The organism is Streptomyces deccanensis, assembly GCF_022385335.1.
Taxonomy (GTDB): Bacteria; Actinomycetota; Actinomycetes; order Streptomycetales; family Streptomycetaceae; genus Streptomyces; species Streptomyces deccanensis.
The window spans coordinates 9564386-10024259 of sequence record NZ_CP092431.1 but is presented as its reverse complement, the minus strand read 5'-3'; the positions used below and the strand labels follow the sequence as shown (position 1 = coordinate 10024259).

Genomic DNA, 459874 nt, shown 5'->3' with positions numbered 1-459874 from the left:
CAACCACAGAGCCCGTCGCCCGCGTGGACCCGCAAGTCGTTCCTCCGGGGAATGGCGGCCGTCGGTGTGGCCCCGCTACTTCCCGGGGTGCTGCCCTCGACGGCCCGGGCCGCCTCGTCGGACGGTGCCGGAGGCTTCCCGCTGCTGCGGGACGGAGTGGTCGTCGACCTGTTCGTCGATCCGGCCGACGATCCCGCCGTCGCCCGCGCGGCCGGGGATCTCCAGACGGACCTGGAGCGGGTCGGCGGGGTGCGTCCGCGGCTGCTGCGCGCCCTGCCGGAGCAGGCCCGGCTCCTCGTCCTGGTGGGCACCATCGGCGCGAGCCCGGCCATCGACCGGCTCGTCGCGGACCGGCGGCTGGACGTCTCCCGGGTGAAGGGCCGCTGGGAGGCGTCCGTGACGCAGGTCGTGGAACGCCCACTGCCCGGCGTGGAACGCGCCCTCGTGATCGCCGGCAGCGACAGGCGCGGCACCGTCTACGGCGTCTACGACACCTCGGAGCGTATCGGGGTGTCGCCGTGGCACTGGTGGGCCGACGTTCCGGTCGAACGCCGCGACACGGTGACTGTCCCGTCGGGCACGCGGAAGCGGTACGAGCCTTCCGTGCGCTACCGGGGCATCTTCATCAACGACGAACAGAACCTCACCACCTGGTCCCTCCGGACGCAGGAACCGGACAAGAACATCGGCCCGGAGACCTACCGACGCGTCTTCGAGCTGCTGCTCCGCCTCAAGGCCAACTACCTGTGGCCCGCCATGCATCCGTACTCCGACTTCTTCAACGAACACCGCGCCAACCCCGAACTGGCCGACCACTACGGCATCGTCGTCGGATCCAGCCACCCCGAGGCCATGCTGCGCAACGGCGTCCACGAGTGGGACCCCTGGGCCAAGGAGCACCCGGCCGCCGACGGCAGCCTGCCGGTGTACGACTACACGGTGAACCCCGCCGTCATCTCCGAGTACTGGCGGGCGAGGGCGCGGCAGAACGCCGGCTACGAGAGCAGTTGGACCCTGGGGATGCGCGGTCTGCACGACAGCGCGCTGGAGACGAAGCACGCCACCACCCTCGCGGAGAAGGTCGTGGTGATGAACGACATCATCGCGGACCAGCGTCGCCTGCTGGCCGAGGAGGTGGGCTCCGCGGCCGAGCCTCAGATCTTCATCCCGTACAAGGAGGTCCTGGACCTGTACAACGCCGGTGTCCAGGTGCCCGACGACGTCACACTGATCTGGCCGGACGACAACCACGGCAACATGCGCCAACTGCCCGACGAGGCGGAGCGGCGGCGGCCGGGCGGCAACGGCATCTACTACCACCTCTCCTACTGGGGCCGACCCAAGAGCTATCTGTGGCTGGACACCACCCAACTCGCCAAAATCTGGCAGGAGTTGCGGCGGGTGTACGAGCACGGCGCCGACCGTATGTGGATCTTCAACGTGGGAGACATCAAGTCCATCGAGACCGGACTGTCCTTCTGCATGGACATGGCCTGGGACGTGGACCGGTGGGGCGCCGGCGATGTGGAGGCGTTCCTCGTCGAATGGGCCGGGCGGCAGTTCGGACGCCGCCACGGCGCGGAGATCGCCGCGATCCGCACCGAGTACTACCGTCTCGCGGCCGAGCTGCGCCCGGAGTTCGTCGCCCGCGGTCTGCTCTCCGTGGTCCATCACGGTGACGAGGCGGGTCGCCGGATGGCCGCGTACGACCGTCTCCTGCAGCGGGTCCGGGCGCTCGGCGCCAAGCTGCCGGAGGCCTACCGGGACGCCTTCTACGAACTCGTCGAATACCCGGTCCACGGCGCCTACTTGATGAATCTGAAGTTCTACTGGGCGGAGCGCAGCGCACTCGCGGTCCGCCAGGGGCGCGGGGCCGGCGCGAACCGTTTCGCGGACCTGTCCGACGCCGCCCACGCCGAGGAGGCGGCGCTCACCAAGCGCTACAACACCGAGGTGGCCGGCGGCAAATGGAACGGGATCGTCAACCCGTACCCCACGGAGATCCCCAAGGCGCCGGGCCGTCCGAGCGTCACCAGGGTCGCCCGGAAAGAGACCTCGGGTCTGGGCGTGGCGGCCGAGGGCAACGAGACCGGCACCGCGCGGCCGCTCTCCTTCTCCTCCTACACCCGTGACCGGCGCTTCGTCGACGTGTTCAACACCGGCTTCCTCCCCTTGGACTGGGCCGCCGAGACGAGCCACCCCTGGGTGCGGCTGAGCACCTCGGGCGGCACGATGACCGAGCAGACCCGGGTGTCGGTCGAGATCGACTGGGAGCGGGTGCCCCAGGGCGCACACGACGCCACGGTGACCGTCACCGGTGCGGGGAACAGCTTCGACGTGCCCCTGCGGGTGCACAACGACGGAAGGCGGGCGCGCGAGCGGGCGCGCGGCTTCGTCGAGGCCCACGGGTACGTCTCGATCGACGCCGCGCACCACGAGCATCGCGTGGCGCGCGGCGGGGCGCGTTGGCGGACGGTACGCGGGCTCGGCCGCCGTACGGCCGCCATGGAGACGACGCCTTCGACGGCGGCGCCGATCACCGAGGACATCACCACGCGGGCACCGGAGTTGCGCTACCGGGTCCGTTTCGCGGGCAGCGGAAACTTCCGGGTCACCGTGTTCCGGCTCCCCTCCCTCGACGAGCGGGGCCGACGCCGGGTCGCGCTCGCCCTCGACGACCAGCCCGTCACCGTCCTGACGGGACAGGCCGTCGCCACCGGCAACCGTGGCGACGCCTGGGCCCGCAACGTCGAGGACGGCATCGAGAAACTGACCACCACCGTGACCGTCACGGAACCCGGCGAGCACGTCCTGAGGCTCTTCATGGTCGACCCCGCGATCGCCGTGGATCAGATCGTCATCGACACCGGCGGGCTGCCCATCACCTACCTCGCACCTCCGGAGAGTTACCACCGCTCCTTCAACCCCGATCCCGCGCCGGAGGACGCGCTGGGGCTGCCGGGCACGGCGGGGCGGTAAGCGGCGCCGGTCGGTGGCGCCCGGTGGTAGGTGTGAGAGGCATTGCCGTCCTCACGGTTGAGGCCGCGACGACCCACGGCCGGCCGCGGCGTGGATGCCGCCCACGCTGCCGTCCAAGCGGTTGCACCAGGTGGTGCGCGCCGGCGTCGTGGGGAAGCAGACTGAGGGCAAGGACGTGCAATATCAGCTGCCTGCCTGCTGCGAGCGGACCGGCGGGCCGGGAGGGCCAAGCACCAGCGGGGTCCTCGCCCCTTGCCCACCTCTTTCGGCGATGCGACGGTCTTTCTTGCGTGCCCATGGCAAGAATGTGATCGAAACGAGTGGCCGTGCTGGGAACAGCCGGTCCGGTCAGCACGGTTACGCAAGGAGACCCCGACGCATTTCCGCAGGAGGACTTGTTCATGGCTGACCGGCCGCTGACGCTCATGGCAGTGCACGCCCACCCCGACGACGAGGCCACCGGAACCGGAGGGGTCCTCGCGCGGTACGCGGCGGAGGGCATCCGGACGGTTCTCGTGACGTGTACCGACGGCGGTTGCGGCGACGGACCGGGAGGCGTCAAGCCGGGCGACCCCGGGCACGATCCCTCGGCCGTCGCCGCGATGCGCCGTCAAGAACTCCGGGCGAGCTGTGACGTCCTGAAGGTCAGCGATCTGGTGACGCTGGACTACGCCGACTCCGGAATGGCGGGCTGGCCCAGCAACGACGCCCCCGACTCCTTCTGGCAGACACCCGTGCGGGAAGGCGCGGCCCGACTCGCGGAACTCATGCGGCACTACCAGCCTGACGTGGTCGTCACCTATGACGAGAACGGCTTCTACGGCCACCCCGACCACATCCAGGCCCACCGCATCACGATGGCGGCGGTGGAGATGACCGAGCTGACGCCCAAGGTGTACTGGACCACGGCGCCCCGCTCGATGATGCGGCGGTTCGGTGAGGTCATGCGCGAGTTCCACGAGGACATGCCGGAGCCGGACCCTGCCGAGGCCGCCGCGCTGGCCGAGATCGGCCTCCCCGACGACGAGATCACCACGTGGGTGGACACCACCGCGTTCAGCGGTCAGAAGTTCGACGCGTTGGCGGCGCACGCCAGTCAGGGCGAGAACATCTTCTTCCTCAGGATGGGCAAGGAGAGGTTCGGCGAGCTGATGGGCATGGAGACCTTCGTACGCGTCCAGGACCCCACCGGCGCGGCCGTACCCGAGAACGACCTCTTCGCCGGTCTGCGCTGATCACCGGGAGACTTCTCGGCGCGGGTACCACTCCGGCAGCCCGCTTCCTGGCCTGCGGCAGTGGTGTCGGCGGGCGAACCGATGCCGGCCGACGCCGCGGACGCGACCCAGGGTGATCTCGCGTCGTCCCCCAGCTGTAGCCTGCGAGCATGACGCCGGGGACAGGGGCTGGGACCGGGACGCCACACGGCTTCTGGGCGCGGAAGTTGCTCGCGGACGCGGGTGTGGATCCGGACGATCTGCGGCTGGACGTTCCCGCACACGTGGACCGCGGCGTCGCGCTCGCCATGGTCGGGTTCGAGTCCAAGCGCCCCGAACTGGTCGAGGGCGCGGTCTCCATCGCCTCGGACATTCTGCGGCGATGGCGTACGCCCCGGCCGGAGTTGGTGGCCGGCCTGGTGCGTTGCCTGGAGTTCGATCATCTTTATGCCCGAAGCGACGCCGCGATGGTGCTGGCGCGGCTCGTGTCGGCGGACTCCACGCAGGACATCACGTCGGCCGTTCCCGCACTGATCGTGGCCGCCAACAACTCCCACGACCAGGTTGCCGGACCGGCGGCGCTGGCTCTCGCCCGTCTCGACCGTCCGGAAGCTCTGGACGCGGTGCACCGATGGCTGGCGTCAAGCAGCCGACCCCCGTACTTCCACGTGACCTCACTGGGGCAGGTCCTACAACAGCTGGTCGGGCATGCCGACGAGTTGCTCCCCGGAATCCGTCGCATGCTCGTCGACTCGGCCGACGACGAAGGGCTGCGTTCGGTCCTCGCCGCACTGTCCGCATGGGGTCCCGTCGCGAGTGCGACGGTTCCGGAGCTGGTGTCGGCACTCACCACCCGCAACGCACGATGGGCCTGCGATGCGCTCGGCGGTATCGGCGCGGCGGCGGCGCCCGCGGCGGACATCCTCAGCAGCTTCGTCCGCGGCGTCAGGCAGCCCCCGCGTCATGACGGCAGCGCCCTGGTGTCGAACGGCAGACGACGATGGCACGGTGCCCAGAACGCCGCGTGGGCCCATTGGCGCATCACCGGTGACGCAAGCGTCTTCCTGACTTTCCTGGAGGACGCGGCATCGCGGGGCTTGGTGAACGCCGACCTCGGCCGGTTGGCGGAACTGGGGCCGCAGGCGACGAGGTACGCCGCCGCTGTTCGGCCGTTGCTGCGGTCCCCCGGGCCGTGGACCCGTGTCCAGGCCGCCTATGCCTGGTGGCGGATCACCGGCGACACGGACGCCGCCGTCCCGGTCCTGCTGGCGGCCCTGGAACCTCTGAAGTGGGGTGATGCCGACGAGCCCTGCCGCGCGGCACTCCGGTACGTCGCCCAGATCGGCACCCCCGCCTCCACCGCGGCGCCTCTGCTCGAAGCGACCCTGTTGTCCGATCGGTGCTTCCCGGCAGACGTCTACCCTGCGGCTCGCACGGCGCTGGCCGCCTTCGGCACCGTCCTCAGCTCTCAGGTCGGGCGCAGCGCGGTGCCGTCCGGCCGAACGACTCAGGTCTGAGGCAGACAGGCGTAGCTGGTGGCGTTGCTGTAGCAGTGCCGAGCAGGCGCCGGTTCGGATCACCGGGCCCGGGTGTCCGTTGCCGTGCAGTCTCAGGTGGTAGTGGGCCAGGTCCGCAGCAGAGCGGCGATCCTCCCGGCCGTGCAGGCGGGGTCGAGGAGCAGGTCCTTGAGGGCGACGGCGTCCTCGCGGCCGGGTTTGACGGTGATTCCGGCGGCCTCCAAGTACATGACACCGGACGCGGCGGCGACAGCCATGTTGGAGCGCTCTAGCCAGCGGCACCGGCCTAGCGTGTGCACCAGGGCGGCGGCCTTGGCGTAGGGACTGTCGTAGACAGGCTGCTCGAACAGCTCGGCCCGGTGGCGGGCCACCGCGGAGACGGGCACGCCATAGTCGTCGGGGGCGGGGTCGTCGGCCCCCGCGGCCTCGGCGACCTGCAGGATCCAGGGGACGTCGATGTGCAGGTCCATCAGGCCGCGTGAGCTCCGCGCACCGGCTGCTGGTTGTCCTCGGCTTCGTCGAAGACCGCCTGGTGCTCGGCAAGGAAACGAGCGGCCGCGTCCACCGCGCGGGCGCGCAGCCCGCTGGTGTCGTCCTGCACCAGCCTGGCGAGGTAGTCCCCGATACTCAGCCCCAGATCGGCGGCACGCTTCCTCGCGAGTTCCGCGACGTCCTCGTCCACACGGGCACCCAGCTGTGTCTTCGCCATACCAACATGGTAACAGCCGTTACCATGTTGGGGAGCCGGGCGAGGACGACAGGAAGGGCCATCACTGACGGCCCTCGGCTGCCTCCCGCCGCCCGCCCCCGCCTCCCGGCGTAAGGCGCTGGCCGCGCTGCGCCCGTTCGTCGAGCACCGGCTCGCCGGTTGCGGGCCGCTGGAGGACGCGATGCCGGCGCGGGACCCGGTGATGAGCCACCGCCTGCGCTGTCTTCGTCCCTCGACCTCGGCCTGTTGGACCCAGCCGAGCGCGGTGGGACGCGCGGCGGGCGGGTCGCGCGCCGACCAGCGGCCACGCCACGCGACGACCCCAGTCCAGGTGCCAGCCCACAGCAACGACGTCGTGGCGAGGGCGGCAGGCACGGCGGTCGGCGGCCTTCGGTCCCGGGCCGCCGTCCGCGGTCGCCCGCCGTCGGCCATCGGCCAACGGCCATCAGCCATCAAGCGGCCGTACCGGCACGCCCCTGCCCGCCCGGCACCGCCCTTGATCACTCCCACCCGGCAGCCCTCTACGGTGGGCACCGTGGAACTCCTGCATCTGCGTTACTTCGTCGCTGTCGCCCAGGAACTGAACTTCTCCACCGCGGCCCGCAAGCTGCACATGGCGGCCTCCCCCCTCAGCAGACGGATCAAGGATCTCGAAAACGAACTCGGGCACCGCCTCTTCGACCGCAGCACCCACCACGTGGCCCTCACGCCGGCCGGTGACGCGCTGCTGCCGATCGCGCGCGGTGTGCTGGAGCAGGTGGACTCCATCCGTTGGAGGCTGGACGAGACAGCACGGCCGCAGCGGACCACCCTGCTGGTCGGGGTGCCCACCGGCATCCATCCGGATCTGCGGGAGCGGATGGACACCCTGGCCGAGCGCCTCGGCGACCGGTACGAGATCAAGCGCTGGCCCGGCGGCAACGACCGTCTCGTCGACGCGGTCTGCGACGGCAGGCTCGCGTTGACCCTGGCACGCCTCCCGGCCGGCGGCGACCCGGCGCTGGAGCTGCTGCCGGTGATGTCCGAGCGGCTCGGAGCGGTCGTCCCCCGGAGCCGGTTCGCCGGGCGGGAGTCCATCGCCCTGACAGAGCTGGCCGACCTCTCCTACGTGGTCTCCCCCGCGGGAGCGACTACGGCGTACTTTCGCGGACTCGACCAGCAACTGTCCGAGCTCGGCATCAAAAAGCGTATCGAAATCAGCAGCACCACATTCGACGGAATCTCCGAGATAGTGTCCAGTGGGCTCGCTTTCTCCATTTCCATGCTGGACGACAGGAGCCCGGTCAGGAATTTCCATCTGGATAATGTGACGATCCTGCCGATCACCGATTTTCATCCGCGCCTGGAGACCGGGCTGCTCTGGCGCAAGGATCGAGGCGAGGGCGGCGACCTGCAAGAAGTCGTGCGCGCGGTCCGCGAGGTGTTCACCGAGCCGCTCCGTTCATAACCACCACGCATTCCCCGGAAAAGGCGGTATGACCGCTGCGGTCATACCGCCTTTCGTCGATCGGTCATTCCCTCAGCTTCATCTCCGACGCCTTCCGAAGTAACTTAGTTGGCAGATACACGGACATCTTGATGAGGCAAGGAGTGAGAGAAGTCATGACGGACCTCTCAGACACCGTCACCGCCACCGTCACCGGCCCCTTGGCGGGCACCCGCGTGATCGACCTGTCAACCGTGGTGATGGGCCCGTACGCCGCCCAGATCCTCGGGGACCTCGGCGCCGAGGTGATCAAGATCGAGTCGCCTGCCGACACCGTCCGCGTCGGCGACTACCGCACCACGCCGGGCATGACCCCGCTGAACCTCAACGTCAACCGCAACAAGCGCAGCGTCTCCCTCAACCTCAAGGACGACACCGACCGCGAGCGGGCGCTCGGGCTGATCGACACGGCGGATGTGCTGATCACCAACATGCGCCCCGGCGCGCTGCACCGCCTCGGCCTGTCCTACGACGACATCGCCGCCCGCAATCCCGCACTCGTCTACGCGCACGCCCAGGGCTTCCGCAGCGACTCGGACCGAGCCGGCAACGCCGCCTACGACGAGAGCGTGCAGGCCGCGTCCGGCCTGGTCGACATCGCCGACCGGGCGTTGGGCGAGCCCGTCTACCTGCCGACGATCATCGGCGACAAGGTCTCCTCGCTCACCATCGCCTACAGCGTGCTCGCCGCTCTGCTGCACCGCGACAGGACCGGCCAGGGGCAGCTCGTCGAGATCCCGATGACCGACACGATGATCGCGTTCAACATGGTCGAGCACCTCGCGGGCCACACCCATGTGCCCGAGACGGGCCCCACCGGCTTCCGTCTGTCGATGCTCAAGGGGCACAGGGCGGTGCGCACCAAGGACGGCCTCGCCTGCGTCATCCCCTACAACCCTCCCAACTACCGGGACTTCTTCACCGCCGCCGGACGCCCGGACCTCGCCGAGGACCCGCGCGTGGGCGGAGAGACCATCGACGGCGCCGACCAGGAGGATCTGGCCCAGCTGGTCGCCCTGTGCGCCCCGGAGCTCACCACTGAGGAGTGGGCCGAGGTGTGCGCCAAGCACAGCATCCCCATGGCTCCGGTGCTGGAACTGGACCGTGCGCACGAGGACCCGTACGTCCAGGACGGCCATCTCCTCGACACCGTCGAGCACCCCACCGAGGGCACGGTCCGCACGATCGGCATCCCGGTGCGGTTCTCCGCCACCCCCGGCTCGATCCGCCGCCTGGCCCCGGTCGCGGGCCAGGACACCGAGGACGTCCTCGCCGAACTCGCCGCCACCACCCGCTGACCGGACAGGAGACCCCCCATGAACACCCTCATGAACAGTTCTGTCTCTCCCGTCGTCCGCACCGAGCGCATCGGCTCCGCTCTGCTCATCACCCTCGACCGCCCCGAGGCCCGCAACGCCGTCAACGCGGCCGTCGCCGCCGAACTGACTTCTGTCCTCGAGGAGTTGGAGGCCGCCCCGGAGCTGCGGGCCGGCGTCCTGACCGGCGAGGGCGGCACCTTCAGCGCCGGCATGGACCTCAAGGCCGCGCTGCGCGGCGAATCACCCGAGGTGAAGGGCCGCGGCTTCGGCGGCCTGACGGAAGCCGAGCCGACCAAGCCCCTCATCGCCGCCGTCGAGGGCTTCGCCATGGGCGGCGGCTTCGAACTCGCCCTGGCCTGCGATCTGATCGTCGCCGCCGAGGACGCCCGGTTCGGACTGCCCGAGGTCAAGCGCGGCCTGATCGCGGCGGGCGGCGGAGTGATCCGGCTGCCCAAGCGGATCCCGCACCACCTGGCGATGGAGCTGCTCCTGACCGGGGAGCCCGTCGATGGGCGCCGCGCAGGGGAGCTGGGCCTGGTCAACCGGGTCGTCGGCAAGGGACAGGCCGTCGCCGAGGCCCTGCGGCTGGCCGAACAGCTGGCCACGAACGCCCCGTTGGCGCTGGCCGCCGTCAAGCGCGTCGTCCGCGCCGCTGACGGTGTCCCGGACGCCGAGGCCTTCGCTTTCCAACGCGGCGAGATGAAGACCCTGATGGCCTCGGACGACGTACGCGAGGGCATGACGGCCTTCGCCGAGCGCCGCTCGCCGCGCTGGACGGGACGGTGAGGCCGGCATGAGGACCGAGGACGTACGACAGCACCTCACCACCCCGCTCACTCGCCCGGCGTACGCGCCGACGGTCCCGCGGTTCACCGACCGCGAGTACCTCAACATCGTCTACCGCACCGACCCCGAAGCCCTGCGGGCCGTAGTCCCCGAACCGCTGCGGATCGACGAGCCGCTCGTCCGGTTCGAGGTGATGAAGATGGGCGACGTCAGCGGCTTCGGCCCCTACACGGAGGCCGGCCAGGCGATCCCGGTCAGCTTCGAGGGCGAGCGGGGCGAGTACCTGCACGCCATGTATCTCGACAACTTCCCGGCCACCGCCTCCGGCCGCGAGGTCTCCGCCTACCCGAAGGTCATCGGCTCCCCGGCGCTCTTCGTCGACTCCGGCGCGCTCGTCGGCACCCTCGATCACGGCTCGCTGCGGGTCGCCACGGCCACCATGGGCTACAAGCACCATGAACTGGACCTGCGCGAGGCCGAGGCGCAGATCTCCGTACCGACCTTCATGCTCAAGACCGTCCCCGGTTACGACGGTCTGCCGCGCGTGCAGGAACTCGTCCGGACCCGCATCACCGAACTCACGGTCAAGGGGGCCTGGACCGGCCCCGCCCGGCTCCAGCTGTTCCAGCATGTGCTCGCGCCGCTTGCGGACCTGCCGGTGCTGGAGGTCGTCTCCGCCAGCCACATCCTCACCGACCTGACGCTCAACCGCGTGGAGCCGGTCCACGACTACCTGAAGGGAGTCGTCGCGTCATGAACCGCACCCCTGCCCTCCGCACCCCCGCCCTCCGCTCCCCCGCCCTTCGCACTCCGGCCTTCCGCACTCCTGTCTTCCGGACGGCCGCCGTCATCGGCGCCGGAACCATCGGACTGTCGTGGACGACCCTGTTCGCCGCACACGGCCTGACCGTGCGGGTGAGCGACCCGCGCGAGGACCTCGCCGAAGCCGTCGCGGACGCCCTGGCGCGGTACGCCCCGCATCTGGCCGCCCGTGGCCTGGACGTGCGCGGTCTCGCCGACCGGGTACACCTGGCGGCCGACGTGACGGAGGCGGTCCGGGACGCGGACGTCGTCCAGGAGAACGGGCCCGAACGCGTTGGGTTCAAGCAGGACTTGTTCGCCGCCGTCGTACGTGAGGCGCCCGCGCACGCGCTGCTGCTCAGCTCCTCGTCGGCGATCCCCTCCACGGCGTTCACAGGTGAGCTGGCCGACGAGGACGCCGCCCGCGTCCTGATCGGCCACCCCTTCAACCCGCCGCACCTGCTCCCCCTGGTCGAGGTCGTCCCCGGCGAACGCACCCGCGAGGACGCCGTACAGGCCGCGCTGGACTTCTACACCTTCCTCGGCCGCACCCCGGTCGTCGAGCGCAAGGAGATCCCTGGCTTCGTCGGCAACCGTCTGCAGAACGCGCTCAGCCGCGAGGCGGTTCACCTCGTCGAGCAGGGCGTGGTGACCCCCGAGGACCTGGACCGCGTCATGACCAACTCGCTGGGCCCGCGCTGGGCCACGGTCGGCCCGTTCCTCGGCGCCCACCTCGGCGGAGGACCCGGCGGCTACCGGCACCTCGTCGCACACATCGGCGCGTCGATGGGGGCCCTGGAAGACACCCCCGGCCGCCACCCCGCGCAGACCCCCGACCAACAGGAACGGCTCATCCAAGCCGTGGAGAAGGCTTACGGCTCCTCCACGTCCTCGGAACTCGCCGAGACGCGCGACCGCAAGCAACTGGCGGTCCTGGACGCGCTGGACGGCGCGACCCGGACGACCACCCCGAAGGAGGAGAACTGAGATGACCACCACCACACAGCCCACGGCCCCCGGTCCGATCGCCGACGAACTGACCGCCGATTTCTACCACTTCGAGTCGCTGCTCCCGGACGACGAGCGCAAGATCCTCCTCAAGGCCCGGGCCCTCATGCGCGACGAGGTCAAGCCGCTGGTGAACGACAGTTGGGCCAAGGGCGAGTTCCCCATGCAGCTCATCGGCCTCTTCCGCGACAGCGGCCTGGCCGGCCTGCCCTACGAGGGCTACGGCGCGCACCAGCCCGCCACGAGCAACCTCCTGTCGGGCATGCTCGCCCTGGAGTTGGCCCGTACCGACGCCTCGGTGTCGACCTTCTTCGGCGTCCACAACGGCCTGGCCATGTACTCCATCCACTCCGGCGGCGACCAGAAGCAGCGCGACCGCTGGCTGCCGGCGATGGCCGCGATGGACAAGATCGGCGCCTTCGCGATGACCGAGCCCCTCGGCGGCTCCGACGTCGCCGGCGGTATGCGCACCACCGCCCGGCGCGAGGGCGACAGCTGGGTCCTGAACGGCGCAAAGAAGTGGATCGGCAACGCCACGTTCGCCGACTACGTCGTCGTGTGGGCGCGGGACGTCGACGACAACCACGTCAAGGGCTTCGTCGTCGAGAAGGGCACCCCCGGCTTCGCCCCGGCGAAGATCGAGCACAAGGTCGCCTTCCGCATCGTCGAGAACGCCGAGATCACCCTGACCGACGTCCGCGTCCCGGAGGGCAACCGCCTCCAGCGCATCGACTCCTTCCGCGACGTCGCCGAGATCCTGCGCGCGACCCGCGCCGGGGTGGCCTGGCAGGCGCTCGGCGTCATGATCGGCGCCTATGAACTGGCCCTGGACTACGCCCGGGAGCGCGAGCAGTTCGGCCGACCCATCGGTGGCTTCCAGCTCGTGCAGGACCTCCTGGTCAAGAGCCTCGGCAACGTCACCGCCTCCTGGGCGATGCTCACGCAGCTCGCCCGCCTCCAGGACGCCGGTATCTACCGCGACGAACACTCCTCCCTGGCCAAGGCGTTCGTCACCTCGCGCATGCGCGAGGTCGTGGGCTGGAGCCGTGAGATCTTCGGCGGCAACGGCATCCTCCTGGACCACGACATCTTCCGGTTCTTCGCCGACGCCGAGGCGATCTGCTCCTTCGAGGGCACCCGCGAGATGAACACCCTGATCGTGGGCAAGTCGATCACCGGGCAGAGCGCCTTCGTGTGAGAGCGCCTTCGTGTGAGGAAGGGCCCCCACCGGCGGGGGAACGACCGCGCCGAGACGCGGCGCCCGGCGGTGGACCGCGCCCGTCAATGCCCCGGGGCCACGAGCCCCGGGGCCTTCTTCGCGTCGGAGCCGGATCCACGCGCGGCTGCTGCGAGGCAGGGTCACATGGGCGAGCTGTGCCGGGCGGAGACAACTTGGCCGGGAGCGGTTTTCTCGGAGGATGTCCTGGCAGGTGGCAGCACGTAACTCGTGGACCAGGCCACGCGCGGCCTCCTTGCGCTGGTCCCCCGGCCATCAAGGTCCGGTCCGCCGCGCACCGAGTCATCGGGCGACGCCCCAACGTCGCTTCGCATTGGCGCTGTTGGTCCGTTCAGGCATTCGCGGTGGGCCGTGCACAGATTTCCACGGCTCGGTCGACGCCCTGCCACAGGTGGAACCGGTCGGCGACCTGGATCGCGGCGGGAGCGTCGCCTCACGGGGTTCCGCCCCTCACCGGCGCGTGCGGCGCCGGTAGTAGTGCACGGTCACCGCGCCCAGCAGCGGCCCCCAGGCGGCCACAGGCAGATAGCAGACGGTCAGGAGCCAGTTGCCCCACGGCGTGATGTCCATCTGAGCGTGCAGGGTCGTCCAGACAAGCAATACTCCATAGATGCTGCACGCGAGCGCGCCAAACGCCGCCGGGACAACCGCAGCAAGTACCGGGACCGGACGGCCTCCGAGATACGGCATCCAGCGCGGCCACACTTCTCCCCACGGCCGCACCAACCCGAGGGTCAGCCAGGCCAGACCTTCTTGGGCCAGCGACAGCAAAGGCAGCACCAGCAGGCCCCAGCCGGGCAGGAGCATCGCATCATACTCGGACTGTCCGAGTCCGAGCGGAACACCCAGCACGACAGCGAGGCGCCACAAAGCCGATGGCAGAGACACCCAGACGACCGCGACCGCCGCACGTCGCGCCCAAACCGGGACGCCCGGGACCGTCCGATCTGATGCGCGGCCGGATAAGTGCTTTCGTTCGGTCGGCGCGTTGTCGGATAAGGCAACGGTCGTGGGCATACGGCACACTCCTCGATCAGCACGGGCCCTGCGTTCGATGCCCTTGATGCTTTCGCAGGCCCCCCGCCGCCCGCGTCCGGCCACGGCATGAACACCATCCACCACACGGCGTAACCGCGTCGCGGCCGTGTCAGCCCCGAGGCGTAGGCACCGCCACGGCCACGCAACGCCGCGGACCAGCGAGCGCTTCCGAAGATATGGAGTGCCGCCAACAGACACGGCTGCGCGCGGTGCGTCTCGACCAGCTGCGGATCTCGGTGCAGCAACCCCTGCACCTGCCCACCCCGAGCAATCCGCTGCTGCGAAAGGTCTGCGACCTGCTGCGCACCGACCCGTCGGACAACCGGACGCTCGTCGAACTGGGCCGGGAGGTCGGAGCCGGCTCCGGCTGCTCAGCTACTCGTTGGGCGGTCACCGCAGCGTCGTCAAACAGAAGGCGGTCCCGCACCCGCACCCATGGCGCTCGCCAAGGCGTAGACCTCCCCAGCTCGCCGGTGCCTCCCTGGCAGATGCTCAGCTCCGGTGTTCGGCCTGTCCTTCGCCCAGGACGACGGCGGTGGTGCGGTTGGTGTTGGCGTCCTGGAGGCAGCCGCGCAGGCGCAGCACGTCGTGCGACGGCAGGGCGGGGCGGATGACGCCGGTGTACACGCCGTCGTTCATCCGGTTCAGCGTGGCGTCGTCGTTCGTGGCCGCGGTGGAGCGGCGGCAGGTCTCCCACAGATCCCGCGCGGCGAGTTGAACGGCCCCCTCGCTCCGGTCGCCGTACGTCTCGACGCGGAAGACCATGGTCGTGCTCGCCGCGTCCGGCCGTTGCTCGGCCCGGGTCTGGGTCGCGTCGGCCAGGGCGGACCACAGCACGGGCACCAGGAGCAGGCCGCCGACAGCCGCCGCGACGGCGAGGGCTTTTCGACCGGTGTGATTCGGCGGTACCGCCGGGCGGCTTTCCAAAGGAGCGGTCGCGGTGAGCGGCGGGGCGGTCAGTGCCGCCAGGCGTCCGGCCAGGCGGCGCTCGGCGCCTGGCCGAGCGGTGGCTCCCGCCACCTTCTGGATGACCAAGGCGATCCCGGACAGGGCCGCGCCGGCCACCATGAGGACGGGGACGAAGACGAACGTCCGATGCGTGCCGTTCAGCTCCGTCCTGTCCACGGCGGCAAGCCAGTTGAAGCGGTTCGGCACCGGATCGCGGCTCTGTTCGAGCCGCTTGCGAACCTCCTCGACACGGGCGTCGGACCGCTCCAGCCGGTCCTCCAGACGGCTCAGGCGGGTGAGCAGCAGGACGGTGGCGAGGAAGACCTCGACGACGATCAGCAGGGCGGCGGAGATGAGGGCTCGCTGCCATTCCCAACGGGTCAGGTAGAGCACGGTGTAGTAGCCGGCGTAGGCGGCGGACAGCCCGCCGAAGGTGTAGCCGACCAGTCTGATGGACTTCATGCCGCCGACTCCTCACGTGTCGAAGCAGGTCCCGATGCCGCGCCGACGGTGTCGCGCACGGCCAACCCTCCTGTCCCGCCGTCCACGGTGTCGCGCACAGCGACTTCTCCCGCCCCGCCGTCCACGGTGAGCGGCGTTCCGGAGAGGAAGCGGTCGACGGCTGCCGGTACGCCGACCGCGGTGGGGACGCGGTATTCGCGTGCCAGCACCGCGAGGTGCGACAGGGCGCTGCCCGTCTCCGCCACGAGACCGGCAAGGCCCGGGAGCAGCGGGGCCAGGGCGGGGTCGAGGGAGCGGACCACGAGCACGGGACGGTCGGGGCGCTCGCCGTGGCCGTCCCAGGCCGTGCCGGTGCCGAAGCCGCCGCCGGCCCCCTGCCCCTCGCCCGAGGCCCGGTGTCCGGGCGGGAGTTGGGCCACGGGACGGCCGTCGGCCAGGCGGAAGACGGCGGGCAGCGGACCGGTGTCCTCCCGGGGCAGCCGCGCGCCGAGATCGGCCGGCAGCCCCTTGCCGTCCGCAGCCTCGACCAGTTCCTCCCATCGCAGCAGCATCAGACGGGAGGCCCCGAACCCGCACTCACCGGCGTCGATCCGCTCGGCGAGTTCCCGCACCAGCTGGGCCTGCATCTCCTGCACCCAGCGGATCCGCAGCCGCAGCCCTTCCCGTACGGGCAGCGCGCCCACGCCCCGGGGCGCCGTGGTCCACCCGGTCTGTGCGGGCAGCGGGGGGCGATCGCCGAGCGTCGGGGGCAGCAGGGCCAGCAGGACGGGGTGGCGTTCCAGGAGTTGCTCGTCGCTCAGGCCCCGCCTGCGGCCTTCTGTCAGTTCCGCGAGCGCTTCGCCGGCCGCGGTGGCGCCGCTGCCCGCGCCGAGCAGCGCGCCCGCCAGGGACTCCTGGGCGTGGAGGGACGACAGGACGTGCCGACCCCAGGCGACGGCGTCCAACAACTGGCCGCTGAGCATCTCCCGGGGCGGGGGAAAGTCGGACAGCTGCCGGTCCACGTCGGCCATCAGGTCGACGGCCAGCAGCGGCAGCGCCGAACGCAGCCGCCCGATCCGCCAGGCAGCCCCCGCCCGGCGAGCCCCCGGCGCCGGGTTGACGAAGTCCAGGACCGGATGGGCCGACGGGATGGCGCCCAGCAGCCGCAGATCGGCGGCGGCCCGTCCCTCCACTGTGGTCACCACCGGCAGTCTGCGCAGGTGTCGCCGGGGCGCGGCGCCTGCGATGTCGAGGGCGAGGGTGAGGCCGTGGGACATCGGCGCCACCCACAGGTCCTCCTCCAGCGGTTGGAGCACCCCGGGCAGGGTCTCGGCGATCGGACCGGGGCCCAGCAGGCGCGCTCCGGGCAGCGGTCGGGCCGCCATCGCGGTGATGGGCCGGGCCTGGAACAGCCAAAGCTTTCCGTCGGCGTCGAAGCCGAACTCCATGTCCTGGGGCCCGCCGAACGCCCGCTCGGTCTTCTTGGCCAGGTCCACCAGCCTCACCTGCCGCCGGTGGGACAGCAGCCGGCGGCCACGTGCTTCGGCCGGGTCGGTGCGCACCAGGCGGGCGAGACGGGTCAGTTGATAGCGCACGCCTTGAGTGCTGCCGTCGACGAGCTGATGCGGTCCGCCGGGCACCGCGCTGACGAGGATCCGGTCGGTGCGGCCCTCGACCGGATCGGCGCCGAACATCACGCCGCCGATGGTGGATTGGAGCATCGGCTGCACCAGCACCGCCATCCCGTCGCGGTCGGGGGTCTCCTCCGGTGGGCGCAGCGGCCTGACCACTCCGGCCGAGTCGAGGACGATCCGCACCGCGAGGGTGAACTCCTCCCAGCCTCGTACATCCAGCACCGACTCGAACCGCCCCGCCATCGAGGAGTCCTCGGTGTCCTCGTGCGCGGAGGAGGAGCGCACGACCAACGCCCGTTCCTGGGGGCCGGCAAGTGCCTGCCAGGCGGAGCGCACCGCGTCCTCCCCTGCGGCCGCCCCTGGTGCCCGGTCGGCGGGTACCAACACGAACCCGGGCAGCACGGGCAGCCCCGCCATGGCGGCTCGGGCCAGGTTGGCGGCCTTGGCACCGGTGACGGTCGCGTCATCGGCCTGTACTGCGTCCAGCGGTACGACCGCCAGTTCCGCACCCTCGAATCCCATGGGTCACTACTCCTTCGATGAGGTGATGAGGTGGCTCGGCTCCTGTTCAGGGCGCCGAAAGGCCGCACCGGCAGCCACCACGGCGGACGGCGTCCGCGCGTCGCCTCGGCGACGCCTGAGCAACCACACGAGACCGAACAGCGCCACCGTCACGGCGGCGAGCACGGCCGCGCCGATCAGTCCGGCCGCGTGCAAGAAGTCGATGGCGGCGGCACCGGCGAAGTAGCCCAGGAGCACGTTCCCGATCCCCCAGATCAGCGAGGCGAGCGTGCTGAAGAGGAAGAAGCGGCGGTACGGCATGCCGGACGCCCCGGCGGCGAACGGCAGGAACGTCCGTACGATGCCGATGAACCGGCCCCCGACCACCGCCGTCCCGCCATGACGCGTCAGGAAGTCATGAGCCCTGCCGATCCGGCTGTTGCCCCGTACCCAGCGGCTCAGTCGGGAGTTCGGGCGTCGCCCGTACCAATGCCCCAGGGCGTAACCGAGACTGTCGCCGGTCATCCCACCGGTCACGACGAGGGTGGCGAGGAGCACGGGGTCGAGGTCGCCTCGGCCCGCGATCGCCGACGCGAGGAGGATGACGGTCTCGCCGGGCAGCAGCACACCGACGAAGGCGCTGGTCTCACCGGCCGTCAGGGCGAACACGATGACGTACGACCACCATCCGGCCGCCTCGACGAGAGCACCGAAGTCCATGGCCGTCAGCCAGCTTCTCGCAGCGGGGCGGGTCCTGGGGTGCCCGTCGACTCAGGCGCGCGGGCACGCGCAAGGGAACGGGGCCAGGCTTGGGGCAGGGGCCAGGGCCGGGGCTGGAACGACAGCACCCGTCCCCGGGACTCCCCGGCAGGTGAAGCGTCCGCGTCCCCGCGAGCATGCTCACCCTTCTCGTCCGGCAGGTGTCCTGCGACGTACCACGCCAGAAGGGGTACGACCACGGCCGGCAGCGCCGCGAGCCACAGGTCTCCCCCTCCCCCGTTCGACGCCCCCGACACTGCCGCGAGCACCGCGAGCAGCAGTACGGCCGCCCGCGGCCAGGTCTTCGAGGTGGTGGCGACCACCGCCAGTGCCATCAGCACGTACCAGCCGACACGGACACCAGGCAGCGCCAGGTAGTCACCGAACAGGGACGCCTCACGCACGCCCCGCACCTCGGCGAAGACACCGAGCCCGGCCGTGCCGGACAACAACAGCGCGACGGCGAGGCGCAGGTAGACCCTCTCATCCCGCCGGGCCAGCCAGAGCAGGCTCAGCACCGCCAGGGGCAGCGGGGCGAAGGCAAGGATCGAGGTCAGTAGCTGTGCCGCATCGTGGACGAACGCCGTTCCTGTCTCCGCTGCGACGGTCCCGTAGGGGCGGAGGCGTTCGGCGGCGGATGATGTCCAGCCGGCCTCGACCACGGGCTCCTCGCCACGGACGGCCGTGGCGAGGAGCCCGGCGTACACGAGCAGAACCACGGCCAGGCCTGCCACCGCGCGCCGCAGGTTTCGCCGGATGGGGGTCTCGATGACGGGGGCCTCCATGACGGGGGCCTGCATGACGGGGGCCTGCATCGGCTGGATCCGGCTGAGAAGCGGTGCCCGCCGAGTAGCGCGGGCGCGTCGGCCGCAGGCGGCCACGCAACTCACCGGGTCCGTCCGGCATCGTGCGCCGCGCTGCTCGGACGCAGCGTCCTCGCCGCTTCCCACAGCGGCATGACCCGTGCGGTCTTCTGCTTCGTCGTGTTCGGCGACGGGGATGCGCCATTCCGCGCCGATACGGGCTGGATCACGGCAGCCTCCTGATCGGTCACGGGCGCGTCATCCGGAGGCGCGCCGACTGGCTCTTCTTGCTGATCTACATAAGTGGATCGACCAGTCCACTTATTTCCCGCATCGAATATGGCGCGCGTCACATATGGTGGCGAGCGGAGGGCTGGACTCGATGCCGTCGATGATCAACCTGTCGCCGCCGACGTCCGAGGGGCTCTCGGCCACCCTGAACTGGGCTCGCCGAGCACTCCGTTGTGCGCGGGTTCACGTCGGAGCAAGACTCGACCGGCGCGAACTCGCCGCGCCATGCGCGCGGACCCAGCCAGGAGGGGAGAAGGCCGGCTCCCCCGACACGGGCAGGCTTGTCCGTATCGGCGAAGCGACGGACGAGGGCGGCGGCGAATCGCAGGAGCGGCGCGCCGAGGAGGTCGCGGTGGAGCGCGATCAGACCGTTGCGAAGCCAAGCACCGCAGGCACCACGGAGATGAGCATGATGACGGCCGGGGTGCCCATTCCCTTCTTGTCGCCCGCTCGGATGTGCGTGATCACGGCGCCCAGGAAGTACAGGACGACCCCGATCGCCGCGGCGATGCCGAGGGGGCGGTAGGCGATGCCGACGAGCAGCCCCACAGCGCCCGCGATCTTGACCAGGCCGAGCGGCACGAACCAGTTGTCGGGGACTCCGAGCGCCTTGAGCCCGTCCGTGATCTTCGGGTCGCGGACGATGTCGCCGCGGGCAGAGACGAGCAGCAGCAGGGACAGCAGGACAGCGAGGACGACATAGGCGATGAACACGGAGAACTCCGGAGAGAGAAGGGGGACCGTCGATCGGTCCGGGGGCACAAAGCAGCAAACGGTGAGCTGCGGCAAATAATGTAAGTACCTCAATGATTAATTGCAACCGACTATTTCGTTGCTTGCTACGGTCAGACCATGGCCAGCGAACGACCCGGCGGCACCGCACCCGCCACCAGCGCTCACGAAACCTCCCCCACCTGCGACGACGGCCCCGGATCCGCCGGACCCGACTCCCGCCTCGCCCTGCTCCTGGCGCGGCACGGAGGTGTCACCGACGCCTGGATCCGTGAGGCACTCACCTCATCCGGGGTGACGCCCCGCCACGCGGTCGTGCTGATGCACCTCGACGGCGGTCAGCTCGGGCAGCGCGACCTCGGTGCCCGGCTGCGCGTCGACCCCAGCGTCCTGGTCACTCTCCTCAACGCCTTGGAGGACAGCGACCTCGTAAAACGGCGCCGTGATCCCGCCGACCGCCGCCGTCACATCGTCGAGATCACCGAAGCGGGCAAGGCCGCCGCCGCCAAGCTCGACGCCGCCATCGGCCAGGTCGAGGACGAGCTCTTCGCCGAGCTCACCCCGCAGGAGCGCGACACCCTGCGCTCACTCCTGGCCCGTATCCGCACCACCCACGACGGCAACTGCGACGTCCCGCCGACCGCGGGCTGCTGAATACGCGCACGGGCCCTGAGCGTTGCACGCTTGGAGCCCGTGGTCGCAGGTGATGTGGCGGAGCGCCGAGCGAACACGAGTCGGCGCCCTTCCGTGGAAGTTGGAACGCCGACTCCATATTGGTCAGGCCCAACCGTTGTCGGGCGTTTCCCGGCCTCGTCGCACCGTGGATGCTGTGGCCCGTCTCAGCTCACGCGGTGCACTCCGCCACCGGCAGCGGCACCACTGAGGGGATGGGCGGGCACCCGGTGCGGCCGACGGCGCGAGAGCGCGGTGCGCACCGTCCCCGGCTGCTTGTGGGCGGGCGCCCAGGGGGAAGATCATCCGTCAGCAGGGCTGATGCTGCGCATGCCCTTTGACTCCAGCACCTTCGACGGAGAGCAGAACCGGCTTGTCGTCCACGGGCCGGCCTGACGGGGGCGGCACTAACGCAAAGAACAGCTGGCCAAACAGCTTGTGGAAGCGCAGGCCAAGCGGGACGAACTCGCCCTCGCCGAACGGGCCTTGAACGCATGACCGGTCAGCTCGCCGAGGAACGTCTCTCACTCATGCGGTGCCCGGGGCAGGTTGGCGGCCGGCCAGTACTGCTGATCCCGCTCCCCCCGGCCGCACCCACGACAACACCGCCGCCCGCCACTTGGCGGGCGAGCCTTGCGGGCGGCGAACTGGTTCCGTGTGGCACGGGCCGTGCAGAGATCACGGGCAGGAGACTTCGGCTCACCGCCGTCGTCGACGGCGGTCACGTGCCATCTGATTCCGTCTCATGATCTTGGTCGGCTGAGCAGCCGTTGTCAGCCGCGTGATCGTGGTGCCCGCCGCACAGCACGGCGGCGATCGTCCGACGCCAACCACCCCTCCGCGTCGCGCCGGATCCGTGCCGCGTCGAAACTCTCGTACTCGCGGATCACCGACCTGATCGTGCCTCGATCGCGGTACTCGTCCATGATCGCAACATGTTCCGGCAGCCGTACGAACTCCCCCAGGGCTCGCCGCCCGGTCCATACCGAGATCGATCCGCAGCGCCGGACCAAGGGCGCACCCCATAACCACATGCCGACCGCTCCGTCGAGCTGCGGCCAGCTGCGCCGCAGCGCGAAGCCGCGACGCGCGATGCCGGGCAAGTCTCGGTACGCGTGGCTGGTGAAGTCGGTGATGCTGACGATCAGCGAGCCGCTCCGGCGACCGCTCGTACGGCGGTCGACTCCGTTCGCTGCGGCGCGGTCGACCAGGGAATCCCCGGCGGGGCCCGGGCACCAGCGGCTCCTCAGCATGGCCCCGGCCTCCAGGACGGGTCGCGGCCGAGCAGGGCGAGCAAACGGTCGCCCTGCGGAGCGTCGTCGGGGACATTGATCCGCCGGCGGAACGCGGCGCCGGCTCCGCGGCCCTCGTCCGGGATCAGGGTGGCGACGCGCAGCGCGGCGGTGGTGAGTTCGGCGGTCGGCACCCAGGGGGCGCCGATCGTCACCGCGACATCCCAGGCGTGCACCACGTAGTCGAGCAGGTGGAAGCCGATCGCCGTCCGCCCGGAGACAGAGAAGCCCTCGCCCACCTCCGGCAGCGCGAAGCGCCGTTCCAGCACGTCGTCTTCCGCGAACGCCTCGGTGACCTCGCCCACCGACGCCTCATACGCTCCCGCCGGATCGTCGCCGAGGTCGCCGTCGCGCCATACGGCCCACGGCTCACCCGCGCCGCGGGCGGAGGCGGCGAACCCCTCGTTCTGGCTGACCAGATGGCGAAGCAGGCCGTACAGGGTCCAGTCCGCGCACGGTGTCGCCAACCTCAAGTGGTCGGGCTTCACATGGGAGACCAGCTCCCCGGTCAGCAACAGTGCCTGGCGGTCCAGTCGTCGTATGTCCATGGCCCGAGCGTAGGATCCCCCAGCGGTTCGGTCCCAGGGCCAATAGGCTGCCAAATGATTGAGCCAATCACCGGACTGAAAGCCGACAGCAGCCGAGCCGGGAGCGGGAAGCCGAAGATGGACGTGCACGTCAGGCTTGACGGGCAGCGTGACCTGTCCGGCCAGATCTATCGCCAACTGCGCACCGCGATCCACGACGGGTTGCTGCGGCCCGGTGATCGGCTGCCCCCGACCCGGGAGTTGGGGCGCCGCCTCGAGGTGGCCCGCAACACGGTCGGCGTCGCCTACGAACGGCTCGTCGCCGAGGGCTACGCGGACAGCAGGGTCGGCTCCGGGACCTACGTACGTACGACGGGCCTGCCCGCGGGCGGGACGGCGACCGACACCGACACCGACACCCCAACCCCCTCGGGGCTTCGCCCACGTGCCCTCTGGGCGGACTTGTCCCCATGGGCGGCTCCGGAGACCTCGGGACCGACTACGGCGGCCCACGACTTCCGGGTCGGCCTGCCGGACGCCCGGCTCTTCCCGTACGACGCCTGGCGTCCCCTGATCGCCCGGGAACTGCGCTTTTCGGCCGCCGGAACGGTCGGATACGGTGATCCGGCCGGCCACGCCGGGCTACGCGCCGCGCTCGCCCGGCACATCGGACTCTCCCGCGGTGTGCGGACCGGTCCGGACGACGTGCTGGTGACCACCGGCACGCAGCAGGCTCTGGACCTCATCGGGCGGGTGCTGCTGGACCCGGGTGATCGGGTGGCCGTCGAGGAACCCGGCTACCCACCCGCCCGGTTGCCGTTCCTGGCGCAGGGCGCCGAGGTAACGGGCGTACCGGTGGACGCCGAGGGTCTGCTGGTGGACGCCATCCCGCCGGACACCCGCGCCGTGTACGTCACCCCTGCCCACCAGTTCCCGCTCGGCATGGCGATGTCCCTGCGGCGCAGAGCGGCGCTGCTGCAGTGGGCGCGGCGGCACGGCGCGGCGGTGATCGAGGACGACTACGACAGCGAGTTCCGGTTCGGCGGGCGGCCGGTCGAAACGCTGCAGAGTCTGGACCGGGACGGACACGTCATCTATGTGGGTTCGTTCTCCAAGGTGATGCTGCCCTCCCTGCGCGTCGGCTTCCTGGTGGCGCCCGCCCCGCTGCGCACAGCGCTGCGCACCGCCAAGTACACCGTCGACTGGCACACAGCGGTCCCCACGCAGGCGGCGCTCGCCCGGTTCGTCGACGACGGGTTGCTCGCCCGGCACGTCCGCCGGATGCAGCACACGTACGCGAGCCGGCACCGAGCCATCACCGAGGCGCTCACCGACCACTTCGCGGACCTGACCACGTTGGTGCCGTCAGCCGCGGGCCTCCACGTGACCGCGTTCACCCGGGGCCACCTCACCGAGCCGGACGCCCTCGCGGACCTGGCCGTCCGGGCCCGGGCATCCGGAGTGGCGGTCTACACCCTGGCGGAGGTCGCCGCGAACCGGTCCGCCTGCCCGGGCTTCGTCTTCGGCTACGGCTCGATCAGCGCCCCGGACATCGAGCCGGGCCTGCACCGCGTACTCGGCCAGCCTCGAGAAAGCTGAACGCGGAAGGAGGCATACTGCCATGTCGACCACGCCACACAGCTCTGATCTGCGAGACAAGACCGATCAGCGGTACGCCCCTCTCGGCGGGAGCACCGGCCGAACTTCCTTCCTCAGGCGCCCGCAAGCGGCACGCGACCTCCAGCACCTCACCCCCACCCAGCGTCGACGCTTCCGCCGCGTCGTCTTGGATGCCTTCGTGCTTGATCTGGGCACCGGACCGGTCGCGCGAGGTGGCAGTACGGCCCGGCGACAGTGCTCGGCGCTGGCCACATCGTGTGGCACCGGACGGCGGCCACGGCGTCCTCAGCGACCCTGGCAAAGGCCATCTTGTCGGCCGGGAGCGTCACTTGGCGTCGATTACGCGAGCGCTGGGGCCGATACGGGCTACGAGCTGAGACGTATCTCCCCCTGGGTCACTTCTCCCGGGTGAAGCGGACGTCGAGGCTGCAGGGGTCGTCGGGGTCGTAGGTCGCGCAGAGGGTCTTGCCGCCGTCCACGACCGCGAAGCCGAGCGCGCAGTTCCAGTCCCAGTATGTGCGGGCCAGCCCGAGGCCGATCCAGGAACCCGAGCTCGCCGTCTTGTCTGTGTGGCTTCCGTTGGCGTCGTCGACGAAGAAGCCCCAACTGCCGCCGGATTTCCCGCCGGGGCAGTCGGCCGTGGCGAGCTTCTTGGAATCGAGGCCCGTGGCGGTGAACTCCCGATCGGCGGAGAAGGAGATCCTTTCGCCGTCCGGTCCCTTCCAATTCCCGACGATGCGCTCTGCCGGGACCTTCGCCGTATCCCCGGTGCCGTCGCACGCCGCCGCCAGCAAAAGGGGAAGCAAGACGATGGCAGCAATGGGGCCGGCCCTCAGGTGGTTCTTGAACACGCTGTCATCCTAGGGGCGGCAGGCCACCGGGCGGCCGCCTGGTAGACGCCGTCCTTGCCAGTGCTGTGACCAGGAACGTTCGCCAGATCGAGTTCTCTGAGCGCCGACAGGAAGGCCCGGGACCGAACGAGGGTAGGGGCCTTCTTCGCGGGCTGTCCCAGCTGCTCTGGGCTTGTTCTTTCACGTCTGCGCCTGTGCAGGGCCTGCGGCCGATGATTGTCAGTCTCCCGTACTACAGTGCCGGCTCGTGACCGATGCTGCCCACCGCACTGCTGCGGATGACGACGCGCTTCTCGAGCGGCTGCACGCCCTTGCTTGGGGTGCAGCAGAAGTGCCTCCGTCGCCTGGCTGTCTCCCGGACCAGCCTTTCCCACCGCTCACGATGCTCGACGTCGAGCGCGCAGAGGGGAAACTCGGGTACCGGCTGCCGACGTTGCTGCGGCGCATCTACACCGAGATCGGTGACGGAGGATTCGGGCCCGAAGGCGGCCTGGCGTCACTGGCACCGCGCCGTATCCCTCACTGGCATGTGCCGGACTGGTCTTGCGCCACAACCATCCATGACCAGCGCCCGGGGTGGGCACCGCCCGCGTCGTGGTTCTTCCTGACGGGCGGGGGTTGCACCATGGAGTGGTACGTCTCGCTGATAGCGGTTGATCACCCAGTGCTGCTCTGGGATGCCGACGGCTGGGAACCGGACTGGGGCCAGGACCCTCACGACGGCTTGCGATACGCGGCACCGTCGCTGCGCCAGTGGCTGTGGACGTGGGCAGACGGAGGCAACGTATGGGGTGACGTTCTGGCACAGCCCGAGGAGGTGCTGAGCACCGGGTTCGCTCAACAGAATCCGGGCTCGGATGGTGAGTCGTACGCCGTCACTCACCTGAGCATGGGCCGGACAGGCTGATAACCGGGGCCTCCCCCTGAGTGGTGGACACGCTGATACTGGATCTGCTTGATCCGGAGGAAGCGAGAACACCGCCGATGGCGATGAAGGACTACTCGGACGAGTTCAAGGCCGATGCCGTGGCCCTGTACGAGTCCACGCCCGGGGCGACCTACAAGAGCATCGCCGCTGACCTGGGCATCAACAGGGCGACGCTGCGTGAGTGGGTGCTGCGGGACCGGGAGCGTCGCGGCGTCGCCCCCGCGGCCGCTCGGTCAGGTGGGGCAGCGCCGGCCCGGGCAGGACAGCCGGCACCGTCCGCCGACCCGGACGAGCGGATCCGGCAGCTGGAGGCCCGGGTGGCCGAGCTTGAGGCGAGCGAACGGAAGCTGGCCACCGAGCGGGACATCCTGCGCAAGGCGGCCAAGTATTTCGCTCAGCGAGACGAACTGGTGAACCGCTTCCAGTTCGTCCACGACCACCGGGACGCCTTCGGCGTGAAGCGGTTGTGCCAGGTGCTGGGCGTGAACCGTTCCAGCTACTACAAGTGGCGGGACGCGGCCGACGCGCGGACCGCGCGGCAGGCCGCCGACCGGGCCCTGGCCGAACAGATCCGCGCCGTCCACGCCGACTCCGACGGTGCCTACGGCTCCCCGCGGATCACCGCCGAGCTCCGTGCCGAGGGCCGCAAGATCAATGAGAAACGGGTGGCCCGCGTGATGCGCAAGTTCTCCATAGCGGGCATACGCCTGCGAAGACGGGTCCGCACCACGATCCCGGAGCCGTCGGTGACACCGGTCCCGGACCTGTTCCAGCGGGACTTCACCGCCCCCGCGCCCGGGATCAAGTACATGGGCGACATCACCTACCTTCCCACCGGGGACGGCGACTTCCTCTATCTGGCCACTGTCCTGGACTGCTTCAGCCGCCGGGTGGTCGGCTGGTCCATCGCCGCCCACATGCGCACCGAACTCGTCGCCGACGCCCTGCACATGGCAGCCGCCACCCGCGGCGGTCTGAGCGGCGCGATCTTCCACTCCGATCACGGCGCCCAGTACACATCGCGTGAATTCGCCGACTTGTGCGGCGAGTTGGGGGTCACCCAGTCCATGGGCTCGGTCGGCACCTCCGCCGACAACGCCGCCTGCGAGAGCTTCCACGCCACCCTCAAGCGCGAGACCCTGCGCGGCGCCCACCACTACCCGGGAGCGGAACTGTGCCGACGGACCGTCTTCCGGTGGCTCACCCGCTACAACACCCGCCGCAGGCACTCCGCCAACGGACACCTCAGCCCCATGGCCTACGAAAATCAGCACCGGCAGGAGTCCGATAAGCTCACGCTGGCCGCATAACCACCCCGACGCGTGTCCACCTCCGCGGGGGAAGGCCCACCCTCGCATGATCACGCGGTCGCCCTGCTGAACCAAGGCTGGTCAGGAGGCAGGTGCGTTTTCTCCGGAAGGCGCGATGCTTTGTTGCTCCACGCCTATGCGCGGGGTCGCCTTGAGCAGGACGGTGCCAATGATCAGGGCGGTCAGCGTGGATCCGGCCGCGGCGAGGAAGGCCGCGTGGTAGCCGCTGGCCAGCGATCCCGCCTCGGTCTTCCCCGCGGCGGTGAGGCTGTTCGTACGCGCGCTGACGAAAGCGCTCAGTACGGTCAGGCCAATGGCGCCCCCCCCCCCCGCTGCTGAGTGGTGGTGAACAGCCCCGAGGCGATGCCTGGCTCGGCGAGCGTAACGGCAGACATACCGAGCCCCATGATGGCGGGCGCGGCCAGGCCGAAGCCCAGCCCCATCCCGACAGCATGACGAACGCCCCGCCAATGAGGGCGAGTCCCAGCAGGAGCATCGCGCGCCGGCCGATCCTGGTGATGAGACGGGTTGAAAGGCCGAGGGACGCCACCGCGATCACCACAGCGACGGGCACGAACCCATACCGGCCTGGAGCGAGCCAGCGGCAGGAGCGGCTTGACAGCTGTGGCCTGGCGGGCGACGAACCCGATCAGCAACAGGGAAGACACCGGTCCGAGCAGCAAGGTCTGGAGCGCTCCCCAGCCGACACGCCCAGCGTCCACGACGGTGTACACCAAGAGCATCATGCCGGCCATGACCAACAAGGCTCCCAGGAAGTCAGTGCCCTTGCCCATCCCCTCGCCGCGTTCCCGAGGGAGCACTCGCACACCGACCAGAACGAGGACGGCACCGATCGGTGCGTTGATGAAGAAGATCCAGTGCCAGCTGAGCAGATCGGTGAGAGCGCCGCCGAGCGATCACGTGGCGGGCCCGTGGAGCATCAGCATCCTGGTCGCTGCCGCGCATGGCCCCGTCAGGTTCACCGAGCTGGAACGCTCCATCGAAGGCATCAGCCGACGAATGCTCAACTTGAATCTGCGCAGACTTGAACGCGACGGCCTGTTGACGAGGACCGTTCATCCCGCCGTGCCGCCGAAGGTCGAGTACAACCTCACTTCCATGGCACGAGAGTTGCACTCATACCTCACACCGGCCTCGTGGAACGGGCGGAGCAACATCGTGGTTCCATCGCCCAGGCCCGAACTGCCTACGACTCCACAGCCGCGGCCGCGCAAGCCGGTCAGTCTCACCCGTAGCCGAGCGGTGCGATAGGGCAGTGATGCGCAGGGTGTACACGCATCTACCCCTGAACGTCACAGATCATGTTTTCGAGAACGTCCCGCACCCAGCCGACCTGACGCTAGCGTGATCGATATGACGGCTGAGGGGGAAGCGACAGAGGACGAGGCACTGGTCGGCGGCATGGTGAACGCGGGCGCCGTCTTCCGGCGGGGCTCCCTGGTGGAACGCCCAGCCCCGCGCACCGCGCGGGCCCTCCACGCTCACTTCCTCGCGCTGAAAGAGCACGGCTTCCACGCGGTTCCGACGCCGGTCGGTCTCACCGCGGACGGCCGCGAACGGCTGACCTTCATCCCGGGCGATGTCGCTCTGCCACCGTTTCCGCGCTGGGTGATGACCGAGACCGCGCTGAGATCGGTGGGAAGCATGCTGCGACGCCTACACGATGCCAGCGCGGTCATCGCGGTCGACACAGGTGTCGAGTGGCCCAGGGACCTCGCCGACCCGGAGGGAGGGACGATGCTGTGCCACAACGATGTGTGTCCGGACAACGTCGTGTTCCGCGACGGTCGTGCGGCTGCTCTGATCGATTTCGACCTGGCGGCCCCCGGCCGGCCGCTGTGGGACGTCGCCATGACCGCCCGCTACTGGATTCCGATGCTCGACCCCGCGTCCGCGGCGGCTCTCTACCCCGCGGGACTGGATGCCCCGGCACGACTGCGGATCCTCGCCGACAGTTACGGCCTCTCCCCGCAGCAGCGCGCCGAACTGCCCGGCGTCATCGAACAGGCCACCGCATCCTGCCGGGCCTTCGTCGCTGACCGAGTGGCGGACGGTGACCCCACCTATACGCGGGTACTGGCCGAGCGTGGTGGCTGGCAGCGCTGGGACCGCATCGAGGGGTGGCTGGCAGCACACTGCGAGTTGTTCACCGCTGTCCTGCTGAAGTGAGGGCTCAGACCACAAGGCGCAAGGTGAGCTTGCGCTTTGACCTTGTTGGTCACGTTCGGTGGCGGTCGCGAGGCGCTTGACGGTCTATCAGCGTCGCCCCCCGGACCGACCGCCCAGGCGAGGACGGCTCCGGCCACGACTCGGGCCAGGCTGAACTCCCCGGACTGGGTTTCAGTGCACGCGCCGGGGAGGGCGCCTCCACGTGCGGGTTGGGGATCCCCGGCGGTCCGGGCCGACCGGGGCGAGCCTGCCGGACTCTGTCTTGCCTGCAGCGGCTGGGACTGCTGCACATCCGTCACGACGTGGTCGTGCTGCACATGAGGATGTGGCCCGATGAGGTCCGCCGTTCACCCACCGCTATACGAGGCTGTGGGGCAGCCATCGAGGCCATGCGGGCGGGCAGTGACATGCTGGCCGTCCCGGAGACGGAGACTGCGGGGAAGACGGCGTCGAAGCGGCCTCGTCGCAGTGTCTGCGGTTGGTCCGTCGAGGATGCCAAGGTGCTGTTCGGGGCGGCAGTGGGTGCAGGCGAGCAGCGCGGCGGCGAGCACTCGGCGGAGCCTCGTCCGGTCGGCGGGAAGGCTGCGCTCTCCGTTGGCGTAGCAGTCGCCGGCGTGGACCGTGACGGGCGGGCGTCCGGTACCGATGCCGAGTTCGACGATCCAGTCCGGCCGGGGCGGTCGGGGGCGCTGTCATCGCTCCTGCTCGGCTTCCCGCTGCCGCAGACCGGCGATCTTGCGGTCGACGCGCTCCAACCACATCACATGCCACACCAGCACCCTGTGCTTTCAACTCGCCAAACCCTACTGCTGGATGTGTGCGTGGCGGACTGCCGACCCGGGCGGGCATGAGGGCACGGCTGAGTGGCGTCACGTGTGCGTGTCGAGTCTGTCGGCAGGTACTCGTTCGATGCGGGTCCAGCCGCTCCAGCCGCGCTCCTTCAGAATCGCCAGCACCAGTTCGGCGCCCGGTGCGGACTCGAGCATGGTTGAGTCCATCAGGGCGACGAACTGATCGTCGAAGCCGTCGGCACCCGCCTCGCCGGCCTCCACGGCGCGAATCATCAGGCGCTCCAGGATGTCGGCGACCTCGACGATCCGTGGATCGCCTGCCGGCCAGTCGGGCTCTCCGGTGAAGTAGCTGTAGAGCCTCACCATGTCGGGGTCGTCCAACTCCTCATGCTTCTTGGCGATCACGGAGTCGATCAGGTCCGGCACCTGTGCGGAAATCATGATCCAGGCATCCCGCTCAAGCTCGATGTACCGCTCCCCGACGCCGAGACCGCGCAACCGGTCGAGGTAGCCCACGACGCACTGCGGAAGCGCCAGGTGCTCTCCGGCGGCGAGTCGGGCGAGCCGGCGGCGGGTGCTCTGCAGCCGCCGGATCTCGGCGCGCAGATCCTTGTCGATCTCCTGGACACCGCCGGCGAACTCCTCTGGGTCTGCGTCGAGGAGTTCCTGCACCCTGGCCAGCGGCACGCCTGCATCGGCCAGGGTGCGGATCCTGATCAGTCGCACGACCGCGGCGGCGCCGTAGATCCGGTACCCGGACCGGTCGCGCTCGGGCTCGGGCAGCAGCCCGACCTTGTGGTAGTGGCGTACCGCCCGTACCGTCACCCCGGCGTACGCCGCAAGCTGGCTGATGGTGAGCATGGTTCTCAGACTGCCTCAGGCGATCTTCCGGCGATAGGCGGCCAACGCGAAGACGTACGCCACGACGAGGATGCCGACGCACCAGGCGAGGGCGGTCCAGATGTCGTCGCCGACCGGTCGGCCGGTGAAAAGGGCACGGATGGTGTTGACGATCGAAGTCACCGGCTGATGCTCGGCGAACCAGCGCACGGGGCCCGGCATCGTCCTTGTGGGCACGAACGCCGAGCTCACGAACGGCAGGAAGATGAGCGGGTAGGCGAACGCGCCCGCTCCCTCGACCGACGACGCGGAGAGCCCGGGAATCACGGCGAGCCAGGTCAGCGCCAGAGTGAACAGGAGCAGGATGCCGGCAACCGCGAGCCATGCCCACACTCCCGCCCCTGAGCGGAAGCCCATGAGCAGGGCGACGCCCACGACGAGGACGAGCGCGATCAGGTTGGCGACCAGGGAGGTGACGACATGCGCCCACAGCACACCTGAGCGTGCGATCGGCATGGACTGGAATCGCTCGAAGATCCCGCTCTTCACATCGGTGAACAGCCGGTACGCGGTGTAGGAGATGCCCGATGCGATGGTCATGAGCAGGATGCCGGGCAGCATGTAGTTCACGTACGGAACCGGCCCGGTGCTAATCGCGCCTCCGAACACGTAGACGAACATCAGCATCATGGCGACCGGCGTGATGACGGTCGTGATGATGGTGTCCATGCTGCGTGTGACATGGCGCAGGGTCCGCCCCGTGAGCGCGGCCGTGTCGCTGAAGAAGTACGCGGTCATCCTTGTCCCCCATTGGTCGCGCCAGTGACGCCGCTCTTGTCGCCACCGCCGATGACGGCGAGGAAGACCTCCTCCAGAGTCGGCTGCCTCTCGACGTACTCGACCCTGGCGGGCGGGAAGAGCTGCTTGAGCTCGGCAAGGGTGCCGTTCACGATGATCCGACCCTGGTGGAGGATCGCGATCCGGTCGGCGAGCTGCTCGGCCTCGTCGAGGTACTGCGTGGTGAGCAGCACCGTCGTGCCGTACTCGGCGAGCTCCTTGACGGCGTGCCACACCTCGATGCGCGCCTCGGGGTCGAGCCCGGCCGTCGGCTCGTCCAGGAAGATCACCGACGGATCTCCGATGAGGCTCATCGCAATGTCCAGCCGACGGCGCATCCCGCCCGAATACGTGGACACCTTCCGCGGGCCGGCGTCGGTCAGCGAGAAACGCCGCAACAGGTCATCCGCGACCGCCCCCGGGTTCTTGAGGTGGCGCAGTCTGGCGACGAGGGCGAGGTTCTCCCGACCGCTGAGGATCTCGTCGACGGCCGCGAACTGCCCGGTGAGGCTGATGGACTCCCGCACGTTCGCCGGTCGCACGGCGATGTCGAAGCCATGGACGCTTGCTGTCCCCGCGTCGGCCTTCAGGAGCGTGGCGAGGATCCTCATGGTCGTGGTCTTGCCCGCCCCGTTGGACCCGAGCAAGGCGAAGATGCTGCCCCGCGCCACTTCGAAGTCCACACCACGCAGCACTTCGAGCTTCCCGTACGACTTCTCCAGACCCTGCACGCGAATCGCCGGGCCGGCGCTTGATTGGGCCGTCATGGTCATCTGCCTCCTTCGTGGAGCTGCTCCAGGCGACTGCGTGGAAGCTCCCTGCCGGAAGCATGAAGGGTTGCCCCAGCGTCAAGGTCAAGCCGCTCTCCGAGTTCGGCGTCGACGGCCTCGTCAATGGTTAGCCCGGGGTGGCGTTGATGGCGTGAGGACATCCGCGAGACATTCCGAAGCCGGCGAGGGCGGTGACCGTCAAGCAGCGCGAGCACCTGCGTGAAGCCACGCAGGCACTGGGCCGCTCCCGTCGGCTGCCGCGTCGTTTCGTCGCCGCCGCCCGCCCCTTACGAGTTGGTGCGTGATAGCGGGTGAGGCGTGTTTGGCCTGGGCGTGACCTGTACTCAGACGTTGATGGTGCGGTCGGAGACGAGGCTGGCAATGGCGCGGTAGGTGTCGGGCAGGCAGTCGCGGCGGTGGGTCCAGCGCGTCAGTTGTTTCCAGCGTTTGTGGTCGGCGAGGGCATGTTCGACGGTGATGCGGTCGGAGGAGTGTTCGTGGCGGTCGCGTTCCCACTGCTGGACTCTGCCGGGCAGTGCTCCGGGCCGGGGTTTTCTGGGTGGGGTGATGGCTTGTCCGCGGTGGTCGCGGCTCAGGCCGAGGTAGCCGTCGTCCAAGAGGACCTCGACGTCGGGGAAGTGCTGGAAGCAGACGGCGATGCCCTCGTTGCGGGCGGCCGTGGCATCGTGCATACGACCAGGCCGCAGGGTGTCGGTCCATAACGTGCGGCCCCGCCAGTCGGCGATGACGGTGGCCTTCATGGTGTTCTGCTTCTTCTTCCCGGAGACGAATGCGCGCCGTCCGCCGCGGCTAGGCCGGTGGTCGGCGGACCTGGATCTCAGTGGCATCCAGGCGCAGCTCGATGCCCTCGGCCTGGGCGTAGGCGAAGACGTCCGCCAATGTCCGAAGTCGCAGGCTGGGGCGGTCGGGGACCGCGCACCCCGCGTGGCCAGGAGCGTACGTATCTCTGCGATCGCACGGGTGATGGTCGAACGGTCGACACCGAACAGCAGCCCCAGGACTGAGTGCGGCAGGTCGTGCCGTAGATGGATCAGTGTGGCCACCAGCCGGTCGACGAAGACCAGCTGGTGGCGGGCGCCGGCTCCCGCTGCCCGCTTCCTGGCCCCACCTCGTGCAGCATGGCGACGACCCTCGACTCCGGCTTGCCACGGCACCGCCAACTCCTCGATCAGGCAGGCGAGGTGACGCCGAGAGATCCCTGTGAACAGCCGGTGGGCCAGCACCGCCCGATTGACCATGATCGTCACAGACGGATCATGCCACCGGCCAGGCACGACGCCTCACCCGCTATCACGCACCAACTCGTTACTGATCTCGGCTCGTTAGGGTGATGTTTGCTGAACTTGCCGATGTGGGTGCGGTGTTGTCGGTAGTCCATGGCGTGTGAGATAGGGGCCTCCCCCTGAGTGGTGGACACGCTGATACTGGATCTGCTTGATCCGGAGGAAGCGAGAACACCGCCGATGGCGATGAAGGACTACTCGGACGAGTTCAAGGCCGATGCCGTGGCCCTGTACGAGTCCACGCCCGGGGCGACCTACAAGAGCATCGCCGCTGACCTGGGCATCAACAGGGCGACGCTGCGTGAGTGGGTGCTGCGGGACCGGGAGCGTCGCGGCGTCGCCCCCGCGGCCGCTCGGTCAGGTGGGGCAGCGCCGGCCCGGGCAGGACAGCCGGCACCGTCCGCCGACCCGGACGAGCGGATCCGGCAGCTGGAGGCCCGGGTGGCCGAGCTTGAGGCGAGCGAACGGAAGCTGGCCACCGAGCGGGACATCCTGCGCAAGGCGGCCAAGTATTTCGCCGGCGAGACGAACTGGTGAACCGCTTCCAGTTCGTCCACGACCACCGGGACGCCTTCGGCGTGAAGCGGTTGTGCCAGGTGCTGGGCGTGAACCGTTCCAGCTACTACAAGTGGCGGGACGCGGCCGACGCGCGGACCGCGCGGCAGGCCGCCGACCGGGCCCTGGCCGAACAGATCCGCGCCGTCCACGCCGACTCCGACGGTGCCTACGGCTCCCCGCGGATCACCGCCGAGCTCCGTGCCGAGGGCCGCAAGATCAATGAGAAACGGGTGGCCCGCGTGATGCGCAAGTTCTCCATAGCGGGCATACGCCTGCGAAGACGGGTCCGCACCACGATCCCGGAGCCGTCGGTGACACCGGTCCCGGACCTGTTCCAGCGGGACTTCACCGCCCCCGCGCCCGGGATCAAGTACATGGGCGACATCACCTACCTTCCCACCGGGGACGGCGACTTCCTCTATCTGGCCACTGTCCTGGACTGCTTCAGCCGCCGGGTGGTCGGCTGGTCCATCGCCGCCCACATGCGCACCGAACTCGTCGCCGACGCCCTGCACATGGCAGCCGCCACCCGCGGCGGTCTGAGCGGCGCGATCTTCCACTCCGATCACGGCGCCCAGTACACATCGCGTGAATTCGCCGACTTGTGCGGCGAGTTGGGGGTCACCCAGTCCATGGGCTCGGTCGGCACCTCCGCCGACAACGCCGCCTGCGAGAGCTTCCACGCCACCCTCAAGCGCGAGACCCTGCGCGGCGCCCACCACTACCCGGGAGCGGAACTGTGCCGACGGACCGTCTTCCGGTGGCTCACCCGCTACAACACCCGCCGCAGGCACTCCGCCAACGGACACCTCAGCCCCATGGCCTACGAAAATCAGCACCGGCAGGAGTCCGATAAGCTCACGCTGGCCGCATAACCACCCCGACGCGTGTCCACCTCCGCGGGGGAAGGCCCGCGACCTGGGCGGAGGTAAAAGAGTCCGGGCGGCCTGTGGGGGCTACATCTGCTTCGAGGACGAGGCAGGCTTCACCCGCCGACCGCCCAGGGGGCGCACCTGGGGCCGGCGCGGCCACACCCCGCAGGTGACGGTGAGCGGACGACGCTCGGGCCGACTGTCCGTGGCCGGGATGATTGCCATGCGGCCCGGCTCCCGGACCCGGCTGTGCCACCGCCTGCGCACCCACCGAGCGGGCAAAGGCAAACGTCGCAGCATGGGCGAGCGGGACTTCATCGCGCTGATCGACGGCGTCCACCAGCTCGTCAAGGCGCCCCTCGTGCTGGTGTGGGACCGCCTGAACACCCACGTCTCCCGCGCCATGGGCGAGCTGATCGCCGAGCGTGAGTGGCTGACGGTATTCCTGCTGCCCGCTTACTCACCCGACCTCAACCCGGTCGAGTGGGTATGGGCGCACGTCAAGCACAGCCTGGCCAACCTCGCAGTCGTTGCCCTCGACCGGCTCGAAGCACTCGTACGCAACCGGCTCAAGCGCCTTCAGTACCGGTCCGGCATCCTCGACGGCTTCATAGCGGGCACCGGCCTGGCCCTCGACGAACCAGCGTCACCCTGACGAGCCGAAGTCAGTAACCGTCCTCGTCACCCTCGGCGGCCTGTGGCACGGGGCGTGGTGTACGCGCTGGCCGCCCATGCCATGGCCCCGGACTCGGCGGGGTGCCGTACGTCCTGCTGTCCGCGGTCAGGGGTTCGTGGTCGCCTACAGCGCCGACAGGACCCGGCTGGCGATCGGTGGGCGCGACGCCACCGCCGAACGGGTACGCCGGATCTGGGGCTCGTCTCCAGGCGCGACCAGCGAGCGTCGGTCATCGGCGTCAGCGCCAGCCCGCGACGAAGACGCGCGCTTCGAGTGGGAGGAATTGCGCCGTCACTGCCGCGAGTAGCCCCTGCCCGCAGCCACTGCCTTGAGGTCGTGGCTCCATTCGTCGCCTCGTGCGATGGATCTGCGCCCCTCATCCACCCGATCGCTGCAGGAATGCGCCTCTGGGCTTAACTGTCTCCTTGATCGCGAGCCCGACCGTGGTGGTCCTGGTCACCGTGCGAGTACATGGCACACCTCGGAGGCCAGCCTGTCGGCCTCGTCGAGGGCGGCAGTGAGCGTGTCCGGAGTGGTGCCGAGCGTGGAGAACAGCGCGTGAGCCCGTCCGGCGAAGTCCGCAGGGGCGACAGCGAGTTCTCCTGCGGACCGAACCGCTCCCTTCTCGTTGAGCACCCAACTCCTGGCATGGGCGTGGAGGGCATGCACGAGGAGTCCGACCGCGCGGAAGAGACAGCCAGCGACATGAAAGACGTCACCACGAGCTGCCCCTTTGCGGGCGCCGGCCAGGATGAACGGCGCCTCCCATTGCGCGTTGTCGATAAGCGCTTGGCGCAGCGGCTCGGGATAGAGGCGGGTCTGCTTCTGCAGGGTTTGAAGCTCGCCACTGGGGTCGGCGAGGACACGGCCCAGGGCCACTTCACCGGCATAGGCGTGTGAGTACACCCCCAGGGGATGGCCGGGCTGGGCACCGATCTCGAACTGCCCAGCGCTGCACTCTTGCCAGATGCGGTGCACTCGGTCCAGGTCGCGATAGATCCAGTCGACGCGGTGACCGTCGATAATCAGCCAGCCGCCACCGTCCACCCACGGTCCCCAGCCGCCCGGCTCGGTCACCTCCACCGGGTCACCGGTCAGCTCGGCCGCGAGCACACGCAGGGCAGCGGTATCCAGTGGTAGGCGGTAGTACAGGCCCAGGTCGTAGTCGGAATCGGGGCTGTGCATACCGGTTGCCCGGCTCCCTCCCAGACACACAGCGACGACGCCGCTGACACCGACCAGCCGATTCGCGATCTCCACCAAGCGCTCCACGAGCCACAGTCTGCAGAGGCAGATCACCGGCCGCGACCCCTTTACCCGGCGCCCGCACCCGGGGCGTTCACTTTGCGAGTGAAGTGCAGACAAGCACCGAGATGCGACATCGGGCTCGCCAGTTCGTACTTACCGGCGTCATCGACTGGAGGCTCTACGTCGACATCCTCCGTCCACGTCCCGACCACACCTCATGGCTCCACGAGCCATAGAGACAACACCGCGAGCGCGAGCAGGACAGCGCCCCGTACGGGGAATGCGCAGCCTCATGACCTGTACACCACTCCTGCCGCAGGGAGACGCATTCGCATCCATCGCGAAGCTCGACGGGTGCGGTTCTCCTCCCAGGGGCAGCCAAGATGGCGATAGACGGTCCGGTGGGAGGAGCACTGGGAGCCAGCCTCACCGCCACCGACGGCGACGCGGTACGCATCCGCCCGCTCGCCGACGGGGACTCGACCGTTGACTGCCCGCCCCGGCGACTCCGCCACCTGGGCATGGAGCGTGTCGGTCGCCGAACCCGGCGACCATGACCTGGCTTTGACCCTCACCACCTACCAGGGCGACACGATCCGCGCCCCTGACGATCCATCCTCCGCGTCGACGACACATGGCCACACCGCATCGACGCACTGCTCGCCTGGGGCTGGGTCGCGTTCGCACTCACGGCGGTCATCGCGTTCCGGGCACCGGTGGCGAGTAGGGGCTTCGCTCCATGCCGCTCATCGCAAGAGGGAAGGGAGGTAACGCCCTTTCAGGGGCTGGCTGTTGCGGCGCGGAAGGCGCTGGGGCTCACGCCCCGATGGCGTTTGAAGGCGGCGCTGAAGCCGAAGGCATCGGCGTAGCCGACAGACTTGGCGATCAGAGCGATGGAGGAGTCGGTGTCGGACAGGAGTGCCTCGGCCTCGTCCATACGGCATTCGGTGAGGTAGGTCAGCGGCGGGCGACCCATCACCTCGGTGAAGCGCTTGGCGAAGAGCGCTCGGGAGACACCGCATTCGGTGGCGAGCGCCTCTACCGTCCATCCCTTGGAGGGCCGGGCGTGGAAGGCTTCGAGGGCGGGGGCGAGGATCGGGTCGCCCAGGCCGCGGTACCAGTCGGGGGCTTCCGAGCCCGCCCGGTCGAACCAGGTACGCAGCGTACACACCAGGGCCCAGTCCAGCAGTCGGTCCATCAGAGCCTGGGAGCCGGCCGAGCGCAGGGCGGCGTCGGCGGCGGCCGTCTCCAGCCAGGCGCAGACCTCTGTGCCCTCGTTGATCACGAGTACGGGCGGCAACGCGCGAAGCAGTCGTTCGTGGCGATGGCCCGACGCGCGGTAGGCGCCCACGATCAGTGCGGTTGCTCCGTACGGTTCGTTGCCCCAGCGGATGCCGCCGAGGTCTTGGGCAGTGCATTCGGCATCCGCTGCGAAGCACGCGATTTCGTACTCGATGTGTGGGCGGTCGAGGGTGGCCGGCTGGTCCACGAGGTGAAATGTGTCGGAGCCGCGCACGATGGCCGTGTCGCCGACGCCGACCGCTTGTTCGGCGCCGTCGGGCAGCAGCAGGATGCCCCCTCCCCGCAACACGCTGACCATCGTGAGCGGGGCGCCGTCGGCGAAGCGGATGCTCCAGGGCGCTTCCAGCACGGCGTGGCTGACGACCGAGCGCTCGGCCCGGATGCCACTGAGCAGCGCACTCAACGGATCCATGGATGCCATCGTAGACGAACTCCTATGCGGCGAAGCGTTTCTCCCATGGATCATCTAATTGATCACGGGTGTACTGGACTGGTCGAACTGACCGAGACCAGCCAGGAGAAACCGTGTCGCACCGCAGCAGCGCTGCCAGGACCGCCCTTGTGGTCATCGCACACCATCGGGCCGATTCCCTCACCGCGCACACCGCCCGCCGTACCGCCGCGCGACTCGAGACCGCCGGATACCGCGTCGACCTGCTCGACCTGCACGCCGAAGGGTTCGACCCGCGGATGAACGAGGCGGACCAGCCGGACTGGGGCAACCGGGAGAAGCCGTACTCGGACGAAGTCCAGGCCCATATGCAGCGTGTTCTCGACGCCGATGTCGTCGTCGCTGTGTTCCCCGTGTACTGGCAGAGCGTGCCCGCCCTCCTCAAGGGCTGGATCGATCGCGTGTGGAACTACGGATTCGCCTACGGCCGCAGCAAGCCCCGCCTCGCGGGCAAGCGCATGCTGTGGCTGGGCCTGGCCGGCGCCACCTCTGACGACCCCATCACAGAGGGAATGCGGGCCGTGCTGGAGACCAACCTGAGCGAGGGCATCGCCTATTACTGCGGATTCTCCTACTCCTCCGTCGCCCTGCTCCCCGACGCCGAGGAACGCCCGCAGCGCATCGATGCCGAGGGCAATCTGCTGGTTGGCGACGCGGTTGCGGGAGCCGAGCGCGAGGCGCAGTATGCCGAGTTCGACCGCCGCGCGCGAAAGGCCGTGGAAGGGTTCCTTACGGCGGAACTGGTGACGGCCTGAGCACGGGCGAGGGCTCCCGCGCTGTCCGGTGCTACTCAGAGACGGGGCTCTCTACCAGAAACGGACTCAACGACCTCTGAGACCAGCCATGTCCGTACCGACTTCGGCGTTTTCGGACCCGGCGACACCGTGAGGTGAAATGTCGAAGGAACGGCGGCGGTGCTGCACGAGCGATGGCCGGACCCGGGCCTGTGAACGGGCTGAGCAGGCGAGCGGGCCGTACTGCTTCGTGGGCTTCCACCGACCCTGCTGCTCTCCCGTCGGAAGCAACCGGGTCGGCGGAGCCGGTCGGGTTACGTGTCGGAGATGTCGAGCTTGCTCACCAGGATGGCCGAGGTGTCGTGCTCCCAGACGATGAAGTACTTGCCGGGCGCGTACTCGTCGCCCATCGGGTAGGTGTCCCAGCCGGCGCCGGTGCCGGCCGGTGTCGGGTCGGTGGGGCCGGCGGGGTTGGCGAACAGCTTGCTGCTCGACCAGGCGCTACCGGGGTTCTTGGTCCGGTAGTTCAGGACCTGCCGGATCGGGTCCGAGTCGGTGTTGTAGATGGTCAGATACCGGCCGGTGCTGTCCTTGGTGAAGTAGCTCTTGGAGTCGTTGTTGGGCACGTTGGTGTCCAACGCGAGGTTGCTCCAGGACTCGCCGCCGTTCGTGCTGGTGGCCGTCAGAGCGAACGTCGGTGATGTGCCGTCAGGGGGACTGCTGCGGGCGACCATGAGCAGTTTGTTCGGGTCGTCCTGCGAGATGACCAACTGCGGTTCGCCGGGCAGGTGGTCGGTCGGGTTCGGGGCGGCGGTGCCGGCCGTCCAGTCGCGGAGGTTGTCGGAGTACAGCGCCCCGACCTGCCTGCCTGTCCACCAGGCCGGCATGACGTATCTTCCGTCGGCCATCTGGACCGGACGTCCGGCGAGGGCGAGGTTCCCGTGGTCGGCGAGCGGCAGATTGACGGTGAAGTCGTGCCAGGTGTGCCCCCCGTCGGTGCTCTCCTTGGCGACGATGGCGTCGATCGGCAGGCCTCTGCGGTTGGCGGGCGAGGTTCTGCCCATGTACGCGAGGATGCGGTCGCCCGTCTTGTAGAGCTCGACGTAGTGCCAGGAGTGTTCGCTGGTCTCCTGCGCCAGCGTCTGCGGACGGCTCCAGCTCGCGCCGCCGTCGGTGGTGTACGAGTACCGGATGTACCCGTGGTCCACGACGGGTCCCGAGGTGTCGGTGATCACGGTGGCGGTGGTGCCCTCCCGCCACACCACGACCGCGTCGTTCGCGCTCGTGCTGATGATGTCGGGGGTGCGGGGCCCGTCGCCCTCGGTCGCCGTGTTCTGGTAGGCGACCTTCGGGGCGGAGATACTCGCGGCGGACGCGCGGTCCGGGGCGATGAGCAGGGTCACGAGCAGCGCGGCGACGAGACCGAGGAGACCTGCCAGGAGGGCCGGCCGGGGCTGTCGCGAGGCACGTTGTTCCGTTACCAGAGCCATTGCTGATCCTTGTTCGTGCCGCAGGTCCACTGAGCGGGCTTGACTCCGTTGGCCGTTTCGGTGCTGAGGACGGCCAGGCAGAACTTGCTGTTGGCGTTCGTCAGCCGGTCGATGGAGTCGTGTGCCCAGACCTGCACGCCGCCGCCACCGCCGTCACAGGTCGACTGGACGGAGATGGCGCCCTGGACCTTGCTGTTGCTCGCCACGGCGAGACATCTTCCGCTCGCCAGGTTCTTCACCTGGTAGCCACCCGTCACGGGAATGAGCGCCCAGTACTGGGTCTCGCTGGTGCTGCACGTCCACTGGATCAGCTCGGCGCCTTCGACGTCCGTGTTGGGGCCCGGCACGGCGAGGCACTTTCCGGTGCCCTGGTTGTAGAGCCGGGCGTAGACGGGGTCCGCCGCGGCCTCGGCGGTGACCGCCGCGGTCGTGGTGGTGTTGGTGGTTCTGGTGGTGGTCGTGGTGGTGTTGGTGGTCGCCGCCGCCGTCGCCGTGCCGGTGAGTGACGATCCGGTCAGGACAGGCGCGGCCAGCAGGGCGACGGCCGCCATGGCGAGGGGAATCCGGAAGGGTCTACCCATGGAGGAGTTCTCTCGATTCGGGTGCAACGTACGTGCTCATCACGCCACCAGAATGCGGAGCGGGTCCTGACACTGTCGTTATCACTGGATCTACAACGTTTTGACGCTGCGTCTACTCGCCCTCGAACAGTGCCTGGAATTCCCTTGTCACCAACCAGCCGTACTCTGCGCTGACCGCCACCACCACGCCGAAAGCGGCACGGACCTTACGATCGAGACGTGACGATCAAGTACGAGTGGCGGGGCGACTTCGACGACGCTGCCCTCAACGCCCTGCACGCGGACGGCTTCGGCCACCCTGTTACTCGGACCGACTGGCGAGAACGACTTGAGCGCCACAGTCTCGGCTGGGTCTGCGCCTGGGAAGACGGCTCACTGATCGGGTTCGTCAATGTGGCCTGGGACGGCGGAGTCCACGCCTTCATCCTGGACACGGTGGTCGCCCGGCATCGCCAAAAGAGAGGTGTCGGCGCCGCCTTGGTCGCAGCTGCGGCTCACGAAGCGCGTGCCGCGAAGTGTGAATGGCTCCACGTCGACTTCGAGGAGCACCTGCGCTCGTTCTATTTCGACACCTGCGGCTTCAAGGAGACGACGGCCGGTCTGATTGCCTTGTGACCGCCGCGGGCCGAGCTCTGAGCCAGGCTGCACAGGACCGAGACGTAAGCGGGGAAATCGCTACCGCCGGCGGGGCCTCCCCCTGAGTGGTGGACACGCTGATACTGGATCTGCTTGATCCGGAGGAAGCGAGAACACCGCCGATGGCGATGAAGGACTACTCGGACGAGTTCAAGGCCGATGCCGTGGCCCTGTACGAGTCCACGCCCGGGGCGACCTACAAGAGCATCGCCGCTGACCTGGGCATCAACAGGGCGACGCTGCGTGAGTGGGTGCTGCGGGACCGGGAGCGTCGCGGCGTCGCCCCCGCGGCCGCTCGGTCAGGTGGGGCAGCGCCGGCCCGGGCAGGACAGCCGGCACCGTCCGCCGACCCGGACGAGCGGATCCGGCAGCTGGAGGCCCGGGTGGCCGAGCTTGAGGCGAGCGAACGGAAGCTGGCCACCGAGCGGGACATCCTGCGCAAGGCGGCCAAGTATTTCGCCGACGAGACGAACTGGTGAACCGCTTCCAGTTCGTCCACGACCACCGGGACGCCTTCGGCGTGAAGCGGTTGTGCCAGGTGCTGGGCGTGAACCGTTCCAGCTACTACAAGTGGCGGGACGCGGCCGACGCGCGGACCGCGCGGCAGGCCGCCGACCGGGCCCTGGCCGAACAGATCCGCGCCGTCCACGCCGACTCCGACGGTGCCTACGGCTCCCCGCGGATCACCGCCGAGCTCCGTGCCGAGGGCCGCAAGATCAATGAGAAACGGGTGGCCCGCGTGATGCGCAAGTTCTCCATAGCGGGCATACGCCTGCGAAGACGGGTCCGCACCACGATCCCGGAGCCGTCGGTGACACCGGTCCCGGACCTGTTCCAGCGGGACTTCACCGCCCCCGCGCCCGGGATCAAGTACATGGGCGACATCACCTACCTTCCCACCGGGGACGGCGACTTCCTCTATCTGGCCACTGTCCTGGACTGCTTCAGCCGCCGGGTGGTCGGCTGGTCCATCGCCGCCCACATGCGCACCGAACTCGTCGCCGACGCCCTGCACATGGCAGCCGCCACCCGCGGCGGTCTGAGCGGCGCGATCTTCCACTCCGATCACGGCGCCCAGTACACATCGCGTGAATTCGCCGACTTGTGCGGCGAGTTGGGGGTCACCCAGTCCATGGGCTCGGTCGGCACCTCCGCCGACAACGCCGCCTGCGAGAGCTTCCACGCCACCCTCAAGCGCGAGACCCTGCGCGGCGCCCACCACTACCCGGGAGCGGAACTGTGCCGACGGACCGTCTTCCGGTGGCTCACCCGCTACAACACCCGCCGCAGGCACTCCGCCAACGGACACCTCAGCCCCATGGCCTACGAAAATCAGCACCGGCAGGAGTCCGATAAGCTCACGCTGGCCGCATAACCACCCCGACGCGTGTCCACCTCCGCGGGGGAAGGCCCGGCTTCGGCCAGCCATTCGACCTCGTCGAGGAAATCGTCGATGGTCGTCGAGATCGTCGATGGTCGGGGTGGGGTCCCGGTGGGCAGCGCATTGATGTGCCGGAAGTGCCTCATACCGCCATAGAGTCGGGGCTCTCCGCCGCGCGCACGTGTTTGGCCGTCACACTCTTGGCCGTGCGTACGAATGCGTCTCGTGTCGCGGCCGGGATGCCCGGACCCCATGTCAGCACCAGTTGCGTCGATGGCACATCCGTCACCGGAACCGCCACGACGGCGGATCCGATCCGGTCGGTCGCGCTCGCCCCCACCAGCACGATCAATTCGCCCATCGCGACCTGGTCGATGATGTCGTCGAGCGTGCTCTCCGGCCATTCCGGCCGGAAAAGCCCGGGCAGCAGGGGCCCCGACGCGTTCGGTGGCTGTGTGGTAGACGCGTGGGTCGGGTTTGGCGACGCCGATGCGGGCGGTGTTCACCACCGCGTGAGCCAGGGTGTCCAGGCCTTGGCGGGCGAGGCCCTGTTCCAGCCGGGTCGGTCGGCGGCCACCGCGGCCCGCCCTTGCTCGTCGGTGACCTTCTCGGTGACGGCCGGGTGGACGCGGGCTCGTCGTGAGCGGGCCAGTGCCGTAGCCCGCCGTCGATGTCGCAGAGCACAGCGGCGTACGGCTCGAGAGAGCCGGCCGGACAGTTCTCAGTCATGCCCGCAGTCTGCTCTGCCACGCTGACGGGGACACTCATCCGGACACTCGACGGGGCGCACGGGTGGACCGTGTTACCTCTCGCGGCATCGGGCCTCTCACGGCGCGTCGCCGCGCACATCGGCCCGCCCGCGTGGACTTCGTCCGGAGCGGACGCCTACCCGGAGCGGAGGATCGGTTCACTCGGCAAGGGTGAACCGCTGCCCGACAGCAGGCCGTGGGCCAGCGGTGTCGCCGCGTGCTCGACCCGTTTGCCGGCACGGCGGCTGACGATCAGGCCGGCCCCGCGCAGGACCCCGATCTGATAGCTCGCACTGGCCGGTGCCAGGTGGAGGGCCTGGGCCACCTCGGTCGTCGTGCGCGTACGGTGACCGGCCACCTCGACAAGGACCGCGGTTCTCGTCCGACCCAGCAGCCGTTCCAGCCCTGCCTCGCCGGTGAGCGCGTTGTCGAACGGCTGCTTCGCGACCGGGTAGACGAGGACCGGATCGAGGCCGGGGTCGGCGAGCGCCGTGGGTCTTCGCCAGCAGAAGTACGACGGCACGAGCGTCAGTCCGCGTCCTTCCAGGCGCAGTTCGCGCTCGACGGGATAGTCGACGTCCAGATACGGAGGGTTCCATCGGGCGAACGGGCGCAGCCCGGCGAGGAGAGCCCCGGTGCCTCCGCCGAGCGCCGTCCGCGCGCGGACGGCGACGTCGTCGCCCACCGCCGAGCGCACCTGGCGCCAGTACGGTTCCAGTAGCACCCGGAAGGAGTCCCGCAGGGCGTCCGCGATCAACAGCAGTGTGGGGGTGGGCCGTTCGTGCGGGCCCCGCACCCATCCCGGCAGCGGCCGCGAGGCCGCGAGCAGGGTGAGTTCCGCCGCCAGCCGGTCCCGGGGGGTGGCGCGGACCATTTCGAGCGCCGCGTCCAGGTACTCACCCGTGACCGGCGGCGTCAGGAAGTCGGGGATGTACCCGGTGGCCGGAATGAAGGTGCGCAGCGTGCGCAGGGCGGCGTCGGCGCGGCTGTCCCGCGACAGGAGGTGGGTGGACCGCCGGCGCCAGTGACCGAACTCCAACGGCCCCTGATCCGTCTGTAGACGACAGACGGCACACATCAACTCCCATAGGGGGTCAGGTTGTTGAGTCAGGCGTACGTTCTCCAGATCGCGCCAGCCGAAGTGGATGCGAAGCACGTGGCTCCTCGCCGCTCATGTACCGGTAACAACTCCTTTGATCGTGACGCAGATGATCGGTACGGAGAAGTCGAGATCGAGAAGAGGATCGCATTCGTGTCGATAGCCTTTTCTCCATGAGCCCTGGTCGCGGCACCGGCGGAGTGCGAGAGCCGAGCCTGCACCAGCTCCGGCTCTTCCTCGTTCTCGCCGAGGAACTCCACTTCGGACGGGCCGCAGCACGCGTCTACGTCACCCAGCCCGCGTTCAGCCAGCAGATCAGGTCGCTGGAACAGCGACTCGGTGTCACGCTCGTCGCGCGCGGCGGGCGTGGAACACGGCTGACCCCGGCCGGCCAGGCCCTCGCCGAGGAGGCGAGGGCGGTGGTCGACGCCATGACCCGATTACGGCAGACCGCCGACCGCCACGCCGCAACGGCGCGGGGGCGTCTGCTGATCGGCAGCCTCGGCGCCGAAGCGGCCATGCCCCACGCGCATGCCGTCCTCACCCACCTCCGCGAGCGGCATCCCGACCTGGAGATCGAGGTCCGCAACCTGACCTTCGTCGACATGTTCGGCGCCCTGCTCGCCGGGGAGGTCGACGCCGCGTTCCTGCGTGGCCCTCTGCCCGGCGGGATCCAGTCCCTGCGTCTGGCCACCGAGGCCCGGGTGGTCTGCCTGCCCGCCGACGACCCCCTCGCAGGCCGGGAGACCGTCACTCTGGCCGACCTCGCCGACCGCACGGTGGTCGACATGCCTCCGGAAGTCCCTCGCGCGTGGTGGGACCACCTCACCGTCAACCCGCGCCCCGACGGCACGCCCGTCCGCTACGGTCCCGTCATCAGGGACACCGAGGCCATGGTCTTCGCCGTCACCCAGAAGCAGGCGATCGCCTTCCTGCCCTCCGCAGCCCGCCACCTCTATCCGCGCACCGGCGTCACCTACGTCCACTGCCCCGAGCTGGGCGTGTCGACGGCCGAACTCGCCTGGCTCCCCGACCATCGCGACGGACCGACCGTGACCGCCCTGCGCGAGGCGGCCCACCACGTCCTTCGGCAGGCGCAGCGCAGCCAGGGGCCCTCCTGATGGATCTCCGCCGACGCGGAGGTGTGGCCTCGGCCGCCGTGCAGCCCCGGCACCGGCCCGCTCGGCGGGTTCCGCAGCCACATGGCCGGAAGGCGCCCCATGTTTTCGACGAGCATCGAAAACATGGCGGTGGACATGGCTCCCCCGCACGATGTGCTGAGCAGCGGCTCGACCGGCCGCTGCGGTGTTCGGAGGGGGAACCGGCTGTCATGGCCGTACACAACGGGATGAGACCGGTGTGATCATCGCTGATCATCGCTGATGATCTCCGTCGCGACGGGGCTTCTCCTTCACTCCTCGTGAAGGGCGGCATCGGCATGAGGAGCGGTCGCTACCGCGTCGTCGGCACGGCCCGCGACGTGGGTGGCCGCACCGCGATCGGCGGCGGCATCGAGGCCGTCTTCGACTGAGTGCCGGCGCACCCTGGCACGGCCGGCCCGAGCCCGGCTGTATCGCTCCATCCCTCATCCCTCCCTCTTCCGATCACCACTCGTCGAACCAGGAGGATCACCATGACCTACGCCACGACCCCCGACGCCCAGACCAGTATCGACGCGGGGACGGCCGCCGAGGAGGAGCTCGACCTCGTCATCGGCGAACTGGAGCAGGACATCCCCCACCGCACGCAGGCGGCCGTCAGCACCTGTCGCGCCTGGTACTGCCTCTGAGAGACCCCGGCCGAACCGCACCACCGGACATCGCACAGGTGCCGCCCAGCGACCAGCGGGGCGGCACCGTTCAGGGGGAGGCACAACGTTGTGATCGACGTGCTGTGGGACGCGGTACCGGCCGCCGGTTCGCGGCCTGGGGGCCCGCACGGCTCAGCCACCGGTTCGCGGCCTGGGGGCCCGCACGGCTCAGCCACCGGTTCGCGGCCTGCGGGCCCGCACGGCTCAGCCACCGGTCCGCGGCCCGCGGGTCCGCACGGCCCGGCCGCCGCCCGGAAGGTGGTGGAGGCGGTACGGGCGGGCACGGCGGGCCGGCTGTTCCCTCCGGTGCTGCGGGTCGCCGAGGACGGCCTGCTCGTACACGACCGCTTCCTGGCCGGCGACAGCGACGCGGACGTCCTCGCGGCGGCCCTCGCCACTCCCCGATTCGCCCCCGTCGTCGGCGTGTTGGACGCCCTGGACGCCTGGTGTCGGGACGCCGCCGCTCGGTACTGCGCCCTGCTCGCCCCCGGTCTGCTCGACGTGACCGACGGCGCCCTCTTCGGACCGCTCGTGGCCGAGGCGTTCACCGCCTGTGCCGCCGGTGTCCCCTACGCGGCCGACGAGCAGCGCGCCCATTGGACGACGTTCCTGGACCGGTTCCTGGAGCGTGCGAGCCGGGACGTCACCGGGCCCTGGTTCGACCGGCCCGCGCTGCGCCCGCCCTTGACGGGCATCGAGGCCCAGGGCGGAGAGACGCACAACGGCCGGGGCAGGATCCTGCGCGTGAGCCTGAGCGGCGGTGGCGTCGTCGCCTACAAGCCCCGCCCGGCCGACGGCGAACTGCTCTTCCTCGCCCCCGAGGACTCCGTGTTCGCCCTCCTCAACTCCCTGCCCCCTGTGACGGGACCGGTCGTCCTGCCCGTCCTGCGCTGCACGGCGGGCACCGGCCCCGACCGACGGGACTACACCTGGCAGGAGTGGATCGAGCCGCCCGCGCAATGGGGCCCGATCCGCTCGGCACCCGGAAGACGACTCGACGGGACCAGACTGGGCCGGCGCCAGGCGGAACGCCTCTGGCACCGGGCGGGATCCCTCGCCGCCGCGGCGTTCCGCTTCGGCATCACCGACCTGGCAGAGGGCAACATCCTCTCCGGGACGCGTGCCGACCTGCCGGAACCCCTCCTCTACCCGGTCGACCTGGAGATCTTCCTCGCGCCGCTGCCACGCCTCTACGACACCGGGCTCGTCGCCGACACCGCAGCCGGGGACCATCACCACCCAGGGCTGGAGGACCAGCCGCGTTGGTGCACCCTCGACGGTCCGGTCGCCCACTTCGCCGAACACCCCGACGGCGGCCTGCGGTTGGTGCGAAGGAGTCAACCCTGCGCGCGCACCCAGACCCGTACGGTCGTCGCGGACACCCTGGGGCGTACCGGATACGGGCCCTACCTTCCGGCCTTCCTGCGCGGGATGTTCGACGCCTGGACCCTGATGTGCCGTCACCACGACGTCATCCGGTCCTTCCTGCTCCGCGCCGGACGGGAGCGGCACGTCCGTGTCCTGCTCAAGCCGACGGCCGCCTACACCGAGGTGCTCGCCGACCGCCTCACCACAACGGCACCCGGCTCCGCGGAGACGCTTTTCGGCCCGGAGGAGACGGCTCAGCTCGACGTGCTGGACGCCCCCTATTTCTTCCGCTCCGTGGCGGGCGGACCGCTGCTGCGCGCCGGCTCGCCCCCCGTTCCCGTATCGGCGCCCGCGCACCCGGACTGGCCGCCGTCGGCCACCGTCCTCGACGAACGCGGCCGCGACCTGGCGGGCCTCGGCGTGGCCCTGCGGGACGCGGTGGAGTACGTCTACGACGCCGTCGGGCCCGAGGAACTCCACGGGGACGGCGTCCACGTCCGGCTCTCCGACCGGGACAGCGGTGAGGTCGCCTTCGACTGGCCGCAGGCGGGGCGCCGGATCGTCCACACCTGGGATCGCGACACGTTGAGGATCCGCGCGGAACAGTTGGCGCTGACCCGCACGGAACCGCCGACGCCGATCCGCACGGAACCGCCGGCCCGGCCCACCCTCGCGCTCGATGTGCGGCGACGCCTGCTTGCGATCGACCGGGTGGACGCGGTGCTGCGCACCCGCTGGACCGACTCCCGCTTCACCGACGGGGAGGCCGAGGAGAGGCTGCGCGCCCTGACCGGCGCGGGCATCCGCTGGCTGGAGGACGTCGTCCGACGGCACGGCTGGCCGGGCCGGGCCCTCGTCGGCCCCGCCGCCGCGGCCGCGGCCTGCCGGCTCCTCCAGCACGCCGAGGGGCCGGCGGACTTTCAGCACGAGTGCCTCCGGCTCATCGAGCAGGCCGCCCGCGACGGGGATCTGCCCTGGCGTCAGGTGGCGTACGTGACCGACGCGCTGCGGGTCCAGGAGGGCCGGCCGCAGCTGTACGGGACCAAGTTCCGCATGCGGGAAGGGAAGCTGGAGCCGTGCCCCATCGAACAGCCCGAGCAGGTGGACGAACGTCGTCGCAGTCTGAGGATGGAGCCGCTCGCCCGGTACGCCGGCCGGTTGCACCGCCGGTACCAGCCGCACACCGGGTGAGCGGGACCGCGTGGGACCTCTTCGCCGCCCGCCACTGGGAGCGGACACCCGTGGTGACGCCCGCCCCGGGCAGCCCGCACACCGTCGACGCCGACCGCGCCTACACGACGATGGTCGAGGCCGCGCGACCGTTCCGCGCCGGGACCCGTTTCCAGGCCCTGCCCGATGTCCGCTTCCACGTCGAGGACGGCCGGATCCGAGCTCCTGGTGATCTGCTGCCCGGGCCTCGGGACACGACCGCCGAGCGGTACGCCGAGCGCCTCGACGAACGGATGGCGGGACGCGGGCGGCTGCTCGTGATGGAGCAGGGGCTCATGCTCGACCCGCCACTGTGGGCGCGGGTGCGCTCCCTGGTCACGCCGCTGTGGGAGCGGGTCGGCTGTCCCGTCCTGCCCGTCGTCGCCGAACTCGTCCTCGGCGAGGGCATCGTGGAGAAGCACGGCTCCCCGCACTCCCCCCTGATCTGGGTGCTGCGCGGCAGCCTGACAGCCACGCCCCGGGCGACCGGGCCCGCCCTCGACGCCGGAGCGGGCGACCTGCTCCACTGGCCGGCCGACCGGCCGCACACCCTGACCTTCGGCCCCCGCACCATGGCCCTGCGGCTCCTGGTGCCCCGCGACCCCCGATTGGCGACCGCGGCGGTCACGGACGTCGTGGCCGGCCTGGTGCACGCGCGGCGCGGCCAGGACCACGTCCCCTACCTGCCGTACCCGCCCGACGGCCCGACCCCGCCCGACGTGCCCGAACTGGCGAGTACGGCGGAGCTGGTGCGCGAGGTGACGGCGACGCCACCGCTCGGCCGGCTGCTGAGTGCCCTGTGGGCGCGCAGGGTCAGTGCCGCCGGCCTCGAACCCGCCCCGGACGCACGGCCGCCCGTGCGTCTCTCCCCCGACGACCGCCTGCGGCCGGCGTCCGCTGTCGTCCGGATGCCCCTCGACGACGGGCAGACATGGCTCTGGGCGGTCGACGGCCACGCCTTCTCGCTCCGCGGCACCCTCGGCGAACGCGTCCTGGGCCGGCTGCGGCAGGGCGACACCCCCACGGTCCGTGACCTGTGCGCCGTGACGGGCCCCGGCCACGACGACGCCGTCGTGGCACTGCTGGAGAAGCTGTACACGCTGCGCGGCGTGGACGTGGACATTGACATGAGCGTGGACGGGGACGTTGACGTGGACGGACGGGAGAACGGCGCGTGAGCACCTCGGTGGCGGTGGAGACGGAGTTCGACTGGACCACGTTCGTGGAGCGGTACTGGGACCGGTCGCCCGTGCTGTTCCGTGCCCTGTCGCCCGCCCCCTTCGAGGCATCGGAGGTGTTTCGGGCGGCTGTGCACGGCAGTCCGTGCGCGGGGCCGGAGGAACGGATGCCGCCGCACGCGCAGTTGACGGTCGAGCGCGTCCAGCGCGACACCGCCGGCGACCTGCTGCCGACCGCCGAGGACGGCGACTTCGACGGATACGACACTCGCCTGGCCGCTCGTCTCGGCGGTCTGCGCTACGCCCTTGTCGTCAACGACTTCCACGCGTTCGACGCCGACCTGTGGTCGCGTGAGCGCGCCTTCTACGCCGGCCTGTGGGAAGCGGTCGGCCTGCCGGTGACCGGCGCCATCACGACCCTGTTCCACGGCACCTACGAGCACAGCCCCGTCGGCGTCCACAAGGACCGCTTCGCCACCTTCATGTTCGGGCTCCGCGGCCGCAAGCGCATGCGGTTCTGGCCGCGCAGGCCGTGGGACGAGGCCGTCTCCACCAAGGTCGACTACACCGGCCACCTGCCCGATTCCTTCTCCGCCGACGTGGGACCGGGCGACCTGCTGTACTGGCCCTCCGACTACTACCACGTCGGTGAGAGCGCCACGACGTCCCCCGCGACCAGCGTCAACGTCGGTGTGCCCCGGGACGAGCACCACGCCGGTTACGAGATGGAGGCCCTGATCGCCGACCTCGACCCGACCCGGCGCACCGGCCGCGGCAGCCTGGACACCCTGCTCCACGTCCCCGAGGCCGAGGTCAGCGCACCGGGCCCCGGTCCGGACGGCCTGCTGTCTCCCGTGCTCCCCCCAGCGTTCAACGACGCGGTGCGGGCGCTCGCCGCCTTCGCCCGGCCCGAGCGGACGGGCCCCCGCGTCACCACCGTCTCCCTGCGCCACTGGACGGCCGGGGGCTTCGCGCCCGCCCCGCCGGCCGCCGCACCACGTGCCCTCGCCGACACCGACCGACTGCGGACCGCGCCCGGCACACGCGTCCTCTGGGCACCGGACGGCGACGCCGGGACGCTCTGCACGGCGAACGGCCTCCACACCCGCACCCCCCTCGGCCCCGGCGCCATGACGGCGATCACCCAGTCACTGACCGGCCCGAACCCCGCGCGGGTGTCCGACATCCTGTCCCTCGTCCCACCCGGCACACCACCCGGCACACCACGCGAAGACGCCCGCACCCTGCTGGAACACCTCGAGAGTTTCCGAGCACTCCACCGAGAGCCCTGAGCCGGAGCAGGGCAGCCTGCGCCCCGACGCGGCCCCCGAGGGCCTCGCCTTCGGGCCCTGTTGAACGCGGAGCGCGGGCGTGGAGACCACGCCCGCTCCCGCACCGTTCGCAGCAACTCAGTTGATGCGGACGATCTTCCAGAGCTGGTCGTCGTTGTTCAGGTCGTTCCACTGCACGACTGCCGCGCCGTTGGTGGTCAGCGACTGGGCGACGCCGGCGTTGAAGCCGCTGCCCACGTTCTTGAGTTTGTGGTAGCCGTTGCCCGCGTCGGTGAGGGTCCACTTCTGCGAGTTGGCGGTGGACGGTGTGTTCTGGACGACGGCGGCTCCGGCGGTGGTGGAGCCGCTACGGATGTCCAGATTCAGGTTGCTGTTGACGTTCCTGATGTTCCAGGCTCCGCCGCCGGCGGACTGGAAGGTGAACAGCTGGCAGAAACAGGCCGAGTTCTGCCACTGCTGCGCCGCCGTGTTGGTGGCGGTCGAGCCCTGCGGGATGTCCAGGTACTTGCCGCTGTTCTTGTTGACGAGGACGTACTGCCCGGTGCCCAGCGGGGGCAGAGCGGTCTGGGTGAGGTTCCAGCGCTGGCAGGCGCAGCTGGTGCGGCTCCACTGGACGGCGGCGGTGCCGACCGCGGTGGAGGCGTTCGGGATCTCCAAATACTTGCCGGTCACACGGTTGGTGATGCTGTACCCGCCGGCCTGGTGCGGGGAGACGGCCCACTCGTGGTCCAGGGTGCCGTTGTCGTCCCACTGCAGGATCCTGGCGCCGTCGGCGGTGGACTGGCTCTCCACACCGAGGACCTTGCCGCTGGCGACGTTGAAGATCTTGAAGTAGCCGGAGCTCTGCCGCACGAAGCGCCACTGCTGGTCGGTGGCGTTGTCGGCGGTCTGCTGGGTGGCGCGCGTGCCGTTGGCGGTCGAACCCCCCGCGATGGTCAGCATGAGGTTGCTGCCCACGTTCGACACGGTGTAGGTGGCGCCGTCCGAGATGCCGCCGCCGAGGTCGATGGTGCTGTAGGTGACGGGGTTGGAGAGGTTGCTGCCTCCGTTGCCGCCGCTGAGTACGAGCAGGCTGTGGCCGTCGGACAGGGGCAGCAGGCCGCGGCTGTAGCCGTTGGCGACGTTGGAGGTGATACGTGTCCAGGTGTTCGCGGCGCCGTTCTGGGTGTTGAGGAACAGGTCGCTGGTGCTGTACGCGCCGACGACGAGCGTGCCGTTCGGACCGCCGGTGGGCAGCCACGTGACGTACGGGGTGCTGGTGGGGACCACGCCGTCCGTCGACCGCAGGGGAATGCCCGTGACGGAGTCGAAGTCCTCCGGGTCGGCGGAGATCTTGTAGTAGACGGCGAAGTTGCCCGAGGGCGAGCCGCCGTACTCGTACGTCATGACGTAGTTGCCGTTGGGCAGCTTCGCGACGCTGGGCATACCCGGGCGCTGGCTGTAGGTGGGCATCGCCACGTCGTCCACGACCGGCCCCCAGTCACGGAGGTCCGTGGTGACCTGATGCACGAGCTTCTGGCCGTGGTCGGGGTCGCGCTGGTCGGAGTAGTAGACGATCAGCTTGCCGTTGGCGTGGAGGAAGAAGGGCTCCCATACGGGGGTGTTGCCGTTGCCGTTCTGGTCGTACGCCGGGCCGCCGGTGGCGATGTTGCTGACGAACGTCCAGGTCTGTCCGCGGTCGGTGCTGGCGTAGACGTCGATCTTGATGGCGGAGCGGTCGGCGGGGACCGAGGCTCCGGCGGCCAGGATGGTGCCGGCCGGGAAGCCGCCCACCGCGGTGGGCAGTTCGAACAGCTCGGGCTGCCAGCGCATGCCCCAGCCGTTCTGCGTGTCGGCGACCTCGGAGATCTTCGACCAGGAGTTTCCGTTGTCCGTGCTGCGGTAGATCGGGAAGACCGGCGTGCCGGAGGAGTACTGCTCGAACGTCGCCAGCATCGTGCCGTTGGCCGAGCCGTTGTGCTGCATACGCATCGCCCGCGGGTAGAGCGATCCGGGCGAGGGCGCACCCGACGGCGGGGTGTACATCGTCTGCGAGGGACGGGCCAGGGCGTCCGCCCGGCCGGCGGGCAGGAACATGGTCATCGCCGCGACGAGCAGGACGAAGGCCACCGACAAGAGGGAGAGGGGACGGCGGGAACGCGGAGCGGCGCCGGATCTGGCGCCTGTCTGCGCAGGGGACATTGCGGCTCCCAGGGGGAAGGGGAAGGTGTGTTTCGGTGTCCGCCGCCGGCTCGGACGGCTCGGAGGTGACGCGGCGGAGTTCGTAGGGCGCGTCGCCCGGGGGGACGGCCGGGGTGACAGCCGAGTGACGACCGGGGTGACGCAGCCGGGCGCGTCGCTGCGCGGGGGCGCGGTGACAGGCGCTGAGTGGCGGGGGTGGAGTGCCCCGGCGTGTGGGTGCGCCGGGGCAGTGGCACTTGCTATGACAAGGATCAGGGGGAGGGCGGAGGCGCGGTGGAACCGCGCACGATCAGTTCGACGGGCGGGTCGTTGGCCGGCGGCAGCTCGGTGTCGGGCTGCTCCATGGCGTGCAGGAGGAGCCGGATTCCCTCGCTCGACGCCGCCTCGAAGGGTTGACGGGCGGTGGTCAGCGGCGGGGAGACGTAGGCGAAGACGGGGTTGCCGTCGAAGCCGACGACACTGACGTCCTCCGGCACACGACGACCGCTTTCCCGCAGGCCGTGGATCAGCCCGATGGCCATCTCGTCGCCCGCGGCGAACACCGCGGTGACCGAGCGGTCCGAGGCCAGCCCGAGGCCCGCGGCATACCCGGAGGCCGCCGACCAGTCGCCGTTCAGCACGGGTGGTTCATGCGCGCCCCGGGCCGCCAGCGCCGCCCGCCATCCCTCGATGCGGTCCTTGGTGGCGTACCACCGGCGCGGACCGGCGAGGTGATGGACGGTCGTGTGTCCCAGGTCCAGCAGGTGTTCGGTGGCCGCGCGGGCCAGCTCGTGGGCCCCCACGCCGACGGTCAGTGTTCGGGCGGCGGTGAAGGCGGGTGGCGCTCCGACGAAGAGGACCGGCACGTCGACGCCGACCGGGACCTCACCCTCGACGATGGGTACGGAGACGACGATGCCGTCCACGCCCTGTTCCAGGAGTGACTCCAGCGCGCCCGCGATGCTGTGCGGGTCGCCGTCCGGGGTGTTGACGACGCGCAGCGCGTAACCGGCGTCCCGTACGGCCTGTTCGATGCCCACGAGCAGGGAGGCGGTTCCGTACCCGGCTGTTGCCAGAGCGACCACCCCGATGGCCCGGGTACGGCCGGAGGCCAGTGCCCTGGCCGCGTGGTTCAAGCGGTAGCCGAGTTCCTCGGCGGCCGCCAGGACACGTCGGCGGGACTCGTCGGAGACGTACGGCTCGTTGTTGAGGACCCGGGAGACCGTCTTGCGTGAGACGCCGGCCAGCCTGGCCACGTCCTCACTGCGCGGCGCGGAGGAGGCTGCACCGCGCTCCACCCCTGTCGTCATGAAGTCTCCTCGTGGCCGTGTGTTCGCCATCGAACGAGGTCAAGTAAATGACCGCGCGGTCTGACCGCGCGGTCAATGTGTACGCACACGCCGAGCGCACGTCAAGAGTTCACGCGACTCAACTTGCCTCCGACGCGAGAAGACGCCGAGGCCCGCAGCCGGGCGGAAGGAGGTGCGTCGGGCGCGCGAGGAAACCCGTCCGACATTCATTGCCGCAGCTCAAGTGGCTTTTTCGTCATGCGCAACGACTCGACGGCCCGCCGGGAGAGCCCCGCCCCTCGGCTTCGGCTGCCCGGACATCGGGCTCCCGGCCGGACCGGACGCGCCACACATCGCCCGACGCGGAGTCTTGACAGCCGGCACACGGAGCGTTCACGCTTCCTGGCGTCCACCGATCGCATTTGTTCGATCGTGTTTAGTTCTCGCCGCGAAGCGGCCACTTCTCCACCCACCCTCCTCGGCCGACGTGCCGAGTCTGGCTACCGCCAGCCCCGCCAGGAGTCGAAATGCACCTTTCATCCCTCGGTCAGTCCCTGCCTGACACCAGCCGCCGCACCGTGCTCCGCGGACTCGGCGGAGCCGCGCTCCTGGGTGCCGGCATCCCCCTGCTGGGCGCCTGCGGGGGCAGTTCCTCGGGGGCGTCGGACACCAAGACCGTCACCGTCGGCTCCAACGCGTCCGACGCCGTCCCGAAGAAGGGTTACGCCGACGTCTACGCCGCCTTCACGAAGCAGTCCGGGGTCGCGGTCGACATCAACACCAAGGACCACAACACCTTCCAGGAGCAGATCAACACCTATCTGCAGGGCACCCCGGACGACGTGTTCCAGTGGTTCGCCGGCTACCGGATGCAGTTCTTCGCGGCCAAGGGGCTCGCCTCCCCCATCGACGACGTGTGGAAGACGATCGGCGGCAACTTCCCGTCGGCCATGCACGACCTGAGCAAGGGTCAGGACGGCAAGTACTACCTGGTGCCCCTCACCACGTCCCCGTGGGCGGTCTTCTACCGCAAGAGTGTCTTCCAGCAGTACGGCTACGAGGTCCCCACCACCTGGGACGCCTACATCGCCCTGTGCAAGCGGATGAAGAAGGACGGTCTCGTCCCGATCGCGTACGGCGACAAGGACGCCTGGCCGGCGATGGGGTCCTTCGACCAGATCAACTTCCGCCTCAACGGCTACGACTTCCACGTCGAGTTGATGGCGGGCAGGGCGTCGTGGACCGACGCCAAGGTCCGCAAGGTCTTCGACACCTGGGCCGAGACCCTCCCCTACCACCAGGAGGGCGCGGTCGGCCGGACCTGGCAGGACGCCGCGCAGACCCTGGTGGCCAAGAAGGCCGGCATGTATATGCTCGGCATGTTCGTGGCCCAGCAGTTCACCGACAAGGCCGACCTGGACGACCTGGACTTCTTCGCCTTCCCGGAGATCGACCCGGCGTACGGGCAGGACACCGTCGAGGCGCCCACCGACGGCATCATGCTCAGCAAGAAGCCCCAGAACCGTGCCGGATCCGTCAAGCTGCTCGAATTCCTGGGTACGGCCGAGGCCGAAGAGATCTACCTGAAGGCCGACCCGAGCCTGATCGCCGCCTCCACCAAGGCCGACACCTCCGGCTACAGCGCCCTGCAGAAAAAGGGCTACGAGATGATCAGCCAGGCGAAGCATCTCACCCAGTTCATGGACCGTGACAGCCGACCGGACTTCACCTCGACGGTGATGCAGCCGGCGCTGCAGAAGTTCATCCGCGACCCCAAGGGCATCGACAGTCTGCTCTCGTCCATCGAGAGGCAGAAGAAGACGATCTTCGCGTCGAGCTGAGCCCGGCCCCCTTCTGAAGCGGATGAACACCGACATCATGAGCTCCGAAACGACCACGAAGATCCCGGAGGCGGCAGCGGTGCCGCCTCCGGGCGCCACGACGCCGCAGAGACGGTTTCCGCAAGGCCACCAGCGCCTGTTGACCCGCCGGGACAGGCTGACGCTGGGTCTGATGGCGGGTCTGCCGACGATCCTGCACGTCGCCCTGGTCTGGGTGACGGCCCTGGCGTCGATCCTGCTGGCCTTCACCACCTGGGACGGCATCGGCTTCGACTCCATCAAGTGGGTCGGACTGCACAACTTCACGGAACTGTTCACCAACAACCCGCAGTTCTGGCCCGCCGTCGAGCACAACATCGTCTGGTTCGTGGCGCTCATCCTGATCCCCACACCGCTCGGCCTGTTCCTGGCCGTGCAGCTGGACAAGAACATCCGCTTCAGCCGCGTCTACCAGACGGCGTTCTTCCTGCCCGTCGTGATGTCGCTCGCGGTCATCGGCTTCGTCTGGCAGCTGATCTACAACCCCGACACGGGCCTGATCAACAGCCTCATCGGCGCCAACGAACCCGGCCACTACATCGACTGGATCGGCGACCCCGACCTCAACCTCTGGGCCATCCTGATCGCCGCGTCCTGGCGCCACACCGGCTACATGATGATCCTCTACCTGGCCGGCCTGAAGGGCGTCGACCCCTCCCTGCGCGAGGCCTCCGCCCTGGACGGCGCCAACGAGTGGCAGACGTTCAAGAACGTCATCTTCCCCACCCTGCGCCCCACCAACACCGTCGTCCTGGTCGTGACCATCATCGAGGCCCTGCGCGCCTTCGACCTCGTCTTCGTCTTCAACAAGGGCGCCGAGGGCACCGAGCTGCTCTCCATCCTCGTCACCAACAACATCATCGGAGAGTCCAGCCGGATCGGGTACGGCTCGGCGATCGCCGTCGTGCTCCTGGTGATCTCCCTCGCCGTGATCATCCCGTACCTGATCGCGACCTTCCGGAAGGAGCGGCAAGCGTGAGCACCACCGTCGACACCACCGCCGCGACCGCCGCTCGCAAGGAGCGCACGCCCGTCCGCCCCGCCCGGATCGTCCTGCACGTCTTCCTCGTCTGCATGGCCCTGGCCTGGCTGGGCCCCCTGCTGTGGGCGCTGTACGCGGCCATGCGCCCCTACGGCGAGACATCCGAGAAGGGCTACGTCTCCTGGCCCGACAAACTCAGCTTCGACAACTTCACGAACGCGTTCACCCAGTCGGACATGACGCACTACTTCGTGAACACCCTGATCATCGCCGTCCCGGCGGTGCTGCTGACGCTGTTTTTGTCCTCCATGGTCGCCTTCTACGTCAGCCGCTTCGACTTCCGCATCAACCTCTTCCTGCTGCTGGTCTTCACCGCCGGCAACCTGCTCCCCCAGCAGGTCATCATCACCCCGCTGTACCGGCTCTACCTGCTCATCGACCTGCCCGGCATCACCATGAGCGGCAAGCTGTACGACTCCGCCCTCGGGCTCGTGCTGATCCACGTGGCCTTCCAGTCCGGGTTCTGCGCCTTCGTGCTCAGCAACTACATGCGCTCCCTGCCCCACGAACTGACCGAGGCCGCCCTCGTCGACGGCGCGTCGGTGTGGCGGCTGTACTGGCAGATCGTGCTGCCGCTGTGCAAGCCCGCGATGGCCGCCCTGGCGACGTTGCTGTCCATCTGGATCTACAACGACTTCTTCTGGGCGCTGGTGCTGATCTCCACCGGCGAGAACATGCCGATCACCTCGGCCCTGAACAACCTCTCCGGCCAGTACTTCACCGACCCCAACCTGGTCGCCGCCGGCGCCCTGCTCACCGCCATCCCCACGCTGATCGTGTACTTCGCACTCCAGCGCCAGTTCGTCAGCGGCCTCACCCTCGGCGCCAACAAGGGCTGAACCAAGCCTCCCCCTCGTTCCCCACACCTTCCGGAGTACCAGCAGTGACCACCGAACGCCGTCTTCGCCTGCCCGGCCTCGCCTACGGCGGCGACTACAACCCCGAACAGTGGCCGGAGGACGTGTGGGCCGAGGACATGGCCCTGATGCGCGAGGCCGGGGTGACCATGGTCAGCGTCGGCATCTTCTCCTGGGCCCTGCTGGAGCCGTCCGAGGGCGTCTACGACTTCTCCCGCATGGACAAGATCCTGACGCTGCTCCATGAGAACGGCATCGCCGCCGATCTCGCCACCCCGACGGCCTGCCCGCCCGCCTGGTTCTTCCGAGCCCATCCCGAGGCACTGCCGGTGGACAAGGACGGCCGCACGCTCTCGTACGGCAGCCGGCAGACCTTCTGCCCGTCCAGCCCCGCCTACCGCACCGCGGCGCTGCGCATCGCGGGCGCCCTGGCCGAGCGGTACGCCGACCATCCGGCCGTCGCCATGTGGCACGTCCACAACGAGTACGGCTGCCACAACGCCGCCTGCTACTGCGACACCAGCGCGGCCGCCTTCCGCACCTGGCTGAAGGCGAAGTACGGCAACGACCTGAACGCGCTCAACCACGCCTGGGGCACCACCTTCTGGAGCCAGTGGTACTACGACTGGGAGGAGATCATCCCGCCCCGCGCCACCGGCGCCGACCCCAATCCCACCCACCAGCTGGACTGGCGCCGCTTCTGCTCGGACGAACTGCTGTCACTGTTCACCGCCGAGCGCGACGTACTCCGCCGCGCCGCCCCGGACACCCCCGCCACCACCAACTTCATGGTGATGCACAACTTCGACAAGCTGGACTACTGGCGCTGGGCCCCCGAGCTGGACATCGTCTCCAACGACCACTACCTGCTCGCCACCGACACGGAGTCGGAGACCGACATCGCCCTCTGCGGCGACCTGGTGCGCTCCCTGGCCGACGGACCCTGGCTGTTGATGGAACACTCCACCGGAGCCATCAACTGGCAGCCCGTCAACCGCGCCAAGACGCCAGGCGAGATGCGCCGCAACGCCCTCGCCCACGTCGCCCACGGCGCCGACGGCATCGCCTACTTCCAGTGGCGGGCCGCCAAGGCGGGCGCCGAGCAGTGGCACTCCGCGATGCTCCCGCACGCCGGCACCGACAGCCAGATCTGGCGCGACGTGGTCCAACTGGGCGCGGACCTGCGGTCGTTGGCGGAGGTGCGGGGCAGCACGGGCGTCGCCCGCGTCGCCATCGTCTGGGACTGGAACGCCCGCTGGGCCATGGAACTGCCCTGCCAACCCAGCGGTGAACTCCGCTTCCAGGACCTGGTGAGGCACTGGTACGCCGGGCTGTGGAGAGCCGGCGTGGCCGTCGACTTCGTACGTCCCGACACCCCCGACCTCGACCGCTACCAACTCGTACTGGCACCCAGCCTCTATCTGGTCGACGACGCGGGAGCGGCCAACCTGGCGGCGTTCACCGAGCGGGGCGGCACCCTGGCCGTCGGCTTCCACAGCGGCGCGGTGGACGAGAACTGCCATGTACGGCTGGGCGGTTACCCGGGCGCGTTCCGCGAGGTCCTCGGGGTGTACGGCGACGAACTGTTCCCCCTGTTGCCCGGCCGGTCGGTCGGCCTGGCCGGGCAGGTCCCGCAGGGGGCGACCGCCGACCTGTGGACCGAGCGCCTCCGGCTCACCGGAGCGAAGGCCGTCGCCACCTACGGGGACGGCCCCCTCGCGGGCGTCCCGGCCATCACCCGCAACTCGTACGGCAGCGGCACCGCCTGGTACCTCGCCACCCACCCGGACCCCACCACCCTGGCCGCCGTCCTGGAGCGCGTGTGCCAGGACGCCGGAGTGGGCCCGGAGCGCGAGGTTCCGGCAGGTGTCGAGGTGGTGAGGCGGCGGGGCACGGACGCCGACTACCTCTTCCTGATCGACCACGCCGGCCGGGGCGCCGAGGTCCCCGCCGACGGGGTCGAACTCCTCACGGGAAAACCGGTCAACGGCTCGGTCACGGTGCCCGAGGGGGGCGTCGCCGTCGTCCGCGAGGAATTTCCTGCTTCGACTCCACGGAAGTGAGTTCTGACATGACAGGTTTGCCCAGTCGCCGGCTGGTACTGAGCGGGGCGGCCGCGGGAGCGCTGGCCTCGCTGGCCGGGATCCCGACTGCCGGTACCGCGTCCGCCGCCGTGACGTACACGGCACCCGATCCGCGGGTGTGGATCCACCTCAACGACGGGTGGCGATTCATCAGAGCAGACGTCACAGGTGCGCAGGCCTCCGGATTCGACGACTCCGGGTGGACGTCCGTCACCACGCCCCACACCTGGAACGCCGCCGACGGAGCCGACGGCGGCGGCAACTATCACCGCGGAGTGGGCTGGTACCGCCGCCACTACACCGTGCCGTCCACGATGGCCGGCAAGAGGCTGTACCTGCAGTTCGCCGGGGTCAACCAGGTCGCCGACGTCTGGGTGAACGGCACGTACCTCGGGCAGCACAAGGGCGGGTACTCCCGCTTCAGGTTCGACGCCACCGCCGTGCTCGTCCCGGGGCAGGACAACGTCATCGCGGTCAAGGTGACCAACACCCGCGACACCAACATCGCGCCGGTGAGCGCGGACTACACCTTCCAGGGTGGCATCTACCGCAACGTGAGCCTGTGGGCCGTCGACGAGCTCCATGTGCGGATGACGGACTACGCGGGCCCCGGCGTCTACCTGCGGCAGAGCAACGTGACCGCGGCGTCGGCCACGGTCACCGTCACCACGAAGCTGTGGAACGACAGCAGCACCACCAGATCGGTGGTCGTCCGCACCGTCATCACCGACAAGAGCGGGACCGTCGTCGCGGAGACCAGCAGTACCGCGCGGACCGTCCCCGCGGGCACCGGCGCGGAGATCGGGCAGACCGTCCGCATCGACAACCCACGTCTGTGGAACGGCCTGGCGGACCCCTACCTCCACAACGCCAGTGTCGAGATCCATGACGTCACCGGGGGCGGCGACAGGATCACCGATGTGGTGACCGAACGCCTGGGCCTGCGCTCCCTCGCCGTCGACGCCGACACCGGCTTCCACCTCAACGGCAGCCACCTCCACCTGCACGGCGTCAACCTGCACCAGGACCGGGCCGTCAAGGGCTGGGCCCTCTCCGACGCCGACCACACCCAGGACTTCGACCTCCTCCGGGAGCTCGGCGCCAACGCCGTCCGGATGGCGCACTACCAGCACGATCAGAAGGACTACAACCTCGCCGACGAACGCGGGCTGCTCGTGTGGGCGGAGATCCCGCTGGTCGACATCGTCACCGACTCGGCGGCCTTCACCACCAGCACCCAGAACCAACTGCGGGAACTGATCCGGCAGAACTACAACCACCCGTCGATCGCCTTCTGGGGCATCGGCAACGAACTGATCGACTACAACGGCACCGCCACGAACAAGCTGCTCGCGTCACTGGCCGGCATCATCGACTCCGAGGACCCGGACCGCCTCTCCACGTACGCGGTGCGGGGAGAGGACCCCGACACCGCGCAGGCGGGACTGCACACGGAGACCACGGGCTTCAACAAGTACTACGGCTGGTACTACGGCTCCAAGGACGGTGACCTCGGCGCGTGGGCCGACAACCTGCACGCCACCTCCCCCTCCCGCAGGATCGCCATGTCGGAGTACGGCGTCGGCGCCAGCACCACCCAGCACGCCCTCAACCCGCCCAAGCCGGCTCCGGGCGGATCCTGGCACCCCGAGGAGTACCAGTCGCTGTTCCACGAGGCGGCGTGGAAGCAGCTCGCCGAGCGTCCGTACATCTGGGGCACGTTCGTCTGGGCCATGTTCGACTTCGCCTCCGACGGCCGCAACGAAGGGGACCGGCCCGGGATCAACGACAAGGGCCTCGTCACCCGCGACCGGCAGATCCGCAAGGACGCCTTCCACTGGTACAAGGCCAACTGGGCGAGCACTCCCACGCTCCACATCACCAGCCGCCGCTGGACCCAGCGGACCGATGCCACGACCGAACTGAAGGTCTACTCCAACGCGGAGCGGGTCACCGCCACCCTCAACGGCGTCACCCTGTCCACGCTGAGCAGCGGCGACCACATCTTCCGGTGGCCCGACATCACCCTCAGACCGGGCCAGAACACCGTGACGGTGACCGCGACCATCAACGGCTCCACGCACACGGACAGCGTCAACTGGACACTCGGCTGAGAACGGGGGCGGTGCCGCCTCTCGGCCAAGCCGCCTCTCAGCCGTGGCTGCTCCTGCCGTGTTTCCAGTAGCCGAGGAAGGAGATGTCGGACTTCGGGACGCCCCCTTCCTTGACCAGGTGGCGCCGCAGGCCGGTGGGCAGGCCGCTTTCGCCCGCCACCCAGCAGTAGACACGCTGGTCCGGGGTCGGCTTCCAGGAGGACGTGACCGTCCTGAGGGCCAGTTGCCCCGGGACGGCGGCGTGGTCGTCGCGGGGCAACCAGTGGACGGTGACGCCGTCGGGTGCCGTGACCGCTCGGACGTCGTCGGCAGTAGGCACTTCAAGGTAGGCGTCGCCGGTGAGATCGTGCGGTGACTGTTCCAGGATGAACAGGATGGCCGGTACGGCGCTCTCGTCGCCGACGAGCAGCTGGGACCGGGCGGCCGGGGTGGGGAGGTAGCCGATCCCCTCGGGGAACAGCCCGACCGGGTCACCGGGACGGGCACGCAGGGCGAACGCGGAGGCGGGGCCCACGCCGCCCTGCTCTCCGGGGGCACCGTGATCTCCGTGGCCGCCGTGCAGGACGAACTCGATGTCCATCTCACATGCGTCGGGGCGGAACGCTCGCACGGTGTAGAGGCGGACCCAGGGGCGGACGGCCGGCCGCATGAGCAGGAACTGGGCCAGCCACCCGTTGTGCGAGGCGGTCGGCATGGCGAGTTCCCGCTGGCCGTCACGGCGGAAGAACAGCCGGCACGACTGGTCGGCGCCCATGGGGTCGAAATCCGCCAGGTCGGGGCCTTGCAGGGTGAGGGTGACGAAGCTCGGGCTGGTGCGTTCGGTACGGGAGACGGTGGCGCGGAGCATCCTGCGCCGAGTCGGTGACTTGTATCGGGGCATGCTGGGCTCCCGGTGGATGGGTCAGTCGGAGTGCGCGAAGGCGGGGAGGAGGATCTCGTCCGTCAGGCGTTCCAGGAACGCGTCGGTGACGGGGACGTCCGCCACGAGAATCCGATTGAGCAGCACGCCCTGCGCCAGCTCGCTGAGCCAGGACAGGTCCACGCCGGAGCGCAGCTCACCGCGGCCCTGGGCCCGGTCGATGACCTCCTCCCACATGCCGTCGAGAGGCTGGGCGATCTGCCGCTCGGTCGCCTCGCGCAGGTCCGCGTCGCGGCGGCCCGCGTCCACGAGGTTGCGCAGCATGGCGCCGTCACGCTTGAGCCAGTTGCTGAGCAGCCGCAGCGCCTCCAGGACATCGGCGCGGAAACCGCCCTGGTCGGACACGGTGAAGGAGAAGTCCACCCGTCGGCGTACGGCGTCGATGACCAGGTCATGCTTGGTCGGCCAGCGCCGGTAGAGGGTCGTCTTGGACACGCCTGCCCTGGTCGCCATGGCGTCGAAGGTCAGCCGGTCGAAACCGACCTCGCTGAGTAGTTCAACGGCGACGGTGAGGATGTGGCGTTCGCGTTCTCTGATCTTCGCCTGGGATTGCACAGTACGAAACTGTAGCGTACTACTGAGGTTAGGCAAGCCTTATTTCGACCCCAGCGTCCGATCTGAGGAGCGATCACCCGTGTCAGAAATTCTCCGCACCGAGGTTCTCCAGCCCTCCCGGCCCGCCAAAGCCGACGCGCCCCGGCCGCCCGTCGAATCCGCGCGCTACCTGGACCGCGTCGACGGCATCCTGCCGCTGTTGAAGGCGAACACTCTCGAGGCCGCCGACCTCCGGCGCGTACCCGACGAGAGCATCCGGGCCATGGAGGAAGCCGGCGTCTTCCGCGCCGTGCAGCCGCGCCAGTGGGGCGGGCTCGAGGTCGACCCGTCCACCTGGGAGGAAGGGCTCGTGCGGATCGCCACGGCGTGCCCGGCCGGCGGCTGGGTCGGTGCACTCCTGGGCGGCCACGCCTGGTACCTCGGGCTGTTCTCCCAGCAGGCCCAACAGGACGTCTGGGGCGAGGACCCCGCTGCCCGAGCGGCCTCGTCCTTCGCCGCCACCGGCACGGTGGAGCACGTGAGCGACGGCTTCCGTCTCACGGGGCGGTGGAAGTTCCTCAGCGGCGTCATCCCGGACGAGGGCGACGGCGTCGAGTTCCGTGCGTTCCTGGTGCCGGCGTCCGACTACGAGGTGGACCAGGACAGTTGGCGGGTCGCGGGGCTCCAGGGATCCGGCAGCAAGGACGTCACCGTCGATGCCGTCGTCCCCGAGTACCGGACCCTGACCGTCGACGCGCTCTACCACCACACCGAGCCGGGCAAGGCGGTGAACACCGGACCGATCTTCGAGCTCCCCTGGATGTCGATGTGGGCCTTCAACATCGCCTCGTGCGCGATCGGTGCCGCGACCGGCGCACTCGACGCCTTCATCGACGACAACAGGCGCCGCGTGTCGAGCATGACCGGGGCGGCGGCCACGCAGAACGCGGCCCTCCACACGCGCCTGGCCGAGGCCGCGACCCTGGCCGAGGCCGCGACCCTGGTCGAGGACGCGCGAGCGCGCATCCCGCGCACCTGGGACCCCATCTACGCCGACGTCGTCGCCGGCACACCGATCTCCGGCGAGACGCGCGCCCGGTCCCGGTTGGAGGCCTCCCACGCCATCGGCCAGTGCCTCGGCGCGGTCAACAAGGTCTTCGAGATCAGCGGCGGTGCCGTGCTCGGCAGCGACAAGCTGTTCCAGCACTACTTGCGCGACCTGATGGGCATGCGCAACCACCCCATCGGGATCTACGAGAACCATGCCGGCCTGTACGCCACCACGCTGTTCGGTGAACCGGTGGAACTGCCGTTCACCAAGGCGCACATCGGCTGTGTGCTCTGAGGACATGCTCGGAGGACGCGCTCCGAGGACGCGCTCCGAGGACGCGCTTTGAGGCCGACACGGACATCAGCCCGTCACGACCGCGCACGAGGCTCGATCTCCATCACGCACTCGTGGGAGTGAACTCGCTCATGACAGACCCCATCAGCAGCAAAGCACGCCGTTTCCGAGAGGCCATGGCGTCCTTCCCCTCCGGAGTCACCATCGTCACCACCGCCGACGAGGCCGGGCAGTGGCGCGGGTTCACGGCGACCTCGTTCTGCTCGGTCTCGATGGAACCCCCGCTGGTCCTCGTGTGCCTGGCGGACAGCGCCGAATGCCACCCCGCGTTCACGAGCGCCGAGCGCTGGCTCGTCCACGTCATCACCGACGAGCACACCGAACTCGCCACGCGGTTCGCCACCCGGGGCGCCGACAAGTTCGCGCATCCCGGCTTCACCTCCGACGAGCACGGACTCCCCACGCTCGACGCCGCCGCCGTCACCCTCGCCTGCAGCACCTACGACATCCACCCGGCCGGGGACCACACGATCCTGCTGGGCCGCGTCGACGACGTACGCCTCGGCGAGGGCATCCCGACCGTCTATTACCAGCGCGATTTCCAGCCCCTTGAGCTCGCCCGAAGCCGATGACTGCTGACGGTGAGCGGTGCCATGCACCCACACGAAGAAAGTGGAACGGCCATCCCGCTTCTGTTGTACGGTGGGGATACGAAAGTGGTCCGGTCGGTCCACTTGCCTGAAAGGGTGTTGTCATGCGTGCCGTCGCGCTCGAATCCGTCCCCTCGGCCCCCGCCGTGACCGAGGTGGAAACTCCTCGCCCGGAGGCCGGGGAACTGCTGGTCAAGGTGGCGGCCGCGTCGCTGAACGGGATCGACATCGCCGCCGCCGACTACACGCAGGCCGCGCTGAAGCCGTTCCTGGGCGCCGGGTCGCTGGCCGAGTACGTCGCCGTGCCCGCCGAACACGGCGTCGCCCGCGTCCCCGCGGGCCAGCGGCCGTCACCCACCGGATCAAGCTCGGCACTGCGGTCACCGTCCTGTCGACCGACGACCCGATCCGGGTCTTCCAGCAACTCGCCACGGCCGCGTCCCTCGCTCCCGGACGCATCGAACTGGTCGCCGGGCGAGGCTCGTCGACGATCACCTTCCCGCTCTTCGACCAAGACGAGCGCGACTACGACATGCTCTACGCCTCCAAACTCGACCTGCTGATGGCCGTCAACGCCGGCGAGAACATCACCTGGCAGGGCCCTCACCGGAAGCGGCCGCTGCAGAACGTCACCGTCTTCCCCCGCCCCGAGGAGCCGCTGACGATCTGGCTGGGCACCGGCGGGAGTCCCCACTCGGTCGGCCGCGCGGTCGAGTTGGGGCTGCCGATGTTCCTCGGCGTCCTCGGCGGCACCCCCGCACACTGGTCCCGCTACGGGCACGCCTACCGCGACGCCTGGACCGCGTCCGGCCACCCCGCAGAGGAGTCCGCCATCGCGGTCGCCGTGCACGGGTTCGTCGCCGAGTCCGGCGCACGGGCCCGATCGACCTACCTGGAACACGACCACCGCATGATGGCCGAGGGGTTGGCCGAACTGGGCCGCCCTGCCCCCTCACGCGCCGACCGCGCCGCGAACCACGGTCCTGACGGCATGGTCTTCGTCGGCGGCCCCGACGAGATCGCCGACCGCGTCCTCCATCTGCACGGGCTGCTCGGCCACACCCGCCAGATCCTCCATATGGACGTCGGCGGCATGCCTCAGCGGGACTTCCTGCACGGCATCGAACTGCTCGGCACGAAAGTGCTCCCGCAGCTCCGCGCCGCACTGGCGAACCCATGAGCGGGAACGGTCCCCGCCGCCATAGCCGCCCTTGCCGCCATAGCCACCGCTGCCTCGCCGCCGAAGCCGCCCGTCACCCGGCAGCGGGCGCCCGTCTCCATGGTGCCCGGCGCCCGGCGCCCGTAGGAGTCGCGCCGTGAAGGCCGTCTCCACCGGCTTCCGCACCCGCGCCCCTCCGCCCCCCTCCGCCCCGGGCGCCTGACGCCGCCCCCTCCCTCAACGATCCCCCACCATGAAGGAGTAGACCGGAATGACCACGATCATCGATCCGTCCTACGTCGACCCGGCGCTGATCAACCCCCGCGCGGTACGTCTCGTCCAGGCGTTCAAGGACGCTCTCGCCCGCCTCCGCGACGAGGAAGGACTGACCTTCGACGACCTCAACACCGTCACCGAAGCGCTGCAGCAAATGCAGCAGGCCACCGGAGTCCCCCTGGCTCTGGCCGCCATGCCCCTGTACGGCGAGCTCTTCCAGGGCGGCCGGGACGGCTACACCCCCTCCGAGGACGTCACCAGCCCCACCTTCATCCCTGGCTCCCCACATGTCGACAACGACGGCGCCCTGCCGATGCGGCCGGACGAGCCCGGTGTCCCGCTGGTCGTGTCCGGCCGCGTGTTGGACGGCCACGGTCAACCGCTCGCCGGCGCCAAGCTGGACATCTACCACGCGGCCAACAACGGCAACTACTCCGGTCTGCGGGACGACGGAGTGCCCAAGTACAACCTGCGTGGACACCTGTTCACCGACACCGAAGGCCGCTACACCTTCACCACCATCACCCCCGTCGCCTACGCCGATGCCACCACCGCGGCGATCGAGAAGGTCGTCGAGGCCGCCGCGGCCCTTGGCCGCAGCGTCTACCGTCCGGCCCACATCCACTTCGAGATCCACCATCCCGACCTGATCACCTCCTGGTTTGGCGAGATCTACTTCAAGGGAGACCCCGTCATCCCCGTCGACTTCGTCGGCGCGAAGATCGCCCACCCCGCCCTGCAGGGGGACACCGTCCTGCACGAGGACCCCAAGGACATGGCGGAAGCAGGCTTCGAAGTCCCTTACCGCAGCATGGAGTTCGACTTCGTCCTCAAGACCCGCACCAGCCCGGACACCATCGCCCGGGAGGAGCGGAGGGCATGACTTCCGAGGACGCCACGGCCTGGTCACTGACTCGGCTGAACACGGCCTTCTTCCACCACTACGACCGTCGCGAGTACGACGCACTGATCGAACTGTTCGCTCCCGACGCCCTGTACGAGGTGCGTGGACGCAAGCTGCGCGGTCATGCCGAGATCATGGACGTGCTCCACGCTCGTTCCGGACCGGAGATGACGGTCCGCCACCTCGTCACCAACCAGCACTTCCACAGCATCGGCGACAGGACCGCCCAGGCCACCGTCTCCCTGCTCGCGTACGGCGGAGCCACCCCCGCCGACGAGGGCCCCGCCCTCTATCCGCCCGCGAACGCCGGGCACATCGTGGAAGTGAACGACCACTACCGGCTCGACAACGGGCACTGGAAGATCACCCACCGTGTGACCCGCCCGATCCTCTCCCCGGCCCCCACCCCCGCAACCGCCCCCGACTGATCACCCACCGTACCGAGGGGGCACTGGTCGCGTGCGGACTGTCCCTGGCGACTTTGAGCGCTGCCTGCGGCGGCAGCTACGTCTACGACAGGCAGGGCAGCCTCGTCGGGAACTCGAGCGGCGCCTGGTGGACCGCCACCAGGTGGTCGAGTGCCTCTGACACCGGGTAACCGCCGGCAGTCAGGCAGGTAGCACACCGAGGCTCCCGCCACCGGATATGGGTGGCGGGAGCCTCGCCTCTGGAGCTACCTCGCGATCAGGGCCCTGTCACGCATGGTCGGGGACCAGGACGATCCGGCCCCGCAGCCCGCCCGCGGCGAGGGCGTGGTGGGCGTCGGCGATCTGGTCCAGGGGATAGGTCTTCGCCACCCGCAGGCTGATCAGACCGGTGCCCGCATAGGCCGCCAGCTTGGCCAGGCGCTCGGCGTCGGTGTGCCACGCCATATTGATCATCCGCACCTCGCGGCGCGCCATGGGCGCGGAGTTGAGCAACGACACGAACGCACCTCCGTGCCGCACCGCGTCCGCCGCCCCGGCGGCGAGGTTGGCCGCGTCGACCGCGCCGTGCACGCCCCCGGGCACCAGCCGGCGCACCGTGGGGACCAAGTCGTCGTCGCGCGAGACGAAAAGCCGCGCGCCGGCCTCCAGGACGAGCTTCTCGTCGGCCGGTCCGGCCTGGGCGATCACGTTCAGCCCCCGAAGCCGCGCGAGCTCGACCGTGAAGAGCCCCACTCCGCCGGCAGCGCCGGACACCAGCAGCCACTCCCCCGGTTCCAGGGCCAGTTCGTCCAGCGCCTGATCGGCGGTGGTCGCGTTCAGCCCGACCGTGGCCAGGTGCACCAGGTCCGTTCCGCTCGGCGCGGGGGCGAGCTCCCAGTCCTCGAGTACGACGTACTCGGCCTGAGTGCCCAACGGCCGGTCCAGCCGCTCCTGCGTGCCGAGGACGGCGTCGCCGACGCCGAACCTGGTGACACCCTCGCCCAGCGCGGCGACCGTGCCGGCCACATCCGTACCGAGGCCGAACTGCGGGCGCGCCGCGGTGGCGCCGTACTGCACGTTGAGCCCCATACGCACCATGACGTCGGCGAAGTTGACCGAAGCTCCGGCCACCTTGACCAGTACCTCCCCGGGCCCCGGCTCGGGTGTCGCCACCTCCACGATCTCGATCGCCTCGGGGCCGCCTGCCTCCCTGACTACTGCTGCACGCATCTGTCCTGTCTTCCTCTCCGCGCGTCCCGTGTGGAAGGCGCGGTTCTGACGTTCGTCCACCGACGAACCGCGAGGAAGGTTCGCTGTCACCTGGGTCCAGCAGGGCCAGGCAGGCATGCCGACGGCGACGCGCTCCTCGACGCCGTCGCGCAGGCGCCGGCGCGTGGCCGGCCAGTCAGGCCAGGGGGTCGCCGGCCCGTCAAGCCAGCGGGTCGTGGCCCCAGTTCATGAGGGAGTGCCTCCACCGGGTGTCCCGTACGTCACCCGTGGGCCGTTGCGCGAGATGCCGCCGGATGTAGCCGATGACCTTCCGCATGTGCCGGTAGTCGTCGTCCGTGAGGTCGCCCTTGCGGGCGTGCAGGATGCCGACGATCCGGCGGCCGGAAGCGTGGCCCGTGGACTCGCCGCCGTCCACGTGCTGCCCGGCGCTCTGCGACTGTTCCGAGTCCAGCCACTTCTCCAGGTCGCCGGGCTTCATGTTCACCAGCTCGCGGAACTCGTCCCAGGTCTCTTCGTGCTCGTCGCCCGCCACGCGACATCACTTCTTCTTCAGAGCGGACGGCTTGTGCACCGCGGACCTGCCGGATTTCTCGCTGCGGACCTGGTACTGCGGCTCCTCGGGCGAGGCGTCCACCGTTCGTCCCGCGGCCTTCTTCCGCTCCGTGATCCTCTCCTCGACCTCACCCTCGGCCTGACTGCCGTGACTGCTCCAGGCGACCTTGTCCCCCTTCTTCAGCCTCTTGCCCTTGCCCGGGTCTTTGGCCATGTCGTCCTCCTTCCCGCGCGCGGTGCACGGCTCGCCCCCTGCTCTTCCAGGGTGAGGGCTCTGCGCCCGCATCGCAGCTCCGTGGCAGCTCGCGCGGTTGCCGTCCCGCCGGCACCCGCACGAACGGCCGGCGTGGATGCGCCGCCCATACCCGCCCGTCGGGACGGACGTGCTGCCCATAAGGGCACCGCATCGTGCCCGTACGCCCCTCACCCATGTCCGCCTCACCGGGTAGGTAGGGAAAGGACAGCCCAACTGCCAGCCTACGAGCGGAAGTCCATGCACGCGCGAGAGCCGATGAAGAACGACAAGCAGCCGCAGCGCGCTGCCAGGAGCGCGGCCGCGCGGCCGGGCGGGCGGGTGCCCGACGCGCTTCTCGACCTGCAGCGCACCGCCGGCAACGCCGCCGTCGCCCGTATGCTCCAGCAGGCCCGGCACCAGCACAGCGCGGACTGCGGTCATCAGCGGCCCACGGCCGAGCCGGTGCAGCGCTCCGCCGTGCACGACGTGCTGCGGGCGCCGGGCGATCCGTTGGACGGACCGCTGCGCCAGGAGATGGAATCCCGCCTCGACGCCGACTTCTCCGACGTTCGCCTGCACACCGGCTCCGCGGCCCGCGCCTCCGCGGCCGAGGTGGGTGCCCGTGCCTACACCTCCGGCAGCCATATCGTCATCGGCGACGGCGGCGGTGACAAGCACACCCTCGCCCATGAGCTGACACATGTGATCCAACAGCGCCAGGGCCCGGTGGCCGGTACGGACAACGGGGCGGGCCTGAGTGTCTCCGACCCCGGCGACCGCTTCGAGCGCGAGGCCGAGGCGAACGCCGTCCGGGTGATGCGGCGGACGCCCGAGCAGGGCGCCCAGGGCTCGGGCGGTGCCCCCGTGCAGCGGGAGATAGACGCGACGGCCCGAGGCGCTTCGCACGGTACCGACGCGACGGCCCGGGGCGCGTCGCACGGTACCGACGCCACGGTCGTTCAGCGCTTCTCCGAGGTCACGACCACGGAGCTGGGGCCTGCCCGGGTCTCGCAGAACGGCCTGTACATCATGGACGTCACCCCCGGGGCCGACACCACCGTCTTCTGGGTCGCGGAGGGTGCCCCAGCGCCCCGGTACTGCAAGCCGACCGGGGAGAGCGGGGAGATCATGGGGCGCACGTACGCGCAGTACGAACCGGAGACGTCCTTCCTCGCGGACTGTGCCCACACGGCCGAGGAGATCATGCACCAGCAGCGACTGGCCCTGGGGCAGGACGCCAGCGAATTCGCCCTGGGAGGCAGCCAGTTCGGCCTGGGCGACAAGGAGAACGCGGAGGGCGCGGCGGCCTACGCGCAGGCCAGGCCCGGTGGCCCCCAGGCGAACGGCGAGGAACGGCCGAATCCCGGCCAGGCGTTCGCCATCGTGGAGACCGCGTGGCACGGTGACTACGACCGGCCCGCCAACACCAGCGGGTGGCCCTACCACGTGGCGGCCGTGGTCGCCGTGGACGGCGACGACCGCATCACCGTGGAGCAGGCCGCGGACGGCAACGACGCGAAGGCCCGCCAGGGGTACGAGGGCATCGTCGACATGTATACGTCGGGCACGGATCCGACCAACGGGCAGGCGCTGCCGCACAGCTTCCACGGGCGCAACACCGGCGGTCCGGTGCAGCACTTCACGGTGGGCGCGATCACCGTGATCCTCCAGCCGATCAACGTGGGCGGCCTCAAGAAGGAGACGGGCCGCCGCAAGCTCATGTGACCGGGGACCGTCGGCCGAGCCACTGCTCGGCGTCCCAGGCACGGAACCGCTCCACCTCGGTGAACCCCAGCCTGGCCGCCAGGCGCATCGAGCCGGTGTTGGCGGTCTGGGTGGTGAGCACGACCGGCTCGCCGGGAAGGACGCCGTCCAACCAGTCGAGGGCCGCCGCGCACGCCTCGGCGGCATACCCGCATCCCCACGCTCGCGGCAGGAACAGATAGCCGAGATCGACCTTCCCCGCGGCAGCCGGGCGATGGTGCTCCGGTGTTCTCCTGAGCAGGATGTGACCGATCATGGCCCGGTCGAGTTCGACGACGAAGCTCCCGGGCCACCGCTCGGGCACTGCGGGCATCTCGCGCTCGAGCTCGTCTCGCGGGCGGGGACCACCGAGGTACGTGTGCACCTCCGGTGACGCCAGCAGGTCGACGAAGACCGCACGGTCCCGAGCCTCGGACCCACGGAGCACGAGCCGTTCGGTCTCGATCGGGGTGGGCGGCCAGACGACGGACCCGAGTTCATCCATGGCGGCAACCTATCGCGCGCTCGCGAACGGGCTCCCGGTTCCGCCTGACGCCGAGCGCACCGACAGAAACGGCCCACTCGTACCACTTAGTAGAGTGGGGGCATGACCTCCGCACCTTCCGGCCCGGCCTCGGACCAGCAACCAGAGGCGACGCTGCGCGCCGACGCCGAGCGCAATCGCTGCCGCATCCTGGCCGCCGCCCGCCGCCTCTTCGCCACTGAGGGACTGGGCGTCTCCATGGCCTCCGTCGCCCGCGAGGCGGGGGTCGGCAAAGCCACGCTCGGCCGGCGCTTCGCCACCCGGGAGGAACTCGTCAACGCGGTCTTCGCCGACCGCATGGACGCCTACGTCGACGCCGCCGCCGAGGCACTCGCCGACCCCGACCCCTGGCACGGCTTCACCGGCTACCTCCACGCCGTCTGCGCCATGCAGGCCGCCGACCGCGGCTTCGCCGACGTTCTGACCATGACCTTCCCCGCCGCCAAAGCGCTGGAGGCCCGCCGCGCCGAGGCGTACGACGGCTTCCTCGAACTCATCGCGCGCGCCAAGGACAGCGGCCACCTCCGCGAGGACTTCGTCCCGGAGGACCTCGTCATCCTGCTCATGGCCAACGCCGGCGTCATCGCCGCCACGGGTGACGCGGCGGCCGACTCCTGGCGCCGCCTCGTCGGCCACATGATCCGCTCCTACGCCGCCCCCGGCTCACCGATCCCCGCAGTGCACGATGCCCCGGAACCCACCGCCCTGTACCGCGCCATGGCCCGCCTCGCCCGCACGGGCCCGGGCACCGCCCAGGGTGGCGCTGCTGGCTGCTAGGACGCCGCCGCCTCGCACGTCCCCCCTCGTGCTCATACGTCGACCGTCAGGCGCGACAGGAGGAATGCGATGATCTCATCGCGCGCGCGGATGGTGGGGTGTCCCTCCTCGTCGACCAGGTGGGCGGTCACCACGCTGTGCGGCGTACCGACGACGTCCTTGAAGAACGGCGGTGGCGCGGTGTTCGCGGCGGCGCCACTCACGACCCGGCCGTCGAAGCGCTCGCCCAGCAGGGCGGAGTAGGCGGCGAAACGCTGACCGGTGCACCAGCGGTCGTTGTCGAACCGATAGCCCAGGGCCCTGAGGTCATCACGCTCGAAACGCTCCCTGATCGCCACTGCGTCCGCCGGCGAGAGCTCCAGCCCGGCCGGGTCGTCGAGGGGAAGCGACGGATGGTTGACGACCGGAGCGATCACGGAGGGCTCGAGCGTCATCGTGAGGGCGAAGTTCCCGGTGAAGCACATGCCCACCACGCCGGCACCCGGGCCACCGCACTCGCCGTGCGCCCGCCGCGCCAGGGCACGGAGCCAGTCCACGACAGGGCTGGTGCCGCCGCCCGCGAAGACCCGGAACTCCTCGCTCACGCAGGCTCGCTTCATCACCGACGTGCTGTGACCCGCCGTCGGACAAGCGCCGTCCGTGCCGAACAGCGACGGCACGTAGACCGTGAAGCCGGCGTCGCGCACCCAACGGGCGAAGCGGGCGACGTCGGGACTGATGCCCGGCATCTCCGGCATCACGATCACCGCAGGACCGCCTCCGGCGACGTGCACGGCCTTGCTCACGCCACTGAACGCCATCTCGCGACGGTGGAAGTCGGTCAACGGATCATCGTGCTGCGCTTCGCTGCTGGTCATGGCCGGCTCCTCCCGACGGGATGTCGGGGCAATTCTGGCCGGGCGGGACCTTCCGGCCGAGGGGCGGGATCGCCATACTCCTGGGTGATCCCGCCACGCCGGGTGCCGAAAGGAGCTGCCTCATGCGGTCGTCCGGTCCGCTGCGGGTAGGTGTGCTGGCCTACCCGGGCTGCTTCGCGTCGGAGGTGTTCGGGGTCGTCGATCTGCTGACGATGGGCAGCCACGTCAGCCGGGCGGGCGGGGGCTCGCCCACACCGTTCGAAGCCGTCGTGATCTCGCCCAGACGGCGTGTCATCGCCTCGGGCGGGGTCGCGCTCGGGGTGGTCCCGCCGCGAGACGTCGACGTCCTCGTGGTGCCGGGTTTCGAACCGGCTCCGGGAATGGACCCGGCCCTCGGGCTGGACGCCCTGCGGCCGGAAGTCGAAGCGATCCGCGCACACGCCGACCGGGGAATCGCCGTGGTGTCGATCTGCGTCGGTGCGTTCCTGCTCGGCGAGGCCGGCCTCCTCGCGGGGCGACGGGCCACGACCGCCTGGTTGTTCGCGAGCCGACTCGCCCGGAGGTATCCCGATGCCGATGTCGTGCCACGGGAGTTGGTCGTCAGTGACGCCGGGGTCACCACGACGGCGGCCTTCAGCGCGATGTACGACTTCGTGCTGACCCTCATCCAACGTCATTGCGGGCGCACCGCGGCACGCCGTACGGCTCGGATCGCGCTGATCGATGACGCACGCGTGTCCCAGGCCCCTTACGTCGACGACGAGCTCCTGCCCACCTCGGGCGACGGCTTCTCCGCCCAGGTGCAACGTTTCCTCGACCAGCACCTACAGGATCGATACAACCTGCCCGCGCTCGCCGAGCACTTCCACGTCAGTACGCGGACCCTGCTACGACGCTACAAGCAGGAGACCGGCGAGTCGCCTCTCGTGCACCTGCAACGGGCCCGGATGCGCAGAGCCCAACACCTGCTGGAAAGCACGGATCTGACCGCCCGCCAAATCCATCTGGAAGTCGGATACCGCGACCACGGCACCTTCGCCAGGCTCTTCACCCGACACTTCGGAGTCCGCCCCACCGACTATCGAGCAGGCTTCCGCCGCGAACGGGCCTCTTCGTGATCGCCCGGCAAACCTCAGCACTCGGCCGAGACGGTCACGCGCAGCGCGGGACCCGCTACGTGATGCGGCTCCTGCTGGACCCCGTGCGAGGTCGCGCAGCGGTTGGCCGGGATCAGCACTCCCTGGCACGTGACCGCGGGCTGGGCGCTGGACCTGTTCCGCGGCAGCCAGACGCGCGCGCATGGAGACATCTGGGTCACCCCGGACGCCCTCGGGAGGACGCCACACCGGAGGTGCTGGCCGCCGTAGACCAGACGTGGCTGCGCGATCCGGTCACAGGCGACTACCTGCTCGACGTGTTCCGCGAACGCACGACGGCTGGACCAACATCGCCGCTTTTCCACCCGGTCCTGCGTTACCCGAGCTCGAGATCCCAGAATTCGCGGTCCAATTTTTCTCGTGCGGAGAACGTTTTCCCGTCGGGCTGGTAGACGATGAATCGCCCACATGCGTATCCGCAGTCATGCGTGTAGTCACCGATCGCGACACTCGTCGAGAAATTCATGGCCAGCGCTGCTGCGAGGAAGCCGAGCTTCTCACCACATACATTCAGCGGGGACGTACCGTCGACAAGCGTTCGGTACCCACTTTCCTGCCGGATGATGTCCAGGCTTGTCGTTTCGCCCTGCCTCTGCGGCGGTAGATCCAGCCAATCGCCAAACATGACCACGTTTTCGATCGGCGTTTTCAAGTGCTCCGACAGAGCTGTGCGCAGTTCATCCCACGACAGGCTGTCCATGAAAGAGATCTCGAAGGGCTCAAGCATTCGGTGCCGCCAGCATCTGTCCCCGGTCGGCGTTCAACAGCCACCCCGGATCAGCCGACCGCCCTCCCATCACCGCATTTTCACGGCACGGGCCTCCCCCTTGGAGATCACCAGACATGACCAGGATGGTACCCGCTCCCACTCACTTGCCTCACACCAACCCCGGGCAGGAGCACCGAAATCGCACTTTCACGCCCATCCGGAACGCGGCCCCTAACTTGGCGATCAGTAGACCTCGACAATATCGATGGGAAAAGGGTTGGCTGAGTGCAGGCCAAGGGCGTTAGCGTGCTTGGCTGTGACTGTTGAAGATCCAAAGGATCTGGTTCGGCGTGGATATGACGCGTTGTCACTGCGCTATGACGAGACGTATGAATCCGACACGAAGTACCGATCCTGGATCGCCGGCCTGAACGCGCGGCTCGGGAAAGGCAGCAGAGTGCTGGACTTGGGTTGCGGCAGCGGAGCGCCGGTCGTTCGTGACCTTGTGGCGGCAGGACACCACGTCACAGGCGTCGACATCAGCGAGGTGCAGATCCGGCGGGCCCAGAAGCTCGTGCCGCATGCCGACTTCATCAGGGCCGACGCCACGTCGGTGGCCTTCCCGGGCGGATCCTTCGATGCAGTCGTGTCTCTCTATGCCCTCATTCATATCCCGCAGGACGAACAGCGTGCGCTCCTGGAAAGGATCGCAACGTGGCTCCGACCCGGCGGCTGGTTTCTCTGCAGCACGGGTCAGTATGAGTGGACCGGCGTGGACGAGAACTGGCTGGACAGCGGAGTTGCCATGTGGTGGAGCCACGCAGATGCCGACACCAACCGTGTCTGGATCACCCGCGCGGGACTGACGGTTGAGCAGGAAGAATTCGCCCCCGAAGGGAACGGCGGCCATGCGCTGTTCTGGGCACGACGTCCGCTGTGACAGAGCAGAGATCCGCCGTGGGAGCCGAGCAGCAAAGCAGGACCCGTCCGTCCCGTGGCTCCACGAAACGGGTCGACAAGGTAGGCCGTTCGGACGTGAGCCGTTGCCGCGTTGAGGTACAGCTCGGCCGGGGCGACGTTCCTGGGTCGACGCGTCGGGGAGCACCCACGTAACGGGCCCGGAGGCCAGCAGCGTGCCGGAGCCGCCGAGACCGAAGAAAGGGAGGCGCTCCGCCATCGATCCCGGGGAAGGGGCCGCTGAACCCGTTGCGAAGGCCGTCCGCCCTGCGTCGAGACGTCACCGCCCGCGTGGATCACGAGCTTTCCGCCCTGCGCGAGGGCGGATGGGTCGAGCTCGTCGAGCGAGCGGGTCTCCTCGGCACCCTCCGTCCCTCAGGAACTGGCGGGCGCCGCGGCGGGAGATGCCGTGGCGGCGTCTGCGCCCGAGCCGAGCACGACACTCGCGCCGGTGACGAGCGGACGGCGTCGGCTGAGAGGCCTGGTCACGTGGGGAAACCTCGCTGATAAAAGCAAGGGTGCCGGTGCGTCACGCCCTACCGGCACCCCTCATCCCCGCGCGGCTCTCGCCGACGTGCGCGGCCGTGGGGGCCGGACACCCGGAGGTGAGCGAAGGCGGTTGGGTACAGCGCGGTCAGATGTCGAGGGCGTCGATCAGGGCCTTGGTCACGTCCTCCGTCGTGGCCGTGCCGCCGACGTCGCGGGTGAGGACGCCCGCCGCGGTCGTCGTCTCGATCGCCTTCTGAAGGCGGGCCGCCTGGTCCGGCAGGCCGAAGTGCTCCAGCATCAGCGCGGCGCTGCCGACCGCGCCGATGGGGTTGGCCAGGCCCTGCCCCGCGATGTCCGGGGCGGAGCCGTGGACGGGCTCGAACATGCTGGGGAAGCGGCGCTCGGGGTTGAGGTTGGCGCTCGCCGCCAGGCCCAGGCTGCCCGCCAGGGCGCTGCCGAGGTCGGAGAGGATGTCCGCGTTCAGGTTGGAGGCGACGACGACCGACAGGTCCTCGGGGCGCAGGACGAACTTCGCCGACATCGCGTCCACCAGCACGCTCTCCGTCTCCACGTCCGGGTAGTCGAGCGCGACGCGCTTGAAGACGTCGTCCCACAGCACCATGCCGTACTGCTGGGCGTTGCTCTTGGTCACCGAGGAGACCTTGCGGCGGCTGCGCGTGCGGGCCAGGTCGAAGGCGAACCGCATGATGCGTTCGCAGCCGACCTCGGTGAACAGCGCGGACTGGACGGCGACTTCACCGCCCGGACCACGCCCGCCGAGGTTCCGGCCGCCGAGGCCCGCGTACTCGCCCTCGCTGTTCTCGCGGACGACGACCCAGTCGAGGTCCGTGTCGTCGGCCTTGCGCAGCGGGCTCTGGACGCCCGGCAGGAAGTGCACGGGGCGGACGTTGGCCCACTGGTCGAAGTTCTGGCAGATCTTCAGGCGCAGGCCCCACAGGCTGATGTGGTCGGGGACGGTGGGCCAGCCGACGGCGCCGAAGTAGATGGCGTCGAAGTTCTTCAGCCGCTCCAGACCGTCGTCGTCGATCATCTTGCCGGTGCGCTCGTAGAACTCGCAGCCCCAGGGGAACTCCTCCCAGGCGAAGGCGAAGGGGTCCGCCGAGTTCCGGGAGCCGTCGGCCAGCGCGTCCAGGACGGCCCGGCCGGCGGCGACGACTTCCTTGCCCACCCCGTCGGCGGGGATGGCGGCGATGCGGAACGTGCGGGGTGCGGCTGTCATGGGTGCCTCCGGCTCGCTGTCGTGCGGTCGCTTTCGAGTCAACACAGCGCTGCGGTGGTGCGTCCAAGACCTGCTTTCGATGGCACGTATAGGCGGAGCCGATCGATTCCGCGTCAGGCGGCGGGGGTCCGCCGACCGGCCAACGACCTGGTGAGGGCGAGGAACGCCCGCGCGGCCGGTGTGAGGTGCGCCGGCAGGCTGACCATGGCCACGTGGAGGTGAGCGGTCGGCGCCAGCGGTGCCACGACCGCCCCGCAGCGGCGGGCCAGCCGGGTCCAGGACGACGGAAGCACCGCGATCCCGACGCCGGTCAGGACCAGCGGCAGGATGGACGTGCGGTGGTCGACGACCGTCACGATCTCCGTCCCGGTGCCGCCCGCGGTGATGTCGTCGACGATGTGCCGCATCAGGCTGCCGGTGCGCGAGGCGATGAGTTTCTGTCCGGCCAGGTCCTGGGGACGGAGGGTGACGTCGTCCTCGATCGCCCCGCCGGGCGCGGCGACGACCACGAACGGCTGGTCCTCGACGTGCAGCACGTCGAGGCCGGTCGGGTGGACGGGGCTCGCACTGCCGAGGAGGCCCAGCTCGCAGGCGCCGCTGCGGACCAGCGCGACCACTTCGTCCGGGGTGAAGGCGGCATGCGTGCTCACGGTCACCGCCGGGTGCAGGTCGGCGAAGCGGTGGATGAGCGTGGTGAGCGGTTCGATGCCGGGCGAGGGCATGGTGGCGACCTCGACCGTGCCGCCGTGCAGACCGGCGAGCGCGGTGGCGGTGTCGCGTACGGCGGCCAGGTCGCGCAGGACGCGCCGGCTCGGCTCCAGCAGTTCCCGGCCGGCCTCGCTCAGGACGACGCCCCGGCCGACCCGGTGGAAGAGAGCCACCCCGAGATCGGCCTCCAGGTTCGCCATCGCCTGCGACAACGACGGCTGGGCGACATGGAGGGCGGCGGCGGCCTTGCTGAAGCCGCCGTGCTCGACGATGGCCAGGAAGTACTCCAGTTGCCGGGCGTCCACGGCACCTCTCCGCTCTGTGCTGGTCCGAAGGCGGAGCGAGCCTACCTGCCGGCTTCCGTCCCTCCGCGTCCGATCCAGCGGTCGGCGAGGCTGCGCCCGCACCGGGCGAGCAGGCGCGCGGACAGTTCGCCGTCCCGCGCGCTGTCCTGATCGGTCAGGTCCGTCAGGGCCTGTACGGAACGGAAGTGGGCGGCGGTCCGGTCCTCGGGCAGGGTGCAGCGGCCGGCCACCGCGTGCACCGCCACGCCGAGCCGGCGGGCCCGCCGGGCGAGCGCGACCGGCAGTTTGCCCGACAGGGACTGCTCGTCGAGGCTGCCTTCGCCGGTCACGACGAAGTCGCTCGCGGCCAGCAGGTCATCGGCGCCGAGAAGAGTGAGGAAGTAGTCGGCACCCGAGCACGTCCGCCCTCCGAGGAGCATGCCGGCGTACCCCAGTCCCCCGGCCGCGCCGGCCCCGGGGGCGACGGCGTGTCGTACCGCCTCCGCGACTCCGCCCGCTTCCAGTCGCCGTACGAAGCCGGTGAGCGCGTCGTCCAGTTGCCGCACCTCGCCCGGGGTCGCCCCTTTCTGCGGGCCGTACACGGCGGCCGTGCCCGTCGTCCCGAGCAGCGGGTTGTCCACATCGGTGGCGAGGACGAGGTCGACTCCCGCCAGGGCCGCGCGGGCCTCGGCGATGTCGGCCGTATGGAGATCGGCGAGTCCCGCGCCGCCCGGCCCGATCGGCCCGCCGTCCTGTCGGGTCAGCCGCGCGCCGAGGGACTGCAGGAGGCCCGCGCCGCCGTCGGTGGTGGCGACCCCGCCGAGCGCGAGGACGATGGTGTCCGCGCCGGCTGCCAGTGCGTGGTGGAGGGCCTGGCCGACGCCCCAACTGGTGGCCGTGAGCGGCGCCTTGTGGCCGTCCGGCAGCACGCCGAGTCCGCAGACGGCCGCCGCCTCGATGAGGACGGTACGGCCGTGCACCGCGAGTTCGGCCGTGACGGGCAGGCCGGTCGGCCCGGTCACCGTGACCTTCTCCGGGCCGAACCGACCCGCGCAGGCGGCGGCCACGCTTCCTTCCCCGCCGTCCGCCAGCGGGAGGCGGGTGACCCGGGCCCCGGGGGCGGCTTCCAGCAGCCCGCGCTCCAGGGCGCGGGCCACCTCGTCGGCACTGAGGGAGCCCTTGAACTTGTCCGGGGCGACCAGCACGGACACCATCAGGGCGTCACCTGGACGGCCTTGGGAGCGGAGGACGCGGCGACCGGCCGGACACCCTCGTCCTCCGCCTCGGGCCCCGCTCCGGCTCCGGTGCCGGTGCCGGCGTCTGCGGCCTTGCTGCCGACGTCATCGGCCTCGGTGGTCAACGGCGGTTCCCCCGCCTTGCCGGACAGCACCAGCCGGGCCCGCTCCAGGTCCAGGCCGTTCTCCCACCTGGCGATGAACAAGGTGGCCACGGCGTTGCCGAAGAAGTTCACCAGCGCCCGGCACTCCGACATGAACTTGTCGATGCCGAAGATGAGCATGATGCCCGCGGCGGGGACTGTGCCGACCGTCGACAACGTCGCGGTGAGCGCGATGAAGCCACCGCCCGCGACGCCCGCCGCCCCCTTGGAGGTCAGCAACATGACGGCCAGGAGCCCGAGTTGCTGGCCGATGGACAGGGAGGTGTCGGTGGCCTGGGCGATGTAGAGGGTGGCCAGCGAGAGGTAGATCGCCGCGCCGTCGAGGTTGAAACTGTAGCCGGTCGGCACCACCAGTCCGACCGTGGACCGCTCCGCCCCCATGAACTGCATCTTGCGCATCAGGCCGGGCAGCGCGGGCTCGGCGGTCGAGGTGCCGAGGATCAGCCAGAACTCCTCCTTGAAGTAGCGGAAGAGCTGGAAGATGTTCAGCCGCACGTACAGGGCGAGCACACCGCCGAGCACCACCACGACGAACAGCGCCGAGGTGACGTAGAAGAGGAGGATCAGCGAGCCGAGGCTGGTCAGCGTGGACAGGCCGAACTTCCCGATGGCGTACGACATCGCGCCGAAGGCACCCAGCGGCGCGGCCTTCATGACGAAGGACAGGACCTTGAAGACGACCTCGGTCAGTCGCCCGACGGCCGCGATGATCGGTTCGCCCGTCCTCCCGACCAGCTTGATGGCGATGCCGAAGACGACGGCCAGGAAGATGACCTGGAGGATCTTCCCCTCGACGAACGGGCCGAAGAAGCTGTCCGGCACGATGTCGGTGAGGAACTCCCACCAGTGCTGGTGCTCCCCCTGCTCGATGTACTGGCTCGCGTCGCCCGAGGTCTGGAGCGTCGACGGGTCGGCGTGCACGCCGTCGCCGAGTCGGAAGAGGTTGATCGCCACGAGGCCGGTGAGCAGGGCGACGATGGTGCCGACCTGGAAGTAGGTCAGCGCCTTGATGCCCGTGCGTCCTACCTTCTTCAGGTCCGCGACGCCGGCGATGCCGCCGATGATCGTCAGGAAGACGATCGGTCCGATGAGCATCTTCATCGCGGTGATGAACGTCGTGCCGATCGGCTCCATGTCGGTGGCCAGATCCGGCCACCGCCAGCCCAGCACGATGCCGATCACGATCGCCACCAGCACCTGGACGTACAACTGCCGGTACCACGGCTTCGCCGCGATACGTACGGCCTGTTCGGCTCGTCCGTTGCCCGGGGTATGCGTCATTGCAGCCTCCCTGATCGCGCGACACCGAGCCCGATCGGCGCGCGCCAGCTTGCGCCACAGTGAACCGGGCGGCCGGGCGGGGGGTCCACGACCAAAAATCGATGCCCCGTATAGGCCGGGCCTATCGGTGGGCGCGCAGGGTGGCGGCGTCCGCGTCACTCGGGCGCAGGGCCGCTCTGACCGTTTTCGTCGGCCCCCCGGGTGGTACGGGACGCGCCTGTTCCTGGCGCCGCGGCATCCGTGGAGGCGGGGCGCAGCATGGCCTGGTAGAGGGCCTCGTGCCCGGGCGAGGGGGGCAGGGGGCCGCGGGCGGGGGCCTCGAAGGACTGGATCAGCAGGGCGACGACGCGTCGCCAGGCGTCGGGAGCGGCGTCGCCGGTGGCGTTGACGACGCCGGCGTTGGCCATGTGGATCAGTACCAGGTCCGAGGGGTCGAAGTCCTCCCGGAGGCGGCCGGTGGCCTTCGCGCGGCCGATGAGTTCGACCATGCCCTCGTACGCCTCGTCGCGGCGGCACTCCAGGGCCTTGGCGGAGGGAAAGGTCGTGGTCAGTACGTCGGCGAAGCCGTAGTCGGCGGCCTGCATCGCGCACGCGCTCTCGATGTAGCCGACGAAGCCGTGCCAGGGGTCGGGGTCCGCGAGAGCGGTGGTGACCGCGTCGGCGTAGGCGACCATGCGGTCGATGAAGACCGCGTCGACCAGCTCCGCCTTGGTCGGGAAACGCCGGAACATGGTGGCGATCCCCACCCCCGCCTCCCGGGCGACCGAGGCCATGGAGGCATGCAAACCGTCCCGTGCGAAGACCGTGCGGGCGGCGGCGATGATCCGCTCCCTGTTGCGCTCGGCGTCGCTGCGCAGGGACTGCCCGGCAGGGGTGTCGGAGTGCTGGTCACCAGGGGTCATGCACGGAAGTGTAGCAACCGGATTGACCTATCCAGTTTTACTGGTACGGTTGCTCCAGTTAACCGGTAAGCCCTATCCGCTCACGAAACGGATAGGGCTTACCGGATACCTCTCCCTGTTGTTCTTCGTCCCCCTCCGGAAAGGATCATCATGTCCAGCATCGCCATCATCGGGGCCGGCCCCCAGCTCGGCCTGGCCATTGCCCGTACCTTCGGCACTCAGGGCTTCGAGGTCGCCCTGATCTCCCGCAGCCGCGAGAACCTCGACACGCTCGTGGACAAGCTCAGCGCGGAGGGCGCCACCGCCGCCGCGTTCCCCGCGGACGTACTCGACCGCGACGCACTCACCCAGGCCCTCAAGGACGCCGCCGCCCGGTTCGGTGGCATCGACGTCCTGGAGTACTCCCCGGTCGCGGCCCTGACCACGACCCTGGTCACGCCCACCGAGGCCGAACCGGCCCACGTCCAGCACGAGATCGAGTTCCAGCTCTACGGGGCGATCGCCGCCACCAGGGCGGTGCTGCCGGCGATGCGGGAGGCCGGCGCGGGCACCCTGCTCTACACCACGGGCGCGGGCTCCATCGACCCCGTCCCGCAGGTCGGCAACGTCAACGCCGCCGCCGCGGCGCTGCGCAACTGGGCCGTGAACCTGCACAAGGAACTCGACGGCACCGGCGTCCAGGCCGCCCACGTCGGCATCGACGTCTCGATCGGCACCCCCGCCGTCCCCGGATTCCCGACGGCCCAGCCCGAGGAGATCTCCCCCGTCTACTGGGACCTGCACACCACCAAGCGCGACCAGGCCGAACTCGTCTTCAGCCTCTGACCACCCACCGGCCCCGCAGCCCTTGGCCGCCGTCCTCGCCCCGTCCCTTCGAGGTGACTTCATGACCTACGCATTCGACCCCGAGATCACGCCCTGGCTCACGATGATCCCGAGCGGACCGTTCGCGGACTTCCGTGAACTTCGCGCCATGGGTGAGGCAGCGGTTCGAGCCGGACTGCCGTCCTACGAGCCGGACATCCCGATCACCACCCGTGACATCACCGTCCCCGGGCCCGAGGGCGCACCCGACGTCATGGTCCGCGTCTACGCGCCCGCCGAGCGCGACGGTCTACTGCCGGGCCTGCTCTACATCCACGGCGGCGGGTTCATCATGGGCAGCGTCGAGCAGTTCGACGCCCAGGCCACCCGCATCGCCGCCGAGGTCGGGACGGTCGTGGTCTCCGTCGAGTACCGACTCGCGCCGGAACACCCCTTCCCCGCCGGGCTGGAGGACTGCTACGCGGCCCTGGAGTGGACCGCGAAGTCGGCGAGCGAGCTGGGCATCGACCCCGGCCGCCTCGGCATCGCCGGGGAGAGCGCGGGAGGCGGCCTCGCCGCCGCCGTGACCCTCCTCGCGCGCGACCGCGGCGGACCCGCGCTCTGCTTCCAGTACCTGGGCGTCGCCGAACTGGACGACCGCCTCCGGACGCCGTCGATGCGGGACTACGACGACGTACCGCTGTGGAACAGCCGTTCCAGCAAGGTCAGTTGGGACTGCTACCTCGGCGAGGGGCGCCGGGGCACCGCCGAGGTCTCTCCCTATGCGGCCCCCGCCCGCGCCCAGGATCTGTCCGGGCTGCCGCCCGCGTTCGTCACCGCCTGCCAGTACGACGCGTTCCGTGACGAGGACGTCGACTACGCCCAACGCCTCTCCCACGCCGACGTCCCCACCGAACTCGCCCTCTACCCCGGCGTCCTGCACGGGGGCATCATCCCCGAGTCGACGACGGGCCAACGCATTCTCACCGACACGCTCGCGGCCCTGCGCCGCGGCCTCGGAGTCCGAGGCGGCTGACACGTTCGGCTCCGCGTATCGAGGTCGCCGCCGCATGGCATCGAACGCGACGTACGACGACTCCGGCCGACCTGTCCACCTGATCAGCTCCCCCACCCCGACGTTCCTCTGAAAGAGTCGCCATGACCAGCATGTCGTTCGCCGACGCGGTACGCGTGTGCCTCACCGCGAAGTACGCCACGTTCTCCGGGCGCGCCCGGCGCGCGGAGTACTGGTGGTTCTCAGTGCTCTATGTGATCGCCACCGGCGCCGTCGCCGCACTCGCCGTCGGGGCCGAGACCCCGCTCCTGAGTGTCCTTCTCCTGCCGTTCATCGTGCCCATGGTGAGCGTCTCCGTCCGTCGACTGCACGACACCGGCAAGCCGGGCTGGAGGATGCTCGTCGCCCTCATCCCCGTGGTCGGTCCGGTGATCTACCTGGTGACCATGGCCGTGGACAGTGACCCGGAGACCAACCGGTACGGCCCCTCCCCCAAGGCCGTCGTCGGCCTCGTCGGCTGAGGCCACCCGGCGGGCCCGCCGGCACCGTGCCGCGCGTCACGCGTCAGAGCGCCGCGCGTATGCGCTCCGCCGCGGTGGCCAGGGCCGTGGCGAGTTCCCGGACGCGCTCCGGCTCGTAGCGCACGCTCGGCAGGGAGACCGACACCGCGGCGACCGTGTTGCCGCGGGAGTCGGTCACACCGCGGCCGAGCGCGACCAGGCCGCGTTCGGAGCGCTCCAGGTTGAGGGCCACACCGCTGCGCCGGACCGCTCGGAGCTCATCGCGCAGCTTGTCCAGGTCCGGGCGCTCATCGGACGGACTCGTGGGAGCGCCCGCGTACAGCGCGTCCACTTCCTCGTCGGTGAGGGCCGCCAGCATGACCAGGCCCCCGGTCACCAGGTGTGCGGGAAACACCATGCCCTCGCGGCTGCCCACCCGCAGCGCCTGTGAGCACTCGACCGAGGCGACGAACCGCGCGGTGCGCCCGGTGCGGATGCTCAGGTTCGCGGTCTCGTCGACGGTGTCGACCAGGGTGCGCAGCGGGCCGAGCGCAGCCGCCCGGAGGGCCGAGACGTTCGAGTGCGCCTGGGCCGCGATCTCGAGAACGGGGCCCACCCGGTAGCTGCGGTCCTCGTCCTGAACCGCGAAGTCGCGGTAGACGAGCGTGGACAGCAGGCGATGGGCGCTGGAACGGGCCACTCCGATCCGTCGGGCGGCCTCGGAGACCGTGAGGGGCCCTTCGACCTGCAGAATGACCGCCAGCTGCAGAGCGTGGTCCACGCTCGTCACGCCGTACGACGGCGGATTCTTCATCGACCTCACCATGACGGCCACCCTCTCATGGTGTTCTGCTGAGCAGAATCCACTGTTCCGGGAGGTGCCGCGCGGAGCACGGTCTGCGTATGACCGCACTCCGCGACGGGGCCTCCCCCGTCTCACTGATCGCCGAGGAAGGGCCGGACCAGCCGCCGGTGACGCCCGCGCTCGAAGACCTGTACCGAGGATTCGAGCAGGCCCTGCTGGTGCCGCTGTGGACCCGGATCGGGGACCTGATGCCCGAGCAGCCGCGCTCGAAGGCCCGGCCCCACCGGTGGGAATGGAAGACGCTGCTCGACCTGGCCGGCCGCTCCGGCGACCTGGTTCCGGTCGGCCGGGGCGGCGAACGGCGCGCGATGGCCCTGGCCAACCCGAGTCTGGGCGGCAGGCCGTACGCCACGCCGACCCTGTGGGCTGCCATTCAGTACCTGATGCCGGGCGAGGACGCGCCCGAGCACCGCCACACCCAGAACGCGTTCCGGTTCGTCGTCGAGGGCGAGGGCGTGTGGACGGTCGTGGAGGGCGACCCGGTACCCATGCGCCGCGGCGACTTCCTGCCGCAGACCGGCATGCACTGGCACGCGCACCACAACGCCGCCGACCGGCCCATGGCCTGGATCGACGGCCTCGACATCCCCTTCCAGTACGGCATCGAGGCGCAGTTCTTCGACTTCGGACGCGACCGGCTGTCCGAGGAGGAGCACGCGACGCCCGACCGTTCCCGCTCCGAGCGGCTGTGGGGTCACCCGGGGCTGGTGCCGGTCTCCCGGCTCGGCCGCGGGCAGGGCACGCCGCTGCTGTGCCACCGCTGGGCGGACACCGACGCCGCGTTGACCGACCAGTTGGAACTGGAGCGCGCGGGACACCCCGGCACCGTCGAGCCCGGTCACGCACTGGTCCGCTACACCGATCCCGTCCACGGCGGCGACGTCCTGCCGACCATCCGCGCGCAGTTCCACCGCATCCTCAGCGGCGCGGAGACCGCCCCGCGACGGGAGACCGGGTCGTCCGTGTACCAGGTGTTCGACGGCTCGGGCCAGGTGACCGCGGGCGGCCTCACCTGGTCGGTCACCCGCGGCGACCTCTTCGTCGTCCCGTCGTGGACCCCGCTGTCGATCCGGTCGCAGGCGTCGCCGTCGGACTCGGACTCCGGAGCGCTCGACCTGTTCCAGTTCAGTGACGCTCCGATCTTCACCAAGCTCGACCTGTTCCGCGCCCACACCGAGGAGACACACGCGTGAAGCTCGCCACCATCCGCCTCGAAGGCCGGACCGCAGCCGTCCGGGTCGAGGGTGACTCGCTCATCGATCTCGGACTGCCGGACGTGGGTGCGGTCCTGGCGGCGCCCTGCGGTCTCGACACGGCGGCGCGGACCGAGGGAACGATACTGTCCGCCGCCGACGCGGTGTTCGCGCCCCTGGTGCCGCGTCCCGGCAAGATCGTCTGCGTGGGACTCAACTACCGGAACCACATCAAGGAGATGGGCCGCGATCTGCCGGATCACCCCACCCTTTTCAGCAAGTTCGCCGACACCCTCGTCGGCGCCCGCGACGACATCCACCGTCCCGTCGAGACCGAGCAGTTCGACTGGGAGGCCGAACTCGCCGTGGTCGTGGGCCGGCAGGTCCGGCGTGCCGACGAGGCGGAGGCCGCGGCGGCCATCGCGGGCTTCACGGTGCTCAACGACATCACCTGCCGTGACTGGCAGTTCCGTACCCGCGAGTGGCTGCAGGGCAAGAACTGGGACTCCACCACCCCCCTCGGCCCCTGCCTCGTGACACCGGACGAGGTCGGCGGCCCGCGCCCCTCGCTCGACATCCGCTGCGAGGTGAACGGGCAGCTGATGCAGCAGGACAACACCGGCGACCTGCTCTTCGACCCGGTCGACCTGGTGCGGTACGTGTCCACGATGATCCGGCTGAACCCGGGCGACATCATCGCCACCGGCACACCGGGCGGCGTCGGCCACGCCCGCACGCCCCAGGTCTACCTGCGGGAGGGCGACACCGTGGTCACCGAGATCGAGGGTCTGGGCCGCCTGGAGAACCGCGTGATCACCGAGGGAGCGGCATGACCGACCTGCGGACGGCGCTCGCCTGGGTCACCGAAGGCACCGACCTGTGCCGCAAGGCCCTCGCCGGGTTCGACGACGCCTCGTACGGCGCGCCCTCGCTGCTGCCCGGCTGGAGCCGGGGGCACGTGGTGGCCCACCTGGCCGGCAACGCCGAGGCGCTCGGCAACCTGGTGCACTGGGCACGCACCGGTGAGCGCACCCCCATGTACTCCTCCCCGGAACAGCGGAACGCCGGCATCGAGTCGGGGGCGCGCCTGCCCGCGGACCGGCTCACCGCGTGGTTCGAGCGGTCCGCGCAGACGCTGCACGACGCCATGGCCCGCCTGACCGACGCCCAGTGGCACGCCGAAGTGGTCACCGCGCAGGGACGCACGGTGCCGGCCTCCGACATCCCCTGGCTGCGCGGCAGAGAGGTCATGGTGCACGCCGTCGACCTCGACGCCGACGTGCGCTTCACCGATCTGCCGGAGGACTTCCTCACCGCCCTGCGCGACGACATCGGCACCAGGCGCGGCGAGAGCACTCCCGCTGTACGCGGTCGACCTGCGGAGGTCACCGCGTATCTGGCGGGCCGCCCCTCCACGGACGTGACCACTGTCGACGGCTCCCCCGCCGAACCCCTGCCACCGTGGCTGTGACCGCCCAGGTGAACGGCTTGAACACGGCAGAGGCCCCCCGCCCCGACGTCCTGGTCGTCGGCGGCGGGATCGGCGGACTCTCCACCGCGCTGGCGCTCACCCGTCAGGGACTGAGGGTGCGCCTGTACGAGCGGGCCGCGGAGTTCGGCGAGGTCGGGGCGGGCCTGCAACTCGCCCCCAACGCCACGCGGATCCTCCTCGCCCACGGGCTCCTCGACGAGGCCCGCTCACTGGGCGTGGTGCCCGAGCGCATCGTGATGAAGGACGCCTTGGACGCCGAGGAGCTGACCTTCCTCGACCTGGCGGACCTGGAGCGCCGCTACGGCTCGCCGTACCTGGTGATCCACCGCGGCGACCTGCACGGCATCCTCCTGCGCGCCTGCCGACGGGCGGACGTGGAGCTGGTCAACGGCGCCCACTGCACCGCGTACGAGAACACCCCGTACGGAGCCCGGGTCACCTTCGCCGACGGCACGACCGACGAGGCCGAGGCCGTCATCGCCGCCGACGGGCTGCACTCGGTGGCCCGCCCGCTCGTCGTGGCCGACGAGTTGGTGAACTCGGCCTACGTCTCCTATCGCGGCGCGGTCTCCTTCGATCAGGTACGCGCCCACAAGGTGCACGAGAAGGACGTCGTGGTCTACGTCGGCCCGCGTTGCCACTTCGTGCAGTACCCGCTGCGCGGCGGCGAGATGTTCAACCAGGTCGCCGTCTTCGAGTCGCCCAAGGCGCTGGCCGGCGAGGAGGACTGGGGCACCCCCGACGAGCTCGACCGGGCCTTCGAGGGAACGTGTGCCCAGATCCACGCGGGGCTGCCGCTGATGTGGCGTGACCGCTGGTGGCGTATGTACGACCGTGATCCGATCCAGAAGTGGGTGACCGGCCGGATCGCACTGCTCGGTGACGCCGCGCATCCCCCGCTGCAGTACATGGCACAGGGCGCCGTCATGGCCATCGAGGACGGCTGGGTCCTGGCCGAACACGTGCGTGCCGGGCGTCGGCAGCGCACCGGGCACTCCTCCGGCGTCGACTGGGAGACGGCGCTCACCGCCTACGAGGCCGTCCGCGCCGAACACTGTCGACGGGTGGTCCTCACCGCACGTGCGTGGGGCCGACTGTGGCACCTCGACGGCATCGAACGGCTGCGGCGCAACGCTCTGCTGTGCTCCCGCGACCCGTACGACTACACCTTCACCGACTGGGTCTACGGACCGACGGCGCTGACGCCGGATCAGTTGCCGGACCTGCCGCGCACCCTCGTCCAGAGGTAGCGGAGGCCCGTGACGGCATCCCAGGCACCCATGTATGCGCAGGTCGGATGGGGTGGGATGGTTCCACCTGGCTCGAAGCGCCGTCGGCTGTTGCGTCCGGTCGTCGTGACCGCTGATGCTCTTGGTGTCGCACCGAGCAGGTCCGGGCCGACCAGCCGGGCTCGCCGGGGCATCCATGTCCACGCACCAGTCACTCATTCACGGGGGAACACCCATGTCCATGCGCATCCGAACCAGCGCTCTCACCGCACTCGCCGTCGTCGCCCTCGCGGCCGGCTCGGTCCTGACGGCGCCGGCCGCCGGCGCCGCGTCGAAGGCCGCTGCGCCGAAGTTCCTGTCGGCGTCCCAGCTGCCGCCGCACGCGTCGTCGGCCTGGACCGCCGGGCCGGTCAAGGAGGGGGTCCCGGCGTCGCTCGACCTCTGCTTCCACACGGAGAACGTGGCCGACTACGTCTACCGGCACCGGGAGTTCCGGACCGACGTGGACACCAATGCCGTGCAGCTGACCGTCGTGGCGAGCACACCCGCTCTGGCCAAGGGCCTGGCGAAGCACTACGACGATCTGTTCCGCATCTGCGCCGACCGCCTCGAGGCGGGCTCGCCCGACGTGGACACCGAGGGCAGGGACTACGGCACGCTGCCGGTCGAGGAGGGCGCCCATGTCCGCGGCGTGAACGTCGAGACGTCCGGGGGCGCCAACGACGTTGCCCTGATGTCGGTGGGACGGGACGGCAGGACCGTCACCGTCGTTCAGTGGCAGCAGCTGGGCGACTTCACAGGCGCGCCCGTGGCCGCCTTCAAGAAGACCACGACCACGGCCGTCAACAAGCTGTACTGACCGGGCCGCCACCGGAAACGCGCCGGGCCGTCCTCCCCCCCCTCTCGGGGCGGAAGGACGGCCCCGCTCACCGACATGGCACTCGACGGCAGCTAATGGATCAGGGCGTTCAGCATGATGATCACTAGACCGATCAACATGTCCAGGCCCCCTGCCCGGCACGAGGACGGCCATCCACGCCCGGCCCTGCGGGCGGCCCAGGCGCCCAGGCCGAACAGGGCGGCGGTGTTGAACAGCAGGGCCGTGTCCACCGCGGTGTCCTCCGCCCACCACCCGGCCACCGCGCCGAGCAGTACCCCCACCGTGGGCAGCACTGCGGCGACCAAGGGCCACTCGGCGCACACCGACCGCAGTCTGCTGGTGGTGGCCGCGCCGGCGCCGGACGCACGCTGGGCGATGACGTGCGCGTACCCATGGGCCGCAGCGGACGCCAGCGCGGTGATCAGCACCCACAGCGCGTCCGCACCGGGATCGGCCTCCTCTCCCGTCCCGTCCAGCGCGGCCGCCATGGCGCTGGCCAGCACCAGTCCGTAGATGCCGCTGAACAGCCACTGCTCCGACGGCTGTCGCCACAGGGTCTCCCTCGCCGCGACGCCCTCGGGGCGGTCACGGTCGGCGCGGTCGGGCATCGCATCCCCTCGGTGCGCGAACAGGGCTGCCACATGCTCACCCCACCCGGCCGCAGGGAACACGCCACCACGCGGGGTCAGCAGGGTGGTTGTGCCCGAAAGGAGGCCAGGTCACGGGTGCCGGATGCCGTACCGGTTGCGACCGGTGATGCCCGTCTCAGCGGTCGCGCTCCGCGCCGACGAGGACGAAGGCCACGGTGGCCGGGTGGTCACCGCGGTTGCGCCAGGCGTGCCGGGTGCCGTTCTGGATGACGAGGTCGCCTGCCGAGAGTGGGGTGCGGTGGCCGTCGTCGAGTTCGAGGACGATGTCGCCCCGCAGCACGATGCCGTAGTCCACGGTCGGCGTCGCGTGCATGCCGTCGGGCTCGAAGAGTTCCGCGAGGCCGGGTGAGTCGACCAGGGCTTCCTGGCCGTAGGCGACGGGGTCGAACGACGGGTCGGCCATCGCGCTGTCCGGAGGGAAGGTCAGGACGATGAACCGTGTGCCGCCGGGCGCCGGGAGGAGACTGGTGACCTTCGGTGTGGGGTCCTCCCCCGCCCGGCTGACGGGCTCACCGGGCTCGGTGGCCCACGGCAGCCGGGACACCCAGCCCGGCAGGCTGGTGAACTCCCGGCTGCGCGGGACGGGGCCGTCGCTGACGACGACCGACCTGCCGTTCTCGTCGTGGCCGGTGACGACTCTCCGCATGGGTCTCTCCTCGGTCGGGTCCGTCAGGTGCGGGGCCCCCGACGAACGGGTTCGGTCAGTCGAGCTGGTCACTGCCGGGCCGTGCCGGGCTCTCGAACGCGGCCGCCCATGCGTCCAGGACGTCCGCGACCGTCGGGGCCGACGCCCGCAGCAGGGTCGCCGCGACCGTGCGGACGAACTCCCGGTGCCGGTCGTCCGTGAGGTACTCCACCGGGGACTTGCCGTCCACGCGTGCGAGCAGCAGCGCGGGCAGCAGTGACGCGACCCGCGCCTCCAGATCCGGCCGGGGTTCCCAGTCGACGCGTCGGAGGTACTCCTCGACCAGCGCCCGGGCGGAGTCGAGGAGATCGGTTCGGCGTGTGGGTACCACCAGGCTCTTGAGGAGCAGGTGGTTGACGCAGAAGGCCAGGTCGAAGGCGGGGTCTCCGTACCAGGCGCACTCGGCGTCCAGGAGCACGGGCCCGGCCGGGCCGACGAGGATGTTCTTGGGGCTGACGTCGCCGTGCACCAGGGCGAGGTGGGTCGTGGCCGTGCGGTGGGCGAGGCCCCAGAGGAGGTCGCTCAGAGCGGGGTGCGCCGCCGCGGTGGCCAGCAGGTACGGCTCGATGCGCAGCGCGTCGAAGTTGTCGTCGGTGGCGAACTCCTCGGCGAGGGCGGCGTCACCGGCGCTCGCCGCGTGCAGGGTCCCGAGCAGTTCACCGACGGCCGCGGCGGTCGCCACCTCCACCTGGCCGGCGAACAGCTGTGCCTTCCACACCGGGTACCGCTCGGGGGGCAGGAACGCCATCGCGAAGAGTCCGGCCTCGGCGTCGTGTGCCAGGAGCTCCGGCACGTTGTCCGGCCGGTGCCGGGAGGCGAACCGCATCCACGCCCATTCGTAGGCGTTGCGGGAGACGGGTGCCTGCCAGTCGGCGGCGACCCTGAGCTGGGCCAGGGCTCTCTTGACGCACAGGGAGCGGCCCGGCAGGTCCACCCGCCACAGGTCGGACGAGACGCCGCCGGCCAGCGGTGTCCAGCGTGCGGCCTCGCCGGGCACGGTGAGCCGGTGGGTGAGGAGGAAGTCGGTGAGTGCGGGGTCCGGCACCGGTTCCGGGCCCCCTTGCGTGGAGGAAGCGGTCATCGTGGGCCGCCCGAACCGGCGGTCAGGGTCTGGGGGCTGTTGCAGGGGTGGGCCGGTGTCTCGCCCTCCAGGATCCGTACGACCTCCTCGGCGGCTCTGCGGCGCAGCTCGGTGACCGAGGCGTCGGAGGAGAAGGCCACGTGCGGGGTGAGCAGAGCGCCCGGCTGGGCCAGCAGTCCGTCGGGGACGTGCGGCTCGCTCTCCAGGACGTCGAGGGCGGCCCCGTCCAGGTGTCCACTGGCGAGCGCCTTGATCACCGCGTCGGTGTCGACCAGGCCGCCCCGGCTGACGTTGACGAGCAGGCCGCCCCGCTGCATCAGCGCCAGCTGCTCGGCTCCGACGAGGTGGTGCGTGTCCGGTGTGAGCGGGACATGGAGGATCACCACGTCGCTGCGGCGCAGCAGTTCCTCCAGGCCCACCATCTCGACTCCGGGGGTGTCCTTCGGCGGGTACGGGTCGTGGGCCAGGATCCGGCAGCCGAACGCGGCGAGGCGGCCGGCGGTGGCGCGGCCGATGCGCCCGTAGCCGACGACGCCGCAGGTCAGCGTCGACAGTCGGCGCAGTCGGGCGCTGGCGGGGTTCCAGCGGCCCGCGCGGACGTCCCGGTCGAACAGGGCCAGTCCCCGGGTCCAGGCCAGCACCATGCCGACGGCGTGGTCCGCGACCTCCTCGACGCAGTAGTCGGGCACGTTGGTGACCCAGACGCCCCGGTCGGTGGCCGCCCGCACGGCGATGTTGTCGAGGCCGACGCCCAGCCTGGCCACGATCCGCAGGTCCGGCGAGGCGCCGATCGCGGTGGCGGAGACGGGGGCCCAGCACGTCAGGATGCCGGCGGGCCGGTGCTCGGCCACCAGGTTCTCGATGGCCTCGGCGGAGGCGGGCCCGGCGGGGCCGGTCACCAGGGTGTGGCCCGCCTTCTCGATGACGGATCGCTCGACGGCGTCGTCGGGCCAGGCGTAGTCGGTGAGCAGCACGGTGCCCGGTCGGCTCGGTCGGTTCATGGCAGGTCGTCCTCGCAGAGTCGTACGGCCGCGGCGGACGGTCGGGCTGCGCGCCCGGTCGCGTCCGGTGAGCGGGTTGATCGCCACCCGGGAGGGCGGCCGGCGGCATGTCCGATGGGCCGTCGGTCGCCCGGGGGTGGCTCGGTGGGGGCGCTGGTCTCGTCGGCGCCCGCCGACTTGTGGTCGGGCAGGCGCCGCGGTACGTCCCTGGAACGGATCACGGGATCCCAGGACATGTCGGATCACTTTGTCACAGCCACGCGATGCTAACGATAGCATTCGGGGTCTTCGTCGCGTCAAGAGTGCGACGTGCGCCGATCGCCGCGACCGAGGCAGCAGGCCCCTTTTCGGGCGGAGGAACCGGGTCGTCACGGAGAAAACAGGGGTCGGCGAAGAAAAGCGGTGTGCGCGTCTTGACGCGCCCGGTACTTCCCTTCATGGTTTCTGCCAGCGCCGACCGTGCGACCGAGAAGTGTCCGCACGAAGTCCGGTTGTCGAAGACGTCATAGCCACGGACGTCCCCGACGGGCGATACAAGGCTGAATTCCGCATGCGGTGTCCGACCGCCCAGGAGCCCGCCGCGCCCCCCTATTTCGCCGGTCGACGGCACAGAGCCGCCGTCGACGCCGGTCCGTGTTCCGCTCGCCGCTTCTCTCGTCGCCCGTACGGCCCCGTACCGGCGACGCGTCCGCCGCGGCTCGCCGTGGCCCATTCCCCTTCAGGAGCCGCTATGACTCACGCAGCGCAAGTCGACACCACCGCGGTGTCCGCCGAAACCCAGGAAAGCGACCGGCGCGCCCTTTCCCGCCCCATGATCGGCGTGGGATTCCTGCTGATCGTCCTCTCCTACATGGTCAACGCGATGGACCGCCAGGTCTTCCCTCCCCTGCTGCCCAACATCCGCGAGGAGTACGGGTTCTCCCTGGAGCAGGGCGGGCTGCTGGCGACGAACTTCACGCTCGGCATGGCCCTCGCCGGCCTTCCGGCCGGCTACCTCCTGGACCGTTTCCGCCGCAAGACCGTGCTGCTGGTCAGCATCGTGATCTACTCCCTGGGCACGATGGCCACGCCGCTGGCGACGGGTTTCGCCGACATGACGGTGTACCGGGTCGTCTCGGGTTTCGGTGAGGGCATGCAGTCCGCCGCCATCTTCGCGGCGATCGGCGCCTTCTTCGCCCAGCGGCGCGGCCTGGCCTTCGGCGTGATCGGCGTGGGTTACTCGATCGGTGTGTTCATCGCGCCGCTGATCGGTGTCGAGCTGATGAGCATGCACGGCACCTGGCACTCGCCGTTCTACCTGTTCGGCGCCGCCGGACTGCTGATCGCCGCCGTCTCCCTGTTCCTCGTGAAGAGCGGCCTGACCGAGACCTCCGTCGAGAAGGTCGCCTCGACCAGGACCTACGAGTACATGTCGGCGTCCCCCTACAACCGCAACACCGTCGCCCTGGCCGTCCACGCGGTCATCAGCGGTGTGGCCATCTACGGGTTCCTCGGTCTGTACCCGACGTTCCTCATCACCTCGCTGCACTACGCCCCGACGCAGGCCGCGCTGGCCATGAGCTTCCTCGGCTTCGGCGGCATGACGGCGGTGTTCGGCGGCTGGCTCGGCGACCGCTTCAACCAGCGCAACCTGCTGATGGTCGGCCTGCTGGGCGTCTCCGCCATCAGCGTGTGCATCTACACGACACAGGCCGCGGTGGGGCCGCAGTGCCTGTTCGCCTTCCTCATGGGCGCCTTCGGGCTGGGCTTCATCTATCCCAACACCAACAGCGCGATGCAGCGGGCCGTCCGCCCCGGCCAGATCGGACGCGCCTCCGGCCTCTTCGTCACCGGCTACTACGGGCCGGCGGCCTTCTCGGGGCTGCTCTTCGCCGCCCTGGTGGACTCCTTCGGGTGGACGCAGGCCGGACTGCTGCAGGTCACGGTGCTGCCGCTGCTGGGCGTCGTCGCCCTGACCTTCGTCCGCACCTCGGAGTTCAACAACGCGGTCCGTTAGCGACCGGCCCACCGCGCTTCCGCCACTGCGGTGCCCCGGGCTTCGGTCCGGGGCACCGCAGTGGCGTGTCCGTGTCACCGGCGGGGGACGTCGGCGCGGCGCGGACATGCCACGGGGCCTGCCCACCGCCGAGCGGTGGGCAGGCCCCGGTGCGTGGTCGCCCGGCGGGCGTCCGCGTCAGAGGCTCTCGGCCACGACAGGGTTGCGCAGGACGCCGATGCCCTCGATCTCCACCTCGACCTCGTCCCCGGGACGGATCGGTCCGACGCCGGAGGGCGTACCGGTCATGATCGCGTCACCGGGCAGCAGCGTCAGATAGCGGCTGAGGTAACTGACGATGTCGGGGACGGCGAGCAGCAGGTCGGCCGTGCTCGCGGACTGCGTGACGGCCCCGTTCACCCGGGTCGTGAGTGTCAGCGCCGAAGGATCGAGTTCGGTCGCGACGACCGGTCCGAGGGGGGCGAAAGTGTCCTGCCCCTTTCCGATGAGGAGCGTGCCGAAGGCGCTTTCCCTGCGCTGGACGACGCGGTCGCTGACGTCGTTGCCGCACGTGTAGCCGAGAATGTACTCGTGCGCCTCCGAGGGCTTCACATGGCGGGCCCTTTTCCCGATGACGACGACCAACTCGCCTTCGAAATGGATGAGTTCGCCTTCCGCCGGATAGACGATGGCGTCACCCGGGCCGATGACCGCCGTACTGGGCTTCATGAAGCACACGGGAACTTCCGGGACCTCACGATCGGTCTCGTCGACGTGTGAGGCGTAGTTGTAGGCGAAACCGAAGATCCGGGGCTCTTCCAGCGGTGCGAGAACGACGACGTCACCGATGTCGTCGACGTGCCCGGTGGGGGACAGTCCGGTGAAAGGGTCCCCCTCGCATCTCGCGATTCCGGCGTTCCCGGGAAGTAGTTCTCCATAATGACGCACGCCCTCGGCGGCATACCTGATGATCCGCACGGATACCTCCATGGCCTGGCAGCCACGGACGGCTGCACGATCCCTTCAGTAATGCTAACGTTAGCACGCACTGTCGATCAGCCCCGCACCTCTCCTCCCCGACCACGGAGCGCAACAGGTGCGCTATCGTTGGCACACGGAAAGTGACGTACGGGAATCAGTCAGCTCTAGGGGGCCCACAGATGGTCACGACCAAAGACATCGCGGAACGCCTCGGTGTCTCCGTCTCCACGGTCGGCCGCGCCCTCGCCGACGATTCCCGCATCAGCGAGGAGACCAAGTTCAAGGTCCGCCAGGCCGCCTCCGAGATGGGGTACGTCGGCAACCGCGCGGCACGGATGATGCGCGGGGCCTCCAGCAATGTGGTCGCGCTGGTGATCCCGGACATCCGCAACAGTTTCTACTCGACCATCGCGCACGAGCTGTCCAAGAACATGGAGGCCGAGGGTTTCCAGCTGATGCTCGCGGAGACCGACGACGACCGGATGGTGGAACTGCGCCATCTGCGGGAGCTGTCCGCGACCCGGGTGGCCGGCGTCATCATCGTGCCCACCGCGCGCCCGCACGGCGACTCCGTCAAGCTCCTGCGCACGGTGCCGCATCTGCAACTGCTGCGTCGCCACCCGTCGCTCGGCTCCCAGTGGTTCGGCGTGGACGACCACGAGGCGCTGCGCCGGGCCACGGGTCACCTGGTCGCCGAGGGGCACACGCGGATCGCGTACATGGGCGGACCCGAGGAACTGCCCACCGGCGCGGAGCGTCTGAGCGGCTTCCGCAGCGCGCTGCGCGAGGGTGGCCTGCCGGACGACGCGGGGCGTGCGGAGCTGGGCCCGCCGTCGTCCGTGGAGCACGGCCGGCGGACGGTGCGCCGGCTCCTGACGGGCCCGGACGCCCCTACCGCGCTGGTGCTGGGATCGATCCAGCTGACCCGGGGGGTGCTGGAGGAACTGTCCGCGCAGGGCACGAAGGTGCCCCGAGAGCTGTCCGTGATCGGGTTCGGTGACGAGCCGGGGTTCTCCTGGTGGGGACCCGGGCTCACCACGATCGGTCTGCCGATCCAGGAGATGGCCACCGGCTGCGCGCTGTGGCTGATGCGTCGCCTCAAGACCACTCCGGACAACGACGGCCCGTACACCTCGGTCTCCCCCGGATCGCTGATCCTGCGCGGCAGCACGGCGCCCCCTCGCGCGAAGACCTCGCCGAAGTCCCGCTGAACCGCGCCGGCCCCACTCGCACACGAAGGCGCCCGGAGCCCACGCTCCGGGCGCCTTCGCCCGCACCCGTCGAACGCGCCGGTCGGGTCAGTACGTTCCGCCGCGCAGCCGGCGCATGACGCCGGCGGTACGCGCGAGTTCGTCGAGCACCTGCTCGGCCGCGGTCTCGTGGATCTTCCCGGGCCGGAACGCTCCGTCCTCGACGAGTTCGTTGACGAACGGGATGCTCACGGTCGGGCCGATCGGCAGCATCCTCAGGTTCGCCACGACCTGCTTGCCCATCTGCACCGCCCGGGTGCCGGCCGAGACGCCTCCGTAGCTGACGAACGCGGCCGGCTTGTGCTGCCACTCCACCACCAGGTAGTCCCACGCGTTCTTCAGCGGGGCGGGAAAGCCGCCGTTGTACTCGGGGGTGACGAAGACGAACGCGTCCGACGCCTCGACGATCCGGCTCCACTCCCGGGTGTGGCCCCGCGTGTACTGCCGCAGGGCGGGCGGATGCGGCTCGTCGAAGAACGGGAGATCGAGTTCCCGCAGGTCGACGGTGTGCGACTCGAACCGGTCGTCCTCCGCGGCCCGGGTGGTGAACCAGTCCGCTACGGACCTCCCCACCCGCCCTGGGCGAGTACTGGCCACCACGGTGGTGAGGGTCATCGGCGTCACAGAGGTCTCGGCTGCCATAACGGGCTCGCTCTCCTTTCGCCACGCCCCGGTCCGACGGGCCCGCCTCGCCTGTGCTGTCCGTCCATCCAGGCGGCGCGGGCCCGCCGGAGTCCTTGTCGGAGCGGGATCGTGCGAACGATAGCATTGACCGTCGTCCGCACCAAGAGAGCCATCTCGCACGGCGGCTCAAGAGGAACGACGAGCAGCCGGCCTCTTGACATTGCCGTCGGCAGTTCGCACGATTGCGCTATCGTTAGCACATATCGACGGGGAGATGTACGAGCCTTCGCGCGCTCTCGGCGCCGCCGTACCTCTCCCGTCGTGCGGACGCCCCTCCCCCGACGACAGGCACGGACTCCCCGACGGTCGTCGGTCGTCCGAACTCCGAAAGGTTGCACCGCATGTCAGATGCGCGGATCGCCAAGCTCCAGGGCCGCAGGGTGTGGGATTCACGCGGTCGGCCGACCGTCGAGGTGGAGGTCCACCTCGCGGACGGCGCGATCGGGCGGGCCATCGCACCGGCGGGTGCCTCGACCGGCCAGGGCGAGGCTCTCGACCTGCGCGACGGCGGCAGCCGCTTCGGCGGGCTCGACGTCCAGGGCGCGGTGGGCTCGGTGAACGACGAGATCGCACCCGCGCTCACCGGGCAGGACGCGGTCGACCAGGAGACGGTCGACCGGCTCCTGGTGGATCTCGACGGAACCAGCGACCGCAGCCGTCTCGGCGGCAACGCGATCGTGGCCACGTCCATGGCCGTCCTGCACGCCGCCGCCGCGTCGGCGGGCGTACCGCTGTGGAGGCACCTGGCGGGCGATCGCCCGGTCCGCATCCCCCTGCCCGAGATCCAGATCTTCGGTGGCGGCGCCCACGCGGACCGCCGGGTCGACGTCCAGGACTTCATGGTGATGTGCCCGGCCGCGGGCAGTTTCTCGGATGCCCTGGACTGGACCGCGGAGATCTACCGGGCCGCCGGAAGCCTGATGCGCGCGGCCGGGAAGGCCCAGGGCGTGGCCGACGAGGGCGGCTTCTGGCCCGCCTTCGACTCCAACGAGGAGGCGCTGGAGACACTGACCCGCGCCATCGAGACCGCGGGCTTCACCCCCTCGACCGAGGTGGGCATCTCACTGGACGTCGCGGCGTCGCAGTTCGGCAGCGGCGGGCGGTACACACTCGCTCTGGACGACCGCACCCTCGACACCGAAGCCCTGATCGACATGCTGGGCGGCTGGATCGAGCAGTATCCGATCCTGTCCGTCGAGGACCCGGTGGGCGAGGACGACCACGACGGCATGCTCGAATTCACGCGGCGCCATGGACGGCGCTGCCAGGTGATCGGCGACGACTACCTGGTCACGAACGCCAAGCGGGTGGAGGCCGCGGCCGGCGACGGCTCGGTGAACGCCGTCCTCGTCAAACCGAACCAGGCCGGGACGATCACCGAGGCGTACGAGGCCCTGCGTGCCGGAAAGGACGCCGGCTTCGGCACGGTCGTCTCGGCGCGTTCCGGCGAGACCGAGGACATCACCATCGCCCATCTCAGCGTCGGCTGGGACGCCGGCCAGCTGAAGGTGGGCTCGTTCACCCGCTCCGAGCGCATGGCCAAGTGGAACGAGGTCCTGCGCATCGAGGAGTCCCTCGGCGCATCCGCGGAATTCAGCGGGTGGTCCGCGTTCACCTTCGCCGGCTCCGACGCCCTGACGGCCGAGCCGTAGATCCGGGCCGTCACCGCAGAGCCGAAAACCGGCCGCGCGACACTGAAATCAAGCCAGCGACACTACAGAGCCGATCCGAGCACGGAGACCAGCATGCTGCCACCCGTCAATCTGCGCCCGAGTTTCAACATCACCCGCTCCAGCCATGTCCGGCTCACCGTCGCCGATCTGGCCGAGAGCCGGAACTTCTACGTGAACGTGCTGGGACTCGTCGTCAGCGACGAGGACGAGCGCACCTGCTACCTCCGTGGCCTCGCGGAGGCCTGCCACCACAGCCTCGTACTGGAACAGGCCGACGAGGGCGAGGGGGCGGGCGCGGGCTCGTGCCGGAGGATCGGTTTCCGGGTGTTCTTCGACGAGGACCTCGACCTCGCGTACGGCTGGTTCCGTGAGCGGGGGCTGCCCGCCGAGTGGGTCGACGCCCCGTACCAGGGCCGGACCCTGCACGTCAGCGACCCCATCGGGACGCCGCTCGAACTCTGCGCGCACATGGAGACCCGGCCGAGGCTGCACATCGACTTCCAGCTCCACAAGGGCGCGCACGCGCAGCGGCTGGACCACTACCAGACCTTCGCGCCGGACACGTACGAGCTGTGCGCGTTCTACGGCGAACTCGGCTTCCGCAACTCCGAGTACCTGGCGCACGGCGACAAGCTGCTGGGCGCGTTCATGTACCGCAAGGGCACCTGCCTGGACCTGGCGATCGTCGAGAACACCGGCCCCGCGCTGCACCATTTCGCGTACACCGTCTCCGAGAGCCACGACATCTTCACCGCCTGCGACTTCGCGGGGATCCAGGGCTACGGCGAGGGCGTGGAGCGCGGCCCCGGCCGGCACGGTCCGGGCGGGATGCTCTTCGCCTACCTCCGTGACCCCGACGGGCACCGGGTGGAGGTCTTCAACAGTCACTACCAGACGATCGACACCGAGATCGAGCCGGTGCGCTGGGACGCGGGATCGCTGAGCACCAACACCCGCTGGGGCCTGCCGGCGCTGGAGAAGTGGTACTTCGAGGCGTCGCCCTTCGCGGGGGTCAAGCAGATTCCGCCGGCCGAGCCGCCGAAGCCCATGTCGCTGGAACGGTTCCTGCTCGAACAGTCCCGGTCCACCCGCTGATCCGTTCAACCCACGAGGAGACACCCATGGCCCGCGTCCCCTATCTGCGCCGCGAGGACGCCGACGAGTCGCACAAGCCGCTGTACGACCGGTTGGAGACCGAACGCAAGGTCCCGACAGCGAACATCTTCCTGGCCCTGACCAACGCGCCCGCCCAGTTGGACGCCTTCTTGACCTACGCCAACGCGCTGCGGGCCGCCGACCTCAGCCCTCGCCTGCGTGAACTGGCCATCCTGACCGTGGGCCACGCGACCCGGTCGGCGTACGAGGTCGCACACCACCAGTCGCACGGGCTCAAGGCCGGGCTCAGCGCGGAACAGCTCGCGGCGGTGGCCGACTTCGAGTCGTCCGACCTGTTCGACGCCACGGAGAAGGCGGTCATGCGCCTCGCCGAGGAGTCCACGCTGCGGGTCGACGTCTCGGAGGAGACGTGGCGTGCGGCCGCCGAGCACCTGTCGGACCGGCAGATGGTCGAACTGTCGTTGTCCATCGCCTGGTACAACTCCGGCGTCCGCATCATGGGGCTGCTGGGCATCGACCTCGAGGACAACTACCCCAACCCTTTCCCGAAGTCGTAGGGAATTCTTGATGTCTCTGCCCCCGGCCGCCCGGGGCGGAGCAGTTCCGAGGAGTATTTCAATGGCGAAAATGCTCGCTGCACGATTGCACGCGCTCGGTGAGCCGATGTCCGTGGACACGATCGACGTGCCCACCCCGCGGCCGACCGACGTACTGGTGCGGGTCAAGGCGTGCGGGATCGTGCCGAACATGGCCAATGTGATCAACAACTGGCCCACCTGGTACCCGCACCAGCCGCTCCCCAAGCTCCCCGCGATCTTCGGGCTCGACCCCGCCGGCGTCGTCGAGGCGGTCGGGGAGGCCGTCCTCAACACCAGACCCGGCGACCGCGTCTATGTGAGCCCGCTGCGGTCCTGCGGAAGCTGTCAGGTGTGCCGCGGCGGCGAACTCAGCCGATGCCGCTACTTCACCCTGAACGGCTACTTCAGCACCTCACGCGACGGCCAGCGGATCTTCGACCTCTACCCCTACGGCGGTTTCGCGGAGTACATGACGGCGCCGCAGCACGCGATCGTCAACCTCCCCGACAGCATGTCGTTCGAGCAGGCCGGCAAGCTCGGCTACATCGGCACCTCCTACGGAGCGCTCCGCCACGCGGCGGCCGGCCCCGGTCAGGTCGCGTTGATCGACGGCATCACCGGCACCCTCGGTGTCGCCTCCACCCTCCTCGCGCTGGCCTCGGGTGTCTCCAGGGTCCTCGGCACCGGACGCAACGAGGAACTCCTCAAGCGGGTCAAGGAGTTGGCGCCGGACCGGATCGAGGTCATGCGGCTCGGTGAGGGCTCCACCGGCGCCTGGGCGAAGTCCCGCACCGGTGGCGAGGGCGCCGACTTCGTCATCAGCGCGCTCGGTGCCAAGGCCCCGGTGGAGACGATGCTGGACTCCATGCAGGGCGTCCGGCGCGGCGGCAGGGTGGTCAACGTCGGAGGCGTGGCGGACCGGCTGCCCGTGGACGTGAAGTGGCTCATGGACGAGCAGGTCCAGCTGATCGGCTCCAACTGGTTCACCACCGCGCAGGGTCAGGAAGTGGCCGACATGGTGGCGACCGGCACCCTGGACCTGTCCTATCTGATCACCAAGCCGTTCCCGTTGTCCGAGGTCAACGAAGCGATCTCCGGACGCGCCACGGACCTCGACGGCGGCTTCAGCAACTATGTCGTGATTCCCTGAATCGCGGATCCCCCTATCCACCCCGTGGCGGTCCTGTTCTGCCCTGACGCCGCCGCGGGGTGTTCCAGCGGAACGGAGAAGCCGATGGAACTGCGCTGGTTGGAATCGTTCGTCGTCGTCGCGGAGGAACTGCACTTCGCCCGGGCCTCGGACCGTCTGCATCTCGCTCCGTCGGCGCTCAGCGCCCAGATCCGAGCACTGGAGTCACATCTCGGCGTACGGCTGATCGACCGGGGGCGCCGCACGCGCCCCGCGCTCACCAGTGCCGGGGCGCTGTTCCTCGAAGAGGCCCGGCTGACCCTCGCCCAGGTCGCGCGGGCCGAGGCGGTGGGCCGACGCGCCGGTCGCGGGGAGCTGGGGCACGCCCAGATCGCGTACGTCGCCTCAGCCGCGTTCTCCGGCGTGCTGACCGACGTCCTCACCCGCTGCACCGCCCCCGGCACCGAACTGACCGTGCAGGTGAGCGAATTGGAGACGCCTGCCCAGCTGGAGGCGCTGGCCTGCGGGGACATCGACGTCGGCTTCCTGCGCTGGAGGCCGGAGTACCCGCCCGAGGTCACGGCCACCTGTCTGCTCACCGAGAAGGTCGTCCTGGCGGTGCCGGCCACCGCTCCGCTGGCGGCGTACGAGGCGGTACCGGCGGCACTACTGCGCGACGAGCAGTTCGTGGCCCCGTACTTCGACGAGGAGTTCGGCTGCCGTGACCAGATCCTCGAAGTGGCGGAGCGCGGGGGCTTCACACCGCGGTGCGCTCCTCCGGTACGGGACTTCATCGCGGCGCTGACGCTGGTGGGCGGCGGCCTCGCGGTGGCTCTGGTCCCCGACTCGCTGCGCCTCGTGCGCATCCCCGGAGTGACGTACCGTCCGCTGGCGGACGTGACACTGACGACCCGGCTGGTCGGCGCCTACCGCAAGGGCGAGACCTCGCCCGCGGTGCGTGGCGTCATCCGCCGCCTGCGGGAGGCCGCCGCCGCCACGGCCACCGTCTGAAGCAACCGCTCCACAGCAGGCGTCCGGCACGAGCCGGACGCCTCGTCGGCATGCGCGCGCTCACCCGGTGCGCGGCCCCGAGGCACCGTGGGGACGGCGAGGCGGAGAACCGTGCCGCGCAGTCCGGCCGATGGTCGGGGAGACGTCGAACCGACGCATGTTTGTGCGCGGATGTCGCACCATCAGGGCAGGTCAGAGCGGGTGTGCCCGGCCTACGCTCGACACGACACCACACATGAGGCGGCGTCGGTCGACCGCCGCCCGACGGAGGGCAGGCAGAGACGCATGACAGCGATCAAGCACGTGGGCGTCGTCGGCGCGGGCCAGATGGGCCGGGGCATCACCGAGGTGTGCGCCCGGGCCGGGCTGCACGTCACGCTGTGCGATGTGACCGAGGACAGGGCCCGTGCCGGCCTGGCGGGCGTGGCGGACTCCCTGCTCACAGCGGAGAAGCGAGGGGCCATCGCGCCCGACGACCGCGCACACGCTCTGGCCGGCATCTCGGTCACCGGCGACCTCTCCCGGCTGGACGGAACGGACCTGGTCATCGAGGCCGCCGTCGAGGACGAGCAGGCCAAGACAGAGCTGTTCCGGCGGTTGGGCGAGGTGCTCACCGACCCCGCCACCGTGCTGGCGAGCAACACCTCCTCGATCCCGATCGCCCGGCTCGCCGCCGCGGCCGGGCGACCGGAGACGGTGGTCGGGCTGCACTTCTTCAACCCGGTCCCCGTCATGCCGCTGGTCGAGATCATCCCCACGCTGCACACCTCGAAGGCCACGGAGGAGCGGGTGCGTGCCTTCGCCGGCGAGACCCTGGGCAAGCGGACGATCGTCGCGCAGGACCGTGCGGGTTTCGTGGTGAACTCCCTTCTGATTCCCTACCTGTTGGCAGCGGTGCGGATGGTCGGCTCCGGCACGGCGACGGCCGAGGACATCGACACGGGGATGACCGCCGGCTGCGCTCACCCCATGGGGCCGCTGCGCCTCGCCGACCTCATCGGTCTGGACACGGTGGCGGCCATAGGCGAGGCGCTGTACGAGGAGTACCGGGAGCCGCTGTACGCCCCTCCCCCGTTGCTGCGCCGCATGGTCGAATCGGGTCTGCTGGGACGTAAGTCGGGGCGGGGGTTCTTCAGCTACACGTAGTTACGTGTTTTCGACCTTGTTCTCCCAGATCAGAGACGCCCCGCCTGTCGCCGTGTCAGCCCTGGGGGGGTGTAGGGGGACTTGGCGCGGGCCTCCTTGAGCGCGTTGCCCCACCAGCCGAGGCGATGATCGAGCGCCACCGGCGGCACGTCGAGCGCCGCCGAGGTGGAGTCCGACCTGGTGAGCCTCGCCAAGGACTGGGTGCGGCCGCGGCCGGAGTTCACCGACCACTTCGCGATCACCGCCCGGATCAGCGCCGAGGGCGAGTACTTCCCCGGCGACCTCCACGACGCCTGGCAGAAGGCCGGCCCCCTGCGGGTGCAGCGCACCCTCGCCGCCCAGATGGCCCGGCTTGCCGAGCGCGGGCTGCTGCACGTGCTGGACTCCGAACTCGCCGCCCAGCACTTCGTGGTGCTGGTGACCAACACCTGGGGCCGGGGCCGGGCGGGCGTGGACGCGCTGTCGGACACCGAGACGCACGAGATCGCAGCGGCCGGTGTCCACGCCTTCCTGCACGGTTATCTGCCCCGGGACTGAGTGAGCGTCTGGGAACTTGAAGGCTGTCTCGCGCGCTCCTCGGCTGCGCTGAAGGTCTTGTTCCTTGCGGGCGCCAGGCTCTGGAGCAGGCCCTCCTCTCACCGCGCGTCAACGTGAGCAGGGAAGGCAAGTGGAGACGCCCGAACAGACGCGGAAGCGGATCGATTACGTAGACAGCCTCCAGCAGAAGTACTCGTCCGGCGACTGAGAATGGGGAGAGGAAAGAAGGTTTCTCACCATCAGGGCGACGCGGACCAGGTCGCCGTAGTGCACGGCCAGACGCCGGCCCTCCCGACGCCCGCACCGCTACTCCTCGCCTTTGAGTAGCTGGACCAGTCGAACTGGGCACGGTTGACGAGCATCCGGATCGTGTCGTCCCGCATCGTCGTCCGGGCGACATCCGGGCGTCGCCGTCCGCCGGCCGACGTCATCGGCGGTCCGTGCGCGCTTCTCGTGGGCTCATGCCGTACTTCGCCTTGAAGGCGTGGCTGAAGTGGGCCGGGTCCGCGAAACCCCAGCGCCCTCCGATGGCGCCGACCGGCAGGTGGTCCAGGGACGGATCGGCGAGGTCGCGGCGGCAGCGGGCGAGACGCTGTTCCCGGATCCATCCCGAGACCGTGTACCCCCGCGCCGCCAGCAACTTGTACAGGTAGCGGCGGGAGATGCGGTGGGCGGCCGCGATCCCCTCGGGGCTCAGCCCGGGGTCGGCGAGCCGCTGTTCCATATGAACGAGGACACGCTCGGTGAGCCGGCCCGAACCGTCCGCCTCGGTGGTCCGCACCGCGTCCGCGTGCTCCACGAGCAGCGTGCCGACCAGGTCGATGACGTTGTCGGCGAGCCGTGGCGTGGCTCGGGCCTCCACGTGCTCCATCTGGCGCGCCAGCCCGTGCAGGAAGGGCAGGACCACCTGGCCGAGGCCGTCGTGGCAGGGCACCGGCGTCGCCGTCACGCGCGCCAGATCACGTTCCCTCAGCTGCAACATGGCCTGCGGGAACATCAGGACGAGGCCGGTGTGCGACTCGTCGAGATCGTAGGTGAAGGGACGGCGTGTGTCGTAGATGACCAGTTCACCCGGCCCCACCTGGGCCTGACGGTCCCGCTGGGTGAGCACGCCGCGCCCGGTGAGCTGCAGGGTGAGCTGGAAGAAGTCGGGGGCGTCGGAGGTGATGTGCCGACGGGTGCGCGCGATGCTGTGCGGTGCGGCCGAGATGACCGACATCTGTACCTGGCCGACCCGCACGGCGTGCAGTGACGCGCTGAAGTCGGAGCTCTCGCGCGGTCGGACCTCCAGGGGCACGAGGTTCTGGCTCACGGCGTCCCGCCAGTATTCGAGGCGCTCGGTGGCCGTGCCTTCGCTCGGTGTCGTGATCCGGGGCATGCGGCTCTCCTCCCGGTGCGGCCGGCCCCCGAGGAACGGGCTCGGACGGCACTCCTGGCGAGGAATGATAAGTCCGCCCGGACGATCCGCCACCGGCTCCGGAGCAGTGTTCTCAGCCACGCAAATTACCTGTGCTCCCGTACACAAGCAGGACCCTCCTCCCGCCCCGCATCATGCGAGCAGTGCCCGAGGCACCTCGTACGGCGTTCGTGCAGGACGAGCACGAACGCTCCCGCGAAGACGGGCAGGCACGGCCACGGGCGCGCCTCCCCGCCCACGCCGACCTTCCCGGAACAGCCGCACTCCCCTCACCCGGAACGGCCGTTGCGCGCAAACCGTGTGAGGCGTCCTCCCTCAGCCACGCGGCGGACCAGACGCTCCCTGACCGCACACATCCCAAGGATCGATCATGACGACTTTGCTCGAACCGGCCCCGTCCCACGACCGGGAGGCCGACGACGGCGTACTCGGCCGCGTCCGTGCGCATCTGCCCGGGATCGCCGCGCGTTCCGCCGAGGCCGAGGAGGCCCGAGCCGTTCCCCCGGAGATCGTCGCCGCTCTGCGCGAGGCCGGGGTGTTCCGGATGAGCCTGCCCCGGGAATGGGGCGGCGAGCAGTTCGACCTGGTGCGGAGCGCTCAGGTGGTCCGGGAGATCTCACGGGCCGACGGTTCGACCGGCTGGACCGTTCAGGCGGCCTCGATGGCCTGGTTCTTCGTACGGTCGCTGCCGCGGGAGACGCTCGAGAAAGAGGTGTTCGGCGACGGCGCCGACCTGATGCTCCGTGGGGCGATAGCCCCGAAGGGCAGGGCGGTCCCCGTGGCGGGCGGCTACCGGCTCAGTGGGCGCTGGCCTCTGGCCAGCGGCTCGTTCACCCCGGACTGGTTGCTGGCGGGCTTCGTGGTCGAGGGCGCTCCCGCGCTGCCCGACGGCCGCCCGGACATGCGGGTCGCGCTACTCCGCCCCGAGCAGGCCACGTTCCTCGACACCTGGGACGCGGTGGGCCTACGGGCCACGCAGAGCACGGACTTCACGATGGACGACGTCTTCGTTCCCGAGCGTTTCACGGGCCCGCTGATGGGCGACAACCACATCCCCGCCCCCTTCTACGACCTGCCGTACACCGCCACCGGCGCCTCGCACGACGCCGTCGTCATCGGGTGTCTGGACGGCGCGCTCGGCGACCTCGCGGAACTGGCCGCCATCAAGCGGCCGGCGTTCGACCCACGGATGGTCATCGGCCAGGACCCGGTGTTCCAGGAGAAGTTCGCCGAACTGCATCTGCGCACCGCCGCGCTGTGGGCGCTGCTCGAACAGACCGGCGCCACGGTCATGAGCCGGGCGCTCGCTGGAGAGGAGCCCACCCCGGCCGAGTGGTTCGGCTACACCGGCGGCCACCAGCACATCCACCACGAGGGCATCCGGATCCTCAACGAGATCATGACGCTGTCGGGCAGCTCCGGGCTGTACAGCTCGAACCCCCTGCAGCGGCGCTGGCGCGACGTCCGCTGCGTCGCCCAGCATGTGGCCGGCAACAACGGTTCGCTGCGGCGTCTGGGCGCGGTCCTGTCGGGTCAGGAGGGCGTTCGATGAGCCCGCTCGTGACGACACCGACGGATCCGGCCGTGCTGCGCCAGGCGTTCGGCTGCTTCCCGTCCGGGGTGACGGCCCTGTGCGCCCTCGACGCGGGGACGCCGGTGGGCATGGCCGCCAGCACGTTCACGCCGGTGTCTCTCCAACCGCCTCTGGTGTCGGTCTGTGTTCAGGACACCTCGTCGACCTGGCCGAGGCTGCGCAGACAGAGCAGGCTGGGTCTGAGCGTCCTGGCCGAGGGGCAGGACCTGGTCTGCCGCTCGCTGGCCGCTCGGGGCGGGGACCGGTTCGCGGGGGTCGACTGGGAGAGCGGCGAGGACGGCGGTGTGTACGTCCACGGTGCCAACCTCTGGCTCGACTGCTCGGTCCATGCCGAACTCCCCGGCGGGGACCACACGATCGTCCTGCTGGAGATCCACGGGCTGAAGGCTGACCCCGACCGGGAGCCGCTGGTGTTCCACGGCAGCCGGTTCCGGCGCCTGGCGGCCTGACGATGCGTGGTGGAGCTGCCGGCCGACCACCCCCCGTGGGTGCCGGGTGGGCAGCTCCACCTCCGCGCAGGTACGGCGGGCGGTCAGCCGGCGGTGCGGCGGGCCGTCAGCGTTCGGTACGGCGGGCCGTCAGCGTTCGGTACGGCGGGCAGTCACTTCCCGCGTGAGCTGGGGGGCCACCGCGAACAGGTCACCGACGACGCCGTAATCGGCCAGACCGAAGACGGGGGCCTCCGGGTCCTTGTTGACCGCGACGATCGTCTTGGACGTCTGCATGCCGGCGAGGTGCTGGATGGCCCCGGAGATGCCCAGGGCGACATACAGCTGGGGCGAGACGGACTTGCCCGTCTGGCCCACCTGGTACTGGTGCGGGTAGTAGCCGGCGTCGACCGCCGCGCGCGACGCGCCCACGGCGCCTCCGAGCGCATCGGCCAGTTCCTCCACCACCTTGAAGCCGTCCGCTCCTCCGACGCCGCGTCCACCGGAGACGACGACCGCCGCCTCGGTGAGCGCGGGACGGTCACCCGCGAGCGCGGCGCGGCGGGCGACGACGCGGGCGGACGCCGAGGGGTCGATCGGCGGCAGCACGAGTGTGTGCTGCGTCGCCTCCACGGGATGCTCTTCCGGCTCGAAGGAGCCCAGCCGTACGGCGATCACCGGTATGCCGTGGGTGACCCGCGCGTGCACGGTGCACGAGCCGCCGAAGACGATCTGGGTGACCGCACCGGACGGGTCCAGGTCGACCGCGTCGATCAGCACCCCGGCGTCCAACCGCGCGGCGAGACGCCCGGCCACCTCCTTGCCGTCCGTCGTCGCCGAGACCAGCACGGCGGCGGGAGAAACCTGCCGGACCGCGAGTTCGAGGGCGTCGACGGACGACGTGCCGAGGAAGTCGCCCGCTTCGGTCGATTCGGCCGCGTAGACGCTCATGGCACCGTGGCGGGCGAGGGATTCCTTGACGCGGGCCGCCGTACCGGGGGTTCCCGCGACGACGGCTGCCGGGTCACCCAACCGCCGTGCGGCGGCCAGGAGTTCGTACGTGGACTTGAGGACACGTTCCTCGTCGTGGTCGACGAGGACGAGGACATCGGGCATGAGCGCCTACTTCTGGTCGTGCTTCTGGTTGTCCCTCTGTGGCGGGGCGGTTCAGACGAGCTTCTGGGCGATCAGGAATTCGACGAGTCGCCGGCCGGCCGAGCCGTCGTCGGTGATCCGGGTTCCCGCGACCCGCGCCGGACGCGGTACGGCCTCCACCACACGGGTGCCGGTCACGCGGAACCCTGTGTCGTCCGCGTCGGGGAACAGGTCGTCGAGATCGACCGTCTCCACCGGCTTCTTCTTCGCGGCCATGATCCCCTTGAAGGAGGGGTAACGCGGTTCGTTGATCTTCTCGGTGACGCTGACCAGCGCGGGCAGTGGCGCGTCGAGCGTCACCTCGCCGTCCTCCGTCTCACGCTCCGCACGGACGCGGCCCGCGTCCACCGTCAACTCCCTCGCGTGCGTCAACGGCGGCAAGCCGAGCAGGTCGGCGACGACGGCGGGGACCGCGCTCGACTGTCCGTCGGTCGTCGCGTTGCCCGCCAGCACCAGGTCCACGTCCCGCACCGTCCGCACGGCCGCGGCCAGGACCCTCGCCGTGGTCACCACGTCGGCTCCGTGGAGCCGGTCGTCGCAGATGTGGATGCCTCGGTCCGCCCCCATCGCCAGGACCTTGCGGATGGCCTCCCGCGCCGATTCGGGTCCCATCGACACGACGGTGACCTCGGCGCCCATCGTCTCCTTCAGCGTCAGCGCCTCCTCCGCCGCGCGCTCGTTGATCTCGTCCAGGACGAGGTCGGCGTCCTCGCGGTCGAGGGTGTGGTCGGCCCCGGAGAGCGTGCGTTCGGCAGCCGTGTCCGGGACCTGCTTGACGAGTACGACGATGTTCACGGTCGTCTCCCCCGGTCCGCGGTGGTCACCGGAACGCCGGGTAGCCGGTGATGGCCTGCCCGACGACCAGGGTGTGCATCTCGCTGGTGCCCTCGTAGGTGAGGACGGACTCCAGGTTGTTGGCGTGGCGCAGCGGTGAGTACTCCAGGGAGATGCCGTTGGCACCGAGGATCGTGCGGCACTCGCGCGCGATGGCGATCGCCTCCCTGACGTTGTTGAGCTTTCCGACGCTGATCTGCTCGGGCCGGATGCGGTGCTGGTCCTTGAGCCGGCCCAGGTGCACGGCGAGCAGCGCGGCGTTGCCCACCGAGACGCTCATGTCGGCAAGCTTCTTCTGGGTGAGCTGGAAGCCACTGATCGGCTTGCCGAACTGCACGCGGGAGTCGGCGTACTCGATGGCCGCCTGGATGCTGTCGCGGGCCGCGCCGACCGCGCCGAACAGGATGCCGAAGCGGGCCTCGTTCAGGCAGGACAGGGGACCGCGCAGGCCCTGGGCGTGGGGCAGTCGGGCCGAGTCGGGAAGCCGTACGTCGTCGAAGTACAGCTCGGAGGTGATGGACGCGCGCAGCGACATCTTCTGCTTGATGTCGTGGGTGGTGAAGCCAGGAGTCCCGCGAGGGACGAGGAAGCCACGGATGCCGTCCTCGGTCTGGGCCCAGACGGTGGCGACATCGGCGATGCCGCCGTTGGTGATCCACATCTTGGAGCCGTTGAGGATCCAGTCGGCACCGTCGCGGACGGCGCTGGTACGCATCCCGGACGGGTTGCTGCCGAAGTCGGGTTCGGTCAGGCCGAAGCAGCCGATCGCCTCACCGGCGGCGAGGCGGGGAAGCCACTCCTGCTTCTGCTCCTCCGAGCCCCACTTCCAGATGGAGAACATCGACAGCGAGCCCTGCACGGAGACGAAACTGCGGAACCCGGAGTCCGCGGCCTCCAGCTCCAGACAGGCGAGGCCGTAGCTGACCGCGTTCGTCCCGGCGCAGCCGTAGCCTTCGAGGTGCATGCCCAGCACGCCCAACTTGCCGAGTTCCGGGGCGAGTTCACGCGCGAAGTGCGCGTTCTCGAACCACTCGCCGATGTGTGGACGCACCCGGTCGGCGAGGAACTTGGCGACGGTGGCCTGGATCTCACGCTCCTCGTCGGTGAGCGTGGAGGGGAGGTCGAGCAGATCGAGGGGGTCCTTCATCGGCTTGGCGCCGCTCATCGTGAACTCCTGGGGATTGGTGGTGATCGGTCGGTGATCGGTCGGTGATCAGCCGTCGGTGACCGGTCGGTGATCTCGGTGATCGGTCGGTCGTGGTGCCCGCGTCGGGACGTCAGCCGTCCGCTTGGTCCGGCGCGGGGGCGTGGTCGAGGTCTGAAGGGCCGTGCAGGATCTCCGCGGAGTGCTGGCCCAGACGGGGTGGTGGCAGCCGGTACTGCGGGGGTGTGCCGCTCAGCGCGATGGGGTTCGCGACCTGGCGGAAGGGCCTGCCCTGTGCCCCGTCGGCGGCGGACGCGGCGGGGGTCGCGGCAGCGGGGTTCTCGACGGCGGGGATCTCGACGATGCCGGGGAGGCCGAGCTTCTGGGCGAAGTCGAATGCCTCGTCAAGGGTGTTGACCGGCCCGGCGGGCACGCCGGCGGCCAACAGGACGGCCGACCAGTGGTCCGCGCCGGCGCCGCTCAGCCGCCGCGTCAGGATGTCCCGCAGTTCGGTGCGGTGGGCCACCCGGTCGGCATTGGTGCGGAAGCGGTCGTCGCGCGCGAGACCCGGCTCTCCGACGAGGTCGGCGAGCACCGCGAACTGCCGGTCGTTGCCCACCGCGATGGCGATCGGACGGTCGGCGGCGGAGAAGGTCTCGTACGGTGCGATACTCGGGTGCGCGTTGCCCATGCGGCCCGGGACGACACCGGCGACGGCGAACGCCGACGCCTGGTTGACCAGGGCGGACAGCAGCGAACTGAGCAGGTTCACCTCCACGAGCTGCCCTTCCCCGGTGGCGTCCCGGTGCCGGAGGGCCGCGAGGATGCCCAGCGACGCGTGCAGGCCGGTGATCACGTCGACCAGGGCCACGCCGGCCTTCACCGGCTCCCCCGCCGCGTCACCGGTCACGCTCATCAGACCGCCGACGGCCTGCACCAGCAGGTCGTATCCGGGGATCGTCGCACCCGCGCCACCGCCGAAGCCGCTGATCGAGCAGTAGACCAACCCCGGTTGCCGGGCGCGGAGTTCGCGAGGGCCGAGGCCGAGCCGCTCCATCGTTCCGGGGCGGAAGTTCTCCACGAGCACATCGGACTCCGCGACCAGGGCGCGGGCCTGTTCACGGCCGGCGTCGGTCGTCAGGTCCAGGGCCACCGACCTCTTGTTCCGATTGACGCCGAGGAAGTAAGTCGACGTGCCGTCGTGGTCCGCCGGCGGGTGCCAGGCCCGGGTGTCGTCCCCGATGCCCGGCCGTTCGACCTTCACCACGTCCGCTCCGAGGTCGGCGAGGAGCATGGTGGCGTAGGGCCCGGCGAGGACCCGGGAGAAGTCGGCGATGCGCAGACCCTCCAGCGCCCCGCGCCCCGCTCCGCCGAGAACGCCGGCCGCTTCGTGCGGCGCATTGTGCTGGGTGCTCACGCACTTTCCTCTCTACTCGTCGGTCTTTCGCTCGCGTACGGCGATGTCCCGGCTGTTCCCGTCACCACCGGCGTTCCGAAGTCGGCGGACGGGTGGGTTCGACGACGGGAAGTCCCTGACCGAGGGGGGCGACCGCTCGTACGACACTCACCCTCGATCCGACCGTGACCGACGCCATGTCGGTCGTCCGGCAGAGCAGGTTGAAGCCCTCGTTCATCGCGACGAACCATGTGTGGTGCGGGACCTGGCCGTGGCGACGGACGACGATCCCGTCACCCGCGCTGCGTTCGCGTCGGAACGTCATGGAGCCGCAGGCTCGGCAGAACGAGCGGCGGTAGGCCGGAGTGGCGCACCAGAGACAGCGCTGGAAGAACAGTTCGTCGTGTTCCGCCGGTACGTCGGACGCCGATCGCATGGCGGGCGTCGATCGCATGGCGGGCGAGGTCGCGGCAGGCGCGGTCGCGGCGGCTGCCGCTTCGTCGTCTTTCCTGAGCTCGCTGTCTGCACAGATGTCTGTCTGGAGCATCACGGCCCCCTTCACGCAGTTCGGTGACCCGAGACGGGAGATGTTCGGTGACCCGAAACGGGAGATCGGAATCCGATCCGGCTCCACCACCCTGGCCCTGCCGCGGACCGCCGGTCAACGACGAGCTGACGCATCTTTGTGCGCCGGACGCGTTCCGTTCACCGAGGTCAGAGCCACCTTGCGGGCGCTACGCTCGCTACGGCCCCGAGAACCTGACAGCACGGGAGGACACGGCCTACCGGGACGCCATCACCGGAGGCCGCTGCGCACCACCGACGGTGCGAGTAGCGGCGGGACGTGTCAGGACTGGCCGTTGCCCGCGAGCCCCAACGCCGTCCGGGTGGCGGTGGGTTCGTACTCGGGGGCGATGTCCGCCAGGACGCTCAGCGCGGTGCGCGCCAGATGACGGGCGACCACGCGTGCGGCTCCGGCGGGGTCGCTCTGGCGCATCGCCTCCAGGAGCGCTTCGTGCTCCGCGTACGCCTTGCCCCAGGACGCGGGCGCGCCCAGCTGAGCCAGGCGGATGTAGCGCTCGCTGTGTTCTCCGAGCGAGGCGATCATGCGCTGCAACTGTGGCCCCACCGCCTGGGTGGCGATGCCGTGGAACGCGTGGTGCGCCGCGTGCCACTCGTCGGGCTGGGTGTCCACCGCCAACGCCTTCATCCGTTCCAGGGCGTCGCTCATGCGCTCGATGTCGGCAGCCGTGAACGACTTGGCGGTCATGCTGACGGCGAGCGATTCGAGCATGATGCGGGCCCCGTAGACGGCGTCGAGGTCCTCGGGGTCCACCGACCGGACCCGTGCGCGCTGGTCGGGCCGCGCGTCGATGAGGCCCTCTTCCTGGAGCAGCCGGAACGCCTCGCGCATGGGTGTGCGGCTGACGCCCAGCTTCCGGGCCATCTCGGCCTGGAGCAGCGCCGACCCCGGAGGCAGCTCCCCGTTCAGGATCATGGTGCGCAGGCGAGCGTGGACGTCGAGAGCGAGTCGGCGTCCGCCCGCGGCTGCCGTGGGGCTCTCGCCCGGCGCCCCGGCCCGGGCCCGCGCCCCGCCCTCGTCGTCGGCCGGCCGCTGTTCCTCGCGGGACTCGCTTCTGCTCCTGCTCACGCCGAGGAGTGTACCCAGGTGTATGCAGCCGATACAGAGCGACTTCCCAACTCCACTGTGGAGAACTGCCGGTCTGCCTCCGACCAGGCTCCGGAGACCGGTGACTGTATCCACCTGGCGGGCTCCCGCCCGTGCGGCCGCACGGGCGCCGTGGTTCGGGGTGAGGCCCCGGCGCGCCTTCGCCTCGGCGGTGATCCGCGTCAGCGTGCTTGGTCGGGTCCGATCAGGGAGGGGAGGGGGCGGGCGGGTTGCCAGTCAGGTGCGTAGCGACGGCGCAGGTCGGCCACCGCCTCCATGCCGTGCCGGGTCACCTCGGGTGAGGTCGACAGGCCCGCGGGCCCGAGGAGGCCGGGGACGGCGGCCCGGGCGATCGCCTCGGGCATGCCGTGCCGCAGCAGGGCCGCCTCGACGCCTGGTGCGCCGGAGGCCAGCAGTTCCTCGGTGCTCCTGCGGCAGATCTCGACGTAGGCACGGGTGTGCCATGTCGTCGCCGTCCCACGTGGGGCCACCACCACGTTGGTGATGAGGTCGGGTACGACCTGAAGGTGGCCGCCGACGCGGGAAAAGCCCTGCTCGGCGGCGAGGACGTCGAAGGGCGGATGGAGTGTGGTGCCGTCCACGGCGTCCGACAGCAGGGCCTGGAACCTCTGCGACGTACCGCCCACGGGGACGAGTCGGTCGTCGGTCACCGGCGACGCGGCGACGTCGGTGAGAACGGCGCGCAGCACGAACGCGAAGGCGCTGTGCGCGTTGTCGACCGCCCACCGGTCCGTCGGCAGAGGGGTTCCCTGGCGCCGGTGGACAGCGAGTTCGCCGATGCCCTCGGCCCGGACGGCCACCGGGTCCCGTTGCAGAAGCCCGCGCAGCAGGTGGTCGGGCGAGGTGTGCATGAGGTCGAAGTCACCGTCGTTCCAGCCCGCCAGCTGCTGGTCGGAGGAGACCACTTGCACGAGGTTCACCTCCAGCCCTGCCTGCCGGAAGTACCCGGAGTCGATGGCGTGGTGAAGATGCACACCGCCGGCGCCCGGGAAGACGCCCACGGTGAGCTGCCGGGAGGGCTTCCCGGACGGGTGCGGCGCGCTCAGCGCGGACATCATGAGGAACTCTCCGAACTCTGCATGGAACGGCTCCTTGGGGCCAGGCGGCCGAGCGGCAGGACGGCCACGAGGCCACGGGGGCACGGGGGCACGCAGGGACTCAAGCCCGCCTGACATGTCGGGGTGCCACAGCAGCGGCCCCCGACATGTCACGCGGGCTTGTCCTCCTGATTGGTGATGAAGTCGGCCGGCATGTCGGGGCTCCAGATGGCGGCCGGGCAGTCCCAGTCGTTCGGCTGCCAGTTCTCGGTGATGCGGTCCATGTCGCCGGAGTACTCGATCCAGCTGCCCCAGGGGTCCTGGATGTAGTGGAAGAGGTTCGAGCCGAGGGTGTGCCTGCCCAGGCCCCAGCCCTTCTCGTAGCCCACGGCGGCCATGTTCCGCGCGCCCATCGCGATCTGGTCGATGTCGGCGACCATCCAGCTGGAATGGTGCAGGCCGGGGTGTGTTCCGGGGACGAACCCGAAGACATGGTGGTCACCAGGCCCCGAGTTCATGAAGACGGGCCCGCCGTCGATGATGCGGTCCGACAGGCGCAGCCCGAGCGTGCGGGTGTAGAAGGCCTCGGACGCGCTCACGTCGGAGCTGAAGATCAGCATGTGCCCGAGTCGCTGGGGGCGGGTGTTCTCGCTCGCGTTCAGCCAGCGGGCCTGGTCGATCCGGCGGATGCGGTCGCCGACGTTGGCGTCCTGCGCGTCCGTGGTTCCGAACTCGCGCCAAGGTGCGATCCCCTCGTCCCGGAGGTTGACCAGGTTTCCCTCGTGGTCGCGGAACCACACCCCGCCGGGTACCTCGGCCGGCGCGTCCAGCAACCTGAGGCCCAGCCCCTCCAGGTGGCGCCGCCATTCGGGCAGCGAGTCCGGGTCCACCGCGAAGGCCACGTGGTGCAGCCGCTTGACCGGCCCTTCCATCAGCACCGTCTGATCCTGCTCCCGGCCGTCGCAGCGGATCACCACCGCGTTGCCGCGCTCCGCCGTCTCCAGTCCGAACGCGCCGTAGAAGTCCGCGCCCGTTTCGAGCGACGGCACCTGGAGTCCGTAGTGCAGCAGACCTTTGACACGCAACATGTGCACTCCTCATGGTTCTGGGTCAGCCCGCATCACGCACGAGCACCCCTCAGCAAGTGTGCACACCTAGGCTGCTCGATGTCCATACACCCAGGGAAGCTTTTCCAGGCCGACAGCGAACGCCGCATAAGGATCATGCGCGATGCCGCAGCCCCTTCCTCTGCCAATGTGTATGCACTATGGTTCAGCTGCTTCAGAGAGCCGTATGCCGGAGGAAACATGGAACCGCCTGAATGGTCACTGGTGCAGTACCGGGTCGACGACTCGGAGAAAGTCACCGTCGGTGCGTACACCGACGGAATCGTGGTGCAGGGTCCCCCCGGGACCGCGGGCCTCACGCTGATGGACGTCCTCGCGCGATGGGAGTCGCTCGCCCCGCTGTTGCGTGACTGGACACCGGCGGCCTCCGAGGCCGTCGCGGACGCCCGGCTCGCCCCGCCGCTCACCTATCCGGGCAAGGTGCTCTGCGCCGGCGCCAACTACTGGGACCACATCGCCGAGATGGGCTGCGAACGTCCCGACGAGCTGGGGGACCCGTTCTTCTTCCTCAAGCCGCCGACGACGACCGTGACGGGTCCGGGGGACCCGGTGCCGCTGCCCGCCTATCCGGGCGCACGTGTCGACTGGGAGGCCGAACTGGGCGTCGTCATCGGTCGTGGTGGCCGCGATCTCGCGCCCGAGCAGGCCATGGGCCATGTGGCCGGCTACCTGGCGGCGAACGACATCTCGGCCCGGGACCGGCTCAAGTCCGACAAGCCGGTCGCCGAGCCGTTCACCTTCGACTGGGTCGGCCACAAGGGACAGGACGGCTTCTGCCCCCTGGGCCCCGGGCTGGTGCCCGCCTGGCAGATCACCGACCCGCAGAACCTGCGGATCCAGCTCAGCGTCAACGGAGTCCTGAAGCAGGACTCCTCCACCGCGCAGATGATGGTGCGGATCCCGGAAGTGATAGCGGCGGCCAGTCGCATCACCCGCCTCGAGCCTGGAGACGTCGTCCTCACCGGCACACCGGCCGGCTGTGGCGTCCCGCGCGGGGAGTTCCTGACCGCCGGGGATGACATAGTCATCGAGATCGAGCGGATCGGTCGCCTGGAGAACAAGGTGGTGGCGTCATGAGCGACACGCTGACCGTTTCCGGGCTCGGCTGGTCGGAAGCGCTGCCGGTGCCGACGACCATGCGAGCCATGCTGTTCCGTCGGTTCGGACCGCCCGACGTCCTGGAACAGGCCACCGTCGACACACCGCGCCCCGGCCCCGGAGAGGTTCTCGTCCAGGTCGCCGCGGTCGGTATCGGCCGACTGCTCGACCTCACGGCACGCGCGGGCAACCATCCCTACGCCACCATCGAGCCGCCCCACATCCTCGGCGCGGACCACGCCGGCACGATCGCCGCCCTGGGCGAGGGCGTGGCCTCCGTCCGGGTCGGCGACCGCGTGGCCGTCCTGCCCGGTGTCGCCTGCGGCACCTGTGCCTACTGCGCGGACGGCCGCGAGGAAGTCTGCGACAGCCTGACCGTGATCGGCACACACCGACCCGGCGCCTACGCGCAGTTCTGCGTGGTGCCCGCGGTCAACGTCCACAAGGTCCCGGACGGCATCCCGGCAGCGATGGCCGCCGCCCTCGCGCTCCTCGGCCCGGTCGCCGCCAACCAGATGACGCAGGCAGGGCTCCGCCCCGGGCACTGGGTCCTCGTCCAGGGCGCGTCCTCCGCACTCGGTTCCACCACGGCCGCCTACGCCCAGCACCTGGGCGCGAAGGTCATCTCGACGTCCCGCTCGGCCGACAAGCGTGCGGCCATGGCCGCGGCGGGGGCCGACCTCGTGCTCGACACCAACGCGCCGGACTTCGTCAAGCGTGTACGCGAGGCCACCGGGGGTCGCGGTGTCGACATCGCCGTGGACAACCTCGGTGACCCGGACATCTGGGACGCCACCATCGACTCGTTGGCCCGCGGCGGCGCGGTGGTCACCTCGGGCGCCTTCCTCGGCGGCAAGGTGGGGATCGACCTGCGGCGCGTGTACTCCGACTGCCACCGCATCATCGGGGTACGCACGGGCAACCCGGCAGCGGTGGCGGAACTGTGGAGGCAGGTCGAGAACGGCTTCCGGGCCGTGGTCGACCGTACGTTCCCCATCGCCCGCGCAGCCGACGCCCACCGTTACATGGAGGACGACAACAGCCTCGGGCGCGTGGCGCTCACCGTACGCCCGGAGGACTGGGACACCTGACAGCGCCGGGCCTCGGCCGGGGCGTCGTCCGACACTCCGGCCGAGGCAGATCCTGCTCCGTCCAGATGGACGAGAAGGCTTTGGCCGCGCCGAGCGGCGGGCCGGGCGCGACGTCGGGACTGTGCACGATGACCGGCGGCAAATGCCCGGCCAGACAGTACGTGCAGGTGCGGGCGACGGGGTCGAACACGGCGTACAGGCAGGTGGCGTAGAAGTCCTCGCCGAACTCGGCGACCAGGTCGTTGCGACGGCTGAACAGTTCGTCCGGGGGCATCTCCAGGTCGGCGAGGGGACGGACGACCGTGCGCAGCCGGCCCATCGTGGCCGCCTCGGCGATCCCGTGCCCCATCACATCGCCGATCACCCTGGCGACCCGGTCAGATGCTTTGAGACGCTCCACCCGCCGCACTTATGCATACACATGCTCTCGCGAATCCTAGGCGGGCAGGAGCAGTCAGCTCGCGCCATGTCCCCTTTTCCCGTACAGCACCCTTTACAGCCCCGTAATAGTGTGCACACTTAGCGATGCGAGCCGAGGCGCAGTCGATGCAGCCGGGCCGTCGCCGGCCGCTCGCCGGACCCGGGGCTGCCACCGCCGAACGCACGCACGCACGCACGCCGCATCCAAGGGCGAAAGAGACTCATACCCGCAAGCCATGTGAGAGGAATTGTCATGCTCGAAGACAGTCGCGGAGGAAGTCGCGGCCAGACCACGTGGCCTCCGGTCACCGTGTTGGTTCTCGCGATCTGCGGGCTCGCCATCGTCGCCGACGGGTACGACGTCGTGATCTACGGCGCTGTCATCCCGTCCCTGCTGCACGAAGGCGGGTGGGGTCTGACTCCCGCCGGCGCCGGGCTGATCGGCTCGTTCGCTCTGATCGGCATGCTCATCGGAGCCACGACCGTCGGCACGCTCACCGACACACTGGGCCGACGCAAGACGCTGATCGCCTGCCTGACCTGGTTCTCGGTGATGACAGGCCTGTGCGCGACCGCGACGTCCCCGGAACTGTTCGGACTCTTCCGGTTCCTCGCCGGCCTCGGCCTCGGTGGTGTGCTGCCGACCGCCAGCGCTCTCAGCGGCGAGTACTCACACCCGAAAACCCGCAACCTCGTGTTCGCGATCATCTTCAGCGGCTTTCCCGTGGGCGGCATCATCGCCGCACTGGTGGGCATGTCGGTGATCCCCCGGTTCGGCTGGCAGGCGATGTTCCTGCTCGGGCTCCTCCCGCTCATCCTCGTCGTGCCCGTGGCCCTGAAGTTCCTGCCCGAGTCGATCACCTTCCTCCAGGCGAAGGGCCGGTACGCCGAGGCGGAGGCGACAGCGCGACGCTGGAACATCGACCTGGCGGGCGCGCCCGAGGATGCAACGGCGTCGACCCAGTCGCCGGACGCGACCGACCGGGACGGCATGTCACCGGTCAAGACCCTGTTCTCCCGCGACTACGTCGCGGCGACGCTCTGCTTCCTGGCCATGTCGTGCCTGTGCCTGTTCATGATCTACGGGTACAACACCTGGCTCCCGGAGATCATGCGCCGGGCAGGCTACTCCGCCGGGTCGGCACTCGGTTTCCTGCTCATGTTCAACCTCGGTGCCGTCGTCGGCCAACTCCTCATCTCCTTCGCCGCCGACCGACTCGGCTCCAAGCCGATCATCGTCACGACGTACCTCCTGGCCGGAGCGGCCGTGGTCCTCCTCAGCCTGCGGCTGCCCACGGCGGTGCTGTACGCGGCTGTCGCGATGGGCGGTGTCGGCGCGATGGGAACACAGACGTTTGTCCTCGCCCACATCTCCAAGCACTACCCGGTACGGATGGGCGCCACGGCGCTGGGGTGGGCGCTGGGCTTCGGCCGCATCGGCTCGATGCTCGCGCCACCACTGCTCGGACTCATCATCGGTGCTGGGCTGGCGTACCAGTGGAACTTCTACGCCCTCGCGGTACCCGGCCTCATCGGCGCGGTACTGATCGGCCTGGTGCCCCGCTCTCCTGGTGAGGCGGCACCGGCGGGACGCGTGAGCGTGGACGGGACCGCGCGCTCCTTGCCTGAGCCGACCTGATCCGCGCGGTCGTCGGCTCGGACGGGGCACTCGCACCGAGTGCCCCGTCGGGGCTGCCACGACGCGTGCAGCGTTGTCAGCGCAGTTGCTCGGCCAGTCCGACGATGATGCCCTCCGGGCCACGGACGTAGCAGAGCAGATAGCTGTCCTCGAACCGGGCGATCCCACCGACGAGTTCGGCGCCGTGCGGACGCAGCCGGGCAACGGTGTCCTCGATGTCGTCGACGGCGAACATGACCCGGTGCGTGCCCAGAACGTTGTGCGGCCGGTCGCGCGGCCCCGCGCCGACCGCTTCGGGACTGCGGTACTTCGCCAGCTCGAGCCGACTGTGACCGTCTGGGGTCCGGAGCATCGCGATGTCACAGCGGACGCCGTCGAGTCCGGTGCACTGGTCGGCGACAGGGCCCTCGACCTGCCCCCTGCCCTCGACCTCCATCCCGAGTTCCAGAAAGTACGCGACAGCGGCGTCCAGGTCCTCGACGACGATGCCGACGTTGTCCATCCGTTGAATCGCCATGCTGGTCGCTCCTTCCGACTCCGCCAGACCCGCTGATCAGACGCTCACTCCACAGGCACCGACACCTCCGCGCCATCCGCGCCATCCGCGCCGTCCACACCATCCGCGCCAAGGAGCCTGAGCAGGTTGCGCATTTCCTCCAGGGCCGCGTCGGTGACTTCGGGTTCGTCGAGGACCAGCTGGTGCATGACCAGTCCGTCGAGCGCGGCGAAGATCAGCCTGCTCAGCGCGCGGTTGGCCCCGTCGGGCAACATGCGCGCCAACTCGCGCCGCGTCGCCTCGAAATACTCTTCGTACAGGGCGCGGATCTGGGGCAGCAACTCCGGCCTGCGGCGCGCTTCGAGCAGCAGCTCGTACTGGAACATCTGAGCATCAGGAACAGTCGTGACCATGTCCGACAGCCCGCTCGTGAAGTCCGTGACCCTGCCGGTGCCCGGCTCCAGGGCGCTGGTGGTGAGCGAAGTGCGGATCGTGTGACTCAGGGCCTCCTCGATCAGCGCGTCGCGCGAACCGAAATGATGCACGACGAGACCGTGGGTGACGCCGGCCTCCTCCGCGACAGCGCGGTACGTGAGCTTGCGCAGCCCGCCTCGGGCCACCACGCGCACGGCGGCGTTGAGCAGCGCCTCCCGCCCCTCTCCGTACTGCAGACGTTTCTGCGGCCCACGGCGCTTGGCGGCATCTGCGGTGTCGGTCATGGCTGTGACCCTACCGAGCACACCGGAGGGACGCGGCACGCCGGAGAAGAGGACGGCGCCGCGGCCGCGGGCAACCATCACGCACGCTGTCCGATGGAGTCAGCGGACGTCCGGGCATGCGAGGGCTCGCGCGGCGAAGGCGGCCAGCTGCGCGCGCAAGGTCTCGCGGGGTACGCGCTCACGGCCGGCGAGGTGTTCGACGAGGTCGGCCCGGGTGGCGGCGAGCAGGGCGTGGGCGGTGAAGCCGGGGTCCGGGAGGCCGGGAATCTGCCGCAGCGCGGATTCCAGCAGGCCGTGCCAGTACTCGTAGTGCTCCGCCCGGTAGGGGCTGCCGCTCCCGGTTTCCTCGAGCGCCAGGGCCAGGTGGCGGTTGTCGAGCTTGAAGCACAGCAAGGTGTCGAGCAGGGCGATCACACGCTCCCGGGCGGGGGCGCCGGGCCCCAGGGGCGGCGGGCCCGTTTCCACGGCGTCCCGCACCGGTTCGAGCCGTGCCTCGTACAGGGCGCGGATCAGCCCGGTGCGGTCGCCGAACGCGCGGAAGAGCGATGCCTTGCCGACACCGGCCGCCGTGGCGACGTCGGCCATCGTGACGGTCTCGGCACTCTCGCCGTCGGCGAAGAGCGCGTCGGCGGCTGCGAGGAGGGCCGCCCGGTTCCGGACGGCGTCCTTGCGTGGTGTGCGCTCGACCATGTGGCGCGGCTCCCTCTGTTTGCAAAGCGGACCCAGGGTCCGTATCGTTCGGTGAAGATGAAACGGACCCGAGGTCCGTATCGTACGGGACGGAGCGCATCATGCCCACAAGCACCACCTCACCGGCGGACCTGTACCGTCACAGCCTGCGCCTGCTGCTGAACAAGGACATCGCCGCCTGGGTCGACCTGTGGGCCGAGGACGGCACCATGGAGTTCCCCTTCGCCCCTCCGGGCCGACCGCGCCGACTCCAGGGCAGGCAGGCCGTCGCCGCGTACATGCGCCCCTACCCCGACCACATCGACCTGCACGATTTCCCCGAGGTGCGGATCCACGAGACCACCGCCCCGGAGACGATCGTGGTCGAGATGCGCGGAGTGGGGCGCGTGGTCGCGACAGGCGGCCCCTTCGAGATGACCTACGTCGCCGTCGTGACCGTCCGCGACGGGCTCATCCACTCCTACCGGGACTACTGGAACCCGCTCGCCGCCCTCGAACTCGAAGTCGGAGTCGGAGTCGAAGTCGAAGTCGGAGCCGAAGTCGAAGTCGGAGCCGAAGTCGGAGTAGGCCTCGACGGCACCGACGCCCTGGAGAACGACCTGGAGAGCGACCGATGACCGACGGGCGCGGCAACACTCTGGTCGTAGGAGCCACCGGCACCACCGGCAGCCGCGTCACCGCGCAGCTGATCGCCGCCGGCCACCGCGTCAGGTCCGCCAGTCGGCACGGCACCCCGGTTCCGGGCGCCGAGCCGACCCGCTTCGACTGGTACGAGCCCGCCTCCCACGGCACCGCGCTCGCGGGAGTCGACCGCCTCTATCTGGTGCCGCCCGTGGGCGATCCCGACCCGGCGACGGTCATGCTGCCCTTCCTCCAGCGGGCTCGCGCCAACGGCGTCGGCCGCGCGGTGCTGCTCAGTTCGTCGGCCATTCCCGAGGGTGGCCCCGCAGTGGGGGTGGTGCACGGGGCTCTGCCAGGTCTCTTCGACGAGTGGGCCGTGCTGCGGCCGTCATGGTTCATGCAGAACTTCACCGGCACGCACGCCCACGCGCTCGACATCCGTGACACCGGCACGATCGCGACCGCGGCCGGCACGGGCCGGGTCGGCTTCGTCGACGCCGAGGACATCGCCGCCGTCGCCGTGCACGCCCTGACCGACGTACGTTCCCCCGACACCGATCTGATCCTGACCGGGCCGCAGGCGCTCAGCCACGACGAGGTCGCCGCGATCGTCGGCGAGGTCACCGGCCGACCCGTCGTCCACCGCCAACTGACCCACGAGCAGCAGTGTGATCGCCTCGCGCCGCTGGTGGGACGGGAATTCGCCGAGATGCTGGCCGACATGGACCGTGCCATCGCCGAGGGGGCGGAGGACCGCACCACCGACGTGGTCCGGCGCGTGACCGGGCGAGAACCGCACAGCTTCCGCGCGGTCGTCGCCCGGGAGGCAACACGCCTCGACCGACGTGCGCCGCACACCCCCTGAATGACGGAGAGCGGTCAGACTCGGTCGGCTGGGCAGAACATCCGGCGTGGCCGGGAGCGTGGATACCGCCGCGGCCTACCGGGGCGGCGGTGGCAGAGCCTGGTCCGTCAAATGCACGGCAAAGAGCGGCACCGCGCCCTGCGTCAGTCGTCAGTCGTCAGCCGCCAGCCGAGCCCACGCGAATTCGCCTGACAGTTCTGAGCCGGCCCGCGATCATTGGCCGATGACCACGAGACCGGACCTCCTCAGCCTGAGCATCGCGTGCCCTCCGCCCGACGAGGGCGTCGTGGAGGTCCGCCCGATCGTCAACGGCCTGGATCTTCTGGCCGAGGTGTTGGTCTCCGGCGGGGTGGGAGGCTCCCGGTACGTGGGGGTGGGCCCCCGGGTTCTGCTGGACCAGGAAGGGCCGTTGCACGCCACGGCGACGCCCCGCGAGGTTCGTCTCGCTGTGTCCGGGTGCGGCGTGGAGGAGTGCTGTGGGGCGCTGTACATGACGGTCGCGCGGCACGGAGATCATGTCGTCTGGGCGGGCTGGCGCGACCCGGCCAACCAGGACGTCGACCTGCCGGAGCTTCGGTTCACCGCGGAGCAATACGACGCCGAGGTCGTGCGAGCCGGAGAGGACAGGAGTTGGGAGTGGCCGGCGGGAGCGGTCGCGCGGATGCTCGAGGCGGGGCTGAGGGGACGCGCGGACTGGCTCGTCAGGTGGGACTGCGAGCTGGAAGGCGTCTGGGCCTTTCGCACGGAACCCGATCGAATCCACGTCGTCCTGTGGCATCCCCGCGACCGGGGCGACGCGGCTCTGCCCTGGCTCCAGTTCGGGATGACCCTCCCGATCTCCGCGGAGCCCCCGACGGTGCAAGCCGAGCGCCTCGAAGCTCGGCTGACCGCGGGCGATCCCCGTGCCACCGCCGAGGTCTGGGGCGGTTCGCACGACGCCGAGCAACTGGGCTACCCATGGCCGCCGGTGGACCCGCCGTTCATGTGAACGGCAGGGGGAGGCGCCGGTTGGGCCTTCCCCTTGGGCAAAGATGCCCCCATCGCGCCTGGTGCGAGGACCGTCCTGGCCGCGAGCGCCGATCTCGTTCTCTTTCGTTCTGGCATCTCTTGTTGGACATCTGGCCTGTATGACAGGGTGGTTCACGCTTGGAACAATCCGTAACCGGCCTATCGGCTCACACGGGTCGTGGCGTTGCCCGCTTCCCCACAAGACGGTCGCGCGGCATCGTCCGGGCGTCACCAACTCAACACCTCTCTCCGCACGGCCACTCCAGGTCCGCGCTGCCGCTGTTCCCGCATCGGCCCGGGACGAGGCTGCCCAGCGCGCCCTGGGAGAAGGAAAGCCCCCTGTGTCTTTCGCTCATCCGCTTCCCGGAAGCCCGGCTCCCGACCCCGAGACCGCTCCAGGGATGTCCGACGACGCGCTCGTCGCCGCGCTGAGGATGTCCCGGACCCTCGAGGGCACCACGCCGGTCGCGGCGTTGATCGCGCGGCACGGGCCGTCGGTCTCCGACTATGCGGAGATCTGCGCCTCCGGTTCTCCCGCCCTGGCGCGCGCGCTCGCCTCGACGGCGTTCCGCAATGTCGTGCGGGACCTCCAACGAGCCGGGTCCACCGACGCCCTGCGCCCTCGCCTCCTCGTCACCGTGCGGAACACCGCGCGTGCGCGCTCACAGGCCGGCACCGGTTCGGGGCTGTCATACGACCAGGCCGGGTCCGGGTCCGGGTCCGGGTCCGGCGACGGGTTCCCTCCACACTCGGTCACCCAGAACCGGCATCTGAGCCACGTCGCCTTTCTCCGGCTCCCGAGGACCACCCAGTACGTTCTGTGGCATCTGGACGTGGAGGCCGAACCGTCGACCGTTCCCGCGGCCTTGCTCGGTATCGAAGGGGACATACCGCCCTTCGAGTTGGACCGGGCGCGGGAGCAATGGCGATCGGCTCTCCTGCGCACGCATGTCGAGAACGCGGCCGGGAGAGAGTGCCGGGACTACAGCCGCCTCCTCGACGCGTCCTCACGCGGGGTCGGTACCACGCTGCCCGAGGTGCAACTGCATCTGGATCACTGCTCCTACTGCCAGGACACGGCCGAACAGCTCAGGCTCTGCGCCACGCAACCGGGCGTGCTGCTGGCGGAAGCGCTGCTCGGCGAGAGCGCTCACCCCTATCTGGCCGTGTGCCGGGCACGCCCTTCGCGGACACCGTCCGTTGCCACGGCCGTCGAGGGAGTCGACGCCCGGCCCTCGGACACTTCACAGACGCCGCGAAAGCCGGCAGGGAGGCGAAGGGCTGGTGTCAACCGCAAGGGCACGAAGATCCTCGTTGCTGTGATCGCCGTCGGTTCGGCAGCTGTCGCGGCGGCATACGTCGTGGGCGGCACTTCGTCCGACACCACCGCACCGCCTCCGTCGACACAGCGGCCCACGCCTACGCCGTCACCCTCATCCCCCGCGACCTCGACCGCCCTCCCCGTCCCCCCGGAGAGCGGCCGACTGCGCAACGCGGCCGCGGACTTGTGCATGGACGTCCGGGGAACGCCGCCCAAGCGTGGCGCGGAGGCCACCCTGTCCGCCTGCTCAGCCGCCAGCACGCAGCAGTGGACCTACGTCGAGAACGGGCTCCTGCGCAACGTCGCCGAGCCGGATCTGTGCCTCGACGCCGGCGGGGACGACGAGGTCCTGGATCTGGAGCTCTGCGACTCCTCGGGCGACGTGTCGTTCGGCCTCCGCTTCGAGCTGAGCCCCGAAGGGGAGCTCCTCACACGCGACAAGAGGAACCTCGTGATCGCCCCGGCCGCGCCCGAGATCGGCACCATCCTGGTACCGAGTCCCCGGAACGGAGACGCGGAACAGCGATGGCTGGTCGAGCCGGTCCAGGGAACGTCCACGCTCCAGTCCGGGACTTGAGACTTCGCCGGTGCCGAGTGGGGCCGGCCGCGGCCGAAGGCGAGTAGAAACGCCTATGGCGAGCAGGACCGGCCGGCGCCGAGTAGGACCGGCTGATGGCGATGCGGACGGCGATCGACGCGGGGGTGAACGGTACCGGGATCGCCGGTGAAGAGGCGGCGGTGGAGCGGCTACCACGTGTCGGACGTGTCGTGTGTGCAGTAGCTTCATGGCGTGTCCACGCCCCCGCCGCCACAGCAGTCCCCCGCGCACCAGCCGTTCATCCTGCCGCCGCCTCCCCCGCAGAAGAAGAGCCGGGTGGGTGTCGTCCTGGGGGCCGTGGGCGGGGTCATGGCCCTGTCGATCGTCGCCTGGGCCGCGGTCATGGTCACCGGCACCGGCACCGGCACCGGCACCGGCACTGACGGAGATTTTCCCGAGGCTCGGTACCGGTTGGCCATGCCCGAGACGCTGCTCGACGGTGAGTACACGTTGGAGGAGGATCTCTCCGACTCCCCGCAGGAAAGTTACGTGCGGCACGCCGAGAGCGCCCTGGGCGGCCGGGACGTCCAGGCGGCCGTCGCGATCTACAGGCCCACGGACCGTGGTGGCCAGCTGAACGTCAGCGGCATGTACGGCCGGTTCCAGGACGCCGACGACGCCCGGGACACCTGGCTGGCGGGCGCCGCCGACCCGGACGGCATGTCGCTCGCCCGGGCACCCGAGGACTTCCGCCCCTCCGGTTCGGACGTCACCGTCACCTGCCAGGTGATCGCCAAGGAGGACCTGAACATGCGGGTCATCATGCCGATGTGCGCCTGGAACGACGGCAACACCGGCGCGCTGATCGGCGAGATCGATCCCGGGACCTCCTCCTGGGACGCCAAGGACGTGGACCTGGCGAGCCTCGCCGAGCGGACCGCCCGGATCCGGGGCGAGCTTCGACAGCCGATCAACTGAAGGAGGCCGGCCGCGCCGGGGGAGGCAGCCGAGCGGAGCCCCTACGCGGCTCCCGGCCGCGTCGCCCGCAGGTCGGCTCTGTACTTCACGGCGGAAGGCCGAGATCCACGCGCCGGAAACTCTGCGCACGCCAAGTCGACGTGTCCTACGTTGATCGACATGAGTACGTCCAGCCGGGCCTACCGCTATGTCGGGCCGCACCATGTGATCGCCGCCGTCCAGTCGGCAGACAGTGGCGTCGCGATCCGCACGACTGCCGACTTCGCGGGCTGGGTAGCAGCCAGGACCGCTGACGAACTGGACGAACCCTTCACCTTCGTCATCGGCACGGACGGTGTCCTGCGGCTGGCCCCGCGCCGCAGCGAACACGTCGCCTGCGCGAGCGGCGGCCGGGTGCTGAGTGCCGGCGAGATGAGTTTCTCCACCCAGGCCGGCCACTGGACGGTGAACGAGGTCAGCAACCAGTCGACCGGCTACTGCCCGGACGTCACCTCGTGGCCGGCTGTGGCACAGGCGCTGGACAAAGCCGGCCTCGACCACCCGGACCGCTTCACCCACGCAGTGTTCTTCCGACGGTGTCCCGCCTGCCGGGAGAACAACATCGTGCGAGAGGGCCACTTCGTCTGCGTCTTCTGCGACGCGGACCTGCCCCGGCAATGGAACGTCGATCCGAACCCAGGCGCCACGGACGGGCCCTGCCCCCCCCTCGAAGCGCGATAGTTGCGAAGACTTTCGGGTGTCTGTGCATGCCATTGACGCGCAAGGTGTTCGGTTCTACGGTCCCGGCCGACGACGCGACGGCCGTTCGGCATCACGAACGGCACCCCCCACCTAGGAGCGTCCGCATGAGCCGCATCCCCCGCACCCGTAGCCGTACCTCTCGGACCCCCCGCACATTCCGCCCGCTCCCACCCTCCCGCAGAGCCGCGCTCATGGCCGTCCCGGCCGCGGTACTGCTCGCCCTGGCCCCCACCGCCGCCTCCGCCTACCCCAACCCCGGCACGGTCACGGGGGCCACCGTCGTCCATGACCCGACAATGATCCGCACCTCCGCCGGGCGTTACCTCCTGTACGCCACCGGAGGCGGCCTGTCCTACCGCACCTCCACCGACCGGATCGCGTTCGGGGCGGGCGGCGACGCCTTCTCCGCCAGGCCGAGTTGGTGGTCGCAGTACGGGGCGACCGAGGCCTGGGCGCCCGACATCTCGTTCCAGGGCGGCAAGTACCTGATGTACTACTCCGTCTCGACCTTCGGGTCGAACAAGTCAGCCATCGGGCTGGCCGGTTCGGCCACCGGTCTGCCCGGTTCCTGGACCGACCACGGCATCGTCTACTCCTCCACCGCCTCCCACGACTACAACGCCATCGACCCGAACCTGTTCGTCGACGACAACGGCACGTGGTGGCTGTCCTTCGGGAGCTGGTGGACGGGGCTGAAGATGATCCAGCTCGATCCCGCCACCGGAAAGCAGCTCGCCGGCAACACCACCCGGTACTCCCTCGCCTCCCGCCCCACCGGCACCAAGGCGGTCGAGGCGCCCTTCGTCGTCAAACGGGGCGGTTTCTACTACCTCTTCGCCTCCTACGACACCTGCTGCGCCGGCACCGACTCGACCTACAAGGTCAAGGTCGGGCGCGCCACCAGCGTGACCGGGCCGTACCTCGACAGGAACGGCGTCGCGCTCATGAACAACGGCGGGACACCGGTGCTGGAGTCCCATGGCCGCTACATCGGGCCCGGCGGCCAGTCGATCATGAAGGACACCGACGGCGATCTGATCGTCTACCACTACTACGACGCCAACGACAACGGCAGACCCAAACTCGGCATCAACCTCCTGAACTGGAGCGGCGGATGGCCCGTCGCCTACTGATCGGGAGATCGTCCCCGCCTGGAGGGCCCTGACGCAGGCGGACTCGACGACATCGGAGTGCTGGCTCGACCTGGTGGTGGTCGGCCGATCTTCGTTGCTGGACCGACGTTGTGGCCAACTGCGCTGCTAGCGTGGCCGGTTGAGCGAGGGGGAGACAGCGCGTGACATCGACTGCGTTCCGTATCGGTGGGGATCTGAACGTACGGCGGCTCGGGTTCGGGGCCATGCACTTGCCGACGGAGCCGAGACCGGCTCGTGAGACCTCGATCGCGGTCGCCCGGCGGGCCGTCGAGCTGGGCGTCACTCTGATCGACACCGCCTATATGTATGGCGGGGGAGCCAACGAGGAACTGCTGGCCGATGCGCTGCATCCCTACCCGGACGGGCTGTTCGTCACCACCAAGGTCGGCGTGGCGCGCTCGGGCTCTTCGGGCGAGTGGAGGCTCGACGGGAGGCCTGCTGTGCTGCGCGCCCAGGTCGAGCAGGCTCTGCGCCGACTGCGTCTCGAGCGGATCGAGCTGCTGCAGTTGCACCGCATCGATCCGGAGACACCGCTCGCCGACCAGCTCGGCACGCTGCGGGATCTGCGGACCGAGGGCAAGATCGGCCGGATCGGGTTGTCCGAGATCACCGTCGAGGAGCTCAAGGAGGCACGGGAGATCGTGGACGTCGCGAGCGTGCAGAACCGCTACAACCTGCTCGACCGTGAGCACGAGCCCGTGCTCACGGCCTGTGAGGCGGCAGGGATCGCGTTCCTGCCATGGCGCCCAGTCGCCTGGGGGGAGTCAGGGGCGCGGTCGGAGGTCGGAGCGGTGGCGGCCGAGGTCGACGCCACGCCCACGCAGGTCGCGCTCGCTTGGCTCCTCAGCCACTCACCAGTCATTCTCCCGATCCCGGGCACCGCCCGGATCGACCACCTGGAAGAGAACCTCGCCGCGGAACGCCTCCAGCTGACGCAGTCACACCGCGACCGCCTCGACCGGCTGCCCGGCTTGGCGTAGGGCTCAGCACCGGAGCGCAGAGGCGGAGGAGCCGCGCAACAACAGCCCACTCCCTCGACCGTCACCGTTACTTGACCGGGAAACCCCGATCCCAGGCGACGTGATCCGCGATCCGCACCCATCCCCTGAACACGCGACCGATGTCCTGCCCAAGATACGGCGACGGTGTCTCTACGGCGAGCGGCGCGGCAATCGCGCAGGGTCGGCGCACTGCGTCTTGACCAGTGCTGAGGTGTTGAACCAGCCGACCAGAGGAAGGGTCCGGGCGGTCGCGGATCGGGAGCCGGTCTCAGTCGGTCTGCGCCACGCCGCGATCGGGTGCGCTCATGTCCCCTGTGCCGGGGGTGCCTTCGGCGAGTGCGTACCGCAGGTACACGGTGCCCTTGGGGCCGGCTGCCGGCGGTTCGAGGAGTGTCAGGTTCGTTGGCACCTCACCGCCGTCGAACACCTTCTTCCCGACGCCGAGCACGATCGGGTGCACCCACAGGTCGAGACGGTCGAAGAGCTTCTCGCGCAGCAGGCTCTGCACCAGGTCCAGGCTCCCGACGACCTTCACGTGCTCGTGCCGGTCACGGATCTCGCGTACCGCGGTGGCCAGATCCGGGCCGAGGTGCGTGGACCCGGCCCACGACAGGTCGGGGTTGCCGCGGGAGGCCACGTACTTCGGGACACGGTTGAAGAGGGCGGCGATCTCGCCGTCCTCGCCGCCCTTCTGGTGTGGCCAGTAGGCGGCGAAGATGTCGTACGTCCGCCGACCGAGCAGGAGGGCGTCCGTGCCCTCGTACGCGGCACCGATCTGCGCCCCGGCGACCTCGTCCAACAGGGGTGCCTGCCAGCCGCCGAACGGGAACCCGGCCGGGTCCTCGTCGGGACCGCCGGGCGCCTGCCCGACGAGGTCGAGCGTCGCGAACAGTTCGATGTGGATGAGGCCCATGGCTTGCTCCCGATGAGGTGGTCGTCCCGGTCACAAGGTAGACCTGCGAAAGCCGCCGAACTCATCGCGCCGCGCTGATCCGGATCCATGCCGACGGGAACGGTGCACGGAACCGGGAGAGACCGGTGCTCCCCGCCTGCGACGTCGGCGCGGGCGGGGAGCACCGGGGCGCTCTTCTCAGGGGTCCGTGTGCATCACCACCGTGCTCGCCTGGTGGCGGACGCACCGAGGGTGCCGGTGGCGAATCCGGTGGTGAATCCGCTGTCGAACGGTGTGCGGGCCAGCAGGCTCTCCGGGCGCCTGCCGAACAGGCCCAGTTGCGGGGTCTGGTTCGGGCCCATCTGCGCGACGATCGCGCGGTGGAAGGCGTCGTAGGAGCCGGTGAACCCGTTGTCGGACCAGACACGGTGCAGGGCGGAGGTGAAGACTCCGGCGCCGTTGACCTCCTGTGAGAGCTGGTTGTCCTGGCACGCGCTCAGGGCCAGGCCACTGGCCGTGATCGGGGAGCGCGAGCGGACTCTGTCGCGGATGCTCCGGTAGAACCGAGTATCGGCCAGCACGATCTCGGCGTTGACGTCGAGCGGAATCTCCCGCGTCACGACACGCGCCACGTCAAGCTCCACGTCACGCTGTCCCAAGTGCGGGACGACGCCGGCGGCACTCAGCGGGTCCCGCCCCACGCCGAGGTTCTCGTAGAACGAGCGCTTGACCGCCGCGTACTCGGTCTCGTCCACGCCTGAGAGGTCGGGACCACGGCGGTAGAGGGTACCGCTGTGACAACTGTCCGAGACGAGGACGAGGTTCACGCCTTCACGGAATTCCGCGAACGCGGCGCTCAATTCGTCGTCGATGAGCATCCTGTCGTGGAGCACCCAGGTCTCGTTCTTCCGGTCGGTCTCGTCTTCGGCGTCGGTGGTGGCGATCTGCCCACCGTGTCCGGCGTACGTGAGCAGGAAGAAGTCCCCGGGGCCGAGTCGGCGTGCCGCGTCCGCGATCGCGTCGAGCACGTGGGACGCGGTCGCGTCCCCGGTGAGCAGCCGGTGCGTGGTGAACCCCTCGGCCCTGGCGATGCGGGTCATCGTGTGGGCGTCCTGCTCACCGCCACTGAGTCGGCCGGACCAGCCGCCGTACGCGGCCTTGTCGACGCCGTTGAGCCCGATGTGCAGGGACAGCGCACGGGTTCCCGGAGGCGGTGGCTGCTGCGCGCCGTCCTGCGGCGGCGGGAACTGCGGGACCGGCGAGGCGGGTTCCCCGAGGCCGAGAGCGGCCAGTGTCGCCGGCCCGGCGGCACCGTCGGCGACCAGCCCGCGAGCGCGCTGAAACGCCACCACCGCGCTCCTGGTCAGTGCCGTGAACCGTCCGTCGACGACACCCCCGTAGTACCGCAGCCGCTGAAGCGACTGTTGCAGTGCGGCGACGTCGTCGCCGCTGTCTCCCCATCGGAGCGTTCGCATCGGTGCACGCTCCCCTCAGTCCGCGGACCAGTAGAACGTCGCCCGGCGACCGCGGAGTTGCTGTTGGCCGCCCGTCTGCAGGCGGTACACGCCGGTCATGACGCCGAACAGCTTGGCCTTCTTGAAGAGCAGGTAGCCGTTGGCGTCGAGGACGGTGCGGGCGTCCACGCGCACGACATCGGTCTTCTTGCTGTTCTTCACCGAGACCTCGGCGACGAACCCACCGCTGTCGTCCTGGACCTGGATGGCCTTCTCCCATGTCTTGTGCGGCGCCAGTTCGAGAGCGATCTCCACGGCGTTCGGATCGTCGATCGGCTCCGTCCACACCTGGATCATGTCGTTGTCCCACAGGCGGTGCCTGTCCGCGAAGTCCGCCCAGATGACGCTCATGTCGCGCGACAGCGGTGAACCCTGGCCGCTGATCAGTGAGAAGAGCGCGGGGAGGCTCTCGACGACTGCGGGGAGGAGTGCCTGGAGGATCGGGCCGAGGAAGCGGCTCGACACCTCGCTGTCGATGAGGTCGGGCAGGGACGCCCGGCCGTCACGGCCGTCGCCGAACAGGTCCCCGATCGCGCCCCCGATCACGCCGCCGACGCCCTGCAGAGCCGGCGGGAGCGCCTCGACGAGAACGGGTACGAGCGCGCCGAGCAGTGGCGGAAGGAACCGCTCCAGGGCCTCGTCGTCGACGGGCCCCTCCCCCGCGGCGGCTCGCTGCTCGCCGAACTCGTGGATCTGCTCGATCAGCACGGGCAGCACGTCCGACAGCAGCGGGGCGACGAGCGACAGCAACTCCGCGAAGGCGCGGTCCAGTTCCTGGTCGGACAGCGCCGCCTCCGCCGTACGTGACTGGTTCTCGACACGGAACGCCGCGAAGATCTGCGGGAGGGCGGCGGTGACGGCGGGCAGGAGGATCTCGAAGCAGCCGGGGAAGAACCGCTCCAGCGACGGCGTCGGCGGGGCCGCGAGTCCTGCTGTCGGGGCCATCCCGTTCGCTTGGTCCGCCTGCTCGCCGGCGGGTGCGGGAGCGATCTCCGCCGGCTGTGCGCTCCGGGACCTGGTGATCTCCGGGGTCCGCGCACGGGTCTGGGGTACGGGCATGATCCGGGCCTCTCTCGGTCGGGCGTGGCCGATGCGCCGCACCGGCCCTTCACCACCGCATCGTCCGCGCCCGACCCCGGACCCGCCTGAGGCGCGTGTCCCTGCGCCCCTGGGCACTTCTCCCGGACCACCCGGGACGGGGTAGGGCCCTCGGCGGCACACTGGGTCCGCATCGGCGGATCTACTGGCTTGTGTCCAGTGGGAGTCGAGCCGTCACGACGTTGCCGCCGACGTCGGCGGTGATCCGGAACGTGCCACCGAGTTCCTCGGCACGCCTGCGCATGGACACCAGACCGACGCCGTCGTTCCCACGGCTAGGTGAGCTCGGTCCGCGTCCGTTGTCACGCACCTCGACGGTCAGCGCGGCGTCGATGCTGCTGCTGGTGCTGGTACTGCTGTCGGCACTGGTGGACAGGCTGACGACGCAGCGTGTGGCCCGTGCGTGCCGGACCACGTTGGTGAGGGCCTCGTCGGCAATCCGGTAGGCCGCGGTCTCGACGGGGAGCGGGAGCTGTGGTAAGGGGGCGGTCGCCTCGACGGTGATGGTGAGGCGTCGTCCTGTCCGGTCGGTGATGGCGGCGGCGCGCTCCTGCAGCGCGGACACCAGATCCTGGCGTTCGAGGGCCGAGGGGCGCAGGGCGTCGATGATGCGCCGCACGTCCTCCACCGCGCGGCCCACCTCCGCACGCAACCGGCCTACCAGTTCCTCGACTTGGCGGTTGACATCCGCCGTCCCGGGCGGAACGTCGCCGTCCGCCCCAGACGTCCGTGTCGTCCGCGTCATCCGTGCCGTCCGTGCCGTCCGTACTGCTTCCAGGACGGCTTCCAGGCCCAGCGCGACGCCCGACAGCGAGGGCCCCAGTCCGTCGTGCAGGTCATGGCGGATCCGGTCCCGCTCGGCCAGGGCCGCGCCCACGGCGCGTTCGCGTGCGGCCACCAGTTCGACGTTGAGGCGCTGGGCGTGGACGATCAGCGAAACCGGGACGGTCAACGCGTCGACGATCTGCGCGTCTGCAGCGGTGAGGCCGTCCTCGTCCGCAGGGCAGACGACGAGGTCGGCGAGGTGGGTCCGGGCGATGGTGAGCGGGCGGACCACGGTCGGGGCCCTCACCGTTCCGGTCGCGGCCAGAAGAGTGCCCTCAGCTGTGACGACGGCCGCGTAGGGAGCCCGCACAGCGGCGGCGACGGCGGCCACAACGGTCGGCAGGACGTCCACGGTTGCCGCCGACACCGCCGACACTTCGGTGCCCAGGCGGTGGAAGGGGCGGAGGGGATCGTTCCTGGCGCCGTACACCGCCCGGTCGACGACCCGTTGGAAACGGTCACGTGCCGGGGCGAGCAGCGTGGCCACGACCGCGGCGCCGGCGACGGCGGGTACGGGGCCGGTGGGGAGGGCGGCGGAGAGGACGGCGGTGACGCCCGCGTACAGGCACAGGACCAGCGCGGTGAGTCCGCCGTACAGCAGGGTCCGGCGGACGATCAGTTCGATGCCGAGCAGCCGGTACCAGAGGACGCCCACGGCGACAGCACACGGGATCAGGCCCAGGGCGATGGGGAACAGCCAGTCCCACGGCGGCACGAAGGACACCGAGAGCAGCAGGGCCACACTGATCAGCAGCCACAGCAGTTGCTGGCGCTCCGGCGCCCGGCTGCGCCATGTTCGGACCAGCGCTCCGCCCAGCACGAGCACGGCAGCACCTGCCAGGAGCAGGGCTCCGCCGAGGGACAGCGCTGTCGCCCAGGAGGCCGGGAGTTCGAGGACGGGTCCCTCGCCCCAGACGCGGTCCCGTGGCTGCTGGGGTGTCATGGCGAGGGCGGCGGTCACCAGCGCCGTACTCCCGACGGTCGTCCGGTTGACCCAGCACCACCAGGCGGCCTGAGGCCGACCGCTCGGATAGAAGACCAGCAGCAAAATCAACTGGGCGAACGCCGGTACCCAGAGGGAAACCCCCAGGGAGTAGGCGAGTGAGGCGCCCGGCAACCGTTCCTCGGGTCTGGCCTCCGCCCGCACCGCGTACACGGCGGCGGCGTCCTGGGCCGTACCGAACACGGCGAACGCCAGCAGCAGCCAGCCGATGGGGTTGCGGGGACGGGCGAAGAGCACCACCGCGCCGGCCGGGACGGCCATCGCGACGCCGACCAGTTCGCCGTACGGCACCGGCTGCGCACCGACGGCGGGGGGAAAGGCCAGTCCACGTCCCAGATGGACCGTCAGGGCAACCAGAGCCGCGGCGACCGCAGCCAACATGAGTCCGGCGGAGCGCATCGCGCCATCGGAAGGTCGCGGCTCAGCTGGCACGGCCCCAGTGTCGGTCGGTTCGGCGACGATGTCAGCCCAGCACCAAGTCCGCGCGCATCGGGGGAGGTTCGGCGGGCGGGGAGGGCCTGTCGTTGTCCGCGGTTTCACGTACCACCGCCGCGCGTCTCTGCGTCGACGTCCGCGACGACGGGCAGGGGTTCGGCGAGCACTACGTGGCGGGAGTGGGGATTGCCTCGATGCGGATGCGCGCCGCCCAACTCGGTGGTGAGTTCGCCATCGTGGCCCGCGAGGGCGGCGGAACGCATGTCCGTGCGCGCTTTCCCACCGCATCGCGGGACGAACCGAGGTGATGCCGCCGCGAACGGTGTGTGTCAGGGTCGGGGGGCCGCAGAATGGGGTGTGGCTGTGCGCGGGGGCATGTGGGCGGTGGCGTTGTCGGGTGTGGGGGCGGTGGCGTTCGCGGGGTGGGTGGCGGGGCCGGCCGGTGGGACGCCCGGGGTCGACGGGGGCGGTCTCCAGGTGGTTCTGCTGGGGACCGTGCTGGTGTCGTGGGCCGTGACCGGGGCCGTACTGGTCTCGTCGCGGCCGCGGAATCCTCTGGGGTGGCTGTTCCTGGCCATCGGTGGCTCCGGGACCTGGCAGGTCGGCCTGGCGGCGTACGGCGGGCACGGTGTGGCGGTGGCCGAGCCCGACTGGCCGGGGGCGTCGGTCGCCGCCGCCGTGGCGGGCGGGGCGCACACCCCGTCCTTGTTCGCGCTGCCCACCCTGGTGCTGGCGCTCTATCCGCAGGGCCGGCCGGGCACGAGGTGGGTGTGGTGGCCGGTCGGGGCGGCGGGGACGGCGATCCTGGTGCTGACGGTCGGCACGGTGTTCGATCCGCAGGCGTACGACGACATCGTGCCGGGCGGCACGCCGCCGGTGTCGCTGCCGTCCGCCGTGATCGCGGTCCTGGACGCGGTGTGTCTCCTGCTCATCGGCCTGAGCGCGCTCGCCGTCATCGGAGAGGCGGTCGTCCGTCTGATCCGGTCCGAGCCTCCGGTGCGTCAGCAACTGGCATGGATGGTGTGCGTGTTGGGGGTCTTTTTGACCGCCCTGTTCTCGACCGGCCCGCTCGTCCACGCGACTCTCGGCGTGCTCGTCCCTGTCGCGGTTGCCGTCGGGGTGCTGCGCTACCGGATGCTCGGCATCGAGACGGTGATGCGGCGCGGCCTGGTCTACGCGCTGCTCACGGCCGTCGTGATCACCGTGTACCTCCTGGTGACGACCGCCGTGGGCACGGTGTGGGACCGCAGCGCCCTGCCGGGGGTGCTGTCGGCCGCCGTGGTCGCGGTCGGCCTCGCCCCGGCCCGGGAACGTCTGCAGCGGGCCGTGGACTGGTGGATCTACGGCGGGCGCCGGGACCCGCTGCGGGCCTTGGCGCGGCTCGGCAGCCGGATGGCCGACGCGGGCGAACACGACCTGCTGCCCGCCGCGTTGGACGCCGTCACACAGGCCGTGCGCGCCCCGGGGGGCCGGGTGACGGACACCCGGGGCGTGACGCTCGCAGCGGCCGGCCGGAGCACCACGGCCGGCCTCACTCTGGAACTGCGCCTGGCGGGGCGGACGCTCGGCTCCATGTCGCTGGCCGAGCGCACGCCGGGCGAACCGTACGGCAGGGACGACAAACGGCTGTTGGCGGCCTTGGCCCAGCAAGTCGCCGTGGTCGTGCGGGCGTTGGAGCTCGCCGATGTCGTGACCGCCCAGCGGGACCAGGTCGTCGAGGCGACCCGGCGGGAACGCGACCGGCTGCGCCATGACCTCCACGACGGTCTGGGGCCGTCACTGGCCGGCATGGGGCTCGGGCTGCAGGCGGCGACGGACCAGCTGTCGCGGGGCAACACCACCGAGGCCGGCGCGCTGCTGCACCGTACCCGGGAGGAGGTGGTCACCGCGGTGGCGGAGATCCGGCGGATCATCGACGATCTCCGCCCGGACGTTCTGGACCGGCTGGGGCTCGCGGAGGCCGTGCGGCGGCACGCCGAGACCCTGGCGCCCGCCGTGTCCATCGGCATCCGGGTGGCCCAACTGCCCACGCTCCCACCGGAGGTGGAGAGCGCGGCCTACCGCATCATCACCGAAGCGACCACGAACATCGCCCGGCACGCCGCCGCGCGACAGGCCACGGTCACGGTGGCCGCGCACGACGGCCTGTTGAGGATCACCGTCACCGACGACGGGCGCGGCATCCCCGCCGGGGCACCCGCGGGCGTCGGCCTGCCGTCGATGCGCCGCCGTGCCGAAGCCCGCGGCGGCAGCCTCACCGTCGAGCCCGCGGCCCGCGGGACGATCATCACCGTCACCCTGCCGCTGGAGGGGTCATGACCCGAGCAGTGCCCGTCCGGATCGTCATCGCGGACGATCACCCGATGTACCGCTTCGGTCTCACGGCCGCGCTGGCCGGCCACGACGACATCGAGATCGTCGGGGAGGCCGCCGACGGCGCGGAACTCCTGAAGGTCGTCGAGCGGACCGGGCCCGACGTCGTCCTCACCGATCTCGCCATGCCCAACCTCGGCGGCACCGAGGCGATCCGCGAGATCCATGCCCGCGACGAACGGATCGGGATCCTGGTACTGACGATGCACGAGGACGACGAGGCCCTCATCGGAGCGCTCCGCGCGGGCGCCCGCGGCTACCTCCTCAAGGGCGCCGACCGTACCGAGATCGCCCGCGCGGTCCTCGCCGTCGCGTCGGGCAACGCGGTCTACGGGGAGGCGGTGGCGCGGCGCATCAACGCCTTCTTCACCCAGGCGCAGCGTGCCTACGCCGCCCAGGTCTTCCCCGAACTCACCGAACGCGAACGCGAGATCCTCGAACTCGTCGCCCAGGGCCACAGCAACCACCTCATCGCCCGGCGTCTGTTCCTGGCGGAGAAAACCGTCCGCAACCATGTGTCGGCCGTGATGCACAAGATCGGGACGAGCGACCGCGCCGCCACCGTCGCCCGGGCCCGGGACGCGGGCCTCGGCACCCCGTGAACCGGCCTGTCCGCCGTCCGCCCTCTCCCCCCCCCAGCCGTCACCGGGCGTCCAGTGGCAAGGCCGCGGTCACGGTGGTGCCTTCGTACGCCACCGACGTGATGCGGAACGTGCCTCCGAGCGTCTCCGCCCGCCGCCGCATGGAGGCCAGCCCTACGCCGCTCTCCACGGCGTCGGACCCACGCCCGTCGTCGACGACGGCGACCCGCAGCGACTCCCCCACGGCGAGCACGGTGACCCAGATGTGGCGTGCCCCCGCGTGCCGGCCGGCATTGGTGACCGCCTCGGTCACGATCCGGTAGACGGCGGTCTCCACCTCCGCCGGCAGCGGCGGCAGCTCGCCCACCATGACCTTCACGGGCACGACGGTCGACACCGTGTCCGCGTGCCTGCGCAGGGCTTCGACGAGGTCCAGGCCGTCCAGGGCCCCAGGACGTGTCGCGTCGATGATGCGGCGGATCTCGCCGACCGTTCCGGCCACCTCGGTACGCATACGGGACAGCAGCGCATGCTGCCCCTGGGCGTCCTGCCGGTCGAGCGCGTCACCGAGAGCTTCGAGCCCCAGCCCGATGCCGGACAGCGCGGGCCCCAGCCCGTCGTGCAGATCACGCCGGATACGGTCCCGCTCGGCGCGGGTGGCCACGAGAATGCGGTCACGCTCCCGCTCCAGCGCGTCGGACAGTTCCACAGCCCTTACGATCACCGCCAGCTGAGACGCCAGCGTCGCCAGCAGCCTGATGTCGTCGGCGCCGTAGGGCTCGTACGGTTCGCGAGCGGCCACGGTGAGGGTGGCGACGTCACGCCCCGCGACACGCAGCCGCACCGCCGGGCCGTCCGTCACCGGTTCGGGTCCGCGCGACACCAGGACGTGCCCGTCGAGGGACGTCACGGCGGCGCCGGGTGCGCGCAGGGCGCGGGCCACGGTGTCGAGCGCGGCCGGGAGCAGGTCGGATGCGCCCTTGGAGGCGACGTGTTCCCCGAGGTCGGTGACGGCGCTGAACGGATCCCGGCGTGCGCCGTACACCAGCCGGTCCACCGCCTTCTGGAGCCGGTCGCGCAGCGGCGTGAGCGCGATCGCCACGACTGCCGCCATCAGCACCCCGGGAAGGGGCCGCCGGTGCAGGGCTGAGCCGACCACGGCGGTGGTCACCAGATAGGCCGCGAGGACCGCGGCGGTCAGGACCCCGTACACCAGGCCCCTGCGCAGCACCGCCTCGATGCCGAACATGCGGTGGCGCAGGACACCGACGGCCACCGCCACCGGTACGAGGTACGCGACCCCGCCCGCGACGGGTGTCTCGAAGGACACCAGGGTCGTGAGGAAGACCGCGTTCACACAGACCATCCAGGCCAGTTGCGGGCGCAACGGTGCGACGGCCCGCCGCAGGCGCAGCAGCGTGCCCACCGCGGCCACCACCGCGGCCAGTCCCACCGCCAGCAGTCCCGCGCCGAGCGACGACGCCAGCACCTCGTCGGGGAGTTCGAGCGGGGGTTCGCGGTCCGGAACGATCTCGCCGTACGCGCCGGGGTCGAAGGGAACGGTCAGAGTCAGCAGCGCCATCCCGGCGACGGCCGTACCGACCGGCCACCGCCAACGCGGCCCCGGCACGTGGCCATCGGGATACACGGCGAGGAGGACCGTCGGCAGGGTGAACGTGGCCGGGGCGATCAGCCCGCAGGCCACGAACACGGCCGCCGGGGCCAGTGGCCAGGACGGCTGGGCCGCGGCGACCCCGTAGCCGCCGTACGCCGCGAGACCCAGCTGCCAGGACGAACTCGCGCCGATCGCGAGCAGCAGCCGACCCACGGTGTTCCCTGGGCGCAGCCACGTCAAGGTCGCCCCGGTGAACGTCCAGGAGAGGGCGACACCGCCGATCAGCACCACATAGCCGATGTCGCCGTTCTCGGGCAGTCGGCCGGCCTGGGGCAGCGTCAGCACCCACGCGGCGAACGCCACCGCGCAGACGCCGGAGAGCACCACGATCCACACGATCACTCGGGCAGCCATCGCATCAGTCTGCTGTCGTCGGTGGCAGGAGGGAGCGGCCCGGCCGCACACGGGCCGGGCCGCCCTTGTCCGTCGGGCCGAATGTCCCTGGCTCTCCTCAGGCCAGGTCGAGGTAGCGATCGATGCGGCGGTCGTCCTCGCCGGTCGACAGCCACTTCGAGCAGGGGAACGCCCATTCCTTGTCGGTGTCTTCGTCGCGGACCGTGACGCGGTCCAGGAACCAGCCGGGCCAGGAACCCGAGTTGTCGTGCCGGATGCGCACCCGGTACAGGTCGCCCAGGTCCTTGAGCGTGTGCGTGAACGTGTCGACGTGGTCGCGCTCGAAGTCGTCCCGGCCGCTCTCCAGTTGCATTTCGTCGCTGCTGCCGTTGGTCCCGAAGAGGGTGAGGTAGACGTTGGAGTCGGTCCCCGCGGCGTCCACGTCTCCCGTGTGGACGTTGATCCGGTAGTCAGACATCTTCCGCTCCCTCACACCACGGTGGTGGGTACGAAGACGCCCGGGGCGAACCAGCTCATGCTGATGTAGATGCCGTTGCCCCTGTCCAGGCCGCGGAGCAGTTGGTGCGCCCCGGCGACGAACTTGGCCACGAGGACGATCCACGGCTGGGCGGGGCTGAAGATGGCGCCGCCGATCGTGCCGACGAGCGTGTTCACCGTGTCGGCGGAGTCGAGGATCTGACCGAGCGTGGGGTGGTCGATCTCGACGTGGAAGCCCCACCAGAAGGCACGCACGGTGACACCGGCCCCGCGGGCCGCGTCCCGCGTGAGGGCCGGCGACGGGGACGCGGGGGACGTGCTCGCCTCGATGGCGTGGATCAGCTCCGCGTCGGCCGGGTGGACGAGCGCGACGCGCTTGCCGAGCTCGGCCGCGACGTCGGTCCAGTGGTCGCGCGAAGTCGTTTGTACGGTGGTCATGTTGGGCCCCTCTGAGTCGGTGGCGGCTGCCGTTGAGCGTCAGCGGCGGATGCCGTCGGACGATGTGCCGCCACAGTGCCGGGCCCAGCCACCGCCCCGCATGGGACACGCGTCCTGATCGCCGTGGGCGCTCGTCCCACCGACCTGTCCGTCGGAGCGGGTCCCGGCCGGCCCAATCAACCGTCGGGGACCAGGCGTTGAAGTGGCGGCGGACGGCTTCGATGTGGGGCCCGGAACACCGCCCCGCCGTACCTGAGTTCCCCTGGCCGGGCCCCGCTGGGTCAGGCCGGACCGGGTGCCCGACGACGACTGGGAAGCAGCGGTCTGTCCGGTCCCGTGTCCGCTCTGGGCGGGATCCTCGTCGGCTAAAGCCCTAGTTGCGGACGAGAAGGACGACGCCCGCCGTGACCGCGGCGAGTATCACCGCCGCGACTCCGTACACGAGCCGGTGGGTGCGCAGTACGGGCAGGAAGCGGTCGGCGGCGATGCGGCCGGGGCCGGACAGGGCGAGGCCGGTGGCGGTGGCGGTGGCGGCCACCAGGATGTCGAGCTCCATGCCTCCGTCCTTGTCCATCATGAAGAAGCCGCCGCCCGAGTTCACGGACATCGCGTTGAGCATCGTGCCGAGGACGGCGGCGCCGGCCAGCGGGGTGAGCAGGCCGAGGGCGAGGCCGAGACCGCCGAGCGTCTCGGTGAGCCCGGCGACGAGCGCGAAGGTCTTGCCGGACGGGTAGCCCACCATCGTGAAGAACTGACCGGTGCCCTCCAGGCCGCCGCCCCCGAACCAGCCGAACAGCTTCTGGGTGCCGTGGCCTACCAGGAGGAAGCCGAGGGCGAGGCGGATGACCAGCAGCGCCACGTCGTAGGCGTTCTGCGAGACCTGGTCCTCGGAGCGGTGGGAGAGACCCGTGGTGGAGCGGGTGTCGAGAGTGGTCACTGGAGACCGGCCTTTGTGGGGAACCCGTGCTGGAAGCACCCGCACTGAAGGCGCTAGTGCTTGAAACTTCAAATGGGACTGCAAATGTAGGGGCACTTAAACGTTTAAGCAAGCGACCGCCGCCGTGACTTCTGGGGCAGCGCCGTCATCGAGTCCTGGTACAAGGAGGCCACACGGACTGGGCTGAGGTCCGAGGTCCGACGTCCCGGCGGCTGTGGAGCCGACGGTCTCAGGAACAGTCGTACGTGAAGCGGGTGGTGGCCGTGTGCGTACCGGCCGATAGGACGCGCAGTTCGGCCTGTGCCGTGCGGTGTCCCTTGCCCTGGAAGGTCCACCGCAGGTGCACACGTGCCTGACGCTGTCCCCGGACCATCACCTCTTTCAGGACGCCCGAGCGGGTGCCGTCGCTGCGGATCCAGCGGTAGGAGAACGTGCCCGGACCGCCGTTCGTCGCGACCACGGCGACGATTTCCGCGGTGCTGTCGCACTTCAGGACCGTGGGCCTGGCGGTGACCGTCACCGCACCGACCTCGAGGGGCGGCCCCAGTCGCTGCCAGGCCAGGAACGCGAGGACCGCGAGGAGGACGAGCGCGGGCAGCGCGTGTCGGCGCAGCCGTCGGCGCCGGGGTGCGCGGTGCGGCGGGAGGGCGGGGAGCGTGCGGTGGGTTCGCTGCGCGACGACGTTGGTCACGCCCGGGCCGAAGCGCAGCAGTGTGCCGTCGATGCGGTCGGGCGGCGTCGACCCGTGTGCCGCGGCGGTGAAGGGCTGCTCGACGGTCTGCTCGGCGACGGTTGCCTCTGCGAGGGTCGACTGGACCAGGGTCGGCTGGACGAGGGTCTCGTCGGGTTCGGGTCTCTGGATCCAGTGACTGGCCAGCACGGTGGCGCTGTACTCGGCGTAATCGGCGTACTCGGCGTCAGCCGCTCCCGCCTCGTCACCGGGGACCCGGTCGTCGTCGTGAGCGGTCATCGGATGTCACACCGTCTGGTCAGGAGCTGCTGCGAGGCGCCGCCGTCGGCGGCGCTCGGGGTCGTCGTGGCCTGCACCGCCCAGTAGCAGGCGGTACTCCGGAAGGCATGGTCGACGGTGAGTGTGTACCGGGTGGCGCCGCTGCGCTCGAAGGTCTGGGTCACGCCGTCCGCGGTGCCGAGTTGCCCTTTCGAGTCGCCCGCGAACCACGAGACGGTGAGGGAGATCGGCCCGGTGCCGTCCGTGACGATCTCGATGGTCGCCGTGGCGGTCGCCGGACCCGTCTGCCGGAAGCCCGACACCGCGACGTCCTTGACGGCCGGGGCGGTGACCGGGGCGGGGGACGTCGTCGCCGGTGCCGGGGTGGTGGTCGTGCCGCCGGGCTCAGTCGTCTCCGTCGCCCCGCCCGTGGTCCCCTCCGTGGCCCCGTCCGTGGTGGTGGCGGTGGCGGAGGGTTCACCGGTGGGGGTGGACGCGGCGTCGGAGGGCGACTGGGTGGGAGAGGGTGACTCCCCGGCCGAGTCGGTGGGTGTCGGGGACGGGGAGGCGGATGCGGTCGGATCCGGGGGTGCCGTCGTGTCCGCGCTCTGCTCGGCACTGGTGGTGGCGAGGGCCTGTGCCACCTGCCCGGCGTCGGCTTCCGGGGCGTGCTGGAGTCCGAAGGTCAGGACGGCTCCGAGGAGCAGTGCGGCACCGGAGACGAGCATGCCGGAACGGCCGGGCAGCCACGCCTGTGCGCCGCCGCGACCCGGTTCCTGGCGCAGAACCGTGCGGGCGGTGTCCGTGGTGGTCCTCGGGGTGTCGCGGGCCGAGGGCAGCAGCAACGGCAGCAGGGCCACCAGCGCGGCGAGGCGTCCCCGGCCGCGTTCCTCCCAGTCGGGCCCGTAGCCGGCGAGCGCGGCGGCCTCCAGTTCCCTGACGAACGCCTCGGCCTCGGCGGGCCGTTCCTCCGGGTCCTTCGCCAGACCTCGGCGCACCAGCTCACGCACCGCCTCCGGCACCTCGTCGGCGGGAACCGGCGCGTCGACGTGCTGCAACGCCAGAGCCGCGACGTTGTCGCCGCGGTAGGGCTTGTGGCCCGTCAGGCACTCGAAGAAGGTGGCGGCCGCCGCGTACACGTCGGCGGCGAAGGAGGCGGGCGCCCCGGTCCACTGCTCCGGGGCCATGTAGGAGGGGGTTCCCGCCACACCCGCGCTGGTGCCAGCGTCCACCGCGATGCCGAAGTCGACCAGCTTGGAGGATCCGTCCGGCAGGACAAGGACGTTCTCCGGCTTGTAGTCGCGGTGGACGACGCCGACGCGGTGCGCGTCCGCCAGACCGAGCAGTGAGCCCTTGAGGATGGCGAGCGCGGCCTCGGGGCCGAGCGGGTCCTCCCGCCGCAGCACGGCGCGCAGTGAGACGCCGTCCACCAGCTCCATCACGATGGCGGCGCCGTCCGGGCTCTCCACGTACTCGTACAGCTCGGTGACGTAGGGGCTCTCCAGCCCGCCGAGCAGCCGGGCCTCGCTGCGGAAGTCGCGTACGAAGCCCGGCCGGGTGCGCAGGGACTCGCTGAGGTACTTCACGGCCACCGGCACGCCGGTCTCCTCGTGCACGGCGAGCACCACCCGCCCGCTCGCCCCGGACCCGAGTTCGAACGACTCGGTGTATCCGGGCAACGCCCATGTGTTCATTCCAGCCCCCCAAGGCCGCCGTGCGCCGAAGCCCCACCCTCTGGCGAATCGCCGCGCCGCGCGATGAGAGACACATTTTCAGCCACATCGGTTGCGGAACACCATCCCCGAACGCCACACGCCAGGGACCCGGACCCCGACCCACGCGCACATTTTGGCCTCCCGCCGCACGGGACCGCCGCTGCCCCCGAGGGGGCATCCCCGAGGCGCGTCGGGGGTGCGGCCCTTCTCGCGCAGGACGCGCGGTGCCGGTCCGGCCGGATGTCCTTGGAGCATGGGACTGCACAGGCGCACGGCGATGAAGGCAGGTCTCCTGGCGACGGTGGTGTCGGCGCTGGGGCTGCGGCAGGGGCACGCACGGGGCGCTCCGGCGCTCCCCACACTCACCGTCCAGGGCGAGGCGGCGGTCCGGACGAACATCCCGGTGGTACGTGACCGCCGTGCGTCCGGAGGCAGATGTCTGGCCCTGGCGACGGGGCAGGAGCCCGGGCCGGAGGGCTGGTACGCGACGTACACCGTCCAAGCGCCGGAGGCGGGCGGGTACGCGCTGACCGCGATCGCCACGGCTCCGGTCGAGGTGCCGCACACCGAGGCGACGGCCTCGTATCTCCGACTCGCTCTCAACGGGGGCCCGTTCCGTGAGGTCGCCCGCTCCCAGCCGTACTGGTACGAGTCGAGGCCGGCGTGGGGCGACCTCTCCGTGCTGGACCTGGGCGTTCTCGAACTGCGGTGCGGCGAGAACACGTTGACGTTCCGGGTGAGCGAACCGACGGTCCTGGAGTCCGGGACGGCGTACGCCCTCGCGCTGGACCGCTTCACGTTGGAGCGCAGGGCGGGCGTGAGGGTGCGCGGGGTGTCGGTGGGCGACGGGACGCTGAGCACGTACCGCCACGGGGAACCGGCCTCCCTGACCGTCACGCTCGACGGTCACCCGGTCCGCCCGCTCCGCGTACGGCACACGGTCGTCGACCACGTCGGGCGGCGGGTCGCGGCGGGGGCCTCCGTCGTCGCGGCCGGGGAGACGACGGTGAGAACCGCGCTCTCCCCACTCCCGCCCGGCAACTACCGCGTGACGGTGTCCGTCGACGACGGCGTCACCAGCGACACCGACACCGACGGTGACGCCGAGGGCGTGACGGCGCACTTCGCGTGTCTGCCCGCCCGCCCCGCCGTGTCGGGCGCCGCCAACCGCTTCGGCGTCAACGTATGGGCCACCTCGCTCGTACCGCCCTCCCGTCTCGACGCCTTCGCCGCCGCGATGAAGGACATGGGCGCGGGCTGGGTACGGGACGGCCGGTCCTGGCCCGCCACCGAGCCGGCCCCGGGCGCGTACGACACGTCCCACCACGACCGGTCGACGACGGCGATGCGCCGCCACGGGCTCTGCCCCCTGGAGGTCCTCTCACCGGCCCCCGAGTGGGCCATGACGGACGCGTCGCTCCCCCTCCCCGCGGACCTGCGGCACGCGTACCGCTACGCCCGCCGTATCGCCTCACGCCACCCCTCGGCCGTCCAGCTGTCCAACGAACCCGACGTGGACGTCACGAGCAGCACCGGTGACGCGCACGCGGCCTTCGTCAAGGCGGCCGCGCTGGGCATCGCGGACACCCCCGACGCCCCTCTCGTCGTCCTGCCCGGCATCGCGCAGGCAGGCCACTTCCAGGATCTGATGCTGGCGAACGACGTGGTGCGGTACGCGGACGTGTGGGCGTTCCACGGCTATCCGGACCCGGCCGAGCAGGACGAACCCGGCTTTCCCGGGGCCGCGGACGAGCAGCGTGAACTGGCCGTCCGGCACGGGGCCGCCGACGTCCCGCGCTGGATGACGGAGTGCGGCGCCTTCTTCACCGCGCGGCCGGGTGTCGACCTCACCCCCGCCCAACAGGCCGCCCAGGCCCGCTATGTGGTCCGTTCGACGGTGGAGGGTCTGGCGGCGGGGAACGCCCGGCAGTTCTGGTTCGCGGGGCCGGCGCTGCACGACGACGGCGTGTACTTCGGGCTGCTGAGCCGGGAGTTCCAGCCCCTGCCCGCCTACAGCGCGTACGCGGCGCTGACATCGCTGCTGGGCGAGGCACACTTCGTCGGCCCCGCTGACGGGCTGCCCACCGGGGTGGTCGGCTTCGTGTTCGACTCGGGCCGCGGTGAAACGGTGCGGGTGCTGTGGGCGGCGGAGCCGGCACGGGTGCCGGTTCCGGGGGCGATGGTGTACGACCTCATGGGCGCGCGCATGGCGACCGACGGCACGGTGACGGTGTCGCGCGACCCGGTCTACGCGGTGACGGCGACGCAGGACGACAGCGCCACGCGGGGCGAACGGCCCGCTCCCGCCCACTCCGCCCCGGGCCCCCAGGAGGCTCCGCGAGGGCGCACGCCCCTCTCCCCCGCCGAACACATCGTCCTGAGCCAGCGCTTCGCCGCCCGGAACGCCGCCCCGAACAAGAACGACGGCGATGCCGAACCCCCGCTGGGCTACCGCCTGTCGCGCCGCACCCGGATGTCCCTGGACGTCTACAACTTCACCGGTGCCCCCCGGACGGTCACCGTCAGGGCCCTGCCAGCCAGGGGGTGGGCGGCGCGGGCGGAGGGCCCGACACGGTTCGAGATCCCGACCCAGGGCCGTACGACGCTGGACTTCACGATCACGGCGGACGGCGGGGTGAAGCACCGGACGGACCACCGCCTGGAGTTCACGGCGACGCTGCTCGACGGCACCGCCGTCGGTGTCCGCGGTCCAGCTGTCATGAGCGAGCCCGCTCGGCCCGAGGGGCAGCGTCGAGACCGGCGCCGCCGTCCTCACCCCCGAGGGCGCCCGGCAGCCGTCGATCACGCCCGCCCAGTTGGAGAGCGCCGGCGGCCGCCGTCACACAACCCTTCTTCCAGCTCGCGAGTCACATCCCCGTACACACGTTTGCCCTTCATTTCCCCCTACGACTACGGGAGTTCACCGTGCGAGCACGCACCCTGGCCGCCACCGCCGCCGTGGCGGCACTCACCGCGGCCGGCCTGACCCTGCCGCTCGCCGGGAGCGCCGCGGCCGAGACGGCCGCGCGGTTCGACTTCAACGGCGACGGATACACGGACATCGCGGTCGGCATGCCCAACGCCACGGTGGGCGGCAAGGCGAAGGCCGGCTACGTCAGCGTGATCTACGGCGGCCCGGAGAGCCCGTTCCAGTCCACCGGCGTCATCAGCCAGGCCGAGGCCGGCATACCCGGCACGCCCGAGGCGGGCGACCGCTTCGGTTCCTCGTTGGCACCCGCCGATGTGAACGGCGACGGCGTGTACGAACTCGTCGTCGGCGCGAGCGGCGAGTCACTCACGTCCGACCAGTTCGAGGACGAGGGCACCATCACCGTCCTGGACGGCTCGGGGTGGAACGTCGAGGGCACCACCGTGGCCAGGGGCACGTCCGAGTACAGCGGCATCGGCCACACCATCGCCACGGGCGACTACGACGGGGACGGCGACACCGACCTCGCGTACGGCGAGAACGGCGAGGAGAACGGATCGCTCCGGTTCCGCCCGGGCCCCCTCACCGGCGACCCGGTGACCACCACGACTCTGCGCAGGTACAGCATCGGCGGTGGCACCCACGCCCTGGCCACCGGCGACTTCGACGGCGACGGCCGCGACGACCTGGCCGCTTCCTGGAGGGACCTGGACGACTCCGGCGTCTTCATCACCCGCTGGAACGACCGGGCCGAGCCCGTCCAGTACTGGGCCGGTCCCGACCGCGGCGCCGCGCTCGCCGCCGCCGACTTCGACCAGGACGGCACCGACGACCTCGCGGTCGGCCTCGTGCAGCCCAACCCCGAGTCGGAGACGACGCGTTGCCCGGACCGGCCCGGCGGTGCGGTGCTGCTGCTCCAGGGCTCGAAGACCACGGGCTTCGGCACCGAGAGCGACTGCGTCACCCAGGCGAGCCCCGACGTGGGCGGCGCCGCCGAGGAGGGTGACGACTTCGGCTTCTCGCTCGCCGCCGGCGACCTCAATGGCGACAGCCGCCCGGAACTGGTGGTCGGCGTGCCCGGCGAGGACGTGGGGACCGTGCGGGACGCGGGCGGATACGTCGTCATGAACGGCACGGAGCACGGCCTCCACGGCGGTCTGGCCCGCAGCCAGAGCACCCCGAACATGCCCGGCGCGGCGGAGGCCGGCGACCGCTTCGGCGCACAGGTGACTGTCGGCGACCACAACCGTGACGGCCTGCCGGACACCGCGGTCGCCGCGCCCGGGGAGAACGCCGGTGGACCCACGTCCGGTGGCGTCTGGTTCGTCCCGAGCAGCACCGTGGAGACGTACCCGCCCGGCAAGGCACTGACCCCGTTCGGTTTCGCCCTGCCCCACGGCGCCCTCAAGTACGGCGAGGTCCTGGGGAGGTCGTGACATGGTCCAGCCGAGAGGCGCGTCGCTGCGGGCGCGATGTCCTCGACGGTGGCCTGTTCGTCCGGCCGCGCCTCGGTGTCAGCCCCTCCGCAGGGTGCCGGGGAGCCTGAGCATGCCCCAGGTGGGGCGGTCGGTGACGGTGCCGGTCGGGGGAAGGAGTCTGCGGGTCAGGCGGGTGGCCACCGCCCCGTACGCCACGCCGACCACCAGGCAGGCCGCCAGGGCCAGCAGCGGGGAGTGGTCCCGTAGGTAGGGGTAGACCTGGAAGTGCGTCAGGTAGATGTAGAGCGAGTTGCCCGCGAGGATTCCCGCGAGCCGGTTGAGCGGGTCGGTGCTGGGCAGGGCCGGGATCCACAGCAGCAAGGTCAGTCCGGCGACGACGATCGAGGTCCGCAGCGGCTGTCCGCCGGAGAACAGTCCGGGCACGGTGATCAGCAGCACGGCGGTCAGCAGCAGCCGCTGTCCCGTCGTACGGGCCCGTGCCGCCGCCCAGCCCAGCGCGAACAGGAAGAAGACGACGGTGGGGCTGAGGTGGTACCGGACATGGGCCAGGCCCCAGGGGTCGTAGCGTCCGACCGACCCCAGCGCGACCAGGGCCAGGGCGAAGCCGAACGGACTGCGGCGCTCCGCACGGTCCAGCAGCGGGACCGCCAGCAGCACGGCCAGCCCGGTCAGGAAGTACACCAGCGCCTCGACGAACCAGTAGCGCCATTCCGGGTTCGAGTTGTCCTGCGGGAGGAGGCTGTTCGCCAGGACGATGTTGGCCAGGTCGTACTCGCGGGTCAGCAGCAGGGCGAAGGTGATCCACACCATGCTCGGCAGGGCGATGTACGCGATGCTGCGGCCTGTCCTGCGCAGGCGTTCCCGGCGGTCGGGCGGGGAGAGGTGGAAGCGGGCGAAGTTGAAGCCGGCGACACCCAGCAGGACATGGGCTCCGCCCTGGACGGTGAAGAGGGGGATGTGCGAGCCCACGATCAGGACGATCCCGACGGCCCGCAGGGCGATTCCGGTCTCCAGGGTGCGCCGCGGGCGCGTGCTCCCAGGGGTGCGGGGCAGGGCGCGTTCGCCGCGCAGCTTCCGGATCGGTGTCGTGTGCCAGTCGACGGGCAGCTCGCCCAGTGTCTGCTCCAGCCGCAGCGACATCTCGACGTAGGAGAGTGAGTCACCCCCCAGGTCAACGAAGCTGCTGTCCTCGGTGACATCGGTCCGGTCGAGGATCTCGGCGTAGAGGGCGCGGAGGTCGTCGGTGCCGGGGCCGGGCGCCGATGCCTCCGGTTCGCGCGCGAGCCGACGTACGGCCTGGTGGTCGGGCTTGCCCGAGGCGAGTCGCGGGAGTTCGCGCACGACGCGTACGCGCAGGGCGTGGGGCGGCAGACCGCAGGTGTCCGCCACCAGGCGCCGGACGCCTGCCGCGTCGACACCGTGGGCTTGCGTCGCGACGACGGCGAGTGCGTCGTCGTCGCCCGCGCAGAGGGCACGGATGCCGTGGTCCGCCAGGATCGTCTCGACGCGCTGCGGGTCTATGCGCAGGCCCAGGATCTTGATGAACCGGCTGCGGCGGCCCACGACTTCGTACAGCCCGTCGGGGGCGCGCCGGGCGATGTCCCCGGTGTGCAGTTCCTCGACCGTGCGGCCGAGGGCGAGGTCCGCGGGGCCCTCGGCGTACCCCAGCATGACGTTGGGGCCCGAGTAGACGAGTTCGCCGGTGTCGGGCTCGTCGACGTCGTCCACGGGTCTGATCCGGAAGGAGCCGCCGGGGATCGGTACGCCGACGGCCCGTGGGCGCTCGGCGGCCCGATCGGGCGGCAGGTACGCCATGCGGGCCGTCGCCTCGGTCTGTCCGTACATCACGAACAGCTCCCAGCCCGCGCGGCGACCCAACTGGGCGTAGCGGGCGACCTGTTCGGGCGCCAGACGGCCGCCGGCCTGGGTGACGTAGCGCAGGTGGGGGAGGTCCATCCGGTCGAAGCCGATCCGGTCGAGCAGGTCGAAGGTGTACGGGACTCCGGCGAGGGAGGTGCCGCGGGCGGCGCGGAACTCCTCCCAGAAGGCGGGGTCGGTCACCGACCGGTCGGTGAGGATCAGCCCGGCGCCGCGCAGCAGCTGGCTGTGGATGACCGACAGTCCGTAGCAGTAGTGCGGTGGCAGGGTCGTGGCCGCCCGGTCGGTGTCGCGGATGCCGAGGTACGTGGCGATGGACTCGGCGTTGGCCTGGAGGTTCTCGTGGGAGAGCCGGACCAGCTTGGGCGAGCCGGTCGAACCGGAGGTGCTGAGCAGCAGCGCGAGTTCCGGGTGGAGGAGGTGGGCGCTTCCGCGCCGGCGTTCGTCGAGTTCCCAGGTGCCGTGGGTGTCCGGCCGCGCGACGACGTCCGGGTCGTACGCGGCGGTGAGGGCGTCGAGGGTGGCGGGGCTGTCACCGGGGACGAGTAGGACGGGGTGGCCGGCGGAGAGTGCCGCGAGGTGGATGACGAGGGCGTCGGTGCGGTTGGCCCCGGCCAGCAGGACCAAGCGGCGTACGGGGCCCAGACGTTCGGCTGTGGCGGCGACGCGTTCGGCGAGCGCGCGGTAACTGACCTCGCCCGAGGGCGTGATGAGTGCGGTGCGGTCGCCGTACGACGCGAGGCGGCGGGCGAACGGTACGCCCCGCCCCGGCAGGGGTGGTGGGGGCAGGACGACGGCGTCGGTGCGGGGAGCGGGGGCGGTGAACGGTGCCCAGAGGGGTCTGGAGGGGTTGAGCACGGGCGCGCGACCTTTCTGCGGCAGCGTCCGCAAATAGCACAGATCCCTTGACGGTTAGGTGAGCTTTACCTTATTCATAGCATGTTCACAGTTGGCTGGAAAGCATCACTCCGCCGCTCGCTGACGAACGCCCGACCTGCGGCGTTGCGGCGAACACGTAGGAAGGCACACCACATGCGACGCCCTCTGGCTGGCCGGATCACCGCGCTCCTCGCGGCCGGCCTGCTGCTCCCCGCCCTCGCCTCCTGCGGCTCCGACGACGACAAGGGCGGGTCGGCGAAGAGCGGCGACTCCACGCTCGTGATCTACTCCGGCCGCAACGAGAAACTGGTCGAGCCGATCCTCGACAAGTTGGAGAAGGCCGTCGGCACGAAGGTGGAGGTGCGCTACGGCGACAGCGCCGAACTGGCCGCGCAGATCCTGGAGGAGGGCGACCGCACCAAGGCCGGGCTGTTCTTCTCGCAGGACGCCGGGGCACTCGGCGCGCTCTCCAAGGAGGGGGTGCTGGAGCAGTTGCCCCCGTCCACGCTCGACGAGGTCGACGAGGCGTACCGCGGCGGTGACGGCGACTGGGTGGGCCTGTCCGGGCGGGTCCGCGTCATCGCCTACAACCCCGACCAGGTCGACGAGGACGAAGTCCCGGACAGTGTCCACGACGTGGTGAAGCCCGAGTGGAAGGACAAGGTCGGCTTCGCCCCCACCAACGCCTCCTTCCAGGCGTTCGTCACCGGCATGCGCGCCCTGGAGGGCGACGACGCGACCCGTCGGTGGCTGGAGGACCTGAAGGCCAACGGCGCCAAGACGTACGCCCACAACCTGGCCACCCTCGACGCGATCGAGGCCGGCGAGGTCTCCCTCGGCCTGGTCAACCACTACTACTGGTACGAGCGGGTCGCGGAGAAGGGCGAGGACAAGGTCAACGCCAAGCTCCACTTCCTGCCCGGCAAGGACCCCGGAGCGCTCATCAACGTCGCCGGCGTCGGCATCCTGAAGGACGGCGGCCAGAGCGAGGCCGCCCAGAAGGCCGTGGACTTCCTGCTGTCCAAGGAGGCGCAGACCTACTTCGCGGACACGACGAAGGAGTACCCGCTGGCCGCAGGCGTCACCAGCACCGTGGAGGGCCTGCCCCCGTTCGACTCCCTGCAGTCCCCCGACATCGACCTCGGCAAGCTGGAGTCCCTCCAGGAGACCCTGGCCATGCTCCAGGACGTCGGACTGGTCTGACGGTCGTGACCACGACACAAACCACGACACGCCCGGCCGGAGCACCCGCCCCGGCCGGGCGGCGGCGCGTCCGCGCGTACCTCAAGGCCCCCTCGGACCGGGACCGTAGACCCCCGCTCGTCCTGCTCGTCCCCGCCTGTGTCGCCGCCCTGTTCGCCCTGCTGCCGCTCGGCTACCTCGCCGTCCGCGCCCTGGAACGGGGACCGCAGTACGCCTGGGACGTCGTCGCCGACGAGCGCACCCTGCAACTCCTCGGCCGGAGCCTCGGCTTGACGGCCGTCGTGGTGGCGGCCTGCCTGGTCCTCGGCGTCTCGCTGGCCTGGCTGACCGTGCGCACCGCCCTGCCCGGGGCGCGTGCCTGGTCGGTGCTGGCCACGCTGCCGCTCGCCGTGCCCAGCTATGTCGCCGCCTTCGTATGGCTCGCCGCCGTGCCGGGGGCCTCGGGGTTCGGCGGGGCGGCGCTCGCGCTGACCCTGGTGAGCTTTCCGTACGTCCACCTGCCGGTCGCCGCCGCGCTGCGCGGCATCGACCCGGCGCAGGAGGAGGCCGCGCGCTCCCTCGGCCACGGCGCCGTACGCGCCTTCCTGCGGGTCACGCTGCCGCAACTGCGCCCGGCGGCCGCGGGCGGCGCGCTGCTCGTCGCGCTGTACGTGCTCTCCGACTTCGGCGCGGTCTCCCTCATGCGCTACGACACCTTCACCCGGGCCGTCCACACCTCTTACCGCGCCTCCTTCGACCGCACGCCGGCCGCCGCGCTCAGCGTCGTGCTGGTGGTGATGACGGTGGCGCTGGTCGCGGCCGAGGCCCGCACCCGGGGGCGCGCGGGCCACGCCAGGACCGGCGGCGGCACCGCGCGCCCGGCCGCCCCGGTCCCGTTGGGACGCTGGCGGATCCCCGCCCTCGCCTGGTGCGCGGCTGTCGCGGCGGTCGCCGTGGCCTTCCCGCTGAGCACCCTCGGCTACTGGCTGACGGTCGGCACGTCAGCCACCTGGGACGTCGGCGACCTGGTGGGGACGGCCTCGACCACGCTCGGGGTCGCGGCGGCGGGCGCCGCCCTCACGACCGTGCTGGCGCTGCCCGTCGGAGTGATCGCCGCACGGTACCGAGGACGCGGAGCCCGGCTGCTGGAGCAGGCCGCCTACGCCGGCCACGCGCTGCCCGGCATCACCGTCGCGCTGTCCCTCGTCTTCTTCGCGGTGCGCTACGCCTATCCGCTCTACCAGCGGCTCCCCCTGCTGGTCTGCGCCTACGCCGTCCTCTTCCTGCCCGTCACGGTGGCCGCCACCCGAGCCGCCGTCCTGCAGGCGCCCCGCGTGCTGGAGGACGTGGCGCGTTCGCTGGGCAGGTCGCCCCTGCGCGTGCTGCGCGAGGTGACCGTGCCCCTGGCGGCACCGGGTGTGGCGGCCGGCGCCGCGCTCACCTTCGTGGTCTGCATGAAGGAGCTGCCGGCGACGCTGCTGCTGCGCCCGACCGGCATGGACACGCTGGCCACCCGGCTGTGGACCGAGACCGGGGCCGGTTCCTTCGCCGCCGCGGCGCCCTACGCGGCCACCCTGATCCTGCTCGCCGCCGTCCCCTCCTACCTCCTGGGCAGGCACCGCACATGAACGACCGTCACAACGAGCTCCGCGTCGAGGGGCTGTCCAAGTCCTACGGTCACGAGGCGCCGGTCCTGCGAGGGCTGGACCTCACCGTGCCGGGCGGTGCGCTCGCGGCCGTGCTCGGGCCCTCCGGCTGCGGCAAGACCACCCTGCTGCGCGTCGTCGCCGGGTTCCTGCGCGCCGACGCGGGCACGGTCGCGCTCGGCGGGCGCACGGTGATCGGCCCGGGTGTGCAACTGCCGCCGGAACGGCGGCACATCGGCATCGTGCCGCAGGAGGGTGCCCTCTTCCCGCACCTGAGCGTCGCCCGCAACGTGGCCTTCGGCCTCACCGGACGCGACCGGAGCGAGCGGAGCCGCCGGACCGAGGAGATGCTCGACCTCGTCGGACTCTCGGGATACGGCCACCGGATGCCGCACGAGCTGTCCGGTGGACAGCAGCAACGCATCGCCCTGGCCAGGGCGCTCGCGCCACGACCCGCGCTCGTCCTGCTCGACGAACCGTTCAACGCCCTCGACAGCGCCCTGCGCGCCGGGGTCCGGGCGGACGTCCGGGCCGCGCTGCGGGCCACCGGGGCCACGGCGCTGCTGGTCACCCACGACCAGCAGGAGGCACTGTCCACCGCCGACCTCGTAGCCGTCGTACGGCAGGGTCGCGTCGCGCAGTGCGACACCCCGCAGGACCTCTACCGGCGCCCCGCCGACCCCTGGGTCGCCGGGTTCGTGGGCGACGCCGTCCTGGTGCCCGGCACGGTCGTCGACGGCGGCTCCGCGGCCACCACCCCGCTGGGCACCGTGGCGCTGGCCGCGCCGGCCGACGGGCGGCGCACCGGCACGGTCGTGCTGCGCCCCGAGCAGTTGCGCCTCGCCGACACCGGCGCGGCCGGGACCGTGCGGGCCACGGTGACCGACGTCTGCTTCTACGGCCACGACGCCAAGGTCGCCGTGGCCGTCGAGGGGCTCGACCGTCCGGTGGACGTCCGTGTCACGGGTACGGTGCCGGTCCGCCCCGGTGAGCAGACCGCGATCCACGTCACCGGCGAGGCCACGCTCCATCCCTAGCCGATTCCGTCCCGTCGCCGATCGCTGCTCCGTGCCTCCGTGCACGGCGCGGTGACCAGAAGGCACAGGTGGCACCCGGGCCGTCCCGTAAGGGGCGGCCCGCGGTCTTGTACCGGCTCAACACTCCGCCGGGAGGCGCGGTTTCGTGCTCGGCTGAGCGGCCCTGGCCGTCGCGCGAGGTGGCCGGGCCCGGCGGCGCGGTGTCTCGGTGCCACCTATTGACGCACCCCACCCGGAGGCATAGCGTCCGCCCTATCTTGTTCGGCACACGCAATTTCGTGCGCATTGCGAACACATCCTTACCCTGTCAGGAGGGCCCCTATGCGAAGGCGCGTTCTAGGGCTTGCTGTAGCGGTGTTGACGGTCGTGGGAGCGGCCGGGTGTGGATCTTCGTCGTCCACGGCCGGCTCCCCGTCGACGGACGGCGGCAAGACCACCGAGGTCAAGGTCGGGATCATTCCGATCGTCGACGTGGCACCGCTGTACCTGGGGCAGAAGAAGGGGTTCTTCAGCAGCCGTGGCATCGAGCTGAAGATGGAGGCCGCTCAGGGTGGCGCCGCCATCATCCCCGGAGTGGTCAGCGGTCAGTTCCAGTTCGGGTTCAGCAACGTCACCTCGCTGATGATCGCGCAGACCAAGGGCGTACCGCTCAAGTCCGTGGTGAACGGGGCCGCCTCCACCGGAGACGTCGAGAAGGACATCAGCGGGGTGGCCGTCAAGAAGGACAGCGCGATCAAGTCGGCCAAGGAACTGGCCGGCAAGACGGTGGCGGTCAACACGCTGCAGAACGTCGGCGACACCACCGTTCGTGAGGTGGTGCGCAAGGACGGCGGCGACCCCTCGAAGGTCAAGTTCGTCGAGATGCCGTTCGATCAGATGCCGGCCGCGCTGGACGGCGGTCAGGTCGACGCCGCGTGGATGGGTGAGCCCGCGCTGACCATAGCCAAGGGCCAGGGCGCCCGAGTCATCGCGTCGCCGTTCGCCGAGACGGACCCGAACCTGACCATCGCGACGTACTTCGCCTCCTCCAAGCTGGTGCAGGAGAACCCCGACCTGGTGAAGAAGTTCACCGAGGCGGTGAGCGAGTCGCTGAAGTACGCCTCCGAGCACCCGGACGAGGCGCGCCAGGTCATCACCACTTACACCAAGATCGACGGCGCGGTGCTGAAGGACCTGACGCTGCCGACCTGGCCGGCCGAGTACGACATGGCCTCCCTGCAGAAGCTGGCCCAACTCGGTGAGCAGGACGGCATCTTCGGCGGCAAGAAGCCCGATCTGGACGCGCTGTTCTCATGAGCGCGACCGGGAGCACGCCTGTACTGACGAAGCCCGCCGGGACCGCCGCCGGTCCCGGCGGGCCGGGCGGCGGCCGGCTCCGGCGGGCGACGGACGGCCTGGGCGCCCCGCTGCGGGGACTGGCGGGGCTGGCCGGGCTGGTGGTGCTGCTGGAGGTGCTGCCGCACACCGGTGCCGTCTCCGCCGACTATCTGCCGCCCGCCTCCGAGATGGGCCGGGCCCTGTGGCAGCTGCTCGGTGAGGACACCTTCTGGACCGCGCTCGGCGACACCCTCACCGGCTGGGGTCTGGGGCTGGTCATCGCCGTGGTGGCCGGGGTGGTGGCCGGCGTGGTGATCGGGTCGGTGCCCGTGCTGCGGGCGGTGACCGCCTCCACCATCGAGTTCCTGCGCCCCATCCCGTCGGTGGCCCTGATCCCGGTGGCGGTGCTGCTGTACGGCACCGACCTGGAGTCGAAGCTGCTGCTGGTCGTGTACGCCTCCTTCTGGCAGGTGCTCGTCCAGGTGCTGGCCGGCACCCAGGACGTCGACCCGGTCGCCGAGGACACCGCCCGCAGCTACCGGATGGGCGACTGGGGACGGGTGCGGTACGTCCTGTGGCCCACCGCACTGCCGTACGTGATGACCGGGGTGCGGCTGGCCGCGACCGTGGCACTGGTCCTGACGATCACCGCCGAACTCGTGATCGGCTCGCCGGGCCTGGGCAAGGAGCTGGCGGTCGCACAGACGTCCGGCGCCGTGCCGAGGGTCTACGCCCTGGTCCTGGTCACCGGGATCCTGGGAGTCGCGGTCAACCTGGTGGCCCGAGCGGTCGAGCGGCGGGCACTGCACTGGCACCCATCGATGCGCGGGGAGGGGCGGCGATGAGCGTCCTCACACTGGCCCGAAGGACCGGACTCGTCCTCGGCCTGCCCGGGGTCCTGTTCGCCGTGTGGTGGTTCGCCACCGCCGGCAGCACCGACTTCTACATCCCCCCGCTCTCCACCGTCCTCGGCAAGTTCGGCGAGGTGTGGACCGGTGAACGGCTGATGTCGGACGTCGTCCCCAGCCTGGTCCGACTGCTCACCGGCTATCTCCTCGCCGTGGCCGTCGGTGTGGGACTCGGCCTCGTGGTCGGTATGCACCGGCGCGTGCGCGACGTCCTGGAGCCGGTCCTGGAACTGTTCCGGGCCATCCCACCCCCGGTGCTCGTGCCCGTCATCATGCTGTTCGCGGGCATCGGCGACACCATGAAGGTGATCGTCATCGTCAGCGGCTGCATGTGGCCGATCCTGCTCAACACCGTCGAGGGCGTCCGCGCGGTCGACGAGGTGCTCAGCGACACCTGCCGCTCCTACGGCATCACCGGCCCCTCCCGACTGTGGCACCTGGTGCTGCGCTCGGCCAGCCCGCAGATCGTCACCGGCATGCGGCAGGCCCTGTCCATCGCGATCATCCTCATGGTCATCAGCGAGATGTTCGCCGCCAGCAACGGGCTCGGCTTCGCCATCGTGCAGTTCCAACGCTCCTTCGCCATCCCCGAGATGTGGAGCGGCGTCCTGCTGCTCGGCCTGCTCGGATTCGCCCTCTCCCTGCTCTTCCGCGTCGCCGAGAACCGGGTCCTGGCCTGGTACCACGGCCTGCGCCGGGCCCAGCGCAACCCCTGACAAGGAGACGTCGATGCTCGACGTACGCAACCTGCAGAAGATCTACACCGGACGGAACCGCAACGTCGAGGCACTGCGGAACCTGACGTTTCACATCGGCGCCGGCGAACTCGTGTGCCTGGTCGGTCCGTCCGGCTGCGGCAAGACCACCCTGCTGAAGTGCATGTCGGGCCTCCTCGCCCCGACCAGCGGCGAAGTGACCCTGGACGGCCGCCCGGTCACCGGCCCCCCGGACGGCATGGCGGTGGTCTTCCAGGAGTACGGCCGCTCCCTGTTCGCCTGGATGAACGTACGCGACAACGTCGCCCTGCCCCTGCGCCGCAAGAAACTCGGCAAGGCCCGCGAGCGGGAACTGGTCGACCACGCCCTGGACGTGGTGGGGCTCGCCGACGCCCACCAGGCCTACCCCTGGCAGCTGTCCGGCGGCATGCAACAGCGCGTGGCCATCGCCCGAGCCGTCGCCTTCGAACCGAAGGTGCTCCTCATGGACGAGCCCTTCGCCGCCGTCGACGCGCAGACCCGCGCCGAACTGGAGGACCTCATCCGGCGGTTGTGGCACGACCTGGGCGTCACCGTCCTGTTCGTCACCCACGACATCGACGAAGCCGTCTACCTCGGCCAGCGCACCATCATCCTGTCCACCTCCCCCACCGTGGTGCAGGAGGACCTGACCATCGATCTCCCCGACGCACGCGACCAGTTGCACACCCGCTCCAGCACCCGCTTCGCCGAGCTGCGCGCCCACGTCTACGAGCAGATCCAGCGGGCCAAACACCACAACGGCGACACGGACCCGCCGGTCGCCGACCGCGGTGGTGACCGCGCCCTGCAGAAGACGGAGTCGTAACACCCCGACCATCGGAGCCGCGACGCATGGACGACAAGGAACACGGGCGGTACTTCGTGCGGTCGCTGGAGCGGGGTATCGCCGTCATCCGTGCCTTCAGCGCCGACACCCGGGAGCTGACCCTCGCGGAGATCGCCAGGGCGACCGGCATGAGCCGCGCCGCCGCCCGGCGCTTCGTGCTCACCCTGGCCGATCTCGGGTACCTGGCCGTGGCCACCGACGGCCGGCACTTCCGTCCGACCGCCCGGGTCCTGGAAATGGGTTTCGCCTACCTGTCCAGTCTGTCCCTGGCGGAGATCGCCCTGCCCCACCTCGAACAGCTGGTCGCCGAGGTCCAGGAGTCCTCGTCGGCGGCGGTGCTCGACGGGGACGACGTGGTGTACGTCAGCCGCGTGCCCACCCGGCGCATCATGTCCGTGTCCATCAACATCGGCACCCGCCTGCCCGCCCACGCCACCTCCCTGGGCCGGGTCCTGCTCGCCGACCTCGACGACGAACGGCTGCGGACCTACCTCGACAGGGCGTCCCTGCGACCGCTCACCGCCCGCACCCTCACCTGCCGCGAGACGCTCCTCACGGAACTGGAGCGGGTACGGGCGCAGGGCTGGTGCCTGGTGGACCAGGAACTCGAAGAGGGCGTGATCTCGATCGGCGCGCCCGTCCGCAACGAGGCGGGGCAGGCGGTGGCCGGCGTCAACCTCGCCACCCACGTCCGACGGGGAGACGCCCACTGGGTACGCGAGACCCTGCTGCCCCCGCTCCTGGACACCGTCGCCCGCATCGAGACGGAGCTGCACATCACCGGCTAGCACGACAACGGGGAGCGTCCCACGCGCCGACGACCGCGCGCGGGCACCGCTCACGCCGAGGGGATGCGAGCGAAACGCCCCGCGACCCACAGATCCGCCTCGACGCGGGCCGCGGCGTCGCGCAGGTCCGGGAGGACCTCGGCCAGGCACTGCTCGGGGGTCCGCCGGGCGGTGTGCATCGCCACGCTCACCGCCGCGACGACCCGGCCCGTACGGTCGCGCACCGGGACCGCGAGGGACCGCAGCCCCTCCTCCAGTTCCTCGTCCACCAACGCGTAGCCCGCCCGGTGGACCTGCTCCAGGATCGCCGTCAGATCGGCCGGGTCCGTGGTCGTGCGCGCGGTGAGCCTGCGCGGGTGCAGCGTGCGTTCGCCGGGTGGGAGGTCCGCCAGGACGACGCGGCCCACCGAGGTCGCGGCCGCCGGAAGGCGAGTACCCACTGTGACGCTCGCGCTCATGATCCGGCCGACGGGGACACTGGCCAAGAACTGGATGTCCTCACCGACGAGCACCGCCAGCGCCGTCGAGTCGTGGATCCGTCCGGCGAGGTCGGCGAGATGCGGCTGGGCGATGCGGGACAGGGTCGTACGGGACAGGGGAGGGAAGCCCAGCGCGAGGACGCGCGGGGTGGGGCTGAACGTGCGGTCGCGTGCGGTGACGTACCCGAGGTGCTCCAGGGTGATCAGGGCCCGGCGCGCGGTGGCCCGCGCCAGTCCGGTGGCCTGCGCCACCTCGCTGAGCGTCAGTGCGGCCCTGCCCTCCTCGAAAGCGGTCAGCACGGTCAGCCCCCGGGCCAGCGACTCGATGAAGCCCTGTCCCAGTTCCTGCTTGGAGGCACCCGTCCACACGGCGAGATCCGAAGGGGTGTGCCGGCCCTCGGGCTCGGGTGCTTCCCGCAACTCCCGTTCCATCGCGTCCACCGTCGCCCGCAGCCGCGGCAGCAGCGTGTCGCGGAGCGAGGCCGCCGTGTGCCGACTGGTATGGCTCACGACACTGGCGACACAGGCGATGCCGGCGTCCGAGGGGCGCACGTCACCCGCCGCCCGCCGTCCGGGGAGCGGGGCGCCGCGCAGATCCGCGAGACCCCGTACGTCCCGGACCGGCAGGGCGATCGCGACCAGGCCGGGTTCGATGAGCTGGTCGTCCAGGGCCCAGCCCGTCAGGCGTGCCTCGCGGGTGCGCTCCTCGAAGTCCTCGTCGGACGGCCCGTCCGTGCGCGGCGGCACGGCCGGAAACCGGTGGTCGTACGGGTCGGCCGCCCGGCGTTCGCGCCACCGCGCCCACTCCGGCTCCTCCCACTCGGTCGCGAACAGCGGGCCGGGCGCGGTTCGTTCGGAGGGCAGCAGGTCTCCGATGCGGAAGCTCAACGACATCGCCCGGCGGCGGGTGGCCTGGTGGATGAAGCGGATGCCGTCGCCGTCGCCCACCGCGAGGGACACCGACTCGTCGAGTTCGTCCGCGAGGGCGTCGGCGTGGGCGTCGAGCAGGCGGGGCAGCCGCAGCGCCGAGAGGTAGGCGTTGCCCAGTTCCATGAGCCGTGGGGCGAGGACCGCGTCCCTGCCGTCCAGACGCAGGTAGCCCATGTGGGCGAGGGTCGCGGTGATCCGGTCCACCGTGGAGCGCGCCAGACCGGTGGCCCGCTCCAGCCCGCTCAGGCTCAGCGCTCCGTCCGCCTCACTGAGCCGCAGCAGTACGCCGATCCCGCGCATGAGCGGGGCGACGGCCTCGGCCGGCACGGCGGCCCCACGCACGGCTTCGGCTTCGTCGCGGGTCTGAGAGCCCAAGGCTGGAGAGCCCTGTGGCGGAGAGTCCTGGGGAAGTGTCCGGGTCACGGAGCTGCTCGGCACGGCTTCTGCTGACATGCGCACTCCGATGAGCTCTGCGGACGGGGTCCTGGGAAGGCAACCGTAGTGCGTCGCTGTCGCCGCGCTCCTGTGGAGCGGGGCGGCTGTCGTGGCCGGCCCCGTCTCGACGTCGCCCGGTGGGCGGGCGGGTCATGTCGTCCCGCGGACTCGCAGGCTCGGTTCCAGGACGATGGGGGGCGGCAGTTCGCCCGCCAGGAGCTGCTCGACCTGGTGGATGGCCAGCTCGCCCAGTCGACGCTTGTCGAGGTGGAGGGTCGTCAGTGGCGGGTCGATCAGATCGACGACGCTCAGCCCGTCATAGCCGACGAGTGCGCAGTCGTCCGGTACGCGGACGCCGATCCGGCGGGCGGCCCGCAACGCGCCGATCGCGACGAGGTCGTTGAAGGCGACCACGGCCGTGAGGTCGGGGCGCTCGGCGCGCAGTGCCTCGAACGCGGCGGCGCCCCCGTCCGGGGACTGCTCTCCCATGACGATGCAGCCCTCGTCGACCGGCAGGCCATGGTCGCCGGCGACTTCGAGGAAGGTGCGGTGCCGGACCATCGGGGCGCTCAGGCACTCGCAGTCGATCAAGCCGATCCGGCGGTGGCCCCGGTCGATGAGGTGCCGCATCCCGGCACGGATCCCGGCCTCGGTGTCGACGTGGACCAACGCGTGGTGCGAGGAGTCCAGCCCGCGGTCGACCACGACCAGCGGCACGGTGCCGACGTACGGCTCGAGCTCCGCGTCGGAATGGCTGAGGTAGCCGACGAGGGCGTCCACCTGCTGGCCGAGTGAGCGGACCAGGGCGAGCTCCCGGGAGCGGTCGTTCTCGGCGCTGGCCACGAGCACCTGCCAGTCGCGTTCGTCTGCGGCCGCGATGACCCCGGCCACGAACTCCGGGAAGAAGGGGTTGACCACGTCGGGGACGATGAGCCCGACGGAGACGACGTCCTGGCGGGCCAGCCCGCGGCCGAACCGGCTGGGCCGGTACCGCAGTTGCTTCGCGACATCGAGCACGCGTCGCTGCGTCGCCGGGTCGATCTCCCCCTTGCCGTTGATCGCCCGGGAGACGGTCTGATGGGACACGCCCGCCGCCTGTGCCACATCGCGGAGCGTGACGCGCTTGGCGGTTCTCACGCCCCGCCCCCGCTGGTCTTCCTTGTCCCGCTGTCCGGCCACGCCGCCCACTCACTTCTTTTCCAGTGCCGCCTTGCGTCCCAGTGAATCAGGTTCACCGGCCCGCCGCGCCATCGCCCGTGCGGCGGCGGGCGTTGACGGATTCCCGCGCCGTGGGTCAGAATTCCGTTAACGGTCACGTTAACGGTAACGGCATAGCGAAGGAGAGCACCGTGGCTTCAGCAAGGGGCCCCGCACCGCATGAGCCGCACCCGATGTTCCGTGGCGTGTTCCACGCCTGGCACGCGGAGGCGGACGTCTTCTCGGCACTGCCGGACGCACCTGTGCGACCGGACGATCCGGAGCCTTGGTGGCGCCGGCTGAGGACTCGCCTACAGAAGCCGAGCACGGCCACCCGGCCGAGGACGATCAGGCCGACGGAGTGGGCGAAGTCCCGGTAGAGGCGCCCAGGTCGCCCCTGGGGTTGACCGACGGGATACGGCTTCGGGTTCGCACCGGCGTCCCGTGGCGGGACCTCCCCCACCGGTCCTGAACAAGGTCCGTGTCCCGCGTCTTGCGCCGGGCAGGCCGCGCACCCAGCCAGATCGCGTGCGCGGAGGACAGGGCGTACGCCTCCCGGAAGAACCGCGCTCACCTGCGGCGGCGCGGGATCCGCCGAGTGCGGCAGCGATCGCCTCCCAGGGCACCGGGCCGTGGCCACGCGGAACGACGAACTCGCGGTCCGCAAGGGGTCCGCAAGGGGTCCGCAAGCACGGACCCGCGGTCACGCCCCGGCTATGTCGAGGAGGACCCGCGCCAGTTCGCGCGGCTGGGAGAACATAGGCCAGTGGCCGGTGTCCATCTCGATCAGCCGCCAGTGCCTACTGGTCAGCAGCTCGGCTACGTCGTCGGTCGGCTCGGGGTCACCGAGCGTGCACTTGACGTAGGTCGCCGGGAGGTCGCCGAGCGGACTTTCCAGCACGGCGGGTTCGGTCAGCGTGGCGCCCGGGTGCGGCGTCGCACCGCCCACGATCCGTGCGATCTGCTCATCGGTGAGACCGTGGCCCTCGAAGTGGGTCGCGGGCGCGACCGGCCAGAATCCTCCGTTCTCGGCGATCGATGCCCTCACCGTCGCCCCGCCGTCCGGCCAGGCGGAGACGAACGGTTCACCATCGGCCGGAACACTGGAGTCGAGGAAGACCATGTGCGCCAGCCGGTCGCCGATGCGCCCGGCGGCCTGACCGCTCGGGACACCCGCGTAGCTGTGGCCCACCAGGACGACTTCACGCAGGTCCCGGCGCTCGACCTCATCAATGATGTCCTGCACGTGCGTCTGCTGACCAGCCGGTACACCTTGCTTCTCGGCGAGGCCGGACAGCGTCAGCGGGTGGACGTCATGGCCGGCCGCACGCAGATGCGGCACCACGTCGTCCCACGCCCACGATCCGAGTCGCGCACCTGCGATCAGCACAAAGTTCGCCATGGCCGCACCGTATCGGAGCGACCCGCCGACCGCTCGTAAACACTTTCGATAAACGCCGTGATAGGCCAGGTCACCGGCGTGCGCTCCGGCTCCGGCCCGGGTGCCCGCGGTGGACAGTGCGTGTGATCGACGGCGTCAGAGGTAGAGCCGTTCGTTGATCTTCAGACCGTTCTCCCGGCAGTAGGTCTCGTAGTGGTCGATGAACCAGAACACGTCGACCGTCTCCATCACCCGGTCCTGCTCGTCGAGGAAGTCCAGCGGGCCGTCGAGCCAGAACATCGTCTTCATGCCGTGCTCGGAGTAGAGGGTGTGACTGCGCCCCGGGCTCTCCCGGACGAAGTCCCCGGGTCTGCCGACCCAGTCGTACTCCAGGTAGCGCCAGCTGCCTTCGAGCACGTAGCCGGAGACCGGGCCGCGGTGACGGTGGCGGCCGAGCGTGCCGCCCTCCTGCACCCACAGCACGTTGGCGGCGCTGCTGCCGCGCACGTCGAAGGTGAGGTGCTTGATGAACACGTTGGGCACGAACGGCACCCAGGGGCTGCTGTCCTCGCTGATGTACCCCTCCTCCAGGGCGTACTTGTCCCGCATGCGGTCCACGCGTGCCTCGGTCGCGACGTACTGCGCCATGATCTCTTCGGATGCGGTCATGTCACCGTGCCTCCTTGCCTGGTGGTGTGTGGGTGCGACCGTACGGTCCGGCCCGCGGCGAGGGCTTGACTGAGGCCGCACGGTTACTTGAACCTGAGCGCACCCACGGCAGGGTCTTCTTTGAGGTGCGAGGCGAGGTGGCACCGGCATGACGCTCAGTTTCTCCACGGCGCCGCTCGACAGCCGCGCGCAGCTGGACTACTGGCGCGAGGTCGTCTGCACGACGTTCGTCGCGTACGAGATGGACGTGCCGCGGCCGCCGTCCGCCGGCTTTCTGGGCCAGGTCACGGCGGAGACGGTCGGCGGCGTAGGGGTCGCACGGGTGGTCTCGGACCCGCATACGGTGTTCCGCTCCCCCACCTTGATCCGCAGGTCCGGTGAGGACGACCTGCTGGTGAACCTGGCCGTCCAGGGGCGCGTCACCGTCGCCCAGCAGGGACGCGAGGCGCTGCTGCGCCCAGGTGACCTCACCGTCTACGACAGCGCGTTGCCCTGTCGGATCGTCTGCCTGGACCCGTTCGAACTCCTCGTACTGAAAGTCCCCCGGCCGCTGTTCGCGGCACACTGCCCGCTGGTGCGGGACACGATGGCGACCCAGGTGCCGGGCGACCGGGGCGCGGGCGCGCTCATCGCGCCCTTCCTCCACTCGCTGACCGTCCACGCGCGCGGTCTGGCTCCCGACACGAGTGCCCGGATCGGCGCCACGCTGCTGGAACTGCTCGCCACGGCCCTGTCCGACCGGCCTCCCGCGGCAGGCGGGTCGCACGCTCCCGGAGCGGTCCATATGGGCCGGGCGCGCCGGTTCATCACCGACCACATCGCCGACCCCGATCTGTCGCCGGCCGTGATCGCCGGGGCGCTGGGCATCTCGGTCCGCTACCTCCACGCGATCTTCCGGACCGAGGGCACCTCACCGTCCCGCTGGATCCTGCGACAGCGCCTCCACATGGCCGCCAGGCTGCTCGCCGACCCGGCCCGGGCGGACCGGAGCGTCACGGACATCGCCTACGCGGTCGGCTTCAAGGACGCCTCGCACTTCACGCGCGCCTTCAGGAGCCGCCACGGCGTCAGCCCGCGCGAATACCGCGGAGGCCACCGCTCGGCTGCTCCGCAGGGGCCCGCCGCATAGACCCACCAGTTGCCCCCCGCGGGGCCGGGGACGGAATGCGGACTCCCTGGCCGGTCTCAGATGTCGTCGGCGGTGGGCCCGTGTCGGCGCGGGGAGGCGGACGCCGCAGCCCGCTCCTCGATCCGGTGCACCGCGGCCTGGAGGTCGTCGAGGTGGCGCCGTGCCGCCTCCTGCGCCGACATGACCGTCTTGCGCCAGGTCATGTTGACGCAGCCCAGGACCTCCCCGTGCAGACGGATCGGCACGGCGATCGAGTTGCGGCCGTCCACGTCGTACTCGGGTGCGCGCACGCTGTAGCCCCGGGACCGGGTGGTCGTGAGCAGGCGCCGCAGCCAGCCCGGGTCGTGGGCGTACGCGTTGCCGGGAGCGTCGTGTTCGCGCAGGCGGCGCAGCACCGCCTCCCGCTCCCGCTCGGCGCAGAAGGAGATGTAGGACCGGCCCGAGGCGCCGAGCAGCATGTGGGAGCGGAAGCCGATGGGCGCGACGGGGACCACCTCGTCGAAGTACGCCTTCGGGCTGTTCGTGTCGATCGTCTCCATGTAGTCCAGGCGCGGCACGGTCAGCACCGACGGCCACATGACGCGCTCGCACAGCTCCTCCAGGACCGGGGACGCCAACTCGCCGAGCCACTCGGCGTCGTTGTAGGGGGCCCGCTGCGGGCGGAGGCTCGCGACGAACGCCCCGTCGGCGAGCCGCTGCCAGACCAGGCCCTCCTGGTTGCAGGTGTGGAGGATGCGGATCAGAGTGGCCTTGGGGATGCCGGTGACCTGGTGCAGGTCGTGCAGGCTCGCGGCGCGCATCTCCTCCAGGGCCTTCAGCACGCGCAGGCCGCGCTCCAGAGAGCCGATCGTCTTCACCTGGTACTGCCGCACGAGACCTCCCTCACCTGCGGAGTCGGGGAGAGGATTTCACCAGGTGAAACGCCGGCAGGCAACTGTTGCTCGCGTCACGACTCGTCGGGGACCGTTCCTCCAACGACGCGAGGAGGCGACATGGCCGTCGAGGCAGCAGGGGGTTCCCCTGCCACTGATCCGGGCCCCGGCGAGGTCCACGGGCCGGCCGTGGCCGAAGGCGGACTGCTGTGGACGCCTGACGCCGAGCGGATCGCCGAGGCCAATCTGACGCGGTTCGCGGACTGGCTGACCCGGGAACGGGGACTGCGGTTCGACGGCTACGACGCGCTGTGGACCTGGTCCGTCACCGACGTGGAGGGATTCTGGGGTGCCCTGTGGGACTACTTCGGCATCCGGTCCACGACCCCGTACACCTCGGTGCTCGACGGCCGGGACATGCCCGGTGCCCGCTGGTTCCCCGGGGCCCGGCTGAACTACGCCGAGCACGTCCTGCGCCATGAACGGCCGGGTACCGACGCCGTGGTGTTCGGCTCGGAGAACGCCGCTCCCGCCGGTTTTCCATGGGAGGACCTCGCGGGCCAGGTGCGGGTCCTGGCGACGCGGCTGCGGGAGTTCGGCGTACGCCCCGGCGACCGGGTCTGCGGATATCTGCCGAACGTGCCCCAGGCCGCGATCGCGATGCTCGCGACGACGGCCGTCGGCGCCGTATGGGCGAGCGCCTCCCCCGACTTCGGGTCGCGAGGCGTCGTCGACCGGTTCGGCCAGCTCCGCCCGAAGGTCCTCTTCTGCGTCGACGGCTACCGCTACGGCGGCAAGGCGTTCGACCGCCGGGACGAGGTGCGGCGCATCGCCGACGCGCTCCCCGGTCTGGAGCGCGTGATCCAGCTGCCCGTCCTCCACGACGGGGACGACTGGCCGCTGATGCCCGGCGGCCTGCGGTGGGACGAGGCCCTCGACCATCCGCCCGTCGCCGCCGAGGACTTCGTCTTCGAGCACGTCCCTTTCGACCATCCGCTGTGGGTGCTGTTCTCCTCCGGTACGACGGGCCTGCCCAAGGCGATCGTGCACGGACACGGGGGCATCCTGCTCGAACAGCTGAAGCTGCAGACCTTCCACATGGACCTGCGCGAGGGCGACCGGCCGCTGTTCTTCACCACCACCGGCTGGATGATGTGGAACTTCCTGATCAGCTCCCTGCTGGTCGGCGCCTGCCCCGTGCTCTACGACGGCAACCCCGCCCATCCGGAGCCGGACGTCCTCTGGCGGATCGCGCAGGACACCCGGACCACCTTCTTCGGCGCCAGCCCCGCCTACGTCGACCTCATGACCAGGGCCTGCATCGTGCCTGGCGAACGCTACGACCTGTCCGCCCTGCGCACGGTCATGCCGGCCGGCTCCCCCGTCTCGCCCCAGTGCACCGCCTGGTTCTACGGCAACGTCAAGCCGGACCTGTGGGTCGCCACCGGCAGCGGCGGCACCGACTGCTGCACCGGCTTCGTCGGCGGGGTGCCCACCCTGCCCGTCCGCGCCGGAGAGATGCAGGCCCGCTCGCTGGGGGTGGCCGCGTACGCCTACGACGAGACGGGCCGCCGGGTCGTGGACGAGGTCGGCGAGCTGGTGATCACGGAGCCGCTGCCGTCCATGCCGGTGACGTTCTGGGGCCCGGACGGGGACGAGCGGTACCGGCGTACGTACTTCGAGGACTTCCCCGGTGTCTGGCGGCACGGCGACTTCTTCAAGGTCAACGCGCGCGGCGGTTGCTTCGTCCTCGGCCGCTCCGACGCCACGCTCAACCGGCAGGGCGTGCGTATCGGCACCGCGGAGATCTACCGGGTCGTCGAAGCCCTCGACCGGGTCGTCGGAGCCCTGGTGGTCAGCCTCGACCTGCCGGACGAGAGGTTCTTCATGCCGCTGTTCGTCGCCCTGCCCGACGGCGAGACCCTCGACGCGGGGCTGGAGCGGACGATCCGTGCCCGCCTCCGCCGGGAGTACAGCCCCCGGCACGTACCGGACCGGATCATCCAGGTCCCCTCGGTCCCCACCACCCTGACCGGCAAGAAGCTCGAGGTACCGGCACGCCGGATCCTGCTCGGCACCCCCGTCGAGCAGGCGGCCGACCGCAGCGCGGTCGCCGACCCCCGTGCCCTCGACGCCCTCGCCGACTACGCCCGTACCCAACGCGACTACCCCCTGGCCACCGCCGCTGTCCGAGCCGCCTCCTCTGTCTGAGCCGCCTCCTCCTCCCGCTCGAGCCGCACCCTTGGAGAGCACCGTGAACGATGCCGGACCTGCCCCCCGCTTCCCCCTGCCCTCGGAACTGACCGAGGTGGCGGGCGCCGAGGACTGGGCCTCGATGTACCCGTACTACACCCGGTTCCAGCCCGGGGACGACCAGCGGTTCTGGTTCTACAACGCGATGCACTTCCCCGAGCCGATGCCCGCGTTCGACGCCGTCACGGCCGAGGCCCCCTACACCGCGCTGGGCGCCAACACCGCGCGCCTGTTCGTCTTCCCCACCACGCTCGGCATCGAGCACCGCATCGTCAACGGCCGGGTCTACATCACGGCCAACCCGGTCACCGACCCGGAGGAGATCCAGCGCAGGCTCGCGGTGTTCAGCGAGCGGGCCGGTCACTACTACGAGAACTGGGACGAGCTCTACCAGGGCTGGGTCACCCGCATCACCGCACTGATCGACGAGGTGCAGCGGATCGAGGTGCCCCGGCTGCCGGAGTTCGAGGACCCGGAGGTCGTGTTCGAGGCCAAGGGCGTGGCCCAGAACCACTACGTCCGCGAGAACTACCACCGGCTGATCGACCTGTACTCCAAGATGTGGCACCACCACTCCGAGTTCCTGATGCTCGGCTACGGCGCCTACGTGGTGTTCTTCGAGTTCTGCAAGACGTCGTTCCCGGAGATACCCGACCAGGACGTGGCCCGTATGGTCGCCGGGATCGACGTCATCCTCTACCGCCCGGACGACGAGCTGAGGAAGCTGGCGAAGCTGGCGGTCGAGCACGGCGTCGACGACCTCTTCGTCGAGGGCTGCGAGCCGGACAAGGTGCTGGCCGCGCTCGCCGCCCGTGGGGACGGCGGCCGACGCTGGCTGGAGGCCCTGGACGCCGCCCGCGAGCCCTGGTTCAACATGTCGACCGGCGCCGGTTTCTACCACCACCACCGCAGCTGGAACGACGACCTCACGGTGCCGTTCGCGGCGCTGCCCGGCTACGTCGACCAGGCGCGGCGCGGCGAACTGCTGGACCGGCCGACCGAGCAGCTCCGAGCGGAGCGCGAACGCATCGCCCAGGAGTACCGCTCCCTGCTGTCCGGCGAGGACGAGCGGGCGGCCTTCGACCAGATGCTCGGCCTGGCCAGGGCCGTGTTCCCCTTCATCGAGGACCACAACTTCTACTGCGAGCACTACTTCACCACGAAGTTCTACGGGAAGGTACGGGAGTTCGGCGAACTGCTGCGCGACCGGGGTGTCCTGGCCGACGTCGAGGACGTCTTCCAGCTGAGCCACACCGAGGTCGGGCAGGCCCTGACGGACGTGATGCTCGCCTGGGCGGCCGGCAGCGAGCCGGTGGGCACCGCCCATGTGCGCGAGACCGTCGCCGAACGCAGACGGATGCTGGACGCGCTCGCGGGCTGGTCCCCGCCGCCCGCGCTGGGCCCCGTCCCCGAGGCGCTCAACGACCCTGCGGTCCGCATGCTGTGGGGCATCACCGCCGAGACGATCCAGGCCTGGTCCACACCGACCGCGAACGGCGATCACGAGGTGCGCGGCTTCGCCGCCTCGCCGGGCGTCGTCGAGGGCACCGCCCGGGTGCTGCTCAGCGCCAACGACATCGGCCAGGTCCGGGAGGGCGAGGTGCTGGTCTGTCCGGTGACCGCGCCCAGCTGGGGCCCGGTCTTCGGCAAGATCGCGGCCGCCGTCTCGGACATCGGCGGGACCATGTCGCACGCGGCGATCGTGGCCCGTGAGTACGGGCTGCCCGCCGTCGTCGGCACCGGCCACGCCACCAAGCGGATCACCACCGGACAGCGGCTGCGCGTGGACGGCGACCGCGGCATCGTCACCATCCTCGACCGAGCGGGCGGAGCACCCTCATGAACACCTCACCCCATGTCCGCCCGTTCACCGGGCTCCGGCTGACCGACCGGCCCACGGTCGGCGGCAAGGGCGCGAGCCTCGGCGAACTCACCTTCGCCGGTGCGCCCGTACCGCCCGGCTACGTCGTCACCACCGCGGCCTTCGAGGCCTTCCTCGCCGCTCTCGACCCGGGCGAGGAGATCCGCGCCGCCGTCGAGGCGCTGGACCCCGACGACACGGAGGCGATCACCCGCGTGGCCACGCCCGTCCGGGAGCGGATCGAGGCGGCCGCCATGCCCGAGGAGGTGGCGGCGGCGATCCGCGAGCACTACCGAAGCCTGGACGGCGAGTCCGACACCCCGGGCACGCCCGCCCCGGTCGCCGTACGGTCCAGCGCCACCAGCGAGGACGCGGAGGACGCCAGCTTCGCCGGTCTGCAGGACACCTATCTGTGGGTGCGCGGCGAGGACTCCCTCGTCGAGCACGTCCGCCGCTGCTGGGCCAGCCTCTACAGCGTCGAGTCGGTCAGCTACCGGCGGCGGCTCGGCCTGCCGGAGCACGACCTCGCCATGGCCGTCGTGGTTCAGCGCATGATCGACCCGCGCTGCGCCGGCGTCATGTTCACCCGCAGCCCGCTCACCGGGGACCGCTCGGTGGTGGCCCTGGAAGGCTCCTGGGGTCTGGGGTCGGCACTGGTCAGCGGTGAGGTGACCCCCGACAAGTACGTGGTCGGCAAGGTCACCGGGGACATCTGCTCCCGCACCGTCTCGACGAAGCTGCGACAGCACCGGATGGACCCGAGCGGCTCCGGGGTGCTGGAGGAGGACGTACCGGAGTACCTCCGCGACGAACCGTGCCTGTCCGACGAGGAGATCCACGCACTCGTACGGCTCGGCCGGCAGGTCGAGTCCCACTACGGGGCACCGCAGGACATCGAGTGGGCGATCTCCCGCAACCTCGTCCCCGGCCACAACGTCTTCCTGCTGCAGAGCCGCCCCGAGACCGTCTGGGCGAGCCGGGAGAAAGCCCCGACGGCCGCGCCGAAGGCCAGGGCGTTCGATCACGTGATGGCGCTGCTCGGCGGCTCGGGCTCCGGCGGGGGCACGAGGTGAGCCTCGGCGCCGAGGACGTCCAGGACATCCTGCGGATCATCGACGGCATGGAGGTCGACCGCCTCCATCTGCGCACCGGCCGCTTCGAGCTGTCCCTGCGCCGCGACGACGACGGCGAGTGGACCCAGTCGGCGCGGACGACGGCCGAGCCGGTGGTGCTCGACGGCCGCGACGCAGCCCCGGTTCATGACGAGACCGCTTCGGGGCAGCGGACCGGAGCCGCCCGCGAGGGCCTGACCGAGGTCCGTACACCCTTGCCCGGCGCCTTCTACCGGGCGCCGAAACCGGGCGCGGCCCCCTTCGTGGAGATCGGGGACGAGGTCACCGAGACCACGGTCGTGGGGATCGTCGAGACGATGAAGCTGATGAACTCCGTGTACGCGGGGGCGGCCGGCACGGTGGCCGAAATCCCCCTGGGGGACGGCGAGTTCGCCGAGCAGGGTGCCGTGCTGATGTTCGTCGACACCCGGGCGACGGGAGCGGCGCCGTGATCCTGCGACGTGTCCTGATCGCCAATCGGGGCGAGATCGCCCTGCGTATCATCCGTACGTGCCGGCGGCTCGGTATCGAGACGGTGCTTGCGGCGTCCGACGCCGATCTCGACTCCGTACCGGCGAGGACGGCCGACCTGGTGGTGCGCCTCGGCCCTCCCCCGCCCTCGGCCAGCTACCTCGACGTGGACGCCGTGCTCTCGGCGGCGAAGGCCGCCGGCGTCGACGCCGTCCACCCCGGCTACGGCTTCCTCTCCGAGAACCAGCGGCTCGCCCGGGCCTGCGCCGAGGCGGGCCTCGTGTTCATCGGCCCCACCGTGGAGCAACTCGCCGCCGTGGGAGACAAGTTGGAGGCCCGTCGGCATGCTGTCGCGGCCGGGCTGCCGGTGGTGCCAGGCGGCCCGCTGGAGGACACCGCCGACGCGGCGCGGCTCGCCGCGGAGATCGGTTTCCCCCTGCTGATCAAGGCGGTCGGCGGCGGGGGCGGCCGGGGCATGAAGCAGGTGCACGATCCGGCCGACCTGGCCGCCACCGTCGATCTGGCCGTCGCCGAGGCGGGCGCCGCCTTCGGTGACCCCCGCGTCTATCTCGAACGCTTCGTCGCGACCGGGCGGCACGTGGAGGTGCAGCTCGTCGCGGACGGCGAGAGCGTCGTCCACCTCGGCACCCGGGACTGCTCCGTGCAGCGGCGCTACCAGAAGCTCATCGAGGAGGCGCCCGCGCCCGCCCTCGACCCGGCGCTGCGCGAGGAGATGCACCGCGCCGCGGTGGCCCTCGGCAAGCACCTGGAGTACCGGGGCCTGGGCACCGTCGAGTTCCTCGTCGACGTCGACCGGGGCACCTTCTACTTCCTGGAGATGAACGCCCGCATCCAGGTCGAGCACCCGGTCACCGAGGCCGTCACCGGCCTCGACCTCGTCGCCGAGCAACTCGCCGTCGCCGAAGGGCGATCGCTCTCCTTCGGCCAGGCCGACGTGTCCTTCACCGGGCATGCCGTCGAGTGCCGGATCAACGCCGAGGACTGGGCCCACGACTTCCGGCCGAGCCCCGGCACCGTGACCGAGGCGGTCTGGCCGCTCGGTGACGGCATCCGCGTCGACACCCATCTCCAGGCGGGCGCCACCGTGCCGCCGTACTACGACTCGCTGCTGGCGAAGCTGATCGTCCACGGCCGCGACCGCGCCGACGCCCTGACGCGGCTGCGCTCCGCCCTCGCGCGGTGCGCGGTGCACGGGGTCGGCACCAACATCCCGATGCACCAGGAGGTGCTGGCGGAGGCCGAGTTCGCGGAGGGCGGAGTGGACACCGCCTGGTTCACCCGTTTCCTGCGCGACCGTCCGGTGGGGAGCAGCCGTGGCTGACATCGAGCTCGTCGACGTGTCCCTGCGCGACGGCAACCAGAGCCTGTGGAGCGCCACCGGACTCGACACCGGCAAGATCCTCCAGATCGCGCCGGTCCTGGACCGGGTCGGCTTCCGCGCTCTCGACTACACCTCCAGCACCCATATGGGCATGGCGGTGCGCACCCATCGCGAGGACCCGTGGGAGCGGATACGGCTGACGCACCGCGCGATGCCGAACACCCCCTTGCAGTTCATCGGCACCGGGCTGCGGTTCATCTCCTGGGAGGTGGCCCATCCCGAGTTCATGCAGCTGGTCTACGACCGGCTGGTGGTGGCGGGCATCTCCCGGTACGTCGTCCTGGACCCGATGCACGACATGGACGCCGTACGCCAGTCCGCCCGTATGATTCGCGCGGCCGGCGCCACGGAGATCGTCGGTGCGCTGACCTTCACCGTCAGCGAGGTGCACGACGACGCCCACTACGGTGCGCTCGCCGCGCAGCTGGCGGCCTGCCCGGACGTCGACCGGGTCTACATCAAGGACCCCGGCGGCCTGCTGACCCCGGAACGCGCCGCCACCCTGATCCCGGCCGTCCTGGGAAACCTCGCCGGCACACCGCTCGAACTGCACTCCCACTGCACGATCGGACTGCCCGGCCTGACCTACCTCAGGGCCGCCGACCTGGGAGTGCGGGCCCTTCAGGTCGCCTGCGGGGCCCTCGCGGGCGGCACGTCCCTGCCCAACGCCCAGCAGGTCGTGGCCAATCTGCGCGAGCTCGGCCACAGCGTGGACATCGACGACCGGCTGCTGGGCGTGGTCGCGGACTACTTCCACCGCATGGCCGCGGCCGAGGGACTGCCCGTGGGCGGCCCCCGGGACTACGACGCCGCGTTCATGCGCCACCAGGTGGCCGGCGGGGTGATGACCACCCTGCGGCGGCAGCTCGACGAACTGGGCTTCAGTGACCGCTTCGACGCGGTCGTCGAGGAGGTGACCCGGGTCCGCGCGGAACTCGGCCACCCCATCATGGTCACCCCCTTCCCGCAGATGGTGTGCACCCAGGCGCTCTACAACGTCATCGGCGCCGAGCGCTACGAGAACGTCTCCGACCAGGTCATCCGGTACGTGCTCGGCAGCTTCGGCAGACCCACCGCACCCGTGGACCCGGAGGTCGCCGACCGCATCCTGGGCCGGCCGCGGGCCCGGGAGCTGGCCGGGGAACCGCCGCCGCCCACCGTCGCCGAACTGCGCCGCCGCTTCCCGCGCGGCATCGGCGACGAGGAGCTGCTCCTGCGGGCCACCATGCCCGCCGAGCAGGTGGACGCCATGGTGGCGGCCGGCCCTGCGCGGCGCCACTACAACCCCGACGTGACACCGGTGCTCGACCTGCTGGGTGGCCTGCGGAGCCGCCCGGCGACCCCCGAACTGGTCCTGGACCGGCCCGACTTCCGACTGGAGCTGCACCGTGACCGCCGAAACGGCTGACGAGACCGCCGCCTCGACCGACCGGCTGCGGGCCGTCCGCGGCGTCGTCTTCGACATGGACGGCACCCTCGTCCTGGGCGACCGACGCAACCACGGGCTCACGCCCCTGCCCGGCGCCCTGGAACTCACCGCCGCGCTGACCGCGGGCGGCCTGCCCTGGGTGACGTTCACCAACGGCACCACCCGCACGCCCGAGGCCTACGCCGGGGCCCTGCGCCGCATCGGCTTCGACCTCCCCGACGAGGCCATGCTCACCCCCGCCACCAGCGCCGTCGACCATTTCCTGGCCGTGGGCCACCGCAGCGTGCTGGTGCTCGGCGGCGACGGCCTGAGGGAGCCGCTGAGGCGGGCCGGCATCGAGATCGTCGAGCCCAGGGGCAGGCCGGAGGCGGATGCCGTACTGGTGGGCTGGTACCGCGAGTTCACCATGGACGACCTGGAGGCGGCCTGCCACGCCGTCTTCGGCGGCGCCGTCCTGTACAGCAGCTCGCAGTCGGTGTTCTTCGCCAGCGCCGACGGCAGAGCACTGGGCACGTCCCGGGCCATCTGCGCCATGATCAGCAGCGTCACGGGCGTCACCGAACAGATCGTGGGGAAACCCTCGCTGACGGGCCTGCGCTGCGCGGCGCGACGGTTGGGGGTCGCCCCGCGAGATCTCGCCGTCGTCGGGGACGACCCGGAACTGGAGATGGCGATGGCCCGACGCGCGGACGCCCTCGGCATCGCGGTGACCACCGGCATCCATCAGCCGGACCGCTCCCCCGCACTACCGCCCGACCAGCGCCCGCACCTCACGGTCGACGGCGTGGCCAGCCTGATCGACCTCCTGCCGCCGCCCGCCTCCCGCCCCGAACCTCCCAGGACCGCACCCATGCCGACATGACCACCACGCCTGGCCCGGCCCGGTGCGGCGGAGGCACTACGTCGGTCGCGCGTCCTGGTGGAGCGTTCTGCCGCGGGACGTAGTCGGACAGTCGCAGCGAAGGGTGGCGGAACGGGTCGTCGTACCCACGGCCGAGGCTTGAACGCGGCCCGCCGCCACCCCACTTCTCCGCCCGCGCCGGCGCGTCCGGACCGCCTCCAGCCGCCGGGGAATCGCGGCGCTGAGCGTGAGGTGGTGGTACGTCGCCCGCAGGCCGTACGGCGCGAAGACGGTGAGGCAGGCGGTTGCGGTCGTCGCCGGCTCGGTGCCGCCCCGGCCTCTGGCCCATCCTCCCGGCTGAGTCCGCGTGCCCATGGCGGGTCCTGGTCGGCCGGACGACCTCGGCCCTGCTCCCGCCCCATCGGTCTGACGACTCCGGCCTCCCGTCGGCCCGTTTTGCCGGACCGGCAACAACGGTGGCCGGTCCGGGAGGCGGTGGGCGACGGTGGGGTCATGACCGACGACACCGCAGTAGGACCGCCCGCGTTCGAGTCCCTTTCGCCCGCCGGCGGATACACCGGCGACCCGGCGGTGCGGGCGGAGTGGGACAGCCGCTACGCCGACCGGCAACAGCTCTGGAGCGGCCGGCCCAACGGCGCGCTCGTGGCCGAGACCGCCTCGCTCACCCCCGGACGAGTCCTCGACGTCGGCTGCGGCGAGGGCGCGGACGCGCTCTGGCTCGCACGCCGCGGCTGGGACGTCACCGCGCTCGAGGTGTCCGGCGTGGCGCTGGAACGCGCGGCCGGACACGCGCGGGACGCCGGCGTCGCCATCCACTGGGTGCACGCCGAACTCACCCGGGCAGCGCTCCCGCCGGCCTCCTTCGACCTGGTCTCCGCGCAGTACCCGGCCCTGCTGCGCACCCCCGACGCCGAGGCCGAACACGCCCTGCTCGCGGCCGTCGCACCCGGCGGCGTGCTGCTGCTCGTCCACCACGCCGGCATGGAGACCCGGCAGGCGGACGACAGCGGCTTCGACCCGGCCGACTACGTCTGGCCCTCCATGGTCACCGAACTCCTCGACGACGACTGGGAGGTGGAGGTGGACGAGCAACGCCCCCGCGAGGCACCCGACGGCGGAGCCGGCGCCCACCACACGGACGACCTCGTACTCCGCGTACGCCGACTGCGCTGAGCCGCCCCTCCGGATGGGCGCCGACGGCCCGCGCTCACTGCCTCACCGCTCCCGGGGCCCGCCGTCCCAGCACGTCACCGACCGCCTCGGCGACGTCCTCCGGCGTACGGTCGTCGGTGGCCACCACCGCCCACGCCACCTCCTCGTACAACGCCCGGCGCCCTTCCATGAGTGCGTGCCACTGCCCGCGCGGGTCGACCGCCAGCAGAGGGCGCGTGGCGTGCGGGGCGGTGCGTAAGACGGCTGCTTCGACACTCATCAAGAGGTAGACGACGGGCAGCCCCGTCAGCAGGGCGCGGGTGGCCGGATCGAGGATCGCTCCGCCACCGAGGGCGAGGACACCGTCGTGCTCGGTGAGCGCTCGGCGTACGGCTTCCCTCTCGAGGACACGGAAGGCGGCTTCGCCGTCCTCCGCGAAGATGTCCGTGATGGGTCGGCCCTGCGCGGTGACGATGTCCTCGTCCGTGTCCCGGAAGACCGTTCCGAGACGCTCGGCGAGCAGCTGCCCGACCGTGGACTTGCCCACGCCCATCGGGCCGACCAGAACGACCAGCGGTGCGCTCACCGGATGGCCAGGGCATCGAGGTAGGAGCGGACATTGCGCCGGGTTTCCGTGCCGCTGTCGCCACCGAACTTCTCCGCCACCGCGTCGGCCAGCACCAGCGCGACCATCGCCTCGGCGACGATCCCCGCCGCCGGCACCGCGCACACATCGGACCGCTGGTGATGTGCCCGAGCCACCTCACGCGTGACCACGTCCACCGTCCGCAGAGCGCGGGGCACGGTCGCGATCGGCTTCATCGCCGCCCGTACCCGCAGCGTCTCCCCCGTGCTCAGACCGCCCTCCGTGCCGCCCGCGCGGCCCGACGCCCGCCGGATCCCGCCCCCGTCGGCCACGATCTCGTCGTGTGCCTTCGACCCCGGTGTCCGAGCCAGCCCGAAACCGTCTCCCACCTCGACCCCCTTGATGGCCTGAATCCCCATCAGGGCGGCCGCCAGCCGGGCGTCGAGGCGCCGGTCCCAGTGCACATGCGAGCCCAGACCGACCGGGACGCCATGGGCCAGGACCTCGACCACACCACCCAGCGTGTCACCGTCCCGGTGGGCCTGATCGATGCGCGCCACCATCGCCTTCGACGCGGCGGCGTCCAGGCAGCGGACCGGGTCGGCGTCCAGCCGCTCCACGTCCCCCGGGGTCGGTTGGAGGCCGTAGGGGGCCTGTACATCGGCCAGTTCCACCACATGAGAGACGATCTCGACACCCGTCGTCTCCTTCAGGTACGACCGGGCGACGGCACCGAGGGCGACACGGGCCGCGGTCTCCCGCGCCGACGCACGCTCCAGAACGGGACGGGCCTCGTCGAAGCCGTACTTCTGCATGCCGGCCAGGTCCGCGTGGCCGGGGCGGGGGCGGGTCAACGGCGCGTTGCGGCCCAGATCTGCCAGGACCTCCGGATCGACCGGGTCAGCGGCCATGACCTGCTCCCACTTCGGCCATTCGGTGTTGCCGATCATGATCGCGACCGGGGAGCCGAGGGTCAGACCGTGGCGGACGCCGCCGAGGAACGTGACCTCGTCCCGCTCGAACTTCATCCGCGCGCCACGCCCGTACCCCAGCCGCCGCCTCGCCAGATGATCCGCCACCGTCTCCGTGGTGATCGGCACACCGGCGGGCAGCCCCTCCAACGTCGCCACAAGTGCGCGGCCGTGCGACTCCCCCGCGGTCAGCCACCGCAATCTGCTCAGCACGGATCTCACTGCTCCTTCATCGGGTAGGTGGGGAAGAGCCGCTGCATCTCGGTGTGGAAGCCCGGGAAGGTCTTGCTCACGCAGGCCGGGTCGTCGAGGTCGAGCGGGGTGGAGCTGCCGAGCGCCAGCACGGCGAAGGACATGGCGATACGGTGGTCGCGGTGGCAGGCGATCCGGGCACGCGCCGGGGCCCCGGGCCGGACGGTGACATGGTCCGGGCCCTCGTCCACGTCGATGCCGCAGGCGCGCAGGTTCGCCGCCGTCACGCCGATCCGGTCCGACTCTTTCAGCCTCGCGTGCCCGATGCCGGTGATGGTGACGGGCGCGTCGGCGAGCGGGGCGATGGCGGCCAGTGTCATGAAGGTGTCCGAGATCTCTCCCATGTCGACCTCGAACCCTCCGCGCAGCCGTCCCGTGCCGGTGACGGTGACCGTGTCCTCGCCGAGGGTGACATCGGCGCCCGCCATTCCCAGCACCCGCGCGAACCCCACGTCGCCCTGGAGGCTGGCACGGCCCAGGCCGGGGACAGTGACGGTGCTGCCGGTCACGGCGGCCGCGGCGAGGAAGTACGACGCGGTCGAGGCGTCCGGTTCGATGGCGAGGTCGGTGGCGTTGTAGTCGCCGGGAACGACCTTGACGCGTTCGGGGGTGGGCTCGTCGACGCGGGCGCCGAAGGCGCGCATCAGGGCCAGCGTCATGTCGACGTAGGGGCGGCTGACGAGGCGGGGGATGTCGACGGTCAGCGCGCTGCGCATCAGGGGCCCGGCCATGAGCAGCCCGCTGAGGTACTGGCTGCTCTGCCCGGAGTCCAGCTCCAGTCTCCCGCCGTGCAGTCCGTCGCCGCTCACGGTCAGTGGCAGAGCGCCGCCCGGCCCGGTCAGCACCCGGGCGCCCAGGCGGGTGAGCGCCTCGGCCAAGGGGCGCATGGGGCGGGCCCGCAACTGCGCGGACCCGTCGAAGGTGTAGCGGCCGCCCTTGCCCGCCGCCAAAGCGAACGGGGGCAGGAAACGGGCGGCGGTGCCGGCGTCCGCGCACCAGATCTCGGCCCGCTCGGCGAGGTCGCCGGGCCTGCCGGTGACCTTCCAGTGGGTGTCGGCCGGGGCTGCCGCCACGTCGACGCCCAGCATGCGCAGGGCCTCTTTGACAGCGAGGGTGTCGTCACTGACCAGTGGTGCCCGCAGCACGCTCGTGCCGCGGGCGGCGGCGGCCAGCAGCAGCGCCCGGTTGGTGAGGCTCTTCGACCCGGGAACGTGCGCCACCAGTCCCCTGCCCTGGGTGCCGTCCGCGGTCGTCCGGCGCGATGCGCCCACGGTTCCTCCTTCGTCGTCGGTGGCCGGGGCCGTCGTGAGTGGCAGGTGCCGCCGCAGGGACGACGGGGCTGTGGACGGCCGCTGTCCAGGCGTACGGCTGTCCTCGTGCCGGAGCCGTGGGTCGGGCACCGGCCACCGTCGGCTGCCGGGCCGCTCAGGCCGTTCCGGTCACCAGCGGAACCCGGCGCCGGTCGGCCCCGGCCTTCGGCGGAGGCACGACTGCCTGCGGGGTGGGGTCGGCGCGGGGCTGGGGCCGTTGCACCGCCCAGCCGAACTCCGTGAGCCGCCGGGCCATACGGGCGGCGGCGGACGCCTCCACGACCAGTTCCACCAGCCCGCTGCGCTCGGCGGGGGAATGGTCGATGGACACTTCCTCGACGTTGACGTCCAAGTCGGCGACGGTCGCCAGCAGTCGGGCCAGCTCGCCTGCCTGGTCCCCGATGAGCACATGCACGGGAGTGCAGCGGGTCGGCTTCTGCCCGTGCTTGCCGGCCACGCGTCCCCGCCCCCTCCTGCCGCGGTCCAGCAGGTCGGCGACGCGCACCATGCCCTCCGCGCGGGCGTCGGCGTCGTCGCCGGCCAGTCCCCGCAGCGCCGCCACTGCCGTGCCGAGATCCACGGCGAGCGCCTCCAGTACGTCCGCGACAGCCCCGGCGTTGCCGTCCAGGATGTCGCCCCACAGCCGAGGGTCGCCCCCGGCGATCCGGGTGACGTCCCGCAGCCCCTGCCCCGCGAGATGTGACGCGTCGTCCGGCATGTGCTCCAGTCGCGCCGCCATCAGGGCGGCGACGAGGTGCGGGGCGTGGGAGACCAGGGCCACCGCGCGGTCATGGGCGAAGCTCTCCATGACCACCGGCACCGCGGCGCACAGCGCCACCACCTCCAGGGCCCGGTTCAGTGTGTCCGTCCCGGTGGCACCGGTGGGGGTGAGCACCCAGGAGCGGCCCTCGAAGAGGGTCGCCGAGGCGGCCAGCGGCCCGGACAGCTCGCGTCCGGCCATGGGATGGCCACCGATGTAGCAGGAGGGGTCGGCCAGTTTCAGGGCGTCCCGCTCCGGGCCGGCCTTGACGCTGGCCACATCGGTGTAGCTGCGGGCCAGCCCCTTCACCTGCTGTGCGGCGAGCACCTCACCGACGCAGCCGGGCGGCACGGCCAGCACGGCGATGTCCACCGGGGCGGCGGGCGGACCGACGGTTCCCGCGCCGAGCGCGGCGGCCGTACGGGCCGCCGACTCGTCCGCGTCGAGCAGGTGGACGCCCACTTCCCTGCGGGCCAGGGCGAGCGCCACCGAGGTGCCGATGAGGCCGGTGCCCACGACCGCTGCCGTACGGATCATCGGGTCTCCTCCAGCGCGTCGGCGAGATCGGTGCGCAGCGTCGCGGCACCGCCCAGATAGACGTGTCGCACATCGCTCTTGGGCCGGTCGGTCTCCGCGTGCACCAGGATGCGTACGACGCGCGGCAGTGCCCCCTCCACGTCGATCTCCCGGGTGCACAGCAGCGGGGTGTCGGTGATCCCCAGTTCCCGCGCGGCCACTGCGGGGAACTCGCTGCGCAGATCAGGCGTGGCGGTGAAAACCACACTGATCAGGTTCCGCCGTTCCAACCCGTTGGCGTCGAGCATCGCCTTCAGCAGGTTCTTGGTGCTCGCCACCAGATGGTTCCTGTCGTCCCGTTCAAGCTGGATCGCGCCGCGTATCGCGCGCACTGTCATCTCACTCTCCAGATCGGCGTTCCCGGTCCGTCTTCATGCTTCGACGGTCCGCCACGGAAGGTCCCGGGGCACGACGCGCTCCTGGTACAAATCGGCGACCTGGAACGCGAGGTCGAGCGACTGGTAGCGGTTGAGGCGCGGGTCGCAGGCGGACTCGTAGCGGTGTGCAAGGTCGTCCAGGCGGACCTCGGCCCCGCCGCCGAGGCACTCGGTGACGTTCTCGCCGGTCAGTTCGACGTGGATGCCGCCCGGGTGGGTGCCCAGCTCGCGGTGGACCTCGAAGAAGCCGCGTACCTCGTCGAGGACGTCGTCGAAGCTGCGGGTCTTGTGGCCGCTGGGTGCGGTGAAGGTGTTGCCGTGCATGGGGTCGCAGATCCAGGCGATCCGCGCCCCGGACGCCGTCACCTTCTCCACCAGGCCCGGCAGTACGTCGCGGACCCGGTCCGCGCCCATCCTGGCGACGAAGGACAGCCGGCCCGGCTCCCGGTCGGGGTCGAGGCGGTCGATGAGCGCCAGTGCCTCGTCCGCGGTGACGGTCGGCCCGAGCTTCACGGCGATGGGATTGCGGATCCTGGCGGCGAACTCGATGTGGGCACCGTCCAGTTGACGGGTGCGCTCACCGATCCACACCATGTGGCCGGAGACGTCGTACCACTGGCCGGTGCGGGAGTCGCGCCGGGTGAGCGCCGCCTCGTAGTCGAGTATCAGCGCCTCGTGGCTGGAGTAGAACTCGGTGGAGCCGAACTCGCGCGGCTGCGCCCCGCACGCCTTGAGGAAGGCGAGCGCCCGGTCGATCTCGCGGGCCAGGCGCTCGTAGCGCTCGCCGACCGGTGAGCTGGCGACGAAGTCCTGGTTCCAGTCGTGCACTTGGCGCAGATCGGCGTAACCGCCGGTGGTGAAGGCACGGACGATGTTCAGTGTGGCGGCGGAGGCGTGGTACATCCGTCTGAGCCGCTCGGGGTCGGGGGTGCGGCTCTCCGGTGTGAACTCCAGGCCGTTGACCGCGTCGCCGCGGTAGGCGGGGAGTTCCACGCCGTCACGCCGCTCCGTGGGCTGCGAGCGCGGTTTGGAGTACTGGCCGGCGATGCGTCCGACCTTGACCACCGGGAGGGAGGTGGCGTAGGTGAGCACGGCCGCCATCTGCAGCAGGGTCTTGACGTGGTTGCGGACCCTGTCGGCGGAGACGGCGTCGAAGGTCTCCGCGCAGTCGCCGCCCTGGAGGAGAAATGCCTCGCCACGTGCGACGGCGGCCAGCCGAGAGCGGAGTTGGTCGCATTCACCGGCGAAGACGAGGGGAGGTGCGGTGGTGAGGTCGTCGAGCACGGCGCCGAGCGCCCGCTCGTCGGGCCAGGTGGGCTGCTGCGCGGCGGGCAGGCTCCGCCAGGCGTGCGGCGGGGCGTCCTGCGATGTGTTCATGGGAGAACTTCCTTCTTCGTTCCACGAGGGTGTGACGAGGAGGTGGCCCCGCGGGGCCGGTGTCGGTTCGGGCCGCACAGAACGGTGCCGCGCGGGGCGACGGCGGCTTACTCGTCCAGCAGGTCGGGCTCCTCGCGGACTATCTCGTCCCACAACAACTGGAAGCTGAACCAGCCCAGTTGGGCGTCGCCGAAGCCCTCGCCCGCCGCCATGGCCTGTTCGTGGGTGAATGTCTTCGGGGTGCCGGCCGCGAGGGCGAGAAGCTGGACCTGGGCGCAGCTGTCGTAGGTGAAGAACCAGTGCACGGCCTCGTCCAGGGAGCCGCCGACCGTGATCAGGCCGTGGTGGCGTAGCAGGATGGCCCGGTTGTCCCCGAGGTTCTCGGCGATGTCGCGGCCCTGCTCCAGGGAGACGGACGGCCCCTCGTAGGCTTCGTACAGGGTCTGCCGTCCGTAGAAGGCGGCGGACTCCTGGTCGATGGGCTCCAGCAGGCGGCCCAGGGCACCGAGGGCGCGGGAGTGCGCGGTGTGGCCGTGTGCCGCGGCGGTCGCGCCGGGGTGGAGGTCGTGAATCTGGGAGTGGATGACGAAGGCACTGGGGTTGACGCGGTGCTTTCCGTACACCACGCGGCCCTTGGCGTCCACGCAGATCAGGTCGGCCACACGCACGTGCTTGAAGGACACGCCGAAGGGGTTGACCCAGAACTGGTCGGGATGTTCCGGATCACGCACTGAGATATGGCCCGAGATCCCCTCACCGAAGCCGTACTTGCCGAACAGGCGCAGCGCCGCGGCCAGCCGTTGCTTGCGGTGGCGACGGGTCTCCTCCGGGCTGCTGAAGACCGGTTCGCCGGGGATCGGCAGTCCTGTCGCGGTATCGGCGAGGAACTCCGCGGAGGGCTCGGTGGTCTTGTCGGTCATCGTGGTCATGCTGGTTACCTCTCTCTGGACGGGGCCGTGGCGGCGGTACGGAGAAGGGTGCTGCTCCGGCAGTGGTACGGGGCGGCCTAGGCGGGCAGCAGGACGTCCCCGGATCGGGCCGGTTGGGTGTCGCCCGCGTGCTGGAGGATGGCGGCGACGATGTCCTCGGCGCGGTCCACCAGGGAGGGGAGGCCGAAGGTGAAGAAGAGTGATCCCGCCCCGATGGTGCCGAGGCCGTAGAGCCGCGGATCCTCGACGTCCCCGGTGATGAGCCGACTGGTCGGTCGGGCGAGGTGCAGCCCTCCGTGGGGGTGGAGGCTCGCGGCGCCGGCCCTGGTCAGGGTGGTCACCAGCGGCAGGGCGCCGGTGGGGACGCGGCCCTCGGAGGCGTTGACCGCGTTGATGACCTTGTGCGCCACGATGGGAGGCGCGTCGGCGGTGAGCATCTCGAAGCCCCCTCCGGAGCGTTCCGCGACCTTCCGCAGTCCGGAGCGGATGCTCAGCTGGCCCGCTTCTTCCAGTTCCAGCAGCACGGAGGCGCTGGCCGGCGGCATGGGGCAGCACAGGCTCATGATGGTGCGGTAGTGGGAGCGGAGCAGTTCCGCCCGGTCCTCCTCCCGCAGTTGCGGCCATACGTCGGGGCCGATGTCGGGGACGGCGTGCTGGAGGATGCGCAGTCCCGGGTCCGGTGAGTCCACGGCCGCGAACTGACGGCGCAGCCGGTCCGCAGGCGCCTCCTTGTCGAGGTCGGTGATCTCGGCGTGGGCCGCGCCGACGTCCGCACCGGCGTCACGCAGTTCGGCCGCCACGATCTCCGCGAACTCCCCGAGGGTCATCTCGCGGCCGCTGCGGGCGAGGGCGCGCATCCGCTCCTTGGTGAGGTGGCGGGGCTCGAAGGTGACGGGGCGTTGCCGGACGCCGGGGAGCACGCCCCCACGGGAGAGCAGGGTGATCCGTCCCTGATGGCCCTGCGCGGCCAGAGCGAGGATGATGTCGACGGCCGTGAGGCCGCTGCCGATGACGGCGACGTCCTCCCGTGTGCCGATCTCGCGGAGGTGGTGGGACATCGGGTACGGGTCCGCTATGAACCCCGGTGCGCTGCTGAGCCCGTAGGCGTCCTTGGGGCCGTCGCCGCCCACGCAGAGGACGACGTAGTCGAAGGCGCCGGCGCTGCCGTTGCTCGTGCTCAGGCGGACCTGGTCGTCGGTGCGCCGGGCCGCGGTGACCGCCGCGCCGACGAGGTCGACCCGCCAGCCCTTTCTGCGCAGTTCCCCGAGGGCCGAATAGGCCGACTGCTCGAGATACTCGCCATAGACGGTGCGCGGCGCGAATCGCGCCCCCGAATAAGGATCGACGCTGTCGATATCGTCGACGACGCGCTCTCGCTTCTCCAGCCAGCGTCGGAAATGGCCGAGGTCGCCCACGCGCACCGACATGTCCTCCGGCGGCGCATTCACCTTGACGGTGGCGATGTCGACCTGATAGGCCCGGCCCCGCCAGAGATTCGGCGAGGGCTCGAAGACGGTAATGCTGCCCGCGGGGCTCTGCGCCTGGGCCAGAGCGTCGACGAGGCAGACCGCTGACGCGCCGCCTCCGACCACAGCGATCGATATTCCAGACATGCCTCAGCCACCTATCGAAACCTGGAGGATATGAAGATCCTCATTCGTCGCTCTTCCGGTCTGCTCATATCGCGCGCCGACCCATGCGGTGGAATTCACCGCCCAGGAACACCAGGGACGACCCCTTGTCGCGCACTCCGGCGCCGACGACCTCACCGACGATGAGCAGGTGGTCACCGACCGTCAGATGATCCCGGTAGCGGCACTCCATCCAGGCCGCGGAGTCCAGGAGCAGCGCACCCGTCTGCGGGCCCGGCTCCGTGGGCAGGCTGCGAAGGGCCTTGACGCGGTCCTCGGCAGGTCGGGCGAAGATCCGGGCGAGGTCCTCGCCGCCGCCGTCCAGAATGGAAAAGGACCAGACCCGGGACTCCATCAGATCGTCGAGGAACGTGGAATCACTGCGGATGCTCAGCGACACCAGCGGTGGGTCCAGTGAGAGGGACGTCAACGAGTTGATCGTCAGCGCATTGTGCCGTCGCGTGGATCCCGCGTCGGAGAACGTGCTCACCACGCACACGCCGGTGGCGAAATTGCGCATGACGGAACGCAGGTCGTCTTCCACGGCAACCGCTGGACGATTAGCCGCTGACAGCTCACCCATGAATGGTCCTCTCCGGGGAATGTCTGATATGCGCACGCGCTTGAGCGTCCCGGGGCCAGAGGTAGAACTCCTCAGGAAATGGCGAAACCCGGTTCGATACCGGAGACATTACTGAGCGACCGGTTGTCGGTTTTGCCGGGGAGCGCACGGACATTAGCCCGTCCACGCCTGCTGCGGCGGGTGCCGGCGGGACGGGCGGTGGCCACGCCGTTCAGTGGAACAGCCGCGCTGCTGCACGACGGATGAGGGGCGCGGGCCCCGGGCCGGTCGCCAGGCCACCCGCAGGTGTCGTATGCCGGCACCCCCACCACACGCCGACACCCCCCACCACACGGCAGAAACCCCCTCCGCACGGTGGCCACGCGGCGGGGCCGCTGCGCGTCGTAGGCGGAGGGGGTGAGGAGCAATCGTTGGCTGCGGCCGATGGGGCGTGGCGGCCGCAGTGAAGCGAGAAACATACCGGCCCACATGTTTTCGACCGGCTCCAGATGGTTCAGCCCGGCCGGTGTGGGGCTGTCACGAGGGTGTGTCACCCTGGGCGACGGCCGACGCCGCCGCCTCGGCCAGCACGCGTACGCCCCGGTCGGCGGCGAGGTCGAGCCGCGCCATGACGCCGGGGAGCGCGATGGTCGGCAACAGCTGTTCGAGGAGCACCGACAGCCGCTGCGTCAGATCCTCGCGGTCGGTCAGCACATGGGAGAGCATCTGGATCCCGGAGAAGGCGCCGACCATGAGCTCGGCGACGGCCCTCAGGTCGACCCACGAATAGAGCTCACCCTGTTCGCTCGCCTCCGACAGCCCCGCCAGATTGTGGTCGGCCCAGGCCAGGAAGGGCCTTCTGCGGTCCAGTTGGTGCGTTCCTCGCTCCAACGACAGGCTGACGCTGCCCTGGAGCATCTGGTCGTGCATGAGGCGGTGCCCGAAGACGAACCCGGCGTCCACCAGCTCCTGGAGCTTCAGGGGGCGCGGCACGATGGGGTAGGTCCCGGCGCTCACCTGCACCTCCAGGATCGCCTCCGCGAGCTCCTCCTTGGAGGAGAAGTGGAAATAGAACGCGCCTTTGGTCAGCCCGGCCCGCGAGTAGACGTCGGAGATGGTCGCGCCGTCATATCCCCGTTCGGCGAAGACGGCTCCGGCCGCTTTGAGGATCAACTCCCGAGTCCTGATCGCACGTTCCTGCTGAGTCACTTGCGCCAACCCCTAAATCCCTTGAAACCATACCGCTGTGCACGTATCTTCCCCCAACGGGGGGGGATGAATGGCCCTTCCATGCCGTGAGGAGGAGCCATGAACCGGACGCCCGTTACCGACGGCCCGAGAGCCGCCGACATGCCGGAGAGAGCCGAGGAGCCCATCGGCTCCGAGCCGGCCGGAGGGGTACCGAAGGATCTGGTGCACCGGGCCCACACCGCCGATGTGCTGCTGACCGCCTGGGAGGACCTGGGAGACGGACTCTTCACCGTGCGGGCGAAGTGGCCGGGCACCCACGACTTCTTCGCCCCCCTACACGGGAAACACGACCCCGTACTCATCGTGGAAACACTGCGGCAGAGCGCGATACTACTGTGCCACGCCGCATTCGCCGTCCCGCTCGACCACCACTTCCACATGGAGGATCTCCACTATCGCTCCCACCCCGAGTTCCTCGATGTACCGGACGGCACCACCGAGTTACACCTGGACGTGACCTGCTCCGACATACGGCGCCGTGGCGGGCGCCTGGCCGCCACCGACGTGCGAATACGCGTCAGGGACGGCGACCGTACGGTCGTCACAGGGGGTGGCCACCTCGGCATCTCCACCCCCCGCGTCTACCAGCGGCTCCGCGGCGCGCACTTCCCTCCCGCGCTGGCCACCCTGGCGGTTCCCGTCCCGCACCGGCTCGTCGGGCGCGACCGTCCCGCACACGTGGTCCTGGCCCCCACCCCCGTGTCCGGGCGCTGGCAGCTGCGGGCCGACACCAGGAACACCACCCTGTTCGGCCGGGCCATCGACCACTACCCGGGCCTGGTCCTGGTCGAGGCCGCGCACCAGGCAGCCAGGGCCCTGCTCTCGCCGGCTCCTTTCTATCCGGCGTCGTTCACCATCGACTTCCATCGTTACGTGGAGTTCGCCCCGCCCTGCTGGGTGGAGGCCCACACCGTTCCCTCCCTGGTCCCTGGCGGCACCGCGGTGCGGGTCACCGGCCACCAGGACGGCACGCCCGCCTTCTCCGCCTCGCTCACCAGCGCGGCACCCTGACCCGGACCACGGCCCCTCCCGTGCCGTGTCCGCTCCGTCTCTCCCCTCTCACCACCGGCGCGAGCCCGACGGCCGACCGGGGAAGGAAGCCCGCATGCCGCAGCCGACCGTACTGATCACCGGAGGGGCGGGCTTCGTCGGCGGACACGTGGTACGCCGACTCCTCGCCTCCGGCGGCACCGCGCACGCCGGCGCGGTGCGCCTCCTACTCCACGACCGTGGGGTCACGGTCCCTGACGGTGCGCCGACGGAGACCGTCCACGGCGACCTGTGCGATCCGGACTCCCTCCGAGGCCTGTGCGACGGCGTGGACACGCTGGTCCACCTCGCCGCGCAGGTCGGCGGCGACATGGAACGATGCCTCGCCGTCAACGTCGGCGGCACCGAGGCGTTGCTCGCCGAGGCGACCCGGGCAGGCGTCCGCCGAATCATCCAGTTGGGCACCGCCGCCGTCTACGGCGACGGCCCCCACCGGGGCGAGGCGGAGTCCGTGCTGCCGACCGCCCCGGTCTCTCCCACCAGCGTGACGCGGCTTGCCGCCGAGAAAAGCGTGCTGGCGGCGGGCGGTCTGGTACTCCGTCCTCATCTGGTCTACGGGGAGGGGGACACCTGGGTGATCCCCTCCCTGGTAGCCCTGCTGCGCCGCGTCCCCCACTGGGTGAACGCCGGGCGGGCGCGCACGTCCGTGATCGCCGTGGAGGATCTGGCCGCCGCCGTGGCCGCGCTGGTGCGCAGCCGGGCGCCCCTGCCGTCCGGCCGGGTCCTGCACGCGAACCAGCCCGAGCCGGTACGGGTCCGGGACCTGATCACCACCGTGACACGGGCGCTGGACCTGCCCCTGCCCCGGGGCGAGATCTCGACGCACCGGGCGCTGGAGCTGCTCGACGCCCTCGACGATCCCGCCGGTGCGCGCCGGTTGTCGCTTCTCGCGGTCGACCACTGGTACGACGGTTCGGCGCTGTGGCGGCTGACCGGCACCGACCCAGGCCCGGGATTCGCGGCGCGCTTCGCGCGCCACGCCCCTGGTACCGGGCCGCCCTGGCGGCCGCGTCGACCACGAGGACCCGGCCGGCGTCCTGAGCCGTCGGACCGGGGCGGCCGGACGGCTCAGGACGACCGTCAGACGAAGGCCGCCTGACGGCTCAGGACGACCATCAGATTCTGGTGGCCGTTGGAGATGAACGACCGCTGCGGCTCGGCCTGCCGTTCGGGATGGGCGAGCGCCAGGTCCGGGAACCGCTCGAAGAGGGAGCTCAGCGCGATCGACGCCTCCAGCCTGGCCAGCGGTGCGCCCAGGCAGTGGTGGACGCCGTGGCCGAAGGAGATGTGCTCCCGCCGAGTGGGCCTGGTGATGTCGAAACGGTCCGCGCTGTCACCGTGCCGTGACGGGTCCCGTCCCGCCGCGGCGTAGGAGATCATGATCGCGTCCCCCTTCGGGATCACCACGTCACCGAGGCCGATGTCCTCGACGGCGTAGCGCAGGATCGCGTGGGCGCCCGGCGGTTCGTGGCGCAGCGCCTCCTCGATCACGTCGTCCCAGTCGGCCTTCCCCAGCCGGACCAGCTCGAGTTGCTCCGGGTGACGCAGCAAGGCGTGGACAGCGTGGTCGAGGAGGTTGACGGTGGTCTCGTATCCAGCCGTGTACAGCAGGATGAGATTGTCCGCCAGTTCCTTCTCGGTGAGGCTGGCGCCGTCCTCGTCGCGCACGGCGATCAAATCGCAGGTGAGGTCGTCACCCGGGTTCTGGCGCTTGTGGACGAGGAAGTCGGAGATCGTGGTGTAGAGGGCATATCCGTTGGCCTGCGCCTCCTGTGCGGAGGCAGAGGTACGGAAGAAGCCCTTGATGATCCCGTGGAGTCCGGCGCGGTACTCCTCGGGGATTCCGAACAACTCGCACATCACGTCGTTCGGCAGTGGGTGCGCGAACTTGTCACGCAGGTCCAGCGGTTGGCCGGGCGGCTCGGCGGCCAGAGCGTCGAGGAGGTCGTCGGCTATGCGCTGGATTCGCGGTCTCAGGGCGGCGATCCGGCGCTGGGTGAAGGCCGTGGCCACCGGCTTGCGCTGCCGGGTGTGGTCGGCGCCGTAGGCGGTGACCATGTTCTGGACGGACACCCAGATGCCCAGGGGCCAGTCCCCGGGGATCTCACCATTGATCCAGGCCGGCCAGTGCCGGTAGGCGTCCTTGGACACCCGCGGGTCCAGGAGGAGGCTCCGGATCAGTTCGCCGTCGGTGACCGACCAGACGACCACGCCGCCCGGGAGTTCCACCTGTGCCGCCGGCCCCCGAGCGCGTATCCGGGTGATCTCGCCATGGATGTCGCTCCCGTCGGCATCGATGACGAAGGGGCACTGCCCTCTGCGGTCCATGTGTCGTCTCCAGGTCCTGCCGGGTCGGTCCGACCGCCCGGGTGATCCAACTCTGCCGGAACGGATGACCGCCATCACCACGAATCCGGCTTTCCGTGGAGGGAGGACCGGCGTCCCACCGCTCCCGGACGGGGGTGGGGCGGGACGCCGATCGGCTCACCAGGCGGGCGGGGTGGTGTCTATGAGGTGGTCGCAGCCGCCTCCGCCCGGCGCCGCGACGAGGCACGGAGCGCCGCGACGAGCGTGAGCACCATGGTGGCGACGGAGATGGCGGTGACCACGTAGAGGCCGGAGTGGTAGTCGGACAGCGTCGCGGACGTCTCCTTCCCCTCGCCGTCGGCCGCCATGGTGGCGGTGACGATGGCGAGGACGATCGCCGCGCCGACCTGGTAACCCGTCTGTAGCACACCGGCCGCCAGGCCCTGTTCGGAGTCCTGCACGCCGTTGGTCGCCTGGACGTTGGCGGCGGGGAAGGAGAAGGGGAAGGCGATACCGATGAGCACGATGCTGGGCAGGATGACCCAGAGGTAGGAGGAGGTCTCGTCGATGCGCAGGAAGAGCAGGTACGACGCGGTGTAGGCGACGAAGCCTGCGAAGATCATCCACTGGATGCCGAACCGGGCGATCAGCTTTCCGGCACGGGGGGCGATCGTCATGATCAGCAGGCCGATGGGCAGGAAGGCCAGGGCCATCTCCATCGGCGACCATGCGCGCAGCGACTGCAGGTACAGACCGCCGATGAACTGGAAGCTCATGTAGGTCCCGAGGATGGCCGCGGCGACCAGGCTCGCGCCGACCAGGGCGCGGTTGCGCAGCAGTCCCAGGCGGAGCAGAGGCTGGGCGGCGCGGCGCTCGACGACGACGAAGAGGCAGAGCAGGACGATCGCGGCGGCGAAGGTGCCCAGGGTGCGGGGGGAGGTCCAGCCGGCGTTGGGCGCCTCGACGATGCTGTACACGAACAGCAGCATCGCGGCGGTGACACTGACGGCGCCGGTGACGTCGAACTTGCTGCCGCTGAGGTTGGTGCGCGGGTCACGCGGCACCAGTACCAGCGCGCCGACGAAGGCGAGGATCGCCACGGCGACCGGAAGCAGGAAGGTCCAGCGCCAACTGATCTCGGTGAGGGCACCGCCGACGATGACACCGGTGGAGTAACCGACGGCGCCGCACGCGGTGTAGATGCCGACCGCACGGTTGCGCTGAGGGCCCTCGGCGAAGTTGGTGATGATGATGGACAGGCTGGCCGGTGCGGTGAACGCGGCACCGATACCCATGACGAACCGGGCGATGATCACCACGAGTCCCTCATTGGTCAGACCGCCGACCAGGGATCCCACGGCGAAGATGGCCACACCCATCAGGAACATGCGGCGTCGGCCCAGCAGGTCCGCCATACGTCCGCCGAGCAGCAGGAATCCGCCGAAGCCCAGGACGTAGGAACTGACCACCCACTGCACGGACTCGGTGCTCATTCCCAGGTCCGACTGGATCGGCGGAACCGCGATGCCGACCATGATGTTGTCGAGGGCGTCCAGGAAGAATGCCGCACACACGCTGACGAGCAGACCCCACTCGCGAACGCCCCACTTGCCTCCGTCCGTTCGTCCTCCGCCGGTGGGTGTTGCGTCGACTTCTACTTCACTGGAAGTTGCCATGCGATGTCCTCATCTAGTCAATGGCCGGTCATTTTGATCCGATGCCGGCGGTGCGGTCGATGACACGGAGCGCGCCCCGGGTCATCGACCGCCGTTCACCGTGCCCGGGTTATCCCTTGAGCCCGAGGGGGAAGGGTGCCTGCGGCGTTCCGCCGAGGAGATGGGCCCCCGCCGACTGCACGATCTGCTCCTGGGCGAGGATGTGCTGGCACATCGTGTGCAGGTCGCGGAGCCAGCGGTCGAGCGGGGAGGTCTGGTAGATCGAGGCCGTTCCGACGAGGTCGGAGAGCCGGGAGACGATGGACCGGGCCGTCCGGAAGGCGTTGACGCGGGCGAGTGCAGAGGAGACCTGCTGGTCGGAGGTCGGCTGGACACCCGACTCCAGTCGCTCCCACAGCTCCTCGAGCGTGCCGTAGACCGCGTAGCGGGCCGCGGACAGCTCCATCTCGGCCTGCCCGATGGTGGTCTGCACCCGGTAACTCTCCGACCACGGTGTGCCGGTGGCCCGCTCGACGCGGTCGACGGCCAGCTCGCGCACGTGGTCGAGCGCGGCGCGGGCGACGCCGAGCGGCACACCTGGCACATTGCCCAGGAACGCGTCCGGGGCGGATAGCGGTCCGGAACCGCGCGGGGTGGTGAAGTCGAACGAGCGCTCTTCGGGCACGAACAGATCGGTGGCCTGGTAGTCCATGCTGCCGCTGCCGGCCAGGCCGGTGGTGTGCCAGGTGTCGACAGTCTCGAACTCCTCGCGACGGGCCATCACCAGTCGCCAGTTCACGGGGGCGCCGCCCACGCCCGGCTCGGGCTTGCCGTCGGAGTGCACCACACAGCCGCCGACGACCCAGTCCGCGTGGGTGACACCGCTGCCGAAGGGCCAGCGGCCGTTGACCCGGTAGCCGCCCGGAACCCGGTCGGCGCGGCCGACCGGGAAGATCAGGCCGGCGGTGATCGCGTCCGGGTTGGCGAGCATCTCCTTGACGACCGCCTCGTCCAGGTAGCCCGCGTAGATCCAGGTGTCCATGCCGATCATCGCGCACCAACCGGCGGCCGAGTCGCCGTAGGAGAGCGCCTCGATGACCTCGGTCTGCTCCGCGAAGGTCAGTTCCGGACCGCCCCATTCCTTCGGCATTCCGATGCGGAAGACGCCGGTGCCGCGCACCAGTTGGACCACGTCCTCCGGCAGGCGCCGGTTGCGCGCTATCTCCTCGGAACGCTCGCGCAGCAGCGGGGCCGCGGCCCGTGCCCTCGCCAGGATCTCCGCCGCGGAGGCAGGGGCGTGCTCGCCACCCGTCATGGGATCGAGAGTCTCCGTCACAGTCATTGAAACCCCTCCTGTACCTGCGTGCTCGTCATCTCTACGGGCGCGACGACCGGTCGGCGTCCGCACGGGCCGCCGGTCAGGCGGTACCCGGGCAGCGCCGCGACGGACGATCCGGACGGTCTCGCGTCGTCCTCACGCTAGGGACGGTGGCCTCTCGCCTCTCGTGTGAACGCGCACGCAATGTGGTACGTCCGCACACGCTGATCGAGCTAACCAACGAAAGTGACTTTAAGGGTTAGGCACGCCTGCTGCAACCAGTCACGTAGGCTTTAGGGGTTAGAACTGGATCGGATGGAGGATGTTGCGATGACCGAGGTCGACCCTCGTCCGTTCGTCGGCGAACCCCTCGCCCTCGATCTGCTGAACACCAGATGGCAGGAGGACGGACGGCAGAAGGATCTGCTGGACACCCCAGCCGGCCTGCGATTGTGGCTGGGCGGCCACGGACTGGCCGAACGCTTCACCGCGGACGCCGCGTCACTGGAAGCGGTCCGCGCCACCCGAAGCGCGCTGGCCGCGGCCGTCACCGAACCGGACTCACCCGAGGCGGCCCGGCAGGTCGACGAGATCCTGGACCACGGCCGTATCCGGCCGACACTGACTGCCGAAGGACCCGGTGAGCACGCCGAGTTCGCGGATCCGGTCTGGGGTGCGGCGTGGACGGTCGCCCACGACTATCTGCGCCTGCTGGCCACGGTTCCGGATCGGATCAGGCTCTGCGACCAGCCGGACTGCATCCGGTACTTCCTCGACACATCCCGCAACGGCACCCGGCGTTGGTGCTCCATGGCCCTGTGCGGGAATCGTGCCAAGGTGGCCCGCCACTACGCCCGGAACCGCGAGTCTCGTGCGTGACCGGGGCGACACCGCTGCCGGACCACGCCCCGACCGGCACCACGCTCGGAGTCCACGGCCACGTCGCCGACCCGAAGTCGGCGGCGAGGACCACCAGTTGCTTCGCCCCCGAGCGCGCGCACGCCATCCCCCGGGGCGAGGTGGGGACGCGGAGGACACGGTCCGCTGCCCTACGGACCGGCGGTGCCGGGCGGGTTTCCGCCCGGCACCGCCGCCGATGTTCCGGTCCGCGACGTCAGGCGCGCGTGGCCGCAGCGTCGGTGTGCTCGGCCTCCTGCGACTCCTCGAACCGCTGCCGCAGTTGCGCCCTGCGGAGCTTGCCGATGCCGGTCTTGGGCACGTCTTCCTTGGTCACCGGCACGACGTGCGCGAGACCGACCCCAAAGGCCTCCGCCACCCGGCCCCGCACCAGCCCCTCGGCCTCGGCGGTGTCCACACCCTCACGCGGATGGAAGAAGACCGCGAGCTCCTCGCCCTTCCCGTCGGCCGCGCTCACCGCGCACGCCACGGTGTACGAAGGCGCGACGCAGTCGAGTTCTTCCACCACGGCCTCGATCTCGTGGCCGTGATAGGTGACGCCGTCGAGCTGGATGACGTCGTCGGCCCGCCCGGTCACCGTCAGGATCCCGTTCTGGACGTAGGCGAGATCGCCGGACTTGAACCAGCCGTCGGAGGTGAACGACTGCCGGTTCTGCTCGTCGTTGCGGTAGTAGCCGGAGGTCACGGTGGCGCCGGTGACCTGGAGCCGGCCCGTGACGCCGGGCGGCACCAGTTCGTTGCGCTCGTCCACCACCCGCAGTGAGGTGCCGGGCTGCGGCCGCCCCACGGGAACATAACGCTCGTCCCCGGCGTCGACAGCGGAGAACTCGCAGTCGGCCACCCCGGCGGAGGTCTCCGACATTCCCCAGCCCGGGTACATGGCGTCCGACCGCAGTCCGAAGGGCGCGAGCACCTCCATGAAGCGGCGGACCACTCCGCTGCGCACAGCCTCACCGCCATTCATGATGTAGCGCACGCAGGAGAGGTCCCAGGACTGCTCCTCGACCCTGTTCGCCTGGTCGTTGATGAGCCCGAAGGCGAAGTTCGGCGCCCAGGTGGTGTCCGAGCGGTGCCTGTCCATGGCGGTGAGCCAGCGCAGCGGGTCGCCGAGGACCCACTCGAAGCGGGCGTGCACCTGGTGGCAGCCGAGGTAGACGTCGCGGGCGTGGAACATGACGAGGCCGCCCACATGGTCCAGGGGCATCCAGTTGAAGGTGCGGGTCCGGTCGTTCAGCCGGTTCACCCGGGCAGTGGCCGCGGTGCGGCTGAGCACGTTGCGGTGGCTGAGCACCACGGCCTTCGGCACGCCGGTGCTCCCCGAGGTCAACAGCCGCACGGCCGGATCATCGGCGTCGGCCCGGTGCCGGCTCCGATCGGGAGCGTGCGTGAGCAGGTCGCGGGTGCTCCCGAGCCACGCCCCCTCCCAGCGCGGATCGGCCATGACCTCCGGAGCCAGTTGCTGGTCGACTCCAGTGACGACCCGGGGCGCGCCGTAGCCGTCCCACACACGCCGCAGCAGTTCGGGCGCCGCCGCGCGCTGGTCGGCGGTGGCACCGGCATTGACGGGCATCGGGACGAATCCACCCAGGACGCAGGCCCAGAAGGCGGTCAGCAGCTCGGGGTCGTCGGCCACCTGGAGGACGACGGTCTCCCCTGCGCGGACGCCCGCCGCGCGGAGGCCCGCGAGCATGCGCGCTGCGTCGTCCAGCAGCCGCCGGTACGTCCTTCCCTCCTCCTTGCCGTCCGCGCCGATGAACCGGATCCGCTGCTCGGTGTCGTCGTCGCGCTCCGCCGCCCGTACGAGCGCCTCGCCGAGGTCGGCCACCTCAGCGGGAACGGCGGGCCCGCCGTCGAGGAACGACGTGCCGCTCGCGGTCATCGCGATTCCGGAGGTCGTCATTTCGACTCGTCCCCCTTCGCGGTCGCCACGATCACCAGGGGGCCGCGCCCGTGGAACGGCACCGGCTCCTTGCGGAAGCCGCCGTACTCCGCGGTGATCCGGAGCCCGGCGTCGGCCAGCAGCTCCCGCACCTCCGGACCGGTGAGGACCGCCTGGTCGAAGAAGTTGTCGTACATGGACACCTGGCCGTCGCGCTCGCGGACGAGCAGGGTCTCCTCGTTGCGCCAGTTCGCCGCGTGCGGGTTGATCGACTGACGGGCGAGCCGGGTGATCAGCACTCCGTCGTCACTGCGGTGGTGGGCCACCGTGTGCTGCTGAAAACCTTCCACGAAGTTCAGCAAATGACCGAACTCCAGCACCACATGGCCGCCGGGCAGGAGCAGATTCCGCACCTTCCGCAGCACGCCGCGCAGCTCTGCGCGCGGCAGATAGTTGAGCGTCATGAAGATGCTGTAGATGAGATCGAAACGGTCGTCGGTGGTGAAGGTCTCGGCCCGCTCGTGCACATATTCGACGCCCTCACCACCGACCCCGCGTGCGTACGCCGTGAAACGGGCACTCTGGTCTGCTCCAAGGCACGTGAACCCCCGCGCGCCGAGCTCCCGGAGGTTGGTCCCCGTCCCGCAGCCCAGATCGAGGACGCGTCCGCCCGCCGGCGCGAGGGAGGACAGGAATTCCGTTTCCGCAGCAAGGTTGCGAAAATCACCCCGCATGATCTCGTAGTACTCTCCGGGAAATTCGAAACTGGTCAATGCATTGCCTTCCCGTAAGGGTTGGAATTACCTGATTGGAAACAGTGCATCGCACATCAGTCGGTGAGGGCCATCCCCCGGCTCTTGCGGAATTCCCGAGGCGTGATGCCGTACCGATCCCTGAAGAGGCGGCTGAAGTGCGAAGCCCCGTAGAAACCCGAACGTTCACCGATCGCAGCGATGGAAAGATGGTCGAATCGTGGATCGGCCATCTCGGACCGGCAGCGTGCGAGCCTTTCGTCCCGGATCCAGCGGGCCGGGCTGGTGTTGTGCTCGTGGAAGATCTTCTGCAGGTAGCGCAGCGAGACGTTGTGCCGCTGGGCGACGACCGAAGGGCAGAGATCGGGATCGGCGAGCCGCTCCCTGATGAAGGCCTGGATGCTGAGCATCAGTGTCGGCCGGCCAGTCCCGGACTCCTCGACCATCGAGCGCAGTCGCTCCGAGAAGAGTGCCGCCGCGAGCCCGGCCACACTGCCGCCGAGCAGGTCGATGCCGGTGTCGACGTACTCTCCGTGCTGTTCGAGACCGATGAGCAGATCGGACAGCAGAGCCCCGAGGCCGTGCGACCCGTCCCACACCCTGGCGGTGAGCATCTCGGTGCCCTTCGCCGTCAGACCCAACAGGCGGCGCGGCATCATCAACGTCACCACACGGAAGTGCTCCGGCATGATGACCTTGTACGGACGCGAACTGTCATAGCAGACGAGCTGCGCCCCGCGGGCCGTCGCGTGCTTCCCGTCCTGAAACACCGCTATCTCACCGACCAGGGGGCGGCATATGCTCAGATACCCGTCCCTGTGCGTGTCCAGCAGCCGCCGGGGTCTGATCATTTCGCGTGGACCCCCCTCGACAAGAAGGATCCGGACTTCGCCGAAGCGATTGCTGACCAGGGTTCCGCGTGGTTCTTCGTCATGGTCTCGGACGATCTGCACACAGTCATGGGACCGCGCGGTCACGTTGAATCGGATAACGGTCTTACTTTCCGTACGAACGCCGACGCCTGCCATCGCCCAATCCCCCGTCTAATAAGAATTCAGGGGCTTTCCTCACCACACGACCGCGCCGCTACAACTGCCGTAGCCACGAGGGATGTGGAGGGTGCCCCGTGCATCCGTTAGGCGAGCCCATTGGAACATACCCTGATGCTGGTTTTCTACAGCCCTTTCGAACACACGGTGTCGCTCACGACACACACCGTGGCGCCCAAGTCCCGCCGCTGGCTGCGCCGACGTGCCCGCGGCCGCCTCCTCGACCGGCCGGATCGGGCCCCGGACAGAACGCAACTCGGCCATGGCTCGTGCGTGATTCGTCAATCGGGGTCGCCCCGCCCTCCCTAACGTCGGGCCGTGGTGGGCCGGAGGTGCGGCGGCCCACCCATGCCGAGAGAACCGAGGCCGCACGCGACCGTGGCACTTCATGAGGAGACCGATGACGAGGACGCCGTACCACGAGGGTGAGCAGGCCGTACAGCGGCGGGCGGGCGAAGGACACCCGGGCTGGGGCACCCCCATGTTCGGCGATGTGATCGAGCCGCCGTTCGCCCGCTTCCTGGAAAGGCAGCAGATGCTCTTCCTGGGAGGTACCGACGCCGAGGGCGCCGTCTGGGCGTCCGTCGTCACCGGAGACGCCGGCTTCGTCGCCCCGGTCGACCGGCACCGCCTGGTGATCGACGCCGTACCGACTCCCGGTGACCCGCTGGACGACGTCTACACGACGGAGCAGGACATAGGCATCGTGGCGGTGGACCCGCACACCGCCCGCCGGATCAGGCTGAACGGAACAGCACGGCGGCACGAGGACGCGCTGCACTTCCGGGCCGGGCAGGTCCTGGGCAACTGTCCCAAGTACATCCAGCGCCGCGTCCTCGTGGACTCCCCCGGCGCCCCCGCCGGTCCGGCCCCCGCCGAGACCCGCGACAGTCTCACCCCGGAGCAACAGCACCGGACAGCGCGGGCGGACACCTTTTTCATAGCCAGCCACTCCCCCGACCACGGCGCGGACGTCTCACACCGCGGCGGCACACCGGGCTTCGTGACGGCCGGCCCGCGTCGGCTCTCCTGGCCGGACTACGTCGGGAACTCCTTCTACATGACCCTGGGAAACATTCACCTCAACCCCGCCTGCGGCCTGCTCTTCCTGGACTGGGAACAGGGCCACACCCTCCAGCTCACCGGCACAGCCCGCGTCGACTGGGACCCGGGGCGCGCCGCGGCGCTGCCGGGCGCGCTGAGGTTCGTCGACTTCGACATCGAGCGGGTGGTCGAGATCCCTCACGCGACCCCCCTCCGCTGGGCCCTCGCCGCCTCCTCCCCCTTCAACCCTCCACTCACTCGGTCCCGCCCTCCCCTTTGATCGCGCTCTCCCCCTCCCCACCACCCGCCGCGCGCTCGGCGGTGGTCGAGCTGTGTTCGGGCGCCCGCTCAGGCTTCTTGAAGGTGAGGGTGCAGGGCTGCTGCGGAGCCGCTGCAGGCATGCTGAAGGGCCGCGCCGGAGGCTGCGGCCATGACCACAACAACGCGCCCGAAGCCCGTACCCGCTCCCGTACTCGCCCCCTCGACCGCAACCGCAACCGCCCCCGCACTTACACCCGCGCTCATCGCCCGCACAGCCCGGCTGGTCGTCAACCTGGCGATCGCCCTCGCCGTGATGACCGCGGCTCTCGTCATGGGCACCGGCACCAGTCACGCCGCCACCCGGGCCCAGATCGCCGCCATTGCCGAAGCGGAGGTCGGCCATGCGGAGGGCAACGGCTCGTGTCTGAAGTACGGGCCCTGCACCACCACACCCTGGTGCGCCTACTTCGCCTCCTGGGTGTGGAGATCCGCGGGCGTGTCCCCCGTGCCCACCACGGCCGTGGCCCGCGGAGTCGGGCTCTGGGGCCAGCAACAAGGCCTGTTCAGCAGCCGGCCCGCGGGCGGAATCGGCGACCCCGAGCCCGGTGACATCGTCGTCTACGGCGCACCCGCCAACGCCAGCGGCGGGCACGTCTCCATCGTCACGGCCGTCCACGCCAACGGCACGATCACCACCGTCGACGGCAACTACGGCGACAAGGTCGCCCGCCGCGTCATCGACCCGCGCACCGCGCGTTCGGGCGCCGACAGTCTGCTGATCTCCGGCTACGTGAAGCCCAAGGGAGTGCAGGCGGCGGGCGGTGACCTCCATGTGACGACGACGGTCGGCGGCCGGCCGTTCCACAACCTGCGGTACGCGAACGGCTCCTGGAGCGGGGCGAACGTCTCCGACCCCAGTGGCGGCATCACCGACACGGCGGAGGCCGGCGCGTCCAACGGTGACATGCATGTGCTGACGGTCGCCGGCGGACAGCTGTTGCACACCCTCCGGTACGCCAACGGCTCCTGGAGCGGGGCCCAGGTGGCCGACGGCAACGGCGCCATCAGCAAGGTCGCCGCGGCCACCACCTCCAACGGCGACCTCCACGTCCTCACCCTCGTCCAGGGCAGGTCTTCCACAACATCCGCTACGCCAACGGTTCCTGGAACGGCGCTCAGTTGGCCGACGGCAACGGCGCCATCAGCGAGATCGCGGCCGCCACCACCCCCAGCGGCGACCTCCACGTCCTCACCCTCGTCCAGGGCAAGGTCTTCCACAACCTCCGGTACGCCAACGGCTCCTGGAGCGGAGCCGGGTTGGCCGACGGCAACGGCGCCGTCACCGACATCGCCGCCGCCGGGGTGTTCAACGGTGACGTACACGTCCTGACGCTGGTCGGCGGCCAGGTGTTCCACAACGCCCGGTACGCGAACGGTTCGTGGATCGGGGCGCAGCCGGCCGACGGCAGGGGTGTGGTCAGCAGGGTCGCGGCCGCCACCGCCCCGAACGGTGACCTGCACGTGCTGACGCTGGTCAGTGGCAAGGTGTTCCACGACATGCGATACGTGAGCGGTGCGTGGAACGGGCCGCAGCTGGCCGACGGCAACGGCGCCGTCGACACGATCGCGGCGGCAGTCACCCCGCAGCGCTGACCTCCGCCGGGCGGCTCCAGCCCGCTGATCCCTGACTCCCGCGGTGGCGGGCCGGTCCCCGACCGGCCCGCCACCGGGGCATGTACGCGGGAGGGTACGGAAACTCGCGGAGCGAGTGGGGCCTACGCGTCGAGGTACCGGTGTCTGTTGTCGGCAGGTGTGATGAGGAGCCGGCCGTCGCGGACCTGCCATTCGGCGGTGCCCTCGACTTCGTGGCCTACCAGGAACAGGCCCCGGACGAGGTCTCCGTCGGCGTCGGACGCGGGTATCCGGGCGATCGCCCTGATCTGGTCCGTGAACCAGTCCAGCGCCGAGTCACGGATGTCGGCGCCGTAGAAGAGGTAGTGGGTCCAGTTCACGTGCCGGCTCGGCGCACCCCATCCGTGGGTGTAGTGGTCGTCGTCGTGTGCGGCGATGATCTCCTGGGCGGCGGCAAGTTGCGTCTCGTCGCACTCCAGCCACCCTCTGACCGACACGTAGGTCCCCATGAGCCTGTCCCCTCTCGCATCCCGCGTCTCTCTCACCCTCAAGAACCTCGCCTGAGCCCGACGGTTCCGGCCGAAGGAGAGGAACGCGAGGGGCTTGCGCGGTCATGAGGACCGCGCAAGCCCGGTTGCCTTCGTCCTCGAAGGCGTCTTCCCGACGTGGAGACCGACGGACGGTCAGGACGACTGCGCGGTCTGGTAGAGGTTCTGCGCGTCGGCGCCGAAGTACGGCCCGTACATCCGGTTGGGCAGGAAGTTGTACTTGAAGCTGTTCACCGACGACAACAGGCCCGTGCCCGTGGACTCGTTGAACTGGGTGAACCAGGGGCCTCCGCTGGAGCCGCCGGTCATGTTGCAGTTCATGCCGTGGTCGTTGGAGAGCAGGAAGTCACGGTTGGTCGTTCCGCTGCAGTAGACGAACTTCTCCCCGTCGTACGGGGCGGCGGCGGGGAAGCCGAAGGCGTACATCGCCTTGTTGTAGCCGGTGTTGAAGGCCAGCCCCTGCCCGCCGACGACGTCCGTCAGCAGCTTCCCGTCCAGCGGGGCGACGACGGCCGCGCCGATGTCGTAGTTGATGTCCTCGCTCGCGGTCCACTGCGGGGTGGACAGTGTCTTCGTGGCACTCCACCTGCCGTACGGCGCCTGTCCGTCGTGGTATCCGGGCACGAAGACCCAGTTGGTGTGCCAGGAGCCCTCCAGCTTCACGCAGTGCCCGGCGGTAATGACGGTGCTCTTGTTGGCGCTGGTGACGGCGTTGCCGGAACACGAGGCCGTACGCCCCTGGTAGGTGAAGAACACCCGTCCGGCCGTGGAGAGCACGGCTCCGCCGCCGGTCCAGGCTCCACCGCTGTGGGGGAAGGCCAGCACTCCCACGTCGTTCAGGGCGCCCGGAAGGGTCGGGGCGACCGTCTTCGCCTTGCCCTTGGCGACGGAGGGGGCCTGCACCCGGGATCGGTCCACGGTCGGCAGATCGAGCGCGGTGGCCTGCCGCATCCGCTCGGCGGTCCAGAACGAGGCGGGGTCGGCCGCGGCCGTGGCCGCCCCGGCGGGCGAGGCGAACACACCGGTGCCGAGCAACGCGGCGGCACCCAGCAGGGCGGCGAAGACGGGGCGGGACGTGCGCGGGGAGCGGGACGAGCGGCGTATGTCTCTCACGCGTACTCCTTGTGCGGTGGGGGACGAGGACGATCTCGCGCAACGCAGGGTGCCACCCCACCCGCAATTTGGACAGGTACACGTCACAATGGGCGCGAAATTTACGCCCGCGAGGCACAGCCCTGAACGACTCCGCGCTCTCCCGCGTATTCCTCGCTGCGTGCCGTGCCAGCCGCAACAGGTGTCCACTCCTATCGACCTGGAGGAACTCTCTACCCGACCGGGAGAACACATGCATGCGAACCGACACGCGGTGCCCACGCGGACGTCGAGGCGGACCGTCACGATCATCGCCGCCGTCTGCGCCGTGATAGCCGCGGCCGTCATCGCGATCAGGGCGGGCAGCGACGAGGCCTCGGCCAACCCGACGATCGCGGGCCAGGCCCAGCACGCCGGCGGCCATGTCGCCACAGGCGGCGCCGGACAGACGGCGACGGGCCAGAGCGGCGGCGCCGACCTCACCGTGACCGATGTGGACCGTGAGTTCCTCGTCAAGGTACGCCAGGCCGGCCTCTGGGAGATCCCGGCCGGCCGACTCGCCCAGACCCACGCCTCCAACGAGACCGTGAAGCGGGCCGGGGACCATCTCATCGACGGGCACAGCAAACTCGACCAGCTCGTGCGCGAGGACGCCGACATCCTCGGTGTGGAGCTCCCCGACGAGGCCACCGAGGAACAGCAGCAGTGGGTCCGGAATCTGGAGAACGCGCAGGGCGAGGAGTTCGACAAGCTCTTCGCCAATGTCCTCCGTGCCTCACACGGCAAGATCTTCGCCACGATCGGTGAGGTCCGGGCCGCCACCCAGAACGACCTCATCCGCCGCCACGCCCGTCAGGCCAACCAGACCGTCCTGGACCACATGGAGGTCCTGGAGGACACGGGGCTCGTCGACGCCTCCACCTTCCAGGAGGTCGAGGAGGACGTGGCCCCCAAGTAGGAGACACGACGGCCGACCGTGCCGGCGTCGGGGCAACCGCCCCGCCCGGCCCAGCCTCTCCGGCGCGCGCAAGCGCCCACCCTTTCCTCAGAGGACTCCGCCCCAAAGGGGCACCCAGAAAAGGCGGTTCGAAGGGGCGGACGACTGGCGACCATCTTTGCACTGTGCAATGATCGAAGCGGGGGAGCCGAGCCGACGGTCGGCCGCTACCTGGCGCCCAGGAGTGACACCGGCACGGTTACGCGGCGGCAGCACGCCGACCGTCGGCAGGGCCCTCCCCCAGCGACCTCGCACACAGCCACGGCGCCGGGGTCGGCTGACGCGGGGTGACCAGCGGTTTCAAGCTCCGGCTCGTCCCTCCCTGCTCGTCCTTCCCGGCTCGCCCTTCCCGGCTCGCCCTTCCCTGCTCGCCCTTCCCACGCGCACGCGTCATCGCCGCGTCGCGGGTACTCGGGGTCCACCCGGTCGACGGGAACGCGAGCAGGAAGGCAGGGCCGCCGCATGAACGACCCGGAGCGTCCCCTCCGCCGTCCGCGCCCGGAACCGCGCAGGTCCCTGGCCGTCTGCGCCCTGATCGGCGCGGCGCTGATGGCCGCCGTCGACGAGATCGTCTTCCACCAGCTCCTGGCCTGGCACCACTTCTACGACCGTTCGACCACCGACATCGGCCTGCTCTCCGACGGCCTGCTGCACACCGCCGAGCTGCTGGCCCTGGTCGCCGGCTTCTTCCTCTACGCCGACCTGCGCCGCCGTCGCGCCCTGGCCGCCGCCCATGCGCGGGCGGGCCTCTTCATCGGGCTGGGCGCCTTCCAGCTCTTCGACGGTGTCGTCGACCACAAGCTGCTACGGCTGCACCAGATCCGCTACGGAACCGATGTCACCCCCTACGACTGGGCCTGGAACCTCGGCGGTCTCGCTCTGCTCCTCATCGGCTGCACCCTGGCCCTCCGCGCGGCACGCCGCTCCCGGGCAGAGCCGACGACATGACACCGGAGCACATCCACCCCGGCCCGGCCTGGCACGACCTGGCCGGATGGTGCGTCACGGCAGGCGCGCTCCTGGCGTGCGCGGCGTACCTGCTGGCCGCGCGCCGTCTGGGGCGACGCGGCGACGCATGGCCCTGGCCGAGGGACGCGGTCTTCACCACCGGCTGTCTGGCCGTGGCCTGGGCGATGACCGCAGAACCGCCGGGAGGGCCGTTCACCTCGCACGTCACCCGGCATCTGGTGGTCGGCATGGCGGCGCCTCTGCTTCTCGTCCTGGGCCGGCCCCTGACCCTGGCGCTACGGGCCCTGCCACCCGGCCCTCTGCGGAGGGCCCTGCCCGCCGCGGCGCACGCGCGGCCCGTCGCCGTGCTGCTCCTGCCGCCGGTGGCGGCCGTGGTGGACCTCGGCGGTCTGTGGCTGCTGCACCGTACCGGGCTTTTCGCCGCGACCCACCGCCAGCCCCTGCTGAATGCCGTGACGCAGGCGCATGTGCTGGCAGCCGGGCTGCTCTTCACCTTCGCGGTCTGTCAGCTCGATCCCGTGCGGCGACGTCGGAGCCTCGCCCTGCGCGGATCCGCGTTGCTGGCCGCCGGTGCCGCCCACGCCGTACTCGCCAAGGGGCTGTACGGGGCACCGCCGCCCGGCACGGACTTCACGGCTGCCGATCTGCGCACCGGTGCGCAACTGATGTACTACGGCGGGGACCTGGTGGAGATCGCCCTCGCCGTGACGCTGGCCGTCCAGTGGTACGCGCGGCGTCACGCGCCGCGACCGACTGGCCGCCGGGGACCTGAGCACCGCCCACCTGGCCACGCACACCGTCGCGCCCGACCGGGCTCCCACCGCGTACGACCTGTTCAAGCACAAGAAGGACGGCTGCGTGCGTGCGGTCATCCGCCCGGACGCCGCCTGAGCGATCGGTGGCCCGCAGAAGGGTGCCGGACCGGACGGCCCTGTTCCGTTTAGCACGGTTCGCGCTCTCCCGCTGGGTACCCGGGCACCACCGGGGACACGGACCGTGGCCCCCTGGCGAAGGAGGCGGGGCATGACCGAACGGACCCATAGCACCCTGGAGTCGCACCCAGACATCCAGGAGATGCGGGAACGCCATGCTCGGGCCGAACGGGCGGCCTCGAGCCAGCAGGGTCAGGCCGTCGAGGCGATGGCCCTCATCACCGGCCTGTACCTGGCGGCCTCGCCCTGGATCGCGGGGTTCAACGACTTCGGCACCCTGGCCATCAACAACCTGATCACCGGCATCGCCTACACGTTCCTGCTGAGCGGCTTCGGCCACGCCTACGAGCGCACGCACGCACGAGCGTGGACGGCCGCGCTGCTCGGTCTCTGGACCGTGATCGCACCGTGGATGGTCGCGGGGAACGTGGACACCACACGCACGGTCGTCAACAACGTCATCGTCGGCGTCGTCGCCCTCCTGTGCGCCCTGGCCGCGAGCGCGGCTGCGGGCGAGACGGACAGGGGCGGCCGGAGCCGTCGCGCGCGAACAGCCCGCTGACACGCGGGCACGGCCGGCCACGGCGGGTCCCTGTTTGCCCTCTCGGCAAGCGGGGACCCACCCGCCGACACGACGTGACGGAGGCGGGGCGATTCCATGGGCGCGACCACTGACAGCCATCTCGTGAACCGCCTGCACAGGCTCGCGGAACGTACGGAGCGCCGCTACGCGGCCGGGCAGGACCGGCCGCTCGGCGGGTATCTGGCGGCCATGGCCGGCTTCGGGGTCTACACGGCGGCCTGGATCACAGCGGTACGTCTCCGGGGGCGCCCTCTGCCCGAACGTCCCGAGCCCTGGGACGTCGTGCTCACCTCGGTGGCCACGTTCCGGCTGAGCCGGCTGCTGAGCAAGGCGGCGGTCACCAGTCCGCTGCGGGCGCCCTTCACGACGTTCGTCGGCCCGCAGGGTCCCGCCGAACTGCACGAGGAGGCGCGGCCCGAGGAGGGCAAGGACACCGTGGGCGAGCTGGTGACCTGTCCCTTCTGCATGAGCGTGTGGGTCGCGTCGACTCTCACCGCGAGCCGACTGCTCTGGCCGCGCGGGACGCGCACCGCCATGGGCGCCCTCGCCGCCCTGGCCGGAGCGGACGCCCTGCAACTCGCCTACGGCGCGCTCATGAGCAGGGCGACCGACGACGACTGACCCCCGAACGGCCACCCCTTCGACCCATGTGCCCGACCGACCCATGCGTCCTCGGCAGCGCCGGAGGCGTCGTGATGACTCTCGGCGAGAAGATCGAACAGGCGGTCACCGGCCGACCCGACTCCCATGTCCCCGCTCGGGTCCTCCAGCGTCTGACGGGACTCCCGGAGCGTCCCGCAAAACAGCCGTTGGCTGTCAACTGGGCCATGCATCACGGCCAGGCCGCCCTGCTCGGAGTGGTGCGCTCCCTCATGGCGCAGGCCGGGCTGCGCGGCCCCCTCGCCTCCGCGCAGTTCACCGTGGTCCGCCTGACCAACGACCAGATTCTGGAGAACGCGACCGGTGTGGGCGCACCGCCCGCCACCTGGCCCCGCAAGGAACTCGTCGTGGACGTCCTGCACAAGACCGTCTACTCGTTCGCCACCGGTGCCGTCGCCGACCTCCTCGCCGCCCGCAGCGGTCCCGGACCCGGACAGCGCCACGCCTCCCGCCAGCACGGCCGTCACGCCGATGCCGGGCCCCTTCCCCGGGGAGACGCACACGGCCGATGACCACGGGCGGACCCGTGGTCGGGCCGCTCCGCCCTCCCCGGACCTCACGAGGGCTGGACCAGGGCGGTGGGGCGCCGCTCAGAGTTTGCGCGGCTCGTTGTTCCTGGCCGGGTCGGAGACCTCGATGCCCGCCGGGATGAAGCCGCGCTGCCCCTTGTCGGCCAGCTCGCGCAGGTGCTGCCGGTAGCGCTCGGGAGAGACGACCTTGACGTTGAACAGCATGCGCGCGTGGTCGACGCCGCAGAGCTCGGCGCACTTGCCCCGGAACGTGCCCTCAGCCGTCGGCGTCACCTCGAAGACATTGACGTTGTGACCGGGGAAGACGTCCTGCTTCATCAGGAACGGCAACACCCAGAAGGAGTGGATGACGTCTCGCGAGGACAGCACGAACCGGACCTTCTCCCCCTTCGCCAGCCACAGGGTGGGACCGGGGTTGCCGTTCTGCGGGTTGCGAGCGCCGGGAACACCGACGTCGAAGACGCCCTCGGCGCCCGCGGGGAAGGCGTCCCGGTATCTGTCCGGGACGATGCCCATGTCCGGGTCCGCCTTCGCGTCGCCCGTCCCGGCGTCGCCGTCCACGTCCTCGACGTAGTTGAAGCCCCAGCTCCACTGAAAGCCGACCACCCCCACGGTGTGGGCGGGCTTCTCGGAGAGTTCGAGGAGTTCGGCCTCGTCACGTGCCGTGAAGTAGAAGAGCACCGAGACGATGATCAGCGGCACCACGGTGTACAGCACTTCGATGGGCATGTTGTAGCGGGACTGCGGGGGGACCTCGACCGCGGTCCTGCTGCGCCGGTGGAAGATCGCCGCCCAGATGATCAGCCCCCACACCAGCGCGCCCACGGTGAGCGCGGCCGCCCACGAGCCCTGCCACAGGAAGAGGATGCGCGGTGCCTCCTCCGTGACCGGAGTGGGCATGCCGAGGCGGGGGAAGTCCCGCCATGTGGCCTCGCAACCGGAAGTGGTCGCCAGGACCAGTCCGGCGCCCAGAGCCCGTGTGAGCCCCCGACGCATCCGGCGTCGCGACGACGGGTGAAGTCGGGGCGATCCAGGTGATCTGGACGATGGGGGTGATGGGGGCGATGGGTCACATCCGTCGGAACTCACGTGGCGCCTTCCGGGGGGTCCGAGCCCGCGGACGGGAGATCACCCGCAGACGTCGCGGCCTCTCACCGATCACGCAGGGTGGGAGATATTGCTCCCTTTATGCGGACAAGACACTACTCAGTGTCACGCCGACGCCCGGCCCAACGCGCCGCCACGTGCCGGTGCGCGGAGCTACCCGCGGACGGCCGCCCCCATCCTCACGCCCGCGTCATGCCCGCGATCTCCCACGAGAAAGGGGTCTCCCACGAGAGAGGGGAGGGACCGCTTCGACCTCCCCAGGTGTCGCGGTCCCTCCCCGGCGGAATCCGTCTACCCGGAGACTCGCCCTTCATGCTCACCCTTCACGCTCGCCCCTCCTGCCGCTCATTAGCTGTCGGGGAACTCGCCCGCGAACGCGCCGGCCATCCGCAGCCAGGGCTCCGCCTCGCCCGCCCGTCCCTGACGCTGCAGGGTGCGCCCGAGCATCAGATGCGCGTAGTGCTCGACCGGATCACGCTCGACGATCACCCGCAACTGGTCCTCCGCGCGGCGCAGTTGCGCGGAGTGGTAGTAGGCGCGGGCCAGCAGCAGCCGGGGGCCCGTCTGCTCCGGGACCTCCTCGACCACGTCGACGAGCAACTTCGCGGCACCGATGTAGTCCCGCGCGCCGAACAGCAGTTGGGCACGCTCCCAACGCTCGGCGGTGGTCTCCTCGTGCGGCACTCCGACGCCGTTGTCGAACAGGTGCAGCGCGCTGGCCCAACGGTCGGGCGCCACCCCGTCGGCGGCCGGGTACATGTTGAAGTCGCCGGTCATGGTTCCCTACCTCCTTCTCCCGGACGTGTCTTCACACGGTCCGGAGTGCGACTCGCCGTTGCTCGAACGGCACGACGGGCGCCGCACGCCCACCGGCGCATGCCGGGAGCGCTCGTGCAGCACGCTGCCACGCCCGGTTATTCCAGAGGGACAAGCACCCGTCGCGCCCGGCCACGTGCGGGCGGACCGGAAGGTCAGCGGCGCGCCGGGTTCCCGCGCGGCGCGATGACCGCGTTCGGCAGGGCAGGGGCCGGAAGACGGCGTCCGGCATGGCCCTCGACCTCGCCGAAGCGGTCGGAGCCCGCCTGCCACTCCTCCCGGGCGCGGACGATGTCGGCGTGGCTGCGGCCGATGAAGTTCCACCACATGACGATCTCCTCCTCGAAGGGAGGGCCGCCGAGGAGGACCGTGCGCGCGGGGGCGTCCGACTCGTTCACCACGGTCAGGGTGTCCGCGCCGCAGGGAACGTAACCGAGTTCGGCGGGGCGCAGCACGGTGTCGACCAGACGGACGTCCCCGCTGTCCACGAGCAGTCCGTGCTCGAAGGCGGGGTCCACCGCGAGGGTGACCGTCGCCCGCGGTTCGAGGGTGATCTCGGCGCCGAGCAGCGGTGTGAAGGTTCGCACCGGTGACGTGCTGCCGGCGAGCGAGCCGAGGAAGACCTTGAGCTCGGCGCCGTCGACCCGCACGGGGGCGGGCACGTGGTGCTGGAAGTCGCGAGCGGCGTCGCGGTGCTCCTCGGGCAACGCCACCCACAGCTGGACGCCATGGATGACGGTGGTGTTCGGGGTGGAGACCTCCGAGTGGGCGATGCCGTGACCTCCGGTCATGAGGTTCAGCTCACCGGGCCGGACCAGGGCGTGCGTGCCGAGGGTGTCGCGGTGTTCGATCTCGCCGCTGAACAGCCAGCTCGCCGTCTGCAGACCGGTGTGCGGATGCGGTGGTACGTCCATACCCGTGACACCCGCGTCGACGGGACCGTAGTGGTCGGCGAAGCACCAGGCCCCGATCAGGGTGCGGGCGCGTTGCGGCAGTGTCCGGCGTACGCGCAGGGCGCGCGGCCCGCCCAAGGGCACGTCACGCGCCGACAGCACCTCGACCCGGGGTTCCTCGGCCGAGCGGTCGCCGCCGACGGGTGACCCGCATGCCAGTGCCGCGGGTTCCACTTCCACGTTGCTCACCGAGCGCCCCTTCCCCACACTTCAGTTGTCACATCAACAATCATGCCACGAGCGCCGACCGGTGACTACAGCGCGGCGGGTAGACACACCAACGGCGGCGAGGGCGGGCCGCCGCGAACCTCGTTGATGAGTCATCCATGCCGGCGGCTGCCGTCGGCCTGGTCATCGGGCTCTTCGGCTGCCGCTCGGCATCACGGCCGCCCTGGGTCCGATACGCAAGGCGAGGCCGGCCCCCAGGTCAGGCCCGGTCCTCGTCCAGTTTGCCGATGACGCGCTCGGAGATCTCGGCCAGGACGCGCAGCTCGGCCGGCGTGACATGGTCGATGAACAGCTCACGCACCGCCTGGACATGGCGCGGGGCGGCCGCTTCGATGGCCGTTCGGCCGACGTCCGTGATCACCACGTACGCCCCGCGCCCGTCCTCGGCGCACTCCTCCCGCACCACCATGCCGCGCCCGGCCATCCGCGCGATGTGGTGGGACATCCGGCTCTTCTCCCACTCCAGCGCCCGCGCCAGGTCCTGGTAGCGCTGCCGCCCCTCCGGCGAGTCCGTCAGATGGACGAGCACCGCGAAGTCCGCGGCCGACACATTGGACTCCGACTGCAGCATGCGCCCCAGGCGCCCGCCGAGCCGCTCATGCAAGCGGACGAAGCCACGCCACGCGCGCTGCTCCTCCGACGTCAGCCATCGCACTGTCTCTCCCATGAGGAGAGTGTAAGCGTAGTTGACAGTTCACCAAATGTCTGGACTGGCGCCCGGATGGACGGGGACGCCGGGTCAGTCCACCGGGATGTCGGCGGCGTTCTCGGCCAGCCAGGTGTCGAAGCTCTTGAGCCCGGGGTGGATCCGCCGGATTTCGTCCAGGTCACGCGCGCCGGTGAACTCCCGGTCGAAGTCGCCGTAGTACTGGAACATGTTGGCGATCTCGTCGCCCGCCGGCACTCCGAGGGAGCGGAAGACGTCGTAGGGCACCGACTGGAAGCGTACCGGCTCACCGATGGCCGCCCCGATCTTCTCCGCGTACTGCGCACCGGTCAGGTGGTCGCCCGCCAGCCCGACGGTGCGGCCGATGAAGCGCTCGCCGTTCTTGAGGATGGCGAGCGCCGTGCGGCCGATGTCGTTCACGTCGACGCCGGACAGCAGTTTGCCGTCCTCGAAGGGCAGCGTCAGCGTCAGCACGCCGTCCTCGCCCCGCTTGGGACCCATCATCGACAGGAAGCCCTGGAAGAAGAACGTCGTATTCAGGAAGGTGGTCGGCACCCCGGCCCGGCGGAACAGCTCGTTGGCCTCGCCCTTGGCGTCGAAGTGCGGCACGTTGTACTTCTCCTGGAGCACGGGCATTCGCTCGTCCTCCAGCGGCAGCAGCTCGCGGGTGTCCTCCAGCGTCGACCACACGACGTGCCGCAGACCGGCGGCCTCGGCCGCCCGGACGAGGACCTCGACCTCCTCGGTCTCCTTGGCGGCCGAGCCGTGCGCCCAGAAGTTGGTGACCAGGAAGGCCCCGTACGCGCCCTCGAACGCCGCGTGCACGGACGGCTCGTCGTAGAAGTCCGCCCGTACGACCTCCGCGCCGAGCTCGACCAGTTCCTTGGCGGCGGGCGAGTCCGGGTTCCGGGTCAGCGCGCGCACGGTGAAGCCGGCGTCCGGATCGGCCAGGATCGCCCGTACGGCACCGCCACCCTGCGCACCCGTGGCTCCGGCGACCGCGATGACCTTCTTGTCACTCATGCCAGCTACCCCTGTCCGGGAGAGAATCCGTTGATGCATCAACCAAAGCAGAGCATGGTTGGCGCGTCAACCGAAACCGAGCGGCGCGGGCCCTGCCGGAATAGATGACGCATCTTCTTGTTCATCCCACATACGGTTCGAGATCCTGGGCGACCTAGGAGTTCACGATGCAGTTCGGCATTTCAGCTCGCCCCGGTCCTCCTCAAGTCGTTCGCCGACCTGATCGACAACGACCTGCTGATCGCCAGACCCTGTCCGTCCTGGTGCTCAGCGGAGCCGGGCGGCAGATCGCCGACGACAACTGGGGCGGGTACGCGCACCAGTTCGGCGGCAACGCGACACGCGCGCAACAATCCTCGGAGGACGTCGGCTTCGACACCGACCTCATGCGCCTCGCCACGGGGGGCACTACTGATCCGCGAGAGGGTGAACGCGCCGATGCACACTGACGGAGGGCGGGCGACGGTCGTGGTCATAGGGGGTGGGCAGTCCGGCCTCTCGGCTGGCTACCACCTCAAGCGGCGCGGCTTCACCAGCGCCCTGACCGACCCGGGCGGCGAGCGGACCTTCGTGGTCCTCGACGCCGAACCGGCGGCCGGCGGGGCGTGGCGGCACCGCTGGGAGTCCCTGCGGATGAACACCGTGAACGGCATCTTCGACCTGCCCGACTTCCCGCAGCCGCCGGTGGACCCCGACGAACCCAGCCGTACGGCCGTGCCGCGCTACTTCGCCGCCTTCGAGCAGGCGACCGACCTGCCGATCCAGCGACCGGTGACGGTGGGCGCCGTACGGCCGCTGGACGACCGCCCCGACGGTGACCTGGCGGTGGAAACGAGCGCGGGGACCTGGATCGCACGGGCGGTCATCAACGCCACCGGCACCTGGACCAACCCCGTCCGTCCGCACTACCCGGGACAGGAGAGCTTCACCGGCCTCCAGCTCCACACCCACGACTACGTCTCCGCCGACCGGTTCGCGGGACTCCGGGTCGCCGTCGTCGGCGGAGGCATCTCGGCGCTCCAGCAACTGGAGGAGATCTCCCGCGTGGCCACCACGTACTGGTACACGCGGCGTGAACCCGTCTTCCTGGAGGGCGGGTTCAACCCCGAGGTCGAAGGCCGCCAGATCATCGCCAAGGTCGCCGCCGACGTGGCGGCGGGCCGGCCCACCGGGAGCGTCGTCTCCTACACCGGCCTGGGCTGGACCCCGTACGCCCTCGCGGCGAAGGAGCGCGGGGTTCTCGTACGTCGTCCCATGTTCACCGCGATCGAACCCGGCGGCGTGCGCGAGGCGGACGGCTCCTTCACGACCGTCGACGCCATCCTGTGGGCCACGGGCTTCAAGGCCGCGCTGGCCCACCTGGACCCTCTGCGGCTGCGCAACGAACGCGGCGGGATCACCATGCAAGGCACCCAGGTGGCCGGCGAACCACGCGTGCACCTGGTCGGCTTCGGACCGTCCCAGTCCACCGTGGGCTCCAACCGCGCGGGCCGCCAGGCGGTCACCAGCCTGCTCCGGCAGTGGGAGGGCCCGCGAGGAGGACCGGGGCGGCTCGTGGCGGTGGCGGACTGAGGGCCGCGTCTGGAGGGCTCATCCGGCGCTCAGGACGCCTGGACCTCGTCGAAGAGGGCGAGGGCCTGGGCGGGGTCCGGGCTCACCAGGCGTTCCAGACCTGCCGTCGTGATCTTCGCCCACGTGGTGGCCCGCGCCCACATCCGCTCCTCGAAGGCGCGGACTGTTTCGTCCAGATCTCCCGGGCCGGAAGCGGCGGCGATGGCCTCTGCGAGTTCGGCGCCCTCCAGCATCGCGAGGTTGGCGCCCGCCCCCAGTGGGGGCATCAGATGCGCGGCGTCGCCCAGGAGCGTCACCCCGGGGACATGGGTCCAGGTGTGGGAGACGGGCAGGGTGTACAGGGGGCGGTGGACGAAGGCGGTGCCGTGCCGGAGGAGGTCGAGAACGGGATCGGCCCAGCCGTCGAACAGGGCCAGCAGGTCCGACCGTACGGCCTCGACGTCGGCCGGGTCCGGCTGCGCGTGCCGGTCCAGCGGGGCGCGGAACTGGGCGTACACCTTGACGTGGCCGCCGCTGTTGCGCTGGGCGACGAGGGCTCGGTTCGCACCGTGGACAGCGAGGGAACCGTCGCCGATCAACCGGGCGAGGCCGGGGTGGCGGGTGTCGACGTCGTCCAGGGAGGTCTCGACCGTGGTGACGCCGGTGTAGTGCGGTGTCACGGACGAGAGGGCCGGGCGGACCCGGGACCAGGCACCGTCCGCGCCGACCACGAGGTCGAACGTCTCCTGCCGCCCGTCCTCGAAAGAGACCACGGCGCCGTCACCGGTCCCCGCGGCCACGTGCGTCACACCCCGCCCCCACCGGACGTCGAGGGGGCCGAGCAGCAGGTCACGCAGTTGCCCGCGGTCGATCTCGGGGTTGGCGCGGTCGTCCGGGCGGGGCCGCCAGTCACGCAGCACGGTCCCCGCCGGGTCCAGGATGCGCATGGCCTGCCCCTCGGGGCGAGACAGCGCCTGGAACTCCGCCAGCAACCCGGCCCTGTCCAGGGCGAGTTGGCCCAGCCCTGCATGCAGGTCCAGTGTGCCGCCCGGCGGGCGGGCGTCGGGACCGGGATCGCGTTCGAAGAGGGCGACGGGATGATCATGGCGATGGAGGACGCGGGCGAGGGTCAGGCCGGCGGGACCGCTTCCGACCACGGCGATGCGATGTCTCATGCCGATACACTGTATTTACACGATGCAACGTATCGCAACAGTACGATGTGGCCATGACTGTGTGGGACCGACCGGAGCCGCCGAGCCGCCCCGTGCCGCTCGACCGTGAGCGGATCGTCGCCGCCGCCGTCGCGCTGGCCGACGAGGGCGGGCTGGAGGCGGTGTCGTTGCGCAAGGTCGCCGGCCGGTTGGGCGCCGGTCCGATGCGGCTGTACGGGTTCATCTCCACCAAGGAGGAGCTGTTCGACCTCATGGTGGACGAGGTCCACGCCGAGATCCTCCCCGAGGAGCAGCCCGGCGACTGGCGGGAGGCGCTGAGCGTCCTCGCTCACCGCACCCGGCGGACCGCGCTGCGCCACGAATGGCTGGCCGACCTGCTCGGCGGCCGCCCGGCCCTGGGCCCGAACAGCCTCGCCGTGACCGAGGCCACGCTGGCCCCCCTCGACGGCCTCGCCGACATCGACACCGTCCTGCGCGCCGTGGAGACGGTCAGCGCCTACTTCACCGGCGCGATCAGGCGCGAGGTGGCGAACCTGCGGGCCGAGCGCGCCACCGGCCTGTCCGACCTCGACTGGCAGCGCGCCTCCGGCCCGCACGTGACGAAAATGCTGGCCACGGGCCGGTTCCCGGCCCTGGCCAAGGCCGTGTACGACGGCACGGACGTGGACGCCGAGACCTCGTTCGCGACCGGCCTCGACTGGGTCCTCGACGCCGTGGCCACCAAGCTCACCGGGCCCCCGGCGTGACGCCCGGCGCTCCGCTCCGCTAGAAGTTGCCGCGCTTCTCCTGCTCGCGCTCGATCGCCTCGAACAGGGCCTGGAAGTTGCCCTTGCCGAAGCCGAGGGAGCCGTGCCGTTCGATGAACTCGAAGAACACGGTGGGCCGGTCACCGATCGGCTTGGTGAAGATCTGCAGCAGGTAGCCGTCCTCGTCGCGGTCGACGAGGATGCCGCGCGAGGCCAACTCCTCGATGGGCACGCGGACATGGCCGATGCGGGCGCGCAGTGCCGGGTCGGTGTAGTAGCTCTCCGGCGTGGCGAGGAACTCGATGCCCTTGGCCCGCAGCACGTCGACGGTCCGGATGATGTCGTTGGTGGCCAGGGCGAGGTGCTGGGCGCCGGGGCCTCGGTAGAAGTCGAGGTACTCGTCGATCTGGGAGCGCTTCTTCGCGATCGCCGGCTCGTTGAGCGGGAACTTCACCCGGTGGTTCCCGCTGGCGACGACCTTGCTCATCAGCGCCGAGTACTCGGTGGCGATGTCGTCGCCGATGAACTCGGCCATGTTGGTGAAGCCCATGACACGGTTGTAGAAGTCGACCCACTCGTCCATGTGCCCGAGTTCCACGTTGCCCACGACATGGTCGAGCGCCTGGAAGACCCGCTTGGGTTCGCCATCGGGCTTCACGTAGCCGGAGGTGCGGGCGACGTATCCGGGCAGGTAGGGGCCGGTGTAGCGGGAGCGGTCCACCAGGGTGTGGCGGGTCTCGCCGTACGTGGCGATGGCCGCCGTGCGGACCGTGCCGTGCTCGTCGGAGCTGTCGTGCGGCTCCTCCAGCACCCTCGCGCCCTGCGCGCGGGCGTGCTCGACGCACCTGTCGACGTCGGGCACCTCCAGCGCGATGTCGATCACGCCGTCACCGTGGCGGCGGTGGTGGTCCAGCAGCGGGCTGTCGGGGTCGACGCCGCCCTTGAGCACGAACCGGACCGCTCCGGAGCGGAGCACGAACGCGTGGTGGTCGCGGTTGCCGGTCTCCGGGCCGGAGTAGGCGACCAGTTCCATCCCGAAGACCGTCTGGAAGTACAGCGCCGACTGCGTCGCGTTGCCCACCGCCCAGACCACCGCGTCCCACCCGGTCACCGGGAAGGGGTCGCCCTCGGCGTCGTACTCGACGAGCCCGACCAGCTGCTTGAGCTGCTGCAGGTCGAGCTCCGCAAGCCGTTCCTGGCTCGTGAGGGTCTGATCGATACTCATGCGTCATCCCTTTCGGTGTGCCTGCTGCCGGCGCGTGGCGGTAGGACACACCGGCTCCCCCGGCCTGCACAAGAGTCACCTTCCGAGCTGCTCAAGCTGCTCAGTTTGCCTCCCTTCCACGGGCTTCAGCTGGACAATCTGTCCAGTCGCGAGGCCGCGTCCCTCACCTGTGCGGCGACGGACCCGATGTCGAAGTCGTGCATGGCCACCACGCCGACCGAGGCACCCACCGCGCCGGGCATCTCGAACCCCACCGCGATCCCGGTGGCGCCCTGCTGCAACTGTCCCGAGGTGACGCTGTAGCCCGACTCCCTGGCGCGCACGACCTCCTCGGGCTCGTCGGGCAGGGGCGGCTGCGACGCGAGGATGGCGATGCCGTTGGCCCCGCGCTCCAGCGGATGCCGGACGCCGATGCGGTAGCCCACCTGGACCGGACCGTGCTGCACGGCCGGCTGCGCACCCGCCACCGGAACACACTCCCCCGCCCCGTGCGCCACCGTCAGGAAGGCGGAGGCGCCCGTGCTGTCGGCGAGTTCCTGCAGAACGGGCTGGGCCGCCAGGACCAACTGCTGCTGGAACCGCCCCGCCAGCGTCGCGGCACCGGCACCGAGCCGCACCCGCTTGCCCTGCCGGGACACCAGCGCGTGCTCCTCCAGCGTCCCCACGATCCGGTACGCGATGGCCCGGTCGATCCCCAACCGCGCAGCCAGGTCCGCCACCGTCAGACCGTCGGCCGCCAACGAGATCAGGTCCAGAGCCCGAAGCCCACGATCCAGGCCTTGCAGGGTGGCCATCAACACCTCCGAGAGAACCGACAGAGCTTCTTCGGGCGCCACGTTAGGGCACGTCGAACGCACAGGCGGTGCCCGGGATCCCGGGCGCTGAACAGGACGGCGGAAAGGAGGAAATTCCTCGCACGTCTGTCATGCGAGGGGTGCCCTGCGTGTTTCGTGGCGGTGCCGTCCGCGGTGCGCGACCATACGGACGCCGAGATCACCTTCATCGGCATGGTGCGCGAAAACACCGAGACAGAAAGTAGGACGACGTGTCCGGCAGCGAAAGCGAAAACCCGGCAATCGCCTCCCCCACCCCCACGCCGACTCGGCCCAGGACGAACCGGGACTGGTGGCCGAATCAGCTGGACCTTCAAATTCTCCACCAGCATTCGTCCCGCTCGAATCCCCTGGACGAGGACTTCGACTACGCGGCCGAGTTCGCGACCCTCGACGTCGACGCGCTGAAGCAGGACGTCTTCGAGGTGATGACGACGTCGCAGGAGTGGTGGCCCGCCGACTACGGCCACTACGGACCGCTCTTCATCCGGATGAGCTGGCACGCCGCGGGCACGTACCGCATCGCCGACGGCCGGGGCGGAGGCGGCAGCGGTGCCCAGCGCTTCGCCCCCCTCAACAGTTGGCCGGACAACGCGAGTCTCGACAAGGCGCGCCGTTTGCTGTGGCCGGTGAAGCAGAAGTACGGACAGAAAATCTCCTGGGCCGACCTTCTGGTTTTCGCCGGTAACTGCGCCATGGAATCGATGGGGTTCAGGACGTTCGGGTTCGGATTCGGGCGAGAGGACATCTGGGAACCCGAGGAGATTTTCTGGGGACCCGAGGACATCTGGCTCGGGGACGAGCGGTACAGCGGCGACAGGGAACTCGCCGCTCCCTTCGGTGCCGTGCAGATGGGCCTGATCTACGTCAATCCGGAGGGGCCGAACGGAAATCCGGACCCGCTGGCCGCCGCGCGGGACATTCGTGAGACGTTCGGGCGCATGGCGATGAACGACGAGGAGACGGTCGCACTCATCGTCGGCGGTCACACGTTCGGCAAGTGCCACGGCGCGGTCGATCCCGAGCACATCGGCCCCGAACCCGAGGCCGCGCCCGTCGAGCAGCAGGGTCTCGGCTGGCGGAACCGATACGGCACCGGCAAGGGCGCCGACACGCTCACCAGTGGCCTCGAAGGCGCGTGGACCTCCGCGCCGACCCGGTGGGACAACGGATACCTGGACAACCTGTTCGGGTACGAATGGGAGCTGACGACGAGCCCGGCGGGGGCCAAGCAGTGGACGCCCACGGACCCCGCGGCCCGGGGCACGGTGCCCGACGCCCATGATCCGTCGCGGAGTCACGCTCCCATGATGCTGACGACGGACCTCGCGCTGAAGGTGGATCCCGTCTACGGCCCGATCTCGAAGAGCTTCCACGAGAACCCGGAGAGGCTCGCGGACGCCTTCGCCAAGGCGTGGTACAAGCTGCTGCACCGTGACATGGGGCCCGTCGCGCGGTACCTCGGCCCGTGGGTCCCCGAGCCGCAGCTGTGGCAGGACCCCGTCCCCGAGGTCGATCACGAACTCGTCGGAGACGCGGACATCGCCGCCCTGAAGAGCGGGATCCTCGCCTCGGGACTGTCCGTCTCCCAACTGGTCGCCACCGCCTGGGCGTCCGCGGCGAGCTTCCGCGGCACCGACAAGCGGGGCGGGGCCAACGGGGCACGGATCCGGCTCGCGCCGCAACGGGACTGGGAGATCAACCAACTGCCCGAAGGCACGGAGGTGTTGGAGACGCTGGAGCGGATCCGGGAGGACTTCGCCCGCTCACAGACCGGCGGTACCAGGATCTCACTCGCCGATCTGATCGTCCTCGGCGGATGCGCGGCCGTCGAGCAGGCCGCGAGGGACGCCGGGCACCCTGTCACCGTCCCGTTCGCGCCGGGACGTACGGACGCCTCGCAGGAACAGACCGACGTGGAGGCGTTCGCCGTGCTCGAACCCAGGGCCGACGGGTTCCGGAACTACCTTCGGGCGGGAGAGAAGCTGTCGCCGGAGACGCTGCTGCTGGACCGCGCCAACCTGTTGACGCTGACGGCTCCCGAGATGACGGTGCTGATCGGCGGCATGCGCGTCCTCGACACGGGCTTCGGGCGGTCCCCGCACGGTGTCTTCACCCACCGGCCGCAGACGTTGACCAACGACTTCTTCGTCAACCTGCTGGACATGGGCACGGAGTGGAAGGCGTCCGCCTCGGACGAGAACGTGTTCGAGGGCCGGGACAGCGCCACGGGCCGACCCAAGTGGACCGCCACCGCGGTCGACCTGGTCTTCGGTTCCCACTCCCAGCTCCGAGCGCTGTCGGAGGTCTACGCGGCGCAGGACGCGGGCCACAAGTTCGTACGGGACTTCGTGGCTGCGTGGGACAAGGTGATGAACCTCGACCGGTTCGACCTGGCCTGAGCGGAGGTCCCGGGGGGCGGTGAGGCCCCCCGGGACGCCCTCGAGCTTCGTTCGTCAGTTCTCCTGGAGCACGGAGAGGACGTTCCCGGCGGGGTCGGTGAACCACGCGATCGCCGCGGGACCGCCGTCGCCGACCCGGACGACGCCCTTCTCGTCGTGGTCGAATTCCGGATAGCGCTCCAGGCTCACGCCGCGCCGCTCCAGTTCGTCGACGGCGGACTCGATGTCGTCGACGGGGAAGTTGAGCAGCGTGAACGTCGCGGGGGTGTGCGTCTCCTTCGGGTAGACGAAGACACGCGCGCCGCTGCCCAGCGTGAGGGTCAGCATCCGCATGTCGCCCTGCCCGCTCTCCTCCACCCGCAGACCGAGCGTCTCACCGTAGAACCGGCGGGCCTCGCCGAGGTCGTCGACCGCGAAGCCACTGAACGCCTGAGTCTGTCCGAACATGCCGTGTGTCTCCTTCACGCGTGGGCCGTCCCGAGAACGTCAGGGCACACCACGCCGGCCACGGTCACCGGCACGCCACGCGGTCGACGTCCGGATGGTCGCGCGCCCTTCACCCGCGCGAAGCGGACGGCCGACCACCGGCGGCGCACAAGGGCACCGGCCGTCCTTACGCAACACGAGTGAATCCGCTGACTTCCCCGGTAGGTTCGGGTGTGAGTTTCGTACGGTCTGTGTCGGGATCCGGCGGCCGTGGGGAGGGTGGATGCTGTTGTCCCTGGGACCGTCCGTCGGCTGCTTGGTGCTGACCCTCTCCCTGGTGCTCCGGGCCTGGGGCACGTGCGGGCGGGTGCGGACCCGTCTGCTCCTGGTGGCGGGTTCCGCGACCGCCGGAGGCGTCTACCGGGCCTCCCTCGTCGCGCTGTCGACCCCACCGCAACCGGCCCCGGACACACCGGGGTTGACCGGCCTGGCGGTGATCGTCGGGGTGACGGTCACGGTCGGGCTGGGGCTGGCCGGTCTGGTGGTGGCGGCCGATGCCGGTACGGGGTGGCAGGCGTGGCTGCGGCGGGTGCTCGACGGGGCCGTCATGGCGGGGGCCGTGTTCATGGCGGGGTGGGTTCTCCTGGGCAGATCCGGTGACGGCTGGCGGCCGGAGACGGGGATGCTCGGCGTCCTGTGGGCCTCGGAAGTCGTGTTCCTCGGTTTTCTGCTCGCCCTGCGACGTCTCGTCCGGAGCGACCAGCGGGCCACCCTGTGGACGGCGATCGTCGGGGTGTTCCTCCTGCTGATCGGCGACACTCTGCGCCTGTCGCGGGTCGGTTCACCCGGCGACGAGGCGCTGTCCTCCCTGGCCGACGTCTGCGGCACCGTGGGCCTGCTGATCCTCGCTGTCGGCCCCTGGGTGCCCGGCGGGGCCAGCGTCCTCGGAGCAGGCCGGCCGATGTTGCGGTCCGGCATGGAGGGCACCGCGGCGTTCATCCCGCTGACCGTCTGCACGGTGTCGGCGCTGGGTTACGCGCTGGCCCCGCTGGCCGACGACCCGGTACCGCTGTTGGTGGGCGGAGTGGCACTCCTGGGCCTCTGGGCCCGCCAGATCTGTCTGCCGAGCGGGACCACCGGCAAGGACGACTGAGCGGTACGGCGGTGCGGTGCCGTACCGGGTCCCGGACGACGTGCCGTCCGGGACCCGGAACGCACCCGGCGCTTCAGCGCGACGTGGTGGCCATTGCCTGGGTCGGTGTGTCGAGGGCGTCTAGGCCACGCAGGATGTCCTCGACCCGCTGCTTGGCGTCGCCGAAGAGCATCCGGGTGTTCTCACGGAAGAACAGCGGGTTCTGCACGCCCGCGTACCCGACGGCCATGGACCGCTTGAAGACGACCACCCGGCCCGCCTCCCACACGTGCAGCACCGGCATGCCGGCGATGGGGCTGGCCGGGTTGTCGATCGCGGCCGGGTTGACGGTGTCGTTGGCCCCGATGACCAGGACCACGGAGGTGGCGGGGAAGTCGTCGTTGATCTCGTCCATTTCGAGCACGATGTCGTAGGGCACGTTGGCCTCGGCCAGCAGCACGTTCATGTGGCCGGGCAGCCGGCCCGCGACCGGATGGATGCCGAAGCGCACCTCCACGCCCCGCTCACGCAGCCTGCGCGCCAGCTCGGCCACCGGGTACTGGGCCTGCGCGACCGCCATGCCGTAGCCGGGCGCGATGATCACCGAGGTGGCGTCCCGCAGCAGTGCGGCGGTCTCGTCGGCGTCGATCTCCTGGTGCTCGCCCTGCTCACCGTGCTCGCCGTCCTCGGCCGGGGTGCCGAAGCCGCCGGCGATCACCGAGAGGAAGGAGCGGTTCATCGCCTTGCACATGATGTAGGAGAGATAGGCGCCGGAGGAGCCGACCAGCGCGCCGGTGACGATGAGCAGGTCGTTGGCGAGCAGGAACCCCGAGGCCGCCGCGGCCCAGCCGGAGTAGCTGTTGAGCATGGAGACCACCACCGGCATGTCACCGCCGCCGATGGAGGCGACCAGATGTGCGCCCAGGGCGAGCGCGACCACGGTGACCGCGATGAGCAGGCCCATGCCGGGCCGGGCCACGAAGGCGATGGTGAGCCCGACGAAGGCGACGAGCGCGCCGACGTTGAGGATGTGTTTGCCGGGGAGCGTCAGGGGGCGGGAGTCGATGCGGGCCGCGAGTTTGAGGTAGGCGACGACGGAGCCGGTGAAGGTGACGGCGCCGATGAACACGCCGATGAACACCTCGGCGTGGTGGATGCCGAGCAGGGATCCGGTGAGTTCGGCGTCGACGTCGAGGTAGCCGTTCCAGCCGACGAACACGGCGGCGAGGCCGACGAGGCTGTGCATGATGGCGATCAGCTCGGGCATGCCGGTCATCTCCACGACCCGGGCGCGCCACAGTCCGATGCCCGCGCCGAGGGCGGTGGCGACGGCGATCAGGACGAGACCGGTGGCGGTGATGCTCCGGGAGGCGAGCCCGATGGTGGCGGCCAGGGCGATGACCATGCCCGTGATGCCCCAGACGACGCCTGAGCGGGACGTCCGGTGCTGCGAGAGCCCCGCGAGGCTGAGGATGAACAGCAGCGCGGCGACGACGTAGGCGGCCTGGGCGGCCGTGACGGTGGTCATCCCTGATCAACCCTTCGAGAACATGCCGAGCATGCGGCGCGTGACGGCGAATCCGCCGAAGATGTTGATGCTCGCCAGCAGGATCGCCGCGAACGACAGCACGGTCACCGCCGTGTTCCCGTGCCCGATCTGCAGCAGCGCTCCGACCACGACGATCCCGGAGATGGCGTTGGTGACCGACATCAGCGGCGTGTGCAGCGCGTGATGCACCTGACCGATGACGTAGAAGCCGATGACGATCGCCAGCACGAACACCGTGAAGTGGCCGATGAGTTCGCTCGGTGAGAACGCGGACACCAGGAACAGGGCGAGCGCTCCGGCGCCGACGAGGGCGTAGGAGGACCAGGCCGGGCGCGCCGACTTCGCCGCCTTCCCGGAGGAGGACGGCGTGACGGGGTTCCGGGCTCCGTCGGCGGCCGCGGCCGGTTCCTGGGCCGTGGCGGGCGCGGCCGACACCTGGACCGGGGGCGGGGGCCAGGTCTTCTCCCCGTCGCGGACCACGGTCATCGACCGCTGCACCACGTCATCGAAGTCGAGGACGAGCCGGCCGTCCTTGCCGGGGGTGAGCAGCGTCATCAGGTTGACGAGATTGGTGCCGTACAGCTGTGAGGCCTGGGCGGGAAGCCGGCCGGGCAGGTCCGTGTAGCCGATGATCGTCACGTCGTTGTCCGTGACGACGGCCTTGCCCGCGACGGTCCCCTCGACATTGCCGCCCTGCGCCGCCGCCATGTCGACGATCACACTGCCGGGCTTCATGCGCGCGACGTCGGCAGCCGTGATCAGCCTCGGTGCCGGACGGCCCGGGATGAGCGCGGTGGTGATGATGATGTCGACGTCGGCCGCCTGCTCGGCATACAGCCGCTCGGCCAGCCGGTTGTAGTCGTCCGAGGTGGCCCTGGCGTAGCCGTCCGTGCTGACCTCCTGCGCGGCGGAGACGGTGAGGAACTCGCCGCCCAGGGAACGGACCTGTTCGGCGACCTCGGGGCGGGGGTCGGTGGCGCGGACCACGGCGCCGAGACTGCGGGCCGCGCCGATCGCCGCCAGTCCGGCGACCCCGGCACCGGCCACCAGCACCTTGGCCGGCGGCACCTTCCCGGCGGCCGTCACCTGCCCGGTGAAGAAGCGTCCGAAGGCGTGCGCCGCCTCGACCACGGCCCGGTAGCCGGCGATGTTCGCCATCGAACTGAGTACGTCCAGCGACTGGGCCCGGGAGATGCGGGGCACGGCGTCCATGGCGAGCACGGTGATCGGCCGCCGGGCCAGTTCCTCGACCAGCTCAGGATTCAACGCCGGGCTGATCAGCGCGATCAGCGTGGCCCCGTCACGCAGGCGGCCGATCTCCTCGCCGGAGGGGCCGTTCACCTTGAGCACGACCTCCGCCGCCCAGGGGTCGCCGAGCCGGGCACCGGCCTCCTCGTAGGCGGTGTCGGAGAACCGGGACGACTCCCCCGCCCCCGGCTCGACCACCACGTCGTACCCGAGCGCGACGAGTCGGCCCACGGTCGTCGGGGTCGCCGCCACCCTGGTCTCACCCGCGGTGGACTCGGCCGGGACGCCGATGCTCTGGGGTTCGGGTTCCTCTTGGACCATCCTGTGTCTCTCTTCCCTGGGGTACCTGTTCCCGCTTGATGACCCATGCCCCATGAGTACGGGGTGGATACGGGACGGGCGCACTCAATCGCGCGTCCGATGCCGGGGTTGATGCCGCGCGGATGACGACGAGCAGTGCGCAGGACGGCTACTCAGCCAGGGCAGGGCGGGCCGACCCGGCACGACCGGAGGACACCGCCATGTGGTGAGGAGGGACCGCATGCCTGTCCTCGCGGGGTGAGCGGCCCCGAAAGGCTCCGGCCACAGGCCGACCGCCCTTCCGTGACGGACCGCCGGGGCGGGTCGCCGACGGGGCGGTCGTCGCCCATGCTGGAAGGGAGTCACGCGAGTGTGGGAGGTCGCGTCCGCGGAGGTGGGGTGCAGACCCGTCCCCCACCCCACCAGCCGGAAACCCGCTGGAGTGAGCCGGCTCCCGTCCCGGGCCGACCGCCTCCGCCGGCAACCGGGCGGGGTCGGCATGTGCGACAGAGAAGGGAGTGACGCCATGAAGGTCGGAGTGCTGACCGGTGGCGGCGACTGTCCCGGCCTCAACGCCGTGATCCGCAGCGTCGTCCGCAAGGGCGTTCAGGAGTACTCCTTCGACTTCGTCGGCCTGCGGGACGGCTGGCGCGGTGCGCTCCAGGACGACGTCGTACCGCTGGAAATCTCCGACGTACGAGGAATCCTCCCGCGCGGTGGCACCATCCTGGGGTCGTCCCGTACCAACCCGTTGAAGCACGAGGACGGGGTTCGGCGCATCCAGGACACCCTCGCCGCGCACGAGGTGGACGCGCTCGTCGTCATCGGCGGCGAGGACACCCTCGGCGCCGCCACGGAGCTGAGCCGTCAGGGGATCAACCTCGTCGGCGTCCCCAAGACCATCGACAACGACGTGGCCGGCACCGACTACACCTTCGGCTTCGACACGGCGGTCGGCATCGCGACGGAGGCCATCGATCGTCTCCACACCACCGCCGAGTCGCACATGCGGACCCTGGTGGTGGAGGTGATGGGGAGGCACTCCGGCTGGATCGCCCTGCACGCCGGTGTGGCGGGCGGTGCCAACGCGATCCTCGTCCCGGAGCGGCCGTTCGACATCGATGAGGTCTGTGAGTGGGTGAAGAGCCGGTTCAAGATCAGATACGCGCCGATCGTCGTCGCCGCCGAAGGGGCCATGCCCAAGGAGGGGCAGATGGTCCTCAAGGACCGGTCACTGGACGAGTACGGTCACGTACGGCTGTCCGGCATCGGCGAGTGGCTGGCCCAGGAGATCGAGGGACGTACCTCGACGGAGGCGCGTACCACCGTCCTCGGTCACATCCAGCGGGGAGGCACCCCGAGTGCCTTCGACCGCTGGCTCGCCACGCGTTTCGGGCTGCACGCGGTCGACGCGGTCAAGGACGGCGATTTCGGCACGATGACGGCCCTGCGCGGCACCGAGATCGTACGTGTTCCCCTCACCGAGGCCAGGAAGGGGACGAAGCTGGTGGATCCGTCGCTGTACGAGGAGTTCGAGGTGTTCTTCGGGTGATCCGCTGCCCTGTCGTCCACGTTCCGTCGCCCACGTCCCGCTCCCGCGTCACCCCGCGTGCGGTACGACCGCGACCGGGCACGGGGTGTGGTGCAGCACGGCGTGGGTCACCGGCCCCAGCCGGCCCTCGACAGCCTGCGGATCACTACGGCGGCCCACGACCAGCAGATCCGTCGCGTGGGCGGCGTTCAGCAGCGCCTGCGCCGGGTGCAGCAGGACGACATCGGTGCGGACGGTCACGCCCGGGTACCGGTCCCGCCACGGTCGCAGGCCGTCGGCCGCCCGCAGGACCTCCTGGTCCTCCCAGGTGGCTCGGTCCTCCTCGGTCACGAACAGCTTCTGCGGAGAGACGGACTCGGCCGGCAGAGCCCAGGCCTGCACCGCGTGCAGGTGAGCCTTTCGGGTCTCGGCGGACGTGAACGCGAAGTCCGCCACCTCGCCGACGGGACGATGGGAGTCGAACCCCACCACGACCTGCGCGCGGCGAACCGCTCCCTGCCCTGCCTCGAAGCCCCCGACCGGCCGCGGGGGCACCAGCACGACCGGGCAGACGGCTGCCGCGGCCGTACGAAGCGCCACCGAGCCGACCGCGAGGCCGTCGAAGCCGCCCGAGCCCCTCGTACCGACCACGAGGAGCGCGGCATCGTGGGCCGCCGCGAGGAGCGCCGCGGCCGGTGCCTCGGCGGTCTGCTCAGCCAGCACCTTCAACTCCGGACAACGGGCGCCCAGATCGGCGATCGCCCGCTGGAGCACCCGCTCGCCCACGCGGTGCAGCATGTCCGCAGCGGGGTCCGGGACGATCTTGTCCGGAAGCGACGGGGAGGCCTGCACGAGACGCAGGGGCACGCCGCGCAGGACGGCTTCCCGCGCGGCCCAGGCGACCGCGGCCATGCTGCGCTCGGATCCGTCGACACCCGCCAGCACAGGACGGCTCATCGCGTCCTCCTTCGCCCGCCGCGGCCGTACGCGGGCCCGTCCCGCGCCGTCTCCACCGCCTTCCACTGTTCCAGACCAACCCCCGGAGGGCCTGCCGGACCGGGCTGGACCATCTGTCCACCGGGGCCAGACGACGGTGGGACGGCCCTCCTGCGCGGTGACGCTTGTGCCCAGTTCGGCGCAGACGTCGGTGAGGCGGTCGATGATCCATACGCACTCGGCCTGGTCGGCGAGGCGGGTGTGGCAGCAGTCCAGGGCGATCGGAACGGCCTCGGTGCGCCGCACACCGCTCGTGTCGAGGGTGACGAGCCACAGCAGGCCCAGGTCGTTGCGGAGAGCCGGATGGACGGCGTAGTCGTCGACGAAGTCCCCCAGGTCGAAGAGGACCTGCCGGGTGAACCCGTGGAAGACGTGCGCGGAGTGGCCGAGGACCAGGTCGGCACCGGCGGCGGTGAGCGCGGTGGCGGCGCGGCGCACGTGGGGAACCGGGCGGGTGGTCATGTTCGGGCCCCAGTGGACGCTGACCAGGACCAGGTCGGCTTCGCCGTGCAGGGTGCGGATGGCGTCGGTGAGCCAGTCGGGCACCCCTTCGTTCCACAGGTCGGCGTGGGCCACCCCGGGCCGGTCGGTGGCCGCCGCGTACTCGGCGGGGTGGTCGGTGACCGCGAGGAGGCCGAGGCGCAGCCCTTCCGCCTCCATGATCAGCGGGGCGCGGGCCTCACCGGCCGTCGCTCCCGCCCCGGCCGTGCGGATGCCCGCCTGGCCCAGGAGGTCACGGGTGTCGAGGAGCGCGTCGGGGCCGTAGTCGAGGGCGTGGTTGTTGGCCAGGGACACAGCGTCCACGCCGAGATCGACCAGTACGTCGACGGCGCGGGGTGGGGCGCGGAAAAAGAACGCCTTGCCGGGCAGGTCCACGGGGGCGCCCCGGTCGGAGACGCAGCATTCGAGGTTGAGCAGGAACAGGTCCGCGTCGGCCACCGCCCGGCGCACCGCCGGCGTGAAGAGCGGACGCGGCTCGGGGCGGGCCAGTACCTCGGCGACCCCTCGGCCCAGCATGGTGTCTCCGGCCAGCGCGATGGTGACGGCCATGGCTCTCGTGCCTCCCGCAGCGCGCGTCGGCGTGACCCGTGAGCCGAACCCGGTGAGCCGAACCGGCCCGCGCCGACGTCCGTTCTCTGATTGTCGCGTCCGTGACGGGGCTCGGGGAGGGCCGGAAGGACCTGGCTGGGCACAGGCCGCCCGCGGTGCCGTTCACCGGGAGGCGCGGTCGATGCATAGGAGGGCTCGGTTCCCGTCTCCGGGGGGGGGACACAGCGCGCGGCGCCGACGCGTCAGTCCTGCTCCGGCTGCGCCACATAGGGACGGCGGAAGACCGGGGCCTGGTCCGTCCCCCAGGGGCGTACGGCGGCCAGTGCGTGGGAGACGGCGGATTCCAGTGGGCCGCTGGTGTCGACCGTGACGGCGTCGGGCCAGGGCGGTTCCCGGGCCGCGAGGGCGGTGGCGACGCCGAGGTCGGCGTCGGACGGCCCGGGGGAACGCGCGTTCAGGCGAGCCGCGGCGACCTCGTCCGGTGCCTGGCAGTGCAGGGCCACGAGATCGGAACAGGTGCGCTCGGCCACCCGCCGCGCCGCCGCGCGCAGTTCCGCGGTGGACCAGGTGGCGTCCAGGACCACGGGCTCCCCGCGCGACAGGAGGAGCGCCGCGCGGTCGAGGAGGGCGTCATAGGTCCGGGTCGTCCACTCCGCGGTGTACAGCCCCTCCCCGTACGCGGCCGCCGCGGGCCTGTCCGGCGGGATGCCCGCCAGTTCCTTGCGGAGGCGGTCACTGCTGAGGAGGGTGACGCCCAGCCGGTCCGCCAGGGCGCCGGAGAGCGTGGACTTCCCGCTGCCGGGCAACCCGCCGACGAGCGTCAGGCCGACGGCGGAGGTGCGCAGGTGGCGCAGGGTCGTCGAGATCAGCCGCCGTGCCGACGAGCGGGCCCCAGGCGCCCCCTGGTCCGCCTGGATGAGGGACACCTTGGCTCTGACGAACGCGCGATAGGCGACGTAGTGGTGCCACAGGGACGGCGGCGCGGGATCGGCGGAGTACTCGCCGTAGCGGGCGAGGAAGCGGGCCGCCGCTTCCGGAGCGCCGAGCTGTTCCAGGTCCATGGCGAGGAACGCGGCGTCGTCGAGCCCGTCCACGTAGCGGAGGTGGTCGTCGAACTCCAGGCAGTCCAGTACGCGGGGACCGTCGTCGAGGCAGAAGATGTCCTCGGCGAGCAGGTCGCCGTGGCCGTCCACCACCCGCCGTTGTTCGATGCGAGAGTCGAACAGCGCCTCACGTCCCCCGAGATACCGGCGCACCAGCCGCTCCGCCTCCGCCACACCCCCGGGCTCGGCACCGCCCCCGGGTTCGGCAACATCCTCGTGCTCGGCACCCTCGTCCGAAGCACGGGCCTCGACCGAAGCACGAGCCTCGACCGAAGGACCGTCCTCGGCCGAAGGACGGGCCTCCGCCGAAGCGCGAACGTCGGCCGAAGCGCGCACCTGCGCGAAGCTCGCCTCCCAGCGGGACGCCAGCGCGTCGCGGGTGCCCTGCTCGTCCACGTCGCGGCCGTGGGGCGCCGCCGCGTGCCAGGCGGCGAGACGCCGGGCCACGGCACGCAGGACCTCGTCGACGTCGGCGCCCGCGCGCACCAGCGCGGACAGGCGGCGCTCCGACGGCATACGGCGCATCACCACGAGAGGTTCGGGCGGCTCGTCCGCGGGGCCGACGACTTCGCCGACGCCCAGGTAGACATCCGGTGCGAAGCGGCGGTTGAGGGCCACTTCGCGTACGCAGGCCGCCCGACGGCCCGCCCGTTCGGTGTAGTCGAGAAAGCCCAGATCGACCGCCTTCTTGACCTTGTAGGCTCGATCACCCGCGAAGAAGACGATCGCGGTGTGGGTCTCGGCCACCGCCGCGCGCGGCGACCGCTCCCCGGGGACGCCGGGCTCAGTCATGAGGGACGACGGCGACGGGGCAGCGTGCGTGATGGATGGCCGCGTGGGCCACGTGATCCAGGTGGTGGTTCATGCCGTGCCGGTGCATCCGCCGCCCGACGACCAGCAACTCGGCACCCTCGGCGGCGTGTACGACGGCCTTGGCAGGGCTCGCGAGACGGATGCTGTCGTCCACCTCCACCTGCGGGTACTTCTCGCGCCAGGGCTTCAGCGCCTGGCTCAGCTCCTCTCGCGCCTCCCGTGTCAGCTCCTCGGTGACGTCGTGGTCCACGCCCCAGGGCAGGCGCGCGTGCAGCGGCACGCTGCGGCCGCGGACGGCGAGGAGGGGGACGTCGCGGGCCGCGGCGCTGTGGAACGCGAAGTCGAGCAGGTCCTCGCCGGATCCGTGCGGCTCCAGTGCCACGACGACCCGGCCGACCCGGGTGGGTGCCGGGTGGCCCTTGTCCTCCCCCGTGCGGACCAGGACCACGGGCCGCTCGGCCCGTGCGACGACCGGCAGGCTGACGTCGCCCATGAAATAGCTCTCGGCCGACCCCAGCCCCCGCGAACCGAGCACCAGCATCTCGGACTCCGAGGCGGCCCGGAGCAGAGCTTCCTGGGCGTCGTCCGCCATCAGGCTTCCGACGACGGTCAGACCCGGATGGCGTGCGCTCAGCTCTGCCTGCGCGGTGTGGACCAGGCGCTTCGCCCAGTAGTTCTGGTCGACCTCGGAAGGTGTGCGGACCGGTTCGGGTGCCAGCAGCGGCCACGCGTGCAGCAGCCGCAGGGTGAGCCTGCGCTTCTCGGCCTCCTCGGCGGCCCAGCGGGCCGCGGCGAGGCTCGCGGGTGAACCGTCCAGGCCCACGGTGACGACAGGTTCCATTGCGCGGCCTCCGTCTCGTACGAAGCTGGATACGCTGGTGGATGACGGCGAACACATCCGTTGCCCCCCTGGCCCGGACTTCGTCGACATGCCGAGCGGCTGCTGCGTTCCCTCCTTCGACAACTACCGCAATCCCCCCGGCCTCGCATGTGGACCAAGGGCCGGGCCGCGGACGGCTGGCCCCTCACGGCCGGACCCTTGAGCGGCCGAACTCTGACGGCCGGCCACTCAAGGCCGGAATACGCCAGAACAGGGACATTCGGCCCTATGGCTCGACCCCGTCGCCGTCCGACGCTGGGATCGACACCGGGGGAGCGACCAGCTTGCCGCTGGAGGCCGATCCATGACCGCACAAGGACCGCCGTGCACGCCGGGGCCGCCCTCCCCGCGCGACGAGAACCTGCCCAAGGGCGCGAACCCCCTGAGCCGTCCGTCCGACAGGTTCGAGTCGTGGCTGCGCCGTGTTCTGCTGGTCGTGCTCGTCCTCGGGCTTCCGGTGGCCGCGTACAGCGCGGGGACCACGGTGTACGCGTCGTCGATGGAGGCCGTGCGGGTGCAGACGGCGGAACGGCACGAGATCACCGCCCGGCTGGCGGAGGACCTCGATCCCGACAACGAAGCGACGAAGCAGCTCGCCCGGGTCCGCTGGGCCGATGAGGACGGCGATGTGCGCACCGGAAACGCCCTGGTCAAGGCGGGGACGGACAAAGGGGCGGCGGTGCGCGTGTGGCTGGACCGCGAAGGAAACCCCACCGCGCCGCCGATGAACTCGCTCAACGCGAAGGCCGGCGGCTGGCTGGCGGGCGGCATGGCGGCGTTCGGTGTGGCCTTCGGGTGCTACGCGGTCCGGTCGGGCACGCGCCTGCTGCTGGACCGGGGCAGGTACGCGCGGTGGGACGCCGAGTGGGACCGGGTGGAGCCGCTGTGGTCGGCACGCTTCCGTCGGTGAACGCACGCGACCGGTCGCGCACGGCGTGCGCGGCGCGGTCGGGAGGAGGCAGCGAGGATGTCGGACGCGACGACCACCGACCTGTACGAAGTCACGATGGCCATGTCCTACCTGCGGGAGGGGATGACCGCCCCGGCGACGTTCAGCCTCTTCGTCCGTGACCTTCCTCCGGAGCGCGGCTTCCTGGTCACGGCCGGACTGGAATCGGCACTGGACCAGCTGACCGGATTCCATGTGGGCCCCGAGGACGTCGACGCCTTCGCCGCCGCGTTGCACCGGCCACGCCGGGACCTGGAACCCCTGCTCGGACTGGAGTTCACCGGCCGGGTACGGGCGGTGCCTGAAGGGCGGGTCGTGTTCGCCGGTGAGCCCCTGCTGGAGGTGACGGCCTCCCTGCCCGAGGCACAACTGGTCGAGACGTACCTGCTGAATCAGCTCAGCCATCAGACGACCATCGCCTCCAAGGCCGCACGGTGCGTGCTCGCGGCGGCCGGCCGGCCGCTCGTGGACTTCTCGCTGCGCCGCACGCACGGCCCGCAGGCCGGGTTCCAGGCCGCCCGGCTCGGAGCGCTGGCCGGATTCGCCGGGACCAGCAACGTGGCGGCGGCCACGGCGCTCGGCATCCCCGCCGTCGGGACGATGGCCCACTCCTACGTGGAGGCGTTCGCCTCCGAGGAGGACGCCTTCCGCGCCTTCGTCCGCGCCCACCCCGGGCCGGTGACCCTGCTGGTGGACACCTACGACGCCGAGGAGGGCGTCCGGGTCGCGGCGCGTGTCCTGCGCGACCCGGACCTCACGGCCGGGGCGCCCGGCTGCGCCGTACGACTGGACAGCGGCGACCTCGGGGACCTCGCGGTACGGGCCCGGTCGATCCTCGACGACGCGGGCCTTTCGGGGGTGCGGATCGTCGTCAGTGGCGGTCTCGACGAGTACGCCGTCGACGAACTGGTGCGCTCCGGGGCGCCGATCGACACCTACGCCGTCGGCACGCGCGTCGGGGTGTCGGCGGACGCGCCGTATCTGGACTCCGCGTACAAAATGGTGGAGTACGACGGCCGCCCGGTGATGAAACTGTCGTCCGCCAAGGTGACGGCCCCCGGTGCCAAACAGGTGTTCCGCCGACGAGGCTGCGCCGATGTGCTCGGCCTCGCCGACGAACAGCCACCGGACCACGCCGTGGCGTTGCTGGAGACGGTGATGCGGAACGGGCGGCGCACGGGAAGGCCCGCCACACTCGACGAGTGCCGGGCGAGGTGCGCCGACGACATCGCGGCGCTGCCGTCGTCGGCCCGCCGGATCAGAGCGCCGGTCGCACCGCGTGCCGCGCCCTCGGAGCGGCTGACCGGACTCACCACACAGGTCCGGCACCGCGTCGAGACCAGGGTCGCGGCGCATCGGTCCGGGCCCGGATGAGGAGGAACGCGATGGCGCACACGTCGGAGTGGAAGGTTCGTCTCCATCTCTTCGAGGACGACGAGGGAACGACCCAGGCCCAGCTGGTGCTGGAGACCGGCGCCACGAAGATCGTCGGGCGCGGCGCGGCGCACCGTCATCCCGCGGACAGCGATGTGCCGGAGATCGGCGACGAGTTGGCGGCGGGCCGCGCCATGAACAACGTCGCCCGGCAGCTGATCAGGGCCGCCGAGCGTGACATCGAGGGCGTGGGAGCCGCGCGACCGAGCAGACCGCAGGAAACCGGATGGCCCCTGTAAGGCCCCGAGGAGGGTAACCGTCATGAGACGCCGTGGACGCCCACCCGGTGGAACCGGAGCTGCCCGGCATGGACGCACGACGCGTCGAGATCACCGGTCGAGCCCGGTCGTACGGGCCCGAGGGCCGACGGCAGGCCACCGTCGGTCCGGCCGCGGCGGGCACGGGCCTCGGTTCGCGGCATCGGACACAGGACGACCCGGAGGAGAGGGGCGGAGCCATGGAAGCTCATGTCGGCGACCAACTCGTCATCGAAGGCACCACGTCCGGCGCCACTCGGCGGGACGGCGAGATCGTCGGACTCCGCCACGAGGACGGCACACCGCCCTACGACGTGCGCTGGTCGGACACGAACGAGGTGACGCTCGTGTTCCCCGGCCCCGACGCCCACGTCAACCATCTCGAACACCCGCCGCCCGGAACGGCCCACGGAGCCTCCTCACGCGCGGCGGGTGACGGTCCGGCCGCCGCCGGACAGGCGCCGACGGCGCACGCCGTCGGTCCCGGTGACATCGGCCGCCGCGTGATCACGGAGCGACGGCGGCAGGGCCTCAGCCGCGAGGAGACGGCGCGGCGCGCCCGGATGTCGCCCCGCTACCTGGCGTACCTGGAGGAGTATCCCGCCGACCCGAGCAAGGCGGCCCTCATCAGCCTGGCCGACGCCCTGGGCACCACCGCCACCGCTCTGCGCGGCGGAGGCGTCGACCTGCCGCCCGGTCAGGGGCAGGCACCGCCGCATCCACGGCTGAGGGACCTCGGCACCGAGGAATGCCGCGAGTTGCTGTCCACGCACGGCGTGGGACGCGTGGCGGTGACGGCACCCGACGGCCGTCCGGCGGTCGTCCCGGTCAACTACGAGGTCGTCGACGACACCATCGTCTTCCGGATCGCCCCCGACTCGGTGCTCGCGGCGGCCGTCGGAAAGGAGGTCGCCTTCGAGGTCGACCACGTGGACGAGCCGCTGAGCCAGGGCTGGAGCGTGCTCGCCGTAGGCCCCGCGAGCGTCGTCACGGACGCCGACGCCGTGCGCCGCCTCACGGGGCAGGCGCACACGACGCCCTGGGCCGGCGGCGCACGGGACGTGTGGGTGTCGATCCGGGCCGTGAGCCTGACCGGTCGTCGGATCACGGCAGCGGACGAGTGAGGCGGCGCCGGACCGGCCGGGCGGTGCCGTGGAGCGTCGCCCGCCGCGGAGAGGGGATGCAGGAAGGACCCCGATCAACCGATCAACCGTCCTCCGTCGGGCCGGGGTCGGCGTCCACGTCGCCGAGCCGGGCGTGCACGTCCACCACGCCCTCCACGGCGCGGGTCAGGCGCTCGGCGACCCAGCCCAGCGCGGGGTCCCGGACCTCTCCACGCAGGGTGACGACCCCGTCGTGCACGGACACATGGATCGTGTGGGTGAGCGCGGGGAAGAGATAGGCCACCACCGTGCGCCGCACTTCCTCCTCGATGTCCTCGTCCGACCGCAGGAAGACCTTCAACAGGTCACCACGGCTGACGACGCCCAGCAGTCGCCCCTCGTCGTCGATCACCGGCAGGCGCTTGACCCGGTTCACTGCCATGATCCGGGCCGCCTGCCCCAGGGTGACGTCCGGGCGCACCACGATCGCGGGCGTGCTCATGACCTCCTCGGCGGTCACCGCGGCCGCCTTGGCGAGGTCCGGCATGCGCCGGAGCCGCTCGGCCCGGGTCAGGTCGCGGTCCCGGAACTCCTCCTTGGGCAGCAGGTCGGCCTCGGAGACCACACCGACGACCCGACCGTCGCCCTCCACCACCGGCACGGCACCGACCTGCCGCGCCGTCATGGCCCGCACAATCTCCTTGAACGGTGTGTCACGACGGACGGCCACCGCCGGGAAGGTCATCACATCGCTGACGATGTGGTGGGCGTCGGGCATGGGGCCACGGGTCCTCGGGAGCAGCGAGCAGCTTGCCATCATTTGCGGTCAAGGGGCTTCGGAGGGTGTTCGACCGCACCTCTCCAGCATCACCGGGCCCCGGATGCTCGCAAGCCGGCACGGCCGCCGGCCGTTCATTTGTGCGCGGAACGCGAGCCCGCTGCCGCTGTGCTCGGTGAGGCTCACGGTGGCGGCGCCGCACGGCGTCGGCGACCTTGCGAGATCACGGAAGGGGTCTGCCAGGCGTGCACGACCCGGAGGCGGGCACGGCGCAGCCGGGCAGCCTCGAACGCGAAGTCGATCACCTCGTCGCACGGATCGTCGAGGTCGAGACCCAGCACCACGTCCCGGTAGCCCGTCCGGGTGGACGCGCCGCCATCCGCGCCGGGCAGATGCCCGTCCGCGGCCTCTTCCTCGGCCCGTACGAGGACGACGGGGCGGGTGGCCTTCGCGACCACCCCCAGCGCGACGGAACCGACCAGGAATCCCGTGAAACCGCTCAGTCCGTGCGAGCCCAGCACGAGCGGTTCGGCCTGCTCGGCGGCCCTCAGCAGGGCCTGGGTGGCCGGGCCCTCGGTCTGCTCGTCGTTCAGTGGTACCTCGGGGCAGCCGGCACGGACACGGTCCTCCGCCCGGCGCAGGACCCGCCGGGCCAGGTACCGCCGGGCGGCGTGCTCGCCCTCGCCCTCCGAGGAGCGGGGTGGCCAGTTCCGGGCGTGTACTGGACGAAGGGCGCGCCCTCGGCGGGCGGCCTCGTGCGCCGCCCACTCCGCGGCGGCCAGGCTCTGCGCCGATCCATCCACACCGGCGACCACGGGCGGAAGCATGACGTGTCCCTCCCCTATGCGGACCACTGGTCACCGTCGGCCGGTGCCGGTCGACTCGTCAGTGCCGGCGTCGTGCCGCCCGGGGCCCACGGGCATGGGCCGCCAGGTCGTCGCGCGGGACCGACCGGCCCCTGCCCGCCCCGGCACGTACACGCCCCGGTCCGGGGCGTGTACGTGCCGGGGTGGGCGAGGGACGTCCGGCACGCCCTGGTACCCGTTCAGCCCCTGGGACCGGGACTCCGTCCGTCGGAGGCTGGGAGCGAGGAGCCGTCCGACTCGACCGGGGGACCTCACCGAGGTCCGTCCGCCCCGGGGCTCCCGCGTCCCGGGCACGGTCCGGGTCCGGGTCCGCTCCAGGAGGGGATCATGATCCCGTTCATTCTGATCGGCGCGGCAGTGCTCGGCGCCTGCCTGATCTTCGGCTACAGCTCGTTCGTCGTCGGCTTCGTCCTGATGGCGTTCGGCTTCCTCGGGCTCATCGCCTTCCTGGGCACCCCGGGCGTGGTCCGGCGGCCCGGCGAACGCGAGGTCGTCCTGGAGGAGCGCCACTACATCGGCGAGCACGACGACCATCGCCACTACCGGCAGTGATCCGCACGTGCCGCAGGGGGGAGACCGAGAAATGCCGGGAAAGGACCGAGAACCATGGCATCGGAAACAGTCCCGCCGAGTGTGAGCCCCGTCCAGCCGGTCCGGCTGACCGCGACCTGTGATCCACAGCTGTCCCGCTGGCTGTGGCTGGTGAAGTGGCTGCTCGCGCTCCCCCACTACGTCGTCCTGGTCTTCCTGTGGGTGGCGTTCGTGCTGGTGGGCGTGGTGGCGTTCTTCGCGATCCTGTTCACCGGCCGCTACCCACGCCCGCTGTTCGACTTCAGCACCGGCGTGCTGCGCTGGAGCTGGCGGGTGGCCTACTACACGTACGGCGCTCTCGGCACCGACCGCTACCCGCCCTTCACCCTCGCCGAGGTGCCGGACTACCCGGCGCACCTGGACGTGGCGTACCCCGAGCAGTTGTCCCGAGGGCTGGTCCTGGTGAAGTGGTGGCTCCTGGCCATCCCCCACTACCTGGTGCTGGGCATCATCGCGGGCGGCGTCCACGTCGCCTGGACCTCGGGAGGGCTGATCGCGCTCCTGACGTTCTTCGCCGGAGTCGCCCTGCTCTTCACCGGTGTCTATCCGCGCGGCATCTTCGATCTGGTGATCGGTCTCGATCGCTGGGTGCTGCGGGTCGCCGCGTACACCTCGCTGCTCACGGACGTCTACCCCCCGTTCCGGCTCGACCAGGGCGGCCGGGAGCCGGAGAGGCTGCCATGACCTGCGGACCCGTCGTCCGTACCCGAAGGAGGCCCCGATGCCTGACTCGCCGTACACCGTGAGCGACGTGATGACCCATACCGTCGTCGCCGTGGGGCGCGACGCACCCTTCAAGGAGATCGTCCAATTGTTCGATCAGTGGAAGGTCAGTGCCCTGCCCGTGCTGGAGGGCGAGGGCCGGGTCGTGGGCGTGGTCTCGGAGGCCGACCTGCTGCACAAGGAGGAGTTCCGGGACGCCGACGACACCTCCGGCGACTTCGCGGCCCGTCTCAAGGCGGGCGCGGTGACCGCCGGCGAGCTGATGAACGCGCCCGCCGTCTCCGTCCGCCCCGACGCCACACTGGCCGAGGCCGCCCGCATCATGGCGCGTCGGAAGGTCAAGAGGCTCCCGGTGGTCGACGCGCTCGGGATGCTTCAGGGCGTGGTCAGCCGAGGTGACCTGCTCAAGGTGTTCCTGCGCCCCGACGAGGAGATCGCGGAGGAGGTGCGCGGCTCCGTGCTCGCCTCGCTCCCGTCCACGGAGGCGATCACGGTGACCGTCGCGGAGGGCGTGGTGACCCTGGGCGGTTCGCTGCCCGAACGGGGACTCGTGCCCGTCCTGGCCCGGTCCGTGCGGGCGGTCGAAGGGGTCGTCGACATCCGTCTCGACCTCTCGCACCGCTGACGGCGCCCGCTGACCGGTCCGCGTGACTCCGCGGTAGCTCCAGGACCGCGCCGTGACCGTCGTCGGCGCCATGCCTTGCGCCGGCCGGCCGGTGCGGGTGGGCGGCCGCCGTCGCACGGCGTCGGCGCGCACCTTGCGGGCCGTTCGGGAGCAAGGACTTCGTACGACACGGAAATGGTGTTCCGTCCTCGTGAACCATCCGTTCCGGCGCCCGGGACCGTTGGGGCGCCCGAGGAGGGGCCGTCCGTCCCCCTGCCCGGTCCGTGCGGCCCCGAGCCCGAACTCCGCTCGCGCGAGACGCTGGGATCGGAGCCCTGTGCCGACCGAAGGCCCGCCCGGCGAGCGGAGCCGCGTCGGCGGGGCCGGGAGGCCGGCTGATGACGCGTGTGCGACTGGCTCGGTACGGGGCGGACGCGCTGCTGTTGGCGGTGACCACGGCGGCGCTCGTCGTCGGCGGCGTCGCCTGGCTGGCGGACGCGCCCGAGACGGCGGATCTGTGCTGGGCGGCCGGGACGGTGGCGGCCGTGGCGCCCTCGGTGGTCTGGATTCTGCGCGCCCTGCACCAGGGGCGCGCGGGCGTCGACGTGATCGCGGTCCTGGCCCTGGGCGGCACACTCGCCGTACGCGAGTACCTGGCCGGGGCGCTGATCGCGGTGATGCTGGCGACCGGCAGGGCGCTGGAGACAGCGGCGCGACGGCGGGCCTCTCGCGATCTGAGCGCGTTGGTGCGGCACGCCCCCCGATCGGCGCGCCGCCGCACCGGGTCCGAGGTGTGCACGGTCGCACTGGCCGAGGTCGCGGTGGACGATCTGCTGGTGGTCGGCCCCGGCGAGGTCGTCCCCGTGAACGGTCGGGTCGTCGACCGGTCCGCGGTCCTGGACGAATCGGTGCTGACCGGTGAGTCCCTGCCCGTCGAGCACGGCCGGGGCGAACTGGTGCGCAGCGGGGCCGTCAACGCGAGTGCCGCCTTCGAGCTGCGGGCCACCGCCACGGCGGAGGACAGCGCCTACGCCGAGATCGTCCGGCTCGCCCGGCAGGCGGGTGCCGAGACCGCCCCGGTGGTGCGTCTGGCCGACCGGTACGCCGCCTGGTTCGTGCCGCTGAGCCTGGTCGTGGCGGGACTGGCCTGGCTGGTCGGCGGGTCGGCGACCTCCGCGGTCGCGGTGCTGGTGGTCGCCACGCCCTGTCCGCTGCTGCTCGCCGCCCCTGTGGCGATCGTCTCGGGCCTCTCACGGACCGCACGTCGGGGCGTCGTGGTCCGCGACGGCGGCGCCCTGGAGAGCCTGGGCAGGGCGCGCACCCTGGTCCTGGACAAGACGGGCACGCTCACGGCGGGCCGCCCCCGGGTGGTGGACGTCGCCGCCGCCCCCGGGCTCGACGCCAGGGAGGTGTTGCGGCGGGCCGCCTCCCTCGACCGGTTCTCCCCGCACGTCCTGGCCCAGGCTCTCGTCGAGGAGGCCGGGCGGCGGGGGCTGGAGCTGTCCTTGCCGGCGGACGTCGACGAGGAGCCGGGGCGGGGGGCGACGGGCCGCGTGGACGGCCGTGCGCTCTCCGTGGGTCGTATGTCCATCGGGGCGGAGGCCGCCGCATGGGTCCGCGCCGTCGACAACCGGGCCGTGCTCGACGGGGCGTCGGTGGTCTGGGTGAGCGTCGACGGCGAGGTCGCCGGTGCCGTCCTGCTGCGGGATCCGCTGCGCCGGGACGCCTCGAGGGCGCTTCGGCGGCTGCGTTCGGCCGGCATCCGGCGGCTGACGATGCTCACCGGTGATCGCGCCGCACCCGCTCGTGAGGTCGCCACCGTCCTCGGCCTCGACGACGTGCGGACCGGGCAGTCCCCGGCCGACAAGGTCGCGGCGGTCCGTGCCGAACGCGAGCGCGCCGTCACCGTGATGGTCGGCGACGGCGTCAACGACGCGCCCGCGCTCGCCGCCGCCGACGTCGGGGTCGCCATGGGGGCTCGGGGCTCCGGCGCCTCCTCCGAGGCGGCCGACATCGTGCTCACCACGGACCGGGTGGACCGGCTCGCCGACGCCATGGGCATCGCAGTACGCGCCCGCCGTATCGCCGTGCAGAGCGCGCTGGGCGGCATGCTGATGTCCCTGGCCGCGATGGTGGCGGCGGCCTTCGGGCTGCTGCCTCCGGCCGCCGGAGCCCTCCTCCAGGAGGGCATCGACGTGGCCGTCATCCTCAACGCCCTGCGTGTGCTGCTCCCGGACCGCGCCGACGTCCAGGTGCTCACGCCGACCGCGGAGGAGCTGGTCCACCGGTTCGCGGCCGAGCACGACGATCTGCGCGAGGTGGTGGAGGCGGTCCGCGCGGCGGCCGACCGGCTCTCCGAAGCCCCGCGGGACGAGGCGCGGGCGGCCGTCGAGCAGGTGCACCGGCTGCTGACCGAGCGGCTGCTGCCGCACGAGCACGCCGAGGAGCACCAGCTCTATCCGGCGCTCGCCGACTCGCTGGGCGGCCCTGAGGCGACGGCCACGATGAGCAGGGCCCACGCCGAGATCGACCGTCTCGCCGGCCGCATCGCCACGCACCTCACCCTCACCGACGCGGACGGCAGGCTCCGCCCGGAGAACCTCGACGACCTGCGGGCCTGCCTGTACGGCCTGTACGGCGTTCTGCGGCTGCACTTCGACCAGGAGGAGGAGAACTACTTCTCGCTGGCCCCATGAGGACCTGGCGGTGAGGGACCTGGCGCAGCACGGCCGACGGAACGGGGGCACACGGTGCGGCGGGCGATCCGCCGCCCGCCGCACCGTGCCCGCTCGTCTCCGGTTTCAGCCCTTCCTCTGCTCCTGCGGCGCCCCCCGCAGTTCCTTCGCGATCCGGCCCGCCCACGCCTCGATCGAGGGGAAGTCCCGGAAGTCGCCTCCCTTGCCGGACTCCAGGATCCGGTGGGCGATGAAGCCCTTGGCGCCCTTCTCCAGGCAGCCGCCGAAGGTGATGTGTTCCCTGGCGTCGAAGCGGATCATGGCCCTGCGGACGCCGGGCACGGGCGGGATGTCCCGCTCGGAGGCGGAGGCGTCGAGGGGGCCGCTGCTGAACAGCCACAGCGGGCGCAGCGGGAGCTCGCGCCGGTGTTGGCGCAGGAACCGGCGAGCGTTCTTCTGCCAGCGCCCGGCATACACCCCGGCGCCGACCACGACGGCGTCGTACGGCATCAGGGTGACGACGGATTCGGCGGGCCGGGCCTCGGCCGTCAGCCCCTCCTCGGTCAGCGTCTCGGCGATGGTCTCGGCTATCCGGGCCGTGGATCCGTTGGTCGTCCCGTAGGCGACCAGGACTTTGACGGTCATGGCGGTACGTCTCCTCTCACGGCCTGCGCGTCACAGCCCGCGCAGCCAGTGGTCCGTGACTCCGTGCTGCGCCTGTCCGGCCGGCTCGATGTGCGCGTCGTCCAGCCGCCAGGTGAGTTTGTCGACCACGCCGACGACTCCGTCGACCTGGCGGGTCATGGAGACGGCGATCTCCGTCTCGCTCTTGCGTTCCATGTGGCCGGAGAGGGTGACGACGCCCTGGTCCACCGCCACGTCGATGCTGTGCGGGGCCAGCCACAGGGTGCGCGTCAGCACTTCCCGGATCACGATGTCGCGGATCTCGTCGTCGGGCCGCAGGAAGACCTGGAGCAGGTCGCGCCGGGTGACGATGCCGACGAGGCGCTCCTCCTCGTCCACGACGGGCAGCCCTTCCACGCGGTGCCGGGCCATGGTCCGGGCGGCCTCGACGACGGTGTCCTCGGCGTGCAAGGTGATCGGCGGCTCGGTCATCAGCAGGCCGGCGCCAAGGGCGCGCGCCTTGGCGGCCTGCCGTCGTGCCCGGCGGGTCAGCGGGGCGAAGCGGAGGCGCCGGGGCGGCTCGTACGGGTCGGGGGCCTGCGCCTGCCGGGCCATCAGATCGGTCTCGGAGACGACCCCGATGACCTTCTCGTCGTCGTCGACCACCGGCAGTCCGCTGATCCGGTGGTCGGCGAGCAGCTGGGCGACCTCCTTGAACGGGGTGTCGTACGCGGCACGGACGACGTCCGTCGTCATCACGGAGCCGACCTTGTCGTGCTTCATCTCTGTTCCCTCCTCAACGAAGGCGCCGCAGATAGGGGTCATGGGGCCTGCGGGGCAGCAGGCGTACCCGCGCGTCGAGCACCGAGACTCCGGCCGATGTCGCGAGCACGGGGTTGAAGTCGGCCTCGGCGAGCTGCGGCAGGTCGGCCGCCATGCGGGACAGGCCCAGCAGCAGCCGTTCCAGGCGTTCGAGGTCGACCGGTCCGCTGCCGCGTGCCCCGAACAGCAGCGGGGCGCAGCGCGGCGCGGTGATCAGGTCGTGGACGTCGTGGTCGGTGAGCGGGGCGAGCCGGGCGGCGTGGTCGCCGAGGACTTCGGTGGCGGTGCCGCCGAGTCCGAACAGCACGAGCGGGCCGAAGACCTCGTCCTGGACGACACCGGCGAACAGTTCGGTGCCGCGTGGGGCGAGCGGCTGGACGACGACGCCGTCCATCAGGTCCCCGAACCGGGTCTCGAAGTCGCGGAAGGCGGCGCGGACCTGGGAGTCGCCCTGGAGGTCGAGGTGGACGGCACGCTGTTCGCTCTTGTGGACGAGGCCCGGCCAGTGGGCCTTCATGACCACCCGGCCGTCGGGGCCGCGCAACCGGTCTGCGGCGAGGACGGCGGCGTCCTCGGTCTCGGCCCAGGCCCAGGGGATCTGCGGGATGCCGTAGCAGGACAGCAGGTCGGCGCAGGCGCGCGGGTCGAGCCAGCCGCCTTCCGGATGGGCGGCCAGGAACGTCTCGGCGAGGTCGTGGACGCGCTGGGCGTCGACGCCGTCCAGGTCCGGAACCGTTCCGGCGGGGCGGGCGAGCCAGGCGTTGCGGCGGGCGGCGTGGGTCAGGGCCCGGGCCGCGGCCTGGGGTTCGGCGTACGACGGGACGGTGCCGCCGCCGGTGGTGGGCAGCAGCCGGACCGGAAGGTCCTGTTCGAGGCGTACCGCGGCGACCGGCTTGATCCGGTGGCCCCGGGCGTCGGTGAGTGCCCTGACGAGGTCGTCGCCGGTGGCCGCGGCGACCGCCGTGGGGACGAGGGCCAGCAGCACGGCGTCGATCCCGCCGTTCCGCAGGACCCGTTCCACACAGTCCTTGAGCTGTTCCTCCGTGACGGCGGCGGTGGCGTCGACGGGGTTGCCGACGGAGGCGCCGCCGGGCAACAGGGTGAGCAGATCGTCGACCAGTTCGGGGGCGAACGCCGGAAGGAGCAGTCCGGCCTCCACACAGGCGTCGGCGGCCAGGACGCCGGCGCCTCCGGCGTTGGTGAGAACGGCGACGCGGAAGCCCTTCGGCAGGGGCTGGGAGTGCAGCAGGGCGGCGGTTTCGAGGAGTTCGCCGACCGAGCCGGTGGCGGTGACGCCGGCCTGGGTGAACAGGGCTCTGCGGGTCATGGTCGGGGTGGCGGCGGCGGCCGTGTGCGAGGCGGCGGCCCGGCGCCCCGCCTCGGTGCGGCCCGCGTCGACGGTGAGCACCGGCAGACGGCGGGTCACCCGGCGCGCGGTGCGCGAGAACGCCCTGGGATTGCCGAAGGACTCCAGGTGGAGCAGGGCGAGGTCGGTGCGGCCGTCGCTCTCCCACCACTGGAGCATGTCGTTGCCGCTGACGTCGTACTTGTCGCCGAGCGAGGCGAACGAGGACACCCCGATGCCGAGCCGGGTCAGCCCGTCGAGCAGCGCGATGCCCACCCCGCCCGACTGCACGGCGACACCGGCGGTGCCGGGGCTCGGATGGCCGACGGCGAAGGTGGCGTCGAGGCGGACGGCGGGGTCGGTGTGGGAGATGCCCAGGCAGTTGGGGCCGACCAGGCGCATGCCGTGGGAGCGGCAGGCCGCCATCAGGGCCCGTGCCTGGTCGCGGTCCAGGCCCGCCGTCACGACGAGCAGGGCCCGTACGCCGGCCTTGCCGCACTCCTCGGCCGTGGCGGGGACCGCGGCGGCGGGTACGGCGACGACCGCGAGGTCGGGGGTGCGGGGCAGGGCGGAGACGGACGGGTGGCAGGGGACCCCGAAGACGGACGTGGCGGCGGGGTTCACCGCGAACAGCCGTCCGGTGAAGCCGCCGGTCTGCAGGTGGTGCAGGACGGCACGTCCCACGGAACCGGGCTTGCGGCCGGCGCCGACCACGGCGACGGTACGGGGTCGCAGCAGCGGCACCAGGCTGGCGACATCGGCGGCCCGGCCGCGGGCCTCGACGGCCGTGAGGTAGGTGTCGTCCTCGGTCAGGGCGATGGCGCAGCGCACCTCGGGGCCGTCGAACCTGCGGGACATGCTCAGCCCGAGGTCGGAGAAGAGCCGGAGCACCTCGCTGTTCTCGCTGAGCGCGTCGGCGGTGAAGGTGGTGATGCCCTCCGCCCGGGCGGCCGAGACGAGGTGTTCGATCAGCAGGGTTCCGACGCCCCGGTGGTGCAGTCCGTCGGCGACCGCGATGGAGATCTCTGCCGTGGCGGTGTCCTCACCGGTCTCGTACTCGGCGAGGCCGATCACCTGGCCCTCGCGCTCCGCCAGCAGCGCCCGGTAGCCCGGACGCCGGGGGGCGCAGGCCCGGTCCGCCGCCAGCTCGGCCGAACGGCGGCTCGCCGCGAAGAACCGCAGCCGCAGATTCTCCGGGGACATCTCCTCGTAGAGTCCTTGCAGCTGCTCGTGATCGCCACGCTCCACGGCCCGGATGCGCACGGTCGTGCCGTCCGCGAGCAGGGCGTGGACAGGGGGGCGGCTGAGCAGGTCGTCCGTCATGGCAGGTTCTCCTCCGGGCCGGTGACACTTCGAGCATCCAGCGGACGGGGAGGTGGTCCCAGGGGCTGTTCGGGGGCGTGTATGGGGCCGGTCGGCCCCGACCGGACGAGTCCGACGGCCCGGGGCGCCACGGCACCTCGGCAGCGGCAGACGTCCTCGCCCTGGTTCTCCCGGCGGAGTGAGAGGGCCGGTCGGCCTTCGGCGTCGGGGCGGGAGCGGAGGAGCGCCCGGCCGCGGCGGTGGCGGCCCGGCCCGCGCGGCGGGCGGTCGGCGGGAGGCCGACCTGCGTGGTGCGCGAACACGCCCCTGCCGGTCCCGGAACGGCCCGATCCGCCGCGGATCGCGCTGCGTCGGCCTGCGGGCAGCCGGTGCATCCGGCAGGGCCGGCGTGCGGCCCGCCTCGGAGTCCCTCACCGCGTGATCCACTCGGGACGGACGTGGTCGGCGCGGAGCGGCCCACCTGGTCGTACCGGCCGAGGAAGCGGAACTGCCCGTCCTCGACCCCCCGAGTGACCTTCGAACCCGTCATGCGCCCGGCCTTCGCGCAGACCGCCGGCGAGGCGGCCGAGGGCTGGGTGTTCGAGGCCCCCACAGCGAACCGCAGTCGTCGGACACCGAGGCCGCCAAGGCGTTCACCGCCGCGTACCGCGACCGCTTCGGCGTGCCTCCCGCCCGCTGGGCAGCCGAAGCCTACGACGCGGTCGGACTGGTCATCGCCGCCCTGGACGCCCACGGCGGCGGTGCCGGCATCACTCCCGGGCAGGTCGTCGAACGCCTCTTCGAACTCCGCCACGACCGGGTGGACAAGCCCATCCGCTTCACCCAGGACCTCACCCACGCCCTCGAACCCGAGAACACGAGCTTCCTGCACCAGGGCCGCGGCCCGGGCCGCGGAGGTGCCCGAGTAGACGACGGCCTCGGGGCGCGTGGCCGGCGCGGCGGCGACGGCCGGGCCGAAGCCGTCCGTGCCGGACGCCACCGGGTGAACCGTGGCGCTGCCGCCGCCGGGCGGTGACTCGCGCAGATTGCGAGCGGTCTCGGCCATCCCGGGATCGGCCTGGTCCTGGACGACGGCGGTGCGCTCGACCTGGTGCACCCGGGTCAGGTAGGAGAGCACGGGCAGGGTGCGGAAGCTGGACGGGAGCACGGTCGCACAGCGGGTGCGGGTCTCGTCGGAGGACAGTCCCAAGCCGCTGGAGTCGACCGCGAGGGGCAGGACCGGCGTGTACGCCTTCCCGTACCGGGGGGACCACCACGTGGGCCGCGGCGACGGTGGTGGGGCCGATCACCGCGCACAGGGACCGCTTCGCGAGGAGTGTGCGGGCCCCTCGATCACCGTGGCGACACCAGCCGTCGCATGCCTGTACCGATGCCTCCGCGGTACCGTCCGGTTCCTCCAACCATCCACGTTCGCAAGGTAGTTCAGAATGCCACGGCGGTTTCCTCAGTGCGGAAGGACGAGCGTGCGGGACTCCCCCGGTGCGACGGGGACGGTGCGGTCGGCGAGGGCGACGACGATCGGGGCGCGGTCGGAGTCGGGCACGGTGATGTGCAGCTGCCCGGACCGCAGCCGCAGATGCACGCCCCAGTGGCCCCGGTAGCGGATCGAGAACCCGTACTCGGACAGCTCCGGGATCGGTACGGGGTCGAGCCTCAGCGTGTCGCCGCGCGTCTCCAGTCCGGTCAGACCGCGCTGCACGAGGTCGAGGGTGCCCGCCATGGCGCCCAGGTGGATCCCCTCGCCGGTGGTGCCGCCCTGGAGGTCGGCGATGTCCCCGGCGAGCGCTTCCTGGACAAAGGTCCATGCCTCGGCGCGCCGTGCCCTGGCGAGCACCCAGCCGTGCACGAGGGCGCTGAGCGTGGAGCCGTGGGAGGTACGGCCCAGGTAGTAGTCCACGGTGCGCCGCCACGTCTCGTCGTCCAGCCGGTACCCGAGCCGGTCGAAGAGGGCGCGCAGTTCGGCGGGCGAGAAGAGATGGCCGAGCATCAGCGCGTCGGCCTGCTTGGACGCCTTGTAGCGGTTGACGGTGTCGCCCTCGGCCTCCAGGATCCGGTCCAGCCGCCGGATGTCGCCGTACTTCGCCGTGTACGCCGCCCAGTCGAGTTCGGCGAGCTCGCCGTATCCCTCGAACTGGCTGATCACGCCGTCGTGGAAGGGCACGTGCAGGGAGCGGGAGACGTCCTCCCACAGTTCGAGTTCGCCGCCGTCGAAGCCGGTGCGGTCGGCGAGTTCGAGACGGCGCGGCCACGGGAGCGTCTGCAGCAGTTCGCCGGCGTGGGCGAGGACCCAGGCGGCGGTGACGTTGGTGTAGGCGTTGTCGTCGAGTCCCGGCCGGTCGGCGCCGGGGTAGGCGTCGTGGTATTCGTCGGGTCCGACGACACCGCGCACGCGGTAGCGGCCGAGGCCCTCGTCCCAGGTGGCCGCGTCGGCCCAGAAACGGGCGATCTGCAGCAGCATCTCGGCACCCTTGGTGTGCAGGAACTCGATGTCGCCGCTGGCCTCGTAGTACCGCCACACGTTGTAGGCGATGGCCGAGCCCACGTGGTACTGGAGGTGCGAGTGGTCGGGCAGCCAGCGCCCCGAGCGCGGGTTGAGGTGCAGACGCTGGGTCTCCTCACGGCCGTCGCTCGCGCTCTGCCAGGGGTACATGGCCCCGGTCCGCCCGCTGTCCCCGGCCGCCGCCAGGGCCCGGTCCAGTCGGCGGTGGCGGTAGGTCAGCAGCGCCCGGGAGACCTCGGGGAAGTGCAGGTTCAGATAGGGCAGGACGAACAGTTCGTCCCAGAAGACGTGTCCGCGGTAGGCCTCGCCGTGCAGCCCGCGCGCGGGGACGCCGACGTCGAGGTCAGCGGTGTGCGGGGAGAGGGTCTGCAGGACGTGGAACAGGTGCAGCCGGAGGATGCGGCCGGCTTCCCCCGGCACCTCCAGGTCCGCCCGGCGCCACAGCAGGTCCCACGCGGTGAGGTGGGACTCCAGCAGTTCGTCGAAGCCGGGTGCGCGGCCGACCCGGTCGACGGCCGCCTGGAGCGGGTCGTCGATCGCCGGGTCGCGGGAGGTGAACAGGGAGACGGTCTTGTCCACGGTGACGGTGCGGCCGGGCGCGAGCCCGAGGCGGAACCGCTGGACCGCGCGCCGCCCCTGGTGGTGTGCCTCGGAGGTCTCGCCGTTCGCGCCGACCGTCCGTGCAGCCATGCCGATACGGATGTCCGAGGCGCTGGTGCGACAGCGCAGCCACACGGTGTCGGCGTCCGCCGAGTCGGTGTGGACGTGCACGAGGTGCCGGGTCTCCAGGTCCCGGTAGCGCGCCACTCCGGTGTTGCGCACCCGGCCGTCCAGGGCGGCCTCCACCTCCAGTTCGCCCGTGAGGTCCTCGGCGGTGAACTCCGTGCGCATCGCCGCGAGATGGGGATCCGCCATGTGCACAAGCCGCAGCTGCCGTATCCGTAGCCGGCGGCCGGTGCCGACGGCGTACGTGGAACGGCGCTCCAGGAGGCCGGTCCCCGGGTCGAGCCCCAGGCTGTGGTCGAGGAGCCGGGGGCCGTCCGGGGTCAGCCAGTCCTCGCCGACGAGGCGGAAGCGCAGCGGCAGCCAGTTGGGCAGGTTGACCATGTCCTCGTTCTCGACGTGGTGGCCCGCGACCTCGGAGGTGCCCCGGTCGTAGCAGCCGGCCGCGTAGGTGCCCGGGTAGTGCACGGAGTCGGCGCCGCACTCGGGCAGTGCGCCCCGGGTCGCGAAGTAGCCGTTGCCGAGGGTGCACAGCGCTTCACGCAAGCCCTCCTGCCCCGGGTCGTATCCCTGGTACTCCCAGATCCGGTCGCGCATCCGGTCCTCCGGTGCGTCGGGCTCCGCGAGGCCGCCTCGGCGGCGAAGCCGCGCGGAGCTCGTGGGCGTCCCATCGTCGTGTCGAGCCTAGGGCCCCCCGTCCCGCGCGACGCGGTTACGGCGGCAGACGGGGGATCAGTGACTCCCGTGTGTCCTCGGTGGTCGGCCCCAGGCCCTCGGCCCGAGGCCCTCGGTCCCGGAGCTCGGCCGTGCGGCCGTGGTGGCCTCAGCCGTCGGCGACCAGGGCGGTCAGGTCGAGGAGGCGGTTGGTGTAGCCCCACTCGTTGTCGTACCAGCCGAAGACCTTGGCCAGGGTGCCGTTCACCTGGGTGAGGGCCGGATCGAAGACGCAGGACGACGGGTCCCCGATCACGTCACGGGAGACGATCGGGGCCTTCGACACGCGCAGGATGCCGTGGAGGGGGCCCGCGGCGGCCGTTTCGAACGCGGCGTTGACGTCCCTCACCGTGGCCTCGCGCTCCAGCACGACGGCCAGGTCGGTCAGGGAGCCGTCCTCGACGGGCACCCGGACCGCGATCCCGTCCAGGGCGCCGGCCAGTTCCGGCATCACCAGGCCTACGGCTCGGGCGGCGCCCGTGCTGGTCGGGATGATGCTCAGCGCTGCCGAGCGCGCGCGGCGCAGGTCCTTGTGCGGGCCGTCCAGGAGGGCCTGGTCGTTGGTGTAGCCGTGGATGGTGGTCATCACGCCGCGCTCGATGCCGAAGGCGTCGTCGAGGACCTTCACCATGGGGGCGACGCAGTTGGTGGTGCACGAGGCGGCCGAGACGATCCGGTCGCGGTGGCGGTCGTAGGTGGCGTCGTTGACGCCCATGACGATGGTGGCGTCCACGTTCCTGCCCGGCGCGGACAGCAGCACTGTGTGGGCGCCTGCCTTCAGGTGCAGGGCGGCGGACTCACGGTCACGGAAGCGGCCGGTGGACTCCACGACGATGTCGGCGCCGTGGTCGGCCCAGCGAAGGGCGGCCGGGTCGCGTTCGGCGGTGACCGCGATGCGCCGGCCGTCGACGGTGATGGAGCTGTCGTCGTGGAGGACCTCGCGTCCGATGCGTCCGAACGTCGAGTCGTACTCCAGCAGATGCGCGAGCGTGGCCGGCGAGGTGATGTCGTTGATCGCGACCACCTCGACGTCCTGGGTGCCGACCTCGGCGCGGTCGAGGGCGGCGCGCAGGTAGGTGCGGCCGATACGGCCGAAGCCGTTGATGCCGACGCGAACGGTCATGACGGTGGGCTCCTCACAGGGTCGGTAACTGCGCGTGGTTCGGGCGAGGACCGGCGACCGTGACGGTCACCCCGGCCTCGTGGCCGGGCTCCCCGATGGCAGCGTCGTGGCAGCGCGGGCTCCGGGAGCAGGGGCCGCAGGTCCCCGCCCGGGGCCGACCGGCCCATGGAGGCGGGTCCGCCACCGGCGGACAGTGGGTGGGAAGGCAACTGGAGAAACACGAGCGTCCTCAGGAGGCGAGTGCCATGCGGCACCGGATGGTGAGCGACCTCATGACCACGTCGGTCGTCCGGGTGCGTCCCGACACCGGGTTCAAGGAGATCGCCAAGCTGCTCGCCGAGTACGACATCACGGCCGTACCGGTGGTGGACGACGACGACCGTCCCGTGGGAGTCGTCTCCGAGGCGGATCTGCTGCGCAAGGAGGCCGCGCAGCTGGATCCGGCCGGTCTGCTGCCGGTGCTGCACCCGAAACCCGCCGCCCGTGCGAAGGCGGAGGCGGCAACGGCCGCGGGTCTGATGAACAGTCCGGCCGTGACCGCCCGGCCGCAGTGGACGGTCGTGGAGGCCGCCCAGGTCATGGAGCGGCACCGGGTCAAGCGGCTGCCGGTCGTCGACGAGGTCGGTCGGCTGGTCGGGCTGGTCAGCCGGGCCGACCTGCTCCGCGTCTTCCTGCGGGGCGACCGCGCCATCCGCGAGGAGATCAACGGAGACGTCCTGCTGCGCACCCTGGGCATCTCGCCGGACGCGATCCTCGTGCGGGTGGTCGACGGGCGCGTCACGCTCCGTGGCACCGTCGAGCGCAAGTCCCTGGTCCCGGTCGTGGTGCGGCTGTGCGGCGGCGTCGACGGAGTGGTCGACGTCTCCGCCGACCTGGACCACCGGATCGACGACACCGACGCGTCCGCGGACCCGGAACCGGGCCCGTCGCGCCGCTCCCGGCTGGCGAGCTGAGCGGCCCGACGGGCCCCTCGCCCGAGGACCGGGGCCGAACGGCCCTACCGCGATCCGGACGGCCGCCGTTCCATGGAGGCCGCCCGAGCCGAAACCCGTCAGCACGCACACCCACCCGCGCGGAAGATCACGATGCCGATCAGCAACCACAACGGAGCCGCCAAGCCCCGGCGGTCAGTCGACCTCGACAGCGACGAGGCACTGCGGCTGCTCGGCAGTGTGTCCTTCGGGCGGATCGTGTTCACCCGGCACGCGCTGCCGACCGTCCGCCCCGTCAACCATGTGCTGGACGACGGCGGCATCGTCATCCGTACGCACGAGGGCACGGCGCTGACCGCGCGGGCCCAGGAGGCGGACGACCTGGGCGTCGTGGTGGCGTACGAGGCCGACTCGATCGACCCGGAGACCCACCTCGGCTGGAGCGTGGTCGTCACGGGCTTCGCCCGCCCGGTCACCGATCCCGAGGAGCTGGCCCGCTATCAGGCGATGCTGCGGCCCTGGGTGAGCGGATCCATGGACCACGCGGTCCGTATCCGCCCGGACCTGGTCACCGGCATCCGTCTCACAGCCGTCGAGGCCGACGTCTGACGGCCGGGAGGTCAGGCGGGCCGACGCTTTGGGCGGCCGGCACCACAGGCGGGCCGACACCACAGGCGGCCGCCCACGTGGCGTGGGGCGCCGCCGTCAGGTCGGCGTCCCACGCCGACCGGGACACCGGGACACGGGACACACGTGCGACATGCGCCATCGGCAGGACCCGGTGCCGGGACACGCTGTTGCCGGGTCGGCTCAGGGGTGCGGGACGACGGCGACGGGGCAGCCGGCGTGGTGCAGCACCGCGTGGGTGACCGGGCCGATGTGCGGACCGATGCCGAGGTGCGCGTCCCGCGTCCGACGCCCCACGACGATCAGCCCGGCCCCGGTCGCGGCCTGGACGAGCTCGGTGGCCGCCCGTCCCCGCACGACGCTCTCCACGACGGGGACCCGGGGGAACTTCTCGCACCAGGGGCGCAGCGTCGCGACGACGGCGCGCTCCCGCTCCGCGACCAGCGCGGGGGCCGGCGTCGGTACGGAGCCGGCGTCGACCGTGTGCGCCGTCGGCAGCCGGTACGCGTGGATCACACGGAGCCGGGCGTCGCGACGCGCGGCGGCGGCGAAGGCGAACTCGATGAGTTCGTCGCAGGGGCGCGCGGTGTCCAGCCCGAGGACCACGTCCCGGTAGGGGGTCTGCGGTATCTCGTCGGGCGAGATACCGTCCGGGGCCGGGAGGTGGTCGTCGGCGAGCGTCTGCCGGGCCCGGACGAGCACCACGGGACGCGATGACCTGCCGACCAGGCGCTGAGAGACCGAGCCGACGACGAACCCCGTGACCGCGCCCAGCCCTCGGGAGCCGAGCACCAGCAGCTCCGCCTTGTCCGCCTCCTCCAGCAACGTGTTCACCGGGGAGTCCGCGACGAGCCGGTCGACGATCCGCAGTCCGGGGTGCGCGGAGCGGACGCTGACGACCGCCCGGTCCAGCGTCTGCTCGGCCCAGTGGCGCTCGCTGACGTCGGCCGGCACGGAGGCGGGCGGCCGCGGGTGCCACGCCCAGGTGTGCACGAGCCTCAACTCGGCGCCCAGGCGCAGGGCTTCCCCGGCCGCCCAGTGGGCGGCGGCCAGGCTCTCGGTCGATTCGTCGACTCCTGCGGTCACGTGCCGAAGCATGATGCGTACCTCCTGCGCTCGGGCCTGGCTCCTGTTGTGCCGAAGCCTCGCGGAGAGCCGCCTCCCCCGCAGGGGGCCGCACAGTCCTTTTGTCGGGCCCTTCGGCCCCAACTGCCGCGCGGCACCTCGAAGACCGGGCCGACCGGCACCGGCATGGGCCGTACGGCCCATGCGGCGCCCGACAGGGGGCCAGCACACTGGGCAGGGTCCACCTCCGAGGCCCAGCGGCTCCGCGCACACGGAGCGGGGAGGAGTATCCGATGTGGTCCGAGACCCTCGACGGCCGGGCGCTGGAGACGCTGATCTCGGCGGCCGTGGCCGCGCCCTCCATCCACAACACCCAGCCCTGGCGGTTCCGGCTCGATCCGGACACCGTGACTCTGGAGATCCGGGCCGTGGCGGACCGCGGCCTGCGCCACATCGATCCCACCGGCCGTGCGCTGCACCTCTCCGTCGGCTGCGCCGTCCTCAACCTGCGGGTGGCGGTGGCCCACTTCGGCCGGGAGCCGGTGACACGGCTGCTGCCCCGGCCCGACGAACCGGATCTGCTCGCCACCGTACGATTCGGCGGTCCGGTGCGCAGCACCCCCTTCCCCGGGCTGCACGAGGCGCTGTGGCGCCGGCACAGCAGCCGGTTCCCCTTCTCCGACGTGCCCGTGCCCACCGCGGTGGCGGCGGAGCTCACCGAGGCCGCCCACAGCGAGGGTGCCCTGTTGAGTCGTCCCGCACCCGGCGCGACGGAACGACTGCTACGGCTCACGCGTGAGGCCGAGCACCGCAACACCGCCGACGCCTACAGGGCGGTGGAGAGCCGTCGTTGGGTGCACGAGCCCAACGGGGCGTCTCTCGGCATGCCGCCCACGGCAGTGGGCCCACAGGACTTCCGCGAGCGGATTCCGCTGCGGGACTTCGGCGCCCACCGGCACGCCTCCGCGCTGACCAGCCGCCCCTTCGAGAAGCGGCCGTCGATCGCCGTGCTGTTCACCGCGCACGACCGGAGAGCCGACTGGCTGCGGGCCGGACAGGCTCTCGAACGCGTCCTGCTGGTTGCCACCGCCCGCGGGTTGCGGGCCTCCCTGCTGCACCAGGCCCTGGAATGGCCGGACCTGCGCGAGCAGCTGGTTCCGCCGACGGGCGACCGCCGCGTCCACGCCCAGATGGTGCTCCGGCTCGGCTACGGCCCGGAAGGCGTTGCTTCACCGCGCCGGTCGGTGGGGCAGGTGCTGGACGAGCGTGTGCTGCCCCTCTCCCGGTGAGTCGGACCCGGTCCTGCCACCGGGCCCGGTCCTGCCCTCACATTGCCGAGACACGACCCGGTGGCTCGGGGCACCCCTCGCACAACCTCGATGTCCTCGACGCGGGCCGCGGGCTGCAGGCTGCGGGCTGCGGGCTGCAGGCTGCCTCGACACCGGGCCGGGCGGGTGACCAACGGTGCGGGGGCAGCCGACGCGGGGGCAGTCGGCTCGGGCGACCGCCGACGCGGAAACGATCGTGCGGGGCCGGTCAGGTGATGTCCAGGACGTCCCGGACGGCTCGGCGGGGCGTGGCCGGGCCGTGCGGCCCGTAGCCGAGGCGCAGCACCATCTGGACGTACCCCCGCCCGGAGACCGGGTCCCGGGCGAGTGTGCGCAGGTCGTCGTTCTCCAGCGGGTGGGAGGTCAGCGAGCCGGCCAGTCCGGCCGTGGTGGCCTCCAGCAGGACGTGTTCCAGACCCTGCCCGGCGCGCAGCCAGTCGAGGGGCGCGTCACCGCCGGTGTACAGCAGGGCCAGGTGCGGGCTCTTCTCGAAGACGGTGCTGCCGCGGTCGGCCACCGGCCGACGGCCGGCGAAGTCCCGCAGCGGGGCCCGGCCGTCCCTGCGGCGCGGGCCGAAGGCGTACTCGGGAACCCCGTCGGTGGCGACGTCGGCCTCCGGGCCCAGCCGGGTCCAGCGCTCCAGGTCCTCCCTGCCGCCGGGATCCAGGCTGTCGCGGCTCTCGGCGTCATGGACCAGCCCCAGGACGGTGTCGAGGTGCCAGGACTCGGGGAACGACAGCTCGGCCCCCTCCCGCGCGGCGGCCGCCCGCAGCCGTGACCGTACGTCCTCGGGGACGTCCCGGTCGTCGAAGGGATAGCGGCTGGTGTGCCGCTGGCGGATGGCGGGATACAGCCGTGCCAGATCCGCTGCGTCCGGTGCCGGTCCCCCGGGGCCCGCCAGGTGGACGGCGGCCAGCAACTGCGGGTCGCCCTGGTCCGGCAGCAGTCGGACCAACGGGGACAGGCCGGAGTGCGCGGCGGCGACGCGAAGGTTGAACAGCGCCGCCCCGCAGCCGATGTGCAGCGCCCGGTGGGTGGGGTCGCTGCGACGCATGGCCCGACCGAGGTCCGCGCGCAGCAGCAGGGCGCGCTCGTCGGTCAGGAAGCGGAAGCGCCAGGGCTGCGCGTTGTGCATGGACGGTGCGGCCGTGGCGTCGGCGACGAGTTCGGTCACCGTCTTCGTGTCCAGCTCTCGCGTGGTCATCGCAACCTCCTCGCCCACCGAGCGTCGACCGCCCGAGACCGCGGGTCCCTCCACCGGCCCCCTCTGGGCCGCGGCTCGCGGCTGCGGCTCGGTGGCCACCGCCGCCCGGGGCCCGCCGCGTCGGTGCGGCGTCCCACCCTGCGAGACATTCGCAGTGTCCGCTTCGTCCCCAGTCTGCGGCGGTGCCGCCGCCACCGGGAGGGGCCGTCCGGCCCTCACCCGGGCCGAAGGCCCCTCGCGCGACGGCAGGAGGCGCGCTGCAATGGAGATGACGGCTGGAGGCATCCTTGCGTCCCGCCGATTCCTCCGCTTCGTCGCGGTAGGCGCACGAGGAGGTGGCCTATGCCCTTCGACGACCGTACGGACGCCGGACGCCGACTGGCCCGACGTCTTGAGCACCTGCGCGACGAGGACATCGTGGTCCTGGGGCTGCCTCGGGGCGGCCTTCCGGTCGCGTACGAGGTGGCCCGAACGCTGAAGGCGCCGCTGGACGTGCTCGTGGTGCGCAAGCTCGGGGTGCCGTGGCAGCCGGAGCTGGCCTTCGGTGCCCTCGGTGAGCACGGTGTCCGGGTCCTCAACCAGGACGTGCTCGTCAGCTGCGGGATACGGGACGAGGAACAGGCCCGCGTCGAGCGGGACGAGCGGGCGGAGCTGGGCCGGCGTGTGGCCCGCTACCGCCCCGGGCGCGCCCCCGTGTCCCTCGCGGGTCGCACGGTGCTGGTCGTGGACGACGGGCTGGCCACCGGCGCCACCGCCGAGGCGGCCTGCCGGGTGGTGCGGGGCCAGGGTGCGGCGCGGGTCGTTCTCGCCGTCCCGGTGGGATCGACGGAGGCCGTCGCCCGGCTGCGCGGCGTCACCGACCAGGTCGTCGGCCTCGAAACGCTGGGAAACCTGGGCTCGGTCGGCGCCTGGTACCGCGACTTCACGCAGACGCCCGACACGAAGGTGATCGACCTCCTCACACGTGCCACGTCCGCTCAGCCGCCGACGCCCGCCCCCGGGACGACGTCCGTGGAGCGGCGGGCGGAGGGGTTGGACAGGGGTGAGGTGGAAGTGCCCGCCGGTCACGTACGGCTGCCCGCCCGGCTGGTGCTGCCCGACGGGGCCCCGGCGGTGGTCCTCTTCGCGCACGGCAGCGGCAGCGGACGTCACAGTCCACGCAATCGGTATGTGGCCGACACCCTCAACCGGGCCGGCCTGGGCACCCTGCTGCTCGACCTGCTCACGGCGGAGGAGGAGGGCGACCGCCGCAATGTCTTCGACGTCGCTCTCCTGGCGGGCCGGCTGCACGCGGCCGCCACCTGGCTGCGCGACGGAACCGGAGTACCGGTGAGCTACTTCGGTGCCAGCACCGGAGCCGCGGCCACTCTGGAGGCCGCGACCGCGCCCGGGGCCGACATCCGCGCGATCGTCTCCCGGGGCGGGCGCCCCGACCTGGCCACCCCGGCGGTCCTGGGCCGTGTGCGGACCCCGACGCTCTTCGTGGTGGGGAGTCTGGACACGAGGGTGCTCAGCCTCAACCGCCTCGCCGCCGACCGGTTGCGCTGTGAACACCGCCTCGCTGTCGTCCCGGGCGCCACCCACCTCTTCGAGGAGCCCGGAACCCTGGCCACGGTCGCCGAACTGGCCCGCGACTGGTTCACCACCCATCTCGCCCAGCCGGTCGCCGGACACCGCCGGTCGGCCTGATCGCGGCCGGGGTGGGCACGGGTGGGCCGGACGCCGCCGGCGACGGGCGTGGCGTCTCGGGTTCGTTCCGTGTGACCTGTTCTCACTCGCGCGTCCGAACGCAATGGCAAGGGCCGACCCTCCTCGCACCGGGGCCGGTAGGCCCTTCAACGGAGGCGCGGACGGATCGACGCTGTAATCGGGCACGAACGTTACGGGTGGCCCGCCGCCCCCCCTTCTCCATGTGAGGGCGTTCGTGCCGGGGCCGCTCTCGGGCGAAGCGGTGGCCGCACGTGGGTCATCGGCCGGCGTGCCCGTGAGTTCATGACTCTCACCCCCGACGGGCACGTCCCCGCAGGCCTTCACCTGGCACCAGGTGGGGGCCTGCCCACGCCTCGGCCGTACGCGGTCGACCCCCGCGGTCGCCGGATCATGGTCGCAGCTCGGGCCGCCCTGCCGGCCGTCGCCTCCCCTTGCTGGACCGGCCCTCGGAACCGGCGCACGCTGAAAAGCGAAGAACGAAAACGGACGACTGGAGCAGAGGACGAGAGCGCAGGACGCGCATCCCGACGGGAGTGATCATGATGGAAGCCAAACAGTGGACCGTCCAGGTCTACATCAGTGAAGAAGGAGACGAGACGCACGCGCGTGCCGTCCTGGCCACGCGTGACACGTCGCGCCTCATGGGCAGGGGGGTGGCCCGGCGCAACCCGATCGACCGCCCCATCCCGGAGATCGGCGACGAACTCGCCGCGAGCCGTGCCCTGGAGGACCTGGCCATCCGCCTCCACGACGTCGCCTCCGACGACATCGTTCAACTCACCGGCCCTGTCCAGGCATGACACCGAGCCGTCGGGCACGCCGGCCGGTCCGGGGCGCGGGGCGGTCACGGTCATGGAGCGACAGCCGCCCCGCTCCCCGGGGGACAGGCTCGTGTCCGCCGGCGGCCCGGCGGGCCGGCCTGACCGGCGGCAAGGGACCGTTCGGCACCCGGGCGAGCCCCCTCGGCCCAGGCCCCGCCGTGCCCGTCGAGGGCATGGTGGGACCAGAGACCGTCCAGGGAGGCTGTCATGACGGAACCGACCGCCGGGAACCACATCGTCGTGGGCGTCGACGGATCCGACGCGTCCGTGGCCGCGCTGCGCTGGGCCGTACGTCAGGCCCACTCCCGGCGCGCGGACGTGATAGCCGTCCATGCCTGGGAATGGTCCGGGGCCACGCTCGCCCCCTACGCTCCGGCGTCGTCCCACCCCGGCCCCGCCGAGGAACGCCTTCGGGCCGAGCAGTTGCTCGCGGGGGCGGTGCGCAGGTCCCTCGGCCCGCACGTCGACACCCCCGTACGCGCGGTCGTGGCCGAGGGCTCACCCTCGCGGGTCCTGCTGAAGCACGCCCGCGACGCACAGCTCCTGGCCCTCGGTCGCCCCGACCACCCCGACCAAGGGCTCCCCGCGATCGGCGCCGTCACCCGTGACTGTCTGCGCCACGCCACGGTCCCCGTCGTCACGGTGCCCGTTCCGCGACGACACGCCTCCCCACCGGTCCCCTCCGGTACCGCGCCCCTCGCCGGTCGTGGAGCCGCGTAGGTCGAACGGCGAGCGTGTCGAGCGACGTGGTCAGGACGAGGGTGATCCCACGGCCTGCATCTCGCTCTCGTACGTCCCTTGCGGCCGTGCCCCTGACTCCGGCTCGGACAGCGGCGGTGTCAGGTCGGGCATCCGAGGCGCGAACCGGGCAAATTCATTCGGTAGGCGCACAGTTGCCGACAAACAGTGGTCCGCCCGCCCCGGGTGCAGTGGGATGACCCGATCTCAGGGAAAGCGGGGTGGGGCCGGCATGGACAACTTCGTCCCGGTGGTGCGGGCACGACACGCCGAGACCGGCGACCGGGAGCACTGCCGATGCGCGCCACGGGACCGAGACGGTGGACCGAGTGTGGTCGAGGAGCGGTTCCGAGGGCTGCTGGAGGCCGCGCCGGACGCCATGGTCATCGTCGACGACACCGGAACCATCCGTCTGGTCAATGCCCAGACGGAGGCTCTCTTCGGCTACCGGCGCGAGGAACTGCTCGGCCACCCGGTCGAGTTGCTCATCCCGCACCGTTTCCGTGACCATCACACCCGGCACCGAGGCGGCTACGCCGCCAACCGGCAGGTGCGCCCGATGGGCGCCGGACTGGAGTTGCACGGCCTGCGCCAGGACGGCACCGAGTTCCCGGTCGAGATCAGCCTCAGCCCCCTGGAGACCGCGGACGGGCTGCTGGTGTCCGCCGCCGTCCGGGACGTCAGCGAGCGCAAGGCCGCCGAGCGGCGCATCAACGAACTGGCCGCGCTCGTCGAGTCGTCCCAGGACGCGATCCTCGCCAAGACCCTCAACGGCCACATCACCTACTGGAACGCCGCCGCCCAGCGGCTGTACGGCTACACGGCCGAGCAGGCCATCGGTCGCCACATGTCGTTCCTCGCTCCGACGGACCGCAGGCACGAGGTCAACGCGCTCATGGAACTGCTGCGGCGGGGCGAGAAGGTGGAACACTTCGAAACCCTGCGCCTCACCCGGACGGGGGCACTGCTGGACGTCGACGTCACGCTGTGGCCGACCAGGGACACCGACGGCACGGTCGTCGGGGCCTGCGCCATCGTCCGGGACATCAGTGACCGCAAGCGTGCGGAGGCCGAACTCACCGCCCTGTACGAGCAACAGCGGCACATCGCGCTCACGCTGCAGCGCAGCCTGATGGGGACCCCGCCCGCGATCGCCGGGCTGGCCACCGCGAGCCGCTATCGTCCGGCCACCCAGGGTGCGGGCGTGGGTGGCGACTGGTTCGACCTGATCCCGCTGGGGGCGGGCCGGGTCGGGGTGCTGATCGGTGACGTGATGGGCCGTGGCCTGGAGGCGGCCGCCGTGATGGGCCAGTTGCGGTCCGCCGCGCACGCGCTCGCCAAGACCGGTATGCAGCCACGTCAGTTGATGCAGGCCCTCGACACCTGCGTGGCCGACCTCGACGTCCCCGACCAACTCGTCACCTGCTGCTACCTGGTCATCGCCCCCGACACGGGCACCGTGACCGTCTGTTCGGCCGGCCATCTGCCGACGCTCATCGCCTCCCCCGGCGATCACGTCCGGCGGCTCACGACGCCCGTCAACGCGCCCCTGGGTGTCGGCGGCATCCTCTACCAGCAGTCCTGCGAGCAGATCCCGCCGGGCGCCACGCTCGTCCTGTACACGGACGGTCTGGTCGAGACCCCCGGCAGCGACATCGACGACCACATCGGTGAACTCGTCTCCTCGCTCGACGGGTTCTTCGTCCACGACTCGTGTCTGGAGGCAGCCGCCGACCATGTGCTCGCACGGCTGCTGCCCGACGCCGAGAGCCACAACGACGACGTCACGCTGCTCCTCGCCCAGCTGCCGGCCGCCCCGCTGGCGTCCGTCACCACCCATCTGCCCGCCATGCCCTCGTCGGTGCCCGAGGGCCGTGAGTTCCTCACCAAGGCTCTCGCCTCCTGGGGCTGCGTCGGATCGGCGGATTACGCACTGCTGCTGCTCTCCGAGACCCTGACGAACGCAGTCCAGCACGCCGAGGGCCCCATCGGTCTGCAGGTGTGCCGGACCGACACGGATCTGACGGTCGAGGTCAGCGACAGCAGTCCCCAACTGCCCCAGCCGCGCCTCGCGGCCGAGGACGAGGAGTCGGGACGTGGTCTGCACCTGGTCCGCGCGCTCTCCGACAGCTGGGGAGTGCGCCCCACGGACGACGGGAAGACCACCTGGTTCACGCTCAAGCTGTGACGCCCGAGCGCGGCCGAGCCGGAGGGCTCCCGGCCCTCCGGCTCTCCCCTCGCGGCCCCCGGTGCCCCCTCCTCGCTCTCAGCCGACGAACTCCCGCACGGCCGACTTCAGTTGTGCCAGTCCCTTCTTCGCGTCGGTGAAGAACATCCCGGTCCTAGGACGAGTTCCCCGTCGCGCACGAGGTGGCGCAGCAGCGCGACGAGGTTGCAGGCGTACGCCGTGGACGCGGCGGTCGCCATCGTCGACGGCAGTCGTCCGGCGCCGATGACGGTGACCCCGCCCGCTCGCACGTCCGTCTTGTCGGGCTCGGAGCCCTCGACGTTCCCGCCGAGTTCGCTCGCCGCGAGGTCGACGACGACCGAGCCCGGCTTCATGCCCGCCAGTGCGGTGCCGGTCACCAGCAGCGGGGGCTTGCGTCCGGGGACCTGGGCGGTGGTGATCACGACGTCGGAGCGGGCGATGTGCGCGTCCAGCGCCTCGCGTTGGGCCCGCTGCTCGTCCTCGGTCAGCTCCCGTGCGTAGCCCCTCTGTCCGGCGCCCGATTCCGCGCCGTCAGCCCCACGTCGGTGCCGTACCGCGTGGCGACGGCTTCGGGTGGGCTCAGCGCTCGTCCGTCGGGCCCGAGCAGGACGGGCGGTGCGGGGAGCCCGCGCGCGAGTTCCGCCTCGGCGGCCAGCGCGGCGGCACGCACCGCCGCGAGCGCGGGGGGCGTGGCGATGGTGCTGCCACCGGTCAGGTCGACCACGCCCAGCAGCGGCCCGGTGGCGGGGTCGCGTACGGGGGCCGCCGCGCAGGACCAGGCGTGTGCGGCCGAGTTGTAGTGCTCGCCGTTGAGGATCTGGACGGGGTGGCCCAGCGCCAGTGCGGTGCCGGGGGCGTTTGTTCCAGCCTGCGCCTCGGACCACCCGGCTCCTTCCGCGAAGTGCATCCTCTCGGCGCGTGCGACGGTCCTGGAGTCACCCTCGACCCACAGCAGGGTTCCCTCGGCGTCCCCGACCGCGAACATGTGCCCGTCGTCCGCCGCCCCGGAACCGAGCAGCTCCCGTAGCAGGGGCATGACAGCGGCCAGGGGGTGCGTGCTGCGGTAGGCCGCCAGGTCCTGGGACGTGCGGCGCAGCGGCGGCAGTCGGCTTCCGTCGGGCCGCACGCCGCACGACTCACAGCGTTGCCATGACTCGAACACCAGAGGTCGCGTCTCGGGCGGGGCTCCGCGCGAGGGCTCGGCCACGTACTGCTCGTGCGGGGCGAGCGGCGCGGGCATCGACGGGGAGGTCGACGCGTCCATGGCACCTCCCGCGTCCTTGCTTCCTGCCTGCCCGCACAGCCTCGCCGGGGGCCGCGACGCTCCGCAGATGCCGAACGGCCCTCGGGTGAGGGCCTGTTGGCCCCACCCGCGACGATCACGGCGGTGAGCGGGTCACCCTCGCGTGTCCAGCGGTTCGAGGAACGTCAGCACCGAGGCGTCCTCCTCGATCAGCGGACTGAGGGCGGCGTTGAACGGGGCGCCGTAGGGAGCGTTCAGGTGCGCCTGGAAGGCGTCGTCGTCCCGGTAGACCTCGAAGATCCAGTAGGCGCGCGGCGCGGCCTCCTTGGTGTAGACGTCGAAGGCGAGGTTGCCCTCTTCGGCGCGCGCCTTCAGGGCGTAGTCCTTGATCAGGCGGGTGACCTCGTCCTCCGCTCCCTCTCGGGCGGTGAACTCGGCGAGCAGGGTCTTCGTCATGATTGCGTGTCCTTGTCCGTGGGTGGGCCGGGGTCGCTGTTCAGGAGCCGGGAGGCGTACGGGCCGTCACGCGTCGGCGGCGGTCACCGGTTGTGCCACCTGCTCCCGCCAGGGCGGATTGGGGCCGGCGACCGAGCAGGTCAGGGCGGCGACCCGGGCGCCGAAACGGCAGGCCTCGGCCACGTCGTCGATGTCGAGACCGGTCAGCCGGCCGCCGAGGAGGTCCCGTTCCGCGAGGTGGTGCAGCAGCCCGGCGGTGAAGGAGTCCCCCGCTCCCACCGTGTCGACGACCTGGGTGGTCACCCCGGGCACCCGCACCCGTTCGCCGTCGAGGGAGGCGAGGGCGCCGTCGGCGCCGAGGGTGATCACGACCAGGCGTGCCCCCGCTGCGTGCCAGAGGTCGCACGCCCGCTCCGGCGCGGTGCCCGGCAGCAGCAGTTCCAGGTCGTCCTCGCTCAGCCGCAGGATGTCGGTGAGACGGCACCAGCGGGCGAGCCGTTCCCGGTAGACGTCGGGGTGGACCAGCAGCGGCCGGACGTTGGGGTCGATGCTGATGGTGGCCCGGGGCGCGGCGCGGTCGAGGAACTCCTCCACCGCGCTCGCGCCCGGCGCGCGGACCAGCGCCAGTGATCCGGTGTGCACGCAGGCCGCGTCCGAGAGGTCCGCACGCCCCAGTTCCTCCGGGGTCCATTGCCAGTCGGCGGTGTTCTGGGCGTGGAAGGAGAACGCGGCCTGGCCCCGTGCGTCCAGTTCCGCCACGGCCAGCGTGCTGGGTTCCGCGGCGGCGACGGCGTAGGACAGGTCCACTCCGGAAGCCTCCAGGTGGGACCGGAAGAGACGTCCGAACAGGTCGCCGGAGAGGCGGGCGAGGAAGCGTGCCGGGGTGCCGAGGCGGGCCAGAGCCACCGCCGTGTTCGCGGGGCCGCCGCCGGGCAGTACGCGCAGCGCGAGCTCGTTCGCGGCGGCCGGGGGTTCGGTGAAGGCGTCCGCTACGCACTCCCCCAGGACGGTGATCTGGCGCGGGCTCATGGGCTGCTCTTCTCTCCGGCGGGCACCGGGACAGCGGGGCGCTTCGTGGCACGGCCACCGACCGGGCGGCGGGGACGGCGGTGGTGGGACGTTGCCGATTTGTGACGGGTGCAAGGCATTGACGTTGCCGCGACACGGAGTCCATCATCCTCGCCATGCAGTGTCAACGATGACATAAGTCAGCGATGACACATCGGGGCGGCATGCTCCGAACTCCCGGCCCCGTGCCGCTCGTCATCCCACAGGAGTGTTCATGTCTCGCACCACTCGCCTGTCCTCCGCCGTCCTCAGAGCCGCCGCCGTCACCGGTGTCGCGGCCCTCGCCCTGACCGCCTGCGGCCCCGGTTCCGGCACCGACACGGGCTCGGGTTCGTCCAGCGCCGGCTCGGGCGACGTCAAGGTCGGTCTGATCACCAAGACCGACACCAACCCGTTCTTCGTGAAGATGAAGGAGGGCGCGGAGAAGACCGCGAAGGCCGAGGGCGTCGAGCTGATGACCGCGGCCGGCAAGTTCGACGGGGACAACGCCGGACAGGTCACCGCCATCGAGAACATGGTGGCCGCCGGGGTGAAGGGCATCCTGATCACCCCCAGCGACTCCAAGGCGATCGTCCCCGCGATCGAGAAGGCGAAGGCCAAGGGCGTCCTGGTCATCGCCCTGGACACCCCGACCGAGCCGGAGAGCGCGGTCGACGCCCTCTTCGCCACCGACAACGTCAAGGCCGGCGAGCTGATCGGCGAGTACGCCAAGGCCGTGATGAAGGGCAAGGACGCGAAGATAGCCACCCTCGACCTCGCGCCCGGCGTCTCCGTCGGCGTGCAGCGCCACGAGGGCTTCCTGAAGGGCTTCGGCGCCACCGACAAGGACGTCCTGTGCGCCCAGGACACCGGCGGCGACCAGGCCAAGGGGCAGACGGCGATGGAGAACTGCCTCCAGAAGGAGCCGGACATCAACGTCGTCTACACCATCAACGAACCGGCCGCACTCGGCGCGTACACAGCGCTGAAGGCCAAGGGCCGGGAGAAGGACGTCCTGATCGTCTCCGTCGACGGCGGCTGCACCGGCACCCAGGCCGTCAAGGACGGGAAGATCGCGGCGACCTCGCAGCAGTACCCGCTGAAGATGGCCGCCGAGGGCGTCAAGGCCGTGGTGACGTACGCGAAGGACGGCAAGAAGGCGTCCGGTTACACCGACACCGGGGTCACGCTGATCTCCGACAAGGCCCAGGACGGCGTCGCGTCGAAGGACACCGCCTACGGCCTGGAGAACTGCTGGGGCTGAGCCGCCCCGACAGGCCCCGAGGACCGTACGAGACTGCCACCTCCCTGAGCGGGGCGGTCGGCCCGCCACCTCCCCGACCGGTGGGAGCGGCCGCCCCCCTTGTCCTGGCGACAAGGAAACTCTGTCTTCCGACAAGGACTTCGCATGACAGCCACGTCCACGCCCCCGAGCACATCCTCGCCGTACGCGGAGCTGAAAGCGCCGACGACGGCCCGCAGGCTGCTCACGGCGCCGACCACCGGCCCGCTGGCCGCGCTTCTCCTGGCCTGCGCCTTCTTCTCCCTCTCGACCGACCAGTTCCTCACCGGCGGCAACTTCTCGCTGATCATCCAGCAGGTCATGGTCGTCGGCACCCTCGCCATCGGGCAGACCCTGATCATCCTCACGGCCGGCATCGACCTGTCGTGCGGTGCGGTGATGGCGTTCGGCAGCATCGTGATCGCCAGGATGGCGGCCGAGGGCACCCTGCCGCCGCTGGCCGCCATCGCCCTGGGCCTGGTCGTCTGCGGCGGATTCGGTCTGCTCAACGGGGTGTTGGTGCAGAAGATCCCGCTGCCGCCGTTCATCGTCACCCTCGGCATGCTGAACGTGGCGTTCGCGCTGACCCACATCTACTCCGAGGAACAGACGGTCACCAACCTGCCCGGTCCGCTGACGGCGCTCGGGGAGACCTTCCCGCTCGGCTACACCGACGTGACCTACGGCTCGCTGGTCACCATCGCCCTGTTCCTCCTGCTCGCCTACGCGCTGAGCAGCACCGGCTGGGGCCGGCACGTCTACGCGCTGGGCAACAGCCCGGAGGCGGCCCGGCTGAACGGTATCCGCACCTCCCGGCTGACCATCGGCGTCTACACCGTGGCGGGCGTGCTGTACGGCATCGCCGCCCTGCTGCTCATCTCCCGTACGGGCGTGGGCGATCCGCAGGCCGGGCAGACCGACAACCTCGACAGCATCACCGCCGTGGTCCTCGGCGGCACCAGCCTCTTCGGGGGACGCGGTTCGGTCCTGGGCACCTTCATCGGTGTCCTGATCGTCGGTGTCTTCCGCAATGGCCTGCAGCTGATGGGTGTCGCCTCGATCTACCAGACCCTGATCACCGGTGTGCTGGTGATCCTCGCGGTGACCGTCGACCAGATCTCCCGGAAGAAGGCCCGATGACCGCCACCCCGACCCCCGTTCTGCAGGCCCGCGGTCTGGTCAAGCGGTACGGCCATGTGACCGCCATCGACGGCGCCGACTTCGACCTCATGCCGGGCGAGGTGCTGGCCGTCATCGGTGACAACGGCGCCGGCAAGACCAGCATGATCAAGGCCCTCACCGGCGCGGTGACCCCGGACGCGGGCGAGATCCGCCTCAACGGGGAGCCCATCACCTTCTCCGGGCCGCAGAGCGCCCGCGCCCACGGCATCGAGACGGTGTACCAGGACCTCGCCGTGGCCGCGTCCATGGACATCGCCTCGAACATGTTCCTCGGCCGCGAGCTGCGCCGCCCCGGTGTGCTCGGCAGTGCCTTCCGCATGCTGGACAAGAAGCGCATGCGTCAGGAGGCCGCCGAGCACATGGCCGACCTGAAGATCGGCCTGCGTTCGCTCACCCAGTCCGTCGAGACCCTCTCCGGCGGCCAGCGGCAGGCCGTCGCGGTGGCCCGTGCCGTCGCCTGGGCCCGCAGCGTCGTCGTCATGGACGAGCCCACCGCCGCCCTCGGCGTCAAGGAGTCCGGTCAGGTCCTGGACCTCATCCGCAGGGTCCGCGACAAGGGCATGCCGGTCGTCCTGATCAGCCACAACATGCCCCATGTCTTCGAGATCGCCGACCGGATCCACGTCCACCGCCTCGGCCGGCGCGCCGCGGTGATCAAGCCGTCGGACTACTCGATGGCGGAGGTCGTCGCCATCATGACCGGCGCGCTCACCGTGGACGCGGCCGGCGCTACTGTCGTAGCGGATTCGGAGGCCGCGAAGGCCGCCGGAGTACAGGCCACCTGACAGCACGACACCGCTCTCGCAGTTCCGGCCGAAGGCCGCGGCCGGGACCGAGAGCCCACAGGAGACGGTTTCCTCCATGGCAGCGAACCGCCGCCCCACCCTGGCCGACGTCGCCCGAGAAGTCGGCGTCAGCGCCAAGACAGTCTCACGGGTCCTGAACGAGGACGGCCCCGTCTCGGCGCGGACCCGGGAACAGGTGCTCGCCGCAGTGGCCGCGCTGGGTTTCCAGCCGAATCTCATGGCACGCAACATGCGCGTCGGCGGTCCGGACACCACCGTCGGACTGGTCGTGCCCGACCTCGGCAACCCCTTCTTCGGAGCCGTCGCCCGGGGCATCGAGGACAGCGTCCGCGAACGCGGGCTGACGCTGCTCATGGGGTCGTCCGCGGACGACCCCGACCGTGAACGCGCCCTGACGGCCAAGTTCCTGGCCCGGCGCGTCAGCATCCTGATCGTCGTGCCGTCGGTCGGCGCCGACCACGCGCACCTGCGGGCGCAGCGCACGGCGGGCCTGCCCGTCGTCTTCCTCGACCGCCCCGGCGTCGGACTCACCACGGACAGCATCGTCAGCTCCAACCGGGCTGGGGCCCAGGACGGCGTCACCCACCTCATCGCCCACGGGCACCGACGCATCGGATTCGTCGGTGACCTGCCCGCCAAGCTGTACACCCGCCGCGAGCGGCTCGCCGGCTACCGCGCCGCTCTGGGCGAGGCGGGCATCCCCTACGACCCCGCGCTGGTCGCCGACGCGCACGACCAGCGGGGTGCCGAGGCCGCGACCGCCCGGCTCCTCGAACTGCCCGACCCGCCCACCGCCCTGTTCGCCGGGAACAACATCATGGCGCTCGGGATCGTCGCCGAACTCGCGCGCAGCAAGCGCAAGGAGGTGGCGGTCGTCGCCTTCGACGACGTGTCGCTGGCCGAGGCGCTGGAGCCCGCTCTGACCGTCGTCGCGCAGGACCCCGAGGAGCTCGGCCGGACCGCCGCGACCACCGCTCTGGCCCGGCTCGACGGCGACCGCTCCCGCGCGCGCACGCTCACCGTCCCCACCCGGCTGATCGTCCGGGGTTCGGGCGAGCAGCCGGCGCCCACCCCGTAGGGGTCCTCGCCGAGGGTTCCTCCGCTACTGGGCGTGCTTCGACGGCACCCGCCACACGAGGGTCGTGCCGCCGCCGGGTGGGCTGGTCGTCTCCAACTCGCCGCCCGACTGCCGGGCGCGCTCGGCCATGTTGCGCAGTCCGCTGCGGCGGCCCTCGGCGGGAATGCCCACCCCGTCGTCGGACACCGTGAGGCGCACCTCCCCCGCGGCGGTCTCCACCACGACGTCGGCCCGGGACGCCCGGGCGTGACGGGCGACGTTCGTCAGTGCCTCGGAGAGCACGGCGACCACATGGTCGGCGACCTCCTTGGGCACCTCGGTGTCCAGCAGTCCCTCCAGCCGCAGGCTGGGGGCGAAGCCCAGGACCGGAGCCGCCTCGCCGACCACGCGCACCACGCGGGCCCGCAGACCGACACCGGTGGCGCCCTCGCGTGAGCGCAGGCCGAAGATGGTCGACCTGATGATCTTGATGGTCTCGTCCAGGTCCTCCACCGCGCGCCGGACCCGCTCGGAGGCCTCCGCGTGTTCGATGAAGCGGCCCGCGCTCTGCAGGGTCATCCCGGTGGCGAAGAGGCGCTGGATGGCGAGGTCGTGCAGGTCCCGGGCGATCCGGTCGCGGTCCTCCAACAGCGCTATCTGTTCGGCGTCCCGACGGCGTTCGGCCAGCTCCATGACGACCGCGGCCTGCGCGGCGAAGCCCTGGAGGCGCTCGATCTCCGGCTCGGTGAACACCGTGTGCCCGACCGCGCGCGCCAGCAGCAGAATGCCCCGGGTCCCCTCACCCGATCCGATGGGAACGGCCACGGCGGGGCCGAGACCCGTGAGGCTCGGCGCGCCCGTCACGCCGGAGTCGTCACCGGAGACGTCCGCGCTGGTGACAGGAGCGGCGCCGGAGAAGGCCTGGCCGATCAGGTTGCCCTCCAGGGGCAGTACCAGCCCGCGGTGCGCTGCCGCTCCCTCGCCGATGGCGAGGTCGACCGTGAGCGACTCGGTGCCCTCCATCGGCACCGCGACGACCGCGAGGGCCGCGGTCATGATCTCCCTGGCCCGTTCGGCGATCACTTGGAGGACCTCGGCGGGCTCGCCGCCGGACATCAGGCTGTGGGTGATCTCCGCGTTGGCCCGCAGCCACCGCTCCCGCAACCGGGACTCCTCGTACAACCGCGCGTTGTCGATCGCCACACCCGCCGCCACCGCCAACGTCGACAGAACCGACTCGTCCTCCTCGTCGAACTGCGCCCCACCCCGCTTCTCCGTCAGATACAGATTCCCGAACACCTGCTCACGCACCCGGATCGGCACACCCAGAAACGAATTCATCGGCGGATGATTCGGCGGAAAACCATACGACGACGGATGCTCCGACAACTTCGCCAGACGCAACGGCTCCGGATGACTGATCAACTCACCCAGAATCCCATGCCCCTCCGGATACGCACCGATCCCCGCGATCTCCTCCGCACCCACCCCCACCGTATGAAAAGCCGACAACCGCTTCCCATCCGGCCCGATCACCCCCAACGCCGCGTACTCCGCATCCACCAGCACCGCCGCCGCCTCCACGATGCCCCGCAACGCCTGCTCCAACTCCAGCTCACGCCCGACCGACAGCACCGCCTCCAACAGACTGTGCACCCGATCCCGCGTCCCCCGCGCCGCATCCAGACGCGCCTGCAACTCCTCCAACAGCTCGTCCAACCTCAACTGCGGCAGCAGTACACGAGCCTCCCCGGCCCTCTCCACGCTTGCCACCGGTGCCCCTCCACATTCCCCACAGCCTGCCGGCAGCCGCCCGTTCCGCCGCTGTCCTGAGCCACGGTCACGACCCGTCAGGGGGCACGGTAGCGGATCCGGTCGCGCGCGGGTCCGGCCTGGAAGGAGTCCAGCCGCGCCCGCCCGGACCTTCCGGACGAACGGTGCGCGGCCTGCGGGTTCACCCGGGGAGTACGCGGCCTACCGCCCTTCCTGCCGCAGCCTGTCCTGGGCCTGGGTGGCGATGACGGCGGCCTGCACGCGTCGTTCCACACCGAGCTTGGCGAGCAGCCGGGAGATGTGGTTCTTGACCGTCTTCTCGGCGAGGAAGAGCCGCTGACCGATCTGTCGGTTGGTCAGGCCCTCACCGATCAGGGCCAGGATCTCCCGCTCGCGCTCGGTCAGGCCCGGCAGTGCCTCGGGCTCCTTCTCCTCCTTGGGGCCCTGCCGCAGCCTCGCCATGAGCCGGGCGGTGGCGCTGGGATCGAGCAACGACTGGCCGGCGGCCACGGTGCGCACCGCCGAGACCAGATCCGAGCCGTGGATCTGCTTCAGGACGTACCCGGACGCACCCGCCATGATCGAGTCCAGGAGCGCCTCCTCGTCGTCGAAGGAGGTCAGCATCAGACAGGACAGTTCCGGCATGCGCGACCGCAGCTCCCGGCACACGGTGATCCCGTCGCCGTCGGGCAGGCGGACGTCGAGCACCGCCACCTGCGGGCGCAGGGCGGGAACGCGCACCAGGGCCTGTTCCACGGTGCCGGCCTCGCCGATCACCGAGATGTCCGGCTCGTCGTTCAGCAGGTCGCGTACACCCCGGCGTACGACCTCGTGGTCGTCCAGCAGGAAGACCCGGATCGGGCTGTCCGGGCCCGGCTGCTCGCTGACCGGCATCGCTTCACTCCTCGGTTCCGCACTTCACGCCGTCCTGTCCGCCACGGACAGTATCGGCCTCGACCCGCAATCCTCGTCGTGTCCGGGCCGAACGGCCAGGGCCGGTCGGCCCTCTTTCGCGAGCGGACCATCGACGGATCGACGACGGCCGGCCGGCTCGGTCGGGCCGTTCAGCCCCGACGAGGGACCATCGGCACCTCCGGAACAGGGCCGGGGGCGGAGGAGAGTGAGCGGGTGAGCGACATCGGTCCCGGGACGGCTGCCTCGTACGGCACCGTCCCACCCCGTACGCCACCGGTCGCACGACGGTGGCGCTCGACTCCGGAGGCACTCCTCATGACCCGTCACGAAAGCGACCCCTCGGCCGGCACGGCCACCTACGCGCCGTCCCGGACGGCCGTGGCCGTGGACCGTCTGGTCACGGACGGCCTCAAGGCGCTGGCCGACTACGACGGCCTCACCCAGGAACAGGTCGACCACATCGTCAAGAAGGCGTCGGTGGCCGCCCTGGACCGGCACACGGCGCTGGCCCGCCTCGCGGTGGAGGAGACCGGGCGCGGTGTGTTCGAGGACAAGGCGGCCAAGAACATGTTCGCGTGCGAGCACGTCACGCACAGCATGGGTCCGATGAAGACGGTCGGCGTCATCGCCCGCGACGACATCGAGGACATGGTGGAGATCGCCGAGCCGGTGGGGGTGGTGTGCGCGGTCACTCCCGTGACCAACCCGACGTCCACCACGATCTTCAAGGCGTTGATGGCCCTGAAGACCCGCAATCCGATCGTCTTCGCCTTCCACCCCTCCGCCCAGCGCTGCAGCGCGGAGGCGGCCCGCGTCGTGCGCGACGCGGCCGTCACGGCGGGGGCCCCCGAGCACTGCGTGCAGTGGATCGAGACCCCGTCCGTCGAGGCGACCGGCATGCTGATGCGGCACCCCGGTGTCTCGCTGATCCTCGCCACCGGCGGCAACAGCATGGTCAAGGCCGCCTACTCGGCGGGCAAGCCCGCCCTGGGCGTCGGAGCGGGCAACGTACCGGCGTATGTGCACAGGAGCGCCGAACTGCGCCGGGCCGTGAACGACCTGGTGCTGTCGAAGTCCTTCGACAACGGGATGATCTGCGCCTCGGAGCAGGCCGTCATCCTGGACGCCGAGATCTACGACGCGGCCCTCACCGAGTTCCGTACCCTGCGCGCCCACCTGGCGACCGCCGAGGAGAAGGCGAAGCTGGAGGCCTTCCTCTTCCCTGGCGGCGGGGCCGTGGGAGGCGGGGCCATGGGCGGCGGCTGCGAGCCCAAGGTCAACTCCGCGGCCGTCGGGCAGAGCCCGGAGTGGATCGCCGAGCAGGCCGGCTTCAGCGTGCCCGCCGGCACCTCGCTCATCCTGGTCGAGGCCGAACGGGTCGGCCCTGCCGAGCCGTTGACCCGGGAGAAGCTCTGCCCGGTGCTCACCGTGCTGCGCGCGGGTTCCCAGGAACAGGGCTTCGAGCTGGCCGCCGACATGGTCGCGTTCCACGGCCAGGGGCACAGCGCCGTGATCCACGCCGAGGACCGGGCGGTCGCCGAGGCGTACGGCAGGCGGATGAAGACCGTGCGGATCATCGTCAACTCCCCTTCCTCGCAAGGGGCCATCGGCGGTATCTACAACGGCCTGCTGCCGTCGCTGACGCTGGGCTGCGGCTCGTGGGGCAGCACGTCGGTGTCCGACAACGTCTCCGCCGCGCAGCTTCTGAACATCAAGCGGGTCTCCAACCGGCGCAACAACCTGCAGTGGTTCAAGGTCCCGCCGAAGATCTACTTCGAGCCGCAGGCCATCCGGTATCTCCAGTCGATGCCGGACGTCCACCGCGTCACGGTCGTCACCGACGCCACCATGACCCGCCTGGGCTTCGTCGACCGCGTCAACCGCGTCCTGCAGCGACGCCGTGAACCGGTGACCGTGCAGGTCATCGACAACGTCGAGCCGGAGCCGAGCATCGACTCCGTGCAGCGCGGCGCCCGGTTGATGCGGGACTTCCGCCCGGACACGATCATCGCGCTGGGCGGCGGTTCCCCGATGGACGCGGCGAAGGTGATGTGGCTGCTGTACGAGCAGCAGGCCGCCGGCCGGGACATGGACTTCGCGGACATGCGGCAGAAGTTCTCCGACATCCGCAAGCGTGCCTTCCGCTTCCCGGTGCCCGGGGCGCGCGCCCGCCTGGTCTGTGTGCCCACGACGTCCGGGACGGGCGCCGAGGTCACGCCCTTCGCCGTGATCTCCGACCCGGCGACGGGCAAGAAGTACCCTCTCGCCGACTACGCGCTCACCCCGAGCGTGGCCATCGTCGACCCCCTGCTCACCATGGAGCTGCCCCCGGCGCTGGCCGCCGACAGCGGCTTCGACGCGCTCACCCACGCCATCGAGGCGTATGTGTCGGTGTACGCCAACGACTTCACCGACGGGCTCGCCCTGCACGCGATCCGGCTGGTCCTCGACCACCTGGAGGCGGCCGTCAACCACCGCGCGGACAGCCCTCGGGCGAGGGAGAAGATGCACAACGCGGGCACCATCGCGGGCATGGCCTTCGGCAACGCCTTCCTCGGCATCGTCCACGCCATGTCGCACACCCTCGGCGCCACTTTCCACATCGCCCACGGCCGCGCCAACGCGGTCCTGCTGCCCCATGTGATCCGCTACAACGGCACCGTCCCGACGAAGCTGACCGGCTGGCCCAAGTACGAGCACTACCGCGCCCCCGAACGCTTCCAGGACATCGCCCGTACGCTCGGCCTGCCCGCCGCCACCCCGGCGGAGGGCGTCGAGTCCCTGGCCACGGCCGTGGAGCGGCTGCGGGACGCCGTGGGCATCGAGCCGTCGTTCCGGGCCCTCGGCGTCGACGAGCGGGCCTTCCTCGACGCGCTGCCCCAACAGGCCCTGAACGCCTACGACGACCAGTGCGCCCCCGCCAACCCGCGCATGCCGATGCTCGCCGACATGGAGACCCTGATGCGCGCGGCCTACCGGGGGACCGGCCGCGGCGGGGCGGCCACGGGTGAGGACCCGACGGCCGCCGTGTGAGGGGGCGGGGCCGGACCCCGGGGGGCTGGGTCCGGCCCCGTACACACCGGAGCCGCCGTCCGCACCCTGTGTGCGGACGGCGGCTCCGGTGTGTACGGCCGCGTTGCCACGAACCAGGACGTCAGGGAATCAGGTCCACGCCGTACATCGCCCGGCCGCCGACGAGTTCACGGCCGGTGACCAGTTCCGCCTCGATACGGAGGAAGAGGTCCTGCGGGGAGGCGACCCACGAGCGCGGGCCGCTGCGGGCCAGCCGTGCGCGCTGGGCCGGATCGGTCACGATCGAGGCCCGGCCGGTGACGACGACGCTCCAGCCGGAGTGGGCGGCCGGGTCGACCTCGTCGGCCTCGAAGGCCACGACCACCCCGTCCACCACGCGGGCGAGTTCCGAGGCGGCAGACGTGCGCAGGACGACCGAACCCTCCCCGTCCAGGGAAAAGTTGACCGGCAGAACCGCCGGCAGCGCCTGGCGGGTGTGGACGATGCGGCCGACGGTCGCCTTCGCCAGCAGCCGTAGACATTCCTGCCTGTCCAGTTCGCGGAATCCGTCGTTGGCGTACATCAGCCCGCCCGTCCCATGCCTCGTGCCCAGCCCACCCGTACGTCGGGTGTGCGCACCATCGTCCCTCCGTCGCGCTCCCCCGATCAGGGGCCATCGGTCCCGGCCGGGCCGGAGAGCGGCCCAGACCTGTGGTCGTCCGCCCGACCCGGGTCCCGCCGGACGCGGCTTCGGAAGCCGATCGCCGTGCGACCGGCCGCGTCAGGCCGCCGGGACGGCGACGACGTCGTGCTGGGGCTCGCCGAGCACGACCTTGAGCGCGCCGGTGTCGGCCGCCCGGGAGAAGACGTCGTACGCCTGTTCCATTTCGTCCAGCGGGAAGGTGTGGGTGACCAGGGACGATGTGGGCAGTCGGCCGGCGGCCGCCATCCGCAGCAGGGTGGGGGTGGAATGGGTGTCCACCAGGCCCGTGGTGATGGTCACGTTCTTGATCCACAGGTCTTCGAGGTGCAGCGTCGCCGGTTTGCCGTGCACGCCGACGTTGGCCACATGCCCGCCGGGGCGCACCATGCGGGTGCAGAGCTCGAAGCTCTCCGGTACGCCGACCGCCTCGATCACGACATCCGCGCCGAGTCCGTCGGTGAGGTCGGAGACCAGTTGCTCCGGAGCCTCCCGGGCGTCGGCCACCGCGTCCGCCCCGAGTCGCCTGGCGGCCTCCAGTCGGGCCGGAGCCAGATCCACGGCGACGATCCGCTCGGGCGAGAACAGCCGGGCGGTGGCGATCGCCGCGAGGCCGATGGGGCCGGCGCCCACGACGGCGACGGTGTCGCCGGGGCGGACGCACCCGTTGACGACGCCCACCTCGTAGGAGGTGGGGAAGATGTCCGCCAGCAGGACGGCGTCCTTGGCGGTCAGCGTGCTGGGCAGCGGGTGGACGGACAGGTCGGCGTACGGGACCCGGACGTACTCGGCCTGGGTTCCGTCGACCAGGTGGCCGAGGATCCAGCCTCCGCCGCCCCGGCACTGGCCGTACGCGCCCTCCCGGCAGTAGCGGCACCGGCCGCAGGCGGTGATGCAGGAGACCAGCACCCGGTCACCGGGCCGCACGGTCCGTACGTCGCTGCCGACCTCGACGATCTCCCCGACGGCCTCGTGGCCGAGGACCGTGCCGGGGCGGACCTCGGGCACGTCGCCCTTGAGGATGTGCAGGTCCGTCCCGCAGATCGTGACGGTGTCGACTCGGACGATCGCGTCGGTGGGGTCCTTGATCCCCGGGTCGGGCACCTCCTGCCAGGACGACTCTCCGGGGCCGTGGAAGACCAAGCCCTTCATGACGATCCCCTGCCCTTCTCTGTTTCCCGGGCCCTGCGGACCGGTGGTCGACCCACGGGCCGTACTTCCGGACGCCGGTGCGGTGCCGGGTTGGCCCCGCAGATCCAGCTTGGTCCTCTCGGCCGGACCTCGCATGGGCCGGCCGGTCCCCACCCGGTGCCGGAGGGGCAAGGGGCCCACTCGGCGGACCGGCGCCCGTCGCTCCGGGCGAAGGCTTCGCGTCAAGGCCCGCAGGCCGCTGGTCCCCGCCGGGCCAGGGCTGAAGGTCCCCTCTCGGCGACGAGTCGGTCCCGGTCGGCCCGCTGGGGGCACCCCCTCGGCCCCTGTGACCGCCGTGCCCCGGCTGTCACCTTCCTGGGGAGACGGTGACACGAGGAGGCTGGGACCGATGAACTGCGGCAGGCACCCGAGGAAGACGAGCAGGGCACTGTGGCGGTGGCGGCGCAATCCGCTGCGCCGGCGGGACGACGTGACAGAGGCGTGGATCGTGCTGGCCGTGTGGATCGCCGTCGTGGTCGGCGGCACGATCACCGGCGTCATGACCACTCGCTCCGCGGAGGGCGTCTTCGCCGCACAGCGTGCCGACCGTCGTACCGCCTCGGCTGTCCTCGTCTCCGACGTCCCGCTGACGGCCTCGGGTGTGGGCGACGGGAACGACAGGACCTCGGCGCAGGTGCGCTGGACGACCCCCGAAGGGGTCACCCGTACCGGTTCGACCATGGTGGAGACCGGACAGCGGGCCGGCGCCGAGGTCGAGGTCTGGACCGACGGACGGGGCGCGCTGAGCACCGAGCCGCCCACGCCCACCGAGGCGGCCGTGGAGGCAGGGGTCCTGGGCGTCGTCGCCGGGCTCGCCCTGAGCGGTCTGGTGTTCGGCGCCGGCGGCGCCGGACGCCGGTGGATCGACCGGCGGCGCGTCGAGCGATGGGGGACGGACTGGGCCCGGATCGGCCCGCTGTGGAGCCAGAGGACGAGCTGACCGGGCAGGGGCTGCCTGCCCTGCTCGTCCCTGCTCGTCTCTCACGGTCCGCCTTCGAGGAGTTCACCGAGGTCGGCCACCACGATGTCGGCGCCGTGCCGGAGCAGACGTTCCCCGGTGTCGGGGCCATGGGCGCGGTCCACTCCGACGACCAGGCGGAAGCCGCCGCGTCGGCCGGCCTCGACTCCGGCCAGGGCGTCCTCGACGACCGCCGCACGGTCCGGGGGGACATCGAGACGTCGAGCCGCTTCCAGGAACAGGTCGGGGCAGGGCTTTCCGGCCAGCCCCAGGCGGGCCGCCTCTCCTCCGTCGACCAGGGCGTCGAAGAGATCGACCACCCCGGCCCCGCTGAGCAGCTCGCGGGCGTGCCGGGAGGCGGACACCGCGGCCACCGGCCGGCGTGCCGCCCGCAGGGCACGGACCAGCCGTACGGTCCCCGGGTAGGCCTCGACGCCCTGTTCGCCGAGTCGCCGGGTGAACAGCCGTTCCTTCTCCGCCGCCACGGCGCGCACCGTCCGCGCCGACGGTTCGAGGCCACGCGACGCGAGGAAGGCGCCGGCCCCGTCGAGCCGTGATCTGCCGTCCACGAAGCGCAGATAGTCGTCCCGGACGTCGAAGGGGCGCCCCTGCCGCGGGTCGTCGGGCGGATGCGCGCGCAGGAAGGCGTCGAAGGCGGTCTTCCAGGCCGCGGCGTGCACCCGTGCCGAGTCGGTGATCACTCCGTCGGTGTCGAACACGACCGCCCGGACCTCCCGCAGCACGGGAGCGAGCGGTTGCCGGGATGCGATGCTCATGCCCCCTCCTTCGCGGTCGGACGTCCGGCTTCACTCCTCCTCTGCTGGTCCGGGCCGGGGCCGGAGTCCGTGCCGGTGAACGCGCAGTCGACGTCCACCACGCCCTCGACGGCGCGTGCGAGACGGGCGGCCACGGGGACGAGGGCGGTGTTCCGGGGCCGGCCCGTGAGGGTGACGACTCCCTTGCGCACGGCCACCCGGACCGGTTCATCCCGGAACGGTCCGTCCGACCCCGGTCCGTCCGAGTCCGGGTCGAGCATCGGCACGACGTCGCGCCGGATCTCCTCGGCGATGTCCGCGTCGTCGCGCAGGAACACCTTCAACAGGTCGGAGCGGCTGACGACGCCCCGCAGCCGACCCTCGGCGTCGACCACCGGAAGCCGCTTGACCCGGTGCCGGGCCATCAGCCGGGCGGCCTGCGCCAGGGTCGTGTCGCCGTGGACGGTGACGGCCGGCGCGGTCATCAACCCCTCCGCCTCCACCGCGGCCGCCTTGCCGAGGTCGGACAGTCGCCGGAGCCGCGGATACGGGAATCCTCCGGCCGGTGCGTGTCCGGCCCTGGGCAGGTCCGGGTCGCCGTCACGCAGTTCTTCCTTGTGCAGCAGGTCCGCCTCGGAGACGACGCCCACGACGCGTTCCTCGTCGTCCACGACGGGAACCGCGCTGACGTGCCACTGCCGCATGGCCTTCACGATGTCCTTGAACGCCGCCCGGTGGCGCACGGCCCCCACCGTGCGGGTCATCACATCGCTCACGAGATGGGGAGTGCCGGTCATGGCGACCTCCGAGATGCTCGGGTGACACACTGCGACACCTTCAGCGTCGGACTCCCGGCCGTCCCCGGCACGGGGCCGAGCGGCCTCCTCCCGACGCCGGACGTCCCCTCCCCCCGCCGGGTTCCCCGGGAGCCCCCCGCGCCGCATCCAGACGCGCCTGCAACTCCTCCAACAGCTCGTCCAACCTCAACTGCGGCAACCGGACACGGGCGTCGTCGGAGCTTGCCACCGTGCTCCTGGCTGCTCTGCCCCGCTCTGTCCTGCGCTGTTCCGCGCTGTCCCGGCCAGGGGGCACAGACCGTTCCGGTCATCAGCCACGGTCATCCGCGCGGCCGGAGACCAACAGCGGACCAAAGCGGACCAGGGCCCATCGGCCCGCCCCCGGGGACGGACAGCACCTGCCGGGCGGGCCGCCGTCCGTTCGACGCTGGAGCTGCAGCGAGTCCGCAGCCAACCGGAGGAGACCGGTGTCATGGTCCGTTACGTGTACGACTTCGCGGAGGGCGGCCGGGAGATGGCCGACCTGCTCGGCGGCAAGGGAGCGAACCTGGCCGAGATGACCCGGCTGGGCCTCCCGGTCCCGCCCGGTTTCACCGTCACCACGGAGGCCTGCCGGGCCTTCCTGGCCACGGGTGCGGAACCGGAGGGGATGACGGCGGAGATCTCCCGGCATCTCACGGCGATGGAGCGGGCCGCCGGACGGTCCCTGGGGCAGCGGGACGACCCGCTGCTGCTGTCGGTCCGTTCGGGAGCGCGCTTCTCGATGCCCGGCATGATGGAGACGGTCCTCGACATCGGCCTGAACGACGAATCCGTCCAGGGGCTCGCCAAGACGTCCGGGAACGAGCGGTTCGCCTGGGACTCCTACCGCCGGCTCGTCCAGATGTTCGGCAGCACGGTCATGGGGGTCGACACGGCCCTGTTCGAAGGGACCATCACCCTGCTCAAGGAGGCCCGGGAGGTCCAGGACGACGTGGATCTCGACGCGGGCGACCTCGCCTGGCTCGTGGAGACCTACAAGTCCCTGATCCGCGACGAGACCGGACAGGACTTCCCCCAGTCCCCTGCCGAGCAACTCCGTCTCGCCGTCCTCGCGGTCTTCCGCTCCTGGAACGGCGAACGCGCCCGCCTGTACCGCAGGCGCGAGCACATCCCCGAGGATCTCGGCACGGCGGTCACCGTGCAGCGCATGGTCTTCGGCAACCTCGGCGCCGATTCCGGCAGTGGTGTCGCCTTCACGCGGGACCCCGCCACCGGGCGCCCCGGGCTCTACGGCGACTACCTGTCCAACGCCCAGGGCGAGGACGTCGTGGCCGGTATCCGCAACACGGTCCCCCTGACGGACCTGGAGCGGCTGGACCCGGGGTCGTACCGACGCCTGTGCGACCACATGGGCACCCTGGAGCGGCACTACCGCGACCTGTGCGACATCGAGTTCACCATCGAGCGCGGCACCCTGTGGATGCTCCAGACCCGGGTCGGCAAGCGCACCGCCGAGGCCGCGTTCGCCATCGCCGCCGAGCTGGTCGAGGAGGGGCTCATCACGCCGGACGAGGCGCTCGCCCGGGTCAGCGGGGACGGGCTCGCCCGGCTCATGTTCCCGCGCTTCGACACCGCCGCGACCGGTGACGCCCTCGCCCACGGCATCCCGGCCTCGCCCGGTGCCGCTGTCGGTGCGGCGGTCTTCGACTCTGCCGAGGCCGTACGCCGGGCGGCCGCCGGCGAGCAGGTGGTCCTCGTGCGCCAGGAGACCACCCCCGACGACCTGCCCGGCATGCTGGCGGCCCAGGCGGTGCTGACCAGCCGGGGCGGCAAGACCAGCCACGCGGCCGTGGTGGCCCGCGGCATGGGCAAGGTCTGTGTGTGCGGCGCCGAGGAACTCACCGTGAACACCGACGCCCGGCGCTTCACCACACGGGCGGGCACCGTCGTCGAGGAGGGCACCGTCGTCTCGGTCGACGGCTCGGCCGGCGCCGTGTACCCGGGTGGCGTTCCGTTGGTCGCCTCGGCGTTCATGCGCTACCTGGAGACCGGCGAGCAGGCGAACGGGATCGTCGCGGCCGGCGCCCGGGCCCTGCAACACGCCGACGCCGTACGGCGGCTGGAGGTGCGCGCCAACGCCGACACGCCCGAGGACGCGGCCCGCGCCCGGCGGTTCGGCGCGCAGGGCATCGGACTGTGCCGGACCGAGCACATGTTCCTCGGCGAGCGGCGCAAGCTGGTCGAGGAGATGATCCTGGCCCGCACCGACGCCCAGCGGGCGCGGGCACTCGGGGTTCTGCTGCCCCTGCAGCGACGCGACTTCGTCGGCATCCTGGAGGCGATGGACGGCCTGCCGGTCACCATTCGTCTGCTGGACCCGCCGCTGCACGAGTTCCTGCCCGACCGCACCGAACTCGCCGTCCGGGTCGCCACCGCCGAGGCCCGGGGTGAGCTGCCCGCCGCGCACGACACCGAGCTGTTGACGGCGGTCGACCGCATGCACGAGGAGAACCCGATGCTCGGCCTGCGGGGCGTGCGCCTCGGGCTGGTGGTTCCCGGGCTGGTCGCCATGCAGGTGAGGGCGATCGCCGAGGCAGTCGCGCAGCGCGTCCGGGCCGGTGGCGCACCGCACGCGGAAATCATGGTTCCGCTGGTCGGCGCGGTCGAGGAGCTACGGCTCGCCCGTGAGGAGGTGGAGCAGGTGCTGGCCAGGGTCGGGGAGGAGACCGGTGTGCCCGTGCGGTGCCCCGTCGGCACGATGATCGAACTGCCGAGGGCCGCGCTCACCGCGGGCCGGATCGCCGAGGAGGCGGAGTTCTTCTCCTTCGGCACCAACGACCTCACCCAGACGGCGTGGGGCTTCTCCCGCGACGACGTCGAGGCGGAGTTCTTCTCCGCCTACCTCGACAAGGGCGTGTTCACCGCCTCGCCGTTCGAGACGATCGACCGCGAGGGTGTGGGCCGCCTGGTCCGGATCGCGGTCGACGAGGGCCGCGCCGCCCGCCCCGACCTGACGATCGGGGTGTGCGGCGAGCACGGCGGCGACCCTGAGTCGGTGCACTTCTTCCACGCGGCCGGACTCGACTACGTCTCCTGCTCCCCCTTCCGCGTCCCCGTGGCCCGCCTGGAGGCCGGCCGGGCCACCCTGACCGGGACGGATGTCAGCGACAGCCGGTGACCGGTGTCGCTCGATCCCGTCCCGCCGCGTCCCACGCGCACTGGAGCGCCGCCCTGCCCCTCCTGTCCGGGGCAGGGCGGTTCGGGCGTGCGCGGTGTCAGAGGTGCGGGACGACGGCGACCGGGGCGAGGGAGCGCCGTACGACCGCGTAGGTCACGGGACCGATGTGCGAGGCCGGCGGGGCCCGGCGGACACGGCGGCCGACGACCACGAGGGAGGCGTCGAGGGAAGCGTTCACCAACTGCTTTCCGGCCCGGCCGACCACGGCCTCCTCGGTCACCTCCACACCGGGGAACTTGTCCCGCCAGGGCGCGAGGCGGACGGACGGCTCCTGTTCGGCCCCGGCAGTCCAGCTGTCGCCGGGCCGCGGGGTGCCGCGGCCGTGGACGACGCGCAGTCCCGTCGCGCGCCGTGCGGCCGCGTCGAAGGCGAACGCGACGACCGTGTCGTCGGTTTCGCCGAGGTTCAGCCCCAGCACGACGTCCCGGTAGGCGGTCGTCGCGTTCCCGGACGCGTCGGTGCGGTACTCGCTCGCGGCTTCGGCGCGGACGAGGACGACCGGCCGTCCGGCCCGCGCCACCACGGCCGCCGCGACGGAGCCGAGCAGGAACCCGGCGGCCCTGCCCAGCCCCCGCGACCCGAGCGCCAGCAGTTCGCTGCCCTCGGCCACGGCGACCAGGGCCGACGCGGGGTGCCCGGGCAGTCGCTCGCCCTCGATCGGCAGGCCCGGGTGGCGGTGGGCCAGCCGGGCGATCGACTCGCGCAGCAGCGCGGCGGAACGGTCCGCGCCGGGCGGAGCGATCTGTTCGCCGGCGAAGGGCACGTAATGGTGCGGGGGCAGGTCGTCGGCGTGCACGACCCGAAGGGCGACGGAGTGCAGCCGGGCCTCACGGGCGGCCCAGTCCGCGGCCGCGCGGCTCTCCGGCGATCCGTCCAGACCCACGGCGACGACACGGGACATGGGTGGGCCTCCTGGAGTCGTACGGTTCACGCGGCGGGGACGACGACCACCGGGCAGTGCGCGCGGCGCAGCAGGACGGGGGCGACCTGCGTGTGGTGCGGGGCGACGGCGGACGTCCGGTGGTGCGAGCCGACGACCACCAGACCGGCCTCGCGGGTCGACTCCAGCAAAGCCTCCGGCGCGCCCGTGCGCACCGTGACGGCTTCCACCGGGACATCGGCGTACCGCTCCCGCAGTGCGGCCAGGGCGAAGCGCGGGACGGCCTCCTCGACGCGCTCGTAGGAGGTGGCCGGATCCTGTCGCGGGCCCTCGGTGGGCACGAGCGGCGGCAGTGCGGGGGTGAGGTGGCGGTGGGACCAGGAGTGCAGGACGCGCAGGTGGGCGCCGCGTCGGCGGGCCTCCTCGAAGGCGTAGAGGGCGGCCCGCTCGTCCGTGTCGTCCTCCAGGCCGAGCACCACCTCGCGCCCTCTGTCGCACGGGTGGTCCCCGCGCACGACGAGCAGCGGACCCCGCACGCGACGGGACAGCCGCAGGCTGACCGATCCGAGCAGCAGGCCGGCGGTGCGCCCCATGCCCCGGGTGCCGACGACAGTGAGTACCGCGTCGGCGCTCTCCCGCGCCAGCGCCCGCACGGCGCCGCCCTCGGCCGCGACGGTCAGGACCGGGAGACCGGGGTGCCGATGGTGGACGCGCGCGACGGCGGCCCCGAGGATCGGCGCGGCCTCGTCGCGGTCGGAAGCGGCGCACACCAGGCGCAGCTCGGCACCGCGCCGGATCGCTTCCCCGGCGGCCCAGTCCAGGGCCCTGGTGGAGGCGAGGGTGCCGTCCACTCCTACGACCACATCGTTGTGGGTCATGGCTCCGCTTCCCTTTCGACGGACGGTGACCGAGGAGCGCCGGATGGTGGCCCCCCACTCTCGATGTTCGTCGTGGACCGCCGCCCCGGGCAGGAGCCGGGTGACCCGTGGGCGTGCCGAACGGCCCCTGTCCGCAGGGACGTTCGGGCCGTGGCGCACGGCCGTGGCGCGCGGTCCCGACGGGCGGGCCTGCGCATCGCGGGCGGAGGGTCCGTGCGGGACCTTCGAAAGGGACCGAACGGCCCTTCCGCAGGTCACGCGGGCTTGGCTTGTCTGTCTTCATGGACGACGAACCCACGAGGTCCTCCGCATATCACACGACCCGGAGCGCCGCCGGCAGCACGATCGTGTCGCTGCACGGCGAACTCGACCTTCTGGCTGTTTCCGCGCTCTCTGCGGCCCTGGACGCGCTGACGGCCGTGTCCCGCCCCGACGTGGTGATCGACCTGCGTCCCGTGTCCTTCGTCGACTGCTCCGGGCTCGGCCTGCTGTGCCGGGCACAGAGCCGGATCCGTGCGCGGCACGGCCGGCTGCGGCTGGTCACACCCGCGAGCACCTTCCGGCGGCTGCTGCGGTGCGCGGGGCTGGGCGGGGCCTTCGAGGTGCAACCGGACCTGCCGGAGGCGCTCGTCGACGGGGCACCGGTGGCACGGGGCGCGGCCTCACACGGGTGAGGCCGCGGCCCGGCGGCGGCGTCAGGCCCAGTGCCAGTCGGCGATCTCCGGCAGATCGGTGCCGTGCAGCCAGGAGCCGGCCGGCACGGACGGCCCGCCGTGCCCGGGTCCCCAGACGCAGAGGGCGTCCAGGTCGCGCGCTTTGATCACGCGGTCGAGGTGGGTGTGGACGAGGTTCAGGCCCGGGGAGGTGCCCCACTGCCCGAGCAGCCGCGGCTTGATGTGTTCCGGGAGCAGCGGTTCGGTGAGCGGGGGGTTGGACATGAGGTAGATCTGCCCGGCCGCCAGGTAGTTGGCGGCCCGCCAGTGGGCGTCCAGGGTGCGCAGCTCGTCGTCGGAAAGTACGGTGACGTTCTGGTGTTCGACCTGGGTCATGGGTGACTCCCGAACTCATCGACGGGGGTCGTCGGGCGGTGGAGGACGGCATGGCCGGCAAAAAGGCGACGAAGGTGTCGCGTGCGGCATATGAGAAGGAACTGCTGCGGTTGCAGACGGAGTTGGTGAAACTCCAGGAGTGGGTGCGGGCCGAGGGCGCCCGGCTGGTCGTGGTCTTCGAGGGGCGGGACGCGGCGGGCAAGGGCGGCACGATCAAGCGGGTCGCCGAGCACCTCAATCCCCGTGTCGCCCGGATCGCGGCCCTCCCCAAGCCGACGGAGCGCGAGCGCACCCAGTGGTACTTCCAGCGGTACGTCGAGCAGTTGCCGGCGGCCGGGGAGATCGTGCTGTTCGACCGGTCCTGGTACAACCGGGCCGGTGTGGAGCACGTCATGGGTTTCTGCACCAAAGAGGAGTACCAGCTGTTCATGCGGCAATGTCCCCTTTTCGAGCGCATGTTGATCGAGGACGGGATCCTGCTGCGCAAGTACTGGTTCTCGGTGAGCGACACCGAGCAGCAGGAGCGCTTCCGGCGCCGCCTGGAGGACCCGCTGCGGCGCTGGAAGCTCTCGCCGATGGACCTGGAGTCGCTCACCCGCTGGGAGGCGTACTCGCGTGCCAAGGACGAGATGATGGTGCACACCGACATCACCGAGGCGCCGTGGTACGTCGTGGAGAGCGACGACAAGCGCCGGGCCCGGCTGAACATGATCGCCCATCTGCTGGCGTCGGTGCCGTACCGCGAGGTGCCGCCCCCGGTGCTGGAACTGCCGGAGCGCCCGCCGTCGACCGGCTACGAGCGCCCGCCGCGCGATCTGCGGACGTACGTCCCGGATCACGCGGCGGGTGTGTGAGCAGCCGGTCACCGTGCTCACTCCGGCTCGGGCACGATCACGACGGGGCAGGCGGAGTGGTGCAGCACCCCGTGTGTCACCCGGCCCAGCTGGAGTCCGAAGTGCCGCTGGCGACGCCTGGCTCCCACGACGAGGAGGTCGGCGTCGTGGGAGGCGTCCGACAGCGCGATCCGGGCATGGCCCTCGACGGTACGGCGGCGCAGCCGGACGTCGTCGGGAGCCTTCCGGAGAGCCTCCTCCAGGCCTTCCACGGCCCGTTCCTCGTGCAGCCGGGCCGGCTCCCCGGTGAGCAGCGGGTGGTCGGTGCCCTCGTGCGCGGGGCACCGCCAGGCCCTGACCGCCTCGACCTCGGCCCCGCGCCGCCGGGCCTCGTCGAAGGCGAACCGCACCGCCGCCGACGAGGTCGGCCGCTCGCCGACGCCGACGACGATCCGGCCGTGCGTGGTGGGCAGGGCCCGGTTGTCGTGGCTGCCGCGTACGACGACCATCGGGCAATACGCGTGCGCGGCCACCGTCAGGCTCACCGAGCCCAGGAGCGCCTCGGTGAGGCTGCTGCGGCCCCGGGTGCCCGTCACCAGCAGGGAGGCGGTGCGGCTCTCCCGCAGCAGGGTGTACTCGGGCTCCTCCGGCACCACCTCGGTGGTGATCTTCACCTCCGGGCGGCGTTGGCCGGCCCGCTGGGCGGCGCTCTCCACGATCACCTCCGCCCGCACCCCCTCGGACGTCCCGCCGACGTCCTCGGCGAGGTGGGCGCCCTCGTACCACTCCCACAGTGAGGCGTACACCAGCCGCAGCGGCGTCCCGCGCAGTGCGGCCTCGTCGGCGGCCCAGTCCACGGCCCGCAGGCTCGGCTCGGAGCCGTCCACGCCGACGACGACCGGCAGGTCCTGCGTCATGTCGCTCACCGTCCCGCGCCGAGGTCGAACACGATCCGGGCCTTGACCTGGCCGCGCAGCACCTCGTCGATGGAGTCGTTGACGGAGGCCAGCGGGCGGGTCTCGCAGATGACCCTGGTCCGGCCGGCCGCGTGCAGCTGGAAGACCTCGGCGAGGTCCTGCCGGGTGCCCACGATCGAGCCGATCACACTGGTGCCGTTCAGGACGGTGTCGAAGATCGGGACCTGGACGGTGCCGTGGGCGGGCAGGGCGACCATGACGAGCTTGCCGCCGCGCCTGAGGCCCGTGTTGACGGCCGCGAAGGCGGCGTCGTTCACGGCGAGGGCGATGGCCGCGTGGGCTCCGCCGTGCCGCTTGAGCACCTCGCCGACGTCCTCCTTGCGGGCGTCGACGATGATGTCGGCACCGAGTTCGGCGGCCAGTTCGAGCTTCTCGTCGGTGACGTCGATCGCGGCGACGGTCGCTCCGGCGATCTTGGCGTACTGCACGGCGAGGTGCCCGAGGCCTCCGATCCCGGAGATCGCGACCAGCTGGGAGGGCCGCACGTCGGCGACCTTGAGCGCCTTGTACGTGGTCACGCCGGCGCAGGTGAGCGGTGCCGCGTCGACGGCGGTGACACCGTCCGGCACCGGCTGGGCGAAGTCGGCCCAGGCCAGCATCTTCTCGGCGTACCCGCCGTCGCAGCCGTAGCCGGTGTTGATCTGCTGCTCGCACAGCGTCTCCCAGCCGGACAGGCAGTGCTCGCAGCGCCCGCAGGCCCGGCCCAGCCAGGGCACGGCGACCCGCTGGCCGAGGCGGAGGTGGGTGACCCCGTCGCCAAGCTTCTCGACCAGGCCAACGCCCTCGTGGCCGGGGACGAACGGCGGGTTCGGCTTGACGGGCCAGTCGCCGTGGGCGGCGTGGATGTCGGTGTGGCACAGTCCGGACGCCTCGACCCTGACGCGGACCTGGCCGGGGCCGGGCTCGGGGTCGGGGCGGTCCTCGATGACCAGGGGCTCGCCGAAGGCTCGGACGACCGCTGCCTTCATGGGGGTCAACTCCTCGGGTTGTGGCGTCAGTTGTGCGGGACGACGGCGACGGGGGCGGCGCTGTGGTGCAGGACCGCGTGGGCGACGGGGCCGATGTGGGCGCCGAAGGGGTTGCGGCGGATCCGGCGGCCCACGACGACCAGGGAGGCCTCGCGGGACGCGTCGACGAGGTGGTTGCCGGGGGTGCCGTAGTGCGACTCCTCGGTGACCTCGACGTCCGGGTGCTTCGCGCGCCACGGGCGCAGGACCTCGGCGAGGACGGTGGTCTCGCGGCGGGCGAGGGCGCCGTGGAGTTCGAGGTCGACGGAGAGGCCGTAGGCGTAGTAGGGGGGCGGGTTCCAGCCATGCACGACCCGCAGGGAGGTGCCGCGGCGGGCGGCGGCCGCGAAGGCGAACTCGATCAGTTCCTCGTCGGGGCTCTCGACGTCGAGACCGAGGACGACGGGACGGAACGGTGTCGCCGCGGACGGGATGCCGGCCGGGTCCATCTCGTGCTCGTCCGCGGCCAGTTCCTCGGCGCGGACCAGCACGGTCGGCCGTTCGGCGTGCGCCACGACCGCCAGTCCGACCGAGCCGACCATGAAGCCGCCGATGCCGCTCAGCCCGCGGGAGCCCAGGACCAGCAGCTCGGCGTTCCTCGCCTGGTCGACCAGCACCTCGGAGGGGCGACCGGCGACATGCTCGGTGACGACCTCCAGCCCCGGGTGGCGCAGGCGGATGCCCTCGGCGGCCTCACGGGGGACGCGCTCGGTCCAGTGCTGCTGCGTCTCCGCGCCGAGCAGCGGTGCCTGCGCCATCGGGACCGGGACCGGCTCCCAGACGTGCACCAGCTTCAGCGGCACGCCGAGCAGCTGTGCCTCGCGGGCCGCCCACTCGGCCGCCGAGCGACTCTCACGGGAGCCGTCGAGGCCGACGATGACGGTGCGGTTCATGATCTCCACCTTTGGGGTCGTGGGTACTGATCGGAGGGTTCGAGCGGGGGCGTCCGCGTCCTGGTTAGAGCTTCTTCCGCGGGCCGGTGGCCCGGCAGGGGCCGCAGGTCCCTGGAGAGGGCCGACCGGCCCTGCCCCGCGCGGTCGTGGAGCGGCGGGCCCAGCGTCGGGCCCGCCGCCCCTCCCGGGGTCAACGCAGCCAGGGGCTGCGGCGCACCAGCGGGAGTCCGGCCCAGGCCCTGCCGAGGCCGAGGGTGTCTCCGGCGGCCGTGGCGGCGAGAACGACCAGGGCGACGGCGTAGACGACGTGGTACTCCGCGAACGGGTTCGTCGACATGCTCGGCGAGCCGTCCGACAGATGCCGGGCGGGCGGCCATTCGGCGACCCACATCAGCGCCATCATCACCGTGCCGGCGACGGCCGTGAGCCGCAGGGCGACCCCGGCGGTCAGGGCGAGCCCGATGCCGAGCAGACCGAGCATGAACAGCCAGTCGGCCCAGGGGTCGCCGGCCCAGGAGTGGAAGGTCGACTCCATTGGCCCCACGGCGACGGACCCGAGGAAGCCCTTCGTCGGCGAACCGCCGTCGATCCAGCCCTTGCCGGACTGGGTGGCGTAGCCGAGGCCGAAGGTCTTGTCGAGGAACGCCCACAGGAAGACGAATCCGGTGAGCAGGCGCAGGGAGGCGAGCGAGTAGGCCGCCACCGCGTGCGTGCCGGCCGCCTCCGACAGGGTGGTCTCGGCCGCAGAGGCGGTCCGGGTCCCCCGGAAGGACGGCAGGTGGAGGCCCGGCCTCCGGTGAGGGTGCTCGTGCACGGCCATGATGGTGTTCCCTTCGGGGACGGTCGGGACGTGGTGTGATGCCTCTACTCTCGTCGCGTCCGCAGAGGCGCGCCGGGTGCCGAAGGTCTGCGGCTGTGGGGCTGAACGGCCCTGTCAGTGAGGGCCGTTGGGCGACGGAGGCGCGGCGGGGAGTGGGGCGGCACGTGCGGATCAGTAGGCGGACACGCCGTGCGTCCTGAACCGCTCACGGACCCGTTCGGTCAGGTCGGCGTCCGGGCCGGGGGTGTCGCGGAGCGGGAACGGCAGGCCGAGGGCCTCGTACTTCGCGGCGCCGAGCTTGTGGAACGGCAGGACGTCCACGCGGTCGACCGCGCCCAGACCGGCCACGAAGCGCGCGAGGCCCTCGACGGACTCCGGCTCGTCCGTCCAGCCGGGCACCAGGACGTATCTGATCCACATCGGGACGCCGAGCCGGTCGAGGCGGGTGGCGAAGTTCAAGGTGGGGCTCAGTTCGCCACCGGTCAGCCGCCGGTAGGTGGTGACGTCGAAGGACTTGATGTCCAGCAGCACCAGGTCGGTGTCGCCGAGGAGTTCGTCGGTGGCGCGGGCGCCGAGGAAGCCGGAGGTGTCGAGGGCGGTGTGCAGTCCCCGTTCCCTGCAGCGGCGCAGGATCTCGCCGGTGAAGCCGGGCTGGAGGAGGGGTTCGCCGCCCGTGACGGTGACGCCTCCGCCGGCCGTGGTGAGGAAGGCACGGTACTTCTCGATCTCCGCCATCACCTCGTCGACCGTGGTCTCCTTCCCGTCTCGCATGTGCCAGGTGTCGGGGTTGGCGCAGTACAGGCAGCGCAGCGGACAGCCGGCGACGAACAGGACGAACCGGGTCCCGGGACCGTCCACGCCGGTGGACAGGTCCCAGGAGTGGATCCGGCCCCTGGGCGAGGGCATCCGGGTCACATCGATCCGTGGAAGGTGCGGCTGATGACGTCGAGCTGCTGCTCGCGGGTCAGCCGGACGAAGTTGACGGCGTATCCGGAGACGCGCACGGTCAGGTCGGGGTACTTCTCCGGGTGCTCCATGGCGTCCTGGAGCGTGGCGCGGTCCAGGACGTTGACGTTCATGTGGAAGCCGCCCGAGGCGGTGTAGGCGTCGAGGATGCCGACGAGGTGGCCCGCGCGTTCGTCGGGACGGTGACCGAGGCCCTCCGGGGTGATGGTCGTCGTCAGCGAGATGCCGTCGCGCGCCTGCTCGTACGGCAGCTTGGCGACCGACAGGGCCGAGGCGGCCACCCCGTGCAGATCGCGGCCGTTCATGGGGTTGGCGCCGGGGGCGAAGGGCTGTCCGGCGCGGCGGCCGTCGGGGGTGTTGCCGGTGTGCTTGCCGTAGACCACGTTGGAGGTGATGGTGAGCACCGACTGGGTGTGCTCGGCGTCCCGGTAGGTGGGGTGCTCGCGCACCTTCGCCATGAACGACTCGACCAGCTGGACGGCGATGTCGTCGGCGCGGTCGTCGTTGTTGCCGTAGGTCGGGAAGTCGCCCTCGGTACGGAAGTCGACGGCGAGGCCGGCGGCGTCCCGGAACACCTTCACCCGCGCGTACTTCACGGCCGACAGGCTGTCCACGGCCACCGACAGCCCGGCGATGCCGCAGGCCATGAAGCGGTGCACCGGGTGGTCGTGCAGCGCCATCTCGATGCGCTCGTAGGCGTACTTGTCGTGCATGTAGTGGATGACGTTCAGGGCGTCGACGTACGTCGCGGCCAGCCAGTCCAGGACCCGGTCGTACGCCGCCGACAGCTCCGCGTGGTCCAGGTACTCGCCGGTGAGCGGGGGCGTGGCCGGGGCGACCTGTTCGGAGGTCATCTCGTCGCGGCCGCCGTTGACCGCGTACAGCAGCGCCTTGGCGAGGTTCACCCGGGCCCCGAAGAACTGCATCTGCTTCCCCACGGCCATGGCGGAGACGCAGCAGGCGATCGCCGTGTCGTCCCCGGTGCGTGGGCGCAGCAGTTCGTCGGACTCGTACTGCACGGCGCTGGTGTCGATGGAGACCTGGGCGCAGAACCGCTTGAAGCCGTCGGGCAGGCCCGGCGACCACAGCACCGTGAGGTTCGGCTCGGGTGCGGGGCCCAGGTTGTACAGCGTCTGGAGGAAGCGGAAGGAGGTGCGGGTGACCAGCGGGCGTCCGTCGGCCCCGATGCCGCCGAGGGACTCCGTCACCCAGGTGGGGTCGCCGGAGAAGAGGGCGTCGTACTCGGGGGTGCGCAGGAAGCGGACGATCCGCAGCTTGATCACGAAGTCGTCGATCAGTTCCTGGGCGCGGGTCTCGTCGAGGAGCCCCGCCGTCAGGTCGCGCTGGAGGTAGACGTCGAGGAAGGTCGAGGTGCGGCCCAGGGACATCGCGGCGCCGTTCTGTTCCTTCACGGCGGCGAGGTAGCCGAGGTAGAGCCACTGCACGGCCTCGTGGGCGGTGGTCGCGGGGCGGGAGACGTCGCAGCCGTAGCCGGCGGCCATCCGGGTCAGCTCGCCCAACGCCCTGATCTGCTCGGCGAGTTCCTCCCGGTCGCGGACGACGTCGGTCGTGGAGGGCCGGGCGTCCAGCAGGGCCCGCTCGGCCTTCTTGGCCTCGGTCAGCCGGTCCGTGCCGTACAGCGCCACGCGACGGTAGTCGCCGATGATCCGGCCCCGTCCGTAGGAGTCCGGGAGCCCGGTGATGATGCCCGCCTTGCGGGCGGCGCGCATCTCGGGGGTGTAGGCGTCGAAGACGCCGTCGTTGTGGGTCTTGCGGTAGGTGCCGAAGACCCGGGTGACGAACGGGTCGGGTTCGTAGCCGTAGGCGCGCAGTCCGTTCTCCACCATCCGCAGGCCGCCGTTCGGCATGATCGCGCGCTTGAGAGGCGCGTCCGTCTGCAGGCCGACGATCAGTTCGCGCTCGCGGTCGATGTACCCGGGCGCGTGCGAGGTGATCGTCGAGGGAGTCGCGGGGTCGACGTCGAGGATGCCCCGGCTGCGTTCCTCGGGGAACAGCGCGACGATCTTCTCCCAGACGGCGCGGGTACGGTCCGTCGGGCCGCTCAGAAAGTCGGCTCCGCCCTCGTACGGGGTGTAGTTGGCCTGGATGAAGTCACGTACGTGGACCTGCTCGCGCCAGTGTGTCCCGGCGAAGTCCCGCCAGGCGTCGCTCGTTCGGCTGCCCACGGTCGTGGTCGCGGTCATCGCCGGTCCTCTCCTCGGTTCGTCGCACTTGCCTGCGCCTCGGATGCTCGTCGTTCGCGCGGGCCGGGGGGAGTGCCGAGCGGCGCACTCGGCAGTGCCGTTGGTCCCCCGTGGTCCGGGGCCGGGGCTCGGAGCCCCCGGCTCGTCGTCGGCCGGGGGCTCGAAGCCCCGTCAACCCGTCGACCCGTCAACCCGTGGGGAGATCGGGGCGGATCAGTGTCCCCGAGAGGCCGTGGACGATCTCGTAGGCCGCGTCCAGGGCGCCGATGGCGGCCAGCCCCCCGGTGCGGCTGACGAACAGTGCGGCGGCCTCGGCCTTGGGCCCCATCGAGCCGGGGGCGAACCCGCGTCCGCGCAGCTGGTCGGGCGTGGCGTCGAGCAGGGGGCGCTGGTCGGAGGTGCCGTAGCCGTCGTAGACGTAGGGCACGTCGGTGAGGATCAGCAGGAAGTCGGCCTTCAGCTCCTCGGCGAGCAGGGCCGCGGTGAGGTCCTTGTCGACGACCGCATCGACGCCGGTGAGGGCACCGGTGACACGGTCGGCGGTGACCGGTACGCCCCCGCCGCCTCCGCAGACGACCAGGGTGCCGGTGGCGAGGAGCTCGCGGACGGTGTCGGTCTCCAGGACGCGCTCGGGCCTCGGGGAGGGTACGACGCGACGCCTGCCCCCGGTGTCCGGCGCCATGCGCCAGCCGTGGACGCGGGCGAGGCGGTCGGCGACGTCCTGCGGATACACCGGGCCGACGAACTTGGTGGGCCGGTCGAAGGCGGGGTCGTCGGAGCGGACGAGGGTGTGGGTGACCAGGGTGGCGATCCGGCGGCGCGGCATGACGTTGTGCAGGGCACAGGCCAACAAAGAGCCGATCATGCCCTGCGTCTGGGCACCGAGGAGGTGCATCGGGTAGGGCGCGCTCAGCGCGGGGTCGGACTCGCTCTCCAGCGCCAGCAGCCCGATCTGGGGGCCGTTGCCGTGGGTGACGACGATGTCGTGGTCGCGGGCGAGGGCCGCGAGGGCGGTGGCGACGCGGTCGACGTTCGCCTGCTGGACGGCCGCCTCGGGGCGTTCGCCCCGGTGCAGCAGGGCGTTGCCGCCGAGGGCGACGACCATGCGCATGACTCAGTCCTCCAGGGTGGCCACGAGTACGGCCTTGATGGTGTGCAGCCGGTTCTCGGCCCGGTCGAAGACGATCGAGGCGGGTGAGGTGAGGATGTCGAGGCGAGCCCGGCCGTCCGGGGCCACGGCGCCCGGGCGGCGTGGCCCCGGACGGCCGGGCTCGCCTGTCACCGGTGCGCGGGTGTTCGGCGGGGCGGGTGCGGGGTCCGGCTCCGGCGGGCCGTGAGCGGGCGGTGCCGTGCGGCGTCCGCAGGAGTGTCGGACGGCCGGTCCGCACTCCCCTCCGCGCCGGCTGTGGTCCGTCGGTCCTGCCGCCGCCGCAGCCGCCGTACGTACAGCGCGTCGAGCAGGGTGCTCAACACGAACGTGAGCGTCGCGGACACGGCCAGGAGTACGGCGAACAGCCTCCAGAAGTCGGGAGTCAGTGAGGTACCCACGGTGCTCATCCCCCTCGGTCGGGCGGTTCGTCCCATGCCTTCATGGAACAGCGGGGGCCCGGTCGCCACAGGGTGCCGGAAGGCTCGTCCGCCGTGCCGACCGGCCCGGGTGAGGGACCGGACGGCCCATGGCGGGCGGGGGCGGCGCGGCACAGGCTGGGCATGGCAGTTCCGGTAGACCGCCTGGAGGCACGCCATGATCACCACACCCACGCCCAGCATGCTGCGGGCGCTGCCCACGGAGCATCGGCAGCGGCTGATGCGCGTCGCCCGTGAGGTGGCGTTCCCGCAGGGGACACGGCTGTTCGAGGAGGGAAGCCGCGCCGACCGATTCTGGATCCTCCGCACGGGCACGGTGGAGCTCGACATGCGGGTGCCGGGCCGCCGGCCGGCCGTCATCGAGTCGCTCCGGCACAACGAACTCGTCGGCTGGTCCTGGCTGTTCCCCCCGCACGTGTGGCACCTGGGCGCCGAGGCGACGACTCCGGTGCGGGCGTACGAGTTCGACGCCACGGCCGTCCGTCTCATGTGCCAGGAGGACCCGGCCATGGGCCGGGCCGTGGGTCTGTGGGTCGGAGAGGTGCTCGCCCACCGCCTGCAGGCCGCACGCACCCGCCTGCTGGACCTGTACGCCCCCTACGGCGCCGGCAGCGCCCGCTGACCCGTCCGCCCTCACCCCGCGCGGACCTCGACTTCCCCGCGCGGACCTCGAAGGAGTGAGCATGCACGGCACACCGCACATGGTCGGCGACGTCATGACCCGTACGGTCGCGACAGTCGGGCGCGGGACGGCCTTCAAGGAGATCGTCCAGCTGATGCGGGACAGGAGGATCAGTGCCGTGCCCGTGGTCGAGGAGGACGGCCGAGTGATCGGCGTCGTCTCCGAGGCGGACCTGCTGCCCAAGGAGGAGTTCCGCGACAGCAACCCCGACCGGTACACCCAGCTGCGCAGGCTGGCGGATCTGGCGAAGGCCGGTGCGGTGACCGCCGAGGAGCTGATGGCCTCCCCCGCCCTCACGGTCCGGTCGGGGGTGACGCTCGCCCAGGCGGCCCGCACGATGGCCCGGGCCAAGGTCAAGCGGCTCCCGGTGGTCGACGCCGACGGGGTGCTGGAGGGCATCGTCAGCCGCGCGGATCTGCTGAAGGTGTTCCTGCGCACCGACGAGGAGATCGCCGAGGAGGTGCGACGTGAGGTCGTCGCCTACCTCTTCCCGGCCCCTGCCTCCGCCGTTCGCGTGAACGTGCGGGACGGCGTCGTACGGCTCGGCGGCCGGGTCCGGGACACCTCGCTGGTGCCGGTGGCGGCCCGGCTGGTCCGTGCCGTGGAGGGTGTGGTGTCCGTCGATTTCGACCTGACGCCCCCCGGAACGGCGCCGGCGTCGGAGGATGCCTCCGCGCCTCGGTGAGGTCGACCGCGGGCCGCTACCGGCCGACGGCGAACGAGCCGGTCGGCCGTGGCGCCCCGGTGTCCGCGCCGCCGAGGGCGGCGACGGCGGGGGCGGCGGGCGTCCTCTCGTCGTCCTCGCGGAGGAAGACACCGCCACGGAGGTCGTCGACGAACTCCACGACCGGCTGTGTCGGCAGACCGGCAGGGCCGCCCACCTCCGGGACCGCGGCCACCGCACCGGCAGCACACCCGTGGCGCGGCGGAGCCGACGCCGGTGGAGCGAGGCCCCGCACACGGCTCGGTAGGGCCGTACGGCCCCGGCAGATGACCAACGGCCCACCGACGGCGCCCCGTGGCCCGGGCCATCTTTGGTGCGCGGCCCCGGCCACGGGGCGAGGACGAGGAGTTGTGTGATGGCGAAGGCATATCTCGTGGGCGGTGGCATCGCGGGGCTCGCGGCGGCGGCGTTCCTGATCCGCGAGGGCGGTTTCGACGGAGCGGACATTCAGCTCTACGAGGGGCAGCGCTCCATCGGGGGCAGTCTCGACGCGGGTGGCACCCCGGACGCCGGCTACACCATGCGGGGCGGGCGGATGTTCGAGGCCGAGTTCCGCTGCACCTACGACCTGTTGTCCACCATCCCTTCGACGGACGACCCGTCGGTGTCGGTCACCCAGGAGATTTTGGCCGGCCACGAGGACTTCGCCTGGGACGACGTCGCCCGGCTCGTCGACGGCGACGGAAAGATCGTCGACACGACGTCCATGGGCTTCTCCGAGCGGGACCGTTGGGAACTGGTGCGGTGCGCGGCCACCCCCGAGAGACACCTGGACGGCAAGCGGATCACCGACTGCTTCGGCCCGCACTTCTTCACCACCGGTTTCTGGTTCATGTGGTGCACCACATTCGCCTTCCAGCCCTGGCACAGCGCCGTCGAGTTCCACCGCCATCTCAGGCGTTTCCTCCATCTGCTCCCGGAGTTCGGCTCCATGGCGGGCATCCACCGCACGCGGTACAACCAGTACGACTCGATCGTGCGCCCCCTGACGTCCTGGCTGCGCCAGCGCGGGGTCGTCATCCGCACCGGATGCCGTGTCACCGACCTGGGGTTCGCCCCTGGGACCAGGAGCGGAACGGTGAGCAGCATCCACCTCTCCCGAAGCGGCCACGACGAGCGGATCGACATCGCTCCCGAGGACCTGGTCCTGGTCACCAACGGCTCGATGACCGACGCGACCAGTGTCGGGTCGCACCTGGCCGCTCCGCCGCCGCCCCCGCACCGCTCGGACGCCTGGCTGCTCTGGCACCGGCTGGCCCGCGGACGCGAGGACTTCGGCGACCCGACCGTCTTCGACAAGCATGTCGAGGAGTCCCGCGGGGTGTCGTTCACGGTCACCGCCGACGACCCCGCCTTCCTCGACGCACTCGCGGAGTTCAGCGGTCGCGAGACCGGCCGGGGCGGCATGATGACCTTCACCGACTCCCCCTGGCTGCTCACGATCGTGGCCGATCGCCAGCCGGTCTACCGCGACCAGCCGGACGGTGTGTCCGTCTGGTGGGGCTACGGCCTTTTCCCCGGCCGCTCCGGCAACCACACACCCAAGCCGATGACCATGTGCTCGGGCCGGGAGATCCTCGAAGAGGTCCTCCACCATCTGCCCTTCGACGAGAGGACCACCACCCGCGTCCTGAAGTCCTCCACCGTCGTGCCCTGTCTGATGCCCTACCGCACCAGCCAGTTCCTGGTACGCCGCCACGGCGACCGGCCGGAGGTCGTGCCGGAGGGTTCGGTCAACCTCGCTTTCATCGGCCAGTTCGCCGAACTGCCCGACGACGTCGTCCTCACCGTCGAGTACTCGGTGCGCACGGCGTGGACGGCGGTGTCCCGGCTCCTCCACCTCGACAGGCGGCCGCCGACGGTCCACAAGGGCCACCACGACCCGCACGTCCTGGCCGCCGCCCTGGAGCCGCTGCACCGTCGACCCGTCGGCTGACCTCGAACCGGCTCCTGGTCCACGGGGCGGCGAATGCTGTCGGTTGGGGCCACTATGCTCCCGCCCATGAACGAGGACGACAGAGGCCCCGTGAGACGAGTCGTCGACGGGCGCTTCGAGTTGGAGACCCGCCTCGGCGGGGGTGGGATGGGGACCGTCTGGCGGGCCAGGGACCTGGTGCTGCACAGGCTCGTGGCCGTCAAGGAGGTCCGCCCGCCCGACCGGGACCTCGCCGAGTACGACCCCGACGGGGCGCGGACCCTGCGGGAGCGGGTACTGCGCGAGGCCAGGGCACTGGCGCGTATCGACCATCCGAACGTGGTCACCATCCACCACATCGTCGACGGCGGCGACGGCACCTACCCGTGGATCGTGATGGAGCTGGTCAGCGGTGGCTCGCTGGCCGACCGGCTGGCCGAGGGGCCGATGCCGCCGGCCGAGGCGGCACGGATCGGGCGACAGGTGCTGGGCGCGCTGACCGCCGCGCACGACGCCGGTATCCAGCACCGGGACGTGAAGCCGGCCAACGTGCTGATGCGTCCCGACGGGCGTCCCGTCCTCACCGACTTCGGTATCGCGGCCATCCGCGAGACGAGCGGCCTCACCGCCACCGGCTCCGTCATCGGGACACCCGACTTCATGGCACCGGAGCGCATATCCGGGCAGGAGGGCGGGTCCGCCTCCGACCTGTGGTCGCTGGCGATGATGCTGTACGCCGCCGTGGAAGGCCACCACCCGCTGCGCCGGGGCTCCACGCTGGCCACCCTCGCCGCGGTCCTCAACGACGACGTGGCGCCTCCGCAGCGTGCCGGTGCCCTGGGCGACGTCCTGATGAGCGTGCTCGTACGGGATCCGGCGGCACGGCCGTCGGCGGAGGTACTGGACCGGCGACTCGCCGAGGTCGAAGCGGGGCCGACGACCGCGGCCGTGCGGGACGAGCCCACGTCGTACGCGCTGCGTCCGCCGACGCCCGCCACCGGGGCCGGCCCGGGCACTGCCGGTACGACGCGTGTCACCGCCGCCGGGTTCGGCCCGCCGCCGCCCGTCCCGTCGCCGTCGGTCCAGAAGACACCGCTTCAGCCCCCGCCCTTCCAGCCCCCGCCCCTCCATTCAGCGCCCTTCCAGTCCCCGCCCGTCGACTCGCCGCTGGTCCAGTCCCTGCCGGGGGCGTCTCCGTACCAGCCGACGACCACGCCCGTGCACCCCGGGAGCGGGGCACGGCGTCGGCGCGGGCCGCGTCTCGCCGTCCTGTGGAGCGTGTCGGGGGTGTCGCTCGCCGGTGCCCTGGTCCTGCTGTGGTGGCTGCTGCCCCTGGACGACGGCCGCGCCACGAACGCGGGTGTCTCGCCGACCACCTCGACCTCGGCCTCGGAGTCGAAGTCGAAGTCGAAGTCGACCGCCTCACCGACCGGCGGCGCGTCACCGACCGACGCCGACGAGGAGACGCGGCAGCCGAAGGACGTGGAGGCCGGCGGCATGCTGACTCCGGACGGCATCCGTACGGCGATCAAGGCGTTCGAGGAGGAGACCGGCCGCGACCGGTACGGGGACTTCTCGGTCTACCCGGACTACGTGTCGGCCCAGCTCATGGTCGACGACAGTGACACGAAGTACGACACCTACACCTACCGCCCGGGGCGGGGCGTGGAGAAGGGCATCATCAAGGGCACACTGGCCGGTGGCGAACAGCCCGTCAGCCTCGACGACTTCGACTGGGACAAGGTCCCCGCTCTCCTGAAGCAGGCGGAGAAGAAGCTCAACGTCCCCGACCCGGAAAACCGTTACCTGCTGGTGAGACAGCCCAACGACATCTTCGACACCCCGGCCGGAATGGCCGTCTACCTGAGCGACGAGTACAACCAGTCCGGTTACCTGGAGGCCGACCCCGACGGCAAGGTGACCCGCGTGTACCCGGCGGCGGGCTGAGACAGCGCTCAGGGGCGTGGGGGCGGGGTGTCCCCCGCCCCCACGCCCTGGGTGCCCTGCTCACGATCTATCCGACCCGTGCAACCAATCCGGCCGATCCGCCCGCCGTCAGTCGCGCTTCGGCATGGGCGCGTCGTCGGCTTCCCTCATCCGCTCGGGCGTCCAGTACTCCCGGGCCTGATCCGGGTCCTGCCCTGTCTCGTGGGTCGTGGTGGCCGAGTCGGGCTGGGACCCGGGGTCCGGGGCGGTGGCCGCGGCGCGCCATGCTGTCACCGCCACCACGACGGCCCCGACCACTGCGGCGGCCGCGGCCCAGCGGCTCACGCCGCTCAGGTGACGCCGCCCTGGGCGTCGTACATCGCCTTGACCGCGTCGTCGAAGTAGGCGGCCTCGTTCCAGCCGGTCGAGGTGACAGTGCTCATCACGCCGTTGACGGATCCGAGACCGTTGGAGTCGTTGAACTCCCGCAGCCACGGCCCGCCGCTGGAGCCGCCGCCGAAGTTGCACTGGAGCTCGATGCCGTTGTCACTGGCCGCGCGGGTCGTTCCCGTGCACGCCCACTGGATCTCCCCGCTGTCGAAGTTCCCCGGGTAGCCGAGAATGGTGACGGGTTGTGTGCGCGAGAAGTTCCAGCTCATCCCGTGACCGCCGGTGACATTGACGATCTTGTTGCCGTTGAGGGGCCAGGTGGTCACCATGGCGACGTCCCGCCTGAGGTCGCTGCTGTTGATCTAGGCGTTGAACGTGCGCATCTGCTTGGCGGCGAAGGTGCCGAAGGGCCGGACGCCGGAGCGGTAACGCGGCACATAGACCCAGTTCGTCATCCACGTACCGCCGCTGCCGCCGTGGACACAGTGCCCGGCGGTGACGACCATCTGTTTCGAGTCGCTGTTGAGGGCGCTCGCCGAACACGCGTAGGTGCCGCCGTTGCTGGGGTTGGTGAAGAACACCTTGCCCACCGCGGCGGATTCGTTGATGCGCGGGGCCCTGACGTCGGAACGGGCGGGGGCGGACGGGGTCGTGCCGGGTTTCCCGGTGGGGCCGGCCTTCTCGGTGGCGCCGGGCCGCGGCGCGGCGGGCCGCTTGTCGAGCGAGACGGCGTTCGCCATCCGCTCCGGCGTCCAGTAGCGCTCCAGCGCGGCGATGTCCTGGGCCGAGTCGACCGGGGCACCGCTGGACAGACGTGCGGTCCGGCCGGCAGTGGACGCACCGCCCCCGGCGGTTGGATCAGCGGTGGCGCGCTCGGTCTGGGTTCGCGTCTGCGCCGGGGCGGGTGCGGCCTCGGCGGTCGTCGCCGCGCCTATCAGCGCGAGGACGGTGGCCGCGGCCAGCGGGAGTATCGCGTGTCTGAGACTGCGCACGAAGTTTCTCCTTCGACTGTCGGTGGAGTGCGTACGTCTGACGGCATGACCGATCGTTGTGCGGAGCACAGCGAACCTAGGGGGGTCGGGGACATGCCAAACAGCACCGGATCAGCCGCACTGGACTTCGCTCGGGGTAACCCTCTTATTCGGCCGGTCCGGATTCCCGCTTGCCTGAGGGACCGCGCAGGGGCCGCTGATGTCCTCGGCCCCGGCCGACACCTGTCAACGGGGCGTCGGCACAGACCGGAACGCCGTGAACCAGCCGGTCAACTAAGGCCGCTGGCACGGGAGTTGGGCGTGAATTGGTGGGTCGTTGCCCGCAGTGGAAGGAACAGGAGATGCGGAAGTAGAGCCTCGGGGCAGGGTGGACGGGATACAGAGGCCGCTCATCCCTGTGACGCCCTGCGCGATCTGGCCGACGGCGTGGTGTCAGCGGGGCGCTCACCGCGAGGCGACGCGGGGAGCGCCCCCGGAGGTCAGCTGCCCAGGGCCGTGAGCACCACCGACCGGGCCTCGTCCTGGACCTGGCGCAGGTGGTCGGGGCCGAGGAAGGACTCCCCGTAGATCTTGTAGACGTCCTCGGTGCCCGAAGGGCGGGCCGCGAACCAGGCGTTGGCGGTGGCGACCTTGATGCCGCCGAGGGCGGCGCCATTGCCGGGGGCCTCGGTGAGGACCGAGGTCACCGGATCACCGGCGAGGGTGTCGGCCGTGACCTGGCGCGGGGACAACTTGGCGAGCAGCGCCTTCTCCTCGCGCGACGCCGGGGCGTCGACGCGCGCGTAGGCGGGGGCGCCGAAGCGGTCCGTGAGCGCGGTGTAGTGCTGCGAGGGCGTCCTGCCGGTGACCGCCGTGATCTCGGAGGCGAGGAGCGCCAGGATGATGCCGTCCTTGTCGGTGGTCCACACCGAGCCGTCACGGCGTAGGAAGGACGCGCCGGCCGACTCCTCACCACCGAAGCCGAGCGTGCCGTCGGACAGTCCGTCCACGAACCACTTGAAGCCGACCGGGACTTCGACCAACTGCCGGCCGACGTCCGCGGCGACCCGGTCGATCATGCTGGACGACACCAGGGTCTTGCCGATCCCGGCGGTCGCGGGCCACCGCTCCCGGTGCGAGAAGAGGTACGAGATCGCCACGGCCAGATAGTGGTTGGGGTTCATCAGGCCGCCGTCCGGTGTGACGATGCCGTGCCGGTCGGCGTCGGCGTCGTTGCCGGTCGCGATGTCGAACTGCTCGCGCCGTTCGATGAGCGAGGCCATGGCGTACGGCGAGGAGCAGTCCATGCGGATCTTGCCGTCCCAGTCGAGCGTCATGAAACGCCAGGTGGGGTCGGTGAGCGGGTTCACCACCGTGAGGTCGAGCCGGTGCTGTTCGGCGATGCGGCCCCAGTAGGCGACCGAGGCGCCGCCGAGCGGGTCGGCGCCGATCCGTACGCCGGCGGCCCGGATCGCGTCCAGGTCCAGCACGCTCGGCAGGTCCGCCACGTAGGCCCCGAGGAAGTCGTGGCGGCCGGTGCCGGGAGCGGCCAGGGCACGGGCGTACGGGATGCGCCGTACGTCCTTGAGGCCGCTCGCGATGATGTCGTTGGCCCGGTCCTGGATCCAGGAGGTCGCCTCGGAACCGGCCGGTCCGCCGCTCGGCGGGTTGTACTTGAAGCCGCCGTCGGCGGGCGGGTTGTGCGAGGGGGTGACCACCACGCCGTCGGCGAGACCGGACGCGCGGCCGCGGTTGTGGGTGAGGATGGCGTGCGAGACCGCCGGAGTGGGCGTGTAGCCGTCGGCCTGGTCGATGAGGACGGTCACGTCGTTGGCGGCGAACACCTCGAGGGCCGTGACCCGCGCGGGCTCGGACAGGGCGTGCGTGTCGGCGCCGAGGAAGAGGGGCCCGTCGGTGCCCTGGGCGGCGCGGTACTCGCAGATCGCCTGGCTGGTGGCCGCGATGTGGTCGTCGTTGAACGCCGTCGCGAGGGACGAGCCGCGATGTCCCGAGGTGCCGAAGGCCACCCGCTGCCCGGGGTCGGCCGGGTCCGGACGCAGGGCGTAGTACGCCGTGACCAGACGGGCCACGTCGACGAGGTCCTCGTGCCCGGCGACCTGGCCCGCTCGCGCGTTCTGCATGTCCCCGCTCCTCCGCAAAGGTCGACCGTTGAGTACGGTGCCCATTCTCCCCCGCCCGGCACGTCGGGACGCACGCGCACCGGGAGCCCGTTGTGGCCGGTGTGCGGTGGGTGCGACGATACGGGCCGGTGAACGAAGGGACGTCGACGTGAGGCACGAGGACCGACGGCCGCCCGCCGCCGTGCTGTTCGACGCGCTGGGCCCCGTCTACGAGAAGGCGTTCGCCCACGCTCCCGCCCATCTGTCGGCCCTGGAATGGCTTGTCGAACGGCTGCCGCCGGCCGCGCGGACGCTGGACGTGGGCAGCGGTACGGGGCGGCCGACGGCGGCCGCGCTGGTCGAGGCGGGCCACCGGGTGCTGGGCGTCGACATCTCCCCCGTCATGGTCGAACTCGCCGCCCGCCAGGTCCCCGAGGCCGAGTTCCGCTGCGGCGACATCCGCGATCTCCCCCTCGACGCCGAGTCGTTCGACGGCGTGTGCGTGTTCTTCTCGCTGCTGCAGATGCCCCGTGCCGAGCAGTCGGCGCTGACGCGGCGCCTCGCCCTCGCCCTCAGGCCGGGTGGGCATCTGGTGCTGTCCACCGTGCCCGTGGACGCGGAGGACGTCGAGGTGGTCTTCATGGGCCGGCCGGTCCGCGCGACCAGCTTCGCCGAGGAGGGTGTCGTCGGGATGGTGGAGGCGGCGGGGCTGACGGTCCTGTCCCGGCACAGCGCCGTCTTCACCCCGGACCATCCGGACGCCGGACCCGAGCCCCACCTCTTCCTGTACTGCCGCCGCGACGAGCCCGGTCACTGAGGCTCGGCCTCCGGGCTGTCCGCCTCCCCTGCGCTCTCGGCCGCCCCCGTCACGGTCGTGTCGCGGCGGAGAGGGGGACGAGTGTGGTGACCGCGTCGCGCAGTCCGGACGGCCGCAGCAGTTCCTCGGGGGTGCGGCGGCCCCACCCGGGCCCGCACAGCAGGACGGGGCTGTGTCTGCGCGCGCCGCGGATCCCCCAGCGGGCCGCGGCGATGTGCTGGGCCAGCGGCAGGCCGACGGTCGACCGCGACTGGGCCCACAGGGCGACCGCGGCCGGGGCGACGCGTCGTACGGCACCGTCCAGCGCTTCGGCGGGGACCGCTCCGCCGAGCATCAGCACCGGCACGTGCCGCTCCGCCAGTGCGGCGCCGAGCGCCTCCAGCGGCAGCGTGTGGTGCTCGTCGGGCAGACAGGCCAGCAGCACGGGCGCGGCCTCCCCCGCCGGCCGTGGCGCCGAAAGGTGCGCGTGGCGCAGCGTGGTGGAGATGTGCCAGGACAACAGGTGCTCCACCTCCACGTAGCGGTCGCCGGAGGACTCCCACTTGCGGCCGACCGCCCGCAGGGTGGGCACCATCACCTCTTCCCACGCGACGACGAGCCCGTGGTCGCGCACCACCGCCGACAGTTGTTCCTGCACGGCCACCGCGTCGAGCCGGACGGCGGCACGGGCCAGACCGCGGCATTCCTGGCGTACGTCGCCCAGGGGCAGGGCGGAGGCCGGGTGGTGACCGCGCGGTGCCCGGAGGGGCGGGGCAGGGAGCGCGGCCGTGTCGACGGCACCGGGACGCGCGCCCGGGGGCACGACGGACGCCTCGGCGGCCTTTCCTCGTGCCCGCTCGAGGGCGGCGCGGGCGGCCTCCGCCGGTGGCACTCCCGCAGCCGTCAGCCGGCACATCTCCTGCAGCATCGCCACGTCGTCGGGCGACCAGCGCCGCTGACGGCCTTCGGCCCGTACGGCGGGTCCCAGGCCGTAGCGGCGGTCCCAGGAACGCAGCGTCGTCGGTGACACCCCCAGCCTGCGCGCGAGGAAGCCCGTGGTCACCCCGTGGCGGGGCAGCTCCGGGGCCGGCTCCGCCGTGGGCCGGTCCGACATGGTTCCTTTCTCCTTCCGCTCCCTTGTCACTCCCTGCGTAGGCCCCGCCGGCTCACCCCGGGAAGCGGCCGGTCGAGCGGAGGTGCCAGCGCCGCTCCGCGTACGCGAGGTCGTCGCGCCACAGGCGGCCCGCGGCAGCCCGTACGAGCGGTCGCAGGAGCGGCGCCGCCCTGCGGGCCAGGGCGAAACCGGGCCGGTCCGACGCGGCCACGACGGCCTCCACCACCGCTGTCCGGGGCCTGCCCCGGTCGTCGGGCGCGAGCGGGGTCGCATGGGTCTCCACCACCGAGCCCTCTCCCTCGCCCTCGGTGATGCGCATGACGACCGTGCGCGGCTCGGGCGCGGTGAACACCGCCCGCACCGGCACGACGAGCCGCCCGGTGAGCCTGAAGGACACGTCGACCGTGAAGCCGTCCTCCTGCGCGGCGGGCACGTCGACGACGGTCAGGCCGACGAAGGAGTACGGGTGGAACCAGGCGCCGTGCCACGGATCCAGCCGGTTGGCGACCACGTCCTCCGGCTCGCAGACACCGACGCCGACGTAGACCGCCGACAGCGACTCCGCACGGGCCGGCCGCACCGGCACCACGGGGGCTTCGAGGGGCGACTCGCCGCCCACGTCGTCCAGACGCACCCACACCAGCACACCGTCGTCGTACGCGGGCAGCGGCTCCCATCCCGCGAACGGGCCGCCGGACAGGGCGAGTCCGTGCCAGTGGCAGAGGAGGGTGCCGCAGCGCACCGGACTGTCCTTCAGCGGCGCGCCCAGATGCGGGCAGACGCCGGGCCCGGCGACCAGACGGCCGTCGGCGGCCCGCCAGACGACGACTTCCCGGCCGGCGATCGTCCTGGCCAGCGGGCGGTCGTCCCGGATGTCCCGGGTGGCGCCGACGACGTACCAGTTGCCCGACGGGCGGGCCTGCGCGCGTTTGAGGGCGTCGGCGATCAAGGCCGGGCGCGCCTCGCGCCAGGTGGGCCGCTGTCGTTCCCAGGGCACCGGGTCGCGGTGCAGGGTCAGGGGGTACCGTCGGCGGCGGACGGGGCGTCGGGGGTTCACGCGACCTCCTCCTGGAGCGGCCCGGACGGGGCGGTGACGGCGGCCGGTTCGCGTCCGACTGCGGTCAGTTCGTGTCCGGCGGCAGGCGGTGCGTCCGGCGCCGACGTCCGTGCCCCCACCCTCCGTGTCGACGTCCGTGCCGCAGTCAGGCGTACGAGCCCGTCGACCGCCACCGCGGCGCGGCGCCGCCGGGGCACCACGGCGCGGCGGTGCAGCACGGCGTACCCGTCGCGGGCGACGGCGTCCAGGATGCCCCCGTACAGCACGAACGCGGTGCGGATGCAGGGGCGTGCGACGGGGTCGAGCATGGCGAGGCCCGGGGCGGCCTCGCGGTAGACGCCACGGGTGAGGTCCTCGAAGGCCCGCAGTGCCTCGGTGATCCGCCGGTCGCGGTGGCCGGTGCGGCGGCTCCACGAGAGCAGCCCCCGGTCCACTCCGTGTGCGCTCAGCAGGTCGGCGGGCAGATAGACGCGGCCTCGGTCCAGGTCCTCGCCGACGTCCCGGAGGAAGTTGGTGAGTTGGAAGGCCAGCCCGAGGGCGGCGGCGTGCGGGGCGGCCTCCTCGCGCGGGACCACCGTGCCGAGGATGGGCAGCATCTGCAGCCCGATCACGGCGGCGGAGCCGTGCGTGTAGGTGCGCAGGTCGTCGTAGGTCGGGTAGCCGGTGACCTCCAGGTCGCTGCGCATGGACGCCATGAAGTCGCTGAAGTGCCGGTGGTCGATGGCGTACCGGCGGGCCGTGTCGGCGAGCGCGAGGACGACCGGCTCGCCAACGCCACCGTGGGTGTGGGTGTGGGTGTCGCGCAGGCCGCGTTCCAGGCGCTCGTGGAGGAGCGCGAGGTCCGCCGCGCGGCGGTGCGCCGGCGCGCCGGTGTCCAGGGAGTCGACGATGTCGTCGGCCCAGCGGGCGAAGCCGTAGAGCGCGTGCACGGCCGGGCGGCGTTCCACGGGCAGCAGCCGGGTGGCGAGGAAGTAGGTCCTGCCGTGGCGGGCGTTGAGGCGGCGGCAGTGCGTGTAGGCGTCGCGCAGCACCGGCTCGGTGATGCCCGCCGCGTCGAGTTCGCGGGCGGTCATGAGGGGGTTCCTTCCGGTGCGGCCGGCGCGGTGCGCCGACGCCTGGGGACGGGGGTCGCGTGCCGGCCGGTGATCCGGGCGGCGGCGAGCTTGCCGGACAGCAGGACGGTCGGCACGCCGACGCCGGGAGTGGTGCCGCAGCCGGCGAGTACGGCGTTGGCGGTACCCCGGACGAGGTTGCGCGGCCGGAACGGGCCGGTCTGCGCGAAGGTGTGGGCGGCCGAGAAGGGACTGCCCGCCGCGTGCCCCTGGGCGTGCCAGTCGGCCGGGGTGACGAGGGCCTGCTCCTCGACGGCGTCGGCGATGCCGTCGAGGCCGCGTCGTTCCAGCTCCCGCAGGACGCTGTCGCGGTAGCGGGGGGCCAGCTCGCCCCACGCGGCGGCGTCGGGTCCGATGTCGGTGTTGGGGCAGGGCGCGAGGATGTAGTGCAGATGGTGGCCGGGCGGGGCGAGCGTCGGGTCGGTGGCGGTGGGGCGGGTGATCAGCAGGGAGGGGTCGCTCATCAGGCTGCCGGTGCGGGTGAGTTCGTCGAAGGTGCGGCGCCACGCGGTGCCGAAGGACAGCGTGTGGTGGGCGAGTTCGGGCCAGGTCCGGTCGGTCCCGGCGTGCAGGACGACGGCCGACGGCGCGTGTCTGATCCGCAGCGGCCGGCGGGGCGGTCGGCCGAGGAGGGCGTAGGCGACGGGCAGGTCGGGCGTGAGGACGACGGCGTCGCACGGGATGCGCTCGTGGGCGGTGACCACGGCGGTGACGCGCTCGCCGGAACGTTCCAGCCGGACGACGTCCTGCCCGAACCGCAGGTCGGCGCCCGCCTCGGCGGCGGCGTCGGCCATGGCCCGCGGCAGGGCGTGCATCCCGCCGCGGGGGAAGTACACCCCGGCCACGGTGTCCATGTAGGCGATCACGGCGTAGGCGGCGAGTGCCCGGGCCGGCGGGACGCCCGCGTACAGCGCCTGGAAGGAGAAGACCCGGCGCAGGCGTTCGTCGCGCAGATGGCGGCCGATTCCGGCGTCCAGCCGTCCGAAGCCGCCGAGCGCGGCGAGTCGTGCGAGGTCCGGGGTGAGCAGTTGGAACGGGGAGTCGAAGTTGGTGTCGATGAAGCGACCCATCTGGGCCCGGTACAGCCGCTCCAGCCAGCCGCGCAGCCGCCGGTAGCCCGCCGCCTCCTCGGCGCCCGCGAAGCGTTCGACCTCCGCCTCCATCGCGTCGGCGTCGGTGTGGACGTCGATGCCGCTGCCGTCCGCGAACAGGGCCCGGTAGGCCGGGTGCAGGGGGATGAGGTCGACGCGCTCGCGCAGGGTCGTGCCCACGGCGGCGAAGGCCTCGTCGGCGAGGTCGGGCATGGTCAGCACGGTGGGGCCGGTGTCGATGCGGTAGCCGCCGCGCTCCAGGCGTCCGGCGCGACCGCCGGGCCGCGCGTCGCGCTCGACGAGAGTGACCCGGCGGCCGGCGCCGAGCAGGTGCAGGGTGGCCGCCAGGCCGGAGAGCCCGGCACCGACGACCACGACGTGATCGGTGCGCCCGGGAACGGTCCTGGTCATCGGGCGGCTCCGTCGACGGCGCCCAGCAGCAGCGGGACCGGCAAGCCGTCCGGGGCACCGTGCGGGGCGCGGGAGACAGGCGGCGGCGGTGTGTCGCCGGCCGTGGTGTGCAGCAGTTCCCGCAGGTGCCGTCGGCCCTCCGCCTCCAGCGGGGCGGACTCCAGATGGCGCAGGCCCTGGGCGACCAGACGGTCGATCTTCGCCTCGACGATGTCGCGCGCGCCGGTGCGGACCAGGACGTCACGGACCTCGGCGAGACGGTGTTCGGACAGATCGGCTCGGCCGAGGGACCGCCGCAGCAGGGCGAGGGCGCGCCGGTCGTCGGCGGCCTCGGCCCGGGCCTGCGCCACGGCGACCAGATAGGTGGGCTTGCCGGCCCGGATGTCGCCGCCGGTGGGTTTGCCGGCGTGCCGGGGGCCGCCGAAGACGTCGCCGAGGTCGTCCCGGAGCTGGAAGGCGATGCCGACGCACCGGCCCGCCGAGCACAGCGCCCGGGTCCGTGCGGCGTCCGCGCCCGCCAGCGCCGCCCCGAGGGCGAGGGGGCGTTCCACCGAGTACAGGGCGCTCTTCAGACAGGCCGCGCGGATCGCGCGGGCCAGGGACCTGGACGCGGTGGCCTGGCCCTGGATGTCCAGGTACTGCCCGGCCACCATCTCGGTGCGCATGGTGCTCCACAGCTCGCGGACGGCGTGGTCGGCGGCCGGTGCCGCAGTCCTGGTGGCGGCCACGATGTCGTCCGCCCAGGCCAGGGCCAGATCACCGGCGAGGATCGCCGCGGCCTCGCCGAAGCGCGCGCCGTGGGCCGGATCCGTGACGTCGGCGTACTGCGCGGCGATGTCCGCGTGCAGGGCGGGTCGTCCGCGGCGCAGCCGGGAGCCGTCCATGACGTCGTCGTGCACCAGCGCGCAGGTCTGGATCAGTTCGAGCGCGGCGCCGATCCGCAGGGCGGCCTCCGTCTCGGCGGCGCCTCCCCCGCACGCGCGCAGGGCCCACCAGACGAAGCGCGGACGCATGAGCTTGCCTCCGTCCAGGGCGAAACGCGCGACGCGCTCGGCCAGGTCCTCCGCGAACACCGGGTCGAGCGCGGCGGCCCGTTCGGTGCGCTCCGCCAGCAGTTCCCGCAGCACGCTTCGCACGGCCCCGGGGACGTCGCGGTCGACGGCGTGCGGGTCGTACGCGACCGCCGGCGCGTGCGACGGGACCTCCTCGGACGTGGCCTCCTCGGACGGGACCTCTTGGGACAGGGTCTCGCCGGACGACGTCTCGCCGGACGACGTCTCGTCGGACGGGACCCCGTCAGGAGATCCGGGCGGTGACGCTGCCGCAGGGTGGTCCTTCGCGTCGCTGGGGCCCATCAGGGTTCCTTCCGTCGCCGGCACAGCGGTGTCTGCTTCAACGCCTTCCGTGGCGGAGGCGCGCACGGATGCGCCGGAGGAGTGAAAAGGTGCGGCCGGTTCGCGCTGCGCGCCGTCGTGCGCGCGACGGCGCGCTGTGATGCGGCACGACGCGATGCGAGGCAAAGCGCTGCACAGGCGATGCAAGTTGTCTCCCTCGGGCCCGTCCTCGCAGGGTGGAGGAGTTGCGGGAGCCCGGCGCCGGGAACCTGGCTCGACGGCACGGGTGCCCCGCGACACGCCCGTCACCCCATGGGGCGCGACGGACCACAGCCCGCACAAGGAGCAGACGCCATGACTGCACAGCAGGCCACCAGGCACCGTCACGACCACGTCCCGCCCGGGACTCCGACGGAGGACTTCCCGGCGTGCGATGACCTGGCCGCCGGTTTCGTCGCCGGGGACGAGGGCAGCCTGACCGCCGCCTACCACCGCTGGGGCCCGCTCGTGCTCACCCTGGCCCGGCGCTCCCTCGGCGACGCCCGGGAGGCGGAGGACGTCAGGCAGTCGGTGTTCCTCGCCGCGTGGCGCGGTCGCGCCGGATACGCCCCCGAGCGCGGCCCGCTCGGTGCCTGGCTCGTCGGCATCACCCGACGCAAGATCGCCGACGCCCTGACGGCACGGACGCGGCGGGCCCAGCTCGTGGCGGCGGCCGGAGCGCGCATGACCGAGGCACCCGTGCACCCCGACGCGCTGCCCGACGCCGTACTGGACCGGGTCCTGATCGGCCGCGAGTTCACCCGGATCCCGGCCCCGCAGCGCCTGGTGCTCACCCTCGCCTTCTACGACGACCTGACGCAGACACAGATCGCCGAGGTCACCGGCTGGCCGTTGGGAACCGTCAAGAGCCACGCGCGGCGCGGACTGCTACGCCTGGGCCATCGTCTGCGAGAGGAAGGCATCCGGGAGCACCCCGCGTGACACGGAAGTCGCGCCTGCCACCGAGGCCGCCCCCGACGCGGAAGACTTCCCCGAAGCACACGACGAACCCGGAACGCCACCGAGCCCGGGACGGCGCCGAACCCGCCACGACATCGAGCCCGGATCGACACCAAGCCCGCAACGACAAGGACGGAGCCGCAGGTGCTGGAAGCCGACGTGGCCATCGTGGGCGCGGGAGCGGCCGGCCTGTCCCTCGCCCACCGGCTGTCACGACGCGCCCCCGGCGCCCCCCGCCTGTCGGTGATCCTGCTGGACGCGCCCCCCGGCCCACTGCGTCCCCCGAGCCGCACCTGGTGCTTCTGGGAGAAGGGACCCGGCCCGTACGACGCGGCCCTCAGCGCCGTCTGGGGGCGGTTGCGCGTGCGCACCCCGGCGGGCCGGGAGCTCGAGCGGGACATCGCGCCCCTGACCTACAAGATGCTCCGCTCGGACGACTTCGAGGCCCTCGTCGCGCGCGAACTGGCTGACGGCGACGAGGTCCGTCGTCTGGAGGCGGCCGTCGAGACGGTGGACGACGTCGCCGGAGGGGCCGTGGTCCGCGCCCGTTCCGGGGAGGGGTCGCCCCTGACCGTCCGCGCCCGCTGGGTCTTCGACTCCCGGCCCCTCGGGAGCCTGCCCGCCGCCCGTACCACCCTGTTGCAGCACTTCCACGGCTGGTTCGTCCGCACCGGGAAACCGGTGTTCGACAGCGGCACGGTGGAGTTCATGGACTTCCGGGTACCGCAGCCGACCGGCGGTCTCGCCTTCGGCTACGTCCTGCCCACCGCCGGGGACCGGGCGCTGGTGGAGTACACCGAGTTCTCCGGTGCGGTCCTGCCGCGCGACACCTACGACACCGCGCTGCGCCGCTACAGCGAGGAGGTGCTGGGGCTGCGCGGCTTCGAGGTCGTCGGTACGGAGAGCGGGGTGATCCCCATGACCGACGCGCGCTTCGCCCGCAGGTCGGGGCCTTCGGTGTTCCGTATCGGCATGGCCGGGGGCGCCACACGGCCGTCCACGGGCTATACGTTCTCCGCGATCCAGCGGCAGACACGGGCGATCGCCGCCGCACTGCGCGCGGGCCGCACCCCGGTGCCTCCCCCCGCCCACCCGGCCCGCTCGCGCGCGATGGACGCGGTGCTGCTGAGGGCCCTGGACAGCGGCCGGGTCGACGGCGCCGCCTTCTTCACCCGGCTGTTCGCACGGGTTCCGGCGGAGCGGTTGCTGCGGTTCCTGGACGGGGGGACCCGCCTCCACGAGGACCTCGCCCTCGGCCTTCGCACGCCCGTGCTGCCGATGCTCCGCTCCGCGCTGGAGCTGTCCTGGCTGCCCCGCGGGCCCGCCGAAGAGCCCTTCTCCGGCGGACCGTTCCCGGGCCGCGACCCCGGCCGTCCCTGACCGGCACGGCGCCCTTCCGTGCACCAGACCGAGGAGATCCCATGACGCTGCTCCGCGACGAGGACCTGGCCGCCGCGTTCGACCACGCCTCGCGCAGCTACGACACACTGGTGTCCGCCAATCCCGGCTACCACGGACACCTGCGCCGCTCGGCGCGCCGCCTCGGGCTGCCCCGGCGGGGGGCCGGGCTGCGGGTCCTCGACCTCGGCTGCGGGACCGGCGCGTCGACCGCCGCGCTCGCCAACGTGCTCCCCGAGGCCGAGATCACGGCGGTGGACGCCTCGGCGGGCATGCTGGAGCGTGCGGCCCGCAAACCCTGGCGCGCGGGGGTGACCTTCGTGCACGCGTCCGCCGAAGGGCTGGCGGAGGCCGGTGTGGAAGGGCCGTTCGACGCCGTGTTCGCCGCGTATCTCTTCCGGAACGTCACCGATCCCGGCCGCGTCCTGTCGACCGTGCGCGACGTCCTGGCCCCTGGGGGGCGCCTCGCGGTGCACGAGTACACCCTCAGCGGCCGGCCCCTGCACCGCGCCGTGTGGACGGGGGTGTGCCGGGGCCTGGTCCTGCCCGTCGCCACCGCCCTCGGCGACGGCGACCTCTACCGTCATCTGTGGCGCAGCGTGGTGGAGTTCGACACCGCCGACGACTTCGCCGCGCGGGTCCGCTCCCAGGGCTTCGAAGCCGTGCGGGTGCTGCCCCTGCCCGGCTGGCAGACCGGCGTCACGCACACGATCGTCGGCCGCCGCCCGGCCGCCGCGGGGGACGGCCGATGAGGGCGCGCCGAGGCATCGACCCACTGAGGCCGGGCAGCGAAGCGCTGAGGCAGGGCAGGGACCGGCGGGTCCGCAGGGTGAACGCCGTACCGGGCGCCCCGCGCTGGATGGGCGAGCGGCCTCCGACGGCCGCTGTCGTCGGCGGCGGTATCGCCGGGCTGGCGGCCGCGACGGCGCTCGCCGAACGCGGGGTGCGGGTCACCCTCCACGAACGGGAGGCGACCCTCGGCGGACGACTGGCCGGGTGGCCGACGGTGCTGTCCGACGGGACGACCGTCACCATGAGCCGCGGCTTCCACGCGTTCTTCCGCCAGTACTACAACCTGCGCGGACTGCTGCGCCGGACCGACCCCGGCCTGACCCGCCTGCGGGAACTGCCCGACTACCCCCTCCGCCACGTCGACGGGCTCCACGACGGTTTCCGGCATGTGCCGCGCACCCCGCCGTGGAGCGCGCTGGGGTTCGTCGCACTGAGCCCCTCCTTCGGGCTGCGGGACCTGTTCCGGATGGATCCGGTCGCCGCGCTGCCTCTGCTGGACGTGCGGGTCCCCGAGGTCCACAGCCGGCTCGACGACGTCAGCGCCCGTGACTTCCTGGACGCGATCCGTTTCCCCGAGGCCGCGCGGCACCTCGCGTTCGAAGTGTTCTCCCGCAGCTTCTTCGCCGATCCGCGCGACCTGTCCGCGGCCGAGATGGTCATGATGTTCCACATCTACTTCCTCGGCTCGGCGGAGGGACTCCTGTTCGACGTCCCCGACGAGCCCTTTCCCACCGCGTTGTGGGACCCCCTCGCCGCCTATCTGCGCGGTCACGGGGCCGATCTGCGCACCGGGAGCCCGGTCGAGACGGTCGAACCGACACCCGACGGCGGCTTCCTCGTCGCCGCCGGCCAGGAGGAACGACGGTACGACGCGGTCGTCCTGGCCCTGGACACGTCCGGCCTCCGTTCCCTCGTCCGGCACTCCCCCCGGCTGGCGGACGCCGCGTGGCGCGAGCGGGTGGCGGGGCTGCGGAGCGCGCCGCCCTTCCTGGTCTCCCGCCTGTGGCTGGACCGCCCCGTCGCCGCCGGCCGTCCCGGCTTCCTGGGCACCGCCGGCTACGGCACGCTCGACAACGTCAGCGTGCTCGACCGCTGGGAGGGCGAGGCCGCGCGCTGGGCCCGCCGCACCGGCGGATCCGTCGTGGAACTGCACGCCTACGCCCTGTCCGAGCGCTCGGCCCGCGACGTCGAACAGAAGCGTCTGCTGGAGCAGTTGCACCGGGTGTACCCCGAGACACGTGCGGCGAGGGTGCTGGACGAACGGCACGAGTGGCGTGCCGACTGCCCGCTGTTCCCGGTGGGCGGGTACGACGACCGGCCCACGGTGCGCACCAGCGACCCCGCGCTGGTGGTCGCCGGGGACCTGGTCCGCACCGGCCTCCCGGTCGCCCTCATGGAACGGGCGGCCACGAGCGGGTTCCTGGCCGCCAACGCGCTGCTGGAGCGGTGGGGAGTCCGGGGCCAGACGCTGTGGACCGTCCCCGACGGCGCCCGCGGCCCCCTGCTGCGCCGCCTCGCCCGCGTCGGCCGGGCCCGTCGGACGCGCTCGTAGGCGGTGCCGGACTCACACCACCACACGTACCGCGATCAGCCAGGCCGTCGGCACCCGGCGGCAGGCTGCGGGTGAGGGACGCGGAGGAGAGTCGGCACCGATTCGGCGGTCCGATGACGCCGCAACCACAGAGAGGTCACGGCCAACAGCCCGGTGAAGACCACCAGAAGGAGCACGGACACCCACATGGGCCGGCTCCCGGGACGCGTCCACCCCTCCTCGGCCGCCGACACCGCCCACAGGCATGCGGCGGTCGCGTAGAAAGCCCGGATTCGTCGCAGTTGCCGCACGACGGGCGGCGGCATCAGGTGGTCTTCTCTCTGCGTCATGGCGCCCCGTGTACCCGCATCCCTCGCCGCCTCACCGGTCACGCGTGGCGAACACACCGCGTCACGGTGCGAGTTGCCGCGCGCACCGGTCCGGCCGGGGCCGCCGAGGGCGAACCCCGCTGCTCAGAGGTCGCGCCGCACCAGGTACGCCGACAGCGCCCGCAGTTCGTCCCCGGCTCCGCCCTCCGGCAGGACGGCGGCCAGCGCGACGTCCGCGGCGGCGATGTGCGCCCGTGCCTCGTCCAGAGCCACCGTCCTGCCGCCCGCCGCCTCGACGAGGCCGGCCGCCTCCTCGGGGTCCGCCCCCGACTCCAGGAGCACGGCCAGACGCCGTGCTTCGGGGGACGGGGAGTCGAGCGCGGCCAGGACGGGGAAGGTCTTCTTCCGCTCCCGAAGATCGCCGTGCACGGGTTTGCCGGTGACCTCGGGGTCGCCCCAGATGCCCAGCACGTCGTCGACGATCTGGAACGCCAGGCCGAGACGGCGGCCGGCCCGGTCGAGCGCCGCGACCACGTGCGGCGGGCCGCCGCCCAGCAGCGCGCCGAGTGCGGCCGCGCTGCCGAGCAGCGCCCCGGTCTTGCCCTCGGCCATCGCCCGGTACTCCGCGGGCCGCACCCGCTCGGGCCCCGTCCAGGGCCGCGCGGCGAACAGCAGGTCCTCGGCCTGACCGTGCACCAGGTCGCCCAGCGCCGCCGACAGCAGGCGCAGCGCGGAGGCGCCCGCCCCGGTAGCCGCGAGCGTCTCGACGGCCAGCGCGAACAGGGCGTCGCCCGCGAGGACCGCGGGCCCCGTGCCGTATGCCGCCCAGACGGCGGGGCGACGGCGCCGGGCCGCGTCGCCGTCCATGATGTCGTCGTGCATCAGCGAGAAGGTGTGCACCAACTCCACCGCGACCGCCGCGGGCACCCCGGTCCGCCCGGTGGCGCCCACCGCCTCGGCGCCCAGCACGGCCAGCGCCTGCCGCACCCCCTTGCCCCCGGACGCGGCGGCGGGGGCCGGGGCGCCGCCCACCTCGCACCAGCCGAAGGAGTACGCGGCCATCTCTCCCACCCAGGGGTGCGTCCGCCCGACCGCGTCCCGAAGGGCTGGCCGCACCAGTTCGCGGCAGCGTTCCAGCACGAGGGGGACGTCTGTCGGCGCCCGCAACGCCGAGGAGACCGGGGTCACCGTACGGCCTCCGCCCGGACACCGCGCTCGGCCGCCCGCGCGCCGCGCTGCGCCCTGCCGCCAGGACGCGCCTGCTCGTGCGCGGGAAGTGCGCCATGATCCGGCACGAAGCTTTCGCCCTGGTCCCGCGTAACGCGTTCGTCCTCGTCCCCCAGGCCGAGCTCTTCCCGTGCCCGTGCCACCATCTGACGCGCGTGCCGGAGTCCGATCCGGTCCAACTCTCGTGCCAGGTCCGCCAGTTCCGCAGCGGTCTCGGTGCGGTCGCGGCCCAGTCGGGCGAGGGACTTGACCAGGCCCAGCCTGGACAGCGCCTCCCCGCGCGGCTCGCTCATCTCACGGAACTCCGCGAGCGCCAACTCGTAGGTGTCCCGCGCCTCGGCGTACCGCCCCGCCCGGTAGAGGACGTTGCCCCTCATCTTGTGGTTGTAGGCCAGCGCGCTGGACAGCCGCATCTCCCGGCAGATCGCCTCGGCCTCCGACAGCAGGGCGAGCGCCCGCTCGACGTCGCCGTCCCGCGCCGAGACGATGTCGGCGAGCCCGCGCAGCGCCCAGGCGTGACCGCGCCGGTCGTCGGCCCCCTCGGCTATCCGGGCCGCCTCTTCGAACATCGCGTAGGCGCTGTCGTAGGCCCCCCGCTGGCGGTGGATCTGCGCGATGCCCTCCAGCGCCCACACCGTGTGGCGCGCCTCGCCCCGTCGCCGGGCCTCGGCCAGCAGTTGTTCGTGCAGCTGGGCGACGGCCTCGTAGTCGCCCTGGATCCTGCCCGTCTCGGCCAGCCCCGCGAGGGAGTAGCCGCGCACGACGACGTCGCCGCCCCGTTCACCCATCTCGGCCGCCAGTCCGAGCAGCCTCCGGGCCAGGGCGAACGAACCCCGTTGCCGGGCCAGCGTGCCGCCGCTCCACAGGGCCCAGGCCATCGCTCCCTCGTCACCCACCGCTCTGGCCGCGCGGTAGCTCGCCTTCCACGCCCGGTCGGCCTCCGCGATCTGCCCCAGCCGGCGGTGCGCCTCGGCCACGGCGAGCCCGGAGCGTGCCGCCTCGCCGTGCTCACCGGCGCGCTCGGCCTCTCTCAACTGCCGTATGCCCGCGGCCAGTACCTCGGTCAGCGAGGAATTCACGGACAGGGTGGTCAGAGCGCCTTGGTATTCGGGCGCGAACGCCTTGCCGTACATGGAACCCTTTCGGTGGATGCGCCCATGAACACCGCATGTGCACCATGCGTATACACACTGCGTATACACGGTGTGTATAGGGCGCGAAAATCAACGCCGCCCCGGGAGCCCGGGGCGGCGTCCGTCACCGATCAAGATGCCGTGCGCGCCGAGAGGGTTGCTCGTGAGGCGCAGATCACCTCACCGCGTGGCACGGACCCGGCGGGCCCTCAACCATCGGCGTACGTCGCTCAGTTGGGGTTGCCCGCGTGCGTGAGCGTCGCCCAGGCGTTGAAGTAGTTGTCCGTGCCCGACGGTCGGCGCGCCTCGGTGTACTTCTGGGTGTGGGACATCGCGATGCCGAGGCGGTGGTGGAGGGCGTTGAAGCCGACCTCGGTGACCCGGCCGAGCCCCTTGTCGACGGAGCCGCCGCACAGCCAGGAGGGAACGGCGGTACCGTTCTCGTAGGACGTGTGGAAGCCCAGTGCGTGGCGCAGCCGGTCCTGGATCCTGGGGTAGAGGTCCTGGCCCTGGATGCGGCTGGTCTCCGCGATGTTGGCGAGGGAGGCGATGCCCCAGCCGGTGTGCCCGAAGTCGCGGCAGGTCTCCTGCGAGAGGCCGTCGGTGAAGGTGTCCTGCCCCTGCCAGTACTTGATGATCTCGGCGCCGGTGTCGATGCTGCTGCGCGGCGGCGGCTCGGGCAGGTCGCCGTCGCTGGTCAGATAGACGTACGCCGGGACGCGGGCGAGATAGGTGACGACGGCCTTGTCGTAGGCGGCGCGGTCCTCGATGAAGACGGAGATGCCGAGCGCGGCCTCGGTCATGACCAGTTCCCAGTTGCCGTTCTTGGTCGCCGCGCCGTTGATGACCTCAGGGAGGTACACGTCGCGCAGCATGGTCGCGAAGCGGCCCGCGCCCGGCCAGCCGCCGTCGTAGGTGTACTTGATGATCTCGGCGGCGCGCGGCCAGGTGGCACCCGCCCAGCCGGTCTGCAACGGGGCGTTGCTGTTGGTGTGGTCGGTGATGGTCGCGGACCAGGCGTCCATGATCTCGATCGACTTCCTGGCGTACCGGCTGTCCCGGGTGAAGTACCAGGCGAGGGCCTGGGTGTAGGCCGCGATGGCGTCCTGGCGCTCGTCGGTGCAGCCGTGGTTGGGGTTGGAGGAGGAGCCGCACTCCACGACGGGCCGCGGTTTGGCCGCACGCGTGAGCGAGGCGTAGGAGCTGGCCATCATGGCGTCGTACGCGGCCTTCCACGGCTGTTGGCCGGCCTGCACCTTGGACCGGGCGTGGTCGAGCTGGCCCCGGCTCACCAGCACTCCCGGGTGGGTGAAGGCGGCCGGTGCGGCCGCCGCGCGTGGGGCCGGGCCGGTGAACTGGACGCTCAACAGCCCGGCCAGCAGGGCGAGTACGGCGAGCACGGCGGTTCTGGTGCGTGACATCCGGCGACCTCTTCCGTTCAGGAAAATTCGTTCATGAATGAGAACGTCGTTCCAAATACAGAAGCTTGGTCCGGACCATAGGAATCAACCGCGCACATGTCAATACACGGAACGCGCCCACCGGCTACGCGGGCGGCACGCCGCTCCGTTCCGCCCGGCGGTGGCGTGCGGCCAGACGGGAGCCGGACTCGCGGCGGGCGGCGCGCCGCAGCAGGGGCACCGCGAGGAGGAAGCCGAGAACCGCCCAGGCGGTCAACACCAGGGCAACCAGGGGCAGTTCCCAGGAACCGGCCGTCTCGGCGGCCCGTGCCGAGTCCGGGAGCAGCGCCGAACGCACGCCCTGCGCCATCCACTTGAGCGGGAACACCGCCGCCACCTGCTGGACCGGAACGGGCAGCATGGTGATCGGGAAGACCACCCCGGAGGTGAGGAGCAGCCCCATCGTCGGCAGCATGATCAACGCCAGTGCCTCGCGGGGGTTGGGCAGTACCGCGCCGATCGCCGCGCCCAGCGGTACGACGGCGAGCAGCCCGAGCGTGGTGACCCACAGCAGCGTCAGCCAGTCGCCCACCCCTTGCGGCAGCGGACCGTCCACCAGGAGCGCCCCTGCCGCCAGGAGCACCGCCAGGGTGCCGACCGCCACGACGACCACCACCAGGCACTTGGCGACGAGGTAGGCCGGTATCCCGCCGGGCGTGGCACGCAGCCGCAGCAGGGCACCCTCCTCCCGCTCGGTCACGAGGATCTGCGGGAGGTTGACCAGCCCGATCTGGAACAGCAGGTAGGCGGCGAAGCCCGCCAGCACCAGATGGGACAGGGGGGTCCGGGTGCCGGGCACGTCGTCGCTGATGAAGGCGGCGACGAGCAACGCCACGACGACGTTCGTCAAATGGCTGGACATCTCCTTCCCGTTGCGCAGGAAGTGCCGCAGCTCGATGCCACCGCGCTGGATCCCGGCACGCCAACTGTTCGTCATGGGTGTCCCTTTCACGCGGCCCCCGCCTCCTCGTCCACGGTCTCGTCCGTGCCGTCGGCCTCCCGGTGCACCATGTGCAGATAGGTGTCCTCCAGCGTCGGGCGGCGGACCTCCAGGTCGGCGATCGGGCCGTCCGCGTGCCGATGGAGCTCCCAGACCAGCCGGGAGGGGTCCGCGGTGCGTTCGCGGCGGGACGTTCCGTCGTCGTCCGTCCAGCGGACCTCGGCCTGTGCGGCGGCGCGCCGGGCCAGTTCCGCGGGCGTGCCGCAGGCCTGGATCCGGCCGCCGACCAGCATGGCGATCCGGTCCGCGAGCCGCTCGGCCTCCGCCAGGTCGTGCGTGGTGAGCAGGACGGTGACGCCGTCGTCGCGGGCCAGCCGTTCGACCAGGACGTGGAACCCGTGCCGCGCCTCGGGGTCGAAGCCCGCGGTCGGTTCGTCCAGGAAGAGGAGTTCGGGGCGGCCGACGATGCCGAGCGCGACGTCCAGCCGCCGGCGTTGGCCGCCGGACAGCCGGCCCACCTGGCGGTGGGCATGGTCGGTGAGGCCGACCAGGTCGAGCAGTTCGGCCGGGTCACGTGGGTCGGGGTAGTACGTGGCGAAGTGCGTCAACAGCTCGGCGACCCGCCAGCCGCGATGGTCCCGCCAGGACTGCAGGACCAGTCCGATCCGGGCTCTCCACGCGTCGTCGCCCCGCTCCGGATCCGCGCCGAGGACACTCACCTCCCCGGCGGAACGCCGCCGGAAGCCCTCCAGGATCTCGACGGTCGTGGTCTTCCCGGCCCCGTTGGGTCCGAGCAGCGCGAAGACCTCGCCCCGGTGGATGTCCAGGTCGACGCCGTGGAGGACGTCGACGGCGCCGTACGACATCGTCACGTCGCGTGTGTGGACGACGGTCTCCGCGTCGGTGCGCCCCGTCATCGTCCGGCTTCCAAGGGCTGCCCCTGGCGTGCCGAGGTGGCGGTCGCGCTCGGGGGGCCCGCGCCGTCGACGATCGCCCGGAGCGCCGCGACGTGCCCCTCGAAGGCCGTGCGACCCTGGTCGGTCAGCCGGACCCTGGTGCGCCGCTTGCGCCCTCCGCCCTCCTTGTGGAGTTCCAGGTAGCCGGCCTCCTCCAGGGTGTGCAGCTGCTTGGAGAGCGCGGAGTCGCTGAGCGAGAGGCTGTCGCGGACGAACGCGAAGTCCGCCCATTCGGTGGCGGCGAGCAGCGCGACCACCGACAGCCGGGTGGCGGGGTGGATCAACTCGTCGAAGCCGACGGGGGTGCTCATCGACTCGCCTCCCCGTCCGCCGCCGATTCGCCGCCACGCCGGACCGAGTCGGCCGCCACGCGGTTGGCGGGACCGAGGGAGAGCAGGTACACGGTCACCGCGGCCGTGGCCTGCACGGGGCCGGCGTAGATCGGCTCCAGTGACTCGGTCAGGTGGCCCGCCAGCACGATCGTCCCGCCGACCAGCACCGCCGCCGCACCGAAAGCGGCCCACATACGCCCGGGGCAGCGCGTGTGGTGCAGTCGCATCCGACTCCTGCGGCCGCTCATCACGACCAGCAGGCCCAACAGGCCGACGTAGGCGGCCACGAACAGTCCGACGCCCCACTGGGGCAGGTCCATGCCCACGCCGGCCAGGAACACCCACATGAGCGCGGCCGTGCCGTAGGTCGTGCCGCGCCCGCCGGACACGGAGTGCTCGAACTCGTCGTACACCCGCTCCTGCGGCACCCGGATGCGTTGCAGATCCCTCCACGCCTGTTCGGCGTCCACCGGCATGCCCACGTCCCTCGCCCTCCGCGCCAACTCGACTTTCCTAGGAGGAAAGTTAGCTCCCGACTTTCCCGATGGGCAAGTCGGGAACGCGTCACGTACGGCGGCGTGCCACCGGGGCTACTTCACGGAACCCGCCATCACCCCCTGGACGAAGTGCCGCTGGAAGGCGAAGAACACGGCGACCGGCACGATCAGGGAGAGGAAGGCGCCCGGCGCCAGGACGTCGATGTTGCTGCCGAACTGCCGTATCTGTGACTGGAGTTCCACGGTCAGCGGCTGTGCCGAACTGTCGGCGAACAGCAGCGCCACCAGCATGTCGTTCCACACCCACAGGAACTGGAAGATGGCGAGGCTCGCGAGGGCCGGCCGTCCCACGGGCAGGACGAGACGGGTGAAGATGCGCCACTCGCCGCCCCCGTCCATCCGGGCCGCCTCCAGCATCTCCTTCGGCATCTCGGCGAAGTAGTTCCGCAGCAGGAAGATCGCGAACGGCAGTCCGTAGGAGACGTGGAAGAGGACGACCCCCGGGATCGTGCCGAACAGTCCCAGCTGGCCGAAGAGTTTGGCCACCGGCAGCAGGCCGATCTGCACCGGGACCACCAACAGGGCGACCACCAGCAGGAAAAGCGGGTCACGGCCGGGGAAGTCCAGCCAGGCGAAGGCATATCCGGCGAGGGCCGCGATGACGACGACGAGCACGGTCGTGGGCACCGAGATCAGGACCGTGTTCCAGAACGCCCGGGTGATGCCGGAATTGCCCAGCAGCGCCGAGTAGTTGTCGAACGACAGCTGGCCGGGACTGGTCAGCGCCGTCCACCAGCCGCCCCTGGCCGTGTCCTCGGTGGAGCGGAGGGAGGACAGGAGCAGTCCGGCGAGCGGGGTGAGCCAGATCAGGCCGACGACCACGAGGAAGGCCTGGACGAGACTGTTGCCGAGCGCCCGCCTGAGCGCGGTGACGTTCATCGCTGACTCCCTTTGAAGCGGCGGACGTTGAAGACCATCGCGGGGACGACCAGCAGGAGGAGCAGGACGCCGAGCGCGCTGCCGAGTCCCTGGTCGTTGCCGCCGCCGAAGGACACCAGCCACATCTGGGTGGCGAGCACCGTGGCGTCCTCCTGCACCGGTCCCGGCGCGATGATGTAGACGAGGTCGAAGACCTTCATCACGTTGATGACGAGGGTCACGAAGACCACGGTCAGGACCGGGGCCAGCAGCGGCACGGTGATCCGGCGGAACACCTGCCACTCGTTGGCGCCGTCCATCCGCGCCGCCTCCAGCGTGTCCCGGGGCAGGGTCGACAGCCCGGCGCCGATGAGCACCATCGCGAAGCCGGTCCAGATCCACAGGTAGGCGCCGATGACGGCCGGGGTGACGAGCGTCGGACCGAGCCAGGAGATGCCCTCGTAGGGCGGGGCGAAGTTGGATCCGGGGAGCGTGAGCGTGTAGGAGCCCGCCGCCAAGTCGGGGAAGCGGAAGGAGCCGTCGGCCGCCGTGGTCGTGGTCGCGACCGTCCGCCCGTCGCGCACCGCCTCGACCTTCATCTCCGGCAGTCCGCTCTCCCGGCGGTCCACCTCGCCCTGCTTCCCTCCCCCGCCGGGGGTGAAGTCCATGTAGACGACGCCGCGCAGTTCGTCGGCGCCCGCCGCGCGGCCCGCCGCCGGGTGGGCGGGCTCCGCGCCCTTCAGATCCTTCGGCGCGACGCCGACCAGGCCTAGGGCCACCGTGTCACCGGGCGACACGGCCGCGGTCGTACGGTACGAGCCGTCGCCGCCCGCGGTGAGGCCCTGGTCGTCACGGGCACGGGCCGTCGGATAAGAGGAGGTGCCGCGGAAGGCGTCGTGGATGCCGACGACCGCCGCGTTGAGGACGCCCTTGTCGGGGTCCTCGTCGTAGGCGAGCCGGAAGATGATGCCGGCGGCCAGGAAGGAGACGGCCATCGGCATGAACAGCAGCAGCTTGAACGCCGTGGCCCAGCGGACCTTCTCGACCAGCACCGCGAGGATCAGTCCCAGCCCGGTGAGCAGGGCGGGCGCCACCACGACCCAGACGGTGGTGTTGCGCACGGCCTTGAGGGTGGCCGGGTCACGGAACATCTCGGTGTAGTTGTCGCCGCCCACGAACCGGGTGCCGGAGGCGTCGAAGAAGCTGCGGCCGACCGAGAACAGCACCGGGTAGAGGACGAGGGCGCCGAGCAGGAGCAGCGCGGGGAGGACGAAGAGCAGGGCGACGATCCGGCCCCGCCGCCGGGCGCGCCGCTCGGGGGCGGCGCTTCCGGCGGCGGGCGGAGGCGCCACCTTCGTGAGTGTGGCGGTCATCGCGGTCAGTCCTTGTAGGCCTTGGCCGCGGCGTTCTCCAACTGGTTCGCGGTCGCCTTCGGGTCGGAGGGGTCCCGCAGGAAGTCCTGGAGGATCTTCCACTCCCCCGCGCCCTTCGTCCCGCCGAACGCGGCCGGTGCCTGGTCGGACATGTCGAAGCGGACCGAATCCCCGGCCGCGATCAGGGACTTGGCGGTCGTACGGGTGACGTCGTCGCCGTAGGAGGAGAGGTCGAGCCCCTTGTTCGGGGACAGGAAGCCGCCCGCCTCCGCCCACACGGCGGCGGCCTCGGGGGTCGCCAGGTACTCCAGGAGCGCCATGCCCGCCTTGGTGTTCTTGCCGTCCTTCAGGACGACGGCCGCGTCACCGCCGCTGACCACGGGCGCCGTCCCGCCGCCGACGGGCGGGAAGGGGAAGAAGTCCGCGTCCTCGCCGATCTTCCGGCCGAACTGGTCCTTGGCGACGCCGGCGACGAAGTCGCCCTCGTAGACCATGCCGGCCTCGGGGTCGGGGCCGAAGACCTTCTCGACGGAGCCGGGGAAGTCGGTGTTCAGGGCGCCCTTCTGTCCGCCGGCCAGGAGTTGCTTGTCCGAGAAGAGTTCACCGAGGGTGGTGAGCGCGTCGACCACGCTCGGGTCGGTCCACTTCAGCTCGTGCGCGGCGAGGGCGTCGTACTTCTCGGGGCCGGCCTGGGAGAGGTAGACGTTCTCGAACCAGTCGGTGAGCGTCCAGCCGTCCTGTCCGGCGACGGAGAAGGCGGCGAGACCCGAGTCGGACACGGTCCGCCCGGCCTTCAGCATCTCGTCGTACGTCTTCGGCGGCTGGACGCCGGCCTGGTCGAGGGCGTCGGGGCTGTACCAGACGGTCGACTTGTGGGCCGCCTTGAAGTACAGGCCGTAGAGGGTGTCGTCGACGCTGCCGTAGTCCTTCCAGACGTCGGCGTAGTGGGCGTCGACGGACTTGGTCGCGGCGGCGGACAGCGGCTTGAGCCAGCCGGCCTCGGCGAACTGCTGGAGCACGCCGACCTGCGGGACCATCACCACGTCGGGGGCGTTGCCGCCCTCGATCTTGCTGCCGACGACCGTGGAGACGTTGTCGCCGGTGGACACGAACTGGGTCTTGGCGCCGGTCTTCTCGGTGAAGGCGTCCAGGACCTTCTGGAAGTTCTTCTGCTCGGTGCCGGACCAGACACCGGCCACGGAGACGGTCTGGCCGGCGAGCGGCTTGTCGCCGCCGCCCGCCGCGACGGGCTCCCCTCCCCCGCAGGCGGTGGCGCCGAGCGCCAGTGTGAGGACGAGGGCGGTACAGCTCGCGGGCAGGGTGGTACGTGGTCGCATCATCGTCGATGTCCCTTCGGAAGGTGTCGCAAGGTGATGGAGTGGCCGGGGGGCGAGGGGTGTGGGGTTCAGGAGTCGGTGTCGTCGCCGATCCACCAGGCGGCCGTGGCGCCGGGGAGGACCCCCGCCGGGCACGGGCCGCTGGACAGCAGAGGGGTGCCGGGGACGGGCGCCGGCGCGGGTGCCGTACCGAAGTTGACCGCGCAGACCAGGCCGTCGCCGCGCACGAAGCCGAGGATTCCGGGCTGGGTGTCCAGCCAGCGCAGCGTGCCCTCGCCCAACTGGGGCAGGGTCGCCCGCAGTTGGAGTCCGTCGCGGTACAGGTGCCAGAAGGAGCGGGTGTCGGCGAGGGCGCGGTCGGTGGCGTACTCGGCGAAGTAGTCGGGCTGCGGCAGCCAGGGCTTGGCGCCCTCGACTCCGGAGGTGAAGCCGAAGGGTGAGGCCTGGCCGGACCACGGCAGCGGGACGCGGCAGCCGTCGCGGATGCGGGCGCGGCTTCCGGTGCGGCGGAAGATCGGGTCGGTGAGCACGTCGTCGGGCAGGTCGACCACCTCGGGCAGGCCCAGCTCCTCGCCCTGGTAGATGTACGCCGCGCCGGGCAGGGCCAGCATCAGCAGGGCGGCGGCGCGGGCGCGGGCGGCGCCGAGGCCGCTGCCCTCGGTGGCCGGTTCGCCGTAGCGGGTGACGGTGCGGACCTGGTCGTGGTTGTTCAGGACCCAGGTGACGGTGGAACCGGTGCCGGCGATGTCCTGCATGGCCTCGTCGATGACCTTGCGGAAGGCGTCGGCGTCCCAGGAGGCGCTGAGCAGGTCGAAGAAGAAGGCCTGGTGCAGTTCGTCGGGGCGGACGTACCGGGCGTGCTCGCGTGCCGTCGGGACGGAGACCTCGCCGACCAGCAGCCGTTCGCGGCCGTCGTGCGCGGTGTACTCCTCGCACACCGCGCGCCAGTGCCGCCACACGTCGTGGACCTCGGGCTGGTTCCAGGCGAGCGGGTTGACCGAGTCGCGGGTGCGGGCGTCCGCCTCGGGGTCCGGGGAGTCGGGCAGCTCGGGGTGTTTGAAGAGGCCGGCGGCGACGTCGATGCGGAAGCCGTCGACGCCCCGGTCGAGCCAGAAGCGCAGGACGCCGTCGAAGTACGCGCCGACCTCGGGGTCACGCCAGTTCCAGTCGGGCTGCTCGGGCGTGAACATGTGCAGGTACCACTGGCCGGGGCGGCCGTCGGCCTCGGTGACGCGGGACCAGGCGGGGCCACCGAACATGGCGTGCCAGTTGTTGGGCGGTTCGGCCCCGTCAGGTCCCCGGCCGTCGGCGAAGTGGAAGCGGGAGCGGGCCGGGCTGCCGGGCGGTGCGGCGAGCGCCTCGCGGAACCAGGGGTGCTCGCTGGAGCAGTGGTTGGGGACGATGTCGAGCAGGACCCTGATGCCCAGCCGCCGGGCGTCCGCCACCAGCAGGTCGAACTCGGCGAGGTCACCGAAGAGCGGGTCGACGTCGCGGTAGTCGGCGACGTCGTAGCCGTGGTCGTGCTGCGGCGAGGGGTAGAAGGGGCTCAGCCAGATCCCGTCGACGCCCAGCTTCCTCAGGTAGGGCAGTCCCGCCCTGACCCCGGCGAGGTCGCCGACGCCGTCGCCCGTGCTGTCCAGGAAGCTGCGGACGTACACCTGGTAGATCACTGCGTCGCGCCACCAGCGACGTGTGTCGATGTGCTTGGAGCTCACCCGTTGACCTGTCTGTGCGTGCCTTCCCGCCCTAGCGGTTATGCATGCATGTTAGGTAGGCATGTCGCGGAGATGTCAACGAGTCGACGGAAGCTACCGAGAAGTTGGGCATCCAAATACGGACTTATCAGGTCAGCCGAATGCCATATGAGACGTGCGCGTTACCTAACAAGTAACTAGGAGGGTGGGGTGGGACTAGCCCCGGGAGATCGCCGCGAGTTCGCGGGTCAGTCGTCGCACCGACGCCTCGGGCGTCCGGTGTCCGGCCATCGCGTCGCGCACGACCGCCTGGACGACCATGCTGACCTGGTCGTACCGCGGACTTTTCGGGCGGGGCTCCGCCGCGAGGACGCTCGCGCGCAGCGTCGGCAGGTACGGGAACTCCCGCACCAGTGCCGGATCCTCGTACAGCTCCGCGCGTACGGGAGGCAGCGCGCCGCGGGTGAGGACCTGCCGTTGGACGCGCTCGCCGGTGAGGTAGGCGATCAGGCGCGCGGCGGTGTCGGGATGTTCGGCGTGGGCGCTGACAGCCAGGTTGGAGCCGCCGAGCACACTGGTGCCGGGCCCGTCCGGGCCGGGCAGCGGCACGGCGCCGATCTTCCCGGCGACCGCGGAGCCCTCGGCGGAGGCGCCGACGTAGGCGTAGGGCCAGTTGCGCAGGAAGAGCAGCCGGCCGTCCTGGAACGCCTGCTTGGACTCCTCCTCCTTGTACTCCAGCGCCTCCCGGGGGATCCAGCCCTCGCGCACACCGCGGGCGAGGAAGCCGATGCCCTCGCGCGCCGCCGAGCCGACGGTGACGCGTTCGCCCTCGTCGCCGAGGATGGTGCCGCCCGCCGAGTACACGGCCTCGGCCGCGTTGACGGTGAGGCCCTCGTAGGGCAGGAACTGGCCCGCGTAGCCGTCGAGTCCGTGCCGGGGCGCGATGGTCTTCGCCTGTTGCTCCAGTTCGGCCCAGGTGCGGGGCGGCGGGACGCCCTCCTTCGCGAGGACGTCGGCGCGGTAGAGGAGCAGGCCGGCGTTGGTGACGTAGGGGACGGCGTAGAGCTGTCCGTCGTACGTCGCCGTGTCGACGACCGGGGGGAGGAAGCTGCCGAGCGGGAAGCGGTTCCTCGGCAGCGGGCGGATCCAGTCGGCGGCGGCGAACTCCGAGGTCCAGGTGACGTCGATGTTGAGCACGTCGAAGCGGCCGCGTTCACCGGCGCGCAGGTCGGTGATCATCTGGGCGCGGGTCTCGTCTGCGGAGTCCGGCAGTTCGACGAGGGTGACCTTCTCCCCGGGGTGGGCGCGGTTCCAGCCCGCGAGGAGCGGTCCGAGGTAGCCGGTGAGGTCTCCGGCGGTGGCGAGGGTCAGCGGACCCCTGCCCCTGAGTCCGCCGTCGGCCTGGGCGCCGGAGGCACCGTAACCGGCCAGAACGACCGCGAGGACGAGAAGGCCCCTACCGGCGGCGCGTATCCACCGCATAGGTTCCTCCCTGTACACCGGCGCCGGGCACCGTCGCCCGGAGTCAGAGGCCATGTATACCTGTTAGGTATGGGCGATACTAGGGCCTGGAACACAATACGAGGCTGCGAGGAGGACAGCTCGAGTGCGCCTGCCCCTCCTGGCCCTGCTGGCGCGCGGCCCGGCCCACGGCTACGAGCTCAAGCAGGACCTTGAGCAACTGCTGGGCGCCGCGTACCCTCAGCCGAACGTCGGCCAGATCTATGTGACCCTCGGCCGCCTCGAGAAGTCGGGCCTGATCGAGGGCGAGGAGGTCGAGCAGTCGAGCCGGCCCAACAAGAAGATCTACCACCTCACCGACGCCGGGCGGGAGGCGCTGCGCGCCTGGTACGAGGAGACGGGGGACGAGCCCCGGGTCCGGGACGAGTTCTTCATGAAGCTCGCGCTCGCCCCGCAGACCGGTCTCGCCGACCAGATCGCCCTGATCAACAGACAACGGCGGCACTACCTGAACACCATGCGCAATCTGTCGAAGCTCTCCACAGCCGAGAACGGCCGGGACAACCGTGTCTCCCGGCTGCTGATCGAGGGCGCCATGCTGCACCTCCAGGCCGACCTCGACTGGCTGGAGCGCTGCCAGGAGGAACTGGAGGAGCCTCGGTGAGCGACGCCGCCGTCCCAGTGCTGCGGGCCGAGGGCCTCGTCAAGACCCACCACGGACAGGGCGCGCCCGCCCACGCCGTGCGCGGCGTGGACCTGTGCGTGCGCGAGGGCGAGTTCGTGGCCGTCACCGGTCCGTCCGGGGCGGGCAAGTCGACGTTGCTGCATCTGCTCGGCGGGTTGCAGCGGCCGGACAGCGGCAGCGTCTGGCTGGGCGGCGAGCGCACCGACGACTACAGCGAGGCGCGCTGGGCCGTGGAGCGCCGACGCCGGATCGGCATCGTGTTCCAGTTCTTCAACCTGGTCTCCGATCTGTCCGTCGCGGACAACGTGGAACTGCCGGCGCTGCTGGCCGGTGCCTCCGCCAAGCGGGCGCGCGCCGAGCGCGAGGAGCTGCTGGCCGAGCTGGGGCTCACCGGCAAGGAGCGCAGCATGCCGGGCGAGCTCTCCGGCGGTGAGCAGCAGCGCGTGGCGCTCGCCCGGGCCCTGGTGAACCGTCCCCCGCTGCTGCTGGCGGACGAGCCCGCGGGCAGTCTCGACAGCAAGGGCACCCGCGAGGTGACCCGGGTGCTGTCCCGTTTCCACCGGCGGGGGCAGACGATCCTCCTGGTCACGCACGACGCACGCCTCGCGAGCGCGGCGGACCGGGTCATCAGCTTCTTCGACGGCCGCATCGCCGACGACGTCGAACTGGACGGCACGCCGACGCCCGGCGCGGGGGTCCCCTCCGTGCTGGAGCTGAAGGACTGACCGATGCGAGCCATGGTGCGCTGGGCGCAATCGGACCTGCGGACCCATCGCGGGGAGGCGCTGTTCCTGGTCCTCGCGACCGTCGGCATCGTCGCCTCCCTGCTGCTGGCGGCGGCGCTCTTCGGCTACGCGACGAACCCCTGGCAGCGCGTCTTCACGCAGTCCCGGGGCGCCCATGTGTGGATCCACACCGCCGCCTCGGCCGAGGGCTCCGACCTCGGCGCGCTGGACGGTCTGGACGGGGTCGAGGCGGTGGCGGGCCCCTACCCGACCACCGCCACGACGGTCGCCTCCCGGGGCACGCGTGCCTCGGTCGAGCTGCGCGGCACCGGCGAGCGGCCCGTCACCGGCCGCCCGCTGCTCACCTCCGGCCGGTGGCTGGATCCCGGCAGGCCCGACGGGGTGGTGCTGGAGAGCGGCCTCGCCCAGGCGCTGCTGGCCGGGCCCGGGGACGTCCTCACCCTGCCGGGCTCCGCCGGATCCCTGACCGTCCTCGGCGTCGCCGACAGCGCCGAGCCGGGCTACCGCAAGGGCGAGCGGGCCGGACTGGTCTGGGCGCCGCCGGCGGCCCTGACCCGTACCGGCTCCGTCGGCGGCCAGGTGATCGGGCTGCGGCTGACCGACCCCGACGCCACCGACTACGCCGTCCAGCGTGCCGTCACCCTGCTCGGGGCCGGTGCCGTCAGCGAGGTCTCCTCCTGGCAGCAGGCACGGTCCGAGGCCCAGGGCGACGACCGGCTGCTCGGCCAGGTGCTGGGGCTCTTCGGACTCGGCGCGCTGGTCGCGGCGGGACTCGCCGTGCACGGGGCGATCGGCACCCGCGTCCGAGGGCATCTGCGGGACATCTCGATCCTCAAGGCGATCGGTTTCACGCCGGGCCAGCTGGTGCGTGTCTTCCTGCTGCAGCACCTCGCCTACGCCCTGCTGGGGGCGGTGGTCGCGGCGACGCTCACCCAGGCGCTGGGCGCCCGGCTGCCGGGCCGGCTCGGCGACGCGGTCGGTGTGTGGCAGGGGCTGCCGGGACACACGGTGGCCCTCGTCGCGGTGCCCGTGGCGGTGGTGCTGTTCATCGGCGCGACCACCGGCCTCGCGGCCTGGCGGGCGGGACGGGTTCCGCCGGTGCCCGTGCCACGGGCCGCCGCGCCGACCGGCGGGCGCCTGTCCGCGACCGCGCGCCGGGCGCTGGCCCTGCGGCTGCCGCCCGCGCTGGTCCTCGGCTGGCACAAGGCGTTCACCCGCCGGCCGCGCACCCTGGCCACGATCGCCCGGCTCGCCCTGCCGTTGACGCTGATCGTGGTGGCGATGAGCGCGTGGACGACCATCGACCGCTTCCACGGCCGTCCGGAGCAGATGGGCCTGCCCGCCGCGCTGACCGTGCACACCGCCGACGGTGCGGACGCCCGGGCTACGCGGGCCCTCCTCGCCCGTCATCCCGAGGTGACCGCCGCCCACCCGGGCGTCGAGGTGGCCGCGCTGGTGCCGGGCCAGACGGCCACGATCGCGCTGCGCGGCATCGGCACGGACGAGAACCCCTACCCCTTCACCCTCGCCGAGGGCCGCACCGCCCGGGGACCCGACGAGGCGGTGGCCGGGCAGGGGCTGCTGGACCTGCTGGACGCGCGGGTCGGCGACTGGGTGCGCATGACGGTGGGCGGCCGTCCGCAGATCCTGCACATCGTGGGCCGCAGCATCGAACCGGACAACGCCGGCCGCGTCATCTCCACCTCTCTCGACACCCTCCGGGAGAACGACCCCGCACTGCGTCCCACGCTCTACCAGCTGCGCCTGCGTCCCGACGCCGACCCGCACACGGTCGCCGCCGAGCTGACCGGCGCGGCGGGCCGGGGGCAGCTGGACGTGCACGCGGTGCCCAACCCCGCCGACGGACTCTCGCCGCTGCGGGGTGTCGTGGTCGGTCTGCTGGGCGTGCTCGCGCTCATCGGTCTCGTCGAACTGCTGACCGTCATCGGCGGCACCGTGCGCGAGGGCGAACGGGACCTGCTGGCGCTCAAGGCGGCCGGGCTCTCACCTCGGCAGATCACCGCGATCACCGTGACCGCCACGGGCTGCACCGCCCTGGCCGCGATCGCGGTCGCCCTGGCGCTGGGGCTCCCGCTCGCGCGATGGCTGATCGACGCCCAGGGCCGGTCGAGCGGCATCGGGGCCGGCATCGCACAGGGACCCTCACTCGTCGCGTTGTCCGCGTTCGGGACGGCGGCGCTCCTGGGGGCGCTGGCCCTCGCCGCCGTCCCCGCGGCCCGCGCCTCCCGCCGGCGCCTCGCGGACACGCTCAGCGCGGTGGCGTAGCGACGGCCGGTGCCTGCTTCCGGTCGGTGCCTGCTTCCGGTCGGCGCCCGCTTCCGGTCACAGGAAGCGGCGGATGGGCTGTACGGCGACTTCCTGTGCCCTCTGCAGGAGGGAGCGCCGCTTCCAGCGGCCGGGCCGGATCGGATCGCTCGACGCGAGGTCCGCCTCGAAGTGCGCGTCGAGGGTGCGGGTGAACTCCTCGTCGAGCACGGCCAGCATGAGCTCCTCGTCGTGGTCGAGAGAGCGCCGGTTGAAGTTGGTCGAACCGATCAGCGCGGCGACCCCGTCGACGGTGACCACCTTGGCGTGCATCATCGTCGGCCGGTACTGGTGGATCTTCACCCCGCAGGCGATCAGCTCGTCGTAGTGGTGCTGACCGGCCAGCCGGCAGACACGTTTGTCGGTGTGGGGGCCCGGGAGCAGGATCTCCACCGTCACCCCGCGCCGGGCGGTGGCGCACAGCAGCTCGACGAAGTACGTGTCCGGCGAGAAGTAGGCGGTGGCCAGGCGGAAACGCTTCTCGGCGGACTCCAGCATGACGCGCATCAGGGTCTGCATGTCCTGCCAGCCGAGGCTGGCCGAGCCGCGCACCACCTGGACGACGGCCCCGCCCTGCGGGCTGTGCTCGACGAACCGGTCCCGTTCGTCGAAGAGTTCGTCGTGGCACTCGGCCCAGTTCTGCGCGAACGCGGCGGCTATGCCGTCCACGGCGGGCCCGCGGACCTCGACGTGCGTGTCGCGCCACTCGGTCTCGTCGCGCGCGTCGCCGCACCATTCCTGGGCGATGCCCACCCCGCCGGTGAACGCGGTCTCCTCGTCGACGACGAGCACCTTGCGGTGGCAGCGGTGGTTCTGTTTGAGGGGTGAGAGGTACAGCGGTTTGCGGAACCAGGCCACCTGTACGCCGGCCCGCTCCATCGTCTCCAGCTGCTCGGTCTCGATCAGCCGGCTGCCGAAGCCGTCCAGCAGCAGTCGTACCCGTACCCCGGCGCGGGCCCGCTCGGCGAGGGCGTGCGCGAACTCGCGGGCGATGTCTCCCCTCCAGTAGACGAACGTCATCATGTCCACCGTGTGCCGGGCGCGCCGGATCGCACCCAGCATCGCCGGGAAGATCTCGTCTCCGTTGCGGAGCACGGTGAGCGCGTTGCCCTCGGTCGCCGCGACGCCTATCAGGCGTTCCAGCCGTCGGCGCAGGCGCAGGACCCGGTGGTCCACGGGGTGCGTGGTGGTCATGGCGGTCGGCTTCCTTCTCGTATCACCCCGCGGGGCGTCGGCGGTTCTCATTCGGGTTGGCCGTGCCAGTCCAGCACCAGGACCGTGGCGTCGTCCTTGAGGTGGCCGTGGCAGGCGTCGAGCACCGCGCCGGTCAGGCTGCGGACGACTTCTCTCGGGTGCAGCGCGCGGGTGTCCAGCAGGACCGCGTGCAGGTCTGCGGCCGCGGCACCGCGGTCCTGCATCCCGTCGGTGAGCAGGACCAGACGGTCGCCGGGACGCAGTCGCAGTTCCTGTACGCGGTAGGGGATGGGCGCCGCCACTCCGAAGGGCAGGTTGACGGCGAGTTCGATCTCTTCGACGGTGCCGTCGCGCAGCCGAAGGGGCCAGGGGTGCCCGGCGTTGACCAGTTCACACAGGCCGGTCTCCAGTTCGACGCACAGCAACTGTCCGGTGGCCAGGCCCCGGCTGTGGCGCAGCAGGGCCTGGTGGGCGTGGTCGGCCTGCTTGAGGGCGTCACAGCCGCTGCGGCGGGCCTGCCGCAGCGCGCCGACCAACAACGTGGCGAGCAGGGCGGATTGTGTGTCGTGGCCCATGGCGTCGGTGATGGACAGGTGCAGGGTCTCGCGGTCGAGCGTGTAGTCGTAGGTGTCGCCCCCGATGTCGTCGGCCGGGACGAGCCCGGCGGCGAGGGTGAACTGGGCCGCCTCGCAAGCGGGCGACGAGGGCAGCAGCTGGTGCTGGATCTCGGCGGCCAGACTGGTGCGGGTGGTGCGTCGGCCCAGGTGGTAGAGGTCGGTGAAGCGGCGGTCGGTGACGATGATGTAGGCCAGCGCGTGTGCCGCGTCGCGGACCTGCCGGAGCACCGAGTCCGCGTTGTGCTGCAGCGTCACCTCCAGGAGGCCGATGCAGTCACCGCGGTTGGTGACCGGTGTGATGACGCGCTGTCCGCCCTGCCCGTCCGGTTCCACGAGCTGGCGCTGGCTGCGCAGGACGTCGTCGTAGACACTGCCGTGCAGATCGATCTGCTCGATCCGGTCCACGACGTTGCCGTCGGCCGCGGCGAGCCGTACCAGCCGCTGCCCCATGAGGTCGACGAACAGGAACGACACGCGCTGCGCACCCAGCCGCTTCTGCAGGTCGTGCGCCACCACTTCGACGGAATCCCCGGGCGGGGCCGCCTCCGCAGCGGCCAACAACTCACCCAGTTCCAGGTCTGCACCTTCCACGACAACCTCCGATCGGTTGCCGCACCTTCTTCCCCGAGTTTTTGTGACATCACCCGATGCGCGAGCGGACCACCTCCCGCGACGATGTGGTATCGCGCGGAGCGAGCCCGGCCGGAGCGTGGCCGAACTCACGATCCGCGGTGGTGAGAAGGAACCGGTCGGGGCCCGGCGGGGTCTCTTTCTTGCCAGGTTCCATGGACCGGAGGGGGAAGCGGTGGAGGCGACGAGTACGCGGGTGCGGCACGGCACCATGACTCCTGTTGTCGCGGCGCGGTGGGCGCTGTGGACGTTCGTCATCGTCAATCTGGCGATCGTCGAGATCTTGTTCCTCACCTCGGGCACGGGCAAGAACGGGGTGCTCACGGTCGCCAAGTTCTTCGGGCTGCACGCCGCCGTGCTGATGCTGTTCCAACTGCTGCTGGTGGCCCGGCTGCCGTGGCTGGACCGTCGTATCGGCATGGACCGGCTGACGGTGTGGCACCGATGGGTCGGCTTCACCCTGCTGTGGACCCTCCTCACCCATGCCGTACTGGTGGTGCTGGGTTACGCGAGGCTCGACGACGCCTCGACGGCGAAGACCTTCTTCGCGCTGGCCGGGGTGCCGGCCTCCCTGCTCGGGATGCTGGCCGCGGCGATCGTCGTGGTGGTGGCCGCGGTCTCCGCCCGCACGGTGCGCCGGCGGCTGCGGTACGAGACGTGGCACGGTCTGCATCTGCTGCTGTACCTGGCGTTGGGGCTGGCGTTCACGCACCAGTTGCTGGAGACCACGACCTTCGGTTCCTCCGCGTTCGCGTGGGCCTACTGGTGGGCGCTGTGGCTGTTCGCGTTCGGCGCCCTGGTCGTGGGCCGCGTCGGCATCCCCGTGTGGCGCAACGTCTATCACCGCTTCCGGGTCGCGGAGGTCGTGCGGGAGTCGGACGACGTGGTGTCGGTGCGGGTCACCGGGCGCCGCCTCGACCGGCTGCCGGCCCGGGCCGGGCAGTTCTGCGTCTGGCGGTTCCCCGGGCACAACCACTGGTGGCTCGCCAACCCGTTCTCGCTGTCGGCGGCTCCCGACGGCCGGACCCTGCGGCTGACCGCCAAGGCGGTGGGCAGCGCCAGCGCCGGACTGCGCGACCTGCCCGTCGGGAGCCGCGCGTTCGTCGAGGGGCCGTACGGGGCGTTCACCTCGTTGCACCGGACGCGGCCCGGCGCCCTGCTGATCGCCGGCGGCGTGGGCATCACACCGGTCCGTTCCCTGCTGGAGGAGGAAGCGGCGGGCGATGTGGTCGTGCTCTACCGGGTCCGCAGCGAGAGTGACGCCGTGCTGGTCGACGAGGTGCGGGCGCTGGTCGCGGGCCGTGGCGGGCGACTGCATCTGCTCACCGGTCGCCGCAGCGAGGGCGCGCCGCCGTTCGGGCCGGACCGTCTGCGGGCCCTGGTCCCCGACATCACCGAACGCGATGTGTACGTCTGCGGCCCGCCCGCGATGACCTCGGCCGTGCTCGGCGCCCTGCGCGAACTGGCGGTCCCCCGGCGGCAGGTGCACGCCGAACGGTTCGGCCTGGCCTGACGGCACGAGCCGTGCGCACCGGTGTCGGCGGGATCCTTGTCGGCACCGGTGTCGGCGGGGTCCCGGTCGGCACCGGTCCCGGTGGCCCCGCAGGGTTGTCAGGGGCATGCCCCCGTTCTACAGTCCGGAACAGAGCAGCAATGGGAGCGCTCCCATACGGGGGAATCGGGGAGCGCCCGCGCCACCCCACCACCTGGCCGTACCTCCGAAAGAGGTCCCCCATGCGACCCCCACCGCATCTCCCACGCACCGCGCGCACCGCACTGGCCGCGTTCGTCACCGCCCTCGCGACCCTCGCGGCGCTCTTCACCGCCACGGCCCCGGCCCAGGCCGACACGACCGTCTGCGAGCAGTACGGATCGAGCGTCGTCCAGGGGCGCTACGTCGTCCAGAACAACCGCTGGGGGACGAGCCAGCCCCAGTGCGTGACCACCACCGACACCGGTTTCCGGGTCACCCGGGCCGACGGTTCCGTCCCCACCAACGGCGCCCCGAAGTCGTACCCCTCGATCTTCAACGGCTGCCACTACACCAACTGCTCGCCGGGGACCAACCTGCCCGCCCAGCTCTCCGGCATCTCCGGCGCACCGAGCAGCATCTCGTACGGCTACGTGGGCGACGCCGTCTACAACGCCTCGTACGACATCTGGCTGGACCCGACGCCCCGCACCGACGGCGTGAACCGGACCGAGATCATGATCTGGTTCAACAAGGTGGGCCCGGTCCAGCCCATCGGCTCCGCGGTGGGTACGACCACCGTGGGCGGGCGTTCCTGGCAGGTGTGGTCGGGCCACAACGGCACCAACGACGTGCTGTCCTTCGTCGCCCCGTCGGCGATCGCGAGCTGGAGCTTCGACGTGATGGACTTCGTCCGCCAGGCCGTCTCCCGGGGACTGGCCCAGAACAATTGGTACCTGACCAGCGTGCAGGCCGGTTTCGAACCCTGGCAGAACGGCACCGGACTGACCGTGAACTCCTTCTCGTCGACCGTCGAGACCGGCGGGAGCGGACCGGGCGGCCCCGGCGGCGGCGCGGCCTGCGCGGTGTCGTACGCCACCACCGTCTGGCAGGGCGGCTTCACCGCGAACGTCACCGTCACCAACACCGGTTCGGCGCCCGTCGACAACTGGCGGCTGGCCTTCACGCTGCCCTCGGGGCAGAGTGTGACCAGCGTCTGGAACGCCTCCCTCTCCCCGTCCTCGGGCTCGGTCACGGCGATCGCCCTGGCGCACAACGCGAGCATCTCCCCCGGCGGCAGCCAGAGCTTCGGCTTCCAGGGCGGCTACGGCGGCACCTTCTCCGCCCCGGCGGGCTTCAGCCTGAACGGGACCGCCTGCACCCGGACCTGACACGACCGGCGCCGGACGCCCGAGGGCATCCGGCGCCGCTCCCGCGCGGCGGAGGGTCATCGCGGGCCCTCGGCGCACACGGCGCCCGGGGCCCGTCGCACGTCAGATCCGCCAGGAACGCAGGGTGTCGGCGACCTCGTAGATGGTCAGCCTGCTCTCCCGGACCTTCCTGATCAGGTCCGACAGGGCGCCGTAGGGCGGATCGATGCCCTGCGCCGACTGGTCCATGTACTGGGCGGCGACGAACGCGGCGACGAGGCTGTTGCGGTGCGGCAGCGACTCCAGGCGCGCGATGGTGTGCAGCAGCGCGGCCGCGCGCCAGGCGGCGTCGGGGTTCGACGTCTCCAGGGTCGGCATCCGGGTCTTGTGCCGGGCGACGGCGGCCACCAGGGCGGAGTAGTCCGTGACGGACACGTCCTCGGTGCCGAGAGCGGCTTCCTGGACGTCCAGCAGCCAGGAGACGTCGACGTACAGGGTCTCGCTCATCAGGCGGCGGTGACTCCCTGATCGCGCTGGGACGGGGGCACCTCGTCGGGGAAGGCCTCGTCGAACTCGCCGCGCAGCCGGTCCGCCCACGCGGTGGCGCCGGCGACGAACCGCTTGCGGTGCATCTCGCGGACCCCGAGGTCGTGCATGTACTGCTTCAGGCTCTTGCCCTCGGCCGCCGCGGCCGCCCGCACACCTTCCATTTCCTCGTCCGTGAAGGACACGTTCAGTGATGGCATGCCCGGCATGGTACCTACTTGGCACCTGCCTGCGCCACCGTCCGGGGAGCGGGCCCGCCCCCGCGCTCGGGGACGGGCCCGCCCAGGTCCGCCTGCTGGAGCTCGGCGAGAAGCACGCTCTGGCCGGCGAGCAACTCGGTCAGGATCCGGCGGGCCGCGCGGAGCAGTTCCGCCACGTCTCCGCCGGCGAGGGCGTAGCTGACGGTGGAGCCCTCCCGGATGGAGACGACGATGCCCGCGCGACGCAGGACGCCCAGTTGCTGGCTGAGACTGGACGGTTCGATCTCGATCTCGCTCAGCAGGTCGCGCACGGGGAGCGGGCCGCCCTGGAGCAGTTCCAGGACCCGGATGCGCACCGGGTGCCCGAGCATCCGGAAGAACTCGGCCTTCGCCTGGTAGAGGGGCACCTGCATGAGAATCGCTCGCTCCCTGCCGCGTTCGACGGGCTCTCTGGGCACGGCGGCCTGTCTGCGCCACCGCGGGCGGACTTGCGTCCCCATCCTCGTGGATCCGGCCCCGCACACCCAGGGGATTGACCCGATCTGGATATGTCCACTTGAAGAAATCTTCAACTCATGGGCATGCGAGGCCATGGGGAACGGGGTGCGCTACACGTCGAGTTCGGCCCCGATGCGCCTGAGCTGGTGGCGGGCCATGGCCAGGTTCGATTTCGTCCGGTCGAGCACGAGGTAGAGGAACAGACCGTTGCCGCTGCGGCCCTTGAGCGGCTGGATGATGTGGTACTGACTGCCCAGGGTGATGAGCATGTCCTCGATCTCCCCCGTCAGGCCGAGGTGTTCCATGGTGCGGGTCTTGGCGCGGATCACGTCCGTGTTGCCGGCCGCCGCGACGGTCAGGTCCAGATCCTTTCCGCCGCCCAGAGTGCCCAGCGCCATTCCGCTGGTGTAGTCGACGAGCGCGGTCCCGAGGGAACCCTCGATCGAGGTCATGATCTCCTTCAGGGAAATCTCCACATTGGCCATGTCGGCGTCTCCTGTCGGTCGGTGCGCGGCTCGGGCATCGCCCTGTCCGCCGGTGCGAGGACCGTATGAGGCGTCCGTCGGCGACATCCCTGTTGTTCCGGTACTGACCGAGGGAGACGCGCATTGCCGCGTTCGCGGATCACTTGCGATCGCTCGTGCTCGACCGGTGACCGAACGGAGTGGCTGACCGGATCGGTCCGCTCGGGGACCCGATGCGGCCTGTCGCGGCCGGGGCGGTACGGCCGAGGCTGGGGACATGACCCGAGCACTGATCGTCATCGATGTCCAGGAGTCCTTCCGCGCCGATCCGCTGTGGGAGGCGATCTCCGACCCGAACATCGCCGACAAGGCGGCCCGGCTGGTCCGGCTGGCCCGCCGGGCCGGCGACCTGGTGGTGTGGGTGCTCCACGCGGAGCCCGGCAGCGGCGACGTCTTCGACCCGGCCCTCGGCCACGTCCGGCCGCTGGCGGGGCTGGAGCGCCGGGAGGACGAGGAGCCGTTGCTCCACAAGACCTCGCACAACGCCTTCACCACCACCAACCTGCAGCAGGTCCTCACCGAGCGCGGCGTGCGGGAGGTCGCCGTCTGCGGCATCCGCACCGAGCAGTGCGTGGAGACCACGGCCCGCCTCGCGAGCGACCTCGGCTACCAGGTCACGTTCGTCGTCGACGCGACCGCCACCCAGCCGATCCCGCACCGCGACGCCCCCGCCGGACAGACCGTCGCCGAACTGCTCGCCGACCCCCGCACCCTGCCCGCCGACGAGGTCGTCCGCCGCACGGAGTACGCCCTCGCCGGCCGCTTCGCCACGATCGCGACGGTCGCCGAGCTGGAGGCCGCGGCGGTCGGTGAAACGGAGGGCGCGGCGGTCGACGGGCTGGAGGCCGCGACGGTCGACGGGCTGGAAGGCGCGGCCGTCGATGAAATGGAGGTGGCAGCGGTCGGCGGGCTGGAGGTCACGGTGGTCGGCGAGCCGAAAGGCGCGGCGGTCACCGGGCTGGAAGCCTCTGCGGACCTTCGGGCATGATGACCGGATCGTGAGCCGGATCGTCTTCTTCCTGGTGCCCGGAGTCCATCTGCTGGACCTGGCCGGACCCGCGCAGGTCTTCTCCACCGCGGCCGACTTCGGGCACCCCTACACGCTGACCTACGTCGCCGAGCGGCCCGAGGTCCCCTCGGCCCAGGGACTGCCCCTGGTGGCCCGGACCGACTGGCCGGAGCTCGGGCCCGAGGACCTGATCGTGGTGCCCGGCTGGCGCACGGCCACCCTGGCCGATTCGCCCGCCGTCGCCGACGCCTCCCTGAAGGCGCTGACCGACCACCACGCGCGCGGCGGGACGGTGGCCAGCGTCTGTGCCGGCGCGGAGGCGCTCGGGCGGGCCGGTCTGCTCCGGGGCCGCCGCTGCACCACCCACCACGACGTGCAGGACGAGCTGGCGTTGCGCCACCCCGGGGCGGTCGTGGTCCGTGACGTGCTGTTCACCGCCGACGACCGGGTGATCACCTCGGCCGGCATCGCCAGCGGCATCGACCTGGCCCTGCACCTCGTCGCGGGCCGGCACGGACCCGCCGTCGCCGCGCAGGTCGCCCGGGACATGGTCGTCTACGCCCGCCGCAACGGCCACGAGCCGCAGTCCAGCGCGATGTTCCGCCACCGGTCCCACCTCGACGACACGGTGCACCGGGTCCAGGACCTCATCGACACCCGCTTCGACCAGCCGCTCCCCCTGACCGGCCTGGCGGCGGCCGTCGGCGTCAGCGAACGCACCCTCACCCGGCTCTTCGGCCGCGCCACGGGTCTCACCCCGCTGCGCTACCAGCAGACCCTCCGACTGGAGCGCGCCGAGCACCTCATCAGCCACGGCGCCACGGTCGACGCCGCCGCCCGCTCCGTCGGCTTCGAGGACGCCCGCATGCTGCGCCGCCTGCGCGCCCGCGCGACCTGACGCCGGGGGCGGGGGGTCAGCCCAGGTCGAGGTCGGTGTGCAGGATGTTGTGGTCCGAGACCTCCGTCAGCCGCACCTCGTGCCTGAGCGCGGTGATGCCCCGCAGGAAGACGTAGTCGAACTTGCTCTGCCAGTCGGTGGTCACCTCGCAGTCACCGGCGAGGGCGGGACGGCACTCGGGATCGGTGTCCGTGGCCAGCTTCCACAGCGGGGCGAGTTCGGGGGCGTCCGGCACCGCGTTGAGGTCGCCGACGAGGACGGCACGGTCGTACCGGGCGACGACCGGGGCGAGGACGCGGATCTGCTCCGCCCGGACGTCCGCCTGCTGCCGCTGGGCGAGATGCGTGTTGAAGACCCGGACGGATGTGCCGCCCACCGTCGTGGTGACCGCCAGGTATCCGCGGTCCTCGGATCCGCCGTCTGGGTACTCCACGTTGACGCGGTCCGTCATCGGCGCCGCCGAGAGGATGGCCTGGCCGTAGCCTCCCGGGTTCCACGGCACTCCCCCGCAGCGGTTCCAGTTCTGCAGCACGGTCCCGTACTCGACGTGGTAGACCAGCCCGTGCAGGCTCTCCAGATACTCCCGGATCCGCTCGACGTCCCGCGCGCACGCCTCCTGCAACCCGATGACCTGCGGCGCGTACGCGGCGATCTCCGCCGCCCGCTCGACGTTGCTCTCCTTGCAGGGGTTGCACATGTTCCAGGTCATGACCCGGTTCGGCACGATGTCCTTGACGGCCTCGACGGGCTGCGCCCCGGCGAAGAGACCGTCGGGCGCGCTGGGGCCGAGCATCACCACGCAGGCCACGGTCACGGCACCCGCGAGCAACCGCGTTCCCCTTCCGAACACCTTCGCCTCCCTGCGTGGATCCACCGGCAACCTTCGTCCCCGTGCACGAGGTTATGGGACGAGGCTGTGAACGACGCTCGGCCGCTGCCGCCCCGGGACGACGCGTGCCGCTATTGGCCGGAGATGTCGAGCGCCGTTCCGTAGAGCCGGTTCACCCGCAGCCGGATGACCACGCGGCGTTCGGCGACCAACTGCGCCAGGAAAGCGTCCTCGTCCTCGGGCTTCGCCTCCTTCGGGATCAGCCCGAGCAGCTCCCGCCCGACCGCGTCGCCGGGGACCGCGGTGGGCTCCGAGACCTCGGCCTCGCCCTCGGCCACGGCGAACGACCACACGTCGCCACCCTGGACGTGCAGCGTCGCGCGCGGGTCGCGCCGCAGATGCTTGACCTTGATCCGGTCGGCGGTCGTCGAGAACCGCAGGACGCGGGCCTCGGGATCCCAGCTGTACACCATGGTGGTCAGGTGGGGGTGGCCGTCGCGTTTGACGGTGGCGAGCGTGCCGAACTGGTACGTGCCGAGGAGGCCGGAGAGGGCCTCGTCGGACAGCGGGCGCGGGGCCGGTCCTTGAGTCATGCTCTGATCAACTCCCTTAAGCCCGCCGTATATTTCGTGGACAGCGGGTTCGCCGCCCTTGCTATGGTGCGCCGATGTCAACGATCAAGACGGTCCAGATCACCTTCGACTGTGCGGAGCCCGAGCGCGTCGCCCGCTTCTGGTGCGAGGTGTTGGGGTATGTCGTACCGCCTCCGCCGGAGGGGTTCGCCTCCTGGGACGAGTACGACCGTTCGCTGCCGACCGAGCGCCAGGGCGCGGGGTTCGTGTGCATGGACCCGAACGGGGTCGGGCCCCGGATGTACTTCCAGCGTGTTCCCGAGGGCAAGGTCGTCAAGAATCGTGTGCATCTCGATGTGCGAGTGGGCACCGGGCTCGTGGGGGACGAGCGGGTCTCCGTACTCGAGGCCGAGTGCGCACGCCTGGTCGCGCTCGGCGCGCGGCGTGTACAGCTGCTGCGCGCCGACGAGTACAACGAGTCGTGCCTGGTGATGCAGGACGTCGAGGGCAACGAGTTCTGCCTCGACTGAGACCGGAGCCGAGCCGAGCTGAGCTGAGGGGAGTTCCAGGCTCCTAGTCCTTGCTCTCCCAGGGGCGCAGCTTCTCGGGGTTCCTGATCGCCCAGATCCGCGTGACGTGTCCGTCGGCGATGTCGAACGCGGCCACGGTCATGACGACGCCGTCACGCCGGGCCACCAGGCCCGGCATCCCGTTGACCGACCGCTCGAGGAGTTCGAGTCCCGGCGCCCGGTCGGCGATGGCGACCATGTACTGGGCGATACGCGCGCCGCCCTCGACGGGGCGCAGCACGGTGCCGACCATGCCGCCGCCGTCGGCGGTCATCACGGCGTCCGGGTCGAGGAGACCGACGAGGGCGGCGATGTCCTTGTTCTCCCACGCCTGTTTGACGTGTCTGACGACCTCCGCGCGGTCGGTCGCCGTCACCGGGGTACGGACGACGCCCACCCGTCGCCGGGCGGAGGCGGCCAGTTGTTTGCAGGCCGCGGGGCTCCGGCCGAGGACGTCGGCGATCTCGGCGAACGGATAGCGGAAGACGTCGTGCAGCACGAACGCCACCCGTTCGGCCGGCGTCATCGACTCCAGGACGACGAGGAAGGCCATGGCCACCGACTCGTCCAGCACGATCTGGTCGGCCGGATCGGTGGGGCTCGCGGAGCCGCCGGGGCCGGCAGGGGAAGCGGGCCCGGTGGCGTGGACGACACGGCCCCCGTGGTCCCACTCGCTGCGGTCGGGCAGCGGCTCGGGCAGCCACACACCGACGTAGCGCTCGCGGCGGGCCCGCGCCGAGCCGAGCAGGTCCAGACAGATACGGCCGGTCACGGTCGTCAGCCACGCGCCGGGTGACTCGATCTGCTCCCGCCGGCTACTCGGCAACCCGTACCAGCGTGCGTACGCGTCCTGTACGGCGTCCTCGGCCTCCGTCGCCGAACCGAGCAACCGGTAGGCGACATTGACCAGTTGCCGCCGCTCCCCGTCCACCGCCGCCGCACCCGTCGTCCCGTCCACCGCCGCCCCCTCGCCCAACTCGCCTTACCTTTCACCGGCCCACGTCGTCGGACTGGTGAGACCTTATCGATCCACCGCCCGAGGGCATGAAGGAGACCGCGACATGGCCACCCAGGTGACGGCGACGGCGAACGCACGGCGCACTTCCTCGTTCCTGCGGATCACGATCGCCCTGCAGACCCTGACGATCTTCCTTCAGGCGATCTCCGCCGGACTGCTGTTGACCTCGCCGTACGGGGAGACACTGCACAGTGTCGGTGCGCGGGTGATGTACGGGGCGACGATGCTGTACGTCCTCGCGGCGGTGCTGGCGTGGAAGCCGGGCGGCGGCTCCCCCCGCCCCGTCTGGCACGCCACGGGCTTCCTCGCGCTCGCCTCGGCCCAGGTCGTGCTCGGCATCGCCCATGTCCCGACGGTCCATCTGCCCCTGGGCGTCCTGATGTTCGGCCTGAGCGTGCTGGCGCTGGCCCGCCGCTGAGGCTCCGGCTGCCGCGCCCCGATCTCCGCCTGCCCGGCGAGGGGGTGTTTCAAAAGTCCCGCACAGCACCCACGGCGCCCGGCACGCACTCTCGCCGCACCGGCCGAAAGCCCAAGTACGTCCAGTACGAGGGCTTTCGTCCGGCACGCCGAGAGCACGCACCGGACACCGCGGGCACCGCACAGGACTTTCGAAACACCCCCTAGCTTGATCTTTAACGTCCAGCATCGAATGATGTCTCGAACTTGATCACTCGGTCCGGTAACTGCCGTACACGAAAGCGGCCCTCGGCTGAACATGTGCTCCGACCAAGGAACACACACGTCCAGCACGAAGGCCGTGAGGGTGAGTTTGCTGCATCGCGATGCCCGGCGAGAGCCGTTGGCGGAACTGTCACGCTTCCGGGGCGAGTTCTACTCCTGCCTGACCAGGCGTTCGGATGCGCTGTTCGAGCTGGCCGACGCGGTGCTGTGTGCGGATGGCCCAATCCGCTCGCTGGTGGAGCTGTCGCTGGTGGGCGAGCATCGCCGTGGACACGGCGGGCTGTATGGCGCCCTGGCCGCGGGCCGGGTGGACATCGCCCGGCTGCGGCGGGCACTGGCCACGGTGCCGCTTCCGCGGGCGGCGGACGGCCGAGCTGGTGCTGGCGGCCGACATCACCTGCTGGCTGCGCCCCGACGCTCACACCTCACCCGAGCGGATCCTGTGCCACACCTACGGACGCGGCAAGGACCAGCACATCCCCGTCCCCGGCTGGCCGTATTCGGTGGTCTGTGCGCTGGAAGCGGGCCGCAGCTCATGGACCGCGCCGCTGGACGCGCTGCGTCTGGTGCCGGGCGACGACGCTGCCACGGTCACCGCCCGGCAGCTGCGTGAGCTGACCGAGCGGCTGATGGCGGCCGGACAGTGGAAGGACGGCGACCCGGACGTGCTGATCGTGGTGGACGCCGGATACGACGTGCCCCGGCTGGCCTACCTTCTCAAGGATCTGCCGGTGCAGGTGCTGGGCCGGATGCGCTCGGACCGGGTCCTGCGCCGGGCGGCGCCGCCCCGAGAGCCGGGCACCCGGGGCCGTCCGCCCCGCCACGGCGGCGAGTTCGTCTTCGGCAACCCTGCCACCTGGAACACTCCCGATGCGGCGACCGTGACCGATACCCGTCTGTATGGCACAGCCATCGCCAGAGCCTGGGACCGGCTCCACCCCCGGCTGACTCACCGCTCCGCATGGGTCTCCCAGCTGGGCGCTCTGCCAGTCATCGAGGGCACGGTGATCCGTCTGCAGGTCGAGTACCTGCCCAGCGGCGCGAGGCCGAAGCCGGTGTGGCTGTGGTGGTCGGGCACCGACGCGACCGACACCCAGGTCGACCTGCTCTGGCAGGTCTTCCTGCGACGCTTCGATATCGAGCACACCTTCCGGCTGTTCAAGCAGACCCTGGGCTGGACCTGCCCGAAGGTCCGTACTCCTGAGGCGGCTGACCGGTGGACCTGGCTGATCCTCGCCGTCTACACCCAGCTGCGGCTGGCCCGCCCACTGGCGGCCGACCTGCGCCGGCCGTGGGAGAAACCGAGCCCGCCGAACAGACTCACCCCTGCCCGCGTCCGCCGCGACTTTCGGCACCTCCGCCCGCAGGCGGCCTGCCCCGCCCAAGCACCGAAACCCTCCCGACCCGGCCCGGGACGACCACCCGGACGCAAGAACACCCGGCCCACCCCGCGCCACGACGTGCACACCGTCCGCAAACCCGGCACTACGAAACAGCGAACGAAGAAGTCAGAGAACCCACGACCCCGCCGCACAGGTTAAAGATCAAGCTAGAAGACACCGGTACGCATGTGGTGGATGAGGTCGGCCAGGATCTCGCGGAGCCACGGGCTGCGCGCGGCGGGGAGCCGGACCAGGGTGTGCCGGAAGACTCCCGAGTCGATCCGGAAGGGGTGGAGGGGGCGTGGTTCCGGCGGGTAGTCGCGGAGGAGTTCGGCGTTCCTGCCGCCCCAGGTGGGGACGGGCGGCGACGGCTCGGGGAAGGCCAGCCACCGCCACATCCCGAACGGGAGCGGCACCGAGCGGTCGGCGGGGGCCACGGGGGTGGGTCCGGCGGCGGCCCCGTCGGAGCCACTGGCGGGCGTGCCGTTGCCATTGGACCTGCCGTTCTCGCAGGGCGGTGTCCACAGCTCGCCCGTCTGTGGATGGACCGGGACGAGGAGGAGGTCCGCGTCGGTGTCGGCGGCGGGGCGGCCCGGTCCCGCCAGGGCGGCGCGCAGCTCCGGTGGGCCGGCGGGCAGCAGGGCGTCGAGGGCACGTCGGAACACCTCCGCGGTCGGGCCGTCCGGGACGGCGACGGGTCGACGCCCCGAGGCCGCCAGCAGGTGGGCGAGGGCCCGGCCGGCCGCCGCCACCCACTGCGGGCTCCACGACCACCAGCGGCTCGCGCCCGCACGCCCGCCCCAGGTGGCGATCGGCTCGGACGGTGGCGTGATCAGCGGCGTCTCCATCAGCTCGGACCAGGACAGCGGCGGAACGGCGTCGCCGACGCGGCGGCGGTCCACGGCGTTCGGGGCGAGCCACACCGCCTGCCAGAGCGAACAGTCGTCGATCCGGCTCGCCACGGGCAGACCGCACGCCTCACAGGCCATGTTGGGTCCGTGGGTCCCGTCGAGACCGCAGCAGTAGCCGCCCGCCCTCTCCGGGATCAGCCGGGTGCCGCAGACGTCCCCGGGGGCGATGACGATCGCGCCGGGCGGGCCGTCGGACAGGGCTTCGACCGGCGCGTGGATGCCACGGGCCGCCGCCTCGTCCGGGTCGATCTCCTCCCACCTCCGCCATGGCGGGCCCGAGGGCTCCGCTTCCACCGCGAACGTGCCCGGCTCCATCAGCACCGGCAACTGAATGCCGTTGCCGTAAATCTGATGGGCGTGGGCCGGCAGAGCGACCCGGGACAGCGGGGAGGTCAGCGTGGCACCGCACCCCGCACACACGAAAACGAACAAACGTCCTCCGCTGGGAAATCAGGTGGCATCGTCGCAGCTCGGCGACGGCGGACCAACGGGTTTTTCGTTCGGGACGGTGCCGCGGCAGATCTGGCCGGACGGTCGGCTCGAAGCCCCGTCGCCGGCGGCCGTCGCGACCGGCGCGGGAACGGTGGCGGGACCCCCCGTGATCTGCGCGGGGTCGCGGCGGGGATACTGGTGGACGCACGTGCCCCTGCTTCCCGATGGACTCATGCCGACCTCCCCCACAGCTCGTCCCACGACTCCCCCGACGGTGTGGCCGGCTCGCGGCCGCCATATCGGACCCGACGCGGAGGACGTCCTCCGTCGCACTCTGCGGCAGCTCAAGGACAGTCAGGTCATCGACGACTTCCTCGAAGTCCCCGACCCCGGGGGCGAGTCCCCGGAGCGGGTCTTCGAGGCCCGATGGCGGGTCGCCGACGAGGTGACCGTCCGCGCCCGGCTCGGCCTCGCGCCCGACCTCGGCGGCGGGCGGGAGTGGACCCTGATCGCCGAGGCGGAACAGCCGTGGGATCCGGCGTGGCCGTCCCCCGTCACCCGGTTCTGGCCGGAGTACGGCGACTGGGACCACGACGCCGCCACGGGCCTGTCGCTGAGCAGGATCAACGCCCTTCCCGAGGACGACAAGGACGTACGGCGTGTGCTGCGGGACGCCGGGCGCGGGGGATGGTGCGTCCATGTCGTCGTCCACGAGGCGATGACCACGGACGAGCGCGGGCAACTGCCCCTGGCGCGCTGGCTGTCGCCGAGTCTGCGCCACCGTGTGGTCGAGCACCGTGCCGCCCCGCACCAGGTACGGGTCGTCAACTGGGCGCTGCGCGACTACGACGCGGAGGTGCCGCGCGGAGGTGCCGTGGTGCTGCCCGGCACCCCGGCCCCGTCCGGCTACGACGCCGAGGACTTCGCCGTACGCACGGTGTTCCTGGACGGTTCGGAGCCGGTCGACCTCGTCGCGGCGGTGACGCGGTTCGCCGCGCTGTCGCGCCCGCTGCCGGACGGTGCCGACGAGGCCCTCACGGCGCTGCGGGACGACTGGCACCTGCTCACTCTCGAGGAGGAACTCGCCCGGGAGCGGAAGCGGGTGGCGATGTACGCCGAGGCGCTGGAGGCCATGACCGCGTCCCGGGACCTGTACCGGGAGGCGACCGAGCGCGCCCATGAGGCGCTCGCGGCCTACCGTGAGTCCGCCGAGGCCGCTCCCGTCGCGCCACAGCCGTCGGGGAAGCCGGCGGTGTCCCCGTTCCAGCAGTTGGCGCGCACGCTGGAGCGCTTCAAGGGCGGCGCCAAGGCCGCGCGTCCCGCCGCCGCCGACCAGGGTGAGGACCCCGAGCCCGCGGACGGGGACCGGTCGGCCGGCTCGGAGCGCGGGAGCGAGGGGACGTAGCCGCTGCCCGGCGACACCGCGCGGGCGGGAGGGTCAGGCGAAGGTGTCGCGCAGGGCGGGCAGCAGGGTCTTCTCCGACCAGTCGAGGTACGCGGGCTGGGACTCGCCGCCGATCTGGACCAGGGCGATCTCGGTGAACCCGGCCTCGACGTACGGGCGTACGGCCTCGACGAACGCCTCGGGGTCGTCGCCGCACGGGATGGACGCGGCGACGTCGTCGGGCGTGACGTACTGCGTGGCCGCCGCGAAGGAGTCCGGGTGCGGAAGTTCCGAGTTGACCTTCCAGCCGCCGCCGAACCAGCGGAACTGGTCGTGCGCGCGCCGGACGGCCGTGTCGCGGTCGGGGTCGTAGCAGACCGGGAGCTGGCCCACGCGCGGCTTGCCCGTGCCGCCGTGCCGGTCGAACGCCTGGAGCAGCCCGGCCTCGGGCTCCGTGGCGATGACCAGGTCGCCGAGCCGGCCCGCGAGCGAGCACGACTGCTCGCCCGAGACGGCGATGCCGAGCGGCGGAGGGTCGTCCGGCAGGTCCCAGAGCCGGGCGGACTCCACGTCGTAGTGCGTGCCGTGGTGGTTCACATGGCCGCCGTCGAAGAGCGCCCGGATGATCTCCACCGCTTCCTCGAGCATCTCGTGCCGTACGTTCACGGACGGCCAACCGCCGCCCACCACGTGTTCGTTGAGGTTCTCCCCGGAGCCGAGCCCCAGCCGGAACCGCCCCTCGGACAGCAGCTGCATCGTCGCCGCCTTCTGCGCCACCACCGCCGGGTGATAGCGGAACGACGGGCAGGTCACGTACGTCATCAGCGGAATGCGCGAGGTGGCCTGGGCGGCCGCGCCCAGCACGCTCCACGCGTACGGTGAGTGACCCTGCGAGCGCAGCCACGGGAAGTAGTGGTCGGAGGTCACCGAGAAGTCGAACCCCGCGCCCTCCGCCCGCACCACGTGGTCGACGAGGTCACGGGGGCCGGCCTGCTCGGTCATCATCGTGTATCCGATTCGCACCATGAGCGGCGGGTCCCCGCCCGAGCGGATCAAAAACAGCCGACGGGGACCCTGTCACGGAGTGGAGCCGGCCAAGCTCAGGTGGTGGCATCTCGCCGCCCAGGTGGTGGCTTCTCGACGCTCGGGTGGTGGCTTCTCGCTCAGGTGGTGGCTTCTCGACGCTCGGGTGGTGGCTTCTCGCTCAGGTGGTGGCTTCTCGCCGGGCCGCGAGCACGGCCTCCAGCTGTCCCAGCGGGTCCTCGCCCACGAAGCGCAGGACGACCGTGTCGGCGCCGGCCGCCGCGAGTGCGTGGACGGCGTCGACGGCCCCGCCGGCGTCACCGGAGACGGTGAAGACCTCCTCCTGGGGGCGGCCCAGCCAGGCGCCGTGGCCCTCGGTGTGCGGGTGGAGGGTGCGGGCGACCTCGTCGGGGTCGTCGCCGACGCACGCGAAGGCGAAGACGGTGAGGGTGTGGTCGGCGGTCGCGCCCCCCTTGGCGGTCAGCTCGCGGGTGTGTTCCAGGTCGCGCGGCCCGTGGCCCTCGGCGATCAGCGTGCCGTCGGCGACGCGGCCGGACAGTTCCAGGGAGCGGGGGCGCACCACGCCCGCGACGACCGGCGGGACCTCGGTCGGCGGGTGGACCAACTTCACTCCGTCCAGCCGCACTTCACGCCCCGTCAGTTCGACGCGCTCACCGCGCAGGAGCGCGCGGACGGAGGTGATCGTCTCCTCCAGGAGCGCCAGCGGGGAGCGGGGCGCGACACCGACCTGGACCATCCATTCCCGTACGCCGTGCCCGATACCGGCGACCAGACGGCCGGGGAACGCCCGGGCCAGCGTGGCCAGTTCCATCGCCAGCAGTGCCGGGCTGCGCAGCGGGGCGGGAGTGATGCCGATGCCCACCCGCAGGCGGTGCGTGGCACCGAGGGCGACGGCCGCCGCCGAGACGCCGCCGTTCCAGCCGAGGTCCTCCACCACCCACAGGTCGTCCGCCCCGAGCGCCTCGGCCCTCCGCGCGAACTCGGGCAGTCCTTCCGGGGCCCAGTCGCGGTCGTACATCACACCGATCCGTACGTTCGTCATACGGGCGAACCTACGGGGCGGACGACCAGCGGATCAACGGCGTATCCGGCCCCGCCGCCCGGCCGATCGACGGACGAAACGCCGTGTGCGTCCCGCAGGGTCCACGAGGGCGTCGCACCGCGCACAATGAGCCACCGACGAACCTGGGAGGAACCGCGGTGGCCGACTACTCACTGACCCTCGACGACTCGGAGATCGCGCGCTACCGGCTGATGGCCGACATGGCCGAGCGGCGTGAGCGCGAGTTGTGGGCGGCGGCCGGGGTGGCGCCCGGGGCGCGGATCGCGGACGTGGGATGCGGGCCGGGGGCGCTGTCCGTGCGGCTGGCGGACATCGCCGGGCCCGAGGGTTCCGTGTGGGCGGTGGACCGCGACGCCGACGCGCTGGCCGTCGCCTCCGCGCTGGCCGAGCGCTCGGGCGTCCGCGTGCACACCGGCACCGGGGCCGCCGACGCCACCGGGCTGGCCGAGGGCGCCTTCGACGTGGTGATGCTCCGTCATGTGCTGGCCCACAACGGTGGCCGGGAGCAGGCGATCGTGGACCATCTCGCCGAGCTGGCCAGGCCCGGCGGCGGCGTGGTCTACCTGGTCGACGTCGACGCGACCGGGTTCCGGTTGCGGGGCGCGCCCGCCGCGTACGACGAGATGAACGAGCGCTACCGCGAACTGCACCGTCGCCGGGGCAACGATCTCGCCGTCGGGACCCGGCTGGACGAACTCCTCACCTCGGCAGGGCTCGACGTCATCGCCTACGAGGGCCACATCAACGTCATGACGCCCCCGCCCGGCATGCGCGGTCCCGCCTGGGCGGCCCGTGACGCCCTGCTCTCCGAGGGCCTCGTCACCCCGGAGGACATCGCCCGCTGGGACGACGCGTTCACGGACGTCGGACAGGACCTGAGCGGCCTGCGGTTCTTCGGCAACACCTATGTCGCCGTCGGCCGCCGCGCCTGACCGGGGTCACTCGAAGGAGCAGCCCGGGTTCGGGGCGTCCTCGGAGAACGGGGCTCCTTGGGGCAGGACGTAGAGGACGACCAGCACGAGCGGGGTGTCGCCCAGGTTGCGGCCGATGTGGACGTAGTCCGGGCCGGCCGGTTCCTGGATGCGGTCGCCGGCGCGGTAGACGCCGTCGGTCTCGCAGGTGGAGTCGTAGTGGCTGAGGGTGCCCTCCTTCACGACGCCGTAGAGCGGTCCGTCGTGGTAGTGCCAGCCGGTGGCCTGGCCGGGCGGGATGGTGACCTCCCGCAGGATGTAGTCGGTGCCGTTCGCGGTGGTCCGGCTGAGCACACGGCCGGTGACCCCCGGTCCCGCCGGCGTGGCGTGCGCGGTGCCGCCCGCCACGAGGGCGGCGGCCGTCACCGCGGCGGCGACGACGGTACGGAACGTGCGGCGCATGCGGGCCTCCTGCAAGGCGGGGAAGACGTGGTCGTCGCCGTGAACATAGGCCGCCCCAGGGGCCGTTGAGCCGGAATCCGCTGGATCCGCACACGTCCGGTCGAAAGTCGACGCGTTCTCGACCTCACCGGAACGACCCCGCTGCCCGGCCAGGCGGACTCGATCGGTCGGCCGGACTCGGCCGGCCAGGCGGACTTGGCCGGTCGGCCGGGCAGCGGTCGTGCGGGTCAGTCCACGATCGTCGCGGGGAACGTCGCCGGGGTCCGGTCGGCGAGCAGGCCGCCGAAGTTGCCCTCGACCTCCGCCTTCTCCGCCGCGTTCGGGTACGGGTTCGTGCACGCGGTGCCGGCGGTGGAGCCGGACATCAGGCTGGAGCACGGTCCGGGCTTGCGGTCGGGCAGGCCCAGGATGTGCCCGAGTTCGTGGGCGGAGATCCTGATCGTGTCGTAGCCCTGCTGGACGGCCTGGCGCCCGATGTAGACGGTGCCGTTGCCCAGGGTGGTGGTCTGGGCGCGCGGCCAGCCGTTGTCCGCGAGGACCCGGATGTTGGCGCGTTGCCCGGCCGCCGCCGGCCGTAGTTCGACGGCGTCGACGCTCTCGTTCCAGATCGCCGCGCCCCGGTCGACGGCGCTCCTGAACTCGGCGGAGCCGCCCGCGTCGTAGGTGAGGACACGGGCGGCCAGGCGGGCGTCGGCCGCGTCGGGGGCGGCGGCGACGGCCTGGCCGCCGGTGAGGGACAGGGACAGGGACACCATCAGGGCCGCTGTCAGGCCGCCGGTCAGCGTACGGATGTGCATGATCGACCTCCTTGTGGGGGAAGGTTAGTCGTGCTCATGACAGTAGCGGTTCACTGCCCGGCCGGGGTGGAGACGAATCCGTCAATCCGTCGGCCTGTTCTGCCTATGAGAGTCTTGCTCCGATCATGGTCGACCTGGTGATGTCGAGGCCGGAGGACAGGACATGGATATCAACCGGCCCGGGCTGGGCGGGGATCTGCCGACCGCGGACGTGCTGTGGGCGCGGTGGGCCTTGATCGCCGTGCTGGAGGCGACCACCGCGGACGAGGAGGAGCGTCACCACCGCGTGGGGACCTGGGTGGACGACGAGGGGCTCCACCTGGACGACTGCGGCTGCACCTGGTGGGGCTTCGCGCCGCGCGGTGCGGGGCGGTACGTGCTCTTCGGCGAGGACGAGTCGAGCGGGGTCAAGTGGCACGAGCCGCCGATCGACATGCTCGCCGGCGCCCCCGACTGGCTTCCCCACGAGGAGCTCCGGGATCTGCTGTCGGGCAATCAACTGGGCTGTGTCTACTGGTTCGAGGACGGCGCGTGGGCTCGCGCTCCCTACCCGGCGACCCTCCACGACGACGGGCTCGACTGCGGTATGAGCCGCTTCGTCGACCGCAAGGACGTGCTCAGGACGATCGCCGACGAGGACCACGGCGCCCTGTCCACCCAGGACGCCGAGACACTGCTGGCGCACGCCGAGGGCTACCGGCTCACGCCGGACCTGCTGATGTCGCTCGTCAATGAACCCGACTGGCGTGAACTGGACCGCCCCGCCATGACCAGAGCGCTACGCCTCGCCGGCCTGGACCGGACCTAGCCATGCCCCGCGACACCCGCCTGACCACGCACCGCACCGTCTCCGCGACGCTGGCGCGGTGCGGCGACCGTGAACTGCGGGAGCTGGTCGACACCGCCGCCCCACTCGGCACCGGCATCGGCGGCACGTCGTTCCTGCTGGACGTCGACGGAACACCGGTCTTCGTCAAGCAGGTCCGCCTGACCGATCTCGAACGACGCCCGGAGCACGCCCACTCCACGGCGAACCTTTTCGGGCTGCCGGTCCACTGCCAGTACGGCGTGGGCAGCGTCGGCGGGCCGGGGTTCGGGGCCTGGCGGGAGCTGGCCGTGCACACCATGACGACGGACTGGGTGGTCGCGGGCGAGCACGAAGGCTTCCCCCTGATGTATCACTGGCGTGTCCTCCCCGATGACGGTCGGCCGCTCCCCGAGGAACTGGCCGACGTGGAACGGGCCGTGGCCTACTGGGGCGGCGGCTCGGGGATACGTCGCCGGATCGAGGAACTGCGGCACTCCTCGGCGAGCCTCGCGCTGTTCCTGGAGTACATCCCGCAGAACCTGCACGACTGGCTGGGCGCCCGGATCGAGGCCGGTGGCGAGGCGGCCGAGCGGGCCTGTGCCATGGTGGAGGAGGAGTTGGAAGCCGGCGTGTCGTTCATGAACGACCGCGGGCTGCTGCACTTCGACGCGCACTTCCAGAACATCCTGACCGACGGCCGCCAACTCTACTTCGCCGACTACGGCCTCTCACTCGCGTCGAGCTTCGAACTCGCCCCGGGGGAGGCGGAGTTCTACGACGCGCACCGCACCTACGACCGGTGCTACTCCGTCACCCACCTGGTGAACTGGCTGGCCGTCGCCCTGTACGGGTACGCCCCGGCGGAACGTAAGGAGTTCGTGCGCGCCTGCGCCCGGGGAGAGCTCCCGGCGGACGCCCCCGAGACGATCAGGGCGATCCTGGCCCGGCACGCGCCGGTCGCCGCGGTGATGGGGGACTTCTACGACCGCTTCCGCCACGAGAGCCGGGCGACCCCGTACCCGCTGGAGGCACTGCTCCGGGCCCCGCACGGCGATGCGCGGGGCCCGGAGGACGAGGGGCGGGTCAGGGGCAGCTGACGCGGATGTCGCCCGCGTCCGTGGTGCAGGTGTCCGTGTTGGGGCCGCCGTTGGCGGTGTCGTTGCCGGAGACCTGGTCGACCGTGTTGAGGTTGTCGGTGCCGAAGTTGCCGATCAGGTTGTCGGTGCCGGGCCCCGCGTTGAGGGTGTCGTTGCCGTTGCCTCCGTCGACGCGGTCGTTGCCGTGACCGCCGTGGACGGTGTCGTTGCCGGAGCCCGCGTTCACGGTGTCGTCGCCGCCGAGGGCGCAGATCACGTCGTTGCCGAAGGTGCCGGTGATGCTGTCGTTGCCGCTGGTGCCGATACGGGTGCAGCCACGGGAGTTGTTGACCGTGGTGGTCGCCGTGGCGGTGTTGTTGCCGGTGTTCGGGTCGGTCTGGGTGGCGCCGGCCGTGGCCCGGTCGGTGAGGGTGCCGGTGGCCCGGGGTTCGGCGGCGACCGTCACCGTGGCGGCCGCTCCGGGGGCGAGGGTGCCCAGGGAACAGTTCGCGGCGGTCGCCGTCGTGGTGCAGGTGCCCGAGGTGGTGGTCGCCGAGACGACCGAGGCGGCGACTCCGCTGAGCGTGTCGGACAGGGAGACGTTGGTGGCGGAGGTCGTGGTGCTGTTGTTGGTCACTCGCACGGTGTAGGTGGGACGGTCACCGATGGCGGCCGTGGTGGGGCCGGACTTCGTCACCGACAGGTCGACGCCGGTCGGGGGCGGCGGGACGGTGCCGCCGCCCTCGAAGCGGGCCAGGGCGAAGTCGGCGTTCGGTCCGCCCCCGCCCGCGGCGACGATCCTGCCGTCGGTCTGGAGGGTCACCCCGCGGGCACTGTCGCTGCCGCCGAAGTCGGCGGTCGCGACGCCCCCGGTGCCGAAGCCGCTGTCCTGGCTGCCGTCGGGGTTGTGGCGCAGCACGGCGAAGTCGCCGTTCGTGCCACCGGCGGTGACGATCCGTCCGTCCGACTGGAGCGCCATGTCGTAGGCGAACGCGCCGGGCGTGAGGACCCGGCCGTCCCCGTCGAAGCTCGTGTCGAGCGTGCCGTTGGTGGTGTAGCGGGCCAGGGCGACCCGGTCGTCGCTGGAGCCGCCGGCGACGATCCTGCCGTCGGGCTGGATCGCCAGTGACCGCACTCCGTCGTAGGCGCCGAAGTCGGTGCGGACGATGCCGGCGGTGCCGAAGCCGTTGTCCACGGTGCCGTCGGCGTTGAGGCGCATCAGCAGGAAGTCGAAGCTGGTCGATCCCACCTCGCCCCCGACGACGATCTTCCCGTCGGACTGGAGCGCCAGGCTGCGGGCGTCGCCGCCCGCCTCCTGGGTGTTGGGTGTCGGGTCGACGGTCACCACGCCGTCGCCGCCGAACGAGGTGTCGGGGGTGCCCTGGGCGTCGAAGCGGGCCGCTGCGACGAATCCCCCGCTGTAGCCGGCCGCCACGATCCTGCCGTCGGCGTCGATCGCCACGTCGAGGGCCTCGGTGGGGCCGCCGATGTCGGCGAAGACCCTGCCGTCGCCGCTGAAGGTGTCGTCCAGCGTGCCGTCGGCGTCGTAGCGGGCCACCACGAACCAGCAGCAGTTCTCGTACTCCCGCCAGCTCATGCCCGCCACGACGATCTTGCCGTCGGGCTGGAGCGTCACGGCGTTGGCCTCGCTCCACTGGAAGTCGGGGCCCATGTTGTTGATCGGGGTCGTGACCCGGCCGTCGCCGTCGAACCCGGTGTCGGGGGTGCCGTCGGGGTTGTGCCGGGTCAGGGCGAAGTGGCTCTCCGTCACGGAGTAGTCGGCGGAGGCGCCGACCGACACGATCTTCCCGTCGGGCTGTACGGCCACGTCGCCTGCGTGATCGTCGTCGGCGAAGCCGGTGAGCACCCTGCCGTCGCCGCTGAAGGTGGGATCGAGGTCGCCCGGAGCCGCGGTGGCGGTGCCGGGGAAGGAGAGCAGGAGTGCCAGGACGGCGGCGGCGACGGTGCCGGCCCGGGCCGGGAAGGGCCGGCGGGGGCGTTCACCGTGTCGCCGCCACGCTGGTCGCGCGTGTGGTGTGAGCATGTGCGACAGCCTTCCGCCCTTCGCACACGCGGACGGATGCCCGCCGTCGCATTGCACTCGCCCGGCTGCAGCGATTCCATCCGGCCGGGTGAGCGGGGGCGACGCGACGCGGGCCTTCCGCTGTGCGCGACCCGACGCCCGCGTCCGCTCGCGAGCGGGTCCGACCCGGTCGCGAGCGGTCGCGGGCGAAGACGACGAGGCGCAGCACCGCGAACCGGGCGACGCCGGCGAGGGCGGAGGCCGACAGGTAGACGGCCTGTTCGAGCATCGCCCCGGGCGCCGCCACCAGGAGGTGCAGGACGACCATCGCCCCACAGGTCACCGCGTACGCCGCCGCCGCGGAGCCGGCCGACTGCGCGTGCTGACGCCAGGTCGCGCGCCCACCCGCGCCGAAGGTGAAGCGGGCGTGCAACTCGGTGGCGAGCAGCGTGGACGCTGCCGTGACCAAGGCGTTGGCCAGGATCCAGGGGACCCAGGAGGCGAGAGCCCCCACGGCGAAGCTGGAGGCGAGGCCCACTCCCCCGCCGCAGAGCACGAAGCGGGCGAAGGCCGCGCCTGCGCCGGGCGCCGCCTGCCGTCGGCTGTGCGCTGTCCCCATGACCTGCCCCCTCGCGATCGCGCACCGTTTCTCGATACGGAAACGCTACGTTGCGTTCATAGGTTCGGCAACGTAGTTATTGCGCGATATAGCTATAGGGGCAGGTCAACTGCGTGATTTCGTTGCAACGAGCAGGCTATCAACGCAACACATCGCGCCAGCGCGTTGCAATCGACAGCGGGTGAACGCTATGACACCAAGGCGCGGGTTCCCGGGGCACAGGCGTCGCGCAGGGCCGCGCGTTCGGTGGCGGGCAGGGTGGCGGCGGAGCCTCGTCGGCCGTGGTCGAGCAGGGCCGATCCGGCGTGCAGCCACTGGGGGTCGGGGGCCACGCCGATGAACCGGGCCAGGCGGGTCAGCTCTTCGGCGGGGTGGTCCAGGAGGCCCTCGTAGGAGAGGGTGGCGCGCCGGTCTTCGGGGAGCAGGCGGAGGAACTCCGTTCCCTCGGTGACGAGTTCGGACCACAGAGTGCCGAAGGTCCGCAGGGGGATGGGACGGTCGCGTACGAGGGAGGGGTCGAAGCGGTCGTCGAGCAGGGGTGCCAGGTCGGGGGGCAACGCGCGGACGTGATCGGGGGTCAGATCGGCGAGGCTGTCGACACCGGAGCGGGTCCTGATCTCACGGAGCAGGCAGATCGTGCGGTACCCGGGGTGGCGGCTCATGGACAGGGCGCAGTCCGGGCCGTCGCGGAACATGTGCACGAACCTGGCCTCGGGGAAGGTCGCCCGCAGCCCCGGTGCCCAGCCGGTCGAGTAGCCGGAGCGCTCGACGACGGCGGTGCGTCCGAACCGGGCGCAGAGCAGACCGAACAGGGCCCGGTGGTGCTCGGCGGCGGGGCGTTCCGGCCACCGGACCACGGTCGCGCCGAGTTCGTCGAGGAGCGCGTCCGGGTCGTCGGTGAGGTGGGGCAGCACCATCAGGGAGAGCGCGGGGATGCCCGACGTGGACGCCGCGTACCGGCCGGGGACTCGGGTGTGGAGGAACTCCGGCAGCGGCAGCCCGCTGCGGGTCATGCGCTCGAAATGCGGCGCGGGCCGGGAGAGCGTCTGCCAGAACTCCCCGCCGCTCACCTGCCCCGTGGGGAAGGAGGCGTCACCCACCGAGGCCATGTACTCGTTCAGGCTCAGTACGTCGGGGTGGGCGTTGAGGATGCGCGAGAGCGCGGTCGAGCCGCTGCGCCCCGTGCCGTAGACGAACGTCAGAGAACGCATGATCCCTTTCCCGGGGTGGAGTCCGCCCCCTGCGGGCGCACCCGCGGGTTCAGAGGTGACCGGGGAAGGGTCCCACGCCCAGGAGTTGGGGGCATGCCCAGGCCCTTATGATCTTGGGCATGACTGTGCAGAACGTTGACAGAACCCTCTCCCGTAAACAGCGGCTTCAGGAGAAGCAGCGCCGCCAGTTGTCGGTCGTCGACACCGTGGACAAGGCGGAGGGCAAGGTCCGCAAGGCGGAGGCCGAGCTCGCCGTGGCCGTCACCGAGGCGGTGCAGGTGTTCGGTGACGAGCAGTCGGCGTCCGAGGCGCTCGACATGTCGGTCGAGGCGATCCGGCGTTTTCTGCACATGGCGCGGAGCGAGGCGGACGACACCGACACCCCGGTCGATGCCGCCGCCAAGCCCGCGTGACCGTCAGGGCCTGCGCGGTCTCACCCTGAGGTCGGTGCCGTTCACCCGGACGGTGACCTTGTTCCGGTTCCGCGCCCGGTCGCCCACGATCTCGTACGACGTGACCTTCCCGTCGCGCCACTCGCAGCTCACCTCGTAGCCGCCGCGGGCGCGCAGGCCGGTGAAGGAGCCCTTGGCCTTCCAGGCGTCGGGCAGGGCGGGCAGCAGGTGGATGCTTCCGTCGTGGCTCTGCAGGAGCATCTCCGCGACGGCTCCGGAGATGCCGAAGTTGCCGTCCATCTGGAAGGGCGGGTGGTTGCAGAACAGGTTGGGCAGCGTGTTGTAGGTCAACAGTCCGCGCAGCATGATCCGGGCGCGGTGCCCGTCGCCGAGGCGGGCGAAGAGGGCCGCACGCCAGGGCCAGGTCCAGGAGCGGCGGCTGTCGCCCGACACCGTCGCGGCGGTGAACGGGACGCCTTCCTTCTCGCCGCATCGGGCCTTGAGGGAGACGAGGGCGGCGGCGGCGAAGTCGGGCGTCTTCGGGGTGATCTGGCGACCGGGGTAGACCGCGAAGAGGTGTGAGGTGTGGCGGTGGATGTCGGTGGGGCTGTCGATGTCCTCCTGCCACTCCTGCAGTTGGCCCCACTTGCCGATCTTGTTCGGCGCCAGACGGGCCTGCATGTCCGCTACCTTGTCCCGGTAGGCGGGGTCCGCGTCGAGGACCGCCTCGCAGTCGAGGTAGTTCTGGAACAGGTCCCAGATGATCTGCTGGTCGTACATGACGCCGTCCTCGCGGGGCCCGTGCTCCGGGGACCAGCCGTTCGGCGCGACGAGGAGGCCGTCCGCGCGTTCTTTGAGGTGGTCCTCCCAGAACTGGCAGATCTCCTTGATCATCGGGTGGGCGAGGTCGCGCAGATATGTCAGGTCCTGGGTGAACGCCCAGTGTTCGTAGAGGTGTTGGGCGTACCAGGCGCTGGCGACGGTGTTCCACTCCCAGGCGTTGCCGCCGAAGATGCTCTGGCTGGTGCGGGCGGTCCAGCCGCGGGTGTCCGCGCCGAAGGCGTTGCGGGTGGCGACCCGGCTGGGCACCGCGACCTGCTCGATGAACCCGACGAGTGCCTCGTGGCACTCGGGCAGGTTCGTCGTCTCCGCGCCCCAGTAGTTCATCTGGATGTTGATGTTGGTGTGGTAGTCGGCGGCCCAGGCAGGCTGGTTGCTGTCGTTCCACAGGCCCTGGAGGTTGGCGGGCAGGCCCTTCGGGCGGGAGGAACTGATCAGCAGGTAGCGGCCGTAGTCGAACATCGTCTGTTCGAGGGTCGGGTCCTCCCCGCCCGCCGCGTAGCGGGCCAGCCGGGCGTCGGTCGGCAGCGCGACGACGGCGTCCTCGGAGGTGCCCCAGTCGACCGAGACCCGGTTCATCAGGGCGCGCGTGTCGGTGGTGTGCCGTTTGCGCAGTGCGGTGTAGGAGCGGGCGGCGGCCTTGTCGAGCGCCCGGTCGATCGCCGCCTGCGGATCGGCTCCGCGCCACCCGGCGGCTGCGTCGAGCCGGTAGTCGGTGCGGGCGTCCAGGAGCAGCGTCAGCGTCGTGCATCCGCTGAACCGGAGCACCGACCCGTCGGCGGTGAAGTCTCCGTCGGTGTGCACGGCACGGACGGTGCACGCGTGCTTGAGGCCGTTGCCCATGACACCGCTGAAGGCGATCCGCCGTGCGCGGGCGTCCACGGTCGTCGGGGCCTGTTCCTGACCGGAGGTCAGTGAGATCGCCCCCGAGAGCCCTTCGGCCGCCTCCGTCGTGTACCGGAAGACCATGACGTCGGCGGCGCGGCTTGCGAAGGCCTCCCGGACGACGCGCTGCCCCGGTGCGCCGAAGCGGGTGACGTGGACGCCGTCCACGAAGTCGAGGGCGCGCCGGTAGTCGACGACCACGGGCCGGGTGCGCGTGTCGAAGTCCTCGTTCGCCAGGGCGATCTCGGCGATCTGGCAGCCGTCGGCGGCGGAGTCGGGGGTCAGGGTGAGCCGGTAGACGCGGTAGGCGGTGGTGTTGGTGAACCGGAAGGTGCGGGTCTCGCCCCGGTCGGCGAACGGCGTGCCGTACCGCCGGGTGTCGAGGGTCGTCCAGGTGCTGCCGTCCTTCGACGCCTCCAGCGTCCACTGCCGGGGGTCCTCCCGCGGGCGGTTCGGGGCCGCGGTCAGGGTGTACGAGGTGAGGGCGACGGCGCGGGGCAGGTCGGCCTGCCAGACCAGCTCGGGTGAGGTGCCCGTGACCCGCCAGACGGTGGCCGGGTCCCGGTCCACCGAACGGGAGACGTCCGTGGACCGGGCGCCGGAGGCAGGGCCTGCGTCCTGGGACGACCCGCCGGAGCGTCCGCCCGGCGACGACACGTACACCGCCCCGGACGCGCCGAGGTCGACGCCCGTCAGGCCGATCTCGGCGACCTGGAAGTGGCTGACGCCCGCCTTGGGGACGAAGTCGAACCGGTAGAAGCGGTAGGCCGCCGGGTCCGCGCAGTCGAACCGCTTGGTCTGGAAGCGGCTCTCGAAGGGCGCCGCGAGGGTGCGGCTGTCCAGCACGGTCCAGGCCTCGCCGTCGGTGGAACCGGAGAGCGTCCACTCCTGCGGGTCGCGTTGCGGCACGTCGTTGGCGCTCGTCAGACGGTACGAGGCGACCTCCACGGGAGCGGGCAGCTCGACCTGCCACCGCACCTTCGCGCCGGGCCGGTCGATGCACCACTTGGTGCCCGTCTCGCCGTCGTGGGACTTGTCGACCCCCTCCGACGGTGAGCTGTTGTACGGTCCGCCCGGCGCCGTGACCCTGGCCCTGGGCGCGGCGGCGAAGGTGACCGTGAGGTCGCCGAAGTCCCGGTACGAGCCGAAGCCGTTCATGCCGGTGTCGAAGTCGCTGTCCGGCTTTCCGGCGAGGGCGTTGTCGTAGTCGTTCAGCCCGCCCCACAGGCTCTGTTCGTTGAACTGGATGCGCTCCTCGTGGGGATCGGCGAAGAGCATGGCGCCGAGCCTGCCGTTGCCGATCGGCAGGGCCTGCGCCTCCCAGTTCGTGGCGGGGACGGTGTAGCGCAGGGCGTCACGCGACAGGGTCGGCCACCGGACGGCCTCCGAGGCTCGGCTCCCGGCGGCCGGCTGTGCCGTGGCGGTGGTGCCCGTCAGCCCGGTGGCCAGAGGTGCGAAGGCGAGTGCCCCACCGAACTTGAGGAGGCTTCGTCTCTGCGGCTGAGCTTCATCGATCACTGTGAGATCTCCCGGCCATTCATCGGCTCTTTCACGGCAGTTGCGCAGCCACATCGACCTCGGTCGGGGCCGCGATCATCGTTGCCGGTAAATACATCGGATGTCTAGGGGTGTGCACGAACACCAGCCGAAGGGCGGCGGCACAATGACGCCATGTCACGCCACACGGGCCCCAACTGCCCACCGTCATCGGATCCTTGGGCGTGCCAGGAGAGGACCACGTGAGCGAGAACCAGGCCGCCGACACCGCACGCGAACTCCCGGACACCACGACCGCGCACAACGCCCGCGTCTGGAATTACTGGCAGGGCGGCACGGACAACTACGAGGTCGACCGGCAGGTCGGGGACCACGTCGCCGGACTGATCCCCGTCATCCGCCACATCGCCTCCGCCGACCGGCGGTTCCTCGTCCGCGCGGTGCGCCATCTGGCCGAGGAGCGGGGCATACGCCAGTTCCTCGACATCGGCACGGGGCTGCCCGCACTGGAGAACACCCACGAGATCGCCCAGCGCGTCGCACCCTCGTCGAGGATCGTGTACGTCGACAACGACCCCATCGTGCTCGCGTACGCCCGCACCCGGCTGACCAGCACCGAGGAAGGCGCCGCGGCCTACATCGACGCCGACGCCCATGACCCGGACACGATCCTGCGCGTCGCCGGGGAGACCCTCGACTTCGGCGAGCCCGTCGCGCTGATGCTGCTCGGCATCCTCAACTTCGTCCTCGACGACGCCGAGGCCCGCGCCATGTGCCACCGGCTCCTCGAACCGCTCGCCCCCGGCAGCTTCCTCGTGCTGACGCACCCCACCACCGAGCCGGAGTTCGGCGGCGAACTCCAGCTGGAAGCCATGGAGTTCTGGAACGCGCACGCCAAGCCACCGGTCACCGCGCGCGGCGGCGCGGAGGTCGCCCGGTACTTCGACGGCCTCACCCTCCTGGAGCCGGGCCTCGTCCCGTGCTCGCTGTGGCGTCCCGACCCCGGTGACGAGCCTACGGTCGTACCGCAGTTGGGGGCGGTGGCGCGGAAGCCGTGACCCCGGCCGCGCCCCGGGGCCGGCCGCGGCTCCAGGTCGTGGTGGAGATGGAGAGGACCGAGAGGAGGACGAGGGCGGCGGACGGGCCCATGACGGTCCAGGGGGCCAGTTCCGCGTAGGGCTGGTTCTCCGAGAGGAGGCGGCCCCACTCGGGAGTGGGCGGCTGTTCGCCCAGGCCGAGGAAGCCGAGGGAGGCGAGGACGAGGACCGTGGTGGGCAGGCGGAGCAGGGCGTTGCGCACCAGGGCCGGCAGGACGGCGGGCAGCAGGTGGTGGCGGAGCAGGTAGGTGGGGCCCGCGCCGAAGGAGATCGACGCGAGGAGGTGGCCGCTGGCCCGTTCCTGTTCCAGCAGGGCGGCGGACTGGGCGGCGTACGGTGTCCAGGCCACCACGCACACCGCGCACGCGGCGCCCCAGACCGACGGGCCGGTCACGGCGGTGGTGAGCAGTCCGGCGAGGACGGCCGGCATCGTCGAGACCACTTCGGTCAGGCCCGCCCCCAGCTGGGCGGTCGTGCCGATCACCAGGCCGACGACGGCACTGACCACCGTGACCGCGAGCGCCACACCGACCGTACGGAGGGCTCCGTGACCCAGCCGGGCCAGCAGGTCGCGGCCGAGCGAGTCGGTGCCGAGAGGGTGCGCGAGGGACGGGGACAGCAGCCTCGCCGTCGTCTCGACGTGCGACGGGTCCCGCAGGAGGCCGGCCACGACCACGGCGAGGAGGGTCGTGGCACAGAGTCCGACGATCCAGGGCAGCGAGCGTGAGCGCGGGAGCCTGGGCGGGTGCAGGGCGGGCAGGGCACCGTCCCGCAGGGCGGGACCGAGCAGGGCGTGCCGCAGGACCTGGATCAGGAGGCCGGCGCAGACGCCGAGCAGCACCAGGGTCAGGGTCGCCGTCTGGAGCGGCGGCATGTCCTGGGCGGTGGCCGCGTCCAGCGAGAGACGGCCGAGTCCCGGGATGTTGAAGATCTTCTCGACCGCGACCGCGCCGCCGACCAGGGCGACGACGGTCGGCAGGAGCTGCGGGAGCACACCGGCGAGGGCGGTGCGCAGTGCCGTGCGGGCGATGCGGCCGCCCGAGCAGCCGTAGGCGCGCCAGGTGCGTGCCCAGGGTTCGTTGAAGGCGGCGGGCAGGGCCTGGTCGAGCAGCCCGCCGATCATGGCGCCGGAGGGGATGCCGAGGGCGAGAGCGGGCAGCACCATCGATCGCGGTCCCTCCCAGCCCTGGGACGGGAACCAGCCCAGCCACACCCCGAAGACCGTCGCGAGCAACGAGGCGAGCAGGAACTTGGGCAGGGCGGCCGGCACGGCGGCCGCGGTGCCCGCCCGCTTGTGGCGCAGCCTTCGCCGGGATCCGAGGTGGAGGGTGCGGGCGCAGACCGCCGCGGCCACGGCGATCGTGACCACCAGGGCGCCGAGCATCAGCGTGACGGAGACCGCGAGGGCCGTCGTCACCTGGGGCAGTACCGGATCGCCCGACACCCAGGAGGTGCCCGCGTCCCCGTGCGCCAGTCCGCTCAGCCAGTGTCCGAGATGGGCGAACGGCCCCTCGTCCAGGCCCAGTTGCTCGCGTACGGCGGACAGCTGGGCCGGGGTGGGGTCCTGGTCGGCGGCGCGGGCGCGCAGCACGGTCAGGGCGGGGTCGACGCCGGACAGCCACGGCAGGAAGGCCACGGCCGTCAGGAGGGCCGTTCCGGCGGCGAGGCGGCCGGCGCCCGCCCGCCATCGCGTGGGCGGGCCGTGGACACCGGCCGTCGACGTGCTGCTCATCGGCGGCTACTTCAGCCGGGTGTCGACGTCGACCAGCGAACGCTCACGGGGGTCGAGGAGGACGCCCTCGACATCGGCGGAGATGCCCTGGACGACCTTCTCGTGGACCAGGGGCACGACGGCGTCGGTGCGCAGGATCTCCGCCTCGGCCCGCATGACCTTCTTCTGCCGCTCGGCCGTGTCGCCCTCCCCGGCGGCGGACGCGACGGCCCGGTCGACCGCGGCGTCCTTCAGGCCGGCGATGTTGTAGACGCCGTCGCCGGTGTAGTCGCTGGCGAGGTAGGCGACCGCGTCGCCGGTGTCGAGGAGCGTGACCCGGGAGAAGACGAGGGCGTCGTACTCGCCCGCGAGGAGGTCGGCCTCCATCTGGGTGTACTCGCGCACGTCCTGCTTCACCGTGAACCCGGCCTTCTCCAGCTGCTGTTGGAGGACGGTGGCGGCCTCGGGGAGTTCGGCGCGGTTGGTGTACGTGGCCAGGCGCAGGGTCCTGCCCTTCGTCTCGGCCTTCACCTGTGCGGTGGTCGCGGCCTTCGCCCGGCCGGTCACCTCGACCCGCCGGTCGGCGGCCCAGGGGACGGCCGGCCCGAACAGGCCCTGCGCGGGGTCGGCGTAGCCGTCGAAGACGGAGTCGACGAGGACCTCGCCGTCCACCGCCTCACGGGCGGCGGCGCGCAGACCGGCGTCGGTGAACAGGCCGCTGCCGGTGTTGAGGACGAGGCTGTCGGTGCGCACGGAGGGCACTTCGTGCCGGGTGTTCTCGTCGAGGAGCTTGGCCTGGGCGGTGGGGATCCACTCGGCTATGTCGACGTCGCCGCCGCGCAGGGCGTTGGCGCGGGCGGTGCCGTCGGCGATCCAGGTGACGTCGATCCCGGACGCCTTGGCCTTGCCGCCCCAGTACCCGTCGTAACGGCTGAGCGCGGCCTTCGTCTTGCCGGTGAGCCGGGTGATCTCGAAGGGGCCGGTGCCGGTGCCGACGGGGCTGACGGTGCCGTCGTCGGCGTACGCCTTCTCGGCGAGGATGCCGAGGGCGGGGCTGGCCAGCCGCAGCGGGAGGACCGGGTCGGCGGTCTTGGTGGTGATGGTGACGGTGTCGGCGTCGTCGGCCTCGGCGGTGAGCGACACGTCGCTCAGTACGCGGGGCTTGGTCTCGGCCTCGTTCGCGTGGTCGAGGGCGTTGACGACCGACTCGGCGGTGACGTCGGTGCCGTCCTGGAACGTGGCCTCGCGCAACTCGAAGACCCAGGTCGTGTCGTTCTCGCGGGTCCAGGACTTGGCCAGGGCGGGGGCGGCGGCACCGTTCCGGTCCAGGGCGGTGAGGCCTTCGGCGACGGAGAGCTTGCTGAGCACGGTGGCGTCGTTGCTGTACGGCGACAGAGCCTGCACCGGCGGCACGGCGAGCGCTATCCGCAGGCGGCCCCCGCCTCCGGACCCGCCGCTCGCGCCGGCCCCCTCCTCGCCTCCGGCGAAGCAACCGGCCAGCAGCGGGGTGAGGGTGAGGGCTGCCAGGAGGCGGCGGGGGGTGGTGCGCATGGTGGTCCTGTCTTGCGGAGGGCGGAACGATCAAAATATAAGGCAAGCCTTACCAACCCATCGCCGCGGGGGTGGGCGAAGAGGTGAACTCCCCACGCCGACCGCGTGAAGACTCGCGGGGCGCCTTCCCGCGTTCTCACCCGAGGCCGCTCAGCACTCGATGACGTTGACGGCGAGGCCGCCGCGGGCGGTCTCCTTGTACTTGACCTTCATGTCGGCGCCGGTCTCCTTCATGGTCTTGATGACCTTGTCGAGGGAGACGTGGTGCCGGCCGTCGCCGCGCAGCGCCATGCGCGCGGCGGTGACGGCCTTCACCGCGGCCATGCCGTTGCGTTCGATGCAGGGGATCTGGACGAGGCCGCCGACGGGGTCGCAGGTGAGGCCGAGGTTGTGTTCCATGCCGATCTCGGCGGCGTTCTCGACCTGTTCGGGGCTGCCGCCGAGGACCTCGGCGAGGCCCCCGGCGGCCATGGAGCAGGCGGAGCCGACCTCGCCCTGGCAGCCGACCTCGGCGCCGGAGATGGAGGCGTTCTCCTTGAAGAGCATGCCGATCGCGCCGGCGGCGAGCAGGAACCGCACGATGCCGTCGTCGTCGGCGCCCGGCACGAACTCCAGGAAGTAGTGGAGGACGGCGGGGATGATGCCGGCCGCGCCGTTCGTCGGCGCGGTGACCACGCGGCCCCCGGCGGCGTTCTCCTCGTTCACGGCCATCGCGTACAGCGTGATCCACTCCATCGCGCGGGCCAACGGGTCGCCCTCGCTGCGCAGGGCGCGCGCGGCCGCCGCTGCCCGGCGACGGACCTTCAGACCGCCGGGGAGGATGCCCTCACGGCCCAGACCGCGCGCGATACACGCCTCCATGACGTGCCAGATCTCCAGCAGGCCCGCGCGTATCTCCTCCTCGGTGCGCCATGCCTTCTCGTTCTCCAGCATCAGCGCGGAGATCGACAGGCCGGTCTCCCGGGTGAGCCGCAGCAGTTCGTCGCCGGTGCTGAACGGGTGGGGCAGCACGGTGTCGTCGAGCTTGATGCGGTCCGCTCCGGCGGCTTCCTCGTCGACCACGAAACCGCCGCCGACGGAGTAGTACGTCTTCTCCAACAGCGGCGCCCCGTCGGCGTCGTACGCGACGAGGATCATGCCGTTGGCGTGGTACGGCAGTGAGCGCCTGCGGTGCAGGACCAGATCGGTCGCGGTGTCGAACCCGATCTCGTGGGCGGGGCCGATCTCGGCGCCCAGGAGATGGAGTCGCCCGGTGGCGCGGATCCGCTCGACGTCCAGGTCGGCCCGGCCGACGTCGACGGTGTGCGGCTCGTTGCCCTCCAGGCCGAGCAGGACCGCCTTGGGTGTGCCGTGGCCGTGCCCGGTGGCGCCGAGGGAGCCGAACAACTCCGCCCGTACGGCGGCGGTCTGGGCCAGCGCCCCGTCCTGCTTCAGCCGCCTGACGAACATCCCGGCGGCGCGCATCGGGCCCACGGTGTGGGAGCTGGACGGGCCGATGCCGATGGAGAACAGGTCGAAGACGCTGATTGCCACGCCACGCTCCGTGGAGTCGGAGGGGACGTACCGGTCGGTGACGGCACGCCCCCTGCGGGAGGTTGTCGGTCACAGACCGGGGTAGAGCGGGTGCTTGTCGGCGAGTGCCTTGACCCGGGTCTTGAGGGCCTCGGCGTCGTAGGCCGGCTTGAGGGCCTCGGCGATGACGTCGGCGACCTCGGTGAAGTCCTCGGCGGTGAAGCCGCGGGTGGCCAGGGCCGGCGTGCCGATGCGCAGGCCGGAGGTGACCATCGGCGGGCGCGGGTCGTTGGGGACGGCGTTGCGGTTGACGGTGATGCCGACCTCGTGCAGGCGGTCCTCGGCCTGCTGCCCGTCCAGTTCGGAGTCGCGCAGGTCGACGAGGATGAGGTGCACGTCGGTGCCGCCGGACAGGACGTCGACGCCGGCCTCACGGGCATCCGGGGCCGTCAGGCGCTCCGCCAGGATCCGCGCGCCCTCGACCGTGCGCCGCTGGCGCTCCTTGAACTCCTCGCTCGCCGCGACCTTGAAGGACACCGCCTTCGCCGCGATGACGTGCTCCAGCGGACCGCCCTGGAAGCCCGGGAACACCGACGAGTTGAGCTTCTTCGCGAACTCCTTCTTCGCCAGGATGATGCCGCCGCGCGGCCCGCCGAGGGTCTTGTGGGTGGTGGAGGTGACCACGTCGGCGTACGGCACGGGGTTCGGGTGCAGCCCGGCCGCGACCAGACCCGCGAAGTGCGCCATGTCGACCCACAGGTGGGCGCCGACCTCGTCGGCGATCCGGCGGAACTCCGCGAAGTCCAGCTGACGCGGGTACGCCGACCAACCGGCGATGATCACCTTGGGGTTGTGGGCCTTGGCCAGCTGTTCGACCTCGTCCATGTCGACGAGACCCGAGTCGTCCACGTGGTAGGGCACGACGTGGAACTGCTTGCCCGAGAAGTTGATCTTCATGCCGTGGGTGAGGTGCCCGCCGTGCGCCAGGTCCAGACCCAGGATGGTGTCGCCCGGCTGGGCCAGCGCGAAGAGCGCGGCCTGGTTGGCGGAGGCGCCGGAGTGCGGCTGCACGTTGGCGTACTCGGCGCCGAACAGGTCCTTCACCCGGTCGATGGCGATCTGCTCGGCGACGTCGACGTGCTCGCAGCCGCCGTAGTAGCGGCGGCCCGGGTAGCCCTCGGCGTACTTGTTGGTGAGGACCGAGCCCTGCGCCTCCAGAACCGCGACGGGGGCGAAGTTCTCGGACGCGATCATCTCCAGGGTGGACTGCTGGCGGTGCAGCTCGGCGTCGACGGCGGCGGCGACCTCGGGGTCCAGGTCGTGCAGCGACTGGTTGAAGAGGGTCATCAGCGGTCTCCTGTGCGGGTTCCGGAGGGAGGAGGTGAGGGCGGGACGCTCCCGGGCGGGGCGCTCAGGACACGGCGGCCGCGGCGACGGGGACGAGCGTGCGGCGGAGTCGGTTGAAGAACTTCGGCTGGTTGAGGGAGAGCACCGCCACGGGGTCGCCCCCGTACCGGTAGACGGCCGTGAAGGTACGGCTGTCGAGATCGCCCTCGACGACCTCGGGCTCGGCGCCCGGGACGACGTACCCGGCGAGCTGGATGCGGGTGCGGTACTGGTCGGACCAGAAGTACGGGGCGGTGAGCGGGGCGGGCGCGGACACGCCGGTCAGCAGGGTGCGGGCGGCGGTCTTCGCCTGCTCGGTGGCGTTGCTCCAGTGTTCGACGCGGGCGTGCCGTCCGGTGAACGGGTGGGGGCAGCGGGCCACGTCGCCGACGGCCACGACGCCGGGGACGGTGGTCGCGCAGCCGGCGTCGCACACCACGCCGTCGTCCACCAGCACCCCGGAGCCGGCGAGCCAGTCGGTGTTGGGCCGTACACCCACGCCGACCACGACGACGTCGGCGGGCAGCACCCGTCCGTCCGCCAGCCGTACGCCGGTGACCCGGTCCTCGCCGAGGAGTTCGGCGACGCCGGTGCCGCACAGCAGGGCGACGCCGTGATCGGTGTGCAGGGAGGAGCAGACCAGGCCCATCTCGCGGCCGAGTTGGCGCTCCAGCGGCACCTCGGCCGCCTCGACGACGGTGACGTGCAGCCCGAGCCGGTGGGCCGTGGAGGCCACCTCGGCGCCGATGAAGCCGGCGCCGATGACGACGAGCCTGGGCAGGCCGGTCAGCAGTTCGGACCGCAGGGCGAGGGCGTCGTCGAGGGTGCGCAGGGTGTGGACGCCGGCCAACCCGTCGGAGCCGGGGAGGGTGCGCGGGCTCGCGCCGGTGGCGACGACCACGCCGTGGGTGCGCACCTGACGGCCCCCGGTCAGGGTGACGGTCCGGGCGGTGGGGTCGAGGCGCACCGCCCGCTCGCCGAGCAGCCAGTGCACGTCCAGGTCGTCGTACTCGTCGGGGTCGCCGAGGGCGAGCGCGTCGGCGTCGACCTCGCCCTTGAGGAAGTCCTTGGACAGCGGCGGACGGTCGTATGGAGCGTGGCGCTCCTCCCCCACGACGACGATCTCGCCGTCGTAGCCCTCCGCGCGCAGCGCGCGGACCGTGCTCACGCCCGCCAGCGACGCTCCGACGACGGTGATGCTCCTCATGCGGGCTCCAGACGAGAGGATGTCGCACATGACACAACAACGGGCGCCATGCGCAACATGGTTTCGGTGGAATCGGGGGGTGTCAAGGGGCGGAACGGGGCGGGGTCAGCGCGTGGGTCCGACGTCGAGCTTGTTCTGCAGCCAGGTGTGGAACTCGCCGATGTGGTGCTCGCTGGGCACCAGGACCCCGCCCTTGGCGTACGCCTTCGAGCTCATCGCCGGCTGGGTGCGCTCGCAGGCGTCGAAGTCCTGCTGGTTGACCCGGTGGAAGAGCTCCACCGAACGCTCCACGTCCTTGCCGCTGTCGACGACGTGCGGCAGGTACAGCCAGTCACACTCGACGATCGTGCGGTCTGCCGCCATCGGGTACATGCGGTGGAAGATCACGTGGTCGGGAACGAGGTTGATGAAGACCTGCGGCCGGACGGTGATCGCGTAATAGCGGCGGTCCTGGTCCTCGGCGACTCCCGGAATGCGGTCCAGGCCCTCAGAGCCGTCGACCGTGAACCCCTGGACCTCCTCGCCGAACTCCGCGCCGTGGCCCACGTAGTACTGGGCGGCGTACCCGTCCGCGAACTCCGGCAGCACCTCGGTGAGTTCGGGATGGATCGTGGCGCAGTGGTAGCACTCCATGAAGTTCTCGATGATCAGCTTCCAGTTCGCCTTCACGTCGTAGGTGATCCGGCGACCGACGGAGAGGCTGTCGATGTCGTAGCGCTCGATCGACTCCAGGTCGCCGAGCCGCTCGACGACCGCGCCCAGCACGTCGGCCTCGAAGGACGGCGGCTCGTCGGCCAGGCAGACCCAGACATAGCCGAGCCACTCCCGCACATGGACGTTGATCAGGCCGTACTCGGTCCGGTCGATGTCCGGCATCGAGGTCAGGTTGGGCGCGGCCACCAGCTTGCCGTCCAGGCCGTACGTCCAGGCGTGGTACGGGCATTGGAAGGCCCGCTTGACCTCGCCGGACTCCTCCAGGCAGAGCTTGGCCCCCCGGTGCCGGCAGATGTTGAGGAAGGCCCTGACCGAGCCGTCGCGGGAGCGGGAGACGAGGACGCTCTCGCGTCCGACCTGGTAGGTGCGGAAGGCACCGGGCTTCGCCAGTTCGGAGGCGCGGGCGACACAGAACCACATGGCCTCGAAGACCCGCTCCTGCTCCTGGGCGAAGACTCCGGGGTCCGTGTAGTACGCGCCGGACAGCGTGGGGATCAGGCTGGGCGGCAGGTTCGTGAGGGTCATCGAGTCACCTTCGGAGGAATCGGGAAGCGGTGGCGGGCGGTTCAGTGGCCGCGGGTGATCCAGTCGTCGAGGTGGGGCGCCTCGGCCCCGATCGTGGTGGTGTCGCCGTGCCCGGTGTGGACGGTGGTGTCGGCGGGGAGCGTCAGCAGCCGGTCCCGGATGGAGGCGACGATGGTGCCGAAGTCAGAGAAGGAGCGGCCGGTGGCCCCGGGGCCGCCCTGGAAGAGGGTGTCCCCGGAGAACAGGGCGTTCAGCGCGGGGGCGTGGAGGCAGACCGCGCCGGGCGAGTGGCCGGGGGTGTGCAGCACCGTCAGCTCGACGCCTGCGACGCGCAGGGTCTCGCCCGCGGCCAGTTCGCGGAAGTCGGGCGCCTCCTCGCCGTGCGCCATCTTCCACAGGACGGTGTCGGCGGGGTGGAGCATGATGGGCGCGCCGTGGCGGGCGGCCAGGGCCGGGGCGGCGTTGACGTGGTCGTTGTGGGCGTGGGTGCACACGACGGCGACCAGGCGACGGTCGCCGACGGCGGCCGCGATGGCGTCCGCGTCGTGCGCGGCGTCCACGACGAGGACCTCCTCGTCGTCGCCGATCAGCCAGACGTTGTTGTCGACGTCCCAGGTGCCGCCGTCCAGGGCGAAGGTGCCGGAGGTGACGAGGCGCTCGACGCGGGCGGTCACAGGACCACCACCGAACGCAGGACGTCGCCGTGGTGCATCTTGGCGAACGCGGCCTCGACGTCGTCCAGGCCGATGGTCTCGGTGACGAACTCGCCCAGGTCGAAACGGCCCTGGAGGTAGAGGTCGATCAGGGCGGGGAAGTCGCGGGAGGGCAGGCAGTCGCCGTACCAGGAGGACTTCAGCGCGCCGCCGCGGCCGAAGACGTCGAGCAGGGGCAGTTCGAGCTTCAGCTCGGGCGTGGGGACACCCACCAGGACGGCCGTGCCGGCCAGGTCGCGTGCGTAGAAGGCCTGCTTGAAGGTCTCGGGGCGGCCGACGGCGTCCACGACCACGTCGGCGCCGAAGCCGCCGGTGAGTTCGCGGATCGCCTCGACGGCGTCCGTCTTCGAGGAGTCGACGGTGTCGGTGGCGCCGAACCGCTCGGCCCACTTCAGCTTCCGCTCGTCGACGTCGACGGCGATGATGCGGCCGGCTCCGGCGACCTTGGCGCCCGCGATCGCGGCCATGCCCACGCCGCCGCAGCCGATCACGGCGATGGAGTCACCGCGTCCCACGCCACCGGTGTTGACGGCGGCACCGAACCCGGCCATCACACCGCAGCCGAGGAGCCCGGCGGCGGCCGGTGAGGCCATGGGGTCCACCTTGGTGCACTGTCCTGCGGCGACCAGGGTCTTCTCGGCGAAGGCGCCGATGCCGAGGGCCGGGGAGAGCGGGGTGCCGTCGGCCAGGGTCATCGGCTGGACGGCGTTGTGCGTGGCGAAGCAGTACCAGGGCCTGCCCCTGCGACAGGCACGGCAGGTGCCGCAGACGGCACGCCAGTTGAGGACGACGAAGTCGCCGGGGGCGACGTCGGTGACGCCCTCGCCGACCGACTCCACCACGCCCGCCGCCTCGTGGCCGAGCAGGAACGGGAACTCGTCGTTGATCCCGCCCTCCCGGTAGTGCAGGTCGGTGTGGCAGACGCCGCAGGCCTGCACCCGTACCAGCGCCTCACCGGGGCCGGGGTCCGGCACCAGGACGGTCTCCACCGAGACCGGGGCGCCCTTCTTGCGGGCGACGACGGCGCGTACCTCGTGTGTCACGGTCGATCTCCTCGTCGAGGAAGGAAGGATCGTTGAGTTTCATATAGCGCAACTGCATTCGCTATGAGCAACGACGACCAAACTGTCTCCTCGCGGACACCCACTGTCAAGAGGTTGGCCGGGCCGACTATGGTTTCGCCATGAGCAACTACGCGGCAGAGGGCGCAACGACGGGTTCCGCGGTGAACGGTGTGCAGTCCGTCGACCGTGCCGTCAGCGTGCTGGAGATCCTCGCCCAGCGCGGCGAGGCCGGTGTCAGTGAGGTCGCCGCCGAGATCGACGTCCACAAGTCGACCGCCTTCCGGCTGCTCGGGGCGCTGGAGGCACGCGGGCTGGTCGAGCAGACGGCCGAGCGGGGCAAGTACCGGCTCGGCTTCGGCATCGTGCGGCTCGCCGGCGCCGTCACGGGCCGGCTCGACATCACCCAGCAGGGCCGGCAGGTGTGCGAACGGCTCAGCGAGGAGATCGGCGAGACCGTCAACATCGCCGTGCTCCAGGAGCACTACGCGGTCAACCTCCACCAGGTGCGCGGTCCGGGCGCGGTCGGCACCCACAACTGGGTCGGCCAGCTCACCCCCCTGCACGCCACGTCCAGCGGCAAGATCCTGCTGGCCCACCTCCCGGAGCGGCAGCGGACCGAGGTGCTGGAGGCGTCCGGACTGCGCCGGCTGACGCCGCACACGCTGACGACCAGGACGAAGCTGGAGAAGGACCTCGACACGACGCGCGAACGCGGGTACGCGGTCACGCTGGAGGAGTTGGAGATCGGCCTGCACGCCATGGCGGCCCCGATCCGCTCCCGCGAGGGCGAGGTCATCGCCGCGCTCAGCGCCTCCGGCCCGGCCTACCGCTTCACCGAGGACCGCGTCCGCGAACTCGTGCCCGTCCTGACGCGGGGCGCCGAGGAGATCAGCCGCAGGATGGGGTATCTGGGCTGACCAATGTCCGGGCTAACCAACGTCCGGGCTGACCCTTGTCCGGGCTGACCGCCGCGGACAGTCCGGTGGCGGCGACCGCGCCGGGGCGCGCCGACTCCACGACGGCCGCGCCCTGCTCCAGCAGGGCGCGGCCGTGTGCTCGACTTTCGACGCGGTGACGGGTACTGGCCCGTCTCTCAGACGTACTCCGTCGCCGCGTCGAGCAGCCAGTCGGCCAGATAGCCGGCGAACGACGAGCGGACCAGGACCCAGAAGCCCGCGCTGGGCTCTTCCCGTGCGACCAGGACGACCTGGGTGCGGGCCAGGGTGGTCTGGGCGCAGCGCCCGGGGCCGAAGGCCCTCGGGTGCAGGTCCAGCGCGCAGCCGTGGGCCAGCAGGTCGCGGGCGGCGGCGCCCGCGACGAGGACCGTGGTGCGCTGCGCGGAGACGTCGGTCACGGAGACCGGCTCCTCGCCGGCGGCCTCCCGGATCCGGCTCTCCAGCTCGCGCTCGCCGCCCGGCGGCCCCACGAGCAGCCACTCGTCGGGGCCGAGCCACAGCGCGGTCAACTCCCCCGCGCGGGCGACGGTGTTGGGCTCCAGCGGCAGCGGGAGGCCCAGCGCGAGGCCGACGGCGTCGGCGGCCGCCTCCTTGGCGTCGAGGCGTACGTCGAGCTGGGTGAGGAAGGGGAGTTCGGCCAGCCGGAGCCTGCCCCCGGAGGTGCGGGTGGCGGCGGCCAGCCGGTCGGCGGCCCCGGCGAGCGGGCTGCGGGGCCGGGAGGTCGGGGCGGTGTCAGCCATCGCGGCGGGCTCCCTCGGGGTCGTAGAGGACGGGGCTCGCGACGGTCACGGGGACCAGTCGGTCGCCCACGGGGGCGTACAGCCGCTCGCCGACGCGGTCCCGGCCGCCCTTGACCAGGGCGAGCGCGAAGGTCCGGCCGAGGGCGGCGCTGCGGTAGCTGGAGGTGACGTGACCGAGCATCGGGACGGGCGGGGCCGGCAGCACGCTGTCGGCGACCAGGTGGGTGCCCTCGGGGAGGAAGGTGCCCGGGTCCTCGGGGAGGAGGCCGACCAGGTGCTTGCGGTCGGGCCGGACGGCGTCGGGGCGGGTGTGGGACCGCTTGCCGATGAAGTCCGACTTCTTCTTCGAGACGACCCAGCTCATCCCGAGGTCCTGCGGGGTGACGGTGCCGTCGGTGTCCTGGCCGATGATCGGGTAGCCCTTCTCGGCGCGCAGGACGTGCATGGTCTCGGTGCCGTACGGGGTGATGCCGTACGGGGCGCCGGCCTCGTACAGCGCCTCCCAGAGGGTCAGTGCCTCCCACGGCGAGACGTTGATCTCGTAGGCGAGTTCACCGGAGAAGCTGATCCGGCAGACCCGGGCCTCGATGCCCGCGACGGTGGTCTCGCGCCAGGCCATGAACGGGAAGTCCTCGTTGGCGACGGCGAGTCCGGGGGCGAGGGAGCCGAGGACCTCACGGGACTTCGGGCCGACCAGGGCGACGGTGGCCCACTGTTCGGTCACGGAGGTGCAGTGGACCTTCAGCTCGGGCCACTCCGTCTGGAGCCACTCCTCCATCCAGTCGAGCACGGTGGCGGCGTTGCCGGTCGTCGTGGTGACCAGGAACCGGTCGCGGTCGACCCGGATGACCGTGCCGTCGTCGAAGACCATGCCGTCCGGGCGGCACATGACGCCGTAGCGGATCATGCCGACCTTCAGGGTGCTCATCATGTTGGTGTAGAGCAGGTCGAGGAAGACCCCGGCGTCCGGGCCCTGGACGTCGATCTTGCCGAGGGTGGAGGCGTCCATGAAGCCCACGCCCTCACGGGTGGCGGCGCACTCGCGCAGCACGGCGGTCTCCATGTCCTCGCCGTCCCTCGGGTAGTACCAGGGGCGCTTCCACTGGCCGACGTTCTCGAACAGCGCGCCGTGCCCGACGTGCCAGTCGTGCAGGGCGGTCGTCCGGACCGGGTCGCTGAGCACGCCCCGGTCGCGGCCCGCGAGGGCGGCGAAGGAGACCGGGGTGTACGGCGGGCGGAAGGTGGTCGTGCCGAGGGAGGAGACGTCCACACCGAGGAGTTCGGCGACGACCCCGCTGGCCAGCACGCCGGAGGTCTTGCCCTGGTCGTTGGCCGTGCCGGCGGTGGTGTACCGCTTGGTGTGCTCCACCGAGCGCAGGCCGGCGCCGGTCGCGCGGGCCAGGTCGGCCACCGTGACGTCGCGTTGGAGGTCGACGAAGCGGGGGGCGTCCGAGTCGCCCGGGACGACGTAGACGTGCATCGGCGGTGTGCCGGCGGGCTGCGGGGCGATCGCGGGGAGGCGGGGCGCCTCGGCCGTGTAGCCCTCGGCCTCGATCGCGCGGGCACCGGCGGCGGCGCCCTGGGCGAGGACGCCGGCGGTGTCGAAGAGGCCGCTCGCGGCGCCCACGACCTCGACGGCCTGGCGGCAGGTGTCGGGCACGAAGGAGCCCAGCGCCTCGTCGTGGCGGAGCTTGCCGCCGGCCTGGCTGAACAGGTGCGCCACCGGGTTCCAGCCGCCGGAGACCAGCAGCAGGTCGACGGCGAACTCCCGCTGCCCGCCGGGCTCGCCGTACGGGGCGACGGTCACGGCGGTGAGGCGGGGCTCGCCCTCGGTGCCGGTGACGGCGTGTCCGGCCAGGACCTCGATGCCCGCGGCCCTGGCGCGCTCGGCCCACTCCCCCGGTTCGGGGCGGGTGTCGACGATCGCCGTGATGTCCAGGCCCGCCGAGGCGAGGTCCAGGGCGGCCGCGTAGGCGCTGTCGTTGGTGGTGAGGACGACCGCGCGGCGGCCGGGCAGGGCACCGTGGCGGTTGACGTGGGTGCGGGCCGAGGAGGCCAGCATCACGCCGGGGCGGTCGTTGTCCGCGAAGGCGAGGGAGCGTTCGTGGGCGCCGGTCGCGAGGACGACGCGGCGGGCGCGGATGCGCCAGACGCGTTCCCGGGAGACGTGGTCGGGGGCCGCGCCGCCGAGGTGGTTGGTGCGGCGCTCGACGGCGAGGAGGTGGTTGTCGTCGTAGTAGCCGAAGACGGTGGTGCTGTGCAGGACGCGGACCTCGGGGGCGGCGTCGAGCGCGGCGGCCGTCTCGCCCACCCAGTCGAGGTGTTCGGCGGTGCCGAGGAGGCTGCCGCCGGGTTCCGGCTGGTCGTCGGCGAGGATGACGCGGGCGCCGCTGTGCGCCGCCGCGGCGGCGGCCGCGAGGCCGGCCGGGCCCGCGCCCACGACCAGGAGGTCGCAGTGGGTGTGTACGGCGTCGTAGCGGGCGGGGTCGGGTTCTGTGGCGAGGCGGCCCTGGCCGGGGAGGCTGGTGGCGACCAGGCCGTCGTAGAGCTCGACGGTGGTTGCGGGGAGCATCGGCTCGGGGAAGGGTGCCTCGATCTGGATGATCGCGTTGGGCTCTTCGACGCCGGCGGAGAAGATGCCTCGGGGGCGGCCGAGTTTGATGCTGGTGCCGGCTTCGATGACGCCGTTGGCGAGGAGGGCGGAGGCGAGGGTGTCGCCTCGGTGGCCCTGGTACTCGGTGCCGTCGAAGGTGAAGGTGAGGGGGGTGTCGCGGTCGATGCGGCCTCGGGTGGGGTGCCGGAACGGTTGGGTCGGCTCGCCCCCGCCGCCCCTACCCGTCCCATCCTCAAGGGGCTGCGCCCCTGCGACCCCGCTTCCGGGGGCTGCGCCCCCGGGCCCCCCTTCGGCCTGAACGGCCTCGTCCTCGAACGCCGGACGGGCTGGTGATGCCGGACGCGGCTGGGACGTGACCGGGCTCGGCTGGGCCGTGACCGGCCTCGGCTCCGGGGTGGCCGGGCGGGGCTCCCCCGCGCGGTACACCGACAGGATCTCGTTCGTGGACGTGTCGCGGATCGCGTTGAACCAGCGGCGGCAGCCCGCCGCGTGGCTCCAGCGTTCGGCGAAGGGGCCCTTGGTGTTGTCGCGGAAGAAGAGGTAGCGGGCCCACTCCTCGTCGGTGAGGGCGGAGGGGGTCTCCGGGTAGGCCACGTGGGCCTGGCCGCCGTAGTGGAACTCGGCCTCGTCGCGGGGCCCGCACCACGGGCAGGTGATGAGCAGCATCTGTGGGGCTCCCTAGTGGGCCACCGCGGCCGCGCCGTGCTCGTCGACGAGCGCGCCGGTGGTGAAACGGTCGAGCGAGAAGGGGGCGTTGAGGGCGTGCGGGGTGTCGTGGGCGATGGTGTGGGCGTAGACCCAGCCGACGCCCGGGGTGGCCTTGAAGCCGCCCGTCCCCCAGCCGCAGTTGAGGTAGAGGTTGTCGACGGGGCTGAGCCCTACGATCGGCGAGGCGTCGGGGCTGACGTCGACGATGCCGCCCCAGGTGCGCAGGACGTGCGCGCGGGCGAAGATGGGGAAGAGCTCCAGGGCCGCGGCCATCTGCTCCTCGATGATGTGGAAGGCGCCGCGCTGGGTGTACGAGTTGTACGCGTCGATGCCCGCCCCCATCACCAGCTCGCCCTTGTGCGCCTGGCTGACGTACACATGGACGGCGTTGGACATCACGACCGTGGGGTGCACCGGTTCCAGGAGTTCGGAGACCAGGGCCTGCAACGGGTGGCTCTGGACGGGCAGTTGGATGCCCGCCATGGCGGCGAGGACCGAGGTGTGGCCCGCCGAGCAGAGCGCGACCTTGCCGGCCGCGATGCGGCCCCGGGTGGTGCGGACGCCGACGACGCGGTTGTCGACCACGTCGAGACCGGTGACCTCGCAGTTCTGGATGATGTCGATACCGGCCGCGTCGGCGGAGCGGGCCAGGCCCCAGGCCACGTGGTCGTGCTTGGCGATGCCCGCGCGCGGCTGGTAGGTGGCGCCCAGGACCGGGTAGCGCACGTCCTGGGAGATGTTGACGATGGGGCAGACGTCCTTGACGCCGTCGGCGTCGAGCCATTCCGCGTCCACGCCGTTGAGGCGGTTGGCCTCCACACGGCGCACGCTGTCGCGGACGTCCTGGAGGCTGTGCGCGAGGTTCAGCACCCCGCGCTGGGAGAAGAGGATCGGGTAGTCGAGCTCCTCCTCCAGGCCCTCCCAGAGCTTGAGCGCGTGCTCGTAGATGCCGGCGCTCTCGTCCCACAGGTAGTTCGAGCGGATGATCGTGGTGTTGCGGGCCATGTTGCCGCCGCCGAGCCAGCCCTTCTCCAGCACGGCGACGTTGGTGATGCCGTGGTTCCGGGCCAGGTAGTGGGCGGTGGCCAGGCCGTGTCCGCCGCCGCCGACGATCACCACGTCGTACGACTTCTTCGGCTCGGGGTCGCGCCACAGCCATGCGGGGTGCTCGGGCAGGTCGGCACCGGGGGTGCGGGGGCTCATCGGACGTCTCCGTTCCGCTCGGCGGCCTCGACGACGTTGGCCAGCAACATCGCGCGGGTCATGGGGCCCACTCCGCCGGGCATCGGCGCGATCCAGCCGGCGACCTGGGCGGCGTCCGGGTGGATGTCGCCGACCAGGCCCTGGTCGGTGCGGGTGATGCCGACGTCCAGGACGGCCGCGCCGGGGCGCAGCATGTCCTTGGTGATCAGGCCGGGTGAGCCGGCCGCCGCGATGACGATGTCGGCCTCGCGGGTGTGCCAGGCAAGGCCCTGGGTGCCGGTGTGGCACAGGGTCACGGTGGCGTTCTCGGAGCGGCGGGTGAGCAGCAGGCCGATGGGACGGCCGACCGTGATGCCCCGCCCCACCACGCAAACCCGGGCGCCGGCGAGCGGCACCTCGTGGCGGCGCAGGAGTTCGACGATGCCGCGGGGGGTGCAGGGCAGGGGGGCGTCGACGCCGAGGGTGAGCCGGCCGAGGTTGACGGGGTGCAGGCCGTCGGCGTCCTTGGCCGGGTCCATGCGTTCCAGTACGGCGTTCGCGTCGAGGTGGCGCGGCAGGGGGAGCTGGACGATGTAGCCGGTGCAGGCGGGGTCGGCGTTCAGCTCGTCGATGACGTCCTCGACCTGCTGCTGGGTGGCGTCGGCGGGCAGGTCGCGGCGGATGGAGGCGATGCCGACCTGGGCGCAGTCGCGGTGCTTGCCGGCGACGTAGGCGTGGCTGCCTGGGTCCTCGCCGACCAGGACGGTGCCGAGGCCGGGCGGGCGGCCGTCGGTGGCGGTCAACTTGGCCACGCGCTCCGTGAGTTCGCGGCGGATGTCGGCGGCGGTCGCCTTGCCGTCGAGCAGTGTTGCGTTCACCGGCGGCGTTCCTTCCCTCTTGGGTCGTGGCGGGGTGTCAGCCACGGAGGCGGGACATGGTGGGGTCGAACAGGGGTTCCTCGGTGACGACGGCCTCGACGCGCTGGTCGAAGTAGCCGATGTGCAGCGCGGTGCCGGGTTCCGTGAGTTCCGTCGGGAGCCAGGCGTAGGCGATGCCCTTGCCGATGGTGTAGCCGTAGGCGGCGCTGGTGACGTAGCCGACGGGGCGGTCGCCGTGGAGGACCGGTTCCTTGCCCATGACGACCGAGCGGGGGTCGTCGACGACGAGGCAGGTCAGCTTGCGCCGGACGTTCTCCTTGCGGCGCAGCAGCGCGTCCTTGCCGATGAAGTCGGCCTTGTCGAGCTTGACGGCGAAGCCGACGCCGGCCTCGTAGGGGTCGTGCTCGTAGGTCATGTCGGTGCCGAAGGAGCGGTAGCCCTTCTCCAGGCGGAGGCTGTTGAAGGCGCCGCGGCCGGCGATGACGCCGCCGAGCGGTTCGGCGGCCGCCCAGAGGGTGTCCCAGAGCTTCTGGCCCTGGTCGGCGGTGGTGTAGAGCTCCCAGCCGAGTTCGCCGACGTAGCTCAGGCGCATCGCGGTGACGGGCACCGAGCCGATGTAGGCGTGCTTGGCGCGGAAGTACTTCAGGCCGTCGGCCGAGAAGTCGGCGTCGGTGAGGGGCTGGAGGACCTTGCGGGCCAGCGGACCCCACAGTCCGACGCAGCAGGTGCCGGGGGTGATGTCGCGTACCTGGACCGTGCCGTCGGCGGGGAGGTGGCGGGTGATCCAGTCCAGGTCGAGGTTGCCGTTGGCGCCGATCTGGAAGGTGTCGCGGGCGAGGCGGGCGACGGTGACGTCGCTGCGGATGCCGCCGTCGTGGTCGAGGAAGAGGGTGTAGGTCACCGAGCCGACGGATTTGGCGACCTTGCCGGTGCACAGGCGTTCCAGGAGGTCGGCGGCGCCGGGACCGCTCACCTCCAGGCGCTTGAGGGCCGTCATGTCGTACATCGCGACGGTCTCGCGGGTGGCCTGGGCCTCGGCGCCGACGATCGGCGACCAGTACTGGGCGGCCCAGTCGTTCGGGGTGGGGATGGAACGGCCCTCGACGAGGCCGGCGTTGGCCTCGTACCACTGCGGGCGCTCCCAGCCGCCCGCCTCCAGGAAGAAGGCGCCGTGCTCCTGCTGGCGGGCGTGGAAGGGGCTGGTGCGGATGGGGCGCGGGTCCCCGGAGGGCTGGAGGGGGTGGAGGATGTCGTAGACCTCGACGAAGTTCTGGCAGTCGCGGGCCAGGACGTACTCCGGGGCGAGCTGGTGCGCCTCGAAGCGGTTGACGTCGCACTCGTGGAGGTCGAAGGAGGAGCAGTGGCCGTCGACCAGCCATTCGGCCATGGCCCGGCCGACTCCGGCGGAGTGGGTGACCCAGACGGCCTCGGCGACCCAGAAGCCCTTGACGTCGGGGGACTCGCCGAGCAGCGGGAAGTTGTCGGTGGTGAAGGAGAACAGGCCGTTGATGCCCTCCGCGAGGTCCGCCTCCTTGGTGGCGGGCAGCAGCGACTGGGTCTCGGTCCAGGCGGCGGCGAAGTCGTCCTCGGTGAACTTCAGGACCGACGGCATGCCGTCGGCCTCGTCGACGGAGAGGATCTCGTCGGCGGTGATGGGCATCGGGCGGTGGCCGTAGTAACCGATGCCGATGCCGTCGAAGCGGTCGCGGTAGTAGAGGTCGGCGTCCTGGTGGCGCAGGATCGGCCGGATCGCCTCCTCGGTCTGACCGGCGAGTGCCGGGATCGGGCCGGTCCAGGCGAGCTGGTGGGCGAGCGGGGTCAGCGGGAGGTTCATGCCGGCCATGCGGGCGATCCTCGGGCCCCAGATGCCGGCGCAGCACACGACGATGTCGGCGGGGATCTCGCCCTGGTCGGTGAGGACGCCGGTGACCTCGCCGTCGGCCTTGAGGACGTCGAGGACCTCGTGGCGGGCCAGGAAGGTCACGCCGCGCTCGGTGGCCCGGCGGATCTGCGCCTCGACGGCGAGGACCGCCTTGGCGAGGCCGTCGGTGGGGACCAGGAGGCCGCCGAGGACCTTGTCGCGGTCGACCAGCGGGTGGCGCTCGACGCACTCGTCCGCGGTGAGCAGACGGGACTCGATGCCCCAGGCGGTGATCCAGCCGTGACGGCGCCGCAGTTCGGTCAGGCGCTCGGGGGTGGTGGCCACTTCGAGGCCGCCGACCTGGAGGAAGCAGGGCTTGCCGTCCACGTCGAGGGAGCAGAACTTCTCGACGGTGTACCGGGCGAGCTCGGTCATCGTCTTGGAGGAGTTCGTCTGGAAGACCAGGCCCGGGGCGTGTGAGGAGGAGCCCCCGGTGGCGGGGAGCGGGCCCTGGTCGACCACGGTCACCTCGGTCCAGCCTCGCGCGGAGATCTCGTCCGCGAGAGCCGCTCCCACGACTCCCGCTCCGATGATGACCACTCGGGGTCCCGCCATCGCCGCACCTCCGCCTTGTTGACCGGTCGAGCTGATCGAGTTGCTGTTTACGCAACGCGATTCAGGTTGCGCAACTCAATGTGCCTTCCGCGCTGGTGGGTGTCAAGGGTCCCGGGACCTCGGAAAACAGGCCGGATAACGGGCCCGGACACGGAGACGCCCGGTGGGCGGCGCGCAACCCTCGCGCACCGCCCACCGGGCGTGTTCCGACCGGATTCCCGCGTCCGGTCGCCGGTACTACTTGAGCCAGGCGTCCACCTTGACGCGGTTGGCCTCGACCCACTTCTTGGCCGCGGCCTCGGGGGTCATCTTGTCGACGGCGATGTACTTCGCCACGATGTTCTGGTCGTCGTTGGTCCAGCTGAAGTTCTTCACCAGGTCGTAGGCCGGGCTGCCCGAGTCGGCGAACTTCTTGCTGACGATCTTGTCCAGGGTGTAGACGGGGTAGTCGCAGGCGACCTTCTCGGCGTCGGCGTCACAGCCCGCCTTGTAGTCGGGCAGCTTCACCTTGACCAGCGGCACCTCGGACATGAACCACTGGGGCTCGTAGAAGTACCCGATCACCCATTCCTTGTTCTTCTCCGCCTTGCGGAAGGTCTGGATGAGGGCGGTCTCGCTGCCCGCGTACACGACCTTGTAGTCCAGGTCCAGGTTCTTGACGAGGGCCTCGTCGTTGGTGACGAAGGACGGGTCTCCGTCGAGGAGTTGGCCCTTGCCGCCGGACTCGGACGTCTTGAACTTCGCCGCGTACTTGTTGAGGTTCTCCCAGTTGGTGATGTCCGGGTGCGCCTTGGCGAGCCACGGCGGCACGTACCAGCCGATCAGGCCCTCGTTGCCGGTCGCGCCGGCGTCCACGGCGGTCTTCTGGTCGGTGATGTACTTCTTCTTCAGGTCGTCGTGGCCCCAGTTCTCCACGACCGCGTCCACCTCACCGGTCCCGAAGCCCTGCCAGGCGATCTCCTCCTTCAGGTCCTTCTTGGTGACCTTGCAGCCGAGGTCGTTCTCCGCGACGTAGGCGATGACCGCCGCGTTCGCCTCGTAGCCGACCCACGGGTTGACCGCGATGTTGAAGGTGCCGCACTTGGCGGAGCTGCCCGAGCCGCCCGCGTCCGAGGAGTCCTCACCGACCTTCGCACCGCCGCACGCGGTGAGGGTGAGACCGAGGACCGCGATACCGGCCGCGCCGGCTCTCCATCGTCTTGCTTGCCTTGCCATGGTCAGTGCTCCTTATGCGCTGGTTCGCCGCGCCGCGGCCTGAGTGATGCGGTCGAACATGACTCCGAGAAGGACGATGGCGAGCCCTGCGGCGAGCCCCTTCCCGAACAGTTGGCCCTGCGAGAAACCGGCCACGACGTCGTAGCCGAGGGCGCCGGCGCCTACCAGGCCGCCCACGACAACCATCGACAGCACGTAGATCAGACCCTGGTTCGTCGCGAGAGTCAGGGCGCCGCGTGCCATCGGCAGTTGGACCTTGGTGATGATCTGCCAGGTGTTGCACCCGGCGGAGGTGGCCGCCTCCACGGTCGCCGCGGGCACGTTGCGCACCCCGTCCGCGATGATCTTCATGGCGACGGGGGCCGCGTAGACGATCGCGGCGACGATCGCCGTGAAGCGGGTCGCGCCGAAGAGCGCGAGGAACGGCACCAGATAGACGAACGGCGGCATGACCTGTGCCGCGTCCAGGCTGGGCCGCAGCATGCGGTCCACCAGCCGACTGCGGCCCATCCACACGCCGAAGCCGACGCCGAGCAGCATCACGAGGACGGTGGCGACCACGGTCGACGCCAGCGTCGTCATGCTGTCGGACCACATCCCGGTCGCGACCAGCAGCCCCACGCACACCGCCGTGGTGAGGCCGGCCCGCGGGCCGCCGAGGACGACCCCGAGCGCGATCAGCACGGCGCCGACCAGCCACCACGGGGAGTCGGTGAGCAGCGACTGGAAGGGGTTGAGCAGTCCGTTGGTGATGAGGTCGCGGACGAGGTTGGTGACGCCCGAGAGGTTGTCCTGCACCCAGGTCGTCGTGGTGTCGGCCGCGCTCGCGACGGAGCTGCCGATGCCGCCCTCGCCGGGGAACTCCGCCGCCCACACATAGGTGTGCGACATGAAGACCAGGACGGCCGTGAGGACCGCGCCCGCGCCGAGCAGCGGCCGCCGCCAGGCGAGGAACCGGTTCTTGGAGCGCCGGGCCTCCTCCTCGCGTGCGCTGGCCGCGGTGGTGACCCGGTCGAGGACGATCGCCATGACGACGATGGACAGGCCCGCGTTGAAGGCGGTGCCGACGTCGAGCGACTGGAGCGCCTGGACGACGGTCTTGCCGAGGCCGGGCGCGTCGATGAGGGCCGCGATGGTCACCATGGCCAGGGCGGCCATGATGGTCTGGTTGACGCCCATCACCACCGTCCGCTTGGACATCGGCAGCAGGACCTTCAGCAGGGACTGGCGGCGCGTCGCCCCGAGCGAGTCGGCCGCCTCCACCGTCGTCTCCGGCACGGTCCGGATGGCGTGCGCGGTGATACGGATCGCCGGGGGCGCCGCGTAGATCACGGTGGCGATGGTGGCGGAGGCTCCGCCGATGAGGAAGAACAGCGTCAGCGGGGCCAGATAGACGAAGGTCGGCATCGTCTGCATGAAGTCCAGCAGGGGCGTGATGATCCGGTTGACCCGGTCGGAGAGCCCCGCCCACACGCCCAGCGGGATCGCGAACAGCAGCGCCACGAACACCGCGGAGAGGGTGAGCGCCAGAGTGTCCATGCTCTCCTGCCACAGGCCCTGCAGGCCCAGGAAGGTGAAGCCGGCCACCGCCAGCAGCGCGACCCGCCAGTTGCCGAACGCCCAGGAGACATAGCCCGCGATGCCGACGACGCCGAGCCAGCCGATCTGCGGGAGGGGCCGGTCGGCGGAGGGCTGGGAGATCAGCTCCTGCACGAAGGTCACCAGGGTGTCGATGACCAGCCGGATCTCGTTGAAGAAGTACAGGAACAGCGGGTTGGAGTTGCGGTTGGCGCCGATCGAGTCGTTGACGTCGTTGAACCACCGGTGCAGATCGGTCAGGTCCGCCGCCCCGAGGGCGAGGGTCTGCCTGCCGCGCAGGACGGCGAAGAGCACCAGCCAGACGAGCAGGATCGCGCCGACCACCATGGACCGGCCGACCCGGCGGGGCTCCCGGGTCGGGGCGGGCTCCTCGGGGGGCAGGGTCTTCGCGGGTCTGCCGGGCGGTTCGGTCTTCTCCACGACGACGGTCATCGCGCGCCGCCTTCCTCTCCGGCGACCACGGCGAGGATCTCCTCGTCGCCGACGATGCCGAGCAGTTTGCCGTTCTCGACGACCTTCACCGGCTTGTCGGCGGCGAGCACGGCCCGGGTGGCTTCCTTGACCACGACGTCCGGTCCCAGCTCGGGGCCGTCCAGGGCGTCGCCGTCCTCCAGGGACCGCATGATCCACCGCAGGGTGAGCACGTCGCCGCGCGGGACGTCCTTGACGAACTCGCGCACGTAGTCGTCGGCCGGGGCGCCGACCAGTTCGTCGCCGGTGCCGCACTGGACCATCTTGCCGTCGCGCATGATCAGGATGCGGTCGCCCAGCTTGAGGGCCTCGGAGAGGTCGTGGGTGATGAAGACCATCGTCTTGCCGACCTCGTGGTGCAGCCGGATGACCTCGTTCTGCATGTCGCGGCGGATCAGCGGGTCGAGCGCGGAGAACGGCTCGTCGAAGAAGAGCACGTCCGGGTCGCCGGCCAGCGCGCGGGCCAGTCCGACCCGCTGCTGCATGCCGCCGGAGAGCTGGTCGGGGTAGGACTTCTCGTAGCCGGCGAGGCCGACCAGCTCGACGACCTCCTGGGCCCGCTTGAGGCGCTCGGCCCGGCCCATGCCGCGGATCTCCAGCCCGAAGGCCACGTTGTCGACGACCCGGCGGTGGGGCAGCAGCCCGAAGTGCTGGAAGACCATGGAGAACTTGCGGCGGCGCAGCTCGCGCAGGCGTCTGTCGTCGGCCTGGCGGATGTCCTCGCCCTCGAAGACGACCTCGCCCGCGGTGGGTTCGATCAGCCGGGTCAGACAGCGCACGAGGGTCGACTTGCCGGAGCCGGACAGGCCCATGACGACGAAGACCTCGCCGGGCGAGACGTCGAAGTTCACGTCCCGCACGGCGGCGGTGCAGCCGGTGCGGTCCATCAGTTCACGACGGGTGAGCCCGCACAGTTCCTCTGACTCCGGCACCCGGTCGGCCTTCGGCCCGAACACCTTCCACAGCCTGCGCACGGAGATGACCGGGGTGGGACCCGAGTCCTGGGGCGTGCCGCGCCGCTGCGACACCTCGGTCTGGGTGGTCATGTTCGACCTTCTTTCGGCGTTCAGCCGCTGAACCAGCGCTGCGGCCGGGGTTGGATGTTCTGCCAGATGTGTTTGGGCTCTCGGTACTCGTTCAGGCCGGTCGGTCCCAACTCCCGGCCCACACCCGAATGCCCGAAACCGCCCCATTCCGCTTGCGGCACATAGGGGTGGTAGTCGTTGATCCACACGGTGCCGTGGCGCAGCCGCCGGGCGACCCGCTGCGCCTTGCCCGCGTCCTGCGTCCACACGGCCCCGGCCAGCCCGTACTCGGTGTCGTTGGCGATGCGTACGGCGTCGTCCTCGTCGGTGAAGCGCTCCACCGTGAGGACGGGCCCGAAGGACTCCTCGTGCACCACGCGCATGTCCTGCCGGCACTCGTCGAGGACGGTGGGCAGGTAGTAGTGGCCGTCCGCCAGCGCGGGGTCGTCGGGGCGGGCGCCGCCGCATCGAAGGACGGCTCCCTCGGCGAGGCCCGAGGCGACGTACGCCTCGACCTTCTCCCGGTGCTGTGCGGAGATCAGTGCCCCGGTCTCGGCCTCGGCGTCGTAGGGGCCGCCGAGCCGGATGAGCCGGGCGCGGCGGACGACCTCGTCGACGAAGCGGTCGTGCAGGGAGTCCTCGACGATCAGCCGGGCGCCGGCCGAGCACACCTGGCCGGAGTGCAGGAAGACGGCGGTGAGGGCGAAGTCCACGGCCGTCTCGAAGTCGGCGTCGGCGAAGACGACGTTGGGGTTCTTGCCGCCCAGTTCCAGCGCGACCTTCTTCACGGTCGCGGCGGCGGTGGCCATGATGCGTCGGCCGGTGTCCAGGCCGCCGGTGAAGGAGACCATGTCGACGCGGGGGTCCTCGGAGAGCGGGGCGCCCACCTCGGGGCCGGCGCCCAGCACGAGGTTGGCGGCGCCGGCCGGCAGTCCGGCCTCCTCCAGAGCCCGCATCAGCAGGATCGAGGTGGAGGGGGTGAGTTCGCTGGGCTTGAGGACGATCGTGTTGCCGGCCAGGAGCGCCGGGGCGACCTTCCAACTGGCTTGCAGCAGCGGGTAGTTCCAGGGGGTGATCAGTGCGCACACCCCGACCGGCTCGTGGACGACGCGGCTGACGGCGTCGTCGCGGCCGGTGTCGATCACCCGGCCTGCGTCGGTGCCGGCGAGTCCGCCGTAGTAGCGGAAGCAGGAGACGACGTCGGCGATGTCGTACTCGCTCTCCACGACGCGCTTGCCGGTGTCGAGGGACTCCGCGCGGGCGAAGCTCTTGGTGTCGCGCTCGATGAGGTCGGCGGTGCGCAGCAGCAGGGCGCCGCGCTCCCGCTCGGGGGTGTGCGGCCAGGGGCCGCTGTCGAAGGCCTCCCGGGCCGCGGCGATCGCCGCCTCGGTGTCGGGGCGCGTGCCTTCCGAGACGGTCGCCGTGAACGTGCCGTCAGCGGGACATCGGATCTCCCGGTGGCCGCCGGCCACCGGAGACCGCCATTCGCCATTCACATACAGGTCTGCCACGCGCCGAGCCTTCCGACTGAAATTCGTTGCGCATCGTGCACCCGATTGCTTGTGATGGAACACCCTGTCGCCTGGCCAGACGGACGTCAAGATGTTCGCCGATGACGATTTGGCCATGCGATCGCTTGCCCGTCCACCCTTGACCACAAGCGACGTCGAGCCGACCATGTTGCGTATCGCTCACCTTGTTGTGCAATACGCACCAACGGAGGCCACCGTGTCCATGAGGTTCCCCCGCCCGCAGCCTGGCCGTGAGTTCGTCCTGACCCTTTCCTGCCCCGACAGTGCCGGGCTGGTCCACGCCGTGAGCGGCTATCTCGTCAGGAACTCCGGAAACATCCTGGAAAGCCAGCAGTTCGACGACCGACTTCAGGGCCGCTTCTTCATGCGCGTCCACTTCGACGTCTCCGACCCGAACGTCGACCTGGACGGCCTGCGTTACCGCTTCGGTCCCGTCGCCCAGGCCTACGGCATCTCGTGGTCCCTCAGCGACGCCGCCACGCCGACCCGGACCCTGATCATGGTGTCCAAGTTCGGGCACTGCCTGAACGACCTTCTCTTCCGGCAGCGGGCGGGCGCGCTCAACATCGAGATCCCCGCGATCGTCTCCAACCACCGGGAGTTCGAGAAGCTCGCGGAGACGTACGACATCCCCTTCCACCATGTGCCGGTGACCCGGGAGACCAAGCCCGAGGCCGAGGCGCGGCTGCTCGAACTCGTCCGTGAGCTGGACGTCGACCTGGTCGTCCTGGCCCGCTACATGCAGATCCTCTCCGACGACCTGTGCAAGGAGCTGGAGGGTCGCGCCATCAACATCCACCACTCCTTCCTGCCCAGCTTCAAGGGCGCGCGCCCCTACGACCAGGCCTACGACCGCGGGGTGAAGCTCGTCGGCGCGACGGCGCACTACGTGACGTCGGACCTGGACGAGGGGCAGATCATCGAGCAGGACGTGGTGCGGGTGGACCACTCGCTGGATCCCGGCGAACTGGTCACGGTCGGCCGGGACGTGGAGGCCCAGGTGCTCGCGCACGCGGTGAAGTGGCACAGCGAGAGCCGGGTGATGGTCGAGGGCAACCGCACGGTCGTCTTCCGCTGAGCGGAACGGCCTCCGTATACGAACGACGGGTACGACACGGCACGACACGAACGCCGGACGGGCTCCCAGCCCGTCCGGCGTTCGGCGTTCCGCGTTCGGCGTTCGGCATGCGGGAGGGACGCTCAGCCCTCCAGCCGGTCCAGCAGGGCCCGCCGCCAGCTCTCCGTCTCCGCGATCTGGTTGAAGGTGAACAGGTGCAGGCCCGCGACCCCGGACGCGGGGTCGGTGAGGGCGCTCTCCGTGCGGGTGAGCAGTTTCTCGGGCGAGTAGCCGCCGGGCGCGGCGAAGCGCACGAACCACGAGGCGTGCTGGGTGAGGAAGCGGGTCGACTCCCCCACCCCGATCTTCGTCGCCATGGCCAGCAGCTTCGTCCGCTGCACGGGCCCCGCGACGCCCACATGCACGGGCAGGGTCACGCCCCGGCGCCGTACCCGCACGAGCCAGTCCCCCAGCACCCGCGGGTCGAAGCAGAGGTTGCTCACGACGTACGTGGCGTGCTCGCGCTTGTCCCACATCGCCTGGACGGTGACGTCGTCGTGGATGAGCGGATGGCTCTCGGGATAGCCGGTGACGCCGACCCGGGCGAAGGGGCGGCCCAGCTCGCTCAGCCGCCGGAGCACGGGCAGCGCCCCGTCGTAGGACCCGGCCGGCGGGTCGGCGTCCCCCGCCGGGACGAACACGTCGTCCACGCCGGCCTCGCGCAGCCGGTCGACGACCTCCTTCAGGTGCAGGTCGTCCCGCAGCAGGCGGGCCGGGACGTGCGGGACGACACGGTAGCCGTGCGCGGCGAGCCTGCCGGCGAGGTCGAGGGTCGGTTCCAGGCCCTTGACCGGCGACGCCGTGACGGTGACGACGACGTCGCGCGGGACATGGGCGAGGACCTTCTCCTCGGTGGCCTTCGCCGGCAGCACCTCGTAGCGGACGGTTCTCAGCAGTGCGCGGAGCCCTCCGGTGCCCAAGGTCTAGTCCGCCTGCTTCTGGACGTCGCGGTGGCGGTAGTACGCGGCCTTCGACGCCGGCAGCGGCTCCTTGCCGAGGATCAGGTCGGCGGCCTTCTCGGCGATCATCATCACCGGCGCGTAGATGTTGCCGTTGGTGACGTAGGGCATGACGGAGGCGTCCACCACGCGCAGACCGTCGACGCCGTGCACGCGCATGCTGGTGGGGTCGACGACGGACATCTCGTCGGTGCCCATCTTGCAGGTGCAGGACGGGTGCAGGGCGGTCTCGCCGTCCTTGGCGACCCAGGCGAGGATCTCCTCGTCCGACTCGACGGACGGTCCGGGCGAGATCTCACCGCCGTTGTAGGGGGCGAGCGCGGGCTGGTTGAGGACCTTGCGCGCCACCCGGATCGCCTCGACCCACTCGCGGCGGTCCTGCTCGGTGGAGAGGTAGTTGAAGCGCAGGGCGGGGTGCTGCCGCGGGTCCTTGCTCTTGATCTTCACCGAGCCGATGGCGTCCGAGTACATGGGTCCGACGTGCACCTGGTAGCCGTGGCCGCCGGCCGGCACCGAGCCGTCGTAGCGGACCGCGATCGGCAGGAAGTGGAACATCAGGTTGGGGTAGTCGACGTCGTCGTTGCTGCGGGCGAACCCGCCGGCCTCGAAGTGGTTGGTCGCGGCCGGGCCCTTGCGGAAGAGCCACTGGAGCCCGATGAAGGGCGCGCGCCACTTCGCCAGGTACGGCTGCATGGAGACGGGCTGCGTGCAGGCGTACTGGATGTAGACCTCCAGGTGGTCCTGCATGTTCTCGCCGACGCCCGGGAGGTCGTGGACGACGTCGATGCCCAGCGCGCGGAGTTCGGCGGCGTTGCCCACGCCGGAGAGCTGGAGGAGCTGCGGGGAGTTGATCGCGCCGCCGCAGAGGATGACCTCCTTGGCGCGGACCTGCTGGGGGGCGCCCTTGCCGCGCTGGTACTCGACGCCGACGGCCTTCTTGCCCTCGAAGAGGACGCGGGTGACGAGGGCGCGGGTGGTGACCGTGAGGTTGGGACGTCTGCGGACGGGCTTCAGATAGGCCTTCGAGGCCGAGAGCCGACGACCTCGGTGGACGTTCCGGTCGAACTTGGCGAAGCCTTCCTGTCTGTAGCCGTTGACGTCGTCGGTGGGGGCGTAGCCCGCCTCCTCGGTGGCTTTCAGGAAGGCGCCGAAGAGGGGGTTGGTCGCCGGGCCGCGCTCCAGGACGAGGGGGCCGTCGTGGCCGCGGAACTCGTCGTCGGGGTCGGCCGCGAGACAGTTCTCCATGCGCCGGAAGTAGGGCAGACAGTGCGCGTAGTCCCAGGTCTCCATGCCCGGGTCGGCCGCCCAGCGCTCGTAGTCCATGGGGTTGCCGCGCTGGAAGATCATGCCGTTGATGCTGCTGGAGCCGCCCAGCACCTTGCCGCGCGCGTGGTAGACGCGGCGGCCGCCCATGTGGGGCTCGGGCTCGGACTCGTACTTCCAGTCGTAGAAGCGGCTGCCGATCGGGTACGTCAGCGCCGCGGGCATGTGGATGAAGACGTCCCACGGGAAGTCCGTCCGGCCCGCCTCCAGGACCAGCACTCGGTTCGCCGGGTCGGCGGACAGCCTGTTTGCCAGTGCACTGCCCGCGGAACCACCACCGACGATGACGAAGTCGTACTGCACAGGGGCCATGGTGCCTCGTCTCGCTCGCGCCGTAGATATGCGAGGCATGCTAGACCCGGTCGCGCTATACGCACCAGGTTGCGAACCGCGCAACTTGGGGAACTTCATTTCGGGGCGGTTACTTGCAAGTGTGTTGTTTACTGCGCGTATAGTTTCACTGTGAGCAACTTCAGCCTTGAGACAGAAACGTCGAATTCACACGCGGGCGCGGGCGGTGTGCAGTCGGTGGACCGCGCCATCAGCGTCCTGGAGATCCTCGCTCAGCGCGGCGAAGCCGGCGTCAGCGAGGTGGCGGGCGAGATCGACGTGCACAAGTCCACGGCCTTCCGTCTCCTCGGCGCCCTGGAGGCGCGCGGTCTGGTGGAGCAGGCCGGCGAGCGCGGCAAGTACCGGCTCGGTTTCGGCATCGTGCGGCTGGCCGGCGCGGTCACGGGGCGTATCGACATCACCCAGCAGGGCCGTCCCGTCTGCGAGCGGCTGGCCGAGGAGATCGGCGAGACCGTCAACATCGCCGTGATGCAGGAGCATTACGCGATCAACCTGTACCAGGTGCGCGGACCGGGAGCCATCACCGCGCACAACTGGGTGGGCCAGCTGACCCCCCTGCACGCCACGTCGAGCGGCAAGATCCTCCTCGCCCACATGCCGGCCAAGGAGCGGGCCGCGCTGCTCGCCGACGCGGGCCTGAAGAAGGTCACCCCGCACACCATCACCGCGAAGACGAAGCTGGAGAAGAACCTCGCGGCCGCACGGGAGCGGGGCTACGCCTTCACACTGGAGGAGCTGGAGATCGGTCTGCACGCCATGGCCGCGCCGGTGCGCAACCGGGACGGCGAGGTCATCGCCGCCCTCAGCGCCTCCGGCCCCTCCTACCGGTTCACCGAGGAGCGGCTGCACGAGATGTCCCCGGCGCTGCTCAAGGGCGCGGCCGAGATCAGCCACCGCATGGGTTACCTGGGCTGAGTCACCCCTGGGGGGGTGCCGAGGCGCTCGTTCACCCAGTCGTGGAACGCGCCGATGTGGTGCTCGCTGGGCACCAGCACACCGCCCTTGGCGTAGAGCCGGGAGCTCATGCCGGGCTGGGTCCGCTCACAGGCCTCGAAGTCCTGGAGATTGACCCGGTCGAAGAGTTCCACGGACCGGCTGACGTCCTTGCCGCTCTCGACGACGTGCGGCAGATACAGCCAGTCGCACTCGACGATCGTGCGGTCCACGGACACCGGGTACATCCGGTGGAAGATCACGTGGTCGGGCACGAGGTTGATGAACACCTGGGGCTTGACGGTGATCGCGTAGTAGCGGCGGTCCTGCTCCTCGGCGACACCGGGGATACGGTCCAGCCCCTCGGAGCCGTCGACCGTGAACCCCTGGACCTCCTCGCCGAACTCCGCGCCATGACCGACGTAGTACTGGGCGGCGTACCCGTCCGCGAACTCCGGCAGCACCTCGGTCAGTTCGGGATGGATCGTGGCGCAGTGGTAGCACTCCATGAAGTTCTCGATGATCAGCTTCCAGTTCGCCTTCACGTCGTACGTGATCCGGCGACCGACGGAGAGGCTGTCGATGTCGTAGCGCTCGATCGACTCGACGTCGCCGAGGCGGGCGATCACCTCACCGATGACGTCCTCCTCGAAGGACGGCGGGTTCTCCGCGAGACAGACCCAGACATAACCGAGCCATTCCCGTACGGCGACGCTCACCAGCCCGTACTCGGTACGGCCCACGTCGGGCATCTTGGTCAGGTTGGGCGCCGCGACGAGCTTGCCGTCCAGGCCGTACGTCCAGGCGTGGTACGGGCATTGGAAGGCCCGCTTGACCTCGCCGGACTCCTCCAGGCAGAGCTTGGCCCCCCGGTGCCGGCAGACATTGAAGTACGCGCGGATCGACTGGTCCCGGGCCCGGGTGACGAGGATGCTCTCGCGGCCCACGTCGACGGTGCGGAAGGCGCCGGGCTTGGCCAGCTCGGAGGCGCGGGCGACGCAGAACCACATGGTCTCGAAGATGTGCTCCTGCTCCTGGGCGAAGACCACCGGATCGGTGTAGGAGGAGCCGGGAAGAGTGGCGATCAGGCTGTCGGGCAGACCGGTCGAGGTCACGGGGCACTCCTCGGGGAACGTCGCGGAGGGGTCAGGCGGGCGCCGGGAGGGACGACTCCGGTCGGCGTTGTGTATGGAGCAACGCTGCGCGCTGTGGGCAACCGCAGCATGGGGTGACGCCGGGGTGGTGTCAAGATGTGGCGGCGGCCAGTTCCTTGCGCACCCGCATGAACAGCCGTGGCTGGTTCATCCCGAGCACGGCGACCGGCCGGCCGGCCCGCCGGTAGACGGCGAGGACGTCGCGGTCGTCGGCCGCGCCCGCCTCGACGGTGACACTGTCGGCCTCCCCCGCGTGGCCGGCGAACTGGATGCGGACGCCGTACTGGTCGGACCAGAAGTACGGAGGCCTGGGCACGCCCGGCTCGACCGCGCCCCCCGCCAGCAGCGTGGCGACTGCGGCTTCCGGGCGCTCGCGCGCCCCGGTCCAGTGCTCCACGCGGCGGTGGTGGCCCGCGCGGGGGTCGTACCAGTTGGCGCAGTCGCCGACCGCGACCACACCGGCGAGGCTGGTGCGGCCGTCGGCGCCGCACTTCACCCCGTTGTCGAGCGCGATGCCGGAGCCGGCGAGCCACTCGACGCAGGGGCGGGCCCCGACGCCGACGACGACGATGTTGGCGGGGACGCTGCGGCCGTCCTCCAGCAGGACGGCGTCGACCCGGTGCTCGCCGCTGAGGCCCTTGACCCCGACGCCGCACAACAGCCGTACGCCGTGGTCGGCGTGGAGGCCGGAGACGACGGCGCCCATGGTGGCGCCGAGCGGTCCGGCGAGCGGCGTCGCGGCCGCCTCCACGACGGTCACGTCGAGGCCCAGGGCGTACGCGGTGGAGGCGACCTCGGCGCCGATGAAGCCGCCGCCGATCACCACCAGGCGTCCGCCTCGGGCCAGTTCGTCCCGCAGGGCGCGGGCGTCGTCCAGGGTGCGCAGGGTGTGCACGCCGGCGAGGCCGTCGGAGCCGGGCAGGGCCCGCGCCACGGCGCCGGTGGCGATGACGAAGCCGTCGGCGCGCACCTCACGTCCGTCGGCGAGGCGGACGGCGCGCGCCGTGTGGTCGAGCCCGGTGGCGCGGGTGCCGAGCAGCCACTCGGCCGCCAGGTCCTCGTCCTCCGTCTCCAGGGCGAGTTCGGCCTCGCCGAGGGTGCCGGCCAGGAACTCCTTGGAGAGCGGGGGCCGGTCGTAGGGGCGGTGCGGCTCGTCGCCGATGACGACCAGGCGCCCGTCGAAGCCCTGCTTGCGCAGGGAGCGTGCCGCCGAGAGGCCGGCGAGGGAGGCGCCGACCACGGCGACGGTCCTCACGCGGGACCCCCGGCGAGCCGGGCGGAGATGCAGGGCGGCAGGTTGGGGGCGTCCGTGGAGAGCCGGACGTAGATCATGCCGTCCTCGACGACGACCTCGTGCGTCCGCACCGGCAGCTTGGCCGGTGGGGAGTCGACGGCGCCGGTGCGCAGGTCGAACTTGGAGGCATGCAGGGGGCATTCCACCTCGCAGCCCTCGAGCCAGCCGTCGGCGAGCGAGGCGTCCTGGTGGGTGCAGGTGTCGTCGATGGCGTAGACCTCGCCGTCGTCGGTGTGGAACACCGACACCGGCGGGTCGGTGTCGAGCCGGAAGGCCTCACCTCGCGGGAGATCCGCGAGGCGGCACGCGGGAATCATCATGACACCTCGGGTGCGTATAACGAAACGGTTTGCGGTAAGCGCAACATCAGTCTGGGGTCGCCCAGAACCCTTGTCAAGGCATCCAGAAGCCCCTCCGGGTCACTTCACGACGTTGCGGTATCCAAAACTCGCCTCACATAGAACAACAACAGCCCGGCGGGGGCATGGACCGCGCAGGGCGGTGCCACGCCACCGCCGGGCGGCGGGTGAGGCGGTCTCAGACGGCGGAGGTGGTGGGCCGCGCGGACTCCTCGGTCCGCTCGGGCTGTTCGGTCCGCGTCTCGTCATTGCACGCGGCGGGGCCGATGCGGAGTTCGAAGTCCCCGTCGTACTTCTCGTGGCCGACGATGACGGCCGTCTCGACCGCCTCCTTGCCCATGCGTCCGCGGATGATGAGCGGATCGTGGCGCAGATCCCGGTTGAGCGCGACGCACAACCCGATCATCACCAGGGTGAAGGGGGCCGCCGCGAGGATGGTGAGGTTCTGCAGCCCGGTGAGCGCGTCGCCCTTGCCGCCGCCGATGAGCAGCATGACGGCGGCGACCGCTCCGGTCAGCACGCCCCAGAACACCACGACGCGCCGGGAGGGTTCGAGCGAGCCCCGCTGCGAGAGCGTCCCCATCACGATGGAGGCGGCGTCGGCGCCGGAGACGAAGAAGATGCCGACGAGGACCATGACGACGACGCACGTCACCGTGGCGACCGGGTACTGCTGGAGCACGTCGAAGAGCTGGCCCTGGGCGGTCGCCGCGTCATTGAGACGACCCGCCTCCTGGAGGTGCATCGCCGAGCCGCCGAAGACCGCGAACCAGAGCAGGCTGACGCTGCTGGGCACCAGGATGACGCCACCGACGAACTGCCGGATGGTGCGGCCTCGGCTGATGCGCGCGATGAACATGCCGACGAAGGGCGTCCAGGAGATCCACCACGCCCAGTAGAAGACGGTCCAGCCGGCCAGCCAGTCGGCGACGCCCTCGCCGCTCGACGCCTCGGTGCGGCCCGCCATCTGGGCCAGGTCGCCGAAGAAGGCACCGACGGAGGTGGGCAGCAGATCGAGGATGAAGATGGTCGGGCCGACCAGGAAGACGAAGAGGGCGAGCCCCACCGCCAGCACCATGTTGGTGTTGGACAGCCACTGGATGCCCTTCTCGATCCCGGACGCCGCCGAGGCGACGAACGCCACGGTCAGCACCGCGATCACGACGACCAGCAGTCCGGTGCCGACCGACCCCAGCCAGCCCAGCCCCGTGAAGCCGCTGCCGATCTGGAGGGCGCCGAGCCCCAGGGACGCCGCCGAGCCGAAGAGGGTGGCGAAGATGGCGAGGATGTCGATGGCCCGACCGGGCCAGCCGTTCACCCGCTTCTCACCGAGCAACGGCGTGAACACCGCGCTGATCAGCTGCCGGCGGCCGCGCCGGAAGGTGCTGTAGGCGATGGCGAGACCCACGACCGCGTACATCGCCCACGGGTGGAGCGTCCAGTGGAAGAGGGTGGTGGCCATGGCGGTCTCCATGGCCTGGTTGGCATCGGCCGGGTCGGTGCCCGGCGGCGGCGTGACGAAATGGGAGAGCGGCTCGCTCACTCCGTAGAACATCAGGCCGATGCCCATGCCCGCGCTGAACATCATGGCGATCCACGAGACGGTGCGGAACTCCGGCTCCTCCCCCTCCTTTCCGAGGGTGATCCGCCCGTAGCGGCTCATCGCCAGCCAGAGGGCGAAGACCACGAAGCCGGAGGCGGCGAGGACGAAGGCCCAGCCGCCGTTGCGGATCGTCCCGTCCAGCAGCTTCCCGGACACGCTCTCCAGCGAGTCCGTCGCGGTGGCTCCCCACACGACGAAGGCCAGGGTGAGGGCCGCGGCGACACCGAAGACGACGAGGTCGGTCCGGGGGTGGGCGGCGGCCGCACCGGCTCCCGGCAGTTCCTCCCCGGCGGGATGACCTGGACTCCCGTTCTGTTCGCGGGTACTGCTCATCGGTTCGTCCTTTCCACAGACGGCAGGGGACGCTCGCTGTCGCGGACGGAGGGTGCGCGACCGGGCGAGTGAGGAGGCATGGGGGCGAAGGGGTGTGGACGCCATCCGAATCCGGTTGCGGATGATGCACCGTGATGCACTATGGGCAACACAATCAGACGCTTCGGAGAGGGTGTCAAGGGTCGCGTCGCAGATGGTCGCCCCTCGAAGTCCCCCCGGAGCACACGAGCCGTGGCCGGGGACACCCCCGGCCACGGCTCGTTCGCACTCGCCGCGGCTGCGCCTACGCGGCCGCGGGCTGCCCGGCTGTCAGAGAACCACCACCGAGCGCAGGACGTCGCCGCCGTGCATCCGCTCGAAGGCCTTCTCGACCTCGTCGAGCGCGATGGTCTCCGTGACGAAGGTGTCCAGGTCCAGGCGGTTCTGGAGGTAGAGATCGATGAGCATGGGGAAGTCGCGGTCGGGCAGGCAGTCGCCGTACCAGGAGGACTTCAGGGCGCCGCCGCGGCCGAAGACGTCGAGGAGGGGCAGTTCGAGCTTCATCTCCGGGGTGGGGACGCCGACGAGGACGACCGTCCCGGCGAGGTCGCGGGCGTAGAAGGCCTGCTTGTACGTCTCCGGGCGGCCGACCGCCTCGATCACGACGTCGGCACCGAAGCCACCGGTCAGCTCACGGATCGCCTCGACGGGGTCGGTCTCCTTGGAGTTGACCGTGTGGGTGGCACCGATGCTCTTGGCGGTGGTCAGCTTCCGGTCGTCGATGTCCACCGCGATGATCTTCGCCGCGCCCGCCAGCTCGGAACCGAGGACCGCCGCGGCCCCGACCCCACCGCAGCCGATGACGGCGACCGTGTCGCCCCGCCCGACGTTCCCGGTGTTGATCGCGGCGCCGATGCCCGCCATCACTCCGCAGCCCAGCAGTCCGGCGACCGCCGGGGCGGCGGCCGGGTCGACCTTGGTGCACTGACCGGCGGCCACGAGGGTCTTCTCCGCGAAGGCACCGATACCGAGAGCCGGCGACAGCTCCTGACCGGTCGAGGCCAGCGTCATCTTCTGCGTCGCGTTGTGCGTGGCGAAGCAGTACCAGGGCCGCCCGCGCCGACACGCCCGACAACTCCCGCACACGGCACGCCAGTTGAGGATCACGAAGTCACCGGGAGCGACATCCGTGACGCCCTCCCCCACCGCCTCCACCACACCCGCCGCCTCGTGGCCCAGCAGGAAGGGGAAGTCGTCGCTGATCCCGCCCTCCCGGTAGTGCAGGTCGGTGTGGCAGACCCCGCACGCCTGCACCTTCACCAGCGCCTCACCGGGGCCGGGGTCGGGCACGACGATCGTTTCCAGGCTGACGGGGGCGCCCTTGCCCCGGGCGACGACAGCACGGACCTGGTGAGCCATGACCACTCCTCGGCTGGTACGAGAACCTGAGTCTGACGTTTCTCATTGCGATACGCAGAGCGCGTACCGCAACACAGCATCGTGGAGGGCCGACCGGGGGTCAAGAAGTCCCACGGTCGTCGGCGCCGCTCCGGCGCGAGGGGTGTCCGCCAGGGTGCGTCCGGCCGTCAGGTCGTCCGGCCCTCGTCGGGGAGGGGCTGCTCGGCCCAGATGGTCTTGCCCGCGCGGGTGTGGCGGCTGCCCCAGCGCTGGGTGAGCTGTGCGACGAGCAGCAGGCCGCGGCCGCCCTCGTCGAAGGCACGGGCCCGGCGCATGTGCGGAGCGGTGGCGCTGGAGTCCGATACCTCGCAGATGAGGGTGGCCTCACGGATCAGCCGCAGCTGGATCGGGGACCCGCCGTACCGGATGGCGTTGGTGACCAGCTCGCTGACGACGAGTTCCGTGACGAAGGTGAGCTCCTCCAGCTGCCAGGCGGCGAGCTGGTCGCAGGCCAGTTTGCGGGCCTGCCCCACGAAGGCGGGGTCGGCGGGAACGTCCCAGGCGGCGACCCGGTCCGCGTCCAGGGCCCGGGTCCGGGCCAGCAGCAGGGCGACGTCGTCGACGGGGCGGTCCGTCAGCAGGCTCCCCAGGACTCCGTCGCAGGTCTCCTCCAGCGGACGGCCCGCGCCGCACAGGGCCTGGCGCAGCCGGTCGAGTCCGTCGTCGAGGTCGCGTCCGGCCGCCTGGACGAGGCCGTCGGTGTAGAGGGCGAACACGCTGCCCTCGGGGACGTCGAACTCCGCGGTCTCGAAGGGCAGCCCTCCCACGCCCAGCGGCGGCCCGATCGGCAGGTCGAGGAAGGCCGCCTCGCCGTCGGGGGCGATCAGGGCCGGTGGCGGGTGGCCGGCCCGGGCCATGGAGCAGCGGCGCGCGACGGGGTCGTACACGGCGTACAGGCAGGTGGCCCCGATCTCGCCGGGGCTCTCCGCGTCCTCGGACTCGTCCGCCGTCCGCTCGGAGTCCAGCCGGAGCACGATGTCGTCGAGCTGGGTGAGCAGTTCGTCGGGGGCGAGGTCGACGTCGGCCAGGGTGCGTACGGCCGTCCGGAGCCGGCCCATGGTGGCGGACGCCTGCACGCCGTGGCCGACGACATCGCCCACGACCAGCCCCACGCGGGCGCCGGACAGCGGGATGACGTCGAACCAGTCGCCCCCGATGCCGGCACGGGTGCTGGCCGGCTGGTAGCGGGAGGCGACCTCGACGGCGGCCTGCCGGGGCGCGCGGTGGGGCAGGAGGCTGCGTTGCAGTTCCAGGGCGATGGCCCGCTCGCGGGTGTAGCGGCGGGCGTTGTCGACGCAGACGGCGGCGCGGGCGGCGAGTTCCTCGGCCAGCAGCAGGTCGTCCTCGCCGAAGGGTTCGGCCGTGCGGTGGCGGGAGAGGATCGACAGGCCGAGGGTGAGGCCGCGGGCGCGCAGGGGCACGGCCATGATCGAGTGGATGCCGTGCGTCTCGATGCTGCGGGCCCGCTCCGATGAGCCCCCCGACCACCGCAGCCCGGTGACGTCGTCGACCTCGTACAGCAGGGCACGGCCGGTGGCCAGCGCGCGGCCCGAGGGCGACCCCTCGTCGTAGGAGTGCGTGCTGCCGACGGGGACGACGGCCTCGGGGCAGCCCTCCAGCACGGACCGGTGGGCGGCGCGGCGGAAGACCAGCGGGGCGGCATCGGGCGAGGGGGCGGCCTCCTCGCCGGCGAGCACCGAGTCCAGCAGGTCCACGACGACGAAGTCGGCGAGATGGTCCGTGCACACCTCGGCGAGTTCCTCGGCGGTACGGGTGACGTCGAGGGTGGAGCCGATGCGGTTGCTGGACTCGTTGAGCATGCTCAGGCGTCGGCGGGCCAGGAACTGCTCCGTGCTGTCGATCGCCGCGAGGCACATGCCCCGTACGTCACCCGAGGCGTCCTTCAACGGGCTGAGGGAGACCAGCCACGCGTGTTCGTGTGCCTCGCCCGGCGCGCGGAGCCAGGCCTCGAACGGCATCGGCTCACCCGTCCGCAGCACCCGCCGCACCGCCTCGTCGAGCCCCTCGAAGCCCGGCAGCCGGCGCTGTCCGTCGGCGGACACCCCCACGCGCCGGCCGAGGAGGTCCTGCTGCGGTCTGCCCATCACCGCCTCCATGGCGGAGTTCGCGGACACCGCGAGCCCGTCCTGGTCGAAGAGCGCGATCGGGACGGGGAGCTGGTCGAGGGCCCATCGGCGCAGTCGGGCGGCGGGCTCCGGCACCGTGGCCGTCAGGAACCACTGGGTCCGGCCGGCGGAGTCCAGCAGGGGGTGCGCCTCCAGCTCCAGTTCCACGTCGTGGCCGTCCCGGTGGCGTGCGTGCACGAGGCCGTGCCAGTCGGCCGGTTCGGTGAGACGGCTCCGCGCCGGGGCGGGAAGGGCCCGGGCCAGCAGGTCGGCCGCGTGGTGGCCGAGCACCTCGCCGGGCTCGTAGCCGAGCACCCGTCGCGCGCCGGCGCTCCACGCGACCACCAGTCCCCTGGCGTCGACCGCGGCCGTGGCGACACCGTGCTCGCCCATCGTTCCTTCTCTCCGTACGACCGAAAGCCGTGGTCCATGGGCTCACAGATCGACTGCGGGGCACTGCTTCCAGCTTCATTGTGCGCCGGGCACGCCGGGCACGGCGCGTGACCACCCGGAACACCCGAGCCCCTACCCTGCCACGTCACCTGCCTCGTGGGCGCCCGGTTTCACACCTCGTCCGGACGCCGCGGTCGCCGTGCCCCGCAGGTGCCTGTCCTGCCGGTGGGAGGCCGGCCCGACGGCCGCCGACCGGCCACCGGCGGAGCCGACTTCACGGTACGGCCGTGGGAGGTGAGCCGGTCGCGTCCGCGGCACGGCCTCCCCGGCCGTCGCCCGGGCCGACGGCGGCAGCGCCTCCTCGGTCGGCGTACCGTCCGCCCTGCGGGGATCGAGGCCGCCGATCGCGCGGGACGACTGGCGGTGGCCGTGCCGGCTGCGGCGGCCGGGGCTCCGACAGTTCGATCGTTCATGGACTTATCGGTTTGTCGGTTTCGCGGCGGAGAAAGGGGCACCTCGGTGGAGTCACGAAGCGGGACGGCGGGTGTGCGGGGGCGTCGTCGGGGGCTGTTCGTCGGGTTGTGCACCTTGGACGTCGTACAGCTCGTCGACCGGGTGCCGGGGCCGAACGAGAAGCTGACGGCTCGTGAGCAGCTCGTGGCCGCGGGCGGCCCGGCGGCGAACGCGGCGGTGACCTTCGCCCATCTGGGCGGTACGGCCACGCTGCTCACCGCGATCGGCCGCCATCCGCTGGGGGTCGCCGTCGCGGCGGATCTGGACCGGCTGGGCGTGACCGTGGTGGACCTGGCGGCCGATTCGGTCGAACCGCCGGCCGTGTCGTCGGTGCTGGTGACCGCGTCGAGCGGCGACCGGGCCGTCGCCTCGACCAACGCGCGGGGCCACCGGATCGACCCGCCGGACGGCCTCGACGCGTGGGTGGCGGACTGCGACGTCGTGGAGTTCGACGGCCACCACATGGAGCTGGCCGTGGCCGCGGCCCGGGTGGCGCGGGCGGCCGGTCGTCGGACCGTGCTCGACGGCGGGAGCTGGAAGGCCGGTACGGAGAGGCTGTTGCCGTCGATCGACGTGGCCGTCTGCTCGGAGGACTTCAACCCGCCCGGTACGGGTGCGCCGGGGAGCGCGCCCGCCGACACCCTGCGGTTCCTGCGGGACCACGGGGTCGGCCGGGCGGCGGTCAGCCGGGGCGGGCGGCCGCTCGTCTGGGCGGGTCCGGACGGCGGGGGCACGGTGGCCGTTCCCACCGTCCGGGTGGCGGACACGCTGGGTGCGGGTGACGTCCTGCACGGGGCCCTCGCCCATGGCCTCGCGGGGCTGGACGGGCTGACGTCGCACGGGTTCGTCGAGGCTCTGGGAGAGGCGGCGGTGGTGGCCTCGCGGGCGTGCGCGTCGTTCGGGACGCGGGCGTGGATGCGGGGCGGGTGAGCCGCACGGCCTGCCCGGCGGCCGACAAACAGCGCGCAGCCCCTTTCGCCCTCAGGAGCGGCGTGGCATGCTCACCGCTCAGCGCACATATGAACGTCGTTCACATCCATGAAACACCATGGGAAGGGCGAACGGACATGAGAGACGCACACGGGGCCGCACACGGCGGCCGAAATGTCATGAGCATGACCAGACGGACCCTGCTGGGGAGCGCCGTCGCCGTGGCGGTCGGCGCCGGGACCGCCGCCGCGGCCGGAGCGGGGTCCGGGCCCGCCGCGATCCCACCTCTGTGGCGGGAGTTCAGGCGCACTCCGTTCACACACCCGCAGATTCCGTACATCGGCCGCGCGGGCTGCCACGGCGGGGCGACCCGTCCGCCCCGTCGGCCGGTCGTCGCCGACGTACGCGACTTCGGCGCGGTGGCGGACGGCAGCACCGACTGCGCCCCCGCGATCAACCGCGCGATCGCCGCCGCCGGGCGGGCCGGCGGCGGCACGGTCACCGTCCCGTCCGGCACGTTCCGGATCGACGACGTGATCCGTCTGGACCGGTCGCACGTGGTCCTCAAGGGCGCCGGAAGCGGCCGTACGACGCTGTACGCGACGAAGAACCTCACGGAGCTGATCGGGCCCTACGGCTCCCGCTACGGGGGTGACAAGTCGGGGTGGTCGTGGGCGGGCGGCCTGATCTGGCTTGCGCCCAGGGCCCGTTGGGAGTCCCTCGTCGCGGCGATCAGGGCGAGGGCGTGGCCCTACGAGGGCTGGACGGGCAACCGGCGCGACGAGTGGCGCCCGCTCACGGCGGTCGCCCCGGCCCGGCGGGGCAGTTGGACGATCACGGTGACGGACGCGTCGTCGCTGCGTCCCGGCGCCCTGGTGCTGCTGCGACTCGCCGACGACGCGGACCACACGCTGCTGGAGCACATGTGCGGAGGCGGCCCCGGGCCGGAGGCCTACGTCTGGGACGACAAGACCAAGCTGACGTCGTACGTCCCCTACGAGTGGCCCGTCCGCGTCACCCGGGTCCGGGGCCGGAAAGTCACCCTCGAACGCCCGCTGCCGCTCGACGTCCGACCGGAGTGGAACCCCCAACTGACCACGCACGTACCGGAGTTGACCGGCTCGGGGGTGGAGGGCCTGACGCTGGAGGCGGCGGAGACTCCCCAGCGGCCGCATCTGCTGGACAGGGGCCACAACGGGGTGGTGCTCCAGTGCGCCTACGACTGCTGGGTGGACGACGTGACGGTCCGCCACGTCGACAACGGCTTCGGTCTCGTGTCCGCCTCCGCGTGCACCCTGCGACGGACACGTGTCACCGGCCGCGGCTACCACCACCCCTACTTCTGCCGCGAGGGCTCGCACGACAACCTCGTCGAGGACTTCACCATCGAGGAGCCCACCGGCCCCGCACCCGCCGGCACCCAACTGCACGGCATCAACGTGGAGGGGCTGTCCTCGTACAACGTGTGGTCACGCGGCGACATGCGGACGGGCACCTTCGACAGCCACCGCGGCCTGCCCTTCGCCAACGTCCGCACCGACATCACCGTGAACAACGACGGCCGGCACGGCGGCGACGCCAGCGCGGGCCCCCTGTTCGGCGCCCGCTTCACCCACTGGAACATCCGGGTCACCAACGCCCGCGCGGGGATGGTGCGGATCGACGGCCTGGCGCCGTACTCCGCCACCGTCGGCATCGACGAGGTCAGGGAGTTCGACCAGATCGACGTCCCCGACCTCACGGGTGATCTGCACGCGCGGCTGGAGCTGTACGGCAGCCCGCACGCCGTACGCCCCCGCAACCTGTACGAGGCCCAGCGCACGTGCATGCCGTCGTCCACCCATGTGAACGCCCTGCGGCCGGCGGCGGAGCAACTGGACTCCATCGCGGGCTGACCGGCCCGACCGGGTCCCTCCCGGGACAGGGCCGGGAGCCGGTGATGGCGGTCAGGGCCCGGCGGAGCGCGGAGCCGGCCGGCGGGCCCTCGCTCCAGCGGGCACCAACCCGTCGGCGGGTCGCGTGGCTCGGGTGGGCCGCCGTTCTCGGTGAGGACCGCGGTGGAGGCGTGGGCGACGCCGAGTACGAGGCCCAGTTGTGCAGGGCGCGCACGCCCCAGCGTTCGAGGAGGGCGCGGGCGGTGAGGCCGACCGGCCCGCCGCCGACGATCAGGACCGGCACTTCGGCATGCACTGCGGGCATGTCGGGCTCCTCCCGCTCACCCGCGTCGGTCGACGCGCCCGGTGAGGCCCGGCCCCATCTTCCGAACCCGGCGGCCGACCGCAACGCGGGCCCGAGCCGTACACCCGAACGTGGGCGACAGGTGCGGCGAACGGGTCGGTGGGCCGTCGGGGCGGCGGCGCGGCGGGGTGGCGTCGTGGCGGGGCGGGGTGGCGTCGTGGCGGGGCGGGGTGGCGCTCAGACCGTGGACAGGTCGATCGCGCGGTCGACGGCGCGCGGGCGCAGCACGCGCAGGATGCCTTCGAGCAGGTAGTAGTCGGCGTACGGGAGGGAGATCTCGATGCCGTCCTCGTTCGGGCGGTGGCGGGTGCAGCGAGCCACGACCGCCTCCGCGCGGGTCGATTCCCTGGTCAGGCAGGTCCTCGCCAGCGCGCCGAGGAGGCGCAGCGCGACGTCGCGGTACGCGCGTGTGCCGGTGGCGGCGGCCAGGTCGAGCAGTCCGCAGGCGGTGATCGCACCGGCCGACGCGTCCTTGATGTCGTGGGGGTGCTGCGGCGCCCGGTAGTCCCACACCGGGACGTGGTCCGGGGTGAGGGACCGCACCGCGTAGTCCGCGAGCCGGCGTGCGGTGGCGAGGAACTCTCCGTCGCCGGTCCGGCGGTACATCGTGGTGAATCCGTACAGTCCCCATGCCTGCCCCCGGGCCCAGCACGACGTGGGGCTGTAGCCCTGCACGGTGTTGGGACCGATGGGCGCGCCCGTGTCCGGGTCGAAGTCGAACACGTGCGGGGTGGAGCCGTCCGGGCGCGGGAACACCCGCTGCGTGGTCCTCGCGTGCTCGACGGCGATGTCCAGGTACTTCGGGTCGCCGGTCTGCCGGCTCGCGAAGGCGAGCAGGTCGAGGTTCATCATCGTGTCGATGATGACCCGGCCCGCGTTCCTCGGTTCGGTCAGCGCGCCCCAGGCGCGGATGAACCGGCCGCGCGGGTTGTACCGCTGGATCAGCGAGTCGGCGGCCCGTACGGCGCCGGTCCGCCACTTCTCGTCGCCGGTCAGCCGCCAGGCGGTGACCCACGACGGGTAGAAGAGGAAGCCGAGGTCGTGGGTGCCCGTGTCGTGCTGCCGGGGCGCCAGCTTCTCCGCCGACGCCTGGGCCCAGGAGCGGAAGGCGTCGTCCCCGGTGTGCAGCCACGCCATCCACAGCGTGCCCGGCCAGAAGCCGCCGACCCAGTCGCCGTTCTGCGAGTAGACCCACTTCTCGAACTTCGTCCCGACCGGGAAGGCGGTCACCCGGGGCGCGACCGTGCGGATCCTGTCGACGGCGAAGTCGGCGGCCTCGCGGAGCGTGTGGGGGTCGGGCAGGGGGCTCCGGCCTCCGTCGGCAGCCGTGGTCGTCGTAGCCGCTGATGCTGTCGTTGCCGCTGTCGCTGTCGTCGTGGAGCCCACCAGTGCGGCTCCGGCAGCCGTGGCCAGCACACCCCGTCGGGAAACACTCATGTCCGGGCCTCCAACTGTGCAGTGGGAGAAAGGAGTTGACCGAGCGTTGCACAGGGGCTCCGGTGAAGTACACCCACATGGGCAATGTTCATGAGTGTGAATACGAACAGTGCGGATCGCGTCAGGAGGCCACGGTGGACGGCCGGGGCTGAACGGGTCGGGGTGAGGGGGCCGTCTCGCCGGCCACCAGGCAGTCCTCGAGGAACGCGAGTGCCCGCAGATGGTAGGCGCGGGCGGCCCGTCCGAGGCTGATGTTGTGTCCGGCCCCCGGTTGACGCTCGACGCACACCCGCGGGGCGGCCGTGAAGTGCGCGGCGAGATCGGTGAGCGCCTCGTCGTCATGGCGCCACCAGGCCTCGTGCTCGGCGAAGGTCAGCCGTACCGGCACGCGGACGCGGGGCGCGGTGGAGCGGAAGAGCAGCGGCCAGCGGGCCAGCTCGGCCCGTTCCAGGGCGGGCACGGGCTCGACGATCGAACCGCTCTCCCGGAAAGTGCCCGAGGGGTAGAGGCTCAGCGGCCCCCAACTCCTGCGCAGGCGGCCGCGATCGGAAGCGGTGGGCAGCTCGTGCGGCTCGACGGCGTACAGATGGCCGCAGCCGGAGATGTCGATCCCGAGCAGGCGCGGCAGGCCGGGGTCGGCGGCCGTGGTGAGGGCCACCTTGCCGCCGTAGGAGTGGGCGAGCAGGAACAGTCCGGCTCCCGTGTCGTGGTGGGCGGCGAAGTCGCGCAGCGCCGCGCGCAGCGACACGGCCTGGTCCGCGAGCCCCTGCCCCTCGGGGAGCCGGGCGGCGGAGTGCCGGTAGCCGGGCCGGTCCACGGCCAGGACGGTGTGGCCGAGGCTCGCCCCCAGCGTGAGCAGCGACTGCTGGGGGTGGGCCCGGCAGTCGAAGTAGCCCGCGTTCATGCCGCCGCCGTGCACCGCGACCACGACGGCGCGCGGGGAGCCGCTGGGCGGCTCGCTGACCAGCGCGGAGAGCGGCAGCCCCGCCGCGTCCAGGGTGATCCCGCGTACCTGGTGCGCGGGTTCGTCGGCCGGTCCGGTCATGGTCGTTCTCCTCGGGGCCTCGGCGCGGGCGGGCAGGTGCGGGCCGTCGGCCGAGGCCAGGGTCTCCCGTCCCGCCGGTGTCCGCACCCGCGCCGCCGCGGCCGGGTGAACGCGGCGTCAGGAGATGTGCCTACCGGCGTTGGGCGGCCCCGCCGACGGACCGACGTTGGGCGATCCCGCCGACGGACCGACGTTGGGCGGTCCCGCCGACGGTGCGCGTCGGCCGACCCGTCGACGAGTACGGCTTCCGTCGGATGCACGTCGTGCCCCCGTTCCGTCGAGCGGCCTCGACCACGCGGCACGGCGTTCATGCCCGCGCCCCGGAATCGGGGGCGCGGTGGTAGGTGAGGAAGAGAACGCCGCTCTCCAGCGCGGTGTGGTCGGTGAGCTGCCACAGGCGGGGGTCGAAGGCCCCGCCGCGGGAGAACAGCGGTATGCCGGCGCCGAGGGTGAGGGGGCTGAGCTTGACGATCAGCCGGTCGATCTCCGGGTAGAGGGCGCCCGCCAGTCGGGCTCCGCCGAGCAGCCAGATGTCCTTGCCGTCCTCCCGCTTGAGCTCACGGACCCGCGCCACCGGGTCGTCGGCGACGAGTTCCACCGCCGGGGCGGGCGCCTCGGTGAGCGTCCGCGAGAAGACGAGGTGACGCAGGTGCGGATAGGCGTCCGGGACTCCGGCCGCCAGGCCGATCTCGTAGCTCTTGCGGCCTTCGAGGACGGTGTCGAAGTGGGTGCCCTCGGCCGTGACGCCCAGTGCCTCGCGGGCCCCGGCGGGCAGGGTCTCGGGGTACGTGGTGGCCAGGTGCCGGACGTAGTCCGGTGCGACCGGCCAGAAGCCGTCGGGGCCGGTGGGGTCCGCGCCGTCCGGTCCGGCGATGAAGCCGTCGAGGCTTGAGGCGATGTAGTACACGAGCTCGCGCATGGGGCCCTTCGTGGAGTGGTCGTCGTGAGGGGAGACGGGGGCCGGGGTCACGTCGTGGGGGCGGCCCATTCCACGAACTGGACGATCACACCGTTGGGGTCGGTGATCTGGAAGAGGCGTTCGCCCCACGGCTCCTCACGCAGCGGCAGGGTGATGTCGACGCCCGCGGCCCGGAGCCTGTCCTCTTCGCGGGCGATGCCCGAGTCGAGGGTGAACGCGAGGATGAGCCCGCCGGCGTGCCGATCGCGCTGCTCGGTCGGCAGGACCTCCGTGCCGCGGCGCAGGAGGACGATGTCGGCCGCGGCGTCGGGACGGCCCAGCGAGGAGAAGCCGTCAGCCGCCATGCGCTCCTCGTAGCCGAGGTGGGTCGTGAAGAAGGAGCGGGACGCGGCCACGTCGTCGACGGTGAGGGAGACGGTGGAGGCGGTGATGTGCACGCGGTTCCTTTCGAGTGGGCGATGCCGAGAATCTTACGTCGAACGTAAAATTACATGAGACGCATGAATGGCGTCAACATATTTTTACTACCGGGGTAAGATTTCTCCATGAGCATCGAGAGCACAGGACTGCGCGAGTCCAAGAAGCGCGAGACCCGGCAGCTGATCTCCGACCACGCCACTCGGCTCTTCATGGCACAGGGCTTCGAGGAGACGACCATCGCGGAGATCGCCACCGCCGCCCGCGTCGCCAAGAAGACCGTGACCAACTACTTCCCGCGCAAGGAGGACATGGCCCTCGACCATCAGGACGCCTTCGTCGCGGGCCTGGCCGAGGCCGTGGCCGCCCGCCCCGCCGGCGAGTCCGCCCTCGGGGCGCTGCGCCGTACCTTCGCGGCCGGCGTCGCCGCCCAGGACCCGGTCATCGGCTTCGCCGGCCCGGACTTCTCCCGGATGATCCACGACAGCCCGACCCTCTCGGTCTGCCTGCGCTCCCTGCACGACCGACGTGAGGAGGCGCTCGCCGCCGCCCTCGCCGAGGCCACCGGCTCCGCCCCCGAGGACATCACCGCGCACACCGCCGCGGCCCTCCTCGCGGCGGTTCACCGCGTCCTGTTCCGCCGCATCCAGGAGCTGACGCTCGCCGGCCGCACGAACGACGAGATCGCCGCGGTCGTCGCGGACGAAGCCGCCGATGCCTTCGCACTCCTGGAACCGGCCCTCGGGCACTACGCCGTGGCCTGAGCACCGCCGCCCGGGCCCGGCCCGCGCCGACGCGGACCCCGCCGTCGGCGGCGCGGCTCCGGCGCGCACAGCAGCCAGGCGACGAGCGCCGTGACGAACACGGCGGCCCACCGCACATGGGCGTCGTCCCAGTGGGGGTCGACCGGGGCCACGAAGAGCGCGAAGCGGGGCGGGAGCAGAACCCCGGCCGTGATCGGGAGCGCCAGTACGGCGCCGGCCACGGCGGGCCCCGGTACGCGCACCTGGCTGAACCGCACCGTCACGGCGGCCAGGGCGAGCGCCAGCGCGCAGAGTGCGCCGGCCTCGACGGTCATCGCGCCCGAGGGCAGCGCGGCCCGCCGCGCGGGGTCGGCACCGGCCCGTACGACGGCCAGCACCGCCACCCACCACACCACGACCGCCGGCGCCACGACGGCCGCACGCAGCGCCTGGCGCAGCGGACGCGGCACGGGCGGGACACCGGTGGTGTGCCGGGCCGGGTCGTCCAGGACGAAGGCCGTCCCCACCGCCCCGCACAGCGCCGCCGCCCGCACCACGGTGACCAGCACCTCCGCCGGGAGGTCCCCGAAGAACAGCGCCGGTACGGCGGCGAGGGCCAGCCCGAGGGCCCAACCGGCGGCCATCGTCGTCCACGGCAGCGACCGCGCCGTGGGCCGCACCAGCGCCGCGCCCACCGCGCCCAACGGAGGCCGCCGTCCCCGGCGACCCGACGGTCCCGGCACACGTACCGACACTCCCGTCACGCGCACTGGTACTCCCGGTCGTCGGCGGTCTCGGCCGGAGCGGTGACACCCAGCAGGGCCGCCGCGCGGTCGGTGGTCGTACCGGCGGCGGACAGCTCCGCCCAGGACGCCTTCACCTTGCGCTCCACCTCTCCCCCGGGCCGAGCCAACAGCGCCTGGACGACGGCGAGTTCACGGCTCCGCAGGGCCACGGCGGTGGCCGGGGCCTGGATCACGCCGGGGCTGTTGTAGGCGTCGCCGGACTTGTCGAACATGGCCTCGCCGTCCCGGGTGGCGCGGACCGCGAGCCACACCATCAGCACGCCCCGCGCATCGCAGTAGACCCCCTCGTAGCGCTCGTGCCCGACGACGAGGCCCCGGGCGACACTCGCCGCGAACTCCAGTTCCCGTTCACCGCCCCACGCCGTGGTCGCGGTCAGCTCACCGGGCGCGGCGGGCGGCGGCTCCGCGGTGCCCGACGGACCGTCGAGGGCCGCGACCTTCTGCCGTACGGTCAGCGCCCGGGACGCGTCCGGTTCACCGGCCAGCGTCCGCACCCGGTCCGTGACCCTGGCCCACTCGTCGGTCCAGGGAGTGAACTCGGGGAAGGCGCAGTACGTCGTGGTCCCCCGCCGCTCGCAGTCCTGCAGTTTCGCCGGGTCGCGTGTCGCCACCTCCCGGGCCTGGCGCACCGCGTCCGAGGGCGCCGTGCTCTGGAGGACGACGGCCGCCACGACGACGCCGAGCGCGCCCAGGGCGGTCGCCCGTACCGCGCGCGTCCGGCCGCCGCTCAGCAGCACCGCGCCGGCCGCCACCAGCACCGCGAGCGCCAGCAGGTACAGCGCGTGCGCCGCCGCGGGCCTGCCCAGCAGGTCGGACGGCAGCGGCCTGGCCCCCTCGTCGAACAGCACGGGGGTCATGCCCCGCAGCCAGGCCGGACTGCGCGAGTCGGCGACGAAGACCATGGACACCGCCACGAAGGCGATCACGGCCAGCGGTGCGACGAACGCCGACCGCGCGACCCGGGCGAGCAACACTCCGAGGGTGGCGGGCAGGAGGATCAGCAGCGGACCGGTCAGCAGTTCCGCCACCGAACCGCGGCCGACCGCCCCGGGCTTCAGCGCCTCGGCGGTGAACTGTCCGGCCACGATCAGCGCCCCCACCAGGACCGTCGGCAGCGCGGAGAGCACATGCGCGACCGTGCGCCGCCACGGCGGCAGGACCAGCACGGTGAAGGACGCGTCCGTGCCCCGCCGGTGGGAACGGAGCACCGCCAGGTTCACGGCGACCATCACCGCCAGGCCCAGCAGCAGTTGTCCCACCTGGGTCTCGCGGTCGATGTCCTGGAGGACCGGATAGTCGTCCTCCGGCTCACCGCCGGGCCACAGCACGAGTGCCAGGTACACCACCAGGGCGATCAGCACGAGGGGGTGAAGCAGCAGACGCCGCGCTTCCGCCCGGGCGAGCGCGAGCATGGCCCTCCGCTCGCTCCGAACCCGTACCGGATGCGGCTCCGGTCGCGGCTTCGGCTGCGGCTCGGCCGTACGGCTCCCGGTCGCGGCCGTCATGCCGCCACCTCCGCCACCGGGTCGCCGCCGAGAGCGAGCAGATAGCCGTCCTCCAGCGTCGGTTCGACCAGCCGGGCGCCCGCGGGCGGGTCGCCGACGTTGCGGAACTCGCCCGTCCCGGTGCGCCATCCGGCTCGGGCGCCGGGCTGCCGTTCCCCGCTGTGCCACACCCGGCCGTCCGCCACCGCCGTCAGGCCGGCGGCCGTGCCGTCGAACCGGACGCGTCCCTTGTCCATCACCACCACCCGGTGGCAGAGCATCGCCACGTCCTCGGTCTGGTGCGTCGACAGCAGTACCGTCCGGCCCTCGCCGGCTTCGGCGATCAACTCCCGGAACCGCATGCGCTGTTCGGGGTCCAGCCCGACCGTGGGTTCGTCCAGGACCAGGAAGCCGGGGTCGCCGACCAGGGCCGCCGCGAGGGCGACGCGCTGTCGCATGCCGCCGGAGAGCCGCCGTATCCGCTTGCCGCGCTCGTCCGCGAGACCGACCGCGTCGAGGACCCGACGGGCCTCGGCGTGCCGGGCGCGCCGGTCGGTCAGTTCCTTGAGGATCGCCAAGTAGTCGATGAACTCGAAGGCGGTGAAGTCGGGGTGGAAGCCCGGGTTCTGCGGGAGATAGCCCAGGTTCCTCCGCGTGTCCTGCCGGCCGCGGACGGTGCTCGGATCGTGCCCGAGGACGGTGAAGGCGCCGTGGTCCGGGGGTGTCGCCGTCGCCAGGATCCGCAGCAGCGTCGTCTTGCCCGCGCCGTTCGGTCCGAGCAGTCCCGTCACGCCCTCGGTGAGTCGCAGCGTGACGTCGTCCACCGCTCTCGTACCGCGATGGCTCAGGGTCAGCCCGGCGGCCGAGACCGTGGGTGGTGTCATGACAGCCTCCTGGCTGTGAATCTGGGGGATCGAGAAGGTCAGAGGGACCGGCCGAGGGCGCGGCCGCTGTCGAAGCGGTCCCGGGCCGCCACCAGCAGCACCGACGCCAGCACCGCGACGGCCGCCGCCGCGCCCTGACCCTTCGCGGTGAAGGGCAGCGGCGTCCCGGACTCCAGCAGGCGGCTCAGCACCACCAGGGCGGTCCAGCCGGTGCCGACGAGGACGGGAGCGAGGACGGGCCCCAGCCGGGCCGTCAACGCCACGCCCGTCGACGTCAGCGCGAGCGCCGGCAGCAGCCAGCCGAGCGCCGCCAGGCCGAACGACGGCAGGGCCAGACTCGCCAGCGCGCTCAGCGCCGTCGTCGTCGCCAGCACCGCGACCGTCCGCACCATCAGCAGCCGGAAGGTGTGCGTCGGCGCGACCACGGCCATCTCGTACGTCGGGTCGAGCCGCGGCCCGAAGGAGACCGCCACCCCCGCCAGCGGCAGCAGCGGGGCGGTGGTCAGGAGCATCAGCGGTGACGCGGCCACGCCCACACCGACCGCGAGCAGCAGTGTGAGCACCACGGCGCCGAGCCAGGAGCGGCGCAGCACCGGGGTCGCGGCGAGCAGCCGCGCGGTGTGGTCGGCCACCCCCAGCCGGATCAGGAGCGACTCGACGGGTCCGGGCCTCGGTGCGTCCAGGGCGGCGTCCAGCCGGGCCCAGCCCGCGTCGGTCTCGGCGGTCGGGACATGGGCCGCGAGCGCGGCCCGGCAGTCGGCGCAGGCGGCGAGATGGGTCTCGACGGACCACAGTCGGGGGGCCGCCAGGGCTCCGTGGGCGTACTCGCGCAGGTCCCCGTCGTCGGCGTGCCAGCTCATGTCAGGCCCTCCCGCAGTTGCTTCCGGGCGCGCATGGCCCGGGTCTTGACCGTGCCCGGGGGAATGCCGAGCAGGACCGCCGCCTCACGTGTCGTCAGGCCGTCGATCACCGTGGCCTGGAGGACAGCCCGCAGTTCCGGCGAGAGCCCGGCCAGCGAGCCGGCCAGGTCGCCGTGCTGCACCCGGGACAGCACGTGTTCCTCGGCCGACGCCTCGTCGCGCTGCCGCAGCCGGGCGAGCACCTGACGCAGTCGGCCCCGGGCCCCGTCGCCCCGCAGCGCGTCCACCAGGCGCCGCGATCCGATGCGCCACAGCCAGCCGGCCACGTCGCCTTCCCGGTGGTAGCGGGCGGCTCCCCGCCACACGTCGAGGAACGTCTCCTGGACGACGTCGTCGACCAGCACCGGATCGGCGCACCGCCCGCGCAGCCGTAGCACGAGCCAGGGGGCGTACCGGCGGTACAACTCCTCGAAGGCGCGGCGGTCCCCGTCCGCGACCGCCCGCATCAGCTCGGCGTCGCCCGGACTCCCCCGTTTCAATTCGCTCACACCCCCTCATCGGACGGGACGCCCCGAACGGTTCACACCGCGACGAACAAGGTTCTCCGGAACGGGAGTCGACCACGGCGAAGGGCTCCCGCACGAGACGTACGCAACGTTCGCGATGTACGCGACGTTCTCGTGGGGAGCCCTTCGAGTCCTTCGGGGCAGGGGGCGGATCCGTCAGGCGACGCGGATCTCCGCGAGCTGCAGGCGGTACTTGGCGGACTCGTCGGTGGCGGGCCTGCCGAGCCTGGTGACCTTCAGCCGGAGGTATCGGCCGGTGGCGGAGGTGAGGGTGTAGGTCCGGGCGGCTCCGTTCGGGTTCGGTTCGCCGGTGACGGTGCGGGCGGTGGTGTAGGAGGTGGCGCCGTCGAGGCGGGTCTGGATCGTGAAGTCGACCGGGAAGCCCGCCGTGCCGCCGCCCGCACCGGCGGTGTCCGTGCGCGGGTGGAGGGTGACGGTGCCGATGGCCCGGTCGGCGCCGAGGTCGACCTCGATCCACACGGGCGTGTCACTGACGTCGGCGGAGGCGAAGTCGATGCTGGTGAAGCCCTTGGCGCCGGTCGCGCTGGTGAGGGTGCCGTCCAGGATCCGGGTCTTGCCCCAGTCGCCGTTCTCCAGCGTGCAGTTGCCGGTGACGGTGGTCGCTGCGGTGGGCACGGTGAGTTCGGCGAGCTGGAGGCGGTACTTGGCGGACTCGTCCGTGGCGGGCGTGCCGAGCCGCGTGGCCCGCAGCCGCACGTACCGGGCGGTCGTGGTCCTGAAGCCGTACGTCTGGACGCGGCCGTCGGGGTTGGCCTGCCCGGTGACGGCGCGGACGGTGGTGTAGGTGCTCGATCCGTCGGGCCGGGTCTGGAGGGTGAAGTCGACCGGGAATCCGGCCGTGCCGCCGCCGGCTGCCGGGGTGTCGGTGCGGGGGAAGAGGCGTACGGCGTCGAGGTCGGTGTCGGCGCCGAGGTCGACCTCGACCCAGACGGGGTCGGCGCCGACGTCGGCGGAGGGGAAGTCGTTGCTGGTGTAGCCCCGGGCGCCGGTGACGCCGGTGAGCTTGCCGTCGGTGAGCCGGTTCCGGCCCCATTCACCGTTCTCCAGGCTGTTGTTGCTGGTGACGGGCCTGGCGAGCGCGAGGTTGTCGAGCCGGCCCGCTCCGGTGACCGTGAACGTCCACGCGCCCGGCTGGAGCAGGAAGTAGACGTACGAGGCGTCCTTGCCGTCGTAGGCCAGGCCACCGACGCTCCCGGTGGAGGAGCCGTTGGTGAAGACCGTGGTGTCGCCCGCCTTGACGACGGGCTGCGCGCCGCCGTACGTGGGCACACCCACCCGGGCGGTCGTGCCGCTCGGAGACGTGAGGGTGAGCGTCGCCCTGGTGCCGTCGCGGGTGATCCCGAAGCGGATGTCACCCTTGCCCGTGGGCACGACGGTGTCGATCTTCGTGAGGGTGCCGGTCTGCGGGACGACCTCGTACGTGCTCCAGCCGGGTGCGGTGGGGCGGACGCCGGCGGCGTAGGCGGACAGGGCGTACAGGGGGCCGCCGTTCCAGGCGTGGTTGTCGGTGCCGGCCGCCTTGTCCCACAGCTCCCACAGCGTGTGGCAGGCGGGGTCGGTGACCTGGGCGGCGAAGCGGTTGCGCATCCGCTCCTCGGCGACCGTGGCCGCGCCCATGAGGTAGAGCGCTTCGAGGACGTAGAACTCCATGTAGGGGCTGGCGTTGAGGTGCGTGCGCAGCACCTCGGTGACGGCCTTGTACCGGGAGGCGGGGGCCAGACCGGCGACGACGGCGAGTCCGTTGCCACGGTCGTCGGTGTCACCGGTGTAGCCGGGTGACCGGTACTCGTTCCTCGACGCGTTCCACAGGACGCGGTCGAAGTTGGCCTTGACGCTGTCGCGCCGGGACTTCCAGCCCGCCACGTCGCCGGTGTTGCCGCTGAGGTCGGCGAGCTTGGCGGCGGTGTCCAGAGCCAGGTAGTACCAGCAGTTGTCGAGGACGCGGGCGTCGATGTTGGAGCCCCAGTCCTCCCAGTCCCAGTCGCCCGCCCGGTGGTTGACCAGGCCGTCGCCGTCCAGGGTCCACAGGTCGAGGTACTTCTTGACCGCCGGGTAGGCGACGGTGACGGCGCTCTCGTCGCCGGTGTAGAGGTAGTACGTCCAGAAGGACCACACCGACGCCAGCATCTGGACGGGCAGTTCGGCGGTCCAGATCGTCGTGGGGACCGGCGAGTAGAGCTGACCGCCGGACTTCTGCCAGGCGGCGAGCTGGGCGATGGCCTTCTTGCCGAGGGCGTGGGACCGGGTGTCGAAGGTGTAGAAGCCCTCCTTGAGCTGGTTGACCACATCCCCCCACCACTGGGCGCGCTCACGCGTGGGACAGTCCATGTAGTTGTCGCGCATGTTGACGTACATCGTGCGGGCCGCCTTGGTCCACAAAGTGTCCAGGAAGGCGTCGCTGCTGCTGAACGACCCCGCGAAGTCGGTGTCGTAGCCCGACTCCCGGTACTTCAGCTCCAGGATCGTCACGTCGGCGGGGATCGTGTACCGCACCGCCGTCCCGCTCATCCACCCCAGCGACTCGAACTCCTGCACACCGCCGGCGCAGACGTAGGTGGCGCGCATGTTGTACTGCGTCCCGGGCTCGATCCCGGTGAGTCCCGCGCCGTCGTCGTAGTGGTCGGTCTGGATGCCGATCACGGCCCCGGCCGGTGCGTCGACCTTCAGGAACGGGGTCACCTGGATGTTCGACGGCAGCGTGGCCGAGATCGGGGTGGACCCGCGCCCCGAGGTCGGCAGCGACGAGGCGTTGGCGTACGCCCTCAGACCGGAGTAGCGGAACTGTGGGATCGGGCGCTCGACGAGACCGTTCCAGGGCGCGGCGCCCGCGGCGCCGAAGTCGGTCGGCGCGGTCCATGCGCCGTCGTCGAAGCCGGGCGAGCGCCAGCCCGACATGACGGCGGCGGCGCGGGCGTCGTAGTGCACATTGGACTCGGGCAACCGGAAGTTGACCTGCGTACCGCTGGTGTCGTGCGAGTAACCAGGATGAACCCGGTGCTTCCAACTGGTGTCGCTGACCAGCCGGGTGGTGTTCGCGCCGACCTCGATCTCCGACTGGAACAGCAGCCCGCCCTTGCCGCTGCTGTTGTGCGAGAAGCCCTGCTTGCCGAAGTACCAGACCAGCAGCGCCACCGTGTTGCCGCCGCTCTTCAGGTACGGGGCGAGGTCGATCTCGTCGTAGTAGGTGTCCGTGCGGTTGGGGCCGCGCTTGAGCCCGCCCTCGAAGACCACCAGGGTGCCGTTGACCCGCAGCCAGTACTTCGAGTCCGCCGCGATCCGGGTGACCGCCCTCGTCGGCGTCGCGGCGAGGGTGAACGATCTGCGGAAGGCCACCCACTGGTTGGTGGAGCTGGTCGGGGCCCAGATCCACTTCGCGGTCCAGGAGACGGCGGCGGACGCTGTGGCCGCGAGCCCCGGCAGCACGAGGGAGCCGAGGGTGGGAGCGAGGGCCACGGCTATGGCCGAGCGCAGGGTGGACCGGCGGGTGATGCCGGGCATGGGCGGCTCTCCTGGGGATGGCTGAGGGGCGGGTGAGGGGCGGGGCTGTGCGGTGCGTTGCGGTTCGGTGTGGTGCTGGTCGGTGTGGTGCTGGTCGGTGTGGTGCGGTGCGGCGCCGTACGTATTGAATCGATTCAATACGGGGTCGCATGCGGCTCATTCGTAAAACGTGCCACACGGGGAACGCCCAAAGATTGAGGCGAGGGGGGCCGGATCGTCAAGGACTCTGCGAGTAACGTTCCGAAACGCCGCCGAGGCGGAGCGGTGCGTGACGACGGAGGTGGGGACCCCAGTGCAATCAAGCGGCGGCTCGAAGCGAGTCACGATCGGCGACGTCGCGCGCAGCGCCGGCGTGTCCACCTCGGCCGTGTCGAAAGTGCTCAACAACTCCTACGGGGTGAGCCCGGCGATGCGTGAGCGGGTGCGGACGGCGATGGCCGAGCTGGACTACCGCCCGCACGCCGCCGCGCGGGGGATGCGGGGTCGTACGTACACGATCGGCGTGCTCCTCGCGAGCATCCGCAACGCGTTCTACGCCGATCTCCTGGACGGCGTGAACGCGGTGCTGCGGGACACCGAGTACGCGCTGTTCCTCGGCTCCAGCGGCTCGTCGGAGAAGTCCGAGAAGGAGGAGCAGACCCGGCTGATCCACGCGATGGTGGACCGGCGCATGGACGGCCTGATCCTGATCGCGCCCGCCGTCCGGCGCGCGGAGGTGGTGCGCATCGCGGCCGAGGTGCCGACGGTGGTGATCGGCCACCACGACCCGTCGCCGGCGTACGACTGCGTGGTCAACCAGGACGGCACGGGCGTCGACCTGGTCATCGACCACCTCGTCGAACTCGGCCACCGGGACATCGCCCACCTGTCGCATCCGACGGTGCGCGGCACCCAGTGGGAGCAGCGGCCCGAGCACCACGTCCGCGCCGCCTACCAGGCGGCGATGGCCCGGCACGGACTGGCGGACCTGGCCCGGATCGTGCACTCCGGCTACTCGGACGAGGGCGGCTACCGGGGTGCGCGGGAACTGCTCACCTCCGCGCGGCCGCCCACCGCGATCTTCGCCGGCGCGGACGTCGCCGCGACCGGCGTCTACCGGGCCGCCGCTGAGCTGGGGCTGCGCATCCCCGAGGACCTGTCGCTCGCCGGGTACAACAACACGTCGGTCGCCGCGCTGGCGCCGGTGAGCCTCACCAGCGTCGATCAGGCGGGCGCGCTGATGGGCGAGACGGCGGCCCGGCTGCTGCTGGAACGCCTCGACGGACGACGCGACCGCGCGGTCGTGACGGCGTCGACGCCGCATCTGGTCGCGCGGGGCAGCACGGGTGCGGCGCGGGGTGGGCCGCTGCGGCTGCCGAGGCCGTAGCCGCTGCCGCTGCGGTGAGTCGGCGCTTCCGCTGCCACTGCAGTGCGTCGGGGAAATGTGGATCGTTCCACGACGGTGGGTGGACGGTGCAAACGTGGGGCCCGGGCTCGAAGCGGGCGGCGGCTGCCCCGCCTCACCCGGGGCGGCCGAGCTGTCGCTTCGCCCCCGGCACGCGTGCGTGGTGCGATGGAACGGGGGCGGAAAGGAGGGCGATCATGCCCGCAACGAAGCGAACGGGTGTCGCCGCCTCGGTGTCGGTCCGCCCGCTGGTCGAGACGGACCTGGATCGGGCCGACGCGATCTTCAGGGTCGCTTTCGGGACCTTCCTCGGGGCCCCTGAGCCGGAGACGTTCTTCGGCACCGCCGACTACGTCCGCACCCGCTGGGCGGCGAATCCGCGCGCGGCCTTCGCGGCGACCGTCGAGGGCGAGGTCGTCGGAACGAACTTCGCCGCCGACTGGGGCAGCGTGGGGTTCTTCGGCCCGCTGACGGTACGCCCGGATCTGTGGGACCAGGGCATCGGCAGGCGCCTCATGGAGCCGGTCATGGCCTGCTTCGACACCTGGGAGAACCGCCACCTCGGCCTGTTCACCTTCTCGCACAGTCCCAAGCACCTCGAGCTCTACCGCCGGTACGGATTCTGGCCCCGGTTCCTGACCGCCATCATGAAGAAGCAGGTCGCCGTCAGCGCGGCGGTCCCCGGCCGGGTGCTGTACGGCGAGCTGACCGCCGCTGAGCGGCCCGACGCGCTGAGCCTCGGTCGCGCGCTGACGGGGGCCGTGTACGAGGGCCTGAGCCTGGAGCGCGAGATCACGGCCACGCAGGCGCACGGGCTCGGCGACACCATCCTCCTCCAGGGCGCCGACAGCGACCTCGACGGTCTGGCCGTCTGCCACTGCGGAGCGGGGTCGGAGGCCGGTGAGGACGTGTGCTTCGTCAAATTCGGCGCGGTGCGTCCGGGCCCGGGCGCAGCACAGCGCTTCGGACGACTGCTGGACGCGTGCGAGCAGTTGGCCGCCGAGAAGGGACTGGGACAACTGGACGCCGGCATGAACCTGGCCCGCGAGGACGCCTACCGGTGCATGGTCGACCGCGGCTTCCGTACGTGGCTGCAGGGCGTGACGATGCACAGGCCCAACGAACCCGGCTACAGCCGCCCGGACTCCTACGTGATCGACGACTGGCGCTGAGCGGCCGCTGACGGCCCGCCACCGTCGCGTTCGTTCCCGTACCCGTCATCGGCGAGGCCGGCCAGGCGCACCTCATGGCTCTGGTGACGGCTGGATGGCCTGGGGAAAGCCCAACTCGTCCAGCAGCGCGCTGAAGAGGTCCTCCGCGAAGGTCTCCCGCGAGCACAGCAGTTCCTCGACCCGCGACTGCTCAGCCGCGACGGGGACGCCGGCCGCCGCAGCCCACAGCCGGGCGCCCTCGGCGTCGGCCGGAACGTCCGCGCGGAGCTCCGCGCGCTTGCGTCGCACGGCTTCGTCGAACTCGGGTGTGCCCACCCACAGGCCCATGTCGTCCAGGTCCTCGGGTTCCTCGGCGAGGAGTGCCGCCGCCTTGTCCAGGTTGAGCCACGCCTGCCAACGCTGCCCGTTCGTACCCAGCCCTGTCACGAGGGCGATGTCGCTGTCGGAGACGTCTGCGACGCAGGCCGGTGTGCCGGTCCATCCGACCAGGGCGGACAGGTGGCCGTCCTCCCACAGTCCGTGATCGAACTGGAGGGTCTGCCAACCACCCGGTCGCGGCCACCACGCATGCACGGTGTCCCTCAGCCGCTGATCGATGCTGTCGAAGACGGGTGCTTGCAGCAGCGGACACGCACTGCGAGCGAAAACCAGGTGCCCCGAAAATCCCACCGGACCTCCCCCTTGAAGACGTTGCGCGCACCACATCCGGAGTTCGGGCGAACACCTGCGCAGGAACTCGTCCGTGCTGGCTCTGCCGACCGCGGATCCGCTGGGAGATCCGCCACGCGCTCTTCATTCTCGGGTATGCGCTCGTGCGTGCTCGGGTATGCGCTCGTGCGTGCGTGACGGCTTGTTCCCTACGCCGACAGCATCGGGACCCAGTGACTCATCACCTGATGCAGGCGTCGCCGGTGGTCGGCGATCCAGTCGTCCGGCGGGACGACTGGCACGCGCACGGTGACCATGGATCCCGACTCGTCCTCCACGACCACCTCCGGGCAGTCACGCTCTCCCATGAGCTGGATGGAGACGGAGGGCCCTCTGCTCCACTCCATCCAGGCGACGTCCTCGCCGGCCTCGAGCCGGTTCAGCGCGGCGGCCCAGCTCTCCAACTTCGAGGCCGACAGCACCAAGGCGATGCGGCCCGACACGAAGGGGGTCCTGACGACGATCTCGGCGTCGAGCCCGGCCGTCCATCTGGTGTCGCGCCCCAAAATGCTGACGGTGACGCTGTTCCCCTCGTCATCGGCGAGACAGATGAGCTCCCTCGGAGCGGCGTCAACCATGGTCGACTTCCCCGCGCAGTCGGATGTTCGGGCAGAGGTGGAAGAGTTCGGGGTCGCCTTCGTCCAGACCGTGGAGCAGGCCGACCGGGCTCCAGCCGGCGAACTGCAGCAGGCGCTGCATGGGGTGGTTGGAGACATTGGTCGAGGTGAACAGCTTCGGTGTGGTGCACCAGGCTTCAGTGGCCTTAAGGAGACGCGTGCCCACGCCTTGTCGGCGGGCGGTGGGCGCGACCATCAACATGGTGACGAAACCCTGCTCGAAGAACGTGTACTCCAGCACGCTGTAGCCCACGGGGCCGGACGCATCCTGAGCAACGAGCACCACGCCCTGTTCGCACCAGCGTCGGATGCTCACACCCCGCGCGTGGTCGCCCGCTGCCGCGACGGAGTCGATCCCGGCCAGTCCGGTCCAGTCCGAGGAGGTAGCGCGGCGCGTCATCAGCCCGCCAGGGTTCTCCAGAGCCATGGGGTGCATCGTGGCAGCCACGGGGCAGGGTGATCACCTGATTTACGTTCGGCGGGGCTTGGTGCCGGCCAGTGCCGCGAGTGGCCGAAGCTGCCCGGAGGCGCCGGACGACCGCGCCGCTCACCCCCTCGGCGCCCGTGCCGCCAGTGCCTCCAGCAGCAGGTCGACCGCGTCCTCGAAGGAACTCTCGCCCATCATGCGCAGGTTCTGGCGGACGGCGGTCAGGGCGGGGTACGACGTCGGGTCCAGGCCCTGGTAGGCCTCGGTCCATGCCCGCTCGTCGGCCTCGCGCTGTCCGCGTGGGAGTGCCTGGAACGCCGCCTCCATGGCCGCGTGGCTGAGCACGGTGTCGATGTACGTCAGGTACAGGCGGGTCGCGTCGGCCGGTGCGAAGCCCGCCGTGAGCAGCAGTCCGATGCCGGTGTCGACGGCGCGGATCTCGTTGGGGCGCCGGGTCACCCGGTACGAGGCGAAGGCCGCCGCGCGAGGGTGGGCGAGGTAGCCGTCCCGGACCCGCAGGGCCATCTCGCGCAGGGCGGCCACCCAGTCGTCCCCGGGGACGAAGCCCGCCATCGCGTCGCCGATGATGCGGTCGGCGATGGCGAGCACCAGGTCGTCCGTGCCGTGGAAGTAGCGGTAGAGGGCACTGGGGTCGCAGCCCAGGGCGGTCCCGAGCCGGCGCACGCTGAGCGCCTCCGGGCCGTGCTCGCCGATCAGCCGCAGCGCGGTCTCCACGATCAGCTCCTCCGAGAGGACCACGCCCGAGCGGGTGGGGCGGCGGCGGCTGCGTTCCTGCGGGACACGGCTGGACATCGCGGGCTCCTGTCGGTCGGGACGCGTACCCGCAGTGAAGGGGCCGGGTGCCCTTATGTCAACAGCATTGACGCAAGACGAACGCCGGGTGTTCCATCACAGTCCCGCGCGGCTCTACCCTCGTCACTCTCCCCACGAGGAGCCTCCATGTCATCCACCCCCTTGCGCCGCTCCCTCGGCGTGGTCGACGGCGTCGCCATCGCCGCCTCCAGCACGGCCGCCACCACCAGCATCGCCATCGGCATGGGCACGATCGCGACCATCGTGGGGCTCCAGGGGCCGGCCCTGCTGCTCCTCGCCTTCCTGCCCGTGCTCGGCATCGCGACCGCCTACGCCCGGCTCAACCGCTCGGAGCCGAACTGCGGCAACGGCTACACCTGGGTCGGCAGGACCCTGGGCCCCTGGCCGGGCTTCCTGACCGGCTGGGTCACCCTGGTCGGCTCGGTCATCTTCTGCGCCTACACCAGCGCCGTCATGGGCTCGGTCGTCCTGGTCTTCGCCAACAAGGCCGGACTGGACAGCCTCGCGGGCGTCGCCCTCGATCCGACGTCCACCGGCGTCAGCACGGCGGTCGGGCTGGTGCTCCTGCTGGGACTGACCGCCCTCGCCGTGACCGGCACCCGCACCACGACCCGCTTCCAGTTCGCGCTGCTGGTCTTCGAGTACGCCGTGCTCATCGGGTTCTGCGGATGGGCCCTCGTCACCGGTGAGCAGTCCTTCTCGCTGTCCTGGTTCAACCCCTTCGAGATCGCCGACGCCACCACCTTCGCCCAGGGCATGGTCCTCGCGGTGTTCTTCTTCTGGGGCTGGGACGCGGCCTTCAGCGTCACGGAGGAGACCAGAAAGCCGGGCGACGCGGCCCGGGGCGGCCTGATCGCGCTGTTCGCGATGCTGGGCCTGTTCCTCTTCGCCTCGGTGGCCTTCCAGCGGGAGATGAGCCTCGCCGAGCTGATCGAGAACGGTCCGCAGGCGCTGCCGTACCTCGGACAGAAACTGGCCGCCGAACCCTGGGCCACCCTGCCCCTGGTCGCCCTGATGTTCTCCGCCGCGGCCTCCGTGCAGTCCACCCTCATCCCCACGGCACGAGGGCTGCTCGCGATGGGCCGGGACCGCACGATGGGCCCGCTGTGGACCCGGGTCCACCCGCGCTACGGCACCCCCGCCGCCGGCACGGTCGTCGTGCTCGCCGTCGCGGCCTCGATCGCGCTGCTGGCCGTCGCCCTGCCCAAGCTGAGCGACATGCTGCTGGCCGCCGTCAACGCCATCGGCCTGCTCGTCGCCCTCTACTACGGCCTGACCGCGCTCGCGTGCGCCGTCCGCTTCCGGTCCACGCGGCGCGAGGGGCTGCGCACGGCGGTGCTCGCCGTCGGGGTGCCCGCCGTGTCCGGACTCATCCTGCTCGGCCTCGGCGGCTACCTCGGCTACTCCTACCTGACCATGAGCGACCACTTCGAACTGAGCCCCGACAACGGGTGGTTCATGTTCTCCCTGCCCGCCGCCATCGTCCTGGCGGGTCTCGGGATGGCCGCGGTCGCCAAGTACGTGCGCCGGTCGCCGTACTTCACCACGGGACGCGGCACCGACGCCGAGGCCATCACCCTGCCCATGGACCGCACACCGGCCTGACCTGCCCCCACCCCTCCGCCTGCCCCCCTCCCCCCTCCCCCGCACGTCCCCACACCTCCCCATGGAGTTCCTCCGCATGCCTCAGTCCCAGGTCACGGGCCCCGCCGACCTCGTCCTCACTGGCGGGCCCGTCCACACCGTCGATCCCGCGCGCAGCCGTGCCACCGCCGTGGCCGTGCACGGCGGACGGATCACGGCCGTCGGCCATGACGAGGTGCACGCCCTCATCGGGCCCGGCACCGAGGTCGTCGACCTCGCCGGGAAGCTGCTGCTGCCCGGCTTCCAGGACGCCCACGTCCATCCGCAGGGCGCCGGCCTGGAACTGGGCCTGTGCCATCTCGCCGACACGGTCGACCCCGCCGAGTACCTGCGGCGGATCCGGGCGTACGCCGACGCGCACCCGGACGTCGAGTGGATCACCGGCGGCGGCTGGTCCCTGGAGGCCTTCCCCGGCGGCGCCCCCACCGCCGCCGCGCTCGACGCGGTCGTCCCCGACCGGCCCGTCTTCCTGCCCAACCGCGACCACCACGGCGCCTGGGTCAACTCCAAGGCCCTGGAGCGGGCCGGGATCGACGCCCGTACCCCCGACCCCGCCGACGGCCGTATCGAACGCGACGCCGACGGCCGCCCGACCGGCATGCTCCAGGAGGGCGCCGTCCACCTCGTCGGCCGCCTGGTGCCCGACCCCACCCCCGAGGAACAGCTCGCCGCCCTGCTGCGCGCCCAGGCCGTGCTGCACTCCCACGGGGTCACCGCCTGGCAGGACGCCATCGTCGGCGCGTACGCCAACATGACCGACCCTGCACCCTCCTACCGTGCTGCCCTGGACCGGGGACTCCTCACCGCCCGCGTCGTCGGCGCCCTCTGGTGGGACCGGGAGCGCGGCGCCGAGCAGATCCCCGAACTCGTCGCGCGGCGCGAGGAGTTGAGCAGGGGGCGGTTCCGCGCCGGGACGGTGAAGATCATGCAGGACGGCATCGCCGAGAACCACACGGCCGCGATGCTCGACCCGTATCTCACCGGCTGCGGTTGCGCCTCGGACGGCAGCGGCATCAGCTTCGTCGAACCGGGTGAGCTGAGGAAGTACGTCACCGAACTCGACGCGCTCGGCTTCCAGGTGCACTTCCACGCCCTCGGCGACCGCGCGGTGCGCGAGGCGCTCGACGCCGTGGAGGCCGCCCGTACCGCCAACGGTCATCGCGACACCCGCCATCACCTGGCGCACCTCCAGGTGGTGCACCCCGACGACGTACGGCGGTTCCGGGCGCTCGGCGCCACCGCCAACCTGCAGATGCTGTGGGCCGCCCACGAGCCCCAGATGGACGAGCTCACTCTGCCGTTCCTCGGGCCGGAACGGGGCGCCCGGCAGTACCCGTTCGGCGATCTGCTGCGCGCCGGGGCCACGCTCGCGGCGGGCAGCGACTGGCCCGTCAGCAGCCCCGACCCGCTCCAGGCGGTGCACGTCGCCGTCAACCGCGTCTCCCCGGACGCCCCCGAGGGCACCCCGGAGTTCCTGCCCGCCCAGCGCCTCGACCTCGGCACCGCCCTCGCCGCGTACACGGCGGGCAGCGCCTACGCCAACCACCTCGACGCCCTCACGGGCAGCATCACGGTCGGTAAGGCGGCCGACCTGGTCGTCCTCGACCGTGACCCGTTCACGCGCCCGGCCGACGAGATCGCGGCCACCCGGGTCCTGCAGACCTTCGTGGACGGAGCACGCGTCCACGCGGCACCCGACGCCTGACGTCCTAGACCCGGGCCCCGACGCCTGACGACCCCGGCACCCGAGGACCCGCGCCCCACGGCTCGTGGGGCGCGGGTCCGGCCGTACGGAGATGTGTCCGACCTCTTGACGACAGTCGTGTGACTGCGTAGACATGACTACGCAGACATGACAGCGCAGTCAGAGGAGTGATGTCTGACATCATTGGGTCGGTCCGTGCGGTCACCGGGAGGCATCATGACGCGAGGTACAGGGCGGGGCGGGAGCCCCGCGGCGCCGAGCAGCACGGATGTGGCACGGCTGGCCGGGGTCTCGCAGAAGACCGTGTCGAGGGTCTTCAACGACGAGCCGTACGTCTCCGCCGACGTGCGCCGACGGGTCACGGAGGCCGCGGAGCGGCTCGGTTACCGGCGCAACAACGCCGCGCGGGCGCTGGCCTCCGGGCGGACGCGCTCCATCGGGGTGGTGACGCTGGGAACGGCCCTGTACGGCCCGGCCTCGCTGCTCATGGGGGTCGAGCGGGTCGTCCGGGACACGGGCTACGCGCTCCGCGTGGTCAACACCGTGGAGGGCGACCCGGCCGGAATCGCCGGTGCCGTGGACTCCCTGCTCGACCAGGGCGTGGACGGCATCGTCATCTCCGAGCCGATCGACGAGTCGGGCGAGAACGGGGACACGGCCCCGCGTGTCGCCGTGCCGGTGCTGGTCATCGGCGCCCCGCCGTTCGTCACCGCGCCCGCCGTGCTGAACGCGGGTGACGGCGCCGACCTGATGGCGCGTACCGCCACCGAACACCTGCTGGCGCTGGGCCACACGACGGTCCATCACCTCGCGGGCCCGCAGCGGTGGTACGCCGCCCGGGACCGTCTGGAAGGGTGGCGGGCGACCCTCACGGCACACGGGAAGGACGTGCCGGAGGTCGTCACCGGCGACTGGTCGGCCGCGTCCGGCTACACGGCGGGGCGCGCGCTGGCCGAGAACCGGGACGTCACCGCCGTCTTCGCCGCCAACGACGACATGGCGATCGGTCTGATCCGCGCGCTGGCGGAGGCCGGACGCCGGGTGCCGGAGGACGTCAGCGTCGTCGGCTTCGACGACATCCCGGTCGCCGCCTATGTGACCCCTCCCCTGACCACGGTGCGCCAGCCGTTCGACGCCGTCGCGCAGGAAGGGCTCAAGCGGCTCGTGCACGCCATCGAGAACCCCGACGCGGACCCGCTGCCGCCGAGCGACCCACCCATCGACCTCGTCGTCCGCGCCTCGACCGCGCCGCCCCCGAGCCGGACGACCCCGGCTCGCGGCCGACGCACCGCCTCCCGCCGCCGGGCGGTCACCCCCGCCCCGGTGCCTCCGGACGGAGGTGGCCGGTCACAGCACTGAACCCCGTCCGCCCGCCCCTCAGCACGGCCGTCGCGGCCGACGCGTGACCCCGAGAACGAGCCGCAGCACCCGTCACGCCCCCGCCGCACCCGCACACAGTCGACGTAGGGCCGCCCCGTATCGCCCGGCGTGTCCCGAGCCAGGCCCCCACACCTGCCCCGGTCGTCCACCCTCTCTTCGCCCGACCCTGTCGGCGTCGACGCCGGGCCGGCGCGTCCCCGCGCATCCCGCACACCTCCGCACGCCCGTGTCCGGCGTGCCACCACCCTTGCCACCAGCCGGAGTTCACCATGCCCAGAAACCCGTTCGCAGCCGCCGCCTCCTCTCCCATGAGCCGTCGGCTGTTCCTCACCACCACCGGTGCCCTGTCGCTGGGGGCCGCCCTGACCGCCTGCGGCGGCGGTGACTCCTCCGGCTCCTCCGGCTCCGCCGAGCCCGTCGGCCAGGCCGACATCGACAAGGCGATGAAGACGCCGACCGAGCTGACGTTCTGGACCTGGGTCCCGAACATCGCCAAGGAGATCGCGCTCTTCGAGAAGAAGTACCCGGCCGTCAAGATCAAGGTCGTCAACGCCGGTCAGGGCACCCCGCAGTACACCAAGCTGCGCACGGCGCTGAAGGCCGGCAGCGGCGCCCCGGACATGGTGCAGATGGAGTACCAGGCGATCCCGACGTTCACCATCACCGACAGCCTGCTGGACCTGCGCCCGTACGGGGCCGCCGAGTTGAAGGACCGGTTCGTCGACTGGACGTGGGGGCAGGTCAGCGGCGCGAAGGGCGAGGTGTGGGCGATCCCGCAGGACACGGGTCCCATGGGTCTGCTGTACCGCAAGGACATCTTCGACAAGCACGGCATCGACGTGCCCGGCACCTGGGACGAGTTCGCGGAGGCGGCGCGCAAGCTGCACAGGGCCGACCCCGACGTCTACCTCACCAACCTCGCGGCCAACCAGCCCGCCGCCTGGCACGGACTGCTCTGGCAGGCCGGTGCCAAGCCCTATGCCACCTCCGGCAAGAGCGACATCACCATCAGCGTCGACGACGCCGTCTCCGAGAAGCTCGGCGCCTACTGGGGCGGGCTGGCGAAGGAGGGCGTGATCAGCACCGACCCGGACTTCACCGACGGCTGGTACGCCGGCCTCAACAAGGGCAAGTACGCCACCTGGATCACCGCCGCCTGGGGCCCGGCCTTCCTCTCCGGCTCCGCCAAGGCCACCGCCGGCAAGTGGCGCGCGGCCCCGCTGCCCCAGTGGGACGCGGCCAAGCCCAACGCGGGCAACTGGGGCGGCTCGACCACCGCCGTCATCCGCTCCACCAAGAACCCCATCGCGGCCGCCGTGTTCGCGCAGTTCCTCAACAGCGACCCCGCGACCGCGAAGATGTTCGCCACCGAGCAGTTCTTCTTCCCGGCGACCAAGGCCCTGCTCGCCGACCAGGAGTTCGTGTCGGACGCGCCGTCCTTCTACGGCGGCCAGAAGGTCAACCAGGTCTTCGCCGACGTCAGCGCCACCGTCGACCCCTCGTTCCAGTGGCCGCCGTTCCTCGACCAGGCGGCCACCGACTGGACCGAGACCGTCGGCAAGTCCCTCGCCGACAAGTCCGACACGGTCGCCGCCCTCGGCAGTTGGCAGTCCCGGATGACCACGTACGCCAAGAACCAGGGCTTCACCGTCAAGGGGAGCTGACATGACCGTCACCACCCCGTCCACCGCCGAGGGCCGCTCCCGGCCCGGCCGTCCGCGTCGCCACCGCTCGGCGGGACCGCTCTTCGTCGCCCCGTTCCTGGTGCTGTTCGTCCTGCTCTTCCTCGCGCCGCTCGGCTACGCCGCCTATCTCAGCCTCTTCCAGACGCGGCTGATCGGCGGGACGGTCTTCGTCGGCCTCGACAACTACGTCCAGGCCTTCGGCGACTCCCAGTTCCTGCACGGAGTCGGCCGGGTCGCGCTGTTCTTCGTGGTCCAGGTCCCCGTGATGCTGCTGCTGGCCCTGCTGTTCGCGCTCGCGCTCGACAGCGGTCTGCTGCGTCTGTCCCGGGTGATCCGGCTGGGCATCTTCGTCCCGTACGCCGTGCCCAGCGTGGTCGCCGCGCTCATGTGGGGCTACCTGTACGGCCCGGACTTCGGACCGTTCGCCCAGCTGAGCCGGAACCTGGACCTGCCGGTCCCGGCCTTCCTCAGCGAGGGCTGGATGCTCGGCAGTCTGGCGAACATCGTGACCTGGGAGTTCGTCGGCTACAACATGATCATCCTGTACGCGGCGCTGCGCACCGTCCCGCAGGAGCTGTACGAGGCCGCTGCGATGGACGGCGCGGGGGCCTGGCGGATCGCCTGGTCCGTCAAACTCCCCGCGCTGCGCCCGGCGTTGCTGCTCACCCTGCTGTTCTCCGTGATCGGCAGCTTCCAGCTGTTCAACGAGCCGAACCTGCTGATGAAGATCGCCCCGGACGTCATCAGCAGTTCCTACACCGCCAACCTCTACGCCTACTCCCTCGCCTTCACCGGCCAGCAGGTCAACTACGCGGCCACGGTGTCCTTCCTCCTCGGCCTGGTCATCGTGATCGCCTCCTACGGCGTCCTGCTCACCGCGAACCGCAGGAGGACCCCGTGACCACGACGATGCCCGCGCCCCCGGTGACCAGGACCGCGAAGAAGCCGGCGCGTCTGACGCACCGCGGGAAGAACCCGGCCCGCCGCAGCACCCCGCTGACGATCGCCATGCTGGCGGCCCTCGCCTACTTCCTCCTGCCCCTGTTCTGGCTGCTGGTCGCCTCGACCAAGAGCACGCAGGACCTGTTCAACAGCTTCGGCCTGTGGTTCTCGGACGCCCCGCAGCTGCTGACGAACATCAAGGAGACGTTCACCCAGGACGACGGCGTCTTCGCGCGCTGGCTGCTCAACACGGCTCTGTACGCCGGGGTCAGCGCGGTCGGGGCCGCGCTGCTCGCGGCGGCGGCCGGGTACGGGTTCGCCAAGTTCCGCTTCCGCGGCGACGGCGCAGCCTTCAACCTGGTGCTCGGGGCCGTCATGGTCCCGACCACCGCGCTGGCCATCCCGACCTATCTGCTGTTCGCGCAGGCGGGCCTCGCCAACACCCCCTGGGCGATCATCCTGCCGTCCCTGGTCAACCCGTTCGGCCTGTACCTGATGCGTGTCTACGCGGCGGACTCCGTCCCCGACAGCATCCTGGAGGCCGCCCGGATCGACGGTGCCGGGGAGGCCCGGATCTTCTTCCGGATCGCCCTGCGGCTGATGGCTCCCGGGGTGGTGACGGTCCTGCTGTTCACGTTGGTGGCGACCTGGAACAACTACTTCCTGCCGCTGATCATGCTCAACGACCCCGACCTGTACCCGATCACCGTGGGCCTGGCCTCCTGGGCCGCGCAGGCCCAGAACGGCGGGGCGGGCGCCAGCAGCGACATGCTCGCGCTGGTCGTGACCGGTTCCCTGATCTCGATCGTGCCGCTGGTGGTGGCGTTCCTGATGCTGCAGCGGTACTGGCAGAGCGGTCTGGCCGCCGGCGGCGTCAAACAGTAGGGCCCACCGCCCTCGTACCACTCCCCCCACTCTTTCTCTCGGAGGTTCTTCTTCATGGCGGCTCTGCCTGCCCGCGTCCTGTTCGGCGCCGCGTACTACCACGAGTACCAGCCCTACGAACGGCCCGCCGAACGCCTCAAGACCGACCTGGACCTGATGGCCGACGCCCATGTGACCGTGATCCGGGTCGGCGAGTCGGTGTGGTCGACCTGGGAGCCGGAGAACGGGACGTTCGATCTCGACTGGCTCCAGCCGGTCCTGGACGGCGCCCACGAGCGCGGCATCTCCGTCGTCCTCGGCACCCCGACGTACGCGGCCCCGCCGTGGCTGGCCCGGCAGTACCCGGAGATCACGGCCGAGCGCCGGACCGGTGAGCGCATGGGCTGGGGCGCCCGGCAGGAGATCGACTTCACCCACCCGGCGTTCCGCTTCCACGCCGAGCGGATCATCCGCAAGGTCGTCGGCCGGTACGCCGGCCACCCGGCCGTCATCGGCTTCCAGGTCGACAACGAGCCCGGTCTGCACCTCTTCCACAACCACGGGGTGTTCCAGCGGTTCGTGGACCATCTGCGCGCGAAGTACGGCGACGTGGAGACCCTCAACCGGGAGTGGGGGCTCGTCTACTGGTCGCACCGGCTGTCGACCTGGGCCGACCTGTGGACCCCGGACGGCAATGAACAGCCCCAGTACGACGTGGCCTGGCGGGAGTTCCAGGCCCGGCAGGTCACCGAGTTCATCGGCTGGCAGGCCGACATCGTCCGCGAGTACGCCTCGCCCGAGCAGTTCGTCACCACCTGCATCTCCTACACCCGTCAGGGGGTGGAGGACGACGAGCTGTCCGACCGTCTCGACATCGCCTCCGGCAACCCGTACTACGACATGCAGGACGGTCTGCTGCTCCCCGACCCCACCCCCGACGGTCATGAGCAGAAGTGGAAGACGACCGGGGTGTGGGCGCTGTACCAGACCGCCGACTGGATGTTCTCCTCCCGTCAGGAGCCGTTCCTCGTCACCGAGACCAACGCCGGTTCGATCGGCATGGCGTGGGACAACCGCCCCGGCTACGACGGGCAGTGGCGGCAGGCGGCCTGGGCGCTCGTCTCGCGCGGCGCGCGGATGATCGAGTACTGGCACTGGCACACCCTGCACTTCGGCGCCGAGACCTACTGGGGCGGCATCCTCCCCCACACCGGGCAGCCCGGCCGCACGTACGCCGAACTCGCCCGTCTCGGCGCGGAGTTCGACGCGGCCGGCCCGCTCGTCGCCGGACTCGAACCGGACGCCGACCTCACCCTGGTGTACTCGACGCCCAGCAAGTGGCTGATGCAGAAGTACCCGCCGCTCGCCACGCCGGACGGCGCACCGGACCCCGCCGCCTACCACCGGATCTTCGACTCGTTCTACCGGGGCGCGTTCGAGGCGGGCCGCCAGGTCCGAATCGTGCACGCCCGGCAGTTGCACGACCCGAGCGGTGAACGCGCGGGCCTCATGCCCGAGGAGGCGGTCCGCCGCCATCCGGTGCTGGTCGTCCCGGCGCTGTACCTCGCCGCCGACGCCACCCTCGACTGGTTCGCCGCCTACGCGGAGGCCGGTGGCCATCTCGTGCTGACCCCGCGCACCGGGTACGCCGACCACGAGGCCCGCGCCCGCACCGAACCGGCCCCCGGGCGGCTGACGGCGGCGGCCGGCGTGCACTACGACGAGTTCAGCAACCTGACGCGCGACATCCCGGTGCGCCCGGCGCCCGACAGCCCGCTCCGGCTGCCGGAGGGCGCGGCGGCGACCCGCTGGGCGGACGGGCTCACCGTCGACGACGCCGACGTGCTGGCGTCGTACGACCATCCGCACTTCGGCCGCTGGCCCGCGCTCACCACACGGCGGCACGGTGCGGGACGGATCACGTACGTCGGCACGGTGCCCGACCGCCGTCTCGGGCGCGCGCTGGCCGAGTGGCTGGCGCCGGCCGCGCGCCACGGCTGGGGGGATCTGCCGGAGTCGGTCACCGTGACGACCGGCACGGCGGCGGACGGGCGGCGCGTCCACATCGTCCACAACTGGAGCTGGGAGCCCGCGAGCGTGCCGGCTCCGGCCGACCTCACCGACGCGCTGGACGACACGTCAATCGCGGCGGGCACGGCAGTGGCACTCGGCCCGTGGGACGTACGGGTCCTCGTCGCCACCGACCTCGACTAGGAGAAACGATGCAGAGAAGACGAGCCGCGAGAGCGCTGGGGACCTTCACGGCGGCGTCCGCGCTGCTGCTGGTGCCCATGGCCAGTGCGGGGGCGTACAGCCCGACCGGTGGGGTCATGTACCAGCTCGGCGGCGAGGCATGTCTGAAGGGGCGGGGCAACTGCGCGGTCTACCCCAAGTCGGCGCAGCTGCCGAACGGGCGGCTGGTCGCCTCGTTCGAGAAGTCCACGGTCGTGGCGTCGACCGGCAGCGCCGACCGGCAGACCCTCCCGGTGTACAAGAGCGACGACGACGGGACGACCTGGCAGCCGCTGTCCGAGGTGAAGGCGCCGGCGTATCTGTCGAAGGACCCCCGCCACGCGAAGTACACGAGCAACTGGACCAACCCGTTCCTGTACGTACTCCCGCAGCGCGTCGGGAAGTTGGCGGCCGGCACGCTGCTGCTGGCGAGTGTCGTGTCGGGCGACGACGCGTACTACGAGGAGCACAAGGCGGCCGACCCGGACTGGACGCCGTCCAACGACGGCGACCGCTCCGACATGGCCATCGCGCTGTACTCCAGCACCGACGACGGCCGCACCTGGAAGGTGGTCAACGTCGTCGCGACCGGTGGCTGGCAGGGCGGCAGCGCGGGGGCGGTGGGGCAGAACATCGCGAACGCCAACAAGCACCGGCAGGTGGACCCCCTCTGGGAGCCGTACCTGATGGTCCACAAGGGCAAGTTGGTCTGCTACTACTCCGACGAGAACGACTACCTCGGCTTCGACCCGGTCACCGGTGTGCCGAAGCTCGACCCGGCGAACGACACGGCCAAGGACTCGCACGGGCAGATCCTGGTCCACAAGACCTGGGACGGCAGCGCCGCCAAGTGGAGCGCTCCGGTAGTCGACATCGCCGGGGCGACCCAGGACATGGGCGGCGGGAAGACGGAGATCGGCGGCGGCCGGCCGGGCATGACGAACCTCGTCCCGACGGCGGACGGCAAGTGGCTGCTCACCTACGAGTACTGGGGCGGCGGGGCCAACACCCGCTACCGCGTCGCGAGCGACCCGCTGACGTTCTTCCGGGGCTCCCCCACCGGCATGGGTGTCGACGCGCTGCCCGTGGTGTCCGGATCCCGCCCGCTCGCGCAGGGCGGCAGCCCGGTGCTGATCCGGCTGCCCGACGGGCGTCTTGTCTACAACGCCGCCGGCAGCGGCGACGTCTGGGTCAACGACAGCGGGCGCGCCGACGGCGTGTGGACGCAGTACCAGACGACGTCACGGGCGGGGTACAGCCGCAACCTCCAGTACGTGAAGGGCACCGGCCGGGTCGTGATCCTCAACAACCAGGGCACCTCGACGATCGCGTACGCCGAGGTCGATCTCGGTGGATCCGCCGGCGCCTACCGGAAGTTGATGAACCGGAGGACCGGGCAGGTCATCGGTACCGGGAACAACACCACCGACGCGAACATCGGCAACGGGGACGTGCCCGACATCGTCCTGGAGGACGCCGGGGCGGCGGCGGACCCGGACACCCAGTACTGGCACGTCGTCACCAAGTCCGACGGGGGTGTGACGCTGCTCAACAAGTCGGGCGGCCGGGCGGCGGCCGTCTGGACCGGCAACGCGACGGCCGGGCAACGGATCGGCCAGTGGGTCGACGACAGCGCCACAGGCACCTGGGACGTCGTCAGAACCGGCGACGGTCACATCAAACTACGGTCGACGAAGAACAAGGACCTCTACCTGACCGGAGCTGCGGCCGACGCGCCACTCACCCTCCAGAACGCGTCCACGGACGGTTCTCAGGACTGGAAGCTGGTCCGGTAGCCGGGCCGATGAGGTGTCGCTGCGGCGACGGCCTGGACGTGGAGGCCGTCGAGGGGCGGGAGTTCCTGCGGCCGGAGGTCGACGCAGTGCTCCGGGCGGGGACGATCGAGGGGAGGGACGTTCGCGGTCCAGGCCTTCACCTCGTACGTCTCCGCCCGGGACGCCTGTGACTGTGCGCGGGGCCGCCGGGCACCTGCGGCGGCCGGCGGCGGCCTTCGTCACCGGCCGGCCAGCCATCCCCGGAGCACGGTGAAGTCCGCCGCGGTCAGGCCCACTTCGGGTTCGACGCGGTGCAGGAGGGCGCGCCCGGGGTGGTGGCGTGCCACCCAGGCGCGGTCGAGGTCGGTGATCTCGTCGTCGAGCCAGATGAACGGGCGGCCGACGGCGGTGCGGACGAGGGCGCGGGTCTTCCAGTGCAGCAGATCCGCCCGGTCCTCCTCCGGTGCCTCCGGCAGATCCACAACCGGCCACCGCGGCAGGCCGAGCAGCGGGGCGATCACCTCGTTGGCGTCGTCCATCCACGCGGTGGCCCACATCGGTTCACAGGTCAGCCGCAGCAGGCGCAGGCCGTGCGCGCGGTCGATCTTCGCCAGCTGTGGGTTCGACGTGTGCTGCCAGTCGACCCAGTCCTCGGGGGACGAGGGGAGTCGCCCGCCGCCGTACGGCAGGAGGGTGCCGTCGACGTCGACGAAGAGCAGCGGGCGTGGCGTGGGAGCGGTCATGGTCGCGCTCCGGCCGTGGCGTCGTCGGGGGCCGCGGTGTGGTCGGTCTCCCAGCGGAGCAGGTCTCCCGGCTGGCATTCGAGTACCTCGCAGAGCGCGGCGAGGGTGGTGAAGCGGACGGCCTTGGCGCGGCCGTTCTTGAGCACCGCCAGGTTGGCGGGGGTGATACCGACGCGTTCCGCGAGTTCGCCCACGGACATCTTCCGCCTGGCCAGCATCACGTCGATGTCGACGGCGATCGGCATCAGATCACCTCGGCCAGTTCGGCCCGCATCCGCGTCGCCTCGATGTCCCGGTTGACGGCCTGCGCGAGCAGCATCCGCAGGACCAGGACGATGAGCGCCATCCCCAGCACCGCCAGGCCGACACCGCCGAGCAGCAGCACGACACCGGGGGCCACCGCCTCGCCCGGCGCCAGGACCACGCCGAGCGCGAACACCAGTGCCGCGGCCGCGACCATCGCGCCGATCACCCCGTGCACGTACCGGAACGCGGCGTGGGAGAAGACCGTGCCACGCCGGACCATCGTCACCAACCGCCACACACAGACGAGGACGACCTGGACGGTCACCACGCCCAGGACCACGATCACGAGCGTCGGCGTCCGGACATGCGCCACATCGGCGTCGAGCCCCTCCAGATCCGCGGCCAGCAGCGGCACCATCACCGCCTGCACGAACACCGACCCGGCGACCAACCCCACGATCACGGCCCGCAACGCCAGCACCGTCAGCTTCCCCACGACACCCTCCTTCACCCCTCCACTCGACCAGCGATAGAAATCTATCGAGATTCGATAGAAGAGGCAAGCCGTGCCCGTCAGAACGACACGTCGAAGTAGCCCCCGATCATCCGCCCCTGGGCCTGGGCCTCGAACAGGCGGCGGCGCCGTGTAGCCGAACTGGGCGCGTGTCTCCACGGGAGATCGCCGTCGCCGCCGAGGAGTAACGCGACCACGAACTCATCGGCGAGTGGTGCGCGTTCGGCTGCGCGACCCTCGTCAGGACATCAGGGCGAGGAGGCCGATCTCCGGGGCCAGTGCTCCCGGCTGTCCGAGGGACCGGAAGTCGGCCTCGACTGAGGCCAGGTCGAGCACGCCGGCGCGCACGGCGGCGTAGCGGACCAGCGACCACAGGAAGACGTCCAGGTTGTCGTACTGCGTGTCGGCCTCGATGACCTGCTCCTCGTGGAACCACACCGCGACGCGACCGCTGGTGAGGACGACGTAGTAGTTCCCTCCGCCGTCGCAGCCGATGGACCACACGTCGTCGTCGGAGAGCTCCGTCTCATAGTCGGAGTCGAGGATCACCTCGCCGTTCTCGGCGAACTCGAAGGCGTACGACCAGTCCTCGATGTCGAGGAACCGCTGCATGGTTCCGGAGCGGACCCTGCGGTCGAACGCGGCGAGCGCCGTCGCGGCGGCCGGCGGGAGCCTGGTGAGGAACGGGGCGACCGGGCGGGTCGACGCGGGAACGGCGACGGGCTCCTCGTCGGGGAACCAGCGCGCCAGATCGGCGTCCAGTCCGCGTTCCACGTATCCGGTCAACTGATCGACGGTGAGAGGCATGCGACGAGGCTAACGAAGGGAGACCGAGGGAGGCGGATCGGAGAGTGCCTGTTCAGCGGGTTACGTATGCCGCTACGTACTTCCACCGACCGTCCGCTCGCGCGTCAGCCGGGCTGTTCGCCGGCCGCCCAGTCACGGATGAGCCGGATCGTGCGGTCCGTCCGCTCCTCGTGCAGGTAGTGGCCGGTGTGGGGCCAGTGCTCGACGCGCGAGCCGGGCACCCGCAGCGTGCCGCGCTCCCACGCGGCGTGCTCCTCGAACGACCACACCGTGAGCGCCGGTTGGGTCCGGCGGCGCAGATGCGTCTCGCTGTGCGGGCGGACCCCCACCGCTCCGGGGTCGGTGTACATGCCCGCGTAGGCCTGGGCGATGACGTGGTCCGGTGTGCCGAGCATCGTGCGGATGTGCGCCGTACGGAGCCCGGGCGGGGCCCCCGGGGAGAAGGCACCGGCCACGAGGACGGCGGCGGCACGGGCGCCGTGTTCCCGGTACTCGGCCAGACGGGTGGGAATCCGCGCGGCCTCGGCCTCGTCCGCGCCGTGCGCGGGGTCGAGGGCGATGACCGACCGCACGGCGTTCGGGTGGTGGACGGCGAGCAGGTTGACGACCTGGACGCCCATGGAGTGGCCGACGGCGACGACCGGCCCGGCGCCCAGCGAGTGGAGCAGCACGGCCAGGTCCTCCGCCATCTCCGCCGGGGTGTTGCCCTCGTCCGGCACCTCGGAGCGGCCGTGACCGCGCAGGTCCGGGACGAGGATCCGGAACCGGTCGGCCAGCGCCTCCGCGTGCGGCGACCACTCCCGGCCGTCGCCGCCCCAGCCGTGCACGAGGAGCAATGTGGGGGCGTCCTCGCGGGCCTGAGGGCCGAGGGAGGTGCAGAAGAGACGGATGCGGCCGAGGTCGAGCAGGGTCATGAGGGGGCGCCGGGGGTGGCGGGGCGGGTGGCGCGGTGGGTGGGGTGCGCGCATCCGCGCGGGACGAGGTCGTGGGTCACGGGCTTGGGCACGGGCACGGACACGGGCACTCCGCCGGGTCGGTGGTTCAGAGGGTGGACAGCAGTGTGCCGAACCCAGCGCGGTCACACCGGTTCGGCGCGCCCTCCGACCGGAGTCGGAACGCCACCCGGGCGATACCGGGAGGGGCGGATCGACCGGTGCCGGGCGGACCACGGCCGATGCGCCGGCTCTGGGTATCGGCACCACGCGAAGTTGAGTACGCGCACTCAAGATCCGGTGCCGCGGTCGGCCCGACGATGGGGTCTTCCTCGTCGAGATCGGGAGAGACCTCATGTTCAGCCGCCTCGCCGACGTCCTGGTGCCTGTCGTCGGACGTCTCACGGTGACCGTCGACGCCGGATCCGTCTGGACGCCGGGCAGCATCGTCGTCGCGAACCACACCTCGCTCGCCGATCCCGCGATCGTGCTCGCCGCGCTGCACCGCCTCGGCATCGAGCCCGTCGCCATGGGCGCCGCCGGTCTGTGGCGGATCCCCTTGCTGGGCCGTGCGCTCACCCGCGAGGGGTACATCCCGGTGTATCGGAGGGACCCGCGCGCCGCCGACGCCCTCGATCTCGCCGCCGCCGCGCTGGCCGAGGGCCGGACGGTCCTGATCTACGCCGAGGGCGGCATCCCGGTCCGCAAGGACGCCGCCGAAGCCGCGCCCGGGGCGTTCCGCAGCGGCCTGACCCGGCTCGCGGCGCGCACCGGAGCGCCCGTCGTCCCGGTCGGCCAGGCCGGGGCCCGCCGGGTCACCTCCGGCGGCACGGTCAAGCAGGTGGCGGGACTGGTCACCGCGCCCCTGCGCCGCCCCGAGCTCCACGTCCACGTCGGGGCGCCGCTCTCGCTCACCGCCGACCACACGGCGAACACCCGGCAGGCGCACGCGGCGGTGACCGCCGCGTGGCGCACGGCCGCCGCCCGCCTGGGCGAACCGGCCGCGCTCGCCGCCTGACGGAGCAGACCTGACGGAGGATGCCTGACGGAGGAGGCACCGGCGACATCCCCCTCCCGCCTCACGCGGGCCCGCCGCTCCCCCGGGGGCTCGATATTCGGTGGCCGCCCGACTCCCGGCGCTGTTACGGTCGTCGTATGAGTTACGTCCTCTACCTCTGACCGGGCCCCTGGCTCCGCTTCTCACGCGTGTGACGAGTCGGCAGCCACGAGTTCGCCCGCGGCCCCGCTCCCTGTCGGGCCGGGTCGATCGTCAGAGTCGGTGCGCTCCCCCAGTGGTCCTCTTGATCCCGGTGATCCCCGTGGTCCCAGGGGTGACGTGCGCCTCCTTCCGGAGGAAGAGAACGTGACTGTCCTTACCCTGCCCGCCCGCGACCGGGCCCAATTGACCTGTACCGGCGTCGGCGTCACCCGTGGCGGGCGCCCCGTGCTGCACGGCGTGGAGATGAAGGTGGCCCCGGGGGCGCGCTGGGGCGTGGTCGGCGAGAACGGGCGCGGCAAGTCGACCCTGTTGCACGTGCTGGCCGGTGCCCTGGTCCCCGACGAGGGGGAGGTCCACCGGGCCGGCACCCTCGCGCTCGCCGAGCAGGAGATGCCGGCCGAGGACGGGCGTACGGTCGGCGATGTCGTCGACGAGCACCTCGCCGACGCCCGTGCCGCGCTGCGGCGACTGGACGCGACCACGGCGGCGCTGGCCGAGGGGCGGCCCGGCGCCGAGGACACGTACACCGAAGCGCTGGAGGCGGCGCAGGCGCTGGACGCCTGGGACGCCGACCGCCGGGTCGACGTCGCCCTCGCCGGGCTCGGCGCGGTCGACGACCGTACCCGCCCGCTCGCCACGCTCTCCGTGGGGCAGCGCCACCGGATCCGGCTGGCGTGTCTGCTGGGTGCCGAGTACGACTTCCTGCTGTTGGACGAGCCGACCAACCACCTCGATCTGGCGGGGCTGGAGTACCTGACCGCCAGGTTGCGCGCCCACACCGGGGGTGTGGTCGTGGTCAGCCACGACCGGGCCCTGCTGTCCGACGTGGCCACCACGATCCTGGACCTCGACCCCACGCGGGACGGCCGTCCACGGGTCCACGGCGGCGGATACGCCGGCTATCGGGAGGGCCGCGAGGCCGAACTCGCCCGGTGGGAGGCGGAGTACGAGCAGCAGCAGGCCGAACGGGTGCGCCTCGGGCAGGCGTTGTCGGAGGCGCAGAACCGGCTGGTCACCGGTTGGCGCCCGGACAAGGGCACCGGCAAGCACCAACGCGCCACCCGGGCCGGCGCGCTGACCCGCTCGGTACACCGGCGCCAGGAGGACCTGGAACGCCACCAGGTCACCGCGCCGGTACCGCCGAGGCGTTTCCACATGCCCGAACTGCCCGCCCGTACCGGTGTCCTGCTGCTGCGCGCCCACGAGGTGAGCGTCGACGGCAGACTGCGCCGGTCGACGACCCTGGAGGTGGCGTCCGGCGACCGGCTGGCCGTCACCGGGGCCAACGGGGCGGGCAAGTCCACGCTCCTGTCGGTCCTGGCCGGGCAGGTCGCCCCGACCACGGGCCGGGTGCACCGGGCCCGCACGGTACGGCTGCGTCTCCTGGGGCAGGAGTCGCCGCGCGCGACCCGGCGACGGGCCCGCGACCTGTACGAGGCGCACCTCGCGCAACTGGTGACCACCGGGGTCCTCCCGGAGGGCGAGGTCGTGGGGCTCGGCGCGCTGCGTCTGCTGACCTCCCGTGAGGCCGAGAAGCCGGTGGCCGAGCTGTCGACCGGACAGCAGCGGCGTCTCGACCTCGCCCTGGCGCTGGCCACCCGGCCGCACGTCCTCCTGCTGGACGAGCCGACCAACCACCTGTCCATCGCCCTCGTCGACGACCTCACCGAGGCCCTGCACACCACGGACGCGGCTGTCGTCGTCGCCACGCACGACCGGCAGTTGCGGCGTGACATCCAGGACTGGCCCCGTCTTGCGCTCTCCGGGCACGAGCGGGCCGACGCCGCGCACCCCGTGCGTTCCTGACCACGGACGGCGCGGCGGGCACGGCCTGCCGCGCCGTCACCACCACCGGTGCCGGTCACCACCACCGGTGCCGGTCGCCGGCGACGCGCCGGTCACCGAGCGGCTGTACGGCACGGGCGTTGCCCTGGGGGAAGACCTTCCGGTAGTGCGCCAGCGCGGTGGCGGAGGCCTGGACGGGGTGGGTCAGCAGGATCCAGCGCACTCCGGGGGTGTAGGGGCAGACGGTGGTGGAGCCGAGGTAGCGATACGACTCGGTGCAGGTCGGCAGGAGGGCGTCGAGTGCGACGCCGGGGACCTCCCAGGGTGCCGCGGAGCGGCGGGCCGAGGTGAGCAGGCGGTCGAGGAAGTCGTTGGCCTGACCGGGGTGCACGAAGACGCCGACGACCGCGAAGCCGCTGTCCTCCTCCCGCCCGGCCGCGTCGGCGGGATCGGTCACCCGCCGGTACTTCATGTGCTGTTCCATCGGGAACGCCACGCCTCCGACGGTGTGCTCGGAGGGCGTGTGCCAGTGCACGTCGACCAGTTCGTAGCGGTCGGCCCCCACCCGCAGCGCGCACTCCTCGCCGGGTGGCGGCGTGGCCTTCACGGTCCCCTCGTCGTCCCGAACGCACTCGGGCCGGCTCCCCTGGACGGGCCCGGCCCCGGTCCGGTGGATCCGGGGGTCGTCGAAGTGCAGTTCCAGGTCGAGCACCGTGGGGTGGGCGAACCGCAAGGGCGGCAGCGCGGAGAGGTCGATGTCCTGCGGCCGGATGTCGACCGGGCTCTGCTTCCCGTGCTTCCCGTGCTTCCCGTGCTTCCCTTCCGAACCGCTGACGGTGGACGAGGCAGGCGCGATCTCGGTCATGGGCGAACACCTTCGGCTGGGGCGGGAGTTGTGGTCCGGAACGCACCGCATCCCTCCCCCTGCCGCCGCACCGAAACGCGCAGGCTCACCCGGACTGATGAGCGCCCGGCACGACATTGACGCGACGCAGGACCATGAGCGGGCCCTCCAGGGCCGCGACCATGGCGAAGCCGAACCGGTCGAGCTCCAGACAGAGCGCGACGTCGTCGGGGTGGACCCCCTGGCGGACCCCCTCCGCCAGTTCGGTCGCCGCCCGCGAGTCCGCGGCACGACGAAGGAACTCGGCGGCGTCCGTCCCGGCCCCGGCTTCGGCTTCGGCTTCGGCTTCGGCCCCGGCCTCAGCGGCTCTCCGGGCGATGTACTGGGCGCAGGCCAGGTCCTCGTCGGCCCGTCCGTCCTCGCCGGTGACCACGAACGTGACGTTGTCGCTCTCGCGCGCCCGCAGGACCCGCGCCGTCGCCTCCGCCACCACGAAGGAGGCGCACAGCACCAGCGAGGCGTCCTTCACGGCGAGCGCGCCGACCGTCCCCGCCGTGGTCTTCTGGACGACGGTCCGTCCGCCGAGATCCATGGACCGCAACATCCCCGGCGAGTTGACGGCGTCGAATCCGGGCGCGGGCGGACCGTCCTTGAGCGCCACCCAGTCCGGGTGACCTGCCTTGAGCGCGAGGGCGTCGTCCAGCGACTCCGCGAGAACGATCTTCTCCGCGCCCTGGGCGAAGGCCCAGGCGGCCACGGTGAACGCACGCATGACGTCGATGACGACCGCCACGGACGGGACTTCGAGCAACTCGGGGATGCCGACGAAACGAGAGTTCATCCTGATCATGCTCCCGTACGCCGGCCCCGAAGCGACCTGGGAGTGACGGACACCACAGCCGGTCCCCGGGGAGGTCCACAGCGCGCGCAACGCGGCGTTGCCGACGGCCGGTTGCTGGGTGAGGGTGGTGGCCGGGGACGCGCGCAGACCGTCTCGTCCCACACCGTCACATGGTTCGGCGTCATCGGCGGACTTCACAGGAGCAGGAGCAGGAGGAGGAGACGTGCGAGCGTCGGAGAATTCCGAGTCGGTCGGGGGCGCGCTGGAGGGTGGGGGCCGCCGGATCGGGGATCCCTGGCAGGGGGTGGACCGGGAGGAGCTGGCGCGGGCCGTGCGTGAGCAGGCCGGGCGCGCGGTGGCCGGGGTGGACGACATGGCGTCCTATCTCGCGGCCCAGGTGGCGGACGTGTCCCATCGCGAGGTGGTGGGGCCGCTCCTCGACGGCGGTGGGGCCAGTGGTGTCGTGGTGCGGCGGGGCGAGGTCATCGCCTCGTGGGGAGACCCGACGCGGACGGAGATGGCGTACAGCGCGACGAAGAGTGTGCTGTCGCTGGTGGCGGGAGTCTCCTTCGACGACGGCCTGTTGCGACTGGACGAGCCGGTCGCCGACTCGGTCGCCCTGCCCCAGTTCGCCGGCTCCCACGGTCGCGCGATCACCTGGCGGCATCTGCTCGACCAGACCAGCCAGTGGGAGGGCGAGCTGTGGGGCAAGCCCACGCGCGTCGACGCCCAGAGCACACGTGAGGGCACGGAGTCGGCGGGCGGGCCCCCCGGCGAGGGCTGGGCCTACAACGACGTCCGGGTGAACCTCACGGCGCTCGCGCTCACGGTCCTGACGGGCCGCTCCCTGCCGGACCTCCTGCGCGCCCGGATCATGACACCGATCGGCGCGTCCGAGGGTTGGTCGTGGCACGGTTACGACACCTCCGAGGCCGACATCGACGGCGTACGGGTGCCCGTGGTGTCCGGTGGCGCGCACTGGGGCGGCGGCCTGTGGATCAGCGCCCTCGACCTGGCCCGCGTCGGTCACCTCTGTCTGCGGGGCGGGGTGTGGGGTGAGCGGCGGGTCCTCTCACGGCGGTGGATCGAGGAGTTGTGGACACCCTGCCGGGTCAAACCGAACTACGGCCTGTCGTGGTGGCTGAACGACGACCGCACGGTCTGGCCCTCGGCCCCCGCCACGGGGCGCTGCGCCCGGGGCAACGGAGGCAACCACCTGCTGTGGGTCGACCCGGCGCGCGATCTGGTGATCAGCTCCCGCTGGGGCGCGGAGGTCGAGACGCTCCTGGCGCGGGTGTCGCGGGCGGTGCCGCCCAGCCGGTGAGCTGCGGTGCTGCCGTTAATTGAGTAGGCCCGGGGCCCCTCCTCACGTGACAATCAGGGGCCATCAAGGGGAGGAACACATGAGCCAGGCACACCTGACTCTTCATGAGCTGCTGCCGCCGGAGGAGCTCGCGGCGGCGCTCGAAGCGGGGCACGTCGCGCGCAAGTCGCACCCGACACTGCCGCTGTCCATCTACACGTACACGAGGACGTGTCAGTACGAGCGGGTGTGGAACCGTGTGACCACGCGCTGCCGGGGCCTCGTGGCCGACGACGCCACCGGGGAGATCGTCGCGCTGCCGCTGCCGAAGTTCTTCAACGTCGGTGAGCACGAGTCCGGTCAGCCCTACGCCCCGAGCCTCCCCGACGAGCCGTTCGAGGTGTACGACAAGGTCGACGGCAGCCTGGCGGTGGTGTTCCACTACGCGGGCCGGTGGCGGGTCGCGTCCAAGGGGTCGTTCGTGAGCGTCCAGGCCACCTGGGCGCAGCGGCTGCTCGACGCGAAGGACACGTCCGGTCTCGTGCCCGGGGTGACCTACCTGGCCGAGATCCTGTACCCGGAGAACCGGATCGTCGTCGACTACGGCGACCGCCGCGACGTGGTGCTGCTGGCCGCGTTCGCCAAGGACGGCACGGAGGTCGCCCTGGCGGAGGCCGCCGCGGGATGGCGGGGCATCGGCTCCGTCGTCACCGTGCGGCCGGCCGTGCCGCTCGCCGAGCTGCTGGCGATGACGGAGGGCAACCGGCTGCCCGGCGGCCACGCGGCCACCGGCACCGACGCGGAGGGCTTCGTGCTGCGCTTCGCCTCGGGGGTGCGGGCCAAGGCCAAGTTCGCCGAGTACGTGCGGCTCCACAAGGTGCTCACCGGTGTGACCGAGCGGGACATCTGGCGCGGTCACGGCATCCAGCGGTTCGCGGGACTGCCCGCCAAGCAGGTGGCGCAGGCGCTGAACTGCTCGGCCGAGGACGTCGTTGCGTCCGGCGGCCGGCCCCTGGACGCGCTCCTGGAGCAGGTGCCCGACGAGTTCGACGCCTGGGTGCGCGGGGTCGTCGCGGGCATCGACAAACAGGTCGAGGACCGCGAGCGGGCGATCGACGAGGCGTTCCGTTCGCTCGCGCATCTCGCGGACGACCGGGGCGCGTTCGCCCGCGCGGTGCGCGAACTGCCCGACGCGGCCGTGCGCCCCGCCATGTTCCAGCGCCTGGACGGGCGTTCGACCGTGCTCGTGACGTACCGTTCCACCCGGCCGGAGGCGTCCGACCCCTTCAAGAACGACGAGGAGAACTGATCGTGCCCGTGGTACACGTCATGACGGGGCTGCCCGCCTCGGGGAAGACGACGGCCGCGCGCGGGCTGCAGGCGGAGTCCGGGGGCCGGATGCGCCGCGTCAACCTCGACGATCTGCGGCAGATGCTCGACATCCCGCTGCCCGAGGGTGCGGAGCGCCGGTCGTACGCGCACGAGCAGACCGTGCTGGCGATCCAGGACGCGGCGGTACGGGCGGCCGTCGACGGCGGGTTCGACGTCGTCGTGGACAACACGCACATGACCCCGCACATCCCGAAGCGGCTGAAGGCGGCCGTGGCGGGGCTGGCCACGTTCGTCGTGCACGACTTCACCGACGTACCGGTGGAGGAGTGCCTGCGGCGGGACGCGGCGCGGGAGCGGCCGGTCGGCGAGGAGATCATCCGGATCCTCGCCGACAAGCACGCCAAGTCCCGCAGGGGTGGCTGGCGGCTCACGGCGGAGTGGCTGAACGACGAGCCCGCCGTCGAGCCGTACACCGCCGACCCGGCGCTGCCGTCGGCGGTCATGTGCGACATCGACGGCACGCTCGCCCTACGCGGCGACCGGGGCGCGTACGACTTCACCCGCTGCGAGGAGGATCTGCTCAACGTGTCGGTGCGTGGCGCGCTGCGCTCCTTCCGCAGCGCCGACGGCGATGTGATCGTCCTGCTCTCGGGGCGCGGTGAGGAGCACCGGAGCCGAACGGAGGCGTGGCTGCGTGCGCACGACGTGCCGTACGACGAGCTGTGGATGCGGGCGGCCGGCGACCAGCGTCGCGACGACGTGGTGAAGGCGGAGCTGTTCGACCGGCATGTGCGGCACCGCTTCGCCGTACGGGTCTCCCTCGACGACCGGGACCGGGTCGTCGCCGTGTGGCGGCGGATGGGGCTGCCGACCTGGCAGGTGAACTACGGGGCCTTCTAGCCGCCGGGGCGGGACTCCCGGGAAGACCTAGATCGCGCAGGCCCGGACGAACGCGTCGGCCAGTTCGACGGGGCGGGTGAAGAGGGCCTCGTGGCTGCCGGGGGTCTCGATCATCAGGGGGTTCTTCAGTCGCTGGGGGAAGCGCTCGGCCCAGTGCCACTCGCCGGGGAGGGAGAGGTCCTCGGCGGACAGGACGTAGGCGGTGGGAATGTCGAGGGCCTGGAAGGCGCTGGTGTCGGGCTTCTCCGTGAACGTGCCGAGCGGCTGCGGCACGAGCAGGGAGTGGACGATCCGCTGGGTCTCGTCGTCGGCGTCCTGCATGAACGCCTGCTGGAACACCTCGAACGGGAACGTCACCCCGTTGTTGCCGGAGGCGGCGGCCACGGCGCGGAACATCTCGCCGTAGTGCGGCGGGCACGCGTCGATCAGCGACTCGCCGTCGTTCGGCACGAACGCGCTCCAGAAGACCAGCCGCCGCAGACGGGAGGCGAGCCGGGGCGCCGCGCCCACCAGCACGAACCCGCCCCAGCTGTGGCCGACCAGCGTGACGTCCTCCAGACCGGCCTGCTCGACGTACTCCACGAGGCTGTTCACGCAGTCGGTCAGGGTCACATCGGTCGGGTCGTCGTTCTCACCGAGTCCGGCCAGTGTGGGGGTGTGCACCTGGTGCCCGGCGGCCCGCAGTTCGTTCGCGACGGGGCGCCAGGCCCAGCCGCCGTGGCAGGCGCCGGTCACCAGGACGAAGGTCTCGCTCATATCGATCTCCTTTGATCGAGTGGTCACAACCAGTTGGGTAGGTGGGGGAGTTCGCCCGTGACCCGCAGGTCCGCGGCGGTGCCGCGGCCGGTGAGCCAGGCGGCCAGGGCGTACGGCGGTCCGACGACCGTGGCACCGACAGGGCCGGCGCCCAGCGCGACGGTGCCGTGTCCGTCCGCGCTCAACTCGACGCCGGTTCCGGGCTCGACGCGGGCCGTCATCCACCCGGCCACATCGCCGACGAGGGCCCAGGCGAGGTCGGGCGGCAGGACGTCCATGCCGACGCCGACCCGCAGATCGACCAGGTGGATCCAGACCTCGCGGGCCCGCAGCCACGGCACCTCGGAGGCCGGGATCTGCCGGCCCGTCCCGCTGGTGACGGTGGTCGACCAGTCGTCGTCCGACAGGGCCTCGGCGGCTTTCCGGAAGCGCTCGGCGGATTCCCGTACGTCCGCCCGCTGTTCGGTGAGCGGGCGGCCGGCGCCGGCCTCGATGTCCGTGGCGCGCTGGTCCGGCGAGGCGTACATGGGGGTGGGAATTCCCGTACGGGCCCAGGTCAGCAGGTTGACCAGGGCGTCGGCGTTGCGGGCGAGGTGGGTGAGGAGGTGGCCGCGGGTCCAGCCGGGGAGAGCGGACGGTTCGGTGACGGCGTGCGGCGGCAGTGCGTCGATCGCCCGCTGGAGCCGGACCTGACCGTCCGCGATCCATTCGAGGACCTTCACGCCTTGTCCTCGACGACCGTGTTCACGCACTCCCCGATGCCCTCGACGACCGTACGGACGACCTGGCCCGGCTTCAGGAACACCTTCGGATCTCGGGCCGCGCCCACGCCGCCCGGGGTGCCGGTGAGGATGAGGTCGCCCGGCTCCAGGGTCGTGAACGTGCTGATGTACGCGGCGATGTCCGCCGGGGTGAAGAGCAGGTCGGAGGTGCGGGAGCGCTGCATGACCTCGCCGTCGACCTCCAAGCGGATCTCCAGGTCGGCCGCGTCGTCGATCTCGTCGCCGGTGACCAGCCAGGGACCGGCCGGGGTGCTGGCTTCCCACGCCTTGCCCTGGAGCCACTGCGGGGTGCGCCACTGCCAGTCCCGCATGGAGATGTCGTTGACGACGGTGTAGCCGGCGATCGCGGCGGCCGCCTCCTCCTTGGTGGCCCGGCGGGGCAGTCGGGAGCCGATGACGAAGCCGAGTTCGGCCTCCCAGTCCAGTTCCTCGGTCTCGCCGGGGTGGGCGATGTCGTCGCGGGCGCCGAGCAGGCAGTTGGCGAACTTGGCGAAGAGGGCGGGGTGCGAGGGCATCTCGCGGCCCATCTCCGCTATGTGGGTGCGGTAGTTGTGACCCACGCAGAAGATCTTCGCGGAGGTCGTGACGACCGGGGCGAGGTCGAGGGCGGCCACATCGTGCGTGGGGCCGTCGGCGGCGGCCGCGTCCGTACGCCAGTCGGGGCGGCGCAGCAGGCCGGCGACGTCGGGTGCGCCGACCTCCACGGCCCGGTCGCCGTCGAGGCGGACGGCCGCCGTGCCGTCGGCGGTGCGGATGGTGGCGAGCTTCATGCGGTCGTGCTCCCGGTCGTCTCGGTGCGGGCGGTCGTTTCCGTGCGGGCGAGGTTCAGCGCCTCGTAGAGGGGCGCGTCGTTGAAGGTGAACAGGTCGAGCCGGGTGTCGGCGGCGATGGTCAGGGCGCACCAGGAGGGGACGGCGATCAGGTCGCCGGCGGCCACCTCGATCACCCGGTCGTCGAGGGTGACCGTGCCGCTGCCGCGGAAGACCTGCCAGACCGAGGAGCCGACGGTGCGGCGGGTGGCGGTGGTGGTGCCGGGCCGCAGCCGGTGCATCTCGGTGCGCAGGCTGGCGAGGGCGTCGCGGCCGGTGGCGGGGTTGGTGAAGCGGATGCCCGCGTGGCCGGGCTCGATGACACCGGGGTGTCCTTCGTCCTCCAGCTCCAGCTGGGCGGTGAGGGCGTCGTCGGTGTCGGCCCAACGGTAGGCCATCAGCGGGGAGTTGGGGGTTTCGGGGGCGGCTATCGGCCGCAGTCCGGGGTGGCCCCAGAGCCGCTCGTTGCGCGAGCGGAAGGGGGTGGACCGGTCGGACACGCCGTCCTCGCCGAACTCGAAGAACCCGGCGTCGAGTCGGTGGACGAGCGGGATGTCGAGGCCGTCGAGCCAGACCATGGGCTCGTCGCCGACGTGGTGGTGGCCGTGCCAGTGCATGGACGGGGTGAGGAGGAGGTCGCCGGGGCGCATCTCGACCGCGTCGCCGTTGACGACCGTCCACACGCCCTCGCCCTCCAGGATGAACCGGAAGGCGCCCTGCGAGTGCCGGTGTGCGGGGGCGACCTCGCGCGGGCCCAGGTACTGGATCGCCGCCCACAGGTTGGGCGTCGCGTACGGCCGTCCGGGCAGGCCCGGGTTGGCGAGCGCGATCGCCCGGCGTTCGCCGCCACGCCCGACGGGCACCAGGTCGCCGGACCGGCGGGCGAGCGGCAGCAGGGTGTCCCAGTGCCAGACGTGCGGCACGGCCTCGGGCCGCGGGGTCAGCGGCATCAGGTCGCCGATCTCGGTCCACAGCGGGATGAGCCCGGCGGCCGCGAAGCCGTCGTACAGCTTGCGCAGGTCGGGGTCGGTCTCGTCGGGGGCGATGACGGAGACGCTGGTCACCGGGTCAGTGGTCATCGGGGGGTTCCTTCGGCGTCGAGGCGGCGCGCGATGTCGGCGCGCAGGGCCTTCTTGTCGATCTTTCCGACCTTGGTGGCGACGAGTTCGGGGACGGTCACCAGCCGGTCCGGGAACTTGAAGCGGGCGGTGCCCGCGCGCTCCATGACGTGGTGGACGTCGTCGAGGGTGACCGTGTGCCCGGGTTCCGGGACGACGTAGAGGCAGACCCGCTCGCCGAGCCGGTCGTCGGGCATGGCCACGGCGGCGGCGCGGGCGACACCCGGTGTCTGGTACGCGAAGTTCTCGATCTCCTCGGCGGAGATGTTCTCCCCACCCCGGATGATCATGTCCTTGTCGCGGCCCTCGACGACGAGGTTGCCGTCGGGCCGCAGCCGCACGATGTCACCGGTGCGGTACCAGCCGTCCTCGGTGAACGCGCGGGCGTTCTGCTCCTCGGCCCGGTAGTAGCCGCGCGGGGTGTACGGGCCCCGGGTCAGCAGCACACCGGGGCTCCCCTCCGGGACCGGGTCGCCCAGCTCGTCCACGACGAGGAGCTCGTCGTCGTCGCACATGGGGCGCCCCTGCGTCGTACAGATGACGTCCTCGGAGTCGTCGAAGCGCGTGTAGTTGAGGAGGCCCTCGGCCATGCCGAACACCTGTTGGAGCGTGCACCCCAGTTCGGGGCGGACGCGGCGGGCGACGTGGTCGGCGAGGCGGGAGCCCCCGACCTGGAGGAGGCGCAGCGAACTCAGGTCGTGGCCGGGGTGTTCGCGGTGGTGGTCCAGCCAGCGCTGGGCGATGGCCGGCACCAGGGCGCTCACGGTGACGCCCTCACGCTCGACGATCGGGAACGCCTTGTCCGGGTTGGGCGAACCGAGGACGACCCGGCCGCCGTGCAGCAGCGTGCCGAGCAGGCCGGGGCAGGCGAGGGGGAAGTTGTGCCCGAGAGGCAGGGCGGCGAAGTAGACCGTGTCGGGGCCGAGTTCGCAGACCTCGGCGCTGCGGCGGGCGTTGTAGAGGTAGTCGTCGTGGGTGCGGGCGATGAGCTTGGGCAGTCCGGTGGTGCCGCCGGAGAGCAGGAAGACAGCGATGGAGCGGCTGTCGGGCCGGTACGCGTCGACCGCTTCCCGGGCGCCCGGTGCGGCGGGCTCGGCGCACAGCTCCCGCAGATCCACGGCGCTGTCGCCCACCTTGTCGCCAAGTACCAGGATGTGAGCGAGAGTTGACGATGCGTCAGCCACCTCGAACGCCATCGACTGATGGTCGTGGTCCTTGAGGACGTCCGGGACGGCGATGGCCACGGCCTCGCTGTGCTCGACGAGATGGCCGATCTCGTGTCTGCGGTGGCCGGGCAGCGCCATGACGGGGATGGCGCCGAGGCGCAGGCACGCGTACGTGAGGATCACGAACTCGACCGTGTTGGGCAGCTGCACCACGATCCGGTCGTCCGGGCGGAGGCCCAGCGCGGCCAGGCGCGACGCCGCGGCGTCCGCCCGCTCGGCGAGTTGCCGGTACGTCACCCTGCGGTCGCCGTCGACGACGGCGATCGCGTCGGGGGTCGCGTCGGCGGCGGCGTGCAGCCGGTCGCCGAGGGCGACGCCCTCCCAGTAGCCCTTCGCGGTGTAGCGCTCGGCGTACTCCGTCGGCCAGGGCACAGCTCCGTCGCTGCTAGGCCTAGGCATGGTCATTCTCCTCGGTGGGCACGATCACGGCGTCCAGGGCGATCAGCCCGTCGGCGGTGAGCCGCAGCGGGTTGATCTCGATCTCGGCGGTCTCCGGGCTCGCGGCCAGGGCTGCGGCGAGCGCGGCGACGACCCGTCCGGACTCGGCGCGGTCCAGCACCGGCCCGCCCCGCCAGCCGTCGAGCAGGGCGCGGGCGGCCAGTTCGTCGGGCATGGTGGCGGCCTCGGTCGCGGACAGCGGGGCGAGCCGGATCGCCACGTCGGCGAGCGCCTCGGCGGCCGTACCGCCCAGCCCCGCCAACACGACCGGCCCGAACACCGGGTCCCGACGCACGCCGAGCACGAGGTCGACACCGGCCGGGGCCATGGCCTCGACGAGGTAGCGGCGGCCGGGGCCGATGGCGTCCAGCGCCGCGTCGAGCTCCTCGGCGGTACGTACGCCCAGGTGGACCCCGCCGATCTCCGTCTTGTGCAGGATCGCGGCGTCGAGCACCTTGACGGCGACGGGGCCGCCCAGTCGGCGAAGGGCGTGGTGAGCCTGGTCGCGGTTGTCGCAGGCGACGCGGTCGGGGGTGCGGATGCCGAGTCCGGCGAGGAAGGTCTTGGCGGCGTCCTCGTCGAGAGGGCCGACGGGTACGGCAGCGATCGCCTCCGAGGGCAGCGCGTCCGTGTCCGACGAGGCCCGCTGTCGCGCGTCCGTAACCAGTGCCCGTACCGCGTTGGCGGCGGCCGCCGGTCCGGGGAGAGCCGGGACGCCCGACTTGTGCAGGCGGGCCCGTTGTTCGG

The 459874-nt window shown here is 71.3% G+C and carries 400 protein-coding genes and 11 pseudogenes (1 of these 411 only partly in view); 182 read left to right on the top strand and 229 right to left on the bottom strand.

Annotated elements, in window-relative coordinates; all coding sequences use genetic code 11:
* The first annotated feature begins 51 nt into the window (after positions 1 to 51).
* The 3 genes from L3078_RS44095 (at position 52) to L3078_RS44085 (ending at position 5710) form a co-directional block, all read left to right on the top strand.
* The gene (locus L3078_RS44095; protein WP_239760099.1) at positions 52 to 2979 is read left to right on the top strand and encodes a glycosyl hydrolase 115 family protein; all 2928 of its coding nucleotides are present in this window, start codon (positions 52 to 54) and stop codon (positions 2977 to 2979) included.
* 401 nt (positions 2980 to 3380) lie between these two features.
* A complete protein-coding gene (locus L3078_RS44090; protein WP_239760098.1) occupies positions 3381 to 4214 on the top strand; it encodes a PIG-L family deacetylase in 834 nt (277 codons plus the stop codon).
* 149 nt (positions 4215 to 4363) lie between these two features.
* On the top strand, positions 4364 to 5710 hold the full coding sequence (locus L3078_RS44085; RefSeq protein ID WP_239760097.1) for a HEAT repeat domain-containing protein: 1347 nt from the start codon (positions 4364 to 4366) through the stop codon (positions 5708 to 5710).
* A gap of 92 nt (positions 5711 to 5802) precedes the next feature.
* Here the strand turns inward: L3078_RS44085 and L3078_RS44080 are convergent, their stop codons facing one another.
* Positions 5803 to 6180, bottom strand: a complete 378-nt coding sequence (locus tag L3078_RS44080; protein WP_239760096.1) for a fic family toxin-antitoxin system, toxin component — start codon at positions 6178 to 6180, stop codon at positions 5803 to 5805.
* Positions 6180 to 6419, bottom strand: a complete 240-nt coding sequence (locus tag L3078_RS44075; protein WP_239760095.1) for a hypothetical protein — start codon at positions 6417 to 6419, stop codon at positions 6180 to 6182. The genes L3078_RS44080 and L3078_RS44075 overlap by 1 nt, the downstream gene beginning before the upstream one ends.
* Positions 6420 to 6954: 535 nt before the next feature.
* On the opposite strand from L3078_RS44075, the gene L3078_RS44070 reads away from it, so the two are divergent.
* The 6 genes from L3078_RS44070 (at position 6955) to L3078_RS44045 (ending at position 13017) form a co-directional block, all read left to right on the top strand.
* Complete coding sequence (locus L3078_RS44070) at positions 6955 to 7866, top strand: LysR family transcriptional regulator (protein WP_239760094.1); 912 nt, start codon at positions 6955 to 6957, stop codon at positions 7864 to 7866.
* A 155-nt stretch (positions 7867 to 8021) separates the two neighbouring features.
* Positions 8022 to 9203, top strand: a complete 1182-nt coding sequence (locus tag L3078_RS44065; RefSeq protein WP_239760093.1) for a CaiB/BaiF CoA transferase family protein — start codon at positions 8022 to 8024, stop codon at positions 9201 to 9203.
* Between the two features lie 18 nt (positions 9204 to 9221).
* Positions 9222 to 10010, top strand: a complete 789-nt coding sequence (locus tag L3078_RS44060; protein ID WP_420864149.1) for a crotonase/enoyl-CoA hydratase family protein — start codon at positions 9222 to 9224, stop codon at positions 10008 to 10010.
* A gap of 7 nt (positions 10011 to 10017) precedes the next feature.
* The gene (locus tag L3078_RS44055) at positions 10018 to 10767 is read left to right on the top strand and encodes an acetoacetate decarboxylase (RefSeq protein ID WP_239760092.1); all 750 of its coding nucleotides are present in this window, start codon (positions 10018 to 10020) and stop codon (positions 10765 to 10767) included.
* Positions 10764 to 11798: a 3-hydroxyacyl-CoA dehydrogenase NAD-binding domain-containing protein gene (locus L3078_RS44050; protein WP_239760091.1), complete on the top strand. Its 1035-nt coding sequence runs from the start codon at positions 10764 to 10766 to the stop codon at positions 11796 to 11798. Before L3078_RS44055 ends, L3078_RS44050 begins: the two co-directional genes overlap by 4 nt.
* Before the next feature lies 1 nt (position 11799).
* Positions 11800 to 13017, top strand: coding sequence for an acyl-CoA dehydrogenase family protein (locus tag L3078_RS44045; protein WP_239760090.1), 1218 nt, complete (start codon positions 11800 to 11802; stop codon positions 13015 to 13017).
* 489 nt (positions 13018 to 13506) lie between these two features.
* On the opposite strand, the gene L3078_RS44040 is transcribed toward L3078_RS44045, so the two are convergent.
* On the bottom strand, positions 13507 to 14073 hold the full coding sequence (locus L3078_RS44040; protein WP_239760089.1) for a hypothetical protein: 567 nt from the start codon (positions 14071 to 14073) through the stop codon (positions 13507 to 13509).
* 215 nt (positions 14074 to 14288) lie between these two features.
* Between L3078_RS44040 and L3078_RS44035 the strand changes: the two are divergent.
* Positions 14289 to 14453: pseudogene (locus L3078_RS44035) on the top strand (AraC family transcriptional regulator); the annotation flags it as partial.
* A gap of 133 nt (positions 14454 to 14586) precedes the next feature.
* Here L3078_RS44035 and L3078_RS44030 read toward each other — a convergent pair.
* The 5 genes from L3078_RS44030 to L3078_RS44010 form a co-directional block, all read right to left on the bottom strand.
* Positions 14587 to 15504: a hypothetical protein gene (locus tag L3078_RS44030; protein WP_239760088.1), complete on the bottom strand. Its 918-nt coding sequence runs from the start codon at positions 15502 to 15504 to the stop codon at positions 14587 to 14589.
* Positions 15501 to 17639 (bottom strand): PEP/pyruvate-binding domain-containing protein, encoded by a 2139-nt coding sequence (locus L3078_RS44025; RefSeq protein WP_239760087.1) that lies wholly within the window; start codon positions 17637 to 17639, stop codon positions 15501 to 15503. The genes L3078_RS44030 and L3078_RS44025 overlap by 4 nt, the downstream gene beginning before the upstream one ends.
* A 6-nt stretch (positions 17640 to 17645) precedes the next feature.
* Entirely contained in the window at positions 17646 to 18338 is a 693-nt protein-coding gene (locus L3078_RS44020) for a DedA family protein (RefSeq protein WP_239760086.1), read from the bottom strand.
* A 5-nt stretch (positions 18339 to 18343) separates the two neighbouring features.
* Positions 18344 to 19192, bottom strand: coding sequence for a hypothetical protein (locus L3078_RS44015; RefSeq protein ID WP_239760085.1), 849 nt, complete (start codon positions 19190 to 19192; stop codon positions 18344 to 18346).
* A 642-nt stretch (positions 19193 to 19834) separates the two neighbouring features.
* On the bottom strand, positions 19835 to 20185 hold the full coding sequence (locus L3078_RS44010; protein WP_239760084.1) for a DoxX family protein: 351 nt from the start codon (positions 20183 to 20185) through the stop codon (positions 19835 to 19837).
* A 138-nt stretch (positions 20186 to 20323) separates the two neighbouring features.
* On the opposite strand from L3078_RS44010, the gene L3078_RS44005 reads away from it, so the two are divergent.
* The gene (locus L3078_RS44005) at positions 20324 to 20857 is read left to right on the top strand and encodes a MarR family winged helix-turn-helix transcriptional regulator (RefSeq protein WP_239760083.1); all 534 of its coding nucleotides are present in this window, start codon (positions 20324 to 20326) and stop codon (positions 20855 to 20857) included.
* A 791-nt stretch (positions 20858 to 21648) separates the two neighbouring features.
* Here the strand turns inward: L3078_RS44005 and L3078_RS44000 are convergent.
* Both L3078_RS44000 and L3078_RS43995 read right to left on the bottom strand, forming a co-directional pair.
* Positions 21649 to 22128 carry a hypothetical protein gene (locus L3078_RS44000; protein ID WP_239760082.1) on the bottom strand — a complete coding sequence of 160 codons (480 nt, stop codon included), beginning with the start codon at positions 22126 to 22128 and terminating at the stop codon, positions 21649 to 21651.
* Entirely contained in the window at positions 22122 to 22715 is a 594-nt protein-coding gene (locus L3078_RS43995; protein WP_239760081.1) for a TIGR03086 family metal-binding protein, read from the bottom strand. The genes L3078_RS44000 and L3078_RS43995 overlap by 7 nt, the downstream gene beginning before the upstream one ends.
* A gap of 117 nt (positions 22716 to 22832) precedes the next feature.
* On the opposite strand from L3078_RS43995, the gene pdxR reads away from it, so the two are divergent.
* On the top strand, positions 22833 to 24293 hold the full coding sequence (gene pdxR, locus L3078_RS43990) for a MocR-like pyridoxine biosynthesis transcription factor PdxR (RefSeq protein ID WP_239760080.1): 1461 nt from the start codon (positions 22833 to 22835) through the stop codon (positions 24291 to 24293).
* A 416-nt stretch (positions 24294 to 24709) separates the two neighbouring features.
* Here the strand turns inward: pdxR and L3078_RS43985 are convergent, their stop codons facing one another.
* Complete coding sequence (locus L3078_RS43985) at positions 24710 to 25165, bottom strand: hypothetical protein (RefSeq protein WP_239760079.1); 456 nt, start codon at positions 25163 to 25165, stop codon at positions 24710 to 24712.
* 247 nt (positions 25166 to 25412) lie between these two features.
* Between L3078_RS43985 and L3078_RS43980 the strand changes: the two genes are divergently transcribed.
* From L3078_RS43980 to L3078_RS43965, 4 genes and pseudogenes are all read left to right on the top strand, one after another.
* Entirely contained in the window at positions 25413 to 26072 is a 660-nt protein-coding gene (locus tag L3078_RS43980) for an SMI1/KNR4 family protein (RefSeq protein ID WP_239760078.1), read from the top strand.
* Positions 26073 to 26149: 77 nt separating this feature from the next.
* Positions 26150 to 27403, top strand: a complete 1254-nt coding sequence (locus L3078_RS43975; protein WP_239760730.1) for an IS3 family transposase — start codon at positions 26150 to 26152, stop codon at positions 27401 to 27403.
* Positions 27404 to 28267: 864 nt separating this feature from the next.
* Positions 28268 to 28659: pseudogene (locus tag L3078_RS43970) on the top strand (winged helix-turn-helix transcriptional regulator).
* Positions 28660 to 28777: 118 nt separating this feature from the next.
* Positions 28778 to 29593, top strand: a complete 816-nt coding sequence (locus tag L3078_RS43965) for a phosphotransferase (protein WP_239760077.1) — start codon at positions 28778 to 28780, stop codon at positions 29591 to 29593.
* Positions 29594 to 29940: 347 nt separating this feature from the next.
* Here the strand turns inward: L3078_RS43965 and L3078_RS43960 are convergent, their stop codons facing one another.
* The 5 genes and pseudogenes from L3078_RS43960 to L3078_RS43940 all read right to left on the bottom strand — a co-directional run bounded on the left by L3078_RS43960 (position 29941) and on the right by L3078_RS43940 (position 34090).
* On the bottom strand, positions 29941 to 30255 hold the full coding sequence (locus tag L3078_RS43960; RefSeq protein ID WP_275593238.1) for a DUF6233 domain-containing protein: 315 nt from the start codon (positions 30253 to 30255) through the stop codon (positions 29941 to 29943).
* Positions 30256 to 30462: 207 nt separating this feature from the next.
* Positions 30463 to 31245 (bottom strand): MerR family transcriptional regulator, encoded by a 783-nt coding sequence (locus tag L3078_RS43955; RefSeq protein ID WP_239760076.1) that lies wholly within the window; start codon positions 31243 to 31245, stop codon positions 30463 to 30465.
* 15 nt (positions 31246 to 31260) lie between these two features.
* Positions 31261 to 32022 carry an ABC transporter permease gene (locus L3078_RS43950; RefSeq protein WP_239760075.1) on the bottom strand — a complete coding sequence of 254 codons (762 nt, stop codon included), beginning with the start codon at positions 32020 to 32022 and terminating at the stop codon, positions 31261 to 31263.
* Positions 32019 to 32828, bottom strand: a complete 810-nt coding sequence (locus L3078_RS43945; protein ID WP_239760074.1) for an ABC transporter ATP-binding protein — start codon at positions 32826 to 32828, stop codon at positions 32019 to 32021. Before L3078_RS43945 ends, L3078_RS43950 begins: the two co-directional genes overlap by 4 nt.
* 347 nt (positions 32829 to 33175) lie before the next feature.
* Positions 33176 to 34090: pseudogene (locus L3078_RS43940) on the bottom strand (transposase).
* Positions 34091 to 34315: 225 nt separating this feature from the next.
* On the opposite strand from L3078_RS43940, the gene L3078_RS43935 reads away from it, so the two are divergent.
* A protein-coding gene (locus L3078_RS43935) for an IS3 family transposase (protein ID WP_239760151.1) occupies positions 34316 to 35568 on the top strand; the annotation gives its coding sequence in 2 pieces (ribosomal slippage) (positions 34316 to 34658 and positions 34658 to 35568; 1254 coding nt in all).
* A 32-nt stretch (positions 35569 to 35600) separates the two neighbouring features.
* Positions 35601 to 36220 (top strand): annotated as a pseudogene (locus tag L3078_RS43930) (transposase); the annotation flags it as partial.
* 477 nt (positions 36221 to 36697) lie between these two features.
* Here L3078_RS43930 and L3078_RS43925 read toward each other — a convergent pair.
* Together L3078_RS43925 and L3078_RS43920 are read right to left on the bottom strand one after the other, a co-directional pair.
* The gene (locus L3078_RS43925; RefSeq protein WP_239760073.1) at positions 36698 to 37513 is read right to left on the bottom strand and encodes a nucleotidyltransferase domain-containing protein; all 816 of its coding nucleotides are present in this window, start codon (positions 37511 to 37513) and stop codon (positions 36698 to 36700) included.
* Positions 37514 to 38267: 754 nt separating this feature from the next.
* Positions 38268 to 39203, bottom strand: a complete 936-nt coding sequence (locus L3078_RS43920) for an AraC family transcriptional regulator (protein WP_239760072.1) — start codon at positions 39201 to 39203, stop codon at positions 38268 to 38270.
* A 113-nt stretch (positions 39204 to 39316) separates the two neighbouring features.
* On the opposite strand from L3078_RS43920, the gene L3078_RS43915 reads away from it, so the two are divergent.
* Positions 39317 to 39997, top strand: coding sequence for an NAD(P)H oxidoreductase (locus tag L3078_RS43915; RefSeq protein ID WP_239760071.1), 681 nt, complete (start codon positions 39317 to 39319; stop codon positions 39995 to 39997).
* Between the two features lie 293 nt (positions 39998 to 40290).
* On the opposite strand, the gene L3078_RS43910 is transcribed toward L3078_RS43915, so the two are convergent.
* Together L3078_RS43910 and L3078_RS43905 are read right to left on the bottom strand one after the other, a co-directional pair.
* The gene (locus L3078_RS43910) at positions 40291 to 41466 is read right to left on the bottom strand and encodes a sialidase family protein (RefSeq protein WP_239760070.1); all 1176 of its coding nucleotides are present in this window, start codon (positions 41464 to 41466) and stop codon (positions 40291 to 40293) included.
* Positions 41454 to 42047 (bottom strand): RICIN domain-containing protein, encoded by a 594-nt coding sequence (locus L3078_RS43905; RefSeq protein WP_239760069.1) that lies wholly within the window; start codon positions 42045 to 42047, stop codon positions 41454 to 41456. Before L3078_RS43905 ends, L3078_RS43910 begins: the two co-directional genes overlap by 13 nt.
* A 219-nt stretch (positions 42048 to 42266) precedes the next feature.
* Here L3078_RS43905 and L3078_RS43900 point away from each other — a divergent pair, with 219 nt between their 5' ends.
* Complete coding sequence (locus L3078_RS43900) at positions 42267 to 42662, top strand: GNAT family N-acetyltransferase (protein ID WP_239760068.1); 396 nt, start codon at positions 42267 to 42269, stop codon at positions 42660 to 42662.
* A gap of 143 nt (positions 42663 to 42805) precedes the next feature.
* Positions 42806 to 44058, top strand: a protein-coding gene (locus tag L3078_RS43895) for an IS3 family transposase (RefSeq protein WP_239760725.1) whose coding sequence is annotated in 2 segments (ribosomal slippage) — positions 42806 to 43145 and positions 43145 to 44058 — 1254 coding nt in all. Because the reading frame shifts where the segments join, the coding sequence is not laid out codon by codon here.
* Between the two features lie 148 nt (positions 44059 to 44206).
* Here the strand turns inward: L3078_RS43895 and L3078_RS43890 are convergent.
* A complete protein-coding gene (locus L3078_RS43890) occupies positions 44207 to 44425 on the bottom strand; it encodes a hypothetical protein (protein WP_239760067.1) in 219 nt (72 codons plus the stop codon).
* A gap of 524 nt (positions 44426 to 44949) precedes the next feature.
* A complete protein-coding gene (locus L3078_RS43885; RefSeq protein ID WP_239760066.1) occupies positions 44950 to 45852 on the bottom strand; it encodes an ArsR/SmtB family transcription factor in 903 nt (300 codons plus the stop codon).
* Positions 45853 to 46085: 233 nt separating this feature from the next.
* Between L3078_RS43885 and L3078_RS43880 the strand changes: the two genes are divergently transcribed.
* The 5 genes from L3078_RS43880 to L3078_RS43860 all read left to right on the top strand — a co-directional run bounded on the left by L3078_RS43880 (position 46086) and on the right by L3078_RS43860 (position 52769).
* Positions 46086 to 47033, top strand: a complete 948-nt coding sequence (locus L3078_RS43880; protein WP_239760065.1) for a LysR family transcriptional regulator — start codon at positions 46086 to 46088, stop codon at positions 47031 to 47033.
* A gap of 512 nt (positions 47034 to 47545) precedes the next feature.
* A complete protein-coding gene (locus tag L3078_RS43875; protein WP_239760064.1) occupies positions 47546 to 47701 on the top strand; it encodes a hypothetical protein in 156 nt (51 codons plus the stop codon).
* 282 nt (positions 47702 to 47983) lie between these two features.
* The gene (locus L3078_RS43870; RefSeq protein ID WP_239760063.1) at positions 47984 to 50281 is read left to right on the top strand and encodes a type 2 lantipeptide synthetase LanM; all 2298 of its coding nucleotides are present in this window, start codon (positions 47984 to 47986) and stop codon (positions 50279 to 50281) included.
* Positions 50278 to 51477 (top strand): hypothetical protein, encoded by a 1200-nt coding sequence (locus tag L3078_RS43865; protein WP_239760062.1) that lies wholly within the window; start codon positions 50278 to 50280, stop codon positions 51475 to 51477. The genes L3078_RS43870 and L3078_RS43865 overlap by 4 nt, the downstream gene beginning before the upstream one ends.
* Positions 51474 to 52769 carry a JmjC domain-containing protein gene (locus tag L3078_RS43860; RefSeq protein ID WP_239760061.1) on the top strand — a complete coding sequence of 432 codons (1296 nt, stop codon included), beginning with the start codon at positions 51474 to 51476 and terminating at the stop codon, positions 52767 to 52769. The genes L3078_RS43865 and L3078_RS43860 overlap by 4 nt, the downstream gene beginning before the upstream one ends.
* Positions 52770 to 52886: 117 nt before the next feature.
* Here L3078_RS43860 and L3078_RS43855 read toward each other — a convergent pair whose 3' ends face one another.
* Together L3078_RS43855 and L3078_RS43850 are read right to left on the bottom strand one after the other, a co-directional pair.
* Positions 52887 to 54950, bottom strand: coding sequence for an RICIN domain-containing protein (locus L3078_RS43855; RefSeq protein ID WP_239760060.1), 2064 nt, complete (start codon positions 54948 to 54950; stop codon positions 52887 to 52889).
* A 251-nt stretch (positions 54951 to 55201) separates the two neighbouring features.
* Positions 55202 to 56239, bottom strand: coding sequence for a LacI family DNA-binding transcriptional regulator (locus tag L3078_RS43850; RefSeq protein WP_239760059.1), 1038 nt, complete (start codon positions 56237 to 56239; stop codon positions 55202 to 55204).
* Between the two features lie 506 nt (positions 56240 to 56745).
* On the opposite strand from L3078_RS43850, the gene L3078_RS43845 reads away from it, so the two are divergent.
* From L3078_RS43845 to L3078_RS43825, 5 genes are read left to right on the top strand one after another with little or no spacing between them, the layout of a single operon-like run.
* Positions 56746 to 58059 (top strand): ABC transporter substrate-binding protein, encoded by a 1314-nt coding sequence (locus L3078_RS43845; RefSeq protein ID WP_239760058.1) that lies wholly within the window; start codon positions 56746 to 56748, stop codon positions 58057 to 58059.
* A gap of 37 nt (positions 58060 to 58096) precedes the next feature.
* Positions 58097 to 59077 carry a carbohydrate ABC transporter permease gene (locus tag L3078_RS43840; RefSeq protein WP_239760057.1) on the top strand — a complete coding sequence of 327 codons (981 nt, stop codon included), beginning with the start codon at positions 58097 to 58099 and terminating at the stop codon, positions 59075 to 59077.
* Positions 59074 to 59979 (top strand): carbohydrate ABC transporter permease, encoded by a 906-nt coding sequence (locus tag L3078_RS43835; RefSeq protein WP_239760056.1) that lies wholly within the window; start codon positions 59074 to 59076, stop codon positions 59977 to 59979. The genes L3078_RS43840 and L3078_RS43835 overlap by 4 nt, the downstream gene beginning before the upstream one ends.
* A 44-nt stretch (positions 59980 to 60023) precedes the next feature.
* Positions 60024 to 62060 carry a beta-galactosidase gene (locus L3078_RS43830; RefSeq protein ID WP_239760055.1) on the top strand — a complete coding sequence of 679 codons (2037 nt, stop codon included), beginning with the start codon at positions 60024 to 60026 and terminating at the stop codon, positions 62058 to 62060.
* Positions 62061 to 62068: 8 nt separating this feature from the next.
* On the top strand, positions 62069 to 64195 hold the full coding sequence (locus tag L3078_RS43825) for a glycoside hydrolase family 2 protein (RefSeq protein WP_239760054.1): 2127 nt from the start codon (positions 62069 to 62071) through the stop codon (positions 64193 to 64195).
* A 37-nt stretch (positions 64196 to 64232) separates the two neighbouring features.
* Here the strand turns inward: L3078_RS43825 and L3078_RS43820 are convergent, their stop codons facing one another.
* A complete protein-coding gene (locus tag L3078_RS43820) occupies positions 64233 to 65075 on the bottom strand; it encodes a siderophore-interacting protein (RefSeq protein ID WP_239760053.1) in 843 nt (280 codons plus the stop codon).
* Positions 65076 to 65096: 21 nt separating this feature from the next.
* Positions 65097 to 65669, bottom strand: coding sequence for a TetR/AcrR family transcriptional regulator (locus tag L3078_RS43815; RefSeq protein ID WP_239760052.1), 573 nt, complete (start codon positions 65667 to 65669; stop codon positions 65097 to 65099).
* Between the two features lie 79 nt (positions 65670 to 65748).
* Between L3078_RS43815 and L3078_RS43810 the strand changes: the two genes are divergently transcribed.
* The 5 genes from L3078_RS43810 to L3078_RS43790 all read left to right on the top strand — a co-directional run bounded on the left by L3078_RS43810 (position 65749) and on the right by L3078_RS43790 (position 70410).
* On the top strand, positions 65749 to 66993 hold the full coding sequence (locus tag L3078_RS43810) for an acyl-CoA dehydrogenase family protein (RefSeq protein WP_239760051.1): 1245 nt from the start codon (positions 65749 to 65751) through the stop codon (positions 66991 to 66993).
* 131 nt (positions 66994 to 67124) lie between these two features.
* Entirely contained in the window at positions 67125 to 67625 is a 501-nt protein-coding gene (locus tag L3078_RS43805; protein WP_239760050.1) for a flavin reductase family protein, read from the top strand.
* 16 nt (positions 67626 to 67641) lie between these two features.
* Positions 67642 to 68823: an LLM class flavin-dependent oxidoreductase gene (locus tag L3078_RS43800; protein ID WP_338059556.1), complete on the top strand. Its 1182-nt coding sequence runs from the start codon at positions 67642 to 67644 to the stop codon at positions 68821 to 68823.
* 250 nt (positions 68824 to 69073) lie between these two features.
* Positions 69074 to 69961 (top strand): dioxygenase family protein, encoded by an 888-nt coding sequence (locus L3078_RS43795; RefSeq protein ID WP_239760048.1) that lies wholly within the window; start codon positions 69074 to 69076, stop codon positions 69959 to 69961.
* Complete coding sequence (locus tag L3078_RS43790; protein WP_239760047.1) at positions 69958 to 70410, top strand: nuclear transport factor 2 family protein; 453 nt, start codon at positions 69958 to 69960, stop codon at positions 70408 to 70410. The genes L3078_RS43795 and L3078_RS43790 overlap by 4 nt, the downstream gene beginning before the upstream one ends.
* A gap of 267 nt (positions 70411 to 70677) precedes the next feature.
* Here the strand turns inward: L3078_RS43790 and L3078_RS43785 are convergent, their stop codons facing one another.
* From L3078_RS43785 to L3078_RS43775, 3 genes are all read right to left on the bottom strand, one after another.
* Complete coding sequence (locus L3078_RS43785) at positions 70678 to 71619, bottom strand: quinone oxidoreductase family protein (protein WP_239760046.1); 942 nt, start codon at positions 71617 to 71619, stop codon at positions 70678 to 70680.
* Between the two features lie 199 nt (positions 71620 to 71818).
* The gene (locus L3078_RS43780; protein WP_239760045.1) at positions 71819 to 72151 is read right to left on the bottom strand and encodes a DUF3140 domain-containing protein; all 333 of its coding nucleotides are present in this window, start codon (positions 72149 to 72151) and stop codon (positions 71819 to 71821) included.
* 6 nt (positions 72152 to 72157) lie between these two features.
* Positions 72158 to 72385: a hypervirulence associated TUDOR domain-containing protein gene (locus tag L3078_RS43775; RefSeq protein ID WP_239760044.1), complete on the bottom strand. Its 228-nt coding sequence runs from the start codon at positions 72383 to 72385 to the stop codon at positions 72158 to 72160.
* 279 nt (positions 72386 to 72664) lie between these two features.
* Between L3078_RS43775 and L3078_RS43770 the strand changes: the two genes are divergently transcribed.
* Positions 72665 to 74131, top strand: a complete 1467-nt coding sequence (locus L3078_RS43770) for an eCIS core domain-containing protein (protein ID WP_239760043.1) — start codon at positions 72665 to 72667, stop codon at positions 74129 to 74131.
* Here the strand turns inward: L3078_RS43770 and L3078_RS43765 are convergent.
* Positions 74124 to 74654 (bottom strand): GNAT family N-acetyltransferase, encoded by a 531-nt coding sequence (locus L3078_RS43765; protein WP_239760042.1) that lies wholly within the window; start codon positions 74652 to 74654, stop codon positions 74124 to 74126. The genes L3078_RS43770 and L3078_RS43765 overlap by 8 nt on opposite strands.
* A 102-nt stretch (positions 74655 to 74756) precedes the next feature.
* On the opposite strand from L3078_RS43765, the gene L3078_RS43760 reads away from it, so the two are divergent.
* Positions 74757 to 75470 carry a TetR/AcrR family transcriptional regulator gene (locus L3078_RS43760; RefSeq protein WP_239760041.1) on the top strand — a complete coding sequence of 238 codons (714 nt, stop codon included), beginning with the start codon at positions 74757 to 74759 and terminating at the stop codon, positions 75468 to 75470.
* A gap of 32 nt (positions 75471 to 75502) precedes the next feature.
* On the opposite strand, the gene L3078_RS43755 is transcribed toward L3078_RS43760, so the two are convergent.
* On the bottom strand, positions 75503 to 76327 hold the full coding sequence (locus tag L3078_RS43755; RefSeq protein ID WP_239760040.1) for a dienelactone hydrolase family protein: 825 nt from the start codon (positions 76325 to 76327) through the stop codon (positions 75503 to 75505).
* A 122-nt stretch (positions 76328 to 76449) separates the two neighbouring features.
* Here L3078_RS43755 and L3078_RS43750 point away from each other — a divergent pair, with 122 nt between their 5' ends.
* Together L3078_RS43750 and L3078_RS45035 are read left to right on the top strand one after the other, a co-directional pair.
* Entirely contained in the window at positions 76450 to 77445 is a 996-nt protein-coding gene (locus L3078_RS43750) for a GlxA family transcriptional regulator (RefSeq protein WP_239760039.1), read from the top strand.
* A gap of 129 nt (positions 77446 to 77574) precedes the next feature.
* On the top strand, positions 77575 to 77694 hold the full coding sequence (locus L3078_RS45035) for a hypothetical protein (protein ID WP_392314884.1): 120 nt from the start codon (positions 77575 to 77577) through the stop codon (positions 77692 to 77694).
* 106 nt (positions 77695 to 77800) lie between these two features.
* Here the strand turns inward: L3078_RS45035 and L3078_RS43745 are convergent, their stop codons facing one another.
* The gene (locus L3078_RS43745; protein ID WP_239760038.1) at positions 77801 to 78184 is read right to left on the bottom strand and encodes a hypothetical protein; all 384 of its coding nucleotides are present in this window, start codon (positions 78182 to 78184) and stop codon (positions 77801 to 77803) included.
* A 325-nt stretch (positions 78185 to 78509) separates the two neighbouring features.
* Between L3078_RS43745 and L3078_RS43740 the strand changes: the two genes are divergently transcribed.
* On the top strand, positions 78510 to 79133 hold the full coding sequence (locus L3078_RS43740) for a class I SAM-dependent methyltransferase (RefSeq protein ID WP_239760037.1): 624 nt from the start codon (positions 78510 to 78512) through the stop codon (positions 79131 to 79133).
* A gap of 651 nt (positions 79134 to 79784) precedes the next feature.
* On the opposite strand, the gene L3078_RS43735 is transcribed toward L3078_RS43740, so the two are convergent.
* The 5 genes from L3078_RS43735 to L3078_RS43715 form a co-directional block, all read right to left on the bottom strand.
* Complete coding sequence (locus L3078_RS43735) at positions 79785 to 80879, bottom strand: tartrate dehydrogenase (RefSeq protein ID WP_239760036.1); 1095 nt, start codon at positions 80877 to 80879, stop codon at positions 79785 to 79787.
* Between the two features lie 113 nt (positions 80880 to 80992).
* A complete protein-coding gene (locus L3078_RS43730; RefSeq protein WP_239760035.1) occupies positions 80993 to 81892 on the bottom strand; it encodes a LysR family transcriptional regulator in 900 nt (299 codons plus the stop codon).
* A gap of 41 nt (positions 81893 to 81933) precedes the next feature.
* Positions 81934 to 83085 carry a glycerate kinase gene (locus L3078_RS43725; RefSeq protein ID WP_239760034.1) on the bottom strand — a complete coding sequence of 384 codons (1152 nt, stop codon included), beginning with the start codon at positions 83083 to 83085 and terminating at the stop codon, positions 81934 to 81936.
* Entirely contained in the window at positions 83085 to 84551 is a 1467-nt protein-coding gene (dctA, locus tag L3078_RS43720; protein ID WP_239760033.1) for a C4-dicarboxylate transporter DctA, read from the bottom strand. The genes L3078_RS43725 and dctA overlap by 1 nt, the downstream gene beginning before the upstream one ends.
* A 155-nt stretch (positions 84552 to 84706) precedes the next feature.
* Positions 84707 to 85453: a TetR/AcrR family transcriptional regulator gene (locus L3078_RS43715; RefSeq protein ID WP_239760032.1), complete on the bottom strand. Its 747-nt coding sequence runs from the start codon at positions 85451 to 85453 to the stop codon at positions 84707 to 84709.
* Positions 85454 to 85603: 150 nt separating this feature from the next.
* Between L3078_RS43715 and L3078_RS43710 the strand changes: the two genes are divergently transcribed.
* From L3078_RS43710 to L3078_RS43700, 3 genes are all read left to right on the top strand, one after another.
* Positions 85604 to 86278 carry an SDR family NAD(P)-dependent oxidoreductase gene (locus L3078_RS43710; protein ID WP_239760031.1) on the top strand — a complete coding sequence of 225 codons (675 nt, stop codon included), beginning with the start codon at positions 85604 to 85606 and terminating at the stop codon, positions 86276 to 86278.
* A 61-nt stretch (positions 86279 to 86339) separates the two neighbouring features.
* Positions 86340 to 87293 carry an alpha/beta hydrolase gene (locus tag L3078_RS43705; protein ID WP_239760030.1) on the top strand — a complete coding sequence of 318 codons (954 nt, stop codon included), beginning with the start codon at positions 86340 to 86342 and terminating at the stop codon, positions 87291 to 87293.
* A 122-nt stretch (positions 87294 to 87415) separates the two neighbouring features.
* The gene (locus L3078_RS43700; protein WP_239760029.1) at positions 87416 to 87793 is read left to right on the top strand and encodes a DUF805 domain-containing protein; all 378 of its coding nucleotides are present in this window, start codon (positions 87416 to 87418) and stop codon (positions 87791 to 87793) included.
* Positions 87794 to 87836: 43 nt separating this feature from the next.
* Here L3078_RS43700 and L3078_RS43695 read toward each other — a convergent pair whose 3' ends face one another.
* Positions 87837 to 88586 (bottom strand): IclR family transcriptional regulator, encoded by a 750-nt coding sequence (locus L3078_RS43695; protein ID WP_338059555.1) that lies wholly within the window; start codon positions 88584 to 88586, stop codon positions 87837 to 87839.
* Positions 88587 to 88675: 89 nt separating this feature from the next.
* Between L3078_RS43695 and L3078_RS43690 the strand changes: the two genes are divergently transcribed.
* From L3078_RS43690 to L3078_RS43670, 5 genes are all read left to right on the top strand, one after another.
* Positions 88676 to 89830 (top strand): cupin domain-containing protein, encoded by a 1155-nt coding sequence (locus L3078_RS43690; RefSeq protein WP_239760027.1) that lies wholly within the window; start codon positions 88676 to 88678, stop codon positions 89828 to 89830.
* On the top strand, positions 89827 to 90663 hold the full coding sequence (locus L3078_RS43685) for a fumarylacetoacetate hydrolase family protein (RefSeq protein ID WP_239760026.1): 837 nt from the start codon (positions 89827 to 89829) through the stop codon (positions 90661 to 90663). The genes L3078_RS43690 and L3078_RS43685 overlap by 4 nt, the downstream gene beginning before the upstream one ends.
* Positions 90660 to 91301 carry a maleylpyruvate isomerase family mycothiol-dependent enzyme gene (locus tag L3078_RS43680; protein WP_239760025.1) on the top strand — a complete coding sequence of 214 codons (642 nt, stop codon included), beginning with the start codon at positions 90660 to 90662 and terminating at the stop codon, positions 91299 to 91301. Before L3078_RS43685 ends, L3078_RS43680 begins: the two co-directional genes overlap by 4 nt.
* Before the next feature lie 17 nt (positions 91302 to 91318).
* Positions 91319 to 92572 (top strand): FAD-dependent oxidoreductase, encoded by a 1254-nt coding sequence (locus tag L3078_RS43675; protein ID WP_239760024.1) that lies wholly within the window; start codon positions 91319 to 91321, stop codon positions 92570 to 92572.
* A 214-nt stretch (positions 92573 to 92786) separates the two neighbouring features.
* Positions 92787 to 93410, top strand: coding sequence for a hypothetical protein (locus L3078_RS43670; protein WP_239760023.1), 624 nt, complete (start codon positions 92787 to 92789; stop codon positions 93408 to 93410).
* A 92-nt stretch (positions 93411 to 93502) separates the two neighbouring features.
* Here L3078_RS43670 and L3078_RS43665 read toward each other — a convergent pair whose 3' ends face one another.
* The 4 genes from L3078_RS43665 to L3078_RS43650 all read right to left on the bottom strand — a co-directional run bounded on the left by L3078_RS43665 (position 93503) and on the right by L3078_RS43650 (position 96848).
* On the bottom strand, positions 93503 to 94039 hold the full coding sequence (locus tag L3078_RS43665; protein WP_239760022.1) for a hypothetical protein: 537 nt from the start codon (positions 94037 to 94039) through the stop codon (positions 93503 to 93505).
* Positions 94040 to 94196: 157 nt separating this feature from the next.
* The gene (locus L3078_RS43660) at positions 94197 to 94727 is read right to left on the bottom strand and encodes a cupin domain-containing protein (protein WP_239760021.1); all 531 of its coding nucleotides are present in this window, start codon (positions 94725 to 94727) and stop codon (positions 94197 to 94199) included.
* A gap of 55 nt (positions 94728 to 94782) precedes the next feature.
* A complete protein-coding gene (locus L3078_RS43655) occupies positions 94783 to 95811 on the bottom strand; it encodes a phosphotransferase family protein (protein WP_239760020.1) in 1029 nt (342 codons plus the stop codon).
* A 32-nt stretch (positions 95812 to 95843) separates the two neighbouring features.
* Positions 95844 to 96848, bottom strand: a complete 1005-nt coding sequence (locus tag L3078_RS43650; protein ID WP_239760019.1) for a C-terminal binding protein — start codon at positions 96846 to 96848, stop codon at positions 95844 to 95846.
* A 730-nt stretch (positions 96849 to 97578) separates the two neighbouring features.
* Here L3078_RS43650 and L3078_RS43645 point away from each other — a divergent pair.
* Positions 97579 to 98844, top strand: coding sequence for an MFS transporter (locus L3078_RS43645; RefSeq protein WP_239760018.1), 1266 nt, complete (start codon positions 97579 to 97581; stop codon positions 98842 to 98844).
* A gap of 177 nt (positions 98845 to 99021) precedes the next feature.
* Here L3078_RS43645 and L3078_RS43640 read toward each other — a convergent pair whose 3' ends face one another.
* Positions 99022 to 99801 carry a fumarylacetoacetate hydrolase family protein gene (locus tag L3078_RS43640; RefSeq protein WP_239760017.1) on the bottom strand — a complete coding sequence of 260 codons (780 nt, stop codon included), beginning with the start codon at positions 99799 to 99801 and terminating at the stop codon, positions 99022 to 99024.
* Positions 99802 to 99983: 182 nt separating this feature from the next.
* Here L3078_RS43640 and L3078_RS43635 point away from each other — a divergent pair, with 182 nt between their 5' ends.
* On the top strand, positions 99984 to 101015 hold the full coding sequence (locus tag L3078_RS43635) for a LacI family DNA-binding transcriptional regulator (RefSeq protein WP_239760016.1): 1032 nt from the start codon (positions 99984 to 99986) through the stop codon (positions 101013 to 101015).
* 87 nt (positions 101016 to 101102) lie between these two features.
* Here L3078_RS43635 and L3078_RS43630 read toward each other — a convergent pair whose 3' ends face one another.
* Complete coding sequence (locus L3078_RS43630; protein WP_239760015.1) at positions 101103 to 101696, bottom strand: NADPH-dependent FMN reductase; 594 nt, start codon at positions 101694 to 101696, stop codon at positions 101103 to 101105.
* Between the two features lie 383 nt (positions 101697 to 102079).
* Here L3078_RS43630 and eno point away from each other — a divergent pair, with 383 nt between their 5' ends.
* From eno to L3078_RS43595, 7 genes are all read left to right on the top strand, one after another.
* A complete protein-coding gene (gene eno / locus L3078_RS43625) occupies positions 102080 to 103390 on the top strand; it encodes a phosphopyruvate hydratase (RefSeq protein WP_239760014.1) in 1311 nt (436 codons plus the stop codon).
* Positions 103391 to 103483: 93 nt separating this feature from the next.
* Complete coding sequence (locus L3078_RS43620) at positions 103484 to 104506, top strand: VOC family protein (protein ID WP_239760013.1); 1023 nt, start codon at positions 103484 to 103486, stop codon at positions 104504 to 104506.
* A gap of 26 nt (positions 104507 to 104532) precedes the next feature.
* Positions 104533 to 105084: a carboxymuconolactone decarboxylase family protein gene (locus L3078_RS43615; RefSeq protein ID WP_239760012.1), complete on the top strand. Its 552-nt coding sequence runs from the start codon at positions 104533 to 104535 to the stop codon at positions 105082 to 105084.
* Positions 105085 to 105154: 70 nt separating this feature from the next.
* Positions 105155 to 106255 (top strand): alcohol dehydrogenase catalytic domain-containing protein, encoded by a 1101-nt coding sequence (locus L3078_RS43610; RefSeq protein ID WP_239760011.1) that lies wholly within the window; start codon positions 105155 to 105157, stop codon positions 106253 to 106255.
* Between the two features lie 84 nt (positions 106256 to 106339).
* Entirely contained in the window at positions 106340 to 107245 is a 906-nt protein-coding gene (locus tag L3078_RS43605) for a LysR substrate-binding domain-containing protein (protein WP_239760010.1), read from the top strand.
* A gap of 285 nt (positions 107246 to 107530) precedes the next feature.
* Positions 107531 to 108391 carry a 3-hydroxybutyryl-CoA dehydrogenase gene (locus L3078_RS43600; RefSeq protein WP_239760009.1) on the top strand — a complete coding sequence of 287 codons (861 nt, stop codon included), beginning with the start codon at positions 107531 to 107533 and terminating at the stop codon, positions 108389 to 108391.
* Between the two features lie 180 nt (positions 108392 to 108571).
* Positions 108572 to 108928 (top strand): TetR/AcrR family transcriptional regulator C-terminal domain-containing protein, encoded by a 357-nt coding sequence (locus L3078_RS43595; protein ID WP_239760008.1) that lies wholly within the window; start codon positions 108572 to 108574, stop codon positions 108926 to 108928.
* Between the two features lie 239 nt (positions 108929 to 109167).
* On the opposite strand, the gene L3078_RS45030 is transcribed toward L3078_RS43595, so the two are convergent.
* Together L3078_RS45030 and L3078_RS43590 are read right to left on the bottom strand one after the other, a co-directional pair.
* Complete coding sequence (locus L3078_RS45030; protein ID WP_420864148.1) at positions 109168 to 109359, bottom strand: DUF6192 family protein; 192 nt, start codon at positions 109357 to 109359, stop codon at positions 109168 to 109170.
* Positions 109356 to 110306 (bottom strand): AraC-like ligand-binding domain-containing protein, encoded by a 951-nt coding sequence (locus L3078_RS43590; protein ID WP_239760007.1) that lies wholly within the window; start codon positions 110304 to 110306, stop codon positions 109356 to 109358. The genes L3078_RS45030 and L3078_RS43590 overlap by 4 nt, the downstream gene beginning before the upstream one ends.
* A 409-nt stretch (positions 110307 to 110715) precedes the next feature.
* On the opposite strand from L3078_RS43590, the gene L3078_RS43585 reads away from it, so the two are divergent.
* Entirely contained in the window at positions 110716 to 111897 is a 1182-nt protein-coding gene (locus tag L3078_RS43585; protein WP_239760006.1) for an acyl-CoA dehydrogenase family protein, read from the top strand.
* Positions 111894 to 112388, top strand: coding sequence for a flavin reductase family protein (locus L3078_RS43580; protein ID WP_239760005.1), 495 nt, complete (start codon positions 111894 to 111896; stop codon positions 112386 to 112388). Before L3078_RS43585 ends, L3078_RS43580 begins: the two co-directional genes overlap by 4 nt.
* Positions 112389 to 112517: 129 nt before the next feature.
* Here L3078_RS43580 and L3078_RS43575 read toward each other — a convergent pair whose 3' ends face one another.
* From L3078_RS43575 to L3078_RS43540, 8 genes are all read right to left on the bottom strand, one after another.
* Positions 112518 to 113483 carry an electron transfer flavoprotein subunit alpha/FixB family protein gene (locus L3078_RS43575; protein WP_239760004.1) on the bottom strand — a complete coding sequence of 322 codons (966 nt, stop codon included), beginning with the start codon at positions 113481 to 113483 and terminating at the stop codon, positions 112518 to 112520.
* A 51-nt stretch (positions 113484 to 113534) separates the two neighbouring features.
* Entirely contained in the window at positions 113535 to 114317 is a 783-nt protein-coding gene (locus tag L3078_RS43570; protein WP_239760003.1) for an electron transfer flavoprotein subunit beta/FixA family protein, read from the bottom strand.
* A 25-nt stretch (positions 114318 to 114342) separates the two neighbouring features.
* Positions 114343 to 115521, bottom strand: coding sequence for an acyl-CoA dehydrogenase family protein (locus tag L3078_RS43565; RefSeq protein WP_239760002.1), 1179 nt, complete (start codon positions 115519 to 115521; stop codon positions 114343 to 114345).
* A 112-nt stretch (positions 115522 to 115633) separates the two neighbouring features.
* Positions 115634 to 116917, bottom strand: a complete 1284-nt coding sequence (locus L3078_RS43560) for a CaiB/BaiF CoA transferase family protein (protein ID WP_239760001.1) — start codon at positions 116915 to 116917, stop codon at positions 115634 to 115636.
* 61 nt (positions 116918 to 116978) lie between these two features.
* Positions 116979 to 117443 carry a PhlB family protein gene (locus tag L3078_RS43555; protein WP_239760000.1) on the bottom strand — a complete coding sequence of 155 codons (465 nt, stop codon included), beginning with the start codon at positions 117441 to 117443 and terminating at the stop codon, positions 116979 to 116981.
* A gap of 300 nt (positions 117444 to 117743) precedes the next feature.
* A complete protein-coding gene (locus tag L3078_RS43550) occupies positions 117744 to 118547 on the bottom strand; it encodes a GntR family transcriptional regulator (RefSeq protein WP_239759999.1) in 804 nt (267 codons plus the stop codon).
* A 200-nt stretch (positions 118548 to 118747) separates the two neighbouring features.
* The gene (locus tag L3078_RS43545; protein WP_239759998.1) at positions 118748 to 119644 is read right to left on the bottom strand and encodes an ABC transporter substrate-binding protein; all 897 of its coding nucleotides are present in this window, start codon (positions 119642 to 119644) and stop codon (positions 118748 to 118750) included.
* Between the two features lie 149 nt (positions 119645 to 119793).
* Positions 119794 to 120711 carry a VOC family protein gene (locus tag L3078_RS43540; RefSeq protein WP_239759997.1) on the bottom strand — a complete coding sequence of 306 codons (918 nt, stop codon included), beginning with the start codon at positions 120709 to 120711 and terminating at the stop codon, positions 119794 to 119796.
* Positions 120712 to 120930: 219 nt separating this feature from the next.
* Here L3078_RS43540 and L3078_RS43535 point away from each other — a divergent pair, with 219 nt between their 5' ends.
* Entirely contained in the window at positions 120931 to 121827 is an 897-nt protein-coding gene (locus L3078_RS43535) for a fumarylacetoacetate hydrolase family protein (protein ID WP_239759996.1), read from the top strand.
* Positions 121824 to 122939: an alcohol dehydrogenase catalytic domain-containing protein gene (locus L3078_RS43530; RefSeq protein WP_239759995.1), complete on the top strand. Its 1116-nt coding sequence runs from the start codon at positions 121824 to 121826 to the stop codon at positions 122937 to 122939. The genes L3078_RS43535 and L3078_RS43530 overlap by 4 nt, the downstream gene beginning before the upstream one ends.
* On the opposite strand, the gene L3078_RS43525 is transcribed toward L3078_RS43530, so the two are convergent.
* Positions 122908 to 123339, bottom strand: coding sequence for a PP2C family protein-serine/threonine phosphatase (locus tag L3078_RS43525; protein ID WP_338059554.1), 432 nt, complete (start codon positions 123337 to 123339; stop codon positions 122908 to 122910). The two genes, L3078_RS43530 and L3078_RS43525, sit on opposite strands and share 32 nt — an antisense overlap.
* Before the next feature lie 273 nt (positions 123340 to 123612).
* Here L3078_RS43525 and L3078_RS43520 point away from each other — a divergent pair, with 273 nt between their 5' ends.
* Entirely contained in the window at positions 123613 to 124998 is a 1386-nt protein-coding gene (locus L3078_RS43520) for an MFS transporter (protein WP_239759994.1), read from the top strand.
* Between the two features lie 76 nt (positions 124999 to 125074).
* On the opposite strand, the gene L3078_RS43515 is transcribed toward L3078_RS43520, so the two are convergent.
* The 3 genes from L3078_RS43515 to L3078_RS43505 form a co-directional block, all read right to left on the bottom strand.
* Entirely contained in the window at positions 125075 to 125515 is a 441-nt protein-coding gene (locus L3078_RS43515) for a VOC family protein (RefSeq protein WP_239759993.1), read from the bottom strand.
* Between the two features lie 44 nt (positions 125516 to 125559).
* Positions 125560 to 126213 (bottom strand): TetR/AcrR family transcriptional regulator, encoded by a 654-nt coding sequence (locus L3078_RS43510; protein ID WP_239759992.1) that lies wholly within the window; start codon positions 126211 to 126213, stop codon positions 125560 to 125562.
* 99 nt (positions 126214 to 126312) lie between these two features.
* Entirely contained in the window at positions 126313 to 126903 is a 591-nt protein-coding gene (locus L3078_RS43505) for a TetR/AcrR family transcriptional regulator (protein WP_239759991.1), read from the bottom strand.
* A 101-nt stretch (positions 126904 to 127004) separates the two neighbouring features.
* Between L3078_RS43505 and L3078_RS43500 the strand changes: the two are divergent.
* The 8 genes and pseudogenes from L3078_RS43500 to L3078_RS43465 form a co-directional block, all read left to right on the top strand.
* Positions 127005 to 127400, top strand: a pseudogene (locus tag L3078_RS43500) (nuclear transport factor 2 family protein); the annotation flags it as partial.
* 116 nt (positions 127401 to 127516) lie between these two features.
* Complete coding sequence (locus tag L3078_RS43495; RefSeq protein ID WP_239759990.1) at positions 127517 to 128389, top strand: NmrA family NAD(P)-binding protein; 873 nt, start codon at positions 127517 to 127519, stop codon at positions 128387 to 128389.
* Between the two features lie 223 nt (positions 128390 to 128612).
* On the top strand, positions 128613 to 129377 hold the full coding sequence (locus L3078_RS43490; RefSeq protein ID WP_239759989.1) for a hypothetical protein: 765 nt from the start codon (positions 128613 to 128615) through the stop codon (positions 129375 to 129377).
* Between the two features lie 421 nt (positions 129378 to 129798).
* Positions 129799 to 131295 carry an RICIN domain-containing protein gene (locus L3078_RS43485; RefSeq protein ID WP_239759988.1) on the top strand — a complete coding sequence of 499 codons (1497 nt, stop codon included), beginning with the start codon at positions 129799 to 129801 and terminating at the stop codon, positions 131293 to 131295.
* Positions 131296 to 131508: 213 nt separating this feature from the next.
* Positions 131509 to 132234, top strand: a complete 726-nt coding sequence (locus L3078_RS43480) for a hypothetical protein (RefSeq protein WP_239759987.1) — start codon at positions 131509 to 131511, stop codon at positions 132232 to 132234.
* A gap of 159 nt (positions 132235 to 132393) precedes the next feature.
* On the top strand, positions 132394 to 132954 hold the full coding sequence (locus tag L3078_RS43475; RefSeq protein WP_239759986.1) for a hypothetical protein: 561 nt from the start codon (positions 132394 to 132396) through the stop codon (positions 132952 to 132954).
* Between the two features lie 212 nt (positions 132955 to 133166).
* Positions 133167 to 134108: an arabinan endo-1,5-alpha-L-arabinosidase gene (locus L3078_RS43470; RefSeq protein ID WP_239759985.1), complete on the top strand. Its 942-nt coding sequence runs from the start codon at positions 133167 to 133169 to the stop codon at positions 134106 to 134108.
* Positions 134109 to 134269: 161 nt separating this feature from the next.
* Positions 134270 to 135109 carry an aldo/keto reductase gene (locus L3078_RS43465; protein ID WP_239759984.1) on the top strand — a complete coding sequence of 280 codons (840 nt, stop codon included), beginning with the start codon at positions 134270 to 134272 and terminating at the stop codon, positions 135107 to 135109.
* 289 nt (positions 135110 to 135398) lie between these two features.
* On the opposite strand, the gene L3078_RS43460 is transcribed toward L3078_RS43465, so the two are convergent.
* The 4 genes from L3078_RS43460 to L3078_RS43445 form a co-directional block, all read right to left on the bottom strand.
* Complete coding sequence (locus tag L3078_RS43460) at positions 135399 to 136043, bottom strand: dihydrofolate reductase family protein (RefSeq protein WP_239759983.1); 645 nt, start codon at positions 136041 to 136043, stop codon at positions 135399 to 135401.
* A gap of 194 nt (positions 136044 to 136237) precedes the next feature.
* A complete protein-coding gene (locus L3078_RS43455; protein ID WP_239759982.1) occupies positions 136238 to 137497 on the bottom strand; it encodes a caspase family protein in 1260 nt (419 codons plus the stop codon).
* Between the two features lie 15 nt (positions 137498 to 137512).
* The gene (locus tag L3078_RS43450) at positions 137513 to 138595 is read right to left on the bottom strand and encodes a hypothetical protein (protein ID WP_239759981.1); all 1083 of its coding nucleotides are present in this window, start codon (positions 138593 to 138595) and stop codon (positions 137513 to 137515) included.
* A 181-nt stretch (positions 138596 to 138776) separates the two neighbouring features.
* Positions 138777 to 140861, bottom strand: a complete 2085-nt coding sequence (locus tag L3078_RS43445; RefSeq protein ID WP_239759980.1) for a sensor histidine kinase — start codon at positions 140859 to 140861, stop codon at positions 138777 to 138779.
* 125 nt (positions 140862 to 140986) lie between these two features.
* On the opposite strand from L3078_RS43445, the gene L3078_RS43440 reads away from it, so the two are divergent.
* Genes L3078_RS43440 through L3078_RS43430 form a run of 3 tightly spaced genes read left to right on the top strand, consistent with a single transcriptional unit; the run spans position 140987 to position 143872 of the window.
* Positions 140987 to 141205, top strand: a complete 219-nt coding sequence (locus L3078_RS43440) for a sensor histidine kinase (protein WP_239759979.1) — start codon at positions 140987 to 140989, stop codon at positions 141203 to 141205.
* A 49-nt stretch (positions 141206 to 141254) separates the two neighbouring features.
* The gene (locus tag L3078_RS43435; RefSeq protein WP_239759978.1) at positions 141255 to 143216 is read left to right on the top strand and encodes a sensor histidine kinase; all 1962 of its coding nucleotides are present in this window, start codon (positions 141255 to 141257) and stop codon (positions 143214 to 143216) included.
* Positions 143213 to 143872, top strand: coding sequence for a response regulator (locus L3078_RS43430; protein WP_239759977.1), 660 nt, complete (start codon positions 143213 to 143215; stop codon positions 143870 to 143872). Before L3078_RS43435 ends, L3078_RS43430 begins: the two co-directional genes overlap by 4 nt.
* Before the next feature lie 40 nt (positions 143873 to 143912).
* Here L3078_RS43430 and L3078_RS43425 read toward each other — a convergent pair whose 3' ends face one another.
* The 6 genes from L3078_RS43425 to L3078_RS43400 form a co-directional block, all read right to left on the bottom strand.
* Complete coding sequence (locus L3078_RS43425; protein ID WP_239759976.1) at positions 143913 to 145880, bottom strand: sensor histidine kinase; 1968 nt, start codon at positions 145878 to 145880, stop codon at positions 143913 to 143915.
* A 97-nt stretch (positions 145881 to 145977) separates the two neighbouring features.
* Positions 145978 to 146337: a PLAT/LH2 domain-containing protein gene (locus tag L3078_RS43420; protein ID WP_239759975.1), complete on the bottom strand. Its 360-nt coding sequence runs from the start codon at positions 146335 to 146337 to the stop codon at positions 145978 to 145980.
* 11 nt (positions 146338 to 146348) lie between these two features.
* Positions 146349 to 146795 carry a hypothetical protein gene (locus L3078_RS43415; RefSeq protein ID WP_239759974.1) on the bottom strand — a complete coding sequence of 149 codons (447 nt, stop codon included), beginning with the start codon at positions 146793 to 146795 and terminating at the stop codon, positions 146349 to 146351.
* 373 nt (positions 146796 to 147168) lie between these two features.
* Positions 147169 to 147732: a DoxX family protein gene (locus tag L3078_RS43410; RefSeq protein WP_239759973.1), complete on the bottom strand. Its 564-nt coding sequence runs from the start codon at positions 147730 to 147732 to the stop codon at positions 147169 to 147171.
* Positions 147733 to 147961: 229 nt separating this feature from the next.
* Complete coding sequence (locus tag L3078_RS43405) at positions 147962 to 148702, bottom strand: hypothetical protein (protein ID WP_239759972.1); 741 nt, start codon at positions 148700 to 148702, stop codon at positions 147962 to 147964.
* The gene (locus L3078_RS43400) at positions 148699 to 150375 is read right to left on the bottom strand and encodes a serine/threonine-protein kinase (RefSeq protein ID WP_239759970.1); all 1677 of its coding nucleotides are present in this window, start codon (positions 150373 to 150375) and stop codon (positions 148699 to 148701) included. The genes L3078_RS43405 and L3078_RS43400 overlap by 4 nt, the downstream gene beginning before the upstream one ends.
* Before the next feature lie 274 nt (positions 150376 to 150649).
* Between L3078_RS43400 and L3078_RS43395 the strand changes: the two genes are divergently transcribed.
* Complete coding sequence (locus L3078_RS43395; RefSeq protein WP_239759968.1) at positions 150650 to 153382, top strand: hypothetical protein; 2733 nt, start codon at positions 150650 to 150652, stop codon at positions 153380 to 153382.
* On the top strand, positions 153322 to 154761 hold the full coding sequence (locus L3078_RS43390; RefSeq protein ID WP_239759967.1) for an FG-GAP repeat protein: 1440 nt from the start codon (positions 153322 to 153324) through the stop codon (positions 154759 to 154761). The genes L3078_RS43395 and L3078_RS43390 overlap by 61 nt, the downstream gene beginning before the upstream one ends.
* Positions 154762 to 154839: 78 nt before the next feature.
* Here L3078_RS43390 and L3078_RS43385 read toward each other — a convergent pair whose 3' ends face one another.
* Positions 154840 to 157500: an AMP-binding protein gene (locus L3078_RS43385; RefSeq protein WP_239759965.1), complete on the bottom strand. Its 2661-nt coding sequence runs from the start codon at positions 157498 to 157500 to the stop codon at positions 154840 to 154842.
* A 174-nt stretch (positions 157501 to 157674) separates the two neighbouring features.
* Here L3078_RS43385 and L3078_RS43380 point away from each other — a divergent pair, with 174 nt between their 5' ends.
* From L3078_RS43380 to L3078_RS43345, 8 genes are all read left to right on the top strand, one after another.
* Complete coding sequence (locus L3078_RS43380) at positions 157675 to 158724, top strand: iron ABC transporter substrate-binding protein (RefSeq protein WP_239759963.1); 1050 nt, start codon at positions 157675 to 157677, stop codon at positions 158722 to 158724.
* Positions 158725 to 158729: 5 nt separating this feature from the next.
* The gene (locus tag L3078_RS43375) at positions 158730 to 160331 is read left to right on the top strand and encodes an ABC transporter permease (protein ID WP_239759961.1); all 1602 of its coding nucleotides are present in this window, start codon (positions 158730 to 158732) and stop codon (positions 160329 to 160331) included.
* Positions 160328 to 161386 (top strand): ABC transporter ATP-binding protein, encoded by a 1059-nt coding sequence (locus L3078_RS43370; RefSeq protein WP_239759959.1) that lies wholly within the window; start codon positions 160328 to 160330, stop codon positions 161384 to 161386. The genes L3078_RS43375 and L3078_RS43370 overlap by 4 nt, the downstream gene beginning before the upstream one ends.
* Positions 161387 to 161707: 321 nt before the next feature.
* Positions 161708 to 162682 carry an ABC transporter substrate-binding protein gene (locus tag L3078_RS43365; RefSeq protein WP_239759956.1) on the top strand — a complete coding sequence of 325 codons (975 nt, stop codon included), beginning with the start codon at positions 161708 to 161710 and terminating at the stop codon, positions 162680 to 162682.
* A complete protein-coding gene (locus tag L3078_RS43360) occupies positions 162679 to 163548 on the top strand; it encodes an ABC transporter permease (RefSeq protein ID WP_239759955.1) in 870 nt (289 codons plus the stop codon). The genes L3078_RS43365 and L3078_RS43360 overlap by 4 nt, the downstream gene beginning before the upstream one ends.
* Positions 163545 to 164327, top strand: coding sequence for an ABC transporter permease (locus L3078_RS43355; RefSeq protein ID WP_239759953.1), 783 nt, complete (start codon positions 163545 to 163547; stop codon positions 164325 to 164327). Before L3078_RS43360 ends, L3078_RS43355 begins: the two co-directional genes overlap by 4 nt.
* Before the next feature lie 13 nt (positions 164328 to 164340).
* Positions 164341 to 165174, top strand: a complete 834-nt coding sequence (locus tag L3078_RS43350) for an ABC transporter ATP-binding protein (RefSeq protein WP_239759952.1) — start codon at positions 164341 to 164343, stop codon at positions 165172 to 165174.
* A 26-nt stretch (positions 165175 to 165200) separates the two neighbouring features.
* Positions 165201 to 165983, top strand: a complete 783-nt coding sequence (locus L3078_RS43345) for an IclR family transcriptional regulator domain-containing protein (protein WP_239759950.1) — start codon at positions 165201 to 165203, stop codon at positions 165981 to 165983.
* Between the two features lie 50 nt (positions 165984 to 166033).
* Here L3078_RS43345 and L3078_RS43340 read toward each other — a convergent pair whose 3' ends face one another.
* The 4 genes from L3078_RS43340 to L3078_RS43325 form a co-directional block, all read right to left on the bottom strand.
* Positions 166034 to 167692, bottom strand: a complete 1659-nt coding sequence (locus L3078_RS43340) for an IclR family transcriptional regulator domain-containing protein (protein ID WP_239760724.1) — start codon at positions 167690 to 167692, stop codon at positions 166034 to 166036.
* Between the two features lie 285 nt (positions 167693 to 167977).
* Positions 167978 to 168964, bottom strand: coding sequence for a LacI family DNA-binding transcriptional regulator (locus tag L3078_RS43335; RefSeq protein WP_239759949.1), 987 nt, complete (start codon positions 168962 to 168964; stop codon positions 167978 to 167980).
* A 763-nt stretch (positions 168965 to 169727) separates the two neighbouring features.
* Positions 169728 to 170426 carry an alpha/beta fold hydrolase gene (locus L3078_RS43330; protein WP_239759947.1) on the bottom strand — a complete coding sequence of 233 codons (699 nt, stop codon included), beginning with the start codon at positions 170424 to 170426 and terminating at the stop codon, positions 169728 to 169730.
* Between the two features lie 135 nt (positions 170427 to 170561).
* Entirely contained in the window at positions 170562 to 171074 is a 513-nt protein-coding gene (locus tag L3078_RS43325) for a 2,4'-dihydroxyacetophenone dioxygenase family protein (RefSeq protein WP_239759945.1), read from the bottom strand.
* A 148-nt stretch (positions 171075 to 171222) separates the two neighbouring features.
* Here L3078_RS43325 and L3078_RS43320 point away from each other — a divergent pair, with 148 nt between their 5' ends.
* Positions 171223 to 172203, top strand: a complete 981-nt coding sequence (locus tag L3078_RS43320; RefSeq protein ID WP_239759944.1) for a helix-turn-helix domain-containing protein — start codon at positions 171223 to 171225, stop codon at positions 172201 to 172203.
* A gap of 56 nt (positions 172204 to 172259) precedes the next feature.
* On the opposite strand, the gene L3078_RS43315 is transcribed toward L3078_RS43320, so the two are convergent.
* Positions 172260 to 173075: a helix-turn-helix domain-containing protein gene (locus L3078_RS43315; RefSeq protein WP_239759942.1), complete on the bottom strand. Its 816-nt coding sequence runs from the start codon at positions 173073 to 173075 to the stop codon at positions 172260 to 172262.
* Between the two features lie 120 nt (positions 173076 to 173195).
* Between L3078_RS43315 and L3078_RS43310 the strand changes: the two genes are divergently transcribed.
* The 8 genes from L3078_RS43310 to L3078_RS43275 all read left to right on the top strand — a co-directional run bounded on the left by L3078_RS43310 (position 173196) and on the right by L3078_RS43275 (position 183638).
* Positions 173196 to 175286, top strand: coding sequence for an acetoacetate--CoA ligase (locus L3078_RS43310; protein WP_239759941.1), 2091 nt, complete (start codon positions 173196 to 173198; stop codon positions 175284 to 175286).
* A 43-nt stretch (positions 175287 to 175329) separates the two neighbouring features.
* Positions 175330 to 177171 (top strand): PEP-utilizing enzyme, encoded by a 1842-nt coding sequence (locus L3078_RS43305; RefSeq protein WP_239759939.1) that lies wholly within the window; start codon positions 175330 to 175332, stop codon positions 177169 to 177171.
* Positions 177168 to 178262 (top strand): PEP/pyruvate-binding domain-containing protein, encoded by a 1095-nt coding sequence (locus tag L3078_RS43300; protein ID WP_239759938.1) that lies wholly within the window; start codon positions 177168 to 177170, stop codon positions 178260 to 178262. The genes L3078_RS43305 and L3078_RS43300 overlap by 4 nt, the downstream gene beginning before the upstream one ends.
* Positions 178259 to 178753, top strand: a complete 495-nt coding sequence (locus L3078_RS43295) for an acetyl-CoA carboxylase biotin carboxyl carrier protein (RefSeq protein ID WP_239759937.1) — start codon at positions 178259 to 178261, stop codon at positions 178751 to 178753. Before L3078_RS43300 ends, L3078_RS43295 begins: the two co-directional genes overlap by 4 nt.
* On the top strand, positions 178750 to 180114 hold the full coding sequence (locus L3078_RS43290; protein ID WP_239759936.1) for an acetyl-CoA carboxylase biotin carboxylase subunit: 1365 nt from the start codon (positions 178750 to 178752) through the stop codon (positions 180112 to 180114). Before L3078_RS43295 ends, L3078_RS43290 begins: the two co-directional genes overlap by 4 nt.
* Positions 180107 to 181582 carry a biotin carboxyl carrier protein gene (locus L3078_RS43285; protein ID WP_239759935.1) on the top strand — a complete coding sequence of 492 codons (1476 nt, stop codon included), beginning with the start codon at positions 180107 to 180109 and terminating at the stop codon, positions 181580 to 181582. Before L3078_RS43290 ends, L3078_RS43285 begins: the two co-directional genes overlap by 8 nt.
* The gene (locus L3078_RS43280) at positions 181563 to 182465 is read left to right on the top strand and encodes an HAD-IIA family hydrolase (protein ID WP_239759934.1); all 903 of its coding nucleotides are present in this window, start codon (positions 181563 to 181565) and stop codon (positions 182463 to 182465) included. The genes L3078_RS43285 and L3078_RS43280 overlap by 20 nt, the downstream gene beginning before the upstream one ends.
* 492 nt (positions 182466 to 182957) lie before the next feature.
* Positions 182958 to 183638: a class I SAM-dependent methyltransferase gene (locus tag L3078_RS43275; protein WP_239759933.1), complete on the top strand. Its 681-nt coding sequence runs from the start codon at positions 182958 to 182960 to the stop codon at positions 183636 to 183638.
* A 34-nt stretch (positions 183639 to 183672) separates the two neighbouring features.
* Here L3078_RS43275 and L3078_RS43270 read toward each other — a convergent pair whose 3' ends face one another.
* From L3078_RS43270 to L3078_RS43225, 10 genes are all read right to left on the bottom strand, one after another.
* Positions 183673 to 184203: a shikimate kinase gene (locus tag L3078_RS43270; RefSeq protein ID WP_239759932.1), complete on the bottom strand. Its 531-nt coding sequence runs from the start codon at positions 184201 to 184203 to the stop codon at positions 183673 to 183675.
* Positions 184200 to 185384 (bottom strand): chorismate synthase, encoded by a 1185-nt coding sequence (gene aroC / locus L3078_RS43265; RefSeq protein WP_239760722.1) that lies wholly within the window; start codon positions 185382 to 185384, stop codon positions 184200 to 184202. Before aroC ends, L3078_RS43270 begins: the two co-directional genes overlap by 4 nt.
* An 8-nt stretch (positions 185385 to 185392) precedes the next feature.
* Positions 185393 to 186697 (bottom strand): 3-phosphoshikimate 1-carboxyvinyltransferase, encoded by a 1305-nt coding sequence (gene aroA, locus L3078_RS43260; protein ID WP_239759931.1) that lies wholly within the window; start codon positions 186695 to 186697, stop codon positions 185393 to 185395.
* Positions 186698 to 186851: 154 nt separating this feature from the next.
* A complete protein-coding gene (locus tag L3078_RS43255) occupies positions 186852 to 188030 on the bottom strand; it encodes a prephenate dehydrogenase (protein WP_239760720.1) in 1179 nt (392 codons plus the stop codon).
* Positions 188030 to 188410, bottom strand: a complete 381-nt coding sequence (gene aroH, locus L3078_RS43250; RefSeq protein ID WP_239759930.1) for a chorismate mutase — start codon at positions 188408 to 188410, stop codon at positions 188030 to 188032. Before aroH ends, L3078_RS43255 begins: the two co-directional genes overlap by 1 nt.
* A gap of 33 nt (positions 188411 to 188443) precedes the next feature.
* Positions 188444 to 189826: a class II 3-deoxy-7-phosphoheptulonate synthase gene (locus L3078_RS43245; protein ID WP_239759929.1), complete on the bottom strand. Its 1383-nt coding sequence runs from the start codon at positions 189824 to 189826 to the stop codon at positions 188444 to 188446.
* Between the two features lie 107 nt (positions 189827 to 189933).
* Complete coding sequence (locus L3078_RS43240; RefSeq protein ID WP_239759928.1) at positions 189934 to 190755, bottom strand: class II aldolase/adducin family protein; 822 nt, start codon at positions 190753 to 190755, stop codon at positions 189934 to 189936.
* Between the two features lie 77 nt (positions 190756 to 190832).
* Positions 190833 to 192368: an FAD/NAD(P)-binding protein gene (locus tag L3078_RS43235; RefSeq protein ID WP_239759927.1), complete on the bottom strand. Its 1536-nt coding sequence runs from the start codon at positions 192366 to 192368 to the stop codon at positions 190833 to 190835.
* Between the two features lie 64 nt (positions 192369 to 192432).
* Positions 192433 to 192969 (bottom strand): flavin reductase family protein, encoded by a 537-nt coding sequence (locus L3078_RS43230; protein WP_239759926.1) that lies wholly within the window; start codon positions 192967 to 192969, stop codon positions 192433 to 192435.
* 516 nt (positions 192970 to 193485) lie between these two features.
* Complete coding sequence (locus L3078_RS43225; RefSeq protein ID WP_239759925.1) at positions 193486 to 194157, bottom strand: ScbR family autoregulator-binding transcription factor; 672 nt, start codon at positions 194155 to 194157, stop codon at positions 193486 to 193488.
* Positions 194158 to 194256: 99 nt separating this feature from the next.
* Between L3078_RS43225 and L3078_RS43220 the strand changes: the two genes are divergently transcribed.
* Positions 194257 to 195210: a ScbA/BarX family gamma-butyrolactone biosynthesis protein gene (locus L3078_RS43220; RefSeq protein ID WP_239759923.1), complete on the top strand. Its 954-nt coding sequence runs from the start codon at positions 194257 to 194259 to the stop codon at positions 195208 to 195210.
* Between the two features lie 94 nt (positions 195211 to 195304).
* A complete protein-coding gene (locus L3078_RS43215) occupies positions 195305 to 196348 on the top strand; it encodes an NAD-dependent epimerase/dehydratase family protein (protein ID WP_239759922.1) in 1044 nt (347 codons plus the stop codon).
* Here L3078_RS43215 and L3078_RS43210 read toward each other — a convergent pair.
* The 3 genes from L3078_RS43210 to L3078_RS43200 form a co-directional block, all read right to left on the bottom strand.
* Entirely contained in the window at positions 196330 to 197577 is a 1248-nt protein-coding gene (locus L3078_RS43210; RefSeq protein ID WP_239759921.1) for a cytochrome P450 family protein, read from the bottom strand. The genes L3078_RS43215 and L3078_RS43210 overlap by 19 nt on opposite strands.
* A gap of 179 nt (positions 197578 to 197756) precedes the next feature.
* Complete coding sequence (locus tag L3078_RS43205) at positions 197757 to 199130, bottom strand: MFS transporter (protein WP_239759919.1); 1374 nt, start codon at positions 199128 to 199130, stop codon at positions 197757 to 197759.
* 211 nt (positions 199131 to 199341) lie between these two features.
* On the bottom strand, positions 199342 to 200553 hold the full coding sequence (locus tag L3078_RS43200) for an acyl-CoA dehydrogenase family protein (protein ID WP_239759918.1): 1212 nt from the start codon (positions 200551 to 200553) through the stop codon (positions 199342 to 199344).
* Positions 200554 to 200859: 306 nt separating this feature from the next.
* Between L3078_RS43200 and L3078_RS43195 the strand changes: the two genes are divergently transcribed.
* Entirely contained in the window at positions 200860 to 201408 is a 549-nt protein-coding gene (locus L3078_RS43195; protein ID WP_239759917.1) for a CGNR zinc finger domain-containing protein, read from the top strand.
* 235 nt (positions 201409 to 201643) lie between these two features.
* On the opposite strand, the gene L3078_RS43190 is transcribed toward L3078_RS43195, so the two are convergent.
* The 3 genes from L3078_RS43190 to L3078_RS43180 form a co-directional block, all read right to left on the bottom strand.
* A complete protein-coding gene (locus L3078_RS43190; RefSeq protein WP_239759916.1) occupies positions 201644 to 203347 on the bottom strand; it encodes an AMP-binding protein in 1704 nt (567 codons plus the stop codon).
* On the bottom strand, positions 203344 to 204060 hold the full coding sequence (locus L3078_RS43185; RefSeq protein WP_239759915.1) for a class I SAM-dependent methyltransferase: 717 nt from the start codon (positions 204058 to 204060) through the stop codon (positions 203344 to 203346). The genes L3078_RS43190 and L3078_RS43185 overlap by 4 nt, the downstream gene beginning before the upstream one ends.
* Positions 204061 to 204155: 95 nt before the next feature.
* Positions 204156 to 205106: an AraC-like ligand-binding domain-containing protein gene (locus L3078_RS43180; RefSeq protein WP_239759914.1), complete on the bottom strand. Its 951-nt coding sequence runs from the start codon at positions 205104 to 205106 to the stop codon at positions 204156 to 204158.
* A gap of 421 nt (positions 205107 to 205527) precedes the next feature.
* Between L3078_RS43180 and L3078_RS43175 the strand changes: the two genes are divergently transcribed.
* The 3 genes from L3078_RS43175 to L3078_RS43165 all read left to right on the top strand — a co-directional run bounded on the left by L3078_RS43175 (position 205528) and on the right by L3078_RS43165 (position 208085).
* Complete coding sequence (locus L3078_RS43175) at positions 205528 to 206451, top strand: pyridoxamine 5'-phosphate oxidase family protein (protein WP_239759913.1); 924 nt, start codon at positions 205528 to 205530, stop codon at positions 206449 to 206451.
* 150 nt (positions 206452 to 206601) lie between these two features.
* Positions 206602 to 207822, top strand: a complete 1221-nt coding sequence (locus L3078_RS43170; protein ID WP_239759912.1) for a CHAP domain-containing protein — start codon at positions 206602 to 206604, stop codon at positions 207820 to 207822.
* Positions 207750 to 208085, top strand: coding sequence for a hypothetical protein (locus L3078_RS43165; RefSeq protein WP_239759911.1), 336 nt, complete (start codon positions 207750 to 207752; stop codon positions 208083 to 208085). Before L3078_RS43170 ends, L3078_RS43165 begins: the two co-directional genes overlap by 73 nt.
* A gap of 122 nt (positions 208086 to 208207) precedes the next feature.
* Here the strand turns inward: L3078_RS43165 and L3078_RS43160 are convergent, their stop codons facing one another.
* Both L3078_RS43160 and L3078_RS43155 read right to left on the bottom strand, forming a co-directional pair.
* Positions 208208 to 208573: a hypothetical protein gene (locus L3078_RS43160; RefSeq protein ID WP_239759910.1), complete on the bottom strand. Its 366-nt coding sequence runs from the start codon at positions 208571 to 208573 to the stop codon at positions 208208 to 208210.
* Between the two features lie 174 nt (positions 208574 to 208747).
* On the bottom strand, positions 208748 to 209725 hold the full coding sequence (locus L3078_RS43155) for a trypsin-like serine peptidase (protein WP_239759909.1): 978 nt from the start codon (positions 209723 to 209725) through the stop codon (positions 208748 to 208750).
* Between the two features lie 232 nt (positions 209726 to 209957).
* Here L3078_RS43155 and L3078_RS43150 point away from each other — a divergent pair, with 232 nt between their 5' ends.
* The 6 genes from L3078_RS43150 (at position 209958) to L3078_RS43125 (ending at position 214357) form a co-directional block, all read left to right on the top strand.
* Entirely contained in the window at positions 209958 to 210662 is a 705-nt protein-coding gene (locus L3078_RS43150) for a DUF4142 domain-containing protein (protein ID WP_239759908.1), read from the top strand.
* 501 nt (positions 210663 to 211163) lie between these two features.
* Positions 211164 to 211649 carry a DUF2243 domain-containing protein gene (locus L3078_RS43145; protein ID WP_239759906.1) on the top strand — a complete coding sequence of 162 codons (486 nt, stop codon included), beginning with the start codon at positions 211164 to 211166 and terminating at the stop codon, positions 211647 to 211649.
* A complete protein-coding gene (locus L3078_RS43140) occupies positions 211646 to 212614 on the top strand; it encodes a cytochrome c oxidase assembly protein (protein WP_239759905.1) in 969 nt (322 codons plus the stop codon). Before L3078_RS43145 ends, L3078_RS43140 begins: the two co-directional genes overlap by 4 nt.
* Positions 212615 to 212693: 79 nt before the next feature.
* Positions 212694 to 213164, top strand: coding sequence for an SPW repeat protein (locus L3078_RS43135; protein ID WP_239759904.1), 471 nt, complete (start codon positions 212694 to 212696; stop codon positions 213162 to 213164).
* 96 nt (positions 213165 to 213260) lie between these two features.
* Positions 213261 to 213806 carry a DUF1360 domain-containing protein gene (locus L3078_RS43130; protein WP_239759903.1) on the top strand — a complete coding sequence of 182 codons (546 nt, stop codon included), beginning with the start codon at positions 213261 to 213263 and terminating at the stop codon, positions 213804 to 213806.
* Between the two features lie 74 nt (positions 213807 to 213880).
* Positions 213881 to 214357 carry a hypothetical protein gene (locus L3078_RS43125; RefSeq protein WP_239759902.1) on the top strand — a complete coding sequence of 159 codons (477 nt, stop codon included), beginning with the start codon at positions 213881 to 213883 and terminating at the stop codon, positions 214355 to 214357.
* Between the two features lie 78 nt (positions 214358 to 214435).
* Here the strand turns inward: L3078_RS43125 and ctaC are convergent, their stop codons facing one another.
* The 5 genes from ctaC to L3078_RS43100 all read right to left on the bottom strand — a co-directional run bounded on the left by ctaC (position 214436) and on the right by L3078_RS43100 (position 219169).
* Positions 214436 to 215371 (bottom strand): aa3-type cytochrome oxidase subunit II, encoded by a 936-nt coding sequence (gene ctaC / locus L3078_RS43120; protein WP_239759901.1) that lies wholly within the window; start codon positions 215369 to 215371, stop codon positions 214436 to 214438.
* Between the two features lie 459 nt (positions 215372 to 215830).
* On the bottom strand, positions 215831 to 216259 hold the full coding sequence (locus L3078_RS43115) for a tetratricopeptide repeat protein (protein ID WP_239759900.1): 429 nt from the start codon (positions 216257 to 216259) through the stop codon (positions 215831 to 215833).
* 194 nt (positions 216260 to 216453) lie between these two features.
* A complete protein-coding gene (locus tag L3078_RS43110; protein ID WP_239759899.1) occupies positions 216454 to 217440 on the bottom strand; it encodes a pirin family protein in 987 nt (328 codons plus the stop codon).
* 238 nt (positions 217441 to 217678) lie between these two features.
* Positions 217679 to 218146 (bottom strand): MarR family winged helix-turn-helix transcriptional regulator, encoded by a 468-nt coding sequence (locus tag L3078_RS43105; RefSeq protein WP_239759898.1) that lies wholly within the window; start codon positions 218144 to 218146, stop codon positions 217679 to 217681.
* Between the two features lie 72 nt (positions 218147 to 218218).
* Positions 218219 to 219169, bottom strand: coding sequence for an NmrA/HSCARG family protein (locus L3078_RS43100; RefSeq protein WP_239759897.1), 951 nt, complete (start codon positions 219167 to 219169; stop codon positions 218219 to 218221).
* 167 nt (positions 219170 to 219336) lie between these two features.
* On the opposite strand from L3078_RS43100, the gene L3078_RS43095 reads away from it, so the two are divergent.
* Entirely contained in the window at positions 219337 to 219618 is a 282-nt protein-coding gene (locus L3078_RS43095) for a hypothetical protein (protein WP_239759896.1), read from the top strand.
* Positions 219608 to 220741: an NAD(P)-binding domain-containing protein gene (locus tag L3078_RS43090; RefSeq protein ID WP_239759895.1), complete on the top strand. Its 1134-nt coding sequence runs from the start codon at positions 219608 to 219610 to the stop codon at positions 220739 to 220741. Before L3078_RS43095 ends, L3078_RS43090 begins: the two co-directional genes overlap by 11 nt.
* 29 nt (positions 220742 to 220770) lie before the next feature.
* Here the strand turns inward: L3078_RS43090 and L3078_RS43085 are convergent, their stop codons facing one another.
* Positions 220771 to 221895 carry an FAD-dependent oxidoreductase gene (locus L3078_RS43085; protein WP_239759894.1) on the bottom strand — a complete coding sequence of 375 codons (1125 nt, stop codon included), beginning with the start codon at positions 221893 to 221895 and terminating at the stop codon, positions 220771 to 220773.
* A gap of 53 nt (positions 221896 to 221948) precedes the next feature.
* On the opposite strand from L3078_RS43085, the gene L3078_RS43080 reads away from it, so the two are divergent.
* Positions 221949 to 222641, top strand: coding sequence for a TetR/AcrR family transcriptional regulator (locus tag L3078_RS43080; RefSeq protein ID WP_239759893.1), 693 nt, complete (start codon positions 221949 to 221951; stop codon positions 222639 to 222641).
* 19 nt (positions 222642 to 222660) lie between these two features.
* Here the strand turns inward: L3078_RS43080 and hppD are convergent, their stop codons facing one another.
* Positions 222661 to 223866, bottom strand: coding sequence for a 4-hydroxyphenylpyruvate dioxygenase (gene hppD / locus L3078_RS43075; protein WP_239759888.1), 1206 nt, complete (start codon positions 223864 to 223866; stop codon positions 222661 to 222663).
* Positions 223867 to 223991: 125 nt separating this feature from the next.
* Positions 223992 to 224660: an IclR family transcriptional regulator gene (locus L3078_RS43070; protein ID WP_239759887.1), complete on the bottom strand. Its 669-nt coding sequence runs from the start codon at positions 224658 to 224660 to the stop codon at positions 223992 to 223994.
* Positions 224661 to 224911: 251 nt separating this feature from the next.
* On the opposite strand from L3078_RS43070, the gene katG reads away from it, so the two are divergent.
* Positions 224912 to 227101: a catalase/peroxidase HPI gene (katG, locus tag L3078_RS43065; protein WP_239759886.1), complete on the top strand. Its 2190-nt coding sequence runs from the start codon at positions 224912 to 224914 to the stop codon at positions 227099 to 227101.
* A 54-nt stretch (positions 227102 to 227155) separates the two neighbouring features.
* Here katG and L3078_RS43060 read toward each other — a convergent pair whose 3' ends face one another.
* Complete coding sequence (locus tag L3078_RS43060; RefSeq protein ID WP_239759885.1) at positions 227156 to 227548, bottom strand: VOC family protein; 393 nt, start codon at positions 227546 to 227548, stop codon at positions 227156 to 227158.
* 262 nt (positions 227549 to 227810) lie between these two features.
* Between L3078_RS43060 and L3078_RS43055 the strand changes: the two genes are divergently transcribed.
* Positions 227811 to 228680, top strand: coding sequence for a hypothetical protein (locus L3078_RS43055; protein ID WP_239759884.1), 870 nt, complete (start codon positions 227811 to 227813; stop codon positions 228678 to 228680).
* A 73-nt stretch (positions 228681 to 228753) separates the two neighbouring features.
* Here the strand turns inward: L3078_RS43055 and pntB are convergent, their stop codons facing one another.
* Together pntB and L3078_RS43045 are read right to left on the bottom strand one after the other, a co-directional pair.
* On the bottom strand, positions 228754 to 230187 hold the full coding sequence (gene pntB / locus L3078_RS43050; RefSeq protein ID WP_239759882.1) for a Re/Si-specific NAD(P)(+) transhydrogenase subunit beta: 1434 nt from the start codon (positions 230185 to 230187) through the stop codon (positions 228754 to 228756).
* A 6-nt stretch (positions 230188 to 230193) separates the two neighbouring features.
* The gene (locus tag L3078_RS43045) at positions 230194 to 231777 is read right to left on the bottom strand and encodes a Re/Si-specific NAD(P)(+) transhydrogenase subunit alpha (RefSeq protein ID WP_239759880.1); all 1584 of its coding nucleotides are present in this window, start codon (positions 231775 to 231777) and stop codon (positions 230194 to 230196) included.
* A gap of 505 nt (positions 231778 to 232282) precedes the next feature.
* Here L3078_RS43045 and L3078_RS43040 point away from each other — a divergent pair.
* Positions 232283 to 233308, top strand: a complete 1026-nt coding sequence (locus tag L3078_RS43040) for a 6-phosphofructokinase (RefSeq protein WP_033527731.1) — start codon at positions 232283 to 232285, stop codon at positions 233306 to 233308.
* Positions 233309 to 233356: 48 nt separating this feature from the next.
* On the opposite strand, the gene L3078_RS43035 is transcribed toward L3078_RS43040, so the two are convergent.
* From L3078_RS43035 to L3078_RS43025, 3 genes are all read right to left on the bottom strand, one after another.
* A complete protein-coding gene (locus L3078_RS43035) occupies positions 233357 to 235333 on the bottom strand; it encodes a CapA family protein (RefSeq protein ID WP_239759879.1) in 1977 nt (658 codons plus the stop codon).
* A gap of 242 nt (positions 235334 to 235575) precedes the next feature.
* On the bottom strand, positions 235576 to 237228 hold the full coding sequence (locus tag L3078_RS43030; protein ID WP_239759877.1) for a bifunctional aminoglycoside phosphotransferase/ATP-binding protein: 1653 nt from the start codon (positions 237226 to 237228) through the stop codon (positions 235576 to 235578).
* Positions 237221 to 238090 carry a universal stress protein gene (locus L3078_RS43025; RefSeq protein ID WP_239759875.1) on the bottom strand — a complete coding sequence of 290 codons (870 nt, stop codon included), beginning with the start codon at positions 238088 to 238090 and terminating at the stop codon, positions 237221 to 237223. Before L3078_RS43025 ends, L3078_RS43030 begins: the two co-directional genes overlap by 8 nt.
* A gap of 343 nt (positions 238091 to 238433) precedes the next feature.
* On the opposite strand from L3078_RS43025, the gene L3078_RS43020 reads away from it, so the two are divergent.
* The 4 genes from L3078_RS43020 to L3078_RS43005 all read left to right on the top strand — a co-directional run bounded on the left by L3078_RS43020 (position 238434) and on the right by L3078_RS43005 (position 241893).
* Positions 238434 to 239039 carry an Rv1733c family protein gene (locus tag L3078_RS43020; RefSeq protein ID WP_239759873.1) on the top strand — a complete coding sequence of 202 codons (606 nt, stop codon included), beginning with the start codon at positions 238434 to 238436 and terminating at the stop codon, positions 239037 to 239039.
* A 57-nt stretch (positions 239040 to 239096) separates the two neighbouring features.
* Positions 239097 to 240452, top strand: coding sequence for a nicotinate phosphoribosyltransferase (locus L3078_RS43015; protein ID WP_239759871.1), 1356 nt, complete (start codon positions 239097 to 239099; stop codon positions 240450 to 240452).
* Positions 240453 to 240463: 11 nt separating this feature from the next.
* Complete coding sequence (locus L3078_RS43010; RefSeq protein WP_239759869.1) at positions 240464 to 240751, top strand: DUF1876 domain-containing protein; 288 nt, start codon at positions 240464 to 240466, stop codon at positions 240749 to 240751.
* A gap of 218 nt (positions 240752 to 240969) precedes the next feature.
* A complete protein-coding gene (locus L3078_RS43005; protein WP_239760719.1) occupies positions 240970 to 241893 on the top strand; it encodes a DUF1918 domain-containing protein in 924 nt (307 codons plus the stop codon).
* Positions 241894 to 241975: 82 nt separating this feature from the next.
* On the opposite strand, the gene L3078_RS43000 is transcribed toward L3078_RS43005, so the two are convergent.
* Positions 241976 to 242650: a CBS domain-containing protein gene (locus L3078_RS43000; RefSeq protein WP_239759867.1), complete on the bottom strand. Its 675-nt coding sequence runs from the start codon at positions 242648 to 242650 to the stop codon at positions 241976 to 241978.
* A gap of 212 nt (positions 242651 to 242862) precedes the next feature.
* Positions 242863 to 243477, bottom strand: a pseudogene (locus L3078_RS42995) (universal stress protein); the annotation flags it as partial.
* Positions 243478 to 243843: 366 nt separating this feature from the next.
* Between L3078_RS42995 and L3078_RS42990 the strand changes: the two are divergent.
* From L3078_RS42990 to L3078_RS42975, 4 genes are all read left to right on the top strand, one after another.
* A complete protein-coding gene (locus L3078_RS42990; protein ID WP_220644422.1) occupies positions 243844 to 244068 on the top strand; it encodes a hypothetical protein in 225 nt (74 codons plus the stop codon).
* A gap of 54 nt (positions 244069 to 244122) precedes the next feature.
* Positions 244123 to 244791 carry a DUF4389 domain-containing protein gene (locus L3078_RS42985; RefSeq protein ID WP_239759866.1) on the top strand — a complete coding sequence of 223 codons (669 nt, stop codon included), beginning with the start codon at positions 244123 to 244125 and terminating at the stop codon, positions 244789 to 244791.
* A 37-nt stretch (positions 244792 to 244828) separates the two neighbouring features.
* The gene (locus L3078_RS42980; RefSeq protein WP_239759850.1) at positions 244829 to 245455 is read left to right on the top strand and encodes a CBS domain-containing protein; all 627 of its coding nucleotides are present in this window, start codon (positions 244829 to 244831) and stop codon (positions 245453 to 245455) included.
* Between the two features lie 377 nt (positions 245456 to 245832).
* The gene (locus tag L3078_RS42975; RefSeq protein ID WP_239759834.1) at positions 245833 to 248130 is read left to right on the top strand and encodes a heavy metal translocating P-type ATPase; all 2298 of its coding nucleotides are present in this window, start codon (positions 245833 to 245835) and stop codon (positions 248128 to 248130) included.
* A 105-nt stretch (positions 248131 to 248235) separates the two neighbouring features.
* On the opposite strand, the gene L3078_RS42970 is transcribed toward L3078_RS42975, so the two are convergent.
* From L3078_RS42970 to L3078_RS42960, 3 genes are read right to left on the bottom strand one after another with little or no spacing between them, the layout of a single operon-like run.
* Positions 248236 to 248754: a flavodoxin domain-containing protein gene (locus tag L3078_RS42970; protein ID WP_239759831.1), complete on the bottom strand. Its 519-nt coding sequence runs from the start codon at positions 248752 to 248754 to the stop codon at positions 248236 to 248238.
* 30 nt (positions 248755 to 248784) lie between these two features.
* Complete coding sequence (locus L3078_RS42965; RefSeq protein WP_239759815.1) at positions 248785 to 249516, bottom strand: CBS domain-containing protein; 732 nt, start codon at positions 249514 to 249516, stop codon at positions 248785 to 248787.
* A gap of 13 nt (positions 249517 to 249529) precedes the next feature.
* On the bottom strand, positions 249530 to 252223 hold the full coding sequence (locus tag L3078_RS42960) for a bifunctional acetate--CoA ligase family protein/GNAT family N-acetyltransferase (RefSeq protein ID WP_239759813.1): 2694 nt from the start codon (positions 252221 to 252223) through the stop codon (positions 249530 to 249532).
* Positions 252224 to 252884: 661 nt separating this feature from the next.
* On the opposite strand from L3078_RS42960, the gene L3078_RS42955 reads away from it, so the two are divergent.
* Positions 252885 to 253238, top strand: coding sequence for a hypothetical protein (locus L3078_RS42955; RefSeq protein WP_338059553.1), 354 nt, complete (start codon positions 252885 to 252887; stop codon positions 253236 to 253238).
* A 429-nt stretch (positions 253239 to 253667) separates the two neighbouring features.
* Here the strand turns inward: L3078_RS42955 and L3078_RS42950 are convergent, their stop codons facing one another.
* Entirely contained in the window at positions 253668 to 256043 is a 2376-nt protein-coding gene (locus L3078_RS42950; protein ID WP_239759811.1) for a glycoside hydrolase family 65 protein, read from the bottom strand.
* Positions 256044 to 256269: 226 nt separating this feature from the next.
* Positions 256270 to 257283 (bottom strand): type I glyceraldehyde-3-phosphate dehydrogenase, encoded by a 1014-nt coding sequence (gene gap, locus L3078_RS42945; RefSeq protein ID WP_239759808.1) that lies wholly within the window; start codon positions 257281 to 257283, stop codon positions 256270 to 256272.
* A gap of 245 nt (positions 257284 to 257528) precedes the next feature.
* Here gap and L3078_RS42940 point away from each other — a divergent pair, with 245 nt between their 5' ends.
* Both L3078_RS42940 and L3078_RS42935 read left to right on the top strand, forming a co-directional pair.
* Positions 257529 to 258236, top strand: a complete 708-nt coding sequence (locus L3078_RS42940) for a CBS domain-containing protein (RefSeq protein WP_239759807.1) — start codon at positions 257529 to 257531, stop codon at positions 258234 to 258236.
* A gap of 132 nt (positions 258237 to 258368) precedes the next feature.
* The gene (locus tag L3078_RS42935; RefSeq protein WP_239759805.1) at positions 258369 to 258824 is read left to right on the top strand and encodes a pyridoxamine 5'-phosphate oxidase family protein; all 456 of its coding nucleotides are present in this window, start codon (positions 258369 to 258371) and stop codon (positions 258822 to 258824) included.
* Positions 258825 to 259025: 201 nt separating this feature from the next.
* Here L3078_RS42935 and L3078_RS42930 read toward each other — a convergent pair whose 3' ends face one another.
* On the bottom strand, positions 259026 to 259940 hold the full coding sequence (locus L3078_RS42930) for a universal stress protein (protein ID WP_239759803.1): 915 nt from the start codon (positions 259938 to 259940) through the stop codon (positions 259026 to 259028).
* A gap of 260 nt (positions 259941 to 260200) precedes the next feature.
* Between L3078_RS42930 and L3078_RS42925 the strand changes: the two genes are divergently transcribed.
* Complete coding sequence (locus L3078_RS42925) at positions 260201 to 261196, top strand: Acg family FMN-binding oxidoreductase (RefSeq protein WP_239759802.1); 996 nt, start codon at positions 260201 to 260203, stop codon at positions 261194 to 261196.
* A gap of 247 nt (positions 261197 to 261443) precedes the next feature.
* On the opposite strand, the gene L3078_RS42920 is transcribed toward L3078_RS42925, so the two are convergent.
* Positions 261444 to 262439 (bottom strand): Acg family FMN-binding oxidoreductase, encoded by a 996-nt coding sequence (locus L3078_RS42920; RefSeq protein ID WP_239759799.1) that lies wholly within the window; start codon positions 262437 to 262439, stop codon positions 261444 to 261446.
* Between the two features lie 342 nt (positions 262440 to 262781).
* Between L3078_RS42920 and L3078_RS42915 the strand changes: the two genes are divergently transcribed.
* The 4 genes from L3078_RS42915 to L3078_RS42900 all read left to right on the top strand — a co-directional run bounded on the left by L3078_RS42915 (position 262782) and on the right by L3078_RS42900 (position 267896).
* The gene (locus L3078_RS42915; protein ID WP_239759792.1) at positions 262782 to 264128 is read left to right on the top strand and encodes a phosphoribosyltransferase; all 1347 of its coding nucleotides are present in this window, start codon (positions 262782 to 262784) and stop codon (positions 264126 to 264128) included.
* A 560-nt stretch (positions 264129 to 264688) separates the two neighbouring features.
* Positions 264689 to 264949, top strand: coding sequence for a DUF1876 domain-containing protein (locus L3078_RS42910; protein WP_338059552.1), 261 nt, complete (start codon positions 264689 to 264691; stop codon positions 264947 to 264949).
* 228 nt (positions 264950 to 265177) lie between these two features.
* Positions 265178 to 265690 (top strand): universal stress protein, encoded by a 513-nt coding sequence (locus tag L3078_RS42905; RefSeq protein ID WP_239759789.1) that lies wholly within the window; start codon positions 265178 to 265180, stop codon positions 265688 to 265690.
* Between the two features lie 250 nt (positions 265691 to 265940).
* Positions 265941 to 267896 carry a PAS domain S-box protein gene (locus L3078_RS42900; protein ID WP_239759787.1) on the top strand — a complete coding sequence of 652 codons (1956 nt, stop codon included), beginning with the start codon at positions 265941 to 265943 and terminating at the stop codon, positions 267894 to 267896.
* A gap of 107 nt (positions 267897 to 268003) precedes the next feature.
* Here the strand turns inward: L3078_RS42900 and L3078_RS42895 are convergent, their stop codons facing one another.
* The 4 genes from L3078_RS42895 to L3078_RS42880 form a co-directional block, all read right to left on the bottom strand.
* Positions 268004 to 268339 (bottom strand): Rossmann-fold NAD(P)-binding domain-containing protein, encoded by a 336-nt coding sequence (locus tag L3078_RS42895; protein WP_239759781.1) that lies wholly within the window; start codon positions 268337 to 268339, stop codon positions 268004 to 268006.
* A 62-nt stretch (positions 268340 to 268401) separates the two neighbouring features.
* Positions 268402 to 269181 (bottom strand): sigma-54-dependent transcriptional regulator family protein, encoded by a 780-nt coding sequence (locus L3078_RS42890; protein WP_239759779.1) that lies wholly within the window; start codon positions 269179 to 269181, stop codon positions 268402 to 268404.
* 132 nt (positions 269182 to 269313) lie between these two features.
* Positions 269314 to 269616 (bottom strand): putative quinol monooxygenase, encoded by a 303-nt coding sequence (locus L3078_RS42885; protein WP_239759777.1) that lies wholly within the window; start codon positions 269614 to 269616, stop codon positions 269314 to 269316.
* 66 nt (positions 269617 to 269682) lie between these two features.
* Positions 269683 to 270645 (bottom strand): carbohydrate kinase family protein, encoded by a 963-nt coding sequence (locus L3078_RS42880; protein ID WP_239759774.1) that lies wholly within the window; start codon positions 270643 to 270645, stop codon positions 269683 to 269685.
* A gap of 253 nt (positions 270646 to 270898) precedes the next feature.
* On the opposite strand from L3078_RS42880, the gene L3078_RS42875 reads away from it, so the two are divergent.
* The 4 genes from L3078_RS42875 to L3078_RS42860 all read left to right on the top strand — a co-directional run bounded on the left by L3078_RS42875 (position 270899) and on the right by L3078_RS42860 (position 275011).
* Positions 270899 to 271927 (top strand): sugar ABC transporter substrate-binding protein, encoded by a 1029-nt coding sequence (locus L3078_RS42875; protein ID WP_239759773.1) that lies wholly within the window; start codon positions 270899 to 270901, stop codon positions 271925 to 271927.
* 144 nt (positions 271928 to 272071) lie between these two features.
* Entirely contained in the window at positions 272072 to 273085 is a 1014-nt protein-coding gene (locus tag L3078_RS42870) for an ABC transporter permease (protein ID WP_239759771.1), read from the top strand.
* Positions 273082 to 273912, top strand: coding sequence for an ATP-binding cassette domain-containing protein (locus tag L3078_RS42865; RefSeq protein ID WP_239759769.1), 831 nt, complete (start codon positions 273082 to 273084; stop codon positions 273910 to 273912). The genes L3078_RS42870 and L3078_RS42865 overlap by 4 nt, the downstream gene beginning before the upstream one ends.
* 76 nt (positions 273913 to 273988) lie before the next feature.
* Positions 273989 to 275011, top strand: a complete 1023-nt coding sequence (locus tag L3078_RS42860; protein ID WP_239759767.1) for a LacI family DNA-binding transcriptional regulator — start codon at positions 273989 to 273991, stop codon at positions 275009 to 275011.
* 24 nt (positions 275012 to 275035) lie between these two features.
* Here the strand turns inward: L3078_RS42860 and L3078_RS42855 are convergent, their stop codons facing one another.
* Positions 275036 to 276763 (bottom strand): sensor histidine kinase, encoded by a 1728-nt coding sequence (locus tag L3078_RS42855; RefSeq protein ID WP_239759765.1) that lies wholly within the window; start codon positions 276761 to 276763, stop codon positions 275036 to 275038.
* A 201-nt stretch (positions 276764 to 276964) separates the two neighbouring features.
* Positions 276965 to 277657 (bottom strand): response regulator, encoded by a 693-nt coding sequence (locus tag L3078_RS42850; protein WP_239759740.1) that lies wholly within the window; start codon positions 277655 to 277657, stop codon positions 276965 to 276967.
* Positions 277658 to 277993: 336 nt separating this feature from the next.
* Here L3078_RS42850 and adhE point away from each other — a divergent pair, with 336 nt between their 5' ends.
* Positions 277994 to 280711 (top strand): bifunctional acetaldehyde-CoA/alcohol dehydrogenase, encoded by a 2718-nt coding sequence (adhE, locus tag L3078_RS42845; protein WP_239759719.1) that lies wholly within the window; start codon positions 277994 to 277996, stop codon positions 280709 to 280711.
* 121 nt (positions 280712 to 280832) lie between these two features.
* On the opposite strand, the gene L3078_RS42840 is transcribed toward adhE, so the two are convergent.
* Positions 280833 to 281273, bottom strand: a complete 441-nt coding sequence (locus L3078_RS42840; protein WP_239759717.1) for a pyridoxamine 5'-phosphate oxidase family protein — start codon at positions 281271 to 281273, stop codon at positions 280833 to 280835.
* 198 nt (positions 281274 to 281471) lie between these two features.
* Complete coding sequence (locus L3078_RS42835) at positions 281472 to 282542, bottom strand: zinc-dependent alcohol dehydrogenase family protein (RefSeq protein ID WP_239759714.1); 1071 nt, start codon at positions 282540 to 282542, stop codon at positions 281472 to 281474.
* A 388-nt stretch (positions 282543 to 282930) separates the two neighbouring features.
* Here L3078_RS42835 and L3078_RS42830 point away from each other — a divergent pair, with 388 nt between their 5' ends.
* A complete protein-coding gene (locus tag L3078_RS42830) occupies positions 282931 to 283521 on the top strand; it encodes an Rv1733c family protein (protein ID WP_239759713.1) in 591 nt (196 codons plus the stop codon).
* Positions 283522 to 283562: 41 nt separating this feature from the next.
* Here L3078_RS42830 and L3078_RS42825 read toward each other — a convergent pair whose 3' ends face one another.
* Entirely contained in the window at positions 283563 to 284315 is a 753-nt protein-coding gene (locus L3078_RS42825) for an HAD family hydrolase (RefSeq protein ID WP_239759710.1), read from the bottom strand.
* On the bottom strand, positions 284312 to 285091 hold the full coding sequence (locus tag L3078_RS42820) for a CBS domain-containing protein (RefSeq protein WP_239759709.1): 780 nt from the start codon (positions 285089 to 285091) through the stop codon (positions 284312 to 284314). Before L3078_RS42820 ends, L3078_RS42825 begins: the two co-directional genes overlap by 4 nt.
* Before the next feature lie 472 nt (positions 285092 to 285563).
* On the opposite strand from L3078_RS42820, the gene ppdK reads away from it, so the two are divergent.
* Positions 285564 to 288251, top strand: coding sequence for a pyruvate, phosphate dikinase (ppdK, locus tag L3078_RS42815; RefSeq protein ID WP_239759704.1), 2688 nt, complete (start codon positions 285564 to 285566; stop codon positions 288249 to 288251).
* A gap of 97 nt (positions 288252 to 288348) precedes the next feature.
* On the opposite strand, the gene L3078_RS42810 is transcribed toward ppdK, so the two are convergent.
* Both L3078_RS42810 and L3078_RS42805 read right to left on the bottom strand, forming a co-directional pair.
* Positions 288349 to 289212: a universal stress protein gene (locus L3078_RS42810; protein WP_239759702.1), complete on the bottom strand. Its 864-nt coding sequence runs from the start codon at positions 289210 to 289212 to the stop codon at positions 288349 to 288351.
* Between the two features lie 26 nt (positions 289213 to 289238).
* Entirely contained in the window at positions 289239 to 290069 is an 831-nt protein-coding gene (locus L3078_RS42805; RefSeq protein WP_239759701.1) for a universal stress protein, read from the bottom strand.
* A 281-nt stretch (positions 290070 to 290350) separates the two neighbouring features.
* On the opposite strand from L3078_RS42805, the gene L3078_RS42800 reads away from it, so the two are divergent.
* On the top strand, positions 290351 to 290743 hold the full coding sequence (locus L3078_RS42800; protein ID WP_239759698.1) for an STAS domain-containing protein: 393 nt from the start codon (positions 290351 to 290353) through the stop codon (positions 290741 to 290743).
* A 57-nt stretch (positions 290744 to 290800) separates the two neighbouring features.
* On the opposite strand, the pseudogene L3078_RS42795 reads toward L3078_RS42800, so the two are convergent.
* Positions 290801 to 291118: pseudogene (locus tag L3078_RS42795) on the bottom strand (phosphoketolase family protein); the annotation flags it as partial.
* 50 nt (positions 291119 to 291168) lie between these two features.
* On the opposite strand from L3078_RS42795, the gene ppk2 reads away from it, so the two are divergent.
* Positions 291169 to 291972 (top strand): polyphosphate kinase 2, encoded by an 804-nt coding sequence (gene ppk2, locus L3078_RS42790; protein ID WP_239759696.1) that lies wholly within the window; start codon positions 291169 to 291171, stop codon positions 291970 to 291972.
* Positions 291973 to 291989: 17 nt separating this feature from the next.
* Here the strand turns inward: ppk2 and L3078_RS42785 are convergent, their stop codons facing one another.
* The 9 genes and pseudogenes from L3078_RS42785 to L3078_RS42745 form a co-directional block, all read right to left on the bottom strand.
* Positions 291990 to 292868, bottom strand: coding sequence for a universal stress protein (locus L3078_RS42785; protein ID WP_239759694.1), 879 nt, complete (start codon positions 292866 to 292868; stop codon positions 291990 to 291992).
* A 5-nt stretch (positions 292869 to 292873) separates the two neighbouring features.
* Entirely contained in the window at positions 292874 to 293896 is a 1023-nt protein-coding gene (adhP, locus tag L3078_RS42780) for an alcohol dehydrogenase AdhP (protein WP_239759693.1), read from the bottom strand.
* 26 nt (positions 293897 to 293922) lie between these two features.
* Complete coding sequence (locus L3078_RS42775) at positions 293923 to 294828, bottom strand: universal stress protein (protein ID WP_239759692.1); 906 nt, start codon at positions 294826 to 294828, stop codon at positions 293923 to 293925.
* A gap of 190 nt (positions 294829 to 295018) precedes the next feature.
* The gene (locus L3078_RS42770; protein ID WP_239759690.1) at positions 295019 to 295648 is read right to left on the bottom strand and encodes a DoxX family membrane protein; all 630 of its coding nucleotides are present in this window, start codon (positions 295646 to 295648) and stop codon (positions 295019 to 295021) included.
* A gap of 171 nt (positions 295649 to 295819) precedes the next feature.
* The gene (gene pflA / locus L3078_RS42765; protein WP_239759689.1) at positions 295820 to 296554 is read right to left on the bottom strand and encodes a pyruvate formate-lyase-activating protein; all 735 of its coding nucleotides are present in this window, start codon (positions 296552 to 296554) and stop codon (positions 295820 to 295822) included.
* Positions 296555 to 296559: 5 nt separating this feature from the next.
* Positions 296560 to 298818: a formate C-acetyltransferase gene (pflB, locus tag L3078_RS42760; protein WP_239759687.1), complete on the bottom strand. Its 2259-nt coding sequence runs from the start codon at positions 298816 to 298818 to the stop codon at positions 296560 to 296562.
* A gap of 187 nt (positions 298819 to 299005) precedes the next feature.
* Positions 299006 to 299929 (bottom strand): carbamate kinase, encoded by a 924-nt coding sequence (locus L3078_RS42755; protein ID WP_239759686.1) that lies wholly within the window; start codon positions 299927 to 299929, stop codon positions 299006 to 299008.
* Between the two features lie 3 nt (positions 299930 to 299932).
* Positions 299933 to 300028: pseudogene (locus L3078_RS42750) on the bottom strand (ornithine carbamoyltransferase, subunit I); the annotation flags it as partial.
* 68 nt (positions 300029 to 300096) lie between these two features.
* The gene (locus L3078_RS42745; protein WP_239759684.1) at positions 300097 to 300366 is read right to left on the bottom strand and encodes a hypothetical protein; all 270 of its coding nucleotides are present in this window, start codon (positions 300364 to 300366) and stop codon (positions 300097 to 300099) included.
* 196 nt (positions 300367 to 300562) lie between these two features.
* Here L3078_RS42745 and L3078_RS42740 point away from each other — a divergent pair, with 196 nt between their 5' ends.
* Together L3078_RS42740 and L3078_RS42735 are read left to right on the top strand one after the other, a co-directional pair.
* Positions 300563 to 301027 carry a cyclic nucleotide-binding domain-containing protein gene (locus tag L3078_RS42740; protein WP_220644464.1) on the top strand — a complete coding sequence of 155 codons (465 nt, stop codon included), beginning with the start codon at positions 300563 to 300565 and terminating at the stop codon, positions 301025 to 301027.
* Positions 301028 to 301088: 61 nt separating this feature from the next.
* Positions 301089 to 301772: a CBS domain-containing protein gene (locus tag L3078_RS42735; RefSeq protein WP_239759683.1), complete on the top strand. Its 684-nt coding sequence runs from the start codon at positions 301089 to 301091 to the stop codon at positions 301770 to 301772.
* 16 nt (positions 301773 to 301788) lie between these two features.
* On the opposite strand, the gene L3078_RS42730 is transcribed toward L3078_RS42735, so the two are convergent.
* Positions 301789 to 301986 (bottom strand): hypothetical protein, encoded by a 198-nt coding sequence (locus tag L3078_RS42730; RefSeq protein ID WP_239759682.1) that lies wholly within the window; start codon positions 301984 to 301986, stop codon positions 301789 to 301791.
* Positions 301987 to 302166: 180 nt separating this feature from the next.
* Here L3078_RS42730 and L3078_RS42725 point away from each other — a divergent pair, with 180 nt between their 5' ends.
* Positions 302167 to 303747, top strand: a complete 1581-nt coding sequence (locus tag L3078_RS42725; protein WP_239759681.1) for an oleate hydratase — start codon at positions 302167 to 302169, stop codon at positions 303745 to 303747.
* 66 nt (positions 303748 to 303813) lie between these two features.
* Positions 303814 to 305673 (top strand): serine/threonine-protein kinase, encoded by a 1860-nt coding sequence (locus L3078_RS42720; protein WP_239759680.1) that lies wholly within the window; start codon positions 303814 to 303816, stop codon positions 305671 to 305673.
* 108 nt (positions 305674 to 305781) lie between these two features.
* Here L3078_RS42720 and L3078_RS42715 read toward each other — a convergent pair whose 3' ends face one another.
* From L3078_RS42715 to pgm, 4 genes are all read right to left on the bottom strand, one after another.
* Positions 305782 to 305997: a hypothetical protein gene (locus L3078_RS42715; RefSeq protein ID WP_239759679.1), complete on the bottom strand. Its 216-nt coding sequence runs from the start codon at positions 305995 to 305997 to the stop codon at positions 305782 to 305784.
* 5 nt (positions 305998 to 306002) lie between these two features.
* On the bottom strand, positions 306003 to 306371 hold the full coding sequence (locus L3078_RS42710) for a trypsin-like serine peptidase (RefSeq protein WP_239759678.1): 369 nt from the start codon (positions 306369 to 306371) through the stop codon (positions 306003 to 306005).
* A 33-nt stretch (positions 306372 to 306404) separates the two neighbouring features.
* Entirely contained in the window at positions 306405 to 307034 is a 630-nt protein-coding gene (locus L3078_RS42705) for a trypsin-like serine peptidase (RefSeq protein ID WP_239759677.1), read from the bottom strand.
* Positions 307035 to 307513: 479 nt separating this feature from the next.
* Positions 307514 to 309154, bottom strand: coding sequence for a phosphoglucomutase (alpha-D-glucose-1,6-bisphosphate-dependent) (gene pgm, locus L3078_RS42700; RefSeq protein ID WP_239759676.1), 1641 nt, complete (start codon positions 309152 to 309154; stop codon positions 307514 to 307516).
* A gap of 148 nt (positions 309155 to 309302) precedes the next feature.
* Here pgm and L3078_RS42695 point away from each other — a divergent pair, with 148 nt between their 5' ends.
* A complete protein-coding gene (locus tag L3078_RS42695; protein ID WP_239759675.1) occupies positions 309303 to 309950 on the top strand; it encodes a class I SAM-dependent methyltransferase in 648 nt (215 codons plus the stop codon).
* 49 nt (positions 309951 to 309999) lie between these two features.
* Here the strand turns inward: L3078_RS42695 and L3078_RS42690 are convergent, their stop codons facing one another.
* From L3078_RS42690 to L3078_RS42670, 5 genes are read right to left on the bottom strand one after another with little or no spacing between them, the layout of a single operon-like run.
* Positions 310000 to 311043: a MerR family transcriptional regulator gene (locus L3078_RS42690; RefSeq protein WP_239759674.1), complete on the bottom strand. Its 1044-nt coding sequence runs from the start codon at positions 311041 to 311043 to the stop codon at positions 310000 to 310002.
* 52 nt (positions 311044 to 311095) lie between these two features.
* Positions 311096 to 312100, bottom strand: a complete 1005-nt coding sequence (locus tag L3078_RS42685; RefSeq protein WP_239759673.1) for a Rieske (2Fe-2S) protein — start codon at positions 312098 to 312100, stop codon at positions 311096 to 311098.
* Complete coding sequence (locus L3078_RS42680) at positions 312097 to 313173, bottom strand: phytoene/squalene synthase family protein (protein WP_239759672.1); 1077 nt, start codon at positions 313171 to 313173, stop codon at positions 312097 to 312099. The genes L3078_RS42685 and L3078_RS42680 overlap by 4 nt, the downstream gene beginning before the upstream one ends.
* Positions 313170 to 314714: a phytoene desaturase family protein gene (gene crtI, locus L3078_RS42675; RefSeq protein WP_239759671.1), complete on the bottom strand. Its 1545-nt coding sequence runs from the start codon at positions 314712 to 314714 to the stop codon at positions 313170 to 313172. The genes L3078_RS42680 and crtI overlap by 4 nt, the downstream gene beginning before the upstream one ends.
* Positions 314711 to 316069 (bottom strand): polyprenyl synthetase family protein, encoded by a 1359-nt coding sequence (locus L3078_RS42670; RefSeq protein ID WP_239759670.1) that lies wholly within the window; start codon positions 316067 to 316069, stop codon positions 314711 to 314713. Before L3078_RS42670 ends, crtI begins: the two co-directional genes overlap by 4 nt.
* A 333-nt stretch (positions 316070 to 316402) precedes the next feature.
* On the opposite strand from L3078_RS42670, the gene L3078_RS42665 reads away from it, so the two are divergent.
* The 4 genes from L3078_RS42665 (at position 316403) to L3078_RS42650 (ending at position 320789) form a co-directional block, all read left to right on the top strand.
* Complete coding sequence (locus L3078_RS42665; protein WP_239759669.1) at positions 316403 to 317029, top strand: RNA polymerase sigma factor; 627 nt, start codon at positions 316403 to 316405, stop codon at positions 317027 to 317029.
* Between the two features lie 162 nt (positions 317030 to 317191).
* Positions 317192 to 318427, top strand: coding sequence for a lycopene cyclase family protein (locus tag L3078_RS42660; protein WP_239759668.1), 1236 nt, complete (start codon positions 317192 to 317194; stop codon positions 318425 to 318427).
* Between the two features lie 41 nt (positions 318428 to 318468).
* Complete coding sequence (locus L3078_RS42655; protein WP_239759667.1) at positions 318469 to 319197, top strand: class I SAM-dependent methyltransferase; 729 nt, start codon at positions 318469 to 318471, stop codon at positions 319195 to 319197.
* Positions 319194 to 320789, top strand: coding sequence for an FAD-dependent oxidoreductase (locus L3078_RS42650; protein ID WP_239759666.1), 1596 nt, complete (start codon positions 319194 to 319196; stop codon positions 320787 to 320789). Before L3078_RS42655 ends, L3078_RS42650 begins: the two co-directional genes overlap by 4 nt.
* Positions 320790 to 321241: 452 nt before the next feature.
* On the opposite strand, the gene L3078_RS42640 is transcribed toward L3078_RS42650, so the two are convergent.
* The 12 genes from L3078_RS42640 to L3078_RS42585 form a co-directional block, all read right to left on the bottom strand.
* The gene (locus tag L3078_RS42640) at positions 321242 to 322285 is read right to left on the bottom strand and encodes a polyprenyl synthetase family protein (RefSeq protein ID WP_239759664.1); all 1044 of its coding nucleotides are present in this window, start codon (positions 322283 to 322285) and stop codon (positions 321242 to 321244) included.
* The gene (locus L3078_RS42635) at positions 322282 to 323457 is read right to left on the bottom strand and encodes a tetratricopeptide repeat protein (protein WP_239759663.1); all 1176 of its coding nucleotides are present in this window, start codon (positions 323455 to 323457) and stop codon (positions 322282 to 322284) included. Before L3078_RS42635 ends, L3078_RS42640 begins: the two co-directional genes overlap by 4 nt.
* Positions 323458 to 323687: 230 nt before the next feature.
* Complete coding sequence (locus tag L3078_RS42630) at positions 323688 to 324878, bottom strand: alginate lyase family protein (protein WP_239759662.1); 1191 nt, start codon at positions 324876 to 324878, stop codon at positions 323688 to 323690.
* A gap of 124 nt (positions 324879 to 325002) precedes the next feature.
* Positions 325003 to 325854, bottom strand: a complete 852-nt coding sequence (locus L3078_RS42625) for an ABC transporter permease (RefSeq protein WP_239759661.1) — start codon at positions 325852 to 325854, stop codon at positions 325003 to 325005.
* 11 nt (positions 325855 to 325865) lie between these two features.
* Complete coding sequence (locus L3078_RS42620; RefSeq protein ID WP_239759660.1) at positions 325866 to 326774, bottom strand: ABC transporter ATP-binding protein; 909 nt, start codon at positions 326772 to 326774, stop codon at positions 325866 to 325868.
* Entirely contained in the window at positions 326771 to 327124 is a 354-nt protein-coding gene (locus tag L3078_RS42615; RefSeq protein ID WP_239759659.1) for a transcriptional regulator, read from the bottom strand. The genes L3078_RS42620 and L3078_RS42615 overlap by 4 nt, the downstream gene beginning before the upstream one ends.
* The gene (locus tag L3078_RS42610; protein WP_239759658.1) at positions 327121 to 327621 is read right to left on the bottom strand and encodes a hypothetical protein; all 501 of its coding nucleotides are present in this window, start codon (positions 327619 to 327621) and stop codon (positions 327121 to 327123) included. The genes L3078_RS42615 and L3078_RS42610 overlap by 4 nt, the downstream gene beginning before the upstream one ends.
* A gap of 114 nt (positions 327622 to 327735) precedes the next feature.
* Positions 327736 to 328581: a carbohydrate ABC transporter permease gene (locus L3078_RS42605; RefSeq protein WP_239759657.1), complete on the bottom strand. Its 846-nt coding sequence runs from the start codon at positions 328579 to 328581 to the stop codon at positions 327736 to 327738.
* Positions 328578 to 329933: a carbohydrate ABC transporter permease gene (locus L3078_RS42600; RefSeq protein WP_239759656.1), complete on the bottom strand. Its 1356-nt coding sequence runs from the start codon at positions 329931 to 329933 to the stop codon at positions 328578 to 328580. Before L3078_RS42600 ends, L3078_RS42605 begins: the two co-directional genes overlap by 4 nt.
* 5 nt (positions 329934 to 329938) lie before the next feature.
* Positions 329939 to 331273 (bottom strand): ABC transporter substrate-binding protein, encoded by a 1335-nt coding sequence (locus L3078_RS42595; RefSeq protein WP_239759655.1) that lies wholly within the window; start codon positions 331271 to 331273, stop codon positions 329939 to 329941.
* 65 nt (positions 331274 to 331338) lie between these two features.
* Positions 331339 to 332985, bottom strand: coding sequence for a glycoside hydrolase family 13 protein (locus L3078_RS42590; RefSeq protein WP_239759654.1), 1647 nt, complete (start codon positions 332983 to 332985; stop codon positions 331339 to 331341).
* 195 nt (positions 332986 to 333180) lie between these two features.
* Complete coding sequence (locus L3078_RS42585; RefSeq protein WP_239759653.1) at positions 333181 to 334446, bottom strand: ABC transporter substrate-binding protein; 1266 nt, start codon at positions 334444 to 334446, stop codon at positions 333181 to 333183.
* 124 nt (positions 334447 to 334570) lie between these two features.
* Between L3078_RS42585 and L3078_RS42580 the strand changes: the two genes are divergently transcribed.
* Genes L3078_RS42580 through L3078_RS42570 form a run of 3 tightly spaced genes read left to right on the top strand, consistent with a single transcriptional unit; the run spans position 334571 to position 338142 of the window.
* Positions 334571 to 335089: a PadR family transcriptional regulator gene (locus L3078_RS42580; protein ID WP_045561239.1), complete on the top strand. Its 519-nt coding sequence runs from the start codon at positions 334571 to 334573 to the stop codon at positions 335087 to 335089.
* On the top strand, positions 335086 to 335835 hold the full coding sequence (locus tag L3078_RS42575) for an ABC transporter ATP-binding protein (protein WP_239759652.1): 750 nt from the start codon (positions 335086 to 335088) through the stop codon (positions 335833 to 335835). The genes L3078_RS42580 and L3078_RS42575 overlap by 4 nt, the downstream gene beginning before the upstream one ends.
* A 3-nt stretch (positions 335836 to 335838) precedes the next feature.
* Complete coding sequence (locus L3078_RS42570; protein ID WP_239759651.1) at positions 335839 to 338142, top strand: ABC transporter permease; 2304 nt, start codon at positions 335839 to 335841, stop codon at positions 338140 to 338142.
* A gap of 57 nt (positions 338143 to 338199) precedes the next feature.
* Here the strand turns inward: L3078_RS42570 and L3078_RS42565 are convergent, their stop codons facing one another.
* Positions 338200 to 339375 carry a phospholipase D-like domain-containing protein gene (locus L3078_RS42565; protein ID WP_239759650.1) on the bottom strand — a complete coding sequence of 392 codons (1176 nt, stop codon included), beginning with the start codon at positions 339373 to 339375 and terminating at the stop codon, positions 338200 to 338202.
* A gap of 47 nt (positions 339376 to 339422) precedes the next feature.
* Positions 339423 to 340583, bottom strand: a complete 1161-nt coding sequence (locus L3078_RS42560) for a PP2C family protein-serine/threonine phosphatase (RefSeq protein ID WP_239759649.1) — start codon at positions 340581 to 340583, stop codon at positions 339423 to 339425.
* Positions 340584 to 340833: 250 nt separating this feature from the next.
* Here L3078_RS42560 and L3078_RS42555 point away from each other — a divergent pair, with 250 nt between their 5' ends.
* Together L3078_RS42555 and L3078_RS42550 are read left to right on the top strand one after the other, a co-directional pair.
* Positions 340834 to 342135, top strand: a complete 1302-nt coding sequence (locus L3078_RS42555) for a ferredoxin reductase family protein (RefSeq protein ID WP_239759648.1) — start codon at positions 340834 to 340836, stop codon at positions 342133 to 342135.
* A gap of 221 nt (positions 342136 to 342356) precedes the next feature.
* The gene (locus L3078_RS42550; RefSeq protein ID WP_239759647.1) at positions 342357 to 343484 is read left to right on the top strand and encodes a glycoside hydrolase family 12 protein; all 1128 of its coding nucleotides are present in this window, start codon (positions 342357 to 342359) and stop codon (positions 343482 to 343484) included.
* 102 nt (positions 343485 to 343586) lie between these two features.
* Here L3078_RS42550 and L3078_RS42545 read toward each other — a convergent pair whose 3' ends face one another.
* The 4 genes from L3078_RS42545 to L3078_RS42530 form a co-directional block, all read right to left on the bottom strand.
* Positions 343587 to 343970, bottom strand: coding sequence for a toxin Doc (locus L3078_RS42545; RefSeq protein WP_239759646.1), 384 nt, complete (start codon positions 343968 to 343970; stop codon positions 343587 to 343589).
* Positions 343970 to 344209, bottom strand: coding sequence for a hypothetical protein (locus L3078_RS42540; RefSeq protein WP_045561349.1), 240 nt, complete (start codon positions 344207 to 344209; stop codon positions 343970 to 343972). Before L3078_RS42540 ends, L3078_RS42545 begins: the two co-directional genes overlap by 1 nt.
* A gap of 14 nt (positions 344210 to 344223) precedes the next feature.
* Positions 344224 to 344622 carry an ArsR/SmtB family transcription factor gene (locus L3078_RS42535; protein ID WP_239759645.1) on the bottom strand — a complete coding sequence of 133 codons (399 nt, stop codon included), beginning with the start codon at positions 344620 to 344622 and terminating at the stop codon, positions 344224 to 344226.
* A 195-nt stretch (positions 344623 to 344817) separates the two neighbouring features.
* Positions 344818 to 345192 (bottom strand): roadblock/LC7 domain-containing protein, encoded by a 375-nt coding sequence (locus L3078_RS42530; RefSeq protein ID WP_239759644.1) that lies wholly within the window; start codon positions 345190 to 345192, stop codon positions 344818 to 344820.
* Between the two features lie 256 nt (positions 345193 to 345448).
* Between L3078_RS42530 and L3078_RS42525 the strand changes: the two are divergent.
* Positions 345449 to 346039: pseudogene (locus L3078_RS42525) on the top strand (cysteine hydrolase family protein); the annotation flags it as partial.
* Between the two features lie 190 nt (positions 346040 to 346229).
* Entirely contained in the window at positions 346230 to 347138 is a 909-nt protein-coding gene (locus L3078_RS42520; RefSeq protein ID WP_275593212.1) for a GlxA family transcriptional regulator, read from the top strand.
* Positions 347139 to 347154: 16 nt separating this feature from the next.
* Here the strand turns inward: L3078_RS42520 and L3078_RS42510 are convergent, their stop codons facing one another.
* Positions 347155 to 347988, bottom strand: a complete 834-nt coding sequence (locus L3078_RS42510; RefSeq protein ID WP_239759643.1) for an endonuclease/exonuclease/phosphatase family protein — start codon at positions 347986 to 347988, stop codon at positions 347155 to 347157.
* 110 nt (positions 347989 to 348098) lie between these two features.
* The gene (locus L3078_RS42505) at positions 348099 to 348560 is read right to left on the bottom strand and encodes a PPOX class F420-dependent oxidoreductase (RefSeq protein WP_239759642.1); all 462 of its coding nucleotides are present in this window, start codon (positions 348558 to 348560) and stop codon (positions 348099 to 348101) included.
* A gap of 74 nt (positions 348561 to 348634) precedes the next feature.
* On the opposite strand from L3078_RS42505, the gene L3078_RS42500 reads away from it, so the two are divergent.
* Positions 348635 to 349069: a VOC family protein gene (locus L3078_RS42500; RefSeq protein WP_239759641.1), complete on the top strand. Its 435-nt coding sequence runs from the start codon at positions 348635 to 348637 to the stop codon at positions 349067 to 349069.
* A 43-nt stretch (positions 349070 to 349112) separates the two neighbouring features.
* On the opposite strand, the gene sigJ is transcribed toward L3078_RS42500, so the two are convergent.
* On the bottom strand, positions 349113 to 350066 hold the full coding sequence (sigJ, locus tag L3078_RS42495; RefSeq protein ID WP_239759640.1) for an RNA polymerase sigma factor SigJ: 954 nt from the start codon (positions 350064 to 350066) through the stop codon (positions 349113 to 349115).
* 103 nt (positions 350067 to 350169) lie between these two features.
* Between sigJ and L3078_RS42490 the strand changes: the two genes are divergently transcribed.
* Both L3078_RS42490 and L3078_RS42485 read left to right on the top strand, forming a co-directional pair.
* Complete coding sequence (locus tag L3078_RS42490) at positions 350170 to 350544, top strand: hypothetical protein (protein WP_239759639.1); 375 nt, start codon at positions 350170 to 350172, stop codon at positions 350542 to 350544.
* Positions 350545 to 350841: 297 nt separating this feature from the next.
* Positions 350842 to 352348: pseudogene (locus L3078_RS42485) on the top strand (NF041680 family putative transposase).
* A gap of 8 nt (positions 352349 to 352356) precedes the next feature.
* Here the strand turns inward: L3078_RS42485 and L3078_RS42480 are convergent.
* Positions 352357 to 353532, bottom strand: a complete 1176-nt coding sequence (locus tag L3078_RS42480) for a hypothetical protein (RefSeq protein WP_239759638.1) — start codon at positions 353530 to 353532, stop codon at positions 352357 to 352359.
* Between the two features lie 232 nt (positions 353533 to 353764).
* Between L3078_RS42480 and L3078_RS42475 the strand changes: the two genes are divergently transcribed.
* Positions 353765 to 354937, top strand: a complete 1173-nt coding sequence (locus L3078_RS42475) for a hypothetical protein (RefSeq protein ID WP_239759637.1) — start codon at positions 353765 to 353767, stop codon at positions 354935 to 354937.
* Between the two features lie 33 nt (positions 354938 to 354970).
* Here L3078_RS42475 and L3078_RS42470 read toward each other — a convergent pair whose 3' ends face one another.
* Together L3078_RS42470 and L3078_RS42465 are read right to left on the bottom strand one after the other, a co-directional pair.
* Positions 354971 to 355942 (bottom strand): LLM class F420-dependent oxidoreductase, encoded by a 972-nt coding sequence (locus L3078_RS42470; protein WP_239759636.1) that lies wholly within the window; start codon positions 355940 to 355942, stop codon positions 354971 to 354973.
* Positions 355943 to 356120: 178 nt separating this feature from the next.
* Positions 356121 to 357002, bottom strand: coding sequence for an LLM class flavin-dependent oxidoreductase (locus tag L3078_RS42465; protein ID WP_239759635.1), 882 nt, complete (start codon positions 357000 to 357002; stop codon positions 356121 to 356123).
* A 158-nt stretch (positions 357003 to 357160) separates the two neighbouring features.
* Here L3078_RS42465 and L3078_RS42460 point away from each other — a divergent pair, with 158 nt between their 5' ends.
* A complete protein-coding gene (locus tag L3078_RS42460; protein WP_239759634.1) occupies positions 357161 to 357955 on the top strand; it encodes a class I SAM-dependent methyltransferase in 795 nt (264 codons plus the stop codon).
* A 6-nt stretch (positions 357956 to 357961) separates the two neighbouring features.
* Here L3078_RS42460 and L3078_RS42455 read toward each other — a convergent pair whose 3' ends face one another.
* Together L3078_RS42455 and L3078_RS42450 are read right to left on the bottom strand one after the other, a co-directional pair.
* Positions 357962 to 358396 carry a cupin domain-containing protein gene (locus L3078_RS42455; protein WP_239759633.1) on the bottom strand — a complete coding sequence of 145 codons (435 nt, stop codon included), beginning with the start codon at positions 358394 to 358396 and terminating at the stop codon, positions 357962 to 357964.
* Positions 358397 to 358623: 227 nt separating this feature from the next.
* The gene (locus L3078_RS42450) at positions 358624 to 359193 is read right to left on the bottom strand and encodes a snapalysin family zinc-dependent metalloprotease (RefSeq protein WP_239759632.1); all 570 of its coding nucleotides are present in this window, start codon (positions 359191 to 359193) and stop codon (positions 358624 to 358626) included.
* Between the two features lie 163 nt (positions 359194 to 359356).
* On the opposite strand from L3078_RS42450, the gene L3078_RS42445 reads away from it, so the two are divergent.
* Together L3078_RS42445 and L3078_RS42440 are read left to right on the top strand one after the other, a co-directional pair.
* Positions 359357 to 360001 (top strand): hypothetical protein, encoded by a 645-nt coding sequence (locus L3078_RS42445; protein WP_239759631.1) that lies wholly within the window; start codon positions 359357 to 359359, stop codon positions 359999 to 360001.
* 2 nt (positions 360002 to 360003) lie between these two features.
* Positions 360004 to 361098, top strand: coding sequence for a protein kinase family protein (locus L3078_RS42440; RefSeq protein ID WP_239759630.1), 1095 nt, complete (start codon positions 360004 to 360006; stop codon positions 361096 to 361098).
* Here L3078_RS42440 and L3078_RS42435 read toward each other — a convergent pair.
* From L3078_RS42435 to L3078_RS42425, 3 genes and pseudogenes are all read right to left on the bottom strand, one after another.
* A complete protein-coding gene (locus tag L3078_RS42435) occupies positions 361085 to 363121 on the bottom strand; it encodes a calcium-binding protein (protein ID WP_239759629.1) in 2037 nt (678 codons plus the stop codon). The genes L3078_RS42440 and L3078_RS42435 overlap by 14 nt on opposite strands.
* Positions 363122 to 363290: 169 nt before the next feature.
* Positions 363291 to 363719, bottom strand: a pseudogene (locus tag L3078_RS42430) (hypothetical protein); the annotation flags it as partial.
* A gap of 188 nt (positions 363720 to 363907) precedes the next feature.
* Positions 363908 to 364930, bottom strand: a complete 1023-nt coding sequence (locus L3078_RS42425; RefSeq protein ID WP_239759628.1) for a sulfotransferase — start codon at positions 364928 to 364930, stop codon at positions 363908 to 363910.
* A gap of 119 nt (positions 364931 to 365049) precedes the next feature.
* Here L3078_RS42425 and L3078_RS42420 point away from each other — a divergent pair, with 119 nt between their 5' ends.
* Positions 365050 to 365343, top strand: a complete 294-nt coding sequence (locus L3078_RS42420) for a hypothetical protein (protein WP_239759627.1) — start codon at positions 365050 to 365052, stop codon at positions 365341 to 365343.
* A 3-nt stretch (positions 365344 to 365346) separates the two neighbouring features.
* Here L3078_RS42420 and L3078_RS42415 read toward each other — a convergent pair whose 3' ends face one another.
* Positions 365347 to 368565 (bottom strand): glycosyl hydrolase family 95 catalytic domain-containing protein, encoded by a 3219-nt coding sequence (locus L3078_RS42415; protein WP_239759626.1) that lies wholly within the window; start codon positions 368563 to 368565, stop codon positions 365347 to 365349.
* A gap of 221 nt (positions 368566 to 368786) precedes the next feature.
* Here L3078_RS42415 and L3078_RS42410 point away from each other — a divergent pair, with 221 nt between their 5' ends.
* Entirely contained in the window at positions 368787 to 369602 is an 816-nt protein-coding gene (locus L3078_RS42410; RefSeq protein WP_239759625.1) for an SAM-dependent methyltransferase, read from the top strand.
* On the opposite strand, the gene L3078_RS42405 is transcribed toward L3078_RS42410, so the two are convergent.
* The 8 genes from L3078_RS42405 to L3078_RS42370 all read right to left on the bottom strand — a co-directional run bounded on the left by L3078_RS42405 (position 369559) and on the right by L3078_RS42370 (position 380003).
* Positions 369559 to 371373 (bottom strand): ABC transporter permease subunit, encoded by a 1815-nt coding sequence (locus tag L3078_RS42405; protein ID WP_239759624.1) that lies wholly within the window; start codon positions 371371 to 371373, stop codon positions 369559 to 369561. The genes L3078_RS42410 and L3078_RS42405 overlap by 44 nt on opposite strands.
* A gap of 6 nt (positions 371374 to 371379) precedes the next feature.
* Positions 371380 to 372903 carry an ABC transporter substrate-binding protein gene (locus tag L3078_RS42400; RefSeq protein ID WP_239759623.1) on the bottom strand — a complete coding sequence of 508 codons (1524 nt, stop codon included), beginning with the start codon at positions 372901 to 372903 and terminating at the stop codon, positions 371380 to 371382.
* Between the two features lie 150 nt (positions 372904 to 373053).
* On the bottom strand, positions 373054 to 374436 hold the full coding sequence (locus L3078_RS42395; RefSeq protein WP_239759622.1) for an L-serine ammonia-lyase: 1383 nt from the start codon (positions 374434 to 374436) through the stop codon (positions 373054 to 373056).
* A 69-nt stretch (positions 374437 to 374505) separates the two neighbouring features.
* Positions 374506 to 375762, bottom strand: coding sequence for a serine hydroxymethyltransferase (gene glyA / locus L3078_RS42390; RefSeq protein WP_239759621.1), 1257 nt, complete (start codon positions 375760 to 375762; stop codon positions 374506 to 374508).
* A gap of 64 nt (positions 375763 to 375826) precedes the next feature.
* Entirely contained in the window at positions 375827 to 377008 is a 1182-nt protein-coding gene (locus tag L3078_RS42385) for an NAD(P)/FAD-dependent oxidoreductase (protein WP_239759620.1), read from the bottom strand.
* A 105-nt stretch (positions 377009 to 377113) separates the two neighbouring features.
* Positions 377114 to 378247: an aromatic ring-hydroxylating oxygenase subunit alpha gene (locus L3078_RS42380; RefSeq protein WP_239759619.1), complete on the bottom strand. Its 1134-nt coding sequence runs from the start codon at positions 378245 to 378247 to the stop codon at positions 377114 to 377116.
* Between the two features lie 41 nt (positions 378248 to 378288).
* Complete coding sequence (locus L3078_RS42375; RefSeq protein ID WP_239759618.1) at positions 378289 to 378921, bottom strand: MBL fold metallo-hydrolase; 633 nt, start codon at positions 378919 to 378921, stop codon at positions 378289 to 378291.
* A complete protein-coding gene (locus L3078_RS42370; RefSeq protein ID WP_239759617.1) occupies positions 378918 to 380003 on the bottom strand; it encodes an S-(hydroxymethyl)mycothiol dehydrogenase in 1086 nt (361 codons plus the stop codon). Before L3078_RS42370 ends, L3078_RS42375 begins: the two co-directional genes overlap by 4 nt.
* Before the next feature lie 140 nt (positions 380004 to 380143).
* On the opposite strand from L3078_RS42370, the gene L3078_RS42365 reads away from it, so the two are divergent.
* A complete protein-coding gene (locus tag L3078_RS42365; protein ID WP_239759616.1) occupies positions 380144 to 380941 on the top strand; it encodes an IclR family transcriptional regulator in 798 nt (265 codons plus the stop codon).
* A gap of 176 nt (positions 380942 to 381117) precedes the next feature.
* On the opposite strand, the gene L3078_RS42360 is transcribed toward L3078_RS42365, so the two are convergent.
* From L3078_RS42360 to L3078_RS42320, 9 genes are all read right to left on the bottom strand, one after another.
* Positions 381118 to 381720 (bottom strand): sarcosine oxidase subunit gamma, encoded by a 603-nt coding sequence (locus L3078_RS42360; protein WP_239759615.1) that lies wholly within the window; start codon positions 381718 to 381720, stop codon positions 381118 to 381120.
* On the bottom strand, positions 381713 to 385000 hold the full coding sequence (locus L3078_RS42355) for a sarcosine oxidase subunit alpha family protein (protein ID WP_239759614.1): 3288 nt from the start codon (positions 384998 to 385000) through the stop codon (positions 381713 to 381715). The genes L3078_RS42360 and L3078_RS42355 overlap by 8 nt, the downstream gene beginning before the upstream one ends.
* A gap of 12 nt (positions 385001 to 385012) precedes the next feature.
* Complete coding sequence (locus tag L3078_RS42350) at positions 385013 to 386245, bottom strand: sarcosine oxidase subunit beta family protein (RefSeq protein WP_239759613.1); 1233 nt, start codon at positions 386243 to 386245, stop codon at positions 385013 to 385015.
* Positions 386242 to 387102 carry a bifunctional methylenetetrahydrofolate dehydrogenase/methenyltetrahydrofolate cyclohydrolase gene (locus L3078_RS42345; RefSeq protein WP_239759612.1) on the bottom strand — a complete coding sequence of 287 codons (861 nt, stop codon included), beginning with the start codon at positions 387100 to 387102 and terminating at the stop codon, positions 386242 to 386244. The genes L3078_RS42350 and L3078_RS42345 overlap by 4 nt, the downstream gene beginning before the upstream one ends.
* A 37-nt stretch (positions 387103 to 387139) precedes the next feature.
* Positions 387140 to 389578, bottom strand: coding sequence for a GcvT family protein (locus tag L3078_RS42340; RefSeq protein WP_239759611.1), 2439 nt, complete (start codon positions 389576 to 389578; stop codon positions 387140 to 387142).
* A 237-nt stretch (positions 389579 to 389815) separates the two neighbouring features.
* Positions 389816 to 390793, bottom strand: a complete 978-nt coding sequence (locus L3078_RS42335) for an ABC transporter substrate-binding protein (protein WP_239759610.1) — start codon at positions 390791 to 390793, stop codon at positions 389816 to 389818.
* A 12-nt stretch (positions 390794 to 390805) separates the two neighbouring features.
* Entirely contained in the window at positions 390806 to 392332 is a 1527-nt protein-coding gene (locus L3078_RS42330; protein ID WP_420864203.1) for an ABC transporter permease, read from the bottom strand.
* A 488-nt stretch (positions 392333 to 392820) separates the two neighbouring features.
* The gene (locus tag L3078_RS42325; protein WP_239759608.1) at positions 392821 to 393909 is read right to left on the bottom strand and encodes a quaternary amine ABC transporter ATP-binding protein; all 1089 of its coding nucleotides are present in this window, start codon (positions 393907 to 393909) and stop codon (positions 392821 to 392823) included.
* A 20-nt stretch (positions 393910 to 393929) separates the two neighbouring features.
* On the bottom strand, positions 393930 to 395399 hold the full coding sequence (locus L3078_RS42320) for an aldehyde dehydrogenase family protein (RefSeq protein WP_239759607.1): 1470 nt from the start codon (positions 395397 to 395399) through the stop codon (positions 393930 to 393932).
* Between the two features lie 223 nt (positions 395400 to 395622).
* On the opposite strand from L3078_RS42320, the gene purU reads away from it, so the two are divergent.
* Positions 395623 to 396498, top strand: a complete 876-nt coding sequence (purU, locus tag L3078_RS42315; protein ID WP_239759606.1) for a formyltetrahydrofolate deformylase — start codon at positions 395623 to 395625, stop codon at positions 396496 to 396498.
* A 122-nt stretch (positions 396499 to 396620) separates the two neighbouring features.
* Here the strand turns inward: purU and L3078_RS42310 are convergent, their stop codons facing one another.
* Together L3078_RS42310 and betA are read right to left on the bottom strand one after the other, a co-directional pair.
* Positions 396621 to 397457, bottom strand: a complete 837-nt coding sequence (locus L3078_RS42310) for a methylenetetrahydrofolate reductase (protein WP_239759605.1) — start codon at positions 397455 to 397457, stop codon at positions 396621 to 396623.
* Positions 397458 to 397460: 3 nt separating this feature from the next.
* Positions 397461 to 399131: a choline dehydrogenase gene (gene betA / locus L3078_RS42305; protein ID WP_239759604.1), complete on the bottom strand. Its 1671-nt coding sequence runs from the start codon at positions 399129 to 399131 to the stop codon at positions 397461 to 397463.
* A 207-nt stretch (positions 399132 to 399338) separates the two neighbouring features.
* Here betA and L3078_RS42300 point away from each other — a divergent pair, with 207 nt between their 5' ends.
* Entirely contained in the window at positions 399339 to 400085 is a 747-nt protein-coding gene (locus L3078_RS42300; protein ID WP_239760716.1) for an IclR family transcriptional regulator, read from the top strand.
* Here the strand turns inward: L3078_RS42300 and L3078_RS42295 are convergent.
* From L3078_RS42295 to L3078_RS42270, 6 genes are all read right to left on the bottom strand, one after another.
* Positions 400073 to 401218, bottom strand: a complete 1146-nt coding sequence (locus L3078_RS42295) for an aromatic ring-hydroxylating oxygenase subunit alpha (RefSeq protein WP_239759603.1) — start codon at positions 401216 to 401218, stop codon at positions 400073 to 400075. The two genes, L3078_RS42300 and L3078_RS42295, sit on opposite strands and share 13 nt — an antisense overlap.
* A 130-nt stretch (positions 401219 to 401348) precedes the next feature.
* Entirely contained in the window at positions 401349 to 402512 is a 1164-nt protein-coding gene (locus L3078_RS42290; RefSeq protein WP_239759602.1) for an NAD(P)/FAD-dependent oxidoreductase, read from the bottom strand.
* Positions 402509 to 402871, bottom strand: coding sequence for a bifunctional 3-phenylpropionate/cinnamic acid dioxygenase ferredoxin subunit (locus L3078_RS42285; protein WP_239759601.1), 363 nt, complete (start codon positions 402869 to 402871; stop codon positions 402509 to 402511). Before L3078_RS42285 ends, L3078_RS42290 begins: the two co-directional genes overlap by 4 nt.
* A gap of 217 nt (positions 402872 to 403088) precedes the next feature.
* A complete protein-coding gene (locus tag L3078_RS42280) occupies positions 403089 to 404846 on the bottom strand; it encodes a BCCT family transporter (RefSeq protein ID WP_239759600.1) in 1758 nt (585 codons plus the stop codon).
* A gap of 309 nt (positions 404847 to 405155) precedes the next feature.
* Positions 405156 to 406244, bottom strand: coding sequence for an S-(hydroxymethyl)mycothiol dehydrogenase (locus L3078_RS42275; RefSeq protein ID WP_239759599.1), 1089 nt, complete (start codon positions 406242 to 406244; stop codon positions 405156 to 405158).
* A 167-nt stretch (positions 406245 to 406411) separates the two neighbouring features.
* Positions 406412 to 408802: a SpoIIE family protein phosphatase gene (locus L3078_RS42270; protein WP_239759598.1), complete on the bottom strand. Its 2391-nt coding sequence runs from the start codon at positions 408800 to 408802 to the stop codon at positions 406412 to 406414.
* Between the two features lie 519 nt (positions 408803 to 409321).
* On the opposite strand from L3078_RS42270, the gene L3078_RS42265 reads away from it, so the two are divergent.
* Together L3078_RS42265 and L3078_RS42260 are read left to right on the top strand one after the other, a co-directional pair.
* Entirely contained in the window at positions 409322 to 410245 is a 924-nt protein-coding gene (locus tag L3078_RS42265) for a PfkB family carbohydrate kinase (protein ID WP_239759597.1), read from the top strand.
* Positions 410246 to 410424: 179 nt separating this feature from the next.
* Positions 410425 to 412140: a glycosyl hydrolase family 28-related protein gene (locus L3078_RS42260; RefSeq protein WP_239759596.1), complete on the top strand. Its 1716-nt coding sequence runs from the start codon at positions 410425 to 410427 to the stop codon at positions 412138 to 412140.
* Positions 412141 to 412660: 520 nt separating this feature from the next.
* Here the strand turns inward: L3078_RS42260 and L3078_RS42255 are convergent.
* The 4 genes from L3078_RS42255 to L3078_RS42240 form a co-directional block, all read right to left on the bottom strand.
* Positions 412661 to 413920, bottom strand: a complete 1260-nt coding sequence (locus tag L3078_RS42255; RefSeq protein ID WP_239759595.1) for a glycoside hydrolase family 88 protein — start codon at positions 413918 to 413920, stop codon at positions 412661 to 412663.
* 121 nt (positions 413921 to 414041) lie between these two features.
* Complete coding sequence (locus tag L3078_RS42250) at positions 414042 to 414965, bottom strand: alpha/beta hydrolase (RefSeq protein ID WP_239759594.1); 924 nt, start codon at positions 414963 to 414965, stop codon at positions 414042 to 414044.
* A 307-nt stretch (positions 414966 to 415272) separates the two neighbouring features.
* Positions 415273 to 415884 carry a dihydrofolate reductase family protein gene (locus L3078_RS42245; protein ID WP_239759593.1) on the bottom strand — a complete coding sequence of 204 codons (612 nt, stop codon included), beginning with the start codon at positions 415882 to 415884 and terminating at the stop codon, positions 415273 to 415275.
* A 47-nt stretch (positions 415885 to 415931) separates the two neighbouring features.
* Entirely contained in the window at positions 415932 to 416321 is a 390-nt protein-coding gene (locus L3078_RS42240; protein WP_239759592.1) for a VOC family protein, read from the bottom strand.
* Between the two features lie 108 nt (positions 416322 to 416429).
* Between L3078_RS42240 and L3078_RS42235 the strand changes: the two genes are divergently transcribed.
* Entirely contained in the window at positions 416430 to 417065 is a 636-nt protein-coding gene (locus tag L3078_RS42235; protein WP_239759591.1) for a TetR/AcrR family transcriptional regulator, read from the top strand.
* Here L3078_RS42235 and L3078_RS42230 read toward each other — a convergent pair.
* The 6 genes from L3078_RS42230 to L3078_RS42205 all read right to left on the bottom strand — a co-directional run bounded on the left by L3078_RS42230 (position 417050) and on the right by L3078_RS42205 (position 425163).
* Entirely contained in the window at positions 417050 to 417739 is a 690-nt protein-coding gene (locus L3078_RS42230; protein ID WP_239759590.1) for an ABC transporter, read from the bottom strand. The two genes, L3078_RS42235 and L3078_RS42230, sit on opposite strands and share 16 nt — an antisense overlap.
* 65 nt (positions 417740 to 417804) lie before the next feature.
* The gene (locus L3078_RS42225; RefSeq protein WP_239759589.1) at positions 417805 to 419355 is read right to left on the bottom strand and encodes an ABC transporter permease; all 1551 of its coding nucleotides are present in this window, start codon (positions 419353 to 419355) and stop codon (positions 417805 to 417807) included.
* On the bottom strand, positions 419352 to 420218 hold the full coding sequence (locus tag L3078_RS42220) for an ABC transporter ATP-binding protein (RefSeq protein WP_239759588.1): 867 nt from the start codon (positions 420216 to 420218) through the stop codon (positions 419352 to 419354). Before L3078_RS42220 ends, L3078_RS42225 begins: the two co-directional genes overlap by 4 nt.
* A gap of 38 nt (positions 420219 to 420256) precedes the next feature.
* The gene (locus L3078_RS42215; RefSeq protein ID WP_239759587.1) at positions 420257 to 421078 is read right to left on the bottom strand and encodes a cupin domain-containing protein; all 822 of its coding nucleotides are present in this window, start codon (positions 421076 to 421078) and stop codon (positions 420257 to 420259) included.
* A complete protein-coding gene (locus L3078_RS42210) occupies positions 421075 to 421584 on the bottom strand; it encodes an RNA polymerase sigma factor (protein WP_239760714.1) in 510 nt (169 codons plus the stop codon). Before L3078_RS42210 ends, L3078_RS42215 begins: the two co-directional genes overlap by 4 nt.
* A 216-nt stretch (positions 421585 to 421800) precedes the next feature.
* Entirely contained in the window at positions 421801 to 425163 is a 3363-nt protein-coding gene (locus L3078_RS42205; protein WP_239759586.1) for an alpha-L-rhamnosidase-related protein, read from the bottom strand.
* 268 nt (positions 425164 to 425431) lie between these two features.
* Here L3078_RS42205 and L3078_RS42200 point away from each other — a divergent pair, with 268 nt between their 5' ends.
* Positions 425432 to 426529, top strand: coding sequence for a LacI family DNA-binding transcriptional regulator (locus L3078_RS42200; RefSeq protein WP_338059551.1), 1098 nt, complete (start codon positions 425432 to 425434; stop codon positions 426527 to 426529).
* 215 nt (positions 426530 to 426744) lie between these two features.
* Entirely contained in the window at positions 426745 to 427719 is a 975-nt protein-coding gene (locus tag L3078_RS42195; protein ID WP_239759584.1) for a GNAT family N-acetyltransferase, read from the top strand.
* Positions 427720 to 427791: 72 nt separating this feature from the next.
* On the opposite strand, the gene L3078_RS42190 is transcribed toward L3078_RS42195, so the two are convergent.
* The 4 genes from L3078_RS42190 to L3078_RS42175 form a co-directional block, all read right to left on the bottom strand.
* A complete protein-coding gene (locus L3078_RS42190) occupies positions 427792 to 428292 on the bottom strand; it encodes a hypothetical protein (RefSeq protein WP_239759583.1) in 501 nt (166 codons plus the stop codon).
* 284 nt (positions 428293 to 428576) lie between these two features.
* Positions 428577 to 429005, bottom strand: a complete 429-nt coding sequence (locus L3078_RS42185; RefSeq protein WP_239759582.1) for a DUF5959 family protein — start codon at positions 429003 to 429005, stop codon at positions 428577 to 428579.
* Complete coding sequence (locus L3078_RS42180; RefSeq protein ID WP_239759581.1) at positions 428998 to 429471, bottom strand: GNAT family N-acetyltransferase; 474 nt, start codon at positions 429469 to 429471, stop codon at positions 428998 to 429000. The genes L3078_RS42185 and L3078_RS42180 overlap by 8 nt, the downstream gene beginning before the upstream one ends.
* Before the next feature lie 120 nt (positions 429472 to 429591).
* Positions 429592 to 430284, bottom strand: a complete 693-nt coding sequence (locus L3078_RS42175) for a TetR/AcrR family transcriptional regulator (protein WP_239759580.1) — start codon at positions 430282 to 430284, stop codon at positions 429592 to 429594.
* Positions 430285 to 430431: 147 nt separating this feature from the next.
* Between L3078_RS42175 and L3078_RS42170 the strand changes: the two genes are divergently transcribed.
* The 8 genes from L3078_RS42170 to L3078_RS42135 all read left to right on the top strand — a co-directional run bounded on the left by L3078_RS42170 (position 430432) and on the right by L3078_RS42135 (position 442553).
* The gene (locus L3078_RS42170) at positions 430432 to 431910 is read left to right on the top strand and encodes an APC family permease (protein WP_239759579.1); all 1479 of its coding nucleotides are present in this window, start codon (positions 430432 to 430434) and stop codon (positions 431908 to 431910) included.
* Between the two features lie 76 nt (positions 431911 to 431986).
* Positions 431987 to 433654, top strand: a complete 1668-nt coding sequence (locus tag L3078_RS42165; protein WP_239759578.1) for an amidohydrolase — start codon at positions 431987 to 431989, stop codon at positions 433652 to 433654.
* Between the two features lie 216 nt (positions 433655 to 433870).
* Positions 433871 to 435013 (top strand): LacI family DNA-binding transcriptional regulator, encoded by a 1143-nt coding sequence (locus L3078_RS42160; protein WP_239759577.1) that lies wholly within the window; start codon positions 433871 to 433873, stop codon positions 435011 to 435013.
* A 290-nt stretch (positions 435014 to 435303) separates the two neighbouring features.
* Entirely contained in the window at positions 435304 to 436698 is a 1395-nt protein-coding gene (locus L3078_RS42155; protein WP_239759576.1) for an ABC transporter substrate-binding protein, read from the top strand.
* 1 nt (position 436699) lies between these two features.
* Positions 436700 to 437620, top strand: coding sequence for a carbohydrate ABC transporter permease (locus tag L3078_RS42150; RefSeq protein WP_239759575.1), 921 nt, complete (start codon positions 436700 to 436702; stop codon positions 437618 to 437620).
* A complete protein-coding gene (locus L3078_RS42145) occupies positions 437617 to 438546 on the top strand; it encodes a carbohydrate ABC transporter permease (RefSeq protein WP_239759574.1) in 930 nt (309 codons plus the stop codon). Before L3078_RS42150 ends, L3078_RS42145 begins: the two co-directional genes overlap by 4 nt.
* A gap of 54 nt (positions 438547 to 438600) precedes the next feature.
* Positions 438601 to 440739 (top strand): beta-galactosidase, encoded by a 2139-nt coding sequence (locus tag L3078_RS42140; protein ID WP_239759573.1) that lies wholly within the window; start codon positions 438601 to 438603, stop codon positions 440737 to 440739.
* A gap of 8 nt (positions 440740 to 440747) precedes the next feature.
* Entirely contained in the window at positions 440748 to 442553 is a 1806-nt protein-coding gene (locus L3078_RS42135) for an RICIN domain-containing protein (RefSeq protein ID WP_239759572.1), read from the top strand.
* Positions 442554 to 442771: 218 nt separating this feature from the next.
* Here L3078_RS42135 and L3078_RS42130 read toward each other — a convergent pair whose 3' ends face one another.
* From L3078_RS42130 to L3078_RS42110, 5 genes are all read right to left on the bottom strand, one after another.
* The gene (locus L3078_RS42130) at positions 442772 to 443275 is read right to left on the bottom strand and encodes an HAD domain-containing protein (RefSeq protein ID WP_239759571.1); all 504 of its coding nucleotides are present in this window, start codon (positions 443273 to 443275) and stop codon (positions 442772 to 442774) included.
* Entirely contained in the window at positions 443272 to 443520 is a 249-nt protein-coding gene (locus L3078_RS42125; RefSeq protein WP_239759570.1) for a helix-turn-helix domain-containing protein, read from the bottom strand. Before L3078_RS42125 ends, L3078_RS42130 begins: the two co-directional genes overlap by 4 nt.
* Positions 443520 to 444017: a DUF2975 domain-containing protein gene (locus L3078_RS42120; protein WP_239759569.1), complete on the bottom strand. Its 498-nt coding sequence runs from the start codon at positions 444015 to 444017 to the stop codon at positions 443520 to 443522. Before L3078_RS42120 ends, L3078_RS42125 begins: the two co-directional genes overlap by 1 nt.
* A 258-nt stretch (positions 444018 to 444275) precedes the next feature.
* Positions 444276 to 444842, bottom strand: a complete 567-nt coding sequence (locus tag L3078_RS42115; RefSeq protein ID WP_239759568.1) for a hypothetical protein — start codon at positions 444840 to 444842, stop codon at positions 444276 to 444278.
* 104 nt (positions 444843 to 444946) lie between these two features.
* Positions 444947 to 445756: an alpha/beta fold hydrolase gene (locus L3078_RS42110; protein ID WP_239759567.1), complete on the bottom strand. Its 810-nt coding sequence runs from the start codon at positions 445754 to 445756 to the stop codon at positions 444947 to 444949.
* 373 nt (positions 445757 to 446129) lie between these two features.
* Between L3078_RS42110 and L3078_RS42105 the strand changes: the two genes are divergently transcribed.
* Positions 446130 to 446792, top strand: a complete 663-nt coding sequence (locus L3078_RS42105) for a lysophospholipid acyltransferase family protein (RefSeq protein WP_239759566.1) — start codon at positions 446130 to 446132, stop codon at positions 446790 to 446792.
* Between the two features lie 345 nt (positions 446793 to 447137).
* Entirely contained in the window at positions 447138 to 448799 is a 1662-nt protein-coding gene (locus L3078_RS42100) for an ABC-F family ATP-binding cassette domain-containing protein (protein WP_239759565.1), read from the top strand.
* 55 nt (positions 448800 to 448854) lie between these two features.
* Here the strand turns inward: L3078_RS42100 and L3078_RS42095 are convergent, their stop codons facing one another.
* Together L3078_RS42095 and L3078_RS42090 are read right to left on the bottom strand one after the other, a co-directional pair.
* Complete coding sequence (locus tag L3078_RS42095) at positions 448855 to 449643, bottom strand: carbonic anhydrase family protein (RefSeq protein WP_239759564.1); 789 nt, start codon at positions 449641 to 449643, stop codon at positions 448855 to 448857.
* A gap of 85 nt (positions 449644 to 449728) precedes the next feature.
* Entirely contained in the window at positions 449729 to 450463 is a 735-nt protein-coding gene (locus tag L3078_RS42090; RefSeq protein ID WP_338059578.1) for a 2-phosphosulfolactate phosphatase, read from the bottom strand.
* A 223-nt stretch (positions 450464 to 450686) separates the two neighbouring features.
* Between L3078_RS42090 and L3078_RS42085 the strand changes: the two genes are divergently transcribed.
* The 3 genes from L3078_RS42085 to L3078_RS42075 all read left to right on the top strand — a co-directional run bounded on the left by L3078_RS42085 (position 450687) and on the right by L3078_RS42075 (position 453998).
* On the top strand, positions 450687 to 451787 hold the full coding sequence (locus L3078_RS42085) for a serine hydrolase domain-containing protein (protein ID WP_239759563.1): 1101 nt from the start codon (positions 450687 to 450689) through the stop codon (positions 451785 to 451787).
* A gap of 79 nt (positions 451788 to 451866) precedes the next feature.
* Complete coding sequence (locus L3078_RS42080; RefSeq protein ID WP_239759562.1) at positions 451867 to 453075, top strand: T4 RnlA family RNA ligase; 1209 nt, start codon at positions 451867 to 451869, stop codon at positions 453073 to 453075.
* A gap of 2 nt (positions 453076 to 453077) precedes the next feature.
* Complete coding sequence (locus tag L3078_RS42075) at positions 453078 to 453998, top strand: phosphatase domain-containing protein (RefSeq protein ID WP_239759561.1); 921 nt, start codon at positions 453078 to 453080, stop codon at positions 453996 to 453998.
* Between the two features lie 27 nt (positions 453999 to 454025).
* Here the strand turns inward: L3078_RS42075 and L3078_RS42070 are convergent, their stop codons facing one another.
* The 6 genes in view from L3078_RS42070 to L3078_RS42045 are tightly spaced (at most 23 nt apart) and all read right to left on the bottom strand, a layout consistent with a single transcriptional unit that may run on beyond the window.
* Entirely contained in the window at positions 454026 to 454754 is a 729-nt protein-coding gene (locus tag L3078_RS42070; protein WP_239759560.1) for an alpha/beta fold hydrolase, read from the bottom strand.
* Positions 454755 to 454777: 23 nt separating this feature from the next.
* Positions 454778 to 455476, bottom strand: a complete 699-nt coding sequence (locus L3078_RS42065; protein WP_239759559.1) for a maleylpyruvate isomerase family mycothiol-dependent enzyme — start codon at positions 455474 to 455476, stop codon at positions 454778 to 454780.
* The gene (locus tag L3078_RS42060; protein WP_239759558.1) at positions 455473 to 456306 is read right to left on the bottom strand and encodes a fumarylacetoacetate hydrolase family protein; all 834 of its coding nucleotides are present in this window, start codon (positions 456304 to 456306) and stop codon (positions 455473 to 455475) included. The genes L3078_RS42065 and L3078_RS42060 overlap by 4 nt, the downstream gene beginning before the upstream one ends.
* Positions 456303 to 457424 (bottom strand): cupin domain-containing protein, encoded by a 1122-nt coding sequence (locus L3078_RS42055; protein WP_239759557.1) that lies wholly within the window; start codon positions 457422 to 457424, stop codon positions 456303 to 456305. Before L3078_RS42055 ends, L3078_RS42060 begins: the two co-directional genes overlap by 4 nt.
* Complete coding sequence (locus L3078_RS42050) at positions 457421 to 459088, bottom strand: (2,3-dihydroxybenzoyl)adenylate synthase (RefSeq protein WP_239759544.1); 1668 nt, start codon at positions 459086 to 459088, stop codon at positions 457421 to 457423. Before L3078_RS42050 ends, L3078_RS42055 begins: the two co-directional genes overlap by 4 nt.
* Positions 459081 to 459874 carry the 3' end of an acetate--CoA ligase family protein gene (locus L3078_RS42045; RefSeq protein WP_239759538.1) on the bottom strand. 1258 nt of this gene lie beyond the right edge of the window, so 794 of the gene's 2052 nt are visible here — the last part of the coding sequence; its start codon lies beyond the right edge, outside the window; the stop codon is at positions 459081 to 459083. Before L3078_RS42045 ends, L3078_RS42050 begins: the two co-directional genes overlap by 8 nt.

Coding starts and splice junctions, on each gene's coding strand:
- L3078_RS43530 (WP_239759995.1), top strand. CDS start 121,824: ATGAGCGACACGCTGACCGTTTCCGGGCTCGGCTGGTCGGAAGCGCTG.
- L3078_RS43490 (WP_239759989.1), top strand. CDS start 128,613: ATGACCACGAGACCGGACCTCCTCAGCCTGAGCATCGCGTGCCCTCCG.
- L3078_RS42905 (WP_239759789.1), top strand. CDS start 265,178: ATGACGGAACCGACCGCCGGGAACCACATCGTCGTGGGCGTCGACGGA.
- L3078_RS43055 (WP_239759884.1), top strand. CDS start 227,811: ATGCTGTTGTCCCTGGGACCGTCCGTCGGCTGCTTGGTGCTGACCCTC.
- L3078_RS42095 (WP_239759564.1), bottom strand. CDS start 449,643: ATGACCGAGATCGCGCCTGCCTCGTCCACCGTCAGCGGTTCGGAAGGG.
- L3078_RS42920 (WP_239759799.1), bottom strand. CDS start 262,439: ATGACCACGCGAGAGCTGGACACGAAGACGGTGACCGAACTCGTCGCC.
- L3078_RS43425 (WP_239759976.1), bottom strand. CDS start 145,880: ATGGCTGCCCGAGTGATCGTGTGGATCGTGGTGCTCTCCGGCGTCTGC.
- L3078_RS43130 (WP_239759903.1), top strand. CDS start 213,261: ATGGGCGCGACCACTGACAGCCATCTCGTGAACCGCCTGCACAGGCTC.
- hppD (WP_239759888.1), bottom strand. CDS start 223,866: ATGAGTATCGATCAGACCCTCACGAGCCAGGAACGGCTTGCGGAGCTC.
- L3078_RS43680 (WP_239760025.1), top strand. CDS start 90,660: ATGACCGACCTGCGGACGGCGCTCGCCTGGGTCACCGAAGGCACCGAC.
- L3078_RS43070 (WP_239759887.1), bottom strand. CDS start 224,660: ATGGCCACCCTGCAAGGCCTGGATCGTGGGCTTCGGGCTCTGGACCTG.
- L3078_RS43060 (WP_239759885.1), bottom strand. CDS start 227,548: ATGTTCGGACAGACTCAGGCGTTCAGTGGCTTCGCGGTCGACGACCTC.
- L3078_RS43880 (WP_239760065.1), top strand. CDS start 46,086: ATGAGCCCTGGTCGCGGCACCGGCGGAGTGCGAGAGCCGAGCCTGCAC.
- L3078_RS42875 (WP_239759773.1), top strand. CDS start 270,899: ATGTCTCGCACCACTCGCCTGTCCTCCGCCGTCCTCAGAGCCGCCGCC.
- L3078_RS42625 (WP_239759661.1), bottom strand. CDS start 325,854: ATGACGAACAGTTGGCGTGCCGGGATCCAGCGCGGTGGCATCGAGCTG.
- pdxR (WP_239760080.1), top strand. CDS start 22,833: ATGGACGTGCACGTCAGGCTTGACGGGCAGCGTGACCTGTCCGGCCAG.
- L3078_RS43510 (WP_239759992.1), bottom strand. CDS start 126,213: ATGACCGACACCGCAGATGCCGCCAAGCGCCGTGGGCCGCAGAAACGT.
- adhE (WP_239759719.1), top strand. CDS start 277,994: ATGACCCGTCACGAAAGCGACCCCTCGGCCGGCACGGCCACCTACGCG.
- L3078_RS43520 (WP_239759994.1), top strand. CDS start 123,613: ATGCTCGAAGACAGTCGCGGAGGAAGTCGCGGCCAGACCACGTGGCCT.
- L3078_RS43610 (WP_239760011.1), top strand. CDS start 105,155: ATGCTCGCTGCACGATTGCACGCGCTCGGTGAGCCGATGTCCGTGGAC.
- L3078_RS43735 (WP_239760036.1), bottom strand. CDS start 80,879: ATGACAGCCGCACCCCGCACGTTCCGCATCGCCGCCATCCCCGCCGAC.
- L3078_RS44000 (WP_239760082.1), bottom strand. CDS start 22,128: ATGCTGAGGAGCCGCTGGTGCCCGGGCCCCGCCGGGGATTCCCTGGTC.
- L3078_RS42385 (WP_239759620.1), bottom strand. CDS start 377,008: ATGAGGAGCATCACCGTCGTCGGAGCGTCGCTGGCGGGCGTGAGCACG.
- L3078_RS43215 (WP_239759922.1), top strand. CDS start 195,305: ATGCCGCAGCCGACCGTACTGATCACCGGAGGGGCGGGCTTCGTCGGC.
- L3078_RS43805 (WP_239760050.1), top strand. CDS start 67,125: ATGACAGACCCCATCAGCAGCAAAGCACGCCGTTTCCGAGAGGCCATG.
- L3078_RS43820 (WP_239760053.1), bottom strand. CDS start 65,075: ATGCCCCGATACAAGTCACCGACTCGGCGCAGGATGCTCCGCGCCACC.
- L3078_RS44095 (WP_239760099.1), top strand. CDS start 52: ATGGCGGCCGTCGGTGTGGCCCCGCTACTTCCCGGGGTGCTGCCCTCG.
- L3078_RS42775 (WP_239759692.1), bottom strand. CDS start 294,828: ATGAACCGCACCGTCATCGTCGGCCTCGACGGCTCCCGTGAGAGTCGC.
- L3078_RS42710 (WP_239759678.1), bottom strand. CDS start 306,371: ATGGTGACCACCTGGCCCCTCAACGGCAACAAGATCGTCAATGTCACC.
- L3078_RS42605 (WP_239759657.1), bottom strand. CDS start 328,581: ATGAACGTCACCGCGCTCAGGCGGGCGCTCGGCAACAGTCTCGTCCAG.
- L3078_RS42665 (WP_239759669.1), top strand. CDS start 316,403: ATGACTGCACAGCAGGCCACCAGGCACCGTCACGACCACGTCCCGCCC.
- L3078_RS43775 (WP_239760044.1), bottom strand. CDS start 72,385: ATGGCCAAAGACCCGGGCAAGGGCAAGAGGCTGAAGAAGGGGGACAAG.
- L3078_RS43455 (WP_239759982.1), bottom strand. CDS start 137,497: ATGCGAACGCTCCGATGGGGAGACAGCGGCGACGACGTCGCCGCACTG.
- L3078_RS42195 (WP_239759584.1), top strand. CDS start 426,745: ATGCCCGCAACGAAGCGAACGGGTGTCGCCGCCTCGGTGTCGGTCCGC.
- L3078_RS42600 (WP_239759656.1), bottom strand. CDS start 329,933: ATGACCGCCACACTCACGAAGGTGGCGCCTCCGCCCGCCGCCGGAAGC.
- L3078_RS43210 (WP_239759921.1), bottom strand. CDS start 197,577: ATGGACCGCAGAGGGCAGTGCCCCTTCGTCATCGATGCCGACGGGAGC.
- L3078_RS43355 (WP_239759953.1), top strand. CDS start 163,545: ATGAGCGTCCTCACACTGGCCCGAAGGACCGGACTCGTCCTCGGCCTG.
- pflA (WP_239759689.1), bottom strand. CDS start 296,554: ATGCCCTCGCCCAGGGGCCGGATCCACTCCTGGGACCTGTCCACCGGC.
- L3078_RS43710 (WP_239760031.1), top strand. CDS start 85,604: ATGTCCAGCATCGCCATCATCGGGGCCGGCCCCCAGCTCGGCCTGGCC.
- L3078_RS42080 (WP_239759562.1), top strand. CDS start 451,867: ATGAGCCAGGCACACCTGACTCTTCATGAGCTGCTGCCGCCGGAGGAG.
- L3078_RS43715 (WP_239760032.1), bottom strand. CDS start 85,453: ATGACCCCTGGTGACCAGCACTCCGACACCCCTGCCGGGCAGTCCCTG.
- L3078_RS43615 (WP_239760012.1), top strand. CDS start 104,533: ATGGCCCGCGTCCCCTATCTGCGCCGCGAGGACGCCGACGAGTCGCAC.
- adhP (WP_239759693.1), bottom strand. CDS start 293,896: ATGAAGGCAGCGGTCGTCCGAGCCTTCGGCGAGCCCCTGGTCATCGAG.
- L3078_RS42880 (WP_239759774.1), bottom strand. CDS start 270,645: ATGAGCCCGCGCCAGATCACCGTCCTGGGGGAGTGCGTAGCGGACGCC.
- L3078_RS43420 (WP_239759975.1), bottom strand. CDS start 146,337: ATGTCTGACTACCGGATCAACGTCCACACGGGAGACGTGGACGCCGCG.
- L3078_RS43185 (WP_239759915.1), bottom strand. CDS start 204,060: ATGCGGGGTGATTTTCGCAACCTTGCTGCGGAAACGGAATTCCTGTCC.
- L3078_RS42800 (WP_239759698.1), top strand. CDS start 290,351: ATGGACGACGAACCCACGAGGTCCTCCGCATATCACACGACCCGGAGC.
- L3078_RS42350 (WP_239759613.1), bottom strand. CDS start 386,245: ATGAGCCCCCGCACCCCCGGTGCCGACCTGCCCGAGCACCCCGCATGG.
- L3078_RS42160 (WP_239759577.1), top strand. CDS start 433,871: ATGACGCGAGGTACAGGGCGGGGCGGGAGCCCCGCGGCGCCGAGCAGC.
- L3078_RS43170 (WP_239759912.1), top strand. CDS start 206,602: ATGACCACAACAACGCGCCCGAAGCCCGTACCCGCTCCCGTACTCGCC.
- L3078_RS42250 (WP_239759594.1), bottom strand. CDS start 414,965: ATGACCGGACCGGCCGACGAACCCGCGCACCAGGTACGCGGGATCACC.
- L3078_RS42930 (WP_239759803.1), bottom strand. CDS start 259,940: ATGCTTCGGCACGTGACCGCAGGAGTCGACGAATCGACCGAGAGCCTG.
- L3078_RS43630 (WP_239760015.1), bottom strand. CDS start 101,696: ATGGCAGCCGAGACCTCTGTGACGCCGATGACCCTCACCACCGTGGTG.
- L3078_RS42720 (WP_239759680.1), top strand. CDS start 303,814: ATGAACGAGGACGACAGAGGCCCCGTGAGACGAGTCGTCGACGGGCGC.
- L3078_RS43460 (WP_239759983.1), bottom strand. CDS start 136,043: ATGGGCCTCATCCACATCGAACTGTTCGCGACGCTCGACCTCGTCGGG.
- L3078_RS42180 (WP_239759581.1), bottom strand. CDS start 429,471: ATGGCTCTGGAGAACCCTGGCGGGCTGATGACGCGCCGCGCTACCTCC.
- L3078_RS43190 (WP_239759916.1), bottom strand. CDS start 203,347: ATGACGACCTCCGGAATCGCGATGACCGCGAGCGGCACGTCGTTCCTC.
- L3078_RS43010 (WP_239759869.1), top strand. CDS start 240,464: ATGGCGCACACGTCGGAGTGGAAGGTTCGTCTCCATCTCTTCGAGGAC.
- L3078_RS43585 (WP_239760006.1), top strand. CDS start 110,716: ATGACGACTTTGCTCGAACCGGCCCCGTCCCACGACCGGGAGGCCGAC.
- L3078_RS42935 (WP_239759805.1), top strand. CDS start 258,369: ATGCCGATCAGCAACCACAACGGAGCCGCCAAGCCCCGGCGGTCAGTC.
- L3078_RS43565 (WP_239760002.1), bottom strand. CDS start 115,521: ATGAGCGGCGCCAAGCCGATGAAGGACCCCCTCGATCTGCTCGACCTC.
- L3078_RS42740 (WP_220644464.1), top strand. CDS start 300,563: ATGATCACCACACCCACGCCCAGCATGCTGCGGGCGCTGCCCACGGAG.
- L3078_RS43300 (WP_239759938.1), top strand. CDS start 177,168: ATGAACACCTCACCCCATGTCCGCCCGTTCACCGGGCTCCGGCTGACC.
- L3078_RS44060 (WP_420864149.1), top strand. CDS start 9,222: ATGAACACCCTCATGAACAGTTCTGTCTCTCCCGTCGTCCGCACCGAG.
- L3078_RS43015 (WP_239759871.1), top strand. CDS start 239,097: ATGTCGGACGCGACGACCACCGACCTGTACGAAGTCACGATGGCCATG.
- L3078_RS43965 (WP_239760077.1), top strand. CDS start 28,778: ATGACGGCTGAGGGGGAAGCGACAGAGGACGAGGCACTGGTCGGCGGC.
- aroH (WP_239759930.1), bottom strand. CDS start 188,410: ATGACAGTGCGCGCGATACGCGGCGCGATCCAGCTTGAACGGGACGAC.
- L3078_RS43080 (WP_239759893.1), top strand. CDS start 221,949: ATGACTGTGTGGGACCGACCGGAGCCGCCGAGCCGCCCCGTGCCGCTC.
- L3078_RS42915 (WP_239759792.1), top strand. CDS start 262,782: ATGCCCTTCGACGACCGTACGGACGCCGGACGCCGACTGGCCCGACGT.
- L3078_RS42330 (WP_420864203.1), bottom strand. CDS start 392,332: ATGGACACTCTGGCGCTCACCCTCTCCGCGGTGTTCGTGGCGCTGCTG.
- L3078_RS43340 (WP_239760724.1), bottom strand. CDS start 167,692: ATGCGCGGGATCGGCGTACTGCTGCGGCTCAGTGAGGCGGACGGAGCG.
- L3078_RS43535 (WP_239759996.1), top strand. CDS start 120,931: ATGGAACCGCCTGAATGGTCACTGGTGCAGTACCGGGTCGACGACTCG.
- L3078_RS43000 (WP_239759867.1), bottom strand. CDS start 242,650: ATGCCCGACGCCCACCACATCGTCAGCGATGTGATGACCTTCCCGGCG.
- L3078_RS42235 (WP_239759591.1), top strand. CDS start 416,430: ATGAGCATCGAGAGCACAGGACTGCGCGAGTCCAAGAAGCGCGAGACC.
- L3078_RS43475 (WP_239759986.1), top strand. CDS start 132,394: ATGAGTACGTCCAGCCGGGCCTACCGCTATGTCGGGCCGCACCATGTG.
- L3078_RS43325 (WP_239759945.1), bottom strand. CDS start 171,074: ATGACCGCATCCGAAGAGATCATGGCGCAGTACGTCGCGACCGAGGCA.
- L3078_RS43235 (WP_239759927.1), bottom strand. CDS start 192,368: ATGTCTGGAATATCGATCGCTGTGGTCGGAGGCGGCGCGTCAGCGGTC.
- L3078_RS42965 (WP_239759815.1), bottom strand. CDS start 249,516: ATGAAGCACGACAAGGTCGGCTCCGTGATGACGACGGACGTCGTCCGT.
- L3078_RS42890 (WP_239759779.1), bottom strand. CDS start 269,181: ATGGACGCGTCGACCTCCCCGTCGATGCCCGCGCCGCTCGCCCCGCAC.
- L3078_RS43135 (WP_239759904.1), top strand. CDS start 212,694: ATGACCGAACGGACCCATAGCACCCTGGAGTCGCACCCAGACATCCAG.
- L3078_RS43330 (WP_239759947.1), bottom strand. CDS start 170,426: ATGGCGAACTTTGTGCTGATCGCAGGTGCGCGACTCGGATCGTGGGCG.
- L3078_RS42595 (WP_239759655.1), bottom strand. CDS start 331,273: ATGATGCGACCACGTACCACCCTGCCCGCGAGCTGTACCGCCCTCGTC.
- L3078_RS42400 (WP_239759623.1), bottom strand. CDS start 372,903: ATGCGCACCACCCCCCGCCGCCTCCTGGCAGCCCTCACCCTCACCCCG.
- L3078_RS42585 (WP_239759653.1), bottom strand. CDS start 334,446: ATGCGGTGGATACGCGCCGCCGGTAGGGGCCTTCTCGTCCTCGCGGTC.
- L3078_RS43660 (WP_239760021.1), bottom strand. CDS start 94,727: ATGCGGAGAGTCGTCACCGGCCACGACGAGAACGGCAGGTCGGTCGTC.
- L3078_RS42245 (WP_239759593.1), bottom strand. CDS start 415,884: ATGCGCGAGCTCGTGTACTACATCGCCTCAAGCCTCGACGGCTTCATC.
- L3078_RS42210 (WP_239760714.1), bottom strand. CDS start 421,584: ATGCGGGCGGTCGCGGACGGGGACCGCCGCGCCTTCGAGGAGTTGTAC.
- L3078_RS42090 (WP_338059578.1), bottom strand. CDS start 450,463: ATGAACTCTCGTTTCGTCGGCATCCCCGAGTTGCTCGAAGTCCCGTCC.
- L3078_RS42455 (WP_239759633.1), bottom strand. CDS start 358,396: ATGCGCCGCACGTTCCGTACCGTCGTCGCCGCCGCGGTGACGGCCGCC.
- L3078_RS42835 (WP_239759714.1), bottom strand. CDS start 282,542: ATGAAGGGCTTGGTCTTCCACGGCCCCGGAGAGTCGTCCTGGCAGGAG.
- L3078_RS43380 (WP_239759963.1), top strand. CDS start 157,675: ATGCGACGCCCTCTGGCTGGCCGGATCACCGCGCTCCTCGCGGCCGGC.
- L3078_RS43650 (WP_239760019.1), bottom strand. CDS start 96,848: ATGAACCGACCGAGCCGACCGGGCACCGTGCTGCTCACCGACTACGCC.
- L3078_RS44025 (WP_239760087.1), bottom strand. CDS start 17,639: ATGGGATTCGAGGGTGCGGAACTGGCGGTCGTACCGCTGGACGCAGTA.
- L3078_RS42205 (WP_239759586.1), bottom strand. CDS start 425,163: ATGCCCGGCATCACCCGCCGGTCCACCCTGCGCTCGGCCATAGCCGTG.
- L3078_RS42220 (WP_239759588.1), bottom strand. CDS start 420,218: ATGACACCACCCACGGTCTCGGCCGCCGGGCTGACCCTGAGCCATCGC.
- L3078_RS42550 (WP_239759647.1), top strand. CDS start 342,357: ATGCGACCCCCACCGCATCTCCCACGCACCGCGCGCACCGCACTGGCC.
- L3078_RS42610 (WP_239759658.1), bottom strand. CDS start 327,621: ATGCCGGTGGACGCCGAACAGGCGTGGAGGGATCTGCAACGCATCCGG.
- L3078_RS42115 (WP_239759568.1), bottom strand. CDS start 444,842: ATGCCTCTCACCGTCGATCAGTTGACCGGATACGTGGAACGCGGACTG.
- L3078_RS43575 (WP_239760004.1), bottom strand. CDS start 113,483: ATGCCCGATGTCCTCGTCCTCGTCGACCACGACGAGGAACGTGTCCTC.
- L3078_RS43275 (WP_239759933.1), top strand. CDS start 182,958: ATGACCGACGACACCGCAGTAGGACCGCCCGCGTTCGAGTCCCTTTCG.
- pgm (WP_239759676.1), bottom strand. CDS start 309,154: ATGCAGAACGCGCGAGCGGGCCAGGTCGCCGGGCACGAGGACCTCGTC.
- L3078_RS43400 (WP_239759970.1), bottom strand. CDS start 150,375: ATGAACACATGGGCGTTGCCCGGATACACCGAGTCGTTCGAACTCGGG.
- L3078_RS42475 (WP_239759637.1), top strand. CDS start 353,765: ATGCCGACCTCCCCCACAGCTCGTCCCACGACTCCCCCGACGGTGTGG.
- L3078_RS42925 (WP_239759802.1), top strand. CDS start 260,201: ATGTGGTCCGAGACCCTCGACGGCCGGGCGCTGGAGACGCTGATCTCG.
- L3078_RS43100 (WP_239759897.1), bottom strand. CDS start 219,169: ATGAGTGACAAGAAGGTCATCGCGGTCGCCGGAGCCACGGGTGCGCAG.
- L3078_RS42135 (WP_239759572.1), top strand. CDS start 440,748: ATGCAGAGAAGACGAGCCGCGAGAGCGCTGGGGACCTTCACGGCGGCG.
- L3078_RS43995 (WP_239760081.1), bottom strand. CDS start 22,715: ATGGACATACGACGACTGGACCGCCAGGCACTGTTGCTGACCGGGGAG.
- L3078_RS42980 (WP_239759850.1), top strand. CDS start 244,829: ATGCCTGACTCGCCGTACACCGTGAGCGACGTGATGACCCATACCGTC.
- L3078_RS42860 (WP_239759767.1), top strand. CDS start 273,989: ATGGCAGCGAACCGCCGCCCCACCCTGGCCGACGTCGCCCGAGAAGTC.
- L3078_RS42670 (WP_239759670.1), bottom strand. CDS start 316,069: ATGGGCCCCAGCGACGCGAAGGACCACCCTGCGGCAGCGTCACCGCCC.
- L3078_RS42380 (WP_239759619.1), bottom strand. CDS start 378,247: ATGACCCTCACGAACCTGCCGCCCAGCCTGATCCCCACGCTGTCCGGC.
- L3078_RS42105 (WP_239759566.1), top strand. CDS start 446,130: ATGTTCAGCCGCCTCGCCGACGTCCTGGTGCCTGTCGTCGGACGTCTC.
- L3078_RS43605 (WP_239760010.1), top strand. CDS start 106,340: ATGGAACTGCGCTGGTTGGAATCGTTCGTCGTCGTCGCGGAGGAACTG.
- L3078_RS42970 (WP_239759831.1), bottom strand. CDS start 248,754: ATGACCGTCAAAGTCCTGGTCGCCTACGGGACGACCAACGGATCCACG.
- L3078_RS43670 (WP_239760023.1), top strand. CDS start 92,787: ATGTCCATGCGCATCCGAACCAGCGCTCTCACCGCACTCGCCGTCGTC.
- L3078_RS44040 (WP_239760089.1), bottom strand. CDS start 14,073: ATGCCCACGACCGTTGCCTTATCCGACAACGCGCCGACCGAACGAAAG.
- L3078_RS42910 (WP_338059552.1), top strand. CDS start 264,689: ATGATGGAAGCCAAACAGTGGACCGTCCAGGTCTACATCAGTGAAGAA.
- L3078_RS43365 (WP_239759956.1), top strand. CDS start 161,708: ATGCGAAGGCGCGTTCTAGGGCTTGCTGTAGCGGTGTTGACGGTCGTG.
- L3078_RS43855 (WP_239760060.1), bottom strand. CDS start 54,950: ATGTCCCCTGCGCAGACAGGCGCCAGATCCGGCGCCGCTCCGCGTTCC.
- L3078_RS44090 (WP_239760098.1), top strand. CDS start 3,381: ATGGCTGACCGGCCGCTGACGCTCATGGCAGTGCACGCCCACCCCGAC.
- L3078_RS42490 (WP_239759639.1), top strand. CDS start 350,170: ATGGCCACCCAGGTGACGGCGACGGCGAACGCACGGCGCACTTCCTCG.
- L3078_RS43320 (WP_239759944.1), top strand. CDS start 171,223: ATGACGCTCAGTTTCTCCACGGCGCCGCTCGACAGCCGCGCGCAGCTG.
- L3078_RS43515 (WP_239759993.1), bottom strand. CDS start 125,515: ATGGCGATTCAACGGATGGACAACGTCGGCATCGTCGTCGAGGACCTG.
- L3078_RS42185 (WP_239759582.1), bottom strand. CDS start 429,005: ATGGTTGACGCCGCTCCGAGGGAGCTCATCTGTCTCGCCGATGACGAG.
- L3078_RS42270 (WP_239759598.1), bottom strand. CDS start 408,802: ATGGGCGAGCACGGTGTCGCCACGGCCGCGGTCGACGCCAGGGGACTG.
- L3078_RS43310 (WP_239759941.1), top strand. CDS start 173,196: ATGGCCGTCGAGGCAGCAGGGGGTTCCCCTGCCACTGATCCGGGCCCC.
- L3078_RS42335 (WP_239759610.1), bottom strand. CDS start 390,793: ATGGCAAGGCAAGCAAGACGATGGAGAGCCGGCGCGGCCGGTATCGCG.
- L3078_RS43140 (WP_239759905.1), top strand. CDS start 211,646: ATGACACCGGAGCACATCCACCCCGGCCCGGCCTGGCACGACCTGGCC.
- L3078_RS42285 (WP_239759601.1), bottom strand. CDS start 402,871: ATGATGATTCCCGCGTGCCGCCTCGCGGATCTCCCGCGAGGTGAGGCC.
- ctaC (WP_239759901.1), bottom strand. CDS start 215,371: ATGCGTCGGGGGCTCACACGGGCTCTGGGCGCCGGACTGGTCCTGGCG.
- L3078_RS42975 (WP_239759834.1), top strand. CDS start 245,833: ATGACGCGTGTGCGACTGGCTCGGTACGGGGCGGACGCGCTGCTGTTG.
- L3078_RS42365 (WP_239759616.1), top strand. CDS start 380,144: ATGAGCAACTACGCGGCAGAGGGCGCAACGACGGGTTCCGCGGTGAAC.
- L3078_RS42735 (WP_239759683.1), top strand. CDS start 301,089: ATGCACGGCACACCGCACATGGTCGGCGACGTCATGACCCGTACGGTC.
- L3078_RS42985 (WP_239759866.1), top strand. CDS start 244,123: ATGGCATCGGAAACAGTCCCGCCGAGTGTGAGCCCCGTCCAGCCGGTC.
- L3078_RS43360 (WP_239759955.1), top strand. CDS start 162,679: ATGAGCGCGACCGGGAGCACGCCTGTACTGACGAAGCCCGCCGGGACC.
- purU (WP_239759606.1), top strand. CDS start 395,623: ATGAGGTTCCCCCGCCCGCAGCCTGGCCGTGAGTTCGTCCTGACCCTT.
- L3078_RS43470 (WP_239759985.1), top strand. CDS start 133,167: ATGGCCGTCCCGGCCGCGGTACTGCTCGCCCTGGCCCCCACCGCCGCC.
- L3078_RS42565 (WP_239759650.1), bottom strand. CDS start 339,375: ATGACCACCACGCACCCCGTGGACCACCGGGTCCTGCGCCTGCGCCGA.
- L3078_RS43770 (WP_239760043.1), top strand. CDS start 72,665: ATGCACGCGCGAGAGCCGATGAAGAACGACAAGCAGCCGCAGCGCGCT.
- L3078_RS43195 (WP_239759917.1), top strand. CDS start 200,860: ATGACCGAGGTCGACCCTCGTCCGTTCGTCGGCGAACCCCTCGCCCTC.
- L3078_RS42150 (WP_239759575.1), top strand. CDS start 436,700: ATGACCGTCACCACCCCGTCCACCGCCGAGGGCCGCTCCCGGCCCGGC.
- L3078_RS43005 (WP_239760719.1), top strand. CDS start 240,970: ATGGAAGCTCATGTCGGCGACCAACTCGTCATCGAAGGCACCACGTCC.
- eno (WP_239760014.1), top strand. CDS start 102,080: ATGTCAGATGCGCGGATCGCCAAGCTCCAGGGCCGCAGGGTGTGGGAT.
- L3078_RS42360 (WP_239759615.1), bottom strand. CDS start 381,720: ATGGCTGACACCGCCCCGACCTCCCGGCCCCGCAGCCCGCTCGCCGGG.
- L3078_RS42570 (WP_239759651.1), top strand. CDS start 335,839: ATGCGAGCCATGGTGCGCTGGGCGCAATCGGACCTGCGGACCCATCGC.
- L3078_RS44030 (WP_239760088.1), bottom strand. CDS start 15,504: ATGAAGTCCATCAGACTGGTCGGCTACACCTTCGGCGGGCTGTCCGCC.
- L3078_RS42110 (WP_239759567.1), bottom strand. CDS start 445,756: ATGACCCTGCTCGACCTCGGCCGCATCCGTCTCTTCTGCACCTCCCTC.
- L3078_RS44015 (WP_239760085.1), bottom strand. CDS start 19,192: ATGCAGGCCCCCGTCATGCAGGCCCCCGTCATGGAGGCCCCCGTCATC.
- L3078_RS42545 (WP_239759646.1), bottom strand. CDS start 343,970: ATGAGCGAGACCCTGTACGTCGACGTCTCCTGGCTGCTGGACGTCCAG.
- L3078_RS43485 (WP_239759988.1), top strand. CDS start 129,799: ATGTCCGACGACGCGCTCGTCGCCGCGCTGAGGATGTCCCGGACCCTC.
- L3078_RS43645 (WP_239760018.1), top strand. CDS start 97,579: ATGACTCACGCAGCGCAAGTCGACACCACCGCGGTGTCCGCCGAAACC.
- L3078_RS42755 (WP_239759686.1), bottom strand. CDS start 299,929: ATGCGCATGGTCGTCGCCCTCGGCGGCAACGCCCTGCTGCACCGGGGC.
- L3078_RS42440 (WP_239759630.1), top strand. CDS start 360,004: ATGCCCCGCGACACCCGCCTGACCACGCACCGCACCGTCTCCGCGACG.
- L3078_RS43090 (WP_239759895.1), top strand. CDS start 219,608: ATGCACACTGACGGAGGGCGGGCGACGGTCGTGGTCATAGGGGGTGGG.
- L3078_RS42615 (WP_239759659.1), bottom strand. CDS start 327,124: ATGAGCACCCCCGTCGGCTTCGACGAGTTGATCCACCCCGCCACCCGG.
- L3078_RS42170 (WP_239759579.1), top strand. CDS start 430,432: ATGTCATCCACCCCCTTGCGCCGCTCCCTCGGCGTGGTCGACGGCGTC.
- L3078_RS43795 (WP_239760048.1), top strand. CDS start 69,074: ATGACCACGATCATCGATCCGTCCTACGTCGACCCGGCGCTGATCAAC.
- L3078_RS43840 (WP_239760057.1), top strand. CDS start 58,097: ATGAGCTCCGAAACGACCACGAAGATCCCGGAGGCGGCAGCGGTGCCG.
- L3078_RS43245 (WP_239759929.1), bottom strand. CDS start 189,826: ATGAACACATCGCAGGACGCCCCGCCGCACGCCTGGCGGAGCCTGCCC.
- L3078_RS44080 (WP_239760096.1), bottom strand. CDS start 6,180: ATGGACCTGCACATCGACGTCCCCTGGATCCTGCAGGTCGCCGAGGCC.
- L3078_RS45030 (WP_420864148.1), bottom strand. CDS start 109,359: ATGACGTCGGCCGGCGGACGGCGACGCCCGGATGTCGCCCGGACGACG.
- L3078_RS42445 (WP_239759631.1), top strand. CDS start 359,357: ATGGATATCAACCGGCCCGGGCTGGGCGGGGATCTGCCGACCGCGGAC.
- L3078_RS42465 (WP_239759635.1), bottom strand. CDS start 357,002: ATGACGAACGTACGGATCGGTGTGATGTACGACCGCGACTGGGCCCCG.
- L3078_RS43030 (WP_239759877.1), bottom strand. CDS start 237,228: ATGACTGAGCCCGGCGTCCCCGGGGAGCGGTCGCCGCGCGCGGCGGTG.
- L3078_RS43745 (WP_239760038.1), bottom strand. CDS start 78,184: ATGGACAGCCTGTCGTGGGATGAACTGCGCACAGCTCTGTCGGAGCAC.
- L3078_RS43125 (WP_239759902.1), top strand. CDS start 213,881: ATGACTCTCGGCGAGAAGATCGAACAGGCGGTCACCGGCCGACCCGAC.
- L3078_RS42055 (WP_239759557.1), bottom strand. CDS start 457,424: ATGACCACTGACCCGGTGACCAGCGTCTCCGTCATCGCCCCCGACGAG.
- L3078_RS43405 (WP_239759972.1), bottom strand. CDS start 148,702: ATGACCGCTCACGACGACGACCGGGTCCCCGGTGACGAGGCGGGAGCG.
- L3078_RS43095 (WP_239759896.1), top strand. CDS start 219,337: ATGCAGTTCGGCATTTCAGCTCGCCCCGGTCCTCCTCAAGTCGTTCGC.
- L3078_RS43945 (WP_239760074.1), bottom strand. CDS start 32,828: ATGACGGCCCAATCAAGCGCCGGCCCGGCGATTCGCGTGCAGGGTCTG.
- L3078_RS42725 (WP_239759681.1), top strand. CDS start 302,167: ATGGCGAAGGCATATCTCGTGGGCGGTGGCATCGCGGGGCTCGCGGCG.
- L3078_RS43150 (WP_239759908.1), top strand. CDS start 209,958: ATGCATGCGAACCGACACGCGGTGCCCACGCGGACGTCGAGGCGGACC.
- L3078_RS42260 (WP_239759596.1), top strand. CDS start 410,425: ATGAGCATGACCAGACGGACCCTGCTGGGGAGCGCCGTCGCCGTGGCG.
- L3078_RS43765 (WP_239760042.1), bottom strand. CDS start 74,654: ATGGATGAACTCGGGTCCGTCGTCTGGCCGCCCACCCCGATCGAGACC.
- L3078_RS42450 (WP_239759632.1), bottom strand. CDS start 359,193: ATGCACATCCGTACGCTGACCGGCGGCCTGACAGCGGCCCTGATGGTG.
- L3078_RS42405 (WP_239759624.1), bottom strand. CDS start 371,373: ATGAGCAGCACGTCGACGGCCGGTGTCCACGGCCCGCCCACGCGATGG.
- L3078_RS44075 (WP_239760095.1), bottom strand. CDS start 6,419: ATGGCGAAGACACAGCTGGGTGCCCGTGTGGACGAGGACGTCGCGGAA.
- L3078_RS43760 (WP_239760041.1), top strand. CDS start 74,757: ATGACCTCCGCACCTTCCGGCCCGGCCTCGGACCAGCAACCAGAGGCG.
- L3078_RS44065 (WP_239760093.1), top strand. CDS start 8,022: ATGACGGACCTCTCAGACACCGTCACCGCCACCGTCACCGGCCCCTTG.
- L3078_RS43920 (WP_239760072.1), bottom strand. CDS start 39,203: ATGGATCCGTTGAGTGCGCTGCTCAGTGGCATCCGGGCCGAGCGCTCG.
- L3078_RS44055 (WP_239760092.1), top strand. CDS start 10,018: ATGAGGACCGAGGACGTACGACAGCACCTCACCACCCCGCTCACTCGC.
- L3078_RS43450 (WP_239759981.1), bottom strand. CDS start 138,595: ATGCCCGTACCCCAGACCCGTGCGCGGACCCCGGAGATCACCAGGTCC.
- L3078_RS43750 (WP_239760039.1), top strand. CDS start 76,450: ATGCGGTCGTCCGGTCCGCTGCGGGTAGGTGTGCTGGCCTACCCGGGC.
- L3078_RS42770 (WP_239759690.1), bottom strand. CDS start 295,648: ATGGCCGTGCACGAGCACCCTCACCGGAGGCCGGGCCTCCACCTGCCG.
- crtI (WP_239759671.1), bottom strand. CDS start 314,714: ATGACCAGGACCGTTCCCGGGCGCACCGATCACGTCGTGGTCGTCGGT.
- L3078_RS42870 (WP_239759771.1), top strand. CDS start 272,072: ATGACAGCCACGTCCACGCCCCCGAGCACATCCTCGCCGTACGCGGAG.
- L3078_RS42650 (WP_239759666.1), top strand. CDS start 319,194: ATGAGGGCGCGCCGAGGCATCGACCCACTGAGGCCGGGCAGCGAAGCG.
- L3078_RS42530 (WP_239759644.1), bottom strand. CDS start 345,192: ATGGCCAATGTGGAGATTTCCCTGAAGGAGATCATGACCTCGATCGAG.
- L3078_RS42070 (WP_239759560.1), bottom strand. CDS start 454,754: ATGAGCGAGACCTTCGTCCTGGTGACCGGCGCCTGCCACGGCGGCTGG.
- L3078_RS43620 (WP_239760013.1), top strand. CDS start 103,484: ATGCTGCCACCCGTCAATCTGCGCCCGAGTTTCAACATCACCCGCTCC.
- L3078_RS42785 (WP_239759694.1), bottom strand. CDS start 292,868: ATGACGCAGGACCTGCCGGTCGTCGTCGGCGTGGACGGCTCCGAGCCG.
- L3078_RS42470 (WP_239759636.1), bottom strand. CDS start 355,942: ATGGTGCGAATCGGATACACGATGATGACCGAGCAGGCCGGCCCCCGT.
- L3078_RS42060 (WP_239759558.1), bottom strand. CDS start 456,306: ATGAAGCTCGCCACCATCCGCACCGCCGACGGCACGGCGGCCGTCCGC.
- L3078_RS42885 (WP_239759777.1), bottom strand. CDS start 269,616: ATGACGAAGACCCTGCTCGCCGAGTTCACCGCCCGAGAGGGAGCGGAG.
- L3078_RS44045 (WP_239760090.1), top strand. CDS start 11,800: ATGACCACCACCACACAGCCCACGGCCCCCGGTCCGATCGCCGACGAA.
- L3078_RS42435 (WP_239759629.1), bottom strand. CDS start 363,121: ATGCTCACACCACACGCGCGACCAGCGTGGCGGCGACACGGTGAACGC.
- L3078_RS42655 (WP_239759667.1), top strand. CDS start 318,469: ATGACGCTGCTCCGCGACGAGGACCTGGCCGCCGCGTTCGACCACGCC.
- L3078_RS42325 (WP_239759608.1), bottom strand. CDS start 393,909: ATGACCACCCAGACCGAGGTGTCGCAGCGGCGCGGCACGCCCCAGGAC.
- L3078_RS43220 (WP_239759923.1), top strand. CDS start 194,257: ATGAACCGGACGCCCGTTACCGACGGCCCGAGAGCCGCCGACATGCCG.
- dctA (WP_239760033.1), bottom strand. CDS start 84,551: ATGACGCATACCCCGGGCAACGGACGAGCCGAACAGGCCGTACGTATC.
- L3078_RS42620 (WP_239759660.1), bottom strand. CDS start 326,774: ATGACGGGGCGCACCGACGCGGAGACCGTCGTCCACACACGCGACGTG.
- gap (WP_239759808.1), bottom strand. CDS start 257,283: ATGACCGTTCGCGTCGGCATCAACGGCTTCGGCCGTATCGGCCGCACC.
- L3078_RS43230 (WP_239759926.1), bottom strand. CDS start 192,969: ATGGGTGAGCTGTCAGCGGCTAATCGTCCAGCGGTTGCCGTGGAAGAC.
- ppk2 (WP_239759696.1), top strand. CDS start 291,169: ATGGCCGGCAAAAAGGCGACGAAGGTGTCGCGTGCGGCATATGAGAAG.
- L3078_RS43505 (WP_239759991.1), bottom strand. CDS start 126,903: ATGGTCGAGCGCACACCACGCAAGGACGCCGTCCGGAACCGGGCGGCC.
- L3078_RS42865 (WP_239759769.1), top strand. CDS start 273,082: ATGACCGCCACCCCGACCCCCGTTCTGCAGGCCCGCGGTCTGGTCAAG.
- L3078_RS43555 (WP_239760000.1), bottom strand. CDS start 117,443: ATGCTCCAGACAGACATCTGTGCAGACAGCGAGCTCAGGAAAGACGAC.
- L3078_RS42215 (WP_239759587.1), bottom strand. CDS start 421,078: ATGAGCTGGCACGCCGACGACGGGGACCTGCGCGAGTACGCCCACGGA.
- L3078_RS43695 (WP_338059555.1), bottom strand. CDS start 88,586: ATGAAGAATCCGCCGTCGTACGGCGTGACGAGCGTGGACCACGCTCTG.
- L3078_RS43790 (WP_239760047.1), top strand. CDS start 69,958: ATGACTTCCGAGGACGCCACGGCCTGGTCACTGACTCGGCTGAACACG.
- L3078_RS43785 (WP_239760046.1), bottom strand. CDS start 71,619: ATGCGTGCAGCAGTAGTCAGGGAGGCAGGCGGCCCCGAGGCGATCGAG.
- L3078_RS42255 (WP_239759595.1), bottom strand. CDS start 413,920: ATGAGTGTTTCCCGACGGGGTGTGCTGGCCACGGCTGCCGGAGCCGCA.
- L3078_RS43890 (WP_239760067.1), bottom strand. CDS start 44,425: ATGGGCGAATTGATCGTGCTGGTGGGGGCGAGCGCGACCGACCGGATC.
- L3078_RS44020 (WP_239760086.1), bottom strand. CDS start 18,338: ATGGACTTCGGTGCTCTCGTCGAGGCGGCCGGATGGTGGTCGTACGTC.
- L3078_RS43085 (WP_239759894.1), bottom strand. CDS start 221,895: ATGAGACATCGCATCGCCGTGGTCGGAAGCGGTCCCGCCGGCCTGACC.
- L3078_RS42175 (WP_239759580.1), bottom strand. CDS start 430,284: ATGTCCAGCCGTGTCCCGCAGGAACGCAGCCGCCGCCGCCCCACCCGC.
- L3078_RS43160 (WP_239759910.1), bottom strand. CDS start 208,573: ATGGGGACCTACGTGTCGGTCAGAGGGTGGCTGGAGTGCGACGAGACG.
- L3078_RS43700 (WP_239760029.1), top strand. CDS start 87,416: ATGACCAGCATGTCGTTCGCCGACGCGGTACGCGTGTGCCTCACCGCG.
- L3078_RS43580 (WP_239760005.1), top strand. CDS start 111,894: ATGAGCCCGCTCGTGACGACACCGACGGATCCGGCCGTGCTGCGCCAG.
- L3078_RS43635 (WP_239760016.1), top strand. CDS start 99,984: ATGGTCACGACCAAAGACATCGCGGAACGCCTCGGTGTCTCCGTCTCC.
- L3078_RS42850 (WP_239759740.1), bottom strand. CDS start 277,657: ATGCCGGTCAGCGAGCAGCCGGGCCCGGACAGCCCGATCCGGGTCTTC.
- L3078_RS42125 (WP_239759570.1), bottom strand. CDS start 443,520: ATGCCGATCGCCGTCGACATCGACGTGATGCTGGCCAGGCGGAAGATG.
- L3078_RS43950 (WP_239760075.1), bottom strand. CDS start 32,022: ATGACCGCGTACTTCTTCAGCGACACGGCCGCGCTCACGGGGCGGACC.
- L3078_RS42505 (WP_239759642.1), bottom strand. CDS start 348,560: ATGACTCAAGGACCGGCCCCGCGCCCGCTGTCCGACGAGGCCCTCTCC.
- L3078_RS42130 (WP_239759571.1), bottom strand. CDS start 443,275: ATGACCGCTCCCACGCCACGCCCGCTGCTCTTCGTCGACGTCGACGGC.
- L3078_RS42050 (WP_239759544.1), bottom strand. CDS start 459,088: ATGCCTAGGCCTAGCAGCGACGGAGCTGTGCCCTGGCCGACGGAGTAC.
- L3078_RS43350 (WP_239759952.1), top strand. CDS start 164,341: ATGCTCGACGTACGCAACCTGCAGAAGATCTACACCGGACGGAACCGC.
- L3078_RS43045 (WP_239759880.1), bottom strand. CDS start 231,777: ATGGTCCAAGAGGAACCCGAACCCCAGAGCATCGGCGTCCCGGCCGAG.
- L3078_RS43395 (WP_239759968.1), top strand. CDS start 150,650: ATGGGACTGCACAGGCGCACGGCGATGAAGGCAGGTCTCCTGGCGACG.
- L3078_RS43690 (WP_239760027.1), top strand. CDS start 88,676: ATGACCGCACTCCGCGACGGGGCCTCCCCCGTCTCACTGATCGCCGAG.
- L3078_RS42950 (WP_239759811.1), bottom strand. CDS start 256,043: ATGCGCGACCGGATCTGGGAGTACCAGGGATACGACCCGGGGCAGGAG.
- L3078_RS42275 (WP_239759599.1), bottom strand. CDS start 406,244: ATGGCTCACCAGGTCCGTGCTGTCGTCGCCCGGGGCAAGGGCGCCCCC.
- L3078_RS43590 (WP_239760007.1), bottom strand. CDS start 110,306: ATGCCCCGGATCACGACACCGAGCGAAGGCACGGCCACCGAGCGCCTC.
- L3078_RS43345 (WP_239759950.1), top strand. CDS start 165,201: ATGGACGACAAGGAACACGGGCGGTACTTCGTGCGGTCGCTGGAGCGG.
- L3078_RS43600 (WP_239760009.1), top strand. CDS start 107,531: ATGACAGCGATCAAGCACGTGGGCGTCGTCGGCGCGGGCCAGATGGGC.
- L3078_RS42825 (WP_239759710.1), bottom strand. CDS start 284,315: ATGAGCATCGCATCCCGGCAACCGCTCGCTCCCGTGCTGCGGGAGGTC.
- L3078_RS44050 (WP_239760091.1), top strand. CDS start 10,764: ATGAACCGCACCCCTGCCCTCCGCACCCCCGCCCTCCGCTCCCCCGCC.
- L3078_RS42340 (WP_239759611.1), bottom strand. CDS start 389,578: ATGGCGGGACCCCGAGTGGTCATCATCGGAGCGGGAGTCGTGGGAGCG.
- L3078_RS43415 (WP_239759974.1), bottom strand. CDS start 146,795: ATGACCACCGTACAAACGACTTCGCGCGACCACTGGACCGACGTCGCG.
- L3078_RS43370 (WP_239759959.1), top strand. CDS start 160,328: ATGAACGACCGTCACAACGAGCTCCGCGTCGAGGGGCTGTCCAAGTCC.
- L3078_RS42960 (WP_239759813.1), bottom strand. CDS start 252,223: ATGACGGACGACCTGCTCAGCCGCCCCCCTGTCCACGCCCTGCTCGCG.
- L3078_RS43910 (WP_239760070.1), bottom strand. CDS start 41,466: ATGGCTCTGGTAACGGAACAACGTGCCTCGCGACAGCCCCGGCCGGCC.
- L3078_RS42225 (WP_239759589.1), bottom strand. CDS start 419,355: ATGACGGCCGCGACCGGGAGCCGTACGGCCGAGCCGCAGCCGAAGCCG.
- L3078_RS42555 (WP_239759648.1), top strand. CDS start 340,834: ATGACTCCTGTTGTCGCGGCGCGGTGGGCGCTGTGGACGTTCGTCATC.
- L3078_RS43905 (WP_239760069.1), bottom strand. CDS start 42,047: ATGGGTAGACCCTTCCGGATTCCCCTCGCCATGGCGGCCGTCGCCCTG.
- L3078_RS42165 (WP_239759578.1), top strand. CDS start 431,987: ATGCCTCAGTCCCAGGTCACGGGCCCCGCCGACCTCGTCCTCACTGGC.
- L3078_RS44005 (WP_239760083.1), top strand. CDS start 20,324: ATGGCCAGCGAACGACCCGGCGGCACCGCACCCGCCACCAGCGCTCAC.
- L3078_RS42540 (WP_045561349.1), bottom strand. CDS start 344,209: ATGCCATCACTGAACGTGTCCTTCACGGACGAGGAAATGGAAGGTGTG.
- L3078_RS42990 (WP_220644422.1), top strand. CDS start 243,844: ATGATCCCGTTCATTCTGATCGGCGCGGCAGTGCTCGGCGCCTGCCTG.
- glyA (WP_239759621.1), bottom strand. CDS start 375,762: ATGACCCTCTTCAACCAGTCGCTGCACGACCTGGACCCCGAGGTCGCC.
- L3078_RS43115 (WP_239759900.1), bottom strand. CDS start 216,259: ATGACCGGCGACTTCAACATGTACCCGGCCGCCGACGGGGTGGCGCCC.
- pntB (WP_239759882.1), bottom strand. CDS start 230,187: ATGACCACCGTCACGGCCGCCCAGGCCGCCTACGTCGTCGCCGCGCTG.
- L3078_RS43845 (WP_239760058.1), top strand. CDS start 56,746: ATGCACCTTTCATCCCTCGGTCAGTCCCTGCCTGACACCAGCCGCCGC.
- L3078_RS42500 (WP_239759641.1), top strand. CDS start 348,635: ATGTCAACGATCAAGACGGTCCAGATCACCTTCGACTGTGCGGAGCCC.
- L3078_RS43020 (WP_239759873.1), top strand. CDS start 238,434: ATGACCGCACAAGGACCGCCGTGCACGCCGGGGCCGCCCTCCCCGCGC.
- pflB (WP_239759687.1), bottom strand. CDS start 298,818: ATGACCGCGACCACGACCGTGGGCAGCCGAACGAGCGACGCCTGGCGG.
- L3078_RS42280 (WP_239759600.1), bottom strand. CDS start 404,846: ATGAGCAGTACCCGCGAACAGAACGGGAGTCCAGGTCATCCCGCCGGG.
- L3078_RS43955 (WP_239760076.1), bottom strand. CDS start 31,245: ATGCTCACCATCAGCCAGCTTGCGGCGTACGCCGGGGTGACGGTACGG.
- L3078_RS43445 (WP_239759980.1), bottom strand. CDS start 140,861: ATGCGCTCCGCCGGACTCATGTTGGCTGCGGTCGCCGCGGCTCTGGTT.
- L3078_RS43875 (WP_239760064.1), top strand. CDS start 47,546: ATGACCTACGCCACGACCCCCGACGCCCAGACCAGTATCGACGCGGGG.
- L3078_RS43725 (WP_239760034.1), bottom strand. CDS start 83,085: ATGGTGTCCGTGCTGGTCGCCCCGGACAAGTTCAAGGGCTCCCTCAGT.
- L3078_RS42805 (WP_239759701.1), bottom strand. CDS start 290,069: ATGACCCACAACGATGTGGTCGTAGGAGTGGACGGCACCCTCGCCTCC.
- betA (WP_239759604.1), bottom strand. CDS start 399,131: ATGGCCCCTGTGCAGTACGACTTCGTCATCGTCGGTGGTGGTTCCGCG.
- L3078_RS43850 (WP_239760059.1), bottom strand. CDS start 56,239: ATGACGACAGGGGTGGAGCGCGGTGCAGCCTCCTCCGCGCCGCGCAGT.
- L3078_RS42155 (WP_239759576.1), top strand. CDS start 435,304: ATGCCCAGAAACCCGTTCGCAGCCGCCGCCTCCTCTCCCATGAGCCGT.
- L3078_RS42820 (WP_239759709.1), bottom strand. CDS start 285,091: ATGACCGGCACTCCCCATCTCGTGAGCGATGTGATGACCCGCACGGTG.
- ppdK (WP_239759704.1), top strand. CDS start 285,564: ATGGTCCGTTACGTGTACGACTTCGCGGAGGGCGGCCGGGAGATGGCC.
- L3078_RS42535 (WP_239759645.1), bottom strand. CDS start 344,622: ATGCAGGTGCCCCTCTACCAGGCGAAGGCCGAGTTCTTCCGGATGCTC.
- L3078_RS42940 (WP_239759807.1), top strand. CDS start 257,529: ATGCGGCACCGGATGGTGAGCGACCTCATGACCACGTCGGTCGTCCGG.
- L3078_RS42830 (WP_239759713.1), top strand. CDS start 282,931: ATGAACTGCGGCAGGCACCCGAGGAAGACGAGCAGGGCACTGTGGCGG.
- L3078_RS42420 (WP_239759627.1), top strand. CDS start 365,050: ATGACTGTGCAGAACGTTGACAGAACCCTCTCCCGTAAACAGCGGCTT.
- L3078_RS42425 (WP_239759628.1), bottom strand. CDS start 364,930: ATGCGTTCTCTGACGTTCGTCTACGGCACGGGGCGCAGCGGCTCGACC.
- L3078_RS44085 (WP_239760097.1), top strand. CDS start 4,364: ATGACGCCGGGGACAGGGGCTGGGACCGGGACGCCACACGGCTTCTGG.
- L3078_RS42355 (WP_239759614.1), bottom strand. CDS start 385,000: ATGCTGCTCATCACCTGCCCGTGGTGCGGGCCCCGCGACGAGGCCGAG.
- L3078_RS43825 (WP_239760054.1), top strand. CDS start 62,069: ATGACAGGTTTGCCCAGTCGCCGGCTGGTACTGAGCGGGGCGGCCGCG.
- L3078_RS43180 (WP_239759914.1), bottom strand. CDS start 205,106: ATGGCAGGCGTCGGCGTTCGTACGGAAAGTAAGACCGTTATCCGATTC.
- L3078_RS43035 (WP_239759879.1), bottom strand. CDS start 235,333: ATGGCCGTCACCATCGCGCTGGCCGGAGACACCATGCTGGGCCGAGGG.
- L3078_RS42680 (WP_239759672.1), bottom strand. CDS start 313,173: ATGACCGCCCGCGAACTCGACGCGGCGGGCATCACCGAGCCGGTGCTG.
- L3078_RS43705 (WP_239760030.1), top strand. CDS start 86,340: ATGACCTACGCATTCGACCCCGAGATCACGCCCTGGCTCACGATGATC.
- L3078_RS42690 (WP_239759674.1), bottom strand. CDS start 311,043: ATGTCGGACCGGCCCACGGCGGAGCCGGCCCCGGAGCTGCCCCGCCAC.
- L3078_RS43200 (WP_239759918.1), bottom strand. CDS start 200,553: ATGACTGTGACGGAGACTCTCGATCCCATGACGGGTGGCGAGCACGCC.
- L3078_RS43240 (WP_239759928.1), bottom strand. CDS start 190,755: ATGACCACGATGACCGACAAGACCACCGAGCCCTCCGCGGAGTTCCTC.
- L3078_RS43755 (WP_239760040.1), bottom strand. CDS start 76,327: ATGACCAGCAGCGAAGCGCAGCACGATGATCCGTTGACCGACTTCCAC.
- L3078_RS43495 (WP_239759990.1), top strand. CDS start 127,517: ATGACCGACGGGCGCGGCAACACTCTGGTCGTAGGAGCCACCGGCACC.
- L3078_RS43145 (WP_239759906.1), top strand. CDS start 211,164: ATGAACGACCCGGAGCGTCCCCTCCGCCGTCCGCGCCCGGAACCGCGC.
- L3078_RS43665 (WP_239760022.1), bottom strand. CDS start 94,039: ATGCCCGACCGCGCCGACCGTGACCGCCCCGAGGGCGTCGCGGCGAGG.
- L3078_RS43025 (WP_239759875.1), bottom strand. CDS start 238,090: ATGGAACCTGTCGTCACCGTGGGCCTGGACGGTTCACCCGCGAGCCTC.
- L3078_RS42810 (WP_239759702.1), bottom strand. CDS start 289,212: ATGTCCCGTGTCGTCGCCGTGGGTCTGGACGGATCGCCGGAGAGCCGC.
- L3078_RS42630 (WP_239759662.1), bottom strand. CDS start 324,878: ATGTCACGCACCAGAACCGCCGTGCTCGCCGTACTCGCCCTGCTGGCC.
- L3078_RS42140 (WP_239759573.1), top strand. CDS start 438,601: ATGGCGGCTCTGCCTGCCCGCGTCCTGTTCGGCGCCGCGTACTACCAC.
- L3078_RS43105 (WP_239759898.1), bottom strand. CDS start 218,146: ATGGGAGAGACAGTGCGATGGCTGACGTCGGAGGAGCAGCGCGCGTGG.
- L3078_RS43540 (WP_239759997.1), bottom strand. CDS start 120,711: ATGTTGCGTGTCAAAGGTCTGCTGCACTACGGACTCCAGGTGCCGTCG.
- L3078_RS42840 (WP_239759717.1), bottom strand. CDS start 281,273: ATGTACGCCAACGACGGATTCCGCGAACTGGACAGGCAGGAATGTCTA.
- L3078_RS43040 (WP_033527731.1), top strand. CDS start 232,283: ATGAAGGTCGGAGTGCTGACCGGTGGCGGCGACTGTCCCGGCCTCAAC.
- L3078_RS43545 (WP_239759998.1), bottom strand. CDS start 119,644: ATGATGTCCGCGCTGAGCGCGCCGCACCCGTCCGGGAAGCCCTCCCGG.
- L3078_RS43175 (WP_239759913.1), top strand. CDS start 205,528: ATGACGAGGACGCCGTACCACGAGGGTGAGCAGGCCGTACAGCGGCGG.
- L3078_RS42900 (WP_239759787.1), top strand. CDS start 265,941: ATGGACAACTTCGTCCCGGTGGTGCGGGCACGACACGCCGAGACCGGC.
- L3078_RS43975 (WP_239760730.1), top strand. CDS start 26,150: ATGGCGATGAAGGACTACTCGGACGAGTTCAAGGCCGATGCCGTGGCC.
- L3078_RS42635 (WP_239759663.1), bottom strand. CDS start 323,457: ATGTACGGCAAGGCGTTCGCGCCCGAATACCAAGGCGCTCTGACCACC.
- L3078_RS43430 (WP_239759977.1), top strand. CDS start 143,213: ATGACCCGAGCAGTGCCCGTCCGGATCGTCATCGCGGACGATCACCCG.